Origin of the sequence: Mycobacterium sp. Root265, assembly GCF_001428895.1 — a bacterium.
Lineage (GTDB): Bacteria > Actinomycetota > Actinomycetes > Mycobacteriales > Mycobacteriaceae > Mycobacterium.
Genome location: NZ_LMJA01000012.1, coordinates 1 through 461,373, shown reverse-complemented (window position 1 = coordinate 461,373; position 461,373 = coordinate 1). Strand labels below are relative to the sequence as shown.

The 461,373-nt window shown below is 66.9% G+C and carries 403 protein-coding genes, 1 tRNA gene, 1 other RNA gene and 9 pseudogenes (1 of these 414 only partly in view); 204 read left to right on the top strand and 210 right to left on the bottom strand.

What is annotated here, in order from left to right; all coding sequences use genetic code 11:
* Positions 1 to 295, top strand: the end of a protein-coding gene (locus ASE48_RS14260; RefSeq protein ID WP_057167725.1) for a TetR/AcrR family transcriptional regulator. The gene continues 332 nt to the left of window position 1, outside the view; the window shows 295 of its 627 coding nt (coding positions 333-627); its start codon lies off the left edge, out of view; it ends in the stop codon at positions 293 to 295.
* A gap of 111 nt (positions 296 to 406) precedes the next feature.
* Positions 407 to 2,083: a dihydroxyacetone kinase subunit DhaK gene (locus ASE48_RS14255; RefSeq protein ID WP_162264229.1), complete on the top strand. Its 1,677-nt coding sequence runs from the start codon at positions 407 to 409 to the stop codon at positions 2,081 to 2,083.
* 155 nt (positions 2,084 to 2,238) lie between these two features.
* Here the strand turns inward: ASE48_RS14255 and ASE48_RS14250 are convergent.
* A pseudogene (locus ASE48_RS14250) lies at positions 2,239 to 2,526 on the bottom strand (amino acid permease); the annotation flags it as partial.
* Positions 2,527 to 2,532: 6 nt separating this feature from the next.
* On the opposite strand from ASE48_RS14250, the pseudogene ASE48_RS14245 reads away from it, so the two are divergent.
* A pseudogene (locus ASE48_RS14245) lies at positions 2,533 to 3,039 on the top strand (aldehyde dehydrogenase family protein); the annotation flags it as partial.
* Positions 3,040 to 3,054: 15 nt separating this feature from the next.
* Complete coding sequence (locus ASE48_RS14240) at positions 3,055 to 3,447, top strand: tautomerase family protein (RefSeq protein WP_057167721.1); 393 nt, start codon at positions 3,055 to 3,057, stop codon at positions 3,445 to 3,447.
* A 793-nt stretch (positions 3,448 to 4,240) separates the two neighbouring features.
* Here the strand turns inward: ASE48_RS14240 and ASE48_RS14235 are convergent.
* Positions 4,241 to 5,002 (bottom strand): hypothetical protein, encoded by a 762-nt coding sequence (locus ASE48_RS14235; protein WP_057167720.1) that lies wholly within the window; start codon positions 5,000 to 5,002, stop codon positions 4,241 to 4,243.
* A gap of 288 nt (positions 5,003 to 5,290) precedes the next feature.
* On the opposite strand from ASE48_RS14235, the gene ASE48_RS32195 reads away from it, so the two are divergent.
* Positions 5,291 to 5,890, top strand: coding sequence for a TetR/AcrR family transcriptional regulator (locus ASE48_RS32195; protein WP_082614182.1), 600 nt, complete (start codon positions 5,291 to 5,293; stop codon positions 5,888 to 5,890).
* 44 nt (positions 5,891 to 5,934) lie between these two features.
* Here ASE48_RS32195 and ASE48_RS14225 read toward each other — a convergent pair whose 3' ends face one another.
* The 12 genes from ASE48_RS14225 to ASE48_RS14170 form a co-directional block, all read right to left on the bottom strand.
* On the bottom strand, positions 5,935 to 7,635 hold the full coding sequence (locus ASE48_RS14225) for an MCE family protein (RefSeq protein WP_057167719.1): 1,701 nt from the start codon (positions 7,633 to 7,635) through the stop codon (positions 5,935 to 5,937).
* The gene (locus ASE48_RS14220; protein WP_057167718.1) at positions 7,635 to 8,795 is read right to left on the bottom strand and encodes an MCE family protein; all 1,161 of its coding nucleotides are present in this window, start codon (positions 8,793 to 8,795) and stop codon (positions 7,635 to 7,637) included. Before ASE48_RS14220 ends, ASE48_RS14225 begins: the two co-directional genes overlap by 1 nt.
* Entirely contained in the window at positions 8,792 to 10,180 is a 1,389-nt protein-coding gene (locus tag ASE48_RS14215; protein ID WP_057167717.1) for an MCE family protein, read from the bottom strand. Before ASE48_RS14215 ends, ASE48_RS14220 begins: the two co-directional genes overlap by 4 nt.
* On the bottom strand, positions 10,177 to 11,250 hold the full coding sequence (locus ASE48_RS14210) for an MCE family protein (protein WP_057167716.1): 1,074 nt from the start codon (positions 11,248 to 11,250) through the stop codon (positions 10,177 to 10,179). Before ASE48_RS14210 ends, ASE48_RS14215 begins: the two co-directional genes overlap by 4 nt.
* Positions 11,234 to 12,265 carry an MCE family protein gene (locus tag ASE48_RS14205; protein WP_057167715.1) on the bottom strand — a complete coding sequence of 344 codons (1,032 nt, stop codon included), beginning with the start codon at positions 12,263 to 12,265 and terminating at the stop codon, positions 11,234 to 11,236. The genes ASE48_RS14210 and ASE48_RS14205 overlap by 17 nt, the downstream gene beginning before the upstream one ends.
* The gene (locus ASE48_RS14200) at positions 12,265 to 13,467 is read right to left on the bottom strand and encodes an MCE family protein (RefSeq protein ID WP_057167714.1); all 1,203 of its coding nucleotides are present in this window, start codon (positions 13,465 to 13,467) and stop codon (positions 12,265 to 12,267) included. The genes ASE48_RS14205 and ASE48_RS14200 overlap by 1 nt, the downstream gene beginning before the upstream one ends.
* 677 nt (positions 13,468 to 14,144) lie before the next feature.
* The gene (hadA, locus tag ASE48_RS14195) at positions 14,145 to 14,597 is read right to left on the bottom strand and encodes a (3R)-hydroxyacyl-ACP dehydratase subunit HadA (protein ID WP_057167713.1); all 453 of its coding nucleotides are present in this window, start codon (positions 14,595 to 14,597) and stop codon (positions 14,145 to 14,147) included.
* A 282-nt stretch (positions 14,598 to 14,879) separates the two neighbouring features.
* Positions 14,880 to 15,380: a GAF domain-containing protein gene (locus ASE48_RS14190; RefSeq protein WP_235571195.1), complete on the bottom strand. Its 501-nt coding sequence runs from the start codon at positions 15,378 to 15,380 to the stop codon at positions 14,880 to 14,882.
* 497 nt (positions 15,381 to 15,877) lie between these two features.
* The gene (locus ASE48_RS14185) at positions 15,878 to 17,200 is read right to left on the bottom strand and encodes an MFS transporter (protein WP_082614180.1); all 1,323 of its coding nucleotides are present in this window, start codon (positions 17,198 to 17,200) and stop codon (positions 15,878 to 15,880) included.
* 22 nt (positions 17,201 to 17,222) lie between these two features.
* On the bottom strand, positions 17,223 to 17,768 hold the full coding sequence (locus ASE48_RS14180) for a Chromate resistance protein ChrB (protein ID WP_327049649.1): 546 nt from the start codon (positions 17,766 to 17,768) through the stop codon (positions 17,223 to 17,225).
* A 143-nt stretch (positions 17,769 to 17,911) separates the two neighbouring features.
* Positions 17,912 to 18,295 (bottom strand): DUF4267 domain-containing protein, encoded by a 384-nt coding sequence (locus tag ASE48_RS14175; RefSeq protein WP_057167710.1) that lies wholly within the window; start codon positions 18,293 to 18,295, stop codon positions 17,912 to 17,914.
* 56 nt (positions 18,296 to 18,351) lie between these two features.
* Entirely contained in the window at positions 18,352 to 18,828 is a 477-nt protein-coding gene (locus ASE48_RS14170; protein ID WP_057167709.1) for a hypothetical protein, read from the bottom strand.
* Positions 18,829 to 18,928: 100 nt separating this feature from the next.
* Between ASE48_RS14170 and ASE48_RS14165 the strand changes: the two genes are divergently transcribed.
* On the top strand, positions 18,929 to 19,510 hold the full coding sequence (locus ASE48_RS14165) for a TetR/AcrR family transcriptional regulator (protein ID WP_057167708.1): 582 nt from the start codon (positions 18,929 to 18,931) through the stop codon (positions 19,508 to 19,510).
* A gap of 121 nt (positions 19,511 to 19,631) precedes the next feature.
* On the opposite strand, the gene ASE48_RS14160 is transcribed toward ASE48_RS14165, so the two are convergent.
* Positions 19,632 to 20,312 (bottom strand): TetR/AcrR family transcriptional regulator, encoded by a 681-nt coding sequence (locus ASE48_RS14160; RefSeq protein ID WP_156409193.1) that lies wholly within the window; start codon positions 20,310 to 20,312, stop codon positions 19,632 to 19,634.
* 110 nt (positions 20,313 to 20,422) lie between these two features.
* Here ASE48_RS14160 and ASE48_RS14155 point away from each other — a divergent pair, with 110 nt between their 5' ends.
* Together ASE48_RS14155 and ASE48_RS14150 are read left to right on the top strand one after the other, a co-directional pair.
* Positions 20,423 to 21,889 (top strand): APC family permease, encoded by a 1,467-nt coding sequence (locus ASE48_RS14155; protein WP_162264228.1) that lies wholly within the window; start codon positions 20,423 to 20,425, stop codon positions 21,887 to 21,889.
* Positions 21,882 to 22,538, top strand: coding sequence for a cysteine hydrolase family protein (locus ASE48_RS14150; RefSeq protein ID WP_082614177.1), 657 nt, complete (start codon positions 21,882 to 21,884; stop codon positions 22,536 to 22,538). Before ASE48_RS14155 ends, ASE48_RS14150 begins: the two co-directional genes overlap by 8 nt.
* A 25-nt stretch (positions 22,539 to 22,563) precedes the next feature.
* On the opposite strand, the gene ASE48_RS14145 is transcribed toward ASE48_RS14150, so the two are convergent.
* Positions 22,564 to 22,944: an ANTAR domain-containing protein gene (locus tag ASE48_RS14145; RefSeq protein ID WP_057167705.1), complete on the bottom strand. Its 381-nt coding sequence runs from the start codon at positions 22,942 to 22,944 to the stop codon at positions 22,564 to 22,566.
* Between the two features lie 159 nt (positions 22,945 to 23,103).
* Complete coding sequence (locus tag ASE48_RS14140; RefSeq protein ID WP_082614176.1) at positions 23,104 to 23,799, bottom strand: GAF and ANTAR domain-containing protein; 696 nt, start codon at positions 23,797 to 23,799, stop codon at positions 23,104 to 23,106.
* Between the two features lie 939 nt (positions 23,800 to 24,738).
* Here ASE48_RS14140 and ASE48_RS14135 point away from each other — a divergent pair.
* Entirely contained in the window at positions 24,739 to 25,104 is a 366-nt protein-coding gene (locus tag ASE48_RS14135; protein ID WP_057167704.1) for an STAS domain-containing protein, read from the top strand.
* A gap of 24 nt (positions 25,105 to 25,128) precedes the next feature.
* Here ASE48_RS14135 and ASE48_RS14130 read toward each other — a convergent pair whose 3' ends face one another.
* From ASE48_RS14130 to ASE48_RS14120, 3 genes are all read right to left on the bottom strand, one after another.
* Entirely contained in the window at positions 25,129 to 25,338 is a 210-nt protein-coding gene (locus ASE48_RS14130; RefSeq protein ID WP_057167775.1) for a dodecin, read from the bottom strand.
* Between the two features lie 234 nt (positions 25,339 to 25,572).
* Entirely contained in the window at positions 25,573 to 27,582 is a 2,010-nt protein-coding gene (locus ASE48_RS14125; protein WP_082614174.1) for an ABC transporter ATP-binding protein, read from the bottom strand.
* 58 nt (positions 27,583 to 27,640) lie between these two features.
* Positions 27,641 to 28,339, bottom strand: coding sequence for an HAD family hydrolase (locus tag ASE48_RS14120; protein ID WP_057167703.1), 699 nt, complete (start codon positions 28,337 to 28,339; stop codon positions 27,641 to 27,643).
* Between the two features lie 195 nt (positions 28,340 to 28,534).
* Between ASE48_RS14120 and ASE48_RS14115 the strand changes: the two genes are divergently transcribed.
* Positions 28,535 to 29,566: a hypothetical protein gene (locus ASE48_RS14115; RefSeq protein WP_057167702.1), complete on the top strand. Its 1,032-nt coding sequence runs from the start codon at positions 28,535 to 28,537 to the stop codon at positions 29,564 to 29,566.
* Between the two features lie 149 nt (positions 29,567 to 29,715).
* On the opposite strand, the gene ASE48_RS14110 is transcribed toward ASE48_RS14115, so the two are convergent.
* Positions 29,716 to 31,095, bottom strand: coding sequence for an NAD(P)/FAD-dependent oxidoreductase (locus tag ASE48_RS14110; protein ID WP_162264227.1), 1,380 nt, complete (start codon positions 31,093 to 31,095; stop codon positions 29,716 to 29,718).
* 139 nt (positions 31,096 to 31,234) lie between these two features.
* On the opposite strand from ASE48_RS14110, the gene ASE48_RS14105 reads away from it, so the two are divergent.
* Entirely contained in the window at positions 31,235 to 32,032 is a 798-nt protein-coding gene (locus tag ASE48_RS14105; protein WP_082614173.1) for an SDR family oxidoreductase, read from the top strand.
* Here ASE48_RS14105 and ASE48_RS14100 read toward each other — a convergent pair.
* The 3 genes from ASE48_RS14100 to ASE48_RS14090 are packed head-to-tail and all read right to left on the bottom strand — an operon-like array spanning position 32,020 to position 34,899.
* Positions 32,020 to 33,015: an alpha/beta hydrolase fold domain-containing protein gene (locus ASE48_RS14100; protein ID WP_057167700.1), complete on the bottom strand. Its 996-nt coding sequence runs from the start codon at positions 33,013 to 33,015 to the stop codon at positions 32,020 to 32,022. The two genes, ASE48_RS14105 and ASE48_RS14100, sit on opposite strands and share 13 nt — an antisense overlap.
* A 7-nt stretch (positions 33,016 to 33,022) precedes the next feature.
* A complete protein-coding gene (locus ASE48_RS14095; RefSeq protein WP_057167699.1) occupies positions 33,023 to 34,273 on the bottom strand; it encodes a glycosyltransferase in 1,251 nt (416 codons plus the stop codon).
* Positions 34,270 to 34,899, bottom strand: a complete 630-nt coding sequence (locus ASE48_RS14090) for a TetR/AcrR family transcriptional regulator (RefSeq protein ID WP_057167698.1) — start codon at positions 34,897 to 34,899, stop codon at positions 34,270 to 34,272. The genes ASE48_RS14095 and ASE48_RS14090 overlap by 4 nt, the downstream gene beginning before the upstream one ends.
* Before the next feature lie 308 nt (positions 34,900 to 35,207).
* On the opposite strand from ASE48_RS14090, the gene ASE48_RS32690 reads away from it, so the two are divergent.
* A complete protein-coding gene (locus ASE48_RS32690) occupies positions 35,208 to 35,732 on the top strand; it encodes a hypothetical protein (RefSeq protein WP_156409191.1) in 525 nt (174 codons plus the stop codon).
* Positions 35,733 to 35,764: 32 nt separating this feature from the next.
* Here the strand turns inward: ASE48_RS32690 and ASE48_RS14080 are convergent, their stop codons facing one another.
* Both ASE48_RS14080 and ASE48_RS14075 read right to left on the bottom strand, forming a co-directional pair.
* Complete coding sequence (locus ASE48_RS14080; protein WP_057167696.1) at positions 35,765 to 36,400, bottom strand: nitroreductase family protein; 636 nt, start codon at positions 36,398 to 36,400, stop codon at positions 35,765 to 35,767.
* Between the two features lie 30 nt (positions 36,401 to 36,430).
* Positions 36,431 to 37,243 (bottom strand): SDR family NAD(P)-dependent oxidoreductase, encoded by an 813-nt coding sequence (locus ASE48_RS14075; protein ID WP_057167695.1) that lies wholly within the window; start codon positions 37,241 to 37,243, stop codon positions 36,431 to 36,433.
* A gap of 122 nt (positions 37,244 to 37,365) precedes the next feature.
* Between ASE48_RS14075 and ASE48_RS14070 the strand changes: the two genes are divergently transcribed.
* Positions 37,366 to 38,967 carry a GMC family oxidoreductase gene (locus ASE48_RS14070; RefSeq protein ID WP_057167694.1) on the top strand — a complete coding sequence of 534 codons (1,602 nt, stop codon included), beginning with the start codon at positions 37,366 to 37,368 and terminating at the stop codon, positions 38,965 to 38,967.
* Positions 38,968 to 38,982: 15 nt separating this feature from the next.
* On the opposite strand, the gene ASE48_RS14065 is transcribed toward ASE48_RS14070, so the two are convergent.
* Both ASE48_RS14065 and ASE48_RS14060 read right to left on the bottom strand, forming a co-directional pair.
* A complete protein-coding gene (locus tag ASE48_RS14065) occupies positions 38,983 to 39,804 on the bottom strand; it encodes a mycofactocin-coupled SDR family oxidoreductase (protein WP_057167693.1) in 822 nt (273 codons plus the stop codon).
* A 2-nt stretch (positions 39,805 to 39,806) separates the two neighbouring features.
* On the bottom strand, positions 39,807 to 40,994 hold the full coding sequence (locus ASE48_RS14060; RefSeq protein WP_057167773.1) for a cytochrome P450: 1,188 nt from the start codon (positions 40,992 to 40,994) through the stop codon (positions 39,807 to 39,809).
* Between the two features lie 186 nt (positions 40,995 to 41,180).
* Here ASE48_RS14060 and ASE48_RS14055 point away from each other — a divergent pair, with 186 nt between their 5' ends.
* The 4 genes from ASE48_RS14055 (at position 41,181) to ASE48_RS14045 (ending at position 44,443) form a co-directional block, all read left to right on the top strand.
* Complete coding sequence (locus ASE48_RS14055) at positions 41,181 to 41,951, top strand: SDR family NAD(P)-dependent oxidoreductase (RefSeq protein ID WP_057167692.1); 771 nt, start codon at positions 41,181 to 41,183, stop codon at positions 41,949 to 41,951.
* 92 nt (positions 41,952 to 42,043) lie between these two features.
* Positions 42,044 to 42,787, top strand: a complete 744-nt coding sequence (locus ASE48_RS14050; protein ID WP_057167691.1) for an SDR family NAD(P)-dependent oxidoreductase — start codon at positions 42,044 to 42,046, stop codon at positions 42,785 to 42,787.
* 55 nt (positions 42,788 to 42,842) lie between these two features.
* Positions 42,843 to 43,091 (top strand): ferredoxin, encoded by a 249-nt coding sequence (locus ASE48_RS32190; protein WP_082614172.1) that lies wholly within the window; start codon positions 42,843 to 42,845, stop codon positions 43,089 to 43,091.
* Entirely contained in the window at positions 43,088 to 44,443 is a 1,356-nt protein-coding gene (locus tag ASE48_RS14045; RefSeq protein WP_057167690.1) for a cytochrome P450, read from the top strand. Before ASE48_RS32190 ends, ASE48_RS14045 begins: the two co-directional genes overlap by 4 nt.
* A 70-nt stretch (positions 44,444 to 44,513) precedes the next feature.
* On the opposite strand, the pseudogene ASE48_RS14040 reads toward ASE48_RS14045, so the two are convergent.
* Positions 44,514 to 45,283: pseudogene (locus ASE48_RS14040) on the bottom strand (SDR family NAD(P)-dependent oxidoreductase).
* 136 nt (positions 45,284 to 45,419) lie between these two features.
* Here ASE48_RS14040 and ASE48_RS14035 point away from each other — a divergent pair.
* The 5 genes and pseudogenes from ASE48_RS14035 (at position 45,420) to ASE48_RS14015 (ending at position 50,741) form a co-directional block, all read left to right on the top strand.
* Positions 45,420 to 46,664 (top strand): alkyl sulfatase dimerization domain-containing protein, encoded by a 1,245-nt coding sequence (locus tag ASE48_RS14035; RefSeq protein ID WP_057167689.1) that lies wholly within the window; start codon positions 45,420 to 45,422, stop codon positions 46,662 to 46,664.
* Positions 46,661 to 47,407, top strand: coding sequence for an SDR family NAD(P)-dependent oxidoreductase (locus tag ASE48_RS14030; protein WP_057167688.1), 747 nt, complete (start codon positions 46,661 to 46,663; stop codon positions 47,405 to 47,407). The genes ASE48_RS14035 and ASE48_RS14030 overlap by 4 nt, the downstream gene beginning before the upstream one ends.
* Positions 47,408 to 47,439: 32 nt before the next feature.
* Positions 47,440 to 48,627, top strand: a complete 1,188-nt coding sequence (locus tag ASE48_RS14025; RefSeq protein WP_057167687.1) for a sulfotransferase family protein — start codon at positions 47,440 to 47,442, stop codon at positions 48,625 to 48,627.
* A 90-nt stretch (positions 48,628 to 48,717) separates the two neighbouring features.
* On the top strand, positions 48,718 to 49,578 hold the full coding sequence (locus ASE48_RS14020; RefSeq protein ID WP_057167772.1) for an SDR family NAD(P)-dependent oxidoreductase: 861 nt from the start codon (positions 48,718 to 48,720) through the stop codon (positions 49,576 to 49,578).
* 7 nt (positions 49,579 to 49,585) lie between these two features.
* Positions 49,586 to 50,741: pseudogene (locus ASE48_RS14015) on the top strand (acyl-CoA dehydrogenase family protein).
* Between the two features lie 63 nt (positions 50,742 to 50,804).
* Here the strand turns inward: ASE48_RS14015 and ASE48_RS14010 are convergent.
* Positions 50,805 to 51,449 (bottom strand): TetR/AcrR family transcriptional regulator, encoded by a 645-nt coding sequence (locus ASE48_RS14010; protein WP_057167686.1) that lies wholly within the window; start codon positions 51,447 to 51,449, stop codon positions 50,805 to 50,807.
* 139 nt (positions 51,450 to 51,588) lie between these two features.
* Between ASE48_RS14010 and ASE48_RS14005 the strand changes: the two genes are divergently transcribed.
* The 5 genes from ASE48_RS14005 to ASE48_RS13985 all read left to right on the top strand — a co-directional run bounded on the left by ASE48_RS14005 (position 51,589) and on the right by ASE48_RS13985 (position 56,936).
* Entirely contained in the window at positions 51,589 to 52,152 is a 564-nt protein-coding gene (locus ASE48_RS14005) for a nuclear transport factor 2 family protein (protein WP_057167685.1), read from the top strand.
* A 32-nt stretch (positions 52,153 to 52,184) separates the two neighbouring features.
* Entirely contained in the window at positions 52,185 to 53,666 is a 1,482-nt protein-coding gene (locus ASE48_RS14000; RefSeq protein ID WP_057167684.1) for an aldehyde dehydrogenase family protein, read from the top strand.
* A gap of 122 nt (positions 53,667 to 53,788) precedes the next feature.
* On the top strand, positions 53,789 to 54,457 hold the full coding sequence (locus ASE48_RS13995) for a carboxymuconolactone decarboxylase family protein (protein ID WP_235571172.1): 669 nt from the start codon (positions 53,789 to 53,791) through the stop codon (positions 54,455 to 54,457).
* An 86-nt stretch (positions 54,458 to 54,543) separates the two neighbouring features.
* On the top strand, positions 54,544 to 54,939 hold the full coding sequence (locus ASE48_RS13990; protein ID WP_162264226.1) for a MarR family transcriptional regulator: 396 nt from the start codon (positions 54,544 to 54,546) through the stop codon (positions 54,937 to 54,939).
* A gap of 107 nt (positions 54,940 to 55,046) precedes the next feature.
* Positions 55,047 to 56,936: a Tat pathway signal sequence domain protein gene (locus ASE48_RS13985; protein WP_156409190.1), complete on the top strand. Its 1,890-nt coding sequence runs from the start codon at positions 55,047 to 55,049 to the stop codon at positions 56,934 to 56,936.
* 143 nt (positions 56,937 to 57,079) lie between these two features.
* Here the strand turns inward: ASE48_RS13985 and ASE48_RS13980 are convergent, their stop codons facing one another.
* Both ASE48_RS13980 and ASE48_RS13975 read right to left on the bottom strand, forming a co-directional pair.
* The gene (locus tag ASE48_RS13980) at positions 57,080 to 57,802 is read right to left on the bottom strand and encodes a class I SAM-dependent methyltransferase (protein WP_057167682.1); all 723 of its coding nucleotides are present in this window, start codon (positions 57,800 to 57,802) and stop codon (positions 57,080 to 57,082) included.
* Positions 57,803 to 57,877: 75 nt separating this feature from the next.
* Complete coding sequence (locus ASE48_RS13975) at positions 57,878 to 58,771, bottom strand: LysR family transcriptional regulator (protein ID WP_057167681.1); 894 nt, start codon at positions 58,769 to 58,771, stop codon at positions 57,878 to 57,880.
* Between the two features lie 135 nt (positions 58,772 to 58,906).
* Between ASE48_RS13975 and ASE48_RS33805 the strand changes: the two genes are divergently transcribed.
* The 4 genes from ASE48_RS33805 (at position 58,907) to ASE48_RS13960 (ending at position 62,315) form a co-directional block, all read left to right on the top strand.
* The gene (locus ASE48_RS33805) at positions 58,907 to 59,203 is read left to right on the top strand and encodes a PLD nuclease N-terminal domain-containing protein (RefSeq protein ID WP_082614170.1); all 297 of its coding nucleotides are present in this window, start codon (positions 58,907 to 58,909) and stop codon (positions 59,201 to 59,203) included.
* A 43-nt stretch (positions 59,204 to 59,246) separates the two neighbouring features.
* Complete coding sequence (locus ASE48_RS13970; protein ID WP_057167680.1) at positions 59,247 to 59,495, top strand: cold-shock protein; 249 nt, start codon at positions 59,247 to 59,249, stop codon at positions 59,493 to 59,495.
* 34 nt (positions 59,496 to 59,529) lie between these two features.
* The gene (gene pip, locus ASE48_RS13965; RefSeq protein ID WP_057167679.1) at positions 59,530 to 60,519 is read left to right on the top strand and encodes a prolyl aminopeptidase; all 990 of its coding nucleotides are present in this window, start codon (positions 59,530 to 59,532) and stop codon (positions 60,517 to 60,519) included.
* Positions 60,520 to 60,656: 137 nt separating this feature from the next.
* Positions 60,657 to 62,315, top strand: coding sequence for a hypothetical protein (locus ASE48_RS13960; RefSeq protein WP_156409189.1), 1,659 nt, complete (start codon positions 60,657 to 60,659; stop codon positions 62,313 to 62,315).
* A 27-nt stretch (positions 62,316 to 62,342) separates the two neighbouring features.
* On the opposite strand, the gene ASE48_RS13955 is transcribed toward ASE48_RS13960, so the two are convergent.
* Both ASE48_RS13955 and ASE48_RS13950 read right to left on the bottom strand, forming a co-directional pair.
* Positions 62,343 to 63,473 (bottom strand): PrpF domain-containing protein, encoded by a 1,131-nt coding sequence (locus ASE48_RS13955; protein WP_057167769.1) that lies wholly within the window; start codon positions 63,471 to 63,473, stop codon positions 62,343 to 62,345.
* 126 nt (positions 63,474 to 63,599) lie between these two features.
* A complete protein-coding gene (locus ASE48_RS13950; RefSeq protein WP_057167677.1) occupies positions 63,600 to 64,994 on the bottom strand; it encodes an SLC13 family permease in 1,395 nt (464 codons plus the stop codon).
* Between the two features lie 204 nt (positions 64,995 to 65,198).
* Here ASE48_RS13950 and ASE48_RS13945 point away from each other — a divergent pair, with 204 nt between their 5' ends.
* Positions 65,199 to 66,119, top strand: coding sequence for a LysR family transcriptional regulator (locus tag ASE48_RS13945; RefSeq protein WP_057167676.1), 921 nt, complete (start codon positions 65,199 to 65,201; stop codon positions 66,117 to 66,119).
* Between the two features lie 67 nt (positions 66,120 to 66,186).
* Here ASE48_RS13945 and ASE48_RS13940 read toward each other — a convergent pair whose 3' ends face one another.
* The 5 genes from ASE48_RS13940 to ASE48_RS13920 form a co-directional block, all read right to left on the bottom strand.
* Complete coding sequence (locus ASE48_RS13940; RefSeq protein ID WP_057167768.1) at positions 66,187 to 66,975, bottom strand: ATP-grasp fold amidoligase family protein; 789 nt, start codon at positions 66,973 to 66,975, stop codon at positions 66,187 to 66,189.
* A 155-nt stretch (positions 66,976 to 67,130) separates the two neighbouring features.
* On the bottom strand, positions 67,131 to 67,808 hold the full coding sequence (locus tag ASE48_RS13935) for a hypothetical protein (RefSeq protein WP_057167767.1): 678 nt from the start codon (positions 67,806 to 67,808) through the stop codon (positions 67,131 to 67,133).
* Positions 67,809 to 67,834: 26 nt separating this feature from the next.
* Entirely contained in the window at positions 67,835 to 68,392 is a 558-nt protein-coding gene (locus ASE48_RS13930; protein ID WP_057167675.1) for a CsbD family protein, read from the bottom strand.
* Between the two features lie 8 nt (positions 68,393 to 68,400).
* A complete protein-coding gene (locus tag ASE48_RS13925; protein WP_057167674.1) occupies positions 68,401 to 69,342 on the bottom strand; it encodes a manganese catalase family protein in 942 nt (313 codons plus the stop codon).
* A gap of 285 nt (positions 69,343 to 69,627) precedes the next feature.
* Entirely contained in the window at positions 69,628 to 70,821 is a 1,194-nt protein-coding gene (locus ASE48_RS13920) for a YihY/virulence factor BrkB family protein (protein ID WP_235571161.1), read from the bottom strand.
* Between the two features lie 238 nt (positions 70,822 to 71,059).
* On the opposite strand from ASE48_RS13920, the gene ASE48_RS13915 reads away from it, so the two are divergent.
* A complete protein-coding gene (locus ASE48_RS13915; protein WP_057167765.1) occupies positions 71,060 to 71,788 on the top strand; it encodes a ZIP family metal transporter in 729 nt (242 codons plus the stop codon).
* Between the two features lie 39 nt (positions 71,789 to 71,827).
* Here the strand turns inward: ASE48_RS13915 and ASE48_RS13910 are convergent, their stop codons facing one another.
* From ASE48_RS13910 to ASE48_RS13895, 4 genes are all read right to left on the bottom strand, one after another.
* A complete protein-coding gene (locus ASE48_RS13910) occupies positions 71,828 to 72,199 on the bottom strand; it encodes an STAS domain-containing protein (RefSeq protein WP_082614167.1) in 372 nt (123 codons plus the stop codon).
* A 178-nt stretch (positions 72,200 to 72,377) separates the two neighbouring features.
* Complete coding sequence (locus ASE48_RS13905; RefSeq protein ID WP_057167672.1) at positions 72,378 to 72,827, bottom strand: Hsp20/alpha crystallin family protein; 450 nt, start codon at positions 72,825 to 72,827, stop codon at positions 72,378 to 72,380.
* Between the two features lie 224 nt (positions 72,828 to 73,051).
* Positions 73,052 to 73,435 (bottom strand): STAS domain-containing protein, encoded by a 384-nt coding sequence (locus ASE48_RS13900; protein ID WP_156409188.1) that lies wholly within the window; start codon positions 73,433 to 73,435, stop codon positions 73,052 to 73,054.
* A gap of 187 nt (positions 73,436 to 73,622) precedes the next feature.
* A complete protein-coding gene (locus ASE48_RS13895; RefSeq protein WP_235571159.1) occupies positions 73,623 to 74,138 on the bottom strand; it encodes a TetR/AcrR family transcriptional regulator in 516 nt (171 codons plus the stop codon).
* 244 nt (positions 74,139 to 74,382) lie between these two features.
* On the opposite strand from ASE48_RS13895, the gene ASE48_RS13890 reads away from it, so the two are divergent.
* The 4 genes from ASE48_RS13890 to ASE48_RS13875 all read left to right on the top strand — a co-directional run bounded on the left by ASE48_RS13890 (position 74,383) and on the right by ASE48_RS13875 (position 79,994).
* Complete coding sequence (locus tag ASE48_RS13890; RefSeq protein WP_235571157.1) at positions 74,383 to 75,951, top strand: LVIVD repeat-containing protein; 1,569 nt, start codon at positions 74,383 to 74,385, stop codon at positions 75,949 to 75,951.
* Positions 75,948 to 76,562 carry a DUF305 domain-containing protein gene (locus ASE48_RS13885; RefSeq protein WP_057167669.1) on the top strand — a complete coding sequence of 205 codons (615 nt, stop codon included), beginning with the start codon at positions 75,948 to 75,950 and terminating at the stop codon, positions 76,560 to 76,562. Before ASE48_RS13890 ends, ASE48_RS13885 begins: the two co-directional genes overlap by 4 nt.
* A 56-nt stretch (positions 76,563 to 76,618) precedes the next feature.
* Positions 76,619 to 77,854: a PucR family transcriptional regulator gene (locus tag ASE48_RS13880; protein WP_057167668.1), complete on the top strand. Its 1,236-nt coding sequence runs from the start codon at positions 76,619 to 76,621 to the stop codon at positions 77,852 to 77,854.
* Positions 77,855 to 77,987: 133 nt separating this feature from the next.
* Entirely contained in the window at positions 77,988 to 79,994 is a 2,007-nt protein-coding gene (locus ASE48_RS13875) for a fatty acid desaturase (RefSeq protein WP_057167667.1), read from the top strand.
* A 54-nt stretch (positions 79,995 to 80,048) separates the two neighbouring features.
* On the opposite strand, the pseudogene ASE48_RS13870 reads toward ASE48_RS13875, so the two are convergent.
* Positions 80,049 to 82,447: pseudogene (locus ASE48_RS13870) on the bottom strand (excinuclease ABC subunit UvrA).
* Between the two features lie 147 nt (positions 82,448 to 82,594).
* Positions 82,595 to 83,290 carry a GntR family transcriptional regulator gene (locus tag ASE48_RS13865; RefSeq protein WP_057167666.1) on the bottom strand — a complete coding sequence of 232 codons (696 nt, stop codon included), beginning with the start codon at positions 83,288 to 83,290 and terminating at the stop codon, positions 82,595 to 82,597.
* A gap of 135 nt (positions 83,291 to 83,425) precedes the next feature.
* Here ASE48_RS13865 and ASE48_RS13860 point away from each other — a divergent pair, with 135 nt between their 5' ends.
* The 5 genes from ASE48_RS13860 (at position 83,426) to ASE48_RS13840 (ending at position 89,167) form a co-directional block, all read left to right on the top strand.
* Positions 83,426 to 84,592: a mandelate racemase/muconate lactonizing enzyme family protein gene (locus ASE48_RS13860; protein ID WP_057167665.1), complete on the top strand. Its 1,167-nt coding sequence runs from the start codon at positions 83,426 to 83,428 to the stop codon at positions 84,590 to 84,592.
* 127 nt (positions 84,593 to 84,719) lie between these two features.
* Complete coding sequence (locus tag ASE48_RS13855) at positions 84,720 to 86,141, top strand: cation:dicarboxylate symporter family transporter (protein WP_082614165.1); 1,422 nt, start codon at positions 84,720 to 84,722, stop codon at positions 86,139 to 86,141.
* 146 nt (positions 86,142 to 86,287) lie between these two features.
* A complete protein-coding gene (locus tag ASE48_RS13850; RefSeq protein ID WP_057167664.1) occupies positions 86,288 to 87,259 on the top strand; it encodes a phosphoglycerate dehydrogenase in 972 nt (323 codons plus the stop codon).
* 1 nt (position 87,260) lies between these two features.
* Positions 87,261 to 88,340 carry a tartrate dehydrogenase gene (locus tag ASE48_RS13845; RefSeq protein WP_057167663.1) on the top strand — a complete coding sequence of 360 codons (1,080 nt, stop codon included), beginning with the start codon at positions 87,261 to 87,263 and terminating at the stop codon, positions 88,338 to 88,340.
* Positions 88,337 to 89,167, top strand: a complete 831-nt coding sequence (locus ASE48_RS13840) for a DUF5718 family protein (RefSeq protein ID WP_442928720.1) — start codon at positions 88,337 to 88,339, stop codon at positions 89,165 to 89,167. The genes ASE48_RS13845 and ASE48_RS13840 overlap by 4 nt, the downstream gene beginning before the upstream one ends.
* A 69-nt stretch (positions 89,168 to 89,236) precedes the next feature.
* On the opposite strand, the gene ASE48_RS13835 is transcribed toward ASE48_RS13840, so the two are convergent.
* Positions 89,237 to 89,839 carry a TetR/AcrR family transcriptional regulator gene (locus tag ASE48_RS13835; protein ID WP_057167662.1) on the bottom strand — a complete coding sequence of 201 codons (603 nt, stop codon included), beginning with the start codon at positions 89,837 to 89,839 and terminating at the stop codon, positions 89,237 to 89,239.
* Positions 89,840 to 89,909: 70 nt separating this feature from the next.
* Here ASE48_RS13835 and ASE48_RS13830 point away from each other — a divergent pair, with 70 nt between their 5' ends.
* The 4 genes from ASE48_RS13830 (at position 89,910) to ASE48_RS13815 (ending at position 94,860) form a co-directional block, all read left to right on the top strand.
* Positions 89,910 to 91,082 carry a spirocyclase AveC family protein gene (locus ASE48_RS13830; RefSeq protein WP_057167661.1) on the top strand — a complete coding sequence of 391 codons (1,173 nt, stop codon included), beginning with the start codon at positions 89,910 to 89,912 and terminating at the stop codon, positions 91,080 to 91,082.
* Positions 91,079 to 91,876 carry a CbbQ/NirQ/NorQ/GpvN family protein gene (locus ASE48_RS13825; protein ID WP_057167660.1) on the top strand — a complete coding sequence of 266 codons (798 nt, stop codon included), beginning with the start codon at positions 91,079 to 91,081 and terminating at the stop codon, positions 91,874 to 91,876. The genes ASE48_RS13830 and ASE48_RS13825 overlap by 4 nt, the downstream gene beginning before the upstream one ends.
* Positions 91,877 to 91,935: 59 nt before the next feature.
* On the top strand, positions 91,936 to 93,570 hold the full coding sequence (locus ASE48_RS13820; RefSeq protein ID WP_082614196.1) for a nitric oxide reductase activation protein NorD: 1,635 nt from the start codon (positions 91,936 to 91,938) through the stop codon (positions 93,568 to 93,570).
* A 168-nt stretch (positions 93,571 to 93,738) separates the two neighbouring features.
* The gene (locus tag ASE48_RS13815) at positions 93,739 to 94,860 is read left to right on the top strand and encodes a spirocyclase AveC family protein (protein ID WP_235571155.1); all 1,122 of its coding nucleotides are present in this window, start codon (positions 93,739 to 93,741) and stop codon (positions 94,858 to 94,860) included.
* 56 nt (positions 94,861 to 94,916) lie between these two features.
* On the opposite strand, the gene ASE48_RS13810 is transcribed toward ASE48_RS13815, so the two are convergent.
* Positions 94,917 to 95,837, bottom strand: a complete 921-nt coding sequence (locus ASE48_RS13810) for an alpha/beta fold hydrolase (protein ID WP_235571145.1) — start codon at positions 95,835 to 95,837, stop codon at positions 94,917 to 94,919.
* 135 nt (positions 95,838 to 95,972) lie between these two features.
* Between ASE48_RS13810 and ASE48_RS13805 the strand changes: the two genes are divergently transcribed.
* From ASE48_RS13805 to ASE48_RS32685, 3 genes are all read left to right on the top strand, one after another.
* Positions 95,973 to 97,058 carry a GGDEF domain-containing protein gene (locus ASE48_RS13805; RefSeq protein WP_057167657.1) on the top strand — a complete coding sequence of 362 codons (1,086 nt, stop codon included), beginning with the start codon at positions 95,973 to 95,975 and terminating at the stop codon, positions 97,056 to 97,058.
* Between the two features lie 110 nt (positions 97,059 to 97,168).
* Complete coding sequence (locus ASE48_RS13800) at positions 97,169 to 98,191, top strand: YihY/virulence factor BrkB family protein (protein ID WP_082614195.1); 1,023 nt, start codon at positions 97,169 to 97,171, stop codon at positions 98,189 to 98,191.
* A 15-nt stretch (positions 98,192 to 98,206) separates the two neighbouring features.
* Positions 98,207 to 98,416 carry a hypothetical protein gene (locus tag ASE48_RS32685; RefSeq protein WP_156409187.1) on the top strand — a complete coding sequence of 70 codons (210 nt, stop codon included), beginning with the start codon at positions 98,207 to 98,209 and terminating at the stop codon, positions 98,414 to 98,416.
* Positions 98,417 to 98,431: 15 nt separating this feature from the next.
* Here ASE48_RS32685 and ASE48_RS13795 read toward each other — a convergent pair whose 3' ends face one another.
* Together ASE48_RS13795 and ASE48_RS13790 are read right to left on the bottom strand one after the other, a co-directional pair.
* Positions 98,432 to 99,193 (bottom strand): class I SAM-dependent methyltransferase, encoded by a 762-nt coding sequence (locus tag ASE48_RS13795; protein ID WP_057167656.1) that lies wholly within the window; start codon positions 99,191 to 99,193, stop codon positions 98,432 to 98,434.
* Positions 99,186 to 100,136, bottom strand: a complete 951-nt coding sequence (locus ASE48_RS13790; protein WP_057167655.1) for a methylenetetrahydrofolate reductase — start codon at positions 100,134 to 100,136, stop codon at positions 99,186 to 99,188. The genes ASE48_RS13795 and ASE48_RS13790 overlap by 8 nt, the downstream gene beginning before the upstream one ends.
* A gap of 218 nt (positions 100,137 to 100,354) precedes the next feature.
* Between ASE48_RS13790 and ASE48_RS13785 the strand changes: the two genes are divergently transcribed.
* Positions 100,355 to 102,685 carry a putative bifunctional diguanylate cyclase/phosphodiesterase gene (locus ASE48_RS13785; RefSeq protein ID WP_082614164.1) on the top strand — a complete coding sequence of 777 codons (2,331 nt, stop codon included), beginning with the start codon at positions 100,355 to 100,357 and terminating at the stop codon, positions 102,683 to 102,685.
* Positions 102,686 to 102,687: 2 nt separating this feature from the next.
* Here ASE48_RS13785 and ASE48_RS13780 read toward each other — a convergent pair whose 3' ends face one another.
* Complete coding sequence (locus tag ASE48_RS13780; protein WP_057167653.1) at positions 102,688 to 103,410, bottom strand: SHOCT domain-containing protein; 723 nt, start codon at positions 103,408 to 103,410, stop codon at positions 102,688 to 102,690.
* Between the two features lie 190 nt (positions 103,411 to 103,600).
* Between ASE48_RS13780 and ASE48_RS13775 the strand changes: the two genes are divergently transcribed.
* From ASE48_RS13775 to ASE48_RS13765, 3 genes are read left to right on the top strand one after another with little or no spacing between them, the layout of a single operon-like run.
* Complete coding sequence (locus tag ASE48_RS13775) at positions 103,601 to 103,786, top strand: hypothetical protein (RefSeq protein ID WP_057167652.1); 186 nt, start codon at positions 103,601 to 103,603, stop codon at positions 103,784 to 103,786.
* 58 nt (positions 103,787 to 103,844) lie between these two features.
* The gene (locus ASE48_RS13770) at positions 103,845 to 104,549 is read left to right on the top strand and encodes an SDR family oxidoreductase (protein ID WP_057167651.1); all 705 of its coding nucleotides are present in this window, start codon (positions 103,845 to 103,847) and stop codon (positions 104,547 to 104,549) included.
* 1 nt (position 104,550) lies between these two features.
* On the top strand, positions 104,551 to 105,360 hold the full coding sequence (locus tag ASE48_RS13765; protein WP_057167650.1) for a hydroxypyruvate isomerase family protein: 810 nt from the start codon (positions 104,551 to 104,553) through the stop codon (positions 105,358 to 105,360).
* 57 nt (positions 105,361 to 105,417) lie between these two features.
* On the opposite strand, the gene ASE48_RS33120 is transcribed toward ASE48_RS13765, so the two are convergent.
* Complete coding sequence (locus ASE48_RS33120; RefSeq protein ID WP_156409185.1) at positions 105,418 to 105,567, bottom strand: hypothetical protein; 150 nt, start codon at positions 105,565 to 105,567, stop codon at positions 105,418 to 105,420.
* A gap of 292 nt (positions 105,568 to 105,859) precedes the next feature.
* Here ASE48_RS33120 and ASE48_RS13760 point away from each other — a divergent pair, with 292 nt between their 5' ends.
* The 3 genes from ASE48_RS13760 to ASE48_RS13750 all read left to right on the top strand — a co-directional run bounded on the left by ASE48_RS13760 (position 105,860) and on the right by ASE48_RS13750 (position 108,189).
* Complete coding sequence (locus ASE48_RS13760; RefSeq protein ID WP_057167761.1) at positions 105,860 to 106,387, top strand: helix-turn-helix domain-containing protein; 528 nt, start codon at positions 105,860 to 105,862, stop codon at positions 106,385 to 106,387.
* 115 nt (positions 106,388 to 106,502) lie between these two features.
* A complete protein-coding gene (locus ASE48_RS13755) occupies positions 106,503 to 107,288 on the top strand; it encodes an aldolase (protein ID WP_057167649.1) in 786 nt (261 codons plus the stop codon).
* Between the two features lie 13 nt (positions 107,289 to 107,301).
* On the top strand, positions 107,302 to 108,189 hold the full coding sequence (locus tag ASE48_RS13750; protein WP_082614163.1) for a dihydrodipicolinate synthase family protein: 888 nt from the start codon (positions 107,302 to 107,304) through the stop codon (positions 108,187 to 108,189).
* 4 nt (positions 108,190 to 108,193) lie between these two features.
* On the opposite strand, the gene ASE48_RS13745 is transcribed toward ASE48_RS13750, so the two are convergent.
* Complete coding sequence (locus ASE48_RS13745; protein ID WP_057167648.1) at positions 108,194 to 109,381, bottom strand: metallophosphoesterase; 1,188 nt, start codon at positions 109,379 to 109,381, stop codon at positions 108,194 to 108,196.
* Between the two features lie 269 nt (positions 109,382 to 109,650).
* Between ASE48_RS13745 and ASE48_RS13740 the strand changes: the two genes are divergently transcribed.
* Positions 109,651 to 110,094: an Hsp20/alpha crystallin family protein gene (locus tag ASE48_RS13740; protein WP_057167647.1), complete on the top strand. Its 444-nt coding sequence runs from the start codon at positions 109,651 to 109,653 to the stop codon at positions 110,092 to 110,094.
* A 90-nt stretch (positions 110,095 to 110,184) separates the two neighbouring features.
* On the top strand, positions 110,185 to 110,892 hold the full coding sequence (locus tag ASE48_RS13735) for a PAS and ANTAR domain-containing protein (RefSeq protein WP_057167646.1): 708 nt from the start codon (positions 110,185 to 110,187) through the stop codon (positions 110,890 to 110,892).
* Here the strand turns inward: ASE48_RS13735 and ASE48_RS13730 are convergent.
* Complete coding sequence (locus tag ASE48_RS13730) at positions 110,875 to 111,531, bottom strand: hypothetical protein (RefSeq protein ID WP_057167759.1); 657 nt, start codon at positions 111,529 to 111,531, stop codon at positions 110,875 to 110,877. The two genes, ASE48_RS13735 and ASE48_RS13730, sit on opposite strands and share 18 nt — an antisense overlap.
* A 114-nt stretch (positions 111,532 to 111,645) precedes the next feature.
* On the opposite strand from ASE48_RS13730, the gene ASE48_RS13725 reads away from it, so the two are divergent.
* The 3 genes from ASE48_RS13725 to ASE48_RS13715 are packed head-to-tail and all read left to right on the top strand — an operon-like array spanning position 111,646 to position 114,580.
* Positions 111,646 to 112,332, top strand: a complete 687-nt coding sequence (locus ASE48_RS13725; protein ID WP_156409184.1) for a hypothetical protein — start codon at positions 111,646 to 111,648, stop codon at positions 112,330 to 112,332.
* Positions 112,329 to 113,138 (top strand): SDR family oxidoreductase, encoded by an 810-nt coding sequence (locus ASE48_RS13720; RefSeq protein WP_057167645.1) that lies wholly within the window; start codon positions 112,329 to 112,331, stop codon positions 113,136 to 113,138. The genes ASE48_RS13725 and ASE48_RS13720 overlap by 4 nt, the downstream gene beginning before the upstream one ends.
* Positions 113,135 to 114,580 carry a cytochrome P450 gene (locus ASE48_RS13715; protein ID WP_057167644.1) on the top strand — a complete coding sequence of 482 codons (1,446 nt, stop codon included), beginning with the start codon at positions 113,135 to 113,137 and terminating at the stop codon, positions 114,578 to 114,580. Before ASE48_RS13720 ends, ASE48_RS13715 begins: the two co-directional genes overlap by 4 nt.
* Before the next feature lie 55 nt (positions 114,581 to 114,635).
* Here ASE48_RS13715 and mbp1 (ASE48_RS13710) read toward each other — a convergent pair whose 3' ends face one another.
* The 8 genes from mbp1 (ASE48_RS13710) to ASE48_RS13675 all read right to left on the bottom strand — a co-directional run bounded on the left by mbp1 (ASE48_RS13710) (position 114,636) and on the right by ASE48_RS13675 (position 127,318).
* Complete coding sequence (gene mbp1, locus ASE48_RS13710; RefSeq protein WP_057167643.1) at positions 114,636 to 114,878, bottom strand: microaggregate-binding protein 1; 243 nt, start codon at positions 114,876 to 114,878, stop codon at positions 114,636 to 114,638.
* Between the two features lie 96 nt (positions 114,879 to 114,974).
* Positions 114,975 to 115,802, bottom strand: a complete 828-nt coding sequence (locus ASE48_RS13705) for a hypothetical protein (RefSeq protein ID WP_057167642.1) — start codon at positions 115,800 to 115,802, stop codon at positions 114,975 to 114,977.
* Entirely contained in the window at positions 115,792 to 117,531 is a 1,740-nt protein-coding gene (locus tag ASE48_RS13700) for a diflavin oxidoreductase (RefSeq protein WP_057167641.1), read from the bottom strand. Before ASE48_RS13700 ends, ASE48_RS13705 begins: the two co-directional genes overlap by 11 nt.
* Positions 117,532 to 117,535: 4 nt before the next feature.
* Positions 117,536 to 122,965: a glutamate synthase-related protein gene (locus tag ASE48_RS13695; protein WP_082614162.1), complete on the bottom strand. Its 5,430-nt coding sequence runs from the start codon at positions 122,963 to 122,965 to the stop codon at positions 117,536 to 117,538.
* 188 nt (positions 122,966 to 123,153) lie between these two features.
* Positions 123,154 to 124,236 (bottom strand): MFS transporter, encoded by a 1,083-nt coding sequence (locus ASE48_RS32675; protein ID WP_162264225.1) that lies wholly within the window; start codon positions 124,234 to 124,236, stop codon positions 123,154 to 123,156.
* A gap of 58 nt (positions 124,237 to 124,294) precedes the next feature.
* On the bottom strand, positions 124,295 to 125,848 hold the full coding sequence (locus ASE48_RS13685) for a tripartite tricarboxylate transporter permease (protein ID WP_057167639.1): 1,554 nt from the start codon (positions 125,846 to 125,848) through the stop codon (positions 124,295 to 124,297).
* Between the two features lies 1 nt (position 125,849).
* Positions 125,850 to 126,365, bottom strand: a complete 516-nt coding sequence (locus ASE48_RS13680) for a tripartite tricarboxylate transporter TctB family protein (protein WP_057167638.1) — start codon at positions 126,363 to 126,365, stop codon at positions 125,850 to 125,852.
* Positions 126,362 to 127,318, bottom strand: coding sequence for a Bug family tripartite tricarboxylate transporter substrate binding protein (locus tag ASE48_RS13675; protein WP_057167637.1), 957 nt, complete (start codon positions 127,316 to 127,318; stop codon positions 126,362 to 126,364). The genes ASE48_RS13680 and ASE48_RS13675 overlap by 4 nt, the downstream gene beginning before the upstream one ends.
* A gap of 154 nt (positions 127,319 to 127,472) precedes the next feature.
* Here ASE48_RS13675 and ASE48_RS13670 point away from each other — a divergent pair, with 154 nt between their 5' ends.
* From ASE48_RS13670 to ASE48_RS13660, 3 genes are read left to right on the top strand one after another with little or no spacing between them, the layout of a single operon-like run.
* Positions 127,473 to 129,101 (top strand): sensor histidine kinase, encoded by a 1,629-nt coding sequence (locus tag ASE48_RS13670; protein ID WP_162264224.1) that lies wholly within the window; start codon positions 127,473 to 127,475, stop codon positions 129,099 to 129,101.
* Positions 129,102 to 129,154: 53 nt separating this feature from the next.
* Positions 129,155 to 130,051, top strand: coding sequence for an isocitrate lyase/PEP mutase family protein (locus tag ASE48_RS13665; protein ID WP_057167635.1), 897 nt, complete (start codon positions 129,155 to 129,157; stop codon positions 130,049 to 130,051).
* 4 nt (positions 130,052 to 130,055) lie between these two features.
* Complete coding sequence (locus ASE48_RS13660; RefSeq protein ID WP_057167634.1) at positions 130,056 to 130,745, top strand: response regulator; 690 nt, start codon at positions 130,056 to 130,058, stop codon at positions 130,743 to 130,745.
* A gap of 19 nt (positions 130,746 to 130,764) precedes the next feature.
* Here the strand turns inward: ASE48_RS13660 and ASE48_RS13655 are convergent, their stop codons facing one another.
* The 3 genes from ASE48_RS13655 to ASE48_RS13645 form a co-directional block, all read right to left on the bottom strand.
* Complete coding sequence (locus tag ASE48_RS13655; RefSeq protein WP_057167633.1) at positions 130,765 to 132,276, bottom strand: carboxyl transferase domain-containing protein; 1,512 nt, start codon at positions 132,274 to 132,276, stop codon at positions 130,765 to 130,767.
* Positions 132,273 to 133,478 (bottom strand): CaiB/BaiF CoA transferase family protein, encoded by a 1,206-nt coding sequence (locus ASE48_RS13650; RefSeq protein ID WP_057167632.1) that lies wholly within the window; start codon positions 133,476 to 133,478, stop codon positions 132,273 to 132,275. Before ASE48_RS13650 ends, ASE48_RS13655 begins: the two co-directional genes overlap by 4 nt.
* Before the next feature lie 169 nt (positions 133,479 to 133,647).
* Positions 133,648 to 135,021, bottom strand: a complete 1,374-nt coding sequence (locus ASE48_RS13645; protein ID WP_057167631.1) for an SLC13 family permease — start codon at positions 135,019 to 135,021, stop codon at positions 133,648 to 133,650.
* Between the two features lie 153 nt (positions 135,022 to 135,174).
* Here ASE48_RS13645 and ASE48_RS13640 point away from each other — a divergent pair, with 153 nt between their 5' ends.
* A complete protein-coding gene (locus ASE48_RS13640) occupies positions 135,175 to 135,870 on the top strand; it encodes a FadR/GntR family transcriptional regulator (protein WP_057167630.1) in 696 nt (231 codons plus the stop codon).
* A 207-nt stretch (positions 135,871 to 136,077) separates the two neighbouring features.
* Here ASE48_RS13640 and mbp1 (ASE48_RS13635) read toward each other — a convergent pair whose 3' ends face one another.
* The 14 genes from mbp1 (ASE48_RS13635) to ASE48_RS13570 form a co-directional block, all read right to left on the bottom strand.
* Entirely contained in the window at positions 136,078 to 136,317 is a 240-nt protein-coding gene (gene mbp1, locus ASE48_RS13635; protein ID WP_057167629.1) for a microaggregate-binding protein 1, read from the bottom strand.
* A gap of 81 nt (positions 136,318 to 136,398) precedes the next feature.
* Entirely contained in the window at positions 136,399 to 138,333 is a 1,935-nt protein-coding gene (locus ASE48_RS13630; RefSeq protein ID WP_057167628.1) for a potassium transporter Kup, read from the bottom strand.
* Positions 138,334 to 138,336: 3 nt separating this feature from the next.
* Positions 138,337 to 139,422: a sulfate/molybdate ABC transporter ATP-binding protein gene (locus ASE48_RS13625; RefSeq protein WP_057167627.1), complete on the bottom strand. Its 1,086-nt coding sequence runs from the start codon at positions 139,420 to 139,422 to the stop codon at positions 138,337 to 138,339.
* A complete protein-coding gene (locus tag ASE48_RS13620) occupies positions 139,419 to 140,231 on the bottom strand; it encodes an ABC transporter permease (RefSeq protein ID WP_057167626.1) in 813 nt (270 codons plus the stop codon). The genes ASE48_RS13625 and ASE48_RS13620 overlap by 4 nt, the downstream gene beginning before the upstream one ends.
* Positions 140,228 to 140,953: a molybdate ABC transporter substrate-binding protein gene (modA, locus tag ASE48_RS13615; protein WP_442928722.1), complete on the bottom strand. Its 726-nt coding sequence runs from the start codon at positions 140,951 to 140,953 to the stop codon at positions 140,228 to 140,230. The genes ASE48_RS13620 and modA overlap by 4 nt, the downstream gene beginning before the upstream one ends.
* Before the next feature lie 26 nt (positions 140,954 to 140,979).
* A complete protein-coding gene (locus ASE48_RS13610) occupies positions 140,980 to 141,384 on the bottom strand; it encodes a TOBE domain-containing protein (protein WP_057167624.1) in 405 nt (134 codons plus the stop codon).
* A gap of 107 nt (positions 141,385 to 141,491) precedes the next feature.
* Positions 141,492 to 142,382 carry a hypothetical protein gene (locus tag ASE48_RS13605; protein ID WP_057167623.1) on the bottom strand — a complete coding sequence of 297 codons (891 nt, stop codon included), beginning with the start codon at positions 142,380 to 142,382 and terminating at the stop codon, positions 141,492 to 141,494.
* Positions 142,383 to 142,421: 39 nt separating this feature from the next.
* A complete protein-coding gene (locus ASE48_RS13600; RefSeq protein WP_057167756.1) occupies positions 142,422 to 143,105 on the bottom strand; it encodes a TetR/AcrR family transcriptional regulator in 684 nt (227 codons plus the stop codon).
* A gap of 47 nt (positions 143,106 to 143,152) precedes the next feature.
* Positions 143,153 to 144,646, bottom strand: coding sequence for a sodium:solute symporter family transporter (locus ASE48_RS13595; RefSeq protein WP_057167622.1), 1,494 nt, complete (start codon positions 144,644 to 144,646; stop codon positions 143,153 to 143,155).
* Between the two features lie 85 nt (positions 144,647 to 144,731).
* Positions 144,732 to 145,763, bottom strand: a complete 1,032-nt coding sequence (locus tag ASE48_RS13590; protein WP_057167621.1) for an isopenicillin N synthase family dioxygenase — start codon at positions 145,761 to 145,763, stop codon at positions 144,732 to 144,734.
* 7 nt (positions 145,764 to 145,770) lie between these two features.
* Positions 145,771 to 148,272: an allophanate hydrolase gene (gene atzF / locus ASE48_RS13585; protein ID WP_057167620.1), complete on the bottom strand. Its 2,502-nt coding sequence runs from the start codon at positions 148,270 to 148,272 to the stop codon at positions 145,771 to 145,773.
* On the bottom strand, positions 148,269 to 151,877 hold the full coding sequence (gene uca / locus ASE48_RS13580; protein WP_057167619.1) for an urea carboxylase: 3,609 nt from the start codon (positions 151,875 to 151,877) through the stop codon (positions 148,269 to 148,271). Before uca ends, atzF begins: the two co-directional genes overlap by 4 nt.
* On the bottom strand, positions 151,874 to 152,554 hold the full coding sequence (locus ASE48_RS13575; RefSeq protein ID WP_057167618.1) for an urea amidolyase associated protein UAAP2: 681 nt from the start codon (positions 152,552 to 152,554) through the stop codon (positions 151,874 to 151,876). Before ASE48_RS13575 ends, uca begins: the two co-directional genes overlap by 4 nt.
* Positions 152,551 to 153,414, bottom strand: coding sequence for an urea amidolyase associated protein UAAP1 (locus ASE48_RS13570; RefSeq protein WP_057167617.1), 864 nt, complete (start codon positions 153,412 to 153,414; stop codon positions 152,551 to 152,553). The genes ASE48_RS13575 and ASE48_RS13570 overlap by 4 nt, the downstream gene beginning before the upstream one ends.
* A gap of 201 nt (positions 153,415 to 153,615) precedes the next feature.
* On the opposite strand from ASE48_RS13570, the gene ASE48_RS13565 reads away from it, so the two are divergent.
* From ASE48_RS13565 to ASE48_RS13555, 3 genes are all read left to right on the top strand, one after another.
* A complete protein-coding gene (locus tag ASE48_RS13565) occupies positions 153,616 to 154,518 on the top strand; it encodes a hypothetical protein (protein WP_235571142.1) in 903 nt (300 codons plus the stop codon).
* On the top strand, positions 154,515 to 155,048 hold the full coding sequence (locus tag ASE48_RS13560; protein WP_057167615.1) for a putative immunity protein: 534 nt from the start codon (positions 154,515 to 154,517) through the stop codon (positions 155,046 to 155,048). The genes ASE48_RS13565 and ASE48_RS13560 overlap by 4 nt, the downstream gene beginning before the upstream one ends.
* 63 nt (positions 155,049 to 155,111) lie before the next feature.
* On the top strand, positions 155,112 to 155,750 hold the full coding sequence (locus ASE48_RS13555) for a hypothetical protein (RefSeq protein WP_057167614.1): 639 nt from the start codon (positions 155,112 to 155,114) through the stop codon (positions 155,748 to 155,750).
* Position 155,751: 1 nt separating this feature from the next.
* On the opposite strand, the gene ASE48_RS13550 is transcribed toward ASE48_RS13555, so the two are convergent.
* From ASE48_RS13550 to ASE48_RS13540, 3 genes are all read right to left on the bottom strand, one after another.
* Positions 155,752 to 156,207 (bottom strand): GreA/GreB family elongation factor, encoded by a 456-nt coding sequence (locus ASE48_RS13550; protein ID WP_057167613.1) that lies wholly within the window; start codon positions 156,205 to 156,207, stop codon positions 155,752 to 155,754.
* A gap of 119 nt (positions 156,208 to 156,326) precedes the next feature.
* Complete coding sequence (locus ASE48_RS13545) at positions 156,327 to 157,838, bottom strand: PucR family transcriptional regulator (protein ID WP_057167612.1); 1,512 nt, start codon at positions 157,836 to 157,838, stop codon at positions 156,327 to 156,329.
* Positions 157,839 to 157,870: 32 nt separating this feature from the next.
* Complete coding sequence (locus ASE48_RS13540) at positions 157,871 to 158,359, bottom strand: DUF309 domain-containing protein (protein ID WP_057167611.1); 489 nt, start codon at positions 158,357 to 158,359, stop codon at positions 157,871 to 157,873.
* Positions 158,360 to 158,576: 217 nt separating this feature from the next.
* Between ASE48_RS13540 and mbtM (ASE48_RS13535) the strand changes: the two genes are divergently transcribed.
* Positions 158,577 to 160,157, top strand: a complete 1,581-nt coding sequence (gene mbtM / locus ASE48_RS13535) for a long-chain-fatty acid--ACP ligase MbtM (protein WP_057167755.1) — start codon at positions 158,577 to 158,579, stop codon at positions 160,155 to 160,157.
* Here the strand turns inward: mbtM (ASE48_RS13535) and ASE48_RS13530 are convergent.
* Positions 160,154 to 160,480 carry a DUF732 domain-containing protein gene (locus tag ASE48_RS13530; protein ID WP_162264222.1) on the bottom strand — a complete coding sequence of 109 codons (327 nt, stop codon included), beginning with the start codon at positions 160,478 to 160,480 and terminating at the stop codon, positions 160,154 to 160,156. The two genes, mbtM (ASE48_RS13535) and ASE48_RS13530, sit on opposite strands and share 4 nt — an antisense overlap.
* Positions 160,481 to 160,557: 77 nt before the next feature.
* Here ASE48_RS13530 and ASE48_RS13525 point away from each other — a divergent pair, with 77 nt between their 5' ends.
* A complete protein-coding gene (locus tag ASE48_RS13525) occupies positions 160,558 to 162,165 on the top strand; it encodes a CocE/NonD family hydrolase (protein WP_082614159.1) in 1,608 nt (535 codons plus the stop codon).
* Positions 162,166 to 162,220: 55 nt separating this feature from the next.
* On the opposite strand, the gene ASE48_RS13520 is transcribed toward ASE48_RS13525, so the two are convergent.
* A complete protein-coding gene (locus ASE48_RS13520) occupies positions 162,221 to 163,189 on the bottom strand; it encodes an NADPH:quinone oxidoreductase family protein (RefSeq protein ID WP_057167609.1) in 969 nt (322 codons plus the stop codon).
* A 27-nt stretch (positions 163,190 to 163,216) separates the two neighbouring features.
* On the opposite strand from ASE48_RS13520, the gene ASE48_RS13515 reads away from it, so the two are divergent.
* Both ASE48_RS13515 and ASE48_RS13510 read left to right on the top strand, forming a co-directional pair.
* Positions 163,217 to 164,296, top strand: a complete 1,080-nt coding sequence (locus ASE48_RS13515) for an NAD(P)-dependent alcohol dehydrogenase (protein ID WP_442928721.1) — start codon at positions 163,217 to 163,219, stop codon at positions 164,294 to 164,296.
* Positions 164,297 to 164,339: 43 nt separating this feature from the next.
* Entirely contained in the window at positions 164,340 to 165,263 is a 924-nt protein-coding gene (locus ASE48_RS13510) for an alpha/beta fold hydrolase (protein ID WP_057167607.1), read from the top strand.
* On the opposite strand, the gene ASE48_RS13505 is transcribed toward ASE48_RS13510, so the two are convergent.
* Positions 165,253 to 166,587, bottom strand: a complete 1,335-nt coding sequence (locus tag ASE48_RS13505; RefSeq protein ID WP_057167606.1) for a flavin monoamine oxidase family protein — start codon at positions 166,585 to 166,587, stop codon at positions 165,253 to 165,255. The two genes, ASE48_RS13510 and ASE48_RS13505, sit on opposite strands and share 11 nt — an antisense overlap.
* Positions 166,588 to 166,667: 80 nt before the next feature.
* Between ASE48_RS13505 and ASE48_RS13500 the strand changes: the two genes are divergently transcribed.
* Positions 166,668 to 167,639 carry a TIGR03617 family F420-dependent LLM class oxidoreductase gene (locus ASE48_RS13500; protein WP_057167753.1) on the top strand — a complete coding sequence of 324 codons (972 nt, stop codon included), beginning with the start codon at positions 166,668 to 166,670 and terminating at the stop codon, positions 167,637 to 167,639.
* 48 nt (positions 167,640 to 167,687) lie between these two features.
* On the top strand, positions 167,688 to 169,241 hold the full coding sequence (locus ASE48_RS13495) for a flavin-containing monooxygenase (protein WP_057167605.1): 1,554 nt from the start codon (positions 167,688 to 167,690) through the stop codon (positions 169,239 to 169,241).
* Between the two features lie 3 nt (positions 169,242 to 169,244).
* Here the strand turns inward: ASE48_RS13495 and ASE48_RS13490 are convergent, their stop codons facing one another.
* A complete protein-coding gene (locus ASE48_RS13490; RefSeq protein WP_057167604.1) occupies positions 169,245 to 170,000 on the bottom strand; it encodes a helix-turn-helix domain-containing protein in 756 nt (251 codons plus the stop codon).
* Positions 170,001 to 170,034: 34 nt separating this feature from the next.
* On the opposite strand from ASE48_RS13490, the gene ASE48_RS13485 reads away from it, so the two are divergent.
* Positions 170,035 to 170,400 (top strand): DUF4345 domain-containing protein, encoded by a 366-nt coding sequence (locus tag ASE48_RS13485; RefSeq protein ID WP_235571140.1) that lies wholly within the window; start codon positions 170,035 to 170,037, stop codon positions 170,398 to 170,400.
* Positions 170,401 to 170,403: 3 nt separating this feature from the next.
* Here the strand turns inward: ASE48_RS13485 and ASE48_RS13480 are convergent, their stop codons facing one another.
* Both ASE48_RS13480 and ASE48_RS13475 read right to left on the bottom strand, forming a co-directional pair.
* Complete coding sequence (locus tag ASE48_RS13480) at positions 170,404 to 171,507, bottom strand: hypothetical protein (protein ID WP_200962150.1); 1,104 nt, start codon at positions 171,505 to 171,507, stop codon at positions 170,404 to 170,406.
* Between the two features lie 12 nt (positions 171,508 to 171,519).
* Positions 171,520 to 172,650, bottom strand: a complete 1,131-nt coding sequence (locus ASE48_RS13475) for a phosphotransferase family protein (protein WP_057167601.1) — start codon at positions 172,648 to 172,650, stop codon at positions 171,520 to 171,522.
* Between the two features lie 43 nt (positions 172,651 to 172,693).
* Here ASE48_RS13475 and ASE48_RS13470 point away from each other — a divergent pair, with 43 nt between their 5' ends.
* Positions 172,694 to 173,290 carry a TetR/AcrR family transcriptional regulator gene (locus ASE48_RS13470; RefSeq protein ID WP_057167600.1) on the top strand — a complete coding sequence of 199 codons (597 nt, stop codon included), beginning with the start codon at positions 172,694 to 172,696 and terminating at the stop codon, positions 173,288 to 173,290.
* A 73-nt stretch (positions 173,291 to 173,363) separates the two neighbouring features.
* On the opposite strand, the gene ASE48_RS13465 is transcribed toward ASE48_RS13470, so the two are convergent.
* The 18 genes from ASE48_RS13465 to ASE48_RS13380 all read right to left on the bottom strand — a co-directional run bounded on the left by ASE48_RS13465 (position 173,364) and on the right by ASE48_RS13380 (position 191,130).
* Positions 173,364 to 174,128, bottom strand: a complete 765-nt coding sequence (locus tag ASE48_RS13465; RefSeq protein ID WP_057167599.1) for an enoyl-CoA hydratase — start codon at positions 174,126 to 174,128, stop codon at positions 173,364 to 173,366.
* A 9-nt stretch (positions 174,129 to 174,137) separates the two neighbouring features.
* Complete coding sequence (nuoN, locus tag ASE48_RS13460) at positions 174,138 to 175,700, bottom strand: NADH-quinone oxidoreductase subunit NuoN (protein WP_057167598.1); 1,563 nt, start codon at positions 175,698 to 175,700, stop codon at positions 174,138 to 174,140.
* Positions 175,697 to 177,283, bottom strand: a complete 1,587-nt coding sequence (locus ASE48_RS13455) for an NADH-quinone oxidoreductase subunit M (RefSeq protein ID WP_082614157.1) — start codon at positions 177,281 to 177,283, stop codon at positions 175,697 to 175,699. Before ASE48_RS13455 ends, nuoN begins: the two co-directional genes overlap by 4 nt.
* Positions 177,280 to 179,160, bottom strand: coding sequence for an NADH-quinone oxidoreductase subunit L (nuoL, locus tag ASE48_RS13450; protein ID WP_057167597.1), 1,881 nt, complete (start codon positions 179,158 to 179,160; stop codon positions 177,280 to 177,282). The genes ASE48_RS13455 and nuoL overlap by 4 nt, the downstream gene beginning before the upstream one ends.
* A complete protein-coding gene (gene nuoK / locus ASE48_RS13445) occupies positions 179,160 to 179,459 on the bottom strand; it encodes an NADH-quinone oxidoreductase subunit NuoK (RefSeq protein ID WP_057167596.1) in 300 nt (99 codons plus the stop codon). The genes nuoL and nuoK overlap by 1 nt, the downstream gene beginning before the upstream one ends.
* A complete protein-coding gene (locus ASE48_RS13440; protein ID WP_057167595.1) occupies positions 179,456 to 180,220 on the bottom strand; it encodes an NADH-quinone oxidoreductase subunit J in 765 nt (254 codons plus the stop codon). The genes nuoK and ASE48_RS13440 overlap by 4 nt, the downstream gene beginning before the upstream one ends.
* Positions 180,220 to 180,756, bottom strand: a complete 537-nt coding sequence (nuoI, locus tag ASE48_RS13435; RefSeq protein ID WP_057167594.1) for an NADH-quinone oxidoreductase subunit NuoI — start codon at positions 180,754 to 180,756, stop codon at positions 180,220 to 180,222. The genes ASE48_RS13440 and nuoI overlap by 1 nt, the downstream gene beginning before the upstream one ends.
* Positions 180,740 to 182,005: an NADH-quinone oxidoreductase subunit NuoH gene (gene nuoH, locus ASE48_RS13430; protein WP_057167593.1), complete on the bottom strand. Its 1,266-nt coding sequence runs from the start codon at positions 182,003 to 182,005 to the stop codon at positions 180,740 to 180,742. Before nuoH ends, nuoI begins: the two co-directional genes overlap by 17 nt.
* Positions 182,006 to 182,034: 29 nt before the next feature.
* Entirely contained in the window at positions 182,035 to 184,416 is a 2,382-nt protein-coding gene (locus ASE48_RS13425; RefSeq protein ID WP_057167592.1) for an NADH-quinone oxidoreductase subunit G, read from the bottom strand.
* A 121-nt stretch (positions 184,417 to 184,537) separates the two neighbouring features.
* Positions 184,538 to 185,830: an NADH-quinone oxidoreductase subunit NuoF gene (gene nuoF, locus ASE48_RS13420; RefSeq protein WP_057167591.1), complete on the bottom strand. Its 1,293-nt coding sequence runs from the start codon at positions 185,828 to 185,830 to the stop codon at positions 184,538 to 184,540.
* Positions 185,827 to 186,672 carry an NADH-quinone oxidoreductase subunit NuoE gene (gene nuoE / locus ASE48_RS13415; RefSeq protein ID WP_057167590.1) on the bottom strand — a complete coding sequence of 282 codons (846 nt, stop codon included), beginning with the start codon at positions 186,670 to 186,672 and terminating at the stop codon, positions 185,827 to 185,829. The genes nuoF and nuoE overlap by 4 nt, the downstream gene beginning before the upstream one ends.
* Positions 186,669 to 187,997 carry an NADH dehydrogenase (quinone) subunit D gene (gene nuoD, locus ASE48_RS13410; RefSeq protein ID WP_057167589.1) on the bottom strand — a complete coding sequence of 443 codons (1,329 nt, stop codon included), beginning with the start codon at positions 187,995 to 187,997 and terminating at the stop codon, positions 186,669 to 186,671. Before nuoD ends, nuoE begins: the two co-directional genes overlap by 4 nt.
* The gene (locus ASE48_RS13405) at positions 187,997 to 188,689 is read right to left on the bottom strand and encodes an NADH-quinone oxidoreductase subunit C (protein WP_057167588.1); all 693 of its coding nucleotides are present in this window, start codon (positions 188,687 to 188,689) and stop codon (positions 187,997 to 187,999) included. The genes nuoD and ASE48_RS13405 overlap by 1 nt, the downstream gene beginning before the upstream one ends.
* A 31-nt stretch (positions 188,690 to 188,720) precedes the next feature.
* Positions 188,721 to 189,278 carry a NuoB/complex I 20 kDa subunit family protein gene (locus ASE48_RS13400; protein WP_057167587.1) on the bottom strand — a complete coding sequence of 186 codons (558 nt, stop codon included), beginning with the start codon at positions 189,276 to 189,278 and terminating at the stop codon, positions 188,721 to 188,723.
* Positions 189,269 to 189,643 carry an NADH-quinone oxidoreductase subunit A gene (locus tag ASE48_RS13395; RefSeq protein WP_057167586.1) on the bottom strand — a complete coding sequence of 125 codons (375 nt, stop codon included), beginning with the start codon at positions 189,641 to 189,643 and terminating at the stop codon, positions 189,269 to 189,271. Before ASE48_RS13395 ends, ASE48_RS13400 begins: the two co-directional genes overlap by 10 nt.
* Positions 189,644 to 189,827: 184 nt before the next feature.
* A complete protein-coding gene (locus ASE48_RS13390; RefSeq protein WP_200962143.1) occupies positions 189,828 to 190,226 on the bottom strand; it encodes an Rv3143 family two-component system response regulator in 399 nt (132 codons plus the stop codon).
* Between the two features lie 10 nt (positions 190,227 to 190,236).
* Positions 190,237 to 190,749, bottom strand: a complete 513-nt coding sequence (locus ASE48_RS13385; RefSeq protein ID WP_057167584.1) for a YceI family protein — start codon at positions 190,747 to 190,749, stop codon at positions 190,237 to 190,239.
* 9 nt (positions 190,750 to 190,758) lie between these two features.
* Positions 190,759 to 191,130, bottom strand: a complete 372-nt coding sequence (locus ASE48_RS13380; RefSeq protein WP_057167583.1) for a nuclear transport factor 2 family protein — start codon at positions 191,128 to 191,130, stop codon at positions 190,759 to 190,761.
* Between the two features lie 86 nt (positions 191,131 to 191,216).
* Here ASE48_RS13380 and ASE48_RS13375 point away from each other — a divergent pair, with 86 nt between their 5' ends.
* Entirely contained in the window at positions 191,217 to 191,831 is a 615-nt protein-coding gene (locus ASE48_RS13375; RefSeq protein ID WP_442928719.1) for a class I SAM-dependent methyltransferase, read from the top strand.
* A 17-nt stretch (positions 191,832 to 191,848) separates the two neighbouring features.
* Here ASE48_RS13375 and ASE48_RS33000 read toward each other — a convergent pair whose 3' ends face one another.
* From ASE48_RS33000 to ASE48_RS32170, 9 genes are all read right to left on the bottom strand, one after another.
* Entirely contained in the window at positions 191,849 to 192,187 is a 339-nt protein-coding gene (locus tag ASE48_RS33000; RefSeq protein ID WP_057167581.1) for a DUF6285 domain-containing protein, read from the bottom strand.
* On the bottom strand, positions 192,184 to 193,140 hold the full coding sequence (locus ASE48_RS13365; RefSeq protein WP_057167580.1) for a phosphotransferase family protein: 957 nt from the start codon (positions 193,138 to 193,140) through the stop codon (positions 192,184 to 192,186). The genes ASE48_RS33000 and ASE48_RS13365 overlap by 4 nt, the downstream gene beginning before the upstream one ends.
* Entirely contained in the window at positions 193,137 to 194,375 is a 1,239-nt protein-coding gene (locus ASE48_RS13360) for an acyl-CoA dehydrogenase family protein (protein ID WP_057167579.1), read from the bottom strand. The genes ASE48_RS13365 and ASE48_RS13360 overlap by 4 nt, the downstream gene beginning before the upstream one ends.
* 36 nt (positions 194,376 to 194,411) lie before the next feature.
* Positions 194,412 to 195,026: a TetR/AcrR family transcriptional regulator gene (locus ASE48_RS13355; protein WP_057167578.1), complete on the bottom strand. Its 615-nt coding sequence runs from the start codon at positions 195,024 to 195,026 to the stop codon at positions 194,412 to 194,414.
* 1 nt (position 195,027) lies between these two features.
* Positions 195,028 to 195,930: a hydroxymethylglutaryl-CoA lyase gene (locus tag ASE48_RS13350; RefSeq protein WP_057167577.1), complete on the bottom strand. Its 903-nt coding sequence runs from the start codon at positions 195,928 to 195,930 to the stop codon at positions 195,028 to 195,030.
* The gene (locus ASE48_RS13345) at positions 195,927 to 197,129 is read right to left on the bottom strand and encodes a CaiB/BaiF CoA transferase family protein (RefSeq protein WP_057167751.1); all 1,203 of its coding nucleotides are present in this window, start codon (positions 197,127 to 197,129) and stop codon (positions 195,927 to 195,929) included. Before ASE48_RS13345 ends, ASE48_RS13350 begins: the two co-directional genes overlap by 4 nt.
* A 98-nt stretch (positions 197,130 to 197,227) precedes the next feature.
* Positions 197,228 to 198,427, bottom strand: a complete 1,200-nt coding sequence (locus ASE48_RS13340) for an alpha/beta hydrolase (RefSeq protein WP_057167576.1) — start codon at positions 198,425 to 198,427, stop codon at positions 197,228 to 197,230.
* 2 nt (positions 198,428 to 198,429) lie between these two features.
* Complete coding sequence (locus ASE48_RS13335; RefSeq protein ID WP_057167575.1) at positions 198,430 to 199,533, bottom strand: homogentisate 1,2-dioxygenase; 1,104 nt, start codon at positions 199,531 to 199,533, stop codon at positions 198,430 to 198,432.
* A 158-nt stretch (positions 199,534 to 199,691) separates the two neighbouring features.
* Positions 199,692 to 200,135, bottom strand: a complete 444-nt coding sequence (locus ASE48_RS32170; RefSeq protein ID WP_162264221.1) for a DUF3887 domain-containing protein — start codon at positions 200,133 to 200,135, stop codon at positions 199,692 to 199,694.
* A 554-nt stretch (positions 200,136 to 200,689) separates the two neighbouring features.
* Here ASE48_RS32170 and ASE48_RS13325 point away from each other — a divergent pair.
* From ASE48_RS13325 to ASE48_RS13315, 3 genes are read left to right on the top strand one after another with little or no spacing between them, the layout of a single operon-like run.
* Positions 200,690 to 200,914 (top strand): MbtH family protein, encoded by a 225-nt coding sequence (locus ASE48_RS13325; protein ID WP_057167573.1) that lies wholly within the window; start codon positions 200,690 to 200,692, stop codon positions 200,912 to 200,914.
* Positions 200,915 to 200,944: 30 nt separating this feature from the next.
* Positions 200,945 to 231,868, top strand: a complete 30,924-nt coding sequence (locus tag ASE48_RS13320; RefSeq protein ID WP_057167572.1) for a non-ribosomal peptide synthetase — start codon at positions 200,945 to 200,947, stop codon at positions 231,866 to 231,868.
* On the top strand, positions 231,865 to 234,834 hold the full coding sequence (locus ASE48_RS13315; RefSeq protein WP_235571137.1) for an MMPL/RND family transporter: 2,970 nt from the start codon (positions 231,865 to 231,867) through the stop codon (positions 234,832 to 234,834). The genes ASE48_RS13320 and ASE48_RS13315 overlap by 4 nt, the downstream gene beginning before the upstream one ends.
* A 191-nt stretch (positions 234,835 to 235,025) precedes the next feature.
* On the opposite strand, the gene ASE48_RS13310 is transcribed toward ASE48_RS13315, so the two are convergent.
* Together ASE48_RS13310 and ASE48_RS13305 are read right to left on the bottom strand one after the other, a co-directional pair.
* Positions 235,026 to 236,189, bottom strand: a complete 1,164-nt coding sequence (locus tag ASE48_RS13310) for an acyl-CoA dehydrogenase family protein (RefSeq protein WP_057167571.1) — start codon at positions 236,187 to 236,189, stop codon at positions 235,026 to 235,028.
* Positions 236,190 to 236,230: 41 nt separating this feature from the next.
* The gene (locus ASE48_RS13305) at positions 236,231 to 236,797 is read right to left on the bottom strand and encodes a TetR/AcrR family transcriptional regulator (protein WP_057167570.1); all 567 of its coding nucleotides are present in this window, start codon (positions 236,795 to 236,797) and stop codon (positions 236,231 to 236,233) included.
* A 227-nt stretch (positions 236,798 to 237,024) separates the two neighbouring features.
* Between ASE48_RS13305 and ASE48_RS13300 the strand changes: the two genes are divergently transcribed.
* Complete coding sequence (locus ASE48_RS13300) at positions 237,025 to 237,996, top strand: esterase family protein (RefSeq protein WP_057167569.1); 972 nt, start codon at positions 237,025 to 237,027, stop codon at positions 237,994 to 237,996.
* Between the two features lie 67 nt (positions 237,997 to 238,063).
* Here the strand turns inward: ASE48_RS13300 and ASE48_RS13295 are convergent, their stop codons facing one another.
* Positions 238,064 to 239,494, bottom strand: coding sequence for an FAD-dependent oxidoreductase (locus tag ASE48_RS13295; RefSeq protein WP_156409178.1), 1,431 nt, complete (start codon positions 239,492 to 239,494; stop codon positions 238,064 to 238,066).
* Between the two features lie 117 nt (positions 239,495 to 239,611).
* On the opposite strand from ASE48_RS13295, the gene ASE48_RS13290 reads away from it, so the two are divergent.
* Positions 239,612 to 240,226, top strand: a complete 615-nt coding sequence (locus tag ASE48_RS13290; RefSeq protein WP_057167568.1) for a DUF3887 domain-containing protein — start codon at positions 239,612 to 239,614, stop codon at positions 240,224 to 240,226.
* A gap of 52 nt (positions 240,227 to 240,278) precedes the next feature.
* Here ASE48_RS13290 and ASE48_RS13285 read toward each other — a convergent pair whose 3' ends face one another.
* From ASE48_RS13285 to hisN, 3 genes are all read right to left on the bottom strand, one after another.
* On the bottom strand, positions 240,279 to 241,493 hold the full coding sequence (locus ASE48_RS13285) for an acyl-CoA dehydrogenase family protein (protein WP_057167567.1): 1,215 nt from the start codon (positions 241,491 to 241,493) through the stop codon (positions 240,279 to 240,281).
* Between the two features lie 35 nt (positions 241,494 to 241,528).
* Complete coding sequence (locus ASE48_RS13280; protein ID WP_057167566.1) at positions 241,529 to 242,917, bottom strand: acyl-CoA dehydrogenase family protein; 1,389 nt, start codon at positions 242,915 to 242,917, stop codon at positions 241,529 to 241,531.
* 82 nt (positions 242,918 to 242,999) lie between these two features.
* The gene (hisN, locus tag ASE48_RS13275; RefSeq protein WP_057167565.1) at positions 243,000 to 243,767 is read right to left on the bottom strand and encodes a histidinol-phosphatase; all 768 of its coding nucleotides are present in this window, start codon (positions 243,765 to 243,767) and stop codon (positions 243,000 to 243,002) included.
* 23 nt (positions 243,768 to 243,790) lie between these two features.
* On the opposite strand from hisN, the gene ASE48_RS13270 reads away from it, so the two are divergent.
* Together ASE48_RS13270 and ASE48_RS13265 are read left to right on the top strand one after the other, a co-directional pair.
* The gene (locus tag ASE48_RS13270) at positions 243,791 to 244,165 is read left to right on the top strand and encodes a hypothetical protein (RefSeq protein ID WP_057167564.1); all 375 of its coding nucleotides are present in this window, start codon (positions 243,791 to 243,793) and stop codon (positions 244,163 to 244,165) included.
* Between the two features lie 10 nt (positions 244,166 to 244,175).
* A complete protein-coding gene (locus tag ASE48_RS13265; RefSeq protein WP_057167563.1) occupies positions 244,176 to 244,583 on the top strand; it encodes a PPOX class F420-dependent oxidoreductase in 408 nt (135 codons plus the stop codon).
* 84 nt (positions 244,584 to 244,667) lie between these two features.
* Here the strand turns inward: ASE48_RS13265 and ASE48_RS13260 are convergent, their stop codons facing one another.
* Positions 244,668 to 246,008, bottom strand: a complete 1,341-nt coding sequence (locus ASE48_RS13260) for an FAD-dependent oxidoreductase (protein ID WP_057167562.1) — start codon at positions 246,006 to 246,008, stop codon at positions 244,668 to 244,670.
* A gap of 139 nt (positions 246,009 to 246,147) precedes the next feature.
* Here ASE48_RS13260 and prfB point away from each other — a divergent pair, with 139 nt between their 5' ends.
* The 6 genes from prfB to smpB are packed head-to-tail and all read left to right on the top strand — an operon-like array spanning position 246,148 to position 250,812.
* On the top strand, positions 246,148 to 247,266 hold the full coding sequence (gene prfB / locus ASE48_RS13255) for a peptide chain release factor 2 (RefSeq protein WP_057167561.1): 1,119 nt from the start codon (positions 246,148 to 246,150) through the stop codon (positions 247,264 to 247,266).
* The gene (locus ASE48_RS13250; protein WP_057167560.1) at positions 247,253 to 248,182 is read left to right on the top strand and encodes a mechanosensitive ion channel family protein; all 930 of its coding nucleotides are present in this window, start codon (positions 247,253 to 247,255) and stop codon (positions 248,180 to 248,182) included. The genes prfB and ASE48_RS13250 overlap by 14 nt, the downstream gene beginning before the upstream one ends.
* Positions 248,179 to 248,703 carry a hypothetical protein gene (locus tag ASE48_RS13245; protein WP_057167559.1) on the top strand — a complete coding sequence of 175 codons (525 nt, stop codon included), beginning with the start codon at positions 248,179 to 248,181 and terminating at the stop codon, positions 248,701 to 248,703. Before ASE48_RS13250 ends, ASE48_RS13245 begins: the two co-directional genes overlap by 4 nt.
* 25 nt (positions 248,704 to 248,728) lie before the next feature.
* Positions 248,729 to 249,418 (top strand): cell division ATP-binding protein FtsE, encoded by a 690-nt coding sequence (gene ftsE / locus ASE48_RS13240; RefSeq protein ID WP_057167557.1) that lies wholly within the window; start codon positions 248,729 to 248,731, stop codon positions 249,416 to 249,418.
* Positions 249,418 to 250,311 (top strand): permease-like cell division protein FtsX, encoded by an 894-nt coding sequence (gene ftsX, locus ASE48_RS13235; RefSeq protein WP_057167555.1) that lies wholly within the window; start codon positions 249,418 to 249,420, stop codon positions 250,309 to 250,311. The genes ftsE and ftsX overlap by 1 nt, the downstream gene beginning before the upstream one ends.
* A 3-nt stretch (positions 250,312 to 250,314) precedes the next feature.
* Positions 250,315 to 250,812: an SsrA-binding protein SmpB gene (gene smpB / locus ASE48_RS13230; RefSeq protein ID WP_057167554.1), complete on the top strand. Its 498-nt coding sequence runs from the start codon at positions 250,315 to 250,317 to the stop codon at positions 250,810 to 250,812.
* Here the strand turns inward: smpB and ASE48_RS13225 are convergent.
* The gene (locus ASE48_RS13225; protein ID WP_057167553.1) at positions 250,809 to 251,273 is read right to left on the bottom strand and encodes an SRPBCC domain-containing protein; all 465 of its coding nucleotides are present in this window, start codon (positions 251,271 to 251,273) and stop codon (positions 250,809 to 250,811) included. The genes smpB and ASE48_RS13225 overlap by 4 nt on opposite strands.
* An 84-nt stretch (positions 251,274 to 251,357) precedes the next feature.
* On the opposite strand from ASE48_RS13225, the gene ASE48_RS13220 reads away from it, so the two are divergent.
* The 5 genes from ASE48_RS13220 to ASE48_RS13205 all read left to right on the top strand — a co-directional run bounded on the left by ASE48_RS13220 (position 251,358) and on the right by ASE48_RS13205 (position 257,689).
* Entirely contained in the window at positions 251,358 to 253,628 is a 2,271-nt protein-coding gene (locus ASE48_RS13220; protein WP_057167551.1) for a putative bifunctional diguanylate cyclase/phosphodiesterase, read from the top strand.
* A 66-nt stretch (positions 253,629 to 253,694) separates the two neighbouring features.
* Positions 253,695 to 254,065: a transfer-messenger RNA gene (ssrA, locus tag ASE48_RS32165) on the top strand.
* Positions 254,066 to 254,346: 281 nt separating this feature from the next.
* Complete coding sequence (locus ASE48_RS13215) at positions 254,347 to 255,597, top strand: aminotransferase class I/II-fold pyridoxal phosphate-dependent enzyme (protein ID WP_057167550.1); 1,251 nt, start codon at positions 254,347 to 254,349, stop codon at positions 255,595 to 255,597.
* A complete protein-coding gene (locus ASE48_RS13210) occupies positions 255,594 to 256,538 on the top strand; it encodes an NAD-dependent epimerase/dehydratase family protein (RefSeq protein WP_057167548.1) in 945 nt (314 codons plus the stop codon). The genes ASE48_RS13215 and ASE48_RS13210 overlap by 4 nt, the downstream gene beginning before the upstream one ends.
* A gap of 17 nt (positions 256,539 to 256,555) precedes the next feature.
* Positions 256,556 to 257,689 carry an acyl-CoA dehydrogenase family protein gene (locus tag ASE48_RS13205; RefSeq protein WP_057167547.1) on the top strand — a complete coding sequence of 378 codons (1,134 nt, stop codon included), beginning with the start codon at positions 256,556 to 256,558 and terminating at the stop codon, positions 257,687 to 257,689.
* Here ASE48_RS13205 and ASE48_RS13200 read toward each other — a convergent pair.
* A complete protein-coding gene (locus tag ASE48_RS13200; RefSeq protein ID WP_057167546.1) occupies positions 257,673 to 259,871 on the bottom strand; it encodes an MMPL family transporter in 2,199 nt (732 codons plus the stop codon). The two genes, ASE48_RS13205 and ASE48_RS13200, sit on opposite strands and share 17 nt — an antisense overlap.
* Before the next feature lie 58 nt (positions 259,872 to 259,929).
* On the bottom strand, positions 259,930 to 260,496 hold the full coding sequence (locus ASE48_RS13195) for a dihydrofolate reductase family protein (protein WP_057167544.1): 567 nt from the start codon (positions 260,494 to 260,496) through the stop codon (positions 259,930 to 259,932).
* A gap of 91 nt (positions 260,497 to 260,587) precedes the next feature.
* Here ASE48_RS13195 and ASE48_RS13190 point away from each other — a divergent pair, with 91 nt between their 5' ends.
* Genes ASE48_RS13190 through ASE48_RS13180 form a run of 3 tightly spaced genes read left to right on the top strand, consistent with a single transcriptional unit; the run spans position 260,588 to position 262,934 of the window.
* A complete protein-coding gene (locus ASE48_RS13190) occupies positions 260,588 to 261,358 on the top strand; it encodes an SDR family NAD(P)-dependent oxidoreductase (protein WP_057167542.1) in 771 nt (256 codons plus the stop codon).
* 51 nt (positions 261,359 to 261,409) lie between these two features.
* Positions 261,410 to 262,318, top strand: a complete 909-nt coding sequence (locus ASE48_RS13185; protein WP_057167541.1) for an alpha/beta fold hydrolase — start codon at positions 261,410 to 261,412, stop codon at positions 262,316 to 262,318.
* Positions 262,319 to 262,346: 28 nt separating this feature from the next.
* Entirely contained in the window at positions 262,347 to 262,934 is a 588-nt protein-coding gene (locus ASE48_RS13180) for a hypothetical protein (RefSeq protein WP_156409177.1), read from the top strand.
* Positions 262,935 to 263,275: 341 nt separating this feature from the next.
* Here ASE48_RS13180 and ASE48_RS13175 read toward each other — a convergent pair whose 3' ends face one another.
* Together ASE48_RS13175 and ASE48_RS13170 are read right to left on the bottom strand one after the other, a co-directional pair.
* Positions 263,276 to 263,809, bottom strand: a complete 534-nt coding sequence (locus tag ASE48_RS13175) for a hypothetical protein (RefSeq protein WP_057167537.1) — start codon at positions 263,807 to 263,809, stop codon at positions 263,276 to 263,278.
* Positions 263,810 to 263,875: 66 nt separating this feature from the next.
* On the bottom strand, positions 263,876 to 264,823 hold the full coding sequence (locus ASE48_RS13170; RefSeq protein ID WP_057167536.1) for a DNA polymerase domain-containing protein: 948 nt from the start codon (positions 264,821 to 264,823) through the stop codon (positions 263,876 to 263,878).
* Positions 264,824 to 264,845: 22 nt separating this feature from the next.
* Here ASE48_RS13170 and ASE48_RS13165 point away from each other — a divergent pair, with 22 nt between their 5' ends.
* The 4 genes from ASE48_RS13165 to ASE48_RS13150 all read left to right on the top strand — a co-directional run bounded on the left by ASE48_RS13165 (position 264,846) and on the right by ASE48_RS13150 (position 271,214).
* Complete coding sequence (locus tag ASE48_RS13165; RefSeq protein WP_057167535.1) at positions 264,846 to 265,544, top strand: proteasome protein; 699 nt, start codon at positions 264,846 to 264,848, stop codon at positions 265,542 to 265,544.
* Positions 265,545 to 265,647: 103 nt separating this feature from the next.
* Positions 265,648 to 268,491, top strand: a complete 2,844-nt coding sequence (locus ASE48_RS13160; RefSeq protein ID WP_057167534.1) for an MMPL/RND family transporter — start codon at positions 265,648 to 265,650, stop codon at positions 268,489 to 268,491.
* 45 nt (positions 268,492 to 268,536) lie between these two features.
* Entirely contained in the window at positions 268,537 to 269,538 is a 1,002-nt protein-coding gene (locus ASE48_RS13155) for a glycosyltransferase family 4 protein (RefSeq protein WP_082614190.1), read from the top strand.
* Positions 269,535 to 271,214 carry an alpha-glucosidase gene (locus ASE48_RS13150; protein ID WP_057167532.1) on the top strand — a complete coding sequence of 560 codons (1,680 nt, stop codon included), beginning with the start codon at positions 269,535 to 269,537 and terminating at the stop codon, positions 271,212 to 271,214. Before ASE48_RS13155 ends, ASE48_RS13150 begins: the two co-directional genes overlap by 4 nt.
* On the opposite strand, the gene ASE48_RS13145 is transcribed toward ASE48_RS13150, so the two are convergent.
* From ASE48_RS13145 to ASE48_RS13135, 3 genes are read right to left on the bottom strand one after another with little or no spacing between them, the layout of a single operon-like run.
* Positions 271,215 to 271,682, bottom strand: coding sequence for a cyclic nucleotide-binding domain-containing protein (locus ASE48_RS13145; protein WP_057167531.1), 468 nt, complete (start codon positions 271,680 to 271,682; stop codon positions 271,215 to 271,217).
* Positions 271,683 to 271,705: 23 nt separating this feature from the next.
* Positions 271,706 to 272,866 carry a type III PLP-dependent enzyme gene (locus ASE48_RS13140; protein ID WP_057167530.1) on the bottom strand — a complete coding sequence of 387 codons (1,161 nt, stop codon included), beginning with the start codon at positions 272,864 to 272,866 and terminating at the stop codon, positions 271,706 to 271,708.
* On the bottom strand, positions 272,863 to 273,420 hold the full coding sequence (locus ASE48_RS13135) for a hypothetical protein (protein WP_235571135.1): 558 nt from the start codon (positions 273,418 to 273,420) through the stop codon (positions 272,863 to 272,865). The genes ASE48_RS13140 and ASE48_RS13135 overlap by 4 nt, the downstream gene beginning before the upstream one ends.
* Before the next feature lie 110 nt (positions 273,421 to 273,530).
* Here ASE48_RS13135 and ASE48_RS13130 point away from each other — a divergent pair, with 110 nt between their 5' ends.
* Both ASE48_RS13130 and ASE48_RS13125 read left to right on the top strand, forming a co-directional pair.
* Complete coding sequence (locus ASE48_RS13130; RefSeq protein ID WP_057167528.1) at positions 273,531 to 274,439, top strand: metal-dependent hydrolase; 909 nt, start codon at positions 273,531 to 273,533, stop codon at positions 274,437 to 274,439.
* The gene (locus tag ASE48_RS13125) at positions 274,432 to 275,550 is read left to right on the top strand and encodes a PDR/VanB family oxidoreductase (RefSeq protein WP_057167527.1); all 1,119 of its coding nucleotides are present in this window, start codon (positions 274,432 to 274,434) and stop codon (positions 275,548 to 275,550) included. Before ASE48_RS13130 ends, ASE48_RS13125 begins: the two co-directional genes overlap by 8 nt.
* A gap of 4 nt (positions 275,551 to 275,554) precedes the next feature.
* Here ASE48_RS13125 and ASE48_RS13120 read toward each other — a convergent pair whose 3' ends face one another.
* From ASE48_RS13120 to ASE48_RS13105, 4 genes are all read right to left on the bottom strand, one after another.
* Positions 275,555 to 276,301, bottom strand: coding sequence for an SDR family oxidoreductase (locus ASE48_RS13120; RefSeq protein ID WP_057167526.1), 747 nt, complete (start codon positions 276,299 to 276,301; stop codon positions 275,555 to 275,557).
* A 64-nt stretch (positions 276,302 to 276,365) separates the two neighbouring features.
* Positions 276,366 to 276,725, bottom strand: coding sequence for a nuclear transport factor 2 family protein (locus ASE48_RS13115; protein WP_057167525.1), 360 nt, complete (start codon positions 276,723 to 276,725; stop codon positions 276,366 to 276,368).
* Positions 276,726 to 276,759: 34 nt separating this feature from the next.
* Complete coding sequence (locus ASE48_RS13110; RefSeq protein WP_057167524.1) at positions 276,760 to 277,266, bottom strand: MarR family winged helix-turn-helix transcriptional regulator; 507 nt, start codon at positions 277,264 to 277,266, stop codon at positions 276,760 to 276,762.
* A gap of 2 nt (positions 277,267 to 277,268) precedes the next feature.
* On the bottom strand, positions 277,269 to 277,511 hold the full coding sequence (locus tag ASE48_RS13105; protein WP_057167523.1) for a hypothetical protein: 243 nt from the start codon (positions 277,509 to 277,511) through the stop codon (positions 277,269 to 277,271).
* Between the two features lie 125 nt (positions 277,512 to 277,636).
* Here ASE48_RS13105 and ASE48_RS13100 point away from each other — a divergent pair, with 125 nt between their 5' ends.
* Both ASE48_RS13100 and ASE48_RS13095 read left to right on the top strand, forming a co-directional pair.
* Positions 277,637 to 278,278: a TetR/AcrR family transcriptional regulator gene (locus ASE48_RS13100; protein ID WP_235571133.1), complete on the top strand. Its 642-nt coding sequence runs from the start codon at positions 277,637 to 277,639 to the stop codon at positions 278,276 to 278,278.
* A gap of 159 nt (positions 278,279 to 278,437) precedes the next feature.
* On the top strand, positions 278,438 to 279,814 hold the full coding sequence (locus ASE48_RS13095) for a cytochrome P450 (RefSeq protein WP_057167521.1): 1,377 nt from the start codon (positions 278,438 to 278,440) through the stop codon (positions 279,812 to 279,814).
* On the opposite strand, the gene ASE48_RS13090 is transcribed toward ASE48_RS13095, so the two are convergent.
* The 7 genes from ASE48_RS13090 to ASE48_RS13060 form a co-directional block, all read right to left on the bottom strand.
* A complete protein-coding gene (locus ASE48_RS13090) occupies positions 279,815 to 280,624 on the bottom strand; it encodes a gamma-glutamyl-gamma-aminobutyrate hydrolase family protein (RefSeq protein WP_057167520.1) in 810 nt (269 codons plus the stop codon).
* On the bottom strand, positions 280,621 to 281,325 hold the full coding sequence (locus ASE48_RS13085) for a gamma-glutamyl-gamma-aminobutyrate hydrolase family protein (protein WP_057167519.1): 705 nt from the start codon (positions 281,323 to 281,325) through the stop codon (positions 280,621 to 280,623). Before ASE48_RS13085 ends, ASE48_RS13090 begins: the two co-directional genes overlap by 4 nt.
* 2 nt (positions 281,326 to 281,327) lie before the next feature.
* On the bottom strand, positions 281,328 to 282,023 hold the full coding sequence (locus ASE48_RS13080; RefSeq protein ID WP_057167518.1) for an ABC transporter substrate-binding protein: 696 nt from the start codon (positions 282,021 to 282,023) through the stop codon (positions 281,328 to 281,330).
* Entirely contained in the window at positions 282,020 to 283,405 is a 1,386-nt protein-coding gene (locus tag ASE48_RS13075) for a glutamine synthetase family protein (RefSeq protein WP_057167517.1), read from the bottom strand. The genes ASE48_RS13080 and ASE48_RS13075 overlap by 4 nt, the downstream gene beginning before the upstream one ends.
* 13 nt (positions 283,406 to 283,418) lie before the next feature.
* Positions 283,419 to 284,621 (bottom strand): cytochrome P450, encoded by a 1,203-nt coding sequence (locus ASE48_RS13070; protein WP_057167516.1) that lies wholly within the window; start codon positions 284,619 to 284,621, stop codon positions 283,419 to 283,421.
* A gap of 99 nt (positions 284,622 to 284,720) precedes the next feature.
* A complete protein-coding gene (locus tag ASE48_RS13065) occupies positions 284,721 to 285,413 on the bottom strand; it encodes a cache domain-containing protein (RefSeq protein WP_057167515.1) in 693 nt (230 codons plus the stop codon).
* Complete coding sequence (locus ASE48_RS13060) at positions 285,410 to 286,144, bottom strand: GntR family transcriptional regulator (RefSeq protein WP_235571131.1); 735 nt, start codon at positions 286,142 to 286,144, stop codon at positions 285,410 to 285,412. Before ASE48_RS13060 ends, ASE48_RS13065 begins: the two co-directional genes overlap by 4 nt.
* Before the next feature lie 138 nt (positions 286,145 to 286,282).
* On the opposite strand from ASE48_RS13060, the gene ASE48_RS13055 reads away from it, so the two are divergent.
* The 5 genes from ASE48_RS13055 to ASE48_RS13035 all read left to right on the top strand — a co-directional run bounded on the left by ASE48_RS13055 (position 286,283) and on the right by ASE48_RS13035 (position 291,482).
* Positions 286,283 to 287,785 carry an APC family permease gene (locus tag ASE48_RS13055; RefSeq protein ID WP_057167514.1) on the top strand — a complete coding sequence of 501 codons (1,503 nt, stop codon included), beginning with the start codon at positions 286,283 to 286,285 and terminating at the stop codon, positions 287,783 to 287,785.
* A gap of 746 nt (positions 287,786 to 288,531) precedes the next feature.
* Positions 288,532 to 288,843, top strand: coding sequence for a DUF2563 family protein (locus ASE48_RS13050; RefSeq protein ID WP_057167513.1), 312 nt, complete (start codon positions 288,532 to 288,534; stop codon positions 288,841 to 288,843).
* Between the two features lie 7 nt (positions 288,844 to 288,850).
* Positions 288,851 to 290,374 carry a putative alpha/beta hydrolase gene (locus tag ASE48_RS13045; protein WP_057167512.1) on the top strand — a complete coding sequence of 508 codons (1,524 nt, stop codon included), beginning with the start codon at positions 288,851 to 288,853 and terminating at the stop codon, positions 290,372 to 290,374.
* Positions 290,375 to 290,376: 2 nt separating this feature from the next.
* Positions 290,377 to 291,012: a hypothetical protein gene (locus ASE48_RS13040; protein ID WP_156409175.1), complete on the top strand. Its 636-nt coding sequence runs from the start codon at positions 290,377 to 290,379 to the stop codon at positions 291,010 to 291,012.
* Between the two features lie 152 nt (positions 291,013 to 291,164).
* Positions 291,165 to 291,482 (top strand): hypothetical protein, encoded by a 318-nt coding sequence (locus ASE48_RS13035; RefSeq protein ID WP_057167510.1) that lies wholly within the window; start codon positions 291,165 to 291,167, stop codon positions 291,480 to 291,482.
* A gap of 141 nt (positions 291,483 to 291,623) precedes the next feature.
* On the opposite strand, the gene ASE48_RS13030 is transcribed toward ASE48_RS13035, so the two are convergent.
* Both ASE48_RS13030 and ASE48_RS13025 read right to left on the bottom strand, forming a co-directional pair.
* Positions 291,624 to 292,931 carry an HNH endonuclease signature motif containing protein gene (locus ASE48_RS13030; protein WP_057167509.1) on the bottom strand — a complete coding sequence of 436 codons (1,308 nt, stop codon included), beginning with the start codon at positions 292,929 to 292,931 and terminating at the stop codon, positions 291,624 to 291,626.
* A 255-nt stretch (positions 292,932 to 293,186) separates the two neighbouring features.
* Entirely contained in the window at positions 293,187 to 293,813 is a 627-nt protein-coding gene (locus ASE48_RS13025) for a TetR/AcrR family transcriptional regulator (RefSeq protein ID WP_057167508.1), read from the bottom strand.
* 57 nt (positions 293,814 to 293,870) lie between these two features.
* On the opposite strand from ASE48_RS13025, the gene ASE48_RS13020 reads away from it, so the two are divergent.
* From ASE48_RS13020 to ASE48_RS13010, 3 genes are all read left to right on the top strand, one after another.
* Entirely contained in the window at positions 293,871 to 295,067 is a 1,197-nt protein-coding gene (locus tag ASE48_RS13020; RefSeq protein WP_057167507.1) for an oxygenase MpaB family protein, read from the top strand.
* Between the two features lie 201 nt (positions 295,068 to 295,268).
* A complete protein-coding gene (locus ASE48_RS13015; protein WP_057167506.1) occupies positions 295,269 to 296,354 on the top strand; it encodes a fatty acid desaturase family protein in 1,086 nt (361 codons plus the stop codon).
* An 84-nt stretch (positions 296,355 to 296,438) separates the two neighbouring features.
* Complete coding sequence (locus ASE48_RS13010; protein ID WP_057167505.1) at positions 296,439 to 296,927, top strand: hypothetical protein; 489 nt, start codon at positions 296,439 to 296,441, stop codon at positions 296,925 to 296,927.
* Positions 296,928 to 297,067: 140 nt separating this feature from the next.
* On the opposite strand, the gene ASE48_RS32670 is transcribed toward ASE48_RS13010, so the two are convergent.
* Positions 297,068 to 297,235 (bottom strand): hypothetical protein, encoded by a 168-nt coding sequence (locus tag ASE48_RS32670; RefSeq protein WP_156409174.1) that lies wholly within the window; start codon positions 297,233 to 297,235, stop codon positions 297,068 to 297,070.
* A 106-nt stretch (positions 297,236 to 297,341) separates the two neighbouring features.
* Here ASE48_RS32670 and ASE48_RS13005 point away from each other — a divergent pair, with 106 nt between their 5' ends.
* The 3 genes and pseudogenes from ASE48_RS13005 to ASE48_RS12995 all read left to right on the top strand — a co-directional run bounded on the left by ASE48_RS13005 (position 297,342) and on the right by ASE48_RS12995 (position 300,435).
* Positions 297,342 to 297,995, top strand: coding sequence for a DsbA family protein (locus ASE48_RS13005; RefSeq protein WP_057167747.1), 654 nt, complete (start codon positions 297,342 to 297,344; stop codon positions 297,993 to 297,995).
* A gap of 293 nt (positions 297,996 to 298,288) precedes the next feature.
* Positions 298,289 to 299,271, top strand: a pseudogene (locus tag ASE48_RS13000) (metallophosphoesterase).
* A 129-nt stretch (positions 299,272 to 299,400) separates the two neighbouring features.
* Positions 299,401 to 300,435 carry a hypothetical protein gene (locus ASE48_RS12995; protein WP_057167504.1) on the top strand — a complete coding sequence of 345 codons (1,035 nt, stop codon included), beginning with the start codon at positions 299,401 to 299,403 and terminating at the stop codon, positions 300,433 to 300,435.
* A gap of 189 nt (positions 300,436 to 300,624) precedes the next feature.
* Here ASE48_RS12995 and ASE48_RS32160 read toward each other — a convergent pair whose 3' ends face one another.
* A complete protein-coding gene (locus ASE48_RS32160; RefSeq protein ID WP_162264220.1) occupies positions 300,625 to 301,341 on the bottom strand; it encodes an SIR2 family NAD-dependent protein deacylase in 717 nt (238 codons plus the stop codon).
* A 217-nt stretch (positions 301,342 to 301,558) separates the two neighbouring features.
* Here ASE48_RS32160 and ASE48_RS33410 point away from each other — a divergent pair.
* The 3 genes and pseudogenes from ASE48_RS33410 to ASE48_RS12975 form a co-directional block, all read left to right on the top strand.
* Positions 301,559 to 301,880, top strand: a pseudogene (locus ASE48_RS33410) (nuclease); the annotation flags it as partial.
* A 436-nt stretch (positions 301,881 to 302,316) separates the two neighbouring features.
* A complete protein-coding gene (locus ASE48_RS12980) occupies positions 302,317 to 303,630 on the top strand; it encodes a DNA cytosine methyltransferase (protein ID WP_057167501.1) in 1,314 nt (437 codons plus the stop codon).
* Positions 303,631 to 303,809: 179 nt separating this feature from the next.
* Entirely contained in the window at positions 303,810 to 304,196 is a 387-nt protein-coding gene (locus ASE48_RS12975) for a very short patch repair endonuclease (protein WP_057167500.1), read from the top strand.
* Between the two features lie 107 nt (positions 304,197 to 304,303).
* Here ASE48_RS12975 and ASE48_RS12970 read toward each other — a convergent pair whose 3' ends face one another.
* Entirely contained in the window at positions 304,304 to 304,999 is a 696-nt protein-coding gene (locus ASE48_RS12970) for a hypothetical protein (RefSeq protein ID WP_200962142.1), read from the bottom strand.
* A gap of 119 nt (positions 305,000 to 305,118) precedes the next feature.
* Between ASE48_RS12970 and ASE48_RS12965 the strand changes: the two genes are divergently transcribed.
* Genes ASE48_RS12965 through ASE48_RS12955 form a run of 3 tightly spaced genes read left to right on the top strand, consistent with a single transcriptional unit; the run spans position 305,119 to position 309,207 of the window.
* A complete protein-coding gene (locus ASE48_RS12965) occupies positions 305,119 to 306,525 on the top strand; it encodes a hypothetical protein (protein ID WP_057167499.1) in 1,407 nt (468 codons plus the stop codon).
* Entirely contained in the window at positions 306,525 to 308,354 is a 1,830-nt protein-coding gene (locus ASE48_RS12960) for a DEAD/DEAH box helicase (RefSeq protein WP_057167498.1), read from the top strand. Before ASE48_RS12965 ends, ASE48_RS12960 begins: the two co-directional genes overlap by 1 nt.
* Positions 308,338 to 309,207, top strand: coding sequence for a protein NO VEIN domain-containing protein (locus ASE48_RS12955; RefSeq protein ID WP_057167497.1), 870 nt, complete (start codon positions 308,338 to 308,340; stop codon positions 309,205 to 309,207). The genes ASE48_RS12960 and ASE48_RS12955 overlap by 17 nt, the downstream gene beginning before the upstream one ends.
* 134 nt (positions 309,208 to 309,341) lie before the next feature.
* Here the strand turns inward: ASE48_RS12955 and ASE48_RS12950 are convergent, their stop codons facing one another.
* The 7 genes from ASE48_RS12950 to ASE48_RS12920 form a co-directional block, all read right to left on the bottom strand.
* Positions 309,342 to 310,190, bottom strand: coding sequence for a NaeI family type II restriction endonuclease (locus ASE48_RS12950; protein ID WP_162264219.1), 849 nt, complete (start codon positions 310,188 to 310,190; stop codon positions 309,342 to 309,344).
* 426 nt (positions 310,191 to 310,616) lie between these two features.
* A complete protein-coding gene (locus tag ASE48_RS33115) occupies positions 310,617 to 310,994 on the bottom strand; it encodes a hypothetical protein (RefSeq protein WP_200962140.1) in 378 nt (125 codons plus the stop codon).
* 80 nt (positions 310,995 to 311,074) lie between these two features.
* Positions 311,075 to 311,647 carry a vWA domain-containing protein gene (locus tag ASE48_RS12945; protein ID WP_082614153.1) on the bottom strand — a complete coding sequence of 191 codons (573 nt, stop codon included), beginning with the start codon at positions 311,645 to 311,647 and terminating at the stop codon, positions 311,075 to 311,077.
* Between the two features lie 23 nt (positions 311,648 to 311,670).
* Positions 311,671 to 311,925 (bottom strand): hypothetical protein, encoded by a 255-nt coding sequence (locus ASE48_RS12940; RefSeq protein WP_235571121.1) that lies wholly within the window; start codon positions 311,923 to 311,925, stop codon positions 311,671 to 311,673.
* Between the two features lie 29 nt (positions 311,926 to 311,954).
* Positions 311,955 to 312,716: a hypothetical protein gene (locus tag ASE48_RS32145; RefSeq protein ID WP_200962138.1), complete on the bottom strand. Its 762-nt coding sequence runs from the start codon at positions 312,714 to 312,716 to the stop codon at positions 311,955 to 311,957.
* An 86-nt stretch (positions 312,717 to 312,802) separates the two neighbouring features.
* Positions 312,803 to 313,429 (bottom strand): hypothetical protein, encoded by a 627-nt coding sequence (locus ASE48_RS12925; RefSeq protein ID WP_156409172.1) that lies wholly within the window; start codon positions 313,427 to 313,429, stop codon positions 312,803 to 312,805.
* Positions 313,426 to 314,829 (bottom strand): ADP-ribosylglycohydrolase family protein, encoded by a 1,404-nt coding sequence (locus ASE48_RS12920; protein WP_057167491.1) that lies wholly within the window; start codon positions 314,827 to 314,829, stop codon positions 313,426 to 313,428. Before ASE48_RS12920 ends, ASE48_RS12925 begins: the two co-directional genes overlap by 4 nt.
* Positions 314,830 to 314,894: 65 nt before the next feature.
* Here ASE48_RS12920 and ASE48_RS12915 point away from each other — a divergent pair, with 65 nt between their 5' ends.
* The 14 genes from ASE48_RS12915 (at position 314,895) to ASE48_RS12850 (ending at position 327,994) form a co-directional block, all read left to right on the top strand.
* On the top strand, positions 314,895 to 315,548 hold the full coding sequence (locus ASE48_RS12915; RefSeq protein WP_057167490.1) for an NUDIX hydrolase: 654 nt from the start codon (positions 314,895 to 314,897) through the stop codon (positions 315,546 to 315,548).
* Between the two features lie 91 nt (positions 315,549 to 315,639).
* Complete coding sequence (locus tag ASE48_RS12910; RefSeq protein ID WP_057167489.1) at positions 315,640 to 316,269, top strand: nucleotidyltransferase domain-containing protein; 630 nt, start codon at positions 315,640 to 315,642, stop codon at positions 316,267 to 316,269.
* A gap of 2 nt (positions 316,270 to 316,271) precedes the next feature.
* Positions 316,272 to 316,661 (top strand): hypothetical protein, encoded by a 390-nt coding sequence (locus ASE48_RS12905; protein ID WP_057167488.1) that lies wholly within the window; start codon positions 316,272 to 316,274, stop codon positions 316,659 to 316,661.
* A 455-nt stretch (positions 316,662 to 317,116) separates the two neighbouring features.
* Entirely contained in the window at positions 317,117 to 317,716 is a 600-nt protein-coding gene (locus ASE48_RS12900; RefSeq protein WP_057167487.1) for a sensor domain-containing protein, read from the top strand.
* Positions 317,717 to 317,777: 61 nt separating this feature from the next.
* Entirely contained in the window at positions 317,778 to 318,092 is a 315-nt protein-coding gene (locus ASE48_RS12895; protein ID WP_057167486.1) for a DUF2563 family protein, read from the top strand.
* 3 nt (positions 318,093 to 318,095) lie between these two features.
* A complete protein-coding gene (locus ASE48_RS12890) occupies positions 318,096 to 319,595 on the top strand; it encodes a putative alpha/beta hydrolase (protein WP_057167485.1) in 1,500 nt (499 codons plus the stop codon).
* Between the two features lie 19 nt (positions 319,596 to 319,614).
* Positions 319,615 to 320,241, top strand: coding sequence for a hypothetical protein (locus ASE48_RS12885; protein ID WP_156409171.1), 627 nt, complete (start codon positions 319,615 to 319,617; stop codon positions 320,239 to 320,241).
* A gap of 89 nt (positions 320,242 to 320,330) precedes the next feature.
* Positions 320,331 to 320,900 carry a DUF2510 domain-containing protein gene (locus ASE48_RS12880; protein ID WP_057167483.1) on the top strand — a complete coding sequence of 190 codons (570 nt, stop codon included), beginning with the start codon at positions 320,331 to 320,333 and terminating at the stop codon, positions 320,898 to 320,900.
* Between the two features lie 94 nt (positions 320,901 to 320,994).
* On the top strand, positions 320,995 to 321,822 hold the full coding sequence (locus tag ASE48_RS12875; RefSeq protein WP_057167482.1) for an RNase H family protein: 828 nt from the start codon (positions 320,995 to 320,997) through the stop codon (positions 321,820 to 321,822).
* A 68-nt stretch (positions 321,823 to 321,890) separates the two neighbouring features.
* Positions 321,891 to 322,355 (top strand): hypothetical protein, encoded by a 465-nt coding sequence (locus tag ASE48_RS12870; RefSeq protein WP_057167481.1) that lies wholly within the window; start codon positions 321,891 to 321,893, stop codon positions 322,353 to 322,355.
* 322 nt (positions 322,356 to 322,677) lie between these two features.
* The gene (locus tag ASE48_RS12865; RefSeq protein WP_057167480.1) at positions 322,678 to 323,694 is read left to right on the top strand and encodes a DUF7159 family protein; all 1,017 of its coding nucleotides are present in this window, start codon (positions 322,678 to 322,680) and stop codon (positions 323,692 to 323,694) included.
* A gap of 49 nt (positions 323,695 to 323,743) precedes the next feature.
* Entirely contained in the window at positions 323,744 to 324,361 is a 618-nt protein-coding gene (locus ASE48_RS12860) for a hypothetical protein (RefSeq protein ID WP_057167479.1), read from the top strand.
* Positions 324,361 to 327,474: a helicase HerA domain-containing protein gene (locus tag ASE48_RS12855; RefSeq protein WP_057167478.1), complete on the top strand. Its 3,114-nt coding sequence runs from the start codon at positions 324,361 to 324,363 to the stop codon at positions 327,472 to 327,474. Before ASE48_RS12860 ends, ASE48_RS12855 begins: the two co-directional genes overlap by 1 nt.
* Before the next feature lie 19 nt (positions 327,475 to 327,493).
* Positions 327,494 to 327,994 (top strand): O-acetyl-ADP-ribose deacetylase, encoded by a 501-nt coding sequence (locus ASE48_RS12850; RefSeq protein WP_057167477.1) that lies wholly within the window; start codon positions 327,494 to 327,496, stop codon positions 327,992 to 327,994.
* Here ASE48_RS12850 and ASE48_RS12845 read toward each other — a convergent pair.
* Positions 327,991 to 329,394 carry a wax ester/triacylglycerol synthase domain-containing protein gene (locus ASE48_RS12845; protein ID WP_057167476.1) on the bottom strand — a complete coding sequence of 468 codons (1,404 nt, stop codon included), beginning with the start codon at positions 329,392 to 329,394 and terminating at the stop codon, positions 327,991 to 327,993. The genes ASE48_RS12850 and ASE48_RS12845 overlap by 4 nt on opposite strands.
* Positions 329,391 to 330,386 (bottom strand): Rieske 2Fe-2S domain-containing protein, encoded by a 996-nt coding sequence (locus ASE48_RS12840; protein ID WP_162264218.1) that lies wholly within the window; start codon positions 330,384 to 330,386, stop codon positions 329,391 to 329,393. The genes ASE48_RS12845 and ASE48_RS12840 overlap by 4 nt, the downstream gene beginning before the upstream one ends.
* A gap of 307 nt (positions 330,387 to 330,693) precedes the next feature.
* Between ASE48_RS12840 and ASE48_RS12835 the strand changes: the two genes are divergently transcribed.
* Positions 330,694 to 331,659, top strand: coding sequence for a mechanosensitive ion channel family protein (locus ASE48_RS12835; RefSeq protein ID WP_057167474.1), 966 nt, complete (start codon positions 330,694 to 330,696; stop codon positions 331,657 to 331,659).
* 2 nt (positions 331,660 to 331,661) lie between these two features.
* Here the strand turns inward: ASE48_RS12835 and ASE48_RS12830 are convergent, their stop codons facing one another.
* Genes ASE48_RS12830 through ASE48_RS12815 form a run of 4 tightly spaced genes read right to left on the bottom strand, consistent with a single transcriptional unit; the run spans position 331,662 to position 335,631 of the window.
* On the bottom strand, positions 331,662 to 332,066 hold the full coding sequence (locus ASE48_RS12830) for a VOC family protein (RefSeq protein ID WP_057167473.1): 405 nt from the start codon (positions 332,064 to 332,066) through the stop codon (positions 331,662 to 331,664).
* 9 nt (positions 332,067 to 332,075) lie between these two features.
* Positions 332,076 to 334,157 carry a xanthine dehydrogenase family protein molybdopterin-binding subunit gene (locus ASE48_RS12825; RefSeq protein ID WP_057167745.1) on the bottom strand — a complete coding sequence of 694 codons (2,082 nt, stop codon included), beginning with the start codon at positions 334,155 to 334,157 and terminating at the stop codon, positions 332,076 to 332,078.
* Entirely contained in the window at positions 334,157 to 335,119 is a 963-nt protein-coding gene (locus ASE48_RS12820; RefSeq protein ID WP_057167472.1) for an FAD binding domain-containing protein, read from the bottom strand. The genes ASE48_RS12825 and ASE48_RS12820 overlap by 1 nt, the downstream gene beginning before the upstream one ends.
* Entirely contained in the window at positions 335,116 to 335,631 is a 516-nt protein-coding gene (locus ASE48_RS12815; protein ID WP_057167471.1) for a 2Fe-2S iron-sulfur cluster-binding protein, read from the bottom strand. The genes ASE48_RS12820 and ASE48_RS12815 overlap by 4 nt, the downstream gene beginning before the upstream one ends.
* A 165-nt stretch (positions 335,632 to 335,796) precedes the next feature.
* On the opposite strand from ASE48_RS12815, the gene ASE48_RS12810 reads away from it, so the two are divergent.
* Positions 335,797 to 337,050 carry a L,D-transpeptidase gene (locus tag ASE48_RS12810; protein ID WP_082614149.1) on the top strand — a complete coding sequence of 418 codons (1,254 nt, stop codon included), beginning with the start codon at positions 335,797 to 335,799 and terminating at the stop codon, positions 337,048 to 337,050.
* 4 nt (positions 337,051 to 337,054) lie between these two features.
* Here the strand turns inward: ASE48_RS12810 and ASE48_RS12805 are convergent, their stop codons facing one another.
* The 3 genes from ASE48_RS12805 to pdxR form a co-directional block, all read right to left on the bottom strand.
* Positions 337,055 to 337,549, bottom strand: coding sequence for a DUF302 domain-containing protein (locus tag ASE48_RS12805; protein WP_057167470.1), 495 nt, complete (start codon positions 337,547 to 337,549; stop codon positions 337,055 to 337,057).
* Positions 337,542 to 338,471, bottom strand: coding sequence for a nitrilase-related carbon-nitrogen hydrolase (locus ASE48_RS12800; protein ID WP_057167469.1), 930 nt, complete (start codon positions 338,469 to 338,471; stop codon positions 337,542 to 337,544). The genes ASE48_RS12805 and ASE48_RS12800 overlap by 8 nt, the downstream gene beginning before the upstream one ends.
* 81 nt (positions 338,472 to 338,552) lie before the next feature.
* Entirely contained in the window at positions 338,553 to 339,974 is a 1,422-nt protein-coding gene (gene pdxR / locus ASE48_RS12795) for a MocR-like pyridoxine biosynthesis transcription factor PdxR (RefSeq protein ID WP_057167468.1), read from the bottom strand.
* Between the two features lie 74 nt (positions 339,975 to 340,048).
* Between pdxR and ASE48_RS32665 the strand changes: the two genes are divergently transcribed.
* Both ASE48_RS32665 and ASE48_RS12790 read left to right on the top strand, forming a co-directional pair.
* Positions 340,049 to 340,258, top strand: a complete 210-nt coding sequence (locus ASE48_RS32665; protein ID WP_156409170.1) for a hypothetical protein — start codon at positions 340,049 to 340,051, stop codon at positions 340,256 to 340,258.
* 23 nt (positions 340,259 to 340,281) lie between these two features.
* A complete protein-coding gene (locus ASE48_RS12790) occupies positions 340,282 to 340,890 on the top strand; it encodes an NAD-dependent epimerase/dehydratase family protein (protein WP_057167467.1) in 609 nt (202 codons plus the stop codon).
* A gap of 34 nt (positions 340,891 to 340,924) precedes the next feature.
* Here the strand turns inward: ASE48_RS12790 and ASE48_RS12785 are convergent, their stop codons facing one another.
* Complete coding sequence (locus ASE48_RS12785; protein ID WP_057167466.1) at positions 340,925 to 342,544, bottom strand: peptide chain release factor 3; 1,620 nt, start codon at positions 342,542 to 342,544, stop codon at positions 340,925 to 340,927.
* Positions 342,545 to 342,674: 130 nt separating this feature from the next.
* On the opposite strand from ASE48_RS12785, the gene ASE48_RS12780 reads away from it, so the two are divergent.
* The gene (locus ASE48_RS12780; RefSeq protein WP_057167465.1) at positions 342,675 to 344,138 is read left to right on the top strand and encodes a purine-cytosine permease family protein; all 1,464 of its coding nucleotides are present in this window, start codon (positions 342,675 to 342,677) and stop codon (positions 344,136 to 344,138) included.
* Entirely contained in the window at positions 344,138 to 345,448 is a 1,311-nt protein-coding gene (locus ASE48_RS12775; RefSeq protein ID WP_057167464.1) for an NtaA/DmoA family FMN-dependent monooxygenase, read from the top strand. The genes ASE48_RS12780 and ASE48_RS12775 overlap by 1 nt, the downstream gene beginning before the upstream one ends.
* On the opposite strand, the gene ASE48_RS12770 is transcribed toward ASE48_RS12775, so the two are convergent.
* Positions 345,445 to 346,269 (bottom strand): oxidoreductase, encoded by an 825-nt coding sequence (locus ASE48_RS12770; RefSeq protein ID WP_057167463.1) that lies wholly within the window; start codon positions 346,267 to 346,269, stop codon positions 345,445 to 345,447. The two genes, ASE48_RS12775 and ASE48_RS12770, sit on opposite strands and share 4 nt — an antisense overlap.
* Before the next feature lie 95 nt (positions 346,270 to 346,364).
* On the opposite strand from ASE48_RS12770, the gene ASE48_RS12765 reads away from it, so the two are divergent.
* The gene (locus ASE48_RS12765) at positions 346,365 to 346,892 is read left to right on the top strand and encodes a TIGR00730 family Rossman fold protein (protein ID WP_057167462.1); all 528 of its coding nucleotides are present in this window, start codon (positions 346,365 to 346,367) and stop codon (positions 346,890 to 346,892) included.
* A 48-nt stretch (positions 346,893 to 346,940) separates the two neighbouring features.
* On the top strand, positions 346,941 to 347,624 hold the full coding sequence (locus ASE48_RS12760) for a YceI family protein (RefSeq protein WP_057167461.1): 684 nt from the start codon (positions 346,941 to 346,943) through the stop codon (positions 347,622 to 347,624).
* 1 nt (position 347,625) lies between these two features.
* On the opposite strand, the gene ASE48_RS12755 is transcribed toward ASE48_RS12760, so the two are convergent.
* Positions 347,626 to 349,404 (bottom strand): sulfatase-like hydrolase/transferase, encoded by a 1,779-nt coding sequence (locus ASE48_RS12755; protein WP_057167743.1) that lies wholly within the window; start codon positions 349,402 to 349,404, stop codon positions 347,626 to 347,628.
* Positions 349,405 to 349,465: 61 nt separating this feature from the next.
* On the opposite strand from ASE48_RS12755, the gene ASE48_RS12750 reads away from it, so the two are divergent.
* Positions 349,466 to 349,786, top strand: coding sequence for a hypothetical protein (locus ASE48_RS12750; protein ID WP_235571119.1), 321 nt, complete (start codon positions 349,466 to 349,468; stop codon positions 349,784 to 349,786).
* 67 nt (positions 349,787 to 349,853) lie between these two features.
* Positions 349,854 to 350,864: an LmeA family phospholipid-binding protein gene (locus ASE48_RS12745; protein ID WP_057167459.1), complete on the top strand. Its 1,011-nt coding sequence runs from the start codon at positions 349,854 to 349,856 to the stop codon at positions 350,862 to 350,864.
* Here the strand turns inward: ASE48_RS12745 and ASE48_RS12740 are convergent.
* The 4 genes and pseudogenes from ASE48_RS12740 to ASE48_RS12725 form a co-directional block, all read right to left on the bottom strand.
* Complete coding sequence (locus ASE48_RS12740) at positions 350,861 to 352,027, bottom strand: cytochrome P450 (RefSeq protein WP_057167458.1); 1,167 nt, start codon at positions 352,025 to 352,027, stop codon at positions 350,861 to 350,863. The genes ASE48_RS12745 and ASE48_RS12740 overlap by 4 nt on opposite strands.
* Before the next feature lie 59 nt (positions 352,028 to 352,086).
* Positions 352,087 to 353,193, bottom strand: a pseudogene (gene mhpA, locus ASE48_RS12735) (bifunctional 3-(3-hydroxy-phenyl)propionate/3-hydroxycinnamic acid hydroxylase MhpA); the annotation flags it as partial.
* Positions 353,193 to 354,125, bottom strand: coding sequence for a fumarylacetoacetate hydrolase family protein (locus tag ASE48_RS12730; protein WP_057167456.1), 933 nt, complete (start codon positions 354,123 to 354,125; stop codon positions 353,193 to 353,195). The gene ASE48_RS12730 and the pseudogene mhpA, both read right to left, overlap by 1 nt.
* Complete coding sequence (locus ASE48_RS12725) at positions 354,122 to 355,246, bottom strand: VOC family protein (protein ID WP_057167455.1); 1,125 nt, start codon at positions 355,244 to 355,246, stop codon at positions 354,122 to 354,124. The genes ASE48_RS12730 and ASE48_RS12725 overlap by 4 nt, the downstream gene beginning before the upstream one ends.
* Before the next feature lie 93 nt (positions 355,247 to 355,339).
* Here ASE48_RS12725 and ASE48_RS12720 point away from each other — a divergent pair, with 93 nt between their 5' ends.
* Positions 355,340 to 355,987, top strand: coding sequence for a TetR/AcrR family transcriptional regulator (locus tag ASE48_RS12720; protein ID WP_235571117.1), 648 nt, complete (start codon positions 355,340 to 355,342; stop codon positions 355,985 to 355,987).
* Here the strand turns inward: ASE48_RS12720 and ASE48_RS12715 are convergent.
* Entirely contained in the window at positions 355,959 to 356,798 is an 840-nt protein-coding gene (locus tag ASE48_RS12715; RefSeq protein ID WP_057167453.1) for a hypothetical protein, read from the bottom strand. The two genes, ASE48_RS12720 and ASE48_RS12715, sit on opposite strands and share 29 nt — an antisense overlap.
* Positions 356,799 to 357,039: 241 nt before the next feature.
* On the opposite strand from ASE48_RS12715, the gene ASE48_RS12710 reads away from it, so the two are divergent.
* Both ASE48_RS12710 and ASE48_RS12705 read left to right on the top strand, forming a co-directional pair.
* Positions 357,040 to 358,800, top strand: coding sequence for an N-acyl-D-amino-acid deacylase family protein (locus ASE48_RS12710; protein ID WP_057167452.1), 1,761 nt, complete (start codon positions 357,040 to 357,042; stop codon positions 358,798 to 358,800).
* Complete coding sequence (locus tag ASE48_RS12705; protein ID WP_057167451.1) at positions 358,800 to 359,348, top strand: chorismate mutase; 549 nt, start codon at positions 358,800 to 358,802, stop codon at positions 359,346 to 359,348. Before ASE48_RS12710 ends, ASE48_RS12705 begins: the two co-directional genes overlap by 1 nt.
* Here ASE48_RS12705 and ASE48_RS12700 read toward each other — a convergent pair whose 3' ends face one another.
* Positions 359,349 to 360,887 (bottom strand): PTS transporter subunit EIIC, encoded by a 1,539-nt coding sequence (locus tag ASE48_RS12700; RefSeq protein ID WP_057167450.1) that lies wholly within the window; start codon positions 360,885 to 360,887, stop codon positions 359,349 to 359,351. It lies immediately after the preceding gene.
* A 67-nt stretch (positions 360,888 to 360,954) separates the two neighbouring features.
* Between ASE48_RS12700 and ASE48_RS12695 the strand changes: the two genes are divergently transcribed.
* The 3 genes from ASE48_RS12695 to nagA are packed head-to-tail and all read left to right on the top strand — an operon-like array spanning position 360,955 to position 363,326.
* Positions 360,955 to 361,416, top strand: coding sequence for a PTS sugar transporter subunit IIA (locus tag ASE48_RS12695; RefSeq protein WP_057167449.1), 462 nt, complete (start codon positions 360,955 to 360,957; stop codon positions 361,414 to 361,416).
* Positions 361,416 to 362,201, top strand: a complete 786-nt coding sequence (gene nagB / locus ASE48_RS12690; RefSeq protein ID WP_057167448.1) for a glucosamine-6-phosphate deaminase — start codon at positions 361,416 to 361,418, stop codon at positions 362,199 to 362,201. Before ASE48_RS12695 ends, nagB begins: the two co-directional genes overlap by 1 nt.
* A complete protein-coding gene (gene nagA / locus ASE48_RS12685) occupies positions 362,202 to 363,326 on the top strand; it encodes an N-acetylglucosamine-6-phosphate deacetylase (protein WP_057167447.1) in 1,125 nt (374 codons plus the stop codon). It begins immediately after the preceding gene.
* Between the two features lie 7 nt (positions 363,327 to 363,333).
* Here the strand turns inward: nagA and ASE48_RS12680 are convergent, their stop codons facing one another.
* Positions 363,334 to 363,570 carry a hypothetical protein gene (locus tag ASE48_RS12680; protein ID WP_057167446.1) on the bottom strand — a complete coding sequence of 79 codons (237 nt, stop codon included), beginning with the start codon at positions 363,568 to 363,570 and terminating at the stop codon, positions 363,334 to 363,336.
* A 300-nt stretch (positions 363,571 to 363,870) separates the two neighbouring features.
* Here ASE48_RS12680 and ASE48_RS12675 point away from each other — a divergent pair, with 300 nt between their 5' ends.
* Both ASE48_RS12675 and ASE48_RS12670 read left to right on the top strand, forming a co-directional pair.
* A complete protein-coding gene (locus ASE48_RS12675) occupies positions 363,871 to 366,993 on the top strand; it encodes an Ig-like domain-containing protein (protein ID WP_082614147.1) in 3,123 nt (1,040 codons plus the stop codon).
* A 22-nt stretch (positions 366,994 to 367,015) separates the two neighbouring features.
* Positions 367,016 to 367,411 (top strand): DUF2237 family protein, encoded by a 396-nt coding sequence (locus ASE48_RS12670; protein ID WP_057167444.1) that lies wholly within the window; start codon positions 367,016 to 367,018, stop codon positions 367,409 to 367,411.
* Here ASE48_RS12670 and ASE48_RS12665 read toward each other — a convergent pair.
* Entirely contained in the window at positions 367,408 to 369,051 is a 1,644-nt protein-coding gene (locus ASE48_RS12665) for a patatin-like phospholipase family protein (RefSeq protein WP_057167443.1), read from the bottom strand. The two genes, ASE48_RS12670 and ASE48_RS12665, sit on opposite strands and share 4 nt — an antisense overlap.
* Before the next feature lie 25 nt (positions 369,052 to 369,076).
* Entirely contained in the window at positions 369,077 to 369,271 is a 195-nt protein-coding gene (locus ASE48_RS12660; RefSeq protein ID WP_057167442.1) for a hypothetical protein, read from the bottom strand.
* Between the two features lie 132 nt (positions 369,272 to 369,403).
* On the opposite strand from ASE48_RS12660, the gene ASE48_RS12655 reads away from it, so the two are divergent.
* Entirely contained in the window at positions 369,404 to 370,033 is a 630-nt protein-coding gene (locus tag ASE48_RS12655; protein ID WP_057167441.1) for a GNAT family N-acetyltransferase, read from the top strand.
* 3 nt (positions 370,034 to 370,036) lie between these two features.
* Here ASE48_RS12655 and mbtN read toward each other — a convergent pair whose 3' ends face one another.
* Genes mbtN through crcB (ASE48_RS12625) form a run of 6 tightly spaced genes read right to left on the bottom strand, consistent with a single transcriptional unit; the run spans position 370,037 to position 374,974 of the window.
* Positions 370,037 to 371,218, bottom strand: a complete 1,182-nt coding sequence (mbtN, locus tag ASE48_RS12650; RefSeq protein ID WP_057167440.1) for a mycobactin biosynthesis acyl-ACP dehydrogenase MbtN — start codon at positions 371,216 to 371,218, stop codon at positions 370,037 to 370,039.
* Positions 371,215 to 372,789 (bottom strand): long-chain-fatty acid--ACP ligase MbtM, encoded by a 1,575-nt coding sequence (gene mbtM, locus ASE48_RS12645; protein ID WP_156409199.1) that lies wholly within the window; start codon positions 372,787 to 372,789, stop codon positions 371,215 to 371,217. The genes mbtN and mbtM (ASE48_RS12645) overlap by 4 nt, the downstream gene beginning before the upstream one ends.
* 17 nt (positions 372,790 to 372,806) lie before the next feature.
* The gene (locus ASE48_RS12640) at positions 372,807 to 373,076 is read right to left on the bottom strand and encodes an acyl carrier protein (RefSeq protein WP_057167438.1); all 270 of its coding nucleotides are present in this window, start codon (positions 373,074 to 373,076) and stop codon (positions 372,807 to 372,809) included.
* Positions 373,077 to 373,131: 55 nt separating this feature from the next.
* On the bottom strand, positions 373,132 to 374,211 hold the full coding sequence (locus tag ASE48_RS12635) for a DUF190 domain-containing protein (protein ID WP_057167437.1): 1,080 nt from the start codon (positions 374,209 to 374,211) through the stop codon (positions 373,132 to 373,134).
* The gene (gene crcB, locus ASE48_RS12630) at positions 374,208 to 374,582 is read right to left on the bottom strand and encodes a fluoride efflux transporter CrcB (RefSeq protein ID WP_082614145.1); all 375 of its coding nucleotides are present in this window, start codon (positions 374,580 to 374,582) and stop codon (positions 374,208 to 374,210) included. Before crcB (ASE48_RS12630) ends, ASE48_RS12635 begins: the two co-directional genes overlap by 4 nt.
* Positions 374,579 to 374,974 (bottom strand): fluoride efflux transporter CrcB, encoded by a 396-nt coding sequence (gene crcB / locus ASE48_RS12625; protein WP_057167436.1) that lies wholly within the window; start codon positions 374,972 to 374,974, stop codon positions 374,579 to 374,581. Before crcB (ASE48_RS12625) ends, crcB (ASE48_RS12630) begins: the two co-directional genes overlap by 4 nt.
* A gap of 48 nt (positions 374,975 to 375,022) precedes the next feature.
* Here crcB (ASE48_RS12625) and ASE48_RS12620 point away from each other — a divergent pair, with 48 nt between their 5' ends.
* Positions 375,023 to 378,316 (top strand): BTAD domain-containing putative transcriptional regulator, encoded by a 3,294-nt coding sequence (locus ASE48_RS12620; RefSeq protein ID WP_057167435.1) that lies wholly within the window; start codon positions 375,023 to 375,025, stop codon positions 378,314 to 378,316.
* A gap of 89 nt (positions 378,317 to 378,405) precedes the next feature.
* Here the strand turns inward: ASE48_RS12620 and ASE48_RS12615 are convergent, their stop codons facing one another.
* Positions 378,406 to 379,098 (bottom strand): hemerythrin domain-containing protein, encoded by a 693-nt coding sequence (locus ASE48_RS12615; RefSeq protein ID WP_057167741.1) that lies wholly within the window; start codon positions 379,096 to 379,098, stop codon positions 378,406 to 378,408.
* 95 nt (positions 379,099 to 379,193) lie between these two features.
* On the opposite strand from ASE48_RS12615, the gene pgm reads away from it, so the two are divergent.
* From pgm to ASE48_RS12590, 5 genes are all read left to right on the top strand, one after another.
* A complete protein-coding gene (pgm, locus tag ASE48_RS12610) occupies positions 379,194 to 380,828 on the top strand; it encodes a phosphoglucomutase (alpha-D-glucose-1,6-bisphosphate-dependent) (protein ID WP_057167434.1) in 1,635 nt (544 codons plus the stop codon).
* Positions 380,825 to 382,093, top strand: a complete 1,269-nt coding sequence (locus tag ASE48_RS12605; protein ID WP_057167433.1) for an MFS transporter — start codon at positions 380,825 to 380,827, stop codon at positions 382,091 to 382,093. The genes pgm and ASE48_RS12605 overlap by 4 nt, the downstream gene beginning before the upstream one ends.
* 56 nt (positions 382,094 to 382,149) lie before the next feature.
* A tRNA-Ala gene (locus tag ASE48_RS12600) sits at positions 382,150 to 382,222 on the top strand.
* A gap of 180 nt (positions 382,223 to 382,402) precedes the next feature.
* Positions 382,403 to 383,659: a sensor domain-containing phosphodiesterase gene (locus tag ASE48_RS12595; RefSeq protein WP_235571107.1), complete on the top strand. Its 1,257-nt coding sequence runs from the start codon at positions 382,403 to 382,405 to the stop codon at positions 383,657 to 383,659.
* Positions 383,660 to 383,810: 151 nt separating this feature from the next.
* Positions 383,811 to 385,616 carry a putative bifunctional diguanylate cyclase/phosphodiesterase gene (locus tag ASE48_RS12590; RefSeq protein WP_235571191.1) on the top strand — a complete coding sequence of 602 codons (1,806 nt, stop codon included), beginning with the start codon at positions 383,811 to 383,813 and terminating at the stop codon, positions 385,614 to 385,616.
* On the opposite strand, the gene ASE48_RS12585 is transcribed toward ASE48_RS12590, so the two are convergent.
* Both ASE48_RS12585 and ASE48_RS12580 read right to left on the bottom strand, forming a co-directional pair.
* Positions 385,617 to 386,282 (bottom strand): SAM-dependent methyltransferase, encoded by a 666-nt coding sequence (locus ASE48_RS12585; protein WP_235571105.1) that lies wholly within the window; start codon positions 386,280 to 386,282, stop codon positions 385,617 to 385,619. It lies immediately after the preceding gene.
* Between the two features lie 21 nt (positions 386,283 to 386,303).
* Positions 386,304 to 387,008 (bottom strand): dienelactone hydrolase family protein, encoded by a 705-nt coding sequence (locus ASE48_RS12580; protein WP_057167431.1) that lies wholly within the window; start codon positions 387,006 to 387,008, stop codon positions 386,304 to 386,306.
* A gap of 147 nt (positions 387,009 to 387,155) precedes the next feature.
* Here ASE48_RS12580 and ASE48_RS12575 point away from each other — a divergent pair, with 147 nt between their 5' ends.
* Positions 387,156 to 387,797, top strand: coding sequence for a TetR/AcrR family transcriptional regulator (locus ASE48_RS12575; RefSeq protein ID WP_057167430.1), 642 nt, complete (start codon positions 387,156 to 387,158; stop codon positions 387,795 to 387,797).
* Between the two features lie 58 nt (positions 387,798 to 387,855).
* Here the strand turns inward: ASE48_RS12575 and ASE48_RS12570 are convergent, their stop codons facing one another.
* Positions 387,856 to 389,229 carry a cytochrome P450 gene (locus ASE48_RS12570; protein ID WP_057167429.1) on the bottom strand — a complete coding sequence of 458 codons (1,374 nt, stop codon included), beginning with the start codon at positions 389,227 to 389,229 and terminating at the stop codon, positions 387,856 to 387,858.
* Between the two features lie 97 nt (positions 389,230 to 389,326).
* Here ASE48_RS12570 and ASE48_RS12565 point away from each other — a divergent pair, with 97 nt between their 5' ends.
* The 4 genes and pseudogenes from ASE48_RS12565 (at position 389,327) to ASE48_RS12550 (ending at position 393,799) form a co-directional block, all read left to right on the top strand.
* Positions 389,327 to 391,465 carry an Rv1355c family protein gene (locus ASE48_RS12565; RefSeq protein WP_057167428.1) on the top strand — a complete coding sequence of 713 codons (2,139 nt, stop codon included), beginning with the start codon at positions 389,327 to 389,329 and terminating at the stop codon, positions 391,463 to 391,465.
* A gap of 200 nt (positions 391,466 to 391,665) precedes the next feature.
* Positions 391,666 to 391,878 (top strand): annotated as a pseudogene (locus ASE48_RS12560) (TROVE domain-containing protein); the annotation flags it as partial.
* Between the two features lie 75 nt (positions 391,879 to 391,953).
* Positions 391,954 to 392,718 (top strand): DUF2127 domain-containing protein, encoded by a 765-nt coding sequence (locus ASE48_RS12555; RefSeq protein ID WP_057167426.1) that lies wholly within the window; start codon positions 391,954 to 391,956, stop codon positions 392,716 to 392,718.
* A gap of 142 nt (positions 392,719 to 392,860) precedes the next feature.
* Positions 392,861 to 393,799: a hypothetical protein gene (locus tag ASE48_RS12550; protein ID WP_057167425.1), complete on the top strand. Its 939-nt coding sequence runs from the start codon at positions 392,861 to 392,863 to the stop codon at positions 393,797 to 393,799.
* A 15-nt stretch (positions 393,800 to 393,814) separates the two neighbouring features.
* Here ASE48_RS12550 and ASE48_RS12545 read toward each other — a convergent pair whose 3' ends face one another.
* Positions 393,815 to 394,606: a bestrophin-like domain gene (locus ASE48_RS12545; RefSeq protein ID WP_057167424.1), complete on the bottom strand. Its 792-nt coding sequence runs from the start codon at positions 394,604 to 394,606 to the stop codon at positions 393,815 to 393,817.
* A 200-nt stretch (positions 394,607 to 394,806) separates the two neighbouring features.
* Between ASE48_RS12545 and ASE48_RS12540 the strand changes: the two genes are divergently transcribed.
* Entirely contained in the window at positions 394,807 to 395,277 is a 471-nt protein-coding gene (locus ASE48_RS12540) for a hypothetical protein (RefSeq protein WP_057167423.1), read from the top strand.
* 26 nt (positions 395,278 to 395,303) lie between these two features.
* On the opposite strand, the gene ASE48_RS12535 is transcribed toward ASE48_RS12540, so the two are convergent.
* Both ASE48_RS12535 and ASE48_RS12530 read right to left on the bottom strand, forming a co-directional pair.
* The gene (locus tag ASE48_RS12535; protein ID WP_057167422.1) at positions 395,304 to 396,755 is read right to left on the bottom strand and encodes a class I adenylate-forming enzyme family protein; all 1,452 of its coding nucleotides are present in this window, start codon (positions 396,753 to 396,755) and stop codon (positions 395,304 to 395,306) included.
* 36 nt (positions 396,756 to 396,791) lie between these two features.
* Positions 396,792 to 397,373 carry a TetR/AcrR family transcriptional regulator gene (locus ASE48_RS12530; protein ID WP_057167421.1) on the bottom strand — a complete coding sequence of 194 codons (582 nt, stop codon included), beginning with the start codon at positions 397,371 to 397,373 and terminating at the stop codon, positions 396,792 to 396,794.
* 190 nt (positions 397,374 to 397,563) lie between these two features.
* Here ASE48_RS12530 and ASE48_RS12525 point away from each other — a divergent pair, with 190 nt between their 5' ends.
* The gene (locus ASE48_RS12525; protein WP_057167420.1) at positions 397,564 to 399,129 is read left to right on the top strand and encodes an FAD-dependent oxidoreductase; all 1,566 of its coding nucleotides are present in this window, start codon (positions 397,564 to 397,566) and stop codon (positions 399,127 to 399,129) included.
* Here ASE48_RS12525 and ASE48_RS12520 read toward each other — a convergent pair.
* On the bottom strand, positions 399,126 to 399,356 hold the full coding sequence (locus ASE48_RS12520) for a hypothetical protein (protein ID WP_057167419.1): 231 nt from the start codon (positions 399,354 to 399,356) through the stop codon (positions 399,126 to 399,128). The two genes, ASE48_RS12525 and ASE48_RS12520, sit on opposite strands and share 4 nt — an antisense overlap.
* 100 nt (positions 399,357 to 399,456) lie before the next feature.
* On the opposite strand from ASE48_RS12520, the gene ASE48_RS12515 reads away from it, so the two are divergent.
* Entirely contained in the window at positions 399,457 to 399,741 is a 285-nt protein-coding gene (locus ASE48_RS12515; protein ID WP_057167418.1) for a hypothetical protein, read from the top strand.
* A 3-nt stretch (positions 399,742 to 399,744) separates the two neighbouring features.
* On the opposite strand, the gene ASE48_RS12510 is transcribed toward ASE48_RS12515, so the two are convergent.
* Both ASE48_RS12510 and ASE48_RS12505 read right to left on the bottom strand, forming a co-directional pair.
* Positions 399,745 to 400,860, bottom strand: a complete 1,116-nt coding sequence (locus tag ASE48_RS12510; RefSeq protein ID WP_057167417.1) for an acyl-CoA dehydrogenase family protein — start codon at positions 400,858 to 400,860, stop codon at positions 399,745 to 399,747.
* The gene (locus ASE48_RS12505) at positions 400,861 to 402,093 is read right to left on the bottom strand and encodes an acyl-CoA dehydrogenase family protein (RefSeq protein ID WP_057167416.1); all 1,233 of its coding nucleotides are present in this window, start codon (positions 402,091 to 402,093) and stop codon (positions 400,861 to 400,863) included.
* A 368-nt stretch (positions 402,094 to 402,461) separates the two neighbouring features.
* On the opposite strand from ASE48_RS12505, the gene ASE48_RS12500 reads away from it, so the two are divergent.
* The gene (locus tag ASE48_RS12500; RefSeq protein WP_057167415.1) at positions 402,462 to 403,253 is read left to right on the top strand and encodes a hypothetical protein; all 792 of its coding nucleotides are present in this window, start codon (positions 402,462 to 402,464) and stop codon (positions 403,251 to 403,253) included.
* Here the strand turns inward: ASE48_RS12500 and ASE48_RS12495 are convergent.
* The gene (locus tag ASE48_RS12495; protein WP_057167414.1) at positions 403,250 to 405,058 is read right to left on the bottom strand and encodes a bifunctional diguanylate cyclase/phosphodiesterase; all 1,809 of its coding nucleotides are present in this window, start codon (positions 405,056 to 405,058) and stop codon (positions 403,250 to 403,252) included. The two genes, ASE48_RS12500 and ASE48_RS12495, sit on opposite strands and share 4 nt — an antisense overlap.
* Before the next feature lie 185 nt (positions 405,059 to 405,243).
* Positions 405,244 to 405,993, bottom strand: coding sequence for a hypothetical protein (locus ASE48_RS12490; protein WP_057167413.1), 750 nt, complete (start codon positions 405,991 to 405,993; stop codon positions 405,244 to 405,246).
* 413 nt (positions 405,994 to 406,406) lie between these two features.
* On the opposite strand from ASE48_RS12490, the gene ASE48_RS12485 reads away from it, so the two are divergent.
* The gene (locus tag ASE48_RS12485; RefSeq protein WP_057167412.1) at positions 406,407 to 406,859 is read left to right on the top strand and encodes a MaoC family dehydratase; all 453 of its coding nucleotides are present in this window, start codon (positions 406,407 to 406,409) and stop codon (positions 406,857 to 406,859) included.
* Here ASE48_RS12485 and ASE48_RS12480 read toward each other — a convergent pair.
* A complete protein-coding gene (locus ASE48_RS12480; RefSeq protein WP_057167411.1) occupies positions 406,847 to 408,040 on the bottom strand; it encodes an acyl-CoA dehydrogenase family protein in 1,194 nt (397 codons plus the stop codon). The two genes, ASE48_RS12485 and ASE48_RS12480, sit on opposite strands and share 13 nt — an antisense overlap.
* A 108-nt stretch (positions 408,041 to 408,148) precedes the next feature.
* Here ASE48_RS12480 and fabG point away from each other — a divergent pair, with 108 nt between their 5' ends.
* From fabG to ASE48_RS12435, 9 genes are all read left to right on the top strand, one after another.
* Positions 408,149 to 408,889, top strand: a complete 741-nt coding sequence (gene fabG, locus ASE48_RS12475; RefSeq protein WP_057167410.1) for a 3-oxoacyl-ACP reductase FabG — start codon at positions 408,149 to 408,151, stop codon at positions 408,887 to 408,889.
* A gap of 1 nt (position 408,890) precedes the next feature.
* The gene (locus ASE48_RS12470; protein WP_057167409.1) at positions 408,891 to 410,105 is read left to right on the top strand and encodes an acetyl-CoA C-acetyltransferase; all 1,215 of its coding nucleotides are present in this window, start codon (positions 408,891 to 408,893) and stop codon (positions 410,103 to 410,105) included.
* On the top strand, positions 410,102 to 411,304 hold the full coding sequence (locus tag ASE48_RS12465) for an acyl-CoA dehydrogenase family protein (RefSeq protein WP_057167408.1): 1,203 nt from the start codon (positions 410,102 to 410,104) through the stop codon (positions 411,302 to 411,304). The genes ASE48_RS12470 and ASE48_RS12465 overlap by 4 nt, the downstream gene beginning before the upstream one ends.
* Positions 411,288 to 411,971, top strand: a complete 684-nt coding sequence (locus tag ASE48_RS12460) for a GntR family transcriptional regulator (protein ID WP_057167407.1) — start codon at positions 411,288 to 411,290, stop codon at positions 411,969 to 411,971. The genes ASE48_RS12465 and ASE48_RS12460 overlap by 17 nt, the downstream gene beginning before the upstream one ends.
* Positions 411,972 to 412,045: 74 nt before the next feature.
* Positions 412,046 to 413,389: a flavin-containing monooxygenase gene (locus ASE48_RS12455; RefSeq protein ID WP_057167738.1), complete on the top strand. Its 1,344-nt coding sequence runs from the start codon at positions 412,046 to 412,048 to the stop codon at positions 413,387 to 413,389.
* Positions 413,386 to 413,985, top strand: a complete 600-nt coding sequence (locus tag ASE48_RS12450; protein WP_057167406.1) for a TetR/AcrR family transcriptional regulator — start codon at positions 413,386 to 413,388, stop codon at positions 413,983 to 413,985. The genes ASE48_RS12455 and ASE48_RS12450 overlap by 4 nt, the downstream gene beginning before the upstream one ends.
* Positions 413,982 to 414,875 carry an alpha/beta hydrolase gene (locus tag ASE48_RS12445; protein WP_057167405.1) on the top strand — a complete coding sequence of 298 codons (894 nt, stop codon included), beginning with the start codon at positions 413,982 to 413,984 and terminating at the stop codon, positions 414,873 to 414,875. The genes ASE48_RS12450 and ASE48_RS12445 overlap by 4 nt, the downstream gene beginning before the upstream one ends.
* A gap of 307 nt (positions 414,876 to 415,182) precedes the next feature.
* Positions 415,183 to 416,502, top strand: coding sequence for an HNH endonuclease signature motif containing protein (locus tag ASE48_RS12440; RefSeq protein WP_082614144.1), 1,320 nt, complete (start codon positions 415,183 to 415,185; stop codon positions 416,500 to 416,502).
* A 63-nt stretch (positions 416,503 to 416,565) separates the two neighbouring features.
* Entirely contained in the window at positions 416,566 to 417,753 is a 1,188-nt protein-coding gene (locus ASE48_RS12435; RefSeq protein ID WP_057167403.1) for a CaiB/BaiF CoA transferase family protein, read from the top strand.
* Here the strand turns inward: ASE48_RS12435 and ASE48_RS12430 are convergent.
* From ASE48_RS12430 to ASE48_RS12405, 6 genes are read right to left on the bottom strand one after another with little or no spacing between them, the layout of a single operon-like run.
* Entirely contained in the window at positions 417,730 to 419,190 is a 1,461-nt protein-coding gene (locus tag ASE48_RS12430; RefSeq protein WP_057167402.1) for a class I adenylate-forming enzyme family protein, read from the bottom strand. The genes ASE48_RS12435 and ASE48_RS12430 overlap by 24 nt on opposite strands.
* Positions 419,183 to 420,622 (bottom strand): class I adenylate-forming enzyme family protein, encoded by a 1,440-nt coding sequence (locus ASE48_RS12425; RefSeq protein WP_057167401.1) that lies wholly within the window; start codon positions 420,620 to 420,622, stop codon positions 419,183 to 419,185. Before ASE48_RS12425 ends, ASE48_RS12430 begins: the two co-directional genes overlap by 8 nt.
* Positions 420,619 to 422,052 carry a class I adenylate-forming enzyme family protein gene (locus ASE48_RS12420; protein ID WP_057167400.1) on the bottom strand — a complete coding sequence of 478 codons (1,434 nt, stop codon included), beginning with the start codon at positions 422,050 to 422,052 and terminating at the stop codon, positions 420,619 to 420,621. Before ASE48_RS12420 ends, ASE48_RS12425 begins: the two co-directional genes overlap by 4 nt.
* Positions 422,052 to 422,828: an enoyl-CoA hydratase/isomerase family protein gene (locus ASE48_RS12415; protein ID WP_057167399.1), complete on the bottom strand. Its 777-nt coding sequence runs from the start codon at positions 422,826 to 422,828 to the stop codon at positions 422,052 to 422,054. The genes ASE48_RS12420 and ASE48_RS12415 overlap by 1 nt, the downstream gene beginning before the upstream one ends.
* 2 nt (positions 422,829 to 422,830) lie before the next feature.
* A complete protein-coding gene (locus ASE48_RS12410; RefSeq protein WP_057167398.1) occupies positions 422,831 to 423,634 on the bottom strand; it encodes an enoyl-CoA hydratase/isomerase family protein in 804 nt (267 codons plus the stop codon).
* Between the two features lie 8 nt (positions 423,635 to 423,642).
* On the bottom strand, positions 423,643 to 424,437 hold the full coding sequence (locus ASE48_RS12405) for an enoyl-CoA hydratase/isomerase family protein (RefSeq protein ID WP_082614143.1): 795 nt from the start codon (positions 424,435 to 424,437) through the stop codon (positions 423,643 to 423,645).
* A 91-nt stretch (positions 424,438 to 424,528) separates the two neighbouring features.
* On the opposite strand from ASE48_RS12405, the gene ASE48_RS12400 reads away from it, so the two are divergent.
* The 3 genes from ASE48_RS12400 to ASE48_RS12390 all read left to right on the top strand — a co-directional run bounded on the left by ASE48_RS12400 (position 424,529) and on the right by ASE48_RS12390 (position 427,402).
* Entirely contained in the window at positions 424,529 to 425,287 is a 759-nt protein-coding gene (locus ASE48_RS12400; RefSeq protein WP_057167396.1) for a FadR/GntR family transcriptional regulator, read from the top strand.
* Entirely contained in the window at positions 425,280 to 426,152 is an 873-nt protein-coding gene (locus tag ASE48_RS12395; RefSeq protein ID WP_057167395.1) for an enoyl-CoA hydratase/isomerase family protein, read from the top strand. The genes ASE48_RS12400 and ASE48_RS12395 overlap by 8 nt, the downstream gene beginning before the upstream one ends.
* A gap of 74 nt (positions 426,153 to 426,226) precedes the next feature.
* Positions 426,227 to 427,402 carry a thiolase family protein gene (locus ASE48_RS12390; protein WP_057167394.1) on the top strand — a complete coding sequence of 392 codons (1,176 nt, stop codon included), beginning with the start codon at positions 426,227 to 426,229 and terminating at the stop codon, positions 427,400 to 427,402.
* A 32-nt stretch (positions 427,403 to 427,434) separates the two neighbouring features.
* On the opposite strand, the gene ASE48_RS12385 is transcribed toward ASE48_RS12390, so the two are convergent.
* On the bottom strand, positions 427,435 to 428,181 hold the full coding sequence (locus ASE48_RS12385) for a TetR/AcrR family transcriptional regulator (RefSeq protein ID WP_057167737.1): 747 nt from the start codon (positions 428,179 to 428,181) through the stop codon (positions 427,435 to 427,437).
* A 217-nt stretch (positions 428,182 to 428,398) separates the two neighbouring features.
* Here ASE48_RS12385 and ASE48_RS12380 point away from each other — a divergent pair, with 217 nt between their 5' ends.
* The 8 genes from ASE48_RS12380 to ASE48_RS12345 all read left to right on the top strand — a co-directional run bounded on the left by ASE48_RS12380 (position 428,399) and on the right by ASE48_RS12345 (position 436,907).
* Positions 428,399 to 429,160: a crotonase/enoyl-CoA hydratase family protein gene (locus tag ASE48_RS12380; RefSeq protein WP_057167393.1), complete on the top strand. Its 762-nt coding sequence runs from the start codon at positions 428,399 to 428,401 to the stop codon at positions 429,158 to 429,160.
* Positions 429,161 to 429,204: 44 nt separating this feature from the next.
* The gene (locus ASE48_RS12375; RefSeq protein ID WP_057167392.1) at positions 429,205 to 430,002 is read left to right on the top strand and encodes an SDR family NAD(P)-dependent oxidoreductase; all 798 of its coding nucleotides are present in this window, start codon (positions 429,205 to 429,207) and stop codon (positions 430,000 to 430,002) included.
* Between the two features lie 101 nt (positions 430,003 to 430,103).
* Positions 430,104 to 430,925, top strand: coding sequence for an enoyl-CoA hydratase (locus ASE48_RS12370; protein ID WP_057167391.1), 822 nt, complete (start codon positions 430,104 to 430,106; stop codon positions 430,923 to 430,925).
* A 13-nt stretch (positions 430,926 to 430,938) separates the two neighbouring features.
* Positions 430,939 to 432,186 (top strand): amidohydrolase family protein, encoded by a 1,248-nt coding sequence (locus ASE48_RS12365; protein ID WP_057167390.1) that lies wholly within the window; start codon positions 430,939 to 430,941, stop codon positions 432,184 to 432,186.
* Positions 432,187 to 432,194: 8 nt separating this feature from the next.
* Positions 432,195 to 433,811 (top strand): acyl-CoA synthetase, encoded by a 1,617-nt coding sequence (locus tag ASE48_RS12360; RefSeq protein WP_057167389.1) that lies wholly within the window; start codon positions 432,195 to 432,197, stop codon positions 433,809 to 433,811.
* Positions 433,808 to 434,650, top strand: a complete 843-nt coding sequence (locus ASE48_RS12355; protein WP_057167388.1) for an amidohydrolase family protein — start codon at positions 433,808 to 433,810, stop codon at positions 434,648 to 434,650. The genes ASE48_RS12360 and ASE48_RS12355 overlap by 4 nt, the downstream gene beginning before the upstream one ends.
* A gap of 2 nt (positions 434,651 to 434,652) precedes the next feature.
* Positions 434,653 to 435,714, top strand: a complete 1,062-nt coding sequence (locus tag ASE48_RS12350) for an acyl-CoA dehydrogenase family protein (protein WP_057167387.1) — start codon at positions 434,653 to 434,655, stop codon at positions 435,712 to 435,714.
* 14 nt (positions 435,715 to 435,728) lie between these two features.
* Positions 435,729 to 436,907: an acyl-CoA dehydrogenase family protein gene (locus ASE48_RS12345; protein WP_057167386.1), complete on the top strand. Its 1,179-nt coding sequence runs from the start codon at positions 435,729 to 435,731 to the stop codon at positions 436,905 to 436,907.
* Positions 436,908 to 436,914: 7 nt separating this feature from the next.
* On the opposite strand, the gene ASE48_RS12340 is transcribed toward ASE48_RS12345, so the two are convergent.
* Positions 436,915 to 437,193, bottom strand: a complete 279-nt coding sequence (locus tag ASE48_RS12340; protein WP_057167385.1) for a CBU_0592 family membrane protein — start codon at positions 437,191 to 437,193, stop codon at positions 436,915 to 436,917.
* Positions 437,194 to 437,293: 100 nt separating this feature from the next.
* On the opposite strand from ASE48_RS12340, the gene ASE48_RS12335 reads away from it, so the two are divergent.
* Positions 437,294 to 438,214, top strand: a complete 921-nt coding sequence (locus ASE48_RS12335) for a LysR family transcriptional regulator (protein WP_057167384.1) — start codon at positions 437,294 to 437,296, stop codon at positions 438,212 to 438,214.
* A 13-nt stretch (positions 438,215 to 438,227) separates the two neighbouring features.
* Here ASE48_RS12335 and ASE48_RS12330 read toward each other — a convergent pair whose 3' ends face one another.
* The 3 genes from ASE48_RS12330 to ASE48_RS12320 all read right to left on the bottom strand — a co-directional run bounded on the left by ASE48_RS12330 (position 438,228) and on the right by ASE48_RS12320 (position 441,114).
* Positions 438,228 to 439,460, bottom strand: coding sequence for an amidohydrolase family protein (locus ASE48_RS12330; protein WP_057167383.1), 1,233 nt, complete (start codon positions 439,458 to 439,460; stop codon positions 438,228 to 438,230).
* A gap of 86 nt (positions 439,461 to 439,546) precedes the next feature.
* On the bottom strand, positions 439,547 to 440,692 hold the full coding sequence (locus tag ASE48_RS12325) for a thiolase family protein (protein ID WP_057167382.1): 1,146 nt from the start codon (positions 440,690 to 440,692) through the stop codon (positions 439,547 to 439,549).
* Positions 440,692 to 441,114 carry a Zn-ribbon domain-containing OB-fold protein gene (locus ASE48_RS12320; protein WP_057167736.1) on the bottom strand — a complete coding sequence of 141 codons (423 nt, stop codon included), beginning with the start codon at positions 441,112 to 441,114 and terminating at the stop codon, positions 440,692 to 440,694. Before ASE48_RS12320 ends, ASE48_RS12325 begins: the two co-directional genes overlap by 1 nt.
* 101 nt (positions 441,115 to 441,215) lie before the next feature.
* On the opposite strand from ASE48_RS12320, the gene ASE48_RS12315 reads away from it, so the two are divergent.
* Positions 441,216 to 443,408 (top strand): molybdopterin-dependent oxidoreductase, encoded by a 2,193-nt coding sequence (locus tag ASE48_RS12315; RefSeq protein ID WP_156409196.1) that lies wholly within the window; start codon positions 441,216 to 441,218, stop codon positions 443,406 to 443,408.
* 48 nt (positions 443,409 to 443,456) lie between these two features.
* Complete coding sequence (locus ASE48_RS12310) at positions 443,457 to 444,992, top strand: aldehyde dehydrogenase family protein (protein ID WP_057167380.1); 1,536 nt, start codon at positions 443,457 to 443,459, stop codon at positions 444,990 to 444,992.
* On the opposite strand, the gene ASE48_RS12305 is transcribed toward ASE48_RS12310, so the two are convergent.
* Positions 444,983 to 445,672 carry a TetR/AcrR family transcriptional regulator gene (locus ASE48_RS12305; RefSeq protein ID WP_057167379.1) on the bottom strand — a complete coding sequence of 230 codons (690 nt, stop codon included), beginning with the start codon at positions 445,670 to 445,672 and terminating at the stop codon, positions 444,983 to 444,985. The two genes, ASE48_RS12310 and ASE48_RS12305, sit on opposite strands and share 10 nt — an antisense overlap.
* Before the next feature lie 14 nt (positions 445,673 to 445,686).
* Positions 445,687 to 446,910, bottom strand: coding sequence for a cytochrome P450 (locus ASE48_RS12300; RefSeq protein WP_057167378.1), 1,224 nt, complete (start codon positions 446,908 to 446,910; stop codon positions 445,687 to 445,689).
* A 160-nt stretch (positions 446,911 to 447,070) separates the two neighbouring features.
* Between ASE48_RS12300 and ASE48_RS12295 the strand changes: the two genes are divergently transcribed.
* Positions 447,071 to 448,546 carry a coniferyl aldehyde dehydrogenase gene (locus ASE48_RS12295; RefSeq protein ID WP_235571102.1) on the top strand — a complete coding sequence of 492 codons (1,476 nt, stop codon included), beginning with the start codon at positions 447,071 to 447,073 and terminating at the stop codon, positions 448,544 to 448,546.
* On the opposite strand, the gene ASE48_RS12290 is transcribed toward ASE48_RS12295, so the two are convergent.
* From ASE48_RS12290 to ASE48_RS12280, 3 genes are read right to left on the bottom strand one after another with little or no spacing between them, the layout of a single operon-like run.
* Positions 448,533 to 450,197: an acyl-CoA synthetase gene (locus ASE48_RS12290; RefSeq protein WP_057167377.1), complete on the bottom strand. Its 1,665-nt coding sequence runs from the start codon at positions 450,195 to 450,197 to the stop codon at positions 448,533 to 448,535. The two genes, ASE48_RS12295 and ASE48_RS12290, sit on opposite strands and share 14 nt — an antisense overlap.
* The gene (locus ASE48_RS12285; RefSeq protein WP_057167376.1) at positions 450,190 to 450,780 is read right to left on the bottom strand and encodes a cysteine hydrolase; all 591 of its coding nucleotides are present in this window, start codon (positions 450,778 to 450,780) and stop codon (positions 450,190 to 450,192) included. The genes ASE48_RS12290 and ASE48_RS12285 overlap by 8 nt, the downstream gene beginning before the upstream one ends.
* Positions 450,777 to 451,784 (bottom strand): aromatic ring-hydroxylating oxygenase subunit alpha, encoded by a 1,008-nt coding sequence (locus ASE48_RS12280; protein WP_057167375.1) that lies wholly within the window; start codon positions 451,782 to 451,784, stop codon positions 450,777 to 450,779. The genes ASE48_RS12285 and ASE48_RS12280 overlap by 4 nt, the downstream gene beginning before the upstream one ends.
* Positions 451,785 to 451,868: 84 nt before the next feature.
* On the opposite strand from ASE48_RS12280, the gene ASE48_RS12275 reads away from it, so the two are divergent.
* The 5 genes from ASE48_RS12275 to ASE48_RS12255 are packed head-to-tail and all read left to right on the top strand — an operon-like array spanning position 451,869 to position 456,806.
* Positions 451,869 to 452,690 carry a mycofactocin-coupled SDR family oxidoreductase gene (locus tag ASE48_RS12275; RefSeq protein ID WP_057167374.1) on the top strand — a complete coding sequence of 274 codons (822 nt, stop codon included), beginning with the start codon at positions 451,869 to 451,871 and terminating at the stop codon, positions 452,688 to 452,690.
* A 1-nt stretch (position 452,691) separates the two neighbouring features.
* Positions 452,692 to 453,126, top strand: a complete 435-nt coding sequence (locus tag ASE48_RS12270) for a nuclear transport factor 2 family protein (protein WP_057167373.1) — start codon at positions 452,692 to 452,694, stop codon at positions 453,124 to 453,126.
* Between the two features lie 33 nt (positions 453,127 to 453,159).
* On the top strand, positions 453,160 to 454,140 hold the full coding sequence (locus ASE48_RS12265; RefSeq protein WP_057167734.1) for an NAD-dependent epimerase/dehydratase family protein: 981 nt from the start codon (positions 453,160 to 453,162) through the stop codon (positions 454,138 to 454,140).
* Positions 454,127 to 455,737 (top strand): flavin-containing monooxygenase, encoded by a 1,611-nt coding sequence (locus ASE48_RS12260; protein WP_057167372.1) that lies wholly within the window; start codon positions 454,127 to 454,129, stop codon positions 455,735 to 455,737. Before ASE48_RS12265 ends, ASE48_RS12260 begins: the two co-directional genes overlap by 14 nt.
* Entirely contained in the window at positions 455,694 to 456,806 is a 1,113-nt protein-coding gene (locus ASE48_RS12255) for an alpha/beta hydrolase (protein ID WP_057167371.1), read from the top strand. The genes ASE48_RS12260 and ASE48_RS12255 overlap by 44 nt, the downstream gene beginning before the upstream one ends.
* On the opposite strand, the gene ASE48_RS12250 is transcribed toward ASE48_RS12255, so the two are convergent.
* The gene (locus ASE48_RS12250; protein WP_057167370.1) at positions 456,803 to 457,402 is read right to left on the bottom strand and encodes a TetR/AcrR family transcriptional regulator; all 600 of its coding nucleotides are present in this window, start codon (positions 457,400 to 457,402) and stop codon (positions 456,803 to 456,805) included. The two genes, ASE48_RS12255 and ASE48_RS12250, sit on opposite strands and share 4 nt — an antisense overlap.
* Before the next feature lie 66 nt (positions 457,403 to 457,468).
* Here ASE48_RS12250 and ASE48_RS12245 point away from each other — a divergent pair, with 66 nt between their 5' ends.
* From ASE48_RS12245 to ASE48_RS12235, 3 genes are read left to right on the top strand one after another with little or no spacing between them, the layout of a single operon-like run.
* A complete protein-coding gene (locus tag ASE48_RS12245; protein WP_057167369.1) occupies positions 457,469 to 458,536 on the top strand; it encodes a phosphotransferase in 1,068 nt (355 codons plus the stop codon).
* Positions 458,533 to 458,904 (top strand): nuclear transport factor 2 family protein, encoded by a 372-nt coding sequence (locus ASE48_RS12240; RefSeq protein ID WP_057167368.1) that lies wholly within the window; start codon positions 458,533 to 458,535, stop codon positions 458,902 to 458,904. Before ASE48_RS12245 ends, ASE48_RS12240 begins: the two co-directional genes overlap by 4 nt.
* Positions 458,901 to 459,938, top strand: a complete 1,038-nt coding sequence (locus ASE48_RS12235) for a TIGR03857 family LLM class F420-dependent oxidoreductase (protein ID WP_057167733.1) — start codon at positions 458,901 to 458,903, stop codon at positions 459,936 to 459,938. Before ASE48_RS12240 ends, ASE48_RS12235 begins: the two co-directional genes overlap by 4 nt.
* A 176-nt stretch (positions 459,939 to 460,114) precedes the next feature.
* On the opposite strand, the gene ASE48_RS12230 is transcribed toward ASE48_RS12235, so the two are convergent.
* Positions 460,115 to 461,320, bottom strand: a complete 1,206-nt coding sequence (locus ASE48_RS12230) for an IS481 family transposase (RefSeq protein WP_057167367.1) — start codon at positions 461,318 to 461,320, stop codon at positions 460,115 to 460,117.
* Positions 461,321 to 461,373: the final 53 nt, after the last annotated feature.

The following is a 461,373-nucleotide window of genomic DNA, read 5'->3' as shown; positions in this document are numbered from 1 at the left end:
GTTGCTGCGCAACGTCATTGCGGCGTCGGGGTCCGATCCCGCCATCGCGCGCGCACTGCGCGACCAGTGGATCACCCCGCGTCGCGCAGCCGTCGCGGACACCCTGCGCGGTGCCGTCAGCCGAGGGGAGTTACCTGCCGACGTGGACATCGAGGTCGCCGTGGACGCACTGGTGTCACCGCCGTACTACCGGTTGATGTTCGGGATGCCGCCACTGGACGACGTCGCGGTTCACCGGTTGGTGCAGACCGTCTGGCAGGGATGTGGGTCCCGTACGACGCCGGGCCCGCACTGATCCAGCTGACTCTTGGGGTGCCGACCGTCGTCGGTACCGTCGGGTGGTGATTGGTCGCCTGACTGCTGGTGACGAGTCGATTTGTGGCTGAACGACCGGAAGGACCACCTTGTGTCGACCAACTTCTACGCCGACGTGTCATCGGCGTCCCGGCACGCACTGGCCGCACTCGCGTTGACCGGCGGCAGCCGCATCGGGGTGCAGCGCGACCCGGTGTACGCCTGGGCGCTGGACCCGGCGCCGTCCCGGCAGGTCGGGCTCGTCAGCGGCGGCGGTGCCGGCCACGAACCGATGCACGCGGGCTTCCTCGGCCGTGGCGGCCTGGATGCGGTGTGCCCGGGGGAGGTGTTCACCTCGCCGCACAATCGTCAGATCCACGCGGCCAGCACCAAAGTCACCCGCGCCGGCGGCGTCGTGCACATCGTGAAGAACTACACCGGCGATGTGCTGAACTTCGCGATCGCGGCCGAACGCCTGCGGGCAGACGGGGTGCCGGTGGACCGGGTACTGGTCGATGACGATCTGGGTTCAGAGGGGCAGGAAGTCGGACGGCGCGGCACCGGGGCGACGGTGGTCGTCGAGAAGATCCTCGGCGCGGCCGCCGACCGCGGACTTCCGTTGGAAGACCTCGTCGCACTCGGCCAGGCTGTGGTGACGGCGTCGCGCTCGCTGGCGGTGGCCCAGCGTGCCTGCACCGTCCCGGGTTCGGACCGCCCGGCATTCGACGTCGCGCCCAACACATTGGAATACGGCGTCGGCATTCATGGTGAGGCCGCCCGCGAGTCGATCCCGCGGCCCCCGCTGGATGAGCTCGTCGGTCGGATGGTCGGCGAACTGCTCGACAGTCTCGACGTCGACGAGCACGGAGTTCTGGTTCTCGTCAACGGGCTGGGCGGCACCGGTGATCTCGAGTTGCTGCACGTGCTGGCGGAGGTCGAACGGGCACTTGCCGAACGAGATGTGGTGCTGCGCAGCGCAGTCGCCGGTACGTACGTTTCGGCGCTCGATATGGCCGGCTTCTCGATTACCGTCACCGCCGTGAGCGACGAGCAGTGGCTGACTGACTGGTGTGCTCCGCACGCGACCACCTCGCTACCGTCGCCGGTGCTCGCCGCGACCACGGTCACCGGTGAAGTGGACGAGCCGACCGCCGGCGAGCCGTCGGCGTGGCTGCGGCAGTTGGCCGATGACATCGCCGAAATCCGGGAACCGCTCAATGATCTCGACCGGCGAGCTGGAGACGGTGACATCGGGACCAACCTCGACAATGCGCTGCAGGCAGCGGTCCGCCGCGGCACCGGAGCGGACGCGGACCTTGCCGCTGATTTGAAATCGCTGGCCACCGCCTTTTCCGAGGACGTCGGCGGATCCAGCGGGCCGCTGTTCGGTCTCGTCCTGGTCCGCATCGCCACTGCCGTCGCCACCGATGCCGGTGCCGTCGTACAAGGGTTACGCGACGGCGTCGAGGCCATCGCCCGGGCGGGTGGCGCACGGGTCGGCGACCGCACGATGGTGGACGCACTCGTTCCGGCTGGGTGGGACGGCGACACCGCACGGGGCCGGCTCGATGACGACGCACTGGAAGCCGCGCTGGCCGGTGCAGTCGCCACCAGCACCATGGTCGGCAAGCGCGGCCGGTCCAGCTACGTCGGGGAACGGGCGATAGGCACCACCGATCCCGGCGCCTTGGCTGTCGTCGCCGTGTTGGTCGCGATCGTTGAACGCATCGACGACGACAGTCGACGCGACGAATTACGCACCCGCCTGACGGAATTGGTCCGAGGATGACGTCGACGCCACACAGAACACCTCTGTGGCAGGGTCGTGACGGAAACGCCTACGCCGAGGTGCCGTCCACGATGTCGACGGCGACCAGGTCGGCGAGTCCGCTGATCGTCAGGACGGCGTTGAGCATGCGGTTGGCGACGATTCGGGTCTTGTCACCCCGTGGAGAAGCGCGCCCATTCGCCCCACGCCATCCGGGCGTAGTCGGTGAATGATCCGGTGCACGGTTTTGCCGAGGCCATCTCGCCGAGCATCCGAATGACGAGCAGCACGATGAGGCCGGTGATGGCGTAGGTCACGAAGGACAGCGGTCCGGCTTGGCTGATGATCGCGCTTGACCCCACGAACAGGCCGGCGCCGATGACGCCACCGAGGGACAGCATGGTCAGATGCCGCTGTTTGACGCCTGGCTTCAGTTGGTGGCCCTCTGGGGGGACTGTGTGCATCAGCTCGACAAGGTCGCCTCCTACATCGACGCCGGCGAAGCCGACGGCGCCAAAGTCGTCGTCGACGGCCGCAACGTGACCGCCGACGGCGGCGCCGAAGGGTTCTGGCTGGGCCCCACCCTGCTCGACAACGTCACCCCCGACATGAGCGTCTACACCGACGAAATCTTCGGCCCCGTCCTCTCGGTCCTGCGCGTCGAAACCTACGACGAAGCCCTGGAACTGATCAACACCAACCCCTACGGCAACGGCACCGCCATCTTCACCAACGACGGCGGCGCCGCCCGACGCTTCCAAAACGAAGTCGAGGTCGGCATGGTCGGCATCAACGTCCCCATCCCGGTCCCCATGGCCTACTACAGCTTCGGCGGCTGGAAAGCCTCCCTGTTCGGCGACAGCCACGCCCACGGCATGGACGGCGTCAACTTCTTCACCCGCCAGAAAGCCATCACCAGCCGCTGGCTGGACCCCAGCCACGGCGGAATCAACCTCGGCTTCCCCGAGAACAAGTGACCCTGAGGAGTAGTCGTGCCGCTCGTTCACCTTCACGTCATCGAGAACCGCCGCACCGCCGAGCAACTCGCGCACCTCGCCGATGTCGTGCAGGACGTCATGCTAGAGCACTTTGAGGCGCCCAACCGTGATCGCTACCAGCTCATCACGGAGCACAGGCGGGGCCAAATCCTCGTCGAGGACACTGGACTCGGCTACGAGCGCACCGACGACGTCCTGATCATCCAGATCTTCCAGCAGGGTCGTTCACTTCGCCACAAACAAGCTGCGTACCGCGCGCTGGCTGACGAACTCGAACTTCGCGCCGGGTTGTCCCCGTCGGACCTCATCGTGTCGATGGTGGAGTACACCCGCGCCGACTGGTCGTTCGGCGGGGGCGAAGCGCAGTTCGTCGAAGGGCGCCTCTGAAAGGTAAGGCGTAGTTGCCGAGCTGAGTCCGGCGGCCGACCAGGAGGGCTCAGACGGGGTTCTCACCTGGACGCTCACCGCTGCGGGTACCTACACCTGGAAAACGGAACCTTATTAGGGATGTCCGAATTCATGCACCGTCCTCACGCGCTCTCTCGCACGTAGTTTGCTGCGTCGCGGCTTGCACTATTGCCATCGCCTCGTCCGCTGATTGAACGGCGTGTCCGGTCGTCGGACCCTTCGCTGATGGTCTGAAGTCTTTCCTTGGCCGGTGGCCGGTGGGCGGTACGATACGACGCAGCGCGATGCAGCCGAATCGCATTGTCAAATAACAAGATAGGCGATAAGTCCAGGCTCATGCTTAACGACGGACGTCCACACCGCACGATCGAAATCGCCAAGCCGGGTTCTTTACGTCGCAGTTCGCCCTCTCGGCCGCCGCAACAGACCACATCGGCCCACATTGCAACGCGTGCCGGGCGGCACGACCGTAATCCTGGGACAACCGTGCGGTTGTAGGAAATGTCAAGTTATCCGGAATCTGACTTATGCCATTTCGCGTGGAATCCTGCATCGCCGCAGATCAGAGAGGTGGCATGTGCCACGGCGCCGTGGGACCTACAAACGATGTAGGTTCCATGTTTTTGTGCCGGTTTCCACCGCGGAATAGCGAAAGATGGAGGAAATGTCATTTCATCATGGAATCTGCATGGAGAAGACCTAGGCTAGAGGACCGTTGAGTTCTCGTCTTTGCGGTCAGACACTTTGTGACAGAGGGCAATTGCATGGCGTCTCAGAACGTGACCGAAAGGTCCTGTGTAGACAGCCTCTTGACGCCCCAGAAGTAGGTCACCAGCGGCATGGTGCACCACAGGACGTTGATGAACACGAACTTGACCCACATCTCCACGGGGCTCGACATGCTCTCCAGGTTGTTGGCGATTTCGACCCCGAAGTAGATGGCCGGCAGTGTGACCTCGACGATCATTCCGGCCATGATCAAGGACAGTTGGGTGCTGGTGAATCGACGGCCGTTGCGGAAGAACTGGGTGAGCGCGTAGGCCTCGAAAAGGCCGACGAAAAGGGCGATCCATTCAAGAACGACGATGAGCGGGTCGCCGTTGAGGTAGCGCGCGTCGCCACCGAGCAGGATCGGCGACCACATGTAGGTCCAGAATGATCCGTTCTCGACGCCTGCTCGGATCTGGTCGAAGAACAACAGCCAAGGCAGCTCCCAGATGAACCGCGGTATGAGGGCGATGAACACCCAGACGATGACCATGGCGCCCAGTCGTTGCGCCGTCGTTCGGTCGCGTTGACCGGGAAGAGGTAACCACGGCAGCGCGAGCGCTGTGACGAAGCAGCCAATGACCAGGATCACCAAGGTGGTGGAGGCGACTGTGTGAGAGACACCGACGCGGTACTCGAGGAACCAGAACAGGGCGTTGATGGCGAAGAAGAGCGCGAGCACACCGAATAAAGCCTTCTGAAGCGATGAAAGTCGCCGCTTGCCAGACGAATCGTGGTCCTTGGCGGAGCGAATGGTCTCGGTCATCGGATCGAACCTCCATGGAAGGTGCCCGTATCACCGGTGAAAGCGCCCGCAGGCGCGGTGCGCGTTAGCCGTTCAGTGCGCGCTGGCCCCGCGAGTGCGTGCCGCAAAGTTGCGGTGAGCCGGGTGTCAGGCAGCTACCCAACATCCATAGCATGGCACATGCCATGTTTTGAGTGCAAGGTTTCCGCACGGCCGGTATTGCAGGTGAGCGGCCTTGGCGGGTATTGCTGGTGGGTGTCTTAAGCTGGTCTGGATGAGGCGACACGGTCAGCGGCATGGAGTGAAAAGATGACTGCGCGCAGGCCTCCCGACCGGCCGACTTCCGGGCGCCAGCAGCGCGGGGATCGGACCCGTGAACAGCTCATCGACGAGACGGTTCGCTGCATTCGTGAAGAAGGCTTTTCGGCGGCCTCTGCGCGACACATCATCGAGCGGGCAGGCGTGAGTTGGGGTGTCATACAGCATCATTTTGGCGACCGCGATGGCCTGCTCACCGCTGTGATCGAAGATGCCGTCGACAATCTGGTCGCCTCCATCGAGGCGCTGTCCGACCCGGCGTTGACGACCGACACAGAAGGCTTGGTGCGGGCATTGTGGACGGCTCTGGCGAATCCGAAAGCGATGGCGGGTCTGGAGATTCTTATCGCCACCAAGCAGCTGCGGGCCGGACTGGATGAGCAGCACATGCAACGTCTGGGCACCGCCCTAGCCGGACTGATTCAGAATGTCGACACGGGCGCCGAGGGTGAGCACGCCGTCGCGATAGGCCTATTGCTGTGGACAGCGCCTGTGGCCATGATGATCGCGGAGATGTTCGCAACGCTTCCGGTCGCCGCCGAAGAAGCGCAGACGGCGATCGCCAAATTGATCGATGAGCACCGAAGCTGATCCGCAAGTGAGCGGCTGGTCGACGGGTGCTGTCCCGTGCGCGTTCAGGTTGAGCGTGGGCTGAGCATGAGGTCGACCCAGTTCTCTGCCGGTTCGAACTTCGATGCGCCGGCGGCGTAGACGCTGATACCGCCCTCGGGATCGAGGAAAGCGCCGGACTTTTCGTCGTAGGTTGTGGTGATGTCTGCTGCCTGGGGCTGGACTGGATCGGTGGTGGCTTCTGCGGGCAACGGGCCTGGGGGCGCTTCGGGCGCCAGAGGCGGCGCTATGGCTGGCGGTCGCTGTCCGTAGGGCGGCAATGTCTGGTCCGGGGTCCCGTAGTAGGGCAACGGGGGTGGTTGCGGCCCAGGAGTGTTCGGCGGAACCGGCAGCGGATAGGGCGGTGTGAGGGCCGGGCCGGGACCTGGCGGGACTCCCGGGGGCAGGTTGACCACTGGTGGCCCGGGGTCGTAGTCGGCTTCCGGCGGGATGTAGGGGTATTTGTTCTGCGGCAGCGTCATTCGTGGATCGGTGACCGGGGTTCCGTAGGGCGCGGTGGGCCCGCGCCAGGGATTGCTGCCCAGCGGTACGTAGCCCGCAGGGTCGCGGCATAGCTGCACGGTCGGGGCGCGCTTGCCGGGGAACTCCATGCAGGGATAGTTGCGGGCCCCGCGCACGACGGTGGCGTCGTTGGGGGCGACCTTGCAGAACATCCCCGGCGGCACTTCGCGCAGGGTCTCATCGGCGGGGCTGCGGATCTGCGGTGCGGGTATGTAGCCGACCGAACATGGCGGCGGGTCACCGAGGTTGAGCTTGAAGTCGGTTTTCGCGCCTTCGTCGAGGGGCTGTTGGTCGGCGACGGTCGTCAGTGCCGCGGTGAGAGCGGGAAAGATGACGAGCGACTGCTCAATGGACTTGTGGTAGATAACACCGATGCGGCCCAGGTTGGCCAGATTGGCGGCCAGCATCGCGAATGTGGGTCGGATACCGGTGAAGGTGGCATTCGCCTGGTCCGCGGCGCCGGGTGCGGTCTGGAGCAGTGTGCGGACTTGGGGATCGGCGGTGCGTAGTTCGCCGGTGAAGCGTGCCAATCCGTCGGCGAGCCGGTTGATGTCGTCTGCGCTGCGGGCCTGAGTGTCCAGGAAGGGCTCGGCCTGGTCGATCAGTGAGGTGATCTCTGTGCTGTGGGAGTTGGCCTCATCGACCAGCAGCCGCGACGATTCGATGAGGCGCGCCAGGTCCGGTCCGGCACCGTCGAACGCCTTGAACGTTTCGCGCAACAGGTCTTTCAATTGGCTGTGGCTCAGTGAGTCGACGAGCTTCTCGGCTTCCTTGAGCATGCCCGCGACGTCCTGGCTGAGTGCGGTGCGTTCCCGGGGGATGTGGGAACCGTCGCGCAACGTCGGTGATGGGTCATCGGAGGTGGGCGTGAGTTCGACGTACTGCTCGCCGATCGCCGATGCGCTCTTGACGGTGGCGTTGACGTTGTCGGGCACGTGGGTGTCGCTGTTGAGTCGCAGCGTGGCATCCACTCCGCCGCCGCGAGCCAAGGTGATGGCGGTGACCCGACCGATGGTGGTGCCGCGGTAGGTCACGTTGGAGTTTTGGTAGAGCCCGCCGGTGGCGGCGAAGTTCGCCGAGACCTCGTAGCTGCCGATGCCTAGCGCGTCGGGGGCCTTGAGATAGAACAGCGAGATCGAGGTCACCGAGATGACGGTGATGACACCGAAGATCGCGAGTTGCCAGCGCGCCAAACGGGTCAGCATCAGCCGGGTGCTCCTGATGTCGACGGCACAGTGAACGGGTCGGCGGCTTGGCCGGAAACGTTGGCCATCGCGCCAGTGAGGAAGTCGGGCGCATTGACCACGTCGTTGAGGTGCTTCATGTTCGGGTCCAGCGGAGAAGTAGTGAACAGTGATTCGCCGATGCGGCGCAGGGTGAGGTCGATGGTGACGAAAGCATTGAGGAAGTCCCCGCGCACAGCCTGATCGAGATAGGTGCCAGGCAAGGGATAGGTCGGCAGGTAGGGCAGCGAGTCGACGATGTCGTCGGCGCTGTCGGCGAACGCCTTGACCACGGGGTAGGTGTCCTTGAGGTCTGCGGCGAGATCGGTTTTCGTCTGCGCCAGGACGCGTGCGGTGACCTCGGAGAGCCGCTTCAGTGCGGCGAACGCGTCGACGACATTGCCGGCGTTGTCGTCGAGGACACGCAGTGCCTCCGGCAGAGCGGCCAGAGTTCGCGCGAGTTTGTCGTTACCGGCTGCCAGCGTTGTTGCGACGCGGTCCAGTCCTTCCAGGCTGGCGATGATGTCGCCGGTTTGACGGTCCACCGCTGCGGCCAGTTCGGCCAGGCGAGGAATGAGTCCGTCGAATTCGCCGGCCCGGCCCACGACTGCGGCGTACAGCTCATCGGTGATGTCTTGGAGCGCGCCGAGGTTGCCTTTGCTGACGACGATTCCCAGCGAGGACAGCACGTCCTCGGTGGTCGGGTAGTTAGCGGCTTGGCTGATGGGAACTGTTGTGCCACTGGTGAGGCGGCCGACGGCGGGAGTGGTGTCGGGTGCTGCAAGTTCGATGTGCTGGGAACCCAGCAGTGAGGTTTGAGCGACCCGGACCACCGGGTTGGCGGGCAGGTCGACCTGGCGGGTCAAGGAGAGCTGGACGGCGGCGTAAAAGCTGCCGTCGTTGCGCTGCATCGCTTTGACACCCGACACACTGCCGACGGTGACGTCGTCGACTTTTACAGGAGAGTTCTGCGGCAGGCTCGACACGTTGGGTAGTTCCACGGTGATGACGAAGGAGCCTGCGCCGTGGCCGGCGGTGCCGGGCATGTCCAATGAGTTCACGCCGCTGAACTGGCATCCGGTGACCAGTAGCGTCACCGTGGCCATGCCGGCTGCACCTTGGGCGAGGCGTCTGGTGTTCATCGGCCACCTGTGTTCGGGTTGACGGGAATTGGGCCTTCGGCGGCGGGTGGCGATGGTGCCGGTTCGGCAACTGGATGTGCTGAGCTTGCCGGCGGCTGACCGGGTGCGGGGGGCAGCAGCAATGCGCTCAGGTCGGTGTCCGCGGTGATGTTGGGTGGGATAACTCCGGGGAGGGGCAGCCACTGCAGCTGTGACACCGGGGTCTGCGCCTTCGCCTGTGTTTCTGGTGTGTCGTAGATGATCTGGCCCTTGTAGGCACTGATGTTGTTGATGGGGTGCATCAGGATGGGCGGGTAGTTCGCCGTGATGCGTTTGAGTACTGGCGCCATGCGCTGGCGGCAGATCTCGGCGCGCTTGTAGTAGTCCGGCGTTGCTCCCGTTTCGACCGATCCGCAGATCAGCTGCACCGGGTTGGCGAATGACGGCACGGTCAGGATGCCCGACAGTGACCCTTGAGCCGGGTTGTAGATGTTGTAGAAGTTCTGAAGACCGTGGGGGGCGACGTGCAGGACCTGCTCCAGATCCTCGCCGTGGTCGCTGAGCAGTGTGGTGAAGTTGGTGAGTTTGTCGATCTGTCCGATGAGGGCTTCGTTGTTGTCGTTGAGAAAGCCCCGGATATCGGACAGGGCGGTGTTGAGGGTGCTCAGTGAGGTGTCGAGGTCTGCGGAACTGTCGGCCAGCACCTGGGACACCGAGGCGACATGGCTGGAGAACGTGACGATCTGTTCGTTGCTGTTGGCCAGTACGTCGACGAGGGTGTGCAGATTCTTGATCGTTCCCAGTAGGTCGGTGCGGGAGTCACCGAGACGGCCGGCGGTCTGAGACAGTTCGCGCACGGCTTGGCGAAATGAGTCGCCTTGGCCGTCGAAGGTGTCGGCGGCCTGGTTGACGAACGAGGTCAATGGACCCTGCAGTGATCCGGGCTGTGGTCCCAGTTGTGCGCTGAGCTGTGTCAGCTGGGCCTTGACGTCGTCCCATTCCACCGGCACCGCGGTGCGGCTGGTGTCGATGACAGCATCGGCGGTCAATGCTGGGCCGCCGTCGTATATCGGGGTGAACTCGATGAACCGGGCTGAGACGAGGTTGGGTGCCACGAGCAACGCTTGTGCGTCCGCGGGGACCTGGACACCGTCCTTCACCGTCATCGTCACCGAAGTGTGCTGGGTGGACGGCGTGATCGAAGTGACTGTGCCCACCGGGACCCCGGCTACCTTCACCTCGTCGCCGGGATAGAGACCGACCGCTGCGGAGAACAGCGCCGTGATCTGTACCGGCTGTTGGCGCGGCCACACCGTGTACGCGCCGGCGGCGGTCAGTGCGATCAGTGCGGCCAGGGCGATGTTGCGAATGCGGTTGCGCCACAGCGGATAGCGAAAGATGCTCATGGCGACCTCGGCCTGACGATGGCTCGGTCCACGATGACACCGCGCAGGAAATCTGCCAGGCTGTCGGGCAGTTTGCCGGGTTGGAAGTAGGCGTCCAAGGCGGCGCCGGTGATTTGCGGGGGTGGGACACCGTAGACGTTGGCGCTGAACCCCGGTGCGGAGCCGACGACCTCACCGAGTTGTGAGGCGAAGGACGGCAGGCGCTTCAGAGCTTCGTCGATGTGCGCGCGGCGCGTGTCGAGGTTGTCCAGGACCAGGTTCAGCTTGGTCAGGGCAGGTCCGAACTCTTTGCGGTTGTCGGCGACAAAACCCGAGATCTGGGCGGCGAGCTCGTCGATACCGCTAATCAGTATTCCTAGTGCCTGGCGTCTCTCCGACAGGGCGGCGAAAAGTTGGTTGCCGTCGACGAGGAGCTGGTTCATCTGTGCTGATCGGCGTGCCAGCACGTCGGACACGGTTTTGGCGCGGGCTAGGAGTTGTTGGACCTGCTCATCGCGGGAGTTGACGCTGCGTGACAACGCGGTCAGGCCGTCGAGAGCGCCGCGAAGCTGCGGGGTGGCATCGCGCATCGCATCGGTGAGCACCCCTAATGCTTCGGTCAGCCGGGGCTTGTCCAGATCACCGACGTTGCGTCCGAGATCCTGCAGCGCGGTGCTCAGCGAGTACGGAGTAGTGGTGCGCCCCAACGGAATGGATGTGCCCCAGCCCGCCCCGGCTGGGGCGATCTCCAAGGCCTTCTGCCCCAGCACCGTGTCGGACTTGATCGCGGCCGTGGACTGGTCGCCGATGCGCAGCTCGCGGTCGACCATAAAACTGACCTTCGCGGCCTTGTCAGTCAGTGCGATGGCGGTGACCTCGCCGACGCTGTACCCGAAGATCTGCACATCGTTGCCTGCCACGATCCCGGCGGCGTTGGAGAAGTAGGCCTCGTAGTGTCGGCCCTGGGCCACGATCGGCAGTTTGGCGTAACCGAAGGACACCATGATCAGGCAAGTCACGACGACGATGCCGAATACGCCGGTCCGCAGCGGATCCTTCGGTCCGGCAACCGTTTTACTTGGTGAAGGCACACCGCCCCCTGTCGGGGTCGACGGGGTTGGCAGCAGGGATGAGAATGTCACTTCCCGCGGGTCCGTTGAGTTTGAACTTGATCGCGCAGAAGAAGATGTTGAAGAACGATCCATAGGCGCCCAGCGACGCCAGCCGCGCGTAGTTCTCCGGCACCTTGTCGACGACCTTGTTGATGTCGTCGTTTCGCTCGTCCAACGTCGTGGCCAACGGCCGCACGTTCTCGATGACACCTTGAAGTGGGCGCCGAGACGTGGTGAGTAGCTCCGTCAGGTCGGTTTCCGTCGACGCCAGCGGCTCGATCGCACCGGAGATCGGGTCGCGCCCCTCGCTGAGGGTCGTGATCAGCTGCTGCAACTGATCGATGCTGGTATCGAGTTGCGAGCTGTGGGCATCGACAGTTCCGAGCACGGTGTTGAGGTTGGTGATGACCTCGCCGATGAGCTCGTCGCGTGCGGCAAGCGTTTGGGTGAACGACCCTGTACTGGAGAGCAATTCGGCCAGCGGTGCCCCGTCGCCCTGCAAGAGTTCGATGACGGCGTTGCTGACCTCATTGACCTTGGCTCCGTCGAGCCCCTTCAACACTGGCCGCAGCCCACCCAGTAGGGCATCGAGATCCATCGCCGGCCGTGTGTTCGACAACGCGATCGTCGCGCCAGCGGCGAGTGTGTGGAGGTCACCGGGACCGGCAGTGACCTCCAGGTAGCGGTTTCCGACGAGATCCTCATACCGAATAACGGCACGAGTGGATGTGTACAGCCGGTACTGCTCGTTGACGTCGAAGGTGACGTTCACATGATCGCCGGCGATAGCGATGTCTTTCACGCTGCCGACGGTGACCCCGGCGATGCGCACGTCTTGTCCGGTCTTGAGGCGCGAGACCGAGGAGAAATCGGCGCGGTACTCCCGGCTGGACCCGAACTGGAACTTCCCGAAGGTCACGACAAGCCCGGCGGCAACTAGCAGCATCACCGCCGTGAAAGCAGACACCTTGAGCCCGGTGCGGTTCCCGGCCATCAGTAGTCGTCCCGTTCGGCATAAGCCCCGTTGAAGAGGAACTGAAAGGTCGAGGGGGCATCGAACTGCAGCTCGGTCGTGGGCTGATAGGGGACATACGCGTTGTCGGTCACCAGGAACGGCGCGTGAAAATACGATCCGCCGATCTGCTTTGACGGCAGGTTGGGCAACCCCCGACAGTTTGGGCCGCCAGACGCATTGACGATGGGCAGGCTCTCGGGATAGGTGTAGGGCTGCGAACCGGGCAGGAAACTCACCGAGACGAACAGTCCTGGAACGGTACCGCCCAGGCTGGGGCCGAAGCGCTTGTCCAGCGTGGAGATCGCCTCAAAGATGCATCCGTACTCCGGCGAATAGTCAGCAAGAACTTTCAGCGGGGCGCGCGCCCGCTGGACGGCGGCGACAATATCGTTCTCGGCAGGTGCCAAGGTGTCAAAACCGTTGTTCGCCAAGCCGGTTGCCGCAAGAAGGGTCGCGCTCAGGTCATCGCGCGAGTCGACGATGGTCTTGCTGATGGCTGGGGTGTTGTCGAGTACCTCGACGAGATCGGGCGCTGCGTCAGCATAGTCATTGGCGACCTCAGCGGTCTTCTGGAAGTCGCGTTGCAGAGTGGGCATACTCGGATTGACCTGTGTGAGCAGAGTATTGATACCAGTTAACGTGGCGCCCAGATCGTCGCCGTTGTTGCGCAGGCCTGTGCTGACCGCCGTCAGGGTCGCGTTGAGTTCGGCGGGGTTGATCTTGTGCAGGGTGTTCACCAGTGTCTGGAACAGGGTGTTGACCTCGACTGATACCGAACCCGCCTCCAGGTGAGCCCCTGGTGATAGCGGTTGTGGCGACGGAGCCTCCGGAGGGACGAACTCCACCGACTTCGCGCCGAAGACGGTATTGCTGGCGATCCGCACGATGGAATTCGACGGAATGAAGTCCATCTGATCGCTGCGAATCGCCAGCGTCAACCGGGCGTCCGAGCCGTCGTAATCAACTGAACTCACCGTGCCCACCTGAAGTCCGAGGAACTTCACCTTCGCGTCCGGCTCCATGAGAAGGCCAGCCCTCGCCGATGTCACAACAACGCTGGCGGTGGGAGTAAACGCCGCTGAGTACGACAGCGCGGTGAGCGCGGATACGGCAACTACGGCGACGACGAGAGCTACTGCGGCAATCCTGACCGCGGCACGATGGGTAACGCTCCTGGTCACGTTCTGTACCAGAGCATTCAGAGTGAAAGTTCTGCTACATGAGCCATAAATGCCCGGCCGCCCGCAGTATGCGACGCCCGCCCGGCAAGGTCCGCGGTGAGTGCATCCATGGCGGAGGCGGGCTGTACAGGCACGCTGGAAGCATGGCACACGCCATGTTATGAAGGCAAGGGTCCGCGCTCTTAGCGCCCGGCGGTAAACATTCCTGGACGCAATGCCGCTGTAGTGGTCGAACATGACCAGTCCCCACCCTCTTTACGCTCTGGGGACACCGAGCGGTTATGGGAAATGCCATGTCATTCGGACACTGAGCCGTGCGATTTCGCGAGGAATCCTGCATCGCGATACCCGGATTGGCCTCCGCCACAAACTACAAAACCTAGAACTACGGTCGCTTCAGTGCTTTCTGCGTGCATTGGCGGAGCTAGATGGTCTGAAGACTGATCTGGCTTCATCCAGCCCAGAGCCACGACGCGAGGTGGCCCTATCCATTCGAGCGTCCGCCGATCCCGCCGAACCGCTGCTGTCCACGTCCGCATTGCGACTTGCTTGTGTACCGAAGCTTTCGACCCCATCGCTGCGTGTGCAGCCTCCGCCTGCATTCGTAGAGACAGTTTCTTGCCTCGTCCGATGCTCATGGATGTCACACGTCGCACCGCCAGGAACGCTGCGGGCAGTCAGCCGGTCGCCTCGGAGCGGCCGGCCAGGACGGTGTAGTCCTCCTGCACCGTGTGGCCGTGCTGGTTGGTGATGCGGCTTCTGATTGTCAGGACGTCCGCACCGTAGGACTGTCGTAATGAGTCGAGGCGGATGTAGCAGTACAGCCGGTCACCGGCTCGTATCGGTTGTAGCAGTTTGAGTCCCTGTTCGACCTGGACGATCTTTTCGTCCGTGATCGCGATGTTCAGGTGCTCGAAGAAGGCGAGTTGTGCCTGTAGACCGAAGATCGCGACGAAGGTCAGCGGCGCCAGGATCGCGTCGTGGCCCAGCGCCTGCGCGGCATCGTCATCGAAGTACGCGCCGTCTTCGTTCTTGACGGCGGTGGCGTACTCGCGGATCTTCTCGCGTCCCACCTCGTAGTAGTCGGGGTATCGGTACGTCATGCCGACGATGTCCGGGGACAGGGCCACGAGGTCGAACCTATCCGGCGACGGCTTTTCGGTGTCGGAAATCGCCGCATCTCTCCGACCTACGCTCAGGCGTGGTCCAGGCAGCTGTGGTTTCCTGCAGAACCAGATCGTTGAGAGCCCTGGGGTCCGGTGCGCTTGCCTGGTCCAGCAATACGGCGAACTCTCTGTCGGCGGCGTAGCGGTCAGTCCCGGTTCCGATGTCGACAATTGCTTGGCAGCAGCCCCGTTTCGACGATGACGGCTACTACGAGACGCCTGCGACAGGACGAGCAGCGTGAGCTGCTATCGCGCCAGCAGGATGGCTGCATGGGCGGCGAGCACGGCACCGAGCGCCTCGTCATCGACATTGAATGCACCTGCCGCGAATCCGTAGACGTTGAGTGCTCCGCCGCGGTTGTGGCATCGGTATAGGCGAAAGGTCATCACGCTGCGTACACCGTGGCGCAGCGCAGCTTTGGCGAATTCCGGCCACTGCGGCTCGTCCGATAGGTCCGTCACACGGATGACCCCGTGGTCAAACGCCGCGTCCAGGCATGGACCTTGGCCGTAACGCATCTGGATGGTATTCAGCTCCGCCGTATCGTCGGAGGTGGAACCGATTGTGCGGTAACGCTCGCCGTTGATGAGCATGACATCAGCGCTCGTTGCTCCACGAAGAAGTGCCACGGTCGCGTTGGTGACGGCGGCGAGGCGTAGCTCGACCGGAACCGCAACGTCTGCCACGGCGGCAAGCTCCGACATCACGTCTCGAATACGCTCCTGATAGCCGGCTACATGTGGCATCGTCGCCACCGGTCAGATTCTGGGGCAGGCACGGCGAGACCGCCCAGCGTGGCGGTCGACGTGGCGCCGCGCGCAGCGCAGACAAGTTGCCCTCTCCTGGGAGCTCGCACCTACACTCCTTCCATCTCAACGACCGCTTCCGGTGAGGCAGTGATTTAGCTGCAATGCCCACCCGACCGTGATAGCAAACACTTCCATATCCTGTGGTGTCGATTGCGACCGTTGGATCACCGTAGTGATGTCGTTTGGAAATAGAAATGGTGACTATGTGTCTGGGTGTTTGACGTAGTATTCGGCATGATGCGACCGTGGCGGAATGCGGGGTGTACGCGCCGGCGCAGGCGAACAACCCACCAAGCTCCCAGCTAACTCGTCTGCGGCCACGACCGCCCGGAGAACGACCGACACGATGGAACTGCATTCAATGTTGTGCTGCTGCCGTATCGCGTGTTGTGAAATCAGTGCCGAGCATCGTCACCGCCGACATGCTGCGGCGCTTAGCTTTTCGCAGATTGTTGGCGACACGGATCTATCTGCCAAGCCCTGAGTGCGGGTGGATAATTAGGGAGTTTCCGCGCGGCAGATCCTCCGCGTGGCCGGTGCTCAGGTTTTGTGCTGGGGTCCATGCCAGTGTCGTCGTGACGGTTTGCGGCCGGTACTGCGGTGAGCGCCGCCGTGGCGGCCAGCACTGCGGCGAACGCCAGTAGCGCCGGGGTCAGGGTGGCGGCGGCAGCGAGGGCGCCCACCAGGACCGGCCCGCCGGCATCTCCGAGTTCGCGGCCCACCTCGGCGGATCCCATGGTTTGGCCGAGCCGATCAATGGGGGTGCCCGCGGCGAGAGAGGCGAACCCGATCGGGGTGACAACACCCACCCCAGTCCCGATCAGGACAGCGGCCAAGACAAGGCCGGTGATCCCCGGTATCGACACCGCCCCACAACCTGCGGCGGCAAGCAACAGGCCCACAGCCAACCCGGTGCGGTCCCGGACACGGCCCTCGTCGCGCACGCGCCCCACCCGAGGCTGGACCACAGCGGTCGCCGCTGCCAGCACCGACACGACGATCCCGGTGAGAAGTGGGCTGAGCCCGCGATCAGCACCGACCACCGGCAAGAAGCCGACACCTACCGATAGTGCTGCGGTGGCCGCGGCCAGTGCGAGGGTCGGGCGCAGAAAGCCTGGGTTCACAAGTCGGCGGCCCAGGTCGACCACCGTTTGGCGGGTCCGCGGTAGCGGTGCCACGCCCGGCACCACCAGCAGTACCCACACCGAAACCGCTACTGCCAGGGTGGTCAGCGTCGCGAACAGCAGGGTGTAGCCGTGCAGCGTGATCAGCACCCCACCCAACACCGGCCCCAGGGTGTAGCCGAATCCTTTCCAGGCGCCATAGCGGCCGAAGCCGCGACCTTGGGCACCCGGCGCGGTCAGCCGCGACACCAACACCCCGGCCGCGGGGGAGAACGCCGCTGCGGCCGCGCCCTGCGCGAATCGGGTCACGCCCAACCATGCAGGATCGCCGGCGATGACGAACGCAGCGGACGCCGCCGCGAAAGCGAGCAGCCCGCCGAGCAGGACCGGGCGGGCGCCGACGCGGTCGGCCAAGGACCCGAACACCGGCTTGAGCAGGACTTCGGCACCGTCGTAGACAGCCAGCAGAAGGCCCAAGGTGAGCAGCGATGTGTGTGTTCCGTGGGTATAGCCGCCGAGGCCGGCGGCGATGCTGTGCGCGCCGAACGCGGTGACGAACCCCGCCGCGTACAGCGGCATCAACTGGCGCCGAGTTCCCTCTGGGTCAGTGCCGGTGGGTGCTGACGTGCTCATCGGCTCCTTCCCGAGGCGGGGGTCATAGCTGGTGTAGCGCGTTGAACACGCGCTCGGTGTAGTCGGTGAGCCGCTCGGCGCACTGTTTCAACTGCTGGTCGGCCTCGTCCGCCTGGGCGGCACCGAACACGTCACGCGCCGTGAGCTCACGGTGCCAGCGACGCAGCCGCTCCAGGCTGTGTTCTTCTTCTTCCAGTTCCGCGATCGTGAACTTCGCGATCCGGATCTCCTTGGTGATCTCGGCGTCGAAAGTGGCACAGTCCGAGATGAACTCGGACCACTCCTCGCTCCGCTCAGCGGTGAAGAGGGCCTCGAGTCGATCAGCGTCGGCTTCATTGCGGCCGGCTGCGGACAGGACCATCACCTCGCCGGCGCCGCGTTCGGCTAGTTCCACGGTTCGTGCGATCCCGGCGGCGAAAACCGGGGCGTCGGGCACCGCCCATACCCCCTGGCCCAACAGAATGGCCCCGGCCCGCCGCAGCTCACGCCACACCGCTACCCGATGCCGCGACGGCTCGGCGGGCATCCGCACGACCAAGACCAACCAAGGCGCCGCGTCCTGTGTCACATGTGAAAATGTAGCAGGCGTTACATCGCGGGCTGGTCGCTCGGCGTGGGCTGATTGGACCAGTGGCGCGGGAGCTCATCTCAAATATGCCGCCCAACGCTTGGAGCTTGGACGGTCCAGTAGGCGCAAGGTGGCGCTGTCGCTCAGGCGGCGAGCAGGAGCGCGGCGGTGATGAGCATGGTGGCGGCGGTGGCGCCGTGGATTCCCCAGGCGATGGATCTGGGACCGCCGTGGCGTAGCACGATGGCGGTGTCGGCGAGCGGGATGATGGTGGCAGCCAGGATGATCCAACCCAGAGTGTGTGTTTGGCCCACGGCTATGAGGATGATGACGAAAAGCCCTGATGCGATGTCGCGAACGCCTTTGATGCTCGCGTAGGCGTTTAAAGACGGCTGCGCGGGATCGGGTTGTAGGCCGTAGCCGGCGGCCGCGGCACGTGGGGCGAGAAGGAATCGTGCGCCGATGGCGATGATGGCCGCGGCGATGAGTCCGGCGAGCGTGTAGGCGATGGTCGTGAGGGTGGTCATGTCGAGTACTCCTGCTCGGTGAGCGGCGGGTTTCGATGGCGTCGGTGATGGTGGCGTCAGGTCATCAGCGCCACGCATAGGGCCGCTACTGCCAGCCCCTGCAGGCCGGCGCGGGCGCCGATGATCGAGTCCCACTTCGCTTGCAGCGCACGCCCGTCGGGGAGCGTGCGGCCGTCGTCGGCGGCTGCAGTGAGCTGTCGAATGATCGGTGCGCTCAGTCGCGTGTAGAGCACGAGCCACATCGCCAGCAGAACCAGTGCGACGCCCGCGGCGATGGCTTGTGCCCAGTGAGCGGTTGCGGTTGCCACGCCCGTGGCCACCGCGGTGGCGAGGAGTCCGAGCGCACCAGGCACCGGCATGCGCCGGTCACCGTAGCGGTGCACGTGTCCGGTGATCGTGACGCGGGCGGCGTCGTCGATGGCCGCCAAGGCCGGTCGCAGCACCATCGCGCAGAACACGTCGGTGCCGTAGACCACCGCGGTGGACAGCACCGCGATCAATACCGCGGTTCGGCTGATGAGATCCAGGGCCATGTTGTCACTCCTGTCGGTCCACAACTGCTAGCAACGCTAACCCCCCGCCAGATCGCCGTCAATAGCAGCGCTAGGATGCATATCAGTGCTAACGTGACGTGTGGCTATCGACGACCGCCGAGAGCGTGAGCGGACCGCCCGGCGGCGCCTGATCGTCACCACCGCACGCAGAGTGGCCGAGGCCGAAGGCTGGGATGCTGTGACGACGCGTCGGCTGTCCAATGAGATCGAGTACAGCCAGCCGGTGTTGTACAAGCATTTCAGCGGCATGGACCAGATTGCTGATGCGGTCGCCGTCGATGGCTTCGGCGAGCTCGCCGAGGCAATGGGGGCTGCCTGCTCTGATCGGGGTTCGGCCGTTGACGCGCTGACCCGCGTCGCGCACGCCTATCTCGACTTCGCCCGCCAGAATCCAGCGGTCTATGACGCAATGTTCACCCGCGCGACATCCTTGCGCTTCGGCGCCCAGGACGTTCCGCCGCAGCTGACCGCAGCCTTCGCCGAGTTGCACCGCGTGGTGGGCCTCGTCGCTGATGAACGGGACACCGACGCGCTCACTGAGGTGTTATGGGCGGCTCTGCACGGCCTGGTCACCCTCAGCCGTGCCGACCGATTACGCCCGGGCAACGACACCCTGCGACTTCAGTTGCTCGTCGAGCAGTTCACGGCTCGAGGCGACTGAGGTAGGTGTCGACCTTGTCCGCCAGGCATCAGGCGCGAGGAAGGGTCCGCATCTCCGTGTTTTATCCCGGTTCGGAACGTCTTCTGTTGTCCAAGGCGGATTCAGAGAGGAGTAGGGGTACTCACCGCAGTTCTGGAGCCGATAGGGCGCTCAAGGACTTCAACAGCGTGCTCGCCTGCCCGGTAACTGTTGTCAATTTGTTGAGTCGGCCCGCCAGGCGTAAACAGCCCAGCGCCAGCTCGTGCGGGGTGTCGGCGCTCAGTTGTCCGTCGGCGCGAATGGCCGCGACCGACTCGACGAGTCGAAACGAATGATCGGCCACGATGGCCACTCCAGTGTGAGCGGCCACTGACTCGGTGAACTCAAGGTAGCGCTGCCGGAGCTGCGCTCGCATCCGATGGGCGGGATCGAAGACCGCAGAATGTGCTTCGGGCAGAGCGAACAGCACACCCAGATTCCAGCGCCACGTTGCCAGGACATTCGCGTCGTAATAGGCCAGTGCGTAGAGGCGCGCGGCAGCCTGATCCTCGGTATGCGCCTGGACGTCTGCGAGTACCTCGGCAGCCTCGAGAGCCGGACGCACGAGAGCTTCCAGGAGGCTGCCCAGGATCTGTTCCTTGGATCCGAAGTGGTGGTAGAGGACGTTCTGGCGCACCCCGACTGCTTCGGCGATCTGCCGGGTGGTGGTGGGGCCGAAACCTTGCGTAGTGATCAATTCTGCTGCCGCATCCAGTATCTCGGCGCGAGTGTTGCGCCCCTGCCGAGTTGGGCTTGCCGATCGGGGCCGTCCACGTCCCTGCACGCCCTTATCGTGGCACACCGCGAGTTGCCCTTACCTGCCGTTAACGCAGGGAACGTGGACGTAACGCGAGGATCATCACGGCGAATTCCTAGTATCCTTTTATAGGTCGTGTGACCAATAATCTGGATGTGGGGTTAGTTGCCCCTCCCGCGCCTACCACCGGGGGCGATTACTTCGCCGCGGAAGACGGGCGACGAGACTTCACCCTCGGTTCGGTGTTCGCTGTGGCGTTCGCCTTCATCTCGCCGATCATCGCGCTGTACGCGATCTTCAACCTCGGACTGCTGACCGCAGGGCCTTCATTCTGGTGGGCCTTCGTCGTGGTGCTCGGTGGCCAGCTGCTGGTGGCACTGATCTTTGGTGAGTTGTCCAGCAAGTGGCCCGAAGAAGGTGGCGTATACGCGTGGTCTCGACGTTTGGTCGGGGACCGGTACGCCTGGCTCACCGGCTGGGTCTACGTCTGTACGTTGATCACGCTCAACGCCGCGGCGGCCTTCTCGGCCAGCGTGTTCGCTGCCGCCATCTTCGGCTTCGCCGACCCGGACGCACAGACGCGGGTGGCGTTCGCGATCGCCTTCACGCTCATCGCCACCCTGGTCAATGTGCTCAATCGGCGGATCCTCAAAGTCTTCATTGTGCTGTCGATCGCCTGTGAGGTCATCGCGAGTCTCGTCGTCGGCACCATCTTGCTGCTGTTTCATCGCCAGAACGATTTCTCGGTGTTGCTCGATGGGTTTCAGGATGGTGGCGCAGCGTTTGCGCTCGGGCCATTCCTGGCCGCGGTGGCCATCGTCGGGTGGGCATTCATTGGATTTGAGAGCGCCGGTGACCTGGCTGCCGAAGTCAAACGGCCCGAACGCAATGTGCCGTTGGCGCAGATCGCGTCCCTGATCCTGGTGGCAGCGACCGTCATGTACGCCGGACTCGCGTTGATCCTGGCGATCCCGGATCTCGACGCCGCGGCTTCCGGAGGCGTCGACGACGCCATCCTGGCTGCCCTGGCCGGCAACCTTGGGCCTGCAGTGGTGGTACCGATGTCGGTGATCGTCTGCATCGGGTTCACCGCCGGCATCGCCGCCGTGAGCAGCGCGTTGTCTCGCACGGTGCACGCCCTGGCCGTCAGGAAATCACTGCCGGGCTCGGCACACCTCATCAAACTATCCCGGCGAGATGCTCTGCCCCGCAACGCACTTTCCCTCACCGCGGCGGCCACCTGTGTGGTGTTGTTGCTGTCGGTGTCGATCGGCTTCTACGACGTGATGATCGCCATGTCCACGGGCGGCTTTTACATCGCGTTCCTGCTGCCCGTGGCCGCCATGCTGGTCACCCGACTGCGCGGCATGTGGGCCGGCGGCCATTTCACACTCGGCACCGCCGGCGGCCTGATCGTCAACGCGTTGGCCGCGGTGTGGTTGCTGGGCCAAATCGTCAACATCTCGTGGCCCCGCGACATCGGGGCACCCTGGTATGTCGAATGGGGATGCGTGCTGATGTACGGCATCAGCGGACTGCTCGGCGCCGCAATCTTCCTTCAACGCAAGCACCGCAGCACAGACGAGGTGAGCATCTATGCGTGACAACACCACCACCACCGCAGACACGGTTCTCATCTGCATCGACGTCCAACGCGACTTCGTCCCTGCCGCGGGCGGCAACGAATCGCCCGAAGTCAGCACCATCAGATCGCTGGTTCACACTGCTCGGGTGGGCGGGATCCCGGTGGTCTTCATCCGCGAAGTCCACCATCCCACGTTGGTCGACCTAGGACGCGAAGTCGACGGGGCCGAAGGGCTGCACTGCATCGACGGAACGCCCGGAGCGGAATTCATTGACCAATTCGGACCGCTGGCAAGCGAATACGAAGTTCGTAAACGCCGTTACTCGGCCTTCTTCAACACTGATCTGGACACCATTCTGCGCGGTTACAAGGCCACCACCGTAGTTCTGGTCGGCGGCTTGACCGATGTGTGCGTGCATTACACCGCCGTCGATGCCCATCAACTCGACTACCACTTCCGCGTCGTCAACGACGCGGTGTACGGCTCATCACTAGCCGCCCATACTGCCGCCCTCAACGCCATGGCCTATCTGCAGACAAATTCTGTCATCGATGCACGGCAGGCTGCCGAACTCTTCAGCCCGGCGGGCAGCCGTGCGAGCGCCGATTGCGGACGAATGGAGTCTCGTTATGGCTGCCATGGCCCCGCGGTCGAATCGCCGCACTGATGATGCTGTTGGCGGCTCAGCCGGGTCACCGGCCGATGTCGGTCATGGGCACGCCGGTCTTGCTTTCGCCGTCCAGCTGGCGTTCCGCGCCATGGCTGATTCGTTCGTGGGCCGTACCGATGAGGTCGCTGGATGCCGGCTGCTGGAGGAGGCGTGTCGTCCGTGACAGTTCGAGCAGATCCTTGGTGACCTGTTCGGCGAGCAGTCTGAGTTTGACGTTCTGATCCTGGGACTGCTTGCGCAGGACGGCGAAGGCGTCCTCGGCGTCGATGCCGTAGACGAACATGATCATGCCTTTGGCCTGCTCGATGATCGCGCGGCGGTCGTTGATGAGCCGTAGCGCCTCGGTGATTCGCTGCTCATCGATGGAGAAGTCGTCGTCGGTGATCGAGAGGTCGTCCAACATCTCCGCTCCTGTTTCGGTGGTGCAGCTGTGCTCCCGGGTCCGCGGACCGAGGAGCAGCGCAGTTGATCGTCTTTACCCAAGATTCGTCTCTGCGAAGCACGCGGATTGGTCGACGTAACTGTGATTCCCATCCGCTGCGATCGCTGAGTCAGCACGAGGTCAGTCGGGATCCAGGTGCAGTCGGCGTTCGAGGATGTCGCGGGCGACGTCGGTGGCATTGCGCCCGGTGGCATAGGCGTGGGCGCGTATCCGGAGCAGCGCGTCGGGGGCCGTAAGCCTCAGCTGGGCCATCACCATGCCGGTGGCCTGACTCACCTCGGGCCGGGTCCAGGTGTCCGCATCTTTCAAGGGGCCACTGCCCGCCTCGGAACGTTCCTGTTGTTCGATCACGTCGAGTACCAGCCTCTGTGCCAGCTTGGCGGCTTCCATCAGGCCTGTGACTTGCGCGATGGTGAATGGTTCTGGCCGAGTCTGGAACACGCTCAGGGCGCCGACGCTATGCCCGTCGACAGCGATCGGGACGGCGAACACCGCGCGGATCTGGTGGGCCAGCATCGTCGGCGTGTACCCGGGCCAGCGGACTTCGCTGGGATCGGCCAGATCCGTCACCAGGACGGGTGCGCGCTGCGCTACCGCGTCCAGGCCGGGGCCCTCTCCATGGGTGAAGTGCGCCTCGTCGTACGTCCGTGCTGCCGTGGCGCTGGCGCCCAGCGTCCCGATGTTGACGCCGCGGGACACCAGCGAGATTGCGGTTGCCTCGACCCCCAGCAGCGCCACGCAGGCCTGGCACAGCCGGTCGGCAGCGCTGGGTCCGGGCTGAACGTCCATCGCGGCGCGCAGTTCGTGTTCGATCATGAGGTGAGTGACCTTGGGCACTGCGAATTCATGCTGCCAACAACGGGTTTCACGTCGTGCTGAGGCGAATACCGCCGTAGTTGCATAGCCGCATGGTTTTTCCAACGATCACGACTGGCATCACCGACACGTGCCGTGCAGCGTCGCGTTCGGGTGGTTCGTGAATATGTCCCAGCGGCTCGCGTGCCATGCAGCGAGGACCTGACGCCCTCAGGCGGCTGCTGCTGTCGCGGCATCGAAAGAATCGACCGGTGTGCGCCGTGCGCCATAGCTGTCCTCGCGGTTGGGCCCCCGTCGAGCAGGGGTGCAACCCGATTGACCGAAGGCACACGCAACCGGAAGGACCGACCGCAAGCTGTTGACGGAGTCGAGGCCAACAGCTACATCGAAGTTACCGAGGTGGCTTCTGATAGATCGCGCCGTCCCAGGAAACTAGTGAAAAGCGTAACACGAGCGGCATTTTCGTGTTATCGGTCTGCTCCGACGCCGTGGTTACCCGGACAGCGGCCGGCAGACGGTCCCGTCGGACGGTTTTGGTGAAGGCGTCCAGGGGTCGGGGGCATCGGTGCCGCAGCAGCCTTCAATCTGTTGCGGAAGATGTCCCAGGACACGAGCACTCGCCGTGTCACGGCAGCCGCATGCCTGTTCCAGGCGGTGCGCAAGACGCGACACCGGTCGTACCGACCGTGTTCGTGTGGGCGTAGCGTTCCGTCGATTCGTGCCCCTGAGCTGGCGCAATCCGATGTTCATGGTCTCGGTCGCGAGTCGGCGTTGGCGAAGTCGAGACGCCTACCTTGACGGCAAATGTTTGAACTCTTGCGCAGCGGGAGATACAAGTCGGTGGCGACTTAGGCGAACATCTCCCGGGGGGCGAACAGATGAACTCTCAGACGGCTGTGCCTCTGGTCTGCGTCGATGATTAGCGACAGTCGAACCACGGTGTCCTCGGCGCGCTATTCGGTGACGACCGAGGCACACGCTGACTACATCGTTCTGACTCTTGCCGGCGTCATCGACATGGCCTCGGCACCGCACGTCGCCGACGAAGTGGGGGCGGCGCTACGCAATCGGCCTCCGCTGCTCATTTTCGACCTCAGCGCCGTGACGTTTTTGGCCACCACCGGCATGAGCATCCTGATCGAGGCCCACCGGCGTTGTCATGAATTGTCCCTGGACTGCCGTGTGGTCGCCCACGGTCGTGTGACGCTGCGGCCGATGCAGCAATTGGGCATCGACCACATGTTCCACCTGTATGACTCGATCGAACTCGCCGTCAGTGACAGGGGCGACCCCACCGAAACATAGCGGGCTGAGCAGCCCCCTATCGCGTCAGTCCTCGATGCGGAAGCCAACTTTCAGAGCCACCTGGAAATGCGCCACCGCGCCATCCTCGATCTCGCCGCGCACGCTCGCGACCTCGAACCAGTCCAGGTTGCGGGTGGTCTGTGCAGCCCGGCTGATTCCGTTGCGGATCGCGGTGTCGATTCCCTCCGGCGATGTGCCGACGATCTCGATGACGCGGTAGGTGTGCTCACTCACGGGTGCTCCCTCCCGACCCGTGGTCATGCGGGTCGTGTTGTCCAGGGATGCATTTGAACACGGCAGATGGCGTCGTCGCGGTGGTTCCGCTCGTGGGGATTTCAGCAGCAGAAGCCAAAGCGTTCCTGGGTATGCAAACGAGTTCAAGGGTGTCACCGTGCGGAAGTCGAAAGAACCACCGAGCACTGGTCGCTGCGACCGCACGCGCCCTGATGCACCGCATGGTCTGAACCGTCAGAATCGATCTGTCGAATCGGCCGTCATTGCGTTGTCCCCAAGGGGGCAACTCTTTGACAGACAATGTATTCCGGCCCCATGAACTCGAGTCGGCACCTGCTGAGTGACACTTCGGCGGTCGGTACCGAACTGGGTGCGGTACAGGTCGGCGTAGCGTCCGCCGCGTGCCAACAGCCGCTCGTGGTTGCCGCGTTCGACGATGCGGCCATCCTCGACGACGAGGATGACGTCGGCTGCCCGTACCGTTGACAAACGGTGGGCGATGACGATCGACGTGCGACCGGACAGCGCCTCGGCGAGCGCCTGCTGCACGGCGGCCTCCGACTCCGAATCCAGCGATGCCGTGGCCTCATCGAGGATGACGACCTGCGGCGAGGCCAACAACACCCGGGCAATGGTGAGTCGCTGCCGTTGGCCGCCCGAGAGCCGGTAACCACGCTCGCCGACAACGGTGTCCAGCCCGTCGGGCATGGCGGCGACAACGTCGGCGAGACGGGCCCGTCGCAGCGCCGCCCAGATCTCCTCATCGGTGGCCTCCGGCGCCGCCAATAGCAGATTTGAGCGGATCGACTCGTGGAAGAGGTGCCCGTCCTGGGTGACCATGCCGACGGTCTTCTTCAACGACGCGAACGTCACGTCCCGCACGTCGGCACCGTTGAGCCGGATCGCACCCGAGGCTGTGTCCGGATCCGATGGCGGATCAACGTCATACAGCCGCGCCAGCAGCGACGCGATCGTCGACTTTCCCGCTCCGGATGTCCCGACCAGCGCCACCACCTGTCCGGGCTTCGCGGTGAACGAAATGCCATGTAGCACTTCCTCACCGCCGCGATGGTCGAGTTCGGCGACCTCCTCGAGGGAGGCGAGCGACACCTGATCGGCCGCCGGATACGAGAAGCGCACATTGTCGAATTGCACTTCGACCGGACCGCGTGGGACTGTCACAGCACCGGGGCGTTCGCGGATCAGCGGCACCAGGTCGAGCACTTCGAAGACCCGCTCGAAACTGACGAGTGCCGTCGCGACCTCGACCCGCGCGTTGGCCAGCGCCGTCAGCGGTGCATAGAGCCGGGTCAACAGCAGAGCCAGTGACACGATGGCGCCGGCCTGCAGCTGCCCACCGATGGCGAGCGCCCCGCCCAGCCCGTACACCAATGCCAAAGCCAGTGCCGACATCAACGTCAGCGAATTCATGAACGTCGCCTGCAGCATCGCAGTGCGTACCCCGATATCACGGACTCTGCCGGCCCGCGCCCGGAATTCGCGGGACTCCGAGGCGGTATCGCCGAACAGCTTGACCAAAGTCGCTCCCGGCGCGGAGAACCGCTCGGTCATCTGCGTGTTCATGGTGGCGTTGTGGGCCGCAGCCTCTCGAGACAGCCGGGCCATCGCGGCGCCGATCCGGCGGGACGGAATGACGAACATCGGCAGAATGACCAGCGTCAACAGCGTGATCTGCCACGAGATGCTGAGCATCACCGCCAGGGTGAGCAGCAGGGTGACGACGTTGGCGACGACGCCGGACAGTGTGTCCGAGAATGCGCGCTGGGCGCCCATCACGTCGTTGCCCAGCCGGCTGACCAGTGCCCCGGTGCGGGTACGGGTGAAGAACGCGACGGGCATGCGCTGCACATGATCGAACACCGCGGTGCGCAGATCGAGGATCAGACCCTCGCCGATCGTTGATGACAGCCAGCGGGTGACAAGGGACACCGCGGCCTCGGCCACTGCAACGCCTGCGATGACCATGGCCAGCACGGCCACGACCCGGGCGCTGCCTGCGCCGGTGATCTCGTCGACGACGCGGCCGGCGAGCAGCGGGGTCGCGACCGTCAGTACCGCCCCGAGCACGCTGATGCCGAGGAATATGCCCAGCCGGCGGCGATGGCGTGCCGCAAACCCCCAGATCCGGCGAAGCAGACCGCGGTCTGCCAGTGCGTGCAGGTCACCGTCTCGCGCATGTGTCTGCCGGTACAGGGACTGCCGGGCCACTGTTTCCAAGGTCATGTATTCACCGTAGAACCTCAACGATGATTTAGGTCAAAGACTTCCCGTGGAACGCCGCTCAGCGTATGTCGATCAGACGTTGCACCGGGCTTTCTGCGAGGTGGGTGCAGAGGTCGAGCGCATTGTCGAACACCACTGTGGCGCCCGCCTCCTCTAGCTCGCTTCGCGAGACGCCCCCGCTGAGGACGCCGATACACGCCACCCCGGCCGCAACGCTGGCCTGGGCGTCCCACACGGCATCGCCGACAAACACGGCGCGCTCTGGACTGACATCGGCTCTCGCCAAGGCGATCTCGACGATATCGGGCTCAGGCTTCGCGGTTTCCACGTCTTGAGCCGAGGTGGCGGTGGAGATCAGATCGTCACGGTCGAGAACGGCTCGGAGCGTTGCGAACTCGTCTTCGGGAGCGGAGGTGGCCAGTACGACCTGCAACCCCAGCGAGTCGATACGGTCCAGGATTTCCCGTGCTCCCGGCAATGGAGACAGCAGCGAGGTCGTCTCCTGGTAGAACCGCGTGTGGAGGTCCTTGAGCTCATCGCGGGTCTCTTCATCTGCTTCAGAGGCCAACGTCTCGAGCAGTTTCTTCCCGTCCATGCCGGTGGATCGGTGAATCTGCCAGCTCTGTACCGGAATCCGCAGCTCGTTGAACGCGCGGTGCCAGGCGTGCACGTGCAGATAGTTGGAGTCCACCAACGTGCCGTCGACGTCGAACAGCACGGCGGGTCGATGTTGGTTGTCAGGCACGGTGTGAGGCATGCCCGATCAGCGCACTCTCAAACCTCGCACCTAGGAGCCAGGCGGGAGGGGGAGAGCACAGCGCGCCAGGCAGGTCGGTGCCGCCGTGCGCTGTGAGCCGTTGCCTCCGCTCCCATCGCCGCACGATTGTTTGATGGGGGAAATGGCAACAGATTGGTGAGTTTGGCCGCCCGCGGAGCGGGTAAGCGGGGAGGTATGTCTGGGGAGCATCCTTCGATATTGCTGATCGCCGATCCCGGCGCTCCCGCCGAGGTAGCCGAGCGTCTGTCTGCGGCGTTGCCAGATTTTCTGCCGGACCTCCCCTCTGACGAATGCTGGGATGTCTCAGTGCGTCGGCACAGTTTTCCACTCGATGAGCACACCGAGATGGTGGATGTAGTCGGCGTGGTCGGTCCCGAAGATGAAGCTGAGGACATCGTCATCTATCTCACCGATCTGCCCCGGCGTCAGGGGACGACGCCGGTGATAGCTGACATCAGCGTGCGCGACCGGTTCGGCGTGATCTCCATACCGGGCTTGGGCGGCGCGTTCATCGATCGCCGGGTGAAGGCGGTGGCACGCACGGTGGTGTCCGAGGTGACGCGCCAATCGGGCCAACAGGACACGACGGTGAAGGGTCTGGCGCGGATAGAGGACGACGACGTCGTTCACTATGTCGCGCCGTCGACTATGCCACGGCTGCGGTTGCTTGCCGGAATGGTGTACGCCAACCGCCCGTGGCGACTGGTCACGGGTATGTCGAAGGTGATGATGGCGGCATTCGCCACCGGGGCTGTCAGCCTCGCCTATCCGACGATCTGGCAGTTGTCGACCACCATGGGCCCGTGGCGGATGAGTGCGGCAACGATTTTGGCAACCGCGGCGATGATCGCATGGCTCGTCGTCGAACACGACCTATGGGAACGGCCGCCATCGCCCAAGGAACGGGAGCGCGCGGTCTTGTACAACGCGTCGACCGTCATCACTCTGACCATCGGCGTCATTGTCTTTCACGCCGCGCTCTTCCTCTTGCTGCTGGTGACCGCGTGGTGGACGCTGCCGCCGCAACTGGTGTCGCAGAACATCGGTCAGCCCGTTGGTTTCTCGTCGTTGCTGTTGATCTCGTGGTTGGTGGCCGCCATCGCCACGTTGGGCGGTGCCCTGGGTTCGGGGATGGAGGACGACGAGGCAGTGAAGGCGGCGGCGTACGGGGTTCGTCAGCGTAAGCGATTCGAGAAAACGGACTGACGCACGCGCTGGCGTGGTCGACAACCGGATGGCGACGTCCGCAGCTCTGTTCGCCGGCCATGCTCTCCCGGCCATGAAGGGACCAAGAAATTCAAGCGGCGCAACGGCATACTGGGGGTCTGAAGCCGGCGCTGTTCGGACGGATCGACCTAGGGTCCAGCCCCGTTCTCAGTAGGGTGTCGCCATGGCGGATGTGCCCAAGTGTGAATCGTCTGGCGCAGATGGTGGGCCGCGACGCGGTAGAGCAGGCGCGGTTCGAGAAGCCGTTGTGGTGGGTCGACCATGTGGACGATCCGGATGAGTCGTTCAGTGACAACGATATCGTCAGCGGCTTCGAGCATCTTGCGGCGTAACCACCCGATGGCGCGCTGCCGTACCTTGTCTTTGCGGCTACGGTTGCGACTTTGTCTAGGGGGTTGGTTGGCGGCCCATACCGGGCCGATGAGTTCGGCCAGAGATTGATGAAGGAGTTTCGTGTCGATGCTTCGGTGTTCGCGCAGATGGGTGCGCAGGGCATAGGCCTGTCGTGCGGCCATGGTGACTCCTTGCCCGTAAATCGGGTCCAGGCAACATAACGCGTCCCCGATGACGAGCAGACCCTCGGGGTGGTGTGCGCTGCGGTCATAGCGGTGCCAGGTACCGCCGGGATAGCGGTAGACCGTTACATCGGTCAGAGGGTGGGCGTCTCGCAATGCCACGTGGACGTGGGGTGGCACGAACTCTTCTGCGAGAGCGATCATGTGAGCCAAAGAATTTGGTGGCTTCGGCTGCTCTTTTGAGTGGGCGGCGATGGTCAACGTCCAGGTGTCATGTTCGCCGGCGGCCAGCCCCCCGCGGCCCGCGTCCCCGGCCTGCAGGACCAGGATGAGGCGTTCGGGAAAGCTGTCCTGGTCGGGGATGGTGATCTGCTGGCTGTAATACACGCCGTGCACGGTGAACGAGCGTTGCGGCGACCGCTCGTAGCCCAACCGTTCGAGCAGCAGCGGTGTGCGGGTGGCGCGGCCGGTCGCATCGACCACCAGGGCGGCATCGAGCGCCTGGGTCTCACCGCTGCTCCGATCGGTGATGGTGACCCCGGTGATGCGATCCGGCTGAGCGGCGATCAGGTCAACCACGTCGCAACCCTCCTTTATGACGATGTTCGGTAGGGCTGTGACGCGCCGACGCAGCGAGTACTCCAGCTGGGCACGCGTCACGAGGTAGGTGGTGAGGGCGTCGGGGTCGGAGACCGGGTCGGTGCGGTTGAACGCATAAGGGCCGTTCTGGATGTGCATCCGCGCGCCCAGGCGCGCGTCATCAAGGACATGCGCACCGGCGGCAATCGCATCGCTGATCACGCCCGGGACGAGATCTTCCAGGGTCTGCCAACCCTTCGCGAGCACGCTGTGCAGATGCGGGCCCTGCGGTACACCGCGGCGATGAGAGGGGCTGTCGGGCAGTCGGTCTCGTTCGACAATTGACACGCGATGGCCCGCGTCGGCAAGTGCGGCGGCGGCCAGGAGTCCGGCAATACCAGCGCCGAGGACCACAGAGTGTTCCGTCATAACGTGCACGCCTCCCCGCGTGTCGAGTTGAGCGTCGACGATGACGCTAACACCAAAATAAGAAAAGTAAGAGTAAATTAAGCACTATCTAAGAACCAGTGTCCGGTGGCGATGGGAGTTTTCAATGAGCAATCGAGGTTGGGAAGCCGGCACGGTGGTGGCGGGTGCTGACGTGCGCGGCCGAGCAGACGGGTCGACGGACGCGCGGGTCGCATTGGTCACGGGTGCGTCGCGCGGGATCGGCGCGGAGGTTGCCAGGCTACTAGGTGGCGCCGGCGTCCACGTGCTGGTCAACTACCGGGAAAAGGCCAAACGGGCCGCCGCCGTGGTCGACGAGATCCGCGCAGCTGGGGGACAAGCATCGGCAGCCGGAGCAGACGTCTGCGATGAAGCGCAGGTGCAGGCGCTTCTGGTGGACATTGATGAGCAATTCGGCGCGCTGAATATGCTGGTGCTCAACGCCTCTGGTGGTCTGGAGCGCGGCGCGGACCCGGGCTATGCGATGCGGTTGAACCGAGATGCGCAACTGCGCCTCGCTACGCTGGCACTTCCGCTCATGCCACCAGGCGCCCGGATTGTCTTCGTCACCAGCCATCAAGCGCACTTCTTTCCCGCCAAGCCAGTGCCCGACGGTTACGAGCCCATCGCCCAGAGCAAACGCGCCGGCGAAGACGCGCTGCTGAGCGCCAAAACCGTTCTGAATGACAGTGGAATCGAACTCAAGGTGGTCTCGGGCGACATGATCGACGGCACGATCATCGTCCGACTCCTGCACCGCAAAGATCCCGAGGCCGTACAAGCCCGGCGTGGCCACGCCCCGCTGCCGACGGTTGAGGAGTTCGCTGCCGCCATCGCCCGAGCGGCGTTGCACCCCGATGCGCCTGACACGACCTACGTTGGCGGCGCCGACTATCTGGAGTGACGTGTTTCGTTGGTTTGGGGATCGATACCTATGTTGGGTGGCGGCAGAACGGTCTTCAACCAACGGATCTGGTCGTTGACCACCCACCGTGCCTGGGGTGTGTTGCCGCGTAGCGCGTAGACGTGTTCGGCGCCTTCCTGTTCGATATAGGTGACGGGAACGTCGCTGGTTTTCAGGGCGTCTCGGAATCGGCGGATGTCGTGGAGGAAGAAGTCTTCGGTGCCGACGTTGAGGTGCACCGGTGGCAGACCGGTGACTGAGGCGTTGATCGGCGACAGCGTCGGGTCGCTGAACGGTAGGCCGTCGGCGTAGAGCCTGAAAGCCCACCAGAACCTGTCGTCGCGCGTGAGGCCGGCCGCTTCGGTGGCCGCGACGGTGTCGGGGTGGGCCAGTTCCATGTCCACCATGGGTGCGGTGAGCATGAGTCCCGCGGGCAGTGGGCCGCCTTCGTCGCGGAGATGCTGCGCGGCGGCCAGGGCGAGCGTGCCGCCGGCACTGTCGCCGGCGAGGACCCAATGCCCGTCGGTGAGCTGACCGTTGGCGTGCATCGCTTGGATCGCGGTGAGCGTGTCGTTCAGTGCTGCGGGATGCGGGTCTCGGGGTGGCCTGCGGTAGAGCACCATCCCTGTCGCGAAGCCCGTCTGCTGACAGATAGTGGCGAGCAGCTTCCAGTGCAACGAGATCGGTCCGGCCAGAAACGCCCCGCCATGCAAATAGAGGATTAGGTCGCACCCACCGTGTTGACCGAGCCAGGTGAGGTGAACTCCGTCGATGGTCTGTTCCGAAACGGGTATGCCGGAGGCGACCTTTCGAGACGGGCGGGATTGGCGGGTTGCACGCAACACGTGGGGACGCCACCGAAGCGGCAGCCGGTTGACCGCCGCGGTCCCGGCTTTTTCGACGGTCTGCAGCAGCCAGTGGGTGGGCGCCACCTGTGAGGCTGGAATGCCACCGCCGTGGTCGGTTGCGTGATGCACGGTCATGTTCCTCTCACCGATGCGACGAGTACAGGAGCCTCTCGATGGTGGCGACGGCAGCGGCGGTGCCGCCCTCGCCGGTGATGCGGGAGGCGAAATGCTGGGTGGTCTGCCGCAGGTCGGCGCCGTCGAGTGTGGTGCGGATGACGTCGGCGAGGCGCTGCGCGGTCAGCCCGCGCTGCGGAAGGGGTGTAGTGGCGGCGCCGAGCGCGTGCAGGCGGCGCGCCCAGAAGGGTTGATCCCCAACAGGACCGGGCAGGGCGATGCTCGGGATGCCGGCGCGTAGCGCGGCGGCGGTCGTGCCGGCGCCGCAGTGGTGAGCCGCGGCGGCCATCCGCGGGAACAACCACTCGTGCGGTGTGTCGCCGATGGTGAGTATGTCACCGCCGGTGACCACGAGTCCGGCCCAACCGGATTGAACGATGCCGCGCACGCCGGCCTGCCGCAACGCACCGGAGATGATGACGGCGAGCTGCTCGGCACGCGCCGCGGTGACCACGGTGCTGCCCAGCCCGATGAACACCGGTGCCGGTCCCGCGGTGAGGAACTCGGACAGCTGTGCGGGCGGTTGCCAACCGGGTGGGGTGGGCGGCCACCAGTACCCGGTGACCTGCAAGCCGGGCCTCCAGTCGACGGGGCGGGATGCGACGCTGGGCGAGTAGCCGTGCAGGATCGGCCAATCCGCGTTGGTGCGCCGGCGCCGAAGGGCCCGGGCCGAGCCCTTGGGAAGTCCGAGTTCGCGTCGAAAGTGCGCAACGACCCCGCCGTAGAGACGATCGACGGTCCACGCAGCGGCGCCGGCCACCATTCGGTTGCCAGCTGCGCCGAGGGACCAGGCGCCCAACAGGGTCGGCGGATAGTCCGCGGTCTGCGACAGCGGTTGCAGCCGGACACCCACCGAAGGGATACCGCGGGCTTCTGCCAAAGGGTGTCCCGCGAGCTCGGCCAGCGGGGGTAGCAGCAGGATGTCGGCCGGCACATCACCGAGCGCATCCAGGACCAGCTGACCGGTGTCGCGCTGTCCTCGTGGGGTGAAGATCGCCGCGAACGTCTCCTTCGATATGGCGTCGGCGTGGTCGGTACCAGGAGTGAAATCCGCTGGAAGCTCGCGGAGCTCGCACCCGGCCTCGGTGATCAGATCAGCGAACGGTGTGTACGCGGCGATGACGACCCGGTGCCCGGCGCCCCGCAGTGCGGCGCCGAGGCCGGCCACGGGCGCGACGTCGCCGCGACTGCCGACCGCAGCGATGGCCACGGTGCTCATCGCGACCGACTCACGATGCGCCCGAAGATCTCGATCAGGTCCTCCGCATAACCGCCCGCGTCGTAGCCGGGTTCGCGCAACACCTTCTCGACGACGCCGTTGACGGCACCGCGCAACGCGATCGCGGTGGACTGCACCGGGAAGTCGCCGAACTCGCCGTCGCGTTGGCCGGCGGTGAGAATCGAGGTGGGATCGAGCACCGCGAGTTGCTCGGCGATGTCGGCGCTGAGTCCGAGCTCTTCGAAGCGGCGCCCATCGGCGGGGACGTAGGTCGTGCCGAGGGAGGCCAGTGTCTTCAGAGCGGCGCGGTGTGTTCCAAAATAGTCGATGCTGGAACGGATGTAGGCGTGCAGCTTGCCGGTGGCGGTGTTCTCGGCCTGCACTGCCGGTGCCACCCGGGTGAGCATCGTGCGGTACATGTGCTCGACGATGGCGTCGACGAGATTGTCCTTGGTGCCGAAGTGGTAGAGCACCGCGCTCATCGCGATACCCACCCGGTCGGCGATCTTGCGGATCGATGCGTGCGCGAACCCGACCTCGGCGATCACGTCGATCGCGGCGGCCACGATCTGGGCCTTGCGTGCCGATCGGGTGAAGGATTCTGGTCGAGCCTGGGTTGGCGGCATGGCCCGACCCTAGAGCGAGAGGTCACCGATTAGAAGAAGTGATCTAAAATCAGATCACTTGATCAGGACACGCCATGAGACGGCTTTTCCTGCTTCTGACGCTTGATCACTAGGACGGCGCGAAGCAGCCGCCGAGTGTCAATGCCGGGTAACTCGGAGGTCACGCAATCGCAACGACAAATCCGAAATCCGGGCGTCGATGCCTCGCCTGTGATGCTGTACATATGTACAACGTGGTCGGGCGGAGCTGGCCGAGATGCTCAGCTCAGCGACCGAGCGCGTTCTCCGCGTCGAGAAGGGGCAGTGAAATGGAACATGGTGTCACGTTGGGTCGGCGGTCCGTCATCGCCGTCGCGGTCTTGGGGCTTCTGGGATCGGCGTTGGCTGCGCCAGCCTCTGCTGGTCCGAAGCCGGTGCCGAAAGGAGTCCGAATTCAGTGTTCAGACTTTTACGGCCCCAATACTGTTTGGCCCCACTACCTGACGGGCTGCGTCAGGGAAAACGGCACGACCGGTTCCGGGCAAACCAATCGTACGGGGCCCGGTACCGAAATGATCACTTGGGGGTTGCCTTTCGTCAACGGCAAGAGCATGGACCTGGTCGGCATCGCCAGCACGATCGTCAACGTATCCAGCCCGGCCTGCCCTGTTGACCACCCGGTCGAAGCGAATGTGTCAGGAACCATCGGTACCGGTTCCAAGTGGGCCAATTCGCCTGTAACTGCCACGATCTGCGGCAATGCGACTGACTTCGTGCTCAAGCCGGGCACATTCTTCGTCATCGGGAAGGGTGCCAAGGACATGAATATCGAGGACGTCACCGACGAGCCGTGACCCTCAACCTCCAGCGCGCCAGTCGAGGTCTTTCACCAACTGTTCCAATGGGATACGTGCTCAGGCGGCAATCTGGCGGCTGGCTTGAAGTCGGTGCCTTTGGTGTATGCGATGGGGAACAGGCCGACTTGGCTGTACTCGTCGTAGGGGACACCCAGGATCTCGGCAACCTTCTTCTCGCCGCCCCCGAACAGGTGCAGCGTGGTCCAGCAGGTGCCCAGCCCGCGGGAGCGCAGTGCCAGACAGAAGCTCCACGTAGCCGGGATCACCGATGCCCAGAAGGTGGCGCCCATACCGGCGGGCCCCCTCTCGGCGCGGCCCTTCTGGCACGGGATCAGGAGAAAGGGCGCATCCTGCATGTGATCGACGAGGTGAGAACCGGATCTGGCTATCCGAGTGGGTGTTTCGTTTGTGTCGACCGAAGCGGAGTGTGCGTCGATTGCTGCTCGGTTGGCCCGGTACACATCGGCGATCGCGGCTTTCTTTGCTGGATCGTCGACGAATATCCACTCCCAGTCCTGTGAGTCGGATGCGCTCGGTGCTTGCACGGCCAGTCTGAGGCAATCCATCAGCACCTCGCGCGGCACGGTTCGTTCGAAGTCCAGGCGCAGGCGGACTGCCCGGGTGGTGGACAGAACCTCGTCGAAGCTGAGACTTGATATCTCCATTGGCATTCGCTCTCTCTACGATGGTCGCGATCAGCCGAACTGAGTCTTGCCGCCATCGACGACAAGCGATTGGGCCGTGATGTAGCTGGATTCTCCGCTGAGCATGAACACGGTGGCGTAGGCAATGTCCCACGCCGAGGCTTGGCGTCCCAGCGGCCATTTGATCTTCGTCCGCATGTGGACGAGCTGATCGCCGACGCGGCCCAGGGGAGTGTCCACCGCGCCTGGAATCACGTGGTTGGCGCGAATGCCGCGGGGGGCGCCTTCGAGTGCCACATGCCGGCAGAGTCCGTTCAGGGCGGTCTTCGATGAGTCGTACGCCGGTAGTCTGGTGCCCGCTCTGATGCCCGCCGCTGATCCGATGAACACGATCGCGCTGTCATCGGCGAGCAGCGGCATCGCGGCGCGGGCGGTCAGAAAGTGTGAGCGCACGTTGACCGCGAACACGTCGTCCCAGATCTCTGGCGTGGTGTCGGCGAGCCCGCCGCCGGCGCCGTAACCGACGTTGGCGACCAACCCGTCGAGTCCCCCGAGCTGGGTGTGGGCCTGGTGCACCAGTCGTTCGCACTGGTCGGCATCGCGCACATCCGCGATGATGGTGGCAGTTTCGCCGCCCTCGTCGGCGCACAGGCGCGCCGTTTCGTCGGCGGCCTCCTTGTCCCTGTCGACGCACGCCACGGCCGCACCTTCGCGCGCACACAGCACTGCGATCGCACGACCGTTCCCGATGGTCACTTCGGGGTCCGGGGAGGGTTGAGATCCGGCGCCGATAACGACGATTCGACGGCCGCGCAGGCGTCCGCGGCCGGGTGCGGTGCCGAGCGTTTCCGAAGTCGGGGTCATGTCTGCACGCTATCACCGTTAGCTGTACATGCGTACAGCGCAATGGTGACGCAGGACACGCAGATGCTGTACGTTCGTACGGCGCGGGGATTGCTTCGCTCGATCAGTAGGAGAAGTGCCGGATGCCGACGTACGACTACATCATTGCGGGAGCGGGTTCAGCAGGCTGCGTGCTGGCCAACCGATTGTCTGAGGATCCGGCCGTGTCTGTGCTGCTGTTGGAGGCCGGTGGGTCCGATCTCAATCCGCTGTTCATGGTGCCCAAGGGCGCGGGCAAACTGTTCGACAGCGAGAAGCACATGTGGCACTACTCGACGACACCGTTGGGCCCCAACCGCCACACCGAACAATGGATGCGCGGCAAAGTGCTCGGCGGATCGAGCTCGATCAACGGGATGATCTACAACCGCGGAACCAGGGCCGACTGGGACATCATGGAGGGCCTTGGCAACAAGGGCTGGGGATGGGATGACATGCTGCCCATCTTCAAGGCTTTCGAGGGCAACGAGTTCGGGGCCTCGCGCACGCGCGGGACGGGCGGGCCGTTGCACATCTCGGTCCCCAGGGACCCGGACCCGCTGTGCCGGGAGATGTTGGCATCCGGTGCCGCGATTGGTCTGCAGGTGGTCGAGGACATCAACGAGCATGATGGCGAACGCATCGGCTATGCCACCTCCACCATCAAGAACGGCCGGCGCATCAGTGCCGCGACCGCATTCCTGAAGCCCGCGCGCAGCCGCCGGAACCTCACCGTGCGAACAGGGACGGTCGTCGAGCGGCTCGTCTTGGAAGCAGGCCGAGCCGTCGGAGTCCTAGCTCTGCACAAGGGTGGTCGCGAAACGGTGCGCGCATCCCGAGAGGTCATCGTTGCCCTCGGCAGCCTCAACAGCCCACGACTGCTGCAGATGTCGGGTATCGGTCCGCGCAGCGTGCTGGACGCCGCCGGTGTACGCATCTACCTCGAACGCGACAAAGTGGGCCGGGGTTTACTCGAACACCGTTGCGCGACGCTGCGTTTACAGCTTCGCGATGATCTCGGGTACAACCGTCAGTTGGCCACCAATCTCGGGCAGGCCATGACCAGCGCGAAGTATCTTGCCACCCGCAAGGGGCCATTGGCTGCGCCGTCCTTCGACATCGTGGGCTTCGCCAAAGTGCAGCCCGATGCCGAGCGTCCCGACGCCCAACTGATGATGGGCCCGTGGACCATCCCGCCCTACAACGTCGGAGAGCCGGTGGCCATCGAACGACAGGCCGGTGTCTCATGCCTGGGGATGGTCTTGCGCCCGACCTCGCAGGGTTCCATCGAGATCGTCTCCAGCGCGCCGGATACGGCGCTTCGGATCGACCCGAACTACCTGGACACCGACTACGACCGCGCCGCCACCGCGAACATGCTGCGCATGATGCGCACCATCTTCGAGCAGTCGCCCATCGCCGAGCGCATCAGCCACGAGACATTCCCCGGCGCCGGTGTGCAGAGTGAGGACGAGTTGGTCGACAGCGTGCTCGCCGGCGGCTACTGCGGCTATCACGCAGCGGGCAGCCTGGCCATGGGGCCGAACGATGACGATGTGGTCGATGACCAGTTGCGGGTGCGGGGCGTCAATGGGCTTCGGGTGGTCGACTGCTCGGTTCTTCCCACGATGGTTGCGGGAAACCTGAACGGACCGATCATGGCGATTGCCTGGCGGGCAGCCGATTTGATCCGCAATGCGCGGTGAGTGCGAAGCGGTCGATCACATCACCGCGAAGCCCGCGTCCACGGGCATGGTCATTCCGGTGACGTAGCGGGCGCTGTCGCTGATCAAGAACAGCACGGCGTTGGTGACATCTTGCGGCTCGACATATGGCACCGGCAACAGGTTGCCGGTCATGGCGCTGCCTTCCGGGTTCGCGGCGAACATATCGGCCATGTGCTGGTTGAAGATCATCGGGGTCGCAACACCAGTGGGGTGCACAGTATTCACCCGGATGTTGTGAGATGCGTAGGCGTACGACGCGGATCGCATCAGCCCGACAACGCCGTGCTTGGACGCAGCGTAGGCGAAGGTCGCAGCGCTTCCATCGCCACCGCGGCCGACCAATCCCTGCATGGAACTGATCAGCACCATGGATCCTCCGGTGCCGCCCCGGATCATGGACGGGGCGGTCGTGGCGATCGTGTGCCAGACCCCGGATAGGTTTGTCTCGACGATGTCGCGATACACGTCTTGGTCGAGAGGGTCTGTCAGCCCCATTCCCACCACGCCCGCATTGGCGATGACGATGCTGACGTTGCCGAGAACGCTGACGCCACGGTCGACGGCGGCTTGCAGGCCGCCAAGGTCGCGAACGTCGGCGACCGCAGTGACCGCCCGTGCACCCGCACCGCGAATCAGGTCCGCGGTCTCGTCGAGGTCGGCGTTGGTGGCCAACGGGTAGGGGATGGAGTCGATGTCGGCGCAGCGGTCGATCGCGATGATGTCGATACCCTGGGCGGCCAGCGCAACGGCGTGGCTGCGACCCTGTCCTCGCGCCGCACCGGTGATGACAGCGACCCGGCGTGGTGAGTCACTCATGATTATCCGACAATCGCCGGCATGGTGTCCCACCCACGCACGGTGGACGTGCGCGAGCGGGTGGCCTTGGACATGTCGACTTCCCATGTGGGCCAGCGCTTGAGCACTTCTTCGAGAGCCACCCGACCCTCCAGCCGTGCCAGCGGAGAGCCGACGCAGAAGTGAGCGCCACGTCCGAACGTGAGGTGGCCGCCCGGCTTGCGGCGAATGTCGAACCGATCGGGGTCATCGAAGTGGCGCTCATCGCGGTTGGCCGAGGCCAGCATGATCAGGAGTGGACTGCCCGCGGGCACCACTTGGTCTTGGAAACTGACGTCGTCGGTGGCGATGTAGCGGGCGACGTGCGGCCCCGGCGGTTCGAAACGCAGCAGTTCCTCGATCGCCAGCGGGATCTTTGATGGGTCGGCCGCCAGCTCGGCGCGTTGGTCGGGGTGCTCGGCCAGGACCTTGCCCATCCAGCCGAACAGCCGGCCGGTCGTCTCGACTCCGGCCCCGGCGACAACAGCCAAGAACACGATGAGTTCCTGCTTGTGCAACTTGCGGGTGGTGCCGGTCTCGTCTTCGAACTCGACGTTGAGCAATTCGGTGATCAGGTCGTCGGAGGGATTCTTCTCGCGCCATGCGACATACTCGCCAAACATCTCTCCGGTGAAGTACCGGTCCTTCTTGATCTCCATCGGCTTACCGGCCTCATTGCGCAGCACCTGATTGGCGTGCTCGCGCACCGCGGGTTGCTCGGAGTCAGGAATGCCGGCCAGCATGCCGATGGTGCGCATCGGGAGTTCAGCGCCGAGATCCTCGACGAAGTCGAACCGGTCACCACCGACCAGCGGATCCAGGCATGCGACGCAGAAATTACGAATCTTGTCCTCGATGGCACGCATCTTTTTGGGGGTGAAGGCCCGCGACACGATTGCCCGGTGGATGGTGTGCAGTGGCGGGTCTTCGTTGATGAAAATTCCGGGTGGCATGACGGGATCGGTCATCACCACCTCGAGAATGTCACCCTTTGCGGAGCTGAGCCGGGTGGTGTCCTTGAGCGCCGCGTCCACGTCGGCGTAACGACTCACTCCCCAGAAGTCGTGTTTTTCGTTGTAGTAGACCGGCATTTCGTCCCGGAGCCTCTTGTAGGTCGGGTACGGATCCAGGTCGATGTCGAAGTCCCAGGGGTCGTAGTACAAGTCGCTCAACGCAGCCTCCTCGGCAAGGGAATGGGGCAGAAGCATGAGAGATGCTATACGACAGTACAACTCGCACGTTTTCGCGGCAAGCGACTGGTTTCCACGATCCGCACCGTGGCTGATGCTATACGCTCGTACAACAATCGGCGGCTGTACCGGGTAATCGTTGCCGCCACGAGGCTCAGGAGTGATGTAGTGGACGATCGGTTTGCCCTCGATGGCCGTGTGGCCCTGATAACCGGTGGCGGCACCGGGATCGGCCGCGCCTCTGCGTTGGTACTCGCCGAACGGGGCGCCGACGTCGTGCTGGCCGGGCGCCGTTCTGCACCGCTGGAGTCGACGGCCAAGGACGTGCGCGAGCTGGGGTGTCGCGCGCTGTCCACCTCGTGCGATGTGACGTCGGCGGAGGCGTGCCGCGAGCTCGTCGACACCACAATGGCGGAATTCGGGAAGTTGGACATTCTCGTCAATTGCGCCGGCGGCGCGGAAACCAAATCGATTATGAAGTGGCCCGACGATGACTTCGAGCGAACCATGGCACTGAACTTCGGTTCCGTCTGGCACCTGTCCAAGGCTGCTGCCAAGCCGATGTTCGCCCAGGGTAAGGGCGCCATCGTCAACATCTCGTCCGGTGCAAGCCTGCTGGCAATGCCCCAAGCCGCTCCCTATAGCGCGGCCAAGGCGGCCGTCAATGCGATGACCGGTTCGATGGCGGCGGCGTGGGCCAAGAAGGGTGTTCGTGTGAACGCGATCGCGGTCGGGGCGGTTCGCGCGGCCACCCTCACCGACGACGCCGCCAGATACGGCCTGGATCCCGAGGCGATCGCCATGTCCAACGGACTCGGCAGATTGGGGGAGCCGGATGAGATTGGCTACGGCGTCCTATTTTTCGCCTCCGATGCGTCCAGCTTCTGCTCTGGCCAGACCCTGTACATGCACGGTGCGCCCGGCCCCGCCGGCGTGTAGCGCCGCCGGCGTTGACGCTTGTGCGATAGGTCTAGGATGCGCTATACATTCGTACAGCAATGTGATGTGCCGATAAGACCCAAGGATGTGCAGTGATCCGTGTAGCGGTGGTGACCGGAGGCGCCTCCGGCCTGGGCCGGGCGATATCGACCGCCCTCGCCCGCGATGGTCACAAGGTGGCAGTGCTGGATATCAATGCCAAAGCTGCCGATGCAGTCGCCACCGACCTGCAAAGTCTCGGCGCCCAGGCCAGAGGCATCGGTGTCGACGTCTCCGACGAGCAAGGCACGCAGCACGCTTTTGATCTGGTGCGTAGCCAGCTTGGTCCCGTCGAGATCCTGGTGACCAGCGCGGCGATCGCGGGGTTCACCCGTTTCGACCAGATCAGCCTGGACGAATGGAACCGCTACCTGGCGGTCAACCTCACGGGGACCTTCCTCTCGGTGCGCGCTGCGCTGAACGACATGGTGGCCGCAAAATGGGGGCGGATCGTGACGATTTCTTCGGCCGCGGGTCAGCAGGGCGCGCCCAAACAGGGGCACTACTCCGCCACCAAGGGTGGTGTGATCGCGATGACAAAGACCCTGGCCATCGATTACGCCGCCAAGGGCATCACCGCGAACACCGTGCCGCCGTTCGTCATTGACTCGCCGATGTTGCGTCAGCAGCAGAGCGAAGGCAAGTTGCCGCCGACCGAGTTTCTCACCCAAGCGATTCCGGCTCGCAGACTTGGAATTGCCGAGGATGTGGGCGCGGTCTGTGCCTTCCTCTGCTCGGAGGCTGCCGGCTATATCAACGGTCAGGTCATCGGCGTCAACGGTGCAGCTGTCATGTGATCCGTGAGTTCGCAAAGAAACCGGTCAATCCAGGTAACCAGATGAAGGAGGCAGGATGCGCGTAAGTGTGGATGCCGCTCGCTGCCAGGGTCATACGTTGTGCGCGATGATCGCGCCGGAGTCATTCGAATTGGATGATGTTGACGGGCACGCACATCCCATCCATGACGAGGTCCCCGAGGAACATCAGGCGGTTGTGCGAGAAGCCGCGCAGTCGTGCCCCGAACAGGCGATCACGGTGATGATCGAACATCTGAGCCGGGCGCGCGCCGCCCACGGCGCGCCGGCGGAAGGCGAGCGATGACCACAGCGCCCGACAACAGCGACACCGCACCGAGCTATCACTTCGACCGCCACACGCCGGAATACCGTGAGAACTTCCTCGACATCACCCATGAGATGCACACCAAGTGTCCGATAGCGTGGACCGAGACCTACGAGGGGCACTGGGTCGCTGCCGGTGGCCAGGAGGTCTTCGATCTCGCACGGTGCCCGCACGTCTCCAACGACCACGACGTGCACAACCAGCGGCGCGGGTACAGGGGTATCTCGATCCCGAAGATGATCGATTCCGCGGGTTTTCGCGGCGGCATGCTGGAGATGGACGATCCCGAGCACCGGTACTATCGTTCGGCGCTCAATCCCTACCTGTCGCCTGCCGCGGTTCGGCGGTGGGAGCCATTCGTCGATGAGATCGTGCGAGCGTGCATTGACGACCGGATCGAGAGCGGTCAGATCGATTTCGTCGATGACTTGGCCAATGTCGTTCCCGCTGTCCTGACGTTGGCGATGCTCGGGGTGCGGTTGGACAAATGGACCGTTTACAACGAGCCTGCCCACGCTTCGGTGTACACGGCCCCTAATTCTCCGGACTCCGGCCGAATTCGAGACCTATACATGAACATGGTGGTCGACCTGTTCACCAACCTCGCCGAGATCCGGGAGACCCCGCGCCCTGGCATCATCAACGCCTTGGCCGTGCTGCGGATCGACGATGAGCCACCGGCGGACATCGAGTTGATCGGCATGCTCAACCTACTGATCGGTGGCGGATTCGATACCACCACTGCGCTCACCGCACATGCTTTGGAGTGGTTGTCCGAACATCCCGCGGAGCGCAGCCGACTCAGTGCCGACCGCGACACGTTGCTCAACCCGGCCACCGAAGAGTTCCTGCGCTACTTCACTCCCGCTCCCGGTGATGCGCGCACCGTCGCCGACACCATTGAGGTCGGCGAAGCCCGACTGCAGGAGGGCGAGCGGCTGTGGCTGTCCTGGGCCATGGCCAACCGCGACCCTGAGCTGTTCGCGAATCCCGATTCGGTCCTCCTGGACCGAAAGGCCAACCGGCATTTCAGCTTCGGTCTGGGCGTGCACCGCTGTATCGGGTCGAACGTCGCCCGCACCGTATTCAAATCGATGCTGACAGCGGTGATGGACCGGATGCCGGACTACCACTGTGATGCCGCCGGCGCCGTGCATTACGACACCATCGGCGTCATCCAAGGCATGCGACACTTGCCCGCCACGTTCACTCCGGGTAAGCGTCTGGGACCGGGCGTGGAGGAAACGGTGATCCGACTGCAGAAGCTGTGCGAGGAGCAGGAACTCGCGCGACCGATCACCGAACGCAAGGACTCGGCTCAGATCGGTTGACGACCGGCTCGGCTTCGTCACCTGCAGGGCACAGAGGCGGCCTGAGCGTTGGCGGAACGAATCGTCGGTATCAGCGCAGTACGGTTCCACCGTCAACGCTGATCACCTGGCCGTTGATCCACGACCCTTCGTCCGAAAGCAGAAATGCCACCAGCGATGCGACGTCGTCGGGTTCGCCGACGCGCGGACTGCGCATCGCTGCAGTGCGGCTGACTCGAGCGCCGGCCACTGCGGTGCGGATCTGATTGTGTCCGTGGCGGTGAAGCCGGGGGCGACGGCGTTGCACCGAACGGCCTCCTTACCCCAGCGTGACGCCACGTGGCGGGTGAGGGCGCCGATCCCGGCCTTGGCGGTGGCGTAGGCAGGTCGCGTCGATTCCCCCTGGAAGGCGGCCGTGGACGACATGTTCACGATCGCTCCGCCGCCACCCTCGAGCATCACCGGGATGGCGTGCTTCATGGCGCTGACGTAGCCGCGCAGGTTGACGCTCATGACTCGATCCCACACGTCCAGATCGATGTCCACGACGTCCGTGTCGGCGGCGAGCGTACTCATGTCCGCACCCACGTTGAAGACGGCGTCGACTCCACCGAAGGTGTCCCTGGCCGCGACGAAGAGGGACTTGATCGACGCCGGATCTGAGAGGTCGCACGGGAGCGCCGACGCGTTTCCACCGTTGGTCCTGATTGCATCGGCGGTCCGCTGGGCACCATCCGAAGCAATGTCACCAACGACAACGCGGCAACCCTCTTGGCCGAGTCGAACCGCGGTCGCCGCGCCCAGTCCGGAAGCGCCGCCGATGATTACGGCCACTTTGCCTTGAAGTCCACGGAGGGTCATGTATCGCTCCTGTCATTCCATCTGCGCTTCCGCCGCACCGATTGCTTGCTTCATTGACATCGCAAAGACGGTCGGAGAGTATCTCCTGTACGTACGTACAGCATCTTCGACTGTACGGGACAACGGAGGGCATGAGATGGTCGCAATTCATCGGGAACGCCCAGGCGCTGCCGACCTGGCCGCGGCGACGGGTGACCGTGCGACGTCACTGGGCGATGACATCTGGATGTCTGAGGGCGTGTCGAACGCCTACGCCATTACGACCGATGCCGGACGGGTGATGATCAACACCGGGCTGGTGTTCGAGGCGCCGATGCGGAAACAGGCGTTCGAACACCTTGCCGGCCCAACCCCCGCGATATTCGTGACGCAGGGGCATGCCGATCATTGGGGTGGCGTCAACGCGCTGCGAGACGCCGGCACAGACGTGATCATGCACGCGAACTACCGATACTGGCGCGATGACAATGACCGCTTGATGCCCGTGCGCGCATCCAAGACGTCCTTCGCCTTCAAGAAGATCTCCGAGACTTTCATGGAGTTCTTCCAAACGGTCGATTCGTCGACCATCGACTTCTCGTTTCCGGAGCCGACTACGACCTTCGCCGACCGTTACGAGATGGAGATCGGGGGACGCAGGTTCGAGCTAGCCTGGACGCCTGGCGGAGAAACCACGGACTCGATCGTCGTATCGCTGCCCGACGACGACGTCCTGTTCACCGGAAATCTGTTCGGGCCGCTGTTCGGTCACGTCCCCAACCTCATGACGATTCGCGGCGATCGGTACCGCGATCCCCTTCAGTACATCGAATCGCTCGATACTGTGTTGGATTTCGCGCCCAAACGCCTGATCACCGGCCACTTCGGTCCCATCGAGGGCCGCGACCGAATCGCCGAAGAAGTCACGGCAATGCGCGACGCCATGCAGGCCGTCCACGACCAGACCGTCGAATTCATGAACACGGGCGCCGATGTGCACACCGCCATGCGGGAGGTGCGCATACCCGATGACCTGGATATCGGTGAGGGGTACGGACGAACCCTGTGGAATGTGCGGGCTGTCTGGGAAATGTATGCCGGGTGGTTCCACCACCGCTCGACGACGGAACTCTATTCCGTACCACCCAGCGCCGCGGCAGCGGACCTGGTCGCGGTCGCAGGCGCTCAGGCGCTCGTCGACACTGCCCGAAAGCATGTCGCCCAGCGGGATCCAGTGCGCGCACTGCATCTGACGGACATTGTGCTCGCCGTGGAACCCACCGATGCGGGCGCCCGCGAGGTGGCGATCGATGCCCACGAGGCACTGCTCGCGGATGCCGAGAACTTCTGGGAGCGAGCATGGCTGATCAAATCGATCGATGAGTTGAAGGTCGCCAAGTGAATACCGTTGACTTCGATTTCTCCGGCTCGCGGGTGCTGGTCACAGGCGGAACCAGCGGGATCGGCAATGCCATCGCCACGGACTTCGCTCGGGCAGGGGCCGCCGTGGTGATCACCGGCACTCGCGCTGATGCCGGTGCCTACGACGACGACCTCAGCGCCTTCGACTATCGGCAGTGCCAGCTGTCGGACCTGGGGTCCGTCGATGCGCTTGCCGCATCCCTCGATGGCCTCGACGTGCTGATCAACAACGCCGGCGCGCCATATGCCGGCGGCAAGGACGAGTGGGACCCGGAGGGTTACGCCGGTTCGATCGAAGTGAACATGTTCGCACCGATGCGCCTGACCATGGCATGTCACGAAAACCTCAAGGCGAGCAAGGCGTCCGGTGGGGCCAGCGTCGTCACCATCGTGTCGATGTCGGCGTTCGTCTCGGCCATCGCAGTACCCGCCTACAGCTCGGCCAAGGCCGGCCTGGTTGCGCTCACCAAGAACCTTGCCCGTCGTTGGGTCGGCGACGGAATCCGCGTCAACGCGGTGGCGCCCGGCCTGATCGATACCAGGACCACTCACCCCGTGCTCGATATCCCCGAACTGCTCGAACCCGAGATGCGCCACACGCCCATGGCCCGAATGGGCATGCCCGACGAAGTATCCGGGGCAGTGCTCTTCCTCAGTGCCGACGCAGCTCGGTACATCACTGGCACCACCCTTGCCGTCGACGGCGGATATCTGACCGTCTGACATCACCCGAAACGTGAGGAAAGGCAATACACATGAGTGAGTTCGACGATGTCGCGACTCCCGACGACCTGCTGAAGGTCGCCGCGCAACGTACTGGTCTGACCGACCTTGACTCCGACAGCTGGCGTGAGGGTCTGGCCCTGCTCCTCGATGAGGTCAACGGGTCCCCGGCGTTCACGGTCGCCGGCCGAGAGCACATGATGGGGTTGTTCGCAGACGCGCTTGGCCGCCGCCTGCAAGTGCACGACTACGTGAAGTCACACGAGTCGGTACTCGACGCGCCCGTCGAGAAGCCGCTCATCATCATCGGGATGCCGCGCACCGGTACGACAGTTATCAGCTGCCTGCTCGATCAGGACGCAGAGCGGCGGTCGCTGCTGCACTGGGAATGCATGAATCCCGTCCCGCCGGCGACACCTGAGACGCACCGGACCGATCCGCGATGCCTGGCGATGCTTGAGGAGCAGGCCTCGATTCTGAAGTTCGTGCAGGAAGCGAAAATGCCGCTCCCGCACTGGGAGGATGCCGACGGTCCCACGGAGGACATGTTCATCCACACCCAGGACTTCAAAGGTTTGGCATGGGACGCGTACATGCCCTCGTCGAGCTACTCGAAATGGCTGTTCGAAGAGGCAGACCTGACGAGCACGTACCGGTATCAACGCCGATACCTGCAGGTTCTGCAGTCGACGGTACCCGGCACCTGGAGCCTGAAGATGCCCTCGCACTCGGTGTACCTCGACACCCTGTTGAACGTGTTTCCGGACGCGCGCCTCATCTGGGCCCACCGTGATCCATACAAGGCCGCGGGATCGCTTGCAAATCTGCACATGCTGCCGAAGAGCACGGTGCAGCACGCCGATGTGATCGACCGTGAAGCCCTCGGCCGCAACGTCAAGGCGCAGATGAAGGAACACGTCGAGCGCCCGCTCCGAACCCGTGATCGGATCGGTGACGACCGGTTCTTCCACATGTACTACTCGGAGATGATGCGCGACCCGATGGGTGTCATGCGGCGCATCTACGATTGGGCCGGAGACGATTTCGCCGTGGATACCGAGAATCGCATGCGGTCGTGGCTGTCGAATCACCCGCAGACCAGATTCGGTCTGAACAACTACTCGCTCGACCAGTACGGGCTTTCTGTGGCTGAACTCAAGCCGGTGTTTGCCGAATACCTTTCGGAGTTCGACATCGAGCTTGAATCCAGCAACGCATAGCGTCTGGCCCTGCGGGAGCGCCACATTCGCGCACGGGCTGTTCAGACGTATGGGTACATGAATGTCAACGACGTACCACCGGGAGACAACATGTCTGACGACACCGTAGTAGCCGTAGTCACCGGTGCAAGCCGCGGAGCGGGGGCGGGTATCGCGACTGCCCTCGGCAGCCACGGCTGCACTGTCTATGTCACGGGCCGGACCACCGGCGATGGCGCGACGTCGTCGGGCACCATCGATGAGACGGCGGCGCGGGTGACCGAAGCGGGTGGGAAGGGAATCGCCGTGCGGGTCGATCACGCCGACGATGAACAGGTGAAAGCCCTGTTCGACCAAATCGGCGAGGAACACGGAAAACTTGACATCCTGGTCAACAACGCCGCGATCATCCGCGACGAGATGATGGGACGCACCAAGTTCTGGCAGGAACCGTTGAACGTGATCGACACCCTCGGCGTTGGCTTGCGCAGCAGCTACGTTGCGACGGTCTATGCCGCACCGCTGATGCTCGACCAGCCCAAAGGCTTGGTGGCGTTCACCTCATCCTCGGGCGGCACGCACTACGCCTTCGGCCCGGCGTACGGAGTGCCGAAGGCCGGCACCGACAAGATGGCCGCCGACATGGCCTACGACCTCCGTGAATTCGGTGTTGCCGCGGTGTCGATCTGGATGGGTTCCCTGCTCACTGACCGGGTGCGCGCCATCATCGCGAGCAAACCGGAGAAGTTCGGACACATCCTGGATACCGCCGAGACCCCGGAGTTGACCGGACACGTCATGTGGGCGCTCTACCAGGATCCCGAGCTGATGGCACTCAGTGGGCGGACGCTGATCGGTGCCGAACTGGCTGTCAAATACGGCATCGTGGACGAAGACGATCGTCAGCCACCCTCGTACCGCGACATGTTCGACGTCCACCCATATGTCCAATATCCGCACGTGATGCGGTGAGCCGCAGATGAAACTGAACTTCGCTCCTGATGTCGAGCATTTTCGTCGAGAGTTCACCGACTTCCTCAGTGCACATCAACCGGCCGAAGCTGAAGCCGCCTCAGAACGGTCGACTTCCAGTGCACACATACCGGATTGGGCGCGGCGCTGGCAGCGGACACTCTTCGATCACGGCTGGCTCCAGCCCGCATACCCACCGGAGTTCGGCGGCCGCAACGCGAGCGTGGTCCAGCAGTACGTCTATTTCGAATCAGACGTATAACCCTCAAGGTGTCGGCATCATCGCGGCCTCACTGATCCAATTCGGGACGCCAGAACAGCAGCGCCGGTGGGCTATTCCGATTCTGCGGGCAGAGATCACTGCAGCCCTGGGGATGAGTGAACCCGGTGCAGGCTCGGATCTGGCCTCGCTGCGAACCCGCGCCGAACTCGACGGTGATCACTTCGTGGTCAACGGTCAGAAAGTCTGGACCTCGGGCGCGCATGACGCCGCTGTTCTGTTCACCCTGGTGCGCACCGCCCCCGACGCTGCCAAGCATGCCGGGATCAGTGTGCTGGTGATCCCGACTGACCTCGACGGCGTGACCAGGCGTCCGTTCGCGTCTGCCTGCGGCCTCGACGATGTCGATTTCAACGAGGTGTTCTTCAGCGATGTCCGGGTGCCTGCAGAGAATCTTGTCGGGCAGCTCAACCAGGGCTGGAAAGTGGCGAACGGATCGCTCGGCCATGAACGAACACTGCTGTGGCTCAGCTACGCCGAACGGTTGGAGGAGTTCATCGAGGACTGGAAGCCGACGACCCCGCTGGATCGGGACGCCTACGCCACGCTGGTCATGGACAATTGGGCCCTGCGACTGCTGGGCTCGGCTGAATTGAGCCGTGCGAACCGAGGGGTCGGCAACCCTGCGTCGATGTCGGTGCTCAAACTCCTTGGTTCGGAGTCTATTCAGGCCGCTGCAGATGCCGCGCTCATGTCGTCCGGGCAGGCTGGATTGTGCGACCCGGAACAGACCGGTGCGTTCGCTCCGTTTCATCTGGATTGCTACACCAGCAGCTGGTTCTCGCGGTACCTACGCAGTTTCGGCGCCACCATAGCCGGCGGCACATCGGAGATTCAGCGCAACATCATCGCGCAGCGGGTTCTGGGTCTGCCGCGGAATTGACGCAGCCAAGCCGCCAAACACGTTGTCGCTACAGCAATATGGCCGTCGGATCGCGCGAACGAGTCAGCCGGCTGTCGGTGTTCGGCGCCGCGGCGCGGTCTTGCGCTTGCGGGTTGCGGTCTTCGGGGGTTCGACCGCGTCGATGAACCGCTCGAAGGCGGTGGTGACCTCGGAGTGCGCAGACTTCACGCCGATGTTCTCCTCCAAGTTGAGCAGTTTGGGCAGGCCCGACATCAGTAGTTGCAGGGCCGGAAGCGATAGGTCGCCGACGGGGCGGGCATCCTTGCCGTATTTGGCCACCAGCGCGGCGAGCTGTGCCTCACGCACGCTTTCGGTAACGGCGGCGATTTCACTGCGGATCGACTTGCGGTGATTGCCCAGTGCCATGAATTCGGTGATCAGCGCGCCCGTCGCCTCGTCCCAGCTGTACTCCCAGACGGCGCGAAGGGGGTCGTCTGCGCGTTTGGTCAACGCGTCGACCAGAAAGGTGAGGTTCCGTTCGGAGTACCGGCGGATCGCGGCGAGGAAGATGTCATCGAGGCTGGGAAAGTAGTACTGCACCAGGCTGGGGCTGATCTCGGCCTTGGTGGCGAGGGCACGGTAGGTGACGCTCGCATATCCCTCGTCCAACATCATTTTCTCGACCCAGTCGAGCAGCGTGTCCCTTGTCTTGGACGTTTCGGCGCCCACTCGCCGCGACGTTGCCATGGTCTCCTCGTTCCGTCGATTGTTCGTATTGTGACACCTCGAGACTGCTGTACAGTCGTACAGTGTCACTCGGGTGTTGCATCTGTCGCAGTTCGTCGGACATGTCATCGCCTTTCGGCCCGCGAGAAGTAGGAGAACAATGAGCACCGATTCCAGGCTGGAGGCACTCCAGCGAGACGTCCGTCATCTCATGGACCGCGCTGAGATCCTTGACTGCATCGCTCGGCACGCGCGCGGTCACGACCGCCATGACGTCGACCTCATCTCCTCCACCTACCACCCCGATGGAATCGACGAACACGGGCTTGCGATAAATCCCGGACCCGAGTACGGGGCATGGGCCAACGTCACCCACGCCGAAACATCGCGGGTTCACATGCACCACATCACCACGCACTCATGCGACGTCGATGGCGACACCGCGCACGCCGAGAGTTATGTGATCGTGGTGCTGATCGGTACGGATACGAAGTCCGCCCAGTTCATCAATGGTCGCTACATCGACCGCCTGGAGCGGCGCAATGGTCAGTGGCGTATCGCGCTGCGGCGATCGACCGTCGAGGGGATGTTCATCGCCGATGCGCGCGTCCTGCAGTCGCCGTTCTTCACCGAGAAGGGCTATTCGGTGGGGACCCGAGATCGCAGCGATCTTTCCTACGAGCGACCACTTTCCTTGGACACCCCCGTCCCGGCCCGCTGGTAATTGTTCCGTCCGACTCGAAGGAGACGACCCCTATGACCGACACCACCGAGGTGGGTGTGCTCGCGGGCGAGGAGCGGATGCTGATCAATGGTGAGCTGCAATGTGCAGCCGGCGGTGCTGTCTTCGATGTCGAACACCCGGCCAGTGGAGAGGTCGTCGGCTGGGCCGCCGATGGATCCACCGACGACATGCAACGCGCGGTCGGGGCTGCGGCTCGTGCTTTCGAGAAGACCGATTGGAGCCGCGACGCCGAATTCCGCCATCACTGCCTGATCCAGCTCGCCGACGCGCTGGAGCGTGACAAGGAACGGCTGCGCAGGGTGCTGGTGACCGAGGTCGGCTGCCCGATCAGTGTCACGGCCGCGCAGATCGAGGAACCCATCGCCGAGGTCAGACACTGGGCGGAGCACGGTCGGTCCTTCGACTACTGGGTCGACACCGGGATGCACGACACGCATCTCGGCCCTGCGCGGCGGAAGCTGCATTTCGAGCCGGTGGGTGTGGTCGGTGCGATCACCCCGTGGAACGTGCCGTTCTACCTCAACATCGCCGAGACGATCCCGCCGCTGATGGCGGGCAACACCGTGGTGCTCAAGCCCGCTCAGCTCACCCCCTGGTCGGGCAGCGAATTGGGTCGCATCGTGGCCGAGGAGACCGACATCCCTGCGGGAGTGTTCAACGTGGTGACTTCCAATGCCAACGAGGTCGGCGCCGCTCTGTCTGCGGACCCGCGGGTCGACATGATCACGTTCACCGGATCGACAGCCACTGGTCGGGCGATCTTGGCGGCCGCGGCGCCGACCGTCAAGAAGACGTTGCTCGAGCTCGGCGGCAAGTCCGCCCATATCGTGCTCGATGACGCCGAGTTCACTTCCGCATTGCCGCTGGCGGCCATGATGGCGTGCGTCATGTCGGGTCAGAGTTGTATCTTGCCCAGTCGTATCCTGTTGCCTCGCAGTCGATATGACGAAGGACTGGAGATCTTGGAGGCATCAATGGCAGGCTTCCCGGTGGGGGACCCCTGGACGCCGGGCATCATGCAAGGTCCGCAGATCAACGCGGCCCAGCGCGAGAAGGTACTCGGACTCATCCAGAGCGGGATCGACGCGGGCGCCCGGCTGCTCACCGGAGGCGGTGTGCCCGCGCATCTTCCGACCGGTTACTACACCGAGCCCAGGCTGCTGGCCGATGTCGACCCCGATAGCCGGATCGCGCAGGACGAGATCTTCGGGCCGGTCCTGACGGTGACCCCCTACGACAGCGACGACGAAGCGGTCGCCATCGCGAACAACACCATCTACGGTCTCTCGGGTGAGGTGTCCTCCGGTGATGTCGACCGTGCGCTCAACATCGCCGCGCGGATGCGCACCGGCAACGTCACCATCAACGGCAAGAGCCACTTCGGCATCACGAGTCCGTTCGGGGGCACCAGGCAGAGTGGGCTCGGCTACCGCAACGGCACCCACGGCTTCCAGGAGTACCTGGCTATCAAGACCATCGGTCTGCCGGACTGATGCCATGACCCACGACGGTGTCGGCTTCTGGGACGTGATCTCGACGGCTCCATCGATTCGACGGTTCAGCGTCGAGCCCGTCGATGATCAGACGCTCCACCGCTATCGCTGGGCTGCAGACAATGAACGTCGATCTACCGGCAGCTGTTCTGGGTGTGCCGAAAGACAAGAAAGGACGCAACACGATGGCACGTGTGACACCGATTCCGCTGGCAGACTTTTCGTCTGAAGCACGACGTGCTTTTGCGGGATTGGCGCCTTCCGACGCCCGATATCGACGACCCGACGCCACCGGTAGGCCCACCGGGGCGAACATCCTCGGCGTGCTGGCCCATCACCCAGACCTCGCGAAGGCCTACTGCACGTTCAATGGGCATCTGTTGATGAACACGACGCTGTCCGAGCGGCAGCGCGAGATGGTCATCCTGCGCGTCGGTGCTGTGCGGGAGTCCAGTTATGAATGGTCCCAGCATCTCAGTCTGGCGCAGGACGCCGGTCTGTCGGACGCCGAGATAGGTTGCGTCTCTTTCGGGCCCGAGGCGCCGATCTGGGAGGAGCTGGATTCTGTTGTGTTGAAGACAGTCGACGAACTGCTGCTCGACGGCGAGATCTCCGCTAAATCGTGGGAGCGGCTCGCTGCGCAGTTCACTACGCAGCAGATACTCGATCTGATCTTTACGGTGGGCAGTTACGACACGATGTCGAAGATGACGAAATCACTGAAGGTCGAGTTGGATTCGGATCTTGCCGATTTCGTGTCGGCCATCGTCCGTGGCGGCACGGCCTCCTAGGGCTGATCCGAGCGCCGGTGTGTGACAAACGCATCACAGCAGATGCATTTTTATCAATGTAATCTATGACGGTGGATCGTCAACGCATGCATCGTCTGGGAAAGGTGCTTGTCGCGTTGTCTCGCCAAGCTGATCTGCTCCCGCAGGACCGCGCGCGCACCACCGCAGCGGAGCGACTGGTACTCGGTGACGTAGTACTGTTCCCCCGCAGCACCATTCGCGAGGTTGTCGAGCGCACCGGGTTCACCCAGGGTTATGTGTCCAAGTGTGTCGCCGACCTGGTTGTGCAGGGGCTGCTGACCACGGCAACCGACGAGGTGGACCGTCGGCGGACGTTGGTATCGCCCAGTGCGGATTTGGCCGTTGCCGTTGATTTGCGGACAAAGTCCGTGCAGGACCTCATCGCTGAGCGCGTCGGCAGCTCACGCGAGGGCGAGCGTGTGCTGAACCTCCTCAACGAACTCGCGGAGCGCCTGCTGTGATCGCCCGATTGTGTGGAGGGCTGGTCCTTATGTCGATCGCGGCGGGCTGTTCGGCGCAGACGTCGAAGACATCGCAGGAATGCGCTACGCCAGAAGGGAGCTCCGCCATGTGGGTGGATGCGGATTGCGTAGACCCGGAGTTCGACGATCCGGTGGTCGACAACGACACCAGCGTCGCTGAACCTGTTCCTCACCGCCAGGTCTCGGGGCACTTCGAGAGTTCCGGGGTGCGATTCAACGTCTACCTGCCCCCGAACGATCTCTGGCAGGGCCGCTTCTTCCACACGGTGTACCCGCTCGCCAGCGAAAATGCCGACAGTAGGTCCATCGAGTTCGCCGCATCCAATGGTGGCTATGTGGTGCAGACCGACAGCAGTGCCGGATACCGCGCAGACGCCGCGGCGGCGAAGTTCGCCCGGACAGTCGCCTCTGACCATTACGGCACCTCCGGCAGGATCTACGGTTACATCACCGGCGGGAGCGGCGGGTCGTATCAGACGATCGCTGCGATGGAGAACTCCGATGGTGTTTGGGATGGCGGCGTGCCGTACATCGTGGGTGACCCCAGCTCAATTCCCAATAACTTCTTCGCCAGGGCGTTGGCCCGGTTGATCCTCGCCGACAAGGCTCCCCAGATTGCCGACGCGGTCGCGCCGGGTGGTAGCAGCACGCCGTTGATCGGCCTCGACGAGGCAGAAATGCAAGCGCTGCAAGAAGTGACGCATCTCGGACTGCCGATCCGAGCCTGGGAGGACAGCGTTTATCTGCTGGGCCAGCGGGCCCCCGATGCGCTGCTCGGCTTCACAGCGCAGGTCAGGCAAATGGATCCCACCTACGCCGACGATTTCTGGACACTGCCGGGGTATCTGGGCACCGAGCAATCTGCACTGGGTGACCGAGTTCGGATGGCGCGCATCGATGCACGGGTGCGAGTCGCGGCTGTCGAGCGGCAGAACGATGGTATTCGGTTGACAGTGGCCGGCCTGCCCAAGCAACGCTACGACGGTCTCATCGACGTCACGCCGACTGGACCTGGCGGGGAGAAGAACGAAGCGGTCACCTGCAGACTCGCGCCGGGCTCGAACGTCGTCGAGATCGCAAGTGCGCAGGAGCCTGGTGTGCTGTCGACACTGAGTCCCGGTGCCACGGTGGACGTCGACAACCGGTGGTATGTGGCTGCGGTGGGTTATCCCCGTCATCAGATACCGACACGGGCCGGATTCGAGGCTTACGATCAGTACCGCAACGACGACGGCACTCCGCGCTACCCGCAGCGGCCGGTACTTGCCGGAGAAGTGATTTCGGAGATGGTCAGCGAAGGCGGTAGCCACACCGGTGACATCCAGGGGAAGGTGATTGCGGTCAGCAATATCCTTGACGCCGATGCCTTCCCGCTGCACGGCGACTGGTATCGGCGCCAGGTGCATAAGGCGCTCGGCGACCGATCCGATGACAACTTTCGCCTGTGGTACTTCGACAATGCTGACCATCACGCGCAAGCACGCACACCGCGCCTGATCGATTTCACCGGAGTGCTTGAGACAGCGCTGCGTGACGTCGCGGCGTGGGTCGAGCGCGGCGAGACGCCCGCGAAATCGACCCGATACAAGGTCCACGGTGGGCAGGTCGAGCTACCAGCTTCGGCTGTTGAGCGCCGGGGAATTCAAGCGGCAGTGGCACTGTCGGCGAACGGCGGATCGAGCGCCGAGGTGCGGGTCGGACAGCCGGTGCGGCTGCACGGAGTGATCGACTTGCCAGCCGGATCGGGCGAGGTCACAGAGATTGCGTGGAACTCGACCGGCACTGACGAGTTCGTCGTTGACACCGTGGGCCCGAAAGCATCAACTGCGGTGCACACGGTGCACACGGTGCACTACGACAAACCGGGCATTTATTTTCCGGCACTGCGGGTGACCACTGCACGCGGTGGCGAATCGTCTGTCGGCGTGGCCGGCGTTCAAGCATTGGGTCGCAACAGAATCGTGGTGCGTGACTGAGGCGTTCCAGCCGCGGCAGCGCGCTCGGTCCACACGCGCGATTCGTCGACCAGTGTCTCAGCGACGTCGAAGACGAGCCCAGTAACCCTTCCGGCAGCCGCATGTTGTCCACGCCGGGACCATGTCGTGGGACGCGGTCTGGGTCATGAGGGTGCGTCCTTTCGCGGATCCGGTATCGCCCGAATGGCGAGAAATCCCGTGGGTTCGCGGTGCAGGCGGTCGTACTTGTCCCGGTCGATGGCGGCTGCCGTCGAAGCGGGACGCGGTTCGACCAGCCGCTCGATGAGGAACCCGGCTTGATGTAGCTCGTCGCAGGTCTGCTCGAGTGGCGAAAGCCAATAGCGCAGCTGCCATCCCCGGCTCCAGGTTTCGTCGATGACGCGTGGTCGGAAGTAGTTCCCGCCGTGTCGGAGCCAGTCACCGGTGGGGTGTAGCCGGGATAGCACGAGTGCACCGTCGGGGCGGAGAACGCGCCGGAACTCGCGTAGTGCGCCGAGCCTGTCATCGACATACTCCAACGCCAGCGCGAACAAAACGCGGTCGACGGTGCGGTCGGCGAGCCAGTCGAGGGGATAGGCAAGGTCGTGGATCCTGAAAGTGCCTGTGGGTACTCGTTGCTGCGCCAGCTCGACCATGCGCGGACTCTGATCGAACCCGATCACCTGCGCGCCCCGGACCGTCAACTCGTCAGCGTAGAGCCCGGGTCCACACGCCGCGTCCAGGATCGTCGTGCCTTCGACGTCGCCGAGTAGACCCAGGCATGCGGGACGGTCGTAGTGCGCGTTGAACAGGCCGGCCTGCGCATGGGTGAGGTATTCATCGGCGAAGACGTCGTACTGTGGATGGTTTCCCACGGCTTCGTTCATCACGTCATTATCGGACAGGCTTACCTGCCATTGGCGCACCAACGGCGGGCGTGGTTCCTGAATTCCTGAGTCCTGTCAGTCCGACGACCTGCTGGCAACGCGGGTCAAGATGTCGATGACGGCGGCGATGGCGGGGCGTTGGGCGGTTCCGGTGCGGGTGATCGCGTCGATGCGGCGCGCCACGTTGATGCCCTCGACGGGTTTGCGGATGAGCTCACGAACCGTGGGTGCGTAGCGGGGGAGCAGCGCGATGCCGACCCCCGAGAGCACGAGTTCTTCGACGACGCGAAAGTCATTGATGCGTTGAATGATCCGTGGCTGCACTCCCGAGATGGTGGCGAGTGAGCGCATCACGTCGTCGACCATGCGCCCGATTTCCACGCTGATCCAGGAGCAGTGCGCTAGCTCGTGCAAGGCGATGGAGTCGTTGGCGGCCAGATGGTGATCCGGCCGCAGAAGTAGGTCCAGCGGTTCGCGCAGCAGAAAGGTCGAGTTGTATCTGGGACCCCACGTTGTGGTGTCGCGTTCGTCGCGGTCGATGACAACGACATCGTGCTCGGCGAGAAGTTCGGGTGTTCGGGCCGCGGAGTGGTCGATATCGCGGGCGATCACCTCTACTCCGATTTCGGAGGTCTCGGCGATGAGGCCCGGGAGGAGCATCGCCGCTGCCGAGGGAACTATCGCCACCCGCACGGCGCCACGCGGGGTGGTACGAAAGCCCTCCATTTCGGCGGTCGCGCGGTCCAGTGCGGCAAGAACCTCATCGGCGCGCGCCACGAGTGCCCTACCTGCTTCGGTGAGACGCACGCGCCGGCCGTGGGGTTCGAGCAGCTGCACGCCCGCCTCGCGCTGAAGCCGCTTGAGCTGCTGGGAAACCGCCGACGTCGTCAAGGACAACGCCTCGGCCGTGGCGTGCACGGTGCCGTGTTCGGCGAAGTTGCGAAGCAGGCGCAGGCGTTCCACATCCATGAAGTGAACTCTAAACAATCAATCAATAATGTGTTGCTTGTCTGAACGGTGCTGGCGAGGCCATGCTGGGCGGGGACGTCGAAGCGATCGCCACGGCGAGACCGGCGCCGCGTCACCCCGAAGGAGGGTCGTGTCATGGACGTTGTTGTGGTGAGCGCCGGGGCGCTGCTGTGGGTGTGGGCGATTGGCGATGTGCTGGCCATTGACGACCAACATCTGCAGCACGGTGAGAAAGGGGCGTGGGTGGCGATAGTCATCCTGCTACCCGCAGCTGGTGCACTGGCCTGGCTGCTGGTCGGACGGCGTGCGACGCAGGCGCGAACGATTGGGGACAGGCCCCCTGCCCTCGATGGCTGCCCATCTGTGTCTCGCGCGAGACTTCGGGGCTGGGGCCACAACCTGGGCGGTTCCCGATCACCGCTGCAGGGGTGAAAAAGAACGCGAGAACTTGCAGCAAATGGCTTACCGTCGGATCATGGCGACCACCGGCACCGTGCGTTTCTGGAACCCCGAGGAAGGTTGGGGCGTCATCGATTCGCCCGAAACCCCCAGCGGTTGTTGGGCACATTTCACCCACATTCAGGCCGATGCCGTCACCGCTGCTCGCGGGTACCGCAATGTCGATGATGGTCAGTCGGTTGAGTTCACCTGGGAGAAGGTCCCGCAGGACGGTTATGAGTTCCGTGTCATCGGGGTGTGGCCCGCCGTGGACACCCTGCAGTAGTCACTGAGCTACGTGCCGCGCTGAGGGGGTGCACATGGTCGGGGAGGGGCCGCGCAGTCACGGACTGCTCGACGTCGGCGACGGCAACCGGATGTATTGGGAGTGCCGGGGCAATCCAGCGGGCCGGTCGGTGTTGCTGGTGCACGGCGGACCCGGTAGCGGCCGGTCCCGTACTGCCCATAAGGCGTTTGACCACAACGTCTTTCAGGTCGTGTCGTTCGATCAACGCGGGTGCGGAGACAGCGTTCCCGGCGCGGCGGACCCAGGTTCGGACATGTCGGTCAATACCACCGAGCACCTCCTGGCCGATATGGAAGCGCTACGCCGGTACCTCGGTGTGCAGCGGTGGCTGCTACACGGTGGGTCATGGGCTTCCACATTGATCCTTGCCTACGCGCAACGCCACCCCCAGCATGTGGAAGGAATCATTCTGATCGGGGTCACGATGACCAGGCCACGTGAGATCGACTGGCTCTACCACGGTCTCCGTCTGTTCTTGCCCGAGCAGTGGGAGCGCTTCCGCGATGGGCTCCCCGAATCGCTGCGCGACGGCAACCTCGTCGAGGGCTACCGGCAACTCATGAACGATCCGGACCCCGACGTTCGCGCGAACGCTGCACGTGACTGGTGCGCCTGGGAAGACGCGGCGATCGCCCACGAAAGTCAAGGCAGCCCAGGCCAGTACAGCGCCAAGGTCGATGAGCAGCGGCTGGCGTTCGTGCGGATCTGCACCCACTACTTCGCCCACCACGCATGGCTGCAAGACGACGAACTGCTGCGCGGCGCCCACCGGCTCGCCGACATCCCCGGGATCCTCATCCACGGCCGCCTGGACGTTTCCGCACCGCTACTGACCGCATGGGAACTCGCCCAAGCCTGGCCCGTGGCGGACCTCGTCGTTGTGGAGGACTCCGGGCATACCGGCAGCCCGTCGATGCGGGCTGCGGTTGCCGACGCGATCTCGCGGTTCACCGACGGTGACCTGGCCGAACGCTGCCGGCAGCGCGGTGACACCCAGGCCTAGCTGAGGGTGTCGCGCATCTCGTGTCCGAGTGAGAACGCGGTGGATGCATTACAGCCCAAAACGGCACGTGAATCCTCAAGCCATGGTTAGCATCCAGGGAAGTGGGGTTTACACCACTTTCGCAAAGTGTTGGGGGCATGGTGGAACGGCTAACCGCGTGGGTCAGTGCTGGGCTTCTATCGGGAGGGGTCACCGCCGCGGTGTTCGCGGGCGCCGGTACTGCTGTGGCAGACGATGCGACGCCGGGACCGCAGAGCGGTTCGGCCACCAGTCCCGCGCAGAGCCCGACAACAGGCACGCTCGACGGACCCCGACCCGATACCGGCCCGGACCGCTCGCCCAGTGCGGCACCCGACAACGACCCTGAACCGGCCGTCGGCGGCCCCGCGGCCGAAGCTCCCGAAACCGATTCGCCGGCAGACAGTCTGATCGACACCCCCAAGAAAAAGAAGAAGAACCTGACCGCCAGGACCGCCGCGGTGACGGTGCCACGGGCGCACATCTCGCCGGTGACCTCCGCGGCACCCAGGCAGGCCCTCGCCGTCGTCGCGCAGTCCGAGCCCGCCGTGCGCACTCTCACCGTGTCGACACCGGCGCTGACCGATATCGGCTCCGGTGGCGCGCCCGCCGCCCGCATCTCCTCGCAGCCGACCGTGTCGCTGGCTGTGGCCGCGCCAGAGGCGGCGGCGCCGGTGCAGGCCGCCGCCCCGCGCACCCCCTCACTGCTGGGCTGGGTCCGTAACGTGGCCACCTCGTTGGTCAACCGAATCGGGTCGGTGGCCATCAACACCATTCAGGCACTGGAGGCACTGGTCACCGGCCCGCCGTCGCTGCCGGCGAACAGCACCGTGACGGTCCGCAACTCGACCATCCTGCTGTCCAACGGGCAGCGGCTGAAGGCGAACTGGTACTACCCCGAGGGGGATGTGGTGCCGGACAAGCTGATCGTCCTGCAGCACGGGTTGCTGGCGCTGGGCCCGATGTACAGCCACACCGCGGCTGACCTCGCCGCGTCGACCGGCAGCATCGTCGTCACCCCGTCGATCCCGTCGAACGTGTTCGCCGGCGATGACCACTGGCTCGGCGGTGAAGGGATGGCCAAGGCCATCGCCGATCTGTTCGTCGGCGAGCGGACGGCACTGACCGACAGTGCCCGCGCCGCCGGCTTCGCGGCCCGCTACGGCCTGGACCCGGCCACCGCGGAGTTGCCCGAGAAGTTCGGGCTCGCCGGGCATTCGCTTGGTGGCCAGCTGGTTTCCGCGGCCGCGGGCTATCTGGTGGACAACGGTGCCGTCGAGGACCTGGTCGGCGTCATCACGCTGGACGGGGTCCCGACCGGCACCACGATGGTCGTCACGCTCGGCAAGCTGGCGGCCTACGAGGAGGCCACCGGCCGCTTCATCCCGATCCGCGAGATCGGTGCGCCGTCGAACTTCTTGAACTCGTCGAGCAACGTCAAGGAGGCGCTCAACGAGGCGCGGCCGGGCCGGTTCAACGGGGTGGTGCTCAAGGGCGGTGTGCACATGGATTCCATGCGGGGCGGCAACCCGATCATCCAGTTCGCCGCCTACATCGCCGCGGGTTTCCCGAAGTCGTACAACCAGGCGGCCGTGGCGGTGTTGACCACGACCTGGTTCACGGAGTGGTTCGCCGGCGACACCGACAACGGCGACGATCTGGTCCCGGGATCCACCTTGCCCATCGCGACGACCAAGGGGACGGCCCAGGGCGTGGTGATCGGCCGCACGGCGGTCTCGGCAGCGCCGGCAGACAGGTTTATCACCATCGCTGTGTGACAGTTGTCCTGTTAGGGGAAGCGGCGTTCAGCTTGCCTTGGCCACCGTCGCCGGCGCGGCAACGAAGAGCTCGGCGACCGCGATGCGGCGCGCGGCGCGATGCAAGGTCACCGAGGTCAGGGCGCGGCTCGCTGCAGTCCGGAGGTTCACCTGCAGGACGCCTGCGGGCGTGCCGAGCCGAAGTACGCCGGGCCCCGGTGTCCGCATGACGTCACTGACGACGCTGCCGGCAATGGTGGAGGCGGCGGCGACCGCAACCGCGGAGGTCAGTCCGATGGCGGGATGGGGAGCCAGCATCGAGAGCATCCGCACCGAGATGTCGTACTCGTCGGCCCTGATGAGCTGGCCGGTGGTGGTGCGGTAGTCCAGCGGCGCTCCCACGATGCCGACTTTGGGTATGGCGTGGCTGATCGGATCGGCGGGCTTGCTCAGACCCATCCGCAACGACGACTGCTGCCGCAGGGTGATAAGCAGTGGCAGATGTTCAGAGATCGCCTGGTTGTCTTCGGCGCCGGTGAGTCCGAGATCGGCGGCGTTGAACAGCGCAGCCGGCGCACCGGCGACGACCATGGTGGCCGCGTAGGTCCTTCCCGCCGCGACGACGTCATCGCTGGCGTTTCCGGTCGGCAGCAGCGCGGTGGCGGTTCGGTCCAGACCGGTGAACGTCAGTCCCACGGGCACCCCCAGTGCGCTGGTGCCAGGTACCGCCGCGTTGCCCTCAGTGGGGATCGTTCCACCGGGGGTGGCGATTTCGGTGTGCAGCACTGCGCCGGTGTTCTGGTTGCGCATCCGCACCACCGTCACCGAATCGTCGACCGCGACAAGTCCGGTCTGCAGTGCGTACAGGCCGATGGCGGTGGCGCAGTTGCCGCAGTTGCTGCCCCACTCGACTCGCCGGTCGCCGATCGCGACCTGTGCAAAGAGGTAGTCGATGTCGATGCCGGCCACGTTGGAGCGCCGAACGATTGCCGCCTTGGACGTGGTGGAACTTCCGCCGCCGACGCCGTCGAGTTGTCGTGGGTCGCCGGACCCGAAGGCGGATGTCAGCAGCGCGTCGAGGCTGCCGGCATCGGTGAGCAGTGGGTCGACGTCCACACCGTTGAACAGCCAGCACTTGCTGGTTCCACCTCGCATCCAGGTGGCACGGAGGGTGATCATCATCGGTCGGCCTTTCCGCACAGTGGTGAACGGTTCGGACTCCACTGTGGTCGCAAGAGGTATGAAGGACAATCACGAATAAAGTGACTGTTGTGTACTTTTACTAAAGTCGCGCGGGACGTCTGGTCAGAGCGCTGCGGGGATGACCACCAGGGTCAGCCAACACAGTGCGGGTGCGAGCGCTACGACGATGCCTGCGTTGACCAGCAGCTGGCGGTAGAAGCGGGGCCGCTCGATGCCCTGGGAGTTGGCCAGCACCAGCGCGCCGTTGGTGGAGAAGGGCGACACATCGACCACCGTGGCGGAAATCGCCAGGGCGGCAACCACTCCGACCACCGGCAGCGCTCCGGTCTGCAGCAGCGGCAGGGCCATCGGGATGACGGCGGTCAGCAATGCCGTGGAGGAGGCGAAAGCCGAGGTCACGCCGATGACGTAGCAGAGCACGACCGCGACCAGCAGCGGTGCGCCGATCGTGATGGCCATCTTTGCGAGGTGATCGATGGTGCCGATCTCTTGGAGCACGGAGATGTAGGTGACCATGCCGGCGACCAGCAGTACCGTCGACCAACTGATGCCGGCGATGGCTTCGTTCTGCTTGGACAGGTCGGTGAAGGCCAGTACCGCGCCGGCGGCGATGGCGATGAAGCTGATCGGAAGGTGGAACACCAGCACCAGGACCAGCACGATGCCGATCAGCGCCAAGGTGAGTTTCTGCACCCAGGTGACCGGGGCGGGCGCCGCGTCCATGAGGACATCAGCGGTGACCGGGCGGGTGAGCAAGGCGGTGCCGCCTCCGGCGCCCGTGGTGGTGGGGGACGTCGGGTACGTGGTTGCGGTCGGGGCGGCACCGGCTGACCAGATGTCGTCGCGAGGGGCGGGCTTGGTGGAACCGGTGGCGCTGAACTCGAGGCCGCGGATGCGGGCCAGAGTGGCGTATCCGACGACGGTGAGCACCGAAAGCAGCAGGTTGATGCCGTAGCTGGCGAAGAACAGTGTCCAGGGGTTGAGGCTCAGTCCGCTGGACTCCACGATGTCGAAAACCAGGACGCCGGAGACCGAGATGGGGGAGAAGGCGCCGGCGTGTGCGCCGTTGATCACCATGATGCCCATGACCAGTGGACTCATTTTGGTCCGAGCGGCGAAGGACATGGCGGCGGGGGAGATCAGTGCGACCGCGGCGGGGCTGAAAGTGCCGAGTGCGGTGAGTACTGAGGCGCAGAAGAAGAAGACCCACGGCACCACCGAGACGCGACCGCGCACGCCCCGGATGCAGGCGTTCACCAGCAGATCGATCGTGCCGTTCTTTTTCGCCATGCCGAAGAAGTAGGTGACGCCGACGATGGTCAGCACGATCGAACTGGGGAACGCGGTCAGAATTTCCTTGTCATCGAAGCCGAGCATGAAGTATCCGACGGCGAACGCGCCGATGAAGCCCAGAATTCCGATGTTGATCGGGAAAAAGGTGGCGATGACGAACATCGCCACCAGCGCGATCAGTGGTAATACTTCGACAGAGGTCATGGTGCTCTCTCAGTTTCCGAGAAGGTGGCGCATCGTTGCGAAGCCGCGACCGGTTCCGCTGGCTCGCGCAAACCGAAAGCATCCGGTGTCACACCCTTCGATGATCATTACCCAGATCACATTAGGAAGGGTTTGACTTAACGACAATGTCGAGTTAGTGCAGTATGCTTAACTTCTGCTTAAGTCGATGATTCGGGGGCGAGATTGCTCGACACCAACCGGATGTTCACGCTGCGCGAGGTTGCAGCCCACGGGACGATCACGGCGGCGGCCGAGGCCCTCGGCTACACGACCTCGGCCGTGTCCCAACAGATCGCGAAGCTGGAGAAGGAGGCGGGGCAGCCCCTGCTGGAGCGTCACGCCCGGGGGATCGTGCTGACCGAAGCGGGACGCGCTGTGGTCAGGCACACCGAGCGGATACTCATCGAGTTGGATGCAGCGGATGCCGAACTCGCCGAGATCCGCGGATTGCGAGCCGGCGTGCTGGCCATCGGTACCTTTCCGACAGCGGGGTCCTCGCTGCTGCCCTTGGTGATCAAGGAGTTCAAGACACGACACCCAGGGGTGGACCTCACGGTCCTCAGTGGGCGATTCGCCCGATTGATCGACGCGTTGCGTCGCCGCGAGACCGAGTTGTCACTGCTGTGGGACTACGAATGGAACCGCATCGATGACCCCACGCTGACCTATCACCACCTGATGAACGACCCGACCATGCTGCTGGTGTCCGAGCGGCACCGTCTGGCTGACCGGGACTCGATCAGCATCAGTGAACTACGCGACGAGGCCTGGGTGGTTCGGGCCGATGACCATCCGGTCGCACAGACTCTGGAGAAGCTGTGCCAGCAAGGGGGATTCACGCCACGCACCAGTGTGTTTGCCCATGACTACGGCGAGGTGCAGGCCATGGTCGCCGTCGAGTTGGGAGTGGCGATCGCGCCCCGGCTGGCCGTGCTGAACCCGCGGCCCGATGTGCGGACGATCCGGCTGGCGACCCGACCACCGCAGCGACGGATCCTCATCGCTCATCTGGCCGAGCGCCGGCTGAGCCCGGCCGCCCACGAGGCCATAGCGGTCAGCGCGGCGGCGGCACGCAAACTCGAGGAAGGCTTCGGCGACAGGTGATTTCGCCGCCGAACGCGGGCGGCGAGCGGGTGGCCCACCGCAGCATCGTGCCTGCGGCGGCCCGCGGTCACCGATAGCGGCGCGGCACGGTCCAGTGACTGCCGAATTCTTCGTTGAAGTATTCGGGATCAAATGGGCTGTCACCGCCGGCGGGGAAGCTGGTCAGCTCTCCGAAGACGACACGGCCGTCGATGCAGTAGAGGTCCACTCGGACGAAGTCGGTGTCCGCACCCAGGCGTTGCGCGACGTCGATCATCTCGGCTAGCGCAGCGGGCTTCTCCGGGCGAGGGCAGGCCCATGGCGGCCCGCCGCTGAGCGGTACATGTTGCCAATCGGGCCGGAAGAAATCCTGGGTTCGGTGGCCGAAGCGGTCGGCGTCGACCTGTATGTAGGCGCATCGCCCATGGAAGACGAACAACTTGTAATCCGCCGGAATCGTGCCGTCAGGCGCCGAGAGCAGCTCCTCGACGAGGACCCGCCGCGGTACCCGCCCGTAGACCCATTCGCGGTTCGGTCCCTGCCCGTAGAGCTGGCCGAGCCAGCCTTGCGCGATCTGGACGACATCGGCTCGAGGGGCGAACTCGGGTCGCACGTGCTGATAGCTCCAGCCGTCGGGCCCCGAGCGAAGCCGTGCGGTAGCCGACGCGTGGTCGGAGACGACGATCACCGCTCCGCTACCGTGGGTCGGCTTGACCACGTAGCCATCCGGCAAGGCGAGGTCGAACAAGGCCGACGGGTCATCGACGATCGCGAGCGCGCGCGGAAGATATTGCCGCCCAATCACTCTCGCGACGTAATCGCGGACCGCCGCCTTGTCGGCGAATGTGACGACAAGGCGGCGGTGATCGCGCAGCATCTTGTACTGCACCTTTTCGCGGAATGTTCGAGGATTACGCGTCCGCCATAGACGCGCCTGACGCACGACACAGCTGCGTTCCCGCCAGCGGACATCCGCAGATCTCACAGAGAGAGGTTACGACGCTCGACCAACCGCAAACCCCCGAACGGTCCTCAGGAGCTACCGGCTCGCTGGGCCTGGCGCTTCGTCTTCTCCGCGTCGGCGAGTTCTTCGAGGCGGTCGGCCTGTTCACGCTTGTCAGCTGCTCGGTTGCGCTGTGCCTGGGCATCGTCCAACGTCGCCTTCGCCGATGAGACCACCTTGTCCTCGGCCGCGCGGACCCTGTTCTGGTCGTTGCGCTTGGCTGTCTCGACCGCTGCGACCTTCCGCGCGGCGTCGTTGTCGGCCCGCTTCTTCGCGGCCGCGGTGCGCGACTGCACTTCTTCGGTCGCGGCGCGTTTGCGTTCGTCTGCGGTGCGCTGCGCCTCGCTGACCTTCTGCTCCCGTCGGGCGCGGGCATCGTTCTGCTCTTCGATCGTCTGTTCGCGTTCGGCCTCCAGTGTGGCGTCGGCCTGTTGTTTGGTCTGGGCGGCCTGCTCGTCGAGTACAGCGGCACGGGCCAATTCAGCGCTGCGCTCGGCAAGCGCGTCCCCCCGTGCCGCCAGTTCCGGGTCGCGAAGGACGCGGCCCACGGTGGAATCCAACTGGCCTAGGACACGCTCGTACAGCAGACGGGACGGGGCCTCGGCATCGAGGTTGCCGAACACCCGGTCGTGCACGAGCTGTAGCGGATAGCGGGCAATCTGATACTGGAACCGCCCGAACGCGAACGGGACTGCGGTGATCTGCATGGTCATCTCCTGTGAGGTTGGGGTGCTCAGGCCAAGTCGGCTTCGGCGGAGAGCCGGGCCGCCCGCTGGCGCGCGCGCTCGGCTTCGTCCTGCACGTCGGACGCGTGGGCTACCTCTGAGCGGTGCTCGTCGATGGCGTCGGCGAGATCGTCGGCGGCATCTTCGATGTCCTCGCGGGCTTGCACTTTCGCGTGCTGCACGTTGTTCAACGCCTCCGCGGAAGCGCGGCGGTTCTGCTCGGCCAGTTCACGTTGTGCGGCTTGGTCGGCTGCGTGCTTTTCCGCGTCTTGTCGGGCCTGGATGTCGTCCTCGGCTGCGGCGGCCTCGCCGGCGACAGCCGCCCGCGCGGCACCGCCGAGATTCCTGGCCTCCGCTGCCGCACGCTGCGCCTCCTTGGCCTCGGCATCGGCCACGGCCTCCGCGCTGTTGGCCTCTTTGCGTTCCGCGGCCTGGGTCTGCTCGAGCTGGCCCTCGGCGGTCAGCGAATCGTTGCCGGTGACCGCGCCGATCACTTCTTTGGCCTTGCCCTTCACCGAATCGATCAACCCTTTGCGGGCCTGGTCGGCCTTGCTGTGGTCAGTCATCAGCGTCCTTACTTGGTCTCGTCGTTGTTCATGGCGATCTCGACCTCGGCGGTGGCCTGGATCAACGCCAGCAGTTCCTTGTCCAGCCCGGGCGAGAACTCCTCGCGCCGTTCCGGGGCGATGGTGATCGGCACCCCTTCGGGCATCACCGCAGTGCTCAGTTCGGTGCCGTCGTTCGACGGCGACGCGCCGCGGTACAGCTTGGCGGCCTGACTCTTGTCGTCGGCGCTGAAGGTGAACTGGACGCTCTGCAGTCCCATGTCCAGCAGCCGCTTGACCTCGGGGAACTGCTCGGCATTGGTTTTCGGGATGGGCAGTGCCGCACCCCAATTGACGCCGAGGCTCTCCAGTGCCTTGGCGAACGCATTCTCGTGGGCCTGATCGCGCACGATCAGGTAGGCCAGGGTCGAGCGTGCGGTCTTGTTGTCGGTCATCTGGTACAGACGACATTTCTGCAGTCGGCCGGTCGACTCGAGCATCAAGTTGTACAGGAGATCGAGAACCAGGTTGCCGCTGTTGTACACGTAGGAACCCAGCCACGGATTTCCCGCCGCATCGACGGGCAGGGCGCCCTGGGCGCCGACCAGATAGTGGTGAATGTTACTGGTGTCCAACGCAATTTTCAGTGGCGTCGCGCCGCCGGCACCGGGCTCGTCGACCGGGTCGGTCTTCTTGCCTTTGTACTCCGGTGAGCCGTCCAGCAGCCGGGCGATGGTGGTCCCGATGAGTTCGACATGGCTGATCTCTTCGGTGCCGACACCTTGAAGCAGATCCTTGTAGGGCTTGGACGCGGGATCGCCGCGGAAGTTCATGCTCTGGAACAGATACTGCATCATGGTGCGCATCTCGCCGAACTGGCCACCGAGGCCCTCCTGCAGCGCATTGGCTGCGGCGGGATCGGGCTCGTCGACGGCGATTTCGTTGATGAGCTGCTCAGTGTGCAGGTACATAGGAAGATTCCTAATCTTTGAGGTGGCACCGCGGCGGGTCACGACGGGGTGTGGTTTTCCGGCAACGTCTCACCCGATGCAAGTGGCTGCGATGGAGGCGCTCGCCAGCGATAGGCGGCTGCGCCGTCACGACGAGCCGCTGAGCGAGACATGGACGTAGTAGAGGTCGATCGCGGAGGCAGTTTCTGGACCTTCACGCGAATTGTGAATCCCTGGGCGCGACCGTTGTGTTCGGACGCACCAGCCCGGGACTCTTGTGATACCCCGTCGCGGCGGGGCCAAACACTAGCTGCCGTGTTGCCCACGCGATTCGCGCAGCCGGCGGCCCTGCTGGACGTCGGCTTCCTCTTTGACCCGGTTCTTCTCGGCGACCCGGTTGTCGCGGGCCGGAAGTTGCAGGTCGCGTTCGGCGGCGATGCCGGCTTGGAGTTGGCGGCCCCGTTCGAGCTCGGCGTCCAGCTCCGCTCCGAAGAGTAGGGCCAGGTTGGTGATCCAGAGCCACAGCAGGAACACGATCACCCCGGCGAGCGCGCCGTAGGTCTTGTTGTAGCTGCCGAAGTTGCTGACGTAGAAACCGAACCCGACTGACGCGATGACCCAGAGCACGATCGCGGCGGCGGCGCCGACGCTGATCCACCGGAATTTCGGTTGTTGCACATTGGGGGCGGCGTAGTAGAGGACGGCGACTGCACCGGTGACCAGGATCAGCACGAGCGGGAACCGTGCCACATTCCAGATCGATTGGGCGGTGGAGCCGAGACCAATCGCGTCTCCGAGGGCGGCCGCGATGGGACCGCTGACCGCGAGCAGAAATGCGACCGCCGCGGCGGCGATCAGACCGGTGAAGGTCAGGAGCAGTTGGATCGGCCGCAGCTTCCACACGGGGCGGCCTTCGTCGACCTCGTAGACGCGGTTCATCGCGCGGCCGAAGGCGCCGATGTAACCCGAGGCCGACCACAGCGCGCCGGCAACACCGACCACCAAGGCGATGCCTGCCGAGGGCGCCTCCACCAGCTGCTGAATGGGAGCGCGCAGCGTATCCACCGCCGACGAGGGGCCCAGGTCCTCGACGATCTGCAGTACTGCTTCGGTGGTGCGCCTGCCTTGCCCGAACACACCCAGCAGCGACACCATCACGACCAGCGCGGGGAACAACGAGAGCACGGCGTAGTAGGTCAGTGCCGCAGCCAGATCCGTGCATTGATCGGAGCTGAACTCGCGCGCCGTTTTGCGCAGCACATACATCACCGACGGCTTGCTCAGATCGGACGGCGAGTCCGGTTTCGACGGGTCGTCGGGATCGGGGGCGTTCTCCGGGTCCGGGTGGGACGCGCTGGAATCACCCACGGCGACAAAGTTCTCCGTCTGCGCACCGAATGTCGCAGCTGGAGCTGCCGGGAGCGAAGCGGCGCCGGCGGTCCGCCTACCGACGAGGACACCGGCCAGCAGCCCTCCGATCATGGCGATAAGCCACTTCATCGCAGCGTCCTCTCTGCGGTCCCCGGCAAGGTGGAGTCCCGTGGGCAGGGAACCGCGTGCCCCAGACCGCTGGCATGCCCGTGCGCGAGTGGGTCGAAACCGAACAGGTACAGCCGTTTACCGCAATGTGTGCGCATCGATGCGCGGTTGGCAGGATCGTTGAACCGAACGTGCTGTCGGCGGGCGACGACCGCGAGTCATGTCAGCAGTGCGGAGGGCGGTAGGGGAGGCGGTGCAGATGCTGGCGGTTCTGTTCGGGCTGGCTGCATCCAGCGCCCTGGTGATCGGGGCCGGTGTGGGGGCGCGGTTCAGTCCTGCCAAGACGGTGACGGGTGTGCTGTTGGCCTTCGCCAGCGGTGCGCTGATTTCTGCACTGGCATTCGAGTTGTTCGAGGAGGCTTTTCATCTCGGCGGCGCGACCCGCGCAGGGCTGGGATTGCTAGCCGGTGCAGCGACTTTCGTCCTTGCCGATACCCTGCTGGACCGCTACGTGAGTGGCCAGTCAGGTCCCGAGCAGCGCGAGGTGGTGGCCTCTGGAGCCCGCCGCGGGGTGGGGTTGGCTCTATTGGCCGCGGTGACTCTGGACGGGGTGCCCGAGAACCTCGCACTTGGTGTGTCACTGGTGAGCGGGGCGTCGTTGTCGCTGTTGGTGGCGATCTTCTTTTCGAACCTGCCCGAAGCCCTGGTGGGGGCGGTGAGTATGCGTGAGTCCGGGATGCGGGTGCGCACGGTCATGCTGACCTGGACTGTGTGTGCGGTGCTCCTGGCCGTAGCGGTCGTCGCAGGGCGTGCGACCGCCGAGCAGATGAGCAGCAGCGTCCTAGGCGTGGCACTGGCTTTTGCCGGGGGAGCCGTGTTGGCTTCGCTGGCCGACACATTGATGCCCGAGGCCTTTGAACATGGTCGCCCGTTCAATGCCTTCGCCACCGCCGGCGGATTCTTCCTGTCATTCATTTTGGCGGCGTGACACGCGTGGTGAGCGGCGCGCTCCGCGTCGGTCACTATTTCAGGCAGTGCGCCGACCCGGTACCGCGACGTCGTCGAGAGCGTCTGTGAGGCTGGTGCGCACGGGGAAGACGTCGGTCATTCCCATGAGTTTCAGAGGGCGAAGGGTCGCCGGGCCGTCGGCGACGACTGCAAAGCCCATGGTCGGCGAGCACCGTTTGTACGTGTCGAGCAGAACCCACAGGCCGCGCGACGAGATGAAGTCGACGAGGGTCAGATCGACGATCATTGCTGACGGATTCTGAGCCAACGCACCGCTGATCTGCTGCTCCAAGTCCGGCGCGGTGAGCATGTCGATGACGCCGGAGCAACGGAGGGTCACTGTGGTGCCCCGCCAATCGAGATCGACAAATAATTGGGGTGAATTGGGCATTTTGCTGACTCGGCTTTCAGTGTGTCCCTGGGCGCTTCGTCTCGCGGGCTGAGTCTGAACCGGGCAAGCTATGACGCGCGTTGCAATGAGTTTAGCGGGATGTCACCTCAACCGCATCAGGGTTGGCAGACTCGCAGGCGAGGCCGGGCGCACTGTCGTGCGCCCGGCGGCGGGCGGGCTACTCGGCGTCGACCGTGGTGGGTTCGATCGATGTCTGTGATGCCGCGCGGGTGACCTCGATCCGTCGTGGCTTGGCACGTTCAGCCAGCGGGATCGTCACGGTCAGGACACCGTTCTCGTAGGTGGCCGCGATCTTCGCGGTGTCGATCCCTTCGCCCAGCGACAGCTGTCTGCGGTAGGTGCCGGCGAAGCGCTCGTTGGCCAGCCACTGCACACCGTCCAATGAGCGCGCCGAACGATGCGCCGTCAGTGTCAGGGTGCCGTGATCGACGTTGACGTCGACCGAGCCGGGATCCACACCGGGTAGATCGGCGGTCAGGACGAAATGATCATCGACTTTGTAGAGGTCCATCGGCATGAACCGAGGACTGCGCGTTGATCCGGTCTGGCTGTTCAGCAAGCCCCGGGTCAGGGTGTCAAGGTCACTGAACGGATCAAAACGAAGCACAGCAACACACCTCCTCGATCGTCACCGGGCCCGCCCCGTTGGCGGACCGCCATCACTGTGCAACACAGAATTTAGCACTCGCGCAGGGAGAGTGCCAGACGGTTTTCGAAGAATTTCGATGCGGCTTGCCAAGTCCGAAGTTGCAGCGGGACAGCAGCTTCGAGCGCCACCGCGATCCCGGGCCTGCCGCTACGTCGGCGGTCGGGGGTCGAGCAACGTCAGCGCTAGGCGCGTTGACGACCCGACGTCTGCCATAGCTCCGGTGCACCGCTACCGGCGTATCTGCCGTGCAGCACCGTGAGCTCGACGTCTGCCATCGCGCATCGGCTCTCGAGCGTTCTCAGCATGTCGTAGCCGCTGCAGGACAGAGACCGGACTCGTTCCAGATTCAGGATCAACAACCGGCACAAGAGCGCCTTGCTCAGCGCGTAATCGAACAGGTCGGCGCTGTTGGCGGCGTCCACCTCACCCTCGACGGACACCAGTGCGACATCGAAATTGGGCCATTGAGTGGATGTCTGGAGCGTGGAAGGTTGCCCGTCGGACGGTGGCGACGTCGTCTCGCGTACGCGCCTCGACTGCATGGTCCGGGATTGAACGCTGGTCATTTCGGCCTCCATCTACTGCGAGCTGGTGCGAAGGCTGCTGCTGAACCGGTGACCATGTTACAAGGCCGCAGGATGTATTCATACCTTTGATGTGAACGACCGTGCATGCGACTCCGCTCAGCGAATCAGTTGTCTGCCGAGTATCTGTCCGGGGCGTTCGGCGACGGGCAGGCCGCATTGGCCTGCGTCAGAGTTGTTCTCGGTCCGGCCCACTGTGCAGGAATTGACGGATCTGGATATCGAGGTCGGCGGCATCGTTGACGACCGGCGTGCCGGCGACCACGCTGAGCATCACACCGCTGATGTAGGTCAGGACCGCCACCGCGCGTTCCTCGATATGCGTAGCCGGAGTGGCGGTGTCGGCGTACCAGCGGGCAATCACCTCGCGGGCGAGGCGGTAGAACTGCAGGCTGTAACTCTGGGTCGTCTCGGCAAGATCGGGATCTCGGCGGGCATGCAGGATCAGTTCGAATCGGGCTCGGGTACGGGTCAAATAAGGTTCCTGCGCGGAGAGCATCACCAGTCGTGCCAGACCTATCGTGCCCGCGTAATCGGCGACGTAGTGCTCGCTGCGCTCGTCCATCATGGACAGATCGGCGAGGTCGAGTTCGGTGAGGCGCTCTGCAACTGCGTGCAAGAGCGCTTTGCGGGTGCGGAAGTAGTAGGACGTGGTGCCGGTGGGCAGGCCACCGTGCCGGTCCACCCGTGGATGGGACAGCCCGCGCGAACCGTCCTTGCCCAGCAGGTCGATGGCCGCATCGGCAATGTCGATGCGGCGTTGAGCGGCGTTGTACTTGCGGGGTGCGCTGATCTGCCGGATTTTAGCCGTCAGCCTCCCGGGATCGGTGGCGAGCCGGGTCGATCTCCGCTCCGTCGGCTCCGGCCGTGCGGGCGGAATTTCACGAAACCGTTTCCTCTAAGTCATTAGAGGATGTAGTTTTGCCGCGATGGGGGAGACGACAGTCCGGGTGGCGCCGTCCGGGGAACATGATTCGCTGAGCAGATCGCGCGGCCATTGTTGGTTGGCGATCGCCGCCGCGGTGTTCCTCGTCGCGGTCAGCGCGGCAGTTCCGGCCAGTGCTGGTCTGCCGCCGGGGTTCGATCAGAACAACGACATCTGGTCGACGGCCGTGCCGGCCGCGACGTGCCGACCCGACGATCGTGTCGAAACCGGCCTGCAAGGCGAGGTTCCGCTGAACGACCGGGACTCGCGGCGCAGCATGGCGGGCTACAACTGCAACGTCGACATGGTTGGCCAGTACCAGGGCCCGGGGGCGGGTTTCACCAGCGCGTCGTACCAGAACTGCGTCTACATCGGATCAACGTTCCCGCACACCGACGGCGTGCAGGTGCTCGATGTGTCCGATCCGGCCCATCCGCGGCCGACGGTGATACTGGATCAACCCGCGATGGTCAACGGAACCTGGGAGTCGCTGAAAGTCAACGAGTCTCGCGGCCTGCTGGCAGGCACCGGGGTACCGTTCCTCTTCGGACTGGGCTACATCTCCATCTACGACATCGCCACCGATTGCGCACACCCCCGGCTGCTGAACCAGGGCCGCGGATCGCTGCCCGGTGTGCGCATCCCGATGCTCACCCACGAAGGTGCCTTCTCGCCCGACGGCAACACCTACTGGGCCTCGGGCCAGATCTGGGCCAGTGCTGTCGACGTCGCCGACCCCGCCAATCCCGCGGTGATCTGGAGCGCCCCAGCAGGATTCGCCAGCCACGGGATGGACTTCACCCCCGACGGGAACACCATGTTCATGTCCACCGCGGCAGGGGTCAACGTCCTGGACACCACCGCCGTGCAATCCCGTGCCGCCCCTGGAACAACGATGCACCAACTGCTTCCGCTGCGCGGCTACCGGCATTGGCACGACGGGTTGATCAGCCAGCACAGCATCTATGTCACCTACGGTGGGACGCCGCACCTGTTCAACATCGATGAGTTCGGTTCGGGCGGGGTAAAGATCTTCGACGCCGGCGACCTCGGCGATCTGCGCCTACGCACCACCATCAAACTGGAGATCAACCTCCCACAGAATCTGGACCGGTGGGCGGCCAGCGCCTCCAGCAGCGGGGCCTTCGGATACGAATCGCACTACTGCAGTGTGGACAGCCGGGAGAATCCGCAAGCCCTGGCCTGCGGGTGGGCGCAGTCGGGGATCAGGGTGTTCGACGTCCGCGATCCCGACAACGTCCGCGAGATGGCCTATTTCAATCCGCCTGCGCAGACGGGCAAGAACGACCAGCTACCGAACTCGCAGCACGTACGGTTCGGCGGCATCGTGGTTCCGCCCGCCAGCAGCGCCATCTCCATCGCCCAGTCGATCCTCAACGGCCACATCAACGGTGACGATATCGTCCGGGACGGGCGCATCATCGGCCTGGACCTGTCCGCGGACTGGTGCATGTCGCCACCGGAGTTCCGCGGTGACCTGCTCTACGTCACGTGCTCGGACAACGGCTTCATGGCGCTGCGCCTCGACCCGTCGGTGTACCCGCCGCGATGACGTTGCGACGCCGTGCCGGCCGTGTTGTCCCATTGCTGTTGTCGGCCGTCCTGGGTGCCGGTGTGTACGCCGCGGTCGCGGACCGCGGCGAATCCGCACCACCACCGCTGTTGGCCGACAGCGACATCGGGTTCGCCCAGGACATGGCTGCACATCACCAGCAGGCGGTGACGATGACCGACATGCTCACCGGCGACACCCCGCCCGGCGTCCACGCACTCGCGGAACAGATCCGTTTCACTCAGCTCGCCGAGATCGGACAGATGACCGGTTGGCTGCAAATGGCCGGCGCCCCGCTCGGCGCGACCGAGCCGATGGCCTGGATGATGTCCGCTCGCACCGATCATGAGCAGCACGCGATGGGAATGCCGGGTATGGCCTCACCGGACGAACTCACCCGCTTGCAACGCAGCACCGGCCGCGTCAACCACATCCTGTTCTTGGAGTTGATGATTCGCCATCACCAGGGCGGAATCACCATGGCCGGCCACGTCGCCCGGAGCAGCAACGACGACACGATCCGCACCGCCGCCGCGGTCATGGTCGCCGAGCAGACCGAAGAAATCCAGGTCATGACGGTCCTGCTGGACGGGCTCAGAACCGACCCCTGACGACCTAAGTTCCGGATGTCGGCGTCGGCCATCGGCGTCGCGGTTAGTCTGCAGGCATGGACGCGCGCGAGCCGGCTGACGGCGCGGTCGCCGGAAGGGGAGTCGCCGCCGCCCTGCTGGGGGATGTGTCCAGCCTGGCCGATGACATGCTGACCTACCTGGTCGATCGGATCCCGGAGGTCGGCGGGGATGCCGAACTTCGCGGCCTCACCCTGGGATCGTGCTCATCGAATCTCGAAGCGGTCCTTTCGATGTTCCGTCATGGGATCGACGTGTCGGCGGCCGAGGCGCCGGTCACCGCGCTCGAACACGCGCGGGCCATGGCCGCGCGGGGGCACAGCGTCGATGTGATGTTGCGGTTCTACCGCCTCGGTCATGAGTACTTCACCGAGAAGCTCTCCGGCTCGCTCGCCGACTGGATCGACGATCCCGCTGTCGCACTGCGGACCTTCGCCGATCTCGAGCGGTTCGGGTTCCGCTACATCGACCGCATCTCTTCTCTGGTGGCGGCCGAGTACGTCGCGGAGCTGGACCGTCGGCAAAACCAGGCACGTGCCGATCGCGACGACGTCGTGCGGGCACTGCTGGCCGGGGAACGTGTCGACAACGGCCGGGCCGAACGGGTGCTCAGCCACCGGCTCACCGGCCGGCAGGTCGGGTTCGTGTGCTGGGTCAATGACCGCGGTGTCGATCTGGACGGATTCGCCAAACGTGTGGGTCGCCATCTCGGGGATGGTCATCCACTCGTCGTGGCGGACGGCCCACTCGCGGTATGGGGGTGGGCCGCGGCCACGGGCGAGGTGAAGAGCTCGACGATGGCGGCGGAACTCGCGGGCTCATCGGAGCACGTTCACCTCGCGGTGGGCTCACCGCATCCGGGGGCCGCCGGCTTCCGCGCCACCCACCTGGAGGCGGTACGCACGCGCCGGGTCGTCGAACTGGCGGGGCGTGCGGCGCCGTCGATCACCGAATTCGGCGATGTCGCGCTGGTGGATGCGATCGCGCGCGACCTGGATACGGCACGGGCCTTCGTTGCCGCTCAGCTCGGCGACCTGGCGGCCGACGGCGGCAAAGAGCGCGGCGAGCGCGCCGCGCTACTGGCTGTTCTCGACGCGCAGGGGAGCCTGACGGCCGCCGCGCGCACCTTGGGGATCCACAAGAACACGGTCCTGCAGCGGGTACGTCGTGCCGAAGAGCGCCGAGGCCGGCCCGCGACGGTCAAAGTCGCCGAGCTGCATGCAGCCCTGCTCGTGTGCGACGTGCTGGGAGCCTCGGTGTTGCCCGAGGCCTAGCCTCCCCGCCGGGTTCCGGTGCCAAAAGGATGTGCTGGCAGCACACTGTCGAGGGCTGCGAGGTCCTTGTTGACCGGCACCGGACGTTTGTAGTTTGGGCATCTCAACCGAAGCGCGATCGAGGAGTCCGACAGTGACCACGACGGAATACTCCCCACCCCGTACTGCGGGCTCGCCGCACGCCCTGCCTGACCCGGGCGAGCAGGTACCCGCGCTGTCCTGGCCCATCATCGGCATCTTCACCTTCGCGCTTGCGCTCTTCGGTGCGTCCACCTGGGCTGCCCTCACCGACACGTTGCCGGCGGCGGCCACCATCGCCGCCAGCGCCGTCGCGATCTTCGTGTTGTTCACCGTCCTGCACGACGCTTCGCATTACTCGATCAGCTCCCGTCGTTGGGTCAATGTCGCATTCGGCCGCATCGCGATGTTCTTTGTCTCGCCGCTGATTTCTTTCAGGTCGTTCGCGTTCATCCACATCGAGCACCACCGCAACACCAACGACGGTGACGCCGATCCCGATCACTTCGTGAGCGCCGCACCGTGGTGGCAGCTGCCCCTCCGCTTCCCTGCCATGGATCTTCCGTACCTCCGTTTCCTGGTGCGCCACTGGCGCAAGCGTCCCCGCGCGGAGATCGCCGAAACGGCAGCATTGATGGTTGTCACGGTCGCGGTGATTGTGACGGCCGCTGTCACGGGCCATCTGTGGACCCTCGCGGTGATCTATCTGATTCCCGAACGGGTGGCCATGGCCGTGCTCGCCTGGTGGTTCGACTGGCTGCCGCACCATGATCTGGAAGACACCCAGCGCGAGAACCGTTACCGCGCCACCCGCAACCGCGTCGGCTCCGAGTGGATCCTGACCCCGCTGCTGCTGTCGCAGAACTATCACCTGGTCCACCACTTGCACCCCTCGATCCCGTTCTATCGCTATGTCGCGGCGTGGCAACGCAACGAGGCTGCCTATCTGGAGCGCGACGCGGCGATCAGCACCGTCTTCGGGCAGCAACTCGACGCCCCGCAGTACCGCGAATGGAAACGGCTCAACGGCAAATTGGCTGCGCTGCTGCCGATTCGCATGCCCCAGGCCGCTACGCCGGGCGGTGTCGACACCCACCCGATCCCGGTCAAAAGCGTCGAGCGGCTGACGCCCGACAGCGTCAAAGTCAGTTTCGCCGTGCCCGATCATCTCAGCGACGAGTTCCAGTTCCAGGCCGGCCAGCACCTGACCGTGAAACATCGCATCGAGGGCAAGGAGGTGCGGCGCAACTACTCGATCTGCACCTCGGCAGCGTCGGGAGAACTGGCGATCGGCGTGCGCCACGTTGCCGGTGGGGCGTTCTCGTCCTTCGCGGTCGAATCACTGTGCGCCGGTGACGTTCTGGAGCTGATGACACCCACGGGTAGTTTCGGCGCGCCCCTGCACCCGCTCGCCCGACACGACTATGTCGCGGTGGCGGCCGGCAGCGGCATCACGCCCATCCTGTCGATCGTGCGCACCACCATGGAAATCGAAACCGACAGCCGCTTCACCGTCGTCTATGGCAACCGGACCGCCGACTCGACCATGTTCGCGGCCGAACTCGACGAACTCGAAGCGCGATACGCCGACCGGCTCCGCATTTTTCACGTCCGGTCCGCCGAAGCGCACCATCCCGAGTTCCTCCGCGGACGCATCGATCTGGCGATGATCCGGCGGCTGCTGGGCAGTCCCGTGACATCCATCGACCGGTGGTACCTCTGCGGCCCAAGCGATCTCGTCACGACTCTGCACCGTCGCCTCGTGGTCGAGGAAGTACCGACTGAGCAGATACACCTCGAACTGTTCCGCGGCCCCGCACAAGCCACATCCATCGACGACTATCCCGAATCCCAGGTGAGCGTCACGCTGTCCGGTGCGACGCACACCGTCGAACTCGCTCCCGGTGACTCCATCCTCGAATCCGCGTTGAAGAACAACATCGACGCGCCGTATGCCTGTCTGGGTGGCGCGTGTGGCACATGCAAAGCGAAAGTCACGGCCGGAGCGGTGTCGATGGAACAGAACTTTGCGCTCAACACGTCCGAGCTGGAGGCCGGCTTCATACTGACCTGTCAGTCTCGTCCCAGCACCGCAACGGTTGCCGTGGACTACGACGGCTGACGCAGCACCCAGGCCATCAGAATGCCTTGGCGTCGAAGCGCCGCGTTCAACAGTTCACGGCGCCACTCCCGCTGCGAGATAGCGGCCGGTGACGCTGGCGGTGGAGTGGGCGATATCGGCGGGCGTGCCGGTTGCGACGATGATCCCGCCTGCGGCGCCGCCTCCGGGTCCCATATCGATGACGTAGTCGGCGTTGGCGATCATGTCGAGGTCGTGTTCGATGACGATCACGGTGGCACCTCGGGCGCCGAGGCGGTCGATGACGCCGAGCAGGACGCGGACGTCGAGAGGATGCAGTCCGACGCTGGGCTCGTCCAGCACGAACAGCGCATCGGACTGCTTGCGCCCGAGTTCGGTTGCGAGCTTGAGTCGTTGGGCTTCGCCGCCCGATAGCGCCGGGGTGTCCTCGCCCAGGGTGAGGTAGCCCAGCCCGAGGTCGATCAGGGTTTGCAGTTTCCGGTGTACCTTCGGCAGGTCCTCGGTGTCCTGCAGTGCCTGCTTGACGGTGAGCCCGAGGAGTGCGGGCAGGGATAGGCCGTCTCTCCGGATATCCTGTGCGGCTGGGGCATAGCGTGTGCCGTCGCAGTCGGGGCAGGGGATGTCGACGTCGGGCAGGAATTGCACGTCGAGCGAGATCTGCCCGGTCCCTTCGCAGCGCGGGCAGCGCAGGGATCCGGTGTTGTAGGAGAAGTCCGAGGCGGTCAGCCCGCGGCCCTTCGACGCGTCGAGGGCGGCGTAGACGCGGCGCAGCTCGTCGAGGACCCCGCTGTACGTGGCGACGGTGGACCGCACGTTGGTGCCGATGGGAGTGGCGTCGACGACGTTGACGCGCTCGATGCCCGACGGTTCCACCGTCGCGATGTGTGCGGGCAACTGTTCGCCTGCCGCTATCGTCTGCAACGCCGGCACCAAGCTCTCCAGCACCAACGTGGTCTTGCCGGAACCGGAAACGCCGGTGACGGTGGTGAGTCGGCCCTTGGGTATCTCGACATCGAGGGCGTGCACGGTGTGTATCGGGCGCGTGGCCAGACGGATCCGACCGTGGTCGAAAAGCCGTTCGGAGGTGACGGCATCTCGCACGCGGACCGGTTCTGTCCCGTCGAGGAACCCGGCGATCAGCGAGGACGGGTTACCCACCAGATCATCCAGTGTCCCCTCCGCGACGACAGTGCCGCCGTCGCTGCCGGATCCGGGTCCGATCTCGATGAACCAGTCGGCTTCGCGCAGGACCTGCACGTCGTGATCGACCAGCACCACCGAGTTCCCGTCGCGCAGCAGATCGCGGATGACACCGTTGAGGCCGTCGATGTTGGACGGGTGCAGGCCGATGGACGGTTCGTCGAGCACGTAGAGCACCCCGGTGGTCTGATTGCGCACCGCGCGGGAAAGTGCAACGCGTTGGCGCTCGCCGGTGGACAGCGTGGAACTGGGTCGGTCCAGACCGAGGTAGCCGAGGCCGAGTTCGACGAGCCGCTGCGCGATCTCGAACAGCTGCCCGGTGATCGCGGTCGCCATCGAGCGCATATCGGCAGGCAATGTATCGAGGACCGTTGGCGCCCAGTCGATCACGTCATCGAGGGTCATTGCCGTCGCCTCAGCGAGGTTGATCCCGGTCACCTGAGGAGCCAGGGCGCGTGCGCTCAGCCGGGTGCCGTGGCATGTCGGGCACGTGCCGGTATTGATGAACTTGTTGACCCGGTTGAGGCCACCTTCGCTGGCGGCTTTGTCGAGCGCCTCCTGTACGGCGAGGCGGGCATTGCGGTAGGTGAAGTTGACCTCGAACAGTTTTCCGCTTTTCGACGGCACCGTGATGCGGTGCTTGTCGGCCGGGCCGTGCAGGACGACGTCGCGTTCGTCGTCGGTGAGATCGCGGTAGGGCACGTCGGTGCGCACGCCGAGCTCGCCCACATCTGCGGCATGACGGTCAGGCCCATCATCTTCCACGGGGCAACCGCGCCGTCGGCGATTGTCCGTGACGGATCGGGAACCAGCAGTGCGTCATCGATCTCGCGCACCACCCCTAGCCCGCCGCAGGTCGGACATGCCCCGTCGGAGTTGAACGCGAGCGCCTCGGCACCCGGCGGGCTGAACGTGACGTCGCAGACCGGGCAGGTGAGGTCCAGGCCTGCTGCGACGTCGATCGTCGGTTTCTGGCGGTGGCCGTTGGGGCAGACGTGTTCTGCCAGGCGGGAGAACAGCAGCCGCAGGACGTTGAGTAGTTCGGTCGAGGTACCGAAGGTGCTGCGCGCGCCTGGGACGCCCGGTCGCTGCCGCAGGGCCAGCGCGGCCGGGACGTGCCGGACGCTGTCGACGGTGGCCTTGGTGGCGTGCGACATCCTGCGGCGGGTGTAGGTCGACAGCGCCTCGATGTAACGACGTGAACCCTCGGCATACAGGACTCCCATCGCCAGCGATGACTTACCCGATCCGGAAACCCCTGCGATGGCCACCATTTGGTTCAGAGGCACGTCTACGTCGATATTCGCGAGGTTGTGCACGCACGCCCCACGTACCTCGATCGTGGTGGGTGCGGCCGCCGGTGTTTCACCCACGGCGACTTTCTCAGAGACCACAGCGCGCACCTCTAGAGATGGCTTATCTCAAGCGATTTCGGATTTGGGGAACTGTCCTTCGAGGGCGTCGATCGCGGAGGCCGTCAGGCTGTTCTCGATATGTAGTCGCGCCAGCGCGTGGGCCGCGGCGGCATCGCGATCGACGACCAGTTCGAGCATCTGATGGTGCTGATTGAAGTCGATCATGCGGGGTTCGTCTCCTGCGGGCAGCATCAGGCCAAGGCGGCGGTAGCGGTCGGATTTGGCCCACAGGTCATCGAGAGTCTTGATCATCACGTCGTTGTGCGCTGCGGCATACAGCGTGCGGTGAAAGGCGCTGTGGGCGCACAACCCGTCCTCTCCCCATTCCCGGGTGACCGGGACCAGATCGGCCAGTGCCGTCCGCATCGCCGCGATGTCGTTGTCGGTGCGACGTTCGGCGGCCAGCGCCACCGCCGCGGGTTCCAGTGCCAGCCGCACCTCGAACAACTGGCGGGCCTCGTCCGCACCGATCGATGAGACTCGGGCGTCTCGGTGATTGTCGAGTTCGATGAGGCCCTCACCGCTGAGCCGGCGGATCGCTTCCCGCAGGGGCGTGATGCTCATCCGCATCTGCTCGGCCAGCTCGTACTGAGAAAGCCGTGAGCCCGCAGGTAGACCGCCGCTGAGGATCAGCCGCCGCAATTCGGCATAGGCAACGTCGCTCTTGCTGGAAAAGACGTTGGTGACCTGCGGTGATGTCATGTGCGCCCTATCTCGTTGCGTGAACCGATGTGACCAGTGCCACATATTGCCCCTTGTGCTGACCGTCACAGCGAGTCTAGCATCGGCAGTCATCAGTTACATCTCACATCTTATAAGATACAAGAAAGGTCGATCATGAAGATTCTCTCCGTCCACGAAGGTGTGGTGCCGATCAGTTCGTCCATCCGCAATGCGTGGATCGACTTCAGCTCGATGGACTGCTCGATCGTGGCGATCGTCAGCGACGTGATGCGCGACGGCGAACCCGTCATCGGGTACGGCTTCAACTCCAACGGTCGCTACAGCGCGGGGGAGATCCTGCGCCGTCGCGCGATTCCGCGTCTGCTCGATGCCGCCCCGGAAAGCCTGCTGAACGAGGCCGGTGACCTGGATCCGACACTGGCGTGGCCGATCATGATGAACAACGAGAAGCCCGGTGGCCACGGAGAGCGCTCCGTCGCGATTGGGGTGCTCGACATGGCCCTGTTCGACCTGGCCTCCAAGATCGCCGGTCAGCCGCTCTACCGCTATCTGTCCGATCGCTACGGCGACGGCCAGCCCGACGACTCGGTGTTCGTGTACGCAGCCGGCGGCTACTACGCACCCGGGAAGACGCTCGGGGACCTGCAAGACGAGATGCGCCGCTTCCTCGACATGGGCTACTCCGTGGTCAAGATGAAGATCGGTGGCACCGACCTCGCCGACGATCTCAAGCGCATCGAAGCGGTCCTGGAAGTCCTCGACGGCGACGGGTCCCGCCTCGCGGTCGACGTCAACGGCCGCTTCGATCTACAGACCGCCCTGGACTACGGCCGGGCCATCGAACCCTATGGTCTGTTCTGGTACGAGGAGGTCGGCGACCCGCTCGATTACCGGCTCAATGCCATCCTCTCGGAGAACTACCGTGGCCCGATCGCGACCGGTGAGAACCTGTTCTCCGTCCAGGACGCCCGCAACCTCATCCGCTACGGCGGCATGCGCCCGGACCGCGACTACATCCAGGTCGACCCGGCCCTGAGCTACGGCCTCACCGAATACCTGCGCGTGCAGGAAATGTTGAAGGAGCACGGCTGGTCCTCGCGCCGCTGCATCCCGCACGGCGGGCACCAGTTCTCCCTGCACATCGCCGCGGCCCTCAAGCTCGGCGGCAACGAGTCCTACCCGGGTGAGTTCCAGCCCACCGGCGGCTTCGCCGATGACGCCGTCGTCTCCGACAGCCAGGTCGGGCTCACCGAGATCCCCGGCATCGGCTTCGAGGCCAAGAGCGCGTTCTACAAGGTGCTGCGCGAGCTGCACCACTGACCGCCGTTCCGGTGCCACCCGGTGTTCGAGGTCGGGCGGCGCGCACCACACCCGCCGGCCGACCGGCGCATCACATCCAGGTCAGCCACTCGCGCGAAATACCTACCGGACCAAAGGAGTTCCCAAAATGTCCACCACCACCGCCACCGCACCACCCCGCCGGTCCAGATTCGGCAACCTGATACGCCAACTCTGGTTCCAGGTCATCATCGGCGCCGTCCTTGGCATCGCCGTCGGCATCCTGGCGCCGAACGTCGGCGCCGCGGTGACACCGCTCAACGACTGGTTCATCGGGCTGGTCAAGATGATCGTGGTCCCTGTCGTCTTTTGCGTCGTGACCCTCGGCATCGCCACCATGGACAGCCTTCGCCGAGCCGGACGCATCGGCGTCAAGGCACTCGGCTACTTCTTCGTACTCTCGCTGGTCTCGATGTTGATCGGCCTCGTGGTGGCCAACATCTTCAAACCCGGTGCGGGCATGAACATCGACGTCAACAGCCTTGATGCCAGCACCATCCCTGGCGTCGACTCGGGGGAGAAGGTCGGTTTCGTCCAGTTCGTCACCAATGTGATCCCCGAATCGTTGTTCGGCGCGATCACCGGCCACGCCATCCTCTCGGCGTTGTTGGTGTCGCTGATGATCGGCTGCGCGCTCAACGTCACGAAGGCGCACAGCGCGCCGATCACCACGCTGATCGAGTCGCTGTCACACGTGGTGTTCAAGATCGTCGGCTGGGTGATGCGGTTGGCTCCCATCGGCACCTTCGGTGCTCTCGCCTCGGTCGTCGCCAAGTACGGTGCCTCCAGCCTGCAGCAACTCGGATTCCTCATCTTGCTGTTCACCGCCACCTGCATCGTCTACGTCGTCGTGCTGCTGGGGCTGATCTCCAAAGCCTGCGGCATGAACGTCTTCACGCTCATGCGCTACCTGAAGACCGAGCTGCTGATCGCGCTCAGCACCTGCTCCAGCGAAGCTATTCTGCCCCAGCTGGTCCGCAAGCTGGAACACTTGGGCTGCGGCAAACCCGTTGTCGGCCTTGTTATCCCGGCAGGCTTCTCGTTCAACCTCGATGGCTCGGCGGTGTACCTCACCATGGCATCGCTGTTCTTGGCGCAAGCCGTCGGCATCGATCTGTCGTGGCAGGAACAGCTCATCATGGTCGGCGTCATGATGCTGACCAGTAAGGGCACCGCCGGTATCGCCGGAGGTGCGTTCATCGTGCTGGCATCGACCATCACCGCCGTCGGTCACGTGCCGCTGGCCGCCCTTGCGCTGATCGTGGGTATCGACCGCCTCCTCAACGAGGGCCGGGTGTTCATCAACGTCCTCGGCAACGCCATCGGTACGATTGTGATCGCCAAGTGGGAGAACGACTTCGACGACGAGCAGGCCCGTGAAGTGCTCGCCGGACGACGCGAGTTCAGTATCGAGGCCGACGATGACGACCGCGAAATCGAATCCGGCACCGGCGAACATGCCGCGATGGACGGGCCGGCTGAGGACACAACGGTCCGCGGCAGCCGGCACACCGCTGCCGCGTCATCGTGACCGTCACTCCGTAATCCTCGATGCTGAGGATGGCCGCCGCCCACGGACCGGGCGGCGGCCCGCGGTGCTCAGCGGGTGGCCACTGCCGAGCCATGCCAGATCGAGCACTCCGACCCGACCACGGACACGAAGAGTAGGAAGAAACGATGTCGCGCGTTCTGGTGACCACCGACTACCTCGTCCCGGGCGGCGAGGTCGACACACTCCTGCGCCGACACGGCCACGAGATCATCTACCGCCCGGCGACCAGACCACGACATCGCGAGGAAGCGCGAGCCTTGTTCGATGGCGTGCACGGCGCCATCATCGCCAGTGAGCCGGTCACCGCCGACATGCTTGCGGACGCGACCGTATTGCGGGTGATCGCGCGCAGCGGCGTGGGGTACGACTCCATTGATGTCGCTGCCGCCACCGACCGCGGGATCCGGGTCTGCAACACCCCGGGCGTGAACCACGACGCCGTCGCCGAGATGACAATTGCCTTGATGCTGATGTCGGCGCGCCGACTCACCGCCATCATCGATGGCGTGCGGGCGGGCGGCTGGCCGCGTGACGCCGGACGCGAACTCCGCGGAACGACCTTGGGAATAATCGGTTTCGGGCCGAGCGGTCGCGCAGTCGCCACGCTCGCGACCGCCTTCGGGATGACTGTCCTGGTGCATACCGCGCACCCGGACAACGCTGCAACGGCGGTGCAGTTCGTCGACCGCGACACCGTTCTGAACCGGGCTGACTACCTGAGCCTGCACACCAAGACCGATGACCGCACCCGACGGATGATCGACGCCTCGGCGTTCGAATCGATGAAGCCTACCGCCGTGCTCATCAACACCGCCCGCGGATCGCTGGTCGACGAGGAGGCCCTCGTCGACGCATTGGACTCCGGTGCGATCGCCGGGGCAGCCCTCGACGTACTCGACGCCGAACCGTTGCCGGCCGAAAGCCGGCTGCGGGGCCGCGACGACGTCATCGTGACCTCCCATCTCGCCGGGCAGACCGTCGAGGCCCGGTCGCGGGCCGGTTTGAGCGCCGCCGCCGACGTCATCGCCGTCCTGGGCGGGCCGAACCACGCCATCCCGTCAACAAACCCTGAACACGCACCGAAAGGACCTTCCTGACATGTCACGGACCCATCGCATCGCCGTCATCCCCGGCGATGGCATCGGTACCGAAGTGGTGCCCGAAGGGCTGCGCGTCCTGGAGGCGGCCGCGCACGCGTTCGACCTGAACCTCGACTTCGAGCACTTCGACCATTCCAGTGCCGACTACTACCTCAAGCACGGGAAAATGCTGCCCGACAACTGGTTCGGTGAACTGCAGGAGTTCGACGCCATCTACTTCGGTGCGGTCGGCTGGCCGGACGTGGTGCCCGATCACATCTCGCTGTGGGGGAGCCTGCTGCAGTTCCGACGTGCGTTCGACCAGTACGTCAACCTGCGGCCGGTCCGGTTGATGCCCGGCGTGCCCAGCCCGCTGGCCGGACGCCAACCCGGTGACGTCGACTTCTATGTCGTCCGGGAAAACACCGAAGGCGAATACTCGAGCGTCGGGGGAAAGATCTTCGAGGGCACCGACCGCGAGATCGTCATGCAGGAAACCACCATGACTCGCACCGGAGTCGACCGCATACTCAAGTTCGCGTTCGATCTCGCCGCGACCCGGCCCAAGAAGCACCTGACATCAGCCACCAAGAGCAACGGCATCTCCATCTCCATGCCGTACTGGGACGAACGCGTACAGGCAATGGCCGCCAACTACCCCGATATCGATGTCGACAAGTACCACATCGACATCCTCACGGCGAACTTCGTCATGCACCCCGACTGGTTCGACGTCGTCGTCGCCTCGAACCTGTTCGGCGACATCCTGTCCGACCTCGGCCCCGCGTGCACCGGCACCATCGGCATCGCTCCCAGCGCCAACATCAACCCGGAGCGGAAGTTTCCCAGCCTGTTCGAGCCCGTGCACGGGTCCGCGCCCGACATCGCCGGAAAGGGAATTGCCAACCCGATCGGCCAGATCTGGTGCGCCTCCATGATGCTGGAGCACCTCGGTGAACCTGAGGCCGGCGCCGCAGTGCTCACTGCGGTCGAGGCGGTGCTAGCCCGCGGCGGTGACACGTTGACCCCGGACATGGGCGGAATGGCCACCACCGAGACTCTCGGGCAAGCGGTCGCCGACGCGGTGACGGCGCCATGAGCGGCCCACGCTTGATCACGCTCGACGATGCCGAGCTGCGGACATGGTTCGGGTTGGGTGTGGCCGGCAATTTCGCCGGCCACCTGGAGCAGGCCGGGGAAGCGGCGGACTTCGTGAACGTCGACTCCGAGGGAGCCGCGCCCAAGGGCATCTTCCCCTGGTACGCACCGGGACACGACACCTTCCTCGGTGAGTTTCCACTGTCGCGCACCATGATCGGCCTGCCGCGGTCGGGCACCGTGGACGGCCCGCTCAACTTGCAGATCGAGCCCGAGGTCGCTGTGGCGTGCCGCGTGTCGTGGCGTGGCGACACGGTGGTGGGTGTGCAGCCGTTCGCGCTCGGTGCGTTCAATGACTGCTCGATCCGGCGGCCCAACGCCGCGAAGATCAGTCACAAGAAGAATTGGGGTCCGGCGTCCAAGGGGGTTGCGCCACAGTTCTTCGAGATCTCGGATCTGACGCCGGACGGCCCCACGTCCACGCTGCGGCTGGCGTGTTATCTGCACACCGCCGACGGCCAGGAGCACGCCTACGGAGTCGACAGCCCGCTGTCGGGCTACTCGTACTACGGTGAGGTGCTACTCGACTGGATTGTCGAGCGGCTCTCCAACCAAAAGGGCTCCCCGGACAGCCCGCTCGAGGATGTCGGCGCGTTGATGGCGGCCAGTGGTCACCCCGAGAACGTGCTGATCGGTATCGGGGCGACGAAGTACACCCCGCTGGGCGCAACGACCTTCCTTCAGCCCGGCGACCAGGCCGTTGTCCAGGTCTACGACACCCGATCCGGAGCAATCTCCGAACTGCGACAGATGGTCTCGGCGAGCTGACGGTTCGCATCGTCGAACTCCGGCGGCCGCCGAACTGTCGGTCGCAGCGCCCGTGTCTCTGGAGACAGGTCAGCTCAGTTTGATGGCCGACATGTACATCTCCACGATCGGCCGGTAGAGATCGACATCATCGAGTTGACTCCCCAGCACCACTGAGTCACTGGTGGCAACCAGGACCTGGGCGAAGGTCAGGGGAGGTATGAGCAGCGTCGCGCCGATACGCTCCATGCCCTCGATGATGAATCGACTGAGCGCCTCGACAACTTCGGAACGTTTGCCGGCGACGCGTTCCCGCGCGTCGGGGTTGCGCAGCAGGTAGAGGGTGAACTCGTGGCCCAGTGCACTGTGCTCGGCGCCCCGGTCGAGGCTCAACTGTCGCCACCTCGCGGCGATGGCGTCGAGTTCGTGCGCACCGACCTCGGTGGCCGAGGACAGCACCTCGGCAAAATTGTCGAAGTAGCGGCGCCAGTAGCGGTCGCTCACGGCGAAGAACAGTTCTTCTTTGGTGTCGAAGTGCTTGTAGATCGCGCCCTTTGTGTAGCCGGCAGCCCGGGCGATGTCGTCGAGGCTGGCAGGGGCGAACCCCTTGTCGGCGAACACCTCTTCGGCGGCATCCAGCAGCAGTGCTCGGGTGCGCTCGAGGCGACGCTCGCGTGTCCACTGCTCGACCATGGGCCCATTGTGGCACAGGATCCGAGAAACTATAGAGTTAACCAGATACTGAGTGGTATCTTCTTCGTCTATGAGTGAACTGTCCAACCGAAGCGACCCCGCAGTCACCGAGTCTGTCAGCGCCGCAACGCTATCCACCGCCGGGGTGAAGCAGAAGTCGAATACGGTCAAGATCCTCGCCGTCGTCGGCGGCCTGATCCTCGCGATGCAGATATATGTGTGGATCCGGTGGATCACCGGGCCCTACTTCGAGCGGGTGCCTCAAGGGCCGAGTGAACCCCCGCTCTTCATGAAGATCCCGCTCATGGCGAACGCGATCATTCTGTGGCTCGCTCTGCCGTTCGCACTGTGGTTCTTCTTCATCAAACCGTGGCGTCAAGAACGCAGGATCACTCTCGACGGCATGCTGTTGATATCCATGGGCCTGATGTTCTTCCAGGACCCGTTCCTGAACTACTTCAACACCTGGTGTACCTACAACACCTGGCTGTTCAACATGGGTTCGTGGGCCCCCTATATTCCTGGGTGGACCTCGGCAGAGGAGCCCGGCGCCATGGTGGCCGAACCGCTGCTGACCAACGCGCCGGGTTATGCCTATGGCGTGCTGATGATCACCATCATCGGCTGTTGGATCATGCGCAAGATCAAGACGCGCTGGCCCAATATCAGCACGCTTCGGTTGATCGCCGTTACGTACGCCATCGCGTTCGTCTTCGATTTCGTGATGGAAGCCCTCGTCCTGCTTCCGACCGGGCTCTACACCTATCCCGGAGCCATCAGGGCACTGTCGTTCAACGCAGGCACCTACTACCAGTGGCCGGTGTATGAGGGCTTGATGTGGGGAGCGGTCCAGACGGCATTGTGTTGCCTGCGGTTCTTCACCGACGATCGCGGCCGCACCATCGTCGAACGCGGACTCGACAGCGTCCGTGGAGGATTCGTCCGGCAGCAGTTCACCCGCTTTCTCGCCATCTTCGCCGGCGTGAGCGCGTGCTTCTTCATCTTCTACAACATCCCGGCGATCTGGTTGGGCATGCACGCCGATCCCTGGCCCGAGGACCACATGAAGCGGTCGTACTTCAACGGTGGGATCTGCGGTGACGGCACGGACAAGCCCTGTCCGCACCCGGACCTGCCGGTACCGACCAGGCATTCGGGTTACGTCAACACCGACGGAGTGTTCGTGCTCCCCGAAGGCGCGACCATGCCACCGGTCATCCCGTTCGAACGGAATGGAGAATGATCGAAACGCCCTCGCGTGCACCTTTTTACCGCGCAGTCGGTGAGGAGGTGGAGGTCTTCCGTGCCGCCGCGGGCCGGGGACTACCGGTACTGCTGAAAGGACCGACGGGCTGTGGCAAGACCCGCTTCGTGGAAGCCATGGCCCACGAACTCGGGAGTGAGCTGATCACCGTTGCCGGCCACGAGGACATGACGTCGGCGGATCTGGTGGGCCGGTTCCTGCTCAAGGGCGGTGAGACCGTGTGGGTGGACGGTCCGCTCACCCGTGCGGTGCGCCAAGGCGCGATCTTCTACCTTGACGAGATCGTGGAAGCTCGTCAGGACACCACCGTCGTCATTCATCCGCTCGCTGATCATCGGCGTGAACTCCCGGTTGACCGGCTCGGCGTGACTTTGCCTGCGGCGCCAGGCTTTCAGCTGGTGATCTCGTACAACCCCGGCTATCAGAGCGTCCTGAAGAGCCTCAAGGAATCGACCCGCCAGCGCTTCATCGCCATCGAGCTCGGCTTCCCGCCACCGGAAGTCGAAACCGAGGTGGTCGCATACGAGGCCGGGATCGAGTTCGCGACCGCCCGTTCCTTGGTGCGACTGGCGAACGCCATCCGGAACCTGGATGGATCACCGCTGCGCGAAGGATCGTCGACCCGAATGCTGATTCTCACCGGCGGACTCGTGGCCGAGGGACTCAACCTGCGCAGCGCTGTTCAAGCGGGGATTGTCCAGGCGTTGTCCGATGACGCCGACATCGTGCGTGCCCTCGGTGAACTGGTCGACGCGGTGTTGCTCGGAACGTGAGCACTCCGGGTCGACTTCGGTTCGTCGCCACCTTCATCGCTGGCAGGTCGGTGGAGGTGATGGAAGCACCGGCTGGTCAGCCGGCGTATACCGACGGCAGGGTCGTCTTCGTCACGGCGGGAAGCTCGCCGGTGCATCAACGCCGCGAAATGCTGTTACAGAGCGCACTTCTCGGTGCCGGCAGCCTGGACGCAGTGCATGTCAGGGCCTTGCGAGCCCGGCCTGCCCTCGCCCGGCGCTATCTGGCACTCGAAGGTCACCGAGTGCTGGGGGAGTTGGCGGAGCGGCTGCCGCTTGCCGCTCAGCTGCACCTGCCCGGCACAGCGCGTACCGCAACCAGCGGCGAGTCACTCGCGATGGCACGGAGTAGAAAGCACCTCGCCGATGACCCGGAGTGGTTCGGCGTCATCAGACCGTCCAGTCTGTTCGCCAACCCGATCGGACCCGGCGCAACGGCCACCGACGAGGATCTCGCGCTGCACTTCGATGCTGCCGGGCTGTCGGGGGACGACGAAACCGATGACGACGCTTCCGAGGACGACGACGAGCCCGGTGGGGAGAGCAAGATCCTCAAGTTGTTCGCGGCACCCGTCAACTCCGAGGCGCTGTCGAACTTCCTGCGCAAGCTGTTCGGCGGTGCACGTTCCTCCGGGGACGAGGCTGCCGGCGGCGATTTGCGGGTCGGCTCCATCCGCCGGGTTCAGGAGGTGGGCCTCAACGCCCGACCGTCGCCGACGCAGATCCGATTCACCGACCGGGGCGCGCCCGGAGCTGCGATCGGGGTTGGCGGCGCCCTGTATCCGGAGTGGGACGTCCACCACAACAGATACCGATCCGACTGGTGCCGGGTCATCGACTTCCCCTTGACGACCCAGGCAGACGTGTCCGCTGCCGAGGTGCCGCACGATGATGTGCTGCGCCGGCGCCTGTCCCGAGTTGGCCTGGGTCCCAAACGGTTGCGCGGCCGGGCGGATGGCGACGAGCTGGACACCGAAGCGCTCGTTGCCATGTCGGTGGACCTGCGCTCCGGGTACTCACCCCCGGAGAACGTCTACATCGAACGACGCAAGCTGGAACGCAACCTGGGCGTCCTCATCCTGGTCGACGCATCCGGATCGGCCACCGATGCCGACCCAGACGGCCTCGCCGTGCACGAGCATCAGCGCCGGGCAGCGGCCACCATCGCGGCCACCCTGGAAGAACTCGGTGATCGGGTCGCCGTCTACGCCTTCCGGTCGCAGGGCCGCCACGCCGTGCACCTACCGGCCATCAAGACTTTCGGGCAGCGTTTCGGCGCGGTGGCACGGGCTCGGCTCAACCAGTTGCAGCCATCGGGTTACACCCGTCTGGGCGCCGGTATCCGTGGGGCCGGCGAGATCCTGAAGAACGAAGCAGGCACGCCGAACCGCCTGCTGGTGGTGCTCTCGGACGGATTCCCCTACGACGACGGCTATGAGGGCCGCTACGCCGAAGCCGACACTCACAAGGCACTCGAAGAACTGCGTGCCGACGGTATGGCCTGCCTGTGCCTGTCGATCGGGGCCGGCATCGACAGCGAGGCGATTGCCCGCGTCTTTGGCTCGGCGTGCTCTGCCACCGGCACTGCACTGGCCGACCTGAGCCCGCGGATGGACGAGCTGTTCCTCTCGGCGCTGCAGGAACTCGCGGCACCCCAGGGGCCGACGCCTCGGTGAACCTGCGTGTTCGCTGTGAGTTTTGAAAGTCTACTCGGTAACTCAGATACCTATCAGTATCTTTAGGTGATCGCGGACGCGCCGCCCACGTGGTGTGGCGCATCGAGAAGGAGTTGATTCGTGAGCGAGGCATCGAATGCAAGGTCGGAAATTACCGAGTCAGCAAGCGTGGCAACGCTGTCCAGCGGAGACGTGAAGCAGAAGTCGAACACCGTCAGGATCTTCGCCGTCATCGGCGGCGTTCTCCTGGCATTCCAGCTGTATGTCTGGATCAGCTGGGTCACCGGACCGTACTTCGAGCGAGTGCCGTCGGGTCCGTCGGAACCGCCGCTGTACATGAAGATCCCGCTGCTGGCGAACGCGATCGTTCTGTGGCTCGCTTTGCCGTTCGCCCTGTGGTTCTTCTTCATCAAACCGTGGCGCCAAGAACGCAGGATCACTCTCGACGGCATGCTGCTGGTCTCGATGGGCCTGATGTTCTTCCAGGATCCGTTGCTGAACTATTTCAATACCTGGTGCACCTACAACACCTGGTCGTTCAACATGGGCTCCTGGTCATCGAACATCCCGGGTTGGGTCTCCCCGGAGGAGCCCGGCGCCATGGTCGCCGAGCCGCTGCTGACCAACGCGCCGGGTTACGCCTATGGGGTGCTGATGATCACCATCGTCGGCTGTTGGATCATGCGCAAGATAAAGACGCGCTGGCCCGGCATCAGCACCCTGCGATTGATCGCCGTCACCTATGCGATCTCTTTTGCCTTCGACTTCGTCATGGAGGCACTGGTGATGCTGCCGATCGGGTTCTACACGTACCCCGGCTCCATCCGAGCGGTCTCCTTCAATGCCGGCACCTACTACCAATGGCCGATCTATGAAGGGTTGATGTGGGGAGCGGTCCAGGCGGCACTGTGTTGTCTGCGGTTCTTCACCGACGATCGCGGTCGCACCATCGTCGAGCGCGGACTCGACAGCGTCAGAGGCGGATTCGCCAAGCAGCAATTCGTTCGGTTCCTGGCCATCTTCGCCGGCGTCAGCTCCTGCTTCTTCATCTTCTACAACGTCCCGGCGCAGTGGATAGGTATGCACTCCGACCCCTGGCCCGAGGATCATCAGAAGCGTTCGTATCTGATCGGCGGCATCTGTGGCGAAGGGACCGACAAGCCATGCCCCAACCCAGATCTGCCAATACCGACGAAGCACTCCGGCTACATCAATACCGATGGCGAGTTGGTGCTTCCGGATGGTGTTCAGGTTCCGCCGATCATCCCCTTCGAAAGACCGGGTGAGTGACGTCGGCAGGACTCATCCGCGGATACGGCCGTATCGTCTGCAGCGGCGGGAAGCGCTCAGCTGGACCGGTGCGCATGCACGATGGCCTCAGCGAACGCTCGCGGAGCTTCCTGCGGCACGTTGTGCCCGGCCGGCACCGCGCGGATGTCGAGCAGCGCAGCGAAATGCGATTCATGCGTCGCGCGCGGGGGTGGGTTCGGAACGAGCGGGTCCCGGGTCGGATCGATGATGACGGTGGGCACCCCGATGCTCGGCTGGGCGGCGAGCCGATCTTCCACGTCCTGGTAGGCCGGATCGCCATCGACCAGGCCGTAACGGTGCCGGTACGAGTGCACCACGACCTCGACGAAGTCAGGGTTGTCGAAAGACGGTGCAGTGGCCTCGAACTGGGCTTCGGTGAAGTCCCACGTCGGTGACCACTCCTGCCACAACAAGTGTGCGAACTCTCGACGATGTGCGTCCAGCCCTGCCGCACCGCGCTCGCCGTGCAGGTAGTACTGATACCAGTGGTTCCGTTCGAACTGAGGGAGCGCCGGGGTGTCGGCGGCCGCGATGTTCTGCACGTTGTAGCCGGACACCGTCACCAGCGCGCTCACCGATTCCGGCCAGAGCGCGGCGGTGATGCACGCCGCGCGCCCGCCCCAGTCGAAACCGGCGACGATCGGCCGGTCCAGGTCGAGGGTGCTGATCAGCGCGCGAAGGTCCGCGGCCAGAGCGGCTTGCTGTCCGGAGCGGGGCGTCGCCGCGTCGAGGAAACGGGTCGGACCGTAGCCGCGCAGGTAGGGCACGACCACGTGCGCTCCCGCCGCGCACAGGTGTTCGGCCACCTCGTCGTAACCGCGGACGTCGTAAGGGAATCCGTGCAGTAGTACCACCGGCCACCCGCCGTCGTCGCCGTGGCGCTCCACGGCGACATCGAGCACACCGGACTGCACCATGGCGAACATCGGCTTGTCAGCGGGACGCTGGTCGACCACACGTCGACTATATGGGTGTTCGGTCACCACAACATCGGTCAGGCTGATTTCACGGTTGGCGCCCGTTTCACCCGGGGTCGTCACCATGCCGTGGCAGCATCGTCGGCACGGCATGCGGGGACAGGGGGCTAAACGGTGCACGGTGGTCCGGCCGGTGGTCTCGCGGGGTGGTGGCGCCAGCCGGATCGCTACGACTGGGTGGTGCAGCTGGTGGAGACCAGTGGCTACGGGCGGTTCACCCGATCAGGTGTGGCCGCGTCCTGCGCGGCGATCGGTGCCTGGCCGCTTCTCATGGTGTTCAGCGCGCAGGGTGTCACCGGGACCGCCAGCCGGATCGTGACCGCGGTGTGCGGTGTGCTCGCCCTGATCTTCGCGTGCTGGTGGGTGTCCGGATGGCCGACCTGCCGACAATCGAAGGTCATCGTGGTGATGCTGAACGCGACCATCGCGGTCAATTGCGTGCTCTACATCCTGGAGGACAAAGCGGTTACCGGCACGCTCGCGTTCGCGCTCACCGCGAGCTACGTGGCCTGCGTGCACACCCTGCCGCACCTCACGGTGGTGCTGGCAATGGCCGTGGTGCCCATCGCCTTGAGCATCGTCACCGAGACACTGGCGGGCGACCCGTGGGTCGGTCTGGCAGATGGCGCGCTGCGCCTCGCATCGGTCATCGTGGTCCCGATGTCGCTGCGGACACTGGTGCAATTGCTCGGGGACACCGCCGTGCTCTCCGACATCGATCCGCTCACCGGCCTGGCCAACCGCCGCGGTCTGTTTCGCGCGATGGGTCAGCTCGTCGGTGCCGCGGCAGCGCAAGGCCGTACTCGTGTCAGCATGACGATGATCGACATCGACGATTTCAAGTCCATCAATGACACGCGCGGGCACACCGCCGGTGATCAGGTGCTGGTCGCCCTCGCGCAGTCGCTTCGTCGGGCCTGCCCCGGTGAGTCGGTGATCGCCCGGATCGGCGGCGAGGAATTCGCCATCGTCACAATCGGCCGTCCCGATGCCGCGCTGCAGATGGCCGAAAGTCTGCGCCTCGAGTTCCGGGAGGCGCCGGCGAATTTCACCGCCAGCATCGGCATCGCCACGTCGGCTTTGGCGACCCGTGGCGCGGTCGACACCATCGCGCTGACCGAACACCTCCTCGACGCCGCCGACCACGCCATGTATGCCGCCAAGCGCGCCGGCGGTGACCGCGTCGAGATCGCCCACTGAGTTCTGGCGAGGTCCCGAGCCTGCCCATCCCGCAGTCTCGCGTGAGAAGCGCGCGTCAACTGGGTACTCCTGCTCGTCGGCACTGGGCCGGGTGGTGGGTGGAGGACACGATGCTGGGATGGCTCGATCGTTTGCAGCAGCGCAGCCGGGCGGCCGGCTTCGCCATCGCCGTCATCTACAAGTACGTCGATGACCAGGCCAATTACCTCGCCGCGCTCATCACCTACTACGCCTTCGTCTCCTTGTTCCCGCTGCTGCTGCTGCTCACGACGGCGCTCGGGGTGGTGCTGCGGGACCGGCCCGAGTGGCGCGAGCAGATCGTGGACTCCGCGATCAGTCAGCTTCCGCTGCTCGGCAACCAACTCAGCGAACCGAATGCGCTCAGCGGCGGCACGACCGCAGTGGTGATCGGCATCGCCGGCGCGCTTTACGGCGGCCTCGGCGTCGGCACGGCGTTGCAGAACGCGATGGACACTGTGTGGGCCGTGCCCCGCTATGTCCGCCCCGACCCGATCAAGGCGCGGGTGCGCAGCCTGATGCTGCTGATCGTGCTCGGGTCGGCGCTGATCGCCACGACGCTGCTCACCGCGGTCGGCAAGAATTGGGCCGACCTGGGCTTTGTCGGGACCGCGGGCGTCGTCATCGCGTCGCTGGTGCTGAACACCGGCGTCTGCGTCGTCGCCTTCCGGGTCACCACCGTGCGGTCGTTGACCGTCCTGCAGGTGCTGCCCGGGGCGGTGCTCGCCGCGGTGCTCTGGCAGATGCTGCAGTGGTTCGGCGCGACCTACGTGTCCTCGGTGGTCGCGTCGGCCAGCGTGACCAACAGTGTGTTCGCGATCGTGCTCGGCCTGCTGGCATTCCTGTACCTGGTCGGTACGTCACTGTTGGTGTGCGCCGAGATCAACGCGGTACGGGTGGACCGGCTGCATCCGCGCGCGCTGCTCACACCCTTCACCGACAACGTCGACCTGACCGCCGCCGATCGCCGCATGTACGCAGGGCAAGCGGAAGCCCAGCAGGCCAAAGGATTTCAGCGGGTGAATGTCAGCTTCGACGAACCCGACGATGTAGTCGGCGACGACGACGGCGTTTCCGGCAGGCAGGGCGAGGGTATTGCGGGGGCAGGCCATTAGAGGGGAGGGACGCCTGTGAGCGTCACCAGTAGGGCACGATCGATCACCCGCACGGGGATCAAGGTGCAACGCCGCATCGTGATCGCGCAGGCCCTGTGGTGGCCCACGGTGATCCTGACCGGAGCGGCAGCGGGCGTTGCGGCGCTCGTCGTCGTGAAGCGCCGCCGAGCGAACGCGCAGCCGCGACCGGAGCCGGTGCTGGCTGCGCCCCCGGTTTCCGCCTGACCACCCGGTGTCAGGTCACACAGGGCGTTGATGGACGACGAGAAGTTCGCCCCGCAGCTCGCCATCGGCCAACAGTCGACCGATTCTGCTGCTCTGCCGTTTGGCGAGCTGCCATGTGGGGCTCTCGCCGTAGCGCTCCTCGAGGGTGCGCTCCACCGTCGCGACGCGTTCGTTCCAGATATCCGGTATGGCCGGCAGTTCAGACGTGCCGATCCGGTGGGTGACCGTGAGCGACGCTGCGGCCAGCTGGTGCGCGAGTTCGTCGGTAGTGGGGAAGTGGTTGTCCTCCACGTAGTCGGCGGGGATTTTCTGGTCGGCGACGAAGACGAGTAGGCCGATGGGCCCTCCCACACGGACCACCCGGTGCAGCTCGCGCAGCAGTGCGCTTTGTTCTGCCGTCGTGCACAGCACGCCGAGTGCCCAGCCGGCATCGAACGTCGCATCGGGCACCGGCAGCGCGGTGCCGAGGCCCTGCACGATGTCGTGGTCGAAGAGCATTTGCGCGGCGCGGCACGCACCTGTTTCCGGTTCGACCAGAACGGGCCGGACGGCGCGGGTACGGGCCGCATACGCGGCCGGGCCGCCCACCCCGGCACCGCAATCCAGCAGCAGATCTCCCGGTGCCAGCCCCATCCTGTCCATCAGCCAGTCCAGCGCCGCGGGACTGCCGCTTCCCCGGCAGGCGGCCGGAATGTAGAAGTCGGTGCCGAGGCTCATCGCCACGCGGGCAGTCCAATCCGCCACGGTGTCGAATTCGGCATTCAGCGCGTCACTCATCGCGATCAACCCGGATCCGACGGCCGACTTCGGCCTTGATCTCGGCACCTGCGCGCGGTCCGGACGCCGATGCCAGACCGGACACGTTGACGCCCTCGACGCCCTCGATGGCCAGCAGCGCACGAGCTTCGGTGACGGCTGCGGCAATCCCCGCTTCCACCGGATCGTCTGCAGTCAAGACCGTTTCGGTCACCTGGGGGTCGAGTTCGAGCCCGGGCAGGCCTTGGAGCACCGCCGCGGACACGTGGTCGGTGAACACTGCGACCGCGGCCACCACCGGGATCCGCAGGCCCGCGGACCTGGCGGCGGCCATGAACGCAGCGATGATCGTGGGCGACGGCACATGGTTGAGCACGGCCAGCTGCGCTCCGGCGTGTTGTTTGTGCACCAGACGGGTGGGCCGACCGTGCACCGGGGGTGCGGTCGGCGTTTCCGGGACGCCGGGCGTCATTCCCAGTGACGCGGCCAGCGCAACCAGACGCGGGCCGTCCAGATCGAATGTCTGTGTCACCTCGGGCCGCACGTCATAGCCGCGTCCGTCGCCGGTCACGCAGAACACCGTGCGTATGCCCACGCTGCTCAGACCCCGCAGCTCTTGTTCGAGCACGACGCGGTTGCGGTCCCGGCAGGACAACGTGATCCAGGGGTCGATTCCGCATTCGAGCAGCAGGGAGCCCATCAGTGTCGGCGGAAAGTCCGGCTTGTTCTGGTGTTCGCCGACGAGCACTGCGTCACAGGACGAGGCGAGGATCGCCGCGGTCGCCTGAACTTCGCGCCTGTCGAAGGGCGTACAGCTGAAGTCCGTCAGCACGCGGGGCGCGTTCACCGGTCGCGGCTCAGCGGGGACACCGGTCCAGGGCACCACGTCGGAGAAGGCGCACCGACCTGGACGCATTTCGCATCCACCGTCGGGCAGCACCCCTCCGCAGGGCCCGTAGTCCATCCGCTTCGGACAATCGACGTCCACGGGAGCGGTCACCGTCGCGCACTCATCATGGGTAGTGCAGTACCCATCGGACTGCACATGGAAGCAAGCCGTGTGCGGCGCCGGAACCTGACCGCGTGGGGCGATCTGTACTGCTTTGCTGAATTCTCGTATGGTTGTGTTGAAGTGCTGTTGAGCAGTAGCTGGGGGCGTGCTCAGGGCGGGGGCGGAGGGCCATGTCGCGTTCACCGGTCCTCGGCGTGGCAGTAGCCGCGGCCGCCTTCTTTTTGACGTTTGCGCTCTGGCTGCAGCGCGGGTGGGGCGGGCCCTCGGTGGTGAGTGCAGTCGGCGACATCGGATCAGTCCTGGCGGGCTGCTTTGCCGTGTTCTGCGCGCTGGCGACGATGCGCCTCAGCGCCGGGCGCCGGCGCCGGGCCTGGTGCATGCTCGCCGCAGCGATCGGGTGCTGGGTGCTCGGGGACAGCGTGTGGGCGCTGTACTCCCTGGTTCTTCGCGCATCGCCCTTTCCGTCGCCGGCAGACATCGGCTATGTGCTGTTCTACCTGTGTGCGTGTGCGGCGTTGCTCTTGCTGTTCTCGGCGTCGGGCCGCTTGCTGATACGGGTCCTCTTCGACGGCCTGATGGTTGCGGGCTCGGTATTCATCATCTTCTGGTCCGCCGGCCTCGGCGAGGTATTCGACAGCAGTGACGGTCGATGGTTTGCCTTCACCATGTCGGTGGCCTATTTTATGGCGGACCTGCTGCTGATCACCGTGGCGGCCCTGATCCTGTTGACGGCCCCGACCGGGCAGCGCGCCGTGCTGGTGACCTTCACCCTGGGAATCGGCCTGCTCGCTGTCGCCGACGGGCTGTTCGCGGTGCTCGATGCGCGCGGGCAATACCGCAGCGGTGGCTACGTCGACATGGCCTGGGTCGCCGGATTGCTGCTGCTCGGTGTCGCCGCCACCGTGGGTGCGCGCGTGGACCACCACGCGACCGACACCGCGCTCATTCCGTCGCGGGTGGCGTTCTGGCTGCCGTATGTACCGGTGACCGGCGCGGTCGTCGTCGTGGTCGACAGTCGCGGCTCGGCCCCGCTGCTCCTCGCCTCCCTCCTCGTGGTCTTCGCCGTCGTGGGACGGCAGTTCGTCGTGGCCGACGAGAACAGCCGACTGTTGGCATCGTTGTCCGAGCAGGCGTCGCGGGATTCGTTGACCGGCCTGGCGAACCGGGAGATGTTCCGCGACCGGCTCACCCGCGCCCTGACCGCGCCACACCGTGATCGGCGCGGCGTCGCACTGCTGTCGGTCGACCTCGATGACTTCAAATCGGTCAATGACTCGCTGGGGCACATCGCCGGTGACGCACTGCTCATCGCCGTCGCCGAGAGGCTGCGCCGATGCGTGCCTGCCGACCAGGTGGTCGCACGTCTGGGCGGCGACGAGTTCGCGGTCCTGCTGATCGACAGCTCCGAATCGCCGCATCAGATTGCCCACCAGGTGTTCAGTAGCTTCGACAACCCGTTTCCGGTCGACGGGCACCACGTGCTGGCCCGCGCGAGCGTCGGTGTGACGACCACGGACGGCGGCGAATCATTCGAGGTCGACGCCCTCCTCAAACAGGCTGATATGGCGATGTATTCGGCCAAGCGCAACGGTGGCGGTGTGCGGCACTTCGCCGTGGAGATGCAACGCGTCGAACATGACTCGTTGTGGGAGAACAGGTTCATCCCCCGCGATGGTCGCACGGCGACCCTGCAGTTCGCCGACCAGCTGAGGCACGCCCTGGAACACGGTGAGCTGGGGGTGGTGTATCAACCGCAGTTCGCTGTCACCACCGGCGACATCATCGCCGTCGAAGCGCTGGTGCGCTGGCACCACCCGCAGCGCGGAATGCTGCGTCCCGACGAGTTTCTTCCCGTGGTGCGCCACAACGACCTGATGGGGGCGCTCACCGACCAGGTGCTGCAGACCGCGGTGCGCGACAGTGCCCGTTGGCGCACAGCCGGTTTCGACGTACCGTTCGCGATCAACCTGTTCCCGCCGTCGCTGGGTGATCCCCGGCTGCCCGAACATCTGGCTGAGATGCTCGACGGGGGAGGCCTCCGTGGGGACTGTTTGACCGTCGAGATCACCGAAGATGTCCTGCTGGCCCACGAACCCGCCGCACAGGAGGTGCTGTACCGGTTGCGCAACATGGGCATCCGGATCTCGATCGATGACTTCGGCAGTGGCTATGCGGGTCTGAACTACCTGCGGCAACTTGAGGTCGACGAGGTCAAGCTGGACCAGAACCTGATCACGCCGATGACCACCGATCCGCGTGCCGAGGCGATTGTCGGGGCGATGATCGGCCTGTCGCACACGCTCGGGCTCCGCTGTGTAGCCGAGGGGGTACAGGATTCCACGACAGTCCATCGGCTTGCCCAACTGCACTGCGACGCAATGCAGGGCTTCTACTGCGGGCCGCCCATGTCGGCGTCGCACATGCAGGACACCTTGAGCACCCGCAGCGCCTCGACAGCCCGCTCCGCTGCCGCGGTGGCCGATCTGCGGCGTCCGAGCTGAAACTAGAGCCGGCCGAGCAGTTCGGTCTTCTTGGCCGCGAACTCGCCAGCGGAGAGGATGCCCCGCTCGTGCAACTCGGCCAGCGCCTCGATCGCCCCGATGATCGCCGCGGTGTCACCGGCCGCCGGCGGCTGTGTTGCCTGCGCGGCCGCGGGCGGTTCGGCCGTGGGTTGGGCACCGAGTTCGGTCAGGCTCGACACGTCGAAGGCGCCGAGTTGGCTGGTGAAGGTCACGCTGCCGCGTCGGCCGCCCTGTTGCTGCTGCACTCCGCCGATCTGGTGGTCGCCGGTATCGAAGACCCGGGTGGCACCGTCGACGTGGATGGCCAACCGCCGGGTGGCGGGAAAAATCGCGTAACGCGCATCGTTCTGGCCGCCGGTCGCGCTCGGCACGCCGAGGTCGGCCGGCCACCAGCCACCGGAGCCGGTCGGGGCAGTGCGGCGCGCGGGGAAGACCGCCGTCGTGGCGAGCAGTTGGGCCAACTCGGCGCACAGCGCGTCGACTCGTGCCTTGAGCGCATTGTCGAACATGTTGCCGACCATGGTCATGCCGCCGCGCATCCACTGCCCGGACCCACCCAATTCGGGGATGTCGAATTGCGCCATCGTGCCGCCGCCGGCATGCAGCGCGTACAGCATGGCCCGCACCGCCTCGCGTGAAAGACCGTGCCGTGTCGCGATGTCGGCGAGCGCCCTGTCGGCTTCGGGACTGATCGGAGAGCTCATCGCTTCATTGTTCCACCGTGACCGCCCGGCGGGCCGTCCAGAAAACGCTCGCATTCCAGTTCAGTCAGCGGGTGCGCGCAAATGTCCTTAGGCTTGAACCGGTGTCATCGCGGACGCTCTGTGGCGCCGCCGTTTTCGATGCGTTCCATCGACGGCAGCGGGTACCGGCAAACGACTCTAGGAAACAACCATGAGCGAGCGATCGTCAGTCGGCTTCGAGGACGCGGGGTGGGATTTCGCGCCGTGGGAGCAGGAACCGCAGTTCTCCGCCGGCGAACTCAGCATCCTGCTGGACCCGCTGTTGTCGCCGGCCGAAGCCGCCGAGCGTGTCGGCTGCGCCAAACGTGATGTGATGAGGCTTCGGCGTACCGCCTGAGCCGGACACCCTGCACCGTCGGTCGAGTTCGCGACGACCACAGTGAAGAATCGGCGTCATGAACAAGGTCGTCGTCATCACCGGCGCGGGCAGCGGTATCGGTCGGGCCACAGCCCGGGTTCTGCTCGACGCCGGCCACCACGTGGTGCTGGCGGGGCGCCGGGCAGAGCAGCTCGCTGAATCCGCCCAGGGTCACCCGAACGCACTGGCAGTGCCCACCGACGTCGCCGACGCGGCGGCGGTGCGGGCGCTGTTCGAGCAGACGGTGTCGTCCTTCGGACGGGTGGACGTGCTGTTCAACAACGCGGGCGCCTTCGGCCCGGCCGCCTCGATCGCCGACATCGACGACGAGCAGTGGCACGCCACGTGGCGCACCAACGTCGACGGCGCCGTGTTCTGCGCGCGGGAAGCGACCCGCATCATGACCGCGCAACTGCCGCGCGGCGGCAGAATCATCAACAACGGCTCGCTGGCCGCACACCGCCCGCGCCCGAACACCCTGGCCTACGCGGTCACCAAGCACGCGATCAGCGGACTGACGGCATCGATGCTGCTGGACCTGCGCGACCTCGACATCGACGTCACCCAGATCGACATCGGCAATGCCGCCACCGATATGACCAGCGGATTCACCGCCGAACCGACGATCGACGTCACCCATGTGGCGACCACCATCGCGCACATCGTGGACCTGCCGGTGGACGTCTCGGTGCCCACGATCACCGTGATGGCGCGGGGCATGCGCTACGTCGGTCGCGGCTGACATGTCATTCGTCGTCAACTGCTCGATGCTGTTGACCGATCTGCCCGTGCTGCAGCGGCCGCGGGCGGCCCGCGACGCCGGGTTCGACGCGGTCGAGTTCTGGTGGCCCTTCGACGACGCGGTGCCCGGCGACGCCGAGGTCGACACGTTCGTGGCGGCGGTGGCCGACGCCGGAGTCCGGCTCACCGCACTCAACTTCGCCGGCGGCGACATGGCCGCGGGGGAGCGCGGGCTGTTGTCCGATCCCGGCCGGCGACAGGAGTTCCGCGACAACGTGGATGTCGCCTTCGGCATCGCGGACCGGCTGGGCACCCGCGCGTTCAACGCGCTCTACGGAAACCGCCTCGCCGGCATCGATGCCGCGGAGCAGGACGAGACGGCCACCGCGAACCTCGAACACGTCGGCGGGATGGCCGCGCGCCGCGGAGCGATCGTCCTCATCGAGCCGCTCAGCGGTGTCGACGACTATCCACTGCGCACAGCCGCGGACGTCCTCGCGGTGATCGACCGCGTCGAGGTCACCTCGCTGCGGCTGCTGGCTGATCTGTATCACCTGAGTGTCAACGGCGACGATATCGACGCTGTCATCGATGCCCAGGTGGACCGCATCGGGCACGTGCAGATCGCGGACGCACCCGGGCGTGGTGCCCCGGGTACCGGATCCCTTGACATCGACCGGTACCTGCGGCGGCTGGCCGGTGGCGGTTACCGAGGCGATGTCAGCCTGGAGTACCGCGCCGACGGGCCGGATCCTTTCGGATGGCTCCCGCGGTCTCGGCGCGGCGGCCCGTGGCACAACCCTCCGGAATAGCTCAGAGCCGGTGCCCTGTGGGGCCACCGGCTCTGGTCAGCGGAAACGGGATCAAAATCAGCGAACGGAGTCCTCGAACTCGTAGCGCTGCGCTACCGCGATCAGTTCTTCACGAACCGTGGAATCGGGCATTGCGTTGATCCGCGCGTAGAGGCGACGCCGATTGTTGGCGCGCTTCATGTTGTCGCGAAACTGCGCGAGGGACATTGTTCTCACTCCTTGTAAGTGCCCTGGGTCACAGGGACTTCGGTTGTATCTGGTGGGGCCAGATCGGGGATCACCCGTTCTGTGCAACGCCTCCATGGTCCGTGTTAATTCTGCGTAAAGCAATTTATTATCTGTGAGTTCCACGACAGCGCAGCCGCATTCGCGGCGGCAGGGGTGTCCGGCGTCACAACGTAGGTGCAATCGTGCTCCAGCCGCGTGTCGTCCATCGGACACCTCGTGTCCTATCGGCAGATATGTGACACTTTCGGCAGCCGGATCCGATGGAGGGATGATGAGTGCTCTGCTGCGTGCCGTGCGTCAACAGCGCGGTATGACGCTCGAGGAACTCGCCGCCGAGACCGAGCTGACCAAGAGTTACCTGTCGAAGATCGAACGCCAGCGTTCGACACCCTCGATTGCGGTGGCCATGCGACTGGCCCGCGCGCTCGACGTCGACGTCGCACAGCTCTTCGCCGAGGATCAGTCGGCGACGACCTTGTCGGTGGACCGCGCCGCGGAGCGCGATCTCAGTCGCTACCACGCCGTCGCAGCGTCCATGCTCGGCAAGGCGATGTCCCCGTTCGTCGTGCGTCCCACCCTCAAATTCTCCGAACACCCGCATCCCGCACACGCCGGTCAGGAACTGGTGTTCGTCCATGCCGGTGCGGTCGAATTGCGCCTCGGCGATGAATCGGTGGCCCTGGAGGCCGGCGATTGCGTGTACTTCGATTCCTCGATTCCGCATCAACTCCGCCAGCGGGGCGGTACCCGCAGCGAAGTGCTCGTGGTGATCCACACCGAATACACCCGCAACCGCTGAGGCGGTGCCCGACCGCCTTTCGCGCGCTTCCGGGTTGACCTCGCAGCATTGACTGTAGGACACAAAGTGTCCTACAGTCACCGCAGTGTCTCGACCACGCGGAAGGTGTGAGCAGATGACCACGACACTCGGAGATTCGAAACAAGTCCTGATGCAGCGGGCGCTGGACGGTTTGTCCGCGCACATCGAGGAATCCACCCTGACGACGCGACAGAAGCTGGCGCTCACCTGCCGGGCGCTGTTCGACGCCGGACACGACTCGGGACTGGCCGGCCAGATCACCGCACGGGCGGAAAAACCGGGCACCTACTACACCCAGCGCCTGGGTCTGGGTTTCGACGAGATCACCGAGGGCAACCTGCTTCTCGTCGACGAGGACCTCAACGTGCTGGACGGAACCGGAATGGCCAATCCCGCCAACAGGTTTCACTCCTGGATCTACCGCGCTCGCCCGGACGTGCAGTGCATCGTGCACACCCACCCATTTCACGTCGCCGCGCTGTCGATGCTGGAGGTGCCGCTGAAGGTATCCCAGATGGACATCGCCCCGTTGTACGACGACTGCGCGTTCCTCGCCGACTGGCCCGGCGTTCCGGTGGGCAACGAGGAGGGCGAGATCATCAGCGCCGCACTGGGTGACAAGAAGGCCATCCTGCTGGCCCACCACGGTCACGTGGTCGCCGGCGCCAGCGTCGAGGAAGCGTGCTCGTTGGCCGTGTTGATCGAGCGCGGCGCGGAACTGCAACTGGCGGCGATGGCGGCCGGCACCATCGCCGACCTGCCCCCGCGGCTTGCCCGCGAAGCACACGACTGGACGCTGAGCCCCAAACGCAGCGAAGCCAACTTCGCCTATTACGCGCGGCGCGCGTACCGCAACCACCCCGATGCGCTCTCGAACTGAACCCTGGAAGGACATGACCATGAGCACCAAAGACATTCACGGCATCCTCGCCTATCCCGTCACACCGTTCACCGACGACAACGACGTGGATACCGGCAAGCTCGCGGCCCTCGTCGAGCGACTGGTCACCGACGGTGCGCACGGCATCGTGCCGCTGGGCAGCACGGGGGAGTCGGCCTACCTCACCGAGGCGGAATTCGACGCCGTCATCGACACCACCATCGGGGTGGTTGCCGGCCGGGTCCCCGTCATCATCGGCGCCTCGGACCTGACCACCGCCAACACCATCCGCCGGGCGCAGTACGCCGAGCGGGCCGGTGCCGATGCGGTGATGGTGCTGCCCATCTCGTACTGGAAGCTGTCGGAGCGCGAGATCGTGCAGCACTACGGCGCCATCGGTGCCGCCATCGGCATCCCGATCATGGTGTACAACAACCCGGCCACCAGCGGCATCGACATGCGTCCGGAGCTGCTGGTGCAGATGTTCACCGAAGTCGACAACGTCACCATGGTCAAGGAATCCACCGGCGACCTGACCCGCATGCTGCGCATCGCCGAGCTCAGCGGCGGCCAGCTGCCCTTCTACAACGGCAGTAACCCCATGGTGCTCAAGGCATTCAACGCCGGAGCCAAGGGCTGGTGCACCGCGGCGTCCAACCTTCGTCCGCAGCCGTGCCTGGACCTCTACGCGGCCATCCGCGCCGGTGATCAGCCCCGCGCCGAAGCACTCTACGAGGATCTGCGCCCACTGCTGGAGTTCATCGTCGCCGGCGGACTCCCGACGACGGTCAAGGGTGGTCTCGAGGTGCTCGGACAGGGCGTCGGGGCGCCGCGCCCGCCGCTGCTGCCGCTCGACGAGGGTGGCCGTGACGAGCTGAAGCGGCTGCTCGTCATCCACTGACGGGCTACCCGGCGCGCAGGGTCAGCAGGGTGATCTCACTGGGTGCGAACACCCGGAACGGCGGACCCCAGAAACCGGTGCCGCGGCTGGTGTAGAGCTGGGTGCGCGGCCGGTGCGCACTCAGCCCCTGCACCACCGGTTGGTCCAGCCGGACCAGGAAGTTGAACGGCCAGATCTGGCCGCCGTGGGTGTGCCCGGAGATCTGCAGGTCCACCCCGGCGGCCACCGCCTGCGGAATCTGCTTGGGCTGATGTGCCAGCAGCAGTACCGGCAGCGCGGGATCGGCGCCCGACAGTGCGGTCGCCAGATCCTCGCCGTGGCCGTGTAATCCGGAGTCCTCGGCGGTGGCGTCGTCGACCCCGGCGATCACCAACCGGTCACCGCCGCGCTCGATCACGATGTGCCGGTTGTGCAGGGCCGACCAGCCGATGCTCTCCATGTAGTCGAGCCAGCCCTGAGCCTCGCTGAAGTACTCGTGGTTGCCGGTCACATACACCCGCGCCGATGCGGCCCGCACCGTCTCCAGCGGGCCGGCCTGGTTGCGGCGCACCTCGACGGTGCCGTCGGCGATATCGCCGACATGGCAGACGATGTCGGCATCGAGACCGTTGACTCGCTCCACCACATCCGCCGACCATCGGGCCCGATCGAGTGGTCCGTAGTGGGTGTCGGTGATCATGGCCACCCGCAGCCCGTCCAGGCCCCGGCCCAGCCGGGGGATGCGCACCTCGACCGGGCGGATCCGTGGCACCCGCATCGCCTCAAAATGGCCCCACGCCAGCAGCACCCCTGACACCACGATGGTCGCCACCGCGACCACCCGGGACCGCACCGGGTCTTCGACGCCGATGGCCAGCAGCACCAGTCGCAGCACATTGCCGAGTACCGACCACACGAACAGCACCCACATCGTCCCGAGCAGCGCATCGCCCAGCGCCGAGGGCAGATCGCGGTGCTTGCCGTGGCCGGTGAACAGCAGCGTGGGCAGCGCCACCAGGGCAACGACGAACAGCGCGGTTCCCGCGATCACCACGGGCAGCGGCCACCCGCCGGCGGCGACCACCGTCCACCACGGCACCCCGAACAGCAAGGCGAGCACCGCCGACACCACTGCGGTGCGGCGCCACCGAGCTCCGGCTCGCCGTGGTGGGTGTGCGGCTTCTTCTACTACTTCGGCCGGGTTGTCGGTCATTGCACCTCGATCGTGTACAGGGATCACTGCCAACGACGGTACCGGCGGTCCGCGTTGGGCTCCTGTTGTCACCGCGCCACCGGGGTGGGTTCCGGCCCGCCTCGTCAGCCGGCAAGAGTGGGAAGGTCTGTGGCGCAGCAGGACCCGGTCCGGATAACCCCAAAATTGATACTGGCACTCTCGGGCCCCGAGTGCTAAATTTCTGATTGCACAGTGATGAGCGGCCCGCCAGCAGGCGGGTTCCATGGACGACGAGGAGGTGGATTGCTGTGCTTCGTTTCGATCCGTTTGGTGATGCGTTGACTCGGGACGTGCTCGCGGGCCAGGTCGGCTCCGGCCGCGTGCCGCGATTCATGCCGATGGACCTGTACAAGGTCGACGATCATTACGTGCTGACGGCGGACCTGCCCGGTGTCGACCCCGGTTCGGTGGACGTCAGCGTCGACAACGGGACGATGACCTTGACGGCGCACCGCAGCGCGCGATCTGAAGACGCCGTCCAGTGGCTCTCGAATGAACGGTTCTCGGGCACCTATCGCCGCCAGTTGTCTCTCGGTGACGGCGTCGACTGCTCCCGCATCTCCGCCACGTACGAGAATGGTGTGCTCACGGTGAGCATCCCGCTCGCCGAACGCGCCAAACCGCGGCGCATCGACGTCGAGCACGCGGGCGCCGCCCGCACCATCGAGTCGTCCACGGTCGACTCGAGCTAACCGCATCGACAGGCGCACGGCTGCGGCCCTCGGCTGCAGCCGTGCACCGCGCACCGCTGTCAGCCCACGGCACACGAGTAATACACGACGATGTCGACATGTGAGGATCCAGAAGTCTCGCCGGTGGAATTGGCGCTTGCCGGCGGGATACCCCAGCGCGTCGGGTGGTACCGGTACTACTTCGACGATGAGCGTTGGGAGTGGTCACCCGATGTCGAATCCATTTACGGGTACGAGCCTGGAACCGTTTGTCTCACCACCGAATTGGTGCTCAGGCATCAACACCCCGAAGACCGTGAGATGGTCGCCGCCACCCTGCAGGAACTGCGTGGCACCCGTGGTGCTTTCAGCACACGGCACCGAATCATCACCACGCAGAACGACATCCGCGAAGTACTGGTCATCGGCCGGCGTCTGCACGACGGTGAAGGAGAGGTGCAGGGCGCCCAGGGTTTCTACATCGATGTCACCCCGGATGTCGAGGCCACCGATGCCGCGATCACCGAGGCGGTATCCGCGATCGCCGACAACCGCGCCGTCATCGAACAGGTGAAGGGCATTCTGCGACTGGTCTACCGCATCGATGCCGACGCGGCATTCGAGTTGCTCAGGTGGCGGTCTCAGGACACCAACGTCAAGCTACGCGCGCTGGCCGAACAATTGATGACCGACTTCGAACAACTGGTTCACGACGGCACGCTGCCGCCGCGATCGACGTTCGACCATCTACTGCTCACCGCGCACGAAAGGGTGCGCGGCGCGCAGGACGGCAGCGCGCGTTCAACGCTCGATTCGTGACCGCGCGACATCGGCCGCACCATTGCCGGTGATGAGCCACAGGGTCACCAGCCCGTCGACCAGCTGCTCGATCGACAGCCGGGCCCGTCCCTCGGTGAAAGCCAGAATGGCGTCGGCGGTCCCGCCCACGACGAACGCCGGCGCGATCTCGGCAAGCGGGTCCTTCTCGAGTTCGACACCGTGCACGACGCGCGCATGCCCGATGAGTACCTCGGTCAGGCCGCGCATCACCGCTTCGCGGTGCTGGTGCAGCGCAGGCGATATGGCCACCCCGCCGAGCAGCACCCGGGCCCGTCGCGGATCCTGCACCAGGGTTCGCACCAGTGCGTCCACTGCGGCCGTGGCCTGGCGTTCGAGCGATTCGCCCAGCACCGAGCTCACCGCGGTCATGGTGGCGATACTGACCTGGGCGGCGATGTCATCGACCGCCGCGGCGGCGACCGCGTCGAGGTCGGTGAAGCTCTCGTAGAAGTACCGCTTGTTCAGGCCTGCCGCGGCGCAGAGTTTGTCGACGGTCATGGTCCGCCAGGCATTGTCGGCGGCGGCATCCAGGGCGGCTTCGATCAACCGTTCCCGCCGCTCCCTGCGGCGGGTCTGGGCAGACTGGCCGCCGTAGCTGCGTTGCGGAGCCTCGGACACCTCGTCATCGTCCCATTGCACGTGGGGCACCCCCTTGACAGGTGTCGCCAGATTCTGGCACGGTTCGGTACCAGTATAAGTGGCACCAACTCGTACCAGAATTTGAGGGAGATCATGAACATGGCAACAGCGGCCCGCGTCACCGACGGTCCCGAGCGCACGGTCCGTGGTTCGGTGCTGACCGATCTGCGCGAACTGGCGGTCACCGCGCCCGGGCTGGCCCGGCGGCACGGGTGGGATTACGTGCGCGAACTCGGGGACCGCGGACGGCGCAACCAACTGCACTTCCTGTTCTCCCAGGGCGCGGCGCCGCACCGGCTCGACGGGGCGCTGGAAGGCCTGATCGTGGGCAACCTGTTCGGAATCCCCGAGGCCTATCTGGCCAACCCGCTGTTGAAGATCGAGCCGACCTGGCGCGGCAAGTCCTTCGACGCCGACACCGGTACGGGCTACAACCGGCTGGCGCTGGTCTCCCGGGCGGTGATGCCGGTCATCGCTCCGGGTTACCGCGGCCTGCGCCGCGTTGGCTCCGAGATGGTGGGCTTCGACTTCAAGCACAGCACCGAAACCGCCGCTGTGGCACCGTTCGTCACGGTGTGCGCACTCGATTACGGGGTCGAGGAGTACCGGAATCCCAGCGTGCGCACCTTCCCGATCAAGCGCACCCGCGACGAGATCGTCGAACTGCTGCCCGGGTTTTATCTGGGGCGCGCGCTGCTGACGATGCCCAGCGGGGAAGTCCGGCTGATCGCCTACTTCGCGCTGCGCGAGTTCAGCGACGAGAGCGCGGCGCACGCATGATCGAGCTCGACGGCGCGGTGGTCTGTGTCACCGGCGGCGCCCGGGGCATCGGCCGCGCCACCGCGGAAGCGCTCGCCCGGCGCGGAGCGCAGGTGCTCATCGGTGACCTCGACGCCGACGAGGCCGAACGTACCGCTGCTCAGATCGGCGTGCACGCCACTCATCTCGACGTCACCGACCCGGCCAGCGTCGCAGCATTCCGGGACGACGCAGAGCAGCTCGGTCCTCCCGCCATGCTGGTCAACAATGCCGGTATCCAGTACATGGGACCCTTCGCCGAGCAGCGACTGGACCTCTACCACCGGGAGGTGTCGGTCAATCTGCTCGGCGTCATCAACGGCATGCACACGTTCCTGCCCGCCATGCTGGCGCGCGATCACGGCCACATCGTCAACATCGCCTCGATGGCCGCGAAGGTCACCACGCCGGGCATGTCGGTCTACTGCGCCACCAAGTATGCCGTCGCCGCACTCTCCCGGGCGGTGCGGGCCGAGATCGCCTCATCCGCGGTGACTCTCACCACGGTGATGCCGACCGCGGTGCACACCGAACTGACCGCCGGTGTGTCGTTGGACCTGCTACCGACGCGTCAGCCCGAGCAGATCGCCGAGGTGATCGCCGACAGCGTCGGGCACCCGTGGCGTGAGGTCACCGTGCCACGCTGGCTCGCGCCGGCCGGGGCGGTCGAGGAACTGATGCCGGAGCCACTCATGCAGCGTCTCAAACACCTTGCCACCCTGCGGCGTCCGCCCGGAGACTTCGACACCGACGGCAGGCGCGAATACCTCGACCGGATCGGCCAGTGACCGGGGTCATCGCACCCGAGGCGGCCGCCGCGGCGAAGGTTCGCCTGCAGTACGCGGCGGCAGGGGTGACGTCCCGCTTCCCGAGCCGGGAACGGGCGCTGGCGCGGCCGCCGGACGGTTCCGGACTCCGTCCGGTGATGGGCAACTACGGATTTCCGGTCATCGGACACATCATGAGCTCACTGGTCGACCCACTGGAGTTCGCCCGCGCGCGCTACGACCGCTACGGACCGGTGTCCTGGGCCGGTGGCGTCGGCTTCCGCATCGTCACGCTGATGGGCCCGGAGGCTCTGGAAACAGTGTGGATCAACAAGGACAAGGCGTACTCGAGCACCAGGGGCTGGGCGCCGGTCATCGGGCCGTTCTTCCATCGCGGCATCATGTTGCTGGACTTCGACGAGCACCGGGATCACCGCCGCATCATGCAGCAGTCCTTCACGCGCACCGCGCTCGAGGGGTACCTGGCACTGATGCGACCCGGGATCGCGCGGACCGTCACGAATTGGGGCTCGGCGCAACGGTTCCCGTTCTACACCGCGGTCAAGGACCTGCTGCTCGAACAGGCCGCCGAGGTCTTTGTCGGTGCGGCCCTCGGCGCGGAGTCGGCCCAGCTCTCAGCCGACTTCCACGACACCGTTTGTGGCGGTCAGGCGATCATCCGGGCCGACGTACCGGGCGGGACATGGGCTCGCGGCCTGCGCGCCCGCGAACGGCTGGAGCGCTATTTCGGTGCGCAACTGCCCCGTCGCAGGTCCGGTGAGGGCACGGATCTGTTCTCGATGCTGTGCCGCAGCCGTAGCGAGGACGGCGAGAGTTTCTCCGACGCCGACATCGTCAATCACATGATCTTCCTGCTGATGGCCGCGCACGATACCAGCGCGATCGCGATCTCGATGCTGGTCTACGAACTCGGCCGAAATGTGTTGTGGCAGGACGCTCTTCGTGATGAGTCGCTGTCGTATGAGGGTGAACCGACCCTGGACGGGCTGCAGCAGTCTCCATTGCTGGATGCCGCCGTCAAGGAGATCCTGCGGATGTATGCACCTGCGGGAACCTTGTTCCGCCAGACCATCAAGGACACGGTGGTCGCCGGACATCACATCCCGCGAAAGAGCCAAGTGGCCATCAACGTCTATGCATCGATGCGGCTGGCTGATTGGTGGCCGGATCCGGACAGGTTTGACCCGAGCCGGTTCACCGACGGCGCCGACGCGGCTCCGGTGCACCGATACGCCTTTGCGCCGTTCGGGGGTGGGGTGCACAAGTGCATCGGGCAGCAGTTCGCCGACATGAGCGTCAAGGCGATCATGGTGCAGCTGTTGCGGCAGTTCGACTGGCGGGTGCGGTCGGGGTACCGGCCCCGTCTCAGCTGGGGAACGGGCCCGACGCCGGCCGACGGGTTGCCGATCATCTTGCGCCGGCGCGGACCTGCGAGCCGCTGAACGACAATCAGCGGGCCCCGCCCATTGCTGGACGGGGCCCGCTGATGCGAGAGATCTACTGGTCGGCTGCCTCGGCCGTCGCCTGACGGGCTTCGGCTGCGCTCGCCGCGGCGCGGGCGGCGTCGGCCTGGGCTTCCTTCTTCGCCACGTCACGCTGTGCGTCGGCCTTGTCCTGCTGGGCCCTACCCTCTTCGCGAAGGGAGTCGTTGTCGGTGACGATGCCGATGACTTCCTTGGCCTTGCCCTTGACGTCTTCGACCACACCACTCACGGCGTTCTCAGGACCGCTGTCAGCCATGTTGATTCCTTTCAGAGGGGAAGCACTGCTCGGCAAGGAATACCCCGCCCGGCAGCACAATCAACATCATGTGACCGGCGTCACCGGACATGCAGGTCACAGGCCTGGCAGGGACCTCGCGATGGCCTGCCAGTCGTCGTGGGCGCGCCCGCACACCGACCCGGTGAGGGTCAGCATCGTCACGCACCGCCGGCTGTGGTCGTACATCTCGATCGCGGCGGTCGGGCCGGCCGCACCGTGCAGTGAGGTCACCCAGCACTCGCCGACCTGCGCCGGATCCAGCGCATACCGGGCCGCACCGAAGATCACCGCCACGGCGGGACCCGACGTATCGGCCATTGCCGCCCGGCCGCGATGCAACTGCACGCACCCGCCGCCCGGCACCGCGACCGTGTACTCCACGTCCTGCTCGACCAGATACACCAGCAGATGCGGCAGCACCCTGGGGTCGACCTTGCGGGCCCCGGTGAACGGCAGCACCCGGTACCGCTCGGATGTCAGCGAATCGAGGTGGTCGATCTGGTCGGTGTCGTTCCAGTCCACACCCACCCAGTCCTCGGGCGTGAACGCCATCTGCGGACCGCGCGGCGCGAGCGAAAGACCCTTGACAACAATCGGATCCGACATCGGCGTGAGGTGGGACCGATGGGTGCCGAAGCTACCGGTGAGCGTCAGGGCCTGCGGCGTCAGATAGCCGGTCACGCCCGCGCCGAGGCGCACGCTGATCTGTTCGTGACCGCAGATCAGCGCCTCGCCGGGGTGTGCGGGTGTGGCGTATTCACCGGTATGACTCAGCAGTGCAGCATCATTGGCGGTGCAGGACACCACGGTGCCCAGGGCGGGCAGGGCCGCGCCGATCTCTCGGCTACCGGCGTTCAGCCGTCTCGCGGGGCAGGAGCTGCAGCGCTGTCCATCAGTACACATCGCGAACGTACCGCTTCTCCCGCTTCAGTGTGTTGACGTACTCGACGGCACCGTCGGCGTCCATCCCGCCGTGGGTGGCGACGACATCGTGCAGCGCCTTGTCGACATCCTTGGCCATCCGCGTCGCGTCGCCGCAGACGTAGAAGTGGCCGCCCTCTTCGAGCCAGCCGAACAGTTCCTTGCCGTGCTCGCGCATCCGGGTCTGCACGTAGACCTTCTCGGCCTGGTCCCGGGAGAACGCCAGCTCCAACCGATTCAGCAGTCCGGAGTCCTGCCACGCCGAGATCTCGTCGGCGTAGGCGAAGTCGTGCTCGCGGTGCTGATCGCCGAAGAACAGCCAGTTGCGTCCGCCGGCGCCACGCTGCTCGCGTTCCTGCAGGAACGCGCGGAACGGCGCCACCCCGGTGCCCGGGCCCACCATGACCATCGGAGCGTTGTCATCGGCCGGCACCCGGAACGATTTGTTGGGTTGCAGGAAGATCTTGGACGCCGTGCCGCGGTCGGCCAGGAACGTCGAGCAGACTCCGCCGCGCATCCGTCCGCTGTTGTGGTAGCGGACGCTGGCCACCGTCAGGTGGATCCGGTCCGGATGCGCCAGCGCGCTCGACGAGATCGAATATGCCCGGTGCTGAAGCGGTTTGAGCAAACCGATGAACTCCTCGAGGCTGAGATCGTCCCCGGCGATGCTCAGTACGTCGAGGATGTCCTTGCCGTAGAGCCAGCGCTCCAGGGTCTCCTTCACCCCGCCGCGCAGCACGTGGGACAGCTCGGGGTTCTCCGCGCGGCGTTCCACCTCGCCGAGCAGATCCTTGGACGGCGCGCTGATCTCGTACCGGTGGCCCAGCAGATCTCCGAGCGGCTCATCGCTGACGAGGGTGTCGGCAGACACCCGGAAATGACCGGCGATGGCGTCCACCAGCACCGGGTCGTTCTCCGGGATGACGGCCAGCGCGTCGCCGGCGACGTACTCGATCCCGCTGTCGGCCAGATCGAACTCGAAATGCCGGATTTCCTTGTCCGAGCCGGGCCCCGACAGCAGACGGTTGACGGCGACGTCCGCGACGAACGGGTTCTTGCGGGTCCACCCGGAACGGGCCACCGCGCTCGGCGGCGGCGTGCTGGGTGCGCCGCTGGCCCCGGAGCTGGGTACCAGCGCCGAGACGGCGGACTGGATCCATTCGGCGGCCTGGGCTTCGTAGTCGACATCGCAGTCGGCGCGGGCCGCCACCCGCGCGGCACCGAGTTGCTCGAGGCGGGTGTCGAAAAGCTTTCCGGCCTGACAGAACTCGTCATAGCTGGTGTCGCCGAGCGCCAGCACCCCGAAGGACACCCCTTCCAGGCGCGGGGCGGTCGACGCCGACAGGGCCTCCCAGAACAGTTCGGCGTTGTCGGGCATTTCGCCCTCGCCGTAGGTCGACGTCACGATCAGCACGTATTTGAGGCCGGCGAACTCGTCGAGTTCGATCTCGTCGAGTCCGCTGACCTTCACGTCGAAACCCTGTGCCTTGGCCGCGGCCGCCGCGTCGTTGGCGACACCCTCGGCGTTGCCGGTCTGGGTGCCGTACAGGATGCGCAGCGCGGGACGCGGGGCGGACTGATCACCCGGGATGGCCGGCGGTGGCGCGACGTTCATCGCCAGCCGGGAGTGCAGGCCGGCCAGGAAACCGGACAGCCAGGCGCGCTGGTCCTCGTTGAACGGGGCGTCTTGGGGAATGTAGGCGATCTTCATCGTGTTACGCGGTCTCCAGCGAGGTGAGGGACGCCACCACGTCCGGAACCGATTGCGCGGCAAACAGTTCCTCGAACGAGGGCAGCCGGCCGATCATGTCGACGTTCTTGGCGTTCTGGTACAGGATCCAGCCGTAGGTTCCCGGGCTGTCCATCGACAACACGTTTCGCTGGGCCAGCGCATCCTTGTAGTCGGTGATGCGTTTGTCGGCGATGAATACGGCCAGGTTCTCGTCGCTGAAATCGTCGATAGCTTCCCGGGCGAAGCGCTGCAGCTTCTGGATCAGGAAGAAGTCCTCGGTGAGCACCAGGTTGCGCACCATCTTGGCGACCCGCGGATCGGCGACGTCGGTGACGCCGGGCAGTCGCGTGAGCGCGAGGCGCTGTGCCATGTTCAGCACGGTGTAGGTGTTCAGCAGCGCGAACATGGCCTCGGTGTCGGTCTCACCGTAGCCGGGCACCGCGCCGCCGAGCACCGTCTCACCGTGGCGGTAAGAGCGTTTGAACTTGTGCACCTGGTAGCCGGCCAGCGCGGAGGCCAACTCGTCGAGCAGTTCCTTGCGGGTCTTGGCCGCCAGGATCGCCTCGGCATCCTGGTACTGCAGCAGTGCCCGCGGCATCGCGTAGCTGACCTGCAGCCGGGTGACCGCCCAATCCTGAAGCAGAGCAGCGGCTTTCGCCGATCCGGTCGCGTCGAGGTGCCACTGCAGCATGGTGCGCGCAGCCACCTCGTGGAACGGTGCCTCGCTGATCGGGGCCAGCAGCACCGAGTCGGCGCTGACCTTGGCGGCCAGTTCGGCGTCCGGGTCGTACTGGTAGAGGAAGCCGCCGCTCATCCCGTTGGCGACGCCCTTGCCGAAGCCGCCGATGTTGAACACCGCGCCGTTGGTCATGTACTCGCACAGGAACTCTCCGACACCCTCGACCACGGCGGTGGCCCCGGAGTTGCGTACCGCGAACCGGTCGCCGGCTTCACCTTCGACGAACAACCGGCCGCCGGAGGCCCCGAACAGCGCGAAGTTGCCGATCAGCACATTGCCGCCGGGGCGGGCCGACCCGCCGCCGGGGGAGCGCACCGCGATGGTGCCGCCGCACTGACTCTTGCCGACGCCGTCATTGCAGGTTCCGGTGTGCGTCATCGTCATGCCGTCGTTGCAGAACACCCCGTAGCTCTGGCCCGCCGATCCGGTGGTGGTGATCACCACGCTGTCGGGTGTCAGGTAGCGCCGGCCACGGACGTCGACCGCGACCGCGGTCCCACTGGCGCCCTGGTGGTTCAATTTGCGTTCGATGTCGACGGCCAGCTGTCCGCCGACGCTCTTGTTCTGGTTCGTCAACGCCACCGGTGTCATCTCGACACCGTCGAGATCCAGTTGGGCCAGGAACGCGTCGTCGACCGCGTAGTCCTTCTCCATGTAGATCGGATCCTCCGGCACGAAACCCCTGGCGACCTGCAGCATGGCGCGCAGGTCCAGCCTGCCGATGCTCGACGGGTGGTCGAGCAGATGCAGCAGATCGCTGCGGCCGCGGGCGGCTGCCAGCGACGGCATGCCGAGCGTGGCGAGGATCTCGCGCACCTCGTGGGAGATGTTCAGCAGATACTGCGCCAGCGCGCGCGGGTCACCGTCGAAGGCCTCGGGGTTGGTGGTCAACCCGGCCGGGCATTTGATGTTGCAGTTCTTGGCCATCACGCACTTGAGCATCATCAGTGCGGTGGTGCCGAACTCGAAGCTGTCCGCGCCGAGCAGCGCCGAGGTGATCACATCGCTGGCCGTCTGGTGTGCACCCGAGCAGCGCAGCACGACCTTCTGCCGGATTCCGTTGGCCACCAGGGCCTGATGCACCTCGGCGACGCCGATCTCGGCGGAACGCCCGGCGTACTTGAGGCTGGTGACGGCCGCAGCACCGGTACCGCCGGTGTTGCCGGCCACATTGATGACATCGGCACCGGCCTTGGCAACGCCGACGGCGATGGTGCCGATGCCTTCGCTGGAGACCAGCTTGACGACCACCCGGACCCGGGCGGCCTTGCAGTCGTGGATGAGTTGGGCGAGATCCTCGATGGAATAGGTGTCGTGGTGCGGCGGGGGAGAGACCAGTTCCACGCCGGGTGTCCCGCCGCGGGCGGCCGCGATCTGCACGGTGACCTTTGGGGCCGGGAGCTGGCCGCCCTCACCCGGTTTCGCGCCCTGGCCGATCTTGATCTCCAGTTCGCGCAGCATCGGGTCGGCCAGGTAGCCGGCCCACACCCCGAACCGGCCGGAGGCGAACTGCTTGATTCGGGAGCCGCGGATGGTGCCGTACCGGGTGATGTGCTCGCCGCCCTCACCGCAGTTGGACAGTCCGCCCACCATGTTGGTGCCGTGCGCAACAGCCTCGTGCGCCGAGGCCACCAGGGCGCCGTGGCTCATCGCACCCGATGTCAGCGTCGCCGCGATCTCGCTGGCGGGTTGCACCGCGGCCAGTGGCATCGAGTCCGGTGCGGTCTGCACCATCGTCAGGTAGTCGCGGGCGGCGCCCCGGGCGCGGATCCACAACCGGTCCACGATGATCTCGTGGTCGACGATATCGGCGCCGAAGCGGCGCAACAGTGATTCCGCGAGTGCCTCCAGCCGCTGCGCGCTGTGGCCCAGGCGCAGCGTGAACTCATCGCCGACCTGAACGCAGGTCAGGCCGCGGACCTGGAAGCTGTTGTTGCCGAACCTCGCGAACTGCCCCAGTTCGGAACGGAACTCGTCGGCGGTGTGTAGGAAGTTGACGTCTGCCGGCAGCGCCAGGACATCGCGCAGGGCGGCGGGGCGGCGGGCCCGCTCGGCGTTCATCGCGAACACGAAGTGCCGGTAGCCCGGGGTGATGTCGAAGCTGTTGATCGCCCGCGGCGTCATCTCCTCGAAGCTGTTGTGCTGGTAGGCCTCATCGTCGAGTCCGAAGGCGCCTTCGAGCTGGTGCAGGGGCAGCGACCGCAGAAACGCCGGGTCGGTCATGCCCGGGTTCTCCGGGCGCCCCTCGTCGCCGAAGGAGATGGCTTCCTCGGTCATGTCGACGAATCCGCGTACGGCGGTGGTGCCGTAGGAGTGCCCGGACCCCTCGGCGCGTTCCTTGAACAGGCCGAGCAGGGGCACGTCCTTCTCGCCGGTGACCGACAGCGCGTGGTTGTGCCATTCGGCGACAGCGGCTGCCAGCGTGTCGAATCCGACACCGCCGACCGGGGACACCACGTTCGGGAAGTAGCGGTGCAACACCGGGTCCCCGGTGCCCAGGTAGCTGGGTTCGAAGAATTCACCGCCGATGTAGCTCTCCACGGTGCACAGACCCACCCGGCCCATGGTCTTCATCAGTGACTTCTCGGCGGCCTTGGCGAACCGCTTGTAGGCGGCGGTCACCAATGTCTCATCGGGGCCGAACTTTTCCTCGGCCCGCATCTGGACCGCCAGCGGATACACCGCGGAGGCACCGAAACCGAGGACCGTGGCGATGTGATGCGAGGACGCCAGCTGGCCGCTCTCGGCGATCACCGAAACCCGCAGCCGCAGGCCTTGTTCGATGAGCCGCTGGTTGATGGCCGAGACGGCGATGATGACCGGTATCGGTGCCAGACCGCTTTCGATGTGCCGGTCGGAGATGACGGCGATGCCGCCGGACTCGCGGGCATAGGCCTCGATGTCATCGCACAGGGCGTCGATGGCGGCGACCAGTGCGTCGGCGTTGGCATGGCGATCGGTGAGGTCCACGCGGTAGCGCATCCCGAAGCGCCGCACCGGGGTGTGCTGTTGATCGCGGATGCTCAGCATGTCCAGGTGACCGAGGATCGGTGACGGGATCACGATCTGCGGGGCGGGTTGGGCGCCGCTGTTGGGCTTGGCGCCCAACGCGACCCGCAGTGTCATGCCGTCGGCCTCGCGGATGCTGTCCAGGGGTGGGTTGGTGACCTGGGCGAAACGCTGGGAGAAGTACCGGGCGATACCGCCCTCGTGGTTGGACAGCGCGTTGATGGCCGCGCCGTAGCCCATCGCGGAGATCTTCTCCTGCCCGGTGGTCAGCATCGGGTCCATCAGGAACTTGAAGTCTTCCTGGCTCATCGAGTAACAGACGTAGCGCTGGTGGCGGTTGAGGTCCCCGTTGTAGCGGGCGGGGGACAGCTGACTCTCCGGCGGCACGGCGGGCAGCGCCGCCAGATTTACCCGTGCGACGGCCAGCATGTCCTGGTAATCATGTTTGGCCGCAAGCATTTCCAGGGCCTCGGTGGTGCCGTAGGACCGCTGCTCACGGTGGTCGAAGTACAGCATGCCGCCTGCCTCGATGCGGCCCCGCTTGATCACCTGTCCGGGTGCGAAGTTGACCTGCCCGGCCTCGGACATGACGCCCAGATACTCGTCGGTCTCCACGGTGCGCAGCGGGCGCAGTCCGAGCCGGTCCAGCCGGGCGCCGATGTAGGTGCCGTCACCGAAGATCAGCGCCGCCGGGCCGTCGTTCTTCTCCTCGTAGAGGCTGAAGTACTCCAGCATGGCCCGCACCTGCGGTGAGAGCGTGGTGTCGTTCTCCCAGGCCGGCGGCATCATCGCGACCACCGCGGTGACCAGATCCAGATCGTCCTCCAGGACGCGGTTCTGCAGGGTCTGATCGAGTCGGCAGCTGTCGGACTGGCCGACCGGACGGATGATGGCCCGGTTGCGGGCCAGCGCGATGGCGTTGTCCGACAGCCGGTTCTTCTTGTCGGTGTTGAGTTCGCCGTTGTGCGCCATGAATCGGAAGGGTTGCGCCATCGTGGCGTTGGGCGCGGTGTTGGTGGAGAAGCGGGTGTGGAAGAACATCGAGTGGACTTCCATCCGCGGATCCGACAGATCGTCGAAGTAGGGGACCACCTCATTGGAGTTCAACCGGCCCTTGAGCACCTGGGTGCGGGCGCTCAGCGACAGCGGGTACAGGCCCGAGAGCTCCGCCCGGGTGTACGCGACGGCCTCGATGGCCATGAGCGCTTCGTGAATCACCTTGTCGGACAGTCGGTCGGCGGTGAAGATCCACTGCCTGATGGGGGACTGGTACTTGACGGCGGCGGGGCGGATGGCCGTGTTGTTGACCGGCACGTCGCGGGTGAGCAGGATGCGCAGACCGCGTGCGGTCAAAGCGTCCTCGATGACCCGTTCGGCCTCGGAGTGGAAGTCCGGGTCGTTGGGCAGGAAGAAGTTGCCGACGCCGAACTGTCCGAGGGCAAGGTCGGGCCGGCCGGTCACATCGGCGAAGAAGCGGACCGAGAGGTCGAGGTTGACGCCGGCGCCGTCACCGACGCCCTCGGAGGACATGCCGCCGCGGTGGGGCACGGCGCACAAAGCATCGTGCAGCATCTGGATCACGTCGTGGGTCTGGCGGCCGTCCTTGCGGGTCAGGAAGCCGACACCACAGCTGTTCTTTTCCAGATCCGGATCATGCAGCCCCATCACGCGGTACCTCCTCAACGCTGCAGATGCACAGATCGCACCGCATGGGTTCTCGACACTGAGGGATCCCGCTCGGCCCGTGCGGTGACCGCAGGCTCCGGTGCTCGCGAAGAGCTTAGCCTAGCCTAATGACGTGCAGGTGAGGGGCCGTCCCCGGCGCCGTGACGGGCGCAGGCCAGGCAAGTTGCTCAGCGCCGCGCCGAAACCACGCAACTCGCGCACAGCAGCGCGGCGGTGGCGGCGAGCACCCCGCCCGCACCTGCACTGGCAGCGACCGCACCGACGGACACCGGCAGGACCACCACACCCAGGCGGTTGCCCATCAGGCGCAGCGTCATCGCGGTGCCGCGCTGCCCGGAGGGCGCCAGGTCGGCGACCATCGCCATGGTGACGGGCTGGCCCACCCCGAGCCCGGCGCCCAGCGCCACCGCCGCGATCAGCAGCACGAGGGGGTGCGGCCATATCGAGAGCGCGGTCATGGCCGCGGCTGCAGAGCCGATGCCGGTCACCAGCACCGTGCGGCGTCCCCACCGAAGCACGGCGCGCCCGGTGACGCCGCGCACGGCCATCGATGACACGGCCCGCAATGCGAGTACCCCACCGATGAACGCAGCGCTGAGCCCGACCTCGCGGCCCAGCGCCGGCAGATAGATGAGGGTGATGTCTACGGCGGCCATCACGATGCCGCTGACGATGAGGGCTGATCGAATCCGCTTGTCGCGCAGCAATGATGATGCGATACCGGCCGGTCGTTGATCGGTTTTCGCGTTCCGTCCGCCGATGAACATCGATGTGACCAGGATCAGTCCGGACAGGATCAGCGACGCAACGAGAACCGGAGTCGGCCGGAACGGTGTGCCGTCGCCCAATCCGAGGAAGAGCGGGCCGATGGCCTGCCCGAACGATCCCGCCAGAGTGTAGGTGCCGAAGCGGGAATCGCTGGACCCCGAACTCATCTGGGCCACCGCGGTCTGCTCGCCGATGACACACAACAGGTGGCTGACACCTGCCAGCATCAGCCCGACGATCAGCCACAGGGCGTGCGTGGAACCCGCCAACAACACCACGCAGGACGTGGCCATCAGCACGCCGCCGACGATCAGCGGTGGGCGTTCGCCGAACCGGTCGACCGCGCGTCCCACCGGTAGTGCCAGGAACAGCGGCGCCAGTGCGTAACTCGCGGACAGGGCACCGAGCAGGGCGGGCGCCACCCCGGCGTCCAGCGCGGCGTAGGCGACCGCCGGCCGCAACGAGAATCCGACTGCCTGCACGGAGAAGGCGTGGACCCCGATCGGGGTCCACGCCCTCCACCCGCTGTGCGGCCTGGAATCAGCGGTCATGTTCCGGGCCGGCCGGCACCTTCTCCTCCGTGACCGGCACCGGAGCATCCGCGCCGGTCTGTGACCGCGCGCTGCGCCAGCGCAGGATCAACGGCACCACGAATGCCACGCCCAGCAGCGCGTACAGCCCGATCGACAGATTGGATGCGACCAGCGCCGCGGGATCGCCGCCGCTCAGTTGCATGGCGCGCCGCAGCTGCAACTCGGCGAGTGGACCGAGGATCACCCCGATGATCACCGGCACAACCGGTAACCCGTACCGGCGCATCACGACTCCGAGCAGCCCCATCACCAGCAGCAGATACAGGCCCATGCTGGAGCCGTCGGCGGCGTAGGCGCCGACGGCGGCGAACACCAGGATGCCGGCGTACAGGTACGGACGCGGGATGCGCAGCAGTTTGGCCCACAGCGGTGCCAGCGGCAGGTTGAGCGCGAGCAGCAGCACATTGCCGATGAACAGGCTGGCGATCAATCCCCACACCAGGCCGGGTTCGTTGTCGAACAGCAGCGGGCCGGGCTGGATACCGTACTGCTGGAACGCGGCCAACAACACTGCGGCGGTCGCCGAGGTCGGAAGCCCCAGTGTCAGTAGCGGTACCAGCACCCCCGCCGCGGAGGCGTTGTTCGCGGCCTCGGGTCCGGCGACCCCCTCGATGGCCCCCTTGCCGAACTCTTCGGGGTGCTTCGACAGCTTGCGTTCGGTGACGTAGGACAGGTAGGTCGGGATCTCCGCGCCACCGGCGGGCATGGCGCCGAACGGGAAACCCAGTGCCGCGCCGCGCAGCCACGGCTTCCACGATCGCTTCCAGTCCGACTTGTCCATCCACGGGCGGCCCACCGGGATGATGCCCGGAGGGTTGCGTCGCAGATGCAGCGCAATCCACAACGCCTCACCGAGCGCGAAGATGCCGACCGCGACCACGATGACGTTGACGCCGTCCATCAGGTGGGGCAGGCCAAAGGTCAAGCGCTCCTGACCTGTCGAGCCATCGATACCGATGAGACCGATGAACAACCCGATACCGAGCGAAGCGAACCCGCGGATGCGCGAACTGCCCAGCACCAGCGTCACCGCACCGAAGGCCACCACCATCAGGGCGAAGTAGTCGGCGGGCGTGATCGAGATGGCGAAGTCGACGACGAGCGGGGCCACCAGCACCAGCAGGCCGGTGGCGATCGTGCCTGCGACGAACGATCCGATGGCCGCGGTGGCCAGCGCCTGAGCGGCCCGACCGGACTTGGCCATCTTGTTGCCCTCGATGGCCGTCATCATTGCCGAGGCCTCACCTGGCGTGTTCAACAGAATCGAAGCCGTTGAGCCGCCGTACATTCCGCCGTAGTAGATGCCGGCGAACATGATGATCGCACCGGTGGCGTCCAGCGAGAAGGTGAGTGGGAGCAGCAGCGCCACCGTCATCGCGGGCCCGATCCCGGGCAGCACACCGACCGCGGTGCCCAGCAGCACGCCGATCAGCGCGAACATCAGGTAGGTGGGCGTCATCGCCGCGGCGAAGCCCTCCATGAGCAGGGTCATCGATTCCATGTCAGATGATTCCCTGCAGGATCCCGGCGGGCAGGTAGGCGCCGAGGGCGTACACGAACAGCAGATAGCTGCCGAAGGCGATGACGGCCGACACGACCAGCGTCATGACGAACCGGCGGCTGCCCAGCGCGACGGCGCTGCCGAAGAACAGCAGAGTCCCGGTGAGGGGCCACCCGACCGATTCGATCAGCACCGCATTGGCCAGGAAGAACCCACCGACGGCGAAGAACGGCGCCCACGCCGTGGGCTGATCGAGGTCGACGTCCTCGCCGCCCTCCATCTCGCCACGGCCACCACGCAGCACGTCGACCAGCAGCGCGGCCCCGACGCCGAGCAACATCAGCCCGACGACGGTGGGGAACACCGACGAACTGAGCGGACCGACGCTGGCGGCATTGTCCGTCAGCATCGCGGCGTCGATCAAGGACACCACGCCGAGAACGAAAAGAAGTGCGGCAACCAGAAACTCGGACTTGTCGGCCAGCGCGGAGCGTGCCGTGCCGACCGCAGAGGTCATTGCTGGACCCCTTCGAGGGCCGCCTTGATATCGCCGGCCTGCTCGGACAGATAGGTGCCGAACTCGTCACCGGACATGAAGGCGTCGATCCAGCCGTTGCTCTCGACGGCAGACTTCCAGGCCTCGCTCTGATGCATCTTGTCGAAGGCATCGATGAGGGCCTGCCGGGTTTCCGCGCTGATCCCGGGAGGCGCGACCACGCCGCGCCAGTTCGCGACCACGACCTCGGTTCCCTCTTCGGTCAGGGTGGGTACGTCGGGCAGGAAATCGGCGCGTTCCTCGCCCGTGATCGCAACGGCCTTGAGGTCGCCGGACTTCACCTGTTCGGCCACGTCGGCGGCGCTGGTGACGGCGGCATCGACCTGGCCGCCGAGCACGGCGGGCAGTACTCCGCTGCCGCCGAAGGTGATGTAGTTGACGTCCCCGCGCGGAATGTCATTGGCCGCGGCGATCTGCAGTGTCGCCACGTTGTCCGCACCGCCGATGGCAGAACCGCCGCCGACGTTGAGCCGCGGGTTCTTCTTCCACGCCGCCACCAGATCGTCGTAATTGTTGATCGGTGAATCACCGGGCACCACCACCGCGAGGTACTCGTCGAGCAACTTCACCAGCGGGGTGGTGTCGGCGAAGGACACCGGCGACGACTGCGACACCGTGGCCGCCACCAGACCGAAGCCCATCTGCATGACGAGTTCGCCGTTGTTCTTCTCGTCCACGAGGCGGGACAACCCGACGGTGCCGTTGGCGCCGTCGACGTTGAACACGTCGATCCGCTGGGCGATGCCGTCGTCTTCCATGATCTTGGCGGCGGTGCGCGCGGTGGTGTCCCAGCCGCTGCCCGCCGAGTTCGGCACCAGGTACCGGAACTGCCCGAGTTCGCCGTCGCCGCCACCCGCGTTCGAGCCACCCGAGCATGCGGCGACGAGGCTGACGGTGACGGCAGCTGCCGTCACTCCAAGGCTTTTGGTGAGTCGGCCCATGATGTACCTCCTGTGATGAGCACTACGCTGTCCCAGGAACAGTGACGGTTGCCACACGAGCCTGTCACGCTTGCGCTGACAACGAATCTTGTGCTCGTTGTGCTCGACGACGAAGGGTGTGCAACAGGTGTCGACTCCCTCGGCGGATCGGTGGCTCGGCAGGTTGCCCCTGGCGCGGCAGCTGTTGGTGCTGCAGACGGTGATCATCCTGGCCGTCCTCGCTGTGGTCGTCGCCATCACCTACGTGCAGTCCGGCACCGACTATCAGCGCACGACCGGCAACCGGGTGCTGGGGCTCGCCGAGGTGTTCGCGACCGACGGGATCGTGCGTTCCGCGTTGCGCGGTGACCTTCCGCTGAGCGCGGTCCCGCCGGCCGCTGCCCGGGTGCAGAGCGTGTCCGGGGTGGACTTCGTGGTGGTCGTCGATCTGGACGGTGATGTGCTGGCCAGCCAGGATCCGAGTCATCTCGGTACGCGCTGGTCTTTCGCCAGCGGTGATGTGCTGTCGGGCCGGGCGTGGGTGGGCGCGGCCACCCTGCCCGACGGGCGTCTGTCGATACAGGCGCACGTCGCCGTCCTGGATCCCGAAAACCGCGGGCGGCTCGGCTACGTCGTCGTCGGCAGCTATTCGCCCAGCGTGGCCGAACGGTTGACCGGCGCCGTCCCCGACCTGCTGATCTATGTGGGGGTGGCCTCCGCGCTGGGACTGCTGGGTTCGGTGCTGCTGGCCAACCGCATCAAGAGGCAGACCTTCGGGCTGGAACCGCGGGACATCGCCGGCCTGGTAGAGCATCGTGAGGCGCTGCTCTACGGCATCCGGGAAGGGGTGCTCGGCCTCGACCTCGAACATCGGGTCACCATCGTCAACGCCGAGGCGATCGAACTGCTCGGTCTTCCCGGCGACGCGGTGGGCAAACGACTCGAAAAGCTGGGACTGAGCCAGGAAGTGGTCGACGCCCTCACTGACGCACGCCGCAGTACCGACCGCATCCTGGACACCGATGCCCGGCACCTGGTGCTCAACCGCATGCCGGTGACCACCCGCGGCCGGGTCATCGGCGCCGTCGTCACCCTGCGTGACCGCACCGAATTGTGGGGTCTGCGACGCGAATTGGACGTCACCCGGCACACCGCGGACGCGCTGCGGGCGCAGACCCACGAGTTCTCCAACCGCTTGCACACTATCGCGGGCCTGTTGCGCCTCGGCCACGTGCAGCGCGCCCAGCGGTATGTCACCGACGTGCAGACCGGTCACAATCAGTTCCTCCAAGCGGTCGCGGCGCGGATCGACGACACCACACTGGCGGCGCTCGTCGTGGCCAAGGGCAGTCTGGCCTCCGAACGCGGGGTCGACCTCGTGGTCGACGACCAGTCACATGTCGGCGAAATGAGCCTGGACACCGCCACCACGCTGGAGACGGTGATCGGCAATTTCGTCGACAATGCCCTGGAAGCCTGTGCGGGCGCACCGGACCCGGAGATCAGGCTGCGCATCGAGCAACGCGATGACAGCATCGCCATCGAGGTGCGCGACAACGGCCCCGGGGTCGACGACGCGATCTTGAGCACCATCTTCGAACGCGGCGTCAGCACCAAGGCCACCGACCGCACCCGCGGATTCGGTCTGGCGCTGGCCAAGAGCGTGTGCGAGCAGCGTGGCGGCCGCGTCGACGTGCACAACGACCACGGTGCCGTGTTCACCGCGCAGATCCCGATAGCACAACGAGCACAACGCCAAGTTTCAGCGCAAGATTGACGCGCCACACGTGCAGGCGTGACGTTGATCTCACCTCATACCGAAGGAGATCGATGAACGCCCGTCAGAAACTCAGGGAACTGCTGCACTCACCGGAGATCACGCAGGTCCCTTCCGTCTTCGACGGCATCTCGGCGCGGCTCGCGCAGGCGACCGGCTTCCAGGCGATCAGCGTCACCGGCAACGGGGTGGCCGCCAGTCTGCTGGGCCGTCCCGACGTCGGTCTGGTCTCGCTGACCGAGAGCTCACAGGTGGCGCGCAATATCGCAGGTGCAGTGGATATTCCGGTCATCTTCGACGCCGACACCGGGTACGGGACCGCACTCAACGTCACCCGGGCGGTCCAGGAGTTCGAGAATTCCGGGGTCGCCGCCATCAAACTCGAAGATCAGGTGACGCCCAAACGATGCGGCGTGCTCGATGTGCCGATCCCGGTGGTCACCGAGAAGGAGTACCTCGGCAAGATCGAGGCCGCGCTGTGGGCGCGCAAGGATCCCGATTTCCTCATCATCGCCCGCACCGACGCCGCCAACACACTGGGCGTCGAGGCCGCGGCACTGCGCGCCAAGCGCGCCATCGAACTCGGTGCGGATTCCGCGCTGATCATCGGCGTCCGGGAGAAGGACGACGTCGAGATTGTCATGTCGATCATCGACACCCCGCTGCTGACCCTGGTCGAGGAAAAAGGGCCGATGTCGACCCTGCACGTCTCGGAGATCGAGAAGCTCGGGTTCTCGCTGGCGCTCTACCCCGGACCGATCCGCTTCTCGATGGCGGCCGCCGCCAGGCGAGCCCTGGAGACCCTGCGTGACGAGGGGCAGAGCACCAGCGTCCGCCCGCACATGCTCAAGCCCGAGGAGTGGTACGAGCTGATGGACATCGACGCGTATTTCGATATCGAGAAGCGCTTCGTCCGTGGCTCGGGCGAAGCCGAGCAGCCCGTATCGTAAGTGCATGCGGCCGGGTGAGACCGGGGACATCGCGGTCCTGGTAGTCGATGACGACTTCATGGTGGCGAGCATCCATGCGGAGCTCGTCGAGGAGGTGGACGGCTTCCGGGTCGCGGGGAAAGCGGTCAACGGAGAACAGGCGTTGAAGATGGTGGCCGAACTGGCCCCCGATCTTCTGCTGCTCGATGTGCACCTGCCGGACATGAGCGGAATCGAAGTGCTCAAGCGGTTGCGTGAGCGCGGCGACGACGTCGACGCGATCGTGGTGACCGCTGAGCGTGACGCCACCTTCGTCAAGGCGGCCTTGCGTGGCGGCGCCGCCCAGTATCTGATCAAGCCGTTCGATCTGGACGAGTTGAAGGTACGGATTCAGCACTACGCCAGGGTGCGGCTGGCGGGCGGCAAGACCGATCAGGATGCGGTGGACAGTGTCTTCTCGATCGGTGCCGACCCGCGGGCCGCGCCCTCGGTTCCGTTGCCGCCCAAGGGGCTGAGCAACGAAAGCCTGGACCTGGTGCGCGACGCACTCGCCGACGGCGCCGAACTGTCGGCGACGACCTGTGCGGAAGCGACCGGGATGGCCCGCGCGACGGTGCGCCGTTATCTGGAGTATCTGGTGGAACGGCGGGAGGCCAGGGTGCGTCTGAAGTACGGCGGCGGCCGCCCGGAACGGCTGTACCGCGCCGGGGTGTGACGGCGCGGTACAGCGGCGATCAGCCGACCTGGGCGAGGAGCGGGCCGGCCTTGCCGAGTCGTTCGAACCGGCGGGCCCGCTCCGCCTTGCGGTCGGTGGCGTCAGCGGCTGCCAGGGTGGCGAGCTCGCAGCGTAGCGCCGCGCCCACCCTGACACAGAACTTCTCGGGTTCTGTTGCGGCATCCGGATATTCGGGGATCACGTGGTCAACGATCCCGGCACTGTGCAGATCCGCGGATCGGACTCCCTGCTCGGCGGCCATCTGTGCGGCCTTGCTGATGGTGTGGTGCAGGATGGCACTGGCCCCCTCCGGCGGCAATGGCGACAGCCAGCCGTGCTGGGCGGCCAGCACCCGGTCGGCGGGTACCAGCGCGAGCGCTCCGCCGCCGGTGCCCTGGCCGAGCAGCAACGACACGGTGGGCACCTCGAGCCCGATCATCTCGGCGATACAGCGGGCGATCTCGCCGGCGAGTCCCCCCTCTTCGGCCTCGCGGGACAACGCCGCACCGGCCGTGTCGATCACCGTGACCAACGGCAGGCCCAGGTCGGCGGCCAGTCGCATGCCGCGGCGGGCCTGGCGCAGGGCACCGGGGCCCAGGGGTTCTTCAGCGGTTTGGCCCGCACGGTCCTGTCCGAGCAGCACGCAGGGCAGGCCGCCGAATCTGGTCAGTGCGAGCAACAGTCCGGGTTCGTTCTCGCCCTGGCCGCTGCCGTTGAGCGCCAGAACATCTGATGCGGCGTGTCGCAACAGATCTCGGACCCCGGGACGATCGGGTCTCCGGGTGGCCACCACCGACTGCCAGGCCGGGACATCGACAGCGGGTGCCACCTGTGGAGCGGGTGCGCCGGTATCCGTGGCGGGTGCGTCGATGATGGTCAGGGCACGGTCGACCATGCCGGCGAGTTCGTCGATGGCGACGACCGCGTCGATCAGGCCGCACGAGTAGAGATTCTCCGAGGTCTGTACGCCCACCGGAAACTGGCTGCCGTACAGGGCTTCGTAGACCCGTGGACCCAGAAAGCCGACCAGTGCACCGGGTTCGGCGAACGTGACGTGGCCCAACGATCCCCAGGAGGCGAAGACACCACCGGTCGTCGGATCCCGCAGGTACACCAGATAGGGCAGGTGCGCTGCCTTGTGATCCACGACCGCGGCGGTGATCTTGACCATCTGCAGGAAGGCGGTGGCGCCCTCCTGCATGCGGGTGCCGCCCGAGGTCGGCAGCGCGAGGATCGGCAGCCCCTCGGCGGTAGCGCGCCGGATCGCCGCGGTGAGCCGTTCACCGGCGGATACTCCGATGGACCCACCGAGGAAACCGAAGTCGCACAACAACATCGCGACGCGACGGCCACGGACGGTGGCGTGCCCGGTGAGAACGGCCTCGTCGAGACCGGTTTTCTGGCGTGCCCGGGCGAGTTCGGCGGCGTACCCGGCGTTGACGGGCGGATCGACCACGGGCCGGTCCCAGGGCCGCCAGGATTCGGCGTCGACCAGGGTCTCGATCAACCGGCGTGCGCTGGCCCTGGTCATCGGGACCGAACCTGAAGCGCGTCGATGAGGTGGTTGTCCGCGCCGAGCACCGGGGGCGCGGTATGTGCGCGCCGGGTGCGTTCGGTACCGCGCGCGTCGAAGAATCGCAGTGGGGGCCCGGGGAGTTCGATGGGGCCCAGGGTGGCGTGCTCGACCCCGATCACCAGTCCTTGCGAGCGGGTCTGTTCCCATTCGTAGACCTCGCGGATGGATCGGATCTTGCCGGCGGGCACCCCGATCAGGTCCAGTTTGTCGAGCAGTTCGTCGGTCGAATAGAGCGCGAACACGCTCTGGACGAGTTCGTTGACCTGTTTCTGGTTGGCCACCCGGTCGGGGTTGGATTCCATTCCCGGTGTTGCAGCGTCCAAGGCGAAGCCGTCGCAGAAGCGGTGCCACAACCCCTCGCTGCCCACCGCGATCTGCACGGCTCCGTCGGCCGTGTCGAACAGGCCATAGGGGCAGATGGACGGATGGTGATTGCCCGTCGCTTCGCCGATCTGGCCGGCCACCGTCCATTTGGTGCCCTGGAAGGCGTGCACTCCGACGACCGCCGACAACAGCGACGAGCGGACGACCTGTCCGAGCCCGGTGCGTTCGCGCTCCTGCAGCGCGGCCACCACCCCGAAGGCGCCGTACATGCCGGCCAGCAGGTCGGCGATCGGAACTCCCACGCGCTGAAGATCATCGGGGCCGGATCCGGTCACCGACATCAGCCCGGCCTCGCCCTGGGCGATCTGGTCATAACCGGCCCGGGACGCCTCGGGCCCGTCGTGCCCGAAGCCGCTGATGGACAGCACCACCAGGCGCGGATTGATCCCCTCGAGGCACTCGTGGGAGAAGCCGAGCCGGTCCAGCACGCCCGGGCGGAAGTTCTCCATGAGCACGTCGGCGCGGCTCAGCAGTTCGGTCAGGGCCCTCTTGTCCGAGTCGTCCTTGAGGTCGAGGGTCACCGACTTCTTGTTGCGGTTTGCGCACAGGAAGTACGTCGACTCGCGGTCGGCGGCCTCGGGTTGGACGAAGGGCGGTCCCCAGCCGCGGGTGTCATCGCCGCCCTGGGGGTTCTCGACCTTGATGACCTCGGCGCCGAGATCGCCCAGCATCATCGCGGCGTGCGGACCGGCCAGGGCCCGGGTGAGATCGATGACGAGCAGCCCGTGCAGCGGGCCCGCCGACTGGTCGGTGTGAGTGTGCGAGTTGTCCATCGGTCAGCCTTTGGATTGGTGGAGGAGTGTCCTAGTGGACTAGCCAATTAAGCAAAACAGCTGCGCTCAGCGCTGTCAACAGGGCAAACGTGAGGAATTCTTGTGACTTGGTGCACTACAGAAGCGCCCGCGGTCATGGTTGACCGCGGGCGCAACGTGCTGGTCCGGTCTAGAGCCAGCCCGGGGCGACCAGAATCGCCCATGCGATGAGCGGTCCGATGGCGACCACGATCGCGCTGTATTTGAGGATCTGTTTGTAGAAGGTGTCTCGGTCGACGCCCTGGGCGTTCGCGAGCACCAGCGCCCCATTGGTCGAGAATGGACTGACGTCGACGATCGTCGAGGCGATGGCGAGTGCGACGATGACACCCACTGGTCCGATCTCGCCGGCCAGCAGCAGCGGTACCGCCAGTGGGATGGTGGCGCCCAGGATGGCCACCGAGGAGGCGAACGCCGACACGATGGCGCCCAGGTAGCACAACAGCAGCGAAACCAGCAGCGGCATACCGATACTCGCGACACCATTGCCGACCCACTCGACGCTGCCGGCCTCCTGCAGTACGCCCACGAAGGTCAGCACACCGCCGATGAGCAGCACGGTGGACCAGCTGATCTGCGCGACAGCGCCTTTCTGGGCCTTCGGTGAGGCCAGTGCCAGCACCGCGGCAACCGTCATCGACACGAAGCCGATGTCGAGGTCGAGGACGAGAGAGAACACCGCCAGCGCGCCCAGGCCGATCAGGGTCAGGACCTGATTGAACGAAACCGAATGTCGGGGAAGCGGACTCGTCGGGGAATTCGGTGGTGCCACCAGCGTGGCGCTGGAGGCGCTGGTGCCGTGGCCGGAGAAGGTGGGGGCGTTGCCCGGATGGTGCGGCGCGGGTGCCGTTCCGGCGGAGCCGTCGGCGACCTCGTCGTGTTCGTCGTGAATCGTCCGCCCGAGCAGCTTTCGTCCGCCCAGGAACGCGAAGAGCGCGACGCCGATCCCGGCGTTGAACAGCAGGCTGCCGAGGAAGAGTGTCAGCGGACTGTTCACCAGGCCGGCCTTGGCGGCGATGTTGTTGACGGTGACACCGTAGATGCTGATCGGCGAGAATCCGCCGGCCTGCGCGCCGTGGATCACCATCATGCCCATCAGCAGCGCGTTGATCTTGTACTGCCGGGCGAAGGTCAGCGCGATCGGTGCGATGATCGCGACGGCTGCCGGTCCGAGGGCACCGAACGCCGTCAGTACCGCGGTGATGCCGAACATCACCCAGGGGATGAGTGCGACCCGGCCGCGCACCAGGTGCAGGGCGCCGCGGACCATCAGATCGACGGTTCCGTTGTTCTGGGCAATGGCGAACAGGTAGGTGACGCCCACCAGGGTCAGGAACAGATCGCTGGGAAATCCGGCGATGATGTCGTCGGTGTTCATCCCGACGGCGAGGGTGCCGACGAGGAACGCGGCGACGAAGCCGAGTGTCCCCATGTTGATCGGCAACAGGGTTGCGGCCACGAACATCGCGATGAGCGCGAGGATCGGGATCAGCTCTAACGGCATGGCAGCCTCCGGCTTCAGGGTGGGCTCCAGTGGCTCACTGGCCTAGCCAGTACACCAGTGTGCTGGATCACTGTCAACCATTCGATGTGAACTGGCCTACGTCTGATCTCTTCCACCTGCGGGTATTCTGTGGCCCGGAGAGTAGGTGAGTCAGTGGCAGAGCAACTGAGACCGGTCACCAGGCCGCGGCTGTACGAGGTCATCGTCGAACAGCTGTGTGGGTATATGGCTGACAACGACATGGCGCCGGGCGATCGGCTGCCCGCCGAACGCGAGCTCGCGGCGAACCTCGGCGTGAGCCGCGCCTCCCTCAGTCAGGCCCTCGTGGCATTGGAAGTGCAGGGCGTCCTCTCGGTCCGGCACGGGGACGGCGCGATTCTCATCCGGCGTCCCACCGAAGAGCGCGCCATCAAGGCGCTGCGTGAACATGCCGACCGGATCCCCGACATCATCGAGGCGCGCGAAGCACTCGAGGTCAAGCTGGCAGGCTTGGCGGCGCTGCGCCGCAGCGAGGACGAGATGACGGCCATCGACGCGGCGATCGCGAAGATGGACGCAGAAATCGCCTCCGGCGATCGAGGTGTGGTCGGCGATGAGATGTTTCACGAGGCGATCACCACCGCGGCGCATTCGTCGCTGCTGGCCAAGTTGATGCACGAGATCTCCGGCCTCGTCCGGGAGACGCGCATCGAATCGCTCTCCCAGCAGGATCGGCCGAAGGCATCGCTGGAGAGCCACAAGCGCATCGCCGAGGCGGTGCGGCGGCAGGACCCGGCCGAGGCCGGCCGCGCGATGGCCGAACACATCATGATGGTGTCGGACGTGGCGTTGCTGCGCGCCGCCGACTAGCTGCCGGGCATCCGCGAAAAGCGGTCTGGCCCAGAAAATTCGGAACGGCCCCGGGAAACACACCGGGGCCGTTCCATGGGCCTGGAGCTACCCGCTCCGGAAAGTCTGGTGGGGTACCCGTGCGCTGCGGGTGGTCGCGCGCGACGGATCTTCCGCGAAACGATGGGCCCCGCCGGTGGCGGGACCCATCGCTACGTAGGCGGGGTATTACTTGGACTTCTCCGCTGCCTGCTGGCGTGCCTCGGAAGCTTCGGCTGCGCCGCGGGCGGCCTCGGCCTCGGCTTCCTTCTTGGCCACGTCGCGCTCGGCCTCGGCCTTGTCCTGCTGGGCCTTGCCCTCTTCGCGCAGGGAGTCGTTGTCGGTCACCGTGCCGGCAACTTCCTTGACCTTGCCCTTGACGTCTTCGACGATGCCGCTCACGGCGTTCTCGGGTCCACTGTCAGCCATCAGGTTCCTCCCCAGATCGATGTTGATCGCTGGGAGCCTTGGTACCCACAAGATCGCCGACTCAATCATCAATGACCCAGATCACACTTCCATCCGCGAGCCGATGAGGATCGTCCGGTCCTGGGGCAGGTGGAAGTAGCCGGCGGCATCGGCGGTGAGGAAGGACGTCGCCACGAACAGTCGCTTGCGCCAGCCCGTCATGTCGGTGCTGTCCCCGGGCACCAGCTCCAGATGCGACAGAAAGTAGGAGGCCTTGTCCAAGTCGACGCCGCCCTCGGTGACGTCGGCGGGCAGCATCCGCAGCGCGGCCGGGACATCGGGTCGCTCCATGTAGCCGGCGTGCACCGTGACGTGCACGATGCCGTCGTCGTGGTACCCGAGGGCGTCCACGGCGATGCGCTCATCCTCGGTCAGTCGTGGGACCGGCAGGGTCTCCACCGACACGATGATCACGTGTTCGTGCAGGACGTGGTTGTGTTCCACATTGGCCCGCATGGCCAGCGGGGTGGTGTCGTCGGTGCGGTTGAGGAAGACCGAGGTGCCGGGAACCCGTGCCAGGGCCGGCCGCCGGTCGGCCAGTTCGTCGATGAACGGACGCAGGGGACCCTCGATCTCGCGCCGTGAATCGGTCACCAGGTGCCTGCCGCGCTGCCAGGTGGTCATCACGGTGAACGCGAAGATGGCGATCGCCAACGGGAGCCACGCGCCGTGCACCAACTTCGTGAGGTTCGCGGTCAAGAACATCAGGTCCACGGTGAGCAGCGCGCCCCCGCCGATCACCAGCAACCACAGCGGCCACTTCCACTGCTGGCGTGCGTAATACAGGAACAGCAGGGTGGTGATGGTGATGGTGCCGCTCACCGCCATGCCGAAGGCGTAGGCCAGCGCCGCGGAGGTCTCGAACGCGAACACCAGCGTGAGCACCGAGACCATCAGCACCCAGTTGATCCACGGCACGTAGATCTGCCCGATGGCCTTGGCCGAGGTGTGCGTGATCCGCAGCCGCGGCAGGTATCCCAGCTGAACGGCCTGCGAGACCACCGAGAACGCTCCGGTGATCACCGCCTGCGAGGCGATCACGGTGGCCGCGGTGGCCAGCAGGACCAGCGGCAGCCGCGCCCACTCCGGAGCGAGCAGGAAGAACGGCGCGCTGTGCACGCTGTCGTCGTGCAGCAGCAGCGCACCCTGGCCGAAATAATTCAGGGTGCAGGCCGGCAGGACCAGACTCAGCCAACCGAACACGATGGCACGCCGCCCGAAGTGGCCCATATCGGCGTACAGCGCCTCGGCGCCGGTGACCGCGAGCACGATCGCGGCCAGCGCGAAGAAGGCAATGTGGAAATGCCCGCCGATGAAGGCGATGGCGTAGGTCGGTGACAGCGCCGCCAGGATGCCGGGATTGGCGACGATACCGTTGATCCCGCAGGCGCCGATCGCGACGAACCACACGATCATCACGGGGCCGAAGAACCGGCCGACGACCGCCGTGCCCTGGCGCTGCACGCTGAACAGCGCCACGATGATCACCGCGGTGATCGGCACCACCCAGTCCTTGAGGTCGGGTTCGATGGTCTTGAGTCCTTCGACCGCCGACAGCACCGAGATGGCGGGCGTGATCATGGAATCGCCGAAGAACAGTGCCGCCCCGAACAGGCCGAGGAACCCGAGCGCGATCGCGGTCCGGTGGCCCCGGGTGCCTGCGCCGCGCCGGAGCAGGGTGATCAGCGCCATGATGCCGCCCTCGCCGTGGTTGTCGGCGCGCATCACCAGCGTGACGTAGGTGAAGGTGACGATGAGCATGACCGACCAGAAGATCAGGGAGACAACCCCGTACACGTTCGACTCGTCGAGCGGCACCGGATGGGGGTCGGCCGGGTTGAACACCGTCTGCAGGGTGTAGATGGGGCTGGTGCCGATATCGCCGAACACCACGCCCAGCGCTCCGACGATGATCGCCAGACGCAGCGGTCGGATCTCGGGTGCCGCCGGGCGCTCTACGAGGTTGTCTTCGAGCATGCCCTACATCATTGGTGCCAGCGCCGGATGAAGCTGCACTTCCTGCGATTTCACCACGAAGTACACGTCTTTTCCAGATTCCAGGTCCAGATCGGCGGCCGCCGCGGCGGTGATGTCGGCGGACAGCACGGTGCCCGCATCGCGGGGATCGGTGCCCCGGACCCGCACCGTGGTGCCGTGGATGTCGAGTTCGGTGATGGTCACCGCGATGACGTTGCGCGGGCTGGCGTGTGGAGCGCTCAGGTGCACCGCCACCGCGGCGGGCCGGAACAGCGCGATCGCGGGCGCGCCGACGGGCAGCTCCGAAATGCCGGAAAGATCAGCGCCCCAAGGTGTCCGGAGGATCCCGGGCTCGGTGATGGATCCCGGTACCAGGTTCACTCCGGCGATGGTGGCGGCGAACTCGCTGCGCGGCGTAGTCAGCACCTCGCGGACCGGACCACTTTCCACGATGCGGCCACGGTCCACCACGATGACCTTGTCGGCGATGGCGAGCGCGTCGAGCAGATCGTGGGTGACGATGATCGCGGTGCGGCCGGTGCCGCTGAGCACCTCGCGTAGCAGGCGGCGCATCGCCGGGGCGGCGGTGACATCGAGGGCGGCCATGGGCTCGTCGAGCAGCAGCAGCCGCGGCTCGGCGGCCAGCGCGCGGGCCAGCGCCACCCGTTGCGCCTGCCCGCCCGACAACTGGGCGGGTTTGCGTTCGGCCAGCTCAGCGGCGCCGACAGCGTCCAGCCAATGCCGGGCGGCAGCGCGGGCCGCGCTGCGGGACAGGCCGCGGCAACGCGGGGCGTAGCCGACATTGGCGGCGACATTTAGGTGCGGGAAGAGCATCGCCTGCTGCGAGAGCATCGCCACCCCGCGGGCGTGTGCCGGCACGAATGTGCCCGCGTCGGTGTCGGTGAGGACGGTGCCGCCGAGTTCGATGCGCCCGGTGTCCGGTTGCAGCAGACCGGCGATCAACAGCAGGAGCGTCGATTTGCCTGCGCCGTTGGGGCCCAGCACGGCCAGCACCTCGCCGTCGGCGAGGGACACGTCGAACTGGACGTCACGCCGCCGCAGGCCGGCCGACACCCGCACGGCGCTCACAGCGGGCCCGCCAGCCGCCGGGTGCCCGAGGCGATCACGATCGCCGCCGCCACCACGATCAGCAGCAGTGACAGCGCGACGGCGGCGTCGGCATCGGATTCGCGCTGCAGGTAGATCTCCAGCGGCAACGTCCGGGTGACGCCCTGCAGTGAGCCGGCGAACGTCAGCGTCGCCCCGAATTCACCGAGGGACCGGGCAAACGCCAGCACCGCGCCCGAGAGCAGTCCGGGCAGCACCAGTGGCAGTGTCACGGTGCGCAGCACGGTGGTGGGCCGGGCACCGAGGGTGGCGGCGATGTGCTCGTAGCCGGTGCCCGCCGTGCGCAGAGCGCCTTCCAGGCTGACGACCAGGAACGGCAGTGAGACGAACGACTGGGCCAGCACCACCGCGGTGGTGGAGAAGGCGATCCGGACACCCCACAGGTCGAGGTACTCGCCGAGCAGTCCCTGCCGACCGAAGGTGTACAGCAGCGCGATGCCACCGACCACCGGCGGCAACACCAGCGGCAGCAGCACCAGGGCACGCAGGAGGGACTGGCCGCGAAACTGGCCGCGGGCCAGCACGAGTGCCATCGGCACGCCGAGCAGCACACAGACCACGGTGCTGGCACCGGCGGTCTTCAAGCTCAAGACCAGTGCGGCCCGCGACGATTCGGAGGTGATGAGCGGGATGAAGTTCGGCCAGTCGATCTTCAGCAGGATCGCGATCAGCGGCGCGGCCACGAACAGGGCGCCGAGCGCGGCGGGCAGGTAGACCCAGGCCGGCAGGCCGACCTGGATCAGCCCACCGTGGCGGCGCGCGGCGGTCACGGTGCCGCGAAACCCGCCGCCGTGAGCACATCCTGACCGACGGGGCTGGTCACCAGGTCGACGAACGCTTGTGCCGCTTGCGGATTGGCTGCGTCCTTGAGGATGGCGATGGGGTAGGTGTTCACCGCGTCGGCGGACTCCGGGAACGCGACGGCGGTCACCTTGTCGCCGGCGCCTGCGGCATCGGTGACATACACCACCCCGGCATCGGCCTGCCCGGACGTGATCTTGCCCAGCACGTCGGTGACGGCGGATTCCTCACTCACCGGGGACAGCTCGACGCCGGCGGCCTTCTCGACCTTCTCGGTGGCCGACCCGCACGGCACCTGGGGTGCGCACACCACGACCTGCGTGCCGGGCTCCGTCAGATCCGCGAAAGCGGTTATGCCTTTGGGGTTTCCGGGTGCAGTGACGATGGTCAACGTGTTGGTGGCGAAGTTCACCGGGGAGCCGGCGACCACCCCGGCGTCGGAGGCCTTGGTCATGTTGTTGGTGTCGGCCGAGGCGAACACGTCGGCCCGGGCGCCCTGGGCGAGTTGGGCGACGAGGTCGGAGGAACCGGCGAAGTTGAAGGTGACTGTGGTTCCGGGGTGGTCGGTCTCGAACCGCGAGCCCAGTTCGGTGAACGTCTTCTTCAGAGACGCCGCCGCGAACACGGTGAGTTCGGAGGCTGCCGGTGTATTCGAGGTCTGGGGTGAGCATCCGGCGAGCAGTGCCGTCACGCCGAGCGCAGCGAGGGCCAGCGATTTCACGAGGTTCCTCCGGGGGTTTCGACGACGACATTGGTGGCTTTGACGACGGCCACGGCCAGCGCCCCGGGTTCCAGGCCCAGCTGCTGTGCCGAGGCAGTGCTCATCAACGAGACGACGGTGAACGGGCCGCACTGCATCTCGACCTCGCTCATCACCCGATCCGAGGTCACCTTGGTGACCAGGCCGACGAGCCGGTTGCGGGCCGAACTGCTGGCGCCGGTGGGGTCGGTCGGCGGCGTGGCCTGTTCGCGGACGAACGCCGCCAGTACATCGCCGGCGATGACCTTGCGGCCGGTGTCGTCCTTGTGCGCTGCCAGCACCCCGCTGTCGATCCAGCGGCGCACGGTGTCGTCGCTGACCCCGAGCAGGGCCGCGGCTTCTTTGACGCGAATCTCCGGCATATGCGTACCCTAACGGTAAAAAGATCCGCAAATGCGGTTCATAGTACCCGCGTCGACTCTGCGGTCAGGGTGCGCCCTACTCGCACTTCTGCGCCTTCAGTGCAGAGTCAACGACCGCCCAGCGTGACGAACACCATGTCGAGCACCCTGGCTCGCCCCGCCCCCTGCGCGGTCCGGCGGGACACCGCGTTGAGCCGGTCGATGGTGCCGATCAGGAACCGGTCCCCGTCCGGTGTGAGGTGCGCGGCCCAGTACGCCTGGGCGTGCGCGGCGTAACCATGCCCGCTGTGCTCGACCGCCACCACCTCCTCGTTGATCTCCTCGCCCTCGATCCAGCCGATGCGACCCGGTGCCACCGCCAGCAGACCGACCACGGACTCGCCCGACTGCACAGCGTGCACCTCCCCGTTCGCGTGCCAGTCGCGCAGATCCTCCTCGGCGGCCGCGGTGATATTGCGGGCCAACTCGGGCGACAGCTCTCGATATCGAGCGGTCACCATGGATATCGCGTCCTCGGCGCGGGCGAAGGGCGCCAGCACCACCTGCGGTGCGGGCGCACGCATATCGCGGCACCGCGCGACGTGAATGGTCTTGTCGAGCTGCACGTGCGGACCCGCGAGCCGGCCGGGACGGCACGTCAGGCGTAGCGCTGACGGCGCGAACGTCGCCCACTCCCGAGCGGCACAGTCGCGCAACCGGTCCGGGTCATCGAAGCTGTGCGCCACGATCTCGACGAAGGGCCGGCCGATATCGCGACCGTAGAAGCGGATGCCGCCCAACAGGTTTCCGTGCGCTGTGCGGATCACCCGGTGCAGGTAGTCGTCACTGACCACGCCCGGCAGGTCGATGTGATCGGAAAACGATCGGGCGAATGCGGCATCGGTGGTACGGGCCAACTCACCGTCCAGCCACGTCTGGAGCCGCTGCCGGCCGTCGGCACCGAACAAGGCGGTCGCGAGGTCACGTTCATCGGCCAGCGAAGGCCAGGAATCGGGCATGCCGCCATTCAACGTGCCCGCATCATGGAGCTCAACGCATTATTGCGAGGCTCCCACCTCGTCGGCCACCACCCGTGACGCCGCCCGCAGCGCCTCCCAATCGCCCCGCCAGCCCAGCAGGTGCACGGCGAGATCGGCCGTGCGCTGCGGCTGATTCGGCACGCCGAGCCCGTCGACCCGCAGGTTCGGCAGCGTCTCGACCAATCGGAAGACCACATCGCCATCGACCCCGACATCGAGGGCGTCCGGCGCCGGCGGATCCAGTTCGGCCAGCACACGGCGCGAGAGGTCGTGATATGCGTTGCGCAATTCGGTGCGCTGCCGGTGGAATTCGTCGAACTGCGGATCGCGGACCTCGGGCAGCAGGTACAGGATGCCCAGATTCCACGGGCTGTCCCACAGCAGCCGGCAATCCAGATGGCTCAGTGCGTGCAGCAGCACCACCGCGGGTTCGGGCCGGTCCCGCAACTGGTGCGCGGCCCGCAGCGAGGACACCACAGTCCCACTGAGCAGGGACGCCAGGATGTCGTTCTTGGTGCGGAAGTGGTGATACAGCGAGGCCTGGCGGATCCCGACGGCCTCGGCGATCTGCCGGGTCGAGGTCGCCGCCACGCCGAGGGTGGTGAACAGTTCGGCGGCCGCGTCCAGCACTTCATCGCGGGCGGTCTTGCCCGGCCGCTTACGTCCCTCCAGTCGGGGTCGGCCGCTCGCGGGGGTGCGCACGTGTCGATCCTGCCAGGTGGGCAGGACCGACACGTGCGGGACGTTGCTCAGGGCTGCGCCGACGTGAGGATGGCCGGGGCGGGCTGCACCTCCGGTTCGGCCGCCTCGACAGGCGCGACCGGCCGCGAGGTGAGTGCGGCGACCAGCACGTAGGCGATGAGCGACGCGGCACCGGCCAGCAAGGTGCTCCAGCCGTCGGCTGCCGTCGTCACCCAGTCGTTGGGCACGTAGAACAGGGTGTTGTCCACGCCGTAGATGGTGGGGGTGAGTACGAAGAACGTCAGTCGCACCCCGATACCGACCACGATGGCCGCGCCCGCTGCCGCGGCGCCGCCACGCGACCAGTACAGCCCCAGGACGAACGGCACCACCAGGCTGGCCAGCAGCAGGTCGAAGGACAGTGTCAGCAGGATGCCGGTCTGCGGCACCCGCAGCGCGACCACGCCCGCCAGGACGGCCATCGGCAGCGTCGCCCACCGGGTGGCGCGCAACATCCGCGGTGTCATCACGGGCGCATCGGCGTCGATGCGTAACACGTTGCGCACCAGCACCGCCGCCGTCGCGAGCAGGATGCCACTGACGGTGGTGAGGGTGGCCGCCAGCAGTCCGGAGATGACGATGATGGCCAGCCACACCGGCGCGTACTGTGCGAGCAGGGTGTAGAGGATCGGCCCGTCCGCCGCGGCGTCGCCGACGATGCTCACCGCGGCCAGCGCGACGAACGACAGCGGGATGCAGAGCATCAGGATGCCCGCGGCCGCGGCGAAGCACGCCTTCTGGGCCCCGCCGGGGGTGCGGGCGGAGAACACCCGCTGCATCAGGTCGATGGCCACCAGGTTGCCCAGACCGAGGGCGATGATGGTGGCCCAGTTGATGACCGCACCTGATGAGCTGGAGGTGAGCTGCTCCAGATCGCCGACACCCATACCCTCGGGCGCGCTGAAGCCGTGTGTGGTGCCCGTCCAGATCACCAGGGCGACAACGCCGATGATGTTGACGACGACGCAGGTGACGCCGGTGTAGACGCTGGCGAACATGCCGCCGGTGATGGTGTAGAGCAGCGCCAGCGGGATGGTCAGCACGATTCCGTAGGCGTAGGAGACGCCGACGAAGCGTTCGAGCAGGAAGCCGATGGCCACCAGGTTGCCGGCCAGCAAGATGATGAAACTGGCGATGGTCAGGTAGGACGAGGCGACTTCGGTGGCGCGGCCGAACCGGTTACGGAAGTACTCGGGCAGCGTCACCACATCGGTGGTGCGCATGCGTTTGGCAAAGAACAGTCCCATCAGCAGCAGGCACAGAGCCAGGCCGATCGGCAGTGCGGCCCCGGCCCAGAAGCCGAAAGCCGCTGACAGGTCGGCATTGCCGATGGTGGCGTTCGAGTCGACCGGTTGGGCGATGAGGACCGCGGCGACCAGGGCGGCGGGCAGCGCGCGGCCCGCGACCAGATAGTTCGAGCAGTCGCCGCGTACCCGTCGCGCGGAGACCACGCCGCTGACGGTGAGGATGAGCAGGAATATGGCAACGCCGGTGATGATCATGGCGAACTCCAAAGGGGGAGGCGGATTTCAGGAAGTGAAAGGCACACGGCGCCGTTGCCGGTCGAGCGGGTACTGCGGGACAGAACTAGCGATGCAGCAACGCATCTCGCCCGAAACTGTCCAACGGTTGGGCACCCTCGGGCATCGTCACCTCCCCTCGACGGACCCGGTCCTGCAGGTAACGGAAGCTCTGGGCGGTCTGGGCGAACAGGTGATCGCCGGCGATCACGGTGGGCCGGACCGAGGTCGCGTTCCCGCCGATGAAGGCGTCCAGTGGGGCGACCACGGTGTCGGCGTCGACGTTGACGAACAGCGGGAAGGAGTAGCGCTCCTCGGCGACCTTGCGGACCCGGTGGCTGGTCGCCACGAACTCGCCGTTGGTCCAGATCTCCAGCAGGTCACCGATATTGAGCACGAACGCTCCGTCGATGAGCGGAACGTCGACCCAGGTGCCTGCGGCGTTGAGCACCTCCAGTCCGGGCGCGGTGGGCCGCAGCAGGGTGAAGCATTCGTAGTCGGTGTGTGCGCCGATCCCGGGACGGTCGGCCGCGGCCGGGTCATACGGGTAGTGGATGAGCCGCAGCTGTGACGGCGGCGCGGTGACATACCGGTCGAAACGGTCCGCCGGCTCGTCGAGCGCCACTGCGAAGGCCCGCAGCAGGATCCGCGCCAGCGCGAATACCGCGTCATACCAGGCCGTCACGGCTTCTTTGAAACCGTGCAGTTCGGGCCACTGGTTGGGCCCGAGCAGGGGGTGACCCGCCAGGTAGCGGGGGTCGTCGGCGGGCAGATCGATGGACAGGTCGAAGGCCTCCTTGGCGTCGGCGGTGCCTGCGGAGAAGATCTCCTCCCCGGGCGGTACGTAGCCGCGGTGATTGGAGGAGTTGGCGATGTGCACGCGTTGCTTCTCGGCGTCGGGCAGCGCGAAGAACGCCTTGGTGCGTTCCAGCAGTGTCTCGAACAGCGCGGGATCCACGCCGTGCCCGATGATCTGGGCGAAACCGACATGGCGGGCGGCATCGCCGAGCGCGTGGACCGCGGCACGGTAGCCGGGGCCGGACTCGTCGAGCAGCCCCGAGACGTCCAGTACCGGGATATCGGTGAAATCGGTGGTCATATCAGTCCTAAAGGGCCAGTAAGGGTTCGGAGCGGTCCAGGGCGACGGTCCATCGGCGCCGGACGGGTGTGCCTGCGGTGTCACGTTCTGCGACGGTGATCTCGCCGGGCCCGAGCTCGGGTGCCAGATCGTCACCGATACGGAAGGGCAATGTCGATCGGGTGATGACCCAGCGGCCGTCCTCGACGGCGCCGAGCGAGATGTCCAGGTCCATCAGGGCGCGCGCCGACTCCAGATCGCCGTGGGCCACGGCGTCCCGCAGCGTCACACCGGGCGCCGGTGCGAGTCCGGCGGCCCGCCCCCGGACATAGCCGAAGTGCTCACCCACCCGCAGCAGCATCCCCGGTCGGCCGGTGTCATCGTGCAGCACCAATTCCAGAGCACTGGCCTGCGGTGGCCCTGACGTCCAGTCCTCGAAATAGTCGCGGCCGATTCCGGTTTCGACGAGGATCCCGTCGGTCAGGTGCAGCCGGCCGCGGTCGGGCAGCGGATCGGCCGGGTGCAGATCCACCTCCCGCCACCACGTCCACGCGGCGCCGTCGTCCTCCAGGCGCCCGGCGAAGGCCTGCTGTTCGCACAGCGCGAGCAGGTCCTCGCGGGTCAGTTCGTCCAGCGCGCGGCCGGTGATGGCAGGCATGCGGGCCGGGGTCCGTAGGTCGATGTAGAGCTCGCCGGCCTGCAACCACTGCACCTCGGTGGTGGTGTCGACGACGGTGCCGGGCACCGCCATGGCCAGGCGGCGCCAGACCCGGTGACCGAGATCGCCGCGGGTGACGTCGGCACCGCGGCCGACGCGGCGCAGATACCCGGGCCAGTCACCGTGATGGGTGATGTCCTGCCCGGCATCCCACGCCTCGGCGGTGCACCCGAACCCGACGACCTCGGTGCCGTCGGCGAGCGTCGCCCGACCCAGCGACATCGGTGCGGGTAGTGCGGCAAGGAAATCGCCGAGCATCGCGGTGCCGATGAGCCACAGCTCGCCGTGGATGGCGGCGCCGTCACCGGGGGCGACGCGCGCCAGCCCTGGCTTCGGCGGGTCGGTGTTCAGCCGGGCCAGCCGGTACTGCGGTGCCGTGCGCACCGGCCCGCACCAGCGTGCCCCGCGGTCGTCGAGCTGCCAGGCCAGCGGCTGACCGCGCAGGTGCGCACCCACCACCAGCAAGGCGGTGGTGTCCAGCCCCGCCCGCGCCGGCCACGGTGTGGTGGGCGTGGGGGCCGACGCAGCGCCGGGCAGTGCGACGTCGTCGGTGCTCGATGCGACCCGCCGCGCCAGGTCCAGTGCCAGGGCATCGGCACCGGCGCGGGCGAGGACGCTGACCCCGAATTGGGTGCCCTGCGTGTCGGTTCCGGACGGCACGGCAACCGCGCACAGGTCCATCAGATTGCAGAAGTTGGTGTAGGTGCCCATCCGGGAGTTGGCCCCGATGGGGTCGGCGTTCACCTCGGCGATGGTGGGATGCCCGGTGGTGGTGGGGATGAGCAGGGCATGGCAGTCGCCGAGCTCGGCCATCGCGGCCGCGGTGAGCTCGGCCAGGCGCACCCGGTCGGCCAGCAGGCGGGTGGCCGGTACCGCACCGGCCGCGCCGATGATGCCCGCCACGGTCGGATCCAGATCCTCGGCGCCTCGGTGGGCGTCCACGAACGCGCCGACCGCCTCGTGCCGTTCGGCGACCAGGCCCCCGTCATACAGCAGCCGGGCCGCCTCCAGGAACGGGTCCAGGTCGATCTCGACGATCTCGATATCGTTGGCGGACAGGCGATCTGCGGCGGAACGGAACCTCTGCGCCCACTCCGGGGTGAGTCCGGGGAGCGCGCGGGGCACCGCGACCCGGGTCGCGGGCGGTGCGGCCAGCGGGGCGTCGTGCGGGAAGGGCCGGGCGCCGCCGGCGATCACGCCCACGGCGGTGTCGGCGGTGTCGATATCGCGGGCGAACACCGTGACGCAGTCATACGAGCGGCAGGCGGGCACCACCCCGTCGGTGGGGACCACGCCGAGGGTGGGTTTGATCCCGACAATGCCCTGCAGGGCGGCCGGGACCCGCCCGGATCCGGCGGTGTCGGTGCCCAGCGCGATGTCCACCAGGCCCAGGGCGACGGCCACCGCGGAGCCGGAACTGGATCCACCCGAGATGTATTCGGGGCGGCGGGCATCCCGCACCGCGCCGTGCGGGCTGCGGGTGCCGACCAGGCCGGTGGCGAACTGGTCCAGGTTGGTCGCACCGATGATGACCGCTCCGGCCGCACGCAGCCGGGCGACCACCGTGGCGTCGGTGGCGGCGGGACCCTCGGCATAGCCGGGGCACGCGGCGGTGGTCGCGATACCGGCGATGTCGATGTTGTTCTTCACCGCGGCGACCAGACCTGCCAGCGGCGACGGCTGATCCCGGGCGTCGACCTGTTCGGCATCGGCCAGCGCATCGGCCAACGGCCGCAAGGTGATCCAGATCTCCGGGCGGGCGGCGGCCTCGATGGCGGCGTAGGCGGCGCGGACCCGCGCCACGGCGCTCATGCTCGACCGCCGGTGCCGACGACGACCAGCGGTGTGCCGGGATCGACCAGGTGCCCCGCCGAGACCAGGATCTGGGTGACCACACCGTCGGACGGTGCGCGCAGGACGGTCTCCATCTTCATCGCCTCCAGTGCCAGCAGCGGTTGACCGGTGACGACCTGTTCACCGATGGCCACATCGACCTTCCACACGCTCGACGAGAACGGTGCGTCGACGCGTTGGTCCCCGTCACCGAGCACCAGGTCCTTCTGCGGCACAATGGCATTGGTGGCGGCGCGCTCGGCCCGGTCGAATTCGCCGGCCCGCTCCCAGGCGGCCCGTTCGGCGCCGAAGGCGGTGGCCTGCTGGACGCGGAACGCGGCGATATCGTCGGCGTTGTCGGCCAGGAACCGGTCGTGCTCGGCCAACGAGAAGGTTCCGTCGGTGATGTCGACGGAACCCCGGCCCGCGGCCATGTCGGCGCGCAGCTCCAGCAGTTCCTCGGCCGACACCGGGTACCAGGAGATCCGGTCGAAGAATCGCAGCAGCCAGGGGCTGCCGGGCTCGAACGGTGCGGTGTGCCGGTACCGGCTCCACACCTGGGTGGTGCGGCCGACGAACTGATAGCCGCCCGGACCCTCCATACCGTAGATGCACAGGTAGGCGCCGCCGATGCCGACCGAGTTCTCGGCGGTCCAGGTGCGGGCCGGGTTGTACTTGGTGGTGACCAGCCGGTGCCGGGGATCCAGCGGAGTGGCCACCGGCGCACCCAGGTAGACGTCGCCGAGACCCAGGGTCAGGTACTCCGCGGCGAACACCGTGTCGTAGACATCGGCCTGACCGGCCAAACCGTTGATGCGCCGGATGAATTCGATGTTGGACGGACACCACGGCGCGTCATCGCGGACCCCGGAGGTGTACCGGGCGATCGCCTCGCGGGTGGCCGGGTCATCCCAGCTCAGCGGAAGCCGGACCTGACGGCTGGGGACCACCAGCTCCGAGGAGGCCGGCAGGTCGTCCTCGATCTCGGACAACAGGCCGAGCAGCCGGGGGATAGGCAGCACGTCCGGGTCGACGTGCACCTGCAGCGAACGGATGCCCGGGGTCAGGTCGAGAATCCCGGTGGCGCTGCCCACCAGCCGCGTGTGCAGGGCATGCACCCGGGCCCGCAATGCGAGATCCAGGACGATGTCGCCGTATTCGATGAGCACGTTGTCATCGCCGCTGCGCCGGTAGGTGACCGCCGGAGCGCCGTCGACACCGGCCCGGCGGGCCAGCACCCCGTCATCGCCGTCTCCGCCACGGGGTAGCCCGGCCACCCGGTGGACTCCGAGTGCGGCCCGTGACGGTGCCTGGGCCGCGCGCACCGGCACGAATCGCACCGTGTCACCGGGGCGTAGCTGCCCCAGTTTCCAGCGCTGCGCCGACACCACGGTGACCGGGCAGACGAATCCGCCGAGGCTGGGACCGTCGGGGCCGAGCAGGATCGGGGTGTCGCCGGTGAAATCCAGGGCGCCGACGGAGTAGGCGTTGTCGTGGATGTTGGACGGGTGCAGGCCGGCCTCGCCGCCGTCGGGGCGGGCCCACTGCGGTTTGGGTCCTTCCAGCCGGACACCGGTGCGTGCGGAGTTGAAGTGCACGCGGTAGGCGGCCTCGAACAGGGTGTCGATATCGCCGCGGGTGAAGAACTCCGGTGCGCCGTGCGGGCCTTCGGTGACGGCCAGTTCCCATTCGGTGCTGAAGGCGGGGCGCTCGTCATGCGGTACGGGACCATCGGACTCGACCGTTGCCGGGTGGGTGCGCAACACATCTCCGGCATGCAGCTCGCGACCGCCGTGCCCGCCGAACCGGCCCAGGGTGAAGGTGGAGGCGCTGCCCAGGTAGGCCGGCACGTCGAGACCTCCGGCCAGCAGCACATAGGTGCGCAGGCCCATCGTCTCGGCCGCGCCCACATCGAGCACACCGTCCGCGGGGATCTGCACGGGTTCCCACATCGGGACCGGCACACCGTCGACGGTCACCAGGCATTCGGCGCCCGTGACGCAGACCGTGGTCGGGTGGGTGAACCGCAGCGCAGGACCTGACGCGGTGCACTCCAGTCCGGCGGCGTTCTCCGGGTTGCCCAGGGCGCGGTTGCCGAGCCGGAACGACAGGTCGTCCATCGGGCCGCTGGGGGGCACGCCGACCTGCCACAGCCCGATCCGTCCGGGCACATCCTGCACGGTGGTCAGCAGGCCGGGCCGGTCGACGGTGATGCGGGGCCGCGGGTCGGTGACCCCGGCGAGGGTGGCGGTGCTGTGCCGGGCCGCGCGCACATCGTCGTGATCGATGGCCGCGCAGAGCATTCCGATGTTGACCTCGATGCCGTGCAGCTCGGTGCCGGCCAGCGCCTGGCCCAGCCGGGTCAGTGCGGTGTCGCGGTCCTCGGCCCGGGTGATGACCTTGGCCAGCAGCGGATCGTAGGACGCGGTGATCTCGGTACCGTCCTGCACCCAGCCGTCCACCCGGACATCGGGAAAGGCTTCGGGGTCGGGAAAGCGGACCGCGGTGATGGTGCCGACGCTGGGTCGGTAGTCGCGGGTCGGGTCCTCGGCGTAGATACGCGCCTCCACCGAATGGCCGGTCACCGGCACTGTGCCGGAGGGGTATTCGTCGAGCATGCGCGCGTCGCCGACCGCCAGCCGCATCATCCAGGCGGCCAGGTCCACTCCGGTGACGGCCTCGGTGACGGGATGTTCGACCTGCAGGCGGGCGTTGACCTCGAGGAACGAGGCCTCTTGGCGTGCCGCGTCGTAGACGAATTCGACGGTGCCCGCCGACCGGTAGCTCACCGACGCGGCCAGCGCGCGCGAGGTGGCGTGCAGTTGCTCACGGATCGCATCGGGAAGCGCCGGCGCGGGTGCCTCCTCGATCACCTTCTGGTGCCGGCGCTGCAGCGAGCAGTCCCGATCGCCCAGGGACAGCACCCGTCCGGCGCCGTCGCCGAAGATCTGCACCTCGACATGGCGGGCGTTCTCCACGTACCGCTCGACGAACACACCGGCCGAGCCGAAGCTGCGCTCGGCCTGGGACACCACCCGCTGATACGCCGAGCGCAGATCGTCGGCGGTGCGGCACACCTGCATGCCGATACCGCCGCCACCGCCGGTGGCCTTGAGCATCACCGGATAGCCGATCACCTCGGCGGCGGCCACCGCGGCGTCCGGATCGTCGAGCAGATCGGAACCCGCGAAGATCGGCACACCGGCAGCCCGGGCTGCGGCCCGCGCGGTGTGTTTGGTCCCGAACTCACGCAGCTGATGCGGGGTGGGCCCGGCGAACGCGATGCCGGCGGCCTCCACGGCGGCGGCGAAATCGGCGTCCTCGGAAAGAAATCCGTATCCGGGATGCAGGATGGTGGCACCGGAGGATGCCGCCGCGGCGAGGATGGCCTCGGTACACAGGTAGCTGTCCCGGGGCGCGGCGGGTCCGACCCGTACCGCGTCATCGGCCAGCGCGACATGCGGGGCGCCGCGGTCGGCGTCGGAGAACACCGCGACGGTGCGCATGCCGAGGCCCTGGGCGGCGCGGATGAGCCGCACCGCGATCTCGCCGCGGTTGGCGATCAGAACGTTGTGCGTGCTCACACTGCCTCCCCATGTCCGGTTGCTGCGCCCGCCCCGGCAGGTCGGGTGACGATCATCCGGACCGGTGTCGGGTCGAATGCATTGCAGGGGTTGTTGATCTGCGGGCAGTTCGACACCAGGACCAGGGTGTCGATATCGGCGCGCAGGGCAACCCGCTTACCAGGTCCGGACAACCCGTCGACGATGCCGAGCGCACCGTCGGGGTCCACCGGCACGTTCATGAACCAGTTGATGTTGCTGGCGAGATCCCGTGCGCCCAGCCCGTGCCGGGACCCCTCCAGCAGGAAGTTCTCCAGGCAGCCGTGCTGGGCGCGGGTGTGCTGGCCGTACCGCAACGTGTTGGATTCCTTGGAGCAGGCGCCGCCCAGGGTGTCGTGCACGCCCACTTCGTCGGCGACGACGGTCATCAACGCGTCTCCGGTGTCCGCGCGCAGCACCGATCCGGTGGTCAGCGTGATCCGGCCCTGGCGACGGATCGTCTCCTGTGCCGAATACCGCACGCCGGTGTCCGCGGCGGCGTAGAGCAGGCAGTCGACGGCCTGATTGCCGGCGAGGTCGACGATGGTGAGGACGTCGCCGGCGGCCACGACCGCCGACCAGGCGGCGCGCGCCGCGACGTACTCGTCGAGCACGACCGTTCCTTCGATCAGGGCGGGCACGATGGCAGTGGTGGTCACAGCTGTCCCCTTGCGGTGAGGTCGGCATCGGTGTTGGCGATGGCTTGGCGGTGTTCGGGTCCCAGCGGCCCCACCAGGTCGCCGTCGGTGAGCCGGCCCAGGTCGGCGGGTGCGGGCCAGGCGTGGATCAGCAGCGGCGAGCAGGTGAACTCTGCCCGGGGATCCAACGGATGAGCCGTATTGGCCACCAGCACAATGGCATCGACATGCAGCAACAGCTCCACCGAGGTGTTGGCACCCGCTGAACCGAGCCAGTCGAAGGTGCCGTCGGCCTGCACGCGGACCCCCTGGAAAAAGGACACCGAGGGTGGCAGATCGCGGCGGTCCAGGCCGTGTTTCAGCGCGGCGAGGGTGAACAGTTCGCGGCCGGCGGGGGAGGGGGACTCCGGTGCGGCCGCACCGTAACGCTCCAGATTGCCTGCACGCGTGGAGGTTCCGGTCAGTGCGTCGTGGGATCCGGAGGTGTCGGAGATGATGGTGGCCAACGCCCGGCCGAATCCGCTGAGCAGCGGATGGCCGTTGCCGAGGTAGGCCTGCCACGGCACCTTCACGGTGTCGGCGACATTGAGGCGCTCATGGGGTGCGTCGGCGCGGTGCAGCAGCAGGTGTGCGCAGGCGTCACCGACGGTGTCGGTGAGCCGGATCCTGGTGCCGCGGGCCAGTGTGGCGCTCGAATAGCCGCCCGGTGCCACGGTTTCGGACCACACCAGGGATTCGGCGGGCACCGCCGCAGGTGCCGTCGGGGACGACGACGCCGGAATGTGGCGCATGAACTCTGCGGTGCGTCCGTGCTGGGCGCGGGCATGCGCGCGGGCCCCTGCCGTGGTGGCGGTTTCGGACGCCGTGTCGGTGCTGCTCACTGACCACCCTCGAGAAGTCGGGAGCCCGCCGGGAAGGCGGGCTTTCTGTCAGATGACAGTTTTCGCGCCGGGCGGGCGGTGGTGGTTGCCGTGATGTAACCGATGATTCGGATGCTGTTAACAGCGTGCTGCGAATGTTTCTGTCAAGTGACAGGTATCGGCGGTTCCGGTGCTGCCTAAGCTCGACATCGCAGGGAGCCGGTGGAAGGAGAAGTGGTGTTCGAGCGCGCCAAGTTCATGGTCAGGTTCGCCGGCGCCTACCGACGCTCCCGCGGTAACGGCGGCGAGCACGAGGCGGCGCTGCAGGCCGCCACCGACGCCATGTTCAGGACGAACCGCGTCAACGTGCCGGACTCGGTGTACGAGATGTGGAGTGACCCGGGCGACGAACTCGGATTGGACGGCGGGGACTGGTTCGGCGACGGATCCCTGGAGATCACCGCCGACCACCTCCGGCTGCTGCGCACGGCGCGGCTCGGCTGGGACGGTGCCGAACGCGGGGCGCCGATGTTGGATCCGGACCGGCCGTACGGCCGCGCCGACCTGCTCGCCCAACTGGCCGAGGTCTTCGGGACCGAGGACGCCGACGAACTCGGCCGCCGCCACGTCGAGATGTACTTCCTGCTGGCCCGCGCACTGCGGCACGGCACCCTGGCGCCCGGCCGCTACGCGCTGACGAACCTGCAACCCGCGGAGGTGCGTAGCGCCTTGCGCGGCTACGGCGAACTGTCCGATGACGACGCGGGCCTCGATGATGACGGGCAGGTGATCGTCACCGAGGATCACCTACAGCTGTTGCGCGCCATCGAGATCCGCTGGCCCTCGGAATATGAATGCGGAGACCGGCTCGACGCCGGCCGCTACCCGGCGGCCGCGGCCGATCCGAAACGGCCCTACGGTGACTACACCTTCATCGAGGTGGACATGGCGCGGATCCTCGGCGAGCTGCCACCGCCCTCTGGTTCGGCAGTCTTCGAGCCCGGCCCCGAACTCGCACAACGGCTTCAACGCCTGCACTGGCAGATGCTGGGCACCATGCAGGTGTTCCTGGAACGGATGGAACTGGCGCCCGGCACGTACGGCCTGTACCCCGACCACCGGTGACGCCGGCCGCCCTCGACCTGTCGGGCGACGACCTGCGGGTCGTCGCCCGGTATGTGGCGACGGCAGCCGAAGCGCTGCTTCCGTTCTATACCGACATCCATCCCGATGATCCCCGGCCACGCGACGCCGTCGCGGCGGCGTGGCTCTTCGCCGGCGGTGCGCCACGCACCGCACTGCAGCGCACCACCTCGATGGACGCGCACCGTGCAGCGGCGTCCGCCGCCGGTGAGGTCGCGCGGCTGGCCGCCCAGGCCGCCGGGGACGCGGCGTCCGCCGCCTACCTGCATCCGATCGCCAAAGCACATCAGGTGGGCCACATCCTGCGCGCCGATGCCAACGCCGCACGAATCGCCGAGATCACCGCCGGCTCCGACCCGGCCGCCGCGCAGGGCGCGATAGCGCGGGCCGCCGCCCGCGCCACACCCGAGCTGCGCGAGATTCTGCGGCGCTATCCGCCCGCCCCGGCCGGCCGCACCCGCACCGCTCAGCTGATGGAAATCCTGGACGGCGCGCTGCGGACAACCCCGTAGAACTGGGCAAACACCCGATGCGGGCGACCTGCCCGCCGGCACCGCGTTGCTACGATTGCCGGCGTGCCTGACGAAACCACGCCCGAGGACGACGCCGTCCGCGAGGACACCGCTTCGGAAGACGAAGCCAACGAGGTGAACGGCAGCAAGCAGGCCGCACCCGCAGACACGACCAGCGACGACGCGGAGCAGCCGGCCGGACGCAGCCCGGTGGTCATCGCCGTCATCGCCATGCTGCTGGCCATCGCCACCCTCGGTGCGTCGGCCTACATGTGGCGCAATCCGCTGACCCCCATCGACGCGCCCACCGCACAGCCGACCGAGGCACCGGAGCCGACCTTCACCGACGCCCAGCGCGACGAGGCAAAGGCCAAGGTGTGCGACGCGTTCCTGGTGGTCAGCACCGGGGTGGCCAACAGCAGCGGCCTACAGGCCGCCGACGGTGACGCCATCGGCGCCATCGCCATCGCCACCAACGCACGGCTCGCGCTCTACGGCGGGGGTCAGTACATGCTGAACCGGGTCGACCCCGCCACCGAACCGCAACTCGCCGAGGCCGCACGGGCCTTCGGCAACGCGTTGATGGACGTCGGGGCCGCCGCGGTCGCCAACATCCCGAGCGACGACCCGGCACACCAGGAACGTGTGAAGGATGCCGACGACGAGAACGCCAAACTGCAGGGCATCTGCAACCCGCAGTAGATCAGCCGGCGGCCGGGTCCGGTGTGCGCACCCCGTACGGCGCCGCGTCGAGCAAGGTCACCGACACCTGTGCGCCGCTGGGCACCCGATAGCTGCGCTGTTCCCCGGGACGGGCACCGGAGAGCGCATCGCCCAGCGGCGACTGCGCCGAACACACCTCCAGGTCCCCGAGCTCGGCGATCGGCGTGCCCAGCAGGAAGGTCTCCGTCTCACCGGTGCCGTCGAAGCGCACGGTGAGAATCATTCCGGGTTCCGCGATTCCGTCATCGGCCGGCATCTCGTCGATGGCGGCGTTCATCAGCAGATCCTGGATCTGCCAGATCCGTGCCTTGCGGGCCTGGTGCACATCCCAATCGGTGGTGTCGTCATCGGCGCTCACCGCCAGTAGGTCGGCGAGCTCGGCTTCCATCCGGTCGCGGGCCTGCCTGCTGATCCACACCTGGTGATTCGGGCGCATGGGTTCTCCTCATCGGCCGTCGATCGGGCCGTCCCTTCGATGGTGGCCCGGGCGCACCCCGGGGGCCTTGCCCGGACGGGACAACCGGACCCGTGGTGTTTGTCGGTTCCCGACATGCCTCAGTGCGCTGCGAGCTCGATCGTCATCGCCAGCCGTTTGTGCGGGTCGTCGAGGTCCAGCGTGGTCACCTCCGCCATCTTGCGCAGCCGGTAGCGCACGGTGTTCTCGTGGACACCGAGCGCCTCGCCGGCCTGCGCGAGGTCGCCCTGCGCGGTCAACCAGGCCCGCAACGTCGCCACGTACTGGGTGGACTGCGCGGCGTCGTGACGCCGTAGGTCGGCCACCGGTCCGCGCGCCGGCACCCGGGTGGACCTGGCCGCGGTGCGCAGCCGCTGCAGCAGGATGTCGTGCCACGATTCGTCGTAGGCGGGTACGGCATCCGGGGTCGACGGGTCCTCGTGCAGCGCCAGGCACTCGTCGGCCTCTTGCCGGGCCGCCGCCAGTTCGGTGGCCTCGGCCGGCGCGCTGATACCGGCCCGGATCGTGGCGTGAGCCGGCAGCGCGGCGCGCATCGCGCTCACCCAGCGCCGGGCCGGATCGACATCCTCGCTCGGCAGCACGGTGTAGAGGGTGTTGCGGCCAAGGCTGCTGCGGCCCGGACGGGACCAGCCGAATCCGGAGGTGGCGTGCTCGAACGCGAGCAGTAGCGCGGCATGCGGTTCACCCGCGATGTCGGCGTGCACGGCGATCACCCGCAGCGCGGTCTGGCGCAGCCCGAGCCTGCTGGCCGCCGTGGCGGAATCGGCGGAGCCCTCCAGCAGCCGCGCCACCAGATCGGACTCGACCTGACGTTCCAGGTCGGCGCTCGCGCGGGAGCGCAGGACGTGCATGGCCACGGTGCGTGCACCGTCGGACAGTGCCCGGCGCCGGGTGTCGTCCAGCGGTTCCCGGCACGTCACCCAGACCGAACCGAGCAGTTCGCGGCCGGCCCGCACCGCCACCACCGTCCGCCCGGTCAGGCCGTGGGCGGGATCGGCCTCGACGAACATCGGTTCGTCGGAGATCGACAGGTGTGCGAAAATGCCACGGGCGCTGAGTAACTCGTGCACAGCCGGGGGTGCCTGGCGGTTCAGGATGGTGTCGGCCCGGGCCGCATCGGCGTGCGCCTGCAGCCGCGAGTACGCGAGCAGCCCCGAATGGGCGTCCTCGATGGTGACCGCGCAGCCGATCGAGTCGGCCACGCTGTCGGCCAGCGCGAACAGGTCGGTGGGGCCGCGGCCGGCGGCGGTCTCGCGGCCCTCCAGTACCAGCCCGTAGACGATGGCGGCCAGCTCGCTCCACGGCACCGCCGGGTCCACCACCAGCACCGCGATCCCGGATTCCTCGCCGACGCCGGTGTCGTCACCGCGGCTGAGGACGGCCACCGACTGGCTGGAACGCGCCCACTGCAGCGCCTCGGGCACCGATTGCGCGCCGACGGCCAGTAGTACATCGCCGATGACCGGGCCGCTCCCGGCGGTCGCCTCGTGCAGCACCACACTGCGCAGCACCGCCGAGCGCGGTATCGCCGAGTTGCACAAGCGCACGCCGTAACTGCCCAGGACGTTCACCAGGCGGTCCAGGGTGACCATGAGCCGCTCCTCTATCGTGCCGGATATCCAGCCTAGTCAGCGCCGACTAGCCGGATCCGCAGCAGGTCGGGGGCGATATCGCGGCCGGCGTCGAGATCACCGGCCAGTGCGTCGGCGCGGCCGATCAACCCGGCGACGTCGATGCCGTACCGGGCGGGCAGGTCGATCAGGCGCAGCCGCCCCGATGCCCGGCGCAGCAATGAGGCCGCACCCGAGCGGTTACCGCGTTGCACGTGGGTGATGCCTACCGCCAGCTGCGCCAGGCCCTGCCACAGCGCGCGTTCCTCATCGGGGCCGTCCTTCCACGCAGACTCCAGCACCTCGTGCGCGCCGAATGCCTGCCCGCGGTCGAGCAGATCCTGGGCGTAGCGCAAGGTCTGCGCCGGGGACAGCCGGAGGTCGTCGGGGATGCGTGGCACGCCGGTGCTGCCATAGGGCAGTGGCCGACCCAGCGCATCGCGGGGCCGGGTGTTGCGCGGCCGTCCGGTGTCGTCGCGGTCGCGCTCGGCATCGGAACCCACCGCTACAGCTTGGCAGTAGCCGCTGGCGCCGGGCGGTCCGCATCGACGATCGGGCCTCGCACCGGTAGCTGAGGAACTCCTCAGCGACCGGCGAATAATCCAGCCCGATGCGCGGCAGGTCATGGATTTGCGCACAACCACCGAACCGTTGTCAAATTGTCGCCGTCGTCAGTGGACGAAACCATAACGAGCAAACGTCATATAGTTTCCAGTCATGGTGAACCCTCTGGCGTCCGCGCTGGCCGAGTCGTTGACCGCCGGCGTCGGCGATCTGGTGCTGCTCGCCGACGGCCAGTGGATCCGCCACCCGTGGCCGGAGATCTACGCGCGTGCGGAGAACGTCGCCGAATATCTGCTCACCGAGGACATTCGCCGTCTGGGTCTGGTCGGCGAACCGACCGCCGAACTGATCTCCTCGGTCATCGGTGCCTTCCTGGCAGGCTCGGCGGTGTCCATCCTGCCGGGACCGATCCGCGGTGCCGACACCACGCAGTGGGCGCAGGCCACCCAGGCCCGGTTCCGGGGCATCTCGGCCGGGCGCGTCGGCAGCCAGGGTGTCTATCTCGAAAAGCTCTCCAGCGCTGGCGAATCACCGGACATCTTCGATCTCGCGACGGTGGCGCATCCACGGCGGTCCACAAGCTTGCGGCTGCCGTGCCTGGACGCTCCGGTCGCGATCATGCAGGGCACCGCGGGGTCCACCGGCACGCCCAAGACCGTGCAACTGCCGCCCGCCGCGGTGCTGGCCAATATCGGCGGCCTCAACGACCGGATCGGGGTCCGTCCCGGCGATGTCGGATGCTCCTGGCTACCGCTCTATCACGATATGGGCCTGAGCTTCCTGCTCTCCGGGGCGCTGGCCGGCACCGACGTCTGGCAGGCGCCCACCTCGGCGTTCCAGGCGTCACCGTTCCGCTGGCTGAATTGGCTGTCCGAGAGCGGAGCGTCGGTCACCGCGGCGCCCAACATGGCCTACGGGATGATCGGCAAGTACTCGCGGCGGGTCACCGATGTCGATCTGTCTGCCCTGCGCTTCGCGCTCAACGGCGGCGAACCTGTCGACTGCGAACTGACCGAGCGCTTCGCCACCGAGATGGCACGCTTCGGCTTCTCCGCGGGCGCGCTGTCACCGTCCTATGGTCTGGCCGAATCCACCTGTGCGGTAACGGTTCCGGTGCCGGGCGTCGGTATGCTCATCGATGAGACGGTGTTCACGACCGAGGGCGGCGCCGCGCCGCGCCGGCATGCCATCCTGGGTGCGGCCATCCCCGGGATGGAAGTCCGCATCGAACCCTACGAGAACGCCGCCACCGAGGTCGCCGACCGTGAGCTCGGCGAGATCGCCATCCGCGGCACCTCCATGTTCTCCGGCTACCTCGGCGAGGCGTCCCGTACCACCGAAGAATGGTTCCGCACAGGCGATCTGGGCTACTTCGTCGACGGCGGTCTGGTGGTGTGCGGACGCGCCAAGGAGATCATCACCGTCGCCGGCCGCAACATCTTCCCGGCCGAGGTCGAACGGATCGCCGCACTGGTGCCCGGGGTGCGCGAGGGTGCGGTGGTGGCCGTCGGCGTCGGTGAGGGTTCCATCCGCCCCGGCCTCGTCGTCACCGCGGAGTTCCGCGGCCCCGACGAGCCGGGTGCCCGTGCCGCGCTCATGCAACAGGTCGCCTCGGGCTGCGGTGTGGTTCCCGCCGACGTGGTGTTCGTCAAACCGGGCACGCTGCCCAGGACGTCGTCGGGCAAGCTGCGCAGGCTGGAAGTGAAACGGGGCCTCGAGGTCGCGGCCGGCGGTTAGTTGTTCATCGAGTGCCAGGGGCAGAACGCCACCGTCGCGGTGCCCACCACGAAGGACGCGACATCCTCGGGCACTGCGTCGGATGCCATCACAGTGTCGACCACCGAGAGCTGGCTGACGCCGGTGTCCATGGTGCGGCACAGGTTCTGCGCGCTCGTCAGCGCCGCGGGTGCGGTGTAGAACTCGGGGATGATGCCGGCATTGGTCAACGCGTTGAGATAGGCACGTTCGGTCTTCGGGTCGGCTCCGGCGGGCGCCGCAACAAGTAGCGCAGCCGACGCCACGGTAAGGACGGCCAGGCCGCCGAACAGACTTCTGTGCATGACACGAAGGTAGGTCATCGGCAGCCTCATCAGCGCCCATTCCGGCTTTCGTGGCCCATCCGCAACAATGGAGCGCGATGGCGACCACTGTTGAGACCCGGCCCGGCCCGATCGTCCGGCTGGTCACCCGCGTGACCCGCCGCCGGCTGGGCCTGCCCGGGCCGGCCACCGACTACCGGGTGACCCATGATCTGGCGGCACCGATGCGCGACGGTGTGCGGCTACTGGCCGACCTGTACACCCCGGTGGCCGAACCGCGCGGCACGGTGCTGATCCGCACCCCGTACGGGCGCACCAACCTTCCGGCGACGGTGACCGCCGGGATCTACGCCGAGCGCGGCTACCGCGTCGTGATGCAAAGTGTGCGGGGAACTTTCGGCTCGGAAGGTCACTTCGAGCCCGGCGTCGCCGAGGCCGAGGACGCCGCCGACACGGTGACCTGGATGCGCCGACAGCCCTGGTTCGACGGCGAGTTCGCCACCGTCGGATCGTCCTATCTGGGCTTCACCCAGTGGGCGCTGCTGGCCGATCCGCCTGCGGAGCTCAGCACCTCGGTGATCGGTATGGCCCCGCACGACTTCGCCGAATCCGGTTGGAGCACCGGCGCATTCGCTCTCGCAGATTTCCTGACCTGGAGTTTCCAGGTGGCCCGGCAGGAGGACGGCGGCACGGCTCGGACCGTGCTGCGGATGGTGACGGTGCCGCGGCGGCTGAAAGGTCCGTTGAGCACGGTGCCGCTGAGCGACGCCGGCGCGAAGATGCTGAAGGGCCGCGCCCCGTGGCACGAGTCCTGGCTGCGCACTCCGGACCTGTCCGACCCGTATTGGCGGCCGAGCCGGCTCGGGCATGCGTTGCAGCGGGTCAGCACCCCGGTGCTGCTGGTGACCGGTTGGCAGGACGTCTTCCTGACCCAGACCCTCGATCAGTACCGGCAACTGGCCGACCGCGGCGTGCAGCCCGCACTGGTGATCGGGCCGTGGAGCCACGGCGACGGAGGCGGCGACGTGCTGCGCGATTCATTGCGCTGGCTGGACGGCGAACGCCCCGTTGGGGTGCGGGTGCACGTCACCGGCGGCGGGGGATGGCGGCAGCTGCCGGCCTGGCCACCGCCGACTGCGCAGCGGGTGCTGCACCTGCGGCCACGGGCCAGACTCGGCGCCGAACCCGCACCGGCCGGTGACCCCGTGGCCCGGTTCGTGTTCGATCCCGCGGAGCCGACGCCGACCATCGGCGGACGATTGTTGTTCGCCCCGCGCGGCTACCGTGACGACACCGCGCTGGCCGCCCGCGGCGACGTCGTCACCTTCACCGGCCCGGTGCTCGACGAAGCGCTGGAGGTGATCGGCGTCCCGCGAATCGAGTTGGCGCACAACACCGATACCGGCTGGGCCGATGTGTGGGTGCGGATCAGCGAGGTCGACGCCGACGGCCACTCTCGCAATGTCAGCGACGGCTACGTCACCCGGACGCCGGGGGACCAGGACACGCTGCGGCTGGACCTCGACCCGATCGCGCACCGCTTCGCCGCCGGTGCGCGCATCCGGGTGTCGATCGCGGGCGGGTCGCATCCGCGGTTCGCCCGCAACCCCGGCACCGGTGAGCCGGTGTGGTCGGCGTCGCGGCTGCTGCGCGCCAGCCACGAGATCGGCCCGGGCTCGCGGCTCATCCTCCCCGTCCCCGAGTGACTTGCGCACACTCAGTAACGCTCACCGTTACCAATGGTGCGGAAATCGCGGGGTGTCAGCGGACTTTGAGGACGACCTTGCCCTTGGCGCTGCGGTTCTCCAGCGACGCGATGGCCTCGCCGGCACGCTCCAGCGGGTACACGATGGGCTCGGGCGCGCTGACCGCACCGGAGGCCAGCAGCGGCGCCAGTTCGGCCCACTGCTGCGCCAGATAACCCGGGTGCGTTCCGGTCCAGGCGCCCCACCCGACACCGATGGCGTCGACATTGTTGAGCAGCAACCGGTTCACCTTGACCGTCGGGATCTCGCCGCCGGTGAAACCGACCACCAGCAGCCGTCCGCCCGGAGCCAGTGAGCGCAGCGAATCGGTGAAGCGGTCGCCACCGACCGGGTCCAGCACGATGTCCACGCCCCGGCCGCCGGTGAGCTCCTTGACCGCGTCCTTGAAACCGTCGGCCAGCACCACATCGGATGCCCCTGCCGCCCGGGCGATCTCGCCCTTCTCCTCGGTGCTCACCACCGCGATGGTGCGCGCCGCGCCGAACGCCGGGGCCAGCCGCAGCGTCGAGGTGCCGATACCGCCTGCCGCGCCGTGCACCAGCACCGTCTCGCCCTCGGCGATCCGGCCGCGGGTGCGCAGCGCGAAGTGCACCGTCAGATCGTTGAACAACACCCCGGCGCCGGCCTCGAAGGACACGTTGTCGGGCAGAGCGAAGACCCGGTCCTCGGGCAGCGTCACCACCTCGGCCATCCCGCCGGTCAGCATGGTCAGCCCGGCGACCCGGTCACCGGCGGCCACCGCGGCGCCGGCCGGGGCGCTGCGCACCACACCGGCGATCTCGGCGCCCGGCACATAGGGCAGCGGCGCCTTGTACTGGTAGAGGCCGCGGGTCTGCAGCGCATCCGGGAACGCCACCCCGGCCGCGTGCACGTCGATCACCACCCCGTCGGCGGTGGGTTCGTCGATGTCCACCAGCTCTGCAGCGTCGGGACCGTCCAACCGGGGTATCTGTATGGCACGCATGACTCACCATTTAACATGCGTCAAGTGATCAAGGCACGTGCCGCGGTGCTCCTCGAACCCGGACAGGACCCGCAGCTCAGTGATGTCGAATTGCGCGACCCGGTGGGTGACGAGGTGCTGGTGCGCATCGATGCCGTCGGGATCTGCCACACCGACATCACCATGGCGTCGATCTTCGGCAAGACGCCCATGGTGTTCGGCCACGAGGGCGCGGGCACCGTCGTCGCCGTCGGCCCGCAGGCCGCCCGCCGGGTCGGCGAGCAGGTCGTGCTGACCTTCGCCAGCTGCGGTACCTGCGGCAACTGCGCGCAGGACCGGCCCGCCTACTGCGACCAGTCGACCAACCTCAATATGCGCGGCAGCCGCCGCGACGAGACCAGCGCCCTGCGCCTGGGCGGGGCGCCCATCACCGGAGGCTTCTTCGGGCAGTCCAGCTTCGCCACCCACGCCATCGCCGGCAGCCGCAACGCGGTACCGCTGCCCGACGGTTTCGATCCGGCACTGGCCGCGCCGCTGGGCTGCAGCGTGCAGACCGGCGTCGGCGCGGTCCTCAACGTGATCGGGGCCGCCCCGAGCTTCGCGGTCTTCGGCGCCGGCGCCGTCGGGCTGTCCGCGGTCATGGGCGCGCGGATCGGCGGGGCTGCCACCATCATCGCGGTCGACCCGATCGCCGAGCGGCGCGCGCTGGCCACCGAGCTGGGCGCCACCCACACCATCGACCCGACCGCGGGTGACGCCGCGGCCGAGATCCTGAGCGTGACCGGGGGAGTCGCCGGCGCGGTGGACACCACCGCACGCCCCGATGTCATCGGCTCTGCGGTGGGCGTGCTGGCCTCGCGCGGCACGCTGGCCCTGGTCGGTCTCGGTGCGCCGACCGCCGAGCTACCGGTGACGCTGATCATGGCAAAGGGCCTGACGGTGCGCGGCGTGGTGGAGGGCGACAGCGACCCGCAGGTGTTCATCCCGCAACTGGCCGAGTACCACCGCCGCGGTCAACTGCCGCTCGACAAGCTGGTCAGCAGCTACCCGTTCGACGACTTCGACCAGGCGTGGGCCGCCGCGAAAGCCGGCCGGGCAATCAAGCCGGTGCTGGTCACCGGGCGTTAAGATCCATCCCCAGGCAATGGGGCCGACGATTGGAGCAACCACGATGACGCTGCCCGCGCTCCCGCCGGCCAACACCGTGCACGTGCGTTCCTTCGACGGAACCCGGCTGCATGCCCGGGTGTTCGGTCCCGACGACGGCTATCCGATCGTGCTGGCGCACGGCATCACCTGCGCCATCGAGGTCTGGGCCCACCAGATCGCCGACCTGGCCCGCGACTACAAGGTGATCGCCTACGACCACCGCGGGCACGGCCTCAGCGAGGCACCGCGCGGCCGCAAGGCCTACAGCCTCAACCATCTGGCCGCCGATCTCGATGCGGTGCTCGACGCGACGCTCGCGCCGGGACAACGCGCGGTGATCGCCGGGCACTCGATGGGCGGTATCGCGATCAGCGCGTGGTCACAGCGCTACCCGCACCGCGTCGCGCAGTGCGCCGACGCCGTCGCGCTCATCAACACCACCACCGGTGACCTACTGCGCGATGTGCAGCTGGCTCAGGTGCCCACGGCGCTGGCGGCCACCCGCATCCGCGGCGCGGGAACCCTGCTCAAGACGTTCGGTGCCACCCCGGTACCCAAGCTCGCCGACCGGGCCAACAAGCGGTTCGTGGCCTATCTCGCGGTGGGCCGCGATGCCGATCCGTCGATCGCCGAACTGGTGTATCAGCTGTTCGCCTCCACCCCGCCCGCGGGCCGCGGCGGCTGGGCCCGGGTGCTGGTCGACGGTCTTGGCGAGCAGCATATTTCACTGCGGAACCTGACCGTGCCCACGCTGGTCATCGGCAGCACAAAGGACCGGTTGTTGCCGATCAACGCGTCGCGGCACATCGCCGAGCACGCCCCGAACCTCGCCGAGTTCGTGGAGCTGCCCGGCGGGCACTGCGCCATTCTGGAATGCCCCGATGAGGTCAACCGCACGTTGCGCTCGCTCGCCGAATCGGTTGCACAGCAGCGGCTCAGCTCCTGAGGTAGGCCCCCACCTCGGCCGCCGCGCGGTGCCCGGAGCGCACCGCGCCGTCCAGGAACCCGGTCCACTGATCGGCGGTTTCGGTTCCGGCCCAGAAGATTCCGTCCACCGGTGTGCGCAGGTGCCTGCCGTGCTCGACCCACGCGCCGGGCGGTACCGCCGCGGTCGGCCCGCCGGGGGCGAACGGCTCGGCGCTCCAGCAGTGATCCAGGTAGTCGATGGGGGTGGCGGCGGCATCACCGAACAGCGTCGTGAAACACGCGAGTGCGCGTTCGCGGCGCACCTCGGGTGCCAGGTCGTCGAAGTTGCGGGCGTCGGCGAACCCCAGCAGGACCCCGGGGCCGTCATCGCCGGGGCTGACATCGAAGGTGATGAAGATCGGGCCCTCGTCGGACAGCGCCTCGCCGGAGCACCCGCCGGTCCGCCAGAACGGTTTGTCGTAGGCGGCGTAGACCTTGCTGAGATTGCCCTGCGGCCAGTGCGTCGCGAGTTGCGTGTAGCCCACGGGCAATGGCGGATCGAAGGTGATCGCCGCCCGGTGCGCGGGCGCGATCGCCAGCACGACGGCGGCCGCCGAATGCTCACCGCGCGCGGACTGCACGGTGAAACCCGAACCGGTGCGGGTGATGCGCTGCACCGGGGCGCCGGTGAGCACCCGGTCACCGAGTTCGGCGGTGATGCGCTGGGCGATCTGCTGGGTGCCCGCGGGGAAGCGGTCCTGCTGGGCACCGCCCTTGACGTCGAGCATCCGTCCCAGCCCACCGGCGGTCTTGACGTAACGCACCGCGTGCAGCATTGACACGTCGGCGGGTTCGCACCCCCACGTCACCCGCGCCATGATGGCCATCAGGTTGCGGGTGGAGGCGCTCGCATGCACCGCGCGCAGCCAGCCCTCCAGGCTCTTCTGGTCCAGCCGGTGCGCGGCCGGCGCCGCCCAGGTGTCGCTCACCGGGATGAGTCGGCTCAGCCGGTCGAAACGCCACTGGATGCGGGACACGTCGAGCAGTTCGATCAGCGACAGTTTCGGGATGGTGCTGCGGTAGGAGCGCACCTTGCCGTGCCAGCGGATGAGGTTCTTGCCGCGGCTGTAGGTCGGCACGGTGTCACAACCCAGTTCGGCGGCCAGCGCAATCACGGCGTCCTGGGTGGGACCGACGAACGTCGCGCCCAGATCGACCGGGACCCCGGCCAGCGTCGCGGTGTAGGAACGACCCCCGACCCGGTCGCGGCCTTCGAGCACCACCACCGCGTGCCCGCGCTTGGTCAACTCCCGTGCCGCCGACAGTCCTGCGAATCCGGCCCCCACCACGATCACATCGGTCACAGCACCAGTGTGGCCATTGCCCGGGCGATTGCGTGCGTTTTCGCACCGGTGTCGCATTAGGGTGAGGCGCTGTGAAGGTGATGACTGCGCTGTTCGGTCCTGTGGGAGCCATCGAACGCACCGAGGCGTTGCGTGATGCCGGTGCCAGCGGGGTGTTCACCTTCGAAGGCCCGCACGACGTGTTCACGCCGTTGACGCTGGCCTCCACCGTCGGCGGACTGGACCTGATGACCAATGTGGCGATCGCGTTCCCGCGCAATCCGATCCATCTGGCGCACCAGGCCATCGATCTACAGATCCTGACGAAGGGCCGGTTCACCCTCGGGCTGGGCACCCAGATCCGCACCCAGATCGAGAAGCGGTTCGGCGCGGACTTCGACCGCCCGGTGGTGCGGATGACCGAACTCGTCGCGGCGCTGCGCGCCATCTTCGACACCTGGTCCACCGGCCAACGTCTGGACTTCCGCGGTGAGTACTACCGGCACACCCTGATGACGCCGACGTTCACCCCGCGCGACAACCCGTACGGCCCACCGCCCATCTACGTCGGCGCGCTGGGCCCACGACTGACCAAGGCCACCGCACAGCACGCCGACGGTCTGCTGGTGATGCCGTTCGGGAACAAGAAGTTCCTGCACGAGGTCACCATGACCGCCGTCGACGAGGGCCTCGCCGCGGGCGGACGCACCCGCGCCGACCTGGCGATCGTCCCCGAGATCATCGTGTCGGTGGGCGAGGACCACACGGCCACCCGGCAGCTGCTGGCGTTCTACGGGTCCACCCCGGCGTACCGGCCGGTGCTAGACATCCACGGCTGGGGCGACCTGCAGCCCGAGCTGAACGCGTTGTCCAAGCAGGGCCGCTGGTCGGAGATGGGCGCGCTGATCGACGACGATGTGCTGCACACCATCGCCGCGTGCGGCACCCCGGCGCAGGTGGCGGCCCATATCCGGAACCGCGTCGACGGCATCTCGGACCGGATCTGCATCTACCAGCCCGGGCCGATCGAAACGGAATTGCTGGCCCAGATCGTTGACGAGCTGCGCACCTGAGGTCCTAAGGTGGGGTGGTACGGGGCAGGACCACAAGGAGGTTGTCCGGTGTCCAACGCAGCTGAGACCGAACCCGAGTTCTCCGATGTGCTCATCATCGGGGCCGGCATCTCGGGCATCAACGCCGCCTACCGCATCCAGGAGCGCAATCCAGGATCGAGCTACACCATCCTGGAGCGGCGCGCGCGCATCGGTGGCACCTGGGATCTGTTCCGCTACCCGGGGATTCGTTCCGACAGCGATATCTTCACCCTGAGCTACCCCTATGAGCCGTGGACCCGTCGCGAGCACGTCGCCGACGGCGCCGATATCCGCGAGTACCTGACCACGACGGCCCGCAAGCACGGCATCGACCGGCACATCAGGTTCGACACCCGGGTGTCCTCGGTGGACTGGGATTCGGCGACCGACACCTGGACGGTGCACGCCGAGCAGGACGGGGTGGCCATCACCCACCGCGCCCGGTTCGTGTTCTTCGGCACCGGCTACTACAACTACGACCAGGCGCACACCCCGGAATTCCCCGGCATCGAGTCCTTCGCCGGGACCGTCGTGCATCCGCAGTTCTGGCCCGAGGACCTCGATTACGCCGGTAAGCGGATCGTGGTCATCGGCAGTGGCGCCACCGCGATCAGCCTGGTCCCCGAGTTGGCCGAGACGGCCGCCCACGTGACCATGCTGCAACGCTCACCGACCTACATGATGTCGATGCCTGCGGTGCCCAAGCCGATGCAGGCGGTGCGGAAAGTGCTGCCGCGCAAGATCGCCCATCAGGTCGTCCGGTTCCGCAACGCCTGGTACCACTTCCTGCTGTACATGTTCTTCCGCAAGGCGCCGGGCATCGGCCGCAAGGTGATCCGCCGGGCCACCATCGCCGAACTGCCCGAGGGCTACCCGGTCGACGTCCACTTCAAGCCGCGTTACAACCCGTGGGACCAGCGGATGTGCCTGGTGCTCGACGGCGATCTGTTCGAGGACATCAGCGCCGGGCGTGCCGAGGTGGTGACCGATCACATCGAGCGCGTCGACGCCGAGGGCATCGTGCTCACATCGGGGAACCGGATCGACGCCGACATCATCGTCACCGCGACCGGCCTGCAACTGCAGTCACTCGGCGGCATCGAGATCACCATGGACGGCAAGCGGGTCGATCCGACCGAGCGGTTCGTCTACAAGGAGCACCTGCTCGAGGACGTCCCCAACATGGCCTGGTGTATCGGCTACACCAACGCATCGTGGACGCTGCGCGCCGACATGACCGCGCGGGCGGTGGCCAAACTGTTGGCCTACATGGATTCCCACGGCTACACCAGCGCCTACCCGCACCTCGGCTCGACCGTCATGCCGGAGAAACCGGCCTTCGATCTCGATGCCGGCTACGTCAAACGGTCCCCGCACGCACTGCCCAAGTCGGGGACGAAGCGACCGTGGAACGTGCGGCACAACTATGCGCTGGACACCTTCGAGCACCGCTTCGACCGGATCGAGGAGTCGATGGTGTTCGGCAGGGTGCAGGCCGGTTCCGCCGCTTCCCCGCGAGCGAGCGTGTCTGAGGGCGACACGCCGCCCGCCAGCCAGAGTTTGCGCACCGTCGCGGGCTAGAACTCACGGGTTCCGGATGGTCAGGCCGGTCGCCAGCAGCTGCGTCGCGGACAGACCGAACGTCGTCTTGAACCGGTCGGCCAGATGCGACGGGCTGGCGAACCCGGCCTCCACCGCCGCGGTGGTGAGATTCTGTCCGGCGGCGATCTGCGTGCCGGCGCGCATCAGCCGGCTCCACAGCCGGTAGCGGCGCAGGCTGGACCCGATCTCCTGACGGAACAGGTGTAGGAAACGGGATTCGGACAACCCGACCGACGCGGCGAGCTCGGCAGCCGATACCGCGGCCGCCGGGTCGTCGCGGATCTGCTTGGCGGCCAGTTCGATTCGTGGGTCGATCACCCGAACATCGGAGGGTGCAGCGATATCCAGCCAGTGCAGCGCCTCGACATCACCGGTGGGTGGGGTGAGCAGGTCGGCCTCGGCGGCGTGGTGGACGCCGATGCCCACGCGGAACTCATCGAACTGCGCGCGGCAGGCGGCGGATCGCTGCGAAGCCGGATCGAGGTAACAGGACACCAAGGATCCCGTGATCGTCAGATGGTGCACCAACCGCGGCGGGATCAGCGCCGTGCGGGCTTCGATGTGCTGCTCGCCGACCCGCACCGTCAGGGGACCGTCCACCCCGACGGCCAGACACCACACCGCACCGGAGTGCGGCTCCAGGCCCAGGCCGGGGCCGGAGTAGAGGGCCTGGCCCGGCCACAACCACACCGCCGGATAGCAGGTTTGCGGAAGCGGAGCGGGTGTTCGGGGCGACATGCTGGACTCCTCGTCAACTGATCCGGAGGTTACCGTGGTCCCAGCAGTGATCGTCATCGTCGGGGTGTTCTTTCTCGGCATGGGCCTGTACGCGCTGGCCGCGCCCGGGGCGATGCTGCGCCCGTTCGGGTTCGCGCTGGGCTCCGATGTGCAGCGCGCGGAAGTGCGTGCGGTGTATGGCGGTTTCGGGTTGGCCATCGCCGCGGTGCTCGGGTATGCGGCGGCCACGCCGGGGGAGCTGCGCACCGGAGTACTGATCACCGTCGGTACGGCACTGGCCGGGATGGCGTTCGGCCGCGTCGCGTCCGCGGTGCTGGGTGACCGGACGGCGTTCTACCCCAACTGGTTCTACTTCCTGGTGGAAGCGGTGGCTGCCGGCGCGCTGTTCTGGGCGGCCTAGACGTCAGGGGGCGACGGTGAGCCAGTCGGCGAACCCGGACGGGTCGTGCCGGCCCAGCGCGCCGTGCTCGAACAAACCCCAGCCCTCGACCGGGGCCTTGTCGCCTTCGGTGCAGACCGCCCGGCCCACATGGTCGATGACCCCGAAACCTGACCGGCCGACGATTGCCGGGTCGGTCATGTCGTAGGTGAGCCGCTCGGTGAACTTCTCGCCCTTCCACACGCCGTGGATCCAGTCCGAGTCGCCGCCGTAACCGCCGCCGACGTGAATCGGTACCGGCAGTTTGGATTCCACGTCGAAGCGCAGCGCGGTGCCGTCCGGCGCGGTGGCGTCGATGGTGGCGCCGGTGGGGATGCGGGTTCCCGAGCGGTAGTGGATCTTCACCCGCGGCCAGCCGAGCTGTTCGACGCGACCGTCCTTGAAGATCCGGGTGCAGTCGTTGAGCGAGCGGAACCCGTCCGGGGCCTCCTGGATGATGATGACGATCGAGTAGTCGTCGAAGGCGACCGGCACGTAGAGCCACCACATGCCCTCGAACGGCGGATCGGCGGGACGTCCGGCCGGCTCGGCCTCGCCGATCGGGCGGATCCCCCAGGACCGGTCGCGGGAGCCGATCCAGGTCGCCGGGTCCACCGCGATGCGTTCCCCGTCGATCTCCAGATGCCCGCTCCACGAACCCAACTGGGCGAAACGCTGAGCGTCCAAGGTGACCCGGGTGCCCTGGCGCATCAGGTGTCGCTGCTCCTGCACCACGTCGAACAGGCCGTTCCAGGTGAGGTCGGCGGCGATACCGTCGGTCTCCTCCAGGGTGATCCGCAGACTGTGCAGTGGATCGGTGACGTCGATCCGGTAGCCGTTGACGTGCTGGTTCAGCCGGTCCTGATCGAGCGCATCGGACAGGTGCACCGCGGTCTGGACGTCTCCGCGGCGTACCAGCAGGAAGGCGTCCTTCACCCCGAGGTTGGGGTAGTAGCCCAGCCCGGTGATGACGAAGATGTCGCCGGTGCGGTCGTGGGCATTGAAGTAGGAACGGTCATAGAAGTTCCGGTCCGAGGACCCCGGCCACGCAATGGGCTGCGGAACCTGGTGTACCGGAAACTCATCCATCGGTCCGAGCACTTATGACTCCTCATCTTGCAGCAACCGCCGTAACAGGGATGCGTGGTAGAAGGTGGTCTCGACATCTTCGGGCTGTTCCATTTCCCCGAAGTGCACGCGGCGGGCGGTGGTGCGCATGAACACGCAGCACCAGATCACCGCTGAGTAGATGTAGAACCAGTGCAGATCGCCCAGGGTGGCACCGGTCAGTCGTTCATAGGTGGCGCGCACATCCTCTTCGCGCAACACGTCCGGCAGGCCGGGCAGCCCGGCCAGACCGGCGAGCTCCTGGAACACCATGTGGGCGAAGATGATCCACGAGACGTCCAGCTCGCGCGGGCCGACCGTCGCCATCTCCCAGTCGAGCACCGCGACCGGCCGGAAGTCCCGGTACAGCACGTTGCCGACGCGGGAGTCGCCCCAGGTCAGTACCGGGGTGGACGCCGCGACATCGGTGGGGAAGTGCTCTTCGAGCCACTGCAGCGCCTGCTCGACCAGCGGTGAGCGGCCGATATCGGGCACCGCGAACTCGTACCATTCCTTGAGCCAGCCGAAATGTCGGCGCAGCGGGGTGTCGCCGGGCGGGTCGACCTCGGCCAGAAAGGAAAACTGTTGTGCTGCATCGGGAATGGCGTGCAGCTTGGCCAGCACCTCGACCGTGGTGTCCTGCAGGTCGCGCTGGCGCTCGGGTGTGGCGTCGGCGAACCAGTTCCCGCCGAAGGTGTAGGGCATCACATCCGGCGGCACCTCGCCGTCGACGCGGTCCATCAGGAAGAACGGTGTGCCCAGCACGTCGCCGGTGGTGTCTATCCAGCGGACCCGCGGCACCGGCACCTCGGTGAGCTCGTCGACCAGGCGCATCAGCTCGAACTGGTGGTCCAGCCGGTAGGAGGAGAACACCGGCACATCGGTGGCGGTGGGCGCCACCCGGGCGACCAGGCGCTGCTCGTCGTCGCCCCATCGCGCGGTGAGCAGGATGGTCTCCGAGGACATGCCGTTGGCATCGACACCGTTCTCGATGGTGACCTCGGGCGCCTGCCGTTCGGGCAGCACCGAGGCCAGCCACCGCGACAGCTGCTCGGGTAGAGCGAGGGTGTCGCGGCTGGAATGCTGGAGGCGGCTGACGTCCTCGACAGCCGGTTCGTTGGCCACGGTTGTTCCTTCCGGCCCGAATTACGATACGGTGGGTAGCGTTATGAAAGCAGAGATACCACCGGTTGACAAGGGCGCCGGACGTCCCCGGGACCCTCGCATCGATGCTGCCATCCTCGCGGCGACATCGGATCTTCTTGTGCAGATCGGATATTCGAATCTGACCATGGCCGCGGTGGCCGAGCGGGCCGGCACCACGAAGACCGCGCTGTACCGCCGCTGGTCCAGCAAAGCGGAGCTGGTGCACGAGGCGGCGTTTCCCACCGCCCCCACCGCGCTGGGCCTGCCCGAGGGCGATATCGCCACCGATGTGCGGGAGATGATCGCGGCCGCCGGTGCGGTGTTCACCAGCCCGGTGGTGCGGGCGGCGCTGCCCGGGGTGATCGCCGACATGGCCGCCGACCCCGACCTCAACGACCGGGTGATGGGCCGGTTCACCGGGTTGTTCGAGGTGGTGCGGCTACGGCTGGAGCGCGCCGTGGAGCGCGGCGAGGTGAAGCCGGAGGTCGACCCGGATCGGCTCATCGAACTGGTCGGTGGCGCCACCCTGCTGCGGATGCTGCTGACCCCCGGACAGGACCTGCACGAGCAGTGGGTCGACCAGACCACCGCGATCCTGGTGCACGGCGTGGTGCGCTGAGTCGCTTTCCGCCGAAGCTGCGTTCCAGAAGGGAACGTGCGAGTGGAGGCCTGCCGGAATACAGTTTCGGCGACTAGGTGATCTGGCTCTTGTTGCGCTCGGACACCGCGCGGAACCGGTCACCGAGGTCCCCGAACTCGCGGTGCTGGGCGAAGGCGATACGCGCCTCGGCCGCCAGCGCCGGGTCGATGACCGCCGCCGCGCCCTCGGTGTAGATCTCCTTGAGCCCCAACATCGTCGGGCCCGGCACCTCGGCAATGGCCGCGGCCAGTTCCAGGGCGCGCTCCAGTAACCGATCGTGCGCGACGACCTCGGTGACCAGGCCGATCCGTTCGGCGCGGGCCGCGTCGATGACCTCACCGGTCATCGACATCCGGCGGGCCATCGCCAGGCCGACCACCTGAGGCAGGCGCGCGGTCATCCCGCCGCCGGGCAGGATGTTCACCCGGGCGTGGGTGTCGGCGAACACCGCGCGTTCGGAGGCGACCAGGAAGTCGCAGCCCAGCGCGATCTCCAGCCCGCCGGTGAAGGTGGCGCCGTTGATGGCGCCGATGATCGGGGTGCGCATCTCCCGGACCGCGGTGATGCAGCTTTGGGAGCGGAACTCCTCGAAGTACTTCAGCCCGTCGCGGGCCGCTTCCTTGAGGTCGACGCCGGCGCAGAACGCCGGATCGGTGCCGGTGAGCACGACCGCGAGCACCGCCTCGTCGGCGTCGGCCGCCTTCAACGCCGCGTACAGCGCCCGGATCAGATCGTGGCTCAGCGCGTTGCGGGCTTGCGGACGGTTCAGGGTCAGTACCCGCACGGCACCATGGTCGGCGGTAAGAACATCGCTCATCGTCCGAACCTAACCCACGAACTTTTGCGCCTGGTTCACCAGATCCAGCAGCGGTTGTGGCAGCGCGCCGAGCGCGAACGTGACGGCGGCGGTGACGGTGACCGCACCCGTGGTGAGCAGGCTGGGCACCACGACAACGGGGGCATCCTCGGGCGGGTCGGTGAAGAACATCAGCACGATCACCCGCACATAGAAATACGCGGCCACCGCGCTGGCGATGACGCCGATGACCACCAGCGGTCCCGCTCCGCCCTCGGCGGCCGCCTTGAACACCGCGAACTTGCTGACGAAGCCACTGGTCAGCGGGATACCGGCGAAGGCCAGCAGGTACAGCGAAAACACCACGCCCACCACCGGATAGCGCCGGCCCAGGCCGGCCCACCGGGTCAGCGTGGTTTCCTCCTCGCCGTCGGCGCTGCGCACCAGACCGGCCAGCGCGAAGGCACCCAGGGTGCTGAAGCCGTAGGCGAACAGGTAGAACAGCGTCGCCGCGACCCCGGCGCCGTTCAGCGCGATGACGCCGGTGAGGATGAACCCGGTGTGTGCCACCGCCGAATAGGCCAGCATCCGTTTGACATCGCTCTGGGACACCGCGGTGATGGTGCCGACCACCATGGTGACGATCGCGATCACCCACAGCATCGGCTGCCAGTCATCGGCGAGTCCGGGCAGCGCGACATAGAAGATGCGCAGCATGGCGCCGAACGCGGCGATCTTGGTGGCGGCCGCCATGAACGCGGTGACCGGGGTGGGGGCGCCCTGATAGACGTCGGGGATCCAGGAATGGAACGGCACCGCACCGACTTTGAACAGGATGCCGACGGCGACGAGCCCCACCCCGACCAGCGCCAGGGTGGTGTTGTCCCGGTCGGCCTGCACGGCGGTGGCGATGTCATCGAGACCGAAGCCGCCGGAATACCCGTACAGCATCGCTATTCCGTACAGGAAGAACGCCGAGGAGAACGCACCGAGCAGGAAGTACTTGAGTGCGGCTTCCTGCGACACCAGCCGGCGCCGTCGGGCCAGACCGCACATCAGGTACAGCGGCAGCGAGAGCACCTCCAGGGCGACGAACATGGTCAGCAGATCGTCGGCGGCCGGGAACAGCATCATGCCGCCGAGAGCGAACATCGTCAGCGGGAAGATTTCGGTCTGCGCGACAACGGCTTTGACGGCCACCTTCTCGGCCAGACTGCCCGGCACCGCGGCGGCCTGCGGGGTGAACGCGTCCAGCCCGGCCTCACCGCCGGCGCCGATCCGCCGCTCGGCGATCAGCAACACACCGAGGAGCCCGATCAGCAGCAGCAGCCCCTGCAGGAACAAGGCGGGCCGGTCGACGACGAGGGAGCCCACCGCCGCGGTATTGCCTGGCGAGTCGCCGAGTTCGGTGTGCACCCAGACGACGGCGCCCAGCGCGGCCAGCTGACCGCCCAGGGCCAGTGCCAGTTGGGTGGCGTAGCGGGCGCGGCGCGGCAGGAACGCCTCCACGAGCACGCCGAGGACGGCGACGCCCAGCACGATGAGAAACGGTGAGAGCTGGCCGTATTCGATGGACGGTGCCTCGATGGTCATTTCGCCGGTCCTTCCGCCGTGGCGGGTACCGGGTCCTGGACGTCGATGGTGGTCAGCGTGTGCGTGACGGCCGGATTGATGACATCGAGCGCCGGTTTGGGATACACCCCGAGCACCAGCAGCAGGGCGATCAGCGGGGCCACCACGATCAGTTCCCGCGGTATCAGGTCCCGGACCGATTCGTTGCCGGCGGTGACCGGTCCGGTCATCATCCGCTGATAGGCCCACAGGATGTAGATCGCCGACAGCACGAGTGCGCTGGCCGCGACCACCGCGAGCACCGGGAACCGGGTGAACGTACCGATCAGGACCAGGAATTCGCTGATGAACGGCGCCAGCCCGGGCAGCGACAGGGTGGCCAGGCCGGCGACCAGGAAGGTGCCCGCCAGCACCGGGGCGACCCGCTGCACGCCGCCGAAGTCGGCGATGAGCCGGGTACCTCTGCGCGACACCAGGAATCCGGCGATCAGGAACAGCGCGGCGGTGGAGATGCCGTGGTTCACCATGTACAGCGTCGAGCCGGCCTGGCCCTGGCTGGTCATCGCGAAGATGCCCAGGATGATGAAACCGAAATGCGATATCGAGGTGTAGGCGATCAGCCGCATCACATCGGTCTGGCCGATCGCGACGACCGCGCCGTAGACGATCCCGATGACGGCCAGCGTGATGATCAGCGGCTGGAAGTATTTCGCGGCGTCGGGAAACAGTTGCAGGCAGTAGCGCAGCATCCCGAAGGTGCCGACCTTGTCGACGACGGCCATCATCAACACCGCGGTCGCCGGGGTGGATTCGACCGCGGCATCGGGCAGCCAGCGGTGGAACGGCCACAGCGGCGCCTTCACCGCGAACGCGAACATGAAACCGAGGAACAGCGCGTTCAGCAGCGCCGGGTCGATGTTCAGTTCGCCGTTGGCGACGGCCGCGGCGATGGCCCGGAAGTCGAAGGTGCCCGAATCGAAGGCGTCGCTGCTCGCGGTCACCACGTAGAGGCCGATGACGGCGGCCAGCATGATGAGCCCGCCGAACAGGTTGTACAGCAGGAACTTCACCGCCGCCTTGGACCGTCCGGCGCCACCGAACCCGCCGATGAGGAAGTACATCGGGATGAGCATCGCCTCGAAGAACACGTAGAACAGCAGCACGTCGAGCGCCATCAGTGAGATCAGCACCATGGCCTCGACGGCCAGCGTCAGCGCCAGGTAGCTCTGTGTGGACCGGTTGCCGAAGCTGCTGTCACCGAACCGGTTTCCCGTCGCTGCGCTCGCCTCGGCGTCGTTCCAGCCGGCCACGATCAGCAGCGGCACCAGCACCGCCGTCAGCACCACCAACGCCAGCGCGATTCCGTCCAGGCCCAGGATGTAACCGGTGCCGAAGGTCGGGATCCACGGATAGTCCTCGACGAACTGGAACTGCGCCCCGGCCGGATCGAACTGGACGGCCAGCACGGCGGCCAGCACGAGAACCAGCAGCGAGACCCCCAGCGCCGCATATTTGGCGAGAGCTTTGGACGGCAGCAGGATCACCGCCACGGCACCGACCATCGGCACCACCCACAGCGCGGTCAGCACGCCGATCCCGTTCACCAGACCCTCACCACCAGAATCGCGCCGATGACCAGGACGGTGCCGGCCAGCATGGACAACGCATAGGACCGGGCGAACCCGTTCTGCCACTGCCGCATCCGCTGCGAGGCACCCGCCACACCGGAGGCCAGTCCCCGCGTCACGCCCTCGACCGCGTCATCGTCGAGTTCGACCAACCCCGCGGTGAACTGCGCGCCGGGACGCATCAACACCCGTTCGTTGAAGGCGTCGCCGTAGAGGTCGCGGCGGGCGGCCGAGGTTAGCGCGGACCCGGCCGGCGCGATCTCGGGGACGGGCCGGGTGGCGTACATGCGGTAGGCGACGCCGATGCCGATCGCGACCACCGACAGGGTGATGGTGGTCATCACCCAGACCGGGACGACGTGGTGGGCCTCGTGGGCGCCGACCACCGGTTCCAGCCAGTGCGCCAGCGTGCCACCGACGGCCAGCAGCGCGCCGGCCCCGACAGATCCGACGGCCAGCACCACCATCGGGGCGGTCATGACCGCGGGGGATTCGTGTGGGTGCGTGTTCGGTTTCCAACGGCGCTCACCAAAGAACGTCAAGAGCATCACCCGCGTCATGTAGAACGCGGTGATCCCCGCACCGAGCAGGGTCGCACCGCCCAACAGCAGACCCTTGACTCCGCCTGCGGCGAAGGCGGTTTCGATGATCGCGTCCTTGGAGAAGAAGCCGGAGAACGGCGGCACCCCGATGATCGCGAGATAGCCGAGGCCGAAGGTCACGAAGGTGATCGGCATGACCGACCGCAGCCCGCCGTAGCGGCGCATGTCGGTTTCGTCGTTCATCCCGTGCATCACCGAGCCGGCGCCCAGGAACAGCCCGGCCTTGAAGAAGCCGTGGGTGAGCAGGTGCATGATCGCGATGGCGTACCCGGCGGGTCCCAGCCCGGCGGCGAGCACCATGTAGCCGATCTGGCTCATCGTCGACGCGGCGAGGGCCTTCTTGATGTCGTCCTTGGCGCAGCCGATGACCGCACCGAACAGCAGGGTGACGGCGCCGACGACGGCGACTGCGGTCTGCGCTTCGGGCGCCAGGTTGAACAGCGGCCCGGACCGCACGATGAGGTACACGCCGGCGGTGACCATGGTGGCCGCGTGGATCAGCGCGGAGACCGGCGTCGGGCCCTCCATGGCGTCGCCCAGCCAGGACTGCAGCGGCACCTGCGCGGACTTACCGCATGCGGCCAGTAGCAACAGCAACCCGATGGCGTTCAGTGTCCCGCCGGACAGCTCCGGGGCGGCCGCGAATACGCCGGTATACGAGACGGTTCCGGTGGCGGCGAACATCACCATCAGGGCGACCGCCAACCCGATATCGCCGACCCGGTTGACCACGAACGCCTTCTTGGCCGCGGTGGCCGCGCTCGGTTTGTGCGACCAGAACCCGATGAGCAGATAGGACGCCAGGCCGACGCCCTCCCAGCCCATGTACAGGCCCAGGTAATTGTCGGCCAGCACGAGCAGCAGCATGGCCGCCAGGAACAGGTTCAGGTAGGCGAAGAATCGTCGGCGCTCGGCGTCGTGGGCCATGTAGCCGATCGAGTACAGGTGGATCAGCGATCCGACGCCGGTGATCAGCAGCACGAAGCAGATGGACAGCTGGTCGACCTGTAACCCGAAGTCGACCCGCAACTCACCGGCAGGCACCCAGGAGAACAGCGTCTGGTGCAGCGTCCGGTCCTCGGCGGGGCGGCCCAGCAGCTGGGTGAACAGCACCACCGCGACCACGAAGGACGCTGCGGCGGCGGCCAGCCCGAGCAGGTGCCCCCACGCATCGGTGGCCCGGCCGCCGAGCAGTAGCAGCGCCGCCCCGGCCAGTGGCAGGGCGATCAGTAACCAACTGAGGTTGCCCACTAATGCCTCAGCAGACTGGCGCCGTCCACCGACGCCGACCGGCGCGCCCGGAAGATCGCCATGATGATGGCCAGCCCGACCACCACCTCACAGGCGGCCACCACCATGGTGAAGAAGGCGACCACCTGGCCGTCGAGGTGACCGTGCATGCGGGAGAACGTCACGAACGCCAGGTTCGCGGCGTTGAGCATCAGCTCGACGCACATGAACATGATGATGGCGTTGCGGCGCAGCAGCACTCCGGCCGCCCCGATGGTGAACAGCAGGGCCGACAGGAACAGGTAGTTCGCCGGGTTCATTCGTCATCCTCGGTTCTCACGCGGCCGCGGGGCACCAGCACCGAGCTGACCGAGGTGCGTGCGCCGGTCCCGTCGGGCAGCCGTGCAGGCACGTCGACCGCGTTGTGCCGGGCGTACACACCGGGATTGGGCATCGGGGTCGGATGCCCGCCGGGGGCGAAACGTTCGGCGGCCATCTCGCGCTGGGTCTTGCGGCGGTCGAAGCGCTCCCGGTGGGCCAGCACCATCGCGCCCAGCGTCGCGGTGATCAGCAGCGCGCTGGTCAACTCGAACGCCCACACGTAACGGGTGAAGATCAGCACCGCCAGGCCCTCGACGTTGCCGCCTCCGTTGGCCTGGTCGAGGCCGGCGAATCCGGTGACCGAGGCATTGCCGATCGCGCCGATCAGCAGAACCCCGAACCCGACACCCACCACGATCGCCGAGATCCGTTGACCGCGGATCGTTTCCACCAGTGACTCCGAGGAGTCGACGCCGATGAGCATCAGCACGAACAGGAACAGCATCATCACCGCACCGGTGTAGACGACGACCTGCACCACACCCAGGAACACCGCGTCCTGGGCGATGTAGAGCACCGCCAGGTTGATCATCGTGATGGCCAGGAAGATCGCCGAGTAGACCGCCTTGGTCGCCGTGACCACGCCGAGGGCGCTGCCCACGATCACCGCGCCCAGGATCCAGAACAGCAGCGCCTCGGTGGTCGAGGTGCGGGTCAGTACCTCGCCGTCGATCGCGGCCGCCAGCACGTCCAGGGTCATCAGGCCGTCTCCGGCTGCTGGATCAGTCCGATGGCGTTGATGTTGCCGCGGTAGTAGTCCTCATCGGTGCTGCCCGGCGCCATCGCGTGCGGGGGCGGGGTCATGTCGGCGGCCAGTGGGGCGAGCAACTTGTCCTTGCCGTAGATGAGGTCCGCCCGGTTGTCATCGGCCATCTCGTAGTCGTTGGTCATGGTGAGCGCCCGGGTCGGGCAGGCCTCGATGCACAGCCCGCAGCCGATGCAGCGCAGATAGTTGATCTGGTACACCTGCCCGTAGCGCTCGCCCGGTGAGAACCGTTGCTGCTCGGTGTTGTCCGCACCTTCGACGAAGATGGCGTCCGCGGGGCAGGCCCAGGCGCACAGCTCGCAGCCGATGCACTTCTCCAGCCCGTCGGCATACCGGTTGAGCTGATGTCTGCCGTGGTAGCGCGCCGCGACGGGGCCGGGCTCCTCGGGGTACTGCTCGGTGATCGGCTTCTTGAACATTGCCTTGAACGTGACGCCGAACCCCGCCAGCGCATCACCGGTTTTGGACATCTTGATGCTCCTTCGGTTCCTCGCGCAGCGGACGCGGAATATTCGGTATCGGCGGGATCGGGTAGACGCTGACCGCGCCCGGATCCGTGGGCAGGCTGAAGGTCGGGATGGCGTTGCGTCGCAACGAACGGCGGATCATCAGGATCAGCACCACCGCGACCACGGCGCCGAGACTGATCACCATGGCCACCCAGATCGGCGAGCCCTGCCCGCGCAGCGTCCGGGTGATGGCGACGACGACGATCCAGCCGAGCGACACCGGGATGAGCAGCTTCCAGCCCAGCGCCATGAACTGGTCGTAGCGCAGCCGGGGCAGGGTGGCGCGCAGCCACATGAACAGGAAGAGGAAGGCCCACACCTTCCCGACGAACCACAGCAGCGGCCACCATCCCGAGTTGGCGCCGTCGATCATGTTGAACGGGAACGGGGCCTGCCAGCCGCCGAGGAACATCGTGGTGGCCAGGGCCGACACCGTCGTCATGTTGACGTACTCGGCGAGCATGAACATCGCGAACTTCAGCGAGGAGTATTCGGTGTGGAATCCGCCGACGAGTTCGCCCTCGGCCTCCGGCAGGTCGAACGGTGCCCGGTTGGTTTCGCCGACCATGGAGGTCACGTACACCAGGAACGAGGGCAGCAGCAGGAACACGAACCAGGTGCTGTGCTGGGCGGCGACGATGCCGGAGGTGGACATGGTGCCGGCGTAGAGGAACACGGCGACGAAGGACAGCGCCATCGCGATCTCGTAGGAGACCACCTGGGCGCTGGAGCGCAGACCGCCCAGCAGTGGGTAGGTCGATCCGGATGCCCACCCCGCCAACACGATTCCGTACACCCCGACCGAGGTGACCGCCAGCACGTAGAGCACGGCGACCGGCAGGTCGGTGAGTTGCAGTGCGGTGGTGTGGCCGAAGACCGACACCAGCCCGCCCATCGGGATGACGGCGAACGCCATGATCGCCGGGATGACGGCGATCACCGGCGCCATCAGATAGATCGGTTTGTCGACACCGGTCGGGATGAGGCCCTCTTTGAGCGCGAGTTTGACGCCGTCGGCCAGGCTCTGCAACAACCCGAACGGGCCGACCCGGTTGGGGCCGAACCGCATCTGCATGCGGCCCAGGATCTTTCGTTCGGCGAGGATGGCCACCAGCACGGTGAGCAGCAGGAACACGAAGATCAGCAGACACTTGACGAGCATCAGCCACCACGGGTCGTGGCCGAATGAGCTGAGATCCGGCATGTTCATGGGCGATCCCGCTTCGCTTCTCGCCTGCGTCATACCGGCTCGATCCGGACCGTGTCGCCGCTCGTTGCGCCCAGGATCCGGTACACCGACCCGGCGGAATTCAGCGGCACCCACACCACCCGGTCGGGCATCTCGGTCACCGCCACCGGCAGGCTCAGCTCACCGCGGTCGGTGCTGACGCGCACCGCAGCACCGTCGGCGCAACCGATCTCGGAGACCGTCGCCTCGGACAGCCGGACCACCGCGGGACGCGCGGTGCCGGCCAGGTGCGGTTCCCCGTCCTGCAGTCGTCCGTCGTCGAGCAGCATCCGCCAGCCGGTCAGCACGGCCTCACCGGGCCCGGCTTGCGGCGGCTCGGCCGCCGGCACGGTCGGCACGGTCGGCGCGGCGGGGCGCGGGCCCTGCCAGCTGCCGAGCCGTTCGATATCGGCGCGCACGGTGGCCGCGTCGGTCAGCCGCAGATCCACCCCGACCTCATCGGCCAGGGCGGCCAGCACCCGCATATCGGCGGTGGCGACCGGCGGCAGCGCGGCGCCGAACGGACGATGGCGGCCCTCCCAGTTCACAAAGGTGCCCGCCTTCTCGGCGACCGGCGCGACCGGGAACACCACGTCGGCGCGCTCGGTGACGGCGCTGTGCCGTAACTCCAGGCTGACGACGAACGGTGCTGCCTCCAGCGCGGCAACGGCCGCTTCGGGGTCGGGCAGATCGTCGACCTCGACGCCACCGACGAGCAGTGCCTGGATATCGCCGGCGGCGGCCGCGGCCAGGATCGCGCCGGCGTCGCGGCCGGGCCGGGCGGGCAGTTCTTCCACGTTCCAGGCGCGCGCCACCTCACCGCGGGCAGCGGCATCCTCGACGGGGCGGCCGCCGGGCAGCAGATGCGGTGCGGCACCGGCTTCCAACGCGCCGCGCTCACCGGCCCGGCGCGGTATCCAGCCCAGTCTGGCTCCCGTCGCCGCGGCCAGCCGGATCGCCGCGGAGAAGGCACCGGGGGAGCCGGCCAGGCGTTCACCGACGAGGATGAGCGCGTCGGGCGGCAGGTCGTCCTTCAGGCCGTCCAGCGCGGCGGCCTCACCGCCCGGCGCGGCCGGAATGTGCCGGCCGCCCATCTTGTCCAGCCCCCGGGTCGCGAACGGACCCACCGACAGCACCGGCAGACCGCGTTTGCGGAAGGCCTTGCGCAGCCGCAGGAAAACGATCGGTGATTCCTCTTCGGGTTCGAAACCGGCCAGCAGCACGGCGGGCGCGGACTCGATGTCGGCGTAGCTGACCGAGTGCGGCAATCCGGCGACGGCGTGTGCCAGGAACTGGGCCTCCTCCGCCGAATGGGCCCTGCTGCGGAAGTCGATGTCGTTGGTGTGCAGCATGATCCGCGCGAACTTGGCGTAACCGTAGGCGTCCTCCATGGTGGCGCGGCCGCCGACCAGGACACCGGCCCGTCCGGCCGCGGCGGTCAGGCCGCGTACCGCGATCGCCACCGCCTCCGACCAGGACGCCGGTCGCTGGCTGCCATCGGGGTCGCGGACCAGGGGAGTCGTGATGCGGTCACCTCGGCGGCCATAGGTGAAGGCCCAGCGGCCCTTGTCGCAGTTCCATTCCTCGTTGACCTCGGGGTCGTCTCCGGCCAGTCGCCGCAACACCTTTCCGCGGCGGTGGTCGGTGCGTTGCGCGCAGCCCGACGCGCAGTGTTCGCACACACTCGGTGAGGACACCAGGTCGAAGGGCCGCGCCCGGAAGCGGTAGGCGGTCCCGGTGAGGGCACCGACCGGGCAGATCTGCACGGTGTTGCCGGAGAAGTAGGAGTCGAACGCCTCCCCGGAGGCGATGCCGACCTGTTGCAGCGCGCCACGTTCCAGCAGTTCGATGAACGGGTCGCCGGCGATCTGGTTGGAGAACCGGGTGCACCGCGCGCACAGCACGCAGCGTTCGCGGTCGAGCAGCACCTGGGCGGACAGGTTGATCGGCTTGGGGAAGGTGCGCTTGACGTCGGTGAAGCGGGAGTCGCTGCGGCCGTTGGACATCGCCTGGTTCTGCAGCGGGCATTCGCCGCCCTTGTCGCAGACCGGGCAGTCCAGGGGATGGTTGATCAACAGAAGTTCCATCACACCGTGCTGGGCCTTGTCGGCGATCTCGGAGGTCAGCTGGGTGCGCACCACCATGTCCGGGGTGACCGCGGCGGTGCACGACGCCAGCGGCTTGCGTTGCCCCTCGACCTCGACGAGGCACTGTCGGCAGGCGCCGACCGGGTCGAGCAGCGGGTGGTCGCAGAACCGGGGGATCTGGATGCCCATCAGTTCGGCCGCGCGGATCAGCAGGGTGCCTTTCGGCACGCTGACCTGGTGCCCGTCGATGGACAACTCCACCATCTCGACGGGGGTGGTCTCCTTGGCCGGATCGGCGATCGTCATGCGCGTACCCCCGTTTCTCGCGCGAGCAGTCCCCCGCAAGCGGGAGGTGCCCCCAACAAATGGCCCCGAACTAGGCCCGATTTGGTGCCTTTTGTGTCTGCTCGCCGGAACATAGTGACCCTCATGCGCCCGCTCCTTCCACGGCGAACAGCGTCGACGCGTACGGGTCGAACGGACACCCGCCACCCAGGTGGGCCAGGTATTCGTCGCGGAAGTACTTGATGGACGAGATGATCGGGCTGGCCGCCCCGTCCCCGAGCGCGCAGAACGACTTGCCGAGAATGGCATCGGAGATGTCGAGCAGCTTGTCGATGTCCTCGGGCGTGCCGGCCCCATCTTCGAGGCGCTCATAGATCTGGGCCAGCCAGTAGGTGCCCTCCCGGCACGGGGTGCATTTGCCGCAGGACTCGTGGGCGTAGAACTGCGTCCACCGCCGCACCGCGCGCACCACGCAGGTGGTCTCGTCGAAGATCTGCAGCGCCTTGGTGCCCAGCATCGACCCCACGCCGGCCACCCCCTCGTAATCCAGTGGCACATCCAGGTGTTCAGGGGTCAGCAGCGGCGTCGACGACCCACCCGGGGTCCAGAACTTCAGCTGGTGGCCGGCCCGCACACCGCCGGCGTAGTCGAGCAGTTCGCGCAGCGTGATGCCCAGCGGCGCCTCATACTGGCCGGGGCGGGTGACGTGACCCGACAGCGAGTACAGCGTGAAGCCGGGCGATTTGTCCGAGCCCATGGACTTGAACCAGTCCACACCGCGCGCGACGACAGCGGGCACGCTGGCAATGGATTCGACGTTGTTCACCACGGTGGGGCAGGCGTAGAGGCCGGCGACGGCGGGGAACGGTGGCCGCAACCGGGGCTGGCCGCGGCGGCCCTCCAGGGAGTCGAGCAGTGCGGTTTCCTCGCCGCAGATGTAGGCGCCTGCGCCGGCGTGTACGACGAGGTCGACACCGGATCCCAGATAGCCCGCATCGTAGGCTTCGGCGACCGCGGCCTGCAGGCGCCGCAGCACCGGCACCACCTCGCCGCGCACGTAGATGAACGCATACCGGGCCCGGATCGCGTAGGCCGCGATGATCGCGCCCTCGATGAGCACATGCGGTGACGCCATCATCAGCGGGATGTCCTTGCACGTACCGGGTTCCGACTCGTCGGCATTGATCACCAGGTAGTGCGGTTTGGCGCCGGCGCCCTCGGTGCCCTGCGGGATGAACGACCACTTCTGTCCGGTCGGGAAACCCGCCCCGCCCCGGCCGCGTAGTCCGGACTCCTTGACCAGGGCGATGACGTCGTCGGGCGCCATGTCGAGCGCCTTCGTCAGCGCCCGGTAACCCCCCTGGCGGCGGTAGGCGTCCAGTGTCCAGGACGACGGCTGATCCCAGTGCTTGCTCAAAACGGGTGCGAGCGTCACGGTCGGTCCCCGTTCTTCGGCGGCAGGTCGGCCGACGGCGCGGGAGCCGGTTCGTTGCGCGCCGTTTCCTCGGCGATCCGCTCGTCATCGGGACCGCTTGCCGTGGAGCCGTTTACTCCGGTCGCGGGAGCGGCCATGCCCCGCTCGTGGGCGACCGCCAGGCCCGCGAGCGTGGCATCGCCGGGTTGCGCGTCATTCGCGCCGGGTCGTTGATCGGGAAAGCCGGCGAGGATGCGGGCCGTCTGCTTGAAGGTGCACATCGGCGCGCCGCGCGTCGGCGTGACCGGTGCGCCGGACCGGAGATCATCGACGAGATCGCGCGCCGACGACGGGGTCTGGTTGTCGAAGAACTCCCAGTTGACCATCACCACCGGGGCGTAATCGCACGCGGCGTTGCATTCGATGTGTTCCAGCGTGACCGAACCGTCCGCGGTGCTCTGCCCGGCGTGGATGCCGAGGTGATCCTGCAGCACCTCCAGGATGGCGTCGCCGCCCATGACCGCGCACAACGTGTTGGTGCAGACCCCGACGAGGTAGTCACCGGTGGGGGTGCGTCGGTACATCGAGTAGAACGTGGCGACGGCGGTGACCTCGGCGGGGGTGAGGCCGAGTTGTGCAGCGCAGAAACCGATTCCGGCCGGCGTCAGGTAGCCGTCCTGGGCCTGCACCAGGTGCAGCAGCGGCAGCAGTGCCGACCGGGCGACCGGATAGCGCGCGATGATCCGGCGGGCGTCGTCGGAGAGACGTTCGGTCACCTCGTCCGAATAGCGTTGCGGCCCCGCGCTGATCGGGGGCCCGGATTCGTCCGGGCGTTGCCCCAGCTGCAGTTCGACCAGAGTCACCTGTCCACCCCTCCCATCACCGGATCGATCGATGCCACCGCGGAGATCGCGTCGGCGACCATGCCGCCCTCACACATGGCGGCCACCGCCTGCAGATTGGTGAATGACGGATCGCGATAGTGCACGCGGTACGGGCGGGTGCCGCCGTCGCTGACCATGTGCACGCCGAGTTCGCCGCGCGGTGACTCGACGGCGACGTATACCTGCCCGGCCGGCACCCGGATGCCCTCGGTGACCAGCTTGAAGTGATGGATGAGGGCCTCCATCGAGGATCCCATGATCTTCGCGATGTGCTCGGGGGAGTTGCCCAGACCGTCCGGGCCGATCTTGAGATCGGCCGGCCAGGCCAGCTTCTTGTCGGTCAGCATCACCGGACCGGGCTTCAACCGGGCGACGCACTGTTCGACGATCTTCAGCGACTCCTTCATCTCGTCGACGCGAATCAGATAGCGCCCGTAAGCATCACAGCCGTCGTCGGTGCACACCTCGAAGTCGTAGGTCTCATACCCGCAGTACGGTTGGGCGCGGCGCAGGTCGTGCGGCAGCCCCGTGGAACGCAGTACCGGTCCGGTGATGCCCAGCGCCATGCACCCGGTCAGATCCAGGTACCCGATGCCCTGGGTGCGGGCCTTCCAGATGTAGTTCTCCCGCAGCAGCTTTTCCAGGTCGCGCAGACCCTCCGGCAGCGTCTGGAGCAGTTCGCGCAACTGGGGCAGGGCCTCGTCGGGCAGATCTGCCGCCAGCCCGCCGGGCCGGATGAAGGCGTGGTTCATCCGCAGACCGGTGATGGTCTCGAACATGCTGAGGATGGCCTCGCGCTCGCGGAACCCGAAGAACATGGCCGACATTGCGCCCAGTTCCATACCGCCGGTGGCCAGTGCGACCAGGTGGCTGGAGATCCGGTTGAGCTCCATCAGCATCACCCGGATGATGCCGGCGCGTTCGGGGATGTCGTCGGTGACGCCGAGCAGCTTTTCCACGCCGAGGCAGTAGGCGGTCTCGTTGAAGAACGGGGACAGGTAGTCCATCCGGGTCACGAAGGTAACGCCCTGAGTCCAGTTGCGGTACTCGAGATTCTTCTCGATCCCGGTGTGCAGATAGCCGATTCCGCACCGGGCCTCGGTGATGGTCTCGCCTTCGATCTCCAGGATCAGCCGCAGCACGCCGTGCGTGGACGGGTGCTGCGGGCCCATGTTGACGACGATGCGTTCACCGGCGTGTTCGCGCGCGGCGGCCACCACCGCATCCCAGTCCTGACCGCCGACCATGACGACGGGTGGTTCGCTTGCGGGTGGGGTGGTGGAAGGCGTGCTACGGCCTGACATCAGTTGTATGACCTCCGCTCGTCGGGCGGCGGTATCTGCGCCCCGTGGTACTCCACGGGGATGCCGCCCAACGGGTAGTCCTTGCGTTGCGGATGCCCCACCCAGTCGTCGGGCATCTCGATGCGGGTCAGCGACGGGTGCCCGTCGAAGATGATCCCGAAGAAGTCGTAGGTCTCGCGCTCGTGCCAGTCGGTGGTCGGATACACCGGGAACAGCGACGGGATGTGCGGATCGGTATCGGGGGCGGCGACCTCCACCCGAAGCCTACGGTTGTGCGTGATCGACATGAGCGGGTACACCGCGTGCAACTCGCGGTCCTGCTCCTGCGGATAGTGCACACCCGAAACACCCAGACAGAGCTCGAATCTCAGCGCGGGATCGTCGCGCAGCGACTGGGCCACCAGCGGCAGGTGCTCACGGCGGACCTCGAGGGTGAGTTCGTCGCGGAACACCACCACACGTTCGACAGCGGCGCTGAACCGGTCGGTTCCCAGCCCGGCGATCAGCGCATCCACCACCTCGTCGAAGTAGCCGCCGTAGGGCCGCGGTGAACTGCCCGGCAGCGAGACCTCGCGGACGAGCCGGCCGTAACCCGAGGTGTCCCCGCTGCCGGTGACACCGAACATGCCGCGGCGGGTGCCGATGACTTCTCGATCCGTCATGCGATCCCCTCGCAGGCTCGGGTCTCGCATGGTGTCTGTCGATTCGCTCCGCAAGCGTCGCTCATGAACGCAACAATCCGGTCAGTTCGAGGGTGGTCGGCGACGCCAGCGCGGCCTGTTCGGCGGCGGCCACCGCCTCGGCGCGGTTGACGCCGAGCGGCATTTCGGCAATCTTGGCGTGCAGCTTGAGGATTGCGTTCAGCAGCATCTCGGGTCGCGGCGGGCAACCGGGCAGATAGATGTCCACCGGTACCACGTGGTCGACACCCTGCACCACCGCGTAGTTGTTGAACATGCCGCCCGAGGATGCGCAGACCCCCATGGCCAGTACCCATTTCGGTTCCGCCATCTGGTCATAGACCTGGCGCAGCACCGGAGCCATCTTCTGGCTGACCCGGCCGGCGACGATCATCAGGTCGGCCTGCCGCGGGGTGGCGGAGAACCGTTCCATGCCGAACCGGGAGATGTCGAAGCGCGGACCCGCCGTCGCCATCATCTCGATGGCGCAGCACGCCAGCCCGAAGGTGGCGGGCCACAGCGAGCCCTTCCGGACATAGCCCGCGACCTTCTCCACGGTGGACAGCAGAATGCCGCCGGGCAGTTGTTCCTCTAGTCCCATGACAGGCCTCCTCGGCGCCAGACGTAGGTGTAGGCCACGAAGACGGTCAGCATGAACAGCAGCATCTCGACCACCGCGAACAGGCCCAGCGAGTCGAAGGACACCGCCCACGGGTAGAGGAACACGATCTCGATATCGAAGATGATGAACAGCATTGCGGTCAGGTAGTACTTGACCGGGAAGCGCTGGCCGGTGGCGAGCTTGGCGTCCTCGGCGGGCAGCAGCGGTTCGATCCCGCATTCGTAGGCTTCGAGTTTCGCCCGGTTGTAGCGGCGCGGTCCGATGAAGGTGGCAATGCCCACCGAGCCGATCGCGAACACGGCAGCGATCGCCCCGAGCACCAGGATGGGTGTGTAGACGTTCATGCCTGTGTCAACCTTTGTGCCGCTCTCTCGTTGGACTGTCGATGTGAGCTAGAACACAGCTTAGTCGCGTTAACGGTTGAGGCGGCGCATTTTCGTTAGTATCGAGTCCAATAGCTCGGCTGCCCGCCCTCATCGGAGAGGGCGGTGAAGAACCAACGGCCGCAGGCTATTTCGTGCTGGAAATTCACACAGGGTTGCGCAGCAGATGCGCGACGGCCTCACCCAGGCGGATCGGGTCGATCGGATGTGAGACGGCTGCTTCGGCGCGCGACCAGGATGCCAGCCAGGCATCGTCGGGCCTGCCTGTGAGCACCAGGATCGGCGGGCAGACCTCGATCTCGTCCTTGAGCTGTTTGGCCAGCCCCATCCCGCCGGCCGGGGCCGCTTCGCCGTCGAGGATCAGCAGATCGAACCCGCCCGCCGCGACCTGTTCGACGACGACCGGAGCGGTCGCGACGTCCAGATAGCTCAGTTCGGGCAGATCGGGGTGGATGCGCCGGCCGAGCGCCGAGCGCACCTGATCGCGGGTGCGGTTGTTGGAGCTGTAGACCAGGATCCGGAGCTGGGCGTCGGTGTCGGCCACAGGGCCGATGCTACGACTGCTTGACGAAAACCGCGGCGGCTTCGATGGTGACCGCGTCGCCCATCATCCCGAGCAGGTTGCCGTCGACCCCGAAAGTCTGGCGATTGAGCGTCGTGGTGGTCTGCAGTTGCACCTCGCCGCCGGCGGCGTCGCGGACGTGGACGGGAAGGTCGAGTTCCTGTTCGCGCCCCTTGACCCGCACCACGATGCTCAGGGTGACCCAGGAAGCCCCGGTGACCTCCGCGGATTCCACGTTCACCTCGATGAGCGGAAACCGCTCGACATCGAAGAAGTCCGCGGACCGCAGGTGCTTGTCGCGGCGGCTGATACCGGTGTTCACCGAGGCCGCGGCGATGGCCAGACGGCCCGTGACATTGCTGTCCGCCACCGCCTCGGCCGAACCTTCGATATCGGTGAACACGCCTTTGACGTGCGCAAAACCCCAGAAGGTGGGGCTGTGGAAGGCCAGCTCGGTGCGGGTGGGATCCAGCCGCCAGGTACCGATCCAGTCCAGCGGGTCCATGGTGTCTCCTCAGTTCGTCAGCAGCGGAGCCATATCGGCCGGGTCGAAGTACTCATCGATCCGGGTGATGCGGCCGTCGGCTCCGACCTTGATCACGATGCATACCCGCAATTGGATGGAAGCACCATGGGTGGCGTCGGCGTGCAGCACATGCTGCTGGACGAACCCGCCGTCGAAGAACTGTCGATCGAGGATCTCGTACCGGCGTGTCGCGGTGATCCGCAGGAACCAGCGGATCACCTTCAGGGCCAGGACGCGGTCGTTGTCGGCCGGGTCGCCGCTGTGCCACACCGCGACGTCATCGGCCCACAGGGCTTCGATATCGGCGTAGTCGCCGCGTTCGATGGCGTCGAACAACCGGTTCGCCACGTCGAGGGTCATTGCTTCTCCTTCATCGTTTCCCGTCGCTTCGCTCGCCCAGGACGGGGGTTGACCTCAACCAGAGTTCAGGTCGGACACTGATGGACATGAAAGAACGTTTCGATACCGCCTATGAAACACACACGGCGCCTTGGGTGATCGGTGAACCGCAACCTACGGTGGTCGCGCTGGAGAGAACGGGTGTGCTGCGTAGTCCGATCCTCGACATCGGATGCGGCCTGGGGGAGCACAGCATCCTGTTGACCCGGCTCGGCTATCAGGTGCTCGGCGTCGACTTCGCGCCGCACGCGGTGCAGCAGGCCCGCGCGACCGCGGCCGCCCGCGGGGTGGACGCGCACTTCGAGGTCGGCGACGCTTTCGATCTTGACGCTGCGACGCCGTACGAGACGATTCTGGACAGCGCGCTGTTCCACATCTTCGACGACGCCGACCGGGCGCGGTACGTCGAGAGCCTGCGCCGCGGGACCCGACCCGGGGGATACCTGCACCTGCTGGCCCTGTCCGACGCGGGCCGCGGCTTCGGTCCGCAGGTCAGCGAGCAGGCGATCCGGTCGGCGTTCGCCGAGGGCTGGGACCTGGAGGCGCTGGAGACGACGACCTACCGGGGGGTGGTGGGGGAGGCGCACGCCGACCTGCTCGGGTTGCCGGCCGGCACGGTGGTCGACGAGCCGGCCTGGCTGGCGCGGGTGCGCCGGATCTGAGCGTGCGTGCGGCTGACTCACGCCTCCTCGTAGCCGGGGTGCGCGACCCGGAGCCGGTGTGCCACCAGCGCACGCAACGTCGGCAACACCGCATCGCCGCGCCCGTCGAAGTCCCCGGCCCGGATGGCGGCCGCCAGCGCGGATTCGTCGTCGAAACCGAGCGAGGACAGCGCGGCCCGGGGCTCGTCGACGGTGTCGTCGAGCAGTTCGCGTTCCACGATGCGTAACACGTTCGCGGCGACGCGGGCGTGAAAATTCACCGCCCCCGATGTCTCGTCGCGGACTTCGCCCTCCAGGAACTCCGCGACGGCGGCGACGAGTTCGGCGGCGGTCGGCTTGTAGTGCAGGTCGCTCACGTGGTCTCCAAGAGGTTGAGCAGGTCGTACTCCGTCTCGCACACCCGTCGCCCGATGGCGGCCAACTCGACCGAGCGGGCCAGCCCGGAGCGGTGCCGCTCGTACTGGTAGCGGCAGATGACCCCCCAGCGCAGGGTGGCCGCGACCAGCCACCAGCGCAGGGCGGTGCGATCCACCGCGGACCCGCCCGCCTCCTCGTAGGCGGCCACGAAATCTTCGATGCTGCCGAGTCCGCCCGCGCCGAGCGATCCGGGCGCGCCGAAACGCCAGGCGCGGATGCAGAACCAGGCCAGGTCATCGAGGGCCTCGCCGATATGGGTCAGTTCCCAGTCCAGCACCGCCGCCAGCCCGTCATCGTCGACGATCAGGTTGCCCATCCGGAAGTCTCCGTGCACCAGCACCGGCGGGGTGGCCTGAGGGCGATGCAATTCCAGCCACCGGAAGGCCCACTCGAATGTGGCTGTGGTGTCGCCCATCTCGTCGAGCTGGTGACGCCATTCCTGCAGCGGGTCGGAGGCCGGTAGCCCGATGCCGTCGGGGTCGGCCCGATGGATCGCGGCCAGCGCCTGCGCGCATTGACGCAGCAGGCGCGCCCGAGACGTGTCGTCGAGGGTGCGCTGGATCTTGCGGACGATGGTCTCACCACCGATGAAATCGCAGATCAGGTACGGATTGCCCAGCGCGGCAGGCGAATTGTCGGCGGCAATGATCTCCGGCACCGGGGCCCCGGTGGTGGCGGCGCGGCGCAGGGCGGCTGCCTCCAACTCCATGCTGGCGTGCACGTCATCGGGTGGACCGGTACGCAGGATCAGGGCGCGCGCGCCGGATGCCGTCTGCGCATCGAAGGCCCAGGTGGCGCGGCTGGCCCCGCCGGTGAGCACCCGCAGATCGGTCACCGTGACCTCGCCCAGCGCGGGCGCCAACACAGCAGCGAGCGCGGCGGGATCGGTCACTTGCGGCCGAACTTCAGCATGCGCTGCGCGACCCGGCGGATCTGAATCTCTTCGGCGCCCTCGGTGATCCGGTACCGGCGGTGGTGCCGGTAGATGTGCTCGAACGGTTCATGACGGCTGTAGCCGACACCGCCGTGGATCTGCATCGCCCGGTCCGCGGCCTCGCACACCAGCCGGTTGGCCCGGTAGTTGGCCATCGACACCTTGTCCGAGACCTCCATGTGGTGATCGCGATCCAGATGCCAGGCGGCGTAGTACACCAGCAGTCGCACCATCTGGGCCTCGGTCTGCAACTCGGCCAGCGGCCACTGCACGGCCTGGTTCACCGACAGCGGCTTGCCGAACACGATCCGGTCCCCGGCATACTGGGCGGCCCGGTCGATGCAGTACTGCGCCGCCCCCAGGCTGCTGGCCGCCTGCCGAATCCTGTTCTCGTGCAGAAAGGTCTGGCCGACCTCCAGGCCGTGGTCGACCTCGCCGAGCACCGCGTCGGCGGGCACCCGGACATCCTTGAGCTCCACCTCACCGTGGTCGCTGGGCATGTTGAAGGTCCACCAGTAGTACGGCACGGTGAAACCCGGGGTATCGGTGGGCACCAGGAATGCGGTGATCCCCACCGCGGCGCCGTCCTGGCCCGAGGTGCGGGCGAACACCAGGTCGTGGGTGGCCCGGTGCACACCGGTGTTCCAGCGCTTGGCGCCGTTGATCACCCAGTCGTCACCGTCGCGCACGGCGGTGGTCTCCATCCAGGTGGCGTCGCTGCCGTGATTGGGTTCGGTGAGCCCGAACGCCATCGACCGCTCACCGGTCAGCATCGCCTCCACCCAGTCCTTCTTCTGGGCCTCGGTGCCGAACCGGCTCATCATGATGACCTGCGGGAAGTTCCCGACGATCGAGGACTCGTCCTGCAGATCGTTGTGCAGCCCGAGTCCCTTGTGCGCCAAATGCTCCCTGATGACGGCCATGTCCAGGTTCGTTCCGCCGCGACCGCCGAACTCCTCGGGCAACCCGTAGCGCAGCCACCCGGCGGCATCCGCGCGCCGCCGCATCTCGTCGAGCAGGTCCTCCCAGGCGCGGGTCGGGACGCCGCCGTTGTCCAGGTCGGTCCGGGCGAACTCGCGGCGCCGGTCGAAGTACTGCATGTTCTCGCGTTCCAGCGGCTTGATCTCGGCCTCGATGAAGGCGTCCATCTCGGCCAGCAGGCCCGGAAGATGCTCGGGTAAGGCGAAATCCACGGTGATCTCCTGTTTGTTGATCGGCTTGGGTCTGGCTCAGCGGCCGTACAGCGTCTTCTTCCAGATCGTCGACAGCGTCTTGATGGCGTCGGCATCGCTGATCTGCAGCTCGGAGCCGGGGTTGCCCACCACGACGACGGTGAAGTTCTCGAACAGCAACGCGATCGCGGCGGCGATGTGTTCCGGGTCTAGGTCCTGCGCGTAGCCCTGCTCGCGGGCCCGGCGTACCGACCCGGCAACCATGTCCATACCGAAACGCCGGAACTCGTGCTGCACCTGCGCGAAACGCGGCTGGGTGGCCCCGAGCTGGGCGACGGCGATCATGATGCCGATGTTCTGCCGGAACAGGTTCCAGTACCCGGTCACCACCGTGGTGAAGTACTCGCTGTCCTGCGGCGACTCCGGCAGCGGTACCCGGGTTCCGGACGGCTCGACGATATCGTGCAGGAACGATTCGGCCAGTGAGGCCAGCAGATCTTCCTTGTCATCGAAGTACCGGTAGAACACCGCCGAGGACTTCCCGGCCGCCGAGGTGATGTCGGCCAGGGTGGTGCCGTGAAAGCCGCGTTCGGCGAACAATTTCCGGGCGGCCAGCTCGATGGCTTCCCGGGTCTGGCGGCCCTTGGCGGTCAGCGATGCGGCGGGCGTCATATCAGGCCAGTATGCGATCACCGGCGCGCAGCAGCGCGCTGGGCAACTCGTGCCCGACGGCATCCTGGGCGACCCGGGCCGCGGCGATGGCCGCGTCGAGGTCGACGTCCACCTCGATACCACTGTCGCGCAACAGGTACACCAGATCCTCGGTGGCGATGTTGCCGCTGGCGCCCGGGGCGAACGGGCAGCCACCCAAACCGCCGACGGAGGCATCCAGCCGGGTGACCCCGGATTCCACCGCCGCGTACGCGCTGGCCAGTCCCGCGCCGCGGGTGTTGTGGAAGTGTGCGCCCAGCGGCAGCTCGCCGATCACCGGGCGGACCTGCTCGATCAAGGTGGTGACCCGGCGCGGGGTGGTGGTCCCGATGGTGTCGGCGATGGCAATCCGGTCGACACCGAGTTCGGCTGCCGCCGAGGCGATCTCGATCACCCGGTGGGCAGCGGTGGGGCCGTCGAACGGGCAGTCCCAGGCGGTGGCGATGATGACCTCGACGCCTGCGCCGTGGTCATGGGCGATCCGGGTCACGTCGGCGATGGCCGCCGTCGCTTCCGTTGTCCCGCGGCCGACGTTGGCCCGGCTGTGCGCGTCGGATGCCGACACCACGTACTCGATCGAGTTCAGGCCGGCCGCGATGGCCCGCTTGGCTCCGTTGGGGCTGGCCACCAGCGCCGAGAACTCCACGTCGGGGAAGCGGTACAGCTCGGCGGCGAGTTCGGCGGCATCGGCCAGGGCGGGCACCTTCGACGGCGAGACGAAGGCGGTGGCCTCCACCTCGCGCACCCCGGTGGCCACGATGGCCTCCAGGATCTCGATCTTGGCGGCCAGCGGGATGGGCGCCTCGATCTGCAGACCGTCGCGCAGGCATACCTCGCGGATATCGACCTTCGTCGGGAAACTCACAAAACCCCCTGCTCTCGCAGCGTCGTCAGTTCCTCGGCGCTCAGACCGAGCAGGTCCGAGTACACCTCGTCATTGTGCTGCCCGGGCCGCGCGGAACCGCCGTTGCGCACGCTGCCCGGCGTCACCGAGAGGACCGGGATCACGCCCGGTCCCTTGACATTACGCTCGATGCGTTCATCCCAGTGATCGGCGATCATCCCGCGGGCCTGTAGCTGCGGGTCGTTGACCACCTCGGCCACGGTGTTGATCGGGCCGCTGATCACGCCGGCCTCCGACAGCGTGGCGATGATGTCGGCCGGTTCACGTTCGGCCGCCCAGTCCCCGATGATCTTGTCGATCTCGTCCTGGTTGCGGCCGCGGGCCACGTGGTTGACGAACCGGTCATCGGTGGCCAGTTCGGGCTTACCCATCGCGGCGCACAGCCGGCGGAACACCGTGTCCTGGTTGGCCGCGATCACCACCCAGCTGCCATTGGCGCTCTGATAGATGTTCGACGGGGCGATGCCCTCCAGCCGGGTACCCGACGGTCCGCGGACCACGCCGCCGACGTCGTAGTCGGGGATGGTGGATTCCTGGATGGCCAAGCAGCTTTCGGTCAACGCGGTGTCCACGATCTGGCCCTCGCCGGTGACGCTGCGGCGGTAGAGCGCAGCCAGCGCGCCCTGCGCGGCGAACATCCCGGCCAGGCTGTCACCCAGTGACAAGGCCAGCCGCGGTGGCGGGCCGCCGGGGAATCCGTTCATGTGGCGCAACCCGCTGGCGGCCTCGGCGACCGAGGCGTAACCGGCCTTACCGGCATCCGGTCCGGTCTGGCCGTACCCGGACACCCGCACCAGGATGATGCCCTTGTTGCGGGCCCGCAGCACGTCGTAGCCCAGGTTCCATTTCTCCAGGGTGCCGGGCCGGAAGTTCTCCACGATGATGTCGGAGCGGTCCACCAGTTCCAGGAACAGCTCGCGGCCGCGGGCGGTGCGCAGATCGAGCGTGGCGGCTTTCTTGTTGCGGGCGTGCACCGTCCAGAAGAAATGGTGCCCGTCGAGTTCGGCCTGCCCCCAGGTGCGCAGCGGATCCGGCGTCCCGGGCAGCTCGATCTTGATGACCTCGGCGCCCATGTCGCCGAGCAGCCTCCCGGCGAACGGGCCCGAGATCAGGGTGCCCAGTTCGAGGACCCGGATGCCGTCCAGCGCGCCGGTCACAATCCCCGGGTCGCTCCGCTCCTGCCCGCCGGTCACAATCCCCGGGTCGCTCCGCTCTCCCCCGCAAGCGGGAGGTGCCCCCAGCCCGCCGGTGGGAGCCGTCATAGCGAGAATCCGTGCCGGTGCAGCCAGTCCGTGCACACTCCGACGGCCTGGCGCAGGGTGCCGCGCTGGTCGGGTCCCGAGTAGTAGTGGTTGGCGCCGGTGATCTCGTGCATCTCCTTGTCGGGGTGCCCGATCGCCTCGAACAGCCGGCGGGTATGACTCGGTGTGCAGGCGTCGTCGGCGAGGTTGCCGATCACCAGCGCGGGCACCGCGATATCGGGGCCGGCCTTCACGGCGTCGCCGTTGGCGTCGTCGTAGCTCCACTGCGACAGCCAGCTGCGCAGGGTGCAGAACCGGGCCAGCCCGACGGGGGAATTGTTCACCACCTGAGGATCGCCCAGATAGCACGTGCCCGGGGTGCGTTCGTTCGGGTCGACCGTCGGATCCAGCCAGCGCGGATCGGCCATGGTGCCGTGCACCACGAACGCGTACTCTTCAACATCCGCGCCGGGGCGTCCACTGGCTCTTATCTCGGCGAGCTTTTCCTTGACCCACGCGGTGATTCGCCGGTTCCGGGCGATCTGCGCCTGGTGGTAGCGGTCCAGGAATTCCGGTGTGTACGGCGGCTGATTCGGGTTGTCCGGGTTGTACAGATCGAGCTCGGGATCCCGCTTGGACGGGTCGTTCTCGTCGAGGATGGAGGCGTCCATCCACTCGGTCATGGTGCCGTGGCGGCTGATGTGGGCGGCCAGCAGCATGATGCCGTCGGCCGGGATGAGACCGAGCGTGGTGAGGTCGGGGCCGTCGCCGGAGGGGCTTGAGGTCACCGTCGGGTGCTGGGCCTGTTGCTGGTAGAAGACCGACAGCGACCCGCCGCCGCTCCAGCCGGCCAGCACCACCTGGGAGTAACCCAGGCGGTTCTTGGCGTCCTTGATGCACTCGCCGAGGTCCTCGACGACCTTTTCCATGAGCAGTGCGGAGTCGGTGCCGCGGAACCGGCTGTTGCAGTAGATGACGTGATGGCCGGCCCGGGCCAGCGCGTTGATCATCGGCAGGTAGGCGCCGCCGCCGATCGGGTGCATGAACACCAGGACGGTGTCGCTCGGCTTCTCTTTCGGCTTGAGCAGATAGCTCTCCAGCACCACGAGTTCGGCGACGCCGCCGTACACGTCGCGGACGGTGGAGGTGTTCTGGTAGGCGACGAGATACGGGATGCGCTCGTACTCGAACTTCACGGGAGTCTCGACAGCAGTCATTTCTAGTGTTGCCCCAGATCGTTGGCGAGGATTTCGGCGGACGGGATGAGCCGGCGACGAGTGTCGATGGCGATCACCGACCAGTCCACCCGGTCATAGTCATCGAACTTGCGGCGGGCCCGCTCCCGGGCCTTCTCCGGCGCGCCGTGGTGAACCCCTTGCGGCGCATGCGAAACCAGTCCGGGTGGCATCGGGATGCCATAGAGCGAACCGGAGTGGAAGAAGGCGATCTCGTCGTAGTCGACGTTGCGGTGATACCACGGGGTGCGCTCGGTACCCGGGACGCTTTCGGCGGGCTTGGGCAGGAAGTTCATCACGTAGACGCCGGTGGCCTGCATGAACAGGTGCACCGTCGGCGGAAGGTGCACGCTCTCGGAGGTGATGACCGTGTAGTCCTCGATGTTGAAGGTGAACGGGAAGTTGTCCCCGCGCCAGCCCTCGACATCGAGCGGATTGTGTTGATAGAAGAGCGAAGTGGGCCCACCTTCATGAATGAGGCGCACCTCGTACTCTCCGTCTTTTTGCGGGCCAACGCCGGATTCGCTGGGCGCCGGTTCCGGGATGGTCACCTGCGCGGGGTCGAACGGGAAGTGCCGGCCCAGGATGCCCGCCGGCGGGACCCGGAAGTCATCGGTGGCCTGGATCATCAGCCAGGTGCTCTCCGAGTCGGGCACCTGACGGAACGTGCACGCCTTCGGGATGTAGACCCAGTCGCCCTCCCGGTAACGCACCGGGCCGAACTCGGTCTCCAGCAGCCCGGCGCCCTTGTGCACAAAAATCAGCAGGTCGCCGTCGACGTAGCGGACGAAGAACGGCATCTCCTCGGTCCGCCGCGACAGCAGGACCAGGCAGTCGTCGTTGGAGAACATCAGCAGCGGGCCGCCGTGCGCATCGGTGGCATCGCTGGGTTTCAGTTCTGAAGACAGCACGTCGGTGGGGCGCAGGGGGCCGACGGTGCGGTAGGCGGTGGGGTCGTTGCGCCGGTACATGTTCGCGGTCCGGCCGACGAAGCCGCCGCGACCCAACTCGTCGTCCTTGAGGCCGTCGAGGTCGGCGTGCACGCGTCTCGGCGTCTTGCCTTTTCGCAGGTGAACGAAGGATTCCATGGCGCTCCTCGGCAGATCTGTGAGCAAAACTGAAAGTGACTTTACTTTTTGTTCTGCCGAGGTGCAAGAGCCGAAAACCGGCCGCCATGGAGTCGACCGTGGGTCCTGTGTACCGATCGGGCCCGAGTTACGTACATAAGGCCCACGCTCGGGCCGATCTAGGGGACCGGAACGCCTTCCTTGAGGAACGTCAGACTCGCCACCGTCCCGTCCGGCTGAACCGACAGCCGGAATTGGCCGGGCCGACGTGTCATCTGAAGCGGCACGTTGACCACCGTCACGTCGCCGCGCTGGATGTTCTCGGGTACGCCGTGCGACTGGTAGGCGCCGAACACCTGCTGATACAGATCCCACGACTGCTGCAACGCCTGTGTGGGCAACAGTGACTGCATTGTCGGATTGAAGTCGGCTGCGGCGGCTGGGTAGTCGCCGCGCACGATCTCGTCGAGGGTGGCGAGCGCAACCTGGTCCGGCAGCACCTCCGCCGCGGCCGTCGGCGTGCCCAGTGCGAGGGCGCACGCTCCGAGGAGGATCGCCGAGATGCCGGCCAGCGGTCGCGTGGTGCCTGGTCGTCGAGGTTGGTGCGTCTTTGCTGGGCGCATGGGGGTCAGGATAGGCCCCTGCGGCGTTTTATTCGAACGAATCGTAAACACCGTCGGCAGAGGGATTGCGCTCTTCTCTGAGCGTGCACGCATTCTGCTGCGGCACAGTAATTTTCGCACAGGTAAATTCCAGTTCGCGACGATCTTGCGGCGTGCGGTTTGTGCATTGACTGCGTTCGACGGCAATGTGAGATTGTGTAGGCTCGAATCGGGATGGTTGCCACAGCGACAGTGGAACCGAATTTCACGGCAGCGGAATCCGCTCCGGCGACCGCCCGGTGTTTGTTGCTCTGTGTGACGGAGAAAGTAGTTGTTGCTTTGACCAATGCGGGTCTGACTGCCCCACTCCTCATGGAATCTCCGAGGAGCCGCTCCGCTACGGCCAGGTCTGGCAACGTGAACTGGCTCCCGAAAAGTGGCAGTGTGCTGCCGATCCGGTACGCGATGGCGGGTCCAGGGAATTATTCGGCCGACGCGGCGATTGCCGGCGCCGTGGCGGCCACAAGATCAATGCCGGCGAATTGTTATATCCGTCAATTCCTTTGGAGGGCAGTGTGAGCACGAACCCGTTCGATGACGAGAAGGGTCGCTTCGTCGTGTTGGTCAACGACGAGGAGCAACACAGCCTGTGGCCGACGTTCGCTGACGTCCCGGACGGGTGGCGAGTGGTGTTCGGCGAGGACGATCGAGCGGCGTGTCTGGAGTACATCGAACGGGAATGGACCGACATCCGGCCGAAGAGTCTGCGCGACCGGTTGGCCGCCAAACAACCAGGCTGATGACCAGAACGTCGCGATTCGAGGGTGGGGATGGAACTCGGGGAATCAGCGTTACCGATCACGCGCGCACAGCTGGACATCTGGCTGGCGCAGGAGACGGGGCAGTCCGCCGCTGAGTGGCAGCTCGGTCTCTTCGTCGAGATCGACGGGATGCTCGATCGCAGGGCCCTGAAGTGGGCGATCCGCCGGGCGATCGAGGAGTCCGAACCGCTTCGGGTCGGCTTCTTCGAAGCCGACGGCGAGGTGTTTCAGCAACGTATCGACGACGCCCCAGCCGAACTGACGGTCATCGATGTGCGCAAATCCGACAATCCCGCGCAGGAAGCGCTCGGGATGGCCGTGGCGATACAACGCACCCCCATGCCGCTCGATGACAAGCTGTTCAAATTCGTGTTATTCCGGGCCGGCGCGACAAAGAATTATCTATTCGTCTGCTGCCACCACATCGTCATCGACGGAGTGGGCATGGTGCTGGTCTGTCAGCGGATGGCTTCGATATATTCCGCCGCCGTCTCGGGCGCTCCCATTACTCCCACGGTCTTCGGTTCCCTGAACGAACTCCTTGAATGCGAAAGCAATTATGAGAGTTCGGATTCCTACACCGACGATCAGCAATATTGGCAAGGCCACCTGCCGAACGGCAGCGGTTTTGATCACGGCCCTTCGCGCAGTGCGAATGACGGCGATCACGGTCAGACATTGGAACGAATCCCGCTGGACCCGGGAATTCTGGCCGGCGTCGAGAAACTGAGCCAGAAGTGGCATATGGCACGGTCATCGGTGATCACCGCCGCCTGCGCACTGATGCTGCGCGGTTGGTGTGCCGACGGGGATGAGGTCGTCTTCGATTTCCCGGTCAGTCGTCGCGTCGAACCCGAATCGAAAACTCTGCCCGGCATGGTGGCCGGGGTGGTTCCGCTGGTGCTTCAGGTATCTCCGACCATGCCGGTGTCCGAATTCTGCGCGCATGTCGACACGCGCATTCAGGAAGCCCTGCAACACCAGAGATTTCCGGTGGAGGCCCTGGAACGCGAAATCAACAAACGCGCTCCGGGAGAGGTCGCCGACCGCCCGGTGCTCGATTTCCTCCCGTCCGCGTTCACCGTGCCCTTCGGTGGAGCGACCGCGACGGCATCCCTGACATCCAGTCTCGGGCGCGGTTCCGGATTCATGTTCACCGGGGCCGGCGACGAACTGCTGCTCAGCACATTCGGCGCCGCCCAACCGTTCTCGACGACTCCCGTCGCCGATTTCGTGGAGCACCTGGAACGGGTCCTGGCGAGCATGGCCGCGAACCCGGGGCGCCCACTGTCGTCGGTCGACCCGCTTGCCGAACCCGATCGCGCGGCGCTGGCCGCGCTGGGTAACTGGTCGGCTCTCGACGGGGCCGGTGCCGACACCACCTCGATCCCGGCGATGTTCGCCGCTCAGGTCGCCGACCGCCCGCAGGCTGTCGCCGTCAGCGCCGTACAGTCCTCGCTGACCTACGCTGAACTCGACGAGGCGTCGGATCAGCTGGCGCACCGACTGTTCGGCAGCGGCGTCGGACCGGGACAGCGGGTGGCCATGCTGCTGCCGCGGACGGCCGAAGCCGTCACGGCAATCATGGCGATCCTCAAGACCGGTGCCGCCTACCTGCCGATCGACCCGTCGCTGCCCGCGGCGCGTATCGCATTCATGCTGACCGACGCCGCACCATCGGCCGCCATCACCACCGCGGCCCTTGCCGGCCTGCTCGGCGAATTCGACGGCCAGATCATCGATATCGGCGAAACCAGCGCCGAAGCGGGGCCGGTCACGTCCGCGGTCGTACCCGACGACATCGCCTACGTCATCTACACCTCCGGCACGACCGGAACCCCCAAGGGTGTAGCCATCACGCACCGCAACCTGACCCAGTTGATCGCCTCCCAGGATGGCGGCCTCCCATCCGAACAGGCCTGGTCGCACTGGCATTCCTACTCCTTCGACTTCTCGGTTTGGGAGATCTTCTCCGCGCTGCTGCGCGGCGGCCGGCTGGTCGTGGTGCCCGAATCGGTCGTCGGCGAACCCGACGAGTTGAACCGTTACCTCGTCCACCAGCGTGTCAACGTCCTCACCCAAACACCCTCCGCCATCGGCATGTTGCCCTCCGCGGGGCTGGAGTCGACAGCCCTGGTCATGGGTGGCGAGGCGTGCCCCGCCGACGTGGTCGACCGGTGGGCGCCGGGCCGGGTGATGATCAACGCCTACGGGCCGACCGAGACGACGATCTACGTGGCCGTGAGCGCGCCGCTGAATGCCGGCGGCGGCGCGGCCCCGATCGGCTCCACGGTGGCCGGATCGGCAGTGTTCGTGCTCGATGGTTGGTTGCAGCCGGTGGCACCCGGTGTGGTCGGCGAACTGTACGTCGCGGGCGCCGGTGTGGGTCTGGGGTATCTGGGTCGCTCCGAGCTCACCGGATCGCGGTTCGTGGCTTGCCCGTTCGCGGGCGCCGGCCAACGCATGTACCGGACCGGCGACCTCGTGTACTGGGGCGCCGACGGTCAGCTGCGTTACGTCGGGCGCGCCGACGACCAGGTGAAGATCCGCGGCTACCGGATCGAACTCGGCGAGGTCCGAACGGCTTTGGCGGAGGTCGACGGGGTCGAGCAGGCGGTGGTGATCGCCAGGGAGGACCGCCCCGGCGACAAACGACTCGTCGGTTACGTCACCGGCACCGTGGACCCGGCGCAGGCCCGCGCGACGCTGGCCGCCCGGCTGCCCGGCTACCTGGTGCCGACCGCGGTGGTCGTGCTGGCGGAACTGCCGTTGACCTCCAGCGGCAAGCTGGACGTCCGGGCCCTGCCCGCACCGGAGTACACGGGCGGGCTGCACCGGGCACCCGAGACCGCGACCGAGGAACTGCTCGCCGGAATCTATGCCGAGGTAATCGGTTTGGACGGGGTCGGTGTCGACGATTCGTTCTTCGAATTGGGCGGCGACAGCATCATGTCGATGCAGGTTGCCGCGAAGGCCCGGGCCGCCGGGCTGACCTGTCGGCCGCGCGACATCTTCGTCGAGGAAACCGTGGCGCGGCTGGCCCGTGTGGTCGCGGGCCGTGATGACGCCGGCCCGGTCGACGAGGGCATCGGCCCGGTGCCCGCGACGCCGATCATCCGGTGGCTGGCCGACCTCGGCGGCGCCGGCGACTGGGCCGACGAGTTCAACCAGACCATGGTGGTGCAGGCCCCGTCCGGTGCCACCGCCGACGATGCGCGGGACCTGCTGCAGGCCTTGCTCGACCGGCACGCCACGCTGCGGCTGCGCGTCGGCGCCGACGGCACCTTGGCGATCCCCGAGCCCGGCGCGGCGGATGCGCAGAGCTGCCTGCACACCGTGGACGCGCTCACCGACGAGGCGGTCCGGGCTGCGCGCGCCCACCTGAATCCGGCCGCCGGTGCCATGCTCAGCGCGCTGTGGATACCCACGATCAGCCAGCTGGTGCTGATCGTCCACCACCTGGCCGTCGATGGCGTCTCCTGGCGAATCCTGTTGGAAGACCTCAATATCGCGTGGGCCCAGCGGCGCGCCGGGCAGCCCCTCGAGCTGGTGGCCGGTGGCACGTCATTTCAGCGGTGGGCCACGGTGCTCGCCGAGCATGCCCAGCAGCCCGCGGTCATCGAGGCCGCCGACACCTGGCGGCAACTCGCGGTTCCGTCCGCGCTGCCCGCCGCGCAACCCGAGACCGACACCTTCACCAGCGCCGGACGGCTGTCGGCGACGCTGGATGCGGAGAACACCCGCATCCTGCTCGGCGCCGCGCCCGCCGCGTTTCATGCCGGCGTGCAGGACATCCTGCTGATCGGATTCGCGCTGGCGATCTCGGAGTTCCTGGGAACCGGCGCCCCCGTCGGCATCGACGTCGAAGGTCACGGCCGGCACGAAGAACTCGGCGAGGACGTCGACCTGTCCCGGACCGTCGGCTGGTTCACCACCAAGTACCCGGTGGCCCTGTCCGCCGACGGGCTGCCCTGGTCCCAGGTGTGCGCCGGTGCGTCACCGCTCGGCGCAGTCATCAAGAACGCCAAGGAACAACTGCGCGCCCTCCCGCACCCGTTGACCTACGGCCTGCTGCGTTACCTCAACGACGAGATCGACCTCGACGGGCCCGATCCGTCGATCGGGTTCAACTATCTGGGCCGCCTTGGTAACTCGGCCGTCCACGGCGGCGACGATGTGTGGCGCATCGGCCCGGAGGCGCTGTCGCTCACCGGCGCGGCCGCCGCGGTGCCGATGCCGCTGGTGCACACCGTCGAACTCAACGCCGCCACCTTGGAGACCGCGGACGGGCCCCAGCTGCTGGCCGACTGGACCTTCGCCGCCTCGGTGCTCGACCAGGAGCAGATCACCCGGTTGAGCGGCCTGTGGTTCGAGGCGCTGGCCGGCATCTGCGCGCATGTGCGCAGCGGCGGGGGAGGGCTCACCCCGTCCGACATCGCTCCCGCGAAGCTGAGCCAACCGCAGATCGATGAGCTGCAGGGCCGGTACCGGATCGCCGACATCCTGCCGTTGACACCGCTGCAGCAGGGACTGCTGTTCCACACGGGCAGCGCGCACTCCGAGATGTCGGCCGAGATGTACTCGGTGCAACTCGATTTCACCTTGACCGGCACGCTCGACCCGGACCGGATGCGCGAGGCGGTCCGCGCCGTGGTCGCCCGGCATCCGCACCTCGCGGCGCAATTCATCCAGGGCTATGACGAGCCGGTGCAGATCCTGCTCGAGGATCCGGAGATCGCCTGGAAGTTCCTCGATCTCACCGGCCTGGCCGGTGAGGACACCATCGAGCGGCTGTGCGCGGAGGAACGTGTCGCCGTCGGTGATCTCGCGAACCAGGCGGCCTTCCGTGCCGTGCTGATCCGCATCGGTGAGAAACGGCACCGGTTCATCCTCACCAACCATCACATCCTGCTCGACGGTTGGTCGATGCCCATCCTGCTGCGCGAGATCTTCGCCGGCTACGCCGGGCAGCGCCTGCCCGCCGCGGCGTCCTACCGGGGCTTCCTCACCTGGCTGGCCGACCGAGACCTCGACGCCGCCCGCTCGGCCTGGCAGCAGGCGCTCGCCGGGTTCGACACCCCCACGCTGCTGGGCTCACCGGACCGGCGCCAGGACCGACTGGGCCTCGGGCGGCGCGGTTTTGCGTCCTTCCAGGTACCCGCCGCGACCACACAGGCTCTCGGCGAGCTGGCCCGGTCCTGCCGCACCACCGTCAGCACCGTGCTGCAGGGCGCCTGGGGCGTGCTGCTGACATCGCTGACCGGCAGGCACGATGTCGCCTTCGGCACCGCCCGATCCCGGCTCGGCCAGATCGAGATGGCCGATGCCGAGTCGATGGTGGGCCTGCTGATCAACACCGTGCCGGTGCGCGCCAACATCACCGCGAGCACCAGCACCGCGGATCTGCTTGAGCAGTTGCACACCGCGCACAACGACACCCTGTCCCATCAGCACCTGGCGCTCAGTGAGATCCACCGCGCCACCGGACACGAGCAGCTGTTCGACAGCCTGTTCGTCTATGAGAACTACCCGGTCGACACCGGGGTGCCGCTGGGCGCCGATGACCTGGCCATCGAGGGGTTCACCAACCGCGAGTTCAACCACTACCCGCTGACCGTCGAAGCCATCCCGGGCACCGAGCTGAACCTGCACGTCGAATACGACACCGAGGTGTTCACCGCGCAGGGCATCGAGACGCTGATCGGGCGGATGCGCAGGCTGCTGGCAGAGATGGCCGCCGATCCGACCCGGAAGGTGTTGTCCATCAACACCCTTGATGAGGCCGAGCAGCGACGGCTGGCCCAGTGGTCCGGCGCGGGCGCGGAGGCACCCGTCGGCCTCGCGACACAGCTGCTCGCCGCGGCGGTCGCCGCCGAGCCGGACGCGCCCGCGGTCATCGACGGTGACCGCAACCTGACCTACCGCGAATTGGACGAATGGTCGACCCGGCTGGCGCGCACCCTGATCGGGGCCGGTGTCGGACCGGAGCGCGCCGTCGGGGTGGCGGTCGACCGGACCGCCGAGCTCGTCGCGGCCTGGTGGGCCGTGCTCAAGGCCGGCGGCACCTACGTGCCCATCGACCGCACCCACCCGGTGGAACGCATTGTCACCGTGCTGGATTCGGTGGACGCCGTCTGCGTGCTGACGTGTGGCACCGACACCGTCGCCGGCTCCGGGGCGCGCCCGGTGCTGCGCATCGACGAATTGGACCTGTCCGGGCAACGCGTCGACGAGATCACCGACGACGACCGACTGGCGCCGCTGGACACCGACGGCACCGCCTACGTCATCTTCACCTCGGGTTCCACCGGTGAACCCAAGGGTGTGGCGGTCAGCCATGCCGGCCTGCTGGGATTCGCTGCCGCCCAACGGGATATGTACGGGCTCGCCGCACAATCCCGGGTGCTGCTGGTCGCCGCCCCCACCTTCGATGCGTCGCTGTTCGAGATCCTGATGGCCACCGGTGCCGGTGCCGCCCTGGTGGTCGCGCCCAAGGACGTGTACGCCGGGGAGGCGCTGACCGAGCTGGCGCACCGGCAGCAGGTCAGCGCAACCCTGCTGACCCCGACGGTGGCGGCCTCCCTGGACCGGGCCCGCCTGCCGCACCTGACCACATTGATCACCGGCGGTGAGGCCTGCCCCGACGAACTGGTGCAGGCCTGGACACCGGGCCGGCGGATGTTCAACGCCTACGGCCCCAGCGAGGCCACCATCTGGGCCACCGGCACCCCGCTGTCACCCGACCGGCCGGTCAACATCGGATCCCCGATCCCCGGTATGCGGACACTGGTGCTCGATGCCCAGCTGCGCGCGGTGCCCGCCGGTGTGGTGGGCGAACTGTACCTGGCCGGGCCGGCGCTCGCGCACGGGTATGTGGGGCGGGCGCGGCTGACGGCAGAGCGGTTCGTCGCCGATCCCCACGGCGCTGCGGGCGAACGGCTCTACCGCACCGGTGATCTGGCCCGCTGGAACAGTGACGGCACCCTGGACTATCAGGGGAGGGTCGACACCCAGATCAAACTTCGCGGACAGCGCATCGAACTCGGGGAGATCGAGAGCGCGCTGCTGGCCTGCCCGCAGGTGAGCCAGGCCGCCGCCACCGTGCATGACGGCACCGCGGGCTCGCAGTTGGTCGCCTACATCACCTTCGAGCACGCCACCGACACCAACCGCGACACCGGGCACGACACCGAGATCGTGGAGGAATGGCAGAGCATCTACGACGAGCTCTACGCCGCCGACATCGAGGCGCCCGGGTTCGGTGAGGACTTCCGGGGCTGGAACAGCAGCTACACCGGAGCGGAGATCCCGCTCGCCGAGATGCGGGAGTGGCGGGCCGGCACTGTCGACCGCATCCTGGCGCTGCAGCCGCGGCGGGTACTGGAGATCGGTGTGGGGTCGGGTCTGCTGCTGTCCCAGGTCGCCGGGGACTGCGAGCAGTACGTCGCGACCGACATCTCCGCGGTCGTCGTCGATGCGATCGCACAATCTCTGCAGGACAACCAGATTCCCTGGCGTGACCGGGTGCAGTTGCTCGCGCGGCCCGCCCATGTCACCGACGGGCTGCCGCGCGGGCACTTCGACACCATCGTGGTGAACTCCGTCATCCAGTACTTCCCGAATGCGGGGTATCTCACCGAGGTCATCGACAACGCCATGGAGCTGCTCGCCCCCGGCGGCACCCTGTTCGTCGGTGACGTCCGAAACCACAGTCTGCAGAACGCCTTCCAGACCGGGATCGCGCTGGCCCGGCACGCCTCGGCGGGTCTGGATGCCGCCGTCATCCGCCAGCGCGTGCAGCATGCAGTACTGGGTGAGCCGGAGCTGTTGCTGGCCCCGGAGTTCTTCACCAGCTGGGCCGACAATCATGCGGCGGCCGCGGGCGTCGACATTCAGGTCAAGCGTGGCACCGCCGACAACGAACTGAGCCGCTACCGCTACGACGTCACCATCCACAAGGGGCCCGGCCCGGTGCGCTCCCTGGCCGGCGTCCCCACCCACGGATGGGTCGCGGGATGTGCCAGTCTCGCCGAGCTGCACGCACGGCTGGCGGAGCACCGCCCCGATGCCGTTCGGGTCAGCGGTATCCCGCGCACCGGGGTGATCTCCGATGTCCTGCTCGAACAGTCACTGGCGGACGGACAGGTCAGCACCGAGCCCCCGCAGACGGCCGGCTTCACACCCGAAGCGCTGTACCGCCTCGGTGAGGATACCGGCTACCACGTCGCCGTCACCTGGGGCGCGGCACCGGGCACCATGGACGCCGTCTTTGTCGCCCCCACCGGCACCGCGGCACCCGCGCTCACCGACGTGTACCTGCCGACACCGCACGCGGTGCACGCCAACGAACCGCACAGCGCCACCAAGATCAGCGCGGTCCGCCGACGGCTGAGCGCCTGGCTGCCCGACTACATGGTGCCGCCGCACATCCTGGTGCTCGACGAGATGCCCCTGACCTCCTCGGGCAAACTCGACCGAAAAGCTCTGCCGGCGCCCGAATACGGCGACGGCGACGGATACCGGGCCCCCTCGGGTGCGGTCGAGGAGATCCTCACCGACATCTACGCCCAGGTGCTGGGCCTGCAGCGGGTCGGTGTCGACGACTCGTTCTTCGACCACGGTGGCGATTCGCTGTCGGCGATGCGCCTCATCGGCGCCATCAACACCAGCCTGGACGCCGACCTGTCGGTGCGCACCATCTTCGAGGCGCCGACCGTCGCGGAGCTGGCGCCGCGCATCGGCGGCGACGCCGGACGGCTGGAGCCACTGGTGGCCGCCGACCGGCCCGACGTCATCCCGTTGTCCTTCGCGCAGAACAGGTTGTGGTTCTTCGACCAACTACAGGGACCGTCACCGATCTACAACCTCGCGGTGGCCCTGCGGCTGCGCGGGCACCTGGACGCCGACGCGCTGCGGCTCGCGCTCAACGATGTGGTGGCCCGTCACGAATCACTGCGCACCCGGTTCGTGGCACCGCAGGGAACGGCCCAGCAGGTCGTCATCCCCGCCGAGGACGCCGACATCGGCTGGGACACCGTCGATGCCGGTCGGTGGCCGGCCGGTCAGCTCGACGACGCGGTGGACGCCGCGGCGCGGCACACCTTCGATCTGGCCACCGACATCCCGTTCCATGCCTCACTCTTCCGCCTCAGCGACGGCGAACACATCCTGGTGGCCGTCGTACACCACATCGCCGCCGACGGCTGGTCGGTCACTCCGCTGGTGCGCGATCTCGGATTGGCCTACGCCAGCAGATATGTGGGCCAGGCACCGGGATGGGCACCGCTGCCCGTCCAGTACGTCGACTACACGCTCTGGCAGCGCACCCAACTGGGCGAGTTCGACGACGATCAGAGCCCGATCGCCGCGCAGCTGGCCTACTGGGAGACCGCCCTGGCCGGGATGCCCGAGCAGCTGCAGCTTCCCACCGACCGCCCGTACCCGCCGGTGGCCGATCATCACGGTGCCCGGGTGGCCCTGCAGTGGCCGGTCGACCTGCAGCAACAGGTGCGCCGGGTGGCCCGCGAACACAACGCCACCAGCTTCATGGTCATCCAGGCGGCGTTCGCCGCGCTGCTGGCCGAGATCAGCGCGACAACCGATGTGGCGGTGGGCTTTCCGATCGCCGGGCGGCGCGATACCGCGCTCGACGAATTGGTCGGCTTCTTCGTCAATACGCTGGTGCTGCGCGTCGACGTGGCGGGCGACCCCACCTTCGCCGACCTGCTGGCACAGGTGCGCGGGCGCAGCCTGGCCGCCTATGAGCATCAGGATGTGCCCTTCGAAGTGCTCGTCGAGCGGCTGAACCCGGCGCGCAGCCTGACCCGGCACCCGCTGGTCCAGGTGCTGCTGGGCTGGCAGAACTTCGCCTGGCAGCCCGGCGATGCCGCCGGACTGGCGCTCGGGGACCTTCAGGTGACCCCGCTGCAGGTGGATACCGAGACCGCCCGCATGGACCTGGCGTTCTCGCTGGGCGAGCGCTGGACCACCGACGGCGACCCCGACGGTCTGGACGTCACTGTCGAATACCGCACCGACATCTTCGATGCCGCAGGCGTGCACGCCCTGGTCGGCCGGTTGGAGCGGCTGCTCTCGGCACTCACCACCGACCCGCGGCGCCGGCTGTCCTCGATGGATCTGCTCGACGACGGCGAACGGGCCCGGCTCGATCAGTGGGGCAACCGCACGGTCCTGGGCGTGCCCTACGCCGGGTCGACCGTACCGGCCAGATTCAGCGCGCAGGTCGCCCGCACACCGGATGCCGTCGCGGTGGTGCACGGTGGACGATCGCTGACCTACACCGATCTGGACCAGGCCGCCAACCGCCTGGCACAACTGCTCATCGCCCGGCGCGCGGGTCCGGGACGGTGTGTGGCGCTGTTGTTCCCGAAGTCCGCCGAGGCGATCGTGGCGATCCTGGCGGTGCTCAAATCCGGTGCGGCCTACCTGCCGATGGATCCCGCCCTGCCGCCGGCCCGCATCGATTTCATGCTCGACGACGCTGGCCCGGTCGCCGTCATGACCACCGCGGCGCTGGCCGGCCGGGTTGCCGGAGTCCAGGTCATCGAATGCGACGACTGCGCCGACCCCACCCGCGCCGTGACGGCGACCCCCGTGCCCGACGGACCCACCCCCGAGGACATCGCGCACATCATCTACACCTCCGGCACCACCGGCGTTCCCAAAGGTGTTGCCGTCAACCACGGCAATGTGGTCCAGCTGTTCGACGGACTCGACATCGGTATCGAACTCTCACCGGGACAGGTCTGGACCCAGTTCCACTCCTATGCCTTCGATTTCTCGGTGTGGGAGATCTGGGCGGCGCTGCTGCACGGCGGACGCCTGGTCGTGGTGCCCGACGACATTGCCCGTTCCGCGCCGGACTTCCACGCCCTGCTGATCAGCGAGCAGGTCACCGTGCTGACCCAGACCCCCTCGGCGGCAGCGGTACTGCCCACCGAGGGCGTGGATGCGGCACTGGTGATCGGCGCGGAGGCCTGCGCGCCGGAACTCGTGGACCGATGGGCGCCCGGGCGCGTCATGGTCAACGTCTACGGCCCGACCGAGACCACCATGTGGGCCTGCAAGAGCACCCCGCTGGCCGCCGGGTCCGGTGCACCGCCGATCGGTTCCCCGACCGCGGGCGCCGCGTTCTTCGTGCTCGACGAATGGCTGCGGCCGGTGCCGCCCGGGGTGGTCGGTGAGCTGTATCTGGCGGGCCGCGGCGTGGGAGCCGGGTACTGGCGCCGGACCTCCTTGACCGCAACCCGTTTCATGGCCTGCCCGTTCGGCGAACCGGGCACCCGGATGTATCGCACCGGCGACCTGGTCTCCTGGCGCGCCGACGGCCAGCTCGACTACTTCGGCCGCGCCGATGAGCAGGTGAAGGTCCGCGGCTACCGCATCGAACTCGGCGAGGTGCGATCCGCGCTGGCCGCGGTGGATGGCGTGGAACAAGCCGTCGTCATCGCCCGCGAAGACACCCCCGGCGACAAACGGCTGGTGGGTTACATCACCGGTTCCGCGGACCCGCTCACCGCACGAGCCGCCCTGGCCGAACGGCTGCCGGGCTACATGGTCCCGTCCACGGTGATCGGCGTGCCGGAGATGCCGGTCACGGTGAACGGCAAGCTTGACACCCGGGCGCTGCCGGCGCCGGATTACCACGAGACCACCCGCTACCGGGCGCCCGCCGGGGCGGTCGAGCGGACCCTCGCCGACATCTTCGCCGAAACCCTCGGTGTGGAGCGGGTCGGCGTCGACGACTCGTTCTTCGACCTGGGTGGCGACTCGCTGTCCACCATGCGGCTCATCACGGCCGTCAACACCGCGCTGAGCGCCGACCTGCCGGTCCGCACGGTCTTCGAGGCGCCCACCGTCGCCCAGCTGGCACTGCGGGTCGATCTCGGCGGTTCCCGTAAGGCGCCCCTGGTGCCGGCCGAGCGACCGCCGGCGATCCCGCTGTCCTTCGCGCAGAACCGGTTGTGGATCGTCGACCAGCTACAGGGCCCGTCACCCATCTACAACATTGCCGTCGCGCTGCGGCTGCGCGGCCGGCTCGACATTGACGCGCTGCGCGCCGCGATGGCCGACGTGGTGGCCCGGCACGAGAGCCTGCGCACCATCTTCGCCTCGGCGCAGGGCATCCCGCAACAGGTGATTCTCCCGGCCGACGCCATCGAGATCGGCTGGGACACCGTCGATGCCACCGGCTGGACGGCCGACCGGCTGGACGAGGCCGTGAGTGCGGTGGCCGAGTACGCCTTCGACCTGGCGTCCGAGATACCGCTGCGCGCCGGTCTTTTCCGTGTCGCTGCGGAGGAGCACCTGCTGGTGGCCGTGGTACACCACATCGCGGCCGACGGATGGTCGCTGCGGCCCTTGGTCACCGACCTGGGCACCGCCTACGCGAGCCGGTCCGCCGGGAAACCGCCACAGTGGGAACCGCTGTCGGTGCAGTACGTCGATTACACCCTGTGGCAGCGCGGCGAACTGGGTGAGCTCGGCGACCCGGACAGCCCGATCAGCGAGCAGCTGGGGTACTGGGAAGAGGCCCTGACCGGGATACCGGAGCACCTCGATCTGCCTACGGACCGCCCGTACCCGGCGGTGGCGGACCACCGCGGCGCCACCGTCGATGTCGACTGGCCCGCCGAGTTGCAGCAGCAGATCGCCCGGGTCGCCACCGCGCACAACGCCACCAGCTTCATGGTCGTGCAGGCCGCCCTGGCGGTGCTGCTGTCAAAGCTGAGCGCCAGCTCCGATGTGGCCGTGGGATTCCCGATCGCGGGACGCTCCGACACCGCCCTCGACGATCTCGTCGGCTTCTTCGTCAACACCCTGGTGCTCCGTGTCGATTTCGCAGGCAATCCGTCGGTCGCCGATCTGGTGGAGCGGGTGCGCACCAGCAGCCTGGCCGCCTACGAACATCAGGACGTGCCGTTCGAGGTACTGGTCGAACGGCTCAATCCCGCCCGCAGCCTCACCCATCACCCGTTGATCCAGGTCATGCTGGGCTGGCAGAACCTGCCCTGGCAGCACGCCGACACCGCTGCCGGGCTGGTGCTCGGCGACCTGGAGATCACCCCGCTGCCGGTCGACACCCACACCGCGCGCATGGATCTGGCGTTCTCCCTCGCCGAACGCTGGACGGAAACCGGAGACCCCGCCGGCATCGGCGGCATCGTCGAGTTCCGCACCGACGTGTTCGACGCGGCAACCGTGACCGCCCTCGTCGATCGCCTGGGCCGGGTGCTGACGGAGATGACCGCCGATCCCGCGCGGACGCTGGCGGCGCTGAATGTCCTCGATGACGACGAGATGTCACGGCTGCGCGCATTCGGCAACATGGCCGCGCTCGACGGCGCCCCCACCGGAATCTCGATACCGGAACTGTTCGGCCGACACGTCGCGCGCACCCCCGACGCGGTGGCGGTCAGCGGCGACCGGTCGCTCACCTACGCAGCCCTCGACGACGCGTCGAATCGGTTGGCGCACCTGCTGATCCGGCACGGTGCGGGACCGGGGCAGACCGTGGCGCTGCTGCTGACGCGTTCGGCCGAGGCGATCTCCGCGATCCTGGCCATTCTCAAGACCGGGGCGGCCTACCTGCCGATCGACCCGGCCTGGCCCGCCGAACGCATCGCGTTCGTGCTGTCCGACGCCACACCGGTCGCCGCGGCGTCCGACCGCGAATTCGGTGGCCTGCTGGCAGGTTTCGGCGGCGCGGTGATCGACATCGACGCCATGCCCGACGGCGGTGTCAGCACGCCGCTGCCGGTGCCGGCCGCCGACAACCTCGCCTACCTGATCTACACCTCGGGTACCACCGGCGTGCCGAAGGGCGTCGGGCTGACCCACGCCAATGTCAGCCAGCTGCTCGGGGCACCGCACCGCGGGCTGCCCGAGGGTTCGGTTTGGAGCCACGCGCACTCGCTGGCCTTCGACGTGTCCGTCTGGGAGATCTTCGCGCCACTGCTGCGCGGCGGCCGCGTCGTGGTGGTCCCGGATGTCGAGGAACTGCACGCGGTGATCGTCGCCGAGGGCGTCACCGTCCTCACCCAAACCCCCTCGGCGGCAGCGGTGCTACCGACCGAAGGGCTGGAATCGACCGTGCTGGTCGCCGTTGGCGAGGCCTGCTCACCGGAGGTGGTGCAGAAGTGGACCTCCGGCGGGCGGACCATGCTGAACGCCTACGGCCCCACCGAGACCACCATGTGCGTCACGATCAGCGCCCCGCTGGGCGCCGAGCCGGGCAATGTGCCGATCGGATCACCGGTCTCGCAGGCCGCGCTGTTCGTGCTGGACGCCTGGCTGCGCCCGGTGCCGGTCGGCGTGGTCGGCGAACTGTATGTGGCCGGTGCCGGACTGGGCGCAGGATATCTGGGCCGCGGATCGCTGACCGGCTCGCACTTCGTGGCGTGCCCGTTCGCCGGCGTAGGCGGGCGGATGTATCGCACCGGGGATCTGGTGCGCTGGCGTGCCGACGGTCAGCTGGATTATCTGGGCCGTGCCGATGAGCAGGTGAAGATTCGCGGCTACCGCATCGAATTGGGCGATGTGCAGACCGCTTTGGCGGACGTGGCCGGGGTGGACCAGGCTGTCGTCATCGCCCGTGAGGACCGTCCCGGGGACAAGCGCCTGGTCGGTTACCTCACCGGCACCGTGGACCCGGTGGATGTGCGTGCCGCGCTCAGTACCCGGCTGCCCGCGTACATGGTTCCCGCCGCCATCGTGGTGCTGGCGGCGCTGCCGCTCACCGCCAACGGCAAACTCGACACCCGGGCGCTGCCGGCGCCCGATTACGCCGCCGGGGTGTACCGCGCCCCGACCGGCGCCGTCGAAGAGATCCTGGCCGGTATCTATGCCCAGCTTCTCGGCGTGGAGCGGGTCGGTTCCGACGATTCCTTCTTCGACCTCGGCGGTGACAGCATCACTGCCATGCGGCTGATCGCCGCCATCAACAGCAGCCTGCACGCCAACCTCGCGGTGCGCACCATCTTCGAGGCGCCCACCGTCGCGGAGCTGGCACCGCGCATCGTTGAGGACGCTGGACGGCTGGAGCCGCTGGTGGCCGGCGACCGTCCCGCGGTCATCCCGCTGTCGTTCGCGCAGAACAGGTTGTGGTTCCTCGAGCAGTTGCAGGGCCCGTCGGCGGTGTACAACATGGCGACGACACTGCGGCTGCGCGGCGACCTCGACATCGATGCGCTGCACGCCGCGCTGAACGACGTCATCGCCCGGCACGAGAGCCTGCGCACCCTGCTGGTGGCACCCGACGGGATACCGCAGCAGGTGGTGCTGCCGGCGGACCGGGCCGAATGTGGTTGGCAGTTCACCGATGCCACCGACTGGCCGGCAGGCCGGCTGGATGAGGCGGTCGGCGCCGCCGCGCGCTACGCCTTCGACCTGTCCGCCGAGATCCCCTTGCGGGCCGGTCTCTTCCGGGTGCAACCCGATGTGCACGTACTGGTGGCAGCGGTACACCACATCGCCGCCGACGGCTGGTCGATGACACCGCTGGCCCGGGACCTCAGCGTGGCCTACGCAAGCCGAAGCGCCGGGCAGGCCCCGGACTGGGTGCCGCTACCGGTGCAGTATGTGGACTACACCCTCTGGCAGCGAGCACAATTCGGCGAACTGGACACCGCGGACAGCGCCATCGCCGGGCAACTGGCCTACTGGGAGAGCGCGCTGGCCGGCCTGCCCGAGCGGCTGCAGCTGCCCACCGACCGTCCCTACCCCCTGGTCGCCGGGCAGCGCGGAGCCGTCGTCGCGGTCGCCTGGCCCGCCGAGTTGCAGCGCCGCATCGCCCGGATCGCCCGCGAACACAACGCGACCAGCTTCATGGTGGTGCAGACGGCGCTCACCCTGCTGCTGAGCAAGATCGGCGCGACCTCCGATGTGGCAGTCGGTGTTCCGGTCGCGGGCCGCCGCGACGCCGCGCTCGACGACCTGGTCGGATTCTTCGTCAACACCCTGGTGCTGCGGGTCGAGATCGACGGCGACCCCACCTTCGCCGACCTGCTGGCGCAGGTGCAGCAGCGCAGCCTGGCCGCCTACGAGAACCAGGACGTGTCCTTCGACGTGCTCGTGGAGCGGCTCAACCCGACCCGCAACCTGAGCCATCATCCGCTGGTGCAGGTGCTGCTCGCCTGGCAGAACCTGCCCGGTCACCGGCAGACCACCTCGGGTCTGGCGCTGGGCGGGCTGCAGATCGAACCGCTGCCGGTGGACACCAAGACCGCGCGCATGGACCTCACCTTCTCCCTGGGCGAGTTGTGGACCGAGGACGGCGAGCCGGCCGGGATCGGCGGCACCGTCGAATACCGCACGGATGTGTTCGATGCCGCCACCATCGAGACCCTGATCGACCGCCTTGAGCGGGTGCTGGCCGCCACCACCGCCGCGCCCGCCCTGGCGCTGTCGGCGGTGGACCTGCTCGACGACGCCGAACGGGAACGCCTCGACGCGCTGAGCCACCGCGACGTGTTCACCCGGGCCGTCTCGGATGCGTCGATACCGGAACTGTTCACCGCGGCGGTCGCCCGCGACCCGGATGCGGTGGCGCTGCGTTGCCAGGGCGAGCAGAGCGACGGGGGATGGACCGACGGCCGGTCGCTGACCTACGCCGAACTGGACGACGCCGCCAACCGGATGGCGAATCTGCTCACCGCACAAGGGGCCCGGCCCGGGCGGACGGTGGCCCTACTGATGCCACGTTCCGCCGAGGCGATCATCACGATCCTGGCGGTGCTCAAATCCGGTGCCGCCTATCTGCCGCTCGACCCGGCGCTGCCGCCGGCCCGGATCACGGTGGTACTGGGCGATGCCGCACCGGTGGCCGTCGTCACCACCGCCGCACTCAGCGCACAACTGACCGACTATGACGGCGTCATCATCGACGTGCACGACGCCGCCGTCGCCGATCACCCCAACACCGCGCTGCCGGCACCTGCCGCCGACGATCTGGCGTACCTGATCTACACCTCGGGCACCACCGGAGTGCCCAAAGGCGTTGCCGTCAGCCACCGCAACGTGACAGCGCTGCTGACCGCACCGGATTCCGGGCTGCCCCGCACCGGAGTCTGGTCGCAGTGGCACTCGCTGGCCTTCGACGTCTCGGTCTGGGAGATCTTCGGTGCACTGCTGCAGGGCGGACGGCTGGTGGTGATCCCCGAATCGGTGGCACGCGCACCCGAGGACCTGCGCACACTGCTCCTCGACGAGCAGGTGACCGTCCTGAGCCAGACTCCCTCGGCGGCAGGTGCTCTCGCGCCGGACGGTCTCGACGGGGTGACACTGGTGGTGGCCGGCGAGGCCTGCCCGGCCGAACTGGTCGACCGCTGGGCGCCGAGAACGGTGATCAACGCCTACGGTCCCACCGAGGGCACCATCTACGCATCCATCAGCGCGCCACTGACACCGGAGCCGACGGCGGTCGTGCCGATCGGATCCCCGGCCGGCGGCGCCGCGCTGTTCGTGCTCGACGCCTGGCTGCGGCCGGTCCCGGCCGGCGTGATCGGTGAGCTGTACATTGCCGGCGGCGGCGTTGCGGCCGGCTATGTGAACCGTGGCGGGCTGAGTGCCGCGCGGTTCGTGGCGTGCCCGTTCGCCGGTGCCGGCGCGCGGATGTACCGCACCGGGGATCTGGTGCGGTGGCGCGCCGACGGACAGCTGGACTATCTCGGTCGTGCCGATGAGCAGGTGAAGATTCGCGGCTACCGGATCGAATTGGGCGATGTACAAACCGCTTTGGCGGGCCGGACCGGGGTAGACCAGGCCGTGGTGATCGCCCGTGAGGACCGCCCAGGGGACAAACGCCTGGTCGGTTACATCACCGGCACAGCCGACCCGACGGCGGTGCGCGCCGGGCTCGCCGACACCCTTCCGGGGTACATGATCCCGGCGGCGGTGATCACCGTTGCCGAACTGCCACTCACCCCCAACGGCAAGCTCGATGTGCGTGCGTTGCCGGCCCCCGAGTACACCAGCGGCGAGTACGCGGCGCCGAGCAACACGGTCGAGGAAGTCCTGGCCGGCATCTACGCCGACGTGCTCGGCGCCGACCGGGTGGGCGTCGACGAGTCGTTCTTCGATCTCGGCGGCGACAGCATCTCCTCGATGCAGGTCGTGACGCGGGCCCGGGCCGCCGGACTGACCTGCCGGACCCGGGACATCTTCGTCGAACAGACGGTGGCCCGGCTGGCCCGGGTGGTCGAGACGGCCCAGACCGATACCGTCGCCGACGAGGGCTTCGGGCCGATGCCGGCGACCCCGATCATGCGGTGGCTCAACGAGGTTGACGGACCGACTGCCGAGTTCAACCAGACGATGCTGGTGCAGGCGCCGGCGGGCGCCATCGAAGCCGATGTGCTGGCGGTGCTGCAGACCCTGCTGGACCGGCACGGCGCGCTGCGGCTGCGGGTCAGTGAGCTCACCGGCCTGCAGGTGGACCCACCGGGAACGGTGGACGCGCGCGACTGCCTGCACAACGCCGGCGCCCTCACCGACGAGGTACTCGCCGAAGCCCGGTCGGGACTCGACCCCGCCACCGGTGCGATGCTGCGCGCACTGTGGGTACCCAGCACCGGACAGCTGGCGGTGATGATCCATCACCTGGCGGTCGATGCCGCGTCCTGGCGAATCCTGCTGGAAGACATCAATATCGCCTGGTCCCAGCTGCAGACCGGGGAGCCGGTACAGCTGCCCGCCGGCGGCACCTCGATCCAGCGGTGGGCGGCGGTGCTCACCGACCATGCGCACCGGCCGGAGATCGTCGCGCACACCGAGACATGGCAGCGGGTCGCGCAGACACCCTCGGTGCTCCCCGCGCTACGTTCGGGCACCGACACCTTCGCCACCGCCGGCCGGATGTCGGCACAGCTGGACACCGAGACCACCGACATCCTGCTGACCGCCGCACCGGCAGCGTTCCATACCGGGATCCAGGACATCCTGCTGATCGGGTTCGCCCTGGCCGCGGCGGAGTTCACCGCCCAGACGTCGATCGCCATCGACGTCGAGGGCCACGGCCGCCACGAGGAACTCGCCGCCGATCTCGATCTGTCCCGCACCGTCGGCTGGTTCACCACGAAGTCCCCGGTGGCCCTCGAACTGAGCGCTGGGGAGCTGTCCTGGGCGCAGATCATCTCCGGTGACACCGCACTCGGCGCGGTGATCAAGGACGCCAAGGAACAGTTGCGGGCCCTGCCCGACGCGCTGAGCTACGGCCTGCTGCGCTATCTCAACGATGAGGTCCACCTGACGGCGCCCGAGCCGACCATCGGCTTCAACTATCTGGGGCGGCAGACGGGCACGTCGGATCTCTCCGAGCTGTGGCGGCCGAGCGAGGACTGGTCGCTCACCGAGTCGGCCTCGGCCATCGCCATGCCGCTCATGCACACCCTGGAACTCAACGCCGCGACGGTGGACGGGGCCGACGGTCCCCGGCTGCACGCCGGATGGACCTGGGCGCCTTCGGCACTCGACGAGGCGCAGGTGTCCCGGCTGAGCCGGCTGTGGTTCGAGGCCCTGGCCGGGATCTGTGCGCACGTGCGGGCCGGTGGGGGAGGCCTCACCCCGTCCGATATCTTCCCCGCGCAGCTGAGCCAGCAGCAGATCGACGAACTGCAACACCGCTACCGGATCGCCGACATGCTGCCGCTGACACCGGTCCAGCAGGGTCTGTTGTTCCACGCCACCACCGCCGAGGGCACCGACGATCTGTACGCCGGGCAGGTCGCCATCGAACTGGTCGGCCCGCTCGACGCGGAGCGGCTGCGGGCCGCGGTGCGCGGCGTGGTCAAGCGCCACCCACACCTCGCCGCACGCTTCCACGCGTCGCCGCCGATACAGATCATCCCCGCCCAGCCCACCGCGGCCTGGCGGCAGGTGGATCTCGCCGCCGACCCGGATCCGGTCGAGGTCGACCGGATCTGCGCGGCCGAGCGCGCCGCGGTCTGCGACCTCACCGAGAAGACCGTCTTCCGCACCACGCTGATCCGGCTTGGGGCAGAACGCCATCGGTTCGTGCTGACCAATCACCACATCGTGCTGGACGGCTGGTCCATGCCGATCCTGCTGGGGGAGATCTTCGCCGGCTACCACGGGCACCGGCTGCCCGCTGCCACGCCGTACCGCCGCTACCTCACCTGGCTGGCCGGCCGTGACCTCGATGCGGCGCGTGCCGTGTGGGGTGAACTCTTCGCCGGCTTCGACGAGCCCACCCTGGTGGGTCCAGCGGACCGGACCCGCCCCGGGCCGCGCCGCGTGGACACCGTCACCCTGGCCGACGGAGTTGCCGACGCGGTGGCCGCTTTGGCGCGGGCCCGGCACACCACCGTCAACACCGTGCTGCAGGCTGGGTACGCGCAGGTGCTGTGCTGGCTCACCGGCCGTCGTGATGTCGCCTTCGGCACCACGGTGTCCGGTAGGCCCGCCGAGGTCCCCGGCGTCCAATCCATGATCGGCCTGTTCATCAACACGCTTCCGGTGCGGGCGCGCATCACCCCGGCCACCTCCACAGTCGACCTGCTCGAGCAGCTGCACGGTGCGTACAACGACACCCTCGACCAGCAGCACCTGTCGCTCAACGACATTCACCGGGTCACCGGGCACGACCAGCTCTTCGACACCATGTTCGCCTACGAGAACTATCCGGTGGACACCGCGGCACTGTCCGGTGATCACGAGCTGAGCGTCACCGACGTCAGCACCCGGGAGTCCAGCCATTACCCCCTCACCGTGCAGGCCCAGCCCGGCCGGGATCTGACGCTGCGCATCGAGTACGACACCGAGGTGTTCGGCGCCGAGGACATCACCGCGCTGACCGAACGATTCACCCGGGTGCTGCTCGCGATGACGACCGATCCCGCGCGACCGTTGTCGGATCTCACCGCCGCGGACACCGAAGAGCAGGTCACGCTGGACCGCTGGGGTAACCGGGCGGCGCTGAGCCGGTCGGTGGCCGCCACCACGATCCCCGACCGGTTCCGCGGCCAGGTCACCCGGGCGCCGCATCGGGTGGCCGTGGTGTGCGGTGACATCTCGCTCACCTACGCCGAACTGGACGATGCCTCCGACCGGTTGGCGCAACGGCTGGTGACCGCCGGTGCCGGACCCGGCCGCACGGTAGCGCTGCTGGTTCCGCGCTCCGCCGAGGCCGTGGTGGCTATCCTGGCCGTGCTGAAATCGGGGGCCGCGTACCTGCCGATGGATCCGGTCATGCCGTCGGCGCGCATCGCGTTCATGGTCTCCGACACCGCGCCGGTGGCCGCGGTCACCACCGCCGGCCTCGCCGACCGGTTCGACGGTCACGACCTGCGGATCATCGATGTGCACGCCGCGCACCTCGCGGAGGTCTCCGAGCTGCCCGGACCGCACCCCGATGACATTGCCTATGTCATGTACACCTCCGGGACCACCGGCAGGCCCAAAGGCGTTGCGCTTGCGCACCGCAACCTGACCCAGCTGTTCGACGACGTGCAGATCGGTATCGACCTGAACTCCGAACAGGTGTGGTCGCAGTTCCACTCCTATGCCTTCGATTTCTCGGTGTGGGAGATCTGGGGCGCCCTGCTGCACGGCGCCCGTCTGGTGGTGGTACCCGACGAGGCCGCCCGCTCGGCCACCGAGTTCCACGACATACTGGTCCGTGAAGGCGTGACCGTGCTGTGCCAGACACCTTCGGCCGCAGCGATGCTGCCCACCGACGGCCTGGAATCGGTGGCGCTGATGATCGGCGCCGAGGCCTGCCCACCGGAACTGGTGGACCGCTGGACGGCGCAGACCGGCCGGGTCATGGTCAACCTGTACGGCCCGACCGAGACCACCATCTGGGCCTCGGCCAGCGCGCCGCTGCACCCGGGGTCCGGGGTCCCGCCGATCGGTGCGCCGCCACGCGGTGCCGCCCTGTTCGTGCTCGATGACGGGCTGCAACCCGTGCGGCCCGGAGCCGTCGGCGAACTGTACGTCGCCGGTGACGGGGTCAGCGTCGGCTACTGGAACCGGCATGCCCTCACCGCGACACGGTTCCTGCCGTGCCCGTTCGGGACCGCGGGGCAACGGATGTACCGCACCGGGGACCTGGTTCGCTGGGGCCCCGACGGGCAGCTGCAGTATCTGGGCCGCGCCGACGAGCAGGTGAAGATCCGCGGTTACCGCATCGAACTCGGCGAGGTGCGGTCCGCGCTGGCCGCGGTCGACGGGGTCGACCAGGCCGTGGTGGTCGTGCGGGCCGACGATGCCGGTCGCCGGCGCCTGGTCGGCTACATCACCGGCACCGCGGACGCCGCCGAGGCCCGCGCGGTGCTGGCGCAACGGCTTCCGGCCTACATGGTGCCCTCCGCGGTGGCGCGGATCGAGGCGCTGCCCGTCACCGTCAGCGGCAAGCTCGACGTGCGCGCCCTCCCGGAGCCCGATTACGCGGCAGGCCCGCAGCGGGCACCGGCCAACCTCGCCGAGGAGGTCCTGGCGGGTGTCTTCGCCCGCGTGCTCGGCCTCGACCGGGTCGGCGTGGAGGACTCGTTCTTCGACCTCGGCGGGGATTCGCTGTCCAGCATGCGGCTGATCGCCGAGATCAACGCCGCCCTCGATATCGACCTGCCGGTCCGGGCGGTGTTCGAGGCGCCCACCGTCGCGCAGCTGGCGCAGCGTGTGGATCACGGTGCGGTCCGGCGCGAACCGCTGGTGGTGGCGCAACGACCCACCGAGATCCCGCTGTCGTTCGCGCAGAACAGGTTGTGGCTCGTCGACCAGGTGCAGGGCCCGTCGGCGGTGTACAACATGGCCGTCGCCCTGCGCTGCACCGGCCCGCTGGACGTCGACGCGCTGGAGGCCGCCCTGGCCGATGTGGTCACCCGGCACGAAAGCCTGCGCACGCTGTTCGTGGCGCCGGCCGGCACCCCGCAGCAGGTGGTGATCCCGGCCGAGCGCGCCGATTTCGGTTGGCACATCGTTGATGCGAGCGGGTGGTCGCCGGGCAGGCTCGATGCGGGGCTGCAGGAGGCGGCCCGCCGGACCTTCGACCTGTCCGTCGACATCCCGCTGCGCGCCCAGCTGTTCCGCATCAGCGCCGACGACCACGTCCTGGTCACCGTGCTGCACCACATCGCCGCGGACGGCTGGTCGCTGCGGCCGCTGGTCGCCGACCTGAGCCTGGCCTACGCCGACCGGTGCGCCGGCCACGCCCCGGACTGGGAGCCGCTGCCGGTCCAGTACGTCGACTACACCCTTTGGCAGCGCGCCCAATTCGGCGATCTGCAGGACAGCCAGAGCCGGGTCGCGGCGCAGCTGGACTACTGGGAGCAGACGCTTGCCGCGATGCCCGAGCGCCTCGAGCTGCCCACCGACCGGCCCTACCCGCTGATCGCCGACATGGCCGGTGACACCGTGAGCGTGCACTGGCCGGCCGGCCTGCAGGAGCAGATCGCCCGGGTGGCCCGCCAGCACAACGCGACGCCGTTCATGGTGGTGCAGAGCGCTCTGATGGCCCTGCTGGCCAAGGTCACCGCGAGTTCCGATGTGGCGGTGGGATTCCCGATCGCCGGTCGGCGCGACACCAAGCTCGATGACCTGGTCGGCTTCTTCGTCAACACCATGGTGCTGCGCGCCGACGTCTCCGACGATCCCAGCTTCGCCGATCTGCTGGCGCAGGTCCGCACCCGCAGCCTGGAGGCCTTCGAGAATCAGGACGTCCCGTTCGAGGTGCTCGTCGAGCGCCTCAACCCGGCCCGCAGCCTCACCCATCACCCCCTGGTCCAGGTCATGCTGGCCTGGCAGAACTTCGCCGGACACAACGACGCCGCCGCCGGACCCGGGCTGAAAGGCGTTGATGTCGCTCCGGTTCCGTTGAGCACGCAGTCCGCCCGGATGGACCTCACCTTCTCCCTGGCCGAGCGGTGGACCGACACCGGAGCGCCCGCCGGTATCGGCGGCGAGGTGGAGTTCCGCACCGATGTGTTCGACGCCGGCACCGTCGAAACCCTGATCGGGCGGCTGGAACGCATGCTGACCGCCGCCACCGCCGACCCGGACCGCCCGCTGTCGGCGGTGAGCCTGCTCGACGAGCCCGAGCGCGCGCGCCTCGACGAACTCGGGCACCGCGCGGCACTCGACGGTGCGCCGGATGCGCCGGTCTCGTTGTCGGAGTCGTTCAGCGCGCAGGCCGCCCGCACCCCGGATGCGGTCGCGCTCACCGACGAGGGCCGCTGCTGGACCTACGCCGAACTCGATGCCCTGTCGAATCGGTTGGCGCATCAGCTGTCCGACCGCGGTGCGGCCCCCGGCCGGACGGTCGCGCTGCTGTTCCACCGCTCGGCCGAGGCGATCACCGCGATCCTCGCGGTACTCAAGACCGGTGCGGCCTATCTGCCGATCGACCCGGCGCTGCCTGCTGCCCGGATCGACTTCGTGCTCGGCGATGCCACTCCGGTGGCGGTGCTGGCCACCGCGGATCTGGCCGGACCGGACATCACCGTGCTCGACCTCGACGACCCCGCCTTGCTCGCGCAGCCCGCCACGGCGCTGCCAGGTCCGTCGGCCGCGGACATCGCCTACCTGATCTACACCTCGGGCACCACCGGTGTGCCCAAGGGCGTCGCCGTCACGCACCGCAATGCCATCGGGCTGCTCGGCGCCGCCGGGGACGGCCTGGCCCCGGTGGGCGTGTGGAGCCAGTGGCATTCGCTGGCCTTCGACGTGTCGGTGTGGGAGATCTTCGGCGCGCTGCTGCGCGGCGGACGGCTGGTCATCGTCCCCGAATGGGTGGCCCGCTCCCCGGAGGATCTGCACGCCCTGCTGGTGGCCGAACACGTCACCGTGCTGACTCAAACCCCCTCGGCGGCACTGATGTTGTCACCGGACGGGCTGGACGTCACGACACTGGTGGTGGCCGGTGAGGCCTGCCCGGCCGAACTCGTCGATCGCTGGGCGCCCCGCGTCACGATGATCAACGCCTACGGGCCCACCGAGGGCACCATCTATGCGACGGTCAGCGCCCCGCTGCGGGCGGCATCTGAGACGGCGACGCGCGCGGTGCCCATCGGCGCCCCGGTGCCCGGCGCGGCGTCCTTCGTCCTCGACGAATGGCTGCGCCCCGTACCGATCGGCGTGGTCGGTGAGTTGTACATCGCCGGAACCGGTGTCGCGGCCGGCTACGTCAAACGGGGCGAGCTGACCGGAACCCGGTTCGTGGCATGCCCGTTCGCCGGTGCCGGACAACGGATGTACCGGACCGGTGACCTGGTGCGCTGGGGTGCCGACGGACAGCTGCAGTATCTGGGCCGGGCCGACGAACAGGTCAAGATCCGGGGTTTCCGAATCGAACTCGGCGATGTGCAGACGGCGCTGGCCGCGGTCGACGGGGTCGACCAGGCGGTCGTCGTCGCCCGCGAGGACCGGCCGGGGGACAAGCGGCTCGTCGGATACGTCACCGGCTGCACCGATCCCGGTGCGGCGCGGGCCGCGCTGACCACCCAGCTGCCCGGGTACATGGTGCCGGCCGCGGTGATCGCCATCGACACACTGCCGCTGACACCCAACGGCAAACTGGACAAGCGGGCACTGCCCGCGCCCACCTACGACCAGCCCGACCGGTACCGGGCGCCCGGCACCGCCGTCGAGGAACTGCTGGCCGGTATCTACGCCGAAGTCCTCGGACTGGACCGCGTCGGGGTCGACGATTCGTTCTTCGAGTTGGGCGGCGACAGCATCATGTCGATGCAGGCGGTGGCCCGCGCCCGGGCGGCCGGGTTGACCTGCCGTCCGCGCGACATCTTCGTCGAGCAGACGGTGGCCCGGCTGGCGCTGGTGGTCGGCGTCGCCGACGGCGAGGCCGTGACCGACCCCGGTCTGGGCCCGGTCGTCGCGACCCCGATCATGCGGTGGCTGAGCGACGTCGACGGACCGACCGAGGAGTTCAACCAGACCGTCGTGCTGCAGGCCCCGTCCAGTGCCACCGAGGCCGATGTCGTGGTGCTGCTGCAGGCACTGCTGGACCGGCACGCCATGCTGCGGCTGCGCGCCGACGGCGACGCCCTGCGGGTCCCCGAGCCCGGCGCGGTGCCCGCCGCGAACTGCCTGCACGTGGTGGACGAGGTGTCCGAGGCCGCGGTCCTCGCGGCACGATCGCAGCTCGACCCGCAGCACGGAGCGATGCTGCGTGCGCTGTGGGCGCGCCGCACCGGCCAGCTGGTGCTGATCGTGCACCACCTCGCCGTGGACGGGGTGTCCTGGCGAATCCTGCTGGAAGACCTCAACATTGCCTGGGGTCGGCACCACCACGGGCAGCCCGCCGCCCTGCCGGTCAGCGGAACCTCGTTCGCCCGGTGGTCCGAGTTGCTCGCCGAGCACGCGCACAGCGCCGGCGTGCTCGCCGACGCCGACACCTGGCGGCGGATCGCGTCGGCCCCCGCCGCGCTGCCCACCGCTGCCGACACCTATGAGACCGCAGGCCGGCTGTCGGTGTCGCTGGATGACGCGGACATCGTGGAAACCTTGCTGCGTGACGCTCCGGCCGCGTTCCACGCCGGCATCCACGACATCCTGCTGCTCGGGTTCGCCCTGGCCGCAGCAGAATTCGTCGGCGACTCCACCATCGCCATCGACGTCGAAGGACACGGCCGCCACGAGGAACTGGCAGCCGATATCGATCTGTCCCGCACCGTCGGCTGGTTCACCACCAAGTACCCGGTGTCCCTCGATCTCGGTGACCTGCCCTGGTCGCGGGTCGTCTCCGGTGACGACGGTCTGGGTGCGCTGCTCAAGAATGCCAAGGAACAGCTGCGGGCACACCCCGACGGGCTGAGCTACGGACTGTTGCGCTACCTCAACGACGACGTCGACCTCGACGGCGCGGAGCCGCCGATCGGTTTCAACTATCTGGGCCGCCTCGGCGGCGGGGTGGAACTGCCCGGCGAACTGTGGCAAATCGCCACCGACGGCTCCTCGGACGCGACGGCCGCCAGTGCCGCGGTCCCGATGCCGCTCATGCACACCGTGGAACTCAACGCCGCCACGGTGGACGGGGCGAACGGGCCGCAGCTGCATGCCAACTGGACGTGGGCCCCCTCGATCCTCGACGACGAGCAGGTCGGCCGGTTGAGTCTGCTGTGGTTCGAGGCGCTGCAGGGCATCTGCGCGCATGTCCGCAACGGCGGAGGTGGGCTGACACCGTCGGATATCGCACCCGCACGCCTGAGCCAGGCCCAGATCGACGAGCTCCAGGAGCAACACCGGATCGCCGACGTCCTGCCCCTGACGCCGCTGCAGCAGGGCCTGCTGTTCCATGCCGATGCCGCCGACGTCGATGCGGATCTGTATGCGGTGCAACTCGATCTGACCATCACCGGCACCCTGGACGCCGAGCGGCTGCGCGCCGCGGTCCGGACCGTCATGGCGCGGCATCCGCACCTGGCCGCCCGATTCAGAGCCGGTCTGGATGAACCCGTGCAGATCGTCCCCGCCGACCCCGAGATCGCCTGGCAGCTCGTCGACATCGCGGACGACGCCGAGATCCGGCGGCTGCGGGCCGCCGAACGTGTCGCGGTCTGCGATCTCGCGCACCAAACGCCGGTGCGTGTCGCGCTGATCCGTACCGGCGACCAGCGGCACCGGCTGATCCTGACCAACCACCACATCGTGATGGACGGCTGGTCGCTGCCGATCCTGCTGCACGAGATCTTCGCCGCCTACCACGGCCAGCGACTCCCGGCCGCGGTGCCGTACCGGACCTTCGTCAACTGGCTGGCGACGCGGGACCGCGACGCCGCCCGCGCCGCCTGGGGCGAGGTGCTGGCCGGGTTCGACACCCCGACCCTGCTCGGCCCCGCCCAGGACCCGCAGGGGCGCAGGGACGTTCGCTCCGTTCAGCTGTCCGCGGCGACCACCGGCGCCGTCGGCGAGCTGGCCCGGGCGCACCAGACCACGGTGAACGTCGTGCTGCAGAGCGCCTATGCTCAGTTGCTGATGCACCTGACCGGTCGGCACGACGTCGTCTTCGGGACCCCGGTCTCGGGGCGGCCGACCGACGTGCCCGGTGCCGAGGCCATGGTCGGTCTCATGATCAACACGGTGCCGGTGCGGGCCACCGTCACCGCCACCACCTGCGCCGCCGATCTGCTGGACCAGATGCAGCACACCCACAACGCCACGCTGGAACACGAGTACCTGGCGCTCGCCGAGATCCACCGGGTCACCGGGCAGGACAAGCTCTTCGACACCATGTTCGCCTACGAGAACTACCCGCTCGGTGCGGCCACCGCCGGTTTCGGTGACGCCCTGGCCATCACCGAATTCGAGGCGCACGAAGAGAATCACTACCCGCTGACGGTGCAGGTGTCCCCGGGTGACGAGCTGGGCCTGCGGGTGGAGTTCGACACCGACATCTTCACCCCGGCCGAGATCGACACGTTCATCGCACGGTTCGAGCGGTTGCTGGCCGAGATGATCGCCCACCCCACCCGGGCGCTGGCCACCGTCGATCTGCTCGACGAGGCCGAACATGCCCGGCTCGACGCGTTCGCGCACCGGCCGGTCCTGGCCGCACCGGCACCCGCCGCGTCCATCCCGGAACTGTTCGCCGCGCAGGCCGCGCGCACCCCGGACGCGGTGGCCGTCCGGTTCAACGGTAGCTCGACGACCTACCGTGAACTCGACGAATCCGCGAACCGGATGGCGCATCTGCTGGCCGAACACGGCGCCGGCCCAGGCCAATTCGTTGCGATGATGTTCCCGCGGTGCACCGACGCGATCGTCGCCATCCTGGCCGTGCTCAAGACAGGGGCGGCCTACCTGCCGATCGACCCGGCCATGCCCGCCGAACGCCTGACGTTCATGCTCACCGACACCGTGCCCGTCGCCGTGGTGACGGGCCGCGAGCAGGCGACCCGCTTCGGGGAGCTGCCGGTGATCGACCCGGCCGACCCACGTCTGGGCATGCAGCCCGCCACGGCGCCGCCGGGGCCGTCACCGGATGACATCGCCTACGTCATCTACACCTCGGGTACCACAGGCGTCCCCAAAGGTGTTCTCGTCAGCCACCGCAACGTGACCGGGCAGTTCTCCACCCCGGTCCTGGGCCGCGCCGGCGAGGTGTGGGCGCTGTGCCACTCCTTCGCGTTCGACTTCTCGGTGGGCGAGATGTGGGCGGCGCTCCTGCACGGCGGACGCCTGGTGGTGGTGCCCGAATCCGTCACCGCGACACCGGAGGACCTCCACGCCCTGTTGATCGCCGAACAGGTCACCGCGCTGGGCCAGACCCCGTCGGCGGCCGCGCTGCTCGCCCCCGAGGGCCTGGAATCGGTGACCCTGCTGGTGGGCGGTGAGGCCTGCCAGGCCGGCATCGTCGACCGATGGAGCGCCGACGGTCGCACCATGGTCAACATCTACGGCCCGACCGAAGGCACCGTGTACGCCTCGGTCAGCGACCCGCTGACGCCGGGCGGTCCGATGCCGATCGGTGTCCCCGTGCCGGGCGCGGCGACCTTCGTGCTCGACGCGTTCCTGCGGCCGGTGCCCGTCGGGGTCATCGGTGAGTTGTACGTGGCCGGAACGGGTGTCGCCGTCGGCTACGGAAACCGGCCCGCGCTGACCGGCACCCACTTCGTGCCGTGCCCGTTCGGTGCGCCCGGGCAGCGGATGTACCGCACCGGTGATCTGGCGCGCTGGGGTGCCGACGGCCAGCTCGAGCACCTCGGCCGTGCCGACGAGCAGGTCAAGATCCGCGGGTTCCGCATCGAACTCGGCGATGTGCGTACGGCTCTGGCGGCACAGGTGGGTGTCGAGCAGGCGGCGGTGATCGTGCGTGAGGACCGGCCCGGCGACCGCAGGCTGGTCGGCTACATCACCGGTACGGCCGACCCGCTGGCGGTCCGCGCGGCACTGACCGATCTGCTGCCCGGCTACATGGTGCCCGCCGCGGTCGTGGACGTACCGGCGTTGCCGGTCAATGTCAATGGCAAGTTGGACGCCCGCGCGCTGCCGTCCCCGGAATACCGGGCCGGCGAATCCCGCACCCCCGACACCGCTACCGAGCAGGCGCTGGCGGCTGTGTTCGCCCGGGTGCTCGGTGTCGAAGGGGTCCGCGCCGACGATTCGTTCTTCGACCTGGGTGGGGACAGCATCGCCGCGATGCGTTTGGTCGCCGCGGTCAATCAGGAACTGGGCAGCGATCTTTCGGTGTCCGCCATCTTCGCGGCGCCGACCGTCGCGGCGCTGGCCATCCAGCTCGACAGCGGCAGCGGCGCAGGCCACGAGATCGCCGCCGTGCAGGTGCTGCAGCACGGCAACGGGACCCCGGTGTTCGTCCCGCACGCCGTCAGCGGTGTCAGCTGGCACTACCAGGTGCTCGCCGGCGTCCTGGACAACCCGATCGTCGGCATCCAGCAGGTCGCCGAGGACGCACCGGCGTCGCTGCGGGAGATGGCCGCCCGGTACGCCGACCGGATCGAAGGCGAGCAACCCGTCCAGCTGCTCGGCTGGTCCTACGGCGGTGTGCTCGCGCACGCCATCGCCGTGGAGGTACAGCGCCGGGGCGGCACCGTCGCGCGGCTGATCCTGCTCGACGCCGAACCGACGCTGAGCGACAAGGCCAACCCCGCGGTGGATCGTCGTCAGGTCGACGAGCTGCTCGGCACCCAGGACGGCCTGGACGCCACCGCGTTGCTCGATCAGATGGTGCGCAACGTCGACACCAACATCGGCCTCTACCGTGAACACATGGCCGACGTGTTCCAGGGCGAACTGATCGTGTTCTCCGCCGAACGCGATGACGACGACCGCGCCGGCTACCTCGCGCGCCGCTGGGCGCCGCACGTGAGCGGCGCGATCAGCACGCACCGGGTGGACTGCACCCACCAGGACATGCTGGGCGCCGACGCGCTCGAACTGTACGGTCCGCAGCTGCGGCACCTGCTCGACCGTGAGGCGCCGTGAAGCTGAGCCTGTCCCGCAACCGCCCCGAGTCGCCGGACAACGACGAGGCCGGGAAGAAGCTGACGGTCAACGGTGTCTTCGAGCGGCTCGCCCGCGTCGTGGTGCGGCGACCGTGGCTGGTGATCGCGGGCTGGTTGGTGCTCGTCAGTGTGCTCGCCTCGACGCTGCCGCCGTTGATCCAGCTCGCGAGTGACCGCGATCAGGAGATGCTGCCCAGCGACTCCGCGGTGATGGTGGCGACCAAACAGATGACCGCCGCCTTCGGTGAGCCGGGCATCCAGAACATCGCCCTGGTGGTGCTCACCAACGACGGCGGACTCACCGACGCCGACGAGGACGTCTACCGCAGGCTGGTGAACGAGTTACACGGCAACGTCCGCGATGTGGTGATGGTGCAGGACTTCATCACCCAGCCGCCGCTGCGCGATGTGATGCAGAGCAAGGACAACAGAGCCTGGTTCGTCCCGGTCGGCATTGTGGGGGAGTTGGGGTCACCGGAGTCCACCGAGGCCTATCAGCGGGTGGTGACGACCGTCGAGGACGCGGTCGCGGGCTCCGACCTGACGCTGCACATGACCGGGCTGACGGCGACCGTCGCCGAGCGCGAGGCGATCGGGCTGCGGGACCTACGGTTGATCGAAACCGTCACCGTGGCCGTGGTGCTGGTCATCCTGCTGGTGGTGTATCGCAACATCGTCACGATGCTGCTGCCGCTGCTGACGATCTCGATCTCGCAGGTGGCCGCGGCGCAGATCGTGGCCGGGCTCGCCGAGATGGGGCTGGCGATCTCGCAACAGACCCTGGTGTTCATGTCGGCGATGATGATCGGCGCCGGGGTGGACTACGCCGTCTTCCTGATCAGTCGCTACCACGAATATCTGCGGGCCGGGATGACGCCCGACGATGCGGTGGCCCGGGCGGTCACCGCGATCGGCAAGGTGATCGCCGCCTCGGCGGCGACCGTCGCGGTCACCTTCCTGGGCATGGGGTTCACCACGCTGAAGGTGTTCTCCACCGCCGGGCCCGCGCTGGCCGTCTCGATCGCGGTGGCGTTCTTCGCCTCGGTCACGTTGCTGCCCGCGTTCCTGGTGCTGTGCGGCCGGCGCGGATGGGCCAAACCCCGACGCGAACTCACCAAACAGTTCTGGCGGCGGTCCGCGATCCGCATCGTGCGCAAACCGATGGCGCACCTGGTGTGCAGCATGCTGATCCTGGTGCCGCTGGCGCTGTGCGTGCTGGCGATGGACACCAGCTATGACGCGCGCACCGCGCTGCCGCCGTCCGCGGAGAGCAACGTCGGGATGGCCGCGATCGAGGAGCACTTCCCGGCCAGCATCACCGCCCCGCAGTACATCTTCATCCAGTCACCGCACGATCTGCGGACACCCGAGGCGCTGGCCGATATGGAGCAGATGGCCCAGCGGGTCAGCCAGCTGCCCGATATCGAGTCGGTGCGCGGTGTCACCCGTCCCACCGGGGAACCGCTGGAGCAGGCCACCCTGAGCTATCAGGCCGGCGTGATCGGCGACAAACTCGCCGAGGCGTCCTCGAAGATCACCGAAAGCACCGATGCCCGTGCGCAATTGACCGGGGGTGCGGACAAACTCGCCGAGAGCCTGGCCACCGTGCGCGGCCAGCTGACCCAGGCCACCTCGGTGTTCGACGGGCTGAAGAAGACGATGGCCGACGTGCGCACCCAGCTCACCAACTCCGACCTGCTACCCAAGATGCCCGGCGACGCGCCGGTGGTGCAGGACGCGGACAGCTTCAAGGAATCGCTGGAATTCACCCGGTTCGTGGTGCGGACGCTGCAGAACAACCCGAACTGCGACATGGACCCGGCCTGCGCGTCCGACCGCGACCGCTGGCAGCGGGTCGTCGAGGTGCTCGACAAGGTGCAGCCCGCCATGGATGCGGCCGGCAAGGTGCTGTCCCAGCTGGGCTCTTCGAAATCCGGTGGGCTGCAGCAGCAGATCGCCAAGATCGACCAGGGCGCCGCGGCTCTGGCCGAGGGCAGCAGGCAGCTCGCCGACGGCGTCAAGACTCTCGACGAGCAGACCGGTGAGCTCGGCAACGGCCTGGAGGACGCGTCGGACTTCCTGCTGTCGATGAAACGCAACGCCACCGACCCGGGCACCGCCGGGTTCTTCGTGACGCCGGAGATCCTGGACAACGAGAACTTCCAGGACGTCGTCGAGGTGTTCGTGTCCGCGGACGGGCATTCGGCGCGCTACCTGGTCGAGTCCACCCTGGACCCGTATGACACCGGGGCGATGGATCAGGTGAAGACCATCCTGGCCACCGCTCAGGGCGCACAGGTCAACACGGTGCTCGCCGATGCCTCCATCTCGATGTCGGGGATGACCCCGTACTACAGCGAGCTGCGCGACTACTACGACCAGGATCTGCTGTTCATCGTGGTGATGACGGTCGCGGTGGTGTTCCTGATCCTGGTGCTGCTGCTGCGCGCGATCGTCGCCCCGCTGTATCTGGTTGCCACCGTGATTCTTTCGTGCCTGTCCGCGCTGGGGATCGGCGTGCTGGTGTTCCAGATGATCCTCGATCAGCCCATCGCGGCGAGCACACCGGGGCTGGCGTTCATCGTGCTGGTGGCCGTCGGCGCGGATTACAACATGCTGCTGATCTCCCGGATACGCGACGAATCCCCGCACGGCATCAACTCGGGAGTGATCAAGACCGTCCGCGCCACCGGCAGCGTCATCACCTCGGCCGGCATGATCTTCGCCGCGCCCATGCTCGCCATGTGCTTCAGCAGCATCAGCTCGATGGTGCAGGGCGGCTTCATCATCGGTGTCGGTCTGCTGATCGACACCCTGCTGGTGCGCACCCTGACGGTGCCCGCGCTGGCGGTGCTGGTGGGCAAGTACAACTGGTGGCCGTCGGGGCGGCGCAGGCCGCGCAACCGTCCGGCACCGTCCGAGAACGAGCCCGTTGCCGTCGGCTAGTGGCCTCGAGAAGTACGTGGTCTCAGTTTGGATGACCGGTAGCGCGAACGGCTGAAGCCCGGTAGGCCGCAGCGCCGATTTCGCGACCTGGCATCAGTCTGGACGCATCATGGCCCACGAGGCTGAAGCGAGGTAGGCAGCGCTGCCGACGAACGGCAGTCGCGACACCTCCGCGGCCGGGCTGTGCCTCATCAGATCATCGAGGTTCGTGGGATCTTCATGCCCAGTGACAGCGCGCCGGCCAGCTCCCGGCTGGTGTCGTAGTCGAAGACCACGTGCCCGGACAGCACGTCGACGTCCCGCTTGTAGCGCTGCAGCGGACTGGACAGGAAGTGGATGCTGGCCCCGCCGGCGCCCATCAGCGTGCCGATGACGGCCCTGGATTCGGCGACGATGTGCGCGGCGGCCAGCCGGGCCTGCGCGCGCACCGGCTTGTCCACCGGATCGCCGGTCAGCACGATGGCCTCGATCTCGCCGACGGTGTCGGCCAGCAGGCCGCGTAGTGCGCGCAGCCGCACCTGCGCCCCGGCCAGGTGTGCCTGGGCGATCGGCTTGTCCTTCTGCATCACGCCCTCATAGGGCAGCACCCGTTCGGCGAGGCGTTGCGCATAGATCTCGGTGACCCGTTCGGCGCTGCCCAGCGCGGGCATGGCGGCCAGCAGCGCCAGGGCGGGCACCATCGGCCAGCGGTAGGTGGCGGCGTCGTGCAGCCCGGCCCCGGGGGCGGTTCCCGCGTAGATGTCGGTCACCTTGACCAGCCGGTGCTCGGGCACGAAGACGTCGGTGGCGATGGCGTCATTGGATCCGGTGGCCCGCATGCCGTCGGTGTGCCAGACGTCCTCGACGGCCACGTCCGATATCGGCAGCAGCGCGAGCGCGGGGTAGAGGGCGTCGTCGGCGCCACACAGCGCGGCCACGATGATCCAGTTGCCGTGATTCACCCCGGTGGCCCAGGACCACCGTCCGGTGAGACGGATACCGCCCTGGGCGGGCAGGCCGCGGCCGGTCGGTGCCAGCGGTGCGGGCGCCAGGAAGGGCCGGCTGCCGAAGGCCTCCTGCTGGGCCTGTTCGCCGAAAAGCGCCAGCATCCAGTTGTGCAGGGCGAAGAAGCCGATCGTCCAGGCGCTGGAGGTGCAGCCGTGGGCCATCCGCCGAACCGGGTCCAGCAGGGCCGGGAATGGGGCCTGCTGTCCTCCGTAACGGGCCGGAACCAACAGATCGGTGAATCCGGACGCCGTCAGGTCGGCGATCGTCGAGTCGGGCAGCCTGCGTCGTTCCTCGGCCTCGGCGGCGCGCTGGGCCAGTGCGCCCACGAACTCATCGCTGATTAGGCCGTGGGCCTCGATCGTCGTCATGGCCCAGACCGTACCATACCTTTTAGTATGGAAACCGGCAGTCAGTGCGCCAGCATCAGGTCCAGGAAGCGCTCACTCTGGGCGGCCTGGCGGGGGTCCGGTACCCGGCCGGACAGGTGCAGGAAGCCGATACCCACGGCAAAGGTCGCGTTCGCCCGCAGGTCGGCCTCGTCGGTGTCGAACCCGTAGTCCTCGAATGCGGTGCGCACCGCAGCCAGCACTCGCCGGTCGGCGTCGCGCACGCTGTCGGCGACGGCGTCATCGGAGCGCGCCCACTCGCGCATGGCCCGCTCCAGCGTCCAGTGCCGGGGGCTCACCAGCGAGGCCATCATCTGGGCGAGACGGTCACGGGGAGGCAACTCGCCGAGGGCCTCGATCTGGCTGCGATCCTCGTCTCGAAGGTCCCGCCAGCCCTCGACGAGCGCGGCGCGGTAGCTGGGCATGCCGTCGAAGTGCCAATAGAAGCTGCCCTTGGTCACCTTCAACCTGGCACACAAACGATCGATTTTCAGCGTTTTTATGCCGTCTTCGGCGAGGATCGCGTAACCGGCCTGAAGCCAATCGTCGATGGTCAGACGGTTGCCGGACGGGCTCTGGGCGGTCGCCATGAGGGGCAGCCTACGGCGACTCGCGCACACCCCTGACTTTCTGTTGCCGCTCGCTGCGTGTTTTACTGCAAGTCGCGACAACTGAATTCTCGGTCCGCTCCACGATCCGAATCGTACGAGCGGACGCGGATACCGCAGTGCAAAGAGGCACTGCGGTATCTCTGGGTGATGGGACACATCACCAAGGGTCGGGCGGGACCGTGACAATTAGAGTTGGGAAAAATTTGATGCAGAACGTTGTAGGCCGGTGGATGCGCCGGATCGGGGCCGTCGCCGCGGCCGCGCTGGTGGTACCGGGTGCGATCGCAGTTGCAGGTGGCGCAGCCACCGCGGGTGCCTTCTCCCGCCCGGGTCTTCCGGTTGAGTACCTGATGGTGCCGTCGGCCGGAATGGGCCGCGATATCAAGGTCCAGTTCCAGAGCGGTGGCGAGAACTCGCCGGCCGTGTACATGCTGGACGGCCTGCGTGCGCAGGAAGACTTCAGCGGCTGGGACATCAACACCCAGGCCTTCGAGTGGTTCCTCGACAGCGGCCTCTCGCTGGTCATGCCCGTTGGTGGGCAGTCGAGCTTCTACGCCGACTGGTACGCGCCGGCCCGTAACAAGGGTCCGACCGTCACCTACAAGTGGGAGACCTTCCTGACCCAGGAGCTCCCCGCCTTCCTGCAGGCCAACAAGGCCGTCAAGCCCACCGGTAGCGCCGCGGTCGGCCTGTCGATGGCCGGTTCGGCCTCGCTGAACCTGGCGACCTGGCACCCGGAGCAGTTCATCTACGCCGGCTCCATGTCGGGCTTCCTGAACCCCTCCGAGGGCTGGTGGCCGTTCCTGATCAACATCTCCATGGGTGACGCCGGCGGCTTCAAGGCCGACGACATGTGGGGCAAGACCCAGGATCCGAACAGCGGCTGGAAGCGCAATGACCCGATGGTCAACATCCCGACGCTGGTGGCCAACAACACCCGCCTCTGGGTCTACTGCGGTAACGGCCAGCCCAACGAGCTCGGCGGCGGCGATCTGCCCGCAACCTTCCTCGAGGATCTGACCATCCGCACCAACATCACCTTCCGCGACAACTACCTCGCCGCGGGCGGATCGAACGGTGTCTTCAACTTCCCGAACAACGGCACGCACAACTGGGCGTACTGGGGCCGGGAGCTTCAGGCCATGCTGCCCGACCTGCAGCGTGTTCTGGGCGCATAAGTAAGCAGGAGAAAATCCCCCGAGGCGTATCGCCTCGGGGGATTTTTTATGTCCGCGACCGGATGGGTCAGTCGCGTGACGCGGACGTCGGCGTCACGCGACGTGCCGTCGCTGCAGTGAATGGTGGGCGCGGGCCGCGATTCCCCTCAGATCGCGGCTCGCGCCCACTCCTGTTGGCCCGGGCCACGTGGACGACGAAGCCGGGGCGGAACAGGCGCATCGGTGAATCCACCATGCCGGTCACCCGGGCCAGCTGGATCGCCGTGTGTGGATCGGTTTCCGCGGCGGTCAGCACCCAGTCCAGGTAGGCATTGGACAGCCGCATGGACAACGGCCGCGGACCGTCGACCTCCGGTAGCGACAGGTCAGATCCCACCGCGGTCTGCCAGGCCACCCGCAGCTTGCGGCTCGCCTTGCGCAGAAACCGCTGGGGCAGGTCGCGGTCGCCGTGACGCAGGCAGTCGCGCAGGAGCGTCGATTCGATCGCGGCCATGGTCATGCCCTGGCCGTAGATCGGGTTGAAGCTGCAGATGGCATCCCCGAAGACGATGAGGCCCTGGGGAAACCGCTTCATCTTGTCGTAGCGCCGCCAGCGGTTCGATGGCACGCGGTAGTGGTCGACCCCGCCGATCGGCGTAGCCGAGCGCACCGCGGCCAACGCGTGCTCCGGAGCGAATCCTTCGCCGAAGGCCAGCAACTCGGACAGATCGGCGGGCGGTGGGTGTCCGACCATCGATCCGACGGTCAATATCCAGCTGTCGTTCTCGTAGCCGACCAGCGCCCAGGTGGTGGGCCGGCCCGGTTCGGGAAAGTAGGCGAGCGACTGTTCGGGCAGAGCGCTTCTCGGCATCTGGAACAGCTGGCTGGCGTAGGCGAGTTTGACGACCAGTTCATCCTCGGGCGGACGCCCGTAACCCAGTTCCTCGAGGAACACCGGGGTCCTGGATCCGCGCCCGGTGGCGTCGACGACCAGGTCCGCGTCCACCGACTTGGCTTCGCCGTCACCGACCAGCTGCACCCCCGTGACACGTGCACCGCCCGGCGTCGACATCAGGCCGACGACATCGTGTCCGTCCAGCAAGGCCACCTTCGGCAGCGCCAGGATCCGGCGCCGAATACTGCGTTCCAACAATGGGCGAGTGGCGAAGTGTAGTTCTGAGGTATCGGTCGTGGTGGCATCGGGTGAATGCGTGAATTCGTGCCCGCCGAAGGCAATGCGGAGCTTGGACAGATCGCCGCCGGAAAGCGATGACACGCCGTCCGCCGCCAGATCGTCGTGAAAGCCGGGGAACAGGTCGGCCAGGATCATCGAGCTGCGAGCAAGCAGCACGTGCGCATGACGACCCTGCGGCACTCCGCGGCGGGCGGTCGGCTCGTCGGTCAGCACATCGCGTTCGACGATGGTGACATTGCGGTAGTGCTCGGCCAGCACCCGGGCAGCCAGCAGGCCACCGATACTGCCGCCCAGCACCACCGCTCGCTCACCGAGGAACACCATGGGTGGATTCTGCGGGCAGTCGTGGTCGGCACCATAGAGTAGGCGGCTACTCGATTCCTCCGAAGTGCTGTCAAGAAGTTCTTGACGCGACGCCGCGTGTCAACTTAGTATTGACGTATGCCCGAATCGTTTACATCGCTCGGTCGGCAGCTGCATCACCAACTCGGCCAGATTCTGGCTGCCCCGGTGTTGCAGGGCGAGGACGATCCCATCGCGTCGGTGCGTGCCGCCCGCGAGATTCGGGACCGCGCTGAGGCGTTGATGGCCGCGGCGGTCCTGCAGGCGCGCGAGACCGGCCGCACCTGGCAGGAGATCGGCGAGGTCCTCGGTGTGTCGCGCCAGGCCGCGTTCCAGCGCTACGGCAAGCCCATCGATCCACGAACAGGAGAAGCCATGAACACTCAGATACTTCCCGAGGCCGACGAACTGAGCAGGGCGGTCATCGACGATCTCGCGCACGCCCGGTGGGCCGATGTCACCGCGCGCTTCGATGCGGTGATGCGTGACCGGCTCACCGAGGAAGGACTTGCCGAGGCGTGGGCGCACATCGTGGGGTTGGCCGGGGCCTACGAGTCCCACGGCGACACCGAGGCCGTGCGCGCCGGTGACTTCACCACCACCAACACCCCGTTGAGCTTCGAGGCCGGTGACTTCCTCGCCCGCATCACGTTCCGCGACGACCGGACGCTGGCCGGCCTCTACATTCTCAATCCCGATGTGGCCGCCGGCTAGTAGAGCAGAGTAGAAGAGGTGGCGCCGGCCCCCCGGTCGGCGCCACCGGGCATCACTTCAGCTGGGCCGACGACAGCCCCAGCAGCCGGCGGGCAACCACCAGTTGCTGGATCTGCTGCGTGCCCTCGAAGATGTCCAGGATCTTCGAATCGCGGGCCCACTTCTCCAGCAGTGTCTGCTCCGAATACCCTGCGGTTCCGGCCATTTCGACGGCCTTGAGGGTGATGTCGCTGGCGACCCGGGCGGCCTTGGCCTTACCCATGGAGGCCTCTTTGGAGTTCGGGATCTTGTTGTCGGCCTGCCATGCCGAACGGATGGTCAGCAGGTAACCGGACTCCCAGTCGGCCTCCATCCGCAGGAACTCCGCGGCCGGCGCGCTCTGCGCGTGGGCGGGCTTGTCGTAGGAGATCTCGATGCCGGCCTCGGTGAGGATGACGCGCAGCTCTTCCAGGGCGGCGCGGGCAATGCCGACCGCCATGGCCGCCACGATCGGCCGGGTGTTGTCGAAGGTCTCCATGGCCCCGCCGAAACCCTTGTCGGTCTTGACTTCTGGGTCGCCGAGCAGGTTCTCCTTGGGGATCCGCGCATTCTCGAAGCGGATCACCGCGGTGTCGGAGGCCTTGATGCCCAGCTTGTGTTCGAGACGCTCGACGGTCACACCGGGGTGTTCGCGCGGCACCACGAACGACTTGATGGCGGCCCGGCCGAGCGACTTGTCCACCGTCGCCCACACCACGATGTGGGTGGCGCGGGAACCGGCGGTGACGAAGATCTTCTCGCCGTTGATGACGTACTCGTCACCGTCGAGAATCGCCGTGGTGGAGACCGCGGCCGAGTCGGAGCCGAAGCTCGGCTCGGTGATCGCCATCGAGGCCCACACCTTGCCGAAGCGTTCCAGCTGTTCCTTGGAGGCGACGCTGGAGATCGCGGCGTTGCCGAGGCCCTGGAAGGGAATCGACAGCAGCAGGGCGACATCGCCCCAGCTGACCTCGAGGGCGTTCAGCAGCGCGGACATGTTGGCGCCGTTGACGTTTGTCTTCTTGCCCTCATCGTTGCGGCCACCGAAAGCGTCGGCGCCGGCAAAGGAGATGGTCTTTGCCTCTTGCAGGCCTTCGAACAGCTGGGCCAGGGTGTCGAGCTCGACCGGGTAGGCGTGCTCGGCGAGGTCGTACTTGCGGGAGATCGGCCGGAGCATCTCCGCGGCGCCCTGATGTCCCTTTTCGACGACCGCTTGCAGCTTCTTGGGTAGTTCCAGATTGATTGCCATGACTGGGTTTTCCGTTCCTGAAGTCTTATGGGCCGTTAAAGGACAACAACACCCTCGGCGACGCCGAGGACCCGCAGATCGCGGTACCAGCGCTCGACCGGGTGTTCCTTGGTGAAGCCGTGGCCGCCGAGCAGCTGGACGCCGTCCAGTCCGATCTGCATGCCCTTGTCGGTGGCGATTCGCTTGGCCAGCGCGGCTTCCCGCGCAAAGGTCAGGCCCTGCTCGGCGCGGGCGGCGCCGCGCAGCGTGATGAGTCGCAGCCCGTCGAGCTCGATGGCGATGTTGGCGGTCATGAAGGCCACCGCCTGCCGGTTGGCGATCGGCTCGCCGAACGCCTCGCGCTCCTTGATGTAGGGGATGACGTAGTCGAGCACGGCGTGTGAGGTACCGACTGCCAGTGCGGCCCAACCCAGTCGGGAGTAGGCGATGGCCTCGGAGTAGTCCTGGGCGAAGTCGGCGTCGGTGCGGTCGTCCTCGCCGAGGCGGTTGTGCAGCGGCACGGCCACATTGTTGAGGGCAACCCGGCCCAGCGCGGCGGCACGCACGCCCATCGACGGATCGGCCTCGACGGTCACGCCCTCGGCGGACGCTTCCACGATGAACAACGCCGGCTTGCCGTTGAGCTGGGCGGCGACGATGAACAGTTCCGCGCTACCCGCAGCGGGGACAAGCGATTTCACACCGGAGAGCCGGTAGCCGCCCGGGGTGCGTACCGCGGTGGTCTTCAGCGCGGTGGGATCGAACAGGGCGTGCGGTTCGGCGATGGCGACGCTTGCCTGCGGGACGTTCTCGCCGGCGAACTCGGGCAGGTAGGTGGCCTGCTGCTGCGCACTGCCCCAGTGGGTCAGCGCCGAGGCGACGCCGGAGGGGGCCAGGATCGGCAGCGCCAACCCCATGTCGCCGTAGGCAAGCGCCTCGGCGACCAGCGCGCCGGTCACCGTGCTGCGGTGCTCGGCGATACCGTCGAAGTTCTCCGGGATGTTCAGCGAGGTGATGCCCAGTTCGGCGGCCTTCGCGATGAGGTCGGCGGGGTAGGTCACCGCGGCGTCGGCGTCGTGGGCGGCCGGGCGCAGGATCTCGTCGGCGAACTCACTGACCGTTTCGACGATCATCTTCTGATCGTCGTCCGGGGTCAGGTCGAAGTAGTCGGATTCCTTCGGCGCCAAGCGGGTGGGGGAGCCGCCCAGGTTCTGGATCTTCTTGAACTGGCGGGTCGACGCACCGGCGGCCGAGAACGCCGTCTTGACGCCGTAGCGGATGCCCTTGTTCAGCGGGTCGCGCAGGCCGTAGCGGTCCAGGAACTCCTGGCCCATCAGCGGGGTGAGCAGCGCGATGCCGATATCGGTCGCGGTCCGCTTGTGCTTCTGCAGCCCAACGGCGCTTTCGGGGCCTTTGCGCTGAGGACGAGATTCGATCTGAGTCATTTCGGCAGCCTCTAGTGGTGGGGGCAATGCGTGATGACCGTATCTTACTCCAGAGTAAGATAGACGAGGGCTGTAACGAAGTTCACAGCGTGGCGAGGACCGCCTCATGCAGCCTGCCGTTGGTGGCCAACGCGCTGCCGCCGTGCGGGCCGGGAGCGCCATCGATGCTGGTGAACGTGCCGCCGGCCTCCCGGATCAGGATGTCCAGGGGCGCGATATCCCACACCTTGACCTCGGGTTCGCAGGCGATGTCGACCGCCCCCTCGGCGACCAGGCAGTAGGACCAGAAGTCGCCGTAGGCCCGCACCCGCCACACCGCGTCCGTCAATTTCAGGAAACTCTCCCGCCGGTCGTCCCAGCCCGTCGTCAGGTCCGAGTAGGACAGGCTCGCCGAGGCCAGATCGCTGACCCCGGACACCTGAATGCGCCGTGCGGTGCCGCCGAAGGAGGTGTGCGCGCCCTGGCCCGCGCCGGCCCACCAGCGCCGCCCCAGCGCCGGCGCGCTCACCACGCCGACGATGGGTACGCCGTCCTCGATCAACGCAATCAGCGTGCACCACACCGGAACCCCGCGGACGAAGTTCTTGGTGCCGTCGATGGGGTCGATCACCCACTGGCGTCCCGTCGAAGACGTTGTGCCGCCGAACTCTTCGCCGAACACACTGTCCTCGGGCCGGGCCTGTGACAGGGCAGCACGCAGTGCCTCCTCGGCGCCCTTGTCGGCGTCGGTGACGGGGGTGAGATCGGGTTTGGTTTCGATGTGCAGATCCAGTGCGCCGAAGCGGGCCATCGTCAGCTCGTCGGCCTGGTCGGCGAGGCGCAGGGCAAGGTCGAGATCAGCTTCGCTCATGCCCGCAGTCCTACCATGGCTACGTGATCGAATTCGCGATGATATTGCTGTTGGTCGGTGCGCTGGTGCTCATAGCGCTTCCGTGGATCCGTCGTCGCAGTGCCGGCGGTGCAGGCGGGGGCAACATGGCCAATATGGCGCCCGGCACCTTGCTGGTCACTGGCGTCAGCCCACGCCCGGACGAGGTCGGCGAGCAGTTCGTCACCATCAGCGGTGTCATCAACGGACCGACCGTCAACGAGCACGTCGTCTATCAACGTCTGGCCGTCGACGTGAACCTGTGGCCCACCATCGGTCAGCTGATCGACGTCGTCTACTCGCCCAAGAACCCGGACAAGTGGGGTTTCGCGCCGTCGGCGCCGCCCCCGCCGGCACCCGAGACCTACCCGACTGTCTGAGAGGACACCCGTGCCCCAACCGCTCCCGGCCGGACTCATCGAGCTGCTGCGCAAGCCCAGCCCGTGCTTCGTGGCCACCCTCATGCCCGACGGCTCACCGCAGCTCACCGAGACGTGGGTGCACACCGACGGCGAGCACATCGTGCTCAACATCGTCGGGGGCTCCCAGAAGGACCGCAACCTCGCCCGCGACCCGCGGGTCGCCATCAATGTCGCCGACCCCGATGAGATCCGGCGGTTCTACGCCGTGCGGGGCCGGGTGACAGCGACCACCGACAAGGGCGGACACGAGAGCATCCACGAGATCTCGCAGAAGTACCTGGGCATCCCGTACCCCTACTTCAGCGGGAATCCGAACGAGACGCGGCTCATCCTCACCATCGAGGCCGACAAGGTGACTCCGCCGCCCGGCGAGTGATCAGCCGGCGACGCCGTTTTCGACACCAGGGTCGCGGGCAGCGGCTGATCGCAGCCCTGGCGTAGAAAATGGCGCGCCAGAACCTCAGCCGTGCGCGATCCCCAGCAGGTCCGCGACGCTGGTGAGCTTCACCCGTGGCCGGTGCTGCGCGTCGCCGGTCGCGCGCTCGTGCGAGTCGATGCGCGCCCAGTGATCATCGGTGACCAGCAGCGGCTGCCGCGACAGCAACCACTGCGCCAACTCGGCGTCGTGACCCTCGTCGAAGCCGGGCTCTCCGAGGTCACCCAGCAGCGTCTCCACCGTGTCCGCGGAGTCCTTCTTGTTGCTGCCGATGACGCCGGACGGCCCGCGCTTGATCCAGCCGACGACGTACTCGTGTTCGCGGCCCTCGATCCGTCCGTCCGCGTGCGGGATGGTGCCGGACTTCTCGTCGAACGGCAATCCGTCCACGGCCACACCGCGATACCCGACGGCGCGCACCACCAGCTGCACCGGCAGCTCCTCGCGCTCGCCGGTGTCTTTCGCGACGACACGCCCACCTTCGTCAACCAACTCGTTGCGGCCCAACACAATCGACTCCACCCGGTCGGTGCCGCGGATCTCGACGGGGGAGGTGGCGAACCGGAACACCACACGCCGCTTCGCGCCTTCGGGCTCCATCTCCGCGTACTGCCGCAGCACCTTGATGTTCGTCTTGACGGTCTTGTCGGCCGCCTCGAGATCCTCGTCGGTGATGGCGTCGAAGTCGGCGCGTTCGACGACGATGTCGACCTCGGCCATCTGCTCCATGTGCCCGAGCTCGCGCAGTTCCATCGTGGTGAACGGCGCCTGCAGCGGACCGCGCCGGCCCACCACGATGACCTCGCGCACACCGCGCGGCCCCAGCAGATCCAGGGCGTGATCGGCGATATCGGTTTGCGCCAGGATCTCCGGGTCGCTGATCAGGATGCGCGCCACGTCCAGCGCGACGTTGCCGTTGCCGATCACCACCGCGCGGTCGGCCGACAGGTCGGGCGTCACCTCACCGAAATGCGGGTGCGCGTTGTACCAACCCACGAAGTCGACGGCCGCCACACTGCCGGGCAGGTCCTCGCCGGGGATGCCGAGCACACGGTCGGACTGGGCGCCGATCGCGTAGACGACGGCGTCGTAGCGCTCGGCCAACTCGGCGGCCTGCACATGTTCGCCGATGGAGATGTTGCCGAAGAACCGGAACCGCGGGTCCGCCGAGATCTTCTCGAACTGCGCGCTGATCGACTTGATCTTCGGATGGTCGGGCGCGACACCGGAACGCACCAGCCCCCACGGGGTGGGCAGCATCTCCAACATGTCGACACGGACTTCGAGTTCGGACTTCAACAGCGAAGCGGCGGCAAAGAACCCGGAAGGGCCTGAGCCGACGATCGCCATGTGGTACGGGCGCATGGCAAGCCTTTTCGTGAGGCTGACCGGCGGCGCGCAAGGGGCTGTCGCGACGTCACCGGACCGGTTACCAGCCCGATGCTAGCCGCGGACCGGCGATCGAGGGCGGAGTCCGGAGAAGCGGCCGGTAACCTCAACAGTCGTGGATCCTGACCGTCTTGCCGATATCGCCGCCCTCGACACCACGCTGACGACCGTGGAGCGGGTGCTCGATGTCGACGGTCTGCGCGGCCGCATCGAGACACTCGAAGCCGAGGCCGCCGACCCGAACCTGTGGAACGACCAGTCGCATGCGCAGAAGGTGACCAGCGAGCTGTCGCACGCGCAGAACGAACTGCGCCGCGTCGAGGAACTGCGCCAGCGCGTCGAGGACCTGCCGGTGCTCTACGAGATGGCCGCCGAGGAAGAAGGTGCGGAAGGCTCCGAAGCGCTCACCGAGGCCGACACCGAGCTGACCAAGCTGCGCGAGGACATCGAGGCCATGGAGGTCCGCACGCTGCTGGCCGGGGAGTACGACCAGCGCGAGGCGTTGGTCAACATCCGCTCCGGCGCCGGGGGCGTCGACGCCGCCGACTGGGCCGAGATGCTGATGCGGATGTACATCCGCTGGGCCGAGGCGCACAAGTACCCCGTCGAGGTGTTCGACACGTCCTACGCCGAAGAGGCCGGCATCAAGAGCGCCACCTTCGCCGTGCACGCCCCCTACGCCTACGGCACGCTGTCGGTCGAGCAGGGCACCCACCGGCTGGTGCGCATCAGCCCGTTCGACAACCAGGGCCGCAGGCAGACCTCGTTCGCGGAGGTCGAGGTGTTGCCCGTGGTGGAGACCACCGACCACATCGAGATCCCCGAGGGCGATATCCGGGTCGACGTGTACCGCTCCAGTGGACCGGGCGGCCAGTCGGTCAACACCACCGACTCGGCGGTGCGCCTGACCCACATCCCGACGGGCATCGTCGTCACCTGCCAGAACGAGAAGTCGCAGCTGCAGAACAAGGTGTCGGCGATGCGCGTCCTGCAGGCCAAGTTGATGGAGCGCAAGCGTCAGGAGGAGCGCGCCGAGATGGATGCGCTCAAGAGCGACAGCGGCAGTTCGTGGGGCAACCAGATGCGCTCCTACGTGCTACACCCGTATCAGATGGTCAAAGACCTACGCACCGAATTCGAGGTCGGTAGCCCGGCAGCGGTTCTCGACGGAGACATCGACGGGTTCCTGGAGGCAGGGATCCGTTGGCGCAATAGGAAAGATGACGACAACTAACAACACGGTGCTCGCGCTGTCAGTGTCCGACCGCTGGCATGACTTCTGGCGCGGCAACATCGGTGAGTGGATCATCACCAAGGGCCTGCGCATCGTCATGCTGGTGATCCTGGCGATCCTGCTGGCGCGGTTCGTCAACTGGGCGGCCCAGCGGATCAGCAGGCGCATCGACGCCGACTTCCGGGAGAGCGACGCGCTGGTGCGCACCGAGACCGCCAAGCACCGCCAGGCGGTGGCCTCGGTGATCTCCTGGGTGACCATCGCGCTGATCTGCGTGGTGGTGCTGCTGCAGATCACCGACATCCTGGCCATCCCGGTCGGCTCGCTGGTCGCACCGGCCGCGGTGCTGGGCGCCGCGCTCGGTTTCGGCGCGCAGCGCATCGTGCAGGACCTGCTGTCGGGGTTCTTCATCATCACCGAGAAGCAGTACGGCTTCGGTGACCTGGTCACCCTGACGCTGGGCTCGTCCAACGACGCGACGGGCACCGTGGAGGACGTCACGCTGCGCGTCACCAAACTGCGCACCAGCGACGGTGAGGTTTTCACCATCCCCAACGGCCAGATCATGAAATCGCTCAACCTGTCCAAGGACTGGGCACGCGCGGTGGTCGACATCCCGGTGCCGACGAACGCCGACCTCAACGCCGTCAACGAGCTGCTGCACGCGGTGTGCGAGAACGCCATGAAGGACCCGGCGATGAGCGAGCTGCTGCTGGACCAGCCGCAGCTGATGGGTGTGGAGAGCCTGGAGCTCGACACCGTGAACCTGCGGATGGTGGCGCGCACCCTGCCCGGTAAGCAGTTCGAGGTGGGACGGCAGCTGCGGCTGCTGGTCATCGCGGCGCTGGCCCGGGCCGGCATCGCCACCAAGGCCGAGTCGACCTCGCTGGCCGCCAATTCCGAGGTGCGCGAATGAAGCTGATCTCGCGGCGCTCGGACGGGGACGAGAAGCGCTGGCCCGGCTATGTGTTCGGCGGACGGATGCGGACCTCCACGATCGCGCTGATCGTGGCGTTCTTCTTCACCTCGTGGCTGTATGAGACGTACAAGCCGGCGCCCCCGGAGCCTGCCCCGGCCACCCAGATCGTCCCGCCGGGTTTCGTGCCCGACCCCGAATACACCTGGGTGCCGCGCACCAATGTGGAGGCGCCGCGCACCACGTACCCGACCACCACGACGACGACCACCACCACGACCGAGCCGCCGACGACCACCACGACCTCGCCGACGGACCCGGCCGATGCGACGGATACGACCTCACCGGGGGACACGCCGACGTCACCGACAGTGACGCCGCCCACCACCACGGTCGTCGACCCGGACGGCCCGAACGGGTTGATCCCGCCCATCACGCTGCCGGTTCTGCCGGGTGCGGCGCCCACTCCGGCACCGCAGACGACCGCCACACCGCCGCCGCCTGCACGCAGCGCGAACTGACACGCGTCTACACTGGCGTGCCGTGATGATCACCCTCGACAAAGTGAGCAAGCAGTACAAATCTTCTGCTCGTCCCGCGCTGGATGACGTCTCGCTCAAAATCGACAAGGGTGAGTTCGTCTTCCTCATCGGACCCTCGGGTTCGGGCAAGTCGACGTTCATGCGTCTGCTGCTGGGGGCCGAGCACCCCTCCAAGGGCGACGTGCGGGTCTCGAAGTTCCACGTCAACAAGCTCTCCGGCCGGCACATCCCGAGCCTGCGCCAGGTCATCGGCTGCGTGTTCCAGGACTTCCGCTTGCTGCAGCAGAAGACGGTCTTCGAGAACGTCGCCTTCGCCCTGGAGGTCATCGGTAAGCGCGGTGACGTCATCAACCGGGTGGTGCCCGACGTGCTGGAGATGGTCGGTCTGAGCGGCAAGGCCAGCCGGCTGCCGCATGAGCTGTCCGGCGGTGAGCAGCAGCGCGTCGCGATCGCGCGGGCCTTCGTCAACCGGCCGCTGCTGCTGCTGGCCGATGAGCCCACCGGCAACCTGGACCCGGAAACCAGCAAGGACATCATGGATCTGCTTGAGCGGATCAACCGCACCGGAACCACGGTTCTGATGGCGACGCACGACCACCACATCGTGGACTCCATGCGTCAGCGCGTCATCGAACTCGAATTGGGCCGGCTTATCCGCGACGAGCAGCGCGGCGTTTACGGAATGGATCGCTAGTGCGTTTTGGCTTCCTGATCAATGAGGTTCTGACCGGACTTCGTCGCAACGTCACGATGACGGTGGCGATGATCCTGACGACCGCCATCTCCATCGGCCTGTTCGGCGGTGGTCTGCTGGTGATGCGGATCGCCGATCAGTCCCGCGACATCTACCTCGACCGCGTCGAGAGCCAGGTCTTCCTGACCAACGATGCGTCGGTGAACGACCCCAACTGTGATGCCGACCCCTGCAAGGCGTTGCGCGCGCTGATCGATGCGCGCGACGACGTGCGTTCGGTGCGCTACATGAACCAGGAGGAGGCGTACGCCGACGCGATCAAGAAGATCCCGGCCTTCAAGGACGTCGCCAGTAAGGACGCCTTCCCGGCGTCGTTCATCGTGAAGCTGGAAAACCCGGAGCAGCACGTCGATTTCGACAGCGCCATGCAGGGCCAGCCCGGTGTGCTGAACGTGCTGAACCAGAAGGATCTGATCGACCGGTTGTTCGCGCTGCTGGACGGCATGTCGAATGCGGCGTTCGCGGTGGCGCTGGTGCAGGCGATCGGTGCGATCCTGTTGATCGCCAACATGGTTCAAGTCGCCGCCTACACGCGGCGCACCGAGATCGGCATCATGCGCCTAGTCGGCGCGACCCGCTGGTACACCCAGCTGCCGTTCCTCGTGGAGGCGATGCTCGCCGCGTTCATCGGTGTGGTGCTGGCGCTGATCGGCCTGCTGACGGTGCGCACGCTGTTTCTGGAGAAGGCGCTCAGCCAGTTCACCCAAGCTAATTTGATTGCGCCGCTGGACTTTGCCGATATCCTTTATATCGCGCCGATCCTGCTGTTCGTGGGTGTGGTCATGGCCGGTGTGACGGCCTATGTGACGCTGCGCCTCTACGTACGAAGATAGAAGATGGCGAAAAAACCCGACAAAGCCGCCGAGAAGGCGAACAACCATGTGGTGGCGACCAATCGCAAGGCGCGCCACAACTATTCGATCCTGGATGTGTACGAGGCCGGGGTCGTGCTGGTCGGCACCGAGGTGAAGAGCCTGCGCGAAGGCCAAGCCTCACTCGCCGACGCGTTCGCCACCATCGACGACGGCGAGATCTGGTTACGCAACCTGCACATCGCCGAATATCACCACGGCAGCTGGACCAACCACGCGCCGCGGCGCAACCGCAAGCTGCTGATGCACCGCAGCCAGATCGACAACCTGGTGGGCAAGATCCGCGACGGCAACCTGACCCTGGTGCCGCTGTCGCTGTACTTCGTGGACGGCAAGGTCAAGGTCGAGCTGGCGCTGGCCCGCGGTAAAGAGGCCCGCGACAAGCGACAGGATCTGGCCAAGCGCGACGCCGACCGGGAGATCACCCGCGAACTGGGCCGGCGCGCCAAGGGGATGGTCTAACCGCGCGCCTCGACGTGGGCGGCCAGGTTCTCCAGCGTCGAGCCGATGCCGGCGAGGTGATCGTCCTGACCGATGCCCTCGGGCACGTCGGTGCAGGTGACCGTCACCTCGGTGCCGTCGTCGGTGGCCGTCAGCGTCCACGTCATCGTCATGGTGCCGGCGAACGCGGGGTCCGGTGAGGCGAAAACCACCTGCTGTTCGATCAGCCGGTCGGGCACCAGCAGCGTGAATCTTCCGTGCACGACGTCGGTGTTGTTCCCGGTCTTTCCGGTGGTGGTGGCGTCGTCGTAGGTCAGTGTCAGGACGTAGACGCCGCCGGCGTGCGGTTCGAAGCGGTCGACGCGGCCGGTCATACCCGACGGCGGCAGCCACGCGATCAACGCCTGCGGATCCAGCCACGCGCGGTAGACGGCGCCAGGGGAGGCGTGAATGACCCGGGATGCGGTGTCGATGCGCGGCATGACTCCATCATGGCGGCATTTACCGGGACCTCGAGGCTGACAGCGATATAGTGCCCCACGCGGTCAGACGCACGGGGAGGGTGGGTGACAGTAGGACGCTCGCGTCTACGTTTACTCGTGCTCGCCGGTGTCATCACGCTGGCAGCGGTCAACGCGATGGCGTTTTGGGGCGACTCGGCGGCCGATACCGGCGCATTGATCTTGCAGATCTGCGCGGGTGTGGGCGCGATCGTCTGCGGCTTGACCGTCGCGCGGCGCGAGCACGGCACCGAGCGCTGGTGGCGACTGGTGTTCGTCGCGGCGCTGGTGAACTGGGCGCTCGGCCAGACGCTGTGGCAACTGCACATGGCCGACTGGGCGCCGGTACTGGCCCGGATCGTCTACCTGTCGATACCGGTGCTGGTGTTCACGTCGGTGGTCCTGCTGGTGCGCTCCAGCGGCGGTGTGACGGCCCCGCCCGACAGCCCGTTGCGCCAACCGTTCGTCACCAACGCCCTCGACGGGGTCATCGCCGGCCTCGCGTTCCTGATCCTGGCGGTCATGAGCGACCTCGGCACCCGCTTCGCGGCGTCCAGCACGCACATGCGCGTACTCGACGTCATCTTCATCGGCGCGGAGATCTTCGTCGTCGGCACGGTCGTGCTGATCGCAATGATCTATGACCCCAGCCGGCCCAACCGGACGAACTACCTGCTGCTCGCCGGTGGACTGCTGATGATGGGCACCGCCAACCGGCTGCTGGCCTACCTGCGCTCGGTGGATATGACCGACGCGGAACTGTGGGTCGGGATCGGGCTGATCGTCGGACCGGTGCTCACCGGCTTCGCATTCCTACCGACGGCACCGCCGTCGGACAGTGCCTTCCGCCGTCAGGACTGGCCGCAGCTGCTGCTGCCCTATGTCGGGTTCCTCGGCATCGCGGTGCTGTTCACCTTTCACCTCTACATCGAGCGCGAACTGTCCCTGGCCGCGGTCGTGCTGGCGGTCGCGATGGTGGCCCTGGTGGCGACCCGGCAGGTGCTTGCGACGCGGGCGGAGCGGTCGCTCACGCAGTGGCTGTACTGGGCCCAGCGCGGCCTGGCGCACCAGGTGCACCATGACGCGCTGACCGGGCTGCCGAACCGGACGCTGTTCGCGCAGCGCCTCGATGAGGCGATGCGGCACGGACAGTTCGTGCTGATCTTCATCGACCTCGACGACTTCAAAGAGGTCAACGACCGCTACGGGCACGCCGCCGGCGATGAACTGCTGTGCGCGGTCGGCGACCGGCTGGGGCGGTTCGTGGCCGACGGCGACACCCTGGCCCGCATCGGCGGCGACGAGTTCGCCATCCTGATCCGCGGTGCCGGCGATCAGGGTGAGCAGCTCGAGGGTTCGGCCGAACGGCTGCGGATCGCGCTGCGCGAACCGTTCCCGGTGCACGGTTCGTCGCTGCGGGTGCAGGCCAGCATGGGGCTGGTGCGGCCCGAGTCCGACGGATTGCCGCAGACCTCCGACGACCTGCTGCGCCAGGCCGATATCGCGATGTACGCGGGCAAGCGGATGGGCAAGGACACCGCCGTGGTCTACCAGCCGTCATCGGGGGCGGTGGTCGACTTCCCGACCCTGCTGCGTGCGTCCAAGGGCAGGCCGCCGCCCGGGTTCCGGCTCGTCTATCAGCCGGTGGTGGCGCTCGGCGATGGCACGCCGGTGGCGGTGGAGGCGCTGTCCCGGTGGACGGCGGCCAACGGGATCGACATCTCGGCGGAGACCTTCGTCGCGGACACCGAAGCGGCCGGCCTGGGCGCGGACTTCGACGCGCTGGTGCTCGACCTGGCCTGCTCGGAGGTGCGCGGGCGCGGCCTGGATTTGGATATCCACGTCAACATCGGTGGGGCGCGGCTGGGCAATCCTGGGTTCGAGCAGACGGTACGCAACGTGCTGGAGCGCTACCGGATTCCGCGGGAGCGGCTGGTCCTGGAGATCACCGAGACGATGCCGATCGTCGACCTCGACCGCGCCGCCCGCCAGATCGGCCGGTTCGGTGAGATGGGCGTCAAGGTCGCGCTGGACGATTTCGGCTCCGGTTTCAGCTCGCTGACCTATCTGCACGCGCTGCCGGTCGGGATCGTGAAGCTGGACCGCAGCCTGGCCTCCGGCAGCAACCCGGCGCGGGATCAGACGCTGTACCGCTCGGTGATCAAGCTGTGCGACGACCTGGGGCTCGACGTGATCGCCGAGGGCGTCGAGACCGCCGAGCAGGCCGAGATGGTGGCCCGCGCCGGCGGCCGGTTGGCCCAGGGGCACCTGTTCGGGATGCCGGTGCCGGTGGCCGAACTCGTCGCGTCCTTGGCGACGGTGCAGGGTCAGGCTTAAGCGTTGGGCGGTTGTCGGTGCGCGCGGTATGATGGTGAGTCCTGCCGACTGTCGGCGGGGGTGCGAGGGGCTGAACGGTTTCGACTTCGCGCATCGAATCAAGGGAAGCGTGCCGGTGCAGGCAAATGACCACCGTAAGCGTCGTTGCAACCAATTAAGCGCCGATTCCAATCAGCGCGACTACGCACTCGCTGCCTAAGTAGCGATGCGTGTCTGTCAGACCGGGAGCGCCCTCGGCCCGGATCCTGGCATCAGCTAGAGGGACCCACCCACGGGTTCGGTCGCGGGACCCGTGGGGACATCAAACAGCGACTGGGATCGTCATCTCGGCTTGTCTGCGTGACCGAGAGATCCAAGTAGAGACATAGCGGACTGCGCACGGAGAAGCCTTGAGGGAATGCCGTAGGACCCGGGTTCAATTCCCGGCAGCTCCACTCACGAGGGGGAGGCCGCAGGTCACACGACCTGCGGCCTTTTCTTTTGCCCGCTTGTGCGCCCAGCGTCGACTTGTTGTCGAACTTCTCGACTTTCTTCGACAACAAGTCGACGCTGGACGTAGGCGCAGGGGAGTCAGACCTGTCATCCCGCCAGTGCAAGCCAGTTCAGATTTGTGGCGCTCCCGGCAATCCGCGGCGTGGTTGAACTCGAATCCCTTGGGTGGCGTGATTCTCATGAACGCCCATCAGCGTCCGTCGCTGACAGACAGGAGGGGTGCACCATGGATCAGGACCCGGTGGAATTCGCTGAGACCGGCGATATCGCGAAGGACGTGGGACAGCGGATCGAGCTGCTACGTCACTTCTCGGCGACCGGACAGAGCCCGTTCTTCCAGCAGATCGACTCCGTCGATACGCCGATGGTCGGTGTCCATGGCAAGGAGTGTGTGCTGCTCGGGTCGAATTCCTATATCGGCCTGTCGACGCATCCCGACGTGGTCGCCGCGGCGGTCGCCGCGACGGAGGAATTCGGGGTCGGGACGACCGGCAGCCGTCTGCTCAACGGGACGTACAGCCTGCATGTCGCCCTCGAACGGCAGATCGCCGAATGGCTGGGGCATGAGGAAGCGCTTGTCTTCACCACCGGTTACCAGACCAACGTCGGCACCATTCAGGCGCTGCTCGGCGACGACTGCCTGGCCGTGGTGGACTCGTTGGCCCACGCCTCGATCCGCGACGGGGTACGACTGAGCCGGGCCGTGGAAGCCAAGTTCGAGCACAATGACGCCGAGTCGCTGGCGGCGGTCCTGCGCAGCCACGGGGGGATGCGATATCGGCGGATTCTGGTCATCGTCGACTCGCTGTACTCGATGGAAGGCTCGACGGCTCCGCTCGAGCGAATCATCGATGTCTGTAACGGTGCGGGTGCGCTGCTGATGGTCGACGAAGCGCACGGTATCGGTGTGTTCGGACCCTCCGGGGGCGGCCTGACACAGCGGAACGGGGTCGCCCAACAGGTCGACATCGTGATGGGCTCGTTGTCGAAGGCGATCGGTGGTCTCGGTGGATTCATCGCCGCATCACGCGATTTCATCGACGAGATCCGGCTGAGTGCGCGGTCCTTCTGGTTCAGCACGTCGGCGACACCGGCCGCGATGGCGGCTGCTTCCGCTGCAGTCAAGATCATCCGCAGCGACGAGGGCAGGGAACGGCGCAGCCGGCTGGAGCGCAACTCGCGACTCATGCGGAAGGCGCTCGCGCCGCTGGACGTCGCGCTGCATCAGCCCGACGACCACAGCCCCGACTGGTCACCGATCATTCCCATCCGACTGTTCGACGAGCTGCGCACCGTCCTGAGCTGGAATCAACTTCGGGATTCCGGTGTTTTCGTCACACCGGCGATCTACCCGGCAGTGCCGGTGGGGGAGCCCATCCTCCGGGTCTGCATGACATCGGAACTCAGCGAAGACGAAGTCATCCGTTGTGCTGACGTACTCAACAAAGAGCTGTCCTGGGCCCTGGCGGCTGCGTGACCGGGGGCCTCCGCCTCGCCATCACCGGTGCGACCGGGGATTTCGGGCGCGCCATGCTGAATTGGGCTGTGCGCAACGAGGATATCGAGGAGATCACCGTCCTGGGTCGTCGACAGACCGACTGTCAGCATCCCAAGGTCCGCGAAGCCTACCTCGACCTCAGCGGCCACATCGACCTCGATCCGATCACCGGATACGACGCGCTCATCCACCTGGCCTACTGCGTGGAAGAGCCCCGGGACAAACGCCTGGCCTACACGGTCAACGTGGTGGCGACGCAGGCGCTGCTCGAAGAGGCGAACCGGGTGGGCATCGGCCACCTCATCCTCACCTCCAGCGCGAACGCGCTCGGCGTCGCGGCCTGTGGTACCGGAAAACAATTGCCGGAGAACAGTTATCCGGCCGGCGACCGGAATCCCGACCACTACTACTTCTATCACAAGGCGCTGCTGGAGCATCTGGCCAACTGGTACTGGACACACGGCGAACCCGGCGGCACGAAACTGGCCGTCGCGCGACCCTGCTACATCGTCGGGGAGCATTTCGACAACTCAGGGCTGCAAGCATTCCTGGCCAAGACGATCGTCTACCCCAACCCGGCGAGCTCCTTCTATCAATTCCTCTGGGACACAGACCTGGTCGATGCCTACGCCACCATCCTCTCCCAGCAGCTGACCGGCATCTACAACATCGCCCCGACGGACCACACCAGCGTGCGGGAGATCAGCGCGATGACGGGTGCGCGGCTGGTTGCCGGGCCGTTGGGGCCGTTGAAACTGGGCGCCGATCTCCTGTTCCGGCTGCATCTCGCGCCCTTCTCCGGGCACTGGGTGACGCGTGGCGACCCGCTGCTCGACTCTGGGCTGCTCCGCTCCACGGCAGCGTGGGAACCGTCATCCAGTTCCGCAGAAGCGCTACAGCGCTATATCTCTCGTACCTGAACCAGGAAGGACTTCCGATGGACCGCACCGGACTGGAATCGAGGCTGTCGCACGTGGCGGCCGTCCGTCGCCACCTCCCCGAACTCGCCGACAAGTTGCACGAACTCGGACTGATGGTTGCCGAAAATCCCGCGACGAACGTCGTCGCACTGTGGAAGGAGCACAACGGGCCACGGCTGACCGCGCCGAAGGAACTCGGCGGGCTGGGGGCAACCTGTGTGGAAACCCTTGAGCTGCAACGCGGTGTCGGCTACCTCAGTCCGTCGCTCGCCGCGGCGACCACCATGCATTACCTCTCGGTCGCTGGGCTGGCCGACTTCGCAGAATCGACCGACGAGGAGACCGTCGGGCTGATCAAGTCGCTCATCGAGAATCGCACCGTCTTCGCCTCCGGCTTTTCCGAGGGCAAGATCGACGGCAGCGTCTTCCGCCCGACGATGGAGGCCACCCCGGCCGACGGCGGTTACACCCTCACCGGGAGCAAGAAACCCTGCAGTCTGGCCGACAGCATGGACTGCGTGATGGCCAGCGTGCTGCTCGATGACACCAAACAGCGGGCCATCACGGTGATTTTCAACGGCAGCCCAGGGCTCAGCGTCACCCCGCTGTGGACCAGTGCACCGCTGTCCGGCGCGCAGACCCACGCGGTGGTCTTCGAAGACGTCTTCGTGCCCAACGAGTTGATGATGGTCAGCGACGTCGAGGATCCCGACGGCCGCAACGAGAAGTCTGGCTACGTCCTGTTCGGGTTGATCATCACGGCCGGCTACGTCGGCGCCGCGACCCGACTCGCGCTCAAACTCGCCGACCGCGAGGACTTCACCCCCGCAGACTTCGTCGAATTGTTCTCGCCCGTCGAGGGGGTGTGGCGCGCATTGCGGATGATCGCCGAGCGTTACGACACCGGTGATCGCAGTGACGACCTCTTCGCCGATCTGCTGTGGATTCGGCTGGGATTCCGCGACCACCTGCAGTCGGCCGTGGCCCGAATGGTGGCGAAGGTGGGCGGGGTGGCCTTCGCCACCGACCCCGAGATCGCCTATCTGGCCTCGTGTATCTCGGCGTATTCGTTCCACCCGCCGAACCTGCGCGAAGCCGGTACTTTCCTGCTCGACCACGAGCTGGCCGGGGAGATCAACCTGACTCGCTGAACCCCACCTTGGCGTGCAGCTTGGCCAGTGGCGCCGGAGCCCACCAGTTCCAGCGTCCCGCAAGCTTCATGACGGCGGGTACCAACACCATGCGCACCAACGTCGCGTCGACCACGACGGCGAGCGCCAGGCCGACTCCGATCATCCGCATGAAGGCGACGTCGCCGCTGGACAGCGCCGCGAAGACGATCACCATCAGCACTGCGGCCGCGGTGATGACCCGGCCCGCACCGGCGATGCCGAGTGCCACCGCCTCGTCGTTGTCCTCCTTGCGCTGGGCCGACGCGAGCCAGTGCTCCCGGATCCGGGACAGCAGGAACACCTCGTAGTCCATCGACAAACCGAACGCCGTCGCGAACAGGAAGACCAGCACATCGGCGACCAGCGTTCCGGTCGGTGTGCAGCCCAGACCGCCCAGGTGTCCCTCCTGGAACACCCACACCAACGCACCGAGTGTCGCCGACAGCGACAACGTGTTGAGTACCAACGCCTTTACCGGTAGCAGCAGGCTGCCCGTGAGCAGAAAGATCAGCACGAACGTGGTGGCCGCTATGAGCAGGAGCACCACGGGCAGGAGCCGGACGATCTCGTCCACCGAATCCTGGTTGAGTTCGTTGGCGCCGGTGAACAGCGCCTCGGCACTCTGCGGCACGGGGACCGCGCGCAGCCGGTCGAGCTCTTCCCGCGACAGCGAGTCCGATGACGGGTGCTCGATCGCGACTGAGAGCCACAGGCTTCCGTCCTTCGCCGCGGTCGGCAGCAGGGGTGGTCCGGCGCCGCGGCCGTCGACGTAGGAGCCGTTGGGCGCGGACACGGCGAGCGCACCGGGAACGTTCGACAGCGCGGCGGCGTAGTCGGCGATGTCGTCCTCGGTCAGACTCTGCGCATCGGGGATGACGATCGAGGTGGCCGCCGCGGCGTTGCCGGGGAACTCGGCACGCAACGTGTCGCCCACCTGCCGCGACTGCGCACTGGTCGGTAGCACCCGATCATCGGGGAGTCCGAAGCGTGCATTGAGGAATGGGGCGCCGAGCATCAGCAGCAGCGCGATCACCGCGAGCGCGCACGGGACCGCGTGGCGGGTGACGAATGTGGTGGTCCGGTAGAGCACGCTCTGGGTGATGTCCGGTTGGGTGGTGTCGCGCCCGAACTTCGTGCGGATGTTGAACTTTTCGATCCGGTCGCCCAGCAGTGTGATCACCGCCGGCGCCACGATGACGGCGTACAGACCGGCCAGCGCCACCACTCCGCAGCCCGCGTACGCCATGGACCGCAGGAAGTACATCGGGAACACCGCGAGCGCGCCGACGGCGAGGAACACCGTGCATGCCGAGAACAGTATGGTGCGACCGGCTTTCGCCATCGCCAGGCGCAGCGCCTCATCGCGATCGCCGACGCGTTGGTATTCCTCGCGGTAGCGGCTGATGAGCAGCAGGGTGTAATCGATTGCGAGAGCCAGCCCCATGGCGGTGGTGAGGTCGAGCGCGAAGATCGAAACATCGGCGAAAAGGGTTATCCCTCGCAGCATCCCGAGCGTACCGACGATGGCCATGCCCCCCACGACGAGCGGCAGCAGCGCGGCGAACACACCGCCGAACACCCAGATGAGGACGATGAGCGACAGCGGCAGCGCGATGGCTTCGGCGATGAGCAGGTCCTTTTCGGACTGCTCGTTGATCTCCGCGGAGACGATCGCGGTGCCGCCGGCCAGCACGGTGAGCCCGTCACGCTCACCGGTGACGAGGTCGGCGACCTCCTTGCCGTGTGTGGGTGCGTCGTTCTCGCCGCCGGAGATCTGCGCGATCACCACCGCGGTTCGGCCGTCGGCACTGATCAGGCTGCGACCGGCGGGGGAGCCGTCCCAGGGGGAGACGACTCCGTTGACGTTGGGGGCAGCACGGATCTCATCGACAAGCCTGCGGCCCGCGTCTGCGGTCGCCCGGTCGAGCACGGCGCCCGTACCTCGCACTACGAAGGTGACGTCCATGTCGCCCTGACCGAACGTCTCGGTCAGCACCTTCGTCCCGCGGGCGGATTCCGAGCCCGGGTCCTGGAACCCGGCGGAACCGAGATGTTCGGTCACGGTGGCGCCGAACACGCCGGCGAGGATGGTCAGGAGCCCGACGACGAGCAGTACTCGTCTGGGGGCTGCGATGACCACGCGGGCCAGCTTCGAAAGCACGCTGTGCGACGTTACGGGATGACCTTGATGGGCAGCGTGGTTTGCTGTGTCACCGCGATCAGTCGTTTTTCGCCGCGTAACGCAGCAGGACCGTGCCGTTCGGGAACGTGCGATTCTCCAGCAGCTGCAGAGAGATCCACGACGGCAGCGTCGGGAAGAACGGGGTGCCGCCACCCACGGCGGTGGGCGCGACCACCAGCCGGAACTCATCGACCAGTCCCGCTTGCACGATGGGTGCGGCCAGCGTGGCGCCGGCCACCTCCAGCTGGCCGTCGGTTTCGGCCTTGAGCCTCCTCACCACCTCGACCGGGTCGCCGCGTTCCAGACGCGAGTTCCAGTCGACAGACTCCAGCGTGCTGGAGAACACCACCTTGGGCATATCTCGCCAGATCTGCGCGAAGTCGACGATCATCGGGGTGGCGTCCGGGCCCTCGTCGGCGGTCGGCCAGTACGCGGACATCAGGTCGTAGAGCCGCCGCCCGTAGAACGCGCACGCGGTCTCGCGTTCGAAGTCGTTCCAGTACTGATGCAGCTCTTCGCTCGGGTCGGACCAGTCGATGCTGCCCTGTGCGTCGGCGATGTAGCCGTCCACCGACACGGTGAAGCCATAGATGAGTGTGCCCATGCAGATCAGACTGCGCCGGCAGGCAGATCTCATCGACTACCGCGATCACCAAAGTGGCGACGCCGTCGAACAGGGGTGACACGATGACGCCGTGACCCAGGGACCAGGACGTCTGCTCGCAAAGTCCGCGGTGATCACCGGGGCCGCATTCGGGATCGGGCGGGCGACCGCCGTGCTCTTCGCCCACGAGGGCGCGCGCTTGGTGGTGACCGACATTCAGAGCGAGCCGCTGATGGCACTGGCCGACGAACTGCGGGAGGCGGGAGCCGAGGTCGAGACGGTCATCGGCGACGTCTCGGTGGAGGACGACGCCCGGCGGATGATCGAGGCGGCCGGACGGTTCGGTCGACTCGACGTGCTCGTCGCCAACGCCGGGATCATCCCGCTCGGGGACGCCTCCGAGGTGACCGTCGCCGCGTGGGACGAGGTGATGGCAGTCGACGGGCGCGGCATGTTCCTCACCTGCAAGTTCGCCATTGAGGCGATGCTGACGACCGGTGGTGGGTCCATCGTCTGCCTGTCCTCGATCTCCGGGCTGGCCGGGCAGAAACGGCAGGCGGCGTACGGGCCCGCCAAGTTCGTCGCCACCGGTTTGACCAAGCACCTGGCGGTCGAGTGGGCTGACCGGGGGATCAGAGTGAACGCCGTGGCCCCCGGCACGATCCGAACCGACGCGGTCAAGCGGATTCCGGACCAGCCGGGTGGCGCGGAGTATCTGGAGTCCATCGAGCGCATGCACCCCATGGGCCGCCTCGGCGAACCGGCCGAGGTCGCCAAGGCCATCGTCTTCCTGGCCTCCGATGACGCGTCCTTCATCACCGGTGCGGTGCTGCCGGTCGACGGGGGCTACCTCGCGCAGTAGCGAGCAGCAACGCCCCAATAGGATCGGCGCCATGGGGCGAGGGAACACGTGATGGTCGGCGACAGCGCGCAATCCGACAGTGAGTCCGGCTCCGGAATCGAGCCACCCGTCCACCCCCGCATTCGCAAGGCGCTCGGCCTGCTGGAACGATTCGCTCCCGCCATCGGCGCCCGCTGGGCCACCGAGCTGTGGTGCACTCCGCCGGTGGTGGACGCCAGTCTGCGCATGCCGCCGGGGGTTCCGCCGAGCGAGCCCGTCGAGGCGTACTGGTCCGGCCACCGGGTCGCGGGGGAGGCCTGGGGGCAGGGACCGGTGGTGTACCTGGTGCACGGCTGGGGCGGTTGCCGCGCGCACCTGGGCGTCTTCGTCAAACCGCTCGTCGCTGCCGGGCACCGCGTCATCGCGTTCGACCTGCCTGCGCACAACGACTCCGACGCCGGTGTGCTCGCGGCGGGACGCACCCATCTGGTCGAATGCGCCGAAGCCGTCAGCGCATTCATCCGCACCCACGGCCCGGCCCGCGCCATCGTCGCGCACTCTTTGGGCGCCAAAGCCGCCGCGCTGGCGCTGACCGACGGCGCCGAGATCGAGCGCCTGGTCTTTCTGGCGCCGATGGGTGACTTCGATTTCTACCTCGACATGTTCGCCGAGCGACATGGGTTCGGGCCGCGGGTTCGCGACGGCCTGCATCGTCGACTCGCCCAGCGCATCGAGATGCCGCTCCACGAAACCGATCTCGGTTTCATCGGGGCCAAACTCGAGTCCCCGACACCGCTGCTGGTCATCCACGACCCCGACGACCCCGACGCGCCCTATCGCTTCAGTGCGGAATTCATCGGCTCCTGGCCGGGTGCGGAGTTGGTGACCACCCGCGGGTTGGGCCGGTTGGCGCACTACCGGATCCTGCGGCACCGCGCCGCGATCAACGCCGGCGTCGAGTTCATCGGCTCTGCCCGGTAATCGCCTCTTGTTCTGACACGCTGTGCACGTGGATCTCATGTGGAGCGTCGTCGCGCTGACCGTTGCGACATTCACGGTGCTGCTCGCGGCACGCCGAATCCTCATGATCGGCAGCGCGCTGGTGTTCTCCCGCTACGTCGCCGTCGGCGGGTTGGTGGCGTTCTCGGCGACCCGCGACGGCGACCACTACCGGGTGCGTTTCGAGGTGGGCGGCCCCGGCGTCTTCCACAACGTCACGGTCCACCTGTTCGGAGCGGACGGGCCTGCCCCGCCCGCTCCAAGGCACACCATGGCCGCCGGGGACGCCCCGATCGAGTGGATGTTCTCGCTCCCCGACGCCGGGCAGGCCTGGGTGATGGTGACGTGGGTCCGGCCCTATCTGCAGGGTGTCGAATCCGAGGCGCTCGCACAGCGATTGGCGGGCGGGAGCCTCTACGAGTGGCGGTGGTACTCCGAGACCAGCCGCTACGTGCGGACGGTCATCAGGTTTCTGGCCCGACGGTGGTCATGGGAGTCGTTGCGCGAGTTGCCGTTGTACGGGCGGTGGCGCCGCACCTCATCGAACAGCGAAGCCGATCTTGTGGGTCCGGGAGCGACTGCGCCGCCGAGGATCTGAGAACGTCTGCGGAAGCACCTGGCGCATCGCCCGATGCGCCAGTCGTCGGTGCCGACCGCGTAGCACCGTTCCGGTGACCGAGCCGCACAGGAAGCCCGCGATGAACACCCGTCGTGAGCGCCGTTGGCTCGGCCGGCCCACCAGGTAGCCACCGATCGCGGCGACGATGGCGACCCCGACGACGAGCGCGAAAGTTGCCACCGCCCGATCCAACCACCGGAGGTCCGGGCCGGCGCCGCTCGTGACCGAACCGAACCTCAAGCGTGAAGTTCCTGACGCTCAACGTCGACCTGTCGTCGAGGATCTCGCCCGGGAGCGACAACACGTCGACGTTCGGCGAACTATCCCGCGCCCTCGGCCGGCGGCGCCTCTGGGGTCACGGTCTGCGTCTCGGTCTGGGTTTCGGTGACCGTGCTGGTGCTCGTACTCACCGAGGTGCTCGGCGTCGTGGTCGTGGTGGTGGTCGTTGTCGTCGACGGGGTGGTGGTCGTTGTCGTGGTCGTCGGCTCGGTGGTCGTGGTGGTCTCCGGGGTGGCCGTCACCGTCTCGGTCGGCACCGGCGCCACCGCGGACGTGGTCGCCGCCTCCGACGACGAGGTGGTCGACGACGTCGTCGTGGTGGTGGACTCCGAAGAATCACCGCTCAGCGCGCTGATGATGCCCCAGATTGCGCCGACCAGCACCAGGGCCGCGATCGCGCCGATGACCACCAGCGCCGCGGGTTTGCGGTACCAGGGCTGCGGCGGCTCGGGTGGTTCGCCGCCGGCGGCGTAGGGGTCGGCCGTTTCGTACGGCTGGGTGTAGTCGCTGTAGTTCGCGGCGTACTGGGTGGGTTCGTCGTCGGAGTAGTTGTCGCCGGGTCCGTTGTTCGCCATAGTGCTTCGACGGTACGACGTTCGGATGACGAAGTGCGGTAACGCGCCGGGCGTGCGCGAAACGGCTCAGCTCTCGCGGCGCGCCTTGGCTCGTCGTTTGCCCTCGTGCATGGCGGCGACCCGGGCGACCGGGATGCTGCGGCCCTGTTCGATCAGATCGTCGGGCAGCCGCTGCGGTGCCGGCATCTGCTCGGCCCACGGATCGCGGTCGCCCAGGCGGTCCAGCGCGGTGTGCACGGTGAAATCCGACGGCCGCACCTCGGAAAGCTCCGACCAGGACAGCGGAAACGACACCGGTGTACCGGGACGCAGCCGTGGGCTGTACGCCGCCGCCACTGTCGCCCCGCCGGAGCGGGTGGCGTCCACGAACACCTTGTTTGCGCGGTCCTCGACGATGAAAGCCGTTGTCGCAATGTGCGGATCGAGCGCCTCGGCGCGCGCCGCCAACGCCCGGGTCGCCGCCGCCACGTCATCGCCGGGAGCATCGACGGGCACGAAGATATGCACCCCGCGCGACCCACTGGTCTTCACCGCGCCCGCCAGCCCGGTGTCGGCCAACGCCTGGCGCACCAACTCGGCCACCGCCACCACCGCGGCGAAGTCCTCGGCGTCGGGCGGGTCGAGGTCCAGGATCAGATGGGTCGGTGCGTAGATGTTGTCGGCCGGCCCGAGCGCCGGGTGGTATTCGACGGCACGCTGATTGGCCAGCCACAGCAGGGTGCGCCGGTCATCGCACAGCGCGTAGTGGATCTCGCGGTGCGATGCCTCGGCCCAGATCGGCACCGTCTTCACCCAGTCCGGGGTGTACTTGGGCACGTTCTTCTGCATGAACGGCGCCCGCCCGCGCAGCACCCGCAGCACCGTCAGTGGCCGCCCCGCCAGCCCGGGCAGGATCCGGTCGGCGACCGCGTCCAGGTAGTCGACCAGGTCGCGCTTGGTGGCCCCGGCATCGGGGCCGAGCGGCTGGTCCAGGTTGGTCAGCTCGACGCCGGCTCGCTGCTCGTCCGCGGTCATGGCTCCACCATAGGATCGTGGGATGACCGTCGTCCTCGCTCTGCGGTGCGCCAACGGGATCGTGTTGGCCTCGGATTCCCAGATCACCGATCCGGGCCGCGGCCTGACCTATCCCGCGCAGAAGCTGCACCCGTTGGGTACGTCCGCGGCGTGGGGTGGCAGCGGCTCGCGTGCGGTGCTCTACGACGTCGAGCAGATCTTCACCGAGGAAGCCGACGCCATCGTCGAGGCCAAGGACATCGGGCGCGCCATCCAGGCGCGGGTCCGGCCGATCCTGGAACACCACTACGAGAACTTCATCTCCAGCGTGCCCGGGCAGGACAAGGCCGGCACGCCGGCGACCTTCGTTCTGGCCGCCGGCTACGTGGGGGACCGGCCGTTCATCATCGATCTCGACCCCAACGCGCTGCTCGGCCATCACGAGGAGACCGGCTTTCAGGCGGTCGGCAGCGGCGCGGCGATGGCGCAGCAGGCGCACGCGCTGCTCACCCATTTCCGGATGCCCGAACGCGATGTCGACTACGGCGTGGTGGCCGCCCTGCGGGTGCTCGACGCGCTGGACGCCTCGTCGTCGAGCGTCGGGGGGCCGATGGACCTGTGCCGCATCACCCCCGAGGAGGGCGCTCAGCACCTGACGCCCAAACAGGTCGACGCGGTCCGCAAGAACGTGGCCAAGTGGGTGAAGCTCGAACAGCAGGCGCTCGACGACCTCTTCGAATGAGTCTGTGAAGTTGCTGTCAATTCACTCTGTGGGTTGGCAATTGTTAAATTAGCTACGTAAATTACGCCCGATACAGATTCTGTAATCCTGACGGGCCACACATTTGAACGCCACCAAAGCCGATCGCTCCAAGATCGCACATCTCGTCCGAGTGCTTTCGGTACCCATCGTGCTGGCCTGGCTGGCGCTCACCATCGCGACCAACGTGCTCGTCCCGTCGCTGGAAGAGGTCGGCGAGGCGAACACCGTCGGGCTGAGCGCCCACAACGCGCCGGCGATGATCTCGATGAAACGCATCGGCGCCAACTTCGACGAGTTCGACTCCGACAGCAATGCCATGGTGGTGCTGGAAGGCGATCAGCCCCTCGGTGACGAGGCGCACCACTACTACGACGGCCTGATCGACAAGTTCGAGGCCGACCCCGCCCACATCCAGCACGTCGCCGACTTCTGGGGCGACACCCTGACCGCGGCCGGCGCGCAGAGCGCCGACGGGAAATCCGCCTACGTCCAGCTTTATCTGCACGGCAACCAGGGCGAGACGCTGGCCAACGAGTCGGTGCAGGCGGTCCGCGACATCGTCGCGCAGAACCCGCCGCCGCCTGGGCTGCAGGTGTTCGTCACCGGTGGTGCGCCACTGATCTCCGATCAGCACCACGCCGGCGACAAGAGCATCGCCAAGGTCACCATGATCACCCTCGGCGTCATCCTGCTGATGCTGCTGATCGTGTACCGCTCCATCGGCACCACGCTGCTGATCCTGCTGATGGTGTTCGTCGAACTCGGGGCGGCCCGCGGTGTCGTCGCCTTCCTGGCCAGTGCCGGGGTCATCGGGCTGTCCACCTTCGCGGTGAACCTGTTGACGTTGATGATCATCGCGGCGGGCACCGACTACGCGATCTTCGCCGTCGGCCGCTATCAGGAGGCCCGCGGCGTCGGGGAGGACCGGGAAACCGCGTACTTCAGCATGTTCGGCGGCACCGCTCATGTCGTGCTGGGCTCCGGGTTGACCATCGCCGGCGCGATGTTGTGCCTGTCGTTCACCCGGCTGCCGTATTTCCAGACCATGGGGGTGCCGTGCGCGATCGGCACGCTGGTCGCGGTGATCGCGGCGCTGACGCTGGGACCCGCCGTCATCACCATCGGCAGCCGGTTCGGCCGGTTCGAACCCAAACGGGCCATCCGGTCCCGGGGCTGGCGCCGTATCGGCGTCACCGTGGTGCGCTGGCCCGGCCCCGTCCTGGTGGCCAGCCTGGCGCTGGCGATCATCGGGCTGGTGACCCTGCCGGGCTACAAGACGAACTACGACGCGCGGCGCTACCTGCCCGCCGATCTGTCCGCCAACGTCGGATACGACGCCGCCGAACGCCATTTCAGCGCGGCCCGGATGAACCCCGAACTGCTGATGGTGGAGAGCGACCGCGATCTGCGCAACCCGGCCGACTTCCTGGTCATCAACAAGATCGCGAAGGGCATTCTCGCGGTCCCCGGCGTCGCGCGGGTGCAGACCATCACCCGGCCCAACGGCAAACCCATCGAGCACACCACGATTCCGTTCATGCTCAGCCAGCAGGGCGCCACCCAGACGATGAACGAGAAGTACCGCCAGGACCAGTTCGCCGACATGCTCAAGCAGGCCGACGACATGCAATCCAACATCGAGACCATGCAGCAGCTGTCGTCCATCACCGAGCAGATGGCCGCCACCACCCACTCGATGGTCCAGAAGACCACCGACATGACGCTCGACATCGCCGAAATGCGAGACCACATCGCCGATTTCGACGACTTCCTGCGCCCCATCCGCAACTACTTCTACTGGGAACCGCACTGCTACGACATCCCGGTGTGCTGGACCATGCGCTCGGTCTTCGACACCCTCGACGGGATCGACATCCTGACCGCCGACATCCAGGCGGTGGTGCCCGACCTGCAGCGCCTGGACACCCTGCTGCCGCAGATGGTCGTGCTGATGCCGGAGAACATCCGCGTCATGGAGAACATGCGCAACTCCATGCTGACGATGTATCAGACCCAGAAGGGCATGCAGGATCAGGGCTCTGCCATGCAGGACAACGGCACGGCCATGGGGGAGGCCTTCGACGCGTCCCGCAATGACGACACCTTCTACCTGCCGCCGGAGGCCTTCGAGAACGAGGACTTCAAGCGCGGGATGGAGAACTTCATCTCACCCGACGGAAAGTCGGTGCGATTCATCATCAGTCACGACGGGGACCCGGCCACCCCCGAGGGCATCGCGCACGTCGATCCGATCAAGACGGCCGCCAAGGAAGCCATCAAGGGCACCCCGCTGGAGGGCTCAAAGATCTTCCTTGCCGGCACCGCGGCCACCTACAAGGACATGCACGACGGCGCGCAATGGGATCTGCTGATCGCCGGGATCGCCGCCGCCGCACTGATTTTCGTGATCATGCTGCTCATCACCCGGGCGCTGGTGGCGGCCGCGGTGATCGTCGGGACCGTGCTGCTGTCCCTGGGCGCCTCCTTCGGTATGTCGGTGTTGTTGTGGCAGCACATACTCGGCTTGGAACTGCACTGGATGGTGCTGCCCATGTCGGTGATCCTGCTGCTGGCGGTGGGCTCGGACTACAACCTGCTGCTGGTGTCCCGGTTCAAGGAGGAGCTGGACGGCGGACTGAAGACCGGCATCATCCGGGCCATGGCGGGCACCGGATCCGTGGTCACCTCCGCGGGACTGGTGTTCGCGTTCACCATGGCCTCCTTCGCGTTCAGTGATCTGAAGGTGATGGCACAGGTCGGCACCACCATCGCCCTCGGTCTGCTGTTCGACACCCTGGTGGTGCGTTCCTTCATGACACCGGCGATCGCCGCCCTGCTGGGAAAGTGGTTCTGGTGGCCGCAGGTGATCCGCACCGAGGCGTCGGCGCGCAGGCTGGCGGCACGCGGAATCGACGTGCCCGCGTAGGCTGGGTAGATCGACAATTCCGCGCGCGATCCCGTCCGAGTGGCCGTGCTGGCACCGATCGCCTGGCGGACACCACCGCGGCACTACGGTCCCTGGGAACAGTTCGCGTCACTGCTCACCGAGGGTCTGGTCGCGGCCGGGCATGAGGTCACGCTGTTCGCCACCGCCGACTCGATCACCTCCGCCGAGCTGGTGTCGACGGCGGCGTGCGGCTGGTCCGAGGACGAGACGGTCGACGCCAAGGTCGCCGAATGCCTGCACATCGCGTCGGTCTTCGAACGGGCCGGCGAATTCGAGGTCATCCACAACGGATTCGACTTCCTGCCACTCACCTACAGCGCTCTGGTCGACACCCCGGTGGTCACCACCATCCACGGATTCTCCTCGGAGCGCATCGTTCCCGTCTACCAGCGCTACAACGGCCACGGCGCCTACGTCTCCATCAGTGATGCCGACCGCCATCCCGCCCTGCGCTACGCCGCCACCATCCACCACGGCATCGACACCGACCAGTTCGCCGTGCACCCCGATCCCGGCGGGCACCTGTTGTTCTTCGGGCGGATCCACCCGGACAAGGGCACCGCGCGGGCCATCGAGGTCGCCCGGCGCTGCGGACGCCGCCTCGATATCGCCGGAATCATCCAGGACGAGGACTACTTTCGCGACGCGGTGGCACCGCACCTCGGCGAGACGGTGCGCTACCTCGGTCCCGTCGACGCGTCCGGGCGCGCCGAGGCGCTCGGCGGTGCGCACGCGCTGCTGCACCTCATCGACTTCGACGAGCCATTCGGCTACAGCGTGGTGGAGGCGATGGCCTGCGGCACACCGGTGATCGCCCACAACCGCGGTTCGATGAGCGAACTGATCGACCACGGGGTCACCGGTTATCTGGTCGACGATCTCGACGCGGCGGTGGCCGCCGTCGATGCGGCCGCCGCGCTGGACCGCCCGAAAATCCGTGAGCTGACCGTGGGCCGCTTCACCATTGCGGCGATGGTCGACAAGTATGTGGACGTGTACCGCAACGTGATCGGGAGCCGCGCATGACTTCGTGGTGGAAATCTGCCGTGGTGTACCAGATCTATCCGCGCAGCTTCGCCGATTCCGACGGCGACGGCATCGGGGATCTGGGCGGCATCCTGCAACGGCTCGATCACCTCGCCACGCTCGGCGTGGACGTGATCTGGTTGTCGCCGATCTACCGCTCTCCGCAGGCCGACAACGGTTACGACATCAGCGATTACCGCGATGTGGACCCGCTGTTCGGGACGTTGGCCGACCTCGACACGCTGATCGCGAAGGTGCACGCGCTCGGCATGAAATTGGTGATGGACCTGGTGGTCAATCACACCTCCGACGAGCACGCGTGGTTCACCGAGTCGCGGTCTTCACGCGACAACCCGAAGCGGGACTGGTACATCTGGCGCGACGCCCGCGACGGCGGCGAACCGAACAACTGGGGATCGTTCTTCTCCGGTCCGGCCTGGACCTGGGATTCCGGCACCGAGCAGTTCTACCTGCACCTGTTCGACCGCAAGCAACCGGACCTGAACTGGGACAACCCACAGGTGCGAAAAGCTGTGCAGGACATGATGATCTGGTGGCTGGACCGCGGTGTGGACGGGTTCCGGATGGACGTCATCAACTTCATCTCCAAGGTCGACGGGCTGCCCGATGCCCGCCCGGTGCCGTTGCAGCGCCACATCGTCGCCTTCGACGGGTTCGCCGACGGGCCACACGTGCACGAGTACCTCGCCGAGATGCACCGCGCCGTGTTCGGCGGGCGGGACGGCGAATACCTCACCGTCGGTGAGATGCCCGGCGTGACCACCGATGAGGCCCGGCTGTACACCGATCCCGCGCGCGGCGAGGTGGACATGGTGTTCCAGTTCGAGCACATGGCCATCGACCAGAGCCCGACCGGCAAGTTCGACTACCGCGGGCTCGACCTCGTGGTGCTCAAGGACACCATGCACCGCTGGCAGGCCGCGCTGGCCGACGTGGGCTGGAACAGCCTGTACTGGAACAACCACGATCAGCCGCGGGTGGTGTCCCGGTTCGGCGATGACGACCCCGCCTACTGGGCGGCCTCGGCCAAGGCGCTGGCCACGATCCTGCACGGGATGCGCGGCACGCCGTTCATCTACCAGGGCGAAGAGCTCGGCATGACGAACTACCCGTTCCGGTTCCCGCAGGATCATCGGGACCTCGAAGCCGTGAACTATTACAACGAGGTGGTCGCACTCGGTGGTGACACCGCGGCGGCGCTGGCCGGGCTGGCCCGGATGAGCCGCGACAACGCCCGTACCCCCATGCAGTGGGACGCGAGCGCGCACGCCGGCTTCAGCGCCGGGCAGCCGTGGCTACCGGTCAACCCGAATCACCTGTGGCTGAACGCCGAGGCACAAACAGGCGCACCGGATTCCGTGCTCTCGCATTACCAGGCCCTGATCCGGCTGCGGCACGAACTGCCCGTCCTGGCCGACGGCGACTTCACTCCGCTGTTCGCCGACGACCCGCAGCTCTGGGCCTACACCCGTGCCGACGGGGACGCGACGCTGCTGGTGATCGCCAACTGCGGCCGCGCACCCCGCACCGTTGACGTCGGCCCGCAGTGGGAGGCGGCCGAGTTGCTGCTCGGCAATCTCCCGGGGACGCCGGCCGGCTCGACGTCGCTGCAGCTGCAGGGCTGGGACGCGCGGATCTACGCCGCGCGCACCTGACTAGTGCGGGTCCTCGGTGACCGCCGCCGGCACATGCTTGGCGACCGTCGCGTCCATGGTCTCCCGCAGGGCCGGAATCTGTTGCAGCAGCACATCGAGATCATCGCGCGCGATGTGCAACACCTCGGCTTTGCCGATCGTCGTCACCGTCGCGTTGCGCAGCCTCCCACGGCGCAGCGCGGATTCGCCGATCACCTCTCCCGGGCCCACCACCGCGACCCGGTCCCGGCCGATGTACACCGCGGCCTCCCCGCTGAGCAGGATGTAGCAGGAGTCCGAGGGAGTCTGCTCCAGGATCAGCGGCCACGGACCGGAGGTCGAGGTGCGGTGCGCGGCGTGGACCAGGCGGTGCAGGTCCGCATCGGAGAACTTCGCGAAGGTGTCGAATTCCCGTAGCCGGACGGCGTCGATCTGCTGTTCGGCGTCCCGGGCCTGTACCGCAGCACGTGCGGTCTTGTAGCTGTTCATGTCGGATCCTTTTCGTGGGGTGTTCAGATGCAGTAGGTGCGCAGCGGCGCGAACCCGTTGAACTCGATCGCCGAATAGCTCGCCGTGTAGGCGCCCGCGGCCAGCAGATCGACCTGATCCCCGGCCTGCAACGACAGCGGCAGCCGGTAATCGGTGCGGTGATAGAGGACGTCCTCGCTGTCACAGGTCGGTCCCGCGATGGCCACCGGGCCGTCGGGGCCGCCGTCGGCACCGGTGCGCATCGCGTAGGCGATGGCCTCGCCGCTCGTCTCGGCCAGGCCACCGAACTTCCCGATGTCCAGGTACACCCAGCGCCGTCCGCCGTCGGTGTCGCGCGGCGCCACCAGCACGACCTCGGAGCGGATGAGGCCGGCGTCGGCGACCATGGCCCGGCCCGGCTCGATCATCAGCCGCGGCGCGCGGGTCCCGTAGTGCCGGCTGAGCGACGCGGTGATGGCGTCGCCGTAGTCGGCCAGGCCGGGTGTGGTGTCGCGGTAGGTGGCCGGCAGCCCGCCGCCGATGTCCAGGGTGCTCGGCTCGATCCCGTCGGCGCGCAGGGCGCGGGTGATAGCGGCTGCCGCGGCGATGGGTTCGTCCCAGGCCCCGGTGTCCAGCTGCTGGGAGCCGGGATGAAACGCCACCCCGAGTGGGACCAGCCCCAGCCGGCGGGCCAGCCGCAGCAGTGCCACTGCCTGCGGGGGCCGGCACCCGAACTTCGGCCCGAACGGCAGCGCCGAACCCTCGCCGTGCGCGGCGATCCGGACCAGGACCTGCGCGCCGGGCGCGTGGTCGGCGATGGCGCGCAGGTCGGGTTCGCTGTCGGAGACGAAGGTCCGCACCCCGACGCGGTGCGCGTAGGCGATATCGCGGGCCTTCTTGATGGTGTTGCCGTAGGACAGCGCGTCCGGGTTCGCCCCACTGCGCAGGCACAGGTCGATCTCGACGGTGCTCGCCACGTCGAACGACGAGCCCTGCGCGACAAGCAGTTCCACGATCTCCGGTGCGGGGTTGGCCTTCACCGCGTAGTGCACGGTGGCGGGCACCGCGGCGCGGATGTCGTGGTAGCGGCGGCGCACCGCGTCGAGATCGACGATCAGGCACGGGGTGGCCGGCCCGGTGTCGGCCAGGAAGCGGTGGATCCGGGTGAAGGTGGATTCGTCCGGCGGATCGAGCAGCAGCGTCATGGCAGTACCGGCTCCAGGATGGCGACCGGTTCGGGCCGCCGCGCCAGCCAGCGATTGAACTTCTCGTAGCTGACGATGGTGCAGACGTAGAACACGACGTCGGCGAGGAAGCCGCCGACGATCCAGCCGAGCAGCACCTGGTCGAGCAGCACCGGCGCGGCGAAGATGAGGCCGGGCCGGACCAGGGCACTGTCGATGACCTCGGCGATCCCGAACTCCATCGTCAGGCTGCGCACGGCCAGCAGGTTCGTCAACACCACCCGGCCGACCACGGTGCGGGCCTCGACCGTGGGCCAAGTCCAGCGGAACGCGTTGGCGTAGGCGGGCAGGTAATAGCCAATAGACGAACCGATGGTGGCAGCGATCGCCGCGATGGCCAGCGAGCCTGTCGAGGCGTAGGCGACGCCGGCCGCTCCGAGCTCGCCGATCCAGCCTGCGATCTCCAGCGGCAGATAGCGTCGCAACCATTCGATCGCCTTGGCGCGCAACTCTCTTCGTCGGACGTCGAGTTCGGCCTGCTCCATCGGGACCCCCTGATCGCGTGGCCCGGTCACCGGGCTCACTCTGAGGCTCTCCGACCGCGGGGGAGCGCAGTAGCGTAGTGGGCTACCTGTCCTTAGCCAACGGTTGTTTGGGCAACCCCGACGCAGGGCATCATGGGTGGATGACCGAAGACCGGGCCATGAGTGCTGCCCCCGACAAATTCGCACCCGAAGAAGTCGCCCTGCGGCCGCGCAACGTGCAATTCGACTGGTCAGACGCCCCGCTGCACTGGATTCCCGGCGATCCGTACGCCTCGCATTCGGTCACCGCGCTCAACCTGTTCCTCCCGGTCGCCGAGCGCTGGTTCAGCAAATTGCTGTCCGACTCGCTGGTATACGTCCGCGACGAGCATCTGCGGGAGGAAATCGTCGGATTCATCGGCCAGGAGAACGTGCACGCCCGCACCCACGACAACGTGCTGCAGGAATACCTGCGCCGGCACGGCATCGACCCGGAGCCCTTCACCCGGCAGTTGGAGTGGGTGGCCGGCCAGTACGAACGGAGGGTCGATCAGGCCGAACCGGCCAAGCGGCGCAAGGCGCTGGAGTCGGGCTGCCACGCCCTGTGCGCCGCCGAGCACTACACCGGTGTGCTTGGCCACTGGGCGCTCAACAACCGCTGGGACGAACTGGGCGCCGATCCGACGCTGACCGACCTGTACCGCTGGCACGGGGCCGAAGAGGTCGAGCACCGGCACGTCTCGTTCAACGTCGCCAAGTACTTCGGCATGGACTACGTCGCGCAGGCCCTCGGCGGAGTGATGGTCAGCGCGGTCTTCTTCGCCATGATGCTGCGCGGCACCAAGTACCTGGTGCACCAGGACCCGGCGCTGCCGAACATGCGCTACCCGCGGCTGCTGTGGCAGCTGCGCAAGTCCGGTAAGACGGGCGCGCTGCCGACGTTCCGCTACCTGGGTTCCTCCGGGCTCACGCTGCTGCGCCGCGACTACGACCCGGTCGACGAGGGCAGCACCGCCCAGGCGGTCGCCTATCTCGCCAGTTCGCCGGCGGCTCGCGCCACCCATGGGTGAACGGCTGACGCGCCTGCTGCGGCCCTATGACGGTGAGCCGCCGCCGGGGCTGTACGGCAAGTCCTCGGACCTGCTGATCCGGATCGCCGGCACGGCGGTTCCGCACTTCCTGTCGGTGGTCACCCGCCTCGGCGGTGACAAAGAGCCTCCGGAACTCCCGCGCCGCACCCACCGCCGGGCCGTGGTGATCGAGGAGCGTAGGCACGTCGCCCGCGACCGCGATGTCGTCGCGCTGACGCTCATGGCGCCCGACGGCGGGGATCTGCCGCAGTGGCACGCCGGCGCCCATATCGACGTGCACCTGCCGTCCGGGCGAACCCGGCAGTACTCGCTGTGCGGGGACCCCGACCAGCCGGACCGGTACCGCATCGCGGTGCGTCAGATCCTCGGTGAGGACGGCGCCTCGATCGAGGTGCACGGCCTGAGCGTGGGCCAGGTCATCGAGATCAGCGGCCCGCGCAACGCCTTCATGATGCCGCTGCCGGGGTCCGGATCCCGGTCCGAGCGGCTGCGTTTCATTGCCGGCGGCATCGGAATCACCCCGATCCTGCCGATGGTGCGCCTTGCCGATCGCCTCGGGATGGACTGGTCGCTGCGCTACACCGGACGGCGCCGCGACACTCTGCCGTTCCTCGACGAGCTGGAGGCGTTCGGCGACCGGGTGCGGGTGCTCACCGATGATGTGTCCGGGTTACCCACGCCCGCAGATCTTCTCGATGACGTGACGCCCTGGACGGCGGTGTACGCCTGCGGGCCGCCGCCGATGATGGACGTGGTGCGCGGCGCCGTCCCGGATCGCGCCGAGCTGCACATCGAGCGCTTCTCACCGGTGCCGGTGGTCGACGGCAAGCCGTTCGAACTCGAGCTGCAGCGCAGCGCCGAGGTGATTGCGGTGCCCGCCGACCAGAGTGCGCTGGCGGCGCTGCTCGCGGCCAGGCCGGACGTGAGCTACTCCTGCCAACAGGGATTCTGCGGCAGTTGCGCCCAGCAGGTGGTGACAGGCGAGATCGAGCACCGCGACCGCCTGTTGACCGACGAGCAGCGCGAAGCCGGGCAGATGCTGCTGTGCGTGTCGCGGTCCGCCGGTGGACGGCTGGTGCTCGACCTCTGAACGGCTACAGCTGCAGCTGCCCGCCGTCGGCGGCGAGTTCCGCGCCGGTCATGTAGCTGCTCTGGTCCGAGGCGAGAAACAGTACGGCCGAGGCGATCTCGTCGACGTGGCCGAGGCGTTTCATCGGTACCCCGGCGGCCATGCCGTCCAGCAGCGCCTGTTGCTCCTCGGCGGGAGCCAGCCCGGCCAGCCCGGGGGTTTCGATGGGGCCGGGGATGATGGTGTTGACCCGGATCTTGCGGTCGATGAGTTCGGCGGCCCAGGTGCGTCCGAGCGATCGGATGGCGGCCTTGGACGCGGCGTACATCCCGAACGCGGGCACACCCTCTGACGCCGCGGTGGAGCCGGCCAGCACGATGGAGGCCCCCTCGTTGAGCAGGGGCAGCGCCTTCTGCACGGTGAAGACGGTGCCGGCCACGTTGCGGTCGAAGGTGTCCCGGTAGTGCTGGACGGTGACGTCGGGCAGTACGGCGAAGTCACCGCCACCGGCGTTGGCGAAGATGACGTCCAGACCCTTTCCGTGCGCGCTGATTTCGGCGGCGAGGGTGTCGAGGTCGTCAGGATTGCTGATGTCGCCCTGCACGCCGCGGGCGTTGTCGCCGATCGTCGCGGTGGCCTCGTCGAGGCGGGCGCGGTCGCGGCCGGTGATGAAGACGTAGGCGCCTTCGGCGGCGAAGCGTTGGGCGGTGGCCAGACCGATACCGGAAGTTCCTCCGGTCACCAGTGCGGTCTTGCCCTCGAGTTGTCCCATGATCGAGCTCCGTTTCTTGGAAGGTTCATGCGGTGCGCTCGGTGCAACATAGGTGATGTGTCACCTATTCCTGGGTCAGGATGGTCCACAGCTTGATGATGCGGTCCTCGGCGATCTCGGCGACGTCGAACCCCGAGGCCACCGCGGTGTCATCCGGGGTGCGCACCTCCCAGGCGAGAAAGCCCAGCCCGCGGGTCTGGCGGACGGGACCTGCGGCGACGAAGTGCAGTCCGGGGAGTTTTTCCTGCAGTTCGGCGGCCTTGGCGTCCAGTGCCGCGTGGCCGGTGGCGACGCCTTCGTCATCGAACCACTGCACATCGGGGGAGTAGGTGGCGGCGATCGCCGCGGCGCGGCGTTGCGGGTCGCGTTCATCGAAGACGGCGAGCAGGTTGGCTTCCATCAGGCGGGTGATTGCGTCGCTCATGAACGGCCTCCTTTGAGTGATATTTCACCCAATGCTAGCCCGGTGCGGGCGGTAGCGAGCTGTTCAGGTTGAGATTGACGTGGATATGCTCCAGCGCCGCGGTGAGCGGGGCGAGCAGGTTGTCCGGCAGCGGATCGAAGAACAGGCTGCGCACCAGGTCGACATGCGCGGGGGCGGCCTCGGCGATGGCGGCGCGGCCCTGCTCGGTGAGCACCACGTTGCTGGTGCGACCGTCCTCGGTACTGGGCCGGCGCTCGGTGAGGCCGCGTTCCTCCATGCGGCGCAACTGATGTGACAGCCTGCTGCGCTCCCAGCCGATCTGGGCGGCCAGATCACTGATGCGCATGGCCTGGTCGCGGTTGCCGCTCAGCGCCACCAGCACGTCGTAATCGGACAGCGACAGCTTCGAGTCGGCCTGCAGCTGGCGGTTCATCTCGTAGTTCATCCGCAGCTGCACCCGCATATAGGCGACCCAGGCGCGCTGCTGTTGCGGCGTCAGCCAACCCCGCTTGGGTGATGTGTCCCGCTTTTTCGCCGTCACCCCTACAGTGTGGCCGATCCGCGGACGGTCAGTAGGACCAATAGGAGGTCGCGGGAGTCCTGGTCCTCCGGGGAGTCGTACAACTTGTCGCAGGCCAGCTTCACCAGTCGGCGCCAAATTGCTTGCGACACCCCTGCCTGGGCGCCGAGCAGCCCGCGCAATCGTTCGATGGCGCCCGCGTCATCCGGGTCGCGGTACACGGCGTCGCATGCCGCTTGGATCTGCTGTCGCAGTGCCGAATTCACGTTTCTGTCCCCCGCCTCACAGGCCACTCACAGGCGACCCATATGTGCATATTGCATTACCCCACGGCGATATGGCAATACTGGACACTTGTATGCTGAACCAAGACTGCCGTATTGTTGCCGTGGTGACTGGCACTGTGTTCCTTCGGGAGTCGACGCCCGCCGAGCCGTCCAGTCGGGAGCGCATACTGGATGCCGCCATCAAATCCTTTTCGCAACAAGGCGTTTCCAACACGCCGCTGAGGGCGGTTGCCGACGCCGCCGGCGTCAGCGTCGGGCTCGTGCAGCACTACTTCGGCAACAAGGCCGGCTTGACGGCAGCGGTCGACGAGTACGTCCTGCGGGTCTTCGGTGAGATCCTGGAATCGACGCCGATGCCCGAGCCGCCGGCCGATCATCTGGTGGAACTGCGCGGCCGGTTCGCCCAGCTCGTGCATCGATACCCCGACGTCATGGACTATGTCGCGCACGCCCTGAGCCAGGGCGAGGAGATCGGTGCCGTCATCTTCGACGGGCTCGTGCGGATCAGCTCCGCCCAGGGCGACAAATTCGCCGAGCACGGCCTGGTGCGGTCGGATCTCGATCTGCTGTGGGCCACCATCAACCCGCTGATCCTGCGCGTCGGTGCGATCATCCTCCGCCAACACATCGAACGCCACATTCCCGAACCGTTCTACACGCCGACCCAGCTGCAACGGTGGGATGCCGCCGTCACCTCGCTCATCCGCACGGGGCAGTTCAACATCGACGCCGCTACGGATGGCTGAGGGTTCGATCGGCCGGCGCTCATGGGGTGCGCCGGACCGATTCGCAGGACGATCCGCGGAGCTCTTGGGGGATGGCTCCGCGGATCGTCTCGGATCGTGTTGAGCCGCAGCGCCAGATAGTGTTCAGCCCACAGCCACTCCACACCCGCAGGAGTTCCCATGTCTGAGCCGGTCACCGAGTCACAGGACGTCGCCAGTCTGCCGCTCGTGCCGGCCAATCCGCTGCCCCTGCGGCAACGGATGACAGCCGCGCGGCACTATCACCACGGGCAGGTGACACTTCTGAAATCCGGGGGCGCGCTCACCCGGGTGCTGCTGGGCCCGGCCGGCACGGGTCCCTCGATCGTGTTCGTCATGTCCCCGACGGGTGCCCGCGACGTCCTCGCGCGCAACAACGACTCCTGCGATCGCACCCTCGTGCACGAGGAGATGCGGCACCTGATGGGGGACAACCTGGCTGATCTCCCCAACGTGCCGTGGCGCTCGCGCAAGCGAACGCTGCAGCCGGTGTTCACCCGCCAGCATGTTTCGGGACTCGGTCATCACATGGCCGAGACGGCCGAAGCGATCGCGGCGGGCTGGGGCGACGCCGCCGGCGTGGATCTCGACGCCGAAGCCCGCCGGCTCACCATGCAGGTGCTCGGTAAGACGGTGCTGGGTATGGATCTCGGTGATCGGGCCGAGGGTCTGGCCGAACCCCTCAACACCGCACTGGGCTATGTGGCCGACCGCGGTATGCGCCCGGTGCGGGCGCCGCGCTGGCTGCCCACCCCGGCACGCCGGCGCGCACGAGCGGCCGTGGCAAGCATGCGGGAACTGGCCGACGAGGTCGTCGCGGCCTGCCGTGCCCATCCGGACCGCGACGCGCCGCTGGTGCAGGCGCTGATTCAGGCGACAGATCCCGACACCGGCCAGTACCTGTCCGACTTCGATATCGCCAGCGATCTCATCGCATTCATGGTGGCCGGTCACGACACCACCGCGACCACCATCGCGTACACGCTCTGGGAGCTGGGGCGGCACCCGGAGATTCAGCAACGCGTGGCGGATGAAGTCGCGACACTGGGAGACCGCCCGCTCGGTCCGGATGACGTGACGGCGCTGAGCTACACGGTGCAGGTGATCCGGGAGGCGCTGCGTCTGTGCCCGCCGGTCGCGGTCGCGGGCCGCACGGCGATGCGCGATATCTCGGTGGACGGCTACCGGATAGCCGAAGGCAGCATGGTTCTGGTTGGCGTCTTCGGTATGCACCGAAACCCCGATCTGTGGACCGACCCGGAGACGTTCGACCCGGAGCGGTTCAACCCCGAGAACATGAGCACGATGGACCGCTGGCAGTACATTCCGTTCGGCGCAGGGCCGCGGACGTGCATCGGTGACCACTTCGCCATGCTGGAAGCGACTCTGGCGTTGGCCACCATCATCCGGTCTGTCGAAATCGAGTCCCTCGCAGAAGATTTCCCGCTCGCTGTCCCGTTCACGATGGTCGCCGCCGCGCCTATTCCGGCCCGGGTGCGCCGACGGGCACGCGTCTAGCTAGTTCGCCGGTAACACCGCCGCGACACTGCGGTTCCGCGCCTGCTCCGCAGCGTCAACGAACGCGCCGAACAGCGCCAGCCGGTCGGCGGCCGGGCCGTCATCGTCCTCGGGATGCCACTGCACGCCCAGGAAGAACCGCTTGGGATCCTCGATGCCCTCGGTGATGCCGTCCAGCGCGCGGGCCGCGACCACCAGCCCGCCGCCGAGTTTGTCCACCGCCTGGTGATGCCCGTTGCGTGCGCTGACCCGGTCGGTGCCCAGGATGGCCGCCAGCCGGGTGCCGGGCATGATGTCGACGGGTTCGTCGACGAACTCCGGCTCACCCGGGGCGCCGTGGTGCGGGGCGTAGTCCTCGATATCGCCGATGAGGGTGCCGCCGCGGAACACGTTGAGCAGCTGCGAGCCTCGGCAGATCCCGAAGATCGGGCGGTCGGCGGCCTCGGCCGCGGCGATGGCGGCGAACGCATCGCGGTCGGCGCGGCCGTCCACCCCGTAGGTCGTGGGGTGCGGGGTGCTCATCCCGTAGCAGGAATTGTCGACGTCACCGCCGCCGAGTAGCAGCAGCCCGTCGAAATACGCTGCCGACGAGGGATTGTCGAGCGCTTCGCTGGTGTCGAAGAACTCGAAGTCGGCGCCCAGCGCGATCAGGGTGGTCAGCGCGACCTTGGTGAACCGCTTGACCAGTGCGACGTCGGCGTCGCTGATATCGGGGTAGTTCAGCGAGGCCAGCACACAGATGTGGGCCCGCGGCACGTCCGGTGCGGGCAGGTCCGGCAGGACGTCCGGCAGGCGAACCAGGGCGGTCATCGATTGGCCTTTCGTTTGCGGGCGCGGTCGACCAGGTCGGCGAACAGTGCCGCGTCGGTGGGGGATTCGGCGTGCCGGTCCTCGGGATGCCATTGCACCGCGAGGATATCGGCGCGGCGGTGCTCGACGGCCTCGATGACGCCGTCGGCCGAGGTGGCGGTGACGGCGAGGTCGCGTCCGAGCCGGTCGATCCCTTGGTGGTGGTAGGAGGAGACCTGGATGCTCTCGGCGCCGACGATGGTGTGCAGCCGGGATCTGTTTTGGACGTGCACTTCGTGAATGCTGTTGTGGTGCATGGCTTCGGGCAGATGCTGGTGCAGGGTGCCGCCGAGCGCGACGTTGAGCACCTGCAGTCCGCGGCAGATCGCGAGCACCGGGATGCCGGTGTCGAGCAGCGCGCGGATGACGCCCAGCTCGAAGTCGTCCTGGAAGGCGACGGTGTCGGTGGTCTCCGGGGCGGGCTCCGCTCCGTAGCGTTGTGGTTCCACGTCGGCGCCGCCGGGCAGCAGCACCCCGTCGAACGCCTCCAGTCGCTGCGGCATTTCGGCGAGTGGGTCGGCGGCCGGTCCGTGCAGGATCACCGGTTCACCGCCGGCCGCCCACACCGCCTCGCAGATCGCCTCGGCGGCCAGGGTCGCCGAGAAACGCAGGATCGGTGCCTGCGCGGCCCGGCGACCGGTGACCGCGATCAGCGGTCGCACGGTCAGAATGGGTAGTCCAGGGTCGGCAGGTGCTGGGTCCACACCTCGCGCAAACGCCCGGAGTCGATGAGCCGGCCCAGCGCGCCGTCGATCTCGGCCAGCGTGTCGGGCCGGTCCTTGGATACCGCGAGGCCCCACCGGTTGGCGGTCTGCACGGTGAAGGCGAGCTCGTAGTCCGGATGGGTGGCGCCGAGCGGCACGAACACCACATCGTCGTCGACCACGGCGTCGACATCCTTGGCCAGCAGTGCGGCCAGCATGTCGGCGTACACGTCGTCGCTTCCCGCACCGAAGGCGACCGGCTCGGCGCCGGTGAAGGTCTGGGCCAGCGCCATATTGGTGCTGTTCTCGATGGCGGCGACCTTGCGGCCCACCAGGTCCTCGGCGGAGTGGATGTCGTCGCCGCGCCGGATCAGCACGCCCTCATGGAAGATCGCGTACGGGCGGGTGAAATCGACCTGGGCCCGGCGTTCGGCGGTGATGCCCTGCCCGCACAGCACGGCGTCGGCGTCCCCGCGCTGCACCGCGGGGATCATGTCCACCCACGGCACCCGCACCCATTCGACCTCGCGGCCGAGTTCGGCGCCGAGCGCCTCGGCGACACCGGGTTCATAGCCGGTGCGGCCGGTCTCCGGGGTCCACAGCGTGAACAGCGGTGGGGCCTCGGCGTCCAGGCAGGCGAGCCTCAATGCGGTCACGGGGCATCATTCCAATACATTTCACGCTCCCAGTCGGTGACATATCCACAGAATCGGGCCCACTCATCGGTGTGGAAGTCGATGAGCAGTGCGGAGAGTTTCGGGCCGAACGTCTCGGTGATGACGGTGTCCTTGCGGAAGGCCGTGATCGCGTCACCGAGGGTCAGCGGCAGTGCCGGGAACCGCTCGTCCTGCGGGGTGTCATACGACGAGCCCTGGCACGGCGCACCGGGATCGGTGGCGTTCTTCATGCCGTCCTCGCACGCCGCGAGCAGGATCGTATGGGATAGATAGGGATTGACCGCGGCGTCGGGCAGCTTGTATTCCAGGCGCCCGTTGGCCGACAGCCGCACCGTGCAGGTCTTGTTGTCCAGGCCCCAGTTGATCTTCGACGGCGCGAATTGCCCGGCGTCCCAATAGCGTTTGTAGGAGTTCACCGTGGAGCCGTTGACCAGCATGGCCCCGGCCGAATGGGACAGCAGCCCGCCGAGGGCGTGCTTGCCGATCTCGGAGAGGTGCAGTTCGGTGACGCCGGGTTCGACGAGCACGTTGACGCCGTCGCGCCACAGGCTGAAGTTGTGGTGGCAGCCGTTGCCCATCATGCCGGTGGCGGGTTTGGGCATGAAACTGGCCTGGATGCCGAGTTCGCGGGCGACCTGCTTGCAGATCTGCCGGTAGGTGGTCAGCCGGTCGGCGGTCAGGTTGGCGTGGTCGTACATGAAGTTCAGCTCGACCTGGAACTCGTCCTCGTAGTCGCCCTCGATCATGTCCAGGCCGAGTGCTTGGGCGTATTCGACGACCTTCTTGACGATCGGGCGGTTCCGTTCCAAATGCTCGATGTGATAGGCCGGGCTGGATCCGGGCCGGAACTGGGCTTCCAGTCCTTCACCCTGCCAGGTCATCTCGGGTTCGCAGCCGGTGCGCAGTTCCAGGCCGGTGCGGTCGGTGAAGCCGGTGTGCGCCCGCTGCAGCAGGGCGCGGGAGTCGCAGGCCAGTTCAATGCCGGCGTCGACGGCCAGGTGGTCGGGTTCGTAGAGCCGGCAGAACACCCGGGCGAAGCTGGTGTCCCAGGGCAGCACGGCGAAGGTGTCCAGGTCGGGGATCGCGGTGTACTCCGGGGCGTTCACCCCGCCGGCCAGGAGCACGCCTTCCCGGGTGCCCTGCAGATTGGCGATCGCGGTCTGGTGCTGCTGCACCCCCTTGACGGCGAGGCGCTCGAAATGCCGGGCGGGGGCCACCTTTCCGACGACTCGGCCGGTGATGGTGATCGCCTGAAAGTAGACGAACTCCACCCCGCGGTCGGCGATGGTCTCCAGCGCTTGGGCCAGGTGTGCGCTGGTGGCGTTGGCCTGCCGGTGCGCGTCGAGCGGGGTGGTGGTCATCGGATCTCCTGGGTCAGGGGGCTGGGGTGAAGCCGATGGGGAGGGTGATGGGTCCGGTGTTTCCGGAGTCGGGAAGCCAGGTGGCGCCGGGCAGTTCGTGCGGGTCGACCATGCGCCGGGCCAGCAGCGGCAGCGCCTCGCTCATATCGGCGCGGGCGACGAAGTGGCCCAGGCAGTAGTGCAGACCGCCGCCGAACCCGAAGTGCGGCTTGCGTTCTGCGGTGATGTCCAAGCCGGGCGTGTAGACGCGCGGGTCGGTGCCGGCGGCCTCGGCGTAGAGGTGCACGGTGGTGCCGGCCTTGAGTTGCACACCCTCGTATTCGAAGTCCTCGACCACCTCGCGGGTCACCCAGCGGGTGGTGGGGTTCAGGCGCATGATCTCCTCGACGGCCTTGCCGCCGAGGTCGGGGCGCTCGGCGAGCAGCCGCCATTGGTCGGGATTGGCCAGGAAGGTCTGCATGGCCAGGCCGAGCTGATTTCGGGTGGTGTCGAAGGCGGCGAAGATGAGCATGGTCAGGCCGTCGCGCAGTTCCTCGTCGGACAGCCTGCCGTCCTCGGGGTCAGCGGCGTTGACGAACGCGGTGACGAAGTCCTCGCGCGGCGTCTTTCGGCGGTCGGCGATCTGGGCGTCGCAGTAGTCATACAGGCGGGCCAGGGCGGCCTCGATCTCGGCGAGGTCGTCCTTGAGGGTGACCGCCATGGCCAGGCCGATGGTGGTGGCCTCCTTGGCGAGGATGCGCCAGTCCTCCTCGGGGGTGCCGAGCATGATGGCGGTGACCCGGGCCGAGTACGGCTCGGCGAATTCGTTCATGAATTCGCAGCGGTCGGGTGCGGCGAAGGCGTCGACGAGTTCGCCTGCCAGCGCCTGGAATCGGGGGACCTGGCCGGCGATGAGTTGCTGGGTGAAGGCCGGGGTCATCAGGCGGCGCAGGCGGCGGTGCTCCTCGCCCTCCTTGTTGAGCAGCCAGCTGGCCCACCACTGGGCGAACGGGCCTTCGGTGACGCCGTTGTGCGCGGGCCAGGCGATGCTGCCCTGGCGGAGCTGGCGGCTCTTGAGCAGTTTGTTCATCTCGGCGTAGCGCAGCACCGCGATGCCGTACGGGGTGGTGGCGTACCAGCTGCGTTCGCGGGCGTCGTGCACCTCGGCGGACGTCAGCGAGAATTCCGGGTCGCTTACGTCGAAGTGCGGGACCTCATCGAGGGGGACGGGCGACATCGGGGCTACCTCCAGGGTGCGTGACCGGATGCCTTTAAAGACTCTAGAAATAGAGGCTTAATGTCAAGGGCTGGGAGTTAAGTCTGGGTAACCGCTCGTTCAGCTCGTTGCGATGGCAACGGACCAACCGTTGCCGAGGGGCAGTTCGGCCACCTCGTGGAACGTGTTGTCTTCGGTGGGCACGGTGTCGAGCCGGGAGCCGACCAGCCAGCGCGGGGTGTTCGCGGCGATGACGCGGCGCTCGGTGTTGACCACGACGGCGTCCTCGTCGGTGTGGCGCAACACCTCGATGAGCCGGCGTTCGACGTCGCCGACCACCAGGTCGGCGCCGGCCACGCCCAGGAAGGTGCCGTCGGCGATCACCGGGATGGTCGCGGTGATGGTGTACATGTCCGAGCCGCTGTAGTCGACATACGGGCCGTAGGCGACGCGCTGCTGACCACGCTGCGCCAGCTGATACCAGTCCATCTGCAGGTAGTCGTAGACGTCGATGCTGTTCGGGTCGAAGTTCAGCCGTAGCCGGGCGACGCGTTCGTTGTGCCGCTGCCACCAGGCCATATAGCGGTCGCGGCCCTCGACGACCGAGGGTGCGGCGACGAAGCCCATGCCCCACAGGCCGTGCTCGTGCGTGAGGAGTTCGGCGAGCAGGCGCTGCAGCCCGGAGAAGTGCGTCTCGGTGAGCGCGGCCCGCGGCGGGCGGCTGCGCAGCACTTCCTCGGCGACCACGTCGAGCAGTCCGTAGAACGGTTCGACGGCTTTCGAGGCTTCGGCGGCCAGCTCCTGTGCGGTCATGATCGCACGGCCAAATCCATATTCACCGTGGTCAATCGGGCCAGCTGGCTCATGGCGTGGTCTTCGGCCAGCCGACGCGCCTCGGCGGCGTTCTCGGCGGCGACCGCCGCGGCGATGGCGTGCTGGGCTTCCACGTAAGCGGCGACGTCGATGTCCGGGCCGACGGGCAGCCAGATCAGCCCGGCGAGCTCGGCCTGCAGGTTCGCTTCGCGCCGCGCCAGTCGTGCGGATTGGGAGGCGACGGCCACCTGGATGTGAAAGCGGCTGTCGGCGCGGATTCGGTCGCCCAGGGTCGCGGCCGCGCCGAGCTGATCGGTGAGCGCGAACAGTCGTCGGACCGCGTAGGGGGCGGCGCGTTCGGCGGCGAGTTTCGCCGCCTGCCCGGCGATCGCGGTGTGCTCGTCGAACAGGTCGCGCAGGTCCGAGGCGCTCATCGCGGCCAGGCGTTCCTTGAGCTGCTCGACCGGCGGGCCTTCGGGGCGGCGGACGAAGGAGCCGCCGCTGCGGCCGCGCTTGGTCTCGACCAGCTGCTGCTCGCGCAGGGTGGCCAGGGCTTCGCGGACGGTCATCGGGGCGACGCCGAACTGGGCGGCCAGGTCGACTTCGACGGGGAGGCGTTCGCCGTCGTCGAGCAGGCCGAGGTGGATGGCCTCGGTGATGCGCAGGACGATTTCGTCGGCCCGACCGACGGGTGCATCGGGGGCGACGAGGGGAGACAGTGAGGACACCACGCCTGCCTCCCTCCCCGATGGCCTGACGTCGCAATGTACCGGATCAGTGACGAATTCTGCCGTTTCGGTGACGTCTTAAACAATAGGAATGTAGTTTTTCGCTCACTGGCGATTTCGTGCCCGAAGGAGAGCAGGCTCATGACCACTGCCACGCCACCGACCTCCCGCCCCGAGGACGCTTCCCACTCCGATGACGATGCCGCGCACCTCAACGCGCTGGGCTTCAAGTCGGAGTTCAAGCGAGATATGAGCCCGTGGGCCAACTTCAGCCTCGGGTTCACCTACCTCTCGCCGGTCGTCGGCGTCTACACGTTGTTCGCTTTCGCGCTGGCTACCGGTGGGCCACCGATGATCTGGAGCTTCCTGATCGTCGGTGTCGGCCAGCTGTTGGTCGCGTTGGTCTTCAGCGAGATCGTCGCCCAATTCCCGGTCGCCGGCGGGGTGTACCCGTGGGCGCGGCGGTTGTGGGGGCGACGATATGCCTGGATGACCGGGTGGGTGTATCTGGTGGCGCTGCTGGTCACCATCGCCTCGGTCACCTATGGCGGCGGGCCGTTCGTCGCCGCTGTCCTCGGTATCGAAGCCACCACCGACAACATCATCCTGTTTGCTCTGTTGCTGATCGCGTTTGCGACGGTGATCAACTTCCTCGGCACGAAGGTCCTTGCCAAGGCGGCAATCATCGGATTCGTTGCGGAGATCATCGGTGCCCTGGTGGTCGGCGGTTGGCTGCTGATCGCTCACCGCGAGCACAACCTCGGGGTGTTGTTCGACAGCTTCGGCACGGGTGGGGACGGCAACTACATGTTTGCGTTCGCCGCGGCCGCCTTGATCGGCATCTACCAGTACTACGGCTTCGAGGCGTGCGGTGACGTCGCCGAGGAGGTGCCCGATCCGGGCCGGCTGATCCCCAAGGCGATGCGCCGCACCATCTACATCGGCGGTGCCGCAGCTACTTTCGTGTGCCTGGCGCTGATCCTCGCGGTGGCCGACATCCCCGGGGTGATCGCCGGTGAGGACACCGACCCGGTGAGCACCGTGCTGAATGAGGCGTTCGGCCCATTCGGCTCCAAGGTGATTCTGGTGGTCGTGCTGATCTCGTTCCTGTCGTGCGCGATGAGCCTGCAGGCTGCGGCGAGCCGGCTGGCTTACTCGTACGGGCGCGACGGGATGATCATGGGATCGTCTCTGTTGAGCAAGTTTTCGGCGACGCGCCACGTGCCGCCCTATGCACTGGTGATCGCGGCGGTGGTGCCGGCGGTGATCGTGATCGGGTCGCGGTTCTCCACCGATGCCATCACCAAGATCATCAGTTTCGCGGCGCTGGGGATCTACATCGCCTTCCAGATGGTGGTGCTGGCCGCGTTGCGGGCCCGGCTAAAGGGCTGGGTGCCGTCCGGGAAGTACTCGCTGGGGCGGTGGGGACTGCCGGTGAACATCGCGGCGCTGGCGTATGGCGTGATCGCCATGGTGAACATGGCGTGGCCGCGGACTCCCGATGCGGCGTGGTACGACAACTGGATCGTGGCGCTGTCGGCGGTCGTGGTGATCGGAATCGGGTTGGTGTACATGGTGGTTCACCCGGTGGCTGGTCGGAGCACCGCGCCGTACAGCGATGCGATCCCTTCGGGCCGGCGCTGATTCCGGTCGCCGCGCGGAAATTTGGGGGCTCGAGTTGCCCGCCTATGAGCGACAACCGAGCGACAACGACTCTTGGGTCGTCTTCGCTCTGCGGTGGTGGCGGACAAGTGCAAGTGAGTTGCGCCCTGAGTGCAGAGTGAATCGCCGACCGTAAGAGTGCGGTTGGCCCTCGGCGCGGGGACCCGACGCCGTATGCGGTAGGAAGAACGGCATGTCAGTCACACGGCGGGGCCACCATGTTGCTGGAGCGCTGCTAGCTCTCAGTACCGCATTCGTGCTCGCAGGTTGTGCAACCGACGAACCGGTCGTCCCGCCGTCGACTTCATCGGCAGTCGCGCAACAGACCGAGTCGGAGTCTCCCTTTGAGACACGCGACGGCGTGGCGTGGTTGACCGCGGCCTGCGGCAGTCCGTCTGTCGGGGATGCGTCGCCGAACTCTTGGCTTCCTGGGGCAGACCCGGTGGCGCTGTGCATTACTCCGCCAGGGCGAGATGGCGTTCTGGTCGGTGTGTACGAAGATCCCGCGGCGGCAGCCAGTGACGTGGGCACTATCGGGGTCGAGCATGGCTATGCCACCCGCACCGACGACCATGGAAGAACGTGGGTGTTCGTCGCCGTTGAAAGCCCCGAATCCGCGCCGCTAGCGTCTCTAGAGCGGTTCGGCTTCGAACTTTCCTAGCCAAACTGGTGCACTAGACAACGTCTGGCCGCCGGTAGAATCCAAATTGACTGCCGGGGGGAGCCACATGATCGTCGATACTGATTTGCTGCGGATGGGCGCGGACTATTCGAACAGCGCGGCCTCTATTGTGCAGCGAGGAGCCTCGCAGTTTGCCGCTACACAGCTCAGATCGGGAATCTTCGGAGAGTTTGACACCGCCGATAGCTTTCAAGCCGCACTAAGCACTGCGGTTCAGTCGCACATCGAACTGATGGAATGTCACTACAGCGAACTCGGCAGTCTCGCCGAGAAGGCCACCGTCGCGGCCGCTACTTTCGTCGCCCAAGACGAAGTAGCTTCCAGCGATGTGACGGCCGTAGGCAACTCGCTTCCTTGACCGTCGCGTGACGCTGCAACTACAACACCTCAAGGTCGGGGACCTCATCGGCTCGGCGGGCGGTGACCCGTGGGAGTTGGACCGGACTATTCAAGCTGGGGCTCCCGGGGAGATCAGCGAGCTCGCGTCTGCGTTCCGGCAAGCCAGCAGCTGTAGTCAGGAAACTTCAGAAGAATTTCTCGCAGCAAAGGCCCGCTTTGAGTCGGCGTGGGATCGGCAAGACGGGGGTGACCATCCCATCAATGACTCGGCTGAGGTTCAGCGTGCCACTGAGTCGATGAATTACAACCGAGACAAGCTGGCGAAAGTGGCTGTCGATCTCCAGAACATTGCCGCTTCCCTGGCCGAAGCCCAACGGAGCGGTGCTGTCTCCATCAGCAACCTTGAAGCCGCTTTGAAGGCCATTGATGGGCAGATCGATCACGCACTCAGAGTCGCGGCCGCTAACGGCGACACTGCGGATGTTTCGGAGCTGAGAGAAGCGGCGGTGGATCGCACCGCCGTAGCAGTTAAGGAGCTTCAAGCGGTTCGCGATGGCTATGGCGAACAACTTGACCAATCGCGTACTGAGATGGCGGCCGAAGGGTATGCGCCCGGTGCGACGGATGGCTCTGATGGGCGAAACCCTGGCTTCGAGACGGCGACGCAAGCCACAGCCGACAAGTACGACGCCGGCCAACGGTCGGTCGATCAAGCACTGGTCAACGGACCTGGACCTTGGACTCCTGAGAAACAGGCGGCTGCGGACCGGCTTCGAGACTTCGCAACGATCAACAACGCGACGGCGAGCGTAGACGAGATCCGATATGCCGACCAGCGACTCGATGACTTCCATTCAGCCAACGCCAGCGGACCATTGCCAGTGGATCCGGTCATGGGCGGCGACGCTCGGTCTCGCGCGCAGACGCGGTTGGAGTGGCAACAGAAACTGGAACAGGGCTATGCAGGCACTGCGACGATGGCCCCTGACGAGGCGACCGAATGGCTCAATCGAAGCGAATCTGCCGGCCGTGCCCTAGTGCTTGAGCGTTTTCAGGATGAGTTGCAGCGTGCCGGCATGACTCCGGAGGGCGCTGCTGCAACCGCCGAAGCAATGTCCCAGGGCGCTGTTCCCCAAGAACTCGTGGCGCTCGCGCAAGGCGGAAGCAAGGCTGCCGCAGGTGAGTCCGAAGCAATCAAGCAATATGGCGAGGTGGTGCCGACCGGTGACCACTGGAAGCCTGGCGTCGCGTACACGCCTGAGGACCTTGAGTCACTAAAGAATGTGTCCAGCAAGCTAGGGCACGTCGGAACTGTGCTTGAAGCAACCGTCGCGTTATATGAAGTGAGCAACGGCGTTCCAATCGGTGAGGTGGGTTCAAAAATCGGCGGCGGGATGGCGGGAACGTGGCTAGGGGCTGAAGTCGGAGCTTGGGCCGGTACGCCGGGTGGCCCGGTGGGTGTCTTCGTGGGTGCACTCGTAGGCGGAGTTGCGGGCTCTTTCGCAGGAGAATGGGCCGGGCAGCAGGGCTACAAGATGGCGACGAGCTGACGATGATCAATCCGTTCTTTGCGGCGATGATGCTTGTAGGTCTTGGCCTCCCCATGTTGCCGACCAAGAGCGCGTCGGCGGAGCGGCGGTTGTATTGGGCAGGTGCCGCCGTGGCTGTATTTGCGGCGTTCTTCACGATTTACCCACCAGACTGGCGCGGCGGACTTGTGTTCGCGTCGTCAATTGCAGGGGTGATGGTGCTGCGGGCGTATATGACGACGTCGTACCTGCGAATCCGTGGGCGAACGTTCGCCTTCAATCTCAGTGACTCCGAACAAGATTCGTCTGATCACGCGGTAGACGCATACGCCGGCTTCGCCACTGCGCCGAAGATGTGGTGGTTGTTCACGGTTGTTACGGGAGGGTGTGCGCTGATAGTTGCGATGTATCTCGCGTCGTCTGAAGGTAGGTGGTACGCGGCAGGATCTGCGCTGGTAGTTGTTCTACTGCCGCTGATGATCGGTCATCAGGACGCATCTTGGGGATATGGAGTGGCGCGGGGCCAGATTGTGCAGCTTGTGGTTGTAGGCGTGGTGACGGTGGGTGTGTTTATCCTCGCGTACTTCATCGGGTACAAGCTAGGTACACATTGGCCTCTTCGGTCGAAGCTATCCCCGGAGTACCGGCGTCGCGCATGAGGCCCGCTGCCCCGTGGGCCTGGCCACGCCTCCGACGATTCTCACCGCGGATGCGCAGTTGTGCTGAGTAGGTCGCGCCCCGAGCACAGAGTGAACGGCTTGTCGGTGGTGGGTGCGACTATGTGCGGCTACTTCGAGCCAGGGAGAATGAGATGAAAAGTGTTGTCATAGCGGCGGGAGTGGTCGGTGTTGCGATCGCGATGAGCCCGCCCGCGTCGGCGGAGCCGTCGTGGACCATGCCGAATCTGATCGGGATGGACCTGCAGGGTGCGCAAGATGCGATCCAGTCGGTGAGCGGCGGCCAGGTGTGGTTGAGCACCTCCACGGACCTCACCGGTCAGGACCGTGCGCAACTCAGTGACCGAAACTGGCAGGTATGCAGCTCCACGCCGGCGCCGGGTGGCACATTCACCGTGAGCACCACGATCGACTTCGGTGTGGTCCGGATCGATTCCGAGGAATGCCCCTAGCCGACGGGCAGGACGGGCGGCTAATGGCTGTCGCACGGGTCACGGCAGGATTCATCGTGGCGGGTCCGGCGGCGTCTTCTTCGCCGGTTCCCGCCGCGTGTACGTTCTCTGTGGAGTTATCAAGGTGCGTAAAGAAGTAAGTCAGGCAGCGGTGGGCAGGTCGGTCATAGTGCGGCGGGCGTGTGAGCGCAGGTGCGCCGGTTCGGGTCCGGTCGGGTCATGCGGTGGTATGAACCAGGGATGGCGGTCGGCACCGAGGTAGACCTGCCAGCCGCCGTGGTGGATGGCGGTGTGGTGCAGTCGGCAGAGCAAAACCCCGTTGTCGAGGCTGGTAGTGCCGCCATGCTCCCAAGGGGTGATGTGGTGGGCGTCGCACCAGGACACCGGCCGCCCACAACCGGGGTGGGCGCAGCCACCGTCACGGACCGCCAGCCCTTTACGGATATGGGGCGGGAAGAGCCGCTCGCTGCGACCCACATCCAGTGGTACACCCGAGTGATCGACGATCACCGAAGTCAAAGTGCTGTCACAGGCGATCAGCTCAGCGGTCGCGGCGCTGACCGGGCCGCCGAACCCGAGGGTGTCCACTCCGTGTTCGGCGGGCCGGATCATGGTGACGTGCGGGAGCACACCCCCCGACATCGGGCGCTGCGAGTTCGATAGGTAGGTCCGCATGATTTGTCCGAAGGCATCGGCGCGACGTCGACCAACCGGCCTCGGGTCGAGTGAGCCGTCCGGCAGCGGTACGGGCCGGCACAACGGATCGAGCGCTGCGACGAGCTCCTCGCCGGTGAGCGCATCGAGATCCAGGGCCACGTTCACCCGTCCTTCGTCATTGACCACGAGGGTCATGTCGTTGAGGTCGGTGTTCTCCGCGACCGGTACGACATCCTCGGCCAAGGGTGCCGCGGCAGTCTTGTCGATGGCGATTGTGCGAGCCTTCTTGGCGACATCCGACGGCGTGGTCTCGATCATCAACTTCGTCACGATCTTCGCGCGGTCGTTGTCGGACAAGGTGACCCGTTCGGTGATGTGAGTGACTCCCTTGCCGATGGCGTCGGCGAATTCGATCCCGACCGAACCGAGGCGCTGCTGCTGGGTCAGCGCCGGCAGGGTGTGCGCCGCACGTCCGACCCGGACTGCACGCCACGTGGCGCCCGGTGACATCCCCAGTTGGCTGAGTAGGTCGGCGCCGGAGCGCAGGTGCTTGCGGCTCGGGATACCTGCCCGTTCCGCGGCCGCGACGGCCTGGGCGATCACATGGTCAAACACGTTGCGCGCCGTGACTGCAGCAGCCAGTACCGCGAGCAACGCTGGTTCATCCACGATGGGGCGCGGAGACTCCAACAGGTGACACAGCATCCGGTCGGCGTCGTCCTCTGGGACGGATGTCGGGGTGAGATCGTCGATAAGCGCATCGATAAAGGTGCTGAAATGGGTGGCGTCCATAGGGATACCGGCTTTCACAGAAGGTACGCACAGCGCACGATCAGTCAATACAGTCCGACTGGCCCCCGAAGGGGCAGTCGAACCTGGCGGCGACCGTAGTCGCGGTCTGAAGCTCACCGGGTGAAGATGGGAGCTACGTCGCATTCGAACCTGTGTTCGATACTACGCCGGAAGTGCAACCTGTGCAAGGGTTTCTGCATCAGTAGTTCGGTGACGGTTCGGGTGGTGGCTTGTATTCGACGGAACGGATCAGGGTCAACTCGGATCCGGCGTCAGCGCCGCCGCCAGCATCCTGGCGGTCAGCGCGACCATGCCGTCGCGGTCCGAGCCGGGTGGGCGCTGCAGCGCGATGCGCAGGCAGGCACTCGACGTCACACCCATCGTGACGAACACCAAATCCTGCAGCTGGTCGGCGTCGAGGTCGGGTCGGGCGCGGCCGGGGATGGCGCTACCCAGCGGCAGCAGGCTTCGTTCGATCTCGTCCATCGCGGTGTGGTTGAGGTAGGCGGGGATGTCGAAAGATGAGGAGTTCAGCGCCGCGTGCAGGATCGGGGCGTGCTTCTCGTAGGCGGTGGTGAGGGTGTCGACCACGATGTGGGCGGCGTCGGGGACATCCCGGTCCATGGCCGCGCTGACCCCGCGGACCAGTTCGAAGGAGATGTCGCGGGTGGCCTCGTCGACGAGCTCGGCGAGGATGCCGGCGCGGTCCGGAAAATACCGGTACACAGTGCCGATGCTGACATGCGCGGTGTCGGCGATGGCCTGCGTGGTGAGCGCCTGGATGCCGCGTTTGGTGATCAGCTGCAGCGCGGCATCGAGCAATCGGCGTCGCATCTCGCGGGCCCGCTGCTGTTGAGGGCGGGACCGGGCTTTGGTGGCCATTGGCGTCTCGTTCAAAGGTGAGTGGTAAGTGAGGAATTCTCATGTTTGCATGGAGGCATGAGTATTGCCAGTGAAACCGCCGTTCCGCAGGCCGATATCGCCGTGCAGCGCTACGGGAAGGTCGGCCAGGACTGGGTGGACGGCGTCTACGTCGCCGACCCGTTGGCCGACGCGGTCGTGGCGGCGTTCGGCGTGCTGCCCAAGGGCGCGGGCATGGCTATGTTCCGAACCGCGCTGGCGGAAGGCATCGACGCGGTGCCGGACGCGCCAGCGGCATTGCGGGAACTGTTCGCCGAGGTCGACGCGGAGCCGGCGTGGCTGGACCATGCGGCGTTGGATCGCGCCGCCGGGCACCTGGTGCGGCACATGGCGTCCTACGGGATCGTGCTCGGTGCAGCGTCATTGACCAAGGGCGCGATGAACCAGGTCGCGGGCATGCCGCTGGTGATCACCAACCGCTACACCAGCCAGGCTGCGGTGCGTTCGCTGGAGGTCGGGTCGTGGATGGAGACGATCCTGACGCCGGGCGGGTTGCGCCGTTCCGGCGCCGGCTTCGCCACGACGCTGCGGGTACGACTGATCCACGCGTTCGTGCGGAAATCGCTGTGGGGCAGCGGTTCCTGGGACGCGCAGGCCTGGGGTGCGCCGATCCCGCAGAGCTTCATGGCGTTCACCATCGTCGAGTTCGGGAACATCGCGCTGACCGCGATGCGCCAGCTCGGCGTGCGGTACACCGCCGCCGAGTCGGAGGACATCTTCCACTTCTGGCGCTACGTCGGATTCCTGAATGGGGTTGGCCCTGAGCTCAATCCGACGTGTGAGGCCGATCATGTGCGGATCGAGGAGCTGTACGCGCTCACCGGGAGCAACCCGGATGACGGTGACCGGGACTTCGTGCGTGCGCTGACCCATGACTATCTGGCCGTCGAGATCGCGGATCTGTTGCCGGTGGGTGGGCACGACGTGGGTGTCGCCGTGGTCAACGGGCTGACGCGCGCGTTTCTCGGTGATGAGGCGGCGTCGAAGTTGGGGGTGCCGGACACGGTGCTGAAGCATCTGCCCGCCGTGATCGGCCCGGTGGTCGGGAGAGTGAACCGGGTGCTCGGCGCGGTGCCCGGGGTGTCGCAGTGGCGGACCCGGCGGGCGCTGGCCGGCTACCCACTGGTGATGGCGCAGCAGCGTAAGCGGTACGGGATGGCGCATGACCTGGTGGATGCGGCCCCGGATCATGGCGGGCACCCGGCGGGATCCTGAGCGCGTTCTCAGCGTGTCCGGGGCGGGTGTTCGTGCTGGTTGTTGGGTCCTTGCGCCGCGATGGCGCAGCCGTGCGCACCGCCATTTCGCCAGGACGGCGGGCCACGATTACTCGCCGTTAAGCCAGAGGCTCTAGGCTCGGTCTGACGCTCGCGGTGGAATGCGCCGCTCTTCATCCCGCACCCACCCGAGGACACCTTGATGGCGATCGCCGATGTTCCCAGCTACCTGCATCTCAGTAGCGCGGACGTCGAAGAGATCGCCTACGAACTCGACGCGATCCGCCAGGACGTCGAGGACTCGCTCGGCGCGAAGGACGCGGCCTACATCCGGCGGGTCATTCATGTCCAGCGGGCGCTCGATGTGGCGTCGCGGCTGGTGATCGCCGGCAGCAAGTCGAAGAAGGGCTGGCTGGTCGGGACCCTTGCGCTGGCCTATGCGAAGTCCCTCGAGAACATGGAACTCGGCCACAACATCTCCCACGGCCAGTGGGACTGGATGAACGACCCCGAGATCCACTCCAATACCTGGGAGTGGGACATGGTCGGGCATTCCGCGCAGTGGCGGTATTCGCACAACTACCGGCATCACGTTTACAGCAATGTGCTGGGCATGGATGAGGACATCGGCTACCGGCTGCTGCGGGTGACGGAGGACCAGCCGTGGCGCTGGTGGTACGTGGCAACCCCGCTGCGAAACCTGGTGTTGGCGGCGATGTTCGAATGGGGCATCGCCCTGCACGGGCTGCACTCGGAGAAGTTGCGGGGTGAGCCGGCGGTGTTGGCGGAGGAGAGGCGGAAGTTCTTCGGCAAGGCCGCCCGTCAGTTGGCCAAGGACTATGTGTTCGTGCCCGCGCTGAGTATGCGTCGGTGGCGACGGACCCTTACGGCCAACTTGGCTGCGAATACGCTCCGGAACCTGTGGGTGTACGTGAACATCATCTGCGGGCACATCCCCGACGGTGCCGAGACGTTCGACCCGGCGGTGGTCAAGGACGAGACCAAGGGTGAGTGGTATCTGCGGCAGATGCTGGGGACGGCCAACTTCGAGGTGAGTCCGTTGGTGGCGCTCTCGGGCGGGCACCTGTGCTACCAGATCGAGCACCATCTGTTCCCGGATCTTCCGAGCAATCGGCTCCGCGAAGTCAGTGTCCGCGTGCAGCAGCTGTGCGAGAAGTACGACCTGCCGTACAACTCGGCTTCGCTTCCGCGGCAGCTGTTCCGGACGCAACGGATCGTCCACGGGTTGGGGATTCCTGACGGGCTTCTACCCGAGCGCCGAGGCTAGTCTTCGTCACCGATTCAGCGGAATACAGTGATGTGCGAGCCCCAGTCGAGGTCGTGCATGTGAGGTATCCGGGGGAGTGAATCCATGATGGAGTGGTACAGCGCGCACCGCCGCGTTTCATGGATTGCTCTGGCGATACTCATCGTCGCGGTGGCCGTGACTCTGTGGCTGTTGACGCTGCCGTCGAACAATGACGGTTTGTCTTTGGGTGACTACGGCCCCGACGAACAACAAAGGTGGGCGGATCGCCTCGTCGCTGGTCTCAACACGCAAGATGCAGAACAGGTTCCGGTTCTTCGCTTGAGAGGCGGGCTGTCGCCCGAGCAGCGTGACTCCATCGACGCGGCCATGCCGGCGACGGGTTGCAGGTACGAACTGGCAGCGGTGCACGATCGTGGGGAGCAACGGGGACAACAGGTTCCGGGGCTGTCTTCGGCCACCTCGACCTACCGCTTCGACGCCACGGTTGAGGAGTGGTGCCCCGGCCAGTCGCCGCACACCCGCGAACTCGGGGTCGTGGCGATCGCCGAGATGGGCTACTGGGAGCCGTTCTACTTCGCACCCAGCGTGTAGGCCGGACCGATCAGCCGCCCGAACGCTGCCCGTGACGCGCCCAGCCCGGGCGGCAAGGCCTCCGACTCTCCTACAGCGAGACATCCGCGTCGGATTCGAATCGTGGAGCCATCAGCCGGTACTCGTGCGAGTGCCACCCCTCAACCGCCAGTCACTGCCGGCGAGATCTCTACTGCCGGATAGAGCATTTCGTCTTCGAGTGGCGATTCTTCCGGCACGCCGATGTGCTGCAGATGGGCCCGGATGTCGTCGGACGACGGACCGTGCTCGGCGAGCAGTTGGGCGACGGGATGCGTCGGCTCGGCCATGTGGAGACGATAGTTCCGGCGCCCGACCCTCCCGGTGCGGCAATCTGAGCATGTTGCGCACAACTACGCCACGGCGCGCAATGATGGATGCATGAACAGGGTGGTGGTGCATCGCGGCGTGCGGATCCTCGCCGCGGTGCTTGGTGTCATCGTGGCGCTGCTTATGGGTGGTCCAGTCACTGGGTCGGCGCACGCGGCCGTGGCGTCTCCGGCCGGGGATGCGATCTCCATCGGCGACCCGACTGCGCCCGCCCAGATCGATCTCTACCTGGATCCGCTATGTCCGTTCAGCGGGGAGTTCATCCGTAGTCAGGGTGACGAGATCGGCAAGCGTGTCGGGGCGGGCAGCCTGCAGGTCAATTTGCGATTCGTGAACTTCCTCGAAAAGTACTCGGCGACGGGCACTTACGACGTCCGGGCGATCTATGCCTCATTCGTTGTGGCCGGTCAGTCGCAGTCCAGCGACGTCACCTGGCGCTTCGTGCAGCAGATCTTCTCCGCCGAACACCAGCCCACAGAAGGTGGCGCCACCGACCTCAGTGACGATCAACTGGCCGCGCTGGCCGGCAGCGTCGGCGCAACACAGGCCGCCCAGGACCTCATCCGATTCGGCTTACCTATCGGTCATGACCCGCAGGCCATCGCAGAGAACAACCTGGCGCTGTTGCATCAGTTCGCCGAGCCGGGAGTTCCGCTGGTGGTGATCAACGGCCGGCCGGTCGACACCGATGCCGACTGGTTGGCACAGCTGCCGGGCTGAGCTTGTAGGCGGTGCTCGGACGGGGTTGCCCGGCCCACGTGTGACGCTAGTGACTGCAGGGGTTTGAGCGGCGGTTCATGCGTCGAGCTGACCGAAAGTTGGGGACGGCGTGTGTACCCAACGTCCGACCCGCTCCTGACATCACACCCACGCTGGATGGGACGGCCTGTCGGTACTACGCGATATTCTGAGGTCAGATTTCGGACATGCCCGCCGGCCGCACCGGCGCGAGGCGATTGTCGAGACACACCACGCAAGCGCTGCCTCCTCGGAGGCGGCCGGAAGGAGCACCCATGACGACGCTCAACGAGCCCGGCTACGACGTAATCGGCGATATCCACGGATGCGCCGACGCCCTTGAGGCCCTGCTGACCCAGATGGGGTACGCCGTCCGCGACGGCGCCTACCGGCACCCTGACCCACGGCGGTTTTCGTCGGCGACCTCGTCGACCGCGGACCCGCTCAGCTGCGGGTGTTGCAGACGGTCAAGGCGATGGTCGACACCGGAAGCGCGCGAATGGTGTTGGGCAACCACGAGTTCAACGCGCTGGCCTATGCCACCGAGTGGCCAGTTGGGTCGGGTAAGTATCTACGGCCGCATGACGATCCCGATAATCCGGTGGCGGCGAAGAATGAGAAGCAGCATGCGGACTTCCTGAAACAGGTGACGGGGCAGGTGCGCGCCGACTACCTGGCGTGGTTCCGCACGCAACCGCTGTAGCTGGACCTGGGTGGGATCCGGGTGGTGCATGCCTGCTGGCATGAGGCGTCGATGGCGGTGCTCGGCGATGATCGGATCAGCACCGATGAGCAGCTGGTAAGGGCGTCGACGAAGGGCGACCCGGTGTACGAGGCGGTGGAGACGCTGCTCAAGGGGCCCGAGATCAGCCTCGTCAAGCACGAGCAGCCGCCCTACCTCGACAAGGACGGGCACTCCCGCGGTGCCGCCCGGCTGCGGTGGTGGAACGGGACGGCGACGACGTTGGCCGACCTCGCCGAGATCGGCAGCACCTTCACGACCCAGAACGGCGATCCCTACCCGCCGCTACCGGATATCGAAGTGTCGCAGGACTACGTCTACGACGAACAGATCCCGGTGTTCTACGGGCACTACTGGCGACAGGGCGAACCGCAGCACCTGCACGACTGGACCGACTACGCCGCGTGCGTGGACTTCAGTGCGGTCAAGGGTGGGGCGCTGACGGCGTACCGGTGGTCAGGGGAGACGCGGATTGCTGTGGATAACTACGTGCAAGTGGCCGTGACGACGCCGTAGCTGTCGGGAGCCGGGCGTAGCTTCCGCCTCATGAACGACGGACGGAAGCGGCGCCAGGCCAAGCAGGCCCGCCGAGATGCGCGACGGAGGGCTGTGCGCCCAGTCATGGAATCGAGCAGGAGCGAGTATGTGGGCAGAGCACTGTCGGCGGAGCATCCGCTGGACATGCTTCTCCTCGTGGGGCGGATGATCGAAGTGTTGCTGCCGCATAAGTTTTCGTACAGGGCGAAGCTCAACCAGCAGCGCCCCGATCCCAATTCACTCATCGATGACGCCGCGGCTGTGTCAGGACCGGAGTACACCGCCGTGCTCAGGTTGGTGGCCGAGATGGCGGTCGGCGATGAGAACGTGCAGCAGCGGTGCCGAGAGGTGGTCGCGACGCGTCCTGATCCGGTGCCGCGCTGGATCGACGATTTGCCGGACCTGACGGTCGGCCGAGCGGTCCGGGTGACGGATACGTTCGGTGATCTGGATGACGTCCTCTTCGATGTGCGGTTGGCCGACGGCCGGGAGATCACCTGCGGTGTGCTGATCGATCACCTGGAGTACTCGACGGTCAAGGATGTCGGGATCTGGGACAAGCCGCTGAACGCCGTGCTCGCCTTATTGGAGTCTTGGGAATGGGTGGGCCACCCGATGGAGATGACCACCGCCGATGCCCGCGCCCGGATCGAGCAGGCGTTCGGCAAGTGCATTGCCCGCAAGGTCAGGGACAGGCGTCCGGGGTACTCGGCCGTGGTCAAGTGGCTGGCTGCTCGCCTTCCCGAAGGTGGGCGGCAATACCAGGGCAGTAACGCCGATCAGGGCGCGGCGGAAGTGATGGAGTCGTTCTTTGCCTCCCCCGATGGGGAGCGCTTCGACCTTGACGAGTTCGGTGAGGTGCTGGGGGAACTGATCGCAATGGGTACCGGGGACCCGCTGCGCTGGAGCGCATTCCGGATCATCTACGCGGTCGGAGACTTGCCTGACGGCAGGTACGAACCGATGGAGACGTTGCTGCGTCTGCCTGCCCTGCTGCGTGCCTTTGTTCCATTTGCGCACGAACGCAGCGGAATAGGAGCTGAACTGACGGCACAAACGCTGACGATGATCGACGAGGTGCAGAGGAGTGTGGAGGAGCGGGTTCGTAACGGGCTACAGGAGTACTGGGACACCGCCGGGTAGGCGAACGGTCATAGATGTGGTTCGGCGCCGAGATCCTTCAGTAGCGATTCCACCCGCTTCCATGCGCTGCTCTTTCGGGCGGGATCGCGAGGATCGAGACTGACCAGGGGAGCCAACAGTTCGCGCAGTCGGGTGGCCACCGGGTCGTCGACGAAGATGTCGTCGTAGTGCGGATCAAGCAGGTGCGCGTCAGAGCGTTGGTCCGCGCGCGGCGGCCCAGGAGACGCGGTCGAGGAAGATCTCCAGGCGTCGAGCCGCGGCCAGAGTGTCGGTTGATTCCAGCATCGGAATGGTCGTCAGCCCGACCTGGGGTTTCACCGAGTCCGGATGCAACGCCAACACGGTCGCGAAGTGGTCCTCCGAGGGTTCATCAGCGAGAGCGCGTATTCGACGAACGCGGTCGGCGGCCTCGGTGAAGTCGTCATCCTCCAAGCTGTAGCCGACGAACAACAGATGGCTTGTCAGCAGCAGAGTTTCGATCACCGCGAGCATCGCGCGATGCTCGGACTCAAGACGTGCGTAGTCGCTGGTGGTCAGGACGATGCTGTCGGGACGTCGGGCGTCACCGTGGATTTTCAGCAGCCAGGTCTTGGGTTGGACAGCGAGCTCGCGTGCCAGGGTTTGGTAGCCATCGGTGCCCCGCGTGCCGGACAGTGCCGACTCGTAGGCCAGGTCGTAGTTGGTGGTGACGTTCTGTCGGACACCGAGGCCGGCCAGAAGGAGGTGCGCCGGGGACACGTCGGAGATCGCGGTTAGTTCGGCGACTTTCGGCGTGCAGTCGATCGGCGCCGATCTTGTCGGCGATGTTCTGGGCGATCTCGGGGGCGCCAGCGGGGAGTAGCCCGGCATGGGGCTGCCATTGAGCTTGGTCAGCAGTCCCTTCCAGTCCGGGAGCCCGAGCGGCACACTGACTCCCGAGCCGAGGAAACAGCGACAGCTCCCGATTGGCGGCACGCGTGCCAAGCTCATCGGCGACGCAGGGGTTCTTCGAGGCGAACTCGCTGTGGTCGGCTTCCGCTCGCAGGCCCTGTACGGCTGCATGGTCACGTACGTCGAACAGCACCAAGGCCACGTCGACGTCGGTGCCACGTGCGACGTTCTGCAGTGCTGAAGAGTAATGTGGGCCCGTCGGCTGGCCCGCGACGGTCAACGGGTCGCGCTGGTCTGCTACTCCCACGGCCTAGCGTCCTACCTGGAACGCATCACCGGAACGTGGCCGCGCCGTCAGCGTCCCCCTAAGTAGGGGAGTTCCACGATCTCGGCAAGGTGTGGGGCGCGCCGACGGGGCCTGATCAGTCACTGCGCACCGAAGACACTGTGCAACTCTGGGAACATGACCTGCCTGCGCAGATGGCTGAGTTGGCAGCACAACTCGGACAGGGCACCGCTTCGACGCGACCGTTGTCGACGAGGCACAGGACTTCACGGACGCATGGCGGGGTCCGCGACATACCTCAAGCCTCAGGCACAACACCCGAGACATCTGTCAGACACGCCCTGGTCGATGCGAGGCTCTGGAGTTTATATCGGCAGTCGGGGATCAGGTGCGACGGTTGGGGCGAGTAGAGACCAGGTGCAAGGTGGCACAATGCTTGCCGTCGGCGGATCGGGTCGGCCTCCGGGGAGCAGCAGTCGGAGCTGCCCGAATCGGGGCGCTTCCTGTCTGCGAAGTGGTTGCAACGCAGCTCTTGGCTCGATTACGTGCATTCACGTGACACGGCAACGCTACGTTTGGCCCTCGTCAGTGAACGATGTCGCTGGAGATCACAACTTGGACCCGACCACGCAAGGGCGGAATGGGGAATTGTGAAGTCGGGAACCCGCGTAGGCGTCGGCGCGCGTCCCTAACGTGTCGGTATTGCCTGACAGAATGAGCCCATTATGGACGGGAAGACGCGCCACCGTGAGCTGACAGCTGTAGAGATTTGCGCCGGGGCGGGCGGGCAAAGTCTCGGATTGCACCTGGCAGGTTTCCGGCACAGTCTTGCCGTCGAACTCGACAGGGACGCGGCGGCCACTCTGCAGCGCAACCTGGTTCGTATCGCAGTCGACGCAGGACACCCGGAACCGGTGATCGCGATCGGTGATGTTGCCGACGAGTCGGTTTGGCGGCCGGAGGAGCACCAAGGCGCCTCTCTGCTTGCGGGGGGTGTCCCGTGCCCCCCATTCTCTCTAGCCGGCAAGCAGCTCGGGTCGTCGGACGAGCGCGACCTGTTTGCATGGGCGGTGGAAGCGGCCGGCCGCATGCAGCCAGACGCGGTGCTGCTGGAGAACGTCCGGGGGCTGTCGATGCCGCGGTTCGCTGGATACAGACAGGCCGTGCTTGACAGGTTCGCTGAGTTTGGGTACCGCGCGGACTGGCGTCTGCTCGAGGCTAAGGACTTCGGTGTACCGCAGCTACGGCCCCGCTTCATCCTTGTAGCGTTACGAGAGGAGTTTGCGCCCTACTTCACATGGCCCGAACCAACCCCTGCGATCCAGACAGTGGGCACGGCACTGTACGACCTCATGTCCGCGAACGGATGGGCCGGGGCCAATGACTGGGCAAAGTCCGCGGACCGCGTCGCGCCCACCATTGTCGGCGGCTCGAAAAAACACGGCGGTCCAGACCTTGGCCCTACACGAGCCAAGCGGCAGTGGCGTTCGATGGGCGTCGATGGACTCGGGATCGCTGACGCTGCCCCTGGCCCGGAGGTACCCTACGGCTTCATCCCGAAGCTGACCAATCCGATGGTCGCGCGCATTCAGGGCTGGTCAGGCCCCGGTTACGAGTGGGATTTCGGCGACAGCAGGAAACGCAAGACGGCGATCTACCGACAAATCGGCAATGCATTCCCTCCGCCGGTCGCCCGTGCTGTTGGGCTAGCGATCGCCTCCGCCCTCCGCAAGGAATCCCGTGCGGCCGACGACTACGGAGTGGGCACTCAATATCGCGACGAGGTCTATCGTGTACTGCGGGACCACGGCGGCTTCCTCTCGCTTGCTGGGCTGCGCAGGGCACTTGGCGGCGGACTAGAGGATGCTGAGATCGAGCGTCGTCTCAATTTCCTCCGCCGCGACTTCGAGATCGACATCCGTCAACGTGGTGAAAATGTCACCTACCGTCTGGGCGAGTGGCGTGCGTTCCGCGGCCAGGAGGGTCACGCTCGTCACGCCGCATTCGCTACGGAAAAGCTGCGTTCGAAAATCAGCTGAGCACAAGGAACCGCATCGACGGACAAGTGCCGTGCCCGGTGCGAATGCTGGAATTCGACCAGATCTTTCACGGGTTGCATGATGGATCCGTGACTGGGAGACCGACCCGAAGCCAGCGCACTAGGCGTTCGGAGTCCGCAGGATCGTCGTACGCGTCGACACCAGGAGTCCGTAGTCGGATGCAGCTGCAACGTACGCGTGATACGGCTCCCGAGATGGCAGTGCGCCGAATCTTGCATGCGATGGGTCTCCGCTACCGCGTCGACCGAGCGCCGCTGACCGGGCTGCGGCGCCGGGCCGACATCGTGTTCGGGCCGGCGAAGGTCGCAGTGTTCATCGACGGTTGTTTTTGGCACGGCTGTCCTGATCACGGTCGCCCGGAAACCAAAGCGAATCCCGATTACTGGTCATCAAAGATTGCGCGTAACCGCAATCGGGACGCCGATACCGATACGCGGCTTGCCGAAGCGGGGTGGAAGGTCGTGCGCGTCTGGGAACACGCGTCGCCTGTCGAGACGGCAGATGCCATAGCCACGACGGTGCGCGCCGCACGGAAAACAAAGTAGCACCGTGCCGGTTCGATTTGAGTAGCTGTGGAGCCGTTCGGTGCCGAAGAAGCGGTGCGTCGCAACGATAATGACCGAGCCGACCGTTGACCCGCCGTCACGTCTCTTTATTCAGTAGAACGCAGCCGCTCAGCGATATCGCTACGCATGTCGGACGGCACTCGAATGTACGCCGCCCATGCACGATCGAGCTCAGTCGCACCTCGGCGGCCCCGCTCTACCCATCGCAACAGGCGGCGGTGCTCAGCGGGGTTGAGCCCCGCGGCAGCGTCGACCGCGGCCTGTGCGCTGACAGGATCATCTGCTAGCCCTGCTCGGCAGCGCTTGCACTCGGTCACCAGTGCCTGCGATTCACTTCCGTCCACGCGGATTACCGTCCGTCGCGAGACTGCAAGGACACCGCTCATAACGCTGTCGTCGGGATACGTCTCGCCGCCGGCGATTCCGCATAGGGTGCACATGTACCCGTCGCGAGCTAGAACCGCCTGGCGTTCTTTACTAGAGACTGCTTTCTGTGGCGCGGCATTGCGGCGTGCGGTCGGATCCCAAACGGCGACGCCGGCCTTGACGAACCGTTGGTCCTCGGTGAGGAGCGATGCGTCCTCGGTGTTCGAGTACACGACCCACCCATAGTCACGCAGGTCGCGGATTCGGCGGTCAATTTGGGAAACACCGGGAAACGCGTCGCGAAGCTGGTTCTTTGTAAAAGTGTTTCCCTCGCCAACCACTTGCAAGAGCCAGAGTGCGCCGCGAACCATGGTTCCCGCCGAGTACCCAGGATCGTCCCACCTCGGCTGTTCCATGGCTGCTCCTCCCGTTTGCCAGGACACGCACCGTCCACGTCGCGTGACGTGTCGGTCCGAGGTGCAATGATGCACGCGAGCTGGTCCCAACCCAAATTCGCAGGTTTAAGGAGCACCCAATGCCCGGCTTCGGCATTCCTCCCAGGGGCGAAGAGATCAACAACATCATTACTCAACGTCTCAAGCAGGCGATGTCTGAGGATGGCGCAAAGGTCACGATCGACTGGCGCGGCGAACCTCGCCATCTCTACGTGATCTCAATGCCTGTTGACATGCTCTATTTCAACCCGGATACGCATCGGATTCGCGCACAAAGAACACTCGACCCGGCGCGGAACAAAGCTATCGAGGAAGACCCCTGGGGGCAGACCGCACAGGGATATCTCCACGACCTCCTTCGTCAGCGGCCGGCTAACCCGGACCAGACCGATCCTGACTACACCGCGCTCATGGATGAGCTCGACGACGCCGGACAGCGTGAGCCAGGAATCGTGAGTCCGCACGGGATTCTTGTCGATGGAAACACTCGTGCAGCGGCTTTGATTGACCTCGGCATCCAGAACATCAGACTCGGAGTACTGCCAGATGACACGTCACGGCAGGACATCAACAACGTCGAGCTGTCCCTTCAGCTCCGCAAGGATCGACGGCGCGACTATTCTTACATCAACCGTCTGATTGCAATCGACGAAGAACTGGGGCGCGGACGCACCGAAACAGACGTCGCAAGAGACTTCAACATCAAGCCGGCGACCCTGCAACGTGACCGCTGGGTCTACAGCTTGATTCTGAACGCTATCGACAGAAGCAAAGCCAACGATGGAACCGCCCTGCGTCTCATCGATTTCGAGCAGCACCAGGAAAAGCTGCGCGAGCTTCACCGCGACTATGCCAGGCTGTCGGTAACGGATCCCGAAGCCGCCAAGCGTCTACTCCATTCGCGGCTTGCTATGGTCCTGCTTGACTACCCGAAGACTTCCTTGCGTCTCGCCGAGTCCGACTTCTACGTACGGTATCTAGAAAGCCGGCTTCCCAGCGACTTAAAGTCGGGTGTGCAGGTTCCCGGCCCGGTATCGGTCCCCGGTATTCCGAACGTGTCCTTGCCGAGCCAAAGCAGCGAGACCGCAGCTGCTGAGGCTCTGACGAACCAGCTGCTCAAGGCAAAGGCGGTGTGTTCGAACGGCGACAGTGCGACACCCGCAGAGGTCGAAGTGGCGTCGACCCTCATGAAGAAGGCACGCGAAACCTTCGACGTTGCGGTCAAGCTCGCTGGTCAGAATGCGGAACTAGTGAAACGGCAGACGGCGGTCCCCGAGCGTCTAACCGATGCAGCTGATTACGTCACGCAGTGCGCGAATGAGTTTGCGGAAGCGAGGTCTAAACGTGCACTCGACGACGAGGCGTTCGACGACGCTCTCATTGTGCTGCGCGACAGCCTCGTTAATCTCGGTCGGCAGGCCGGGCGCACATACCCGACCCCAGGGGAAGGTGTCGCCTGGCTCCTTGATGCCATCCGGGATAAGTAGTGGTCGCCTTCGAACCTAGCCTCACGCTCGGCTTTGCAGCCGAGGTGACGCGCGTGCGGTTAGCTTCGCGCCCTGGATTGGAGGACGATCTTCGCCGATTCGCAGCCAACTTCCAGACAAGCATTCAACGGTCGCCTGGCAGTATTGAGATCGAGATCGACGACCTCCTGACCAACCTTGAGACGCTGAACCGGTGGCCGCACACGGCACCCGGAGAGGTTACCTGGGACGCGCAGCTGCAAGCGCTTGTGGTGGATTCGCTTCAGGACGCTCAGACTGTGTCCGATCGCCTTCGTACACCGGACATCTCGGTTGAGGCAAATGCTGATTCGGTTCTTGAGATCCTGGGCCCAGAGTGGAACGCGGATCTCACTTCGTTCCAGCGCCGTGACATCGCGAAGTTGCTGTTGTTGCGGCACGGTGCGAACTTTTCCGTACCCGGTGCTGGCAAGACCCGCGTTGGTTTAGCAGTATTCCAGGCACTTCGGAGGCGCGAAGGACTGGAGCGATTGCTCATCGTTGGGCCCAAGTCCAGTTACGGTTCGTGGCAGTTCGAAAATACAGAGTGCCTGAGCCCGCCTCTTTCCATGGAGATTGTCGACGGGGCCCCGGCGGGCACCTCCGACGCGCTCGTCGTCAACTATGAGCGACTCCCCAACATGGTCAACTTGCTCGGCCGCTGGCTTGCAGAGAGGCCGTCGATGATAATTCTCGATGAGGCCCATCGGATGAAGCTTGGGGCCGACGGTGCTTACGGTTCAGCATGCCTCGCATTGGGCCCCCGAAGCCGACGTCGCCTAATTTTGACCGGCACTCCCGCGCCGAACGGCGTGAAGGACTTAGAAAATCTCTTCGGATTCGTGTGGCCAGGGACCGGTCGACGAAGTGTTCTCCGGGCCGTTGGCGGCGGTGACCTCGCCGCGGCGAGTCAATCTCTCAGACCTCTTTTCGCCCGCACGACCAAGGGCGAACTAGACCTACCGCCGGTCGAAACTTCGCTGCGGCGGATCCCGCTCCCACCACTTCACGCTGAGATTTACGCGGCTCTCGTTGGGCAATTCTCCGCCAGGGCTACCGGGTTCGAAGGTGACTTCCAGGCCCTAGGCAAGATTTTGATGTATATGTTGATGGCTGCGACCAGCCCAGCGCTTCTCGCAGTCGGGACCACCCGCTACGAGCCGCTGTCCTACCAAGTCCCGCCTCTTCCTGTCCCAGAACGGTCTTCGCTCTATCGACTGATGCAGGATTTGCCGGCTTATGAGATGTCCCCTAAGTATCAGGAAGTGCTCGCTATTGTTCGGGAGAATGCAGCTCGCGGACGGAAAACCCTTGTGTGGTCGACATTCGTCAGAAGTCTCAAGACACTGGAGCGGGTGCTAGCCCAGTTCGGTCCAGCAGTCGTACACGGCGGCACCCCTGATCGTGAAGGCGAAATCCGGCGGTTCCGTACAGATCCGGCCTGCATGGTTCTGCTATCCAACCCCGCCACCCTCGGAGAGGGAATCAGTCTGCACCATGAGTGCCACGATGCTGTGTATGTAGACCGAGACTTTGCCGCGGGGCGCTTCTTGCAGAGTCTGGACCGCATTCACCGTCTAGGGCTGGCTAAGGACGTCACGACAAATATCACAGTGCTTGTGTCGGAGAACACGATCGACGAAGTGGTTGCCGTGCGACTCGCAGACAAGCTCACGTTCATGGGCACGATTCTCGACGACCCAGCAGTGCAGCAGCTCGCTGATCTCGAGGAGGAACCTGCAGTCGGCGGTGGTCTCGACCGCGGCGACCTTGAGGCACTGATGGGGCACCTACGTGCGCCTTCCGCCTGAACCAATCCTGCTAGCCGCCAAGCGTTGGTTGGAGCTACTTCCGTCCAGCGGCGGCATTCCGCGTGCTCAGTCGTTGTTGACCAATCACTCGCGTTATAGCGACCTGACTCCTACGCAGTATGCGAGTGCCTTCAACTGGATTCGGGAACTCGGCCTTCTGGAGACAATGGGATCGACGGTCCCGCCTGCGAGTCAGGTATTGAGCGCGATCTTTGAGAAAGCAGCCCCGCCTTGGGTCCAGGACGCCGATGAGCTTGTCCAGTCGCCGGACGAGTTACCTGACGACGTCGTGTCGGCCGGGCTCACGCTGGGGTTGGACCCTAATGCGGTATACGGGCAGTTGGTTTCCAGCTGGGGCAAGGTGGATACCGCCGCGCGAGAGAGAGTGGGCAAAGCAGGAGAGGAAGCCCTCGTCGCCCTTCTTCGCAAGAACGCAGACTGTGTAGTCGAACATGTTGCATCATGGTCTGACGGGTTTGGGTACGACATCGCAGCGTCCTTTGGGCGTATGTCTGCCCATCTAGAGGTAAAAAGCACCAATCGCCGCGGCCGGTTCACCGCCTATTTGTCACGTAACGAGTTCAACGTGATGCTGCGCGATGACCGCTGGACACTTGTCGCCGTGCGACTAGATTCGAATCTTGAGATCACGGACGTGGGCTCTGTGCCTGGGGACTGGATTCAAGCCAACGTGCCACGCGACGGGGGGCCGTACGGAAGTTGGGCATCTTGCAAACTGGAGTTCCCGGACCGAGTGATCGTTGACGGGATACCGGCGCTGGGCGTGTGGTTTTCAGGTTCTTTCCCTTCCTGGTCCACTGTCCTGGAGGTTAAACCGGGTGCCAGCTGGTGAACACACGATGTAGCTGGCAGAAAACGCCGCTCCACCCTCTGGGTGCCACACCTCGACCGTGGGTTCAGCCCGGACGGGATATGAAAAGTGATCCTTCCCGAGTCATAAGTGCTCAGGTCGCAGCTGCCGTCCCCTTAGGAATCCTGGAAGTCCCCGGCGTTATACCCAATTGCTGCAAGCTTGTTCTCTGGAATAGCAACCCACCCTTCGTTTGAGATGTCGTATCCCAATTTCATTGCGGCAGATCTCTGTTCGCGCCACGTCCCGACGAGCACAACCAGCTGATGTTCGGCGAGCACCCATTGTTTCGCTTGACGCGCACGTCTCATCACGTCCTGTCTGGTTGCTCCGACTGTCTCAATCGTTGTGCGCGGGATCACGATCTCCGGGAGATAGCCGAACAAGGCCGTTAGCCGTCGAACCTGTCCTTGCGGGCCAAATACGACGCTGAGTTGCTCCTGGCCTAGCAACCGCAGGGGTTCCGGCGGTAATTCAGTCCACGGCGCGACTTTCAGCGCATATTCGCGGACGGCGTCGGCTCTTGGCGTCCTTTTCTGGTCGCGATTACCCTTAGTGAGCCACGCGCGATGAGTTCTCATCAAGAAGGCCCTGAAGCGGTGCCCGATCGCGTCTATCTCTACCATTAGAGTGATTTCACATTGTCCTTCTCTAGGAATCATCCAAGTCTTTCTAACGGTTCCCTTGATTTCAACGGGGATGCCAGAAATTGTCGTGTCAAGCGGGGGCTCCTTCTTCAATTTGAGCTGCTCGATCACGTGATATTGAAGTTTTGTGCCGACCGAAGAGCGTTCATCGGAGTCGACCTTGGGGCTGGTCAGATCGAAACGCCAAGTGCGTGCGCCGTCCAATACATACCTAATCGAAGCATCGACGGCGTGCATGAGTTTGTCGGCTGCCTGCTGCTGTCGCAACCATTCATAAACTTCTACAAGCTCAACGTCCTCATTTGGGCCGACAATCAAGTGCGGAATTTGGGGCCCTATCTTGCGCGAATCTGGATAGCAAGTGTCGCCGGGAGTCGGTATGTGGCTAGCGGACATCTGTAGATTCTTAGCCGGCTGTGACTTCTGCAACAACGGCGGGTCTGCTCTGCACTTGCCCAAGGCGACCGGAACTGCATGAGTGCAGCCGTATTCGACGATGCGCTCTACCTGGGATGTTTAGCCGGGCCTGACTCGTCCGTCAGCACGCGCAACGATCTGCCGACTAAAGGTCTGGACTTTGATTCCTTCGCGGAGGTTGTTCCTTGCGAAGACTTGCCGTCGAAGTTCCTGATGTGTCTGCGGACGATCTGAAACGCATTCTTCGTCCAAAGCGTTGCCCGACCTTGGCGCGGCTCGATAACTACCCGATAGCGAAGATTCTTGGCGCTCGCGTGGCGGCAGCGCTCAAAGAGTGCCAGCGACCGCACGCGTCGGGGAATATCGTCGTGCGGCTGGGCGCTCGTTCTGGGTGCTCCCGGCAACCTGGAGTTTGGCGACGGTGAGTACCCACTCGTTGTAATCGAGGTACTCGCCGCCCCAGTGCTTACCCCAGAATTGCTCTGGCAATTTCCATAACTGGCGACCTGGCTCCGTCAATGAGGTGAACTCATTGACTCGGATCATGAGACCACCATCGGTGGAACTGCGCTTCCGGTAAGCGAAAGCGCCGAACGGGCTGACCCCCGCCTGTGGCGGAAGATTGGGATCGAATTCGACCACGACATTCTCGTTCCCCAGCCGACGATAGAATGAGTGCAGTCGTCTGATCTGGTCTGCAGACATGCCAACCCCCTTGGTCACGTAGACTCGGCGTGGTCGCGCAGACGTTTGTAAGCGTGCGGCTTTGCGATGTTTGTCGCTTGTCACCTAAGCCCATTCTTTGAGCGACGCCTCACGTGGAGTCTTTCGGCCGTTGTAGGTCTGTTTGTGCCACGACACTGCTTGCCAGCCTTGACTCCGAGGCCTTTACCGACCTCTACGGCATCCTGATCGGCGCCCATGTAGAGGAACTCCCATCCGAATTGGTTGGTCTGCTGCTCGACAAGCGACTTGATCGCGGGCCGGCTCCATTCGTGGCTGGCGTACTCCATGCCGTCGGTCATGATCGCGACGACCACCGAACCTGGCTTGTCGTCCTCGCCGAGTGCGGCGATCTCCGCCGCGGTGTCAGTGATCAGCTTGCCCATGGAATCCAGCAGCGCGGTGCTGTGGCGCGGATTCAGTTCCAGCGCAGTCACTTCATCGACGGGAACGGCGTGATAAACGACCTCGTACTCGTTGTCGAACTGCGCCAGCGTGACGCGGCATTCGCCATCGCCCGCGCGCTGATCGTTAAGGAATGCGTCGAAACCGCCGACCACGTCGGACTTGATCGATTGCATCGATCCGGAGCGGTCCAGGAGGAAGGCGATAAGGGTGAGATTCTGATTCGGCATGGTGGATACCTTTCGGTTGTTGGCTAGCGAGGCTTGCTGTTCCGGCGCGGCTTGAACCGCATCGGCTCGGCTGGGGGAGCGGGTGGCAGTGGAGTCTTGGCGTGCTTGTCGTTACGGGCGCGTTTGACGTCTTCGGCGGTGATCCGGTCGCCACTGCTGACGTACGGGCTCAGCCTCGGCGTGCTGGCGAGGCGTGGGCCGACCGCATTCTCGGTGAGGCCTGCACTTTTCCCGGCCGCCGCGATCGACATCTCGTCGTCGACGACGGCACGGGCCAACTGCTCGTCGAGCAGTTGGCCGACCTGCGTCAGGACCGACCGAAGGTGTTGTAGCGCTTCGTTTGCGGATGGAGCGGTCTCGGCGTGCGTGAGGTCTGCGCGGATGCGTTCGTACCGGCTGGGCATGTGCCACCATACCGCATAATATGCGGAATCCGCAATAACTGCGGATTCTGATTCTGGTCATTTTTCAGTCGCTCACTACTGGCACGAGGCCCGAGTGGTCGGTCTCGCCCGCCAAGCACGGGGCGTGGTCGAACGCGCAGAACCGGATACGCTGCGCGAGATCCGGCCCTGCGTAGACACAGTCGAGCCGGAAGCCGTTGTCCCCGGGCCGGCTGAACCAGGAGTACTCGCGGACATCGGGATGCAGCGATCGCCACATATCGGTGTACCGAGGCGATCAGCCGTCCGGGCATCTCCGGTCCGATGAACTTGGCTCCCCGCGGATCCTTGTCGAGATCATTGGTGCCGGTGTTGAAGTCGCCGATCAACAGGTCGATGACATTCGTGGTGGCGTCCCGGATCAGCGTCTCCCAGAAGGGGAGCTTCGCGGTGTTCTGCGGCATGTACACCCCGCATACGTAGGCGCCGTCGATCTCGGCGCACCACAGATGTCGCGGGTCGAGCGATTCGCTGAACGCCCAGGATCGCTCGATGCCGATGCGCGCGGCGATCAGCACGGTGTTCACCTTCGGCCCGACTGCGGGATGCGAGGTGTCGTAGCCGGCCCGCTCAAGTCGGTCGATCAGCCGCGCGCCGACCGCGTTGGTGCGGAACTCGGTGACCACCAGGAACTGAGCTGACGACGACCCGGCAGCTGCGCGTTTTTCTGGACGGAACCCCCGGCGTTGGGGCCGGTGTACAGGCCGTCGGGTTACCACCACGAAGGCCATTGCGGATCATCGGAATTGATCCCGCCCCGCAGCGCCGCATTGACCTTGTCGAGGTAGCCGCCCACGGCCCACCGGTCACCGTAGAGATGCATCTCGCTCCGGGAAGTCGGCCGCAGTTCGACGACCCGACGGCCGTAGCGCTGACGCAAGAGCTTCGCAACCTGGTTGAAGCGTCCATACCCCTCCCAGTAGCACGCCTCCCGCCACAACTCGCGGTCACCGTGGCGCAGTACGGTGACGGGCCGGTCAGTGTCGGAATGGTCGGTGTCCCAATCGATGACGAGCTCGTCACCGTCGATCTCCGGCAATTGGCCAGGCGTGCGCAACTCGGTGGCCGAGTCCTCGCGCCACCGCTGCTCCTGCGCATCGATGCGGGGAATCTCTGCGATTGCCTTCGCATTTCCGGCCGCCGCGGCCTGGCGTGTGTCGGCGGCGGTCGGGAACGGGATGATGAGAAGCATCGTGCCGCACTGCGGGCAGGTGACATCGAGCAGGTCGCGGTGCTGCTCCATGCCTCTGCTGGGCGGCCCGACCCACCCGCACTGAGGGCAGGTGACCGGATCATCCTGGCGTGCCGTGAACTCCCAATACGGGAGGATCGTGCTCATCGGGGTAGCACCGCCGGGCTCAACCGCCACACTGCCTCCCGGAACACCGGGTTCGGATTCGCGTTCGGCAATACCGCCAACACATCTGTCAGCGCACCGTCAGCGCCACGTCGCATGCCGTACAGCGCGGCGACCGTCGGTGTGCGGCTGAGTGCCTCCACGCAGTGCACCAGCACGGTGCGGCCCTGGGCGCGAAGGGCTTCGATGGTGCGCACCGTGTCGAGTAGGACGAAGTCCAGGTGCGGGTTGTCATCCGGCTCGGTGCTGTCGATCAATCGCACCTCCACATGCGGCATGCCCACCGGCACGTCCCGGTCGGCGATCCGGCACAGCGATACCACCGCATCCACCCCGGCCGGCAGCTCCCGCAACGCGCCGACGGCGCCGATCAGCACACCCGGGTCATGCGGATGCACCGCCAACGCGCCGGTGCGATACCCGGTGTAGTCCGGCTGCGCCGGCGTCCTGCCGGCCGTTTGGATGGTCGCGGCCAGTCGGACGAGGCCTCGCGCGGTCATGCCTGGCCAGCCGTGCAGCAGATGCCGCCACTGCAAAGGGACCGCCGACGCGCCGTACGCCGCGCCGATCAGGCCGCCGGCAATCGCCGCGACGGTGTCGGTGTCGAAACCACAACGCACAGCCGCATCGAGCGTCCGCGCGAGATGTTCGGGTCCGCCGTCCCTTCGAGTGGTGACAATCGCCGACCACGCCGCCTGTAGCGCCTGCACCACCCAGCCGTTCTTCGGGAAGTCTGACGGCACTGACCGCTCGGCCTGCTCGATCCGGTCGCGCCAGGCCTCACGACGTTCGGCAACGATGTGCGGCAACCCGATCCGGACTTCCAGCTCGGCCGTGAGCACCGCATGCCGGATGGCGCAGCACCACAACACCGTCGCGTCGGCGGCCTCCGGATCGAAATGCGTCAGCCCGCTGATCGCCCGCGCCGCCTCGACCATGGCGTCCTCGTCGTCGAGGTAGGCCAGCGCGACCGGGGCGGTGCGCATCAACGAGCCATTGCCACCGGAACGCCCCGTCTGGGCATGTACCGTGTGGGCGGCTTCTCGTGCCCTCGCAGCCGAGGCGCCTCCGCACCGGTTGAGTACGGACCGGGTCTGGATCCCAACATCTTTGGCGGTCCGCGACCAGTCGTACCAGCGCGCGACGATGGCGTCCTGCGCCGCCTCGTCGCGCAGATCGACACCGGTGGCCGCGACCTCCGCGATCGCGATGGCCATCGCGGTGTCATCGGTCCATTCGCCCGGCTCCCACGGCCCGCCGCCTGCCATCTCCACGGGCAGTTGGGGTCCGCGCGGCGGCTGGAACTCATACGGCGCACCCAAGGCATCGCCGGCGGCGGTGCCCAACAGGACACCTTCGGCTCGATCATTGCGTGATGTCATAGCAGCCCCCTTGATTTGCGCAAATCTGCGATAATTGAGGGTTAACTGTACGCTGAGGCACTGACATGGCCAACGAAAATGCTCTGAACAGCAGCGGGCGGGCCCTTGCGGACTATCCGCGACCTTCCGTTGCCGTAGACACCGCGGTCCTCACACCCGATCCCGACCTGGGCCTGGCCGTGCTGCAGGTCCGTCGCGCGAAGGGCAGAGGCTGGGCGCTACCGGGCACGTTTCTACACGAGGGGGAGACGCTCGCCGACGCGGTGAAGCGCTCGCTGGCCGACAAGACGGGCATTCACGGGCTGGCGCCCCGCCAACTCCACGTTTTCGACGCGCTCGGCCGCGACGACCGAGGCTGGGTGTTGTCGGTCGCGCACGTCGCGGTGGTTCCTGCCGGCAGGTTGTCGACGCGCCTTACCGACGCGACCCGGCTGGTGCCGGTGGATGCGCCCGGCCGACTGGTCTACGACCACGCCGAAATCATCGACCTGGCCGTCGAGGACGCGCGTGAGAGTTACGCGTCGGCGCCGGATCCCGATCACCTGCTCGGGGAAGTGTTCACGCTGCGGGATCTGCGCCTGGTACACGAGGCGGTCGAGGGACGGGAACTGCAGCGCGACACCTTCCGGCGCGCCATGGAGTCGCAGTTGGATGCCACCGGTGATCGGGTCGCGGTCGGTCGCGGACGGCCGGCGGAGCTGTTTCGGCGACGAAGCTAACTTCTGCCGTCCGACGTCCAGGGGTGGCGGCGATGCAATAACCCAACTATAGTTGGGATGAGCCAACGATAGTTGGGCGAAAGGGGTTGTGATGGACCTGGGCAGCCCCCTCGCCACCGTGACATCCGCACTGGACGGAGATGTCCTGACAGTGCTCGCTACGCACAATGCCGCGTTCACGACGGGGCAGATCCACCGGATTCTTGGTGATTTCTCGGAAGAGGGCATTCGGAAAGTGCTTGCGCGACTGGTGAATCAAGGGATCGTGACGGCTGACCGAGTGGGCCGGACATTCGCCTACCGTTTCAACGTCGACCACCTGGCTGCTGGGCCAATCTTGCAGTTGGCGCGAATCCGATCGACCTTCCTGACGTCTTTAGAGGAACTTCTGTCGGCCTGGGCGCAGCCCCCCTTGTACGCGGCAGTTTTCGGCTCAGTGGCGCGCGGAACGATGAGTGCTGACAGCGACATCGACCTTCTGCTTGTCGGCGACGATGAGGCGGATGACATGTTGTGGTCTCAGCAGGTGGCTGATCTGTCCGCCACGGTGACGAAGTGGACTGGAAACGATGCGCGAGTTGTCGAGTTTCAAAGATCGGACCTTCCCGGTCTTGCGCGGGAGTCGGTGTTCCGCGACGTGGTCGATCATGGGTTGACGGTCGCCGGTGAACGAGCCTGGCTGCTTCGACAACTGAGGCTGGCGGAGAAGGCAGGAAACTGAACGTGGTCGGACGAAGCCGTGATTGCCCAGACGGATTCGGTGCCGGACGACTCCGCAAGGCGGGTGAATTCCTCGACGCTGCAGACATCGTCGAACAGGACATGTCGGACGCGGCGGTCAACCTGTATGTCCTTGCCGGGATAGCTGCTTCAGACGCGATCTGCTGCTCGCGGTTGGGCAGGTACGCAATCGGCGAGAATCACCACGAAGCGGTGGCGTTGCTGCGGCAGGCTGACGACACCCTGGAGCGGCATCTCAGCACGCTGCTCGGCGTGAAGTCCAAAGTGGCTTACACGCACGAGTCGGCCACGGCGACCGAACGGAAGAGGGCGCGGCGATCGGCAGAAGCGCTCGTCGAAGCGGCACGGCGGATTGCGGGCAGCCTCGGTTAGGCCCCTGTGAGCCATCATGTTCCGCTGCGGGCGATCAGAGTCATTGGCGAGTACATCGCGGGCGGTGGGCCGGTACAGCGTCGATGGTGTGCTGCTGGCTCTGACCATGTAGTTCTGCTTCGCACGCGCACGCAGAGGTCAGGCCGCGAGTAATCACCTTAGTTGCAACAGTGCGCAACGGCTGACGAAATAGTCCGACGATGGGTACTTCCTGCCGACACCATGAGACTGCCGCCGCTGAACCTCGGTTAGCCTTGGCAGCGGTTGGGGTCGGGTAAAGACGGGGTGGGGTTGATGATGGACAGGTCATCTCTTTGATGATTACGGGAGATGCACTGCGTCGCGCGACTGCGGCTGCGGCTGGCGTCGTTCTTCTGGTCGGCTGCTCGACTCCAGTCGACGGAACGTCAACGCCTAACACCAGAACGTCATCGGCTGAATCAACGCAGACTCAGGTGCAGGAGCCTTTTGCGTGGTTGACGGCGGTGCTGCCGACCGACTCCGAGCTTTCTGAGGCGCTGGGCTACCGGGTGACAGTCGACGGACCGCCGAAGGTCCGCAACGGTAAAAGGCTGCGGAACACATTTATCGAGAGCCGGGAAGTCGCGGAGCGCGACTGCATCGGTGTCGTGTCGCCTCTGGAAACCGACGCATACGGTTCGGCTCCCTTGGTTGCCGTCACTTTCGCCTCGGAGTCGGCTGCCACGTACGGCGCAGCCGCGTTCGACTCACCCCGCAATGCCGAGGAAACCTTCAAACGATTTGCTGACCAATGGCGAGCGTGTGCCGGCAGGACAGTGGTGACGGCATTCGGTGGAGTGGACATGCGGGACGCAATCTCAGATGTCCGTCTCGTAGACAGAATTGCTTCCGCTGTCATTACGGTCACGAGCGACGAGGGCTCCCCGGTGGTGGTCGGGCGCGCGCTCGGAGTGTCGCAGGATTGCATGGTGGAGGTCGAGCTGGTGTACGACGACCCGGCGGATCGCGGTCGGGCAGCAGAAAGTGCGATTCGTCTGGTCGAGGCGATGTTGAGCCGGGTAAAGAAGTCATGAAATTGGTGCGTGGTGCCGTAGTCCGCCGCTAGTAGTATTTGCCACGGACTGAGGGGGCCAAATGATTGTCGATGCGGATCTGCTTCGGATGGGTGCTGACTTCTCCGACAGCGCTGGCGCGATTGCCCGAAGGGGCGCGGCAAGTCTCACCGCTACTCAACTACCAGCGAACATCTTCGGCGACTTTGACGAGGCCGCGACGTTCCATCGTCGACTGTCACAGGCCCAGACTGTCTACGCGAACAACATGAGTGCGTACCAAACGACTTTTGCGCAGCTAGCCAGTAAGTCAGTGGCCGCTGCCAGCATGTTCACTGATGAAGACAGCGATAGCGCCACCTTGATAGATGGGGCTGCCGTCGAAGCGAGCAGTTAGCTCGTGGAACTTTCTTACCTCAACGTTCGACACCTGATTGAGCGTGCCGGTGGTGATCCGTGGAAGCTTGACGATACCGTCCAGAGTGGGTCGCCCGGCCAGATCAACGAGCTCGCGACCGCCTTCCACGACGCCGGTGTCTGCATGGGCGACACGAGCCAAGAGTTCAACGAAGCGAAGCGGCGATTTGAGGCAGCGTGGGACCGCCAGGACGGTGGTGGCCACCCGATCAACGATTCAGAAGAAGTGACTCGAGCTACGGCGTCGCTGAACCTGGACAAAGAAGAGCTTGCGCGGGTAGCGGTCGACCTTGGCAACATATCGGCCGCGCTGGCCGAGACCCAGCAGTCGTCACACTCAACAATCCAAGAACTCGAAGCGAGCCTCCAGCGGATCGACGATGCGATTGCCGCCGCCGTCGAGCAGGATGGCGTCGTCGTGGACGAGAACAACATCGCGCCGTTGAGGAACATGGCTGTCCAGGAAGTCCGTGATGCGCTCTCGAGCATTGGGAACTCGCGTGCCACGTATGCCGCCGAATTGGCGAGCGCAATGGACAGCATGCGTGCTGCGGGATATTTGCCCGACGCTGTAGATGCGGCCGACGGCGATGGCGTCAGCGGTACCGACGCTGCGCAAGGGGAAGCGGCCGACTACAACTTCCAACAACGGGCTGCGGATCTTGCTCTGGTTAACGGCGGTGGTCCGATGACGCCCGCGCGAGCGGCTGCCGCCGCCCGTCTTCGTGACTACGACACCATTCAGAACCCGGCGTCCGATCCGTCGGCGGTGAATCTCGCGGGTGAGCGACTGGACGATTTCCAGACATCGCGAGTGCCCGCGGGGAGCCTACCTCCCGACCCTGTTCTCGGCGCCGATCCGCAGCGGCGTGCACTGGTGCGACAGGAATGGCAGCGACAACTCGAGCAAGGCACGCCCACAATGCCGCCGATGACTCCAGATGAGGCCACCGCCTGGATGGATCAGCAGGAAGCGCAGGCGCGGGTTGTTGCAATGGATGCGATGGTCAAAGGGCTTGAAAATCAAGGATTGTCACGCGGTGCCGCTACGGACGTTGCTCAAGCTATGGCCCAGGGTGCAACCCTGAGGGATATCGCCGCGACCGCGGGACCTTTGAGTGAGATCAAGCAACTGGACGGTGCCCTATCGGACGGCAAGCACTCGCTGCCATGGGAGCGTTATTCGACAGCGGATCTGAAGGCCATTTCGGGCCTCGGACGAGTACTCGGCGCCGCAGGAATAGCGGGCGAATCCATTTTTGCACTCGACGACGTTCTCAACGGCGCTGCCCCGGGTAAGACTTTTGGTGGCCTAGCCGGCAGTCTGGCCGGTGGGGCAGGTGGCGGCGCTGGGGTCGGATTCCTCGGTGGCTTGGCGTTGGGTCCAGGCGGCGCGTTTGTTGGAGCAATAACGGGAGGACTGATCTTCGGGGAAGTCTTTAAAGCCGGTGGTGCACAGATCGGTTCGACTTTTGATCGCTGATCTCGGAGGAGTGCCGCCCGTGTATTGGTTGGGTGCCGGAGGCGCGATTGCGCTGGCAGGTCTCTGCACGCTCGGCTTCATTCCAAATGTCCGTTGGCAGCGCCGAGTATATTGGGCGAGTTGGCTTTTCGGAGCAGCGTTGATGGCATGCGCATTCATCGAACCTGGCTGGCGTATGGTCGGGGTGGTGCTGGCCGTCTGTCTCGCGGCAGCCGCTTGTTTTGCCTACTTCCGTACTTCATATCTCAAAATCGGCGGGCGAATTTACTCGTTCTGGATCGCTCGAACTCAACCTGATCCGCTCCCCGATGGCAGTCCCGCGCCTCCGGTGATCCCGCCGCCGGACTCGTACCGCGGCCAGGTAACCGCCGACGCGCAGTGGTGGCTAATGGCGGTTGCCAGCGTATGTGCTGGAGTGAGCGCACTCGTGCTGGGGATGTCTGGCGCGACGCTCGGCGTTGCGGCATTGCCGGTCGTATTGCTAGCCGGTACCGGGTTCATCGACTCGTATGACGGCTTCCCGATCGCCCGCCGACGGTGGGTGCAGCTTGCGCTGATCGTCGTCAGCTCCATCCCGGTCTTCCTGCTTCCGCCGATCGCGTACCTGATCGGCTACTACCTCGACGGACCCAGACGTCGCTCCTGACGGTCCTGCGGCTCCCAGCCGAACTTGTCGGTGGGCTCTGTCATTCTGTCCGGCTCGCTTGAGCACGAAGCGAATCGACGGAGGACACCATGAGCACACACCCCGGTTGGTACCCGGATCCGGCCGGTCAGCGCTATCACGACGGCCACCGCTGGACCCAGCACTTCACGCCCACCCCGCCTGCTGTCCCGGCGCCGCCGGCACAGGCCGTGGCGGTCGCGGTATCGAACGGCGGTACCAGCCACGGTCTGCATCTGGTGCTGACCGTGTTCACCTGCGGACTGTGGCTGCCGATCTGGGCCCTGGCCGCCATCTTCGGCGGGGGAGGATCGTCATCGGTGGCGGTCGCCGGCACCGGGGCGACCGTGCGCACCGCGAACTGGCGTCCGCTGATCGCGCTGGCGGTGTTCGGCGGGTTCTTCCTGATGGGTCTGATCGCCCAACACCCCTGGCTGCTCGCCGTTTTCGCGGTGATCGGCGTGCTGGCCGGTGTCGGATTCTGGGCGCTGAAAGGCGCGCAGCAGCGTGAGGAACAGGTGCGCCACGAGCAGTTCCAGCGCGACATGCTCGCGCAGCGCGCCGAGCATGAGGACAAGCTCTACCAACAGGGTGATCCGCGCGGAGTGCATGGTCAGTACCTGCCACCGGATTGCGGGTAGATGGCGCCGCTGCCGCGAGCTCGACCCAAACCGGTCGACCTCGCCTTCGCCCGCCCGCGCCCCCCCCGAGACGATCGCAATCGCCGTCGCCGCAGTGGACTTCGGCTACCGCTACGCCGCGATCGGGGAGTTGAAGACCTGGTCTGGGTTCATCGCCGTGCCCACCAAGGAGGCCGCGCTGCTGGAGGCCATCGCCCGCATCCGCGCCGAGCACGGGAAGCACCTGCGGATGCGGTTTCTGGTGAACCTCAAAGGGAGCAGCCCGCTGTGGCGGCAGCCCCACCAGATCCATTGGTGGATCGAACGTCCCGACACCTCGGAACAGCCGTTGGTGGACGCCGCGGTGGAACGACTGCGACACAGCCCGTCCGCGCCGGTGGTGTCGCTTCCGGTGGATCGGGAACCGATGACGGTCGCCACCGACGGCTCGGTGCGCGGTAAGCACGCCGGCTTCGCGTGGTTGTCCTGCACCGGGCATTACGGCATGGCGGGATACCGCTCATCGCTCACCACGGTGGGTAGGCAACCGGTCCTGGTTTCCGAGCTTCTTGCGATCGGTGACGCCGTGTGTGAACTGACACGCCGAAGGCTGTCGATCGTGTCCGACAGCCAGGACGCCGTCGCCATGGTGGACCGCTGGAAGGGCGGCGATACCACCGTGCCGGTCGAGTACCCGGCGGATGGTCCGCTGCAGGCCGCCCGACGCCAGATCCATGTCGATCGGGAACGGATCGACGTGCGCTGGGCACCCGGCCACTCTGGCGAACCGCTGAACGAGGGTGCCGATGCCTTGGCGCGTCTGGCGTCACGGCATCAGCGCGGCGACCAGGACTTGCACTTTGACGAATACCGTCGCCGGGCGGCCGGGATCGCCGACGGGTTCGCCGCAGAATTCCGGCGCAGTTCGGTGGTGTCTGCATAACGCCGGAACTCGCAGAAGTTTGCTGCGACGAGTGATCTCAATCGTGTCTGGGGTTGAGCCTGTTCGCTATGCTCTCGACGTCGAGAAAGGCGAGGGTCGGGATGCTTTCTGCGCGCGAGAAGCTCCTTGTCGAAGGCCAGTACGACTGGGTGAAGCTTTGGGACGCGCACCGCCATGTCGCCTTCGAGAATGTGTCGGATCCGCTCGCAGAGGTCCAACGCAAGACGTTGGCGCTTGTGGCTGCGCTGATCCGCGATGGCTTGGCCGAACCGGGTGACCTGCGTTATCACGGCGCACATTTCGAGCCGTGGACGTCTGACTTGGCTGAGTCTATCGAGCGCTTATCCGCAGACTACATCGACACATTTGCCGACCGCGCGGGCTGGCCGTGGACGCTGTGGCTTCGAATCACGGACGAAGGCAAGCGGATTGGCGCAACCCATGAGGCCGAATATCGGCGCTGGTCTGAAGCGCTTCACGAGCAGGGCGCCGATGAGCAGGCGTTACCGCTGAAGTTCGAACCGGGTGCATGACCGAGAGCGTTTCATCGCCTTCAGGCATGGAGGTTTTCCTCGCGAAAGCCGGTTAGACGGTCGTGCGAACAATCACCACTCAAACTGCTGTACATCCGATCGGAGCTGGTGTCGTGATCGATTCCGGACGAAAAGTGTGTCAACCCGATCGCTCCCAGCATCAAGTTGTCGCTCATTTGTCGCTCATAGGTGGGCACCGGCGGACCCGTCTTTTTCGCGGCAACGCGGGTGACCAGTGTGACCCCGCAACAACTCACCGGGATACTTCGCGACGCACCCGGGTAACCTCAACCCCAATGGACGACGGATCAGGGGGACCCCAATGAGCCTCGTACTGGGCCTTTCGGTGACTTCAAAGGACATCCACGGCGAGCTGGTCGACGGCGCCACCGGCGAGGGCCAGCCGATCGACCGCGCCGTCGTGGACGCCGACCACATCGAAGACTTTCTGGCCGAGCTTCCGGCCGACGCCGACCTGCGCGCCGTGGGCATCACCTGGTCACACGACGCCGAATCCGAGGCCGTCAAGGTCCGCGAGGCCCTCGACGCCTACGCCGGCGGTGCACCCGTCGTCGCCGTCCGCGATGTCGAGGCCACCGCAGCCCTGGCCCGCGGTATCGCCGACATCGCCGGACAGGACTTCCTGGTCGTCTGTGTCGTGGAACCCGACGGGGCCGTCGTCGCCACCGTCGACGGATTCGAGATCCACGTCGAGCACATCGACCACGAAGACGCCGCCACCCTCAACGACCGGGTCCGCGCCATCGTGCGCGCCGCCCGCCCCAGCCCCGACGCCGTCTACATCCTGGGCTCGCAGGACCCCGACGACCTCGTCGCCGCCGTCGCCGAGGAAACCGACCGCCCGGTCATCACCGCCACGGAAGCCGACTTCGCGCTCACCCGCGGCGCCGCCCTGGCCTCCGCGCTCGCTGCCAACACGCCCGAAGCCCCCGAGACCAAGAAACGCATCACCCGGGTCGGCGCGCTCGCCGTCGCGGCGGGCTCCGCGGCCGTCGTCTTCGTCGTCTCGCTGTCGGTCGCGCTGACCGCCCCGGAGGCACCCGAACCGCCGCCACGCCCGGTGGCCGCTGTGGAAGCCACCCCGCCGCCCGCGCCGCTCATCCAGGCACCGCCGCGCGCGTCCCGGGAGATGGCTAGGACCCTCAACATCGCCCCAGCCGCCCCGGCGCCACCACCACCGCCGGCCGCGGCGCCCGCACCGCTGCCGCCCCCGGCCGCCGCCCCCGCCCCGCTGCAACCGTCGGTGCCCGCGGTGCAGGAGCCGCGGCTGCGTGACCGCATCCTGGACCGCATCCCGATCATCGGCCGCTTCAACTGACCACCCGCTCGCTCTGACGCGCCACGCACATCCCGCTACGTTGTAAGCCGTGAGTGTCACCCCGGCAGACCTGACCGGCACCGAGCGCGCTGTGCTGCTGGTCCTGATGGCCGAATCCCGCCCGGTGCCCAACCCCGAACTGATCGCGCTCGGCCCCCGGCTGGAGAAAACCGGTCGCGACAAGCTCAATAGCCTCGGACTGATCGAATCCGACCGCACCGGTGGCCGTTTCGTGCACGAGCTCACCGACCGCGGCTGGCGGGTGTGCCGCGACATCCTGAGCGCCGGCCCGCCCGCAGGCGCCACCGGGCCCGCCAAGACCCTGGCCACCGTCCTCAACGGCTTCCAGCGCTACCTGCAGCGCGCGGACCTGAGCCTGGCCGACGTCTTCTGGCCCGACACGCCGAGCCGCCCCGCCGACCGGATACGCGACGCCTACACCGCGCTCACCGCCCGCCCCGGCGCCTGGGTCGCGCTGACGACACTGCGCGGACACCTCGATGACCTGCCCCGCACCGACATCGACGACGCGCTCGGCGAGCTGTACCGCACCGGCGCCATCAGCCTCATTCCCGAGGAAAACCAGAAGGTCCTCACCCCGGCAGACCGCGCCGCCGCGCTGGAAGTCGGCAATCAGGCCAAGCATCTGATTAGCATCGAGAGCTAATGCAGGATGCACATCGCGACGCGCTCGCCGCGCTTCGCCTCACCTGGGCGCCCACCAGTGACGATCTGTGGCGCCCGCAGGCCACCCACGTGGACGGCCTCAACGAGCGCGCCATCGAGGACGTCATGGACGCGTTCGGCGACGCGCTGCGCGACCCCGACACAGCCCCGCTGGGCGTCGCGATCCGCGGGCAGGCCGGCTCGGGCAAGACCCACCTGCTCGGCCAGATCCGCGAACGCGTCCAGGAAAGCGGCGGGTTCTTCTTCGTCGTCGAACTGCTCGACGCCGCCAGCTTCTGGGAATCGGTGCGCAGCGGCGTCCTGGAAAGCCTCGGCCGCCCCGGCGAGAACCGCGAGACCCAGCTCAAGGACCTGCTGTGGGAGCTGTCCTCCATCGCGCACGTCTCCCGCGCCGACCGCCGCGCCATCATCGGCGACGAAGACCTTGAACCCGAGGTGCTCGACGACTTCGTCAACACCCTGGCCAAGGCGCGCCCCGACGTTCGCGACTGCCACCAGACCCTGCGCGCCCTGGTGTTGTTGGCCGCCAACGATCTTGGCGCCCGCGATATCGGTGACGCCTACCTGCAGGCCAGCGAGGAAGTCGGCGCCGAAGACCGTCAGGCCTGGCGGCTGCGCGGCACCAGCCCGTCCGCGCAGCAGTGCGTGCGCGATATCGCCCGGCTGACCGCACTCGCCGGACCCGCGGTGCTGGCGCTGGACCAGATCGACACCCTGCTCGCGCAGACCTCGACGCGCACCGACGAGGCCGGACCCGACGCCGACGGCGTGCTCGAGCAGGTCGCCCACGGGCTGATGTCGCTGCGCCAGTCCATGCGGCGCACCGTCGCGGTGGTGGCCTGCCTGCCCTCGGCGTGGGAACGCATCCGCGACCGCGCCACCGCGAGTGTGTCCGACCGGTTCCGGGTCACCGCACCGCTGGCGCCGCTGCCCAGCGCCGATATCGGCCGCGCCATCCTGGAACGCCGGTTCGCCGCCAGCTACGCCTCGGTCGGGTTCACGCCGCCGTATCCGAGCTGGCCGATCCTGCCCGCGGCCTTCGACGGGGCCGCCGGGCACACGCCGCGCCAGCTGCTGATCCGCGCCGACAAACACGTCCGCGACTGCCTGCTGCGCCGCGAGGTCATCGAGATCTCCCGCTTCGGGGCGGTCCCCAAACCGTCGGATCCGAAGCCCGACAACGAAGTACCGGTCGACCACGATATCGACCGCCGCTTCGCCGAATACCGCAGCCGCGCGGTCACCGCCGCCGCCCTGGACCCGGACGGCGAGGACACCGCGGTACCCGCGCTGCTCAACGCCGCGCTGACGGCGTGGATCGTCGAACACGGCGATGACCAGTCCTACAAATGCGACCCGCCGCCCGGCTCGCACGTGGTGCTGCACGCCCGGCTACGCCAGACCATCGACTCGGCCACCGACGACGAACGGCACTGGGCGTTCCGCGCGGTCGGCGCCACCAACGCCGTCGCCGCCCAGAACCGCATCAAGAAGACCTACGCCGCAACGGGTCTGGGCTCCGGATCGGACCGGCGCGGACTGTTCCTGCTGCGCAACCATCCCTGGCCGAGCGGACCCAAGACGCAGAACCTGATCGACGAGGTCAAGGCCGCCGGTGGGCGCACCCTGGCGTTGTCGGACAACGACATCCGCACCATGGCCGCGCTGCGCGACCTGATCGCCGAGGACGTGCACGGCTTGACGGACTGGCTGCGCGAACGCCGGCCCGCCCACGGCATCGTGCTGCTGCAGGAGGCGCTGGAATTCGAGGCGCCCGCCGCCGCGGTCACTGAGCAGCCGGTGCCGGAGCCCGAAGCGGAGCCGTTGCCGGAAACCCAGGTGTCCGACACCCAGATCCCGCTCGGCATCGACCTGCACACCGACGAGACCGTCGCGGTCGATCTGGCGTTGCTGCGCAAGCACATTGCCATCTTCGCCGGCTCAGGATCGGGCAAGACAGTGCTGATCCGCCGCCTGGTCGAGGAATGCGCGCTGCGCGGGGTGTCCTCGATCGTGCTCGACCCCAACAACGACCTGTCCCGCCTCGGCAGTGCCTGGCCGGAGCTGCCCAGTGGGTGGCGGCGCTCCGACGATGCCCGCGCCCAGGATTATCTGCACAACACCGAGGTCGTCATCTGGACCCCGCGCCGCTCCAACGGCCGCCCGCTGGCATTCCAGCCGCTGCCCGACTTCCCGAGCGTCGTCGATGACCGCGACGAGTACAACGACGCCGTCGAATCGGCCTGCGCCGCCCTGGAACCCCGCGCGCTGATCGCCGGGCAGACGCAGAAGGCCAACCGGTCCCGCGCGGTGCTGCGGGAAGCGTTGCAGCAGTACGGCCGTCAACCCGCGCCGACGCTGGACGGGTTCATCGACATGCTCGCCGACCTGCCCGACGATGTCAGCAACCTGGCCGACGGCCGTCGTATCGCCGCCGATATGGCCCAGGACCTGCGCGCCGCGATGGTCAACGACCCCATGTTCGGCGGCGCCGGACAGCCCGTCGACCCCGGCGTGCTGCTCACCCCCTCCGACGGCAAACGCGCCCGGGTGTCGGTGATCAGCATGATCGGCCTGCAATCCGACGAGCAACGCCAGGGCTTCGTCAACCAGCTGCAGATGGCGTTGTTTGCCTGGATCAAACGCAACCCGGCGGGGGACCGGCCGCTGGGCGGGCTGCTGGTGATGGACGAGGCGCAGACCCTCGCGCCGTCGCGCGGCACCACGGCCAGCACCCGCAGCACGCTGGCGTTGGCCTCGCAGGCCCGCAAGTACGGCCTGGGCCTGGTGTTCGCCACCCAGTCCCCGAAGGGCCTGCACAACCAGATCCCGGGCAACGCGACCACCCAGTTCTACGGGCTGCTGAACTCGCCGGTGCAGATCGGCACCGCCGAGGAAATGGCCAGGGCCAAGGGCGGATTGGTGCCCGACATCAGCCGCCTGCGGGCCGGGAACTTCTACGTCGCCACCGAGGGGGAGGCATTCCACCGCGTCGTCGCGCCGTGGTGCCTGTCCTATCACGCGCCCAGCCCACCGTCGGCCGAGGAAGTGCTGGCGTTGGCGCAGGCGGAGACACCGCAGCCCGTCGCGTAGCGAAGCGCATACTGACACCATGCCGAACATCACCGCCGTACACGGCGACATCACCCGGCAGAACGTGGACGCCATCGTCAACGCCGCCAACAACGCCATGCGCGGCGGCGGAGGCGTCGACGGTGCCATCCACCGCGCCGGTGGCCCCGACGTCCTGCAGGACTGCATCAGACGCTTCCCCGACGGTCTGGCCACCGGGGACGCCGGCTGGACCACCGCGGGCAACCTGCCCGCCCGCTGGGTCATCCACACCGTCGGACCCAACTACTCCGCAGGTCAACGCGACCGAAAGCTACTGGAATCCTGCTATAGCCGGTCCCTGCAGGTCGCCGACGAACTCGGAGCCACCACAATCGCTTTCCCACTGATCAGCGCCGGAATCTACGGCTGGCCCAAGGACGACGCCATCGCCGCGGCCATCGACACCATCGCTGCCGCGGATACCCGTGTCGAAGAGGTCAGGCTGGTGGCTTTCGACGCCGCGACCTACGAGGCGGTGCGTGCGCGGCTCGACGGTTAGCGCGTCGACGCCACCAGCCGCGCCAGCTCGGCCTCGATCCCGGCGGTGATGGCGGCCGCATCGGCGACATGGCGGGAATCCGCCGTCACCGACAGGCACAGATTGTCATCCCAGGACATCGCGATCACACTGGGACCCATCCCGTGATAGAGCGGGCCGGCCGGGAAGAACTGCAACGCGGGCAGATTCATGAACACCGGATTGTCCACGGCGATACCGCTGGCATTGGACACGATCACGTTGCACGGCCACGAGATCCGCTCGGCCAGGCCGAACCGCTCGATGGCGCGGAACAACAGGTTGACCGCGCGCCCGGGCGCGTACTCGTTCCACTGCCGGAACAGGTTGACCCCGCGCTGTTCCTGCACCGCCTTCACCGCGCGGGCATGCTCGGCGATGGCCAGCAGGCGCTGCACCGGGTCGCCGATGGTGGTGTTGAGGTTGACCCGCAGCACGGTGGTGGTGCCGACCCCGTCGGTGATGTAATCCGACTGGTCCGCGGCGCGCATGGCGTAGGGGACCGCCGCGACCAGGGGAGCCGTCGGGCGTTCCCCGCGGCGGGTCAGTACTTCACTCAGCGCCGCACCCACGCAGGCGAGCAGGATGTGGTTGACGGTCACCGCATGCGTCTTGGCCACGGCCTGCAGGTCGTCCATCGGCAGCGCCGCCGCGGCGGCCGTCGATGTTCCCGACAGTGAGCAGTTCAGCGAGGTTCTGGGCGCCTTGACCTCCAGCTGCCGGGCCGCCCACTTGCTGCGTGTCACCCGCGCCGAAGTGGCCAGCAGCTTCGGCATCCGCCGCAGCCGTCGGCCCTTGCGCTGCAGGGCATCCCGCACGATCGCCGACGGGTGCGCCGGGAACGACGAGGACAGCGCGACGGTCTTCGCGGGCTTGCCGGACAGGTCGCCGGGCGTCATCAGGCAGCCGACGACCTCCATCGCCGAATCGCCGTCGACGAGCAGATGGTGGATCACCGAGATCAGATAGGCGTGATCGCTGTCGCCGTCCTCGATCACGTAGATGTGCCACAACGGTTCCCGGCGATCCAGGTGCGTCGCCCGGACCTGCGCCAGCGCCCTGGCCGCACCCACCGCGCCGCCGGGTGCGGGCATCGGCAGCGCGGTGACATGTGCGGATACATCGACCTCGGGGCGGGTGACCAGCATCGGCCGGTCCGGGTTGAACCACGGATCGAACAGCACCTTGCGGTAGGCCGGCATCAGATGAATCCGGCCGGCCAGCAATGACACCACGTGCTCGCGCAGATTGCCCGGCACCGAACTGCGGTCCACCAGGACCAGGGACATGCCATTGCCGACCTGCAGCGCGGTCTCCTGGTACAGCTGCCAGGCATCCATTCCGCTGACCCGTTCGGCGCGGTCCGTCGCGAGGCCGCTCATGCGGCGTAGAACTGTCGCACCCAGTGCCGATACTTGCCGATCGGCCCGTCACCGGGTGTCAGCTTCGGGTGTTCGAGATAAACCTTGTCATCCCAGATGAGTTGGTCGCGCTGCACCTCGTAGGCGACGACCTGCAGCACGATCCAGCCGATCAGCTTCTCGATCGGGGACGCCAGCGCACGCAGCACCGTGTTGCGGAAACGTCTCTTGGCGCTGATGCCGATGTAGATGTCGACGTGGCGTTCGGCAACCGGGGTGGGCAGTACCATCTGGCGCACGTTCAAACCGCCCTGAATGGCGATCTCGACCAGGGAGAAGCCGAGGCCCACCAGCACCGATTCGAAGTGGAAGCTGATCCCGCCGATCAGCGGGACGGGTTTGGTGCCGCCGTATTCGGTGTAGATACGGGGCCCGTCGATCTCCATCGGCTTGGGTACCACGAAGTCGCGGAACTTGTGGATCGTCGCGAAATGCGCGTGGTCCAGCCCATTTTCGTTGACTTCCTGCGGGTGGGTCTTGAACTGCAGCTTCTTGGTGACGATCGGATGCCAGCCCGGATCGGACTCGGGCAGATCCAGGTCGAACGCCGGTTCCGCTCCGGGCGGGCCGTGATACACCATGATCATGCCCAGGTGATTGCGCACCGGCAGGGTCTTCAGCCGTGCGCCCCGCGGCGGTTCACCGGTCGGGGTGGAGATGCAGGCACCCGACGGCGCGAACCTGAACTCGTGGAACGGGCAGACCACGGTTTCGCCGGCGACCCAGCCGCGCTTGCCGATATGGGCGCCCAGGTGCGGGCAGTACGGTTCGGCCGCCGCGAGGGCGCCCGAGTCGGTGCGGAAGATGATGATCTCGCCGTCCAGGAAACGGCGGGTCAGCACCGTGCCGGGGGTGAGCTCATGGGCGAACGCCACCGCGTACCAGCTGTACGGAAAGGGCGGGAACGCGTCCCCGGCCCGGCTCAAACTGGTCGACTCCGTTGCTGAGGTCATCAATGCCCTTTCACCATTCGGAAGGGCTGCCGCAGCATGGATGTCCGTGACGCAGCGCCAGAGGTGCAACCCCCGAAAACCCCCAGCGCACCGGTACTTTTCGCGCACGTTCATGATGTAACTAGAACGTGTTCTAGTTGTGAAGTAGATCATTGCCACTACGCGGTACGCAAGGCGAAGGCCTTTTCTCATGCGGCGTGCGTGGCTGGTGTGAGCAGTGAGAACGCCCCCGCGTCCGCCGACGGCACCGCACCGATGGGCTGAAGGCCCGGATTGACCCCCCGTTTATTCGGGTACGGGCCAAGACATGGATGTGTACAACGTTGCTTTCGAATGGACCGACACCAATAAACACTGGCTGGTGGAAGTGCCCATCAGAGTCACCGCGTACCTGATCATCGCCCTGATCGCCCGCTACCTGATCCACCGCGCCATCGACCGCGCCACCACCGGCCGCAACCCGAAGATCGTCGCCGAAGCCCAGCCCGATGCCGGTGAATCCTCATCGAAGAAGCCACCGCTGCTGCGCAATCTGCGGGAGCGCTCCGGTTCGGCGAATGCCGCCAAGGTGGCCGCGCGGCGCCAGCAGCGCGCGCAGACCATCGGCTCGGTGCTGAAATCGACCGTCTCGATCGTGCTGTTGGTGTGGGTAGTGCTGACCATCCTCAACGTGTTCGGGGTGAACATCGCGCCGTTCATCGCCTCGGCCGGTGTGGTCGGCCTGGCCATCGGTTTCGGTGCGCAGAACCTGGTGCGTGACTTCGTGACCGGTGTGTTCATGCTGCTGGAAGACCAGTACGGGGTCGGCGACACCGTCGACCTGGGCGAGGCCACCGGTGAGGTGGAATCCGTCGGCCTGCGCATCACCACCGTGCGCGATATCGACGGCACGCTCTGGTACGTCCGCAACGGCGAGATCGCCCGCGTCGGCAACATGAGCCAGGACTACGCCGTCGCCCGCATCGAGGTGCCCGTCGCGCTGAACGCGGACATGCACGAAGCCGAAAAAGTAGCGCTGGAAGCCGCCCGGGAAGCCATCAAAGACGAGGCCATCGCCGCCAAAGTGATCGGCGAGCCGGAGATGCTCGGCGTGCAGACGATGTCCTCGGACCAGGTGACGCTGCGGCTCACCCTGAAGACCAAGCCGAACGCGCAGTGGTCGGTGCAGCGCCGGTTGCGTCGCGAGATCCTGCGGGCCTACGACGAGAACGGCATCGACCTGCCCTACCCGCAGCTGCGGGCGCCCGTCGCGGTGGGCGCCGAGAGCGAGTAGCCCTACTTCGCGACGAGGACCTCGCCCTCCAGCCCATCCGGGGACCGGAAGAACACGCTGAGCATGGAGCCGAAGTCGTTCACGGTGCCGTCGCTGGCGTCGTGTTCGACCAATCGGTCCACGATGGCGTCGAACGCCTCGCGGGACGCGGCCTGCAGACCGAAATGGTCCAGCCGGCCGCGTCCCCACATCGGGGTCTGACGGTCCGGCTCGGCATTGCCCGCGATGGTGAACACATTCAACGCGGTGTGCGGGCCGATCTGGATGTTGGTCATCGTCTCGTCGCCGTTCTCGCCGTGCGGGTTGGTCGGCCCGATGTCGGCGTCGAACACGCTGGCGTAGAACGCTTTGAGACGGTCGATGTCCTTGGTGATGACCGCGACGTGATTGATCCCGTCGACCAACATGGCTGCTCCCTAGATCAAGGCGTCGCAGGTGATGGGCAGATCGCGCACCCGCACCCCGGTGGCGTGGAAGACCGCGTTGGCCACTGCCGCGGCGGAGCCGACGATGCCGATCTCTCCGGCGCCGCGCGACCCCATCGGATTGGCGTGCTCATCGACATCATCCAGCGCGATGGCCTCGATCGCCGGAACGTCGGCGTGCGAACTGATGTGGTAGCTCGCGAAGTCGCGGGTGACGATGTGCCCGAAGCGCGGATCACGCACACTGTCCTCATGCAGCGCCATGGACAGCCCCATGGTCATGCCGCCGATCAGCTGTGACCGCAGCGTCGCCGGGTTGATCACCCGGCCCACCGAGAACACCCCCAGCATCCGGGACACGTGTACCTCGCCGGTGAACCGGCTGACCCGCACCTCCACGAAATGCGCACCAAACGAGTACATCCCGTACTTCTCGGCCTCTTCGTTCTCATCGGTGGCGTCGGCGGTGGTGTGCACGCCGACCTCGGGATGATCGCCGTGGTCATGCCGGAACGCGCGGGCCGCCGCGACGATGGCCCGGCCCCAGGATGTGATGCCCGACGAGCCACCCGCCACCGAGGCGCTCGGCAGGGCGGTGTCACCGATCTGCAGTTCGATCGCGGACAGCTCCACGCCCAGCGCGTCGGCGGCGATCTGCGTCAGCGCCGTCCAGGCGCCGGTACCGATGTCGACCGCGCCGATCTGCACGACGTACCGGCCCGGAGCGGGGTGCTCGATGCGGGCGGCGTTGCCGGGCATCAGCATCGCCGGATACACCGCGGACGCGACGCCGGAGCCGATCAACCACTCGCCCTCGCAACGGTTCCCGGGCTTGGGGTCGCGGTCGGCCCAGCCGAACTGCTCGGCCCCGGTCTGCAGGCACTCGATGAGCCTGCGGTTGGACCACGGGTTGCCGGTCTCCGGATCGACGGGCGGCTCGTTGCGGATCCGCAACTCGATGGGGTCGATATCGCAGGCCACGGCAAGCTCGTCCATCGCGACCTCGAGGGCGAACATGCCGGGGCACTCGCCGGGAGCGCGCATCCAGAACGGCACCGGCACATCCAGCGGCGCGAGCTTGTGCGAGGTCTTGCGGTTCGGCGCGGCGTACATCATCCGCGTCGGGGTCGCGGTCTGCTCGGCGTACTCCTTGACCGTCGCGGTCTGCTCGATCGCGTCATGGCTGATGGCGGTCAGGCTGCCGTCGGGCAGCGCGCCCAGACGCAGATGCTGGATGGTCGGGGTGCGGTAGCCGACGACGTCGAACATCTGCTGGCGGGTCAGCGCGAGTTTCACGTGCCGGCCCGGAAGTCGTTGCGCCGCCATCACGGCCAGCACATTGTGCGAATGGGGGGCGCCCTTGGAGCCGAACCCGCCGCCGACGTTCTTGGCGATCACCCGCACCTTCTCGGGTTCCAGGCCGAACGCCGTGGCGATCTCCTTCAGCGCGGCGTGCACACCCTGGGTGGAATCCCACAAGGTCAGCTCGTCGTTGTCCCACAACGCGATACAGGCGTGCGGTTCCATCGGGTTGTTGTGCTCATGCGGGGTGGTGTAGGTGTTGTCGATGACGACGGCCGCCTCGCGCAGCGCGGCCTCTACATCGCCCTGCGCGGTCTCGGCCGGGTAGTCCGGGTTGACCTGCTCGGGGGTGTAGAGCTTCGGGTGATCGGCGGTCAGTTCGGCGTCGACGACGTCTTCGTCGTAGTCGACGCGCACCAGAGATGCGGCGTGCCGGGAAGTTTCGGCGCTGTCGGCGATCACCCCGCCGATCAGCTGGCCGCGGTAGTGCACAGCAGAGTCCTGCAGGACCGCGAGGTCTCCGTTGGAGGCGTCGGCGAGCTTCGGGGCGTCGAACACGGTGAGCACCGCGGTCACACCGTCGACGGCCTCGGCCGCGGAGGTGTCCATCGCGGTGATGCGCCCGTTGGCGATGGTGGCCTGCACCGGATGCAGATAGACCGGGTTCTCGACGCCGAATTCGAACGCGTAGGGCGCGGTGCCGGTGACCTTGGCCGGGCCGTCCAGGCGGGTGACGGTGCTGCCCATCACGCGGTGTTCCAGCGTCGTCATCACTGATGTCCTTCCGTGACGGAGGTCAGGGTGGCCACGATCGCCCGCTTGGTCAGCTCCACCTTGAACTCGTTGCCGTCCAAGGGTTCTGCCTGCTCCAGTTCGGCCTCGGCGGCCCGTTCGAACGTCTCCGCGTCGGCCGATGACCCGATGAGCGCCTGTTCGGCCCCGCCGAGCGCGACCCGGGCCGCGCGGATGGTGCCGTCGTCGATGACCAGTTCGGCGGCCACCGAGGTGAGCGCGAACGCGTAGGAGGCGCGGTCGCGGACCTTGCGGTAGCTGGAGTGCGCACCGGCGGGCGGGGCGGGAATCTCGACCGAGGTGATCAGCGCGCCGGCCGGCAGGTTGGTGTCGCGGTCGGGTGCGTCGCCGGGCAGCCGGTAGAACTCGTCGATCGGCAGGCGGTGGTCCCCGTCGGCATCGACGTAGACGACCTGGGCGTCCAGGGCGGTCATCGCCACCGCCATGTCCGAGGGGTGCGCCGCGACACAGTGCTCGGAGGCGCCGAGGATGGCGTGGTAGCGCACGTAGCCGCCGATGGCGGAGCAACCGGTGCCGGGCTCGCGCTTGTTGCACGGGGTGGTGACGTCCTGGAAGTACACACACCGTGTGCGCTGCAACAGGTTCCCGCCGGTGGTCGCCAGGTTGCGCAGTTGACCGGACGCGCCGGAAAGCAGGGCGCGGGCCAGCACCGGGTAGCTGCCGCGGACCACCGGGTGCGCAGCGAGATCGGCGTTTCGGACATCGGCGCCGATGCGCAGTGATCCGTCGGGCAGCACCTCGATGTCCTGCAGCGGGAAGAGGTGGCCGACGTCGACGAGCAGGGAGGGTTGTGCCACACCGAGTTTCATGTGGTCGACCAGGTTGGTGCCGCCGGCCAGGAACATGGCGTCGGGATGTTCGGCCAGGGTGGTGACGGCGTCCTCGACGCTGGTGGCGCGGTGGTAGTCGAAGGGGATCATCGTGCCGCCGTCTGGATGGCGTCGACGATGTTCGGGTAGGCGGCACAACGACACAGGTTGCCGCTCATGCGTTCCCGGATCTCCTCGTCGGTGAGTTCGGGGGTGGCCTCCAGATCCTCGGTGACGTGGCTGGGCGCGCCGGACTTGACCTCGTCGAGCATGCCGACTGCCGAGCAGATCTGTCCCGGCGTGCAGTACCCGCACTGGAACCCGTCGTGGTCCAGGAAGGCCTGGGCGACGGGGTGCAGCGCATCGTCTTCGCCGAGGCCGGCGGCGGTGACGATCTCCGCGCCATCATGGGCCACCGCCAGCCCGAGGCAGGTGGTGGCGCGGCGGCCGTCGATCAGGACGGTGCACGAGCCGCACTGGCCGTGGTCGCACCCCTTCTTGGGGGCGGTCACGCCGAGGTGCTCACGCAGCAGATCCAGCAGGGTGGTGCGGTTGTCGATGCGCACCGTGCGGTCGGTGCCGTCGACGCGCACGGTGACCTGGGTGAAGTGGGCTGACTCCATGGTCTGGGGTTACCCCGGTGGTCAGCGCCGAAACGCGGACCCCGTTCTTCGAATCGATTCCGATGAGAGTGCGTGCCGTTACCAAGGGCCGCAGCCGGCGGGCTACCATTGGGCCATCGATCGGATTCCCGATCAAACTGGCCCTCGCCGAACCATATTGGAGTTGTGTTGACCGCTGTTCGTCGTGCCTGCCTGGCGATCGTCTTTGCTGTGCTGGCCGTGGCGGGCGGGGTCGTCGTGACGGTGCTACCGGGCTGCACCCAGGGCTGCCAGACGTTGACCGCCACGTCGCAGGACCTGCCGAAGCCCTCACCGATCGAGCCGCCCCGGATCACGATCAACCCGGCGCCGCGGGCCGAGGTGGAGCCGGTGGGCCGGGTATCGGTCACCGCGCAGACCGGCACGCTCGCGGGCGTCACGCTGGTCAACGACGCGGGCACGGAGATCCCGGGCGTGCTCACCGACAACGCCACCAGCTGGAAGCCGGCGGTGCCGCTGGGCTACGGCCGCACGTACACCCTGACGGTGCACGGGCGCGGTCCCGGCGGCATGCCGACCAGAGAGAGTTCGTCGTTCACCACCGTGGACCCCAGCTATCAGGCCCGGGTCTACCTCAACAGCACCGCGTACGCCCCGCTGAAGGAGGGCGCCACCTACGGCGTCGGCATGGTGGTCGTCGCGCGCTTCGACCAGCCCATCACCGACAAGGCCAGTGCCGAACGCCGGATGCGGGTGACCACCGCACCCGAGACCGTCGGCGCCTGGAACTGGATCGACGACCAGACCGCGCACTGGCGCCCGGAGAAGTACTACGCACCCGGCACCAAGGTGACCGTTGACGCCGGCATCTACGGCACCCGACTCGGTGAGGACCTCTACGGCGCGCAGGACGAGAAGGTGTCGTTCACGATCGGCGACTCGCATGTGTCGATCGCGGATGACACCACCAAACAGGTCAGCGTCTATACGAACGGAAAGCTGGTCCGCACCATGCCGACCTCGATGGGCATGGGCGGCTCGGAAACCGTCGGCAACACCACGCTGAGCTTCTGGACGCCGCGCGGGGTCTACACCGTGATGGACAAGGCCAACCCGGTGGTGATGGATTCCTCCACCTACGGTCTGCCGGTCGGTTCACGCCTCGGCTACCGCAACACCATCCCGTTCGCCACCCGCATCAGCATGGACGGCATCTATCTGCATCAGCTCAACGCGACCGTCTGGGCGCAGGGCAACACCAACGTCAGCCACGGTTGCCTGAACCTCAGCGGCGAGAACGCGGAGTGGTTCTACAACTTCTCGACGCCCGGTGACATCGTCGAGGTCCGCAACACCGGCGGTGAGCCGTTGGACCCCGCCAACAACGGTGACTGGAGCGTGCCGTGGGCGCAGTGGCGCCAGGGCAGCGCGCTCAAGTAACGCGTCAGCCGGTCACCGACTCCGCGAGTTCGGCCAGCTTGGCGTCCAGCGCCTGCGCCGCCGCCAGCAGCGGCGGATTCTTCTGCACCACCATCAGTGACGACGGTCGGACGTAGGTCAGGGCGCTGCCGCCGTCCTCGGAGGTGAGCAGCAATTCCACCGGCGCGAACAGCCCGGCGGTCACGTCGTGACGCAGCATGGTGATGGCGATCAGCGGATTGCCGATCACCACCCGCAACACCTGCCGGTCTATCCCGGCCTTCGCGATCCATCCGCCGTGGTCGAACGTCGCGAACAACATGAAGCCGCTCGGCCCGACGTGAGACTGCACCTCACGCTCATAGGAGTCCCAGTCCTCGAACCGCCGGGCGATATCGTCGATCGGCACCGGATGGGACCCGACGGCCGCGTACAGCGCCGACGCCAGGACGTCGACACTCGCGGTGCTCGCGTACCGCAACCGCACTCCGGTGAACGGGATCTCCTGAGGCTCAGACATGCTCGTGCACCTGCGCGCTCGGCGTACGGTCGATGACTAGGCTCAGCAGCTCCGGGCGGCTGTAGTGCCCGCGGGCGTCCATCTTCGATTTGCGTTGGTCGATCAGGGCGAAGTCGAGGTCGGCGATCACCTCACCCTCGCCGGATCGCACTGGTTCACCGAGCAATTCACCCAGTGGCGACACGATCGCGGTGAACGACCCGCCGGAGATCGGACCCAGCGGGGCGCCGGTGTCGGCGACGATCTGGGCCTGCTGATCGGCGTTGAGCCAACCGGTGGCATTGACGACGAAACTGCCCGACTCCAGCGCGTGATTGCGGATGCTGATCTCGGTCTGCTCGGCGAACAGCGGGCCGCCGAACGAGCCGGGGAACATGGCGGAGTGGATCTGCTCGCCGTCGGCGATCAGCGCATACCGGAACAGCGGGTGGTAATGCTCCCAACAGGCCAACTGCCCGATGCGACCGACTGCGCTGTCCACGGCGCGCAGCCCGGAGCCGTCGCCCTGCCCCCAGATCATCCGCTCGTGAAAGGTCGGTGTGAGCTTGCGGCGTCGCTGCAGCAGGGTGCCGTCGGCGTCGAACAGCAGTTGGGTGTTGAACAGGCTGCCGCCGTCGCGCTCGTTGACCCCGATCGACACCACCACACCGGCCTCCCGGGCGGCCTCGGCGAGGGCGTGGGTGGCCGCCGACGGAATGGTCACCGCTTGGTCGAGCAGCCGCAGCTGCTCGGCGGCCATCTCGAAGGGCCGCTGCACGAAGGAGAAGTAGGGGTAGTACGGCACGATGGTCTCCGGGAAGGTGGCGAATTGCACGCCGCGCCGACCGAGCTCGCCGATCTTGGCGACGATCTTCTCGACGGTCCCGTCTCGGCTGTAGAGCACCGGACTGATCTGTACGGCAGCAGCTTTCACGATGGTCATCTGCGGCCACCCTTCACTCGGTGATGTGTTCACCAGAGCGCCCGCCGTGCCCCACTTATTCCTGAGTATTGAGTACTGAACTCAGCCTACCGTTGTGGCAAGTGTCCGGCAGAGCGCCTCCAGTGCACCGGCCCACGCACTGTCGGACGGAGCGGCAAACCCCACCACCAGCGCGTCCCGGTCGTGGTCGCGCTGCTCGGGGTGCCGGAACTCCGCGATCCCGCCGACCGCCAACCCCAGCCGGGCCGCTTCCGCGACCACGGCCTGTTCGGTTCCGCGGGGGAGTGTCAGGACAGCTTGCAGACCCGCGGCGATACCGGTCACCTGGATACCGGGAGCCCGCTCGGCCAGCGCGGCGACCAGTTGGTCGCGGCGGCGCCGGTAGCGCAATCGCATCGACCGCAGGTGCCGGTCGTAGCTGCCCGAGTCGATGAACTCGGCCAGCGTCAGCTGGTCCAGTGCGCTCGACCAGTCGACCCGGCCCTTGCCCGCCACCACGTCGGCCACCAACGCTTGCGGCAACGCCATCCAGCCCAGTCGCAACCCCGGCATCAGCGACTTGCTCGCCGACCCGAAGTAGACCACCCGATCCGGATCGAGACCCTGCAGCGCGCCGACGGGTTGGCGGTCGTAGCGGAACTCGCCGTCGTAGTCGTCCTCCAGGATGAGCCCACCGGTCGTGCGCGCCCAGTCCACGACTGCCGCCCGGCGGTCCGGATGCAGCTCTACCCCGGTCGGATACTGATGTGCCGGCGTCAGCAGGACCGCCCCGGAGCGACCCAATTCGTCTGTGCACGCGCCGAATTCATCCAGCGGAATCGGCGGGATACGCAGCCCGGCGCCGGACAGCAGTTCGCGGTGGACCGAGAACCCGTACGACTCGACGCCCACCGCCTGCACCCGTCGCGCCCGCAATACGTGCGCGATCAGGGTCAGTCCGTGGTGAAAACCGGCGCAGATGACGATGCGGTCCGGTGCGACGTACACGCCGCGGGCCCGTGCCAGATAATCGGCCAGCACGGTGCGTAACTCGATGCGGCCCTGCGGATCCCCGTAGCCGAAGGCGTCATGAGGGGCGGCAGCCAGTGCGCGCCGTGACGCCGCGAGCCACTGGGCGCGGGGGAACTCCGCAAGGTTCGGTGAGCCGGGGATCAACCCGTGGGTGGGTGCAGCCGGGAGGACCCCGGTGCGCGATGCCGGTGCGGCGCGCGGTTGGGCGCGGCGGGCCACCCGGGTACCCGATCCGCGCTGGGCGGTCAGCCAACCCTCGGCGATCAGTTCGGCGTACGAATCGGCCACGGTGTTACGGGCGACTCCGAGGTCGGCGGCCAGCGAACGCGACGACGGCAGCCGGGTGCCCGGGGCCAGTCGTCCCGAGCGAACGGCCTCCCGCAACGCCTCCATCAGGCCGGCGCGTAGTCGCGGCCCGGACAGGTCCAGATGCAGGTCAATACCGATGGCCGTGGCGGTGACCGCGACCGAAGTGGCCCATCCGTCTGCCATGAAAGTTGACCATATACCTATGCCACTTACGGCGTAGCGTCACAGCTGTAATCAGTTCAGTGGAGGAGTCCATCATGCGAGTTCTCGCACTCGTCGCAGCCGTGCCGGTGGCGCTGATCGCCGCATCGCCGGCCGCGGCCGCACCCCGCTCGTCCCCGCATACCTGCGTCGCGACCGTCACTGCCAGCTCCTGCCAATCCCCGGGCAGCAACGCGGCCGTCGAGCTCATTCCCGCGGGCGGTCACCCGTGCGCAATCCGAACGCTCCCGGCCGGCTGCCGGTGAGCACCCATTTGAGGAGAAATCTGATGACCACCACACCAAACCCCCGGCGCATCTTCTTCGCTGGCGCCTCCGGCGTGATCGGCAGCCGGCTGCTGCCGCTGCTGATCGACGCGGGTCACACCGTCGGGGCCCTGACTCGTTCGGTGGGTAAGTCCGACCGGCTGGCCGCCCTGGGGGCGAAGCCGATCGTCTGCGACGTCTTCGACCGCCCTGCCCTCACCGCGGCCGTTCGCGGGTTCGAGCCCGAGGTGCTGCTGCACGAACTCACCGACCTGCCCGACGAGCTGGCCGACCTGCCGGCGGACTCAGTGCTCAATGCCCGGATCCGCCGCGACGGTACCCGCAACCTGCTCGACGCGGTCGAGAACCTGGAGCAGACGAAGGTCGTCGCGCAGAGCGTTGCGTGGACGATGCGCCCCGGCGCGGAAGCCGACGCGGTCGCCGCACTCGAATCCGCCGTGCTGGCCGCCCACGGGGTGGTGCTTCGCTACGGCTTCCTCTACGGGCCCGGCACCTACTTCGAGGACGAGCTTCCCCCCGATCCGCGTGTGCAGATCGATACCGCCGCCGCGCGTACCCTGGCAGCGCTGGATGTACCGTCGGGCATCCTCACGGTGGTCGATCCTGATTGAAAAGGACTGCGCCCGAAGAACATCTGTGTGCGGATCAGCCCTCGGCCGCGGCGACCAGCGACCGGAGCTGAATCTCCGGGTTGTCCCGCTGGAAGCCCTGCAGCCGCCACGGCGTGGAGAACAGCACCAGCATCACCCCGTCGCTGCGGGTCAGCACCTCCGCGGACACCTGCTTGTTCATGAAGTCGGCGTCCTTGGGATCGACGATGCGGGCCACCTGATAGGGCAGCGACTCCAGCGCGATCGGGGAGCCGATCTCGGCGGCCATCCGGTGCTGGGCCACCTCGAACTGCATGGGCCCGACGGCCGCGAACACCGGGGCCTGCTCGCCGCGGCGGTCCGAGCGCAGCACCTGCACCACGCCCTCCTGGTCCAGCTGCTCGATGCCCTTGCGGAACTGCTTGTGCTTGCTGGGATCGGTACCACGCGCCACCGAAAAGTACTCGGGGGAGAAGCTGGGGATCGGCGGATACTGCACGGGCACATCGCGATACAGCGTGTCCCCGGGACGCAGCACGGCGGCGTTGGCCAGCCCGATCACGTCGCCGGGCCAGGCGTCGTCCAGCGTGGAGCGCTGCTGGCCGAACACCGACTGGGCGTACTTGGTGACGAACGGCTTGCCGGTGCCGGCGTGGGTGAGCACGTCGCCGCGCTCGAACGTTCCCGAGCACACCCGGGCGTAGGCGATGCGGTCGCGGTGCGAGGAATCCATGCCGGCCTGCACCTTGAACACGAACGCGCTGAACGGCGACTCGACCGGCCGCGGGTTCCCGTCCACGTCGACGATGGGTCCCGGTGAGGGCGCCAGCTCCACCAGCACATCGAGCAGCTGGTTGACGCCGAAGTTGAGCGCCGCCGAGGTGAACAGCACCGGGGAGGACTCACCGGTGCGGAAGGTGTCCGGATCGAAGTCGGACCCATCCATCGACAGCAGCTCGGATTCCTCGACCGCGGTCTCCCAGTCGGTGCCGGCGGCCGCCAAAGCCTCGTCGGCGGGGATGTGCTCCTCGGGGGCGGCGGTGGCGCCACCGGCGGTGCGGGTGAACCGGATGTAGTGGCCCTTGCGGCGGTCCATCACGCCCTTGAAGTCCCCGGCGATGCCGACCGGCCAGGTCAGGGGAGTGGTGCGCAGCCCGATGCGTTCGTGGATCTCGTCCATCAGCTCCAGGGCGTAGCGGCCCGGGCGGTCCCATTTGTTGATCACCGTGATGATCGGGATGCCGCGGTGCTTACACACCTGGAAGAGCTTCAGGGTCTGCGGCTCAAGGCCTTTCGCGGCGTCGATGAGCATGACCGCGGCGTCGACGGCGGTGAGCACCCGGTAGGTGTCCTCGGAGAAGTCGGCGTGGCCGGGGGTATCGAGCAGGTTGATGACGCAGTCGCGGTAGGGGAATTGCAGCGCGGTCGAGGTGATCGAGATACCGCGGGCCTTCTCCATCTCCATCCAGTCCGACACCGTGGAGCGCCGGCCCGCTTTGCCGTGGATGGCGCCGGCCTCGGTGATGACCCGCGCGTGCAGGGCCAGCGCTTCGGTCAGCGTCGACTTACCGGCGTCGGGGTGGCTGATCACGGCGAAGGTGCGGCGCCGGGCCGCCTCGGCGGTGACGCGGGCGGCGGACTTGGTGTCGGCGGTGGTCAGGGCATTCTCGGTCATCTCGCCCTCGATGATATTTGCCCTGGTGGCTAAACCGATAATCGCCGGACACAGGTAGTGAGCCTGACTAAAAATCGTCCCGACGAGATGACTGTTCCATTGTGCATCGCATGGGCGAGGATCACCGCTCGTGTCTACTGAGATCGAAACGGGTTCAGAGTATTTCGAGGCCGAGCCCACCGAGCGGCGTACCGCCACCATCGAGAGTCGATCGATCGACTGGATCACCCCGGCCGAACGGCACGGCACGCCGTGGCGGCAGAGCCCGCTGTTCTTCATCGCCAACTGGAGCTTCTTCACCATCGCGCTGGGCTTCACCGGCCCTGCTCTCGGCCTCTCCGTGGGCTGGGCCATCCTCGCCTCGGCATTGGGCCTGATCATCGGTACTTTTTTCATGGCCTTCCACGCCACCCAGGGCCCGCGCCTGGGCCTGCCGCAGATCATCCAATCCCGCGCACAATTCGGCTTCTACGGGGTCGTCGTCGTGGTCGCGATGTCGCTGACCTGCTATTTGGCGTTCGGCGTTGTGTACACCATCCTCACCTCGCAAGGACTGGCGCAGGTCTTCGGCTGGTCGCCGGTCGCCGTCGGTCTGGTGGTCAACGTCGTCGGCGGACTGTTCGCCATAGCCGGACACGATTACCTGCATCGCATCTCCCAGCTGGTGTTCTATGTGACCGTGCCGCTGGTCATCGTGTTCTCACTGGCCGTCATCTTCGGCCACGCAGGTGGCACCGCCCCGGCCGCCGGCACGCACGGTTTCGCCGCCTCGGGCTTCTTCACCGTGTTTGCCATATCGGCCGCCTACAACATCGCGCTGGCCCCGATCGTCTCGGATTACACCCGCTACCTGCCCGAGAAAACCTCGTCGCGCTCGCTCATCGCCAGTGTCTATGTGGGCGCGGGCATCTCCGCGCTGTGGCTGATCGCTCTGGGCGCCTGGCTGTCCGCGCACTACGAGGCTCAGGACACCCTGGTGGCCCTGCACGACGCCGGCGACCACGTCTTCGGTGGCTTCGGTGCCGTCCTGGCCCTGGCATCGGCGGCCACCCTGGTGGTGTGCACGGCCACCGCCGCGTACAGCGTCACCCTGCAGTTCCTGACCGGGGTTGACCTGGTCAAACGCATCAAGCCGACCCGTGCTCTACGCGTCGCGGTGACCACCGCCACCATCGTGATCTACCTCGTCGTGGCCTTGCCGTTCGGCGACCACGTGATCAACGCCGCCAGCAACGCCTTGTCGCTGATGCTCTTCCTGCTGGTGCCGTGGACTGCGGTGAACCTGACCGACTATTTCTTCGTCCGCCGCGGCGAGTACGCAATCACCGATCTGTTCACCCCGGACGGCGTGTACGGCGGGTGGTCCTGGCGGGGCATCGTCGCCTACTTCCTGGGGTTCGCCGCGATGATCCCGTTCGCCGTGCTGCCGTTCTTCACCGGCACGTTCGGTGCGCTACTCGGCGGCATCGACGTCTCCTGGCTCGCCGGGCTTGCCGTCTCAGCGGTGGCCTACTACGTCTTCAGCCGCAGTCTCGACCTCAGCCATGAACGAGCGGCCATTGCCCGCAGCGACGACCGATTGGACCATCACTGATGGCGCGCGACAAAAGGTTCCATCTCGGGTGGTTCGCCAACTTCTGTGTCGACGGCTGGAACGAACAGTGGGGATCCACCGGCGGACAGGATTGGTCGGGTGACTTCTACGTCGAACTGGTCCAGCATCTGGAGCGGGCGAAGTTCGACTACCTCCTGTTGGAGGACAAGCTCATGGTGTCCGACGCCTACGGGGGCAGCTACGAGCGTGAACTCAAGCACGCGCTGCACTCACCCAAACACGATCCCGCGCCGCTGATCCCGTTGCTGGGCAACGTCACCCAGCACCTCGGGCTGGTGGTGACGCTGTCCTCGACGTTCTACCCGCCATTCCTGCTGGCCCGGCTGACCAACACGCTGGACCATCTCACCGGTGGTCGGGTCGGTTGGAACATGGTCACGTCCGCGGAGGACCGCTCGGCGCAGAACTTCGGCCTGGACCACCTGCCACGTCACGATGAGCGCTACGCCCGCGCCCACGAGTATGTGGACTTGGTGAGGGCGCTGTGGAATTCATGGGAGCCCGACGCCGTCGTCCGCGATCGGGAGACGAACACCTTCGTCGACCACACCAAAGTGCACACCGTGGACTTCGAGGGCCAGTACTACAAGAGCCGCGGCCCGCTGAACACCGTGCCGTCCCCGCAGTACCACCCGGTGCTGGCCCAGGCCGGCGGGTCACCGCAGGGAAAGGACTTCGCCGCGAAGTACGCGGACACGGTGGTGGGCACGGCCGCCGATCCCGAGGGCATGATCGCCTACCGTGATGACATCCGGCGCCGGGCAGTCGAATACGGCCGCAATCCCGATGACATCAAGGTGCTGTTCCTGATCACCCCGCACCTCGGCGACACCGACGAGGAGGCGTTGGCCAAGCTGCAGCGGCTGGTGAACAACGAGTACTACCTGGAGAAGACACTCGCGCATCTGGCCGCCATCGTCGAGATCGATTTCACCAAGTTCGACCTCGACAAGCCGCTGCCAGACGACCTACAGACCAACGGCGAAAAAGGTTCCCTGGAAGCCTTTTTGCAGCGTGGTAGCGGAAAGACGCTGCGGGAGCTGACCGCCGCCTATTTGTCCACCGAGGACGCACTGGTGGGCACACCTGCGACCGTGGCCGACCGGCTGGAGGCCCTGATGGACCAGGTCGGCGGAGACGGTTTCCTGATCACCGCTCCCGGCATGCGGCTCACCCGCAAATACGTCATCGAGGTGATCGACGGCCTGGTGCCCGAACTTCAGCGCCGCGGGCTGACCCGGACGCACTACGAGCACACGTTGTTCAAGGACAACCTGCGGTCCTTCTAGAAGTCCGTGCCGGCGCTGACGCCCTCCCATTTTGCGATCTCGGCGGACCGGGCGTCGGCGACCTGGCGGTACAGCGTCAGCGCATCATTGCCGAGCAGCAGGAAGTCGGGCGGTTCGGGGGACTCGACGGCGCCGATGATCGCGGTGGCGGCCTTGGCCGGATCGCCGGTCTGGGTGCCGTGCACGGTGTCGTTCTCGATGCGCCGCTTGCCCGCGGTGTCGGCGTAGTCGGCAATCGGCGTGGCCGACTGGGTGAGCGAGCGGCCGGCGAAGTCGGTGCGAAACTGGCCGGGCTCCACGATCGTGACCGAGATGCCCAGGGGCGCAAGCTCACTCCGCAGCGATCCGCTCAGGCCCTCGATGGCGGCCTTGGCTGCTGCGTAGTAGCCGGACCCGGCCGGGGTGATCTGTGCGCCGATCGAGGAGATGTTCACGATGGCTCCGGACTTCCGCTTGCGCAGACCGGGTAGCACCGCCTTGATGGTGTTCACCGTGCCGAAGAAATGCGTGTCGAACAGGGTGCGCACGTCGGCGTCGTCGCCCTCCTCCACGGCTGACCGATATCCGTAGCCGGCGTTGTTCACCAGCACGTCGACGCCGCCGAAGCGCTCCTCGGCCTGGCGTACCGCCTCGGTGATCTGGTCCGGCACCGTGACGTCCAGCGTCACGGCCAGCACCCGTTCCGGTGCCGAGTCGGCGAGGTCCGCGACGCTGCTGACGTCGCGGGCGGTGACCACCGCGTTGTGGCCGGCGGCGATGACTGCCTCGGCGAGGGCACGTCCGATTCCGGTGGAGCTTCCGGTGATGAGCCAGGTCGACATGAGCGCCAGTATGCCGGTGCACCCTGAACGTCCTGAAGGTCTGGCTTCGCCACGATTCTTGGCCGTTCCGAACGCAAGCTGATTACATCGCAGGAATGCACATCTGCGTCTTCCTGTCCGCCGCCGACCTCGACGCGCGATACACCACCCCGGCCCGCGAGTTCGCCCGGGCGCTCGGGGAGGCCGGGCACACCCTGGTGTGGGGCGGGTCGAACAGTGGGCTGATGAAGGTCATCGCCGACGGCGTGCACGAGGCCGGTGGCCGCCTGGTCGGGATCTCCGTGGAGTTTTTGCGGGCCAAGGCCCGCCCGGACGCCGATGAGATGGTGTTCGCCGCCGACCTCGCCGACCGCAAGGCCCAGCTGCTGGCCCGCGCCGATGCGCTGGTGATCCTCGCCGGGGGACTCGGCACCCTGGATGAGGCCACCGAGATCCTGGAACTGCGTAAACACGGCCACCACACCAAGCCGGTGGTGCTGCTCAACACCGCCGGGTTCTACGACGGGCTGGTGATGCAGCTGCGCCGGATGGAGAGCGACGGCTTCCTGCCGATCCCGCTGGACGAGCTGATCTACGTCACCGATGACGGCGCCGACGTGCTCGCCCACCTCCAGCGAAGTTGATTCGTACAAGATCACCCCAAAGGCCTGGGCATTTGTCACGATGAGCCGATGAGGAAAAAGGGCTGGCTGATCTTTGCGGGTCTGCTTGCCGTGCTCCTCGTCGCCGCCGTGGCGGTGGCCCCGTGGGCGTACAAGACCTACGTCGAACGGCCTCCCGAACCGGCTCTGGTGCTGCCGGCCGACGCCCGTCCCGCGAGCACCGACATCGACGGAGCCTGGACGGTGCAGCCCGGCTCACTGGCCGGGTACCGCGTCCAGCAGCAGCTGCTCTGGTTAATGGTGGACGTCAACGGCCGCACCGATGCCGTCACCGGCGGCGCCGAGATCAAGGGTTCCCACCTGGTGTCCGCCACATTCACCGTCGACGTCGCCGCCATCGACTCCGGGCGGCCCGGTCGCGACGAGCGTTTCCGCGGCACCGACGCGATGGACACGGCAGCGTTCCCGACGGCCACGGTCAGCATGAACATGCCTGTGGACCTGGCCCCGGTGCCCGCGGACGGCAGCCCGGCGCGGCTCGAGGTGTCCGTGCACCTGACGCTCAAGGACGTGACGCGGGTGGAGCGCGCGCAGCTCGACATCCAGCGCAACGGCGACCGGGTCGACGTCGCCGGGGCCATCCCGATCCGGTTCTTCGACTTCAATGTGGACCCGCCGAGGCCACCCGCCTCGCTGCTGGCGGTGCAGCCGGTCGCGACCATCGAATTCCTGGTGCAGCTGGCCAAGGGCTGACTCAGCGTCGGAGCCGGGCCAGCACCCGGCCGAGCAGCCCACCGGACTCTGCCGGCGGCTGCCGGCGCACATAGGGCCACGGCTCGTTGCGCTCCGGCACTGCTGCGGCCCGCACCTGCTTGAGCTGCATCCGCAGCAGCGCCCGCAGCTCATGCAGCGACGGGTCGTCCCAGCGGTTCACCGCCTCGGCGGGATCGCCGGTCAGGTCGTAGAGCTCCCACTGGTCGTCGAGCACATCGCTGCGATAGCGCTGAGCGCCGCGGCCGGTATAGGCCAGCTGGCGTACCCCCGGCTCGGTCCAGGTACCCGGATCGTCGAAAGTACGCACCACCTTCCACAGCCGGTCATCGGCGCGTGCCACCATGGCTTCGAAGTTGCCGGCCACCTGCACCGGCACCCGGATCCGCAGCGGTGCAGGAGGATTCACATCACGGCCCAGCTGGCGCGCCAGCCCGGACGCCCCGGTATCGCCTTCGAGGACATTGTCGCGGGTCAGCAGGTACACCGCCCGGTCCTCATCGGCCGGGCCACCGTGCACCACGGGCATCAAGTCGTGGCCGGGCAGCGGGTGCACCTCGCTGAACTCGGCGGCCAGCGCTGCGGCGACCGCAGGGACGTCGACCCCGGCGGCGCCGAGCAGCGTCGGCACCAGATCCACATGCGAGGTGGGTGCGGACACCGTGCGCGGTGACGTCGCCGCAGCGCCGATGCGGGCGATGACGAACGGCACCCGGGTGGCCTCGTCGTACAGGTTGAACCACTTCTGGTGCAGCCCGCCGTGCGCACCCAGCAGCTCACCGTGATCGGAGGTGCGCACCAGCACCGCGTCGGTGGAACCGTTGGTGACGGCGCGGCGCACCCGGTCCAGTGGGCCGTCGACCTCGGCGTGCAGCCGGTAGTACAGGTCGCGGTATTGCTGTGCCTTGCGCTTGTAGGTCCGGGCGACTGCCGCCGACGGCCCGTACCCGGAGTAGTAGGCGTCGCGGAACGCCGTCTGCGCGGCGGGCTTGCTGCGCAGATCCTCGGTCGCGGTGGGCGCGGGCGGCACGTGCGGGGGATCGAGGGGTGACGCCGCCAGTGGACTGCGCCGCGACCACGCCGGAAACAGCACGATGTCATGGGGATTGACGAAGCTGGCGACCAGCAGGAAGGGCTTCAGGGCCGCGGCGTCGCCGGCGCGGCGGCGGGCGTAGCGGTCTTCGAGCCAGGCCACAATGCGGTCGGCGAACAGCGGGTCGCGGCGAAAACCGCTGTTGGCCATGGCCGCTCCGTGCGGCTCGGGGCCCACCCAGCCGGAGAACCCGTAGGGCTTCAGCGGGTCGGCGTCGAGGTAGGCCTGCACGGCGGCTGGGTCGACGACACCGGTGTCGTCATTGGTGGCCAGGATCTTCCCGGTCGCCGGATCCTCCAGGTCGGCGTGCGAGATATGCCATTTGCCGTCGTAGTGGGTGTCGTATCCGGCTGCGCGGAACCAGTTTCCGAGGGTGGGCACCTCACCGCGGCGCAGCCAGCGCAACCGCGAATCGTCGTAGCGCTTGCCCAGACCGTCGGTCTGGGTGACCCCGTGCAGATCCGGGTAGTGCCCGGTGAACAGCGTCGGCCGGCTCGGTACGCAGGCCAGCGATCCGGTGTAGTGCCGGGTGAAGCTGACGCCGTGCTCATCGAACCAGCGCCGCCCGCTCAGCGTCCGCTGCCGCCAGTCCAGCACCTCGGGCGACTCGTACGGGGGCACCGCGCGTTCCTCATCGGTCATCAGGATGACGATGTCGGGCTGGGTCATGACGTCATCCAACACCGAATTGTTGGGATCGGTAGCGAATGCGCCTCGCTGTACTTGTGCCATGACGACGCCACAGTGGCGGCGCACCCCGAAAGGAATACCGATGAACGTGATCCCCGCCCAGCTGCAGGACCTGACCAAGCGCGTCGAGAAGACCCCGGCCCTGATCATCGCCCTCTTCAGCGGGCTGACCGCGCTGTGGTCGGTGTACCGGCTGCTGTGGCTGGTCTACGCGGGCTTCGCCCTGTCCAGCTTCGGACTGTCCCCGGTCTCGCTGATCATCTCCTTCGTGGTGTGGGTCGCGGTCGCGGTGGCCGCCGGCCTGGCCGCCTACGCCTTCTGGACCCGCTACAGCGCCGCCGAGGAGCAGCCCGAGCAGTAAGGCCACGTCAGCACCGGCGGCGGGGAACTTCGGTTTCCCGCCGCCGGTCTTTTGGCACACTGGGCAGATGCCGACGCAGCCGCCCGAACCGCCGCGCGACCCGGCGACCCGGCGGATACCGCGAGCACCCAGGCCCGACCGGCGGGCAGGAGCGCAGCGACCGGGGGATCTGTCCAGCCCGACCCAACGCCTGCCCCGGCCCGAGCCGCCCACTCAGCGCCTCCCACGGCCCGAGCCGTCCACCCAGAAAATCCGGGTGCCCGACCCGGTGACCCAGCAGATCCGCAAGCCCCCGCCACCACCGCCGCCGGCCCCGCCGCTGCGGCCACCCGGGATGCAGCCCCCGCCGGCCCCTGCCACGCGCAACAAGCAGAGCATCGCGTTGATCGCCGTCATCGTGGTGGCGGTCCTGGTCGGCGGGCTCGCCGCGGCGGAGCTCTACGCCCGGCACCGCGCCGGCACCGTGCTCTCCGGTATCACCGACTGTCTGGTCGAGGACACCGCCGACGTCTCCTACTCGGTGACGCCGCCGTTCCTGTGGCAGTACCTCACCGACCACTACTCCGACATCTCGGTGATCACCACCGGCGACCGGGTGCAGGAAGCCAAGGGCATGACCGCCGATGTCACGCTCAGCGATATCGATCTGCAGCCCACCGCCGACGCGAAGGGCACCATCGGGTCGGTGACGGCCACGCTGGACTGGACCGCGGACGGTATCAAACAGACCGTCGCGGAGAACCTGCCGGTCGTCGGCGACCTGGTCACCGGGGTGCGCACCGACGCGGCCGCGGGCACCCTGATCCTGGAGGCCACCGGCGGCACCACCATCACCGCGCGACCCGAGGTCAACGCGGGCAACCTGGACCTCAACGTCGTCGACGTCACCGGGCCGTTCGGCAAGGACGCCGTGCAGACCGCACTCAACGAGTTGACCACCACGCTCAATGACAACTACCCGCTCGGCATCAAGGCCGACAGCGTCGCGGTGACGAGTACCGGTGTGACCGGGAAGTTCTCGTCCACGGACGCTGCGATCCCGACCGGTGAGAGCGACTCCTGCTTCGAGGCCCTTTAGGCGATCAGCTTCAGCGGCAGGCTCTGGTGCCTGCGGATGATGTTGTTGACCGCCCACACCGGTTCACCGGTCACCTCGATGCGGTCGACGCGCGCCACCAGGGCCCGCAGGATGGCGACGGTCTCCAGCCGCGCCAGACCCTGCCCGGCGCAGGCGTGCGCGCCGTTGCCGAAACCGATGTGCGCACCGGCATTACGACGGATATCGAAGGTTTCCGGATCGTCCCAGGCATGCTCGTCGCGGTTGGCCGAGGCGTAGAGCACCAACACCTTGGAGCCGGCCGGGATCGCGGTGCCCGCGATCTCGGTGTCGCGACGGACATGCCGGGCGAACGCCCGCAGCGGCGACTCGTAGCGCACCACCTCGTTGACGGCGGCCGGGATGAGGTCCGGATCGTCCTTGAGCAGCTGCCACTGCTCGGGGTGAGTCCCGAACAGGTACAGCGCATTCGAGATCGCGCTGATGGTGGTGTCCAACGACGGGGCGATGTAGTCGACCATCAACGCGGGGCACTCGGCGTGGTCGAGTGCACCCTGATCGGCGGCGGTCAACAATTCGTCGATGATGCTGCCGGCCAGCACATCGCGGCGGCGGACCACGCGCCGCGCGAACCGCAACATCTCCCATGCCCGCGGAACCGCCTTGATCGCCTGCCAATTCAGCGGCCCGAGCACATCGAAGGTGGCCCCACCCCACTCGATCAGATGCTCGCGCTGATCACGGGGCCAGCCCACCAGATCGGGCACGATGGCCAGCGGCAGCGCGGTTGCCAGGTCGACGCCATCGATACTGCCCTGCGCGACGGCGGCCTCGACCACCGCGGCGGCCTGCTCGTCCACGGTGTCGCCGAGACTGCGCAACGCCCGCGGCATCATCCGGTGCGCGACCAGTTTGCGGCGCTCGGCGTGCTCATCACCGTCGCTGGCCAGCGTCGTGCCCTTGGACAGCCTGTTGGCCAACATGTTCAGCGAGACGCCGTCACCCGAGAGGAACTGCTGATCATCGCGCAGGGTGGCCTTGCACTCGGCGTAGCGGGGCAGTGCGAAACACTTATGTCGGTTCAGCCACACCACCGGACCGAGATCGCGCAGCCGCCGGTAGTGCGGGTACGGGTCCAGGATGGCGCCGGTGCGGTAGATGTCGGCGCGGTAGGTGGCGGTCATGGGATCCTTCGGTCGACGGGTTGTGCGACCACGGTCTTGCCGCGCAGCCGACGCGCTGTTACGCGCGGAATGGTCAGCACGGCCGCCAGCGCGTGCCGGGCCCGGTCGCCGGTTCGGCCCCCCGCGGTCATGGCGCGCCCGACGATCAGCGCGAGGCGGATCATGTTCCGGGCGTGCGGTTTGCGTTCCCGCTCATAGCTGTTAAGTACTTCCGCGTCCAGTTCGCCGTTGATCACCCCGGCCAGCTTCCCGGCCAGGTTCATCGCATCGCGCAGGCCCGCGCCCATGCCCTGCCCGATGAACGGCGGGGTCAGGTGCGCGGCGTCGCCGAGCAGGAACACATTGTCGCGGCGCCAGCGGTCGGCGAGTTGGGCGCGGAAGGTGTACTCGGTGACCCGCACCAGCTCGAGCTCGGTGCCCTCGGGTACCCACGGCGCGATGAACGGGTGCAACGCATCCAGGCCGGTGTAGTCGGATGCCGACTCCTCGGCCAGCAGCTGGAATTCCCAGCGGTACCGGGTCTCACCGATCCGCATGTAGGTGGCGGCCCGGTGCGCGCTGCAGACCTGGTGCACGCCGTCCCACTGCTGCAGGTCCGCGCCGGTGGCGATATCGACGACCAGCCACCGCTGGTCAAACTTGAGGTCCTGCATGACGGCGCCGATCCGCGTGCGCACCAAGCTGTTTGCGCCGTCGCAGCCCAACACGTAGTCGCACGTGATCACCTCGCCGTCGGCGAGGGTGAGTCGGGCCGGCGTGCCGGGCGCCAGGTCGATCACCTCGACGCCGCCGCGCATCCGGATCTGCGGGTAATGGGTCAGGTTGTCCCGCAACAGTCTTTCCAGCTCGGGTTGGTCGAACATGTTGGCCTGCGGGAAGCCGTGACGGCCGATGCGGCGCCGGAAGCGTGCCAGCACCCGGTGGTGTTCGTCGACCAGCTGCAGGCCGAGCGCGGGCCGCGAGATCGCGGCGAACCTGTCGGCAATGCCGACGCGCGCCAGGATCTGGTAGACCTCATCGTCGAGGTGCACCGCGCGCGGCTGCGGGTAGACATCGCGCCAGCGGTCGAGGACGAGTGTCTCGATGCCGCACTGCGCGAGCAGGGTGGCGACCGTCATCCCTGTCGGCCCGGCGCCGATGACGGCCACCGGCACGTGCGTCGTCATCAGTATCTGACTCGCATGCGTTGCACGCCGAGGTCGATGGTGCCGTCATCGGTGCCGATCGTGGCCTCGACGATGTCGCCGTCGTTGAGGTAGTCGGTGTTGGAGGCCTGACGTTTGAAGAAGGCCTTCCATTTCACCGCGGGCGGTAGCAGGTTGCCGATGATCTCGATCGGCTTGGCCGGGGCGCGCAGCGCGGTGCCGGCCGGGGTGCCGGTCAGGATGAGATCTCCGGCGGCCAGATCCTGGAACCGGGTCAGCGACTGCAGGGCCTGCAGCGGGCGGTACAGCATGTCACCCTCGACGACGGCATTCTGGCGTTGGGAACCGTTGACGGACAGCGTGAGTCGAAGATCGCCGAAACGTTTGAGGTCGTCGCCGTCGACCAAGACCAGTTCGGGGCCGACCGGGGTGAAGGTGGGGTAGGACTTCGCCTCGTAGAACTGGGTCTGGGGTAGCTGGATGTCGCGTGCGGACACGTCATTGGTGATGACCAGCCCGGCGATGGCGTCGGCGAGGTCGTTCTCGGAGAGGTTGGTGCCGACCGATATGTCGCGGCCGACCACCAGGCCGATCTCGACCTCGTAGTCCAGGAACCGGACATGCCCGGGTTTGACGATATCGTCGAACGGTCCGCTGATCGAGGCCGAGGATTTGCGGAAGAAGGTCAGCGGGACAGTCTTCGGGTCCATCCCGGAATCGCGGACGTGGGATTCGAAGTTGGTCATCTGCGCGATCACCCGGCATGGCGCGGTGACGGGGGAGACCAGATCGAGGGTGTCGATCGGGACGACATCTGCGGTGAGCGCGGCGTCGACAGCGGTACGGTCGGCGAGCAGTTCGGCGGTGGTGGTGGCCGAGGTGGTGATGCGGGCGGCGCCGTTCGCGGTCTTGACCCACCAGGCGTCATCGGTGCGCAACACGGAAACTGTCATGAGGAAGCAACTTTCAGTAGGCCGGCCAGCCGCCGGATATCGAATTCGTTCTCGCCGCGCAGCGCGCTCAGCATGGATGCCGCCTCGTGGCGGACGGACTTCAGATCGGCGCCCAGGAAGTCGCGGGTGACCGGCGGGCCCCATTGCGACAGGCCGGTTGCGGTGAACTCGGCCCACCCGGGTTCCAGGGTGTTGTCGAACATGTCGCCGTCCGCGAAGTGTTCGACGAGGAAGCCGTCGGGATCACGCCAGTAGTCGAAGATCTGGCTGCCCTGGATGTGACGGCCGATGCCCCAGGACCGCGAATAGCCACGCTCGCTGAGGTATTCGCCGCCGGCGGCCAGCGCGTCGAGATCGCTGACCTGAAAGGCCGAGTGCACGTACCGGTTCGCCGGGCCCAGCGCCAGTGCCACGGTGTGGTGATCGGCCGGCATGCTGCCGCGATCGCAGCGGATGAAGCTCATGGTCGGTCCGCGGTCACGCTGGCCGGGGAAGTACAGGAAGTCGCTGACGATCATCCCGAAGGTGTTGAGGTACCAGTTCAACGTCTGCAGGTAGGTGGTGGATTGCAGCACCACATGGCCCAACCGCTGGATGCGGGCCGGCACCCGGGGCGGGCGCTGGGTGGCGTTGGTGCGGACCGTCGAGCGGCCGGTGTTGTGCACCAGCGGCTGCTGCACCGGTGACTCGGGCAGCGTGTGCATTCCGGCGACCACCCGGACCGGGGTGCCGCTGGGATCGGCGAGGTCGACGGCCAGCCCGCCGATCGCCTCGGGCAGGGGCCGCGCGACGGTGCCGGTCTTGTCGGCCACTCGGAGCACGTCGACCTCGTCGGCGGCCTGCAGCGCCAGTCCGACGAACCGGGTCCGGGAGCCGTGACGCAACAGCACACAGGGCGCGCCGGCGTCGGTGCCACGCAGATACAACTCGGTGGGGGTGCGCAGCGCGGTCTGGAACCCGAAGGCCCGGGCGAAGGCCTCGGCCCGGGTCAGGTCGGGTTTTTCGAACTCCAGCCAGGCCAGGTCCTGGACCTTGATGATCGGGTTGCGTGTGCGGCCAGGGTGTTCGCCGTGTCGTGCGCCGTGCTCGCTGTGCAGGTCTTTGTGCACGTCAACAACCATGTGACCGCCTTTCCTGACGAAATCGTCACATGCGACGGGACGCTCAGTCAAGAGTTTCTGACGAATTCATCAGAAATGAGGCACACTGTGGCCATGCCCGAAGAAGCGCCGAGCCGTACCGATCGCCGCAAGCAGCGCACCCGCGCGGCGCTGCTCGTCGCCGCGCAGTCGTTCATCGCCGCGGGCAAGCTCAATGCGCCGATCCTGGAGATCACCCAGGCCGCCGATGTCGGCATGGGCTCCTTCTACAACCACTTCGAGTCCCGCGAGCAGCTGTTCGAGGCCGCGGTGACCGAGGTGCTCGACCGGCACGGCGACATCCTGGACGCCTGCACCGCCGACCTCGACGATCCCGCCGAGATCTTCGCGGCCAGCTTCCGGATGACCGGCCGGATGTTCCGGGCCCGGCCGCAGGAGAGCAAGGTGCTGCTGGCCAACGGTATGACGCTGTTGCAGTCCGATCGTGGGCTGGCGCCGCGGGCCCTGCGCGATATCAATGCCGGGGTGGCGTCGGGCCGCTTCCGTGTCGAGGACCCCGAGCTGGCGCTGGCGGTGGCCGGCGGGGCACTGCTCGGTCTGGGTAATCTTCTTGCCGCGCAACCGGATCGCGATGACGCACACGCCGCCGATGTGGTGACCGCCGATGTGCTGCGATTGTTCGGCATGTCCGAGGCCGATGCGCGCGAGGTCTGTGCGCGGCCGCTGCCGGATCTCAGCGCGGCGCAGCAGGCCGCCTCCTGAGGCGTGACCACACCGCGTTGCGTGTCCGCCAGACGATACTTCCATCGCTGTGGCCGGGCAGTGCATGGACGGTGAGCCAGTCTTGGCTTTGCAGGAATTCGGCCATCTCCGCGGCGTGACGGCCTCGGGTGGCGAAACGATCGCAGTTGACCCCGACCTTCAGATCGGGCCATCCCATGGCGATGACCGTTTCCTCGAAGCCGTCGGTGATCCTGATCTGGGAGTGCGTCGGACGCAGTCCGGCGTCGGACAACAGGAGGCGGACGCGGGTTTCCTCCGGTGATGCTGCGCCGGAATCGATTTGCAGGATGGCCGGGACGGCATTCCGGATACCGCGCGCTCCCCGGTAGCGATCAGCCAGCCGCCAGATGTCGTCCTTGGTGATGCCCGTGGCGGCGGTCAACGGATCCAGGATCGCGACGGCCGCATCGCGTTCCAGATACCGGGCCAGGTCCAGTGCGGTGCGGGCCGGGCTGGTGACCGGGAGATTCTCTCGGACGCTGATCTCATCGACCGCGATGCGCTCGTTTCGGACGATCAGATCGGGTGGGTGTTTGCTCTTGAGCGCGATCAGTTCGATGAGATCGGCGGTGACGGCGCCCGGTGTGAGATACAAACCGGCGGCAGCGCGGCCCGCGACGACTCCGGTCCGCCCGCACCACAGCCAGGCGGCGTGGGCGCGGACCTCCAGGTCGAGTTCGGTGCCCTTGAGGACGTAGATGTTCGGCAGGATCCTGGTGTATTGCGAGCGCAGGATTCCCGGGGTCACGGCTCTGTGTGCGATGGCCTCGCTGCCCACGAACGGCGTCATGGAGTCATGGTGTTCGGGGGGACTGACAGGTTATGGCCCTAGGAGCGAGATCGACGTGAGGGTTGTGGATAACCGGACTCTGCCGTGATTCACAACCGTGCGTTCGATCTCGCTCCTAGGGACTTCGGCGGGGTTCTGCCGCCGGGCCGCGCCGGCAGTGAACACTTTTCCGAATCTGCCTAGTCCGCCGGTGCCGTCGTGTTACACACGACGAAAGGGACGCCGGCCAAGGGAGTGCATCGTGTTCGATCTACTGATCACCGGCGGTACCGTCGTCGACGGCACCGGGGCCGACCGGTTCACCGCCGACGTCGGTATCAAGAACGGCAAGATCGTCGAGGTCCGCCGGCGCGGGACCGGCGACCCGACCCTGCAGGCCGAGGCCGCCGAAACCATCGACGCCACCGGCAAGATCGTCGCGCCCGGCTTCGTGGACATCCACACCCACTACGACGGCCAGGTCAGCTGGGACGACCTGCTGGAGCCGTCCAGCAACCACGGTGTCACCACCATCGTCGCAGGCAACTGCGGAGTCGGCTTCGCGCCGGTGCGGCCAGGCCAGGAACAGTGGCTCATCGAACTGATGGAGGGTGTCGAGGACATCCCGGGCACCGCGCTCACCGAGGGCATCACCTGGGGCTGGGAGACCTACGCCGAGTACCTCGATGTCATCGGCCGCCGCGAACTCGCCGTCGACATGGGTAGCCAGATCGCGCACGGCACCGTCCGCGCGTACGCCATGGGGGAGCGTGGCGCCCGCAACGAAGCGGCCACCCCCGACGACATCGCCGCGATGAGCCGGATCGTGCAGGAGGCCATCGAGGCCGGGGCCCTGGGCTTCTCGTCCTCGCGCACATTGGCCCACCGCGCCATGGACGGCGAACCCGTGCCCGGAACCTTCGCCGCCGAGGACGAACTGTTCGCGCTCGGCCGGGCCACTGCGGCCGGCGGCGGTGCGGTGTTCGAACTTGCCCCGCAGGGCGCCGCCGGTGAGGACATCGTCGCGCCCCGAAAGGAATTGGAGTGGATGCGCCGCCTCGGCGAGGAGATCGACTGCGCGCTGAGCTTCGCCCTCATCCAGGTCGACGCCGACCCCAACCTGTGGCGCGAACAACTCGACCTGTCCGCGGCCGCCCACCAGGCGGGCAGCCGGCTCTACCCGCAGGTCGCCGCGCGACCGTTCGGCATGCTGCTCGGCTTCCCGGGCCACCACGCCTTCACCCACCGGCCCACCTACCGCAAGCTCAAGGCTGCGCTGAGCCGCGAAGAACTGGCCGCCAAGCTCGCCGAACCCGCTGTGCGCGCGGCGATCCTGTCCGAAGAGGACCTGCCCGTCGACCCGAACGTGCTCTTCGACGGCATGTTCGCGCTGGCGCAGTACTCGGGTGACCGGCTCTACTCGCTGGGCAACCCGCCCGACTACGAACCCACCGCCGAGCGCACGGTGTCCGCGATCGCCAAGGCCCGCGGTGAGGACGTGCTGACCACGATGTACGACCTCATGCTGGAGGCCGACGCCGCCACCATGCTGATGCTGCCGATGTTCAACTACGCAGAGGGCAATCACGACGCCATCCGTGAGATGCTGACCCACCCCGCCGGGGTGCTCGGCCTGTCCGACGGCGGCGCGCACTGCAGCATGATCTGCGACGCCTCCTACCCGACGTTCCTGCTCACGCACTGGGCGCGCGACCGGCACCGCGGCGATAAGCTGCCGCTGGAGTACGTGATCCGCAAGCAGTCCCATGACACCGCGCAACTGTTCGGGCTGACCGACCGCGGGGTGATCGCGATCGGAAAGAAGGCTGATGTCAACGTGATCGACCTCGATGCGCTGACCCTGCACGCCCCGCGGATGGCCTATGACCTGCCCGCCGGCGGGCACCGCCTGGTGCAGGGCGCCTCCGGCTACACCGCCACCGTCGTCAACGGGGTCATCACCCGCCGCGACGGGGTGGACACCGGTGCCCGGCCGGGACGACTGGTCCGCGGGAGCCGCTGATGCGCGGTCTCGCGATCCCGTTGGCGGCCTTGGCGGTTGCCGCCGCACCGGTGGCGGGCGCCGATGTGCTCAGCCCGCTGCACCCGCTGGTCGACGCCGCCGCGCAGCGCCTGCTCACCGCCGAACCCGTGGCGGCCAGCAAGTACCTGACCGGCGGGCAGATCCAGGACCCGCAGCGTGAAGCGCAGGTCCTGGACACCGTGGCAACCGCGGCGCAGGCGCAGGGTGCCGACCCGGCGTACGTCCGCGAGGTGTTCCGCGACCAGATCGACGCGACGGTGTCGTTGCAGTACAGCCTGTTCGGCGACTGGAAGGTCGACCCGGCCGCCGCGCCGGACACCGCACCCGACCTCGCGTCGACGCGCACCACGATCGACGGCCTCAACCAGACCATGGTCAGCGAGATCGCGCACCAGTGGCCGGCACTACAGTCCCCGAGTTGCCGCGCCGAGGTGGGTGCCAGCATCAACGAGGTGGTGGCCAACCGGGGCCTGGATCCGCTGTACCGGCGGGCGCTGGAATACGCCACCCACGACTACTGCGGCTAGTTACAGCACGTCCTTGATGGCGTTCTTGAGCGCCTCGGCCTCGGTGCCGAACACCGCCTGCACGTTGCTGCCCACCTCGATCACCCCGGCCGCACCGAGGCTCTTCAGCCGGGCCTGATCGACCTTGGCCGGATCGGCAACCTCCATCCGCAGCCGGGTGATGCAGGCATCCACATTGACCAGGTTGTCCCGGCCGCCGAACGCCGCGATGACCTGCTCGGCCTTGGTGTCGGCGCGCACCGGCGCATCGACGGTGGCCACCGCCGTGGCGGAAACACCGACCTCACCGAGATTCGCGGCCTCCTCGGCCTCGAACTCCTCCTCGGGCTCGCGGCCCGGGGTGCGCATGTTCCACCGGGTGATCGCGAACCGGAACAGCAGGTAGTAGATGACGGCGAACGCCACGCCCATCCCGATGAGCAGCGGGATGTTCTTGGCCGCCGGCGCGGTGCCGTACAGCAGCAGATCGATCAGCCCCGCGGAGAACGAGAAGCCCAGGTGGATGTCCAGCAGGTAGGCGATCGCCAGCGACAGCCCGGTCAGCACCGCGTGGATCACGTACAGCGGGAACGCCACGAACATGAACGCGAACTCCAACGGCTCGGTCACGCCGGTGAGGAACGCCGTCAGCGCCGCCGCGGACAGAATGCCGACGGCGACCTTACGCTGCTTCTTGTTGGCCACGTGGATCATCGCCAGCGCCGCGGCCGGCAGACCGAACATCAGGATCGGATAGAACCCGGCGGTGAGATGCCCGCCGGTGGGATCGCCCGCGGCGAACCGGGTCAGCTCACCGGTCACGACGCCCTCGGGGGTGTCGTAGTCGCCGTAGAGGAACCAGATGTAGGAGTTCGGGATGTGATGCAGGCCCACCGGAATCAGCATGCGGTTGGCGAACCCGTAGACGAACGCACCCAGCGCGCCGGCGCCGCCGATGAACTGGCCCAGGCTGGTCAGCCCGGCGTCGAAGATCGGATAGAAGTAGCTCATCGCGAACGAGACGAACAGGCTGGTCAGCGAGACCACGATGGGGACGAACCGGCGGCCGCCGAAAAAGCCGAGATAGGAAGGCAGTTCGATGGTGTGGTACTTGTCGAACAGCCACGCGGTCAGCAGGCCGATGACGATGCCACCGAAGACGCTGTAGTTGATCTGCGCCTGCTCGCCGGCCTTGTCGAGCACTCCGTCGAGCACGAACGGCGACATGGTCTCGAAGACCTTGTCCATCACCAGGTAGCCGACGACGGCGGCCAGCGCGGTGGAGCCGTCGGCCTTCTTCGCGAAACCGATCGCCACACCGACGGCGAACAGCAGTGCGAGGTTGTCGAACAGCGCGCCGCCCGCGGCGCTCATCGCCTGGAAGAACGGCCCGATGACGGGCGCCTCGATGCGGCCCAGCAGGTCCGGTTGGCCCAGTCTCAGCAGGATGCCGGCCGCCGGTAGCACCGCGATCGGCAGCATGAGGCTCTTGCCGAGCCGCTGTAACTGCGCGAATCCCGGAATTCGGCGACTGCTTTGAGATTTCGTCGACCCACCCATGCGGGGAGCTTAAACGAGAAGCGGCGAAGCCAAGACCATGTTCGGCGACGCTCGTAGTGTTGGGACCATGACGACGACAGTGATCGCCCCGGTAACCGGGCGCGCGGTGGCCCTCGGCGATGTCCCCGACCCGGTGTTCGCCCAGGGCATGGTGGGTTACGGTGCCGCGATCGACCCGCCGCGCGAAGTCATCACCGCCGTCGCGCCGGTCAGCGGCCGACTGCTCAAGCTGATGCCGCACGCCTTCGTCGTGCTGACCCCCGACAATGTCGGCGTGCTGGTGCACCTCGGACTGGACACCGTCGCGCTCGACGGCGAGGGCTTCACCACGCACCTGCAGCAGGGGGAGCAGGTCAGCGCCGGACAGCCGGTGATCACCTTCGACGTCCCGGCCATCGTCGCCAAGGGACTCGATCCGATCGTGCCGGTGGTGGTGATGGACGAACGTGAACCGGCCAACATCTCGGTGACCGCGGCGCTCGACGCGCCCATCGCGTCCGGCGACGAGCTGTTCGTGGCGAGTCGCTGATGGAGGTCATCATCCTTGCGGGCCCGCCCGAGATCGGCACCGTGGCCGCCGACGCGATCACTGCGCTACTGCACCGCAAGCCCGACGCGGTGCTCGGCCTGGCCACCGGGTCATCCCCGCTGGCGATCTACGACGAACTCGTGACCCGTTGTGCGGCAGGGCAGATCTCGTTCAGCCAGGTCCGCGGCTTCACCCTCGACGAATACGTGGGCCTGCCGGCCGAGCATCCCGAGCGCTACCGCAACGTCATCGACAACGTGTTCGTGTCCCGGGTGGATTTCGCGCCCGGCGCGGTGCAGGGCCCCGACGGCCTGGCCGCCGACATCCCGGCCGCCTGCATCGCCTACGAGGGGTCCATCCGGGCGGCCGGCGGCATCGACCTGCAGATCCTCGGGATCGGCACCGACGGGCATATCGGTTTCAACGAACCCGGCTCGTCGCTGGCCTCGCGCACCCGCATCAAAACCCTGACCGCGCAGACCCGTTCGGACAACGCCCGCTTCTTCGACGACGATATCGACGCGGTGCCCACCCACTGCCTGACCCAGGGGCTGGCCACCATCCTCGATGCCCGCCATGTCGTGCTGGTGGCCACCGGCCGGCAGAAGGCCGAAGCGGTGCACCACCTCGTCGAGGGTGCGGTGAGTGCGATGTGGCCGGGATCGGTGCTGCAACATCACCCGCACGTGACGGTGCTGCTCGACGACGCCGCGGCCCGGCGGCTGCAGCTGGCCGACTACTACCGCGAGACGCACCGCTCCAAACCCGACTGGCAGGGCATCTGAGTGCTGCTGGCCGCCGACACCCTGCTGACGGGCGCGGATCTGTTGCGGCCCGGCTGGATTGACGTCGCCGACGGCACGATCCGCGCCGTCGGTGCCGGGGCGCCCCCGGGCCGCCCGGATCATGAGCTGGGCATCGTGGTGCCCGGGTTCGTCGACACCCACCTGCACGGCGGCGGTGGCGCGAACTTCTCCGCCGCCTCGGTGCAGGAGACCGCGACCGCGGCCGCGTTGCACCGCAGGCACGGCACCACCACGCTGATCGCCTCGCTGGTGACCGCCGCCCCCGACGAATTGCTGCAGCAGGTGCGCAGTTTGGCCGCCGACGTCCGGTCTGGGGTGCTGGCCGGTATCCATCTGGAAGGCCCGTGGCTGTCGGTGCACCGGTGCGGGGCACACCAGCCCGCCCTCATGCGTGACCCGGATCCCGCCGAGATCGACCGGGTACTCGCCGCCGCCGACGGCGCCGTGACGATGGTGACGCTGGCCCCTGAACGCGACGGCGCGCTCGCGGCCATCGCCCAACTCACCGCCGCCGGGGTGGTGGCCGCGGTCGGGCACACCGAAGCCAGCTATGCGCAGGCGCGGTCGGCCATCGACGCGGGTGCCACCGTCGGCACCCACCTGTTCAATGCGATGCGCCCGATCGACCGTCGCGAACCGGGCCCGGTCATCGCGCTGCTGGAGGACCCCCGGGTGACCGTCGAGCTGATCACCGACGGCGTGCACATCGACCCGGCAATCTACCGGTTCGTCACCCAAAGCGTTGGCACGCAGCGTGTCTCGCTGATCACCGACGCCATGGCCGCCACCGGTATGTCGGACGGACGCTACGAACTGGGCCCGCTCGGGGTGGACGTCGTCGACGGGGTGGCGCGGGTAGCAGGCACCGACACCATCGCCGGCAGCACCGCCACCATGGACCGGGTGTTCCGGTTCGCCGTGCAGCACAGCGGGCTGGACCGCGATGCGGCACTGCTGCAGGCGGTCGCCCAATCCTCGATCAACCCGGCCCGGTCCCTCGGGCTCCCGGCGAACGAGCTGACGGCCGGGGCCACCGCAGACCTGGTGGCCCTCGATGAGGACCTCGCCGTCACCGGTGTGCTGCACCGGGGGTCGTGGGTCTAGCGCTCACTCACCACGCGGGGCAGGTGCCACCGAGTGCGCAGGGCAGCACCGCGTCCATCCAGCCGTGGTTGTTCTGCATCGTGGCGAGCAGCCAGGCTCCGAGCGCGACGACCGAGACGGCGCCCGCGGCGAACAGCACGACGACCAACACCAGCAGCGCGATGCCGGCGGCCGAGCCGCTCGCCATCAGCCGCACCGCGCGCACCACCACGTCGATGATCCGCACCATGAACATCAACACCATGGGGTCACTGTATTACCGGGCACGGTGAAAGCAAGCCGCCATTGATGAATGGCACAGTGATCGGCAATTCTGGCTAATCGCCTAGGCGGCATAGTTATGCGGCACACTCCGTACCATTCTTCAATTTCAGCAAACTCTTGTATTGGGCGGGCGGCGAGTCCTCAAGCGAAGTCAGGGGTTTCAGCCAGCGAGTTTGCATCGAATTCATTGAAATGGCACACAATCCGGCAATAAAGACGACATGATCGCGAAGTCGATAATCGAATAGCACACGTTCTCGAGAAGCGGACGGGCCGAGCCATGGCAATGGATTACGCAAAGTACATCGGTCGTATCGGAGTGCTGGCAGTGGCGCTCGGTATCGGATATGGCATCAGCCCGGCCACGGCTTCGGCGGACCCGGATTCCACCGGCACCGAGTCATCGAGTCCCGCCGAGTCCGCCCCGGCACCGGAGAACCAGGCGCCCGAACCGAAACCGGCTACGCGGCCCGGCGCCAAGCAGGCTCCCAAGACCGCGACGGTCCGCCCCCGCACCGTCCGCGGCACCGGCTGCGCGACCTGCCGCGGCCGCGACGAACCGACGGCGCTGACCCCGCGGGCCACGATCGAGGCCCCGGCCGACGCCGAACCCGGCATCCGCAGCGTCGAGCCGACACCGAAAGACCCCGAACCCGCGGCCCCGCCGGTCGCCGCCCCCGCGGCGGTCAGCAGCGCTGAACCGCAACCCGTTCCGGAGGTCGCGCAGCCGCCCGAGATTGCGGCACCGACCACCACGGAGGAAGTGGCCATCGCGCCATCGGCCGATGGCATCCCCGATCTGCCCGACGAGATCCCGGCGGCCTGGGCGCTGCTGGCCTGGACCCGCAAGCAGTCCGAGGAGACCTTCGCGCTCGCGGCGGCGCTCCCCGATGGCGCGCCCTCCGCGTCACCGACCCAGCAGAGCCCGGACCAGACCACCGGGGCGGTCACCGGCGCCATCAACGGGACGGACCCCGAGTCGATCCCGTTGATCTACACCGTGTCCGGCGTGACCCCGGCCAAGGGCACCGTGGTGGTGAACAGGGCCACCGGCGCCTACACCTACACCCCGACGGCGGCGGCCCGACTGGCCGCCGGCGTCACGGCGGGCCCGGATGTCGACAGCTTCTCGGTCGCGGTCAGCGACGGCGTGAACGTCACCACCGTGACCGTCACGGTTCCGGTGCTGCCATCGGCGCTCTCGGCACCCACCACCAAGGGTGTGGGCGCGTATCCGACCAGCGTCGTGGTCTCGTCCACCAAGATCTATGTCAGCAATGCCGGCAGCAACACGGTCTCGGTGATCGACCGGGCCACCGGCGCGTCGAGCACCATCAAGGTGGTCAGCGAGCCGAAAGCGTTGGCGCTCAGCCCCGACGGCACCCGCCTCTACGTCGGCGGCAGCAACGCAGTCTCGGTGATCAACACCGCCACCAACACCGTGCTGCACAAGGTCGCCACCAACGGCGGCCAGATCTACGGCATCGAGATCTCGGCCAACGGACAGCGCGCCTACGTCACCAACAGCGGGAAGAACACCGTGTCGGTCATCGACACGAGCGCCACCCCCAAGGTGATCGCCACCGTGGCCGTCGGCTCCCAGCCGCGCGGCATCGTCGTCGCGGGCAACCGGCTCTACGTGGCCAACTGGGGCAGCGGCAGCGTCTCGGTGATCGACACCACCACCAACACGGCCGTCCGCGCCCCGATTGCGGTGGGCGCCAACCCCTCCGATCTCACGGTCTCTGCGGACGGCAGCCGGGTGTACGTCACCAACTACGGCAGCGGCACCGTCTCGGTGCTCAACCCGGCCACGGCCGCCCCGCTCGTCGGCACCATCACCGTCGGCGCCCAGCCGATGGGTGTGGCGCTCGGCCCCGACGGCAGCGTGCTGTACGTGGCCAACGGCCGCGACACGATCTCGGTGATCGACACCGCCACCCGTACCGTCATCAGCACCGTCGCCGGCGATCCGGCACCGGAGTCCGGATCACACCGCCTCGCGCTGAGCCCCGACGGCCGCCAGATCTACCTCACCGATATGGCCGACAACGCGCTGCGCACCCTGACCATCGTGCGCGGCAACACCGCACCCACCGCGGGCACCCCGACCGTGGGGACACCGAACGCGCAGACCGGCGCCGTCAGCGGCAACCTCAACTTCACCGACGCCGATGGTGACCCGCTGACCTACACCGTCCTCACCCCGCCGGCCAACGGCACCCTGAGCATCAACTCCGCAGGCACATATACCTTTACCCCCACCCAGGCGGCCCGGAACGCCGCCGCGCGGGCCGCGAGCACCGTGACATTCAGCGTGCGCGCCGGTGACGGGACGGCCACCGGCACCGTGACGGTCACCGTGCCGATCACGCCGGGCCAGACCACGGTGCCCGGCGACAGCACCTCGCTGCTGCAGTCCATGTTCGACGCGCTGCGCCCCGGCGACACCCTGACCCTGGCACCGCAGACCTACCAGCATTCCGGGGTGCTGACCATCCGGGTTCCCGGCGTCACCATCATCGGCAACGGCGCCACCCTCTACGCCACCAACGACAACACCTCCTCGGTGCAGATCCTCGCCGACAACGTCACCCTGAAAGACATCACCCTCGGGGCCGCCTTGACCGGCCCGCGCTACTACGCCCCTCAGCACCACAAGCTGGTCATCATGGCCGACCACGTCACGGTGACCAACGTGGTCATCAACGGCTCGGCCGGAGCCGGGATATACGTCGACGGCTCAGGCTATTTCGAGCTCAACGACGTCCGCGTCATCCGGTCCCGCGCCGACGGCATCCACATGACCAACGGCTCCCACGACGGCGTGGTCAACAACCCGTACACCGAATGGACCGGCGACGACGGTGTCGCGGTGGTGTCCTACCTCCCCGACGCCGCGATCAGCCGGAACATCACCATCAACAACCCCACCGTCAACGGAACCGTCTGGGGCCGAGGCATTTCCGTGGTCGGTGGGCAGAACATCACCTACAACAACATCACCGTGTCCAACACCGACTCGGCGGGCATCTACGTCGCCTCCGAATGGAGTTACAACACCCACGGTGTCAACGGCGTGCGGATCAACGGCGGCACCGTCACGAACGCCAACACCAACCCGGCGACCGTGCACGGCGCGATCCTGCTCTACGCCGGCAACGCCGGCACCCGCCTCGACGATGTGACGATCACCAATCTGACCGTGCGCAACACCCCGGTGAGCGCGGGCCGGATCTTCGGGATGATCACCGAGAACGGGGGCACGTTCAGCAACATCGTGTTCAGCAACCTGACGCTGCAGCAAGCCGGCCCGCTGGCCGCGTGGTATGCGAACGTGCCGGCATCCTCCTATCGATTGATCTCGATCCTGCTGAACGGGGCACCGGTCAACGGCCTGTGACCGCTTGGAGCATGATGGGTCCATGCCCGACGAACCCGAACTGAATGTGCTCGGCGGACCACTGGAACCGTGCGGCACCGATCCGGTGACCGGCTTCTACCGCGACGGCTGCTGCTCGACGGGCCCCGAAGACGCGGGCCTGCACACCATCTGCGCGGTGGTCACCGCCGATTTCCTGGAACACCAGCGCTCCATCGGCAACGATCTGAGCACACCGATGCCGCAGTACCGGTTCCCCGGCCTGGCACCGGGGGACCGCTGGTGCGTCACCGCGGTCAACTGGCTGCGCGCCTACCACGACGGCTGCGCGGCACCGGTGGTGATGGCGTCCACCCACGAGAGCACCCTGCAGGTCGTCCCGCTGGAGGCCCTCGCCGAGCACGCCGTCGACGTACCCGACGACGCGAGCGACCTCTAGGTGATGTAGCGGTTGCGCCAGCGCCCGAATCGGTTGCGCGGCCGGGTAACCCCGGAGAGCACCTCGCTCATCGGCGATGCCACCGATGCCGTGGCATGCCCGGGTGTGCCCGCCGGGGCGGCTTCCTCCCACCAGATCGGTTGCAGCAGAGCCGAGGTGATCGGGATGGCCTTGTCGGCCCGCCTGTGTCCCCAGGCGCAGGCCCGGTCGATGGAACCCCGCGACGGCGCCAGATTGACCGGCGACAGGGTGGGCGAGAACCGGACGATGTGATCGGAGTACGGCAGGTTGCGCACCATCTGCAGCTGGATGGCCTGCGCGATCGGGGCCAGCCACAGATGCCGCGGATCCCACTGCGGGTGGAAGCAGTCGAAGGCCAGATAGCAGGCGTTGCGGGTACCCAGCCGGCCGTCCCGGATCCGTTTCCACGCCAGCTCCACCGGCACATTGCTGGCCGTCCCGCCGTCGACGATGGCCGCGACATCGTTGGCCGCCAGCACCGCATCCAGGATGGGGATCATCCGCGGATCCCGCGTCTCATGGTGCAGCACGCCGGGAATGGCCGACGAGAACGAGGCGGCGTCAACGACATTGAAGTCGCGGGTCAGCTCGTCGCCGCCGACCACGACCGCCTTGACCACCCGCGAATCGATGAACGCGGCGGCCTGCCACAGCCGGGCCGCCACCTCCGGCCCGAGCCCGATCGGCAGGAACGGCAGGGTGCGCAGCTTCAGCACGGCCAGCTCCTGGTGACGGAACTTGGCCGGCAGCGCAGCGAACGGTTGCCTGCGCACCCCGGCGATCACCGCGTCGAACGGGATCCCCAGATCCGACATCCGCATCTGCTCGCCGTCGGGGCGGGTGAACAGGGCGTGCGCGAACTGGTCGAAGCGCAGCGAGAACACCCCGGTGAGCCCGTGCCTGCGGCGCAGCTGTTCGGGACCGAGGATCGACCGGTAGGACACCGATTTCGCCCACGCCACGTATTCCTCGATCGGCACGGGCAGGGTCCGGGCCAGCACCGAACCGATCACCGACCCGATGGACGAGCCGATCATGTAGTCGGGCACCTGACCGGCTTCCAGCAGGCGCTGCATTCCGCCGATGTAGACGAAGCCCGCGCCGCCACCGCCGCCGAGCACGGTGACCAGCTTCTTGTGCCCGACCTCCGCGTCCAGTTCTGCCAGGGAGAAGTCACTGGCGTGGCGCTGCGCAAGGACGCGCCGTTGAGTCTCCTGGTCGGCGGCCAGCGTGGCCAGCAGATCCCGCGCCGCTTTCAGCGCGGTGACGCCGTGCTTCTCCTTGCGTAGCGGTCCGTGCAGGGCGTCGGCCACCCGGGCCTGCCAGGCACTCTGCTCTGCGCCGACCGAGACGTCGCCGCGGCCGCGGGATCCGGCGGGGCCGGCCGCACCCGGCTCGAAGTCGGCCAGCTTGGCGAAATTGAGCAGGTAGCGCAGCTTGCGTACCTGCTCGGCGCTGAGCACGTCCGGGTGCGCCAGGTTCAGCCGGACCAGCCGGTTCTCCATCTTCTGCAGGGCCAGCGCCGGTTCGCCGGAGGGCAGGTCCGCCCCGAGCGCCGCGGCGTTCTCCTGCTCCTCGGCGGAGTCGGCCGGCTCGGCGTCGGCGAACGGGGTCTGCACAGTAAGACACTCTAAGTGTCAGGGCTCAGTCGTCGGAGCGATCCCGCACACCGACGAAGGCCAGCAGCGCGGGGTCATCGGAGACGAGCCGTTCGACCTCCTCGCCGCCGTCGCACCGCAGCAGCGCAATGGTCAGCCGATCAGCTGACCGGGCCACCACCTGCCAGTGCGCGCCGGAGTCTTCCCAGCGGCGTAGTTCCTCGACGTGGTCGCGCGTCATGTACCTATGATGCTCCCGCGGAGATTGGAAACCTTCGCGGTGGGGTACACCTGAGAGCCATCTCAGGGCGCACGCCGCCGAGCTGGCGTAGGACACTCCAACTTCGGGCGGTTAGGTAGGGTCGCATATCAAATGATCGACATTGACGAGGCACTGCCGATTCTTCCGCGCGAGCTCACCGACATCCCGGATGCGGTGCGTCTGGTCGGCCCGCCGCAGATCCCCGACATCGCCGCGCCGTACGCCGCGCGACTTGTCGACCCGGACACCGATGCCGAGCTGATCTCGGAGTGGATGAACCTCCCGCACCTCGCGGAGGCCTGGGAGTACGCCTGGCCGCCGGAGCGTTGGCGGCTCTACCTCAAGGCCCAACTCGCGGGTGCGTTTTCCCGTCCGTTCCTCACCAGCCGCAAGGGCGAGGACATCGGCTATGTCGAGCTGTACCGCGCGGCAAAGGATTCCATCGCCACCCGGTATGACGCCGACCCCTACGACCTCGGCATGCACGCCGCCATCGCGGACACCAAACTGGTGAACCGGGGGATCGCGCCGCTGATGCTGCCCCGGCTGATGAAGGACATGTTCGACCTCGAACCCGAATGCCGGCGCATCATGTTCGATCCCGACCACCGCAACATCGGTGCGCGCCGGCTCGTCGAATACGTGGGCTGCACGTTCCTCGGTGAGCACCAGATGGCCAATCGGAAGATGGCGCTGTATGTCTTTCCACGTACGCCCGAGGACATCCCGGCGCACAAGTAGGCGCTAGGTAGCGGCGCCCATCATCTCTTCGTAGCCGTCGTAATCCGGCTTCATCGCGGCCGCGACGAGTTCCCACAGCACCTCATCGGTGCCGCCGCCGATGCGTGCCAGCTTCATATCCCGCCACCACTGGCCCAGTGGCGTCTCGTCGACCAAATAGCCTGTGCCACCGAAGATGTGCATGCATTCGGAGACCACTTCCTCGCCCAGGCGGGCCGCACACACCTTCATGGCGGCGGCGGTGCGCAGGTCGAGTTTCCCGCCGACGGCGATCCCGGTGAGCGCGTGGCGCAGCATGTCCACTCGCGCCTGCAGGTCGGCCATCCGCATCCGCAGCGCCTGATGTTCGTACAGCGTGCGGCCGAACTGACTGCGTGTCATCATGCGGGCCAACGTGATTCCCAGCACCCGCTGACAGCTGCCGGCGATCTGGCCCGCCACCGACATGCGCTCGTGGGCCAACCCCCAGGAGATGGCGGCCAGGCCGATACCCGCCCTGGCCACCAGTGCGTCGGCGGGCACCCAGGTGTCGATGTGCACCGCGGCGGTGTCCAGCGGTCCGGCTCCGACCTTGTTGTACGGCTGCTGCACCTGCACACCCGGATCATGCAGGGGGACGGCGATGACGACGACATTGCCGTGCCTGCTGTGCGGGTCGTTGTCCACGTTGCGGGCCACCGCCATCACGTAATCGGCGATGGGGGACAGCGAGACGAACTTCTTGATGCCCTTGACCTCGAATCCGTCGCGCACCGAACGCACCTTGGTCTCGACGATCTGCAGGTCCGATCCGCCGGACTCCTCCGAGGCGCCGACGCACAGCACGACCTCGCCGCGGATGGCCTTCTCGGTGATGTCCTTCAGATGCTCGGAGCGGCCGAACCGGCGCAGCAGCGCGATGGCCGAGTCGTGCAGGCTGACCCCGACGGCGATACCGGCCGACCCCAGCTTGCCCAACTCCAGCGCCAGCGCGATCACCTTGGCCACGTCGGGATGCTGTGAGTCGCCCCACTTGGCGGTGAAAACCCCTTCGGCGCCCAGGTATTCGATGAGCTCGCGGGGGAACTTCCCGGTGCGCTCGGCTTCGGCGGTCCAGGCCCGAACCCGGTCGTCGAAGACCCGGCTCAGCAGTTCCTGGAAGTCCGCCAGCGAGGTCGGTTCGGCGGTGTCGATGGTGGCGGTCACTGTCCCGCGCCCTCCAGGTTGCGTTTGACTTCGAGCCGGCGCAGCTTGCCCGAGGATGTCCGCGGCAGCGATCCGGGCCGCATGAAGACGACTTCGGCAGGCACGACGCCGCATTCGGAGGCGATCAGCTCGACCAGTGCGGTGCGAGCGGCCGGTTCGTCGGCACCCTTGAATTCGGCGGCGATCACCAGGCCGGGACGGGTGGCAGGCCCATCGGTGCCGACGGCAACGACGGCACCGGCCCGGACGCCCTCGACCTGGGCGGCCACCGTCTCGATCTCGGTCGGGAAGATGTTGCGCCCGGCGACGGTGATGATTTCCTTGGCCCGCCCGCAGATCACCAAGCTGCCGTCCAGGAAGTAGCCGATATCCCCGGTGGGGAACCAGCTTTCGCGGTCGACCGCGTCCTCGCCGAGATAACCGCTCATCATCGAGGTGCCACGGATCTCCACCTCGCCGACCTCGCGGTCGGACACATCGCCGGCGAACCGCTCGTTGGGTGCGATGCGGATCTCCATGCCGGGGATGGCCTCTCCCAGCACGGCATGCTTGCGGATGTAGCCGCCGGCATCGGTGACGATGTGGATCTCGTCGACCTGCAGTCCGTGGCCGGGCCCGGGAACCGCCACCGCACAGTTCGATTCGGCCAGGCCGTAGGACGGGGCCAGCGCGCCGGGGTCGAGTCCGAACGTGGCCATCTTCTCGGCGAACAGCCGGCTGCCGTCGCAGTCGACGGGTTCACCACCGTTGAGTGCGAAACGCAGATGGGAGAAGTCGGCCTCGCTGACCAGCCCGGCGTACTTGCCGACGATGTTGTAGGCCATGTTCGGCGCGGCGGTCAGCGAGGCGCGGCTCTCGGTGAGCCATTTGATCCAGCCGAACGGGGAGGAGGAGAACGCCGATGTCGGTGCCTGCCACAGGTCCCCGCCCGCCAGCGCCATCGTGAGCACGAAGGACAGGCCCATGTCGTGGTAGAGCGGCAGCCAGGAATGGCCGCAGTCGGCGTCGGTGACCCCGACGCGCTGCACCAGCGCACCGATGTTGGCCAGCACGGCCTCGGGCGAGAGTTGCGCTGTGCGTGGGGTTCCGGTGGAGCCCGCGGTGCCCTGCAGCACGGCCGCACCGGTGCCGGTCACCATTCCGGCGTGGGTGGTGGAGCGCTGCGCGTGCGCGACCGCACCGACATCGTGCACCGCGACGGCGCTCTCGGCGCCGGCCAGCTCACGCAGATGAGAGCCGTGGCTGAACACGGTGCGCACCCCGACGCGGTCGAAGCGCTCCAGGGTGGCGCGCGCCCAGCGCTTCGGGTCGGCGCCGCGCACCGGCCCGGGCAGGATCGAGACGGCGGCACCGGCCAGGAAGGCCCCGGGGATGGCGGAGATGAACTCCGCGGTGGGATCGCCGACCAGGCCGATCGCGGACGCGCCGTCATCACAGATGCGCGCAGCGACGTTCTCGGCGCGCGCGTGAATTTCGCCCCACGGGTGACGGTTCCAGGTGCCGGCGTCGGTGTCGAGCACCGACAGCGAGCGGTCCGAGGACGTCATCGCCTCCGAAAGCGCCTGCGCCAGAACCCATGGCGCCGCGGTCACGCGTTGGCCTGATCCGCGGGCAGCTTGGCCAGCACCACCTTTTCCAGGTCGCCGAGGGTCTCGCAGCTGAGCAGATCTTCCTCGGAAAGTGCCGCGCCCAAGCGGTCCTCGATGGCGACCATGCCGACGGCGAAGGCCACCGAATCCATGCCGACATCGTCGACCAGTCGGGAGTCGCGCGAGACCCGGCTGACGTCGATGTTGAGATCGTCGCGCAGGATGGCCAGGAGCTCCGGATTGACCGCTTCGGGCTGTGACATTTCCATGTTCGGCGACCCTACACCTGAGAATTTACTCAGGGTAGGCTTACCGAACGTGGCCTCAGTCCGCCGGGTGGGCGAGGGCGGTGCCGCCCCTCCTTACGCCGCCGTCAATCGAGACGAGAGCGGGCACAACTTCACTGGTGATCAGGCCATGCACGCCGGTCAGCGGGTCGATCAGGTCGAAGCACGCAGCGATCCGCTCCGGGGTGTCGACGACGACGGTTGTGACGGGGACCTCACGTCCGAGTTGAAAAAGTCGGTCGCCGTGCGGCGCATGTGCTCCGTGAAAGCCCCAGATCCCGCGCAGCACGGTGGCGCCGCCGGCGGCCCGCTCGGCGCGCAGCACGTCGAGGATCGCGCGGTGGATCGGGACGCCGTCGCGCCGGGTGCCCTCGGAGGTGTGGACGGTGAGTTTCTGCCACAGCGGCAGGCCGTCGGCGTCGGTGGCGGCGAGCGCGGCGGGCCGGGCCAGCAGCTGCCCGTCGCGCTTACACACCTGAATGCGTTCCACCGTCATCGTCGCGGCGGGCAACAGGTCACGGAGACCCGGCAACGCCGCCGTCACCTGCTCGTCGGTACCGGACGCGATGATCATCACCGGCACCTCGGTGTTGGTGCTGAAGAACCGAGCCCGTCGGCGCGCGCCGCGTTCGGTGCCGTCCACCCCGAGAAACACTGCCGCGCCGGCAAATCCGAGCCGGTGCAGCATCGCGCAGATCTCCCGGTACGCCGGGCGGCCGCCGATCCGGGTCTGACGACCGGTGTAGACGGTGAGCTTGGCCGAGCCGGAACCGTGAACCCCGGTCCCGGCCCGTTCCAGGGTGACGATGCCGCGGGAAATGGCGGCCACCACCGGGGGCGCCAGGGCGGCGATGCGGTCGGCGGTGTCCACCGCGACCAGCGCCACCGGTAGATCCTCGGACGCCGATAGCGACCGGTCGGTGCGCAACCGATGACTGGGACGATGACTTTCCCCGTCGCTCCGCTCGCCCCGAAACCCGCCGATCCCGCGCAGCACCACGCTGTCGGCCACCTGCTCGGTGCCGAACAGGTCCAGCATTTCGTCGGCCACGAACCCGTGCGCACCGCGCAGCCGCTCACCGAAGTAGGCGGTCAGCTTCAGCAGTTCGGCACTCACAGTGCCCGCCCGATCAGCTGGCCGAGCCAGGCCCCCGCCAGTCCCAGCGCGACGGACAGCACGATATTGGCCGCAGCCGTCCGTCCTTGGCGTTCCTCGCCGAGCCGCTGGGTTTCCAGCATCCAGGTGGAGAACGTCGTATAGGCGCCGACGAACGCGGTGCCGGCCAGCAGCGCGGCGTGCGGTGGCAGGGTCAGTGCGCCGAGGAAGCCGAGCAGCCACGCGCCGCTGACGTTCACCGCGAGCGTGCCCACCGGGAAACCGCCCGCGACCCTGAACCGGGCCGACACCGCCCGGTCCACCAGCAGCCGGCACACCGCGCCGACCCCGCCGAGCAGCATCACACCCGCCCACACCACCGCTGTGTTCACCGGACCCGGACCCGCCTGACCAGCGCCGTGGTCGCCTGCACCGCCAGCAGGCCGAGCCCGATACTCACCACGGTGTAGGCGGCGGCCAGTGCGTGGTGCCCGTGCTCCAGCATCACCAGCACCTCGACCTGCATGGTGGAGAAGGTGGTCAGGCCGCCGCACAACCCGGTGCCCAGCAGCGGGCGGCGATACCCCGAGGCGGGCAGCCGTTCCAGCAGCCGGGTGGTGAAGTATCCGAGCAGCGCGGCCCCGGCGATGTTGACGAGGAACGTCGCCCACGGCCAGTGCCCCGGCGGCACCGCGAGGACGTGGCTGAGCGCGGCCCGCGCCAGCGTTCCCAGCGCGCCGCCGAGGAACACCGCGGCCAGTTCACGCCGGTCGGTGATCGCCACACCGCAAAGTATGTAGCCCGGCGGCGGGACCGATAGGGTCGGCACACCATGACGGCGCAGGATCTCCTTCAGGTGCGGATCTCCGTACTCGGTCCGGTCCGGGCGTGGGTGGACGGGCAGCCGGTCGATCTGGCCGGGCCCAAACAGCGGTCGGTGCTGGTGCGCCTGGTCCTCGCGCACGGCGACGTGGTGTCGGTGGACCGGCTGATCGAGGACCTCTGGGCCGGTGAGCCACCGCCGAAGGCACTGGCGGCGCTGCAGGCCTACATCTCTCATCTGCGCCGGGTGCTGGAACCCGGCCGCGAACGTCGGGCTGCGGCCCGGGTGATCGTCAGTGCCGCGCCCGGGTACTGCCTGCGGCTGCCCGACGAGGCCGTCGATGTGTGGTCGTTGGAGTCCGGGATCGCCGCGGCCGAGCAATGCAGCGACCCGCAGCAGCGGGCGGCGCTGCTGGAGGATCTGGTCGCCGCGTGGACCGGTGATCCCTACGTCGAGGTCCGCGACGCGCTGTGGGCGGCCCCCGAAGTGGCGCGCCTGGCCGAACTGCGGCTGTCCGTCACCGAGGCGCACGCCGCGGCGCAGTCCGCCCTGGGACAGCACGGTGTGGTGGCCCGGGTGCTGGAACCGCACGTGCGTGATCACCCGGACCGCGAGGCCGCCGCCTGCCTGCTGGCGGTCGCGCGGTACCGCTCCGGTCACCAGACGGCGGCCCTGGACGTCTTGCGCCGCACCACCAGCTACCTCACCGACGAGCTCGGACTGGAACCCGGACGGGCGCTGCGGGATCTGGAACGCGACATCCTGCGCCACGCCGATCACCTGGACCCCATCGCGGTGGCGCCGGCACCGGTGTCGGCGCCACCTGACGTGCCCGATGCCAGTGCCACCCGCGGGCGCGCCGACGAACTGGCCGCCATCGACGCGGCGGCCGCCGCCGCGGTGCGCGGCGGGCTGCGGGTGGTGTGGATCGGCGGTGAGGCCGGTGCCGGCAAGACCACCGTGGTCGAGGCGGCAGCGACCCGGCTGCGCAAGGCCGGCTGGACGGTGGTCGCCGGGCGCAGTCCCGAGGTCGACGGCGCGCCACCGGGCTGGGCGTGGACCGAGGTCCTCGAAACCTTCACCGCCACATTGCCACCGCGGCAGTCTGCGGCGCTGGCGCCGCTGCTGCACGACGGCCGGGCCGTCTCCGAGCAGACCGCCGAGGGCACGGTGTTCTGGATCGCGCACGCGCTGGCCGAGGTGCTCGGCCAGGCCGCCGAGCGGGCACCTCTGCTCATCGTGCTCGACGACCTGCACCGCACCGACGGGCTGACGCTGGAGCTGTTGCGGCTGACCGCGGATCGGCTCGGGGCTGGCCGGGTGCTCGTCATCGGCACCTACCGGCCCTCGGAATCCGGGGCCGAACTGGGTCAGGCCCGCGCCGCGCTGGCCAACCACACCGCCGCACATCTGACCCTGTCCGGTCTGGACGATGCGGCGCTGACCGCGTTGGCCACCGATTGCGGGCTGCCCGCGGTGACCCGGGAAACGTTGCGGCTGTTGCGGGAACGCACCGGCGGCAACCCGTTGTTCGTCCGTGAGCTGGCCCGGCTGATGGTCGCCGAAGGTGTGGACGCCGCGCACGGCGGGATTCCCGCCGGGGTCGGGGATGTGGTCCGGCGCAGGCTGGCCCGGCTGCCACCGCAGACCGCGACCGCGCTGCGCCAGGCGGCGGTGCTGGGCCGCGAGGTCGATATCACCCTGCTGGGCGAACTGGCCCGCAGCGATGACGACGAACTACTCGACGCGCTGGAACCCGCGGTGCTCACCGGGCTGCTCGACGAGCCGGCTCCCGGGCGGATCAGGTTCGCGCACAACCTGATCCGGGACACCCTCTACGAAGATACGTCCGTGCTGCGCCGGTCCCGGCTGCATGCCGCGGCGCTGGACCTGTTACGTGCATCCGGCCATGGCGACGCGGCATCGCTGGCCTACCACGCCGTGGCCGCCGCCACTACCGAGACCGCCGCCGAGGCGGCGGGTTTCGCGATGAAGGCCGCGAGGGAGGCCGACGGGGTCGGTGCGCCGGTGGAGGCCGCCAGGCAGTGGCGGGCCGCGGTGGGCATGTTCGAACTCTCCGGCGCGGACCACGCGTCGGCGGTGCCCGCGCGGTGCGGTCTGATCGCCGCGCTGGCTCAGGCCGGTGATGCGATCGGATCGCGCGAAGAGCTGCACCACACCATGGTTGCCGTCGGCGATCACGACGTGTTGGCGGTGCAGGCGCTCACCGCGTCCGACAGCCCGCTGGTGTGGCGGGTGCGCGACGGCGACCTCATCGATCACGCCATCGTCGACCCGCTACGCCGGGTGCTGGGCCGCGAACAGCCCCCGCAGGTGCGCGCCCGGCTGCTGCTGACCCTGTTCACCGAATTGGAGGGGGTGGACCACGATTCGGCACTGGCCGCCGCCGAAGAGGCGCTGCGGCTGGCCCGGGCCGTGCACGCGCAGCACCCGGCCGGCAACCAGCGGCTGCTGTGTGCCGCGCTCAACGTGCGGGCCTTCGCCTCCCTGGGGCCCGACCTGGCCCATGAGCGTGAAAGCATTGTCGCCGAACTGCTCTCGGTGGCCGAGGCCTATGACGCCATCGACTACCAGGCGGTGGCGCACTGGTTCGCGTTCCTGGACGCCTCCGCGCGTTCGGATCTGGCGGGTGCGGCCGCGCACGCCGATCAGGCGGTGGCGCGGGCGGGCACCGGCCAGCTCGGATTCCTGCTGGGAGTGCTCGACGTCTTCGGCGCGCAGTTGGCCGTATTGGCCGGCCGGACCGACGAGGGGGAGCGGGGCTATATCGCGGTCTCGGCGAAGCTGGCCGAATACGGCGTCGCCAACGGGGCGCACATCGGCATCGTGGGCCGGGTGAGCGCCAACCTGGTGCGCGGCAGCCTCGCCCCGATGGCCGACGACCTGGTCGCCGTGCACCGCTTCGTGTCCAAGATCATCGCCGACGGCGCCGCCATCGCACTGCATCAGGCGGGCAGAGTCGAAGAGGCCCAGCAGATCTGGGCGGAGCGCATCCCCATAGAGCGGTCCTTCTACTTCGTCGCGATGGCCACCTTACGGGCTCATGCGGCCGTCGCGATGGGCGATCTCGCGGTCGCGACCGCCACCGCCGCGGAGTTGCTGCCGTACTCCGGGCGCTTCGCGGGCCTGGACAACGGGACGCTGCTGACCGGGCCGGTGGACGCCGCGCTGGCCGCTGTCGCGGAGGCCACCGGCGACACCGCGGCTGCGGCGCGCTACCGGCGGGCCGCCGCCGAGCTGACCGAGCGGCTGCGCACGGCGGCCCAGGCGTTGATCGACTGAGCTTTGGCGCGGCGAAACCCGCGTACCCGTGGTTCCCGCGGGCGGATTTACCCCGGGTACGCGAGTTTCGCCGGGCTACAGCGGGTGTCTCAGCCGAAGACCGCGCGCTCGAAGCGGCGGTGCCGGGCCGCGAGGTAGCGCAGCAGCAACATCAGCGGTCCCGGCACACCGGCGGCCAGCGTCGCGCGCTCGACGTCGGTGGCCACCCCCAGGATGCGCGGCCCCTCGAAGGACAACCGTCCCGTGCGCCGGGCCGCCTTCTCGATGGATTGCCAGTCCTTGAGCGAGACGTACCGGCGGATCACCGGGAACAGGTCACGTTCCTCGTCGGCGATGTGGGCTTCCAGCAGCCGGTGCAGATCGGCCAGGCCGGCGGCCAGCGGCCGGGCCATCTCCGGATCGGCGGACCGCCCGAAGGCCGCGGCGTGCACCCGCAGCCGGTCCAGCCGCGGATCCAGCGCGGCGTGGTCCTCGGTCAGTTCGGTCAGGTCGATGAAATCGCCGGCCGAGGCCTCGATGACCGGCCACAGCACATCGTCTTCCATGGTGTGGTGATGGTGGATCGACTCACACATCAGCTCGACGTAGCGGGCGACCGCCTTGGCCCGCTTGGGCCCGCACGGCAGTCGACGCTGCGCGACGGCGGCGGTCAGTTCGGCCAGCCGGCGGGTGTCGGTGACCATCGCGCGGTGGGTGAGGGTGATCCCGCTCAGGTCGGGATCCGGATCGGCGGGACGGCGGACGTTACCGGCGGGTTGGGCTGATCGTGCGGAGTTGTTCATGCCGGCAACCTTGTAACGGCCCACTTGCGACGAACTTGCAACGGGCTTGCACCTAGGACGAGACACCGGCGCCGCGGGTAGGCAAGGATGGAGTCATGGTGGCCAATCCGCGAGCCGGGCAGCCGGCACAGCCCGAAGATCTCGTCGACCTCGCACATCTGGTCACCGCCTATTACACGGTGCAGCCCGATCCCGACGACGTCGCCCAGCAGGTGGTGTTCGGGACGTCCGGGCACCGCGGCTCCGCACTGGACGGCGCCTTCAACGAGGCGCACATCCTGGCCACCACCCAGGCCATCGTGGAATACCGCGCCGCCCAGGGCACCACGGGTCCGTTGTTCATCGGCCGGGACACCCATGCCCTGAGCGAGCCGGCCTGGGCCTCCGCGCTGGAGGTGCTCGCCGCCAACGACGTGGTGGCGATGATCGACGCCGCCGACCGCTACACCCCGACCCCGGCGGTCAGCCACGCCATCCTCACCTTCAACCGGGGCCGCGACACCGACCTGGCCGACGGCATCGTCGTCACCCCGTCGCACAACCCGCCGCGCGACGGCGGCTTCAAGTACAACCCGCCCAACGGCGGACCCGCAGACACCGACGCCACCAGCGTCATCGCCAAACGCGCCAATGAGATTCTGCGCGAAGGTATCCGGGCGGTGAAGCGGGTCCCGCTCTCGCGCGCCCTGCAGGTCGCGCAGCGCCACGACTACCTCAACGCCTACGTCGCGGACCTGCCGAACGTCGTCGATCTCCATGTCATCCGCGCCCAGGGGGTGCGCATCGGGGCAGACCCGCTCGGCGGCGCCAGCGTCGACTACTGGGCCGCGATCGCCGAGACGCACAAACTGGATCTCACGGTGGTGAACCCGCTGGTCGACGCGACGTGGCGGTTCATGACGCTGGACACCGACGGCAAGATCCGGATGGACTGCAGCTCCCCGAACGCGATGGCCTCGCTCATCGGCAAGATCGGCGACTACCAGATCGCCACCGGCAATGACGCGGACTCCGACCGGCACGGCATCGTCACCCCCGACGGCGGGTTGATGAACCCGAACCACTACCTGGCGGTCGCCATCGACTACCTGTTCACCCATCGCCCGAACTGGCCCGGCAGCACCGCGGTCGGCAAAACCGCGGTGAGCAGTTCGATCATCGACCGGGTGGTCGGCGGGCTGGGCCGCGAACTGGTCGAGGTGCCCGTCGGCTTCAAATGGTTCGTCGACGGGTTGATCGGCGGGACAATCGGTTTCGGCGGCGAGGAGAGCGCGGGCGCATCCTTCCTGCGCACCGACGGCTCGACCTGGACCACCGACAAGGACGGCATCATCCTGGCGTTGCTGGCCTCGGAGATCCTCGCGGTCACCGGGTCCACCCCGTCGCAGCGCTACGCCGAACTGGCCGACACGTACGGCGCACCCACCTACGCGCGCATCGACGCCCCGGCCGATCGCGAACAGAAGGCCCGGCTGGCCAAGCTGTCACCCGAACAGGTGAGCGCCACCGAGCTGGCCGGCGAGCCCATCACCGCCAAACTCACCACCGCACCCGGCAACGGCGCGGGCCTGGGCGGGCTGAAGGTCACCACCGAGAACGCCTGGTTCGCCGCGCGGCCCTCGGGTACCGAGGACGTCTACAAGATCTACGCCGAATCTTATCTGGGAGCCGAGCACTTGGCCGAGGTGCAGGAAGCCGCCAGGGAAGTGGTGAATACAGTCATCGGGTGAGCTCTGTTGCGGAGGGCGACTGTCCGACTGAATCCAAGCGCCGCCTGCCGCGCGAAGTCTGGGTGCTGGTCGCCGCGAATGTCGTGGTCGCGCTCGGTTACGGCGTGGTGGCCCCGGTGCTGCCGCAATACGCCCGCCATTTCGGTGTCAGCATCGCCGCGGCCACGTTCGTCATCACCGCCTTCGCGGTGATGCGCCTGGTCGGTGCGCCGCCGGCCGGTTTCCTGGTCCAGCGGCTCGGGGAACGCCGGGTGTACATCAGCGGCCTGATCATCGTGGCCGTGTCGACGGGCGCCTGCGCGCTGGCCGACAGCTACTGGCAGCTGCTGCTGTTCCGCTCCCTTGGTGGCCTAGGGTCGGCGATGTTCACGGTGTCCTCACTGGGCCTGATGATCCGCATCTCGCCGCCCGACGCGCGCGGGCGGGTGGCCGGATTGTTCTCCTCGGGGTTCATGATCGGATCGGTCGGCGGGCCCATCCTGGGCAGCCTGACCGTGGGGTTCGGTCTGTCCGCGCCGTTCCTGATCTACGGGGCCGCGCTGCTGGTCGCCGCGGCCGTGGTGTTCATCAGCCTGCGGCGATCCACCATCGGCGGCCGGTCGGACGAGGACGAGGCGCCGCCGGTGCCGTTCCGTACCGTGTTCGCCCACCGCGCCTACAAGGCGGCCCTGCTCTCCAACTTCGCCACCGGGTGGGCGTCGTTCGGCCTGCGGATCGCGCTGGTGCCGCTGTTCATCGTGGAGGTGCTCGGTCGCGGGCCGGGCGCGGCGGGTCTGGCGCTGACGGCGTTCGCGGTGGGCAACATCTCCGTCGTCATCCCCAGCGGCTATCTGTCGGACAGGCTGGGGCGGCGCAAGCTGCTGATCTTCGGGCTGACGCTGGCCGCGGTGTCCACCGCGCTGGTGGGCTTCACCACGTCGATGCCGGTGTTCCTGGTCGCGGCCTACGTCGCCGGCGCGGCCACCGGGATCTTCGTCTCGCCGCAGCAGGCCGCGGTCGCCGACATCATCGGCAGCAAGGCGCGCGGTGGCACCGCGGTGGCGACGTTCCAGATGATGGCCGACGTCGGCTCGATCGGTGGTTCGCTGCTGGTGGGGTTGATCGCGCAGTACTTCTCGTTCTCCTGGGCGTTCGTGATCAGCGGCGCGATCCTGCTGTTCGCCGCGGTGGGCTGGGCGTTCGCCCCCGAGACCAGGGGCCGGCCGCCGGCCGAGCACACCCCGGCCCGCCCGCTCGGCCCAGAGGCCGGTGGCGAGGTGCCCTGACCAGCTGTTTTGAACCTGTGCGGGGCAGTGGTGTACCTTTCAACAGCACAACAAACGGGGCTATGGCGCAGTTGGTAGCGCACCACACTGGCAGTGTGGGGGTCAGGGGTTCGAATCCCCTTAGCTCCACGTTCTCGAAAATCCGTTCCGGCTCCGGCCGGGGCGGATTTTTCGTTTCCGGCAGGTGATCCGCCCACCTTCGTCGAACGCGGCGTGGTGCCCAGCGGGTCGGACTATGTTTGCCATCGAGGCGCATGCGGGGCGAGTGGACTCCGGTCGGCGTCACGCGTACTAGCGCAAGGGGATGATGTGTCGCCCACTGCGCCGAGCGGTCCGCACGGCGACGAGGTCGCCACTCTGGACGCCGCCGTGTCCGGTGTCGGCCTGGACCCCGCCTTCCAGCCCATCACCGCACTCGCGGACGGCTCGGTGGTCGGTTTCGAGGCCCTGACGCGCTGGCCTGCGCTCGGCGATCCCGACCCGGAGGCGGTGTTCGCACGTGCCGCGGCCACCGGCAGCCTCGGCGGACTGGAAAAGATGTGCATCGAAGCCGCGATCGACAACGCGCTGCGCCGGGAGCTACCGCAGGGCACCGTGCTCGCGCTCAACTGCGAACCGCTCGGAACGCACCTCAACCGCGCCGAGAGCCCCCTTCTGGACCGCGCACACGACGAGCTGCGGGTGATTTTCGAGCTGACCGAACGCAGCCTGCTGAAACACCCCCGGGCATTGCTGCAGAAGGTGGCCGGCCTGCGCGCGGACGGGTTCGGCATCGCCCTCGACGACATTGGTGCCCATCCTGATTCGCTGGCGTTGCTCGACGTGATCTGCCCGGACATCGTCAAACTCGATGTCCACCTGGTGCAGTCACACCCCACCGACGCCCAGGCGCACATCCTGGCCGCCGTGCTGGCCCATACCGAACGCACCGGGGCGGTGCTGCTCGCCGAGGGCATCGAATCCGACGAGCACCTCGAGCAGGCGCTGGCGCTCGGCGCCAGCCTCGGCCAGGGCTACAAGTTCGGCAGGCCCGGGCCGTTGACCGAGCCGGCGCCGGTGTCGTGGTCGCCTCCGCCGATGAAGCACCCGGTGCAGCCGGCCGGCGACTCGCCGTTCGACGTGGTGGCGGGAAGGCTGCTGGTGCGGACGGCGCGCAAGGCCACCCTGATTCCGTTCTCCCGGCACATCGAGGCCCAGGCGCGGCATGCGACCGATCCGCCGATGGTGATGGCCTCACTGCAGCTGGCACAACACTTCACGGCGTCGACCAGCGCGCGCTACAGCGAGCTGGCGTCGTCCTCGGCGTTGGTCGCCATCTTCGGTCGGGGCCTGCCCGAGGATCTGGGATCCGGCATCCGGGGAGTGGACCTGAAAGCCGACGATCCGTTGTGCGCGCAGTGGATCGTGCTCATCCTCGGGCCGCACCACTGCGCGGCGCTGATCGCCCGCGAGCAGGACACCACCGGCTCGGTGCCCGAACCGGAGCGTCGCTTCGATCTCGCGATCACCTACGACCGGGAGCTGGTCACCGTGATCGCCCGCAGCCTGCTGGACCGAATCCCCTGAGCCGTGCGGTATGTGCGTACCGGCTGGGCACCGGGGCAAAATTGACGCAGACCGCTAAAGTATGGGCGATGTGCACCTCTCGCCGTGCTACCGGATGCCGGGGGGCTTGCAAGGTCGGTGACGCCAGTTGATCGGCAGCCTCAACGGCTTGGTGGATCTGGCTGCCAAACGGCTGATCACCGCGCACACCGACAATGTGGTCGAGGTCAGTGAGTTGGTACTCACCGATCTGGCGGCATATCTCGGGCTCGATGTCGCGTTCCTGCGGCACAACGATCACGAGATCCACGCGACCCGGTTGGTGGCGCAGTGGCCTATACGCACCTTCGTGCCCGACCCGGACCCGATCGGCGTGGTGTACTTCGCCGACGCCGACCCGGTCTTCGCGATGGCTGAGTGGCTCAAGGAGCCGCTGGTGATCCGTCCGGAGCCCAAGACCGACGAGTATCAGCAGACGATCCAGCAGGGCACCGAGGTTCCGCAGATTTCGATGGCTTGCGTGCCGCTGCTGTCCCATGACGTCACCACCGGCACGTTGGGTTTCGTGAAGTACGGCGACCGGGAGTGGCTGGAGGAAGAACTCAACGCGCTGAAGACGATCGCGACGATGTTCGCTCAGCTGCAGGCGAGGCTGGTGGCGATCGACCGGTTGCAGTTTTTGGCCGAGCACGACGACCTCACCGGGCTGTGCAACAGCCGCGTCCTCACCGATCATCTCAACGGGCGCCTGGCAGTCGGTCAGGACGGCCCGGCGGCCGTGCTGTTCACCGACCTGGACCGGCTGAAATCGGTGAACGATCAGTTCGGTCACACCGCGGGCGATGAACTGATCGCGCAGTTCGCCCGACGCCTGCGTGAATCGATCGGCGACACCGCGCTTCTCGCGCGCCAGGGTGGTGACGAGTTCGTGATCGTGCCGCACCAGCCGATGGAACTGGAGGAGGCCGCGCTGCTGGCCGACCGGATCCGGCTGCTGCTCAAAGAGCCCTTCACCATCGGACGCGAATTCGTCCGCCGGACCGCCAGTATCGGTGTGGCGGTGGGTTTCCCGGGCCGCGACTCGGCCTCCGATGTGTTGCGTTACGCCGATCTGGCGTTGGTGGCGGCCAAGGGTTCGGGGGGCAACGACACCGCCGTCTTCACCGACGCCATTGCCCTGAAATACCTGTTGCTCAACGATGTCGAGTTGCATCTGCGCGATGGCATCGAGAACGAAGCCTTCGTGGTGCACTACCAGCCCGAGGTGGATCTGCGTACCGGCAAGGTGGTGGCGGTCGAGGCGCTGGTGCGGTGGAACCACCCCACCCGGGGCATGCTGCTCCCGAGCGCATTCATGCCCGTCGCCGAATCCTCCAACCTGGCAGCGGTGTTGGGCCGCAAGGTACTGCAGGACTCCTGCGCGCAGTTGCGGCACTGGAAGTCGGTGGGGCTCGCGCAGGACGTGAAGCTGCGGGTCAATGTGTCACCGGTACAACGGGTCGCCGCTGGTTTCGCCGACCACGTGGCGCGGGTGCTGACGGAGTACGAACTCGACCCGGCCTCGTTGAGCCTGGAGTTCGCGGAGAGTTTCGTCACCGATGACGCCGACCTGAACGACGAGATCCTCACCGCACTGCGAGCGCTCGGGGTGGGGCTGGCGCTCGACGAGTTCGGGGCCGCCTACAGCGATTTGAGCCGGCTGAAATCGCTGCCCATCGACACCTTGAAGATCGACCGGTCATTCGTGCAGCACCTCGACGGGAGCAAGGACGATCTGGCGATCATCCGGGCCATCGTGTCCCTCGGCGAGGCGTTCGGCCTCGGCCTGGTCGCGGTGGGACTGGAGACCGAGGCGGCCGCGCAGATGCTGGTGAAGATGGGTTGCCATCAGGCACAGGGCTTCCTGCTCTCACCCCCGGTCGATGCCGACACCATGACCCAGATGCTGGAGACCGGCACCATCGCCTGGCGGCGATGATCAGGTCTTGCGGGCCGACAGCAGCAGTGCGGGAAGCTTCATCCGGCCCTTGTCGTCGAACTCGAAACTGAGTTTCGGGGCGTCCGGAGCGTACGGCAGATTGACCGCGACAAACGACGGCTGCAGATTCTCGATCGTCCACACCTGCGATACGGCTTCCTGCAATTCGGACTCGGTCACCAGATTGGGTATCGGGAAGGGGGAGTCCGGCGGCAGCGCGTCGGTGGTGAACACCAGCATGTGCAATACGGCACCGGGCGCGGATACGTCGTACACCGCGCGCAGGTAGTCCGGGCGTGCCTCCACCGGTAGCGAGTGGAACAACGTGCAGTCGACGATGGTGTTGAACGGTTCGCCGTCCACGGCGAGCGTGCGCAGGTCACCTTGCACGAAGCGCACATTGGTCAGTCCGCGTTCTGCGGCGTCCCGGGCCGCCGCCTCGATGGCGACGGTGGAGATGTCCGCGCCGACGACGTCGTACCCGGCCTCTGCCAGCGCCAGTGCCACGTCGCCCACGCCGCAGCCGGCGTCGAGGACGGGGCTGGTGATCTTGCCGGCGTCGATCAGCGCGACGATCTCGGACTGCGCCTCACCGATGTTCCACGGTGGGGGCCCACCGAAGACGCGGTCGGAGTAGGCGGCATCCCAGTCCATCACTTCAGCCATAGCGCCAAAGCGTAGCGGGAGTCAGCGCAGATGTTCGCCGAAGAAGGTCAAGATCCGCTGCCAGGCGTCCTCGGCCTCCGGTTCGGAGTACTCCATGCCGGCGATCCGCTCGATCACATTGAAGGGTGCCGGGATGCCGGAGTTGTTCATGAAGCTGTGGCCGACGTTCTCGTACTCCTTGATATCGCGGGGCACGTCGCCCTTGGCGAGCACGGCTTCCAGTGCGGCCGCGGATCCACTGCGGGCGATCCGGTCCTTCGCACCGTAAGTCGCCACCACGGGACACGATTCGGCGAGCACCTCGATGTTCTTGGGACTCAGCCCGTAGTTCGGTGCGGAGGCGTCGAACAGACCGCTGGGCGCGAGTTGCAGGACGAAGCCGGCGCCCATGCAGAAACCGACCAGCCCGACCTTGCCCGTGCAGTTCGGGTCGGCCAGTAGGTGATCACGTGCCGCGACGATGTCATCGAAGGCATCACCGGTGCCCGCGAAGTGGGTGCGGATGGTGGAGATCATGCATCTGATCTTGAGGCCCCGGCCGTAGAGCGCGGGCGCCAGCGTGAGATATCCCGCCGCGGCGAGGCGGTCACTGATGCGCCGCACATCGGCGGTCATCCCGCGCACGTCCTGGACCACGATGACGGCCGGCCAGGGGCCCTCCGTGGTGGGTGTCGCGAGGTAGCCGGGCAAAGGGCCGGCGGGTGCTGGGTAAGTGACCTTCGGCATGTGGGTTATCCCGTTGTTGTTCAGCTGATCTGGTGGCCAGCGCATTCGGCAGGTCGGCGACGGTACGCACGCACTGCCGACCCAGCCTGCCATACCGCCGAACCATAGGGTCGCACTGGAATACAAGTTGCCTGTATTGTCGAGGTCATGACGGTCTTCCTCAGGCCATCGGTCACGCCCGAGCCCACGAGTATCGATCGGATTCGTGATGCCGCCGTGCGGACCCTGGCCGAGAACGGTGTCGCCGCGACATCGCTGCGGGCCGTAGCCGAGGAGGCCGGGGTCTCGATCGGCCTGGTGCAGCACTATTTCCGCAACAAGGCCGGACTGGTGGCCGCCGTCGACGACTACGTGCTGCAGGTGTTCGGCGAGATCATCGAGGCGACACCGGTATCGGAGATGACCAGCGAATACCTGGCGGGGATGGGCAGCCGCTTCTCCCAGTTGCTCTATGAATACCCGGACCTGGTGAACTACATCGCGCATGCACTCGTCGAGGGCGACAAGATCGGATCGGTGATCTTCGACGGTCTGCTCCAGATCAGCGCCGCGCAGGGCGAGAAGTTCGCCGAGGCCGGCCTGACCCGACCCGATCTCGATCCGGTGTGGGGTGCGCTCAACCCCTTGATCCTGCGGGTCGGGGCGATGATCCTGCGGCCGCACATCGAGCGCCATCTGCCCGAATCGTTCGTCACCCGAACGCAGCTGCAGCGCTGGGATGCCGCGGCGACGAGGCTGATCCGCGAGGGTCAGGTCCTCACTTCCGCCGGCCCCGCGGACGGCGATTGACCAACTGGCGAGCGTTGATCCCTGGTGCGGGTGTTCGTGGGGTATGCCCCACCAGGGATCAACGCGCAGCCACCCGGGCGCGGATCGGGCCGACCGGCACCATGGTGAACGGCACGGCCAGGGGGAAATCGGCTTCCAGCGCGGTGATCTGCACGTCGCGGATGATGGTGGCGATCGCGAGCGTCGCCTCCAGCATCGCGAAATGATCGCCGATACAGGAACGTGGGCCGCCACCGAAGGGCACGTACTGCCAGCGGTCGCGGTCCTTTGAGTTCTGGGCGCTGAACCGCTCGGGGTCGAACTCCAAGGGGTTTGCCCACAGCGACGGATCACGTTGCACCGACATGCGGCCGAACACCAGCATGGTGCCGGCCTCGACCCGGTACCCGGCCACCTCGACATCCCGTGTCGCCCTGCGCGAGCCGGTCGGCCCCGGCGGGCACAGCCGCAGCGCTTCCTTGATCACCTGGACGGTGTAGCCCAGACGGCCGACATCGTCGGTGGTCAGCCTCCGGTCTGCGAGCGCGGCAACCTCGGCGAAGACCCGGTCCTGGATCTCGGGGTGTCGTCCCAGCGACCACAGGGTGTAGGTCAGCGTGGTGGCGGTGGTGTCCTGCCCGGCGAACAGGAAGATGATCATCTCGTCGCGGATCTCGTTGTCCGACAGCGGCTGGCCGGTCTCCGGGTCGGTGGCGGCGATGAGTGCGTGCACCAGGGGAGCGTCCAGGGTGGGGTCGGCGCGGCAGGCGGTGATGATCTCGCCGGCCAGCCGGCGGATACTTTCGGTCGCCGCCCGGGCCCGTCGCCGCGCCGGTGTCGGCAACCAGGACGGTGCCCGCAGCGGGCGCAGCGCGCGGGCCACGGCGTAACTGGTGGCCACCCGCAGCGGTTCGGCTACGGCATCGGATCTTTCGTCGAGGTCCAGTCCCAGCACCGAGCGCCCCAGCGCCCGCATGGACAACTGCCGGGCCTGGCTGTCCAGGTCGATCTCGCTGCCGTCCACCCAAGAGTCCGTGATCATTTCGGCAGCCTCTGCCATATGTCCGGCAAAAGAGTCGACGCGTTGCTTGGTGAAAACAGGTTGCAGGGTGCGCCGGCGAGGTAGCCATTCATCGTGTGGCAAGACGAAAAGGTTGCCCCCGATGAGGCTGCGCAACTGGGCGGCGACGGCACTGGTCTTGTCGATGGAACCGTCGCGGACGCTGACGATATCGCGTATTCCCTGAGGTGACGTGGCCACCACGATGGGCGGCATGAGCCAACTCGGGCCGAGGCTGAACCGGGTCACCGGACCGCCCGCATCACGCAGGATGTCGGTGCCGGTGTGGAAATTGCGCAACGCGTCCCGTCTTTGCCGGTACGGCAGCGGATTGAGCGGGGCGAGAGGCAGTTCGGCAACGGTTCGATCATGCGTAATGTCGGGCAAGGACATACCTCCGTCGAGTCGGTCGCTACGCCCCCGTTGAATCGGTCCTAGTGTACGACTCGGATGAGTTGGCGCCGCGGCGCCCGAGGATGACGAGGACAGCATGCCGATCGCTTACCGTGCACAGATTCTGGACCCGGCCGACCCCGCCGACAGCGAAATCCTCGCCACGCTGCGCCGGGACCCGGGCATCGAATTCCTGGACCACCACGGGCAGCAACTGGCAAGCCTGCAGGGTCTGCGCCCGGAACCGGATCCCGATCTGGTCGCCGAACCCGGCAGGTGGGCGTTCTATCCGTGGCGGCGCACCGCCGTGTCGGTGCTGGGCCCCCGCGCATTTCGGGCGCTGCGGCTGGACCGCAACCGCAACAGCATCACCGCCGCCGAGCAGGATCGGCTCGGCGAGCTCTCGATCGGGGTCGCCGGGCTGAGCGTCGGACACATCATCGCCCACACGCTGGCCATGCAGGGGGTGTGCGGCAGTTTGCGGCTGGCCGATTTCGATGAGCTGGAACTGTCGAACCTCAACCGGGTCCCGGCCACCGTCCTCGATCTCGGGGTGAACAAGGCGTACGTGGCCGCGCGCCGGATCGCCGAGATCGATCCGTACCTGCCCGTCGAGGTGTTCGAGACGGGACTCAATCCCGAGACACTCGACGCCTTCGTCGACGGTCTGGACATCGCGGTCGAGGAGTGCGATTCGCTGCACATGAAAGCCGTGCTCCGGTTGGCTGCGCAGCAGCGGCGGATCCCGGTGCTGATGGCGACCAGCGACCGCGGCATCGTCGACGTGGAGCGGTTCGATCACGAACCGGGCCGGCCGATCCTGCACGGACTGCTCGGACAGCTCGATATCGACCTGCTGCCGGGCATGACCAATCGTGAGAAGATCCCGCACATCCTGCGCCACCTGGAGGCCGACCGGCTCTCGGCGCGCATCGCGGCATCGTTGATCGAGATCGACAAGTCGGTGTCGACCTGGCCGCAGACGGCCGCCGATGTCGGTATCGGTGCGTGTGCGGTGACCGAGGCCGTCCGCCGGATCGGGCTGGGGGAGGAGCTGCGTTCCGGGCGGACCCGCCTCGACATCGGCTGGGCGCTCGACCAGATACATGAGCCCGAGATGGGCCACCACAGTGGCGATGAGGCCGAATGGATTGAATCAGCCGGCAGCGCAGCAGCTTCGGAGACAGTCCCGGGCGAACTTCTCGGCGATCTCGCGGTGGCGGCCATGCGGGCACCCTCGGGTGGCAATGTTCAGCCGTGGCGCATCGGGGTCCGGCCGGACGGTGTCGACATCGCGATCGCGCCCACCTACACGTCCACGATGGACGTCGGATTCCGCGGCAGCGCGGTGGCGGTGGGCGCGGCACTGCTGAACACCCGGATCGCTGCGGCCGCGCACAGCGCGCTCGGCGAGGTCACCGTCTCCGAGGATGCCGGCGGCGTGCCATTGCAGGCTCGATTGCGGCTCGGGACAGCTGCCGACGCCGATCTGGCCGGGCTCTTCGGGCCGATGATGGCGCGCGAGACGAACCGTCATCACGGCGAATCACGCCCCATCGACGCGGAGGTCGTCGCGGCCCTCACTGCGGCGGCCGAACACCAGGGTGGCCGGCTCAGGCTGCTCACCGAGCGTGCGGACATGGAGAGGGCGGCGACGATTTTCGCTGCCGCGGACCGGATCCGGTTCCTGACACCGCATCTGCACGGGGAGATGATCTCCGAGCTGCGCTGGCCGGGCGACCCCGATCCGGACGCCGGTATCGATGTGCGCAACCTCGAATTTGACGAAGGAGACATGGCGGTGCTCGGCGTGCTGCGCCGCCCCGACGTGATGGCCCAACTGGCCGGGTGGCAGGCCGGGTCGGCGCTGGGCGACGACATGCGCGATCGCGTCCTGGCCAGCTCGGCGCTCGCCGTCATCAGCGTGCCGGGGCGCGAACTTCGTGACTACGCGACCGGCGGCTCCGCGGTGGAGGCGGTGTGGATCACCGCCCAGCAGCGCGGTGTCGGCGCCCAGCCGGTGTCCCCGGTCTTCCTCTATGCGCAGACCCCCGAGGATCTGCACGAGCTGTCCCCGTCGTATGCCGGTGAATTGGGCACGCTGCAGCGAGAATTCGATGAGCTGATCGGACTGGACGCGGATGAGTCGATTGCGCTGACCCTGCGCCTGGCCCATACCCCGCCGACCTCATTGCCCAGCCGGCGCAGCAGGGATCGGCTGTCGCTGGCGCTCTGATACCGGCGCGGGTGTCCAAAAGGGGAACACCTGCAGCAATAATCGGTTGCGGCGGTGGATATCTTGATTTCATGGGCACCCGTCGCAAACCCTTGCTCGATGTCAGGGAGCCGTCGTACGCGCAGCGTACGTACTGGCCCTGACATCACGGAAGCGACTTCGGTGTGCGCCGGAGTGAATCGGTTATCGACCCTTAATCGACGGACAACGAAACCTGGTACGGCAGCGTGCATCCGCACCAGGCGCTGGCGGAGTACCGGCGCAAGACCGGTATCCCGGCCCGGCTGGTGGTCGTCGCGATGACGGCCACCGGGAACTCGATCGCCGATCCGGCCGACCCCGGTCAGCTCGACGTCTCGGGTTTCGACGGTTCGGTGCCTCAGCTGCTCGCCGATTTCGGTCGCGGGTTGTAGCAGCTTCGGCGCGTTCTCGTACGCTCGACGTACGAGAACGCGCCGGAGTCGCGTACCGGCGCAGGAGGGCACCCGATGAAACTGGATTTCGCACTGCGATCCTGCGGCCTGCACGGGCACGCGACCTTCGCCCCCGACGAGACCGAACTCGCCGACCGGCTACGGGTGGACACCCCGGTCGGGGAGGCCTGGCGCTGCCTGCGCTGTGAGACGTTCGTCGTGGGGGCACCCCGTGGGCGCGGGCCGGCCGATACCGCGCCGGAGGTGCCGCGCGGACGGCTGCTGCGCGACCGGACACTGATGCGGGTGCTGGCCGTGGAACGGGTGATCCGCGCGCTGGTCATCCTGCTGGTGGCCGCCGGGGTGTTCGCGTTGCGCAGGTCGCACACCGAGCTGCAGCAGAAGTTCGAAGCGGAGCTCCCGTTGCTCAGACCGCTGAGTGATCAGATCGGCTGGAACCTCGACGATTCCAAGATCGTCCGGCACATCGGCGAGGCCTTCACCCTGTCGGAGACCACGCTGCTGTGGATCGCCATCGGGCTGATCGCGTACGCCCTCATCGAACTCATCGAGGCTGTCGGGCTGTGGTCGATGAAGCGCTGGGGCGAATATTTCGCGGTGGTCGCCACGAGCGCCTTTCTGCCGCTGGAGATCTACGAGCTGACCGAGAAGGTGACCACTTTGCGGCTGCTGGCGGTGCTGATCAACATCGTGGCGGTGGTGTGGCTGTTGTGGAGCAAGCGGCTGTTCGGTCTCAACGGCGGCGGGCAGGCCTACCTCGCCGAGCATCACAGCGAGAGCCTGCTCAGCGTCGAGCGTGCCGGGCTCGACAAGAGTTGATCGGTGAAGGCGGCGGGACCAATTGCTCGTTTCTCCACGCGATTACCGGACATGCGAGGACCCTGGGTAGCGGGCCGAGGAGGAAAGAGCGCATGCGGAACAACGATGCGGTGCCGGCCTTCTGCGGATACGGCAGACCACGATGACCGCCGTGGCCGTCACAGTTTTCGAGCGTGCCGCGGATCCGGCGGTTTTCGAGGGTTGGGAGACCGACGTGCGATCGGCCGTCGAGGCGGCGCCGGGATACGTCGCATGCGCCGCGTCGATCTCAGACGACGCGCCGCTGGACTGCGCGCTGGCGGTGACCTTCGAGTCCGAGGACCTGCTGCACGCGTGGCTGGACTGTGCCACGTGGAAAGAGCTGGTGCGCAGCGCGGCCGTGCGAGGCTTTCCACGGCTCGCTTCCGATTTGGTGATCGTCGATGGTGCCGTGATGCCAACCGGCGTCGCGGTTCTCGCCTCCAGCGTGTCCAGTGGCATGGAAGGCGAGTTCCAGACGACCCATACAAGACTGACGACGGCCGCCTCCCGTTTTACCGGATACGAGGGCACTGCGGTCTTCCCACCGGGGTTGTTGGGCACATGGATGTCGCTGATTCGATTCCGTACCGAACCTCAGTTGACGGCGTGGCTGCAGTCTCCGCAGCGTGCGGAGGTCCTGCCGCCGGTGCGGTCGAGCTTGACGAGGGATTTTGCGGTGTTCGCCCAAACCACCCCATTCGGTACCACTGTGCGCACCGTGGACGGCAAACCGAAGATGACGCCGGCCTGGAAGTCGGCGATGCTGCTGTTGATGGTGCTCTATCCCTTGGTGATGCTGAACTCGAAATTCCTAGCGCCGGTGATCACCGGTCTCGGCGCCGAGCCATGGTTGTCGGTGTGGATCATTCAGGTGTTCAGCGTGGCACTGATGCAGTGGTTGTTGATGCCCACAGTGGCGAGATGGTGCCGCCGTTGGCTCGACCCGGTGGAAGGCTCCGAACCACGAATCAGTCTGCGCGGTGCCGCGGTAGCCGTCATCGTCTACGGCGTGGCATTGGCGATCTTTGCAACCGTCGACGTGCTTCAGTACTGGGATTGACCGCCCGATGAAGGATCACGTGCCTCGGTCGATCGAATCGAAAACGACCAACGATTGCTCGAACGGCTCTGGCGTGACGCCCAGCTGATTCCCGAACGGGTGGTCGAGCCAGTACACGATGAACAGCAGCAGGCCGAGCAGCACAGCGACCGCGCTCAGCAGGATCAGATGCGCACGAATGCTGCCTAGATGCATGAAGCCGCCGAGTGCCAACAGAACGACACCGCCGAAAAGCAGCCCAGTCCATAACAATCCGGGTATCTGCGGCTTGGCGTCCAGAATTCTCTGATTCCGCTGCGATGCCAGCGTGCTCAGCTGGTCGAGGAACTTTTGGCTCACCGGGCTCGACTCGACGTTCGACTGCCCGCTGCCGAGCACCCCGTACATCTCGTTGAGCGCGTCTCGTGCGCCCTCGGTTCCGATACCGACCCGGATGGCATGTTCCCATTCAGGGCCCTCGACCGCATTCGCGTATTTGCGCAGTAGCGCCCGCATCTGGGCCTGCTCCGGTGTCGGCATGCCAACGGTCTGCCGGTACATCGTTATCAGGGTTGAGGCTTCGTTGGAGACGTTGGTCTCAGCGGAGGAGAACTGTTCCCAGGCCACGACGATGGTGAACCCGAGCAGCGCGCCGTAGACCAGTCCGACGCAGGTCATGAACGGCGACAGTGCACCGTTGTGAGACTCTGGCACCGGTTTGGAGAGGGTGCGCTTGGCCAGCCAGATGCTGCCGACCCCGACCAACACCGACACCAGCAAGGCCAGAGCGAGGAGCAGCCAGAGGCCGCCTATTCCGAAGTCGCCCACCCTTACCTCCGCACATGGGGGCGCGCCTCACAGCGCCGCTGGATATCACCCGCGTAGCTCTACGGCCAGCCTAGGTCAATGTGAGCTGTGCGGTGGTCTGTTGACTGGCACGGTGTGACCCCCGGGTCAGAAACCTGCTTCCCACACCTGATTTTGCGGTTGTGGTCGGACGTCGATCCGGCTGGTGGTATGGACAACGAATGGATTTCGCGAGCTGGAGTCTGGGCCTTTCGCTGATCGTGCTGACGCTCGCGATCCACACCACGGGTGTGGTGCTGTTGGCGTTCAAGTTGGAGACCAGGATTCGGGGACGCGGTGATGGCGACGAGCACAAGGATGAACGACTGCGGGCGATCCCCACGGTGATCGGCAGTATCGCCGCCGTCGCGCTGATACTGACCGCTCTGCACGGGTTGGAGGGTGTCTTGTGGGCATTGGCGTACTGGTGGCTGGGGGCCCTCGACTCGTTCACAGACGCATCGGTGTATTCGCTGGGCAGTATGACCACATTCGACATACCGGGATTGGCGTTGCCGCCACGGTTCCGCATGCTGAGCGCGTTGGAGGCGGTCAACGGTGCATTGCTGTTCGGCATCAGCACCGCGTTCCTCTTCGCGGTGATGCAAGCGCACTGGCTGAGGATCTCGCACCGGCGCACGCCGCCGGAGTGACTTTCGACGCTTTCTCGGATCCGCCCTCAGGTGTTTGATTGCGCAGTCAATGACTGGCGCACCGCATTTTTGGCGACCTTGCCGTTGCTGGTGACGGGAAGCGCGTCGACGAAGCGCACCTGTCGGGGCCGCTTGAATCCGGCCAGATGCGCCCGCACATGGGCGATCAGTTCATCGGCGGTCGGCTGAGCCGGTCCGGGCACCACGACCGCACAGATGGCTTCACCCCAGTACTCGTCGGGCACACCGATCACGGCGGCCTGCTCGACACCGGGATGCAGCGACAGCACGTCTTCGACTTCGCGCGAGGACACGTTCTCGCCGCCGGTGATGATGATGTCCTTGAGGCGGTCGGTCACCACGAGTCGTCCGCTGTCATCGATGAACCCGGCGTCGCCGGTGTGCAGCCAGCCGTCGACGGCCGCAGGTCCGTCCGGCCAGTAATGTGCGGCGACCTGCGCGCCGCGGATCAAGATTTCGCCGTCGTCGGCGATGCGGATGTTCACCTCGCTGTGCGGACGGCCCGCACTGCGCAGCACCGCGGGATCGTCGGAGAGGTGGTCGGACGGGCCGAGAAAGGTGATGTTGCCGCCGGTTTCGGTCATCCCGTAGCCCTGGTGGAACCCGACCCCGAGCCGCTCGACCGCACGGCGTAGCAGATCGGCGGGTATCGCCGCCGAACCGTAGGAGATATCGCGCAGCGTCGGCAGTTCGGCAGGGGCATCCTGCAGATGCGCCAGCAGGCTGTGCAGCATCGTCGGGGCCAGCGAACACGAGGTGACCCCATGGGCATTGACTGCCGCGACGAACGCGTCGGGCCGGAACGCGGGCACCGGCAACACCGTGGACGCCGCGCTGTGGTGCACCAGCATGTTGTAACCGGCGATATGGCACATCGGAAAGGGCAGCAGGTAGACCCCGCCCGCGCGCACCGAGCGGCCTGCGACCGTGCCACGCACCGCAGTGGTGAGGGAACGGTGGGTGTGCAGCACACCTTTGGGAGGTCCGGTGGATCCACTGGTGAACAGCAGCCAGACCGCATCGTCGGGGTGCACCGCGACATCCGGCTCCGTCATCGAATGCTGTTGCCACTGGGTGCTTTCGAAGGAAAACAACCCGTCGGCCGCTCCGGTGAGGGGCTCCAGGTAGCGGGCGTCACCCAGCACGAGCGCGGGCTGAACCCGGCGCAGCTGGTCGAGGTGCTCAGAGACGCTCAGCCGCTGATTGATCAATGTGAGGATGCGCCCGCTGCGCGGCACCGCGTAGTACAGGCGGGCGTAGTCGGCGCTGTTGTCGGCGAGGACTGCGATCCGGTCACCGGGCCGGCTGCGCTGGATGATCCAGGAGGCGCGCTCGCGCACCTGAGAGTCGAACTGCGCGAACGAAACCGCGGTGCCGTCGGCGGCGATGAGCGCGGCGCGATCCGGGGCGATGCCTGCCGCGGCGGTCACCAGTTCGTGGATGAGGTCGATGGTCATGTGCCGGTGACGTTACGCACGTGCACCCCGCGGAGTTCAGTCGGTGTCGGGCAGGATGAGCGAGATCATGGTGTCGAGCCGGTCGGCCATCGCGTGGTAGCTCATCACGCTCGTCTGCACCTGCAGTAGGGCGCCCCAGAACATGGTCTCCAACGCGTCCAGCACTTCCGGCCAGGCGCCCATTCCGAGGGCGGCGGCAGTCCGGCGGTGTACCTCGGCGGCGACCCGGGCGCGCACCCCGGCCACCGCGTCGTCACCATCGCTGAGCAGTGCCCGTGCGCAGGCCGAGGCCAGCAGGGGTTCGTCGGCGAGCACCAGTGTCACGGCCCGCAACTGGGCGCTGACCCGGGCGCCCATCCCCGCGCGGGGATCGATGGTCAGCGGCAGCTCGTACACCCGGTTGAGGTACAACTCGGCGAACATCGCGTCGATGGACGGAAAGTGCGCGGACACGGTGGACGGGGTGACCCGGGCCCTGGCTGCCAGTTCGGCGATGGACAGTTCGGCTCGTGCGTCGAGGATCGCCGCCGCCGCCCCGAACACCTGTCGGTGGGTGTGCTTGCGGCGATACGCCGGATCCTGCAGGTAGGTGACTTCAGCCACCGCTGGGCTGGACATGTGTCCAAGGTATAGCGGTGCCGGACGATTGGCAACAGCTCTGGCTTGAGTGCCTTTGACGTGCACTTATATACCGAAAACGCCAAGTCGACAGTCTGGCGGGAGTGGGATGCAGTCGCGCTCGCTTGGACTAATCAGACAAGTGTCCAGTATTCTCGGAGGCGTTCCGGACCAAGCCGAGGGGGATCTCATGGCCTACGTGATCACGCAGAACTGCTGCAAGGACGCCAGCTGCGTGCCCGTCTGCCCGGTCGACTGCATCCGGCCGGTGGGCGCTTCCGCCGCGGACATGCTCTACATCGATCCGGAATCCTGCATCGACTGCGGAGCCTGCTTCGACGAGTGTCCCGTCGGCGCGATCCACTATGAGGAGGACCTCCCGGCCGGGCAGGAACGATTCAAGGACATCAACGCCGCCTACTTCGAGCGGCATCCGCTGGAGCCGGACACCACCGCACCTCCCGCGTCCCGCCACGGTGTCGCGCCAGGCGACCTGTGGGTCGCCGTGGTGGGCGCGGGGCCGGCGGCCTGCTACGCCGCAGCGGAACTGATCGCCATCGACGGGGTGGAGGTGAATCTGTTCGAACGGCTGCCCACCCCGTTCGGGCTGATCCGCGCCGGCGTCGCACCCGACCACCAGCACACCAAATCGGTGGTCGGCATCTTCGAGCGCATCTTCACCAACCCGCGGTTCGGCTGCCATCTCGGCGTCGAGATCGGCCGCGATCTCACCCACGAGGATCTGCTTGCGCACCATCATGCGGTGATCTACGCGGTCGGTGCGGCGACCAGCCGCGACCTCGGCGTCCCGGGGGAGGATCTGCCCGGCAGTCATCCGGCCGCCGATTTCGTCGGCTGGTACAACGGACATCCCGATCATGGCGACCGCACCTTCGATCTCGGCACCGAGCGGGCGGTGATCGTCGGTAACGGCAATGTGGCCCTCGACGTCGCCCGTGTGTTGCTGATGGATCAGCAGACACTCGGTGAGACCGATATCGCCGCGCATGCGCTGGAGGCGCTGCGCGACAGCATGATCGAGGAGGTGGTGATCCTGGGCCGGCGCGGCGTGGCCGACGCGGCCTTCTCGGTGGGCGAGTTCCTGGCGCTGGGCCATCTCGACGGTATCGACGTGATCATCGACGGGCCGCTGGAGGACCCGGTCGATGACACCGACCTGTGGGCCACCCTGAAACTCGACATCGCGCGCGAGTACGCCGAGCGGCCGACGACTCCCGGCAACAAGCGGATCGTGTTCCGGTTCATGAGCAGCCCGGTCGAGATCGTCGGCGACGAGAAGGTGCAGGCGCTGCGGGTGACCGGTGGCGACCTTTCCACCGGTCTGGTGCTGCGGTCCATCGGATACCGGGGAGTCCCCGTCGAGGGTCTGCCGTTCGATGAGACCGTGGGTGTGGTGCCCAATACGGGCGGCCGGGTCGACGGTGCGCCCGGCAGCTACGTGACGGGCTGGATCAAGCGTGGGCCGCGCGGAGTGATCGGCACCAACCGGACCTGCGCCGAGGAAACCGTCGGTGAGCTGTGGCGTGACCACCTCGACGGCGCGCTGAGCCGTGCCGTTGCCGGCCCGGACGGGTTGCGGAAACTGCTGCAGGACAGGGGAGTACAGGCCGTCGACTGGTCGGGATGGCGGGCGATCGACGCCGCCGAACGGGAACGCGGCACCGCCGCATCGCGGCCGAGGGTGAAGTTCATCGGCATCCCGGAGATGCGCACCGCGGCGCTCGGTACGCCTTAGCGAGAAACGGTGGCGTCCTCACGGAACTCGATGGGACGCCGCAGCATCCACCGGTAGACGGTGACGCCGGGCATCATCACGGGCCAGAGCGCGCCGAAGGCGACGCTGACGACGATCAGGGCGACGTTGGCGCGGTGGCCGGTGGACCGGATGACCCGCCAGAACCAGGCGCCACAAAACCCGCCCACCAGCAGGTAGGCGGCCACCGTCAGCGTCGAGATCCCCATAGGAAATTCAGCGTACCGCGCGCGTGTTACGGCTTGTGGCAAAGCTTGCGGCGGTTGGGTGACGACCGTGCCGCGCCGAGGCGTCCCTAGACTCTGGGCCATGGATGCCAGCAGCGATGCAGAGGCGGCGGGTGCGGAGCGACGGCTCGTCATCAGGGTCAATTCGAACGCCAAGATGTCGCGCGGTAAGGCGGCCGCGCACGCCGTGCATGCGGCACTGAAGCTCTACGGCATCGAGTACGACCATCCGGTGATCGTCATCGGCGGTAAACCCGACGAAATACTGGAGCAGACCGTGCACATCCGTGATGCGGGCCGCACCGAACTGGAACCGGGCACCCTGACCGCGGGGGCGAGCTGGGAGTACCGACCGCGCGCCGAATGACGGCTACGGCCGGGTCAGCTCCGCGTACCGCGCGACATGGTGGTCGGTGGAACCGAATTCGTACTGGATGGCGGTCAGGCGCTTGAAATAGTGCCCGATGGCCAGTTCTTCGGTCATCCCCATGCCGCCGTGCAGTTGCACCGCGTTCTGGCCGATGAATCGCGCCGCCCGACCGACGGTGGCCTTGGCGGCCGACACTGCGCGGGCGCGCTCTGGCGGATCGGCTTCCAGTTTCAGCACCGCCAGATAGACGGCGGCCACCGACTGTTCGAGCTCCATGTGCATGTCCACCATGCGGTGCTGCAGCGCCTGGAAGGCGCCGATCGGGGTGCCGAACTGCTGGCGTTGCTTGCAGTATTCGACGGTGTCGGCCAACACCTTTCGCATGTTCCCGACGGCCTCGGCGGCCACCGCGGCGGCACCCTCGTCGCGGGCCCGGGACAGCGATTCCCAGGCCCCGCCGTCGGTGCCCAGCAGCACGGCGCGCACGCCGGCCAACTCGATGTCGGCGGCACGCCGGTCGTCGACGGTGCGGTAGCCGTGCAGCGTCAGGCCGGCCGGGCCGTCGGAGACGTCGATCAGGAACAACGACAGTCCCGCCGGCGTGACCGCGGTGACCAGCAGGTGCGTGGCCAGCGGCGCGTTGAGGACCAGGATCTTGGTGCCGTCGAGCACCCAGTCATCACCGTCGGCGCGCGCGGAGGTGGCGACGTCCTGCCAGCGGTCACCGGACTGCGCCTCGGCCGCTGCGAGCGCGACGATGGCCTGCCCTGCGGCGATCTTCTCCAGCAGGACATCGGCGACCGGGCTCTGCGCCCGCTGCAGCAGGCCGCCGGCCACCACGACGGTGTCGACGTAGGGCTCGACCACCAGCGCATGGCCCAGCGCCTCGGCTATCACCATGATTTCCACTGGGCCGCCGCCGATTCCGCCGACCTCCTCGGGCAATGCGGCGCCCAGGATGCCGAGGTCCTCGGCGAAGGCGCGCCAGATCTCGGGCTGCCAGCCGGGGCCCAGTTTGGCCGCCGCCCGGCTCGATTCCAGGCCGTAGCGAGTGGACAGGAACTTGCCGAGCCCATCGCGCAGCAGCTCCTGCTCGTCGGAAAGCGTGAAGTCCATTTACAGTCCCAACTCTGCTTTGGCGAGGATGTTGCGTTGAATCTCGTTGCTGCCGGCATAGATCGACCCGGCCCTGTCATTGAAGTAGCGCAGCGGCGCGACGGCCTGCCACGGCTCGCCGCTGACGTATCCGTCGGCCGGCGGTTCGAAGTCGGCGATCGGCCCGCCCGGGCAGGCCGCGTGCGGCTGGTAGGCGCGCCCGCGCGGCCCGGCCGCTTCCATGGCGAGTTCGGTCAGTGTCTGGCTCAGCTCGGTCGAGATCACCTTGAGCATCGAGGAGGCCGCGCCGGGATGTCCGCCGCCGGCCAGCGCCGCGAGCACCCGGTACTCCAGGATCTCCAGCACCTCGGTGCGGATCCGGGCGTCGGCCAGCTTGCGGGAGAAAGCGGGATCGTCGATCAACAGGCCGCCGCCGGGGCCAGGTTGCTCGGCGGCCACGGTGGCGATGTTCTCGGCCATCACCTGCAGGGCCGGGGCGGTCGCGCCGCCACCACGCTCGAATTCGAGCAGATACTTGGCGACCGTCCAGCCGTCGTCGATGGCGCCGATGACGTTGGCCTTCGGGACACGCACCTCATCGAAGAACACCTGGCTCTGCACCTCCTCGCCGGAGGTCATGACCAGCGGCCGGATCTCGATTCCGGGGGTGGCCATATCGATCAGCACGAAGGTGATGCCCTGCTGCTTCTTGCCGGTGCGTGAGGTGCGCACCAGGGCGAACATCCAGTTGGCCTCGGTGGCGTGGGTGGTCCATATCTTGCTGCCGGTGCAGACCAGGTCGTCACCGTCATCAACGGCGGCCATGGTCAGCGCGGCCAGATCCGATCCCGCTTCGGGCTCGGAGTAGCCCTGGCAGAAGAACACCTCGCCGGTGAGGATGCGGGGCAGGTAGAAATCCTTCTGCTCCGCGGTGCCGAACTTCACGATCGCGTGCGCGACCATCCGGATACCCATCGGGGACAGGGTGGGCGCCCCCGCCAGCTGGGATTCACGGCTGAAGATGTAGTGCTGGGTCAGGGTCCAGTCGCAGCCGCCGTACTCGACGGGCCACGCCGGCGCCGCCCAGCCGCGTTCATGCAGGATCGCCTGCCACGCCAGGCTCGCCTCGTGGTCGCTGTACACGCTGGTCATCAGGCGTCCGGCCCGCTGGATCTCGGGCGTCATCTTGTCGGCGAGGAACTGTCGCACCTCGTCGCGGAATGCCGTGTCCGCCTTCGACCAGCTCAGGTCCATGACTCCCCGCCCTCTCCATCTGCTGTCTAACTTAGATATATAAGTAGCAGCTGAATGGCCGGTTGTGAAATCTCTGGGTGGCGGCCGTCGGTGCCGCGACTGGCCTAGGGTGGGTCGGGCCGGTGTCGCTATTCCGTCGCCGCAGGTCGGGGCGCTTTTGTGAGTGATAGGCTGATGGTCTTGCCGCGGTCCGCAGTGGCAAAGTTCTTGGGATCTCCGTACGGACTGCGACACTTGTAGCCACGCGTCATGAGAACGTCGCATCGCGCGATGTGAGCCGGCACAAGACAAGCGCGGACAGAATTGCCAGAGAACGTCTCCGGCGTGCCGCAAGAGTTACAGAGCTATCAAAAGGTTGATAACGGAGCATGTGGGACGAGATTGTCGATGTGGTGTCGGTGGGAGCCGGGCCCGGTGGGCTGGCTTGCGCGGTCGCGGCAGCGGACGCCGGGCTCGACGTGTTCGTCGCGCTACCGGGCGCCGATGTCGCCCCTGATGCCGTCCCGGACAACGCCGACACCCGCGGCTGGCTGCCCGTCGTCTCCGACGCAGAGACCATGGCCTTCTTCGATGCGCTCGCCGAAGAGCTCCCGACGGTGATGCTGCCGGGGGATCCCGCCGCGCTGCAGATCCGCGCCCTGCACGAAGTCAAGGTCGACACCTCCCGCCGTGCGCAGGTCGAGACCTTCGTCGGATCGCGGCTGGGCACCTGGGCAGCGGGCTGTATCGCATCGCCCTACGGACTGCTGTTCACCCGCGTGGACCACTGGCCGACGACCACCATGCGGACGACGAACGGAAAGTCGTTCCAGGTGGCTGCGCTCGATGAGGCGACAACTGCCGCAAGCACCTTCACCGACCGGCTCGACGCGCTGGTGGCAGACCGGGACATCGACGTGTACGACGACCATCGGCTGCAGCGCATCGTGTTCGAGGAGGGCCGCATCGTCGGTGTCGTGGTCGACTCCCCGGACGGCCCGTGGGCGGTGCGCGCCCGCGTCGGCATCGCGGTGACCTCCGAGCGGCCCGCCCCACCCGACCCCCGGATCCTTGATACCGACAGCCGTATCGCGCTCGTGGGGTTGACGGCCAGCCGGTTCGGCCGCGTCGAGGTGCTCAGCACGGCCGATGTGCCCGCCGCCGAGATGAATTCCGTCTAAGTCAGACCGGCCGAGAAGTCCACCGACACCCGGCCGCGGCGCAGCAGGGCCTCCATCTGGTCGCCGGAGATCGGGCGTGACAACAGGAAGCCCTGCGCGCGATGACAGCCGTGCCGCAGCAACGTGATGGCCGCGGTTTCGGTCTCCACACCCTCGGCCACCAACTGCAGGCCGAATGCTTCGGCCAGGGCGATGATCGCCCGCACGATGGCCAGATCGCCGGGGTCGGCGCCGAGGTCACGCACGAAACTCTTGTCGATCTTGAGGGCGTCCACCGGAAGCGATTTCAACAGCGACAGCACGCTGTAGCCGGTGCCGAAGTCATCGATGGCGACCTGGACCCCGACGTCATGAAGCTTGGCCAGCGTGATCCGGGTGACGTCGATGTCCTGCACCACAATGCTTTCGGTGATCTCCAGGCATACCGAACCGCGGGGCAGATCGAACTCGTTGACGATCGCCGCCACCGACTCGGCGAACCCGTCCGCGACGAGCTGCACCGGGGACACATTCACCCGCAGCACCGCGTCCAGCCCGACGCCGTTGGCCCGCCAGCGCGCGAACTCCGCGCACGCCGTACGCATCACCCAACGTCCCAGCTCGCCTGCCAGATTGATGGATTCGGCGACGCCGATGAACGCGTCCGGGGCAAGCAGGCCGCGGGTGGGGTGCTGCCAGCGGACCAGCGCCTCGGTCGCGAGAACCTTCCCGGTGCGCATATCGACCTCGGGCAGATAGCGCAGGAACAGCGCGCCGGTCTCGATCACGCTCTGTAGGTGCAGCTCGATGTCGTTGCGGAACTCGTTCTCCAGCGATATCGCGTCGGAGTAGACGGTCACCTGGTTGCCGCCGGTGTTCTTGGCGGTGAGCACAGCCTGGTCGGCATGGCGCAGCAGGTCCGAGGTGGTCTCTTGACCGGGGATGCCCACGGCGACACCGATGCTGACCGTGCGGGTCACCATCTCGCCGTCGATCGGAACGCGCCGGGAGAGCACGGACTGCAGCCGGTGGGCGAGTTCCTCGGCCACCGGGCCATCGGTGGGGACCTCGGGGACCACCACGAATTCGTCACCGCCGAGGCGGGCGATCATGCTGGGCCCTGCGGCCAGCGCGAGCCGCTCGGCGAGCACCCGGATGAAACGATCGCCGGCGGAGTGCCCGAGGTAGTCGTTGATCGCCTTGAGGCGGTCCAGGTCGAAGAACAGGGCGGTGACCGGCCCGGGGCTACCCGGCTTGAGGCGTTCGTCCAAGTGGGCCATCAAGGCACGGCGGTTGTGCAGTCCGGTGAGGTCGTCGTGCTCGGCCAGGAAGCGCAGTCGGTCCTCGGCGTACACGCGGGCCTGCACCTGGGCGAAGAGTGACGCGATGGCCGCCAGGGCGTTGAGTTCCTCGGCGGTCCAATCCCGGTCGCCGGCCTTGGCGAGGCCGATCACCCCGGTGGTCACGTCGCCGGACAGCAGTGGCACACAGGCCATCGTGGTGGTCGGGATGCTCCCGCTGTCGGCGGGCCGGAACACCGCCGGCTCCTTGAGCCGTTCGGCCACGGCGAAAACCGGGTCCGCGTCGACGAAGTACACGAGCTGGTGGGGGTCGGGCTGGACCTCCGGGGTGCGGGGAGGCCACTCGGCGATGAGCCGGGTCGCGTGAATGTCGTGGTCGTTGTGCCGCAGGAAGCCGGAATCGACATCGAAGTAGGTGACCAGTTCGGCCAGCACCTGCTGGCTGACGCCGGTCGCGGTGGCGGCGTCCACGGCGATCAGACGAGTGGCGACCGCGGTGACGACGAGTTCGAGGCTGCGGGGCACCTAGACCTCTCTGTGTGGCGACACCTGACAATGCCGCGTTGTGACGCACGGGCACCGGCGGGCGTCCGGTCAGCCCTGCGAAAAGTGTATTCCAGACGCCGCCTTTGATTCGTGACATCCCATGGGTCAGACGATTCGTTATCTGAGCGGTATTCGGTGCGGCCGCGTGCGCGCCGGGCTGCCGGTTACAACCCGGACTCGGCCGTCCCGCCCAGCGCGCCGACTTCGTCGAGCAGCGGCAGCAACACGCGTGCCTCGGCGCGGGTGGCGATAATCTGTTGCGGGTCAGCGGTTCTGGTGAACTCGGCCTGGTCCCACCACATCATCTTGGTCTCGTACCGCTCGTCGGGATACGGTGTGGCCGGGATACGGTCGGCAACCACGCCGCCCGAGGATCGCCAGCGATCCAGAACATGTGCCGCCGCGGTCGCCATGGCGAACTTGGCGCCGAGGACGAGGGTGGCGTGCAGGGGCATACGGGCGAGTACCGGCGTGAGCGCACGGCTGCGCGCAAATCCGTCGTCGGTCCATGCGGTCTTGATCTCGACGACGCCGAACGGAACGCGGTCGTCGATCATTTTGCGCACGAGGGGAAGGGCGGGCTGTCCGGCCCATTCCACCGTCGCATGGCTTTCGTCGGCACCGCCGTACGGGCCTTGCGCTCGAACCCCGCCGACAACCCGGCCGGAGTCGTCGATCGCCGCGAGGAACAGCGACGTGGTGGCGGGGTCGGCCAGTGCGCTCGGGTCGATCGCCCGTTCGACTCCGTGTTTGCGGTAACTACGCATAGCACCGTCGATGAAATCGTCCCAGAGTTCCGGCTCCGCCCACGGAGTGGACACCACGAGGGTGCAGTCGGTGTCCCGATCCCACCACTGGGCCGATGCATTTTCGGGAAGTCCACGAAACGTGGTTTCGGCGACAGACACGCTCATTCCCAGGCCCACCGATCAGTTGCCGGAACGTTGCCCCATGCGGGTACGTTCCTGAGGTAATTTCAAATAGTGCAGTTAAGTATCGCCATATCCAGGGGAGATACCAGCCGCAATTTATTACCGGGCCTGACAATAGGTTGCCAGCATCGCACAAGTGGGTTTCTAGCAATTTAGTCGGTAAGAAGTTAATAGTGGCTAACTTCATAAAAATTGTCACCGGCGTAAGTAGTGGCAAATACTATTCAGCTGCCGACGAGTTTTCTAAATCGATCACGTAGATGGCAACGTGTCCGCCATTCGCTACGTTTTCAAGGTCACGTCGATCCCGCGATCGCGGACCCGGTGACCGGCTCCCGCGATCGAGGCGCTATGTATGGATGTGAAAAATAGACGTGGCGACCGGAGGAGGAACGGTGAAGGTTTTCAAGAATCTCGATGAGCTGGTGGGGGCCAAGGGCGCCGAGTTGGGGCCGACGGAGTGGCTGGAGATCGGCCAGGACCGGGTGAACAAATTTGCCGAAGCCACCGAAGATCACCAGTGGATCCACGTCGATCCCGAACGTGCCGCCGACGGGCCGTTCGGTGGAACCATTGCCCACGGTCTGCTGACCCTCTCCCTGCTGCCGCATTTCAGCCACCAGCTCTACCGGGTGGAGGGCATCTCGCTGGCGGTCAACTATGGATACAACAAGGTCCGCTTCATCACCCCGGTGAAGGTCGGCGCCAAGGTGCGGGCCCGCGCCGTGGTCACCGATGTGACCGCACTCGAGGGCGCTGCCCAGTCGACGGTCACCATCACCGTCGAGATCGAGGGATCGGAAAAGCCTGCAGCGGTGGCAGAGTCGATCGTGCGCTATATCGCCTGATTCGAGACGCGCCGCTGGGCGGCCTTGACCAGGCCGCCCCCGATGATGAGGCGCTGGATCTCGCTGGTGCCCTCATAGAGGCGCAGCAAACGCACCTCGCGGTAGATGCGCTCGACCGCCACCTCGCGCATGTAGCCACTGCCACCGTGGATCTGGACGGCGAGGTCGGCTACATTGCCCGCCATTTCGGTGCAGAACAGTTTCGCCGATGACGGTGCGATGCGCCGGTCCTCGTCGGTCACCCACAGCCGGGCGGCCTCCCGGACCAGCGCGCGCCCGGCCATCACGCCGGTCTGCTGGTCGGCGAGCATCGCCTGCACCAGTTGGAAATTGCCGATCGGGGTGCCGCCCTGGGTGGCGGTCGCGGCGTAGGCCACCGACTCGTCGAGGGCACGCTGCGCGCTGCCGACGGCCAGCGCCGCGATGTGCACGCGGCCGCGGGCCAGCGACGTCATGGCGGCGCGGTACCCGATGTCCTCGCTGCCGCCGACCAGGGTGTCCTGGCCGACCCGCACGTCGTCGAAGCTGACATCGGCGGTCCAGGCGCCCTCCTGGCCCATCTTGGCGTCCTTCGCGCCGACCTCGATGCCGGGCGCGTCCGCGGGAACCAGGAAGACCGCGATACCGGGTCCGTCGGCATCGGCGGGGCGCGTGCGGGCGAACACGATGAACAGGTCGGCCGTCGGAGCGTTGGTGATGTACTGCTTGCGCCCGTTGATCACCCACTCGTCACCGTCTTTGACGGCCTTGGTGCGCAGGCCTGCCGGGTTGGAGCCGGCGCCGGGCTCGGTCAGGGCGAAGGAGGCGACGACGTCGCCAGAGGCGATCCGCTCCAGCCAGCGGGATTTCTGTTCGTCGGTGCCGAAACCGACCAGCACCTGACCGGCGATGCCGTTGTTGGTACCGAACATCGACCGCAGCGCGAGGCTGGTGTAGCCGAATTCCATGGCCAGTTCCACGTCCTGGGCCAGGTTCAGTCCGAGGCCGCCCCATTCCTGCGGGATCGCGTATCCGAACAACCCCATGCTCTTGGTCTGGTCGCGGATGTCGTCGGGCACCCGGTCGGCGGACATGATCTCCAGCTCGCGGGGGACCACCTGGTTACGGATGAACTGGCGGGTGGCGGCATGGATATCGGCGAAATCTGCGTCCGATACGGCGGCGCTGGCGTTGTCGGCCATCGGCGGGCTCTCCTGAATTGGTGCGATCACCTCGGGGGGTGGTTTGATACAAGAAATATCATATTTTATGTTTGGAATTGTTCGGGCTTCAGGAAGGGATGGGCTCCCATGGGTCTGCTTGACGGTCGGACCGCGGTGATCACCGGCGGTGCACAGGGAATCGGGTTTGCGATCGCCGAAAGGTATGTCGCCGAGGGCGCCCGGGTGGTGCTCGGTGACCTGAATCCGGAGGCAACCGATGCCGCGGTCACCGCACTCGGCGGTTCGGCCGTTGCCAAGGCGGTCAGTTGCGATGTCACCGATGCCGGCCAGGTCGAAGCGCTCGTCCGCGCCGCCGTCGACACTTTCGGCAGCCTGGACGTCATGGTCAACAACGCGGGCATCACCCGTGACGCCACCATGCGCAAGATGACCGAGGAGCAGTTCGACCAGGTCGTCTCGGTGCACCTGAAGGGGTCGTGGAACGGCACCAGGCTCGCCGCCAACATCATGCGCGAGGCGAAAAGCGGTGCCATCGTCAACATCTCGTCGATCTCGGGCAAGGTCGGCCTGATCGGCCAGACCAACTACTCCGCGGCCAAGGCCGGCATCGTCGGCCTCACCAAGGCCGCCGCCAAGGAGGTGGCCCATCTGGGTGTCCGGGTCAACGCCATCCAGCCGGGCCTGATCCGCTCGGCGATGACAGAGGCCATGCCGCAACGTATCTGGGACCAGAAGCTGGCCGAGATCCCGATGGCGCGCGCCGGGGAACCCAGCGAGGTCGCCTCCGTCGCCCTGTTCCTGGCCTCCGATCTGTCCTCGTACATGACCGGCACCGTGCTCGAAGTGACCGGCGGGCGGCACATCTGACATGTCTGAAGCTGTCATCTGTGAACCCGTCCGCACCCCGATCGGCCGCTACGGCGGCATGTTCGCCTCCCTGACCGCCGTCGACCTGGGCGTCGCGGCACTGCAGGGCCTGTTGGCGCGCACCGGAATTCCGGCCGATGCGGTGCAGGACGTGATCCTGGGCCATTGCTACCCGTCCAGCGAGGCGCCGGCGATCGGTCGGGTGGTCGCACTGGATGCGGGTCTGCCCATCACCGTGCCCGGTATGCAATTGGACCGTCGCTGCGGATCCGGCCTGCAGGCCGTCATCCAGGCATGTATGCAGGTGGCCAGCGGTAACAACGATCTGGTCATCGCCGGCGGCGCCGAATCGATGAGCAACGTGGCCTTCCACTCCACCGATATGCGCTGGGGCGGCTCCCGCGGCGGTGTCACGGTGCACGACGGACTGGCCCGAGGCCGCGTCACGGCCGGCGGCAAGCACTATCCGGTGCCCGGCGGCATGCTGGAGACGGCCGAGAATCTGCGCCGCCAGTACGGCATCTCACGCGTCGAGCAGGACGAACTCGCGGTGCGTTCGCATCAGAAGGCCGTCGCCGCTCAGACCAGTGGGGTCCTTGCGGCCGAGATCATCCCGGTCACCGTGACATCCCGTAAAAGTTCCGAGGTGATCGACACCGACGAGCACCCCCGCGCGGATACCACCGTCGAGGCGCTGAGCACGCTGCGCCCGGTACTGGGTAAGAGCGATCCCGAAGCCACCGTCACCGCAGGTAACTCCAGCGGTCAGAACGACGCGGCATCCATGTGCATCGTCACCACACCCGAGCGCGCGGCCGAACTCGGGCTCAAACCCCTTGTCCGGCTGGTCTCCTGGGGAGTGGCCGGGGTGGCGCCCGACATCATGGGTATCGGCCCGGTGCCGGCGACCGAACGAGCGCTGGACAAGGCCGGGTTGTCCCTGGCCGATATCGACCTCATCGAACTCAACGAGGCATTCGCCGCGCAGGCGCTGGCGTGCACGCGCGAATGGAAGTTCACCGATACCGATTTCGAGCGCACCAACGTGCGCGGGTCCGGTATCTCTCTCGGCCATCCGGTCGGCGCGACCGGCGGCCGGATGCTGGCCACCCTGGCTCGCGAACTCGAACTGCGCGACGCCCGGTACGGGCTGGAAACCATGTGCATCGGTGGCGGTCAGGGCTTGGCCGCCGTATTCGAACGGACAACTGCATGACCCGCCTCGCTCAGACTCCCGGCCTCACCGACGTGCAGGCCGAAATCGTCGCCACCGTGCGGCAGTTCGTGGACAAGGAGATCATCCCGAACGCGCAGGAGTTGGAGCATTCCGACACCTACCCGCAGCACATCGTCGACAAGATGCGCGATATGGGTCTGTTCGGTCTGATGATCCCCGAGGAGTACGGCGGGCTCGGGGAGTCGCTGCTGACCTATGCACTGTGTGTGGAGGAACTGGCCCGCGGCTGGATGAGCGTATCCGGGGTCATCAACACGCATTTCATCGTCGCCTACATGATCCGCCAGCACGGCACGGACGCGCAGAAGCAGCACTACCTGCCCCGGATGGCGACCGGCGAGGTGCGCGGTGCCTTCTCGATGTCGGAGCCCGAGTTGGGCTCCGATGTCGCGGCGATCCGCACCCGGGGTGTGCGCGACGGCTCCGGAGACGACGCGGACTATGTGATCACCGGTCAGAAGATGTGGCTGACCAACGGCGGCAGTTCGACGCTGGTGGCCGCGCTGGTGAAAACCGATGAGGGAGCGGACAAACCGCACCGCAATCTGACCGCATTCCTGATCGAGAAGCCTTCCGGTTTCGGTGAGGTGCTGCCGGGACTGACGATTCCGGGCAAGCTCGACAAGATGGGCTACAAGGGCATCGACACCACCGAGCTGATCTTCGACGGCTACCGGGCCGGTGCGGGCGATGTGCTCGGCGAGGCGCCGGGTAAGGGCTTCTTCCAGATGATGGACGGCGTCGAGGTCGGCCGGGTGAACGTCTCGGCGCGTGCATGTGGCATCGCGCTGCGGGCTTTCGAGCTGGCGATTCGCTATGCGCAGCAACGGGAGACGTTCGGCAAGCCGATCGCCGGGCATCAGGCGATCGCGTTCCAGCTCGCCGAGATGGCCACCAAGGTCGAGGCCGCCCACCTGATGATGGTGCACGCCGCGCGGCTCAAGGACTCCGGTGACCGCAACGATGTGGCCTCCGGGATGGCCAAATATCTGGCCAGCGAGTATTGCGCGGAAGTCACCCAGCAGAGCTTCCGGATTCACGGCGGGTACGGCTACTCCAAGGAGTACGAGATCGAACGGCTGATGCGGGACGCACCGTTCCTACTGATCGGTGAGGGCACCAGCGAGATCCAGAAGACCATCATCAGCAAGAGTTTGCTCGATGAGTACCGGATCTGATCCGGAGTTCGCGGTCCGGCCGCAACTCTCCGATGATGTCGCCCGCGTAGTCCGCCGGCGGATCTTCGACGGCACCTACCCCGCCGGTGAGTATCTGCGGCTGGACCAGTTGGCCGTCGACCTGGGCATCAGTGTCACTCCGGTGCGGGAGGCCCTGCTGAATCTGCGGGCCGAGGGTCTGCTGGTGCAGCATCCGCGACGCGGTTTCATGGTGCTCGAATTCACCGCCCGTGACCTGGCCGATGTCGCCAACGTGCAGGCCTACGTCGGGGGAGAACTGGCGGCCAGAGCAGCCGAGAACATCAGCGCCGAACAGCTTTCCGAGCTGAAGGCGATCCAGGACCAACTGGAACAGGCCTACGAGCAGCCGGACTCGGACCGCGCCGTACGGCTCAATCACGAGTATCACCGGCTGATCAACGTCGCGGCCGACTCGCCCAAGCTCACCCAGTTCATGTCGGGGATCACGCGGTATCAGCCGGAGTCGGTGTTCCCGACCCTCGATGGGTGGCCCACCCAGTCCATCAAGGACCACCGCCGGGTGATCGCCGCCTTCGAACGCCGGGACGCCGACGAGGCCCGCGCGGCGATGGCCGAGCACTTCACCATCGGGGTCGACCCGCTATGCGAGCACCTCACCAAGCTGGGCGTGATCCGGCCGATTTGACGTACGTCAGTAATCATTGACGCGCGTCAGAACCCTCGGTAGTGTCGCCCATCACAGCGACTCGAGGAGTGATGGTGGTGCGAACCCTGCCGCGTACGGCGGTCATCGGCGCAGGTATCAGTGGGCTGACCGCCGGCAAGATGCTCAAGGACTACCGCGTTCCGTACACCACCTTCGAGATCTCCGACCGCGTCGGTGGTAACTGGGCCTTCGGCAATCCCAACGGTCTGAGCAGTGCCTACCGGTCACTGCACATCGACACCTCCAAGCATCGGTTGTCCTTCAAGGACTTTCCGGTGCCCAGCCATTTCCCGTCGTTCCCGCATCACAGCGATATCAAGGATTACCTGGACTCCTATGCCGAGGCGTTCGGTCTGCTGGAGAACATCGAGTTCAACAACGCGGTCCGCAGCGCCCGCCGGCGCGAGGGCGGCGGCTGGCTGATCGAGGACCAGGCCGGCACGGTGCGGGAGTTCGATCTGCTGGTTGTCGGCAATGGCCATCACTGGGACGCACGGTGGGCCGAGTTTCCCGGCACCTTCACCGGCGAATCGATCCACTCGCACCATTACATCGATCCGCAGACACCGTTGGCGCTCACCGGCAAACGCATTCTGGTCATCGGGATCGGTAACAGCGCCGCCGATATCACCGTGGAACTGTCGTCGAAGGCATTGCAGAACAAGGTGACGCTGTCGACACGGTCGAGTGCCTGGATCGTTCCGAAATACCTTGCCGGGCAGCCCGGCGACAAGATCTTCAAGACGACGCCGTACCTGCCGCTGTCCTGGCAGCGCAAGGCCGCCCAGGCGTTCGCCCCACTGGTCGGCGCGGATCCGACCAAGTACGGCCTGCCTCCGGCCAATCACAAACTGTTCGAAGCGCACCCGACGCAGTCGGTCGAACTGCCGCTGCGGCTGGGTTCTGGCGACGTGATCCCGAAACCGAATGTGTCGCTGCTCGACGGGGACACCGTGCACTTCGACGACGGGACATCGGATGCGTTCGACGTCATCATCTACGCCACCGGATACAACATCACCTTCCCGTTCTTCGAGCCCGACCTGATCAGCGCGCCGGAAAACCAGATCCGGTTGTACAAGCGGATGTTCAAGCCAGGGTTCGACGATCTGGTCTTCATCGGTTTCGCCCAGGCCATTCCGACGCTGTTCCCGTTCGTGGAATGCCAGGCCCGATTGCTGGCCGCCTACGCCGCCGGCAAGTACGCGCTACCGGCAGTCGATGAGATGGAGCGCGTGATCGACGCCGATCAGCAGCTGCATGCCGGACACTGCACCAACCGGGCGCGGCACACCCAGCAGGTGGATTACTTCTACTACGAGCACGACATCCGCACCAAGGAGATCCCGGCCGGGGTCAAGCGTGCGGCGTCTCGTCCTGCGCTGGTGCCGGCGTGAGGTCGCCGACGGATCGCCGGCCGTCCCTGCGCAGCGACGAGCGCCGCGAAGCCATCCTCGATGCCCTCGACGGTTGGCTGCAGGACTCCAGTCTGGACGCCGTCAACGTCGCCGAGATCACCGCGCAGGCCGGCGTCACGCGCTCGGCGTTCTATTTCTACTTCGAGAACAAGGCGGCCGCCGTCGCCGCCCTGATGGAGCGTCTGGTCACCGAGATCTTCGTCGTGAACGAGGAATTCACCACTGGCGGAGGAGCGCCGCGCGACCGGGTGTACACCATGCTGAACGGGCTGTTCGACAGCAGCGACCGGTACCGCCATGTTTTCAGCGCGATGTTGGAGGCGCGTGGTTCCAGCGCCACCGTCAGGCAGATCTGGGACGACGCGCGCGATGCGTTCACGCCGTCGGTGGCCGAGCTGATCCGGGCGGAGAGGCCAGGCAACACCCCCGAGCCGGAGATCCTCGCGGCGGTGCTGCTGGAATTCAACGACCGGATGCTGGAGCGGTTCATCACCGGCGGGCAACTCACACGTGCGCAGCTGATCGAGGGTGCGGCCGCGGTGTGGCTGAGCACGATCTATGGAGAGAATCGATGAGCTATCGGGAACTGTCCTTCACCTCGCACGGAACCCGATGCAGTGCATGGCATTTTCGTGCACCCGTCGACCACGTGCGACCCGCGGTGGTGATGGCGCACGGATTCGGCGGCACCAAGGACTCCGGCCTGGAGCCCTTCGCGGAGCGCTTCGCGGCGGCCGGTATCGACGTGTTCGCGTTCGACTACCGCGGATTCGGCGCCTCCGAAGGCCAGCCGCGCCAGACGGTGTCGCTGGAGGCCCAGCTGGCGGACTTCCACAGCGCCATCGCCGCGGCGGGGGAGTTGCCGGGCGTGGACCGCGACAGAATCGCGCTGTGGGGTGCGTCCATGTCGGGCGGTCACGTGCTGCAGGTGGCCGGTGACCGGGACGATATCGCCGCGGTGATCTCCTTGACGCCGTTGACGAGTGGGCTGGCCGCCGGCCGGGCCGCGATCGGCGAGCGCGGTGTGCTGACCTCACTGCGCTGGACGGCGACCGGTGTGCGCAGCAAGGTTTCGGTGGCGCGGGGCGGCACCCCGACGCTGGTCCCGATCGTGGGCAGACCGGGTGAGCCCGGTGCGCTGACGCTGTCGGGAGCGTATGAGAGCTATCTGGCGATGGCGGGTCCGACCTGGCGTAACCAGATCGACTCCTCGGTCGGCATGGAACTGGGGCGGATGAGCGTCAAGGCGGCGGTGCGCCGGATCACGTGTCCGGTGCTGGTGCAGATCGGCGACTTCGACCGGTTCGTGCCCGCCGGCGCGGTGGCCAAGACCGCGGAACTGGCCAGGGCACAGGTGCATCGGTATGCCTGCGATCATTTCGACGTGTGGCCGGGCAATGAATGGTTCGACAAGACCGTCGAGGACCAGCTGGTGTTTCTGCGTCGGGTGCTCGCGGTGGGCTGATCGCGCCACTTCGCCCATTCGCTCCGCCGGAACCTGGGTGCGAAAGTGCCCGCCTCTGAGCGACTTTCGAGCGACAGCCGAGTCCCAGAAATTTCTTTGGACTCATTGATCACGGCCGTCACTTTTCGTGACGGATTGTCGGTGATCGCACGTATGTTCGAGGTATGAACGGTGACGTGGTGGGTGGTCGGGAGGCGGTGCAGCATGCACTCTCCGATCGTGCCGGGTCGGTCAAGGCACTGCTGGATGCCGATTTCACCGTGTTCGACACCGCGGAGTTGTTGGGGCTGTTGTCCGAGCGGGAGCAATCGGCGGGAAATCCTGGAACGACGTACTGGCCACCCGGGACCGCCTCAGCAGCGCCGAGGCCGGGCGCCGCATCGCGCAGGCCCGCGACCTCGGACCCCGCCACGCGCTCAATGGTGAGGTGTTGGAGCCGCTCCTACCCGGGTGCGCGGTGGCGCTGGCGGCCGGCAGCATCAACACCGCCCACATCACAGTGATCCGGTCGGCGTTGAAGCAGGCCTCGCGATATCTCGATGCCGGCGAGCGGGCCCAGATGGAGGCCACCCTGGTCGCGGTCGCCGAGACCAATGCCCCCGAGACGCTGGCCGAGCTCGCCGAACAGATGGTCTACGTGCTCAACCAGAACGGCGATGGCCCGGACCTGACGCGGCACAAGGTGGGTTTGACGATCGGAAAACCCGATATCGATGGGCTGGCCAAGGTGTCGGGGCGGGTGGATTCGGAGTTTGCGGCCTACCTGCGCACCATCCTGGACGTGTGGGCGCGGCCGGGGATCAACAACCCCGACGACCCACAGCCCCAGCACAATCCGGTGCCCAACCCGCTCGAAGAAGAATCGGCGGTGGCACCCGGGCCCGAGGTGGGGGACGAACCTGGGCCTGCCGAGGAGCGCCCACTTCCACGCGACTTCGGCGAGCTGGCTGATCTCGCTGACACCTTGCCCCCACCGATCAAGCGCGACCTGGAGCCGCCGGCCGGTGATCACCGCACCCAAGCCCAACGCAACCACGACGCCATCAAAGCGGTCCTGCGCGACACCCTGATGTCCAAACGCCTCGGCCAACACAACGGGCTACCCGTCACCGTCGTCGTCTCCACCACGCTGGCCGAACTCGAAGCCGGTGCCGGGATCGCGGTCACCGGCTCCGGAACCCGCATGCCCATGCGCGATCTGATCCGCCTGGCCGAGCACGCCCATCACTACCTGATCGTCTACCGCCGCCACACCGCCGAACCGCTCTACCTGGGGCGTTCGAAACGCCTGGCCACCAAGGCTCAACGCCTGTTGCTCTACAACCGCGACCGCGGCTGCACCCGACCCGGCTGCACCAAAGGCGCCTGTCACTGCCAGGCACATCACGCCCATCCCAGCTGGCACCACGGCGGGTACACCGACGCCCCCGACCTCGCACTCGGCTGCGGACCGGACAACCGGCTCGCCGAACTGGGGTGGACCAACAGCATCGACCCCGCCACCGGCCGCTGCCACTGGCACCCACCACCACTCATGGACACCGGTGGGGACACCCTCAACCACCACTTCCACCCCGAAGAACTCCTCCCACCCAGGGAGAAACCCGACGATGAAGACAGCCCATGACCGCCTGTACCGCACCATACTGTAATACTTACAGTCGGATACTCGACGAAGGTGGGTCCAGTCATGCCAGGCGTCCTCGACGGGATACGGGTCCTCGATTACGGCCGATTCATCGCCGCGCCGTGGTGCAGCGCCATCCTGGCCGATATGGGCGCCGACGTCCTGCGGGTGGAGAAACGGGAGGGCGGCGAGGACCGTTGGGTTCAGGCGGTCACCGACGGCGGTGAGGGCGGCACCTTCCTGCAGTGCAACCGCAACAAGCGTTCGCTGACATTGGATTCCACCACCGCTGAGGGGGCGGAGATCACCCGCCGCCTGGTGGCACGGGCCGATATCGTCGTCGCCAATATGCCGGCCGCCGGGATGCGGGCGAGCGGTCTGGACTATGACACCCTGCGCGCCGTCAAGCCGGACATCATCCTGGCCAGCGCCACCGCGTACGGCGAGGGCGGCCCGTACAGCAACAAAGTTGGCTTCGACGGCGCGGGACAGGTCATGTCCGGGGCGGTGTACCGGCAGGGGCTACCCGAGCAGCCCATCCGAACGGTGGTGCCCTACACCGATTTCGGCACCGCCCTCACCCTGACGATCGGCGTCATGATGGCGCTCTACCACCGTGATCGCACCGGCGAGGGCCAGCACGTCGAGGGCGCCCTGCTGCCGACAGCGCTGATGCTGTCCAACGCCTTTCTCATCGAGCGAGAACTGCTGCAGACGGACAAGCCGCGCATGGGCAACCGGGGCGCGTCGGTCGCGCCCTGCGACCTGTACCGCACCGCCGACAACGAATGGGTGCTGCTGCAGGTGGCTGGACAACCCATGTTCAAACGATGGTGCCGTCTCATGGGCCGAGAAGAACTGTTCGACGACCCGCGTTTCGCCAATGACGACATCCGCTGGGAGAACGGCGATGTCCTCAACGACATCATGTCGCAGTGGTGTGCCGACAAGACCAAGGCGGAGGTCCTCGAACTACTGGAGCAGGCCAAGATGCCTGCCGCGCCGCTGTACTCCACCCAGGAGGTGCTCGACGATCCGCACATCCAGGCCATGGGTTACCTGAAGCGGGTGCCCTTTCCCGGCGCCTCCCGCGACGTGCCGATCATCGAGACCCCGTTCCGCATGTCGGCGACCCCCGGCAGCATCCGGCATCGGGCGCCACTGCTCGGCGAGCACACCGATGCGGTGCTCGGTGAGATCGGTTATGACGCAGCGCAGATCGCCGGGCTACGGGCCGGCGCCATCGTCTGACGCCTGGATCATCTCGCGGATCCGGTGCTTGTCGACCTTGCCGGTGGCGCCGAACGGAACCGCGTCCTCGCTGTCCAGGATCAACCAGACCGTCGGGACCTTGAAGGCGCTGAGCACCTCTTTGGCCGCCGCGCGTAACTCGTTGGCGGACAGACTCGTCACCACGGCGGCGGCGACACGGCCGTCCACATCGACCACGAACACCGCCCGTATCCCGGCGATCCCACGCAGCGCACGTTCCACCTCGCTGGGGTACACCGTCGCGCCACTGACCTTGAACATGTCATCGGACCGGCCCCGGTAGAACAGGAACCCGTCCGCATCGAGAAACCCGAGATCACCGGTGGGGTAGTACCCGTCCGGGGTGAACACCTCCTCGCGGCTGCGCCGGCAGATCCCGCGCAGGACGTGCGGTCCGCGGATCTGGATCTGGCCCACCTCGCCGGCGGGCATGGGCGCACCCGTCTGGACATCGGCGATCCGCACATCCATCCCGGCGAACGGCTTCCCGCAACTGCCCCAAGTCGATTGCGGCATATCGGCGTCGGCGGGGTATCCGCTGTACGGCCCGAACGATTCGGTCATCCCGAACAGTGAGGCGCGCGCACCCGATGCCGATCGCAGCTCCGGCGCCAACAGCGCCTCCAGGCTTCCCACCCGCAGATCGGGTAACGGCTCCGACAGATAGCGTGCCAGCGCCGCTGCCTGGTCCGGCCATCCGCGAAACAGCGTGACCCGTTCGCGGCGAAGCAGATCCAGCGTCGACTCGGCCTGCGGGATCGGCTCGGTCACCAGGGTGGCGCCCGCCAGCAGCGCCGACAGGATCCCGGCCCCGAAACCACCCACCCAGAAGAACGGCATCGGCAGATACAGCCGGGTGTCCTCGGTGATGAGGCGTGCGTCCAGCCCGGAACGCACCGCGGCCAGCGCACTGCCGTGGGAATGCAGAACCCCCTTCGGCGGCCCGCTGCTGCCCGAGGTGAACATGATGACCAACGGGTCGGCGGGCCGCACGGGTGGGAACGCCGCGGCGCCGCGCAATGCCAGCACCTCGCTCGGCGTCCAGACCCGGCGCAGGGATGGCACCGGATCCGGTGTGTAGCGGCGGCCGCGGAACTCCTCGACGGCGATAAGATGCTGGACCGACGCCGTACGCAGCTGTGCGGTGACCTCCGATGTGGTGAGTAGTGTGCTCAGTGGCACCAGCACCGCGCCGATCCGGGTGACGGCCAGCGCGATCCGCACCCAGTCAGCGCTGTTGGGCATGATCAGCCCGACCCGGGTGCCCTTGACGATTCCGGCGGCGAGCAGGCCGGCGCCCAACGCGGCGGTGCTCGTGGCGAGCTCGCTGTAACTGATCCGGGTGTCCGGGTCGATCACCATCGGCTTGCTCTCGGCGGCCCGCGCGCGGATCAGTCCGTCGATGGTGTCAGTCATCGAAGAGCCTCGCCAACGCGGGCATGTCGATTTTCCCGCTGGACAACATCGGGACATCGGCGGGGCGGCACGTGAGGAACCGTCTGGGCACCTTGTAGGACGACAGCGTCTCCCGCAAGCCCCGGCGGAGCGCCTCGGTGTCGACCGGACCGTCACTGACGATCACGGCGGCCACGATCTGTCCGCGCTGCGCGTCGGGCAGACCCAGCACATGGGCGACGAATCCCTGCGCCGCGAGGGCTTTCTGCACCTCGCCGGGCGTGACATTGGCTCCGGAGGTCTTGATCATCGAACCGGCGCGGGTCAGGTAATAGAAGTAGCCGTCCGCGTCGACACGCACCAGATCGCCGGTGTGAAACCAGCCGTCGGCGTCGAAGCAGTCCTCGCGGCTGCGTCCGTAGTAGCCCTGCATGACGTACGGCCCGCGGATACAGAGCTCACCGGTGGCGAGCACCTTGGTGTCGAAACCCGGTGCGGGACGGCCGAAGCTACCGCGCCGGTGCTCGGGCTGATCGGACTCGTCACCGTCGATCAGCAGCACACTGCCGGCCTCGGTCATCCCCAGCATGTTGTGCCGCAACTCGGGATCGGACGGCCGGACGTCCGGCGCCATGATCGGGTACAGATTGCCGCGTCGCAGCGCGGACAGGTCCCGGTCGGCGAAGCTGGGGTGACGGGTCAGATGCGCGATACCCGCCGCAAAGCCGTTGGTGACGTTGGGGCGCACCGCCTCCAACAGATCCAGGGTTTCGCCCGCATCGCTGGCATTCGAGCAGACCAACGTGGACCCGGCGACGATGGTGGCGAGCAGCCCGAACGCGAAGCCGCCGATCCAGAAGAACGGCGAATTGCAGAACAAGGTGTCCGAGGCCGTCAGCCCGCGGATCTCGTTGAGATTGCGCTGATGCCCGAGCAACCCGGCGTGGGTGTGCACCGCGCCCTTGGGTGGGCCGGTCGACCCGGAGGTGTAGATGATCGCCAGTGGATCGGAGCCGTCGACGTCAGCTTGCAGCCCGGTCAGGTCGGGTTCGGCCGCCGACGGCGGGTCGAAGAGCACATGGCGCAGGCATGGCGCATCGATGCCGGCCAACAGCTGCCGATAGTCGTGCTGGCGGAACGATGCTGCCGCCAAGAGGATCTCGGTGTCACTGTCGATCAGCTGGGTCGTCAACTCCGCGGCGGTCTGGAAAGTGGAGAACGGCACCACTACCGCACCGATGCGCGCGGCGGCCAGCATCCCGACCACGAAGGCGGCGCCGTTGGGGTACAGCAGCCCGACGTGGGTGCCCTTCCCGGCACCCAGCCCGACGAGGCCACGCGCGAGTTCCGTGGATCGCAGGTCCGCCGCGGCATAGGTGAGTCGTTCGTCGTCGCAGATCAGCAGGACGTGATCCGCCCGGCGGCGGATCAGGTCGACAAGCGACCCAATCATGAGCCGGCGAAATGCTCTCGTACCGCCCCGAGATCGGCCTTGCCGGACGGGGTGCGCGGTATCACCTCGACGATGGCGATGTCGGTGGGGATTTCGTAACGGGCCAGTCGAGCGCCGAGGTACTCCGCCAACTCTTCGGCGGAGGCCTGACCGTGCAGTTCGACCATCGCGACCGGGGTCTCGCCGAGGCGCTCATCGGCCCGGCCGATCACCGCCGCGCCGCGTACCGCGGGGTGGCTCTCCAGGGCGGTGCGCACATCGTCGGGCATCACCTTGAAGCCACCTCGGATGATGGCCTGATCGGCGCGGCCCAAGATCCACACGAACCCGTCGGCGTCGATGCGCGCGAGGTCGGTGGTGCGGATCCAGTCCCTGGAAGACATCTGGGCAGGAATGACTTCCAACAACCCGTGCTCGTCCGGGCCGAGGACGCGCCCCGCCTCGTCGACCACCCGTAACTGCGCACCGGGATTCGCCCGGCCCACGCTGCCACGCTTGGCCTGCCAGTACTGCTGATGGTCGGCCAGCGTCCAACCGGCCACCCCGCCGCCGAATTCGGTGGCCGCATAAGAGGTCAGGACCGGTATGCCGAACTTCGCGGTGAAGGCGTCGGCATCGTCGGCGGACAACGGGGCGGTCCCGGAGGTGACCGCACGCACGCCGGCGAGATCCTCACGGGTGAGTTCGGAGTGCAGCACCATCCGCAGCGCCGCCGGCACCAGAGAGACCGCGCGCGGTGTGTGCTCACGCACGGCGTCGGCCCAGCGCTGCAGGTCGAACTTGGGGAGCAGCACGAATGACCGGGCTTCGCTGATACACAGCAGGATCCGGAACACCCCGCCGACGTGCACCAGCGGGGAGTTCACTATCGCCACCCCGCGCCGCAGCTCGGTGGGTTCGTGCCACGGCAGCTGTCCCAGCACGCTGCGGGCCAGCATGTCGTAGGTGAGGTCGACGCGCTTCGGTGGTCCGGTGGTCCCGCTGGTCAACATCCACACCGCGACGCCGGGGCGGCGGGCGTCATCGATGGTGGTGCCCAACAACTCCGTCGGGGCGGTGTGGAGATCGGAGATGGTGATCACCGTGCCGGTGACCGACGGTGTCACCAGGTTGGCGATGTCGTCGTCCAGCCCGATGAGGACCGGCAGCCCGAGTGCGGCGATATCGGCGCGGGTGCGGTCATCGCCGCGGGACGGGTTGATGACCACGACGGTGCCGCCGGTCTCCAGCACGCCGAGCAGGGCGGCGACGTGGGCGGGCTGATTGCGCAGCATGATCCCGACCCGGACGGGGCCGGTGAGCGCGCCGATGCGCCGCGCCAGGGTGGCGAGTTGCCCCCAGCTGGACCACTGGCCGTCGTACTGCAGCGCCGGCGCCGACGGATCCAGGTCCAGTACGGTGCTGATGCGTCGCGAAAGCGGATGGGACATCAACGGATCCGTGGCGGCGTCTTGGGGATCGGTCGTGCGGCGAGCTCATCCTTGGCGATCGGGTTGCCCAGCCGGGTGTAGATCAGTCCGTGGTCCATCGCGGCCCGGTACGGTTTGTCCAGTGACTCCCAGATGGCCTTGACGGTGCCCTGGGTCGCGGTCGGTGGTTTCGCGGCGATGGCGGTGGCGATCTCCTCGGCCCGGCTCCACAGTGCGTCTCGGGACACCACCTCGGTGACCAGTCCGATCCGCAGCGCGGTGTCGGCGCCGACGCGCTCGTCGTTGCCCATCAACGCCATCCGCAGGGTGTCCCCGAGACCGACCCGGCGCATCAGCCCGATCGGCTCCAGCGCTGACACCAGCCCGGCACTGACATGGGAGTCGAAGAAGGTGGCCTCCTGTGAGCAGATCACCACATCGGACTCGTTGACGAAGTACAACGCTCCCGCGGTGCACATGCCCTGTACCGCGCAGACCACCGGCTTCCACATCTTCTGCCATTTGGGGCTGAGCAGCTCGCCCGGATCCTCGTGGTTCCACACGATCCCGGGTTGTCCATAGCTGGATTTGACGTCCAGTCCCGCGCTGAAGGCGCGGTCACCGGCGGCGCGCAGCACCACGGCGTTGATGCCCTCGTCGTCCTTGATGGTGTGCCAGGCATCGCGCATCTCGTGGCACATGGCGCGGTTGAACGAGTTCAGCGCGTCGGGGCGGTTGAGCGTGATGGTGGCGACGTGCGTGTGGTGGTCGAAATCGAGCAGGATGGTGGCTGCCATGACTACCGGGCCTGCCAGTTGGGCTTGCGCTTCTCCACGAACGCGCGCGGCCCCTCCAGCGCATCCTCGGTGCGGGTGACCCGTTCCCGGAACGTCTCGGCCAGGATCTCACCCTCGTGCAACGGCAGGTCCAGGGTCTTGTGGATGGCGAGCCGGGTACCCCGTACCGCCAGCGGCGCATTGAGATTCACGGTGTCGGCAATCTCGTGCGCGCGCTCCAGCAGTTTGTCGTGCTCGACGATCTCGGTGATCAACCCGAGTTCGTAGGCGCGTTGCACTGTCATCCGCTCGTGCTTGCCCATCAGCGCCATCCGCAGGGCGACCGACCGGGGCAGCGCCTTGGCCAGGCGCACCATCTCCCGGGCGGCGACCAGGCCGATGCTGACATGCGGGTCGAAGAAGGTGGCCTTGTCCGAGGCGATGACGATATCCCCGGTGGTCACCCAGTCCAGCCCTGCACCGCAACAGATTCCGTTGACGGCGACGATGACGGGTTTGGTCATGGTCCGAAACGGCGGGGTGCCCTCCTGTGGGGCCTCCCACTGTTCGTAGGTGGACAGGTATGGGCGTTCGTTGAGCACCTTGCCGTCGCCGGGGATCTCCTTGACATCGGCGCCGGTGCAGAACGCCCGCCCATTGGCGGTGACGATCATCAGCCACACGTTGTTATCGTCCTCGGCCTGCTGATAGGCCGCCCGCAGTTCGGTGATCATGTGCGGTGACAACGCGTTGAGCGCGTCGGGCCGGTTCATGGTGATGGTGGCCTTGTGGCCGTCGACGTCATAGGTGATCGTGTCGTAGCTCATGATTCCTTTCAGCGCCCCTGGAAGTCGGGGTCGCGGCGTTCCCGGAACGCGGCCAGGCCCTCTTTGAAATCGGCGGTGCGGCAGGAGAGTTCCAGATTGGAGAGCTCCTGGTTCATGGACTGGGGCAGGGTGGCGTGCTGGCCGTAGGCGATGGCCTGTTTGGCCAGCCCGATGGCGACCGTGGGTCCACTGGACAGCCGGGCCAGCAGTTCATCGGCGGCGGTCTGCACCTCGTCGGCGGGCACCGCGCCGTGGATCAGCCCCCAGTCGGCGGCGTCGGTGCCGCTGACCTTCTCGCCGAGCAACAGCATCCGCTTGGCGCGGGCCACGCCGGCCAGCCGGGGGAGCAACCAGGTGGAACCCGAGTCCGGGCTGAACCCGCGGGAGATGAACGGCTCCCAGAAGGTGGCGCCGGTGTCGGCGACGGTGAAGTCCGCGGCCAGGGCCAGGTTGCAGCCCAGCCCGACGGCCCAGCCGCGGACAGCGCAGACCACCGGCAGGTGGATGGTGGCGACGAGTTCGATCACCCGGTGGGCGGTGTGCGGGATGCGCCGGACCAGGTCGCCGGTGCGGGGACGTTCGTCGGACGCATTGGTGGACACCCAGTCGGCACCGGTGCAGAAGTGGTCACCGGCGCCGGTGATGAAGAGGGCGCGCAGCGAATCATCACTGGCGGCAGCGGTCAGGATGCCGACCAGATCGTCGATCATCTCGTGGTCCAGGGAGTTTCGGCGTGCCTGCCGATCGAGCGTGATCCGCAGGACGGAGTCTCTGCGGGAGGTGGTCACCGAACCGTCGCTCACCTGGCACCCGGCCTTTCCATATCTATACAGTTGCCCATACAGTAGGCGATGCGGTTACTATCTTGTACAAGTTAGCAAGGAAAGGTCGTCGATGGAAGGACGCGCCCGGCGCATCCGGCAGCCACGGGTTGCCGAGATCGTTGCGTCCAAACTGCGTGACGACATCCTGTCCGGTCGGCTGCGTGCCGGTGACATCCTGCCGACCCAGGAGAATTTGTTCCAGGAGTTCGGCGTCAGCCCGCCGGCGCTGCGCGAGGCGATCCACCTGTTGGAGACCGACGGCCTGATCTCGGTGCGACGGGGCAACATGGGCGGGGCGGTGGTCCAGCTGCCGTCCGCGGAACGCACCGCACACATGATCAGCATGGTGCTGCAGACCCGCGCCGCCACCCCGGCCGATGTCAGCGGCGCCCTGCTGCACCTGGAGCCGATCTGCGCGGGCATGTGCGCGGCCCGCGCGGATCGCGCCACCGAGGTGGTACCGCATCTGCAGGCCGAGATCGACACCCAGACGGCACAGTTCGATGATTCGGCGCAGTACGTGCGCAATGCTCGCCGCTTCCACGAGGTCCTGGTGGCGCGGTGCGGTAACGAGCCGATGATCCTGCTGATCGGCTCGCTGGAACTGATCTGGTCCACCCACGAGTCGCAGGTGTGGGGCGACGACGTGAACGAGAAGACGATGCGGGCAGCCCTGCGTGACCATCAGCGTCTGCTCGCCGCGATCTCCGAGGGCAATGTCGCGCGCGCCACCAAGCTGGCGGCCGACCATCTGACCGCGGCCCGGCGGACCACGCTGGCCGCCGGAACCGATAAAACCATTGAAGCGAGGCTGATTTCGCATGACTGACGACCGGGTGCTCTTCGAGGTCGATGCGGATCGACGCATCGCCACCATCACCTTCAACAACCCGAAACAGCGCAACTCCTATGACGCGGCCATGCGCGATGAGATCGCGCGCCACCTCGATACCGTCGCCGATGATGACGACATCACCGTCGTGTTGCTGCGCGGTGCCGAGGGCGTGTTCAGCACCGGCGCCGATATGAACAATGCCTACGGCTGGTATGGCGAGAAGGAGAAGGAGTCCGCTCCCAAGAAGTCCCGGCCCAGCCAGCGCCGCCGACTCACGGTGGACCGCAAGTCGTTTGACTTCTACCACAACTTCCTGGGCTTCCCGAAGGTCACCGTCGGCGAGATCAGCGGCTACGCCCTCGGCGGCGGTTTCGAGATGGCACTGATGACCGACATCTCGGTGATCGCCCGCGACACCAAGATCGGGATGCCCGCCACCCGTTTCCTGGGTCCGGCGCTGGGCAGCCTGCACATGTTCTTCCACCGGCTCGGCCCGGTGCTGGCGCGCCGGATGCTGCTCACCGGCGACATCATCGAAGCCGGCACCGTCGAGCACCTCGGTGTCTTCACCGACACCTGCGATGCCGACAAGGTCGCGGCCCGGGCGCAGTACTGGGCACAGAAGGCCGCCAAGATGCCCGCCGACGGCGTGGTCATCGCCAAGGAAGCCTTCCGGTGGGTCGAGCAGAGTCAGGCGTATCAGGGCGAAGAGGTCGCGAGCTACATGTTCCACGCCTACGGCACCAACCTGCAGTTTTCGCCGGGGGAGTTCAACTTCGTCAAGACCCGCGCCCAGCACGGGACCAAGGAGGCGTTCCGGCTGCGTGACGAGCATTTCCACGTGCCGGAACCGCAGTAGCCAACCGCACAACGGAGCGCCTACAGTGGGTGCTACGTTTACATAAACAACGGATATCGTAAAGGCGGAAAGATATGCCCCAACCCGTGATCGTCGGTGCTGCCCGCACCGCCATCGGCCGGTCCTTCAAGGGGACGCTGGTCAACACGCCGCCGGAGGCACTGCTCGGCGCGGTCATGCCCGAAGTGGTCCGCCGCGCAGGTATCGATCCATCGGTCATCGACGACATCATCATCGCCGAATCGCATTACGGCGGCGGCGACCTCGCGCGCTACGTCGCACTGGTGGCAGGTTACGAGAATGCGCCCGGCCAGGCCGTGAACCGGCACTGCGCGGGCAGCCTCACCGCGATCGGCAACGCAGCGGCCCAGATCGGCTCCGGTATGGAGCGGGTGCTGCTCGCCGGTGGTGTGCAATCGCTGTCGATGACGCCGCTGATGAACCAGCGCATTCCCGGTCCGGAGCTGAAGTTCGAGGAGCGCTGGCTGCCGCCCATTCACCCGGAGGCCCCGGACGCACCGTCCCGCGATATGTCCATCACCGTCGGATGGAACACCGCACAGTCCTACGGGCTGACCCGCGAGGAACTCGACGCCTGGGCGGCGCGCTCCCATCAGCGTGCGGTCGCCGCGCAGGATGCGGGAAAGTTCCTCGACGAGATCGTGCCCCTCAAGGTGACCCAGCCCGACGGCTCGGTCATCGAATTCAGCGTCGACGAGCATCCGCGCCGGGACACCACCGTGGAGAAGCTCGCCGGCCTCAAGGTCCTGCACCCGGAGATCGAAGGATTCTCCATCACCGCGGGCAACAGCAGTGGCACCAATGATGCTGCCGCTGCTGTCGCGGTGGTCGCCGACGATTACGCGGCCGGGGAGAACCTCAATGTGCTCGCCAAGGTGCGGGCCTGGGGTTCGGTCGGCGTGCCGGCCAAGGACACCGGTCTGGGCGGCGTGAAGGTGATCGGCAAGGTCCTCGAGCGCGCCGGCCTCAAGCCCTCCGACGTGGCGCTGTGGGAGATCAACGAGGCCTTCGCCTCGGTACCGGTGGCGGCGGTGCGCGAATACGGCCTCGACGAAGAACTGGTCAACTTCTCCGGCAGCGGCTGCAGCCTGGGCCATCCGATCGCCGCCTCAGGCGCCCGGATGATCACCACCCTGATCTACGAACTGCAGCGTCGCGGCGGCGGTATCGGCGTGGCGGCGATGTGCGCCGGCGGCGGTCAGGGCGGCGGACTCGTCATTGAAGTGTGATCAGCATCGAGGTGTGATCTCGAGAGTCTGAACTACCGGGCGGACTTACCCCGGCCCTTCGGGGCCGGGGTTTTCGCTTTGCTGCCACCCTCAAGCCGGCGGCTCGCGTGCTCCAGGATGCAGTCCAGGCCGAACTCGAAGTTGTTCTCGTCGGAGGCCCCGAAGCTGTGACCCTCACTGGTCACCTGCGCCAGCAGCGGTGCGACCTCCGGATCGATGACCAGGGTCTGGTCATAGGCGCCCGGCCCCTCGTCGCCGGTGTTCTTCTCCGCGAGGCGCTGCAGCACCACCGAGCCCCGGACATGCAGCGTGACCGCCGAATAGGTGTCGAAGGCGTCCTCGGCGCTCAACCCGGCCTCGACGAGCCCGGAGATCGCCTTCTCCATCTCCAGCACACCGAGTTTCGCGGCGCGCGGGCTCAGCGCGGCGCGGATGAGGATCAGATCGCACAGGATCGGATTGCCGGTGAAGGTCTTGCGCATGGTGCGCGCGTGGTTGCGCAGCGTCTCGCGCCAGTCCCTGGCCTCCACATACGGCGTGGCGAACACGTACTCGCTGAGCGCGCGATCGGTCATCGCGTTGAGCAGGTCGTCCTTCTTGCGGAAGTACCAGTAGATGCTGGTGACGCCGACACCCAGGTGCTTTCCGAGCAACGGCATGCTGAGGTTGTCGATACCGACCTGCTCGGCGAGTTCGAAGGCGCCCTTGATGATGTCGTCGGGATTGATCGATCCGCGCTCGCGGCGCTGTCGTTTCTCGGCAACCGGTTGCTTCGCCACGGCGGGCACCTCTTTCGCGATCGATGCTGCGGCTCGCAGCGGTTCACTTTCCGGGCTCGGGCAGTGAACCGTCAAGCTTACCGGTAGCCATACCGTCGTGGCCGGTACGCACGTTCTCGGGTGGGTTATACGGCGCTCTCGTCCGGCTACCGTAATCAATATAGTAATGTTTTCCGGGATCCGACCCGCCCCATTTCTTCGAATGCGAGGACCGAGAGTGGCCGACGAAATCCTGACCGAGCGCCGGGGCCGCACCCTGGTCATCACCATCAACCGGCCCGAGGCGCGTAATGCGTTCAATCTGCCGGTGGCACAAGGCCTCGCGGCCGCGATGGATGAGCTCGACGACAGCCCGGAGCTGTCGGTGGCGATCCTCACCGGTGCCGGTGGGAACTTCAGCGCCGGGATGGACCTGAAGGCCTTCGCTTCCGGCGAGCTGCCCTATGTCGAAGGGCGCGGTATCGGTTTCACCGAGCGCCCGCCCCGCAAACCCGTGATCGCCGCCGTCGAGGGTTACGCGCTGGCCGGTGGCACCGAGATGGTGCTCGCCACCGACCTCATCGTGGCCTCGCGGACAGCGAAGTTCGGCATCCCGGAGGTCAAGCGCGGACTGGTGGCCGCCGGCGGCGGGCTGCTGCGGCTGCCGCATCGCATCCCGTATCAGAAGGCTCTCGAATTGGCGCTCACCGGTGAGCATTTCACCGCCGAGGACGCCGCCCAGTGGGGCTTCGTCAACAAGCTGACCGAGCCGGGCGAGGCGCTCGCCGGTGCGCTGGAACTGGCCGAGAAGATCACCGCGAACGGTCCGCTGGCGGTGGCGGCGACCAAGGAGGTCATCGTGAAGTCGGCCGAGTGGAGCCAGGCCGAGATGTGGCAGAAGCAGAACGAGCTCATCGGCCCGGTGTTCGCGTCCAAGGACGCCATCGAGGGCGCCACGGCGTTCGCCGAGAAGCGCGCCCCGAACTGGACCGGCAGCTAGCAGGCGGAGGGCAGGAGCGGAGCGACCCGAAAGTGATGTAGCTCGTGGATCTCGGATTCGCCGGTGCCGCAACCGTCGTCGTCGGCGGTGGCCGTGGCATGGGATTCGCCACGGCGCAGTGCCTTGCCGACGACGGGGCCCGGGTGGCGATCATCGGACGGTCCGCGGACGTGCTCGACGCCGCCACGGCGGATCTGGCCCGACGGGGGAGTCCGGACGCCGTGGCGATCGTCGCCGACATCGGTGACGACGCCGCGGTGCAACGGGTGTTTGCCGACCTGGCTGAACGCTGGGACGGGGAGCTCAACGCGCTCATCAATACCGTCGGCCCCGGCGCGGCAGGCAACTTCGAAGAGCTGACCGACCAGCAGTGGCAGGAAGCCTTCGATGCCGGCCTGATGGGCATGGTGCGCTGCGTGCGAGCCGCACTCCCGTTGCTGCGCAAGGCGGAATGGGCGCGCATCGTGAACTTCTCGGCACATTCGACCCAACGGCAGAGCACCCGGCTGCCGGCCTACACCGCGGCCAAGGCTGCGGTGAACAGTGTCTCGAAGAACCTGTCGCTGCAGTTGGCGCCCGACGAGATCATGGTGAATGTGGTGTCCCCTGGCAGCATCTCCTCGGAGGCCCTGCTGGGCTGGGCTGAATCGGTGGGCGTGGACGGCAGCGATCCGTATGCGCTGATGTCGGCCATCGACGAGCACTTCGGTCACCCCGCGCACCTGCCGCGGGCCGGGCAGACCAGTGAGATCGGGCCCGTCGCCGCCTTTTTGGCGTCCAGGCGCAACTCCTACATGACCGGCGCCAACATCAACGTCGACGGCGGCAGCGACTTCCTCTGATTTCGGCAAGTTTTCGCTGGTCGAAGCGCATCCGGGGGGCTTGCGGAATGCACTACCGATAGGTATACAGTAAGTATGCTTAAACGGGAGGTGGCCGACCTGTGACCGTCGCGGACAGTGTGAGTACAGAGGCGGTGCTGTACGAGGTCACCGCCGGTGGCGTCGCCGTCATCACCCTCAATCGCCCGGAGCGGCTGAACTCCTGGGCCGCCGACATCTCCCGCGGGGTGTACGCGGCCTTCGACCGTGCCGAGGCCGACGAGGCGGTCCGGGCCGTCGTGCTCACCGGCACCGGCCGCGGATTCTGCGCCGGGGCCTATATGGGTGCCATGCAGGATCTCGGCGCGTCCATCGGCGCGGACACCGATGTCAGCAAGATCGTCGGTGAACGCCATCCGCACTTTCTGACCACCCTGCGTAAGCCGGTGATCGCCGCGATCAACGGCGCGTGCGTCGGTATCGGCCTGACCCATGCCCTGATGTGCGATGTCCGGTTCGCCGCGGACGGCGCGAAGTTCGCCACCGCCTTCCCGCGGCGCGGACTGATCGGCGAGTACGGCATCACCTGGATTCTGCCCCGGCTGGCCGGATGGGGTGCTGCCGCAGACCTGCTGCTGTCCGGGCGCACCTTCTTCGCCGATGAAGCCGCCAAGCTCGGCCTGGTCAAAGAGGTTGTGCCGCCCGAAGATCTGCTCTCCACCGCGCTCGCGTACGCCGAGGATCTGGCCCGCAACTGTTCACCGGCCTCGATGGCGGTCATCAAGCGCCAGATCTACGGCGATGCCCACGACGCGGTCACCGACGTGAGTGCGCGCGCCGAGTCCCTCATGCACGAGTCCATGGTGCGCCCCGACCTGGTCGAAGGCATCACCGCGTTCTTCGAGAAGCGGCCGCCGAACTTCCCTGCACTGAAACAGCTTTGAAAGGTTGACCCACATGTCTGACACACCAGAGCGTCTGCCCTACCTGGCCGTCGACGTCGACAACCACTACTACGAGCCGATCGATGCCTTCACCCGGCACCTGCCCAAGGAGTTCAGGAGCCGCGGTGTGCAGATGGTGCAGGACGGCAAGCGGACGCTGGCGGTGTTCGGAGGGACGGTCAACCACTTCATCCCCAACCCGACCTTCGACCCGATCATCGAACCCGGCTGCCTGGACCTGCTGTTCCGCGGCGAGATCCCCGAGGGCGTCGACCCCGCGTCGCTGATGAAGGTCGACCGGCTCTCCGAGCATCCCGAGTACCAGAACCGTGACGCCCGGCTGCAGGTGCTCGACCGTCAGCACCTCGAAACGGTGTTCATGCTGCCGACGTTCGCCTGCGGCGTGGAGGAAGGGCTCAAGCACGATATCGAGGCCACCATGGCCTCGGTGCACGCCTTCAATCTGTGGCTGGACGAGGACTGGGGCTTCGAGCGGCCCGACGGACGCTTCATCTCCGCGCCGATCATCTCGCTGGCCGATCCGCAGAAGGCGGTCGAGGAGGCCGAATTCGTCATCGGCCGCGGTGCCAAGCTGGTCTGCGTGCGCCCGGCTCCGGTGCCCGGGGTGGCCAGGCCACGGTCGCTGGGTGACCCGTCGCACGACCCGGTCTGGGCCCGGCTGGCCGAGGCCGGCGTCGCGGTGGTGTTCCACCTGTCCGACTCCGGATACATGGCGATCCCGGCACTGTGGGGCGGCAGCGGGGTGTTCAAGGGATTCGGCAAGCGCGACCCGCTGGACATGGTGATCATGGACGACCGCGCCATCCACGACACGATGGCCTCGATGATCGTGCACCAGGTGTTCACCCGGCATCCCACGCTGAAGGTCGCCAGCATCGAGAACGGCTCCTACTTCGTCTACCGGCTGATCAAGCGTCTCAAGAAGGCCGCCAACAATGCGCCGTACCACTTCAAGGAAGACCCGGTGGAACAGCTGCGCAACAACGTCTGGATCGCGCCGTACTACGAGGACGATGTGAAGCTGCTCGCGGCCACCATCGGTGTGGACAAGATCCTGTTCGGCTCGGACTGGCCGCACGGTGAGGGCCTGGCGGACCCGACCACGTTCACCGCCGACATCCCGCAATTCCCGGAGTTCAGTCTGGAGGACACCAGGAAGGTCATGCGCGACAACGCACTCGAGCTGCTCGGCGATGTCACCCGGGTCGCGCCCGGCGTCGCGCACCTGGTGTCGGCGTAGCCAGCGCGATGAGCGAATGGACCATCGGCGCCGTCATCGACGCCATCGCCCAGGCAGTCCCGGACCGGGAGATGACGGTGTGCGGAACACGGCGCACCACCTTCGCCGAGGGTGCGGACCGGACCCGGCGGCTGGCGAACTTCCTGGCCGGTCGCGGGCTGGGTGCGCACCGCGAACGCGATGAACTGCACCGATGGGAATGCGGGCAGGATCGCGTCGCACTGATCTTGCACAACGATCTGTATCCAGAGATGGTGATCGGGTGCCTGAAGGCCCGGACGGTGCCGGTCAACGTCAACTACTACTACTCGCCGGGCGAGGTCGCCGACCTGCTGGCCCACCTGAAGCCGCGGGCGGTGATCTATCACCGTTCGCTGGGGGCCAAGTTCGCCGACGTGTTGGACGCCGAACTGCTCATCTCGGTCGATGACGGCGACGGGGACGAACTTCCCGGTGCGGTACGAATGGAAGACGCACTGGCCGAGGGGGATTCGGATTGCGTGTCGGCACCGTCCCCGGACGATCTGTTGATGATCTGTACCGGCGGCACCACCGGGCGCCCCAAGGGTGTGCTGTGGCGCCAGGGGGACATCTACGTGTCCTCGATGAACGGGGCCGACCACGACGAGGTCGGGGAGATCCACGACAAGGTGGCGCACGCCGGGCCGCCGTGGTTCGCGGTCTCGCCGCTGATGCACGCTGCCGGGTTGTGGACGGCGTTCTCCGGGCTGCTGTCCGGGCAGACCGTCGTGCTGCACGACACCAAGGCGAAGTTCGATCCGCGCACCGTGCTGGAGACCGCGGAGCGCGAGAAGGTCGGGCTGATGACGATGGTGGGCGACGCGTACGCCGCTCCCATCGTCGAAGAGCTCGGCCGGCGGTCCTATGACCTGTCCTCGATGTTCGCCATCGGCACCGGTGGCGCGGCCACCAACCCGAAACATCAACGGGCCCTGCTGGATCACATCCCGCAGATCACCATCATCAACGGCTTCGGTTCCTCGGAGACCGGGAACATGGGTTTCGGGCACACCCAGCGCCAGACCGACACCGCCGACACCTTCCAGTTGCGGCCCGGCGGTCTGGTGCTCGCCGAGGACTACTCCCGCTTCCTGGAACCCGGTGAGGCCGAGGTGGGCTGGGTGGCCCGAAACGGCCGGATCCCGCTGGGGTACTTCGACGACGCCGACGCCACCGCCAAGACCTTCCCCGAGGTCGGCGGCCAGCGGGTGGTGGTCTCTGGGGACCGTGCGGCACTGGATCCCGACGGCAGCCTGCGGCTGTACGGCCGGGACTCGCTGGTGGTGAACACCGGTGGGGAGAAGGTCTTCGTCGAGGAGGTCGAGGCAGCGTTGCGGGCGCACCCTGATGTCGTCGACGCCCTGGTGGTCGGCAGGCCCAGTGAGCGGTGGGGCGAGGAGATCGTCGCGATCGTCGCGCTGCACCCGGACGCCACGGCGACCGCAGAGTTGTTGCGCGAGCACAGCTGCACGGTGCTGGCGCGTTTCAAGGCGCCCAAGGAGGTGCTCTTCGTCGAGCAGGTACGCAGGCTCGGCAACGGCAAGGCCGATTACCGGTGGGCGAAGAGCCACGCGGTCGAGGCAGCGGCGATGGGGACGGTATGACAGCGCGAGTTATCGACTGTCTGGCCAATGTGCATTTCGGCGAGACGGAACACCAGCCCACCTTCATGACGAAGGTGCGCGACGACTACTTCAAGGGCCCGAAGTCGATGTACGACCCGATCGACCTTTCGGCCCTGCTCGACGAGATGGACACCCACGGGGTGCGCAAGGCGATCCTGATGGACTCACTGGCCAAACCCTCGGTGACGGCGCGCAAGTTCGTCGAGGCCCATCCGGAGCGGTTCGCGCTGGCGATGGGCGGGGTCAACCTGCTGCGGCCCATCCCGTCCCTGCGCGAGCTGGCCGCCATCACGAAGGATCTGCCGGTCGCCTATACCGTTGTCGGCCCCAGCTTCTGGGCCGACGGCCAGTATCCGCCCAGCGACGCGGTCTACTACCCGCTCTACACCAAGTGTGCCGAGCTGGAACTGCCACTGTGTGTCAACACCGGGATGCCGGGTCCGCCGATCCCGGGTGAGGTGCAGAACCCGATCCACCTGGACCGGGTGTGCGTCCGCTTCCCCGAGCTGAAGCTCTGCATGATCCACGGTGCGGACCCGTGGTGGGATGTCGCGATCAGAATGCTGATCAAGTACCAGAACCTGCGGTTGATGACCTCGGCGTGGTCGCCGAAACGGCTGCCGGACAGCCTGTTGCACTACATGCGCACCCGCGGGCCGAAGAAGATCATCTTCGCGTCGGACTATCCGGTACTGCGGATGGAACGCGTGGTGCCCGAAGCGCTCGCGCTGGACCTGCCCGCCGAGGTGCTGGACAACTACCTCTACAACAACGCCGCCGAGTTCTTCTTCGGCGAAACCGGGAACCGGGAGAACTGACGATGGACCGCTACGAATTGCGCAGGCTGGACTACAGCCTGACCGAGGACCACAAGGACCTGCAGGCCGCATACAAACAGTTCTTCAAGACGCACTCCGATATCGAGACCGTGCGCGCCGCCGAGGCAAGCGGATTCGACAAGAGCCTGTGGGAACGGTTGTGCAGCATGGGCGCAACGACCATGGGCCTGCCCGAGTCGGTCGGCGGTGACGGGGCGACCCTGGTCGACCTGACGCTGGTCGCCGAAGAGATCGGGCGCTACCTGGCCCCGGTCCCGTGGATCGACCACGTGGTCGCCGCTCGGCTGCTGGCGCGCCTGGGTGCGCTGACCGGTGATGACGCCGACGGCATCGTGGCGGGCACCACCCTGGTCGCGCTGGACCCACAACAGGTGGCGCCCAGCGGCGCGCGGCTGATCCCCGCCGGGTCGATCGCCGGGCACATCGTCGTCCGCGACGGTGAGGACATCGTGAAGCTCGGCTACTCCAGCCCGCCGGCCAAGGTCGACAACATCGGCAAACTGCCGATGGCCTGGGTGGACCCGGCCGCCGCCGACGACCGCGTCGTGCTCGGCAGTGGCGCCGAGGCCCTGGCCGAATACCAACGGGCACTGGATGAGTGGCGACTGCTCACGGCGGCCGCGCTGGTTGGCCTCGTCGAGGAAACCATGACCATCGCCGCCGAGTTCGCCAAATCCCGCTACACCCTCGGCGTGCCGATCGGCACCTTGCAGGGCATCTCGCACCCGTTGGCCAATATCGCCATCACCGTCCAGAGCGGGCGCGGCCTGGCCCGGCGCGCGGCATGGTTCCTGGACAACGAACCACAGGAACGACCCGAACTCGCGCCGTCGGCATTCGTGTTCATGTCCGAGGAGGCCGCCAAGGCCGCCACCGTCGCCGTGCATGTCCAGGGCGGGCTCGGGGTGTCGGCCGAGGCCGCCGCCACCGCCTACCTGGTCCGGGCCCGCGGCTGGGCGCTCGCCGGCGGAGACCCGGGCGCCACCGCAGTACACATCGCGCGGATCGTCACCGCGCGCGAGAGCCAGTCGGCCCAGGTCTAAGGAGCAGCACAGCGATGGACTTCTCAGCAGTAGAACTGTCCGCGGAGGACAAGGCGTTTCAGGCCGAGGTCCGTGAGTTCCTGGCGGGCGTGGTGACCGAGGATGTGATCCGCCGCGACCGCGAGACCGGTGACAACTTCGACGAGGGCGTGCACCTGGCGCTCGGGGCCGCCGGGTACCTGGAGAAAGAATGGAAGACCGAGGCCGACGGCGGGTTCAGCCGGGTGCGGCGGCGCATCTGGGAACTGGAGAAGCGCCGCGCCGAGGTGCCCTGGGTGACCTGGGGTACCACGTCGATGGTGGCGCGCTCGGTGGCCAAGTTCGCGCCCGACGAGATCCGTGACGAGGTGCTGGCCGGTGTCTTCGACGGGACGGTGCGGCTGTGCCTGGGTTACACCGAACCCGAGGGCGGCTCCGATGTCGCCACCTGCAAGACCCGCGCCGTGCGCGACGGTGACCAATGGATCATCAACGGCTCCAAGATGTTCACCACCGGGGCGCACAACTGCACGTACACCTTCCTGATCACCAACACCGACCCGGACGCGCCGAAGCACAAGAGCCTCACCATGTTCCTCGTACCGCTGGATCTTCCCGGCGTCGAGATCCAGGGCATCCGCACCGTGGACGGGGACCGCACGAACATCGTCTACTACTCCGATGTCCGCGTCGACGACAAGTACCGCCTCGGTGAGGTCAACGGCGGCTGGACCGTGGTGCGCGAACCGCTGGACGCCGAGCACGGTGCGGTCGCGGCCGCCGATGACGGCCTGGCCGATGTGGCGATCATGGCGCATCAGGCCGGCTTCATGGTCGAGGCCGCCGACAACGTCGCCGCCGTGGTGCAGCGCTCGGGCGCCATCGATGACGCCTCGGTCGGATACCGCCTGGGCCGCAGCATCGCCCGTATCGAGGCATCGCTGTCCGCGCCGAGCATCTTCGGTCGTGTAGCGCTGGCGCAGACCATGCGTGATGTTGCACCCGACCTGATGGACGTCGCCGGATCGGTGGCCGCGCTGCCGATCGGCGCCGACGGCGGCTGCGACGACCGCAGCGAGTACGTGTATCGCTTTGCCCCGCTGGTGGGGATCTACGGCGGGACCCTCGAGGTGTTCCGCAACATGATCGCCCAGCATGTCCTCGGATTGGGCAAGCCCAACTACTCGCCGCCCGCAGCGAAGAGAGCGTCCTGACGCGAGGTCAGGACGCCGCACACGCCTCGGCCGGCAACCGGGTGCGTGCGGCCCCGTCCCGGTACAGGGCGGCGACGCTCATGGCGCCGATGGCTGCCCAGGCATAGTTCGATGCGGCGCTGGGCCACGCGCCGTACAGCGCACTCGCGGTGCCGCCGAGCACGCCGCCGACGATGTTCAGCGCGGCGTAGCGCCGGGAGGCGTTGGACAACCAGCCGCGACTCAGGGACAAGTACGCCACCAGCGTGCCTGCCGTCCCGACCCACCCCAGAGTTGCCGCAATCATGTGCTCCGCCTTCGATCTCGCTGCTTTCACCGGAAAGTATCGAGGTCGGCTGCGTTAAACACAATTGAATAGAAATGCACATCCGATGTAGCATTTCTTAATGGATCTGGACCCGCGCCGGCTGCGCTATCTGCTGGCCGTGGCGCGTGCAGGCGGCGTCCTCGCCGCGGCGGACGAACTGCGCCTGACGCCGTCGGCGGTGTCCCAGCAGATCTCCCGGCTGGAACGCGAAACCGGCCGGGTGCTGATGACGCGCACCACCCAGGGATCGGCCCTCACGCCGGAGGGCTGGGCGCTGGCCGAGGCCGGTCAGCAGATCGAGCAGACGCTGGCGGCCGCCGAGGCCAGGCTGGCGCGCGGTGATGCCGAGGTTCACGGCACCATGCGCATCGGTGGGTTCCAGAGTTTTCTGAGCGCAGTCATCGCCCCGGCGCTGCCGGAGTGGCGTCGCGTCCAACCCGATGTGCGCATCGAACTCGTCGAGGACGAGGAAGACGAGCTGATGCGCTCCATGAAGTCCGACGAGTTGGACGCTGCCATCGTGGAATTGGACGCCGAGGACACGCCCCGGCGACTGCCGGTGGGCATGACCGAGGTGCCCCTGCTCGATGATCCCTGGAAGCTGGTGGTGCCCGCGGGCACCCTGGCCCCGGACGTCACCGAGATCAGCAAGCTCAATCTGCCCTGGCTCGGGGTCGGGACCTCGGCGGCCAGCACGCGCGCCATTGCACGCCTGCGCCGGGCCACCGGCATGGATCAACCCACCGCCCACCGCTATTTCAACACCCAGACCGGACTGGCGCTGGTGGCGGCGGGCGAGGGCATGGCGCTGATCCCGATGCTGGCGTTGCAGGGCCTGCCCCAGGACGGGGTGGACTGGCTGGACGTGCCGGGCCTCGGGATGCGCAGGATCGTGATGCGCAGCTACACCCGCAGTAGGCAGTCGAGTGACCTGATCAACGCCATGGTCGGGCTCATCCGTGACGCGGTGGCCAACATCACCTTCGAACCGACCAGCTGAGCACGCGCTGTGATCAGGCGCGGGCCATCACCGGCGGTTTGACGGCCTCGGGGTCCGGGTTGGCGAGGGGCAGGCCCATGAACCGGCGGGCGTTGTCGCCCATGAAATCGTAGGTGCGCCGGACGTCCATGCCCTCGGCGTACTTCCAGAACCCCTTCGGCTCGGTGAGCCCCTCGGGATGCGGATAGTCCGACCCGAAGAGCACCTTGTCCCAGCCGACGGTGTTGACCACATCGGAGACACAGCCCTCCCAGAACGGGCTGACCCAGATGTTGCGGCGGAACACGTCGTGCGGATGCTCGGGGAAGTTCTGCGGCATCTTCTTCTGCAGATCCTCGAAATCGTGGAACAGCGGGTAGATCCAGCCGCTGCCGTTCTCGACGCTCGCGACCCGCAGCTTCGGGAACCGGGTGAAGGTGCCGTGGCAGATCAGCGCGGTGATCATGTCGGCGATCTCGCGGTGCCCCAGCACCATCCAGCGGAAGGCGCTCTGCGTCATGAAGTTCTGGGTGTACGGCGGTTCCCACTTGCCGACGTAATCGTCCAGCGGCGGGTAGCTGGCGTGCAGCACGATCGGCAGACCGGCGGCCTCCACGTCGCGCCAGAACGGGTCGAACTCCGGAAGCGCGGGGGAGCGCCAACCGTGCAGACCGTTCACCGGGCCCGGCTTGATCAGGGCCACCCTGGCGCCGTTCTCCAGCAGCCAGGCCAACTCCCGCTGGGCGGCGTCCACCTCGGACAGGTTGATGATCGGGGTGGTGAACACCCGGTTGCGGTAATTGAAGGACCAGTGCTCGAGAATCCACTCGTTGAGTGCGTGCACGATGGCCAGCGTCAGCGCGGGATCGTCGGCGCTGGAATGCTCCACCAGGCTGCCCAGGGTCGGGTAGTTCAGCGCCTCGGTGACGCCCTGGCGGTCCAATTCCGCGACGCGCGCCTCGGGGTTGCGGGTGGCCTCGGGTGCCTCGATGGCCTTGCCCTGCATCTCGCGCAGTGTCAGGCCCTCGGTGTTCTCGCCGGCGAAGAACTTCTCATGTGCCCCCGGCGCAGCAACCCGCTCGAACGTCGGATTCGGGATGAAATCGGTGACCCGGTTGTTGATCACGATCCTGGTCTGCCTGCCGAACTGGGCGTATTGCACAGCGCGGCTGTACTTCTCGGGCAGGAACTTGACCAGGGCATCGGCGGTCTCGTACATGTGCTGGTCGGCGTCGAAGATCGGTGCGTCCCGGAACTGTTCGGTCATGGTGATGTCTCCCTATCCGGCGAGCAGACGCAAATGGCGCTCAAATGGCATGATTTCGGACCATTCACGTCTGCTCGCGGTGAATGTCAGAGGGTCAGGACGGTGGCGCCCGCGGTGCCGGGCGCGCCGTACAGCTGGGCGAAACCGACCTTGGGCTCGCCGGGAACCTGGCGATCGCCGGCCTCGCCGCGCAGCTGGCGCACCAGCTCGTGGATCTGGCGCAGCCCGGACGCGCCGATCGGCTCACCGTTGGCGATCAGCCCGCCGTCGGTGTTCACCGGCAGTGAGCCGCCGATCTCGGTGGCGCCGTCGGCCAGCAGCTTCTCCTGGTCGCCATGAGCGCAGAATCCGCATTCGGCCATGTGGATGATCTCGGCACCGGCATCGGTGTCCTGCAGTTGCACCACGTCGACGTCTTCGGGTGCGACACCGGCCTTTTCGAACGCGGTACGTGCGGCGTACACCGTGGGGGCGACGTCCTCGACGACGGGGGCGCAGGTGGTGTTCACCTCGTAGGCCCCGTAGCTGCGGGTGCGGATCTCGACGGCCCGCAGATACACCGGCTTGTCGGTGTACTTGTGGGCCAGATCGGCCCGGCACATCACCACCGCCGCCGCGCCTTCATCGGGGGCGCAGAACATGTACTGGGTCAGCGGGTAGTTCAGCATCGTCGAGTTGAGGATGTCGTCCTCGGCGATGGGTTTGCGCCGGAAGGCATTCGGGTTCAGGGCGCCGTTGCGCAGATTCTTGTTGGCGACCTTGGCCAGGGTGCGTGCCGAGATGTTGTGGTCGTGCAGGTACCGGTTGGCCTTCATGCCGAAGAACTGGGTGGTCAGGTACTGGCCGTTCTCGGCGTACCAGGCCGGCATGCCGACCAGACCCGGATCCTCGGTGAAGGCGCCGCGGGGGTGCTTGTCCAGTCCGACGGCGATCCCGATGTCGTAGTCGCCGAGACGGATACCGTCCGCGCACACCTTGGCCGCGCTGGCCGCGGTCGCGCAGGCGTTGAAGACGTTGGTGAACGGGATGCCGGAGAGCCCGACCATGCCCACGATGGCATCGGGGTTGGCGACCGTCCAACTGCCGCCGGTGGCGGCACCGATGTCCTTCCAATCGACCCCGGCGTCATCGACGGCGGCGAAGATGGCGTCCACGCCCATCGCAAGAGCCGATTTGCCTTCGAAGCGGCCGAACGGGTGCAGGCCGACACCGATGATCGCTACGTCGTACATCAGGCTCCCTCAACAGGTGCGAAGGCGAAAGTGATCAACTCGTCACCTTCGGCGTCGGTGGCGAACGGAATCATGGTCAGTTCGACCTCCATGCCGAATGTCAGCTTGGCCGGGTCGTTTTCGGTGAGCCGCCCTTCGACCCGGAGGACATCCCCGAGCTGGACCAGCCCGACGCCGAACGGCACGAAGTCCTTGCCGGTGGGTCCCTTATAGGGCGGACCGGGCGCAAAGCCCTGGGTGGTCCAGGCGACCAGGGTGCCGCGCCGGGGCAGGTGCTCAGGGCTCATCGCGGCACTGCTGCAGCCGGGGCAGCGCCGCTGCACCGGGAACGTCGTCGCGCGACAGGACCCGCAGCGGCTACCGATCAAGGCGGGCTCGGCGTCGGGCCACGTCGAAATCTCGGTCGCCAGCGCCTTCTGCATCTCGTTCTCCTTGAGAAACTGCGAACTCCACATGCCAACTGTAATTCTTACAGTAGCGTACTTGGTGGCCGGCCCCCGACGCCACGGAAGTGCGGTGAATGATGGCTACCAGCATCGAACACAAGCCGACGTTCTGCCGGATCTGCGAGCCGCTGTGCGGGATGATCGCGACTGTCGAGGACGGGCGCCTGACCGCGCTGCGGCCGGACAAGGAGCATCCGCTGTCGGCGGGGTTCGCGTGCCAGAAGGGCATCGCGTTCACCGAAGTGGTCAACGATCCGGACCGGGTCACCACCCCGCTCAAGCGCACCCCCGACGGCTTCGAAGCGGTGAGCTGGGACTCCGCACTCGACGATATCGCCGCGCGGTGCGACGCGATCCACCGCAGGCACGGTTCCGGCGCGTTCGGCTGGTACATGGGCAATCCGGCCGCCTTCAGCTACGCCCACCTCTTCGGGGCGATGGCCTTCGCCGAGGGGGTGGGCCGGCACAGTCACTTCTTCACCTCCTCCTCGCAGGACACCAGCAGCCGGCTACTGGCCAGCCAGTTCCTCTACGGCTCCCCGATGACGGTGCCGATCCCGGATCTGATGCGCACCGATCTGCTGGTGCTGATGGGCGCGAATCCGGTGGTGTCCCATGGCAGTTTTCTGACCGCCCCGCGGATCAAGGACCGCATGCACGACATCGTGCGCAAGGGCGGCCGGGTGGTGGTGATCGATCCGCGCCGCAGTGAGACCGCAGCGCAGTTCGAGTGGCTGGGCGTCATCGCCGACAGTGATGCCTACCTGTTGCTCTCGGTGCTGCAGGTGTTCTTCGCCGAGGGACTGGTCAGCGGGATCGGCCGGGCACAGTCCCGCGGGCTGGACTGGCTGGACGCCGAAGTCGCGTCGTTCACGCCGGAAGCCACCCAGGTGCACACCGGGGTTACGCCGGATGCGGTGCGCGCGTTGGCGCGTGATCTCGCCGCGGCGCCCCGGGCGGCGGTGTACGGGCGTCTGGGCACCTGCGTGGGGCGCAACGGCACCCTGGTCACCTATCTGATCGACGCGGTGAATCTGGTGGCGGGCAACCTGGACCGCCCAGGCGGCAGCGTGTTCAGCACGCTGGGAATCCCCGGGCAGAAATGGGGTTCGAAGCTGATGGGCGCCTCCTTGCGGCGCACATACCGCACCAAACGCACCCGGATCGGCGGTATGCGAACGGTCATCGGCGCCGAACCCGCCGCGCTGATGGCCAAGGAGATCACCACCCCGGGACGCCGGCAGATCCGGGCGATGTTCGTCGGTGCCGGCAACCCGGTGCTGTCGTTGCCCAACGGTGCGGAACTGGAGGATGCGCTGGAATCCCTGGACCTCATGGTCGGCCTCGACCTGTACGTGAACGAGACCCACGCGCACTGCGACTACGTCCTGCCGGTCACCACGATGTACGAGCGCGACGATTTCGCCGTCACGTTCCAGCAGTTCCAGGCCACCCCGTTCCGCCAGGCCACCGACGCGGTCGTCGCGCCGGCCGGGCAATGTCGCACCGAATGGGACATCATCGTGGACCTGATCTCACGAATTCAGCTGCGCACACCGGTTTTCGCCGCGCTGCGGGTGGGTCAGCGGATGGCCGGACGCGGCGGTCGACGGTTGAGCCCGCGTCCGGTGGTCGACATGATGATCCGAATGGCCGACGGGGGAGATCGGTTCGGGCTGCGCCGCGACGGACTGAACTTTCGCCGGTTGGCCACCGCACACCCGCACGGCGTGGTGGTGGCGCCGAACATCCGGACCGGCGTGCTCGACGAGGTGGTCGCCTACCGGCACGGCAAGGTCGAGTTGGCGCATCGCGATATCGGCGATGAGATCGTCGCACTGACGCGGCGCGCGCGGCCCGCGGGATTTCCGATGCGGATGATCGGGATGCGCGAGCCCCGCTCGGAGAACTCGTGGATGCACAACGCGCCGCTGCTGATGCGCGGGGAGCGCACCCAGCGGGCACTCATGCATGTCGATGACGCCGCCGCCCGCAACATCGCCGACGGCGACACCGCGACGGTGCGCTCACCGTTCGGCGAGATCGCTGTGCCGGTGGCGCTGACCGTCGATATCGTGCCGGGAACCATTGCGATTCCGCACGGTTGGGGTCATCGGGGGACCGGTGGCTGGCGGATCGCCAACCGGGCCGGCGGTGTCAATGTCAACCAGCTGATGTCCAGTGACCCGGCCGATGTCGAGGCCCTGGCCGGGATGTCGTGGCTGACCGGAGTGCCGGTGCAGGTGGCGCCGGTGACCATTGCGCACTGAGATACTGTAACGTTTACTGTTGATGCATTCGGCCTGGGAGGTCTTCTGGTGAGTGAGGTGGTGGCGGATGCGTCGAGTGTCGACATCGGGCGCCGCGCGGCGGACCGCGCCGAGATGCGGATGCTCATCGACGGTGAGCTGACCGCCGCGGCCTCCGGTGCGGCGTTCGACAATCTCAGCCCGGCAACAGGTTTGCTGCTCGGCAGCACCTCGGCCGCCGGTCCCGAGGATATGGATCGCGCCATCGGCGCGGCCCGGCGCGCCTTCGATGGCACCGACTGGTCCACCAACCGCGCACTGCGGCAGCGAGCACTGCTCCAGTTGCAGGACGCCATCGAAGCCGAAACCGAAGAGCTGCGTGAGGAACTGATCGCCGAGGTCGGCTGCCCGGCGATGACGACGCAGAACGCGCAACTCGACTGGCCCCTCGCCGACGCGCTGCGCTACCCGGCCCGGCTGATCGACGAGTTCGAATGGGAACGGCGCCTCGACGGTGGCGGCCTGTTCGGTGAGCGCAACGCGCGCACCGTGGTCAAGGAGGCCGTCGGCGTCGTCGCCGCCATCACGCCCTCCAACTTCCCCATCGAGGTCATCCTCAACAAGCTCGGCCCGGCGCTGGCGGCCGGCAACACCGTGGTGCTCAAGCCGGATCCGAACACCCCGTGGAACGCCACCCGGCTCGGGCGCCTCATCGCCGAGCGCACCGACATTCCGGCCGGGGTGATCAACGTGGTGCCCACCCCGTCCAATGAGGTGGCCGGGCTGCTCGGCACCGACCCCCGCGTCGACATGGTGTCGTTCACCGGGTCCACCGCGGTGGGCAGGCACCTGATGCGGGTCGGCGCCGACACCATGAAGCGCACCTTCCTCGAACTGGGCGGCAAGTCCGCGATGATCGTCCTCGACGACGCCAACCCGGCGCACATCATCCCCGGCGCGATCGGCGCCTGCGTGCACGCCGGGCAGGCCTGCGCGGCGAACACCCGGATGCTGGTGCACCGCAGTCTGTTCGACGAGGCCGTCGCCAATGTGACGATGGCCTTCGGCGGGGTACCCGTGGGTGACCCGGCGCTTCCGACCACCCTGGTGGGGCCACTGATCAGCGCGGCGCAGAAGCAGCGGGTGCTCGACGCCATCGAGGGTGCTCGACGTGACGGCGCCGAGATCGTCGTCGGTGGCGGCGTACCCGACGGGCTGCCCGACCACCTGGCCAACGGGCATTTCGTGGCGCCGACGGTGATCCTGGGGGCGGACCCGGGATCATCCATCGCGCAGGACGAGGTGTTCGGTCCGGTGCTGGTGCTCATCCCGTTCGACGATGACGACGACGCGGTGCGGCTGGCCAACGACAGCGCCTTCGGACTGGCCGGTGCGGTGTTGTCCAAGTCCCCGGAACGCGCGATGGGCGTCGCCCGGCGGATCCGGACCGGTGCCATCGGCGTCAACGGCGGCATGTACTACGGCGCCGACGCACCGTTCGGCGGTTTCAAGAACAGCGGCGTCGGCCGGCAGTGCGGTATCGAGGGTTTCGCCCAGTACACCGAGACCAAGACCATCGGGTGGCGCCTGCCCCGTCAGGGTTGACGCGCCAGCATCTCGGCGTGGTCGAGGATGCACTCCAGCACGTAGTCGAAGTTGATGTCGTCGGCCACGCCCATCCGGTGGCCGCGGCCGGTGGCCTCGGCGATGAACGGGGTGGCGGCCGGATCGATGAGATTGCGCTCGCCGTCCCGGCGCGGTGCGATACCGGGCATCTTGTCCTGCAGGCGTTCCATGATGACCGTGCCGCGCACATGGGTGGCGATCGCCGAGTAGGTGTCGAAGGCCTGCTCGGAGGTCAGCCCGGCGCGCACCAGGGCGGCCACCGGCGGCTCGAGCTTCTGGATGGCGCCCTGCACCGCCGCACGTCCATAGGATCCGCGGATCAGGATCAGATCACACAGAATCGGATTGCCGCGGAATGTCTTTCGCATGATCCGCGCGTGGTGTGCCAGCGATTCCCGCCAGTTGTCCGCATCGATGCTCGGTGCGGTGAAGTCGTACTCGTCGAGGGCCCGGTTGGTCATCGCGTCGAGCAGGTCATCCTTGCGGCGGAAATACCAGTAGATGCTGGTGACGCCGACATCGAGATGTTTGGCCAATTGCGGCATGCTGAGGTGGTCGATCGACACGTCGGCGGCGACGTCGAACGCGCCGGACAGGATCTCCTCGACACTGATGGACCCGCGTTCACGACGCTGTCTTTTCGTTGCGGGTCTGCTCACGGTGCCTCCCGTGCTCAGGTGATCGGTCGGAACGTGACGGGTACGGCCGTGGGCGAGCGGAACGGCTGACCGAAGATGTGGGGGTCCGCGCCGGCGTCGAGTTCGAGGTCGGTGACCCGGTCGAGCAGGCATTCGATGGCGACCCGGGTCTCCATCCGGGCCAGGTGAAGACCGAGGCAGGTGTGCTCGCCGGCGGCAAAGGTGATGTGCGGCACGCGCTTGCGGAAAATGTCGAATTTCTCGGCCCGTTCCCAGCGGGCCTCGTCGCGATTGGCGGCGCCGATGCACACATCGATGACCGCCCCGGCGGGGAGCTCGACGCCGTCGAGTTCGGTGGCCACGCTGGCCGAACGCTGCACGGTGGTCAGCGGTGTCTCATAGCGCAGGCCCTCTTCGATCGCCTGGCCGAGGAGTTCGTGGTCGGCCTGCACCGCGGCGAACTGATCGGGATGGGTCAGCAGCAGGTAGAGCAGATTGCCCGAGGAGCGGAAGGTGGTCTCCAGGCCGGCCGGCAGCAGCAGTCGCAGGAACGAGTAGATCTCTTCGTCGGTGAGCTTCGCGCCTTCGACCTCGGCGGTCACCAGATCACCGATGATGTCATCGGTGGGCGAGGACCGGCGCAGATCGATCTGGTTGACGAAGTAGTCCTTCAGCGCCGCAGAGGCTTCGAAGGCACGCTTGTACTTGACGTGGTAGCTGATCAGCTCGACGGCCCGGGCGCGGAACCAGGCGAGATCCTCTTCGGGCAGACCCAGCAGCTTGGAGATCACCCGGGTCGGGAATTCGAAGGTGAAGTCGCGGACCAGGTCCGCGCGTCCGGTCTCGATGAACTCATCGATGAGTTGTTCGCAGATGGGGCGGACGATCTCGGGCTCCCAGCGCTTCAGTGACTTCGCCTTGAACGCGGTGGTGACCAGATTGCGGTGTGCGCGATGCAGCGTGCCTTCCATCGCCAGGATGGACGGGCCGATGAACAGCCCGATGGTGTCGTCGTAGATCTTGGAGTTGAACGACTTGCTGTCCCGGAAGACGGTGTTGACGGCGTCATAGGACACCGCCGCGTACTGGTTCTCGGGCCGGAACTCGTAGGGTGTCTTGGACCAGTCCATGACACTGCCGGCGAAGACGCCGTGGCGGGCGCGGTGTGCGGCGAAGAACGGGTACGGGTCGCGGAGCAGGTTGACCGTGTCGCCCAAATCCGCCAAGAGATCGCTCTCGTCCTGCGTCTGGCTGTCCACGCGCGCTACCTGCCTTCGTGCCGTCATCCGCGTTAATACTGTAACACTTACAGTAACACGTCCCGTCCGTTCGAAACATAGCGTTTTCCTCCTGCGATGGTCTGCCGCCCGCCGCGGACCGCTGCTGCTACCGTGAGCGTTACCGGAGGGAGTTCAGGATATGAGCACAACCGACCAGCGCATCGAGCACGAGGTCGACGCCCGGGCTCTGCTGGAACGTCAGCGGCGGGCGTTCATCGCCGCAGGCCCGCCGAGCGTGGCCCTGCGCCGAAACCGCATCGACCGGCTGCTGGCGCTGGTGCTGGAGAACACCGACGCGTTCGTCGACGCGATGGCCGCCGACTTCGGCACCCGGTCGCGCGCGGCATCGTTGTTCACCGAGGTCGTCGGCATCATCCCGGTCATCGAACACACCAGGGCCCATGTACCGCACTGGATGAAGGCCACCAAGCTGATGCGCGCGGGGCGCGTCGCCGGGCTGCGCGCCGAGGTCGAACCGTCCCCGCTGGGCGTCGTCGGCATCATCGGGCCGTGGAACTTCCCGCTCAATCTCGTGGTGCTGCCCGCATCGGCGGCCTTCGCCGCCGGCAACCGGGTGATGATCAAGATGTCCGAGGTCACCTCGGGCACAGCGGAACTGATGGCGAGGCTGGCCCCGAAGTACTTCGAGGCCACCGAACTCGCCGTGGTCACCGGTGGGCCCGAGGTGGCCGCCGAATTCTCCCGGCTGCCGTTCGACCACCTCTTCTTCACCGGCTCCCCGTCGGTGGGATCGCTGGTACAGCGCGCCGCGTCGGAGAACCTCGTCCCGGTGACCCTGGAACTGGGCGGCAAGAATCCCGTCGTGGTGGCCCCCACCGCGGACATCCAGCGCTCGGCGACGCGAATCGCCCAGGCCCGCATGGTCAATGGCGGCCAGGTCTGCGTCTGCCCGGACTACGTGTTCGTCCCCGATGACAGCGTCGCGCCGTTCATCGACACCGTCCGCCGGACCTGGGCGGGCATGTTCCCCAGCATCATCGGCAATGACGACTACTGCTCAAGTGTCAACGAGGCCAACTTCGACCGCGTGGTCGGACTGATCGACGACGCCCGTGACCGGGGCGCCACCGTGGAATCGGTGGTCCCGACCGGGGAGACACTGCCCGACCGGGTGACTCGCAAGATTGCGCCGACCATTGTCAGCGGTGTCGATGAGCACATGGCCATCGCCTCCGAGGAGATCTTCGGGCCGGTGCTCTCGGTGCTCGGTTACTCGGCGCTCGGCGAGGTCATCGACTACATCAACGCGCGTCCCGCGCCGCTGGTCGCCTACTGGTTCGGCCCGGACGGCGAGACCTTTCGCACCTTTCTGCGCAACACCCGCAGCGGTGGGGTGGCGCGCAACGATTTTGCCGCACAGATGATTCCGTCGGCAGCACCATTCGGTGGGGTGGGTCGCAGCGGTATGGGCGCCTACCACGGTAAGGCGGGCTTCGACGCCTTCAGCCATCAGCGCACGGTGGTGGGCACCGATCTGCCGTTCAGCATGACCGGGTCAGCGGCACCGCCGTTCCGCCGCGGGATGCAGATGTACGCCGATGTAACCCTGAGCATGGCCCGCCGGCGTACCCGGCGTCGGCTCAGGAACCGGTGAGCGCCTGCTCGCGGGCCCACCGGTAGTCTGCCTTGCCCGCCGGGCTGCGCTCGATCACGGGGCGGAACACCACCGCCTTGGGCAGTTTGTAGCGGGCGATGGAACTTTCGGCATGCCGGATGAGCTCCTCGGCGTCGGCCTGTGCGCCCTCGGCGAGCGCGACGACCGCGACCACCTCGGAGCCCCACCGCTCGCTGGGCCGTCCGGCCACCACCACGTCGGCCACCGACGGATGCGAGGCGATGGCCGATTCCACCTCCTCGGCGAAGATCTTCTCACCGCCGGAATTGATGGTGACCGAGTCCCGGCCGAGCAGTTCGACCGCGCCGCTCTCCAGATGCCGGGCCCGGTCACCGGGGACGGCGAACCGCACACCGTCGATCACCGGGAACGTCGCCGCGGTCTTGGCGGCATCGCCCTTGTAACCGAGCGGCACGAAGCCGCGTTGGGCCAGCCAGCCGAGTCCGTCGTGGGCCGGCGGCAGGATCGCGGTGAAATCCTCTGCCACCACACAGGTGTCCGGCCCGGCGTTGAAGGTGCCGGTCGACACCGCCCCGGGGGCCGACATGTGGCTCATCTGCGCACCGGTCTCCGAGGAGCCGACACCATCGATCACGATGAGCCCGGGTTTGGCATCGATCAACTGCTGCTTCACATACGGGGTGAGTTGCGCGCCGCCATTGGCCACCACCGCAAGGCTGGAGACATCCGCACTGCCGTCGCGCAGGCTGCGCTGGAGGGCGGCCAGCAGCGGGCGGGCCATCGCGTCACCGACCACGGTGGCCACCAGCACCTGCTCACGCTCGATGGTGCGGACCACGTCATCGGTGTCGAAACGTTCGACGATGCTCGGGAACACCAGCGTCTGCCCGGTGGTGATGGCCGTCATGGCGGCCCACTGCGCGGCGCCGTGAATCAGCGGCGGCAGGATCAGCAGCTTTGTGCCGGGGTTCTCGGTGACCCGGCCGACGATCTCCTCGACCGATCCGGCGCGCTCGCCGGTCATCATGTTGCGGCCGCCGAACGCGGTCATGAAAATGTCGTGCTGGCGCCACAACACGCCCTTGGGCATGCCGGTGGTGCCGCCGGTGTAGAGGACGTAGAGATCGTCGGGGGAGGGCTGCACCGGCGGCGCCGGGGCCTCGGCGGTGACGATCGACTCGTAGTCGACGGCACCGTCGAGCAATTCGTTGCCGGAGCCGTCGGCGATCTGGATGAGCACCTTGAGATGGGGCACCTCGTCGCGGATCTCGGCCACCCGCGGTGCGAACGCGGCGTGATACAGCAGCGCCGACGCCTCGGAATCGGCCAGCAGATACTGCAATTCGTTCTTCACGTAGCGGTAGTTGACGTTGAACGGCGCCACCCGGGCCCGGAACGCGCCGAGCATCCCCTCGACGAACTCCGGGCCGTTGTAGGCATAGATGCCGAGCAGGTCCTGGCCGACCTCGTGCCCGGCCAGCGTGTCACGGTCGGTGTGGCACCCCAGGCCCTGCGCATGCAGATATGCCGCGAGCCGGGTCGACCGCTCGACGATGTGGCCGTAGCTGTAGCGTCGCTCACCCTGGGCCACCAGCGTGCGGTCGGGAATTGCCGCGGCGACGGCCTCGGCCACCGCGGAAACGGTGAACATCGCGGAAACCTCAGCCATGGACGCTCCAGTCTTCGATGAGTGCTGCGGTGGTGGTGATGGTGGCCAGCAGGGCCAGGCTGTTGTCGATGACGGCCTCGCCGTATGCGGCGGGGACACCGGCGACCGCGTCCCGGGGGAGCACCACCCGGTAGCCGGCGTTGACGGCATCCATCACCAGATTGGGGATGGCGATGTTGAGCGAGACACCGACAGCCACGATGGTGGTGACGCCGAGATTGCGCAGGATCGCATCCAGATCGGTGCCGCCCATCGGGCCGAGCCCATGCCAGCGGGACAACACCAGATCTGCCGGCTCCGGACCGAATTCGGGTAGCAGGGTGGCTCCGGCACTGCCGGGGGTGATGTCGACGGCGCGCTTGCCCGCGGCGAACAGCCGGGCGTTGTGATTGGAGCCCAGTCCGTCGGGCCGGCGCTGCACCAGGCAGTGCACGACGTGATGGCCTGCGGCGCGCGCCGCAGGCAGCAGCCGGCCGATATTGGGCAGTGCCACCCGTCGGGCCTCGTCGGCGAGCACGGCCAGCCCGGCGTTCGGGCCGACCACCGCACCCTGCAGTTCCTGGGTGATGACCGCTGTCGTCATACCGGTGTGCCGACCGGCGGGACTTCATAGAATTGTGTCGCCCATTTACGCATGGCCATATACGGTTTCGCGTCGATCTTGGACAGTGACGGCCGCTCGATGTACTTCTGGTAGCGCCAGATGTCGAGGTCGTCCCAGACCGTCACCAGATACTGCTTCTCGACGCGCTTGCGGACATCCTCGGGTGGGATGTCGGAGGTGTCGCCGGGCACCTTGGGCCACCAGATCGAATAGAACATGTTGGACACGTGGTCATCGACCGGGGTGCAGGCGAAGATCAGCCGGTGCTCGGCCGCGCCCTCGAAGGCGCTGATCGCGAAGCCCAGTCCGGAGAAGTGGCTGTGGATGTAGAGCGACATCTTGTCGGGATCATCGCTTCGGGCATCGGGCCAGCCGGTGAGGAACTGCCACTCGTTGTCGACCACCTTCCAGTCCAGGCAGACCGGGGTGACCGTGGCGCGGTGCACATAGCGGAAATGCGCACTGTCAGGCCCGTTCTCGGCCACGATCTGCGGATGCACCGGCTCGTTCTCGGCGAACCGGGAGAACTCGGGGTAAGGGCGGTAGAACGCGTCGGGATCGGTCGGGAACTGCGGGAACTTGTCGAAGATATCGGGCAGTTCCCAGTGCGGGGGCTCGCCGTGCGGCTGGAACCACATGAACACGCAGCCGTGCTGTTCGGCGATCGGATAGGTCCGCAGCCGCAGGCCGCGGTTGGGTTTGTCGGGCTGGTACGGGATGTGGCGGTTGGTGCCGTCGGGTCCCCACCGCCAACCGTGGAAGGGGCACTCGACGCAGTCGCCGACGATCTTGCCGCCGTGACCCAGATGGGCGCCGAGGTGCTTGCAATGGGCTTCCATCAGGTGCAGCGCGCCGTCCTCATCGCGCCAGGCCACCAGGTCCTCACCGAAGTAACGCAACGGACGGGTCTCGCCGGCGACGAATTCGGCCGACCAGCCGATCATGAACCAGCCGGTGACCTTCCAGGTGAACGGAACCTCCACGGGAACACCTTCCAGATCCGAACCTGCTACTGAACAGCTTACAGTAGTATCGTCCGCAAGAGCCGTGAAATGCAAAGGAGCACGATGCCAGGGTTGTTGACCGACAGGGTCGCCTTCATCACCGGCGCCGCGCGTGGCCAGGGCCGCGCCCATGCGGTGCGGATGGCCAACGAGGGCGCCGACATCATCGCCGTCGACATCGCCGGTCCGCTCCCGCCGAAGGTGCCTTATCTGTCGGCGACCCCCGATGAGTTCGCCGAAACGGTCGATCTGGTCAAGGCCAGCGGGCGGCGGATCTTTCACCGCGCTGTGGATGTGCGTGACTACGAGGGCCTCAAGTCCGCCGTCGACGACGGCGTCGCCGAACTGGGCCGCCTCGATGTCATCGTCGCCAACGCCGGCATCACCATCCCCGAGGCCTGGCACGACATCACCCCGGAGTCCTTCCGCGACACCATCGACATCAACGTCACCGGCACCTGGAACACGGTGATGGCCGGCGCCCAGCACATCATCGACGGCGGCAAGGGCGGCTCGATCATCCTGGTGAGTTCGCTTGCGGGCGTGAAGATGCAGGCCTTCATGGTGCATTACACCGCCAGTAAGCACGCCGTCACCGGGATGGCGCGTGCGTTCGCCGCCGAGCTCGGCAAGCACCACATCCGGGTGAACAGCGTGCATCCCGGGCCGGTGAACACCGCGATGGGCACCGGAGACATGGTCGGCGCGCTCGGCAAGGCATTCGAGACCAACCCGCCGCTGGTGCAGATGGGCACCCCGTTCACCCCGAACTGGATGGCCGAACCCGAGGACATCGCCGCGTCGGTGGCGTGGCTGGCCTCCGACGAGGCCCGCCACATCAGCGCGGTGGCGCTGTCCATCGACAACGGAATGGCACAGTTCTGATATGGACGACTACGAGGCGATTCGCCGGCTCAAGGCACGGTACTGCCGGTTCCTGGACACCAAGGACTACGAGGCGTGGAAGGCACTGTTCGCCCATGACGTCGTGGTGAAGCTGGACATGGCGATCTCCACCGGCGGCGCGGACGGCCAGACCGCACCCGACCTGAACGGGCTCGACGCGTTCGTGCCGGTGGTGCTGGGCGGCGTCGAGCACGCGCAAACCAAGCATCACGTGCACACCCCGGAGATCGACCTCACCTCGGACACCACGGCGTCGGCCATCTGGGCCATGGAAGATCTGCTGTTGTTTCCCGATGGCGGTGAGCTTTTCGGTGCCGGGCACTACCACGAGACCTACGAGAAACGCGACGGTGGCTGGGTCATCACCAGCCTGCACCTGACCCGGACCATCCTGCGCTTCACCCAGGCGAAGTAGCCTGCGGTGACCGAGCAGCGCACCGTGCTGGTGATGGGTGCCAGCGGCTTTCTGGGCTCCCATGTCACCCGCAAGCTCGTCGAACGCGGTGACCGGGTACGGGTGCTGTTGCGGGAAAGCAGTTCCACCCGCGCCATCGACGATCTCGACGTCGACCGTCACTACGGTGACATCTTCGACACCGACGCGGTGCGCATCGCGATGCACGGCTGCGATGCCGTCTTCTACTGCGTGGTGGATGCCCGTGCCTGGCTTCGTGATCCGGCTCCGCTGTTCCGCACCAACGTCGAGGGCCTGCGCGGCGTGCTCGACATCGCGGTCGCCGCCGGGTTACCGAAGTTCGTCTTCACCAGCACGATCGGCGCGGTGGCGGTCGGTGACGACGGCCGGGCAGCGACCGAGGACGACCCGTTCAACTGGCCGGGGATCGGCGGTCCCTATGTCGAATCACGGCGTCAGGCAGAAGATCTGGTGCTGAGCTACGCCCGTGAGCGGGGACTGCCCGCCGTCGCGATGTGCGTGTCCAACACCTACGGTCCGCGCGATTGGCAACCCACCCCGCACGGTGCGATGATCGCCGCCGCGGCCCTGGGGCGGGTGCCGGTCTACGTCGACGGTGTCGGCTCGGAGGTCGTCGGCGTCGAGGACGCCGCAGAGGCGCTGGTCCTGGCCGCCGAACACGGCACGGCGGGGGAGCGCTACATCGTCTCCGAGCGCTATATCAGTCAGCGTGAGCTGTTCGCCACGGCGGCACACGCTGTCGGTGAACGCGCCCCGCGTATCGGGCTGCCGGTGCAGGTGCTCTACGCGGTCGGTGCCACCGGCGAGCTGCTCGGCAGAGTGCTGCGCCGCGACACCCCGGTGACGCTCACCTCGGTGCGACTGCTGGATCACACCTCACCGCTGGATCATTCGAAGGCGACCCGCGAGCTCGGCTGGCAACCAGGTCCGGCGACCGAGGCCATTGCCCGGGCGGCAGAGTTCTACGTGGAGAGACACCATGCACGGTTATGACGTCATCATTGTCGGGGCCGGGTTCTCCGGGCTGTATGCACTGCACAAGCTGCGCGAACAGGGCCTGCGGGTGGCGGTTCTGGAGAAGGCCGATGCGGTGGGCGGCACCTGGCTGGTCAACCGCTACCCCGGTGCCCGCTGCGATATCGAGAGCATCGAATACTCCTACAGCTTTTCCGAGGAGATCCAGCAGGAGTGGGTGTGGACCGAATCCATGCCGGCCCAACCGGAGATCGAGGCCTATCTGAACTTTGTCGCCGACCGGCTCGACCTGCGTCGCGATATTGCGTTCGGCACCGAGGTGCTCGGCATGACGTTCGACGAGGACGACGCGGTCTGGCGGCTCGAGGTGGCCGACGGCAGGACCTTCGAGGCGCAGTTCGTGGTGGCGGCCTCGGGCATCCTGTCGGTTCCGCTGGAGCCGAACATCCCCGGGGTGGCCTCCTTCGCCGGCGAGTCGTTGTTCACCAGCCGGTGGCCGGCCGAGGCCGTCGACCTGGCCGGCAAGCGGGTCGGTGTCATCGGCACCGGATCGACTGGGGTGCAGATGATCCCGGTGATCGCGCAGCAGGCCGGTGAGCTCGTCGTCTTTCAGCGCTCGCCGGCGTTCACGCTGCCGTGGACCGTACGCGCCTTCGGCCCGGGCGAACTGGATGATCTGAAGGCCGGCTATGCGGACATCCGCGCGGCTCAGCGTGCGCATCCGGTGGGTGCGGCCCGGCTGTCCGCATTCTCGGTGTTGCTCGACATGCTGGCCAGCCCCCCGATCAAGACGGCAACCCGGGAGGAGCAACTGCGGGCCATCGAGGAGCGCGGTGTCATGGGCGCGCTCAACTGGGGTGACGTCTTCTTCGATATCGAGGCCAACCGGATGGCCACCGCCCTGTACGGCGAGGCGATCGCACGGATCGTGACGGATCCGGACACCGCCGTCGCCCTGGTGCCCACCCACCCGTTCGCCTGTAAGCGCCCGATCATCGATCAGGGCTACTACGAAACCTTCAATCGCGACAATGTGACGTTGGTGGATCTGCGTGCGAACCCGATCCGCGCGGTGACCGAGACCGGGATTTCCACCGGAGCACGCGATATCGACCTGGACGTCATCGTCTACGCCACCGGATTCGACGCCATGACCGGCGCGTTGAGCAAGATGAAGGTGCGCGGCCGTGACGGTGCGCTGCTCGGCGACTACTGGGCCGAGGAGGGGCCGCTGTCCTATCTCGGTCTGGCCGTGGCGGGGTTCCCCAATCTGTTCACCGTGCAGGGGCCGGGGAGTCCCTCTGCGGCAACGAATTTCATCGCAGCGATGGAACAGCACATCGAGTGGATCGCGGACTGCATCGGCCACCTGCGCGAACACGGCTACCGGACCATCGACGCACAGGTCGAGGCGCAGCACGAATGGATCGAGCACGCCACCTCGCTGGTCGCGGCGACGGTACTGGTGCATCCGTCGTGCAACTCCTGGTACAACGGCGCCAACGTGCCCGGCAAGAAGCGGATGTACATGGGTTACACGGCGGGCATCCCGGAGTACCGGCGGCGCTGCGATGAGATCGCGGCCCAGGGCTATCAGGGGTTCACCCTTGCGTAGAGCCATCCAGATCGCGTGGGAACTCGGCGGGGTGCTGCCGCGCTCGGTCGGCGCGCTCAACGGTTCCGGAGATTGGCACAGGTTGTCGCGGGCCGGATTACGGCAACTCGGTGAGGTCGCACTCGACGAGCTGGTGGTCACCGGGATGACATTGACCGGTCCGCCGCCCGAGCTGCCGCGCCCACTGGCGGCCTATGTCGATGCCGCCACCGAGCTCGGCGAACTCGGTGTGGCCGGGGCGCACCGCGATCCGGAGCCACTGCACGTCGACAGCATCGAGCGGCGGACCTTCGGGGCGCTGCGGTTCGAGGAGCTGAGCTTCGTACACACCCCGGCCCTGCCGGAGTCGCTGCTGGCCGATGGCCACGGCGGGGTGGCGACGGCGCGGGTGCGGCTGTACCGGCGTGACGAACAGCGACCCTGGGTGGTCTGGATCCACGGTGCCGGCCAGGGTGACCCGATGGATCTCATGGTGGCGCGGGTGCGCAGACTGGATGCGCTGGGTTTCAACGTCGCGCTCCCGGTGCAGCCCGGGCACGGTGTCCGGCGGCGGGAATGGCCGGAGTATCCGGCGCGGGACCCGCTGGCCAACGTGGCGGGGACGATGCGAGTGGTGTCCGAGGTGCGCGCGCTGATCGGTTGGCTGGCAGCCGATTCGGGATCGGTGACGGTCTCGGGGTTGTCGCTGGGCAGTGCGGTCGCCGCGCTGGTGTCGCGCCTGGACGCCCGCGTCGGCGCGGTGGCGTTGTACACCCCAATCCTCGGGCTCAACGCGATGATCGGACTGCATCTGGGCCGCTGGGGCCAGGCCGGCCGCAGCGCCGCCGAGCAGCTGCAGTCCGACACGGTGTCGGCGATGACCTCGGTGATCGATCCGTTGGCGACCACACCGGTCACCGACCGGCGGCTGATCGTGGGCGCCTGGCACGACCAGATGGCGATGCGCAGCTCGGCGCTGGCGATGCACGAGCGCTGGGGCGGTGAGTTGCACTGGCATGACGGCAGCCATGTCGGGCATCTGTTCTCCGGTGGTGTGCAGACCGCGACCGAGCGGTTCCTGTTGGCCTAGCTGCCGTAGGTGGAGATGATGCGTGTCCGAACGCAGTTGATCTCGTGATCGAGGTCGTGTTCCTCCGGAAGCACCACCCACTGGAACGCGATGCCGAAGATCGAACCGGTGATGTCGCGCACCGCGGCGTCGGCGTCGATGTCGGCGCGCAGTGATCCGTCGGCGATGCCGGCCCGCACCCCGGCGTCCACCTTCTTCGCCGCGCCGCTGAGTTGGTCGCGGACCCCTTCGCGCAGAGGTGAACTCGTCTTCACGGCCTCGAAGGCGGAGACGAACATGGCCCGCGTCACCGACGGGTCCTCGGCGTTGATCTCCTGCACCCGGTCGAAATGGGCAAGCACCTGTGCCAGGCCGGTGGAACCCGGCTCGGGGTCGGGATTCAGCCGTGCCACATACACCTGCTGAAACGCCTCCAGGATGGCGTCCTTGCTGCCATAGCGGGCGTGCACCATCGCTCTGCTGTAGCCGGCGCGCCGCCCGATCTCCGCGGCCGTGGTTGCCTCCCAGCCCTTTTCGACGATCAGTTCGGCGGCGGCCTGCAACAGCAGGCGCGAGGACTGTTCCACACGCTGATACTGGGTGAGGCGCTCGGACACCCTTGCATATTAGACGCTCGACAACTAACTTAGTTGTCGAGCGTCAAATTTCTGCGGAGGTCAAGGATGACATCACCCGCTGTACCCGTCGCGGTCCCGTCGAGCATCGACGAGATCACCGCGCGGTGGCTCACCGACGCGTTGCCCGCAGATGCGACCGTCACCTCGGTGCAGGCGCATCGGATTGCCGAGGACACCGGGTTCTCCGCGCGGCTGTACCGCGTGGCGCTGAGCGGCGATTCCACCCTGCCGACGTCGGTGATCGTGAAGCTGCCCGCGGACTCGGAGGCGCGCGGCGGTATGGAACTGCTCGGCGGATACCGCAGGGAGCTGGCGTTCTACCGTCACATCGCACCTGAGGCACCGATCTCCACGCCCGCCTGCCATGTGGCGCGCATCGACGGTGACACCTTCGTGCTGGTGCTGGAGGATCTGTGCGAGTGGGACAACGCCGACCACCTGGCCGGGCTGTCGATCAAACGCACCACGCTGTGTATCGCCGCGCTGGCCGATCTGCACGCCTGGTCGCAGCGGAACCCACAAACCGTTGGTCTGCAGGAGTTTCCGAATATCGACAACCCACTGACCCGCGACCTGTTCCTGCCGGCCTTCACCCCGGGTTGGCAGCTCTACCTGGATAAGACGGGTCAGCCGGTGCCGCCCGCGGTGGCGCGCTTCGCGGACCGGTTCGCCGAACTGGCGCCGCAGGCACTGGACGCACTGTCGCAGCGGACGATGCTGCTGCACGGGGACATCCGGGCGGACAATCTCTTCTTCCGGGGCGACGAGCTCAAGATCGTCGACTTCCAGCTCGCGGTGCGGGGTGCGGGCGCCGCCGACATCGCCTACCTGGTGAGCCAGGGACTACCCACATCGGTGCGCCGGGGCCAGGACGATGCGCTGGTCCGCGAGTACGTCGCCGCGCTGAGAAGCCGCGGGGTCACCGACTACGAGTTCGAGCAGGTATGGCGGGACTACCGCTTCGCCGTCGCGCTGCTGCTGTTCATGCCGGTGGTGGCGCTGCTGACCTGGGATGTGGTGCCCGAGCGATCGCGACGGCTCTGCGTCACCCTGATCGACCGGGCAGTCGCCGCCATCGACGAGATCGCGGCACTGGAGGAGTTCGACGTATGAGAACCGCCCGTGAGGTCGTCGAGCAGTACAACCTGGTGGTGTGGAACGAGCGTGACTTCGCGCTGGCCGATGAACTGTTGGGGGACACCGTCACCCGTCACGACGTCGGCGAGGTCACGGTGCTGACCCACGCCGAGGCGGTCAGCAGGGTAGTGGACCACTGGGCGATGTTCGAGAGCATCCGGTTCGATCTGAACCTGGTCGTTGCCGGGGATGACGGCGAGCATGTGGCGATCGTGTACCAGTCGCCGATGAGGCTCACCGACGGCACCGAGACGACCATCGGCAGTATGGAGATCTTCCGGGTGATCGATGGGCGGATCACCGAGGTCTGGAATTGTGGCTACAAACAAGGAGTGTGGGCGTGACCGAGAAGGTACTGGACGAGCTGGGCTACTACCTGCTGGCGGGAGCCGGCGGTGAGGGTCCGGCCACGCTGATGGACGAGGCCCGCCGCGGCGAGGAACTCGGATTCGGCACCGGGTTCATCTCCGAGCGCTGGAACGTCAAGGAGGCGTCGTCGCTCACCGGTGCCGCCCTGGCTGTCACGAGCCGCATGCAGATCGCCACCGCCGCAACCAATCACAACACCCGCCACCCACTCATCACCGGGTCGTGGGCCACCACCATGCACCGGCTGTCCGGTGGCCGGTTCACCCTCGGGCTCGGCCGCGGGATCGCGGCGATGTACGGGGCCTTCGGCGTGCCGCCGGTGACGACGGCGCAGATGGAGGATTTCGCTCAGGTGATGCGCCGGTTGTGGCACGGCGAGCTGATCTTCAATCACGACGGTCCGATCGGCAAGTATCAGCTGCTGTTCCTGGACCCCGACTTCAAGGAGGACATCCGGCTGGCGATCGTGGCGTTCGGGCCGCAGACCCTCGCGCTCGGTGGCCGCGAATTCGACGATGTCATCCTGCACACCTACTTCACGCCGGAGACCCTGCAGCGCGCGGTGAAGACGGTCAAGGACGCCGCCGAGCAGGCCGGCCGCAATCCCGACGACGTACGGGTGTGGTCCTGTTTCGCCACCGTCGGCGATCACCTGCCCGAGGAACTGCGGCTGAAGAAGACCGTGGCGCGGCTCGCCACCTACCTGCAGGGTTACGGCGATCTGCTGGTCAACACGAACGGCTGGGATCCCGGAGTGCTGCAACGCTTCCGCGACGACCCCGTGGTGCAGTCCATCGGCGGCGGAATCGACCACAAGGGCACGGCCGAACAGATCGAGCACATCGCCACGCTGATTCCCGACGAGTGGCTGGAACCGTCGGCGACCGGTTCGGCGCAGCAGTGTGTGGACCGGATCCGCAAGGAGTTCGACTACGGCGCGGACGCGGTCATCATGCACGGCGCGACCCCGGACGAGCTCGAACCGATCGTGACCACGTACCGACAGTGATTTGTGGAGTTTTCGTCGGAACCATTCCGATGTGGTGTCTCGGGACATCGCGTACACATATGTCTCAAGACATCGCTCACACTGATGATGCCGGATGGGGTTCACGGTCGCGGTAGGTCCGTGNTTCCGATGTGGTGTCTCGGGACATCGCGTACACATATGTCTCAAGACATCGCTCACACTGATGATGCCGGATGGGGTTCACGGTCGCGGTAGGTCCGTGCGATTCGGTCGCCGGGTTGGTATCGCCGCGTCGGGTCGGCGGTCAGTTCGCGCACTAAGAGAGCGCCGCTAAAGATGGTGATGTGCTCTCCGTCGCGGATGATGTCGCATTCGTGCCCGGCCCAGCGCAATCCGACGTTCACCTTGTACTGACCGACGGTGATCTGCCCGGACGACGGGCTGACGGTGCGCCTAGTGAGCAACAGCGGTGCCTGTAGCGGCCGGTCTACGGGGCGGGCCTTCTCCGTGGCGGTGAATACCTCCACCGGGGTCGYTCCGCGCAGCGCCCGGTGCGGCCTGCGGTGGTTGTAAAGCTCGCGGAAGGTCTCGAGTKGATCGTTGAGCTCGGTGATGGTGGCTGCCCGCGGGCGGACAGCAAGCCATTTCTTCAACGTCTGCCAGAACCGTTCGATCTTGCCGCAGGTCTGCGGGTGATACGGCCTGGAATTGATGGTGCGCACCCCCAAGGCACGCAGGTTGGCCTCGAACACCGACTCATACCCGTGCAACCGCCCGGTATAGACAGATCCGTTGTCCGACAATGAYATCAWGGGCACGCCGCACTCGCCGATGCCGGCCAACATCACCGACCACACCAGCTTCGTGGTCCCCGCGCCGCACCCGGCAACCAAACCGGCAAGGTAACGCGAGTGGTCATCGATACTGCCTGCGATGGCCGCCGGGTTGCCGTCGGCGAGCTGCCATTCGGTCCAGTCGGACTGCCAGCATTCGTTCGGGCGGGCGAACACGAACCGCTTGCTCGCGGATTTAGGGCGTTTGCGTGGCTGGGGCTCGACCAGCCCATGACGACTCAAGATCCGACTCACGGTGGCCCGTGAGGGCACCCCGACAACCCCGCGCCGCTGCAAAGTCCACACGATCGACTGCGGACCGTGATCCAACCCGTCAGCACGCAACTCCACGCGACACGCGATCACCGCGGCCACCACCTCGGGGGCGGTGGCCATCGGGCAGGACACCGGTCGCCGGGACTGCTGCTGCACCAGCGCATCCCAGCCACCGGCCAGAAACCGTTTACGGAGTTTGTAGAACGTCACCCGACTGATCTGCTGCCGCCGGCAGAACTCCGAGACGTTGTCGATCTCGCCGACCAACGCCACCGCCGCACGAATGTCCATCGCCGTCACCTTCTGGGCCATGAACCACTCTGGATCCAACCAGCCCGCTCAGGTGTAAGCGATGTCCCGAGACA

Coding starts and splice junctions, on each gene's coding strand:
- ASE48_RS14235 (WP_057167720.1), bottom strand. CDS start 5,002: ATGACCGAGACCATTCGCTCCGCCAAGGACCACGATTCGTCTGGCAAG.
- ASE48_RS32195 (WP_082614182.1), top strand. CDS start 5,291: ATGACTGCGCGCAGGCCTCCCGACCGGCCGACTTCCGGGCGCCAGCAG.
- ASE48_RS14225 (WP_057167719.1), bottom strand. CDS start 7,635: ATGCTGACCCGTTTGGCGCGCTGGCAACTCGCGATCTTCGGTGTCATC.
- ASE48_RS14220 (WP_057167718.1), bottom strand. CDS start 8,795: ATGAACACCAGACGCCTCGCCCAAGGTGCAGCCGGCATGGCCACGGTG.
- ASE48_RS14215 (WP_057167717.1), bottom strand. CDS start 10,180: ATGAGCATCTTTCGCTATCCGCTGTGGCGCAACCGCATTCGCAACATC.
- ASE48_RS14205 (WP_057167715.1), bottom strand. CDS start 12,265: ATGGCCGGGAACCGCACCGGGCTCAAGGTGTCTGCTTTCACGGCGGTG.
- ASE48_RS14190 (WP_235571195.1), bottom strand. CDS start 15,380: ATGCCACATGTAGCCGGCTATCAGGAGCGTATTCGAGACGTGATGTCG.
- ASE48_RS14185 (WP_082614180.1), bottom strand. CDS start 17,200: ATGAGCACGTCAGCACCCACCGGCACTGACCCAGAGGGAACTCGGCGC.
- ASE48_RS14175 (WP_057167710.1), bottom strand. CDS start 18,295: ATGACCACCCTCACGACCATCGCCTACACGCTCGCCGGACTCATCGCC.
- ASE48_RS14170 (WP_057167709.1), bottom strand. CDS start 18,828: ATGGCCCTGGATCTCATCAGCCGAACCGCGGTATTGATCGCGGTGCTG.
- ASE48_RS14150 (WP_082614177.1), top strand. CDS start 21,882: ATGCGTGACAACACCACCACCACCGCAGACACGGTTCTCATCTGCATC.
- ASE48_RS14145 (WP_057167705.1), bottom strand. CDS start 22,944: ATGTTGGACGACCTCTCGATCACCGACGACGACTTCTCCATCGATGAG.
- ASE48_RS14140 (WP_082614176.1), bottom strand. CDS start 23,799: ATGATCGAACACGAACTGCGCGCCGCGATGGACGTTCAGCCCGGACCC.
- ASE48_RS14125 (WP_082614174.1), bottom strand. CDS start 27,582: ATGACCTTGGAAACAGTGGCCCGGCAGTCCCTGTACCGGCAGACACAT.
- ASE48_RS14120 (WP_057167703.1), bottom strand. CDS start 28,339: ATGCCTCACACCGTGCCTGACAACCAACATCGACCCGCCGTGCTGTTC.
- ASE48_RS14115 (WP_057167702.1), top strand. CDS start 28,535: ATGTCTGGGGAGCATCCTTCGATATTGCTGATCGCCGATCCCGGCGCT.
- ASE48_RS14105 (WP_082614173.1), top strand. CDS start 31,235: ATGAGCAATCGAGGTTGGGAAGCCGGCACGGTGGTGGCGGGTGCTGAC.
- ASE48_RS14100 (WP_057167700.1), bottom strand. CDS start 33,015: ATGACCGTGCATCACGCAACCGACCACGGCGGTGGCATTCCAGCCTCA.
- ASE48_RS14095 (WP_057167699.1), bottom strand. CDS start 34,273: ATGAGCACCGTGGCCATCGCTGCGGTCGGCAGTCGCGGCGACGTCGCG.
- ASE48_RS14090 (WP_057167698.1), bottom strand. CDS start 34,899: ATGCCGCCAACCCAGGCTCGACCAGAATCCTTCACCCGATCGGCACGC.
- ASE48_RS32690 (WP_156409191.1), top strand. CDS start 35,208: ATGGAACATGGTGTCACGTTGGGTCGGCGGTCCGTCATCGCCGTCGCG.
- ASE48_RS14080 (WP_057167696.1), bottom strand. CDS start 36,400: ATGGAGATATCAAGTCTCAGCTTCGACGAGGTTCTGTCCACCACCCGG.
- ASE48_RS14075 (WP_057167695.1), bottom strand. CDS start 37,243: ATGACCCCGACTTCGGAAACGCTCGGCACCGCACCCGGCCGCGGACGC.
- ASE48_RS14070 (WP_057167694.1), top strand. CDS start 37,366: ATGCCGACGTACGACTACATCATTGCGGGAGCGGGTTCAGCAGGCTGC.
- ASE48_RS14065 (WP_057167693.1), bottom strand. CDS start 39,804: ATGAGTGACTCACCACGCCGGGTCGCTGTCATCACCGGTGCGGCGCGA.
- ASE48_RS32190 (WP_082614172.1), top strand. CDS start 42,843: ATGCGCGTAAGTGTGGATGCCGCTCGCTGCCAGGGTCATACGTTGTGC.
- ASE48_RS14045 (WP_057167690.1), top strand. CDS start 43,088: ATGACCACAGCGCCCGACAACAGCGACACCGCACCGAGCTATCACTTC.
- ASE48_RS14035 (WP_057167689.1), top strand. CDS start 45,420: ATGGTCGCAATTCATCGGGAACGCCCAGGCGCTGCCGACCTGGCCGCG.
- ASE48_RS14025 (WP_057167687.1), top strand. CDS start 47,440: ATGAGTGAGTTCGACGATGTCGCGACTCCCGACGACCTGCTGAAGGTC.
- ASE48_RS14020 (WP_057167772.1), top strand. CDS start 48,718: ATGTCTGACGACACCGTAGTAGCCGTAGTCACCGGTGCAAGCCGCGGA.
- ASE48_RS14010 (WP_057167686.1), bottom strand. CDS start 51,449: ATGGCAACGTCGCGGCGAGTGGGCGCCGAAACGTCCAAGACAAGGGAC.
- ASE48_RS14005 (WP_057167685.1), top strand. CDS start 51,589: ATGAGCACCGATTCCAGGCTGGAGGCACTCCAGCGAGACGTCCGTCAT.
- ASE48_RS14000 (WP_057167684.1), top strand. CDS start 52,185: ATGACCGACACCACCGAGGTGGGTGTGCTCGCGGGCGAGGAGCGGATG.
- ASE48_RS13995 (WP_235571172.1), top strand. CDS start 53,789: ATGAACGTCGATCTACCGGCAGCTGTTCTGGGTGTGCCGAAAGACAAG.
- ASE48_RS13990 (WP_162264226.1), top strand. CDS start 54,544: ATGCATCGTCTGGGAAAGGTGCTTGTCGCGTTGTCTCGCCAAGCTGAT.
- ASE48_RS13985 (WP_156409190.1), top strand. CDS start 55,047: ATGTGGGTGGATGCGGATTGCGTAGACCCGGAGTTCGACGATCCGGTG.
- ASE48_RS13980 (WP_057167682.1), bottom strand. CDS start 57,802: ATGAACGAAGCCGTGGGAAACCATCCACAGTACGACGTCTTCGCCGAT.
- ASE48_RS13975 (WP_057167681.1), bottom strand. CDS start 58,771: ATGGATGTGGAACGCCTGCGCCTGCTTCGCAACTTCGCCGAACACGGC.
- ASE48_RS33805 (WP_082614170.1), top strand. CDS start 58,907: ATGGACGTTGTTGTGGTGAGCGCCGGGGCGCTGCTGTGGGTGTGGGCG.
- ASE48_RS13970 (WP_057167680.1), top strand. CDS start 59,247: ATGGCGACCACCGGCACCGTGCGTTTCTGGAACCCCGAGGAAGGTTGG.
- pip (WP_057167679.1), top strand. CDS start 59,530: ATGGTCGGGGAGGGGCCGCGCAGTCACGGACTGCTCGACGTCGGCGAC.
- ASE48_RS13960 (WP_156409189.1), top strand. CDS start 60,657: ATGGTGGAACGGCTAACCGCGTGGGTCAGTGCTGGGCTTCTATCGGGA.
- ASE48_RS13955 (WP_057167769.1), bottom strand. CDS start 63,473: ATGATCACCCTCCGTGCCACCTGGATGCGAGGTGGAACCAGCAAGTGC.
- ASE48_RS13950 (WP_057167677.1), bottom strand. CDS start 64,994: ATGACCTCTGTCGAAGTATTACCACTGATCGCGCTGGTGGCGATGTTC.
- ASE48_RS13940 (WP_057167768.1), bottom strand. CDS start 66,975: ATGCTGCGCGATCACCGCCGCCTTGTCGTCACATTCGCCGACAAGGCG.
- ASE48_RS13935 (WP_057167767.1), bottom strand. CDS start 67,808: ATGCAGATCACCGCAGTCCCGTTCGCGTTCGGGCGGTTCCAGTATCAG.
- ASE48_RS13930 (WP_057167675.1), bottom strand. CDS start 68,392: ATGACTGACCACAGCAAGGCCGACCAGGCCCGCAAAGGGTTGATCGAT.
- ASE48_RS13925 (WP_057167674.1), bottom strand. CDS start 69,342: ATGTACCTGCACACTGAGCAGCTCATCAACGAAATCGCCGTCGACGAG.
- ASE48_RS13920 (WP_235571161.1), bottom strand. CDS start 70,821: ATGAAGTGGCTTATCGCCATGATCGGAGGGCTGCTGGCCGGTGTCCTC.
- ASE48_RS13915 (WP_057167765.1), top strand. CDS start 71,060: ATGCTGGCGGTTCTGTTCGGGCTGGCTGCATCCAGCGCCCTGGTGATC.
- ASE48_RS13910 (WP_082614167.1), bottom strand. CDS start 72,199: ATGCCCAATTCACCCCAATTATTTGTCGATCTCGATTGGCGGGGCACC.
- ASE48_RS13900 (WP_156409188.1), bottom strand. CDS start 73,435: ATGACCAGCGTTCAATCCCGGACCATGCAGTCGAGGCGCGTACGCGAG.
- ASE48_RS13890 (WP_235571157.1), top strand. CDS start 74,383: ATGGGGGAGACGACAGTCCGGGTGGCGCCGTCCGGGGAACATGATTCG.
- ASE48_RS13885 (WP_057167669.1), top strand. CDS start 75,948: ATGACGTTGCGACGCCGTGCCGGCCGTGTTGTCCCATTGCTGTTGTCG.
- ASE48_RS13880 (WP_057167668.1), top strand. CDS start 76,619: ATGGACGCGCGCGAGCCGGCTGACGGCGCGGTCGCCGGAAGGGGAGTC.
- ASE48_RS13865 (WP_057167666.1), bottom strand. CDS start 83,290: ATGACATCACCGCAGGTCACCAACGTCTTTTCCAGCAAGAGCGACGTT.
- ASE48_RS13860 (WP_057167665.1), top strand. CDS start 83,426: ATGAAGATTCTCTCCGTCCACGAAGGTGTGGTGCCGATCAGTTCGTCC.
- ASE48_RS13855 (WP_082614165.1), top strand. CDS start 84,720: ATGTCCACCACCACCGCCACCGCACCACCCCGCCGGTCCAGATTCGGC.
- ASE48_RS13850 (WP_057167664.1), top strand. CDS start 86,288: ATGTCGCGCGTTCTGGTGACCACCGACTACCTCGTCCCGGGCGGCGAG.
- ASE48_RS13845 (WP_057167663.1), top strand. CDS start 87,261: ATGTCACGGACCCATCGCATCGCCGTCATCCCCGGCGATGGCATCGGT.
- ASE48_RS13840 (WP_442928720.1), top strand. CDS start 88,337: ATGAGCGGCCCACGCTTGATCACGCTCGACGATGCCGAGCTGCGGACA.
- ASE48_RS13835 (WP_057167662.1), bottom strand. CDS start 89,839: ATGGTCGAGCAGTGGACACGCGAGCGTCGCCTCGAGCGCACCCGAGCA.
- ASE48_RS13830 (WP_057167661.1), top strand. CDS start 89,910: ATGAGTGAACTGTCCAACCGAAGCGACCCCGCAGTCACCGAGTCTGTC.
- ASE48_RS13825 (WP_057167660.1), top strand. CDS start 91,079: ATGATCGAAACGCCCTCGCGTGCACCTTTTTACCGCGCAGTCGGTGAG.
- ASE48_RS13820 (WP_082614196.1), top strand. CDS start 91,936: ATGGAAGCACCGGCTGGTCAGCCGGCGTATACCGACGGCAGGGTCGTC.
- ASE48_RS13800 (WP_082614195.1), top strand. CDS start 97,169: ATGCTGGGATGGCTCGATCGTTTGCAGCAGCGCAGCCGGGCGGCCGGC.
- ASE48_RS13795 (WP_057167656.1), bottom strand. CDS start 99,193: ATGAGTGACGCGCTGAATGCCGAATTCGACACCGTGGCGGATTGGACT.
- ASE48_RS13790 (WP_057167655.1), bottom strand. CDS start 100,136: ATGGACTACGGGCCCTGCGGAGGGGTGCTGCCCGACGGTGGATGCGAA.
- ASE48_RS13785 (WP_082614164.1), top strand. CDS start 100,355: ATGTCGCGTTCACCGGTCCTCGGCGTGGCAGTAGCCGCGGCCGCCTTC.
- ASE48_RS13780 (WP_057167653.1), bottom strand. CDS start 103,410: ATGAGCTCTCCGATCAGTCCCGAAGCCGACAGGGCGCTCGCCGACATC.
- ASE48_RS13775 (WP_057167652.1), top strand. CDS start 103,601: ATGAGCGAGCGATCGTCAGTCGGCTTCGAGGACGCGGGGTGGGATTTC.
- ASE48_RS13770 (WP_057167651.1), top strand. CDS start 103,845: ATGAACAAGGTCGTCGTCATCACCGGCGCGGGCAGCGGTATCGGTCGG.
- ASE48_RS13765 (WP_057167650.1), top strand. CDS start 104,551: ATGTCATTCGTCGTCAACTGCTCGATGCTGTTGACCGATCTGCCCGTG.
- ASE48_RS33120 (WP_156409185.1), bottom strand. CDS start 105,567: ATGTCCCTCGCGCAGTTTCGCGACAACATGAAGCGCGCCAACAATCGG.
- ASE48_RS13760 (WP_057167761.1), top strand. CDS start 105,860: ATGAGTGCTCTGCTGCGTGCCGTGCGTCAACAGCGCGGTATGACGCTC.
- ASE48_RS13755 (WP_057167649.1), top strand. CDS start 106,503: ATGACCACGACACTCGGAGATTCGAAACAAGTCCTGATGCAGCGGGCG.
- ASE48_RS13750 (WP_082614163.1), top strand. CDS start 107,302: ATGACCATGAGCACCAAAGACATTCACGGCATCCTCGCCTATCCCGTC.
- ASE48_RS13745 (WP_057167648.1), bottom strand. CDS start 109,381: ATGACCGACAACCCGGCCGAAGTAGTAGAAGAAGCCGCACACCCACCA.
- ASE48_RS13735 (WP_057167646.1), top strand. CDS start 110,185: ATGTCGACATGTGAGGATCCAGAAGTCTCGCCGGTGGAATTGGCGCTT.
- ASE48_RS13725 (WP_156409184.1), top strand. CDS start 111,646: ATGAACATGGCAACAGCGGCCCGCGTCACCGACGGTCCCGAGCGCACG.
- ASE48_RS13720 (WP_057167645.1), top strand. CDS start 112,329: ATGATCGAGCTCGACGGCGCGGTGGTCTGTGTCACCGGCGGCGCCCGG.
- mbp1 (WP_057167643.1), bottom strand. CDS start 114,878: ATGGCTGACAGCGGTCCTGAGAACGCCGTGAGTGGTGTGGTCGAAGAC.
- ASE48_RS13705 (WP_057167642.1), bottom strand. CDS start 115,802: ATGTGTACTGATGGACAGCGCTGCAGCTCCTGCCCCGCGAGACGGCTG.
- ASE48_RS13700 (WP_057167641.1), bottom strand. CDS start 117,531: ATGAAGATCGCCTACATTCCCCAAGACGCCCCGTTCAACGAGGACCAG.
- ASE48_RS13695 (WP_082614162.1), bottom strand. CDS start 122,965: ATGGGGCTGCATGATCCGGATCTGGAAAAGAACAGCTGTGGTGTCGGC.
- ASE48_RS13685 (WP_057167639.1), bottom strand. CDS start 125,848: ATGGAATCGATGACCCTGCTCATGGAGGGCTTCGCCGCGGCGATGACG.
- ASE48_RS13680 (WP_057167638.1), bottom strand. CDS start 126,365: ATGACCTCTGCGGTCGGCACGGCACGCTCCGCGCTGGCCGACAAGTCC.
- ASE48_RS13665 (WP_057167635.1), top strand. CDS start 129,155: ATGAACGCCCGTCAGAAACTCAGGGAACTGCTGCACTCACCGGAGATC.
- ASE48_RS13660 (WP_057167634.1), top strand. CDS start 130,056: ATGCGGCCGGGTGAGACCGGGGACATCGCGGTCCTGGTAGTCGATGAC.
- ASE48_RS13655 (WP_057167633.1), bottom strand. CDS start 132,276: ATGACCAGGGCCAGCGCACGCCGGTTGATCGAGACCCTGGTCGACGCC.
- ASE48_RS13650 (WP_057167632.1), bottom strand. CDS start 133,478: ATGGACAACTCGCACACTCACACCGACCAGTCGGCGGGCCCGCTGCAC.
- ASE48_RS13645 (WP_057167631.1), bottom strand. CDS start 135,021: ATGCCGTTAGAGCTGATCCCGATCCTCGCGCTCATCGCGATGTTCGTG.
- mbp1 (WP_057167629.1), bottom strand. CDS start 136,317: ATGGCTGACAGTGGACCCGAGAACGCCGTGAGCGGCATCGTCGAAGAC.
- ASE48_RS13630 (WP_057167628.1), bottom strand. CDS start 138,333: ATGCTCGAAGACAACCTCGTAGAGCGCCCGGCGGCACCCGAGATCCGA.
- ASE48_RS13610 (WP_057167624.1), bottom strand. CDS start 141,384: ATGCCGGAGATTCGCGTCAAAGAAGCCGCGGCCCTGCTCGGGGTCAGC.
- ASE48_RS13605 (WP_057167623.1), bottom strand. CDS start 142,382: ATGCCCGATTCCTGGCCTTCGCTGGCCGATGAACGTGACCTCGCGACC.
- ASE48_RS13595 (WP_057167622.1), bottom strand. CDS start 144,646: ATGATCATCACCGGCGTTGCCATATTCCTGCTCATCCTCACCGTCAGC.
- ASE48_RS13590 (WP_057167621.1), bottom strand. CDS start 145,763: ATGACCACCGATTTCACCGATATCCCGGTACTGGACGTCTCGGGGCTG.
- atzF (WP_057167620.1), bottom strand. CDS start 148,272: ATGAGCGCCGTGGCGCGGGTCCGCGCCGCCTACGCCGCCATCGAGGCC.
- ASE48_RS13550 (WP_057167613.1), bottom strand. CDS start 156,207: ATGCGCCCGAATCACCAGGTGTGGATCAGCAGGCAGGCCCGCGACCGG.
- ASE48_RS13545 (WP_057167612.1), bottom strand. CDS start 157,838: ATGGTCACCCTGGACCGCCTGGTGAACGTCCTGGGCAGTTACGGCGTG.
- ASE48_RS13530 (WP_162264222.1), bottom strand. CDS start 160,480: ATGCACAGAAGTCTGTTCGGCGGCCTGGCCGTCCTTACCGTGGCGTCG.
- ASE48_RS13525 (WP_082614159.1), top strand. CDS start 160,558: ATGGCGACCACTGTTGAGACCCGGCCCGGCCCGATCGTCCGGCTGGTC.
- ASE48_RS13520 (WP_057167609.1), bottom strand. CDS start 163,189: ATGCGTGCCATACAGATACCCCGGTTGGACGGTCCCGACGCTGCAGAG.
- ASE48_RS13510 (WP_057167607.1), top strand. CDS start 164,340: ATGACGCTGCCCGCGCTCCCGCCGGCCAACACCGTGCACGTGCGTTCC.
- ASE48_RS13500 (WP_057167753.1), top strand. CDS start 166,668: ATGACTGCGCTGTTCGGTCCTGTGGGAGCCATCGAACGCACCGAGGCG.
- ASE48_RS13490 (WP_057167604.1), bottom strand. CDS start 170,000: ATGTCGCCCCGAACACCCGCTCCGCTTCCGCAAACCTGCTATCCGGCG.
- ASE48_RS13480 (WP_200962150.1), bottom strand. CDS start 171,507: ATGGATGAGTTTCCGGTACACCAGGTTCCGCAGCCCATTGCGTGGCCG.
- ASE48_RS13470 (WP_057167600.1), top strand. CDS start 172,694: ATGAAAGCAGAGATACCACCGGTTGACAAGGGCGCCGGACGTCCCCGG.
- ASE48_RS13465 (WP_057167599.1), bottom strand. CDS start 174,128: ATGAGCGATGTTCTTACCGCCGACCATGGTGCCGTGCGGGTACTGACC.
- nuoN (WP_057167598.1), bottom strand. CDS start 175,700: ATGACCATCGAGGCACCGTCCATCGAATACGGCCAGCTCTCACCGTTT.
- nuoK (WP_057167596.1), bottom strand. CDS start 179,459: ATGAACCCGGCGAACTACCTGTTCCTGTCGGCCCTGCTGTTCACCATC.
- ASE48_RS13440 (WP_057167595.1), bottom strand. CDS start 180,220: ATGACCCTGGACGTGCTGGCGGCCGCGATCGACGGCGAGGTACTGACC.
- nuoI (WP_057167594.1), bottom strand. CDS start 180,756: ATGTCCAAAACCGGTGATGCGCTGGCGGGGTTCGGCGTCACGTTCAAG.
- nuoH (WP_057167593.1), bottom strand. CDS start 182,005: ATGAACATGCCGGATCTCAGCTCATTCGGCCACGACCCGTGGTGGCTG.
- ASE48_RS13425 (WP_057167592.1), bottom strand. CDS start 184,416: ATGACGATCGCCGATCCGGCCAAGGAGACCACCCCCGTCGAGATGGTG.
- nuoD (WP_057167589.1), bottom strand. CDS start 187,997: ATGTCAGGCCGTAGCACGCCTTCCACCACCCCACCCGCAAGCGAACCA.
- ASE48_RS13405 (WP_057167588.1), bottom strand. CDS start 188,689: ATGCGAGACCCGAGCCTGCGAGGGGATCGCATGACGGATCGAGAAGTC.
- ASE48_RS13400 (WP_057167587.1), bottom strand. CDS start 189,278: ATGGGACTAGAGGAACAACTGCCCGGCGGCATTCTGCTGTCCACCGTG.
- ASE48_RS13395 (WP_057167586.1), bottom strand. CDS start 189,643: ATGAACGTCTACACACCCATCCTGGTGCTCGGGGCGATCGCTGCCGTG.
- ASE48_RS13385 (WP_057167584.1), bottom strand. CDS start 190,749: ATGGACCCGCTGGACTGGATCGGTACCTGGCGGCTGGATCCCACCCGC.
- ASE48_RS13380 (WP_057167583.1), bottom strand. CDS start 191,130: ATGACCCTCGACGTGGCGAACCGGTTGTTCGACGCCATCGAACGCGGC.
- ASE48_RS13375 (WP_442928719.1), top strand. CDS start 191,217: ATGAAAGAACGTTTCGATACCGCCTATGAAACACACACGGCGCCTTGG.
- ASE48_RS13355 (WP_057167578.1), bottom strand. CDS start 195,026: ATGACGCCCGCCGCATCGCTGACCGCCAAGGGCCGCCAGACCCGGGAA.
- ASE48_RS13340 (WP_057167576.1), bottom strand. CDS start 198,427: ATGACTGCTGTCGAGACTCCCGTGAAGTTCGAGTACGAGCGCATCCCG.
- ASE48_RS13335 (WP_057167575.1), bottom strand. CDS start 199,533: ATGGAATCCTTCGTTCACCTGCGAAAAGGCAAGACGCCGAGACGCGTG.
- ASE48_RS32170 (WP_162264221.1), bottom strand. CDS start 200,135: ATGCGCCCAGCAAAGACGCACCAACCTCGACGACCAGGCACCACGCGA.
- ASE48_RS13320 (WP_057167572.1), top strand. CDS start 200,945: ATGGAACTCGGGGAATCAGCGTTACCGATCACGCGCGCACAGCTGGAC.
- ASE48_RS13310 (WP_057167571.1), bottom strand. CDS start 236,189: ATGACGACGATCGAGGCCCACGGCCTAATCAGCGATGAGTTCGTGGGC.
- ASE48_RS13305 (WP_057167570.1), bottom strand. CDS start 236,797: ATGGCGACCGCCCAGAGCCCGTCCGGCAACCGTCTGACCATCGACGAT.
- ASE48_RS13300 (WP_057167569.1), top strand. CDS start 237,025: ATGCAGAACGTTGTAGGCCGGTGGATGCGCCGGATCGGGGCCGTCGCC.
- ASE48_RS13295 (WP_156409178.1), bottom strand. CDS start 239,494: ATGGTGTTCCTCGGTGAGCGAGCGGTGGTGCTGGGCGGCAGTATCGGT.
- ASE48_RS13290 (WP_057167568.1), top strand. CDS start 239,612: ATGCCCGAATCGTTTACATCGCTCGGTCGGCAGCTGCATCACCAACTC.
- ASE48_RS13285 (WP_057167567.1), bottom strand. CDS start 241,493: ATGGCAATCAATCTGGAACTACCCAAGAAGCTGCAAGCGGTCGTCGAA.
- ASE48_RS13280 (WP_057167566.1), bottom strand. CDS start 242,917: ATGACTCAGATCGAATCTCGTCCTCAGCGCAAAGGCCCCGAAAGCGCC.
- hisN (WP_057167565.1), bottom strand. CDS start 243,767: ATGAGCGAAGCTGATCTCGACCTTGCCCTGCGCCTCGCCGACCAGGCC.
- ASE48_RS13260 (WP_057167562.1), bottom strand. CDS start 246,008: ATGCGCCCGTACCACATGGCGATCGTCGGCTCAGGCCCTTCCGGGTTC.
- ASE48_RS13250 (WP_057167560.1), top strand. CDS start 247,253: ATGACGACAACTAACAACACGGTGCTCGCGCTGTCAGTGTCCGACCGC.
- ASE48_RS13245 (WP_057167559.1), top strand. CDS start 248,179: ATGAAGCTGATCTCGCGGCGCTCGGACGGGGACGAGAAGCGCTGGCCC.
- ftsE (WP_057167557.1), top strand. CDS start 248,729: ATGATCACCCTCGACAAAGTGAGCAAGCAGTACAAATCTTCTGCTCGT.
- smpB (WP_057167554.1), top strand. CDS start 250,315: ATGGCGAAAAAACCCGACAAAGCCGCCGAGAAGGCGAACAACCATGTG.
- ASE48_RS13225 (WP_057167553.1), bottom strand. CDS start 251,273: ATGCCGCGCATCGACACCGCATCCCGGGTCATTCACGCCTCCCCTGGC.
- ASE48_RS13215 (WP_057167550.1), top strand. CDS start 254,347: ATGGATCAGGACCCGGTGGAATTCGCTGAGACCGGCGATATCGCGAAG.
- ASE48_RS13205 (WP_057167547.1), top strand. CDS start 256,556: ATGGACCGCACCGGACTGGAATCGAGGCTGTCGCACGTGGCGGCCGTC.
- ASE48_RS13195 (WP_057167544.1), bottom strand. CDS start 260,496: ATGGGCACACTCATCTATGGCTTCACCGTGTCGGTGGACGGCTACATC.
- ASE48_RS13185 (WP_057167541.1), top strand. CDS start 261,410: ATGGTCGGCGACAGCGCGCAATCCGACAGTGAGTCCGGCTCCGGAATC.
- ASE48_RS13175 (WP_057167537.1), bottom strand. CDS start 263,809: ATGGCGAACAACGGACCCGGCGACAACTACTCCGACGACGAACCCACC.
- ASE48_RS13170 (WP_057167536.1), bottom strand. CDS start 264,823: ATGACCGCGGACGAGCAGCGAGCCGGCGTCGAGCTGACCAACCTGGAC.
- ASE48_RS13165 (WP_057167535.1), top strand. CDS start 264,846: ATGACCGTCGTCCTCGCTCTGCGGTGCGCCAACGGGATCGTGTTGGCC.
- ASE48_RS13150 (WP_057167532.1), top strand. CDS start 269,535: ATGACTTCGTGGTGGAAATCTGCCGTGGTGTACCAGATCTATCCGCGC.
- ASE48_RS13145 (WP_057167531.1), bottom strand. CDS start 271,682: ATGAACAGCTACAAGACCGCACGTGCTGCGGTACAGGCCCGGGACGCC.
- ASE48_RS13140 (WP_057167530.1), bottom strand. CDS start 272,866: ATGACGCTGCTGCTCGATCCGCCGGACGAATCCACCTTCACCCGGATC.
- ASE48_RS13130 (WP_057167528.1), top strand. CDS start 273,531: ATGACCGAAGACCGGGCCATGAGTGCTGCCCCCGACAAATTCGCACCC.
- ASE48_RS13125 (WP_057167527.1), top strand. CDS start 274,432: ATGGGTGAACGGCTGACGCGCCTGCTGCGGCCCTATGACGGTGAGCCG.
- ASE48_RS13120 (WP_057167526.1), bottom strand. CDS start 276,301: ATGGGACAACTCGAGGGCAAGACCGCACTGGTGACCGGAGGAACTTCC.
- ASE48_RS13115 (WP_057167525.1), bottom strand. CDS start 276,725: ATGAGCGACGCAATCACCCGCCTGATGGAAGCCAACCTGCTCGCCGTC.
- ASE48_RS13095 (WP_057167521.1), top strand. CDS start 278,438: ATGTCTGAGCCGGTCACCGAGTCACAGGACGTCGCCAGTCTGCCGCTC.
- ASE48_RS13090 (WP_057167520.1), bottom strand. CDS start 280,624: ATGACCGCCCTGGTTCGCCTGCCGGACGTCCTGCCGGACCTGCCCGCA.
- ASE48_RS13075 (WP_057167517.1), bottom strand. CDS start 283,405: ATGACCACCACCCCGCTCGACGCGCACCGGCAGGCCAACGCCACCAGC.
- ASE48_RS13070 (WP_057167516.1), bottom strand. CDS start 284,621: ATGTCGCCCGTCCCCCTCGATGAGGTCCCGCACTTCGACGTAAGCGAC.
- ASE48_RS13065 (WP_057167515.1), bottom strand. CDS start 285,413: ATGACCGCACAGGAGCTGGCCGCCGAAGCCTCGAAAGCCGTCGAACCG.
- ASE48_RS13055 (WP_057167514.1), top strand. CDS start 286,283: ATGACCACTGCCACGCCACCGACCTCCCGCCCCGAGGACGCTTCCCAC.
- ASE48_RS13050 (WP_057167513.1), top strand. CDS start 288,532: ATGATCGTCGATACTGATTTGCTGCGGATGGGCGCGGACTATTCGAAC.
- ASE48_RS13040 (WP_156409175.1), top strand. CDS start 290,377: ATGATCAATCCGTTCTTTGCGGCGATGATGCTTGTAGGTCTTGGCCTC.
- ASE48_RS13035 (WP_057167510.1), top strand. CDS start 291,165: ATGAAAAGTGTTGTCATAGCGGCGGGAGTGGTCGGTGTTGCGATCGCG.
- ASE48_RS13030 (WP_057167509.1), bottom strand. CDS start 292,931: ATGGACGCCACCCATTTCAGCACCTTTATCGATGCGCTTATCGACGAT.
- ASE48_RS13025 (WP_057167508.1), bottom strand. CDS start 293,813: ATGGCCACCAAAGCCCGGTCCCGCCCTCAACAGCAGCGGGCCCGCGAG.
- ASE48_RS13020 (WP_057167507.1), top strand. CDS start 293,871: ATGAGTATTGCCAGTGAAACCGCCGTTCCGCAGGCCGATATCGCCGTG.
- ASE48_RS13015 (WP_057167506.1), top strand. CDS start 295,269: ATGGCGATCGCCGATGTTCCCAGCTACCTGCATCTCAGTAGCGCGGAC.
- ASE48_RS13010 (WP_057167505.1), top strand. CDS start 296,439: ATGATGGAGTGGTACAGCGCGCACCGCCGCGTTTCATGGATTGCTCTG.
- ASE48_RS32670 (WP_156409174.1), bottom strand. CDS start 297,235: ATGGCCGAGCCGACGCATCCCGTCGCCCAACTGCTCGCCGAGCACGGT.
- ASE48_RS12980 (WP_057167501.1), top strand. CDS start 302,317: ATGGACGGGAAGACGCGCCACCGTGAGCTGACAGCTGTAGAGATTTGC.
- ASE48_RS12975 (WP_057167500.1), top strand. CDS start 303,810: ATGCAGCTGCAACGTACGCGTGATACGGCTCCCGAGATGGCAGTGCGC.
- ASE48_RS12970 (WP_200962142.1), bottom strand. CDS start 304,999: ATGGAACAGCCGAGGTGGGACGATCCTGGGTACTCGGCGGGAACCATG.
- ASE48_RS12965 (WP_057167499.1), top strand. CDS start 305,119: ATGCCCGGCTTCGGCATTCCTCCCAGGGGCGAAGAGATCAACAACATC.
- ASE48_RS33115 (WP_200962140.1), bottom strand. CDS start 310,994: ATGTCTGCAGACCAGATCAGACGACTGCACTCATTCTATCGTCGGCTG.
- ASE48_RS12945 (WP_082614153.1), bottom strand. CDS start 311,647: ATGCCGAATCAGAATCTCACCCTTATCGCCTTCCTCCTGGACCGCTCC.
- ASE48_RS12925 (WP_156409172.1), bottom strand. CDS start 313,429: ATGAGCACGATCCTCCCGTATTGGGAGTTCACGGCACGCCAGGATGAT.
- ASE48_RS12920 (WP_057167491.1), bottom strand. CDS start 314,829: ATGACATCACGCAATGATCGAGCCGAAGGTGTCCTGTTGGGCACCGCC.
- ASE48_RS12915 (WP_057167490.1), top strand. CDS start 314,895: ATGGCCAACGAAAATGCTCTGAACAGCAGCGGGCGGGCCCTTGCGGAC.
- ASE48_RS12910 (WP_057167489.1), top strand. CDS start 315,640: ATGGACCTGGGCAGCCCCCTCGCCACCGTGACATCCGCACTGGACGGA.
- ASE48_RS12895 (WP_057167486.1), top strand. CDS start 317,778: ATGATTGTCGATGCGGATCTGCTTCGGATGGGTGCTGACTTCTCCGAC.
- ASE48_RS12880 (WP_057167483.1), top strand. CDS start 320,331: ATGAGCACACACCCCGGTTGGTACCCGGATCCGGCCGGTCAGCGCTAT.
- ASE48_RS12870 (WP_057167481.1), top strand. CDS start 321,891: ATGCTCTCGACGTCGAGAAAGGCGAGGGTCGGGATGCTTTCTGCGCGC.
- ASE48_RS12865 (WP_057167480.1), top strand. CDS start 322,678: ATGAGCCTCGTACTGGGCCTTTCGGTGACTTCAAAGGACATCCACGGC.
- ASE48_RS12855 (WP_057167478.1), top strand. CDS start 324,361: ATGCAGGATGCACATCGCGACGCGCTCGCCGCGCTTCGCCTCACCTGG.
- ASE48_RS12850 (WP_057167477.1), top strand. CDS start 327,494: ATGCCGAACATCACCGCCGTACACGGCGACATCACCCGGCAGAACGTG.
- ASE48_RS12845 (WP_057167476.1), bottom strand. CDS start 329,394: ATGAGCGGCCTCGCGACGGACCGCGCCGAACGGGTCAGCGGAATGGAT.
- ASE48_RS12840 (WP_162264218.1), bottom strand. CDS start 330,386: ATGACCTCAGCAACGGAGTCGACCAGTTTGAGCCGGGCCGGGGACGCG.
- ASE48_RS12835 (WP_057167474.1), top strand. CDS start 330,694: ATGGATGTGTACAACGTTGCTTTCGAATGGACCGACACCAATAAACAC.
- ASE48_RS12830 (WP_057167473.1), bottom strand. CDS start 332,066: ATGTTGGTCGACGGGATCAATCACGTCGCGGTCATCACCAAGGACATC.
- ASE48_RS12825 (WP_057167745.1), bottom strand. CDS start 334,157: ATGACGACGCTGGAACACCGCGTGATGGGCAGCACCGTCACCCGCCTG.
- ASE48_RS12820 (WP_057167472.1), bottom strand. CDS start 335,119: ATGATCCCCTTCGACTACCACCGCGCCACCAGCGTCGAGGACGCCGTC.
- ASE48_RS12815 (WP_057167471.1), bottom strand. CDS start 335,631: ATGGAGTCAGCCCACTTCACCCAGGTCACCGTGCGCGTCGACGGCACC.
- ASE48_RS12805 (WP_057167470.1), bottom strand. CDS start 337,549: ATGTCTGAGCCTCAGGAGATCCCGTTCACCGGAGTGCGGTTGCGGTAC.
- ASE48_RS12800 (WP_057167469.1), bottom strand. CDS start 338,471: ATGACCATCGTGAAAGCTGCTGCCGTACAGATCAGTCCGGTGCTCTAC.
- pdxR (WP_057167468.1), bottom strand. CDS start 339,974: ATGGCAGACGGATGGGCCACTTCGGTCGCGGTCACCGCCACGGCCATC.
- ASE48_RS32665 (WP_156409170.1), top strand. CDS start 340,049: ATGCGAGTTCTCGCACTCGTCGCAGCCGTGCCGGTGGCGCTGATCGCC.
- ASE48_RS12790 (WP_057167467.1), top strand. CDS start 340,282: ATGACCACCACACCAAACCCCCGGCGCATCTTCTTCGCTGGCGCCTCC.
- ASE48_RS12785 (WP_057167466.1), bottom strand. CDS start 342,544: ATGACCGAGAATGCCCTGACCACCGCCGACACCAAGTCCGCCGCCCGC.
- ASE48_RS12775 (WP_057167464.1), top strand. CDS start 344,138: ATGGCGCGCGACAAAAGGTTCCATCTCGGGTGGTTCGCCAACTTCTGT.
- ASE48_RS12770 (WP_057167463.1), bottom strand. CDS start 346,269: ATGTCGACCTGGCTCATCACCGGAAGCTCCACCGGAATCGGACGTGCC.
- ASE48_RS12765 (WP_057167462.1), top strand. CDS start 346,365: ATGCACATCTGCGTCTTCCTGTCCGCCGCCGACCTCGACGCGCGATAC.
- ASE48_RS12760 (WP_057167461.1), top strand. CDS start 346,941: ATGAGGAAAAAGGGCTGGCTGATCTTTGCGGGTCTGCTTGCCGTGCTC.
- ASE48_RS12755 (WP_057167743.1), bottom strand. CDS start 349,404: ATGACCCAGCCCGACATCGTCATCCTGATGACCGATGAGGAACGCGCG.
- ASE48_RS12750 (WP_235571119.1), top strand. CDS start 349,466: ATGACGACGCCACAGTGGCGGCGCACCCCGAAAGGAATACCGATGAAC.
- ASE48_RS12745 (WP_057167459.1), top strand. CDS start 349,854: ATGCCGACGCAGCCGCCCGAACCGCCGCGCGACCCGGCGACCCGGCGG.
- ASE48_RS12740 (WP_057167458.1), bottom strand. CDS start 352,027: ATGACCGCCACCTACCGCGCCGACATCTACCGCACCGGCGCCATCCTG.
- ASE48_RS12730 (WP_057167456.1), bottom strand. CDS start 354,125: ATGACAGTTTCCGTGTTGCGCACCGATGACGCCTGGTGGGTCAAGACC.
- ASE48_RS12725 (WP_057167455.1), bottom strand. CDS start 355,246: ATGGTTGTTGACGTGCACAAAGACCTGCACAGCGAGCACGGCGCACGA.
- ASE48_RS12720 (WP_235571117.1), top strand. CDS start 355,340: ATGCCCGAAGAAGCGCCGAGCCGTACCGATCGCCGCAAGCAGCGCACC.
- ASE48_RS12715 (WP_057167453.1), bottom strand. CDS start 356,798: ATGACGCCGTTCGTGGGCAGCGAGGCCATCGCACACAGAGCCGTGACC.
- ASE48_RS12705 (WP_057167451.1), top strand. CDS start 358,800: ATGCGCGGTCTCGCGATCCCGTTGGCGGCCTTGGCGGTTGCCGCCGCA.
- ASE48_RS12700 (WP_057167450.1), bottom strand. CDS start 360,887: ATGGGTGGGTCGACGAAATCTCAAAGCAGTCGCCGAATTCCGGGATTC.
- ASE48_RS12695 (WP_057167449.1), top strand. CDS start 360,955: ATGACGACGACAGTGATCGCCCCGGTAACCGGGCGCGCGGTGGCCCTC.
- nagB (WP_057167448.1), top strand. CDS start 361,416: ATGGAGGTCATCATCCTTGCGGGCCCGCCCGAGATCGGCACCGTGGCC.
- ASE48_RS12680 (WP_057167446.1), bottom strand. CDS start 363,570: ATGGTGTTGATGTTCATGGTGCGGATCATCGACGTGGTGGTGCGCGCG.
- ASE48_RS12675 (WP_082614147.1), top strand. CDS start 363,871: ATGGCAATGGATTACGCAAAGTACATCGGTCGTATCGGAGTGCTGGCA.
- ASE48_RS12670 (WP_057167444.1), top strand. CDS start 367,016: ATGCCCGACGAACCCGAACTGAATGTGCTCGGCGGACCACTGGAACCG.
- ASE48_RS12660 (WP_057167442.1), bottom strand. CDS start 369,271: ATGACGCGCGACCACGTCGAGGAACTACGCCGCTGGGAAGACTCCGGC.
- ASE48_RS12655 (WP_057167441.1), top strand. CDS start 369,404: ATGATCGACATTGACGAGGCACTGCCGATTCTTCCGCGCGAGCTCACC.
- ASE48_RS12640 (WP_057167438.1), bottom strand. CDS start 373,076: ATGGAAATGTCACAGCCCGAAGCGGTCAATCCGGAGCTCCTGGCCATC.
- ASE48_RS12620 (WP_057167435.1), top strand. CDS start 375,023: ATGACGGCGCAGGATCTCCTTCAGGTGCGGATCTCCGTACTCGGTCCG.
- ASE48_RS12615 (WP_057167741.1), bottom strand. CDS start 379,098: ATGAACAACTCCGCACGATCAGCCCAACCCGCCGGTAACGTCCGCCGT.
- pgm (WP_057167434.1), top strand. CDS start 379,194: ATGGTGGCCAATCCGCGAGCCGGGCAGCCGGCACAGCCCGAAGATCTC.
- ASE48_RS12585 (WP_235571105.1), bottom strand. CDS start 386,282: ATGGCTGAAGTGATGGACTGGGATGCCGCCTACTCCGACCGCGTCTTC.
- ASE48_RS12580 (WP_057167431.1), bottom strand. CDS start 387,008: ATGCCGAAGGTCACTTACCCAGCACCCGCCGGCCCTTTGCCCGGCTAC.
- ASE48_RS12575 (WP_057167430.1), top strand. CDS start 387,156: ATGACGGTCTTCCTCAGGCCATCGGTCACGCCCGAGCCCACGAGTATC.
- ASE48_RS12570 (WP_057167429.1), bottom strand. CDS start 389,229: ATGTCCTTGCCCGACATTACGCATGATCGAACCGTTGCCGAACTGCCT.
- ASE48_RS12565 (WP_057167428.1), top strand. CDS start 389,327: ATGCCGATCGCTTACCGTGCACAGATTCTGGACCCGGCCGACCCCGCC.
- ASE48_RS12555 (WP_057167426.1), top strand. CDS start 391,954: ATGAAACTGGATTTCGCACTGCGATCCTGCGGCCTGCACGGGCACGCG.
- ASE48_RS12550 (WP_057167425.1), top strand. CDS start 392,861: ATGACCGCCGTGGCCGTCACAGTTTTCGAGCGTGCCGCGGATCCGGCG.
- ASE48_RS12540 (WP_057167423.1), top strand. CDS start 394,807: ATGGATTTCGCGAGCTGGAGTCTGGGCCTTTCGCTGATCGTGCTGACG.
- ASE48_RS12535 (WP_057167422.1), bottom strand. CDS start 396,755: ATGACCATCGACCTCATCCACGAACTGGTGACCGCCGCGGCAGGCATC.
- ASE48_RS12530 (WP_057167421.1), bottom strand. CDS start 397,373: ATGTCCAGCCCAGCGGTGGCTGAAGTCACCTACCTGCAGGATCCGGCG.
- ASE48_RS12525 (WP_057167420.1), top strand. CDS start 397,564: ATGGCCTACGTGATCACGCAGAACTGCTGCAAGGACGCCAGCTGCGTG.
- ASE48_RS12520 (WP_057167419.1), bottom strand. CDS start 399,356: ATGGGGATCTCGACGCTGACGGTGGCCGCCTACCTGCTGGTGGGCGGG.
- ASE48_RS12515 (WP_057167418.1), top strand. CDS start 399,457: ATGGATGCCAGCAGCGATGCAGAGGCGGCGGGTGCGGAGCGACGGCTC.
- ASE48_RS12510 (WP_057167417.1), bottom strand. CDS start 400,860: ATGGACTTCACGCTTTCCGACGAGCAGGAGCTGCTGCGCGATGGGCTC.
- ASE48_RS12505 (WP_057167416.1), bottom strand. CDS start 402,093: ATGGACCTGAGCTGGTCGAAGGCGGACACGGCATTCCGCGACGAGGTG.
- ASE48_RS12500 (WP_057167415.1), top strand. CDS start 402,462: ATGTGGGACGAGATTGTCGATGTGGTGTCGGTGGGAGCCGGGCCCGGT.
- ASE48_RS12490 (WP_057167413.1), bottom strand. CDS start 405,993: ATGAGCGTGTCTGTCGCCGAAACCACGTTTCGTGGACTTCCCGAAAAT.
- ASE48_RS12480 (WP_057167411.1), bottom strand. CDS start 408,040: ATGGCCGACAACGCCAGCGCCGCCGTATCGGACGCAGATTTCGCCGAT.
- fabG (WP_057167410.1), top strand. CDS start 408,149: ATGGGTCTGCTTGACGGTCGGACCGCGGTGATCACCGGCGGTGCACAG.
- ASE48_RS12470 (WP_057167409.1), top strand. CDS start 408,891: ATGTCTGAAGCTGTCATCTGTGAACCCGTCCGCACCCCGATCGGCCGC.
- ASE48_RS12465 (WP_057167408.1), top strand. CDS start 410,102: ATGACCCGCCTCGCTCAGACTCCCGGCCTCACCGACGTGCAGGCCGAA.
- ASE48_RS12460 (WP_057167407.1), top strand. CDS start 411,288: ATGAGTACCGGATCTGATCCGGAGTTCGCGGTCCGGCCGCAACTCTCC.
- ASE48_RS12445 (WP_057167405.1), top strand. CDS start 413,982: ATGAGCTATCGGGAACTGTCCTTCACCTCGCACGGAACCCGATGCAGT.
- ASE48_RS12435 (WP_057167403.1), top strand. CDS start 416,566: ATGCCAGGCGTCCTCGACGGGATACGGGTCCTCGATTACGGCCGATTC.
- ASE48_RS12430 (WP_057167402.1), bottom strand. CDS start 419,190: ATGACTGACACCATCGACGGACTGATCCGCGCGCGGGCCGCCGAGAGC.
- ASE48_RS12425 (WP_057167401.1), bottom strand. CDS start 420,622: ATGATTGGGTCGCTTGTCGACCTGATCCGCCGCCGGGCGGATCACGTC.
- ASE48_RS12420 (WP_057167400.1), bottom strand. CDS start 422,052: ATGTCCCATCCGCTTTCGCGACGCATCAGCACCGTACTGGACCTGGAT.
- ASE48_RS12415 (WP_057167399.1), bottom strand. CDS start 422,828: ATGGCAGCCACCATCCTGCTCGATTTCGACCACCACACGCACGTCGCC.
- ASE48_RS12410 (WP_057167398.1), bottom strand. CDS start 423,634: ATGAGCTACGACACGATCACCTATGACGTCGACGGCCACAAGGCCACC.
- ASE48_RS12400 (WP_057167396.1), top strand. CDS start 424,529: ATGGAAGGACGCGCCCGGCGCATCCGGCAGCCACGGGTTGCCGAGATC.
- ASE48_RS12395 (WP_057167395.1), top strand. CDS start 425,280: ATGACTGACGACCGGGTGCTCTTCGAGGTCGATGCGGATCGACGCATC.
- ASE48_RS12390 (WP_057167394.1), top strand. CDS start 426,227: ATGCCCCAACCCGTGATCGTCGGTGCTGCCCGCACCGCCATCGGCCGG.
- ASE48_RS12365 (WP_057167390.1), top strand. CDS start 430,939: ATGTCTGACACACCAGAGCGTCTGCCCTACCTGGCCGTCGACGTCGAC.
- ASE48_RS12360 (WP_057167389.1), top strand. CDS start 432,195: ATGAGCGAATGGACCATCGGCGCCGTCATCGACGCCATCGCCCAGGCA.
- ASE48_RS12355 (WP_057167388.1), top strand. CDS start 433,808: ATGACAGCGCGAGTTATCGACTGTCTGGCCAATGTGCATTTCGGCGAG.
- ASE48_RS12350 (WP_057167387.1), top strand. CDS start 434,653: ATGGACCGCTACGAATTGCGCAGGCTGGACTACAGCCTGACCGAGGAC.
- ASE48_RS12345 (WP_057167386.1), top strand. CDS start 435,729: ATGGACTTCTCAGCAGTAGAACTGTCCGCGGAGGACAAGGCGTTTCAG.
- ASE48_RS12340 (WP_057167385.1), bottom strand. CDS start 437,193: ATGATTGCGGCAACTCTGGGGTGGGTCGGGACGGCAGGCACGCTGGTG.
- ASE48_RS12335 (WP_057167384.1), top strand. CDS start 437,294: ATGGATCTGGACCCGCGCCGGCTGCGCTATCTGCTGGCCGTGGCGCGT.
- ASE48_RS12330 (WP_057167383.1), bottom strand. CDS start 439,460: ATGACCGAACAGTTCCGGGACGCACCGATCTTCGACGCCGACCAGCAC.
- ASE48_RS12325 (WP_057167382.1), bottom strand. CDS start 440,692: ATGTACGACGTAGCGATCATCGGTGTCGGCCTGCACCCGTTCGGCCGC.
- ASE48_RS12320 (WP_057167736.1), bottom strand. CDS start 441,114: ATGCAGAAGGCGCTGGCGACCGAGATTTCGACGTGGCCCGACGCCGAG.
- ASE48_RS12315 (WP_156409196.1), top strand. CDS start 441,216: ATGGCTACCAGCATCGAACACAAGCCGACGTTCTGCCGGATCTGCGAG.
- ASE48_RS12295 (WP_235571102.1), top strand. CDS start 447,071: ATGAGCACAACCGACCAGCGCATCGAGCACGAGGTCGACGCCCGGGCT.
- ASE48_RS12290 (WP_057167377.1), bottom strand. CDS start 450,197: ATGGCTGAGGTTTCCGCGATGTTCACCGTTTCCGCGGTGGCCGAGGCC.
- ASE48_RS12285 (WP_057167376.1), bottom strand. CDS start 450,780: ATGACGACAGCGGTCATCACCCAGGAACTGCAGGGTGCGGTGGTCGGC.
- ASE48_RS12275 (WP_057167374.1), top strand. CDS start 451,869: ATGCCAGGGTTGTTGACCGACAGGGTCGCCTTCATCACCGGCGCCGCG.
- ASE48_RS12270 (WP_057167373.1), top strand. CDS start 452,692: ATGGACGACTACGAGGCGATTCGCCGGCTCAAGGCACGGTACTGCCGG.
- ASE48_RS12265 (WP_057167734.1), top strand. CDS start 453,160: ATGGGTGCCAGCGGCTTTCTGGGCTCCCATGTCACCCGCAAGCTCGTC.
- ASE48_RS12260 (WP_057167372.1), top strand. CDS start 454,127: ATGCACGGTTATGACGTCATCATTGTCGGGGCCGGGTTCTCCGGGCTG.
- ASE48_RS12255 (WP_057167371.1), top strand. CDS start 455,694: ATGAGATCGCGGCCCAGGGCTATCAGGGGTTCACCCTTGCGTAGAGCC.
- ASE48_RS12245 (WP_057167369.1), top strand. CDS start 457,469: ATGACATCACCCGCTGTACCCGTCGCGGTCCCGTCGAGCATCGACGAG.
- ASE48_RS12240 (WP_057167368.1), top strand. CDS start 458,533: ATGAGAACCGCCCGTGAGGTCGTCGAGCAGTACAACCTGGTGGTGTGG.